The organism is Enterococcus sp. DIV2467a, from assembly GCF_050532945.1.
Taxonomy (GTDB): Bacteria; Bacillota; Bacilli; order Lactobacillales; family Enterococcaceae; genus Enterococcus; species Enterococcus faecalis.
This window is the reverse complement of sequence record NZ_CP172896.1, coordinates 765293-1226665: the sequence shown is the minus strand read 5'-3', so window position 1 is coordinate 1226665 and position 461373 is coordinate 765293. Positions and strand designations below refer to the sequence as shown.

At 37.0% G+C, this 461373-nt stretch carries 404 protein-coding genes, 2 tRNA genes, 1 other RNA gene, 6 pseudogenes, 3 riboswitches and 4 other annotated features (2 of these 420 only partly in view); of the genes and pseudogenes, 75 read left to right on the top strand and 338 right to left on the bottom strand.

The features are described 5' to 3' along the window. The 6 genes from IGL80_RS05690 to IGL80_RS05665 all read right to left on the bottom strand — a co-directional run. Positions 1-1373 carry the 5' portion of an ABC transporter permease gene (locus IGL80_RS05690; RefSeq protein ID WP_002404260.1) on the bottom strand. The gene continues 457 nt to the left of window position 1, outside the view, so 1373 of the gene's 1830 nt are visible here — the first part of the coding sequence; it begins with the start codon at positions 1371-1373; its stop codon lies beyond the left edge, outside the window. Beyond that, entirely contained in the window at positions 1363-2112 is a 750-nt protein-coding gene (locus IGL80_RS05685; protein ID WP_002381711.1) for an ABC transporter ATP-binding protein, read from the bottom strand. The genes IGL80_RS05690 and IGL80_RS05685 overlap by 11 nt, the downstream gene beginning before the upstream one ends. 117 nt (positions 2113-2229) lie before the next feature. Beyond that, complete coding sequence (locus IGL80_RS05680; protein ID WP_002356983.1) at positions 2230-2931, bottom strand: GntR family transcriptional regulator; 702 nt, start codon at positions 2929-2931, stop codon at positions 2230-2232. 130 nt (positions 2932-3061) lie between these two features. Continuing rightward, positions 3062-5485 (bottom strand): DNA translocase FtsK, encoded by a 2424-nt coding sequence (locus IGL80_RS05675; RefSeq protein ID WP_002404261.1) that lies wholly within the window; start codon positions 5483-5485, stop codon positions 3062-3064. A 313-nt stretch (positions 5486-5798) separates the two neighbouring features. Next, positions 5799-7010, bottom strand: a complete 1212-nt coding sequence (locus IGL80_RS05670) for an NAD(P)/FAD-dependent oxidoreductase (RefSeq protein WP_002360017.1) — start codon at positions 7008-7010, stop codon at positions 5799-5801. Positions 7011-7038: 28 nt separating this feature from the next. Then, entirely contained in the window at positions 7039-7944 is a 906-nt protein-coding gene (locus IGL80_RS05665; protein ID WP_002360016.1) for a prenyltransferase, read from the bottom strand. Positions 7945-8065: 121 nt separating this feature from the next. Here IGL80_RS05665 and IGL80_RS05660 point away from each other — a divergent pair, with 121 nt between their 5' ends. Continuing rightward, a complete protein-coding gene (locus IGL80_RS05660) occupies positions 8066-9046 on the top strand; it encodes a polyprenyl synthetase family protein (RefSeq protein ID WP_002360015.1) in 981 nt (326 codons plus the stop codon). 79 nt (positions 9047-9125) lie between these two features. Here the strand turns inward: IGL80_RS05660 and cydC are convergent, their stop codons facing one another. From cydC to IGL80_RS05620, 8 genes are all read right to left on the bottom strand, one after another. Continuing rightward, positions 9126-10892 (bottom strand): thiol reductant ABC exporter subunit CydC, encoded by a 1767-nt coding sequence (gene cydC, locus IGL80_RS05655; RefSeq protein ID WP_002379581.1) that lies wholly within the window; start codon positions 10890-10892, stop codon positions 9126-9128. Then, positions 10889-12622: a thiol reductant ABC exporter subunit CydD gene (gene cydD, locus IGL80_RS05650; protein ID WP_002364369.1), complete on the bottom strand. Its 1734-nt coding sequence runs from the start codon at positions 12620-12622 to the stop codon at positions 10889-10891. The genes cydC and cydD overlap by 4 nt, the downstream gene beginning before the upstream one ends. Positions 12623-12626: 4 nt before the next feature. Beyond that, on the bottom strand, positions 12627-13640 hold the full coding sequence (gene cydB / locus IGL80_RS05645) for a cytochrome d ubiquinol oxidase subunit II (RefSeq protein ID WP_002356976.1): 1014 nt from the start codon (positions 13638-13640) through the stop codon (positions 12627-12629). Next, positions 13637-15055, bottom strand: coding sequence for a cytochrome ubiquinol oxidase subunit I (locus tag IGL80_RS05640; RefSeq protein ID WP_002356974.1), 1419 nt, complete (start codon positions 15053-15055; stop codon positions 13637-13639). The genes cydB and IGL80_RS05640 overlap by 4 nt, the downstream gene beginning before the upstream one ends. Positions 15056-15720: 665 nt before the next feature. Continuing rightward, entirely contained in the window at positions 15721-16584 is an 864-nt protein-coding gene (locus IGL80_RS05635) for an AraC family transcriptional regulator (protein ID WP_002360013.1), read from the bottom strand. Between the two features lie 84 nt (positions 16585-16668). Further along, entirely contained in the window at positions 16669-18750 is a 2082-nt protein-coding gene (locus tag IGL80_RS05630; RefSeq protein WP_002360012.1) for a DNA topoisomerase III, read from the bottom strand. A gap of 130 nt (positions 18751-18880) precedes the next feature. Then, positions 18881-19246 carry a DUF1033 family protein gene (locus tag IGL80_RS05625; RefSeq protein ID WP_002356966.1) on the bottom strand — a complete coding sequence of 122 codons (366 nt, stop codon included), beginning with the start codon at positions 19244-19246 and terminating at the stop codon, positions 18881-18883. 97 nt (positions 19247-19343) lie between these two features. After that, positions 19344-19913 (bottom strand): TetR/AcrR family transcriptional regulator, encoded by a 570-nt coding sequence (locus IGL80_RS05620; RefSeq protein ID WP_002356965.1) that lies wholly within the window; start codon positions 19911-19913, stop codon positions 19344-19346. A gap of 132 nt (positions 19914-20045) precedes the next feature. Here IGL80_RS05620 and IGL80_RS05615 point away from each other — a divergent pair, with 132 nt between their 5' ends. Then, complete coding sequence (locus IGL80_RS05615; protein ID WP_002356963.1) at positions 20046-20561, top strand: YbhB/YbcL family Raf kinase inhibitor-like protein; 516 nt, start codon at positions 20046-20048, stop codon at positions 20559-20561. Positions 20562-20577: 16 nt separating this feature from the next. Next, positions 20578-21816 (top strand): multidrug efflux MFS transporter, encoded by a 1239-nt coding sequence (locus tag IGL80_RS05610; RefSeq protein ID WP_002360011.1) that lies wholly within the window; start codon positions 20578-20580, stop codon positions 21814-21816. A gap of 179 nt (positions 21817-21995) precedes the next feature. Here the strand turns inward: IGL80_RS05610 and mnmA are convergent, their stop codons facing one another. From mnmA to IGL80_RS05590, 4 genes are all read right to left on the bottom strand, one after another. Next, positions 21996-23120: a tRNA 2-thiouridine(34) synthase MnmA gene (mnmA, locus tag IGL80_RS05605; protein ID WP_002362075.1), complete on the bottom strand. Its 1125-nt coding sequence runs from the start codon at positions 23118-23120 to the stop codon at positions 21996-21998. A gap of 225 nt (positions 23121-23345) precedes the next feature. After that, positions 23346-23690 carry a DUF1831 domain-containing protein gene (locus tag IGL80_RS05600; protein ID WP_002360008.1) on the bottom strand — a complete coding sequence of 115 codons (345 nt, stop codon included), beginning with the start codon at positions 23688-23690 and terminating at the stop codon, positions 23346-23348. Between the two features lie 67 nt (positions 23691-23757). After that, entirely contained in the window at positions 23758-24903 is a 1146-nt protein-coding gene (locus tag IGL80_RS05595; RefSeq protein WP_002360007.1) for a cysteine desulfurase family protein, read from the bottom strand. 156 nt (positions 24904-25059) lie between these two features. After that, positions 25060-26034 carry a ribose-phosphate diphosphokinase gene (locus IGL80_RS05590; protein WP_002360006.1) on the bottom strand — a complete coding sequence of 325 codons (975 nt, stop codon included), beginning with the start codon at positions 26032-26034 and terminating at the stop codon, positions 25060-25062. A 212-nt stretch (positions 26035-26246) separates the two neighbouring features. On the opposite strand from IGL80_RS05590, the gene IGL80_RS05585 reads away from it, so the two are divergent. The 3 genes from IGL80_RS05585 to IGL80_RS05575 are packed head-to-tail and all read left to right on the top strand — an operon-like array spanning position 26247 to position 28775. After that, positions 26247-26996, top strand: a complete 750-nt coding sequence (locus IGL80_RS05585; RefSeq protein ID WP_002360005.1) for a metal ABC transporter ATP-binding protein — start codon at positions 26247-26249, stop codon at positions 26994-26996. Further along, positions 26993-27862, top strand: coding sequence for a metal ABC transporter permease (locus tag IGL80_RS05580; RefSeq protein WP_002369145.1), 870 nt, complete (start codon positions 26993-26995; stop codon positions 27860-27862). Before IGL80_RS05585 ends, IGL80_RS05580 begins: the two co-directional genes overlap by 4 nt. Further along, the gene (locus tag IGL80_RS05575) at positions 27849-28775 is read left to right on the top strand and encodes a metal ABC transporter substrate-binding protein (RefSeq protein WP_002360002.1); all 927 of its coding nucleotides are present in this window, start codon (positions 27849-27851) and stop codon (positions 28773-28775) included. The genes IGL80_RS05580 and IGL80_RS05575 overlap by 14 nt, the downstream gene beginning before the upstream one ends. A 54-nt stretch (positions 28776-28829) precedes the next feature. On the opposite strand, the gene IGL80_RS05570 is transcribed toward IGL80_RS05575, so the two are convergent. From IGL80_RS05570 to IGL80_RS05550, 5 genes are all read right to left on the bottom strand, one after another. Next, positions 28830-30368: an ABC-F family ATP-binding cassette domain-containing protein gene (locus IGL80_RS05570; protein ID WP_002360001.1), complete on the bottom strand. Its 1539-nt coding sequence runs from the start codon at positions 30366-30368 to the stop codon at positions 28830-28832. A gap of 369 nt (positions 30369-30737) precedes the next feature. Then, positions 30738-31931: an amidohydrolase gene (locus IGL80_RS05565; protein ID WP_002360000.1), complete on the bottom strand. Its 1194-nt coding sequence runs from the start codon at positions 31929-31931 to the stop codon at positions 30738-30740. 14 nt (positions 31932-31945) lie between these two features. After that, entirely contained in the window at positions 31946-32779 is an 834-nt protein-coding gene (locus tag IGL80_RS05560) for a MetQ/NlpA family ABC transporter substrate-binding protein (protein WP_002359999.1), read from the bottom strand. A gap of 19 nt (positions 32780-32798) precedes the next feature. Beyond that, on the bottom strand, positions 32799-33479 hold the full coding sequence (locus tag IGL80_RS05555) for a methionine ABC transporter permease (RefSeq protein ID WP_002359998.1): 681 nt from the start codon (positions 33477-33479) through the stop codon (positions 32799-32801). A gap of 18 nt (positions 33480-33497) precedes the next feature. Next, entirely contained in the window at positions 33498-34568 is a 1071-nt protein-coding gene (locus IGL80_RS05550; protein ID WP_002359997.1) for a methionine ABC transporter ATP-binding protein, read from the bottom strand. 85 nt (positions 34569-34653) lie between these two features. Next, positions 34654-34904 (bottom strand) — a binding site (T-box leader). Positions 34905-35242: 338 nt separating this feature from the next. Next, positions 35243-35488 (bottom strand) — a binding site (T-box leader). A 207-nt stretch (positions 35489-35695) separates the two neighbouring features. Here IGL80_RS05550 and IGL80_RS05545 point away from each other — a divergent pair. From IGL80_RS05545 to IGL80_RS05535, 3 genes are all read left to right on the top strand, one after another. Beyond that, positions 35696-35768, top strand: a tRNA-Thr gene (locus tag IGL80_RS05545). 157 nt (positions 35769-35925) lie between these two features. Further along, positions 35926-37416 carry a glucosyltransferase domain-containing protein gene (locus tag IGL80_RS05540; protein ID WP_002404266.1) on the top strand — a complete coding sequence of 497 codons (1491 nt, stop codon included), beginning with the start codon at positions 35926-35928 and terminating at the stop codon, positions 37414-37416. A gap of 213 nt (positions 37417-37629) precedes the next feature. Next, positions 37630-37809: a hypothetical protein gene (locus tag IGL80_RS05535; RefSeq protein ID WP_002383739.1), complete on the top strand. Its 180-nt coding sequence runs from the start codon at positions 37630-37632 to the stop codon at positions 37807-37809. Positions 37810-37896: 87 nt separating this feature from the next. On the opposite strand, the gene IGL80_RS05530 is transcribed toward IGL80_RS05535, so the two are convergent. From IGL80_RS05530 to IGL80_RS05365, 34 genes are all read right to left on the bottom strand, one after another. Further along, the gene (locus IGL80_RS05530; protein WP_002359937.1) at positions 37897-38862 is read right to left on the bottom strand and encodes a hypothetical protein; all 966 of its coding nucleotides are present in this window, start codon (positions 38860-38862) and stop codon (positions 37897-37899) included. A 175-nt stretch (positions 38863-39037) separates the two neighbouring features. Further along, on the bottom strand, positions 39038-39328 hold the full coding sequence (locus IGL80_RS05525) for a hypothetical protein (protein ID WP_002359936.1): 291 nt from the start codon (positions 39326-39328) through the stop codon (positions 39038-39040). A gap of 47 nt (positions 39329-39375) precedes the next feature. Then, the gene (locus tag IGL80_RS05520) at positions 39376-40614 is read right to left on the bottom strand and encodes an aminoacyltransferase (RefSeq protein WP_002359935.1); all 1239 of its coding nucleotides are present in this window, start codon (positions 40612-40614) and stop codon (positions 39376-39378) included. A 310-nt stretch (positions 40615-40924) separates the two neighbouring features. Then, positions 40925-42733, bottom strand: a complete 1809-nt coding sequence (gene glmS / locus IGL80_RS05515; RefSeq protein WP_002359934.1) for a glutamine--fructose-6-phosphate transaminase (isomerizing) — start codon at positions 42731-42733, stop codon at positions 40925-40927. A gap of 442 nt (positions 42734-43175) precedes the next feature. Then, positions 43176-44009: an energy-coupling factor transporter transmembrane component T family protein gene (locus IGL80_RS05510; RefSeq protein ID WP_002359933.1), complete on the bottom strand. Its 834-nt coding sequence runs from the start codon at positions 44007-44009 to the stop codon at positions 43176-43178. After that, positions 44006-45712 (bottom strand): ABC transporter ATP-binding protein, encoded by a 1707-nt coding sequence (locus IGL80_RS05505; RefSeq protein WP_002359931.1) that lies wholly within the window; start codon positions 45710-45712, stop codon positions 44006-44008. Before IGL80_RS05505 ends, IGL80_RS05510 begins: the two co-directional genes overlap by 4 nt. A gap of 100 nt (positions 45713-45812) precedes the next feature. Continuing rightward, the gene (locus IGL80_RS05500) at positions 45813-46364 is read right to left on the bottom strand and encodes an ECF-type riboflavin transporter substrate-binding protein (protein ID WP_002356937.1); all 552 of its coding nucleotides are present in this window, start codon (positions 46362-46364) and stop codon (positions 45813-45815) included. Positions 46365-46593: 229 nt separating this feature from the next. Further along, positions 46594-47949, bottom strand: a complete 1356-nt coding sequence (glmM, locus tag IGL80_RS05495) for a phosphoglucosamine mutase (RefSeq protein ID WP_002359928.1) — start codon at positions 47947-47949, stop codon at positions 46594-46596. Next, complete coding sequence (locus IGL80_RS05490; protein ID WP_002359927.1) at positions 47942-49105, bottom strand: CdaR family protein; 1164 nt, start codon at positions 49103-49105, stop codon at positions 47942-47944. Before IGL80_RS05490 ends, glmM begins: the two co-directional genes overlap by 8 nt. Then, a complete protein-coding gene (gene cdaA / locus IGL80_RS05485) occupies positions 49102-49986 on the bottom strand; it encodes a diadenylate cyclase CdaA (RefSeq protein ID WP_002389035.1) in 885 nt (294 codons plus the stop codon). The genes IGL80_RS05490 and cdaA overlap by 4 nt, the downstream gene beginning before the upstream one ends. Before the next feature lie 196 nt (positions 49987-50182). Next, positions 50183-53914: a pyruvate:ferredoxin (flavodoxin) oxidoreductase gene (gene nifJ, locus IGL80_RS05480; RefSeq protein WP_002404267.1), complete on the bottom strand. Its 3732-nt coding sequence runs from the start codon at positions 53912-53914 to the stop codon at positions 50183-50185. Positions 53915-54171: 257 nt separating this feature from the next. Continuing rightward, complete coding sequence (gene glnA, locus IGL80_RS05475; RefSeq protein WP_002356929.1) at positions 54172-55512, bottom strand: type I glutamate--ammonia ligase; 1341 nt, start codon at positions 55510-55512, stop codon at positions 54172-54174. Between the two features lie 42 nt (positions 55513-55554). Then, the gene (locus IGL80_RS05470; protein ID WP_002388239.1) at positions 55555-55938 is read right to left on the bottom strand and encodes a MerR family transcriptional regulator; all 384 of its coding nucleotides are present in this window, start codon (positions 55936-55938) and stop codon (positions 55555-55557) included. A gap of 202 nt (positions 55939-56140) precedes the next feature. Then, complete coding sequence (gene hflX, locus IGL80_RS05465; RefSeq protein ID WP_085366597.1) at positions 56141-57382, bottom strand: GTPase HflX; 1242 nt, start codon at positions 57380-57382, stop codon at positions 56141-56143. A gap of 3 nt (positions 57383-57385) precedes the next feature. Beyond that, positions 57386-58315 (bottom strand): tRNA (adenosine(37)-N6)-dimethylallyltransferase MiaA, encoded by a 930-nt coding sequence (miaA, locus tag IGL80_RS05460; RefSeq protein WP_085366599.1) that lies wholly within the window; start codon positions 58313-58315, stop codon positions 57386-57388. Beyond that, positions 58316-59062 (bottom strand): glycerophosphodiester phosphodiesterase, encoded by a 747-nt coding sequence (locus IGL80_RS05455; RefSeq protein WP_085366601.1) that lies wholly within the window; start codon positions 59060-59062, stop codon positions 58316-58318. A 108-nt stretch (positions 59063-59170) separates the two neighbouring features. Then, positions 59171-60982 (bottom strand): DUF3329 domain-containing protein, encoded by a 1812-nt coding sequence (locus IGL80_RS05450; RefSeq protein ID WP_085366603.1) that lies wholly within the window; start codon positions 60980-60982, stop codon positions 59171-59173. Then, a complete protein-coding gene (locus IGL80_RS05445) occupies positions 60979-61944 on the bottom strand; it encodes a GDP-mannose 4,6-dehydratase (protein WP_085366605.1) in 966 nt (321 codons plus the stop codon). The genes IGL80_RS05450 and IGL80_RS05445 overlap by 4 nt, the downstream gene beginning before the upstream one ends. A 40-nt stretch (positions 61945-61984) precedes the next feature. Then, complete coding sequence (locus tag IGL80_RS05440) at positions 61985-63400, bottom strand: lipopolysaccharide biosynthesis protein (RefSeq protein ID WP_002378502.1); 1416 nt, start codon at positions 63398-63400, stop codon at positions 61985-61987. A 75-nt stretch (positions 63401-63475) separates the two neighbouring features. Further along, the gene (locus IGL80_RS05435; protein WP_010709665.1) at positions 63476-64693 is read right to left on the bottom strand and encodes a CDP-glycerol glycerophosphotransferase family protein; all 1218 of its coding nucleotides are present in this window, start codon (positions 64691-64693) and stop codon (positions 63476-63478) included. A 1-nt stretch (position 64694) separates the two neighbouring features. Next, positions 64695-66101: an O-antigen ligase family protein gene (locus IGL80_RS05430; protein WP_223302463.1), complete on the bottom strand. Its 1407-nt coding sequence runs from the start codon at positions 66099-66101 to the stop codon at positions 64695-64697. 32 nt (positions 66102-66133) lie between these two features. Next, positions 66134-67114, bottom strand: coding sequence for a glycosyltransferase family 2 protein (locus IGL80_RS05425; RefSeq protein WP_002407479.1), 981 nt, complete (start codon positions 67112-67114; stop codon positions 66134-66136). A gap of 1 nt (position 67115) precedes the next feature. Next, complete coding sequence (locus IGL80_RS05420; protein ID WP_085366607.1) at positions 67116-68174, bottom strand: NAD-dependent epimerase/dehydratase family protein; 1059 nt, start codon at positions 68172-68174, stop codon at positions 67116-67118. 12 nt (positions 68175-68186) lie between these two features. Next, positions 68187-68891, bottom strand: a complete 705-nt coding sequence (locus IGL80_RS05415) for an IspD/TarI family cytidylyltransferase (RefSeq protein WP_002378508.1) — start codon at positions 68889-68891, stop codon at positions 68187-68189. Positions 68892-69355: 464 nt separating this feature from the next. Then, positions 69356-72037, bottom strand: a complete 2682-nt coding sequence (locus IGL80_RS05410) for a DUF5776 domain-containing protein (protein ID WP_085366611.1) — start codon at positions 72035-72037, stop codon at positions 69356-69358. Positions 72038-72279: 242 nt separating this feature from the next. After that, positions 72280-73128 carry a LicD family protein gene (locus IGL80_RS05405; protein ID WP_085366613.1) on the bottom strand — a complete coding sequence of 283 codons (849 nt, stop codon included), beginning with the start codon at positions 73126-73128 and terminating at the stop codon, positions 72280-72282. Positions 73129-73143: 15 nt separating this feature from the next. Then, positions 73144-73902, bottom strand: coding sequence for a glycosyltransferase family 2 protein (locus tag IGL80_RS05400; protein ID WP_002356910.1), 759 nt, complete (start codon positions 73900-73902; stop codon positions 73144-73146). Between the two features lie 134 nt (positions 73903-74036). Continuing rightward, the gene (locus IGL80_RS05395) at positions 74037-75434 is read right to left on the bottom strand and encodes a sugar transferase (RefSeq protein ID WP_002356909.1); all 1398 of its coding nucleotides are present in this window, start codon (positions 75432-75434) and stop codon (positions 74037-74039) included. 105 nt (positions 75435-75539) lie between these two features. Then, positions 75540-76841: an EpaQ family protein gene (locus IGL80_RS05390; protein ID WP_002378510.1), complete on the bottom strand. Its 1302-nt coding sequence runs from the start codon at positions 76839-76841 to the stop codon at positions 75540-75542. A 28-nt stretch (positions 76842-76869) separates the two neighbouring features. After that, entirely contained in the window at positions 76870-78873 is a 2004-nt protein-coding gene (locus IGL80_RS05385; protein WP_164978961.1) for a DUF7657 domain-containing protein, read from the bottom strand. Further along, complete coding sequence (locus IGL80_RS05380; protein WP_085366617.1) at positions 78874-81015, bottom strand: glycosyltransferase family 2 protein; 2142 nt, start codon at positions 81013-81015, stop codon at positions 78874-78876. Between the two features lie 11 nt (positions 81016-81026). Beyond that, on the bottom strand, positions 81027-84170 hold the full coding sequence (locus IGL80_RS05375) for a glycosyltransferase (protein ID WP_002359902.1): 3144 nt from the start codon (positions 84168-84170) through the stop codon (positions 81027-81029). Beyond that, a complete protein-coding gene (locus IGL80_RS05370; RefSeq protein ID WP_002356901.1) occupies positions 84160-85377 on the bottom strand; it encodes an ABC transporter ATP-binding protein in 1218 nt (405 codons plus the stop codon). The genes IGL80_RS05375 and IGL80_RS05370 overlap by 11 nt, the downstream gene beginning before the upstream one ends. A 12-nt stretch (positions 85378-85389) precedes the next feature. Then, positions 85390-86184 carry an ABC transporter permease gene (locus IGL80_RS05365; RefSeq protein WP_002356900.1) on the bottom strand — a complete coding sequence of 265 codons (795 nt, stop codon included), beginning with the start codon at positions 86182-86184 and terminating at the stop codon, positions 85390-85392. A gap of 247 nt (positions 86185-86431) precedes the next feature. Between IGL80_RS05365 and IGL80_RS05360 the strand changes: the two genes are divergently transcribed. After that, the gene (locus IGL80_RS05360) at positions 86432-86773 is read left to right on the top strand and encodes an EamA family transporter (protein ID WP_002356899.1); all 342 of its coding nucleotides are present in this window, start codon (positions 86432-86434) and stop codon (positions 86771-86773) included. A 46-nt stretch (positions 86774-86819) separates the two neighbouring features. Here IGL80_RS05360 and IGL80_RS05355 read toward each other — a convergent pair whose 3' ends face one another. From IGL80_RS05355 to map, 13 genes are all read right to left on the bottom strand, one after another. After that, positions 86820-87857, bottom strand: coding sequence for an acyltransferase family protein (locus IGL80_RS05355; RefSeq protein ID WP_002359901.1), 1038 nt, complete (start codon positions 87855-87857; stop codon positions 86820-86822). Continuing rightward, a complete protein-coding gene (locus tag IGL80_RS05350; RefSeq protein ID WP_002359899.1) occupies positions 87850-88215 on the bottom strand; it encodes a DUF2304 domain-containing protein in 366 nt (121 codons plus the stop codon). The genes IGL80_RS05355 and IGL80_RS05350 overlap by 8 nt, the downstream gene beginning before the upstream one ends. After that, entirely contained in the window at positions 88215-88940 is a 726-nt protein-coding gene (locus tag IGL80_RS05345; RefSeq protein ID WP_002359897.1) for a glycosyltransferase family 2 protein, read from the bottom strand. Before IGL80_RS05345 ends, IGL80_RS05350 begins: the two co-directional genes overlap by 1 nt. A gap of 58 nt (positions 88941-88998) precedes the next feature. Then, positions 88999-89841, bottom strand: coding sequence for a dTDP-4-dehydrorhamnose reductase (rfbD, locus tag IGL80_RS05340; RefSeq protein ID WP_002356895.1), 843 nt, complete (start codon positions 89839-89841; stop codon positions 88999-89001). A 92-nt stretch (positions 89842-89933) separates the two neighbouring features. Then, complete coding sequence (gene rfbB / locus IGL80_RS05335; RefSeq protein WP_002359895.1) at positions 89934-90962, bottom strand: dTDP-glucose 4,6-dehydratase; 1029 nt, start codon at positions 90960-90962, stop codon at positions 89934-89936. A gap of 24 nt (positions 90963-90986) precedes the next feature. Then, complete coding sequence (rfbC, locus tag IGL80_RS05330) at positions 90987-91559, bottom strand: dTDP-4-dehydrorhamnose 3,5-epimerase (protein WP_002356893.1); 573 nt, start codon at positions 91557-91559, stop codon at positions 90987-90989. A 12-nt stretch (positions 91560-91571) separates the two neighbouring features. Then, the gene (gene rfbA / locus IGL80_RS05325; RefSeq protein ID WP_002364387.1) at positions 91572-92438 is read right to left on the bottom strand and encodes a glucose-1-phosphate thymidylyltransferase RfbA; all 867 of its coding nucleotides are present in this window, start codon (positions 92436-92438) and stop codon (positions 91572-91574) included. Positions 92439-92559: 121 nt separating this feature from the next. Then, a complete protein-coding gene (locus IGL80_RS05320) occupies positions 92560-93273 on the bottom strand; it encodes a glycosyltransferase family 2 protein (protein WP_002359894.1) in 714 nt (237 codons plus the stop codon). A 3-nt stretch (positions 93274-93276) separates the two neighbouring features. Continuing rightward, positions 93277-94104, bottom strand: coding sequence for a glycosyltransferase (locus IGL80_RS05315; protein ID WP_002359893.1), 828 nt, complete (start codon positions 94102-94104; stop codon positions 93277-93279). Next, positions 94104-94892: a glycosyltransferase family 2 protein gene (locus IGL80_RS05310; RefSeq protein WP_002359892.1), complete on the bottom strand. Its 789-nt coding sequence runs from the start codon at positions 94890-94892 to the stop codon at positions 94104-94106. The genes IGL80_RS05315 and IGL80_RS05310 overlap by 1 nt, the downstream gene beginning before the upstream one ends. A 121-nt stretch (positions 94893-95013) precedes the next feature. Further along, a complete protein-coding gene (locus IGL80_RS05305) occupies positions 95014-96150 on the bottom strand; it encodes an MraY family glycosyltransferase (protein WP_002366956.1) in 1137 nt (378 codons plus the stop codon). 110 nt (positions 96151-96260) lie between these two features. Beyond that, the gene (locus IGL80_RS05300; RefSeq protein ID WP_002383768.1) at positions 96261-97169 is read right to left on the bottom strand and encodes a YihY/virulence factor BrkB family protein; all 909 of its coding nucleotides are present in this window, start codon (positions 97167-97169) and stop codon (positions 96261-96263) included. A 15-nt stretch (positions 97170-97184) separates the two neighbouring features. Further along, a complete protein-coding gene (gene map, locus IGL80_RS05295) occupies positions 97185-97949 on the bottom strand; it encodes a type I methionyl aminopeptidase (protein ID WP_002356886.1) in 765 nt (254 codons plus the stop codon). Between the two features lie 174 nt (positions 97950-98123). Between map and IGL80_RS05290 the strand changes: the two genes are divergently transcribed. After that, positions 98124-98567 carry a flavodoxin gene (locus tag IGL80_RS05290; RefSeq protein ID WP_002356885.1) on the top strand — a complete coding sequence of 148 codons (444 nt, stop codon included), beginning with the start codon at positions 98124-98126 and terminating at the stop codon, positions 98565-98567. Between the two features lie 73 nt (positions 98568-98640). Here the strand turns inward: IGL80_RS05290 and IGL80_RS05285 are convergent, their stop codons facing one another. Next, positions 98641-99114: a TspO/MBR family protein gene (locus IGL80_RS05285; protein ID WP_002356884.1), complete on the bottom strand. Its 474-nt coding sequence runs from the start codon at positions 99112-99114 to the stop codon at positions 98641-98643. Positions 99115-99271: 157 nt separating this feature from the next. Then, complete coding sequence (locus tag IGL80_RS05280; RefSeq protein WP_002356883.1) at positions 99272-99844, bottom strand: TetR/AcrR family transcriptional regulator; 573 nt, start codon at positions 99842-99844, stop codon at positions 99272-99274. Between the two features lie 250 nt (positions 99845-100094). Here IGL80_RS05280 and IGL80_RS05275 point away from each other — a divergent pair, with 250 nt between their 5' ends. Further along, positions 100095-101333 (top strand): aminopeptidase, encoded by a 1239-nt coding sequence (locus IGL80_RS05275; RefSeq protein ID WP_002362125.1) that lies wholly within the window; start codon positions 100095-100097, stop codon positions 101331-101333. A gap of 258 nt (positions 101334-101591) precedes the next feature. Continuing rightward, positions 101592-101972 (top strand): PH domain-containing protein, encoded by a 381-nt coding sequence (locus tag IGL80_RS05270; RefSeq protein WP_002356881.1) that lies wholly within the window; start codon positions 101592-101594, stop codon positions 101970-101972. A 91-nt stretch (positions 101973-102063) separates the two neighbouring features. On the opposite strand, the gene ffs is transcribed toward IGL80_RS05270, so the two are convergent. After that, an RNA gene (gene ffs / locus IGL80_RS05265) (signal recognition particle sRNA small type) lies at positions 102064-102150 on the bottom strand. Positions 102151-102189: 39 nt separating this feature from the next. Then, positions 102190-102711, bottom strand: coding sequence for a tRNA adenosine(34) deaminase TadA (gene tadA / locus IGL80_RS05260; RefSeq protein WP_002359888.1), 522 nt, complete (start codon positions 102709-102711; stop codon positions 102190-102192). Positions 102712-102788: 77 nt separating this feature from the next. Between tadA and IGL80_RS05255 the strand changes: the two genes are divergently transcribed. Together IGL80_RS05255 and IGL80_RS05250 are read left to right on the top strand one after the other, a co-directional pair. Continuing rightward, entirely contained in the window at positions 102789-103640 is an 852-nt protein-coding gene (locus IGL80_RS05255) for a PucR family transcriptional regulator (protein WP_002383772.1), read from the top strand. Positions 103641-103696: 56 nt separating this feature from the next. After that, positions 103697-104542 (top strand): PhzF family phenazine biosynthesis protein, encoded by an 846-nt coding sequence (locus IGL80_RS05250; RefSeq protein ID WP_002359887.1) that lies wholly within the window; start codon positions 103697-103699, stop codon positions 104540-104542. Between the two features lie 26 nt (positions 104543-104568). Here the strand turns inward: IGL80_RS05250 and IGL80_RS05245 are convergent, their stop codons facing one another. After that, the gene (locus IGL80_RS05245; protein ID WP_002359886.1) at positions 104569-104907 is read right to left on the bottom strand and encodes a hypothetical protein; all 339 of its coding nucleotides are present in this window, start codon (positions 104905-104907) and stop codon (positions 104569-104571) included. Positions 104908-104990: 83 nt separating this feature from the next. After that, a complete protein-coding gene (locus IGL80_RS05240; protein ID WP_002384290.1) occupies positions 104991-105695 on the bottom strand; it encodes a zinc metallopeptidase in 705 nt (234 codons plus the stop codon). Between the two features lie 198 nt (positions 105696-105893). Here IGL80_RS05240 and IGL80_RS05235 point away from each other — a divergent pair, with 198 nt between their 5' ends. Beyond that, the gene (locus tag IGL80_RS05235; protein ID WP_002387247.1) at positions 105894-106247 is read left to right on the top strand and encodes a YxeA family protein; all 354 of its coding nucleotides are present in this window, start codon (positions 105894-105896) and stop codon (positions 106245-106247) included. Between the two features lie 37 nt (positions 106248-106284). Here the strand turns inward: IGL80_RS05235 and IGL80_RS05230 are convergent, their stop codons facing one another. Together IGL80_RS05230 and treP are read right to left on the bottom strand one after the other, a co-directional pair. After that, the gene (locus IGL80_RS05230) at positions 106285-107289 is read right to left on the bottom strand and encodes a nucleoid-associated protein (RefSeq protein ID WP_002356866.1); all 1005 of its coding nucleotides are present in this window, start codon (positions 107287-107289) and stop codon (positions 106285-106287) included. A 127-nt stretch (positions 107290-107416) separates the two neighbouring features. Next, the gene (gene treP / locus IGL80_RS05225) at positions 107417-108883 is read right to left on the bottom strand and encodes a PTS system trehalose-specific EIIBC component (protein WP_002388267.1); all 1467 of its coding nucleotides are present in this window, start codon (positions 108881-108883) and stop codon (positions 107417-107419) included. 211 nt (positions 108884-109094) lie between these two features. Here treP and gloA2 point away from each other — a divergent pair, with 211 nt between their 5' ends. Then, the gene (gene gloA2, locus IGL80_RS05220) at positions 109095-109475 is read left to right on the top strand and encodes an SMU1112c/YaeR family gloxylase I-like metalloprotein (RefSeq protein WP_002356864.1); all 381 of its coding nucleotides are present in this window, start codon (positions 109095-109097) and stop codon (positions 109473-109475) included. Positions 109476-109496: 21 nt separating this feature from the next. Continuing rightward, positions 109497-109979, top strand: coding sequence for an SRPBCC family protein (locus IGL80_RS05215; RefSeq protein ID WP_002356863.1), 483 nt, complete (start codon positions 109497-109499; stop codon positions 109977-109979). Between the two features lie 43 nt (positions 109980-110022). Here IGL80_RS05215 and IGL80_RS05210 read toward each other — a convergent pair whose 3' ends face one another. Next, positions 110023-111135, bottom strand: coding sequence for an FUSC family protein (locus IGL80_RS05210; protein WP_002359884.1), 1113 nt, complete (start codon positions 111133-111135; stop codon positions 110023-110025). A 172-nt stretch (positions 111136-111307) separates the two neighbouring features. Here IGL80_RS05210 and IGL80_RS05205 point away from each other — a divergent pair, with 172 nt between their 5' ends. Next, positions 111308-113449 carry a GH92 family glycosyl hydrolase gene (locus IGL80_RS05205; protein WP_002359883.1) on the top strand — a complete coding sequence of 714 codons (2142 nt, stop codon included), beginning with the start codon at positions 111308-111310 and terminating at the stop codon, positions 113447-113449. A 40-nt stretch (positions 113450-113489) separates the two neighbouring features. Here IGL80_RS05205 and IGL80_RS05200 read toward each other — a convergent pair whose 3' ends face one another. The 8 genes from IGL80_RS05200 to IGL80_RS05165 form a co-directional block, all read right to left on the bottom strand. Next, complete coding sequence (locus IGL80_RS05200; protein ID WP_002359882.1) at positions 113490-114971, bottom strand: response regulator transcription factor; 1482 nt, start codon at positions 114969-114971, stop codon at positions 113490-113492. Between the two features lie 11 nt (positions 114972-114982). Continuing rightward, positions 114983-116713, bottom strand: a complete 1731-nt coding sequence (locus IGL80_RS05195) for a sensor histidine kinase (protein ID WP_002359880.1) — start codon at positions 116711-116713, stop codon at positions 114983-114985. Next, positions 116667-117302, bottom strand: coding sequence for a YesL family protein (locus IGL80_RS05190; RefSeq protein ID WP_002362905.1), 636 nt, complete (start codon positions 117300-117302; stop codon positions 116667-116669). The genes IGL80_RS05195 and IGL80_RS05190 overlap by 47 nt, the downstream gene beginning before the upstream one ends. 70 nt (positions 117303-117372) lie before the next feature. Next, a complete protein-coding gene (locus tag IGL80_RS05185) occupies positions 117373-118839 on the bottom strand; it encodes an ABC transporter substrate-binding protein (protein ID WP_002359878.1) in 1467 nt (488 codons plus the stop codon). A gap of 23 nt (positions 118840-118862) precedes the next feature. After that, complete coding sequence (locus IGL80_RS05180) at positions 118863-119786, bottom strand: carbohydrate ABC transporter permease (protein ID WP_002359877.1); 924 nt, start codon at positions 119784-119786, stop codon at positions 118863-118865. 11 nt (positions 119787-119797) lie between these two features. Continuing rightward, the gene (locus tag IGL80_RS05175) at positions 119798-120754 is read right to left on the bottom strand and encodes an ABC transporter permease (protein WP_002356852.1); all 957 of its coding nucleotides are present in this window, start codon (positions 120752-120754) and stop codon (positions 119798-119800) included. Positions 120755-121292: 538 nt separating this feature from the next. After that, positions 121293-127811 carry an isopeptide-forming domain-containing fimbrial protein gene (locus IGL80_RS05170; RefSeq protein WP_430598545.1) on the bottom strand — a complete coding sequence of 2173 codons (6519 nt, stop codon included), beginning with the start codon at positions 127809-127811 and terminating at the stop codon, positions 121293-121295. Positions 127812-128284: 473 nt separating this feature from the next. Continuing rightward, on the bottom strand, positions 128285-129100 hold the full coding sequence (locus IGL80_RS05165) for a MerR family transcriptional regulator (RefSeq protein ID WP_002383586.1): 816 nt from the start codon (positions 129098-129100) through the stop codon (positions 128285-128287). A 66-nt stretch (positions 129101-129166) separates the two neighbouring features. Here IGL80_RS05165 and IGL80_RS05160 point away from each other — a divergent pair, with 66 nt between their 5' ends. Then, a complete protein-coding gene (locus IGL80_RS05160; RefSeq protein ID WP_002359874.1) occupies positions 129167-130894 on the top strand; it encodes an ABC transporter ATP-binding protein in 1728 nt (575 codons plus the stop codon). A 52-nt stretch (positions 130895-130946) separates the two neighbouring features. Beyond that, entirely contained in the window at positions 130947-132725 is a 1779-nt protein-coding gene (locus IGL80_RS05155) for an ABC transporter ATP-binding protein (protein ID WP_002388273.1), read from the top strand. A gap of 53 nt (positions 132726-132778) precedes the next feature. Here IGL80_RS05155 and trpS read toward each other — a convergent pair whose 3' ends face one another. From trpS to IGL80_RS05105, 10 genes are all read right to left on the bottom strand, one after another. Continuing rightward, positions 132779-133783: a tryptophan--tRNA ligase gene (trpS, locus tag IGL80_RS05150; RefSeq protein WP_002356846.1), complete on the bottom strand. Its 1005-nt coding sequence runs from the start codon at positions 133781-133783 to the stop codon at positions 132779-132781. Between the two features lie 161 nt (positions 133784-133944). Beyond that, the gene (locus IGL80_RS05145) at positions 133945-137724 is read right to left on the bottom strand and encodes an Ig-like domain-containing protein (RefSeq protein WP_430598544.1); all 3780 of its coding nucleotides are present in this window, start codon (positions 137722-137724) and stop codon (positions 133945-133947) included. Between the two features lie 10 nt (positions 137725-137734). Further along, positions 137735-138700, bottom strand: a complete 966-nt coding sequence (locus IGL80_RS05140) for a hypothetical protein (protein ID WP_002359871.1) — start codon at positions 138698-138700, stop codon at positions 137735-137737. Positions 138701-138800: 100 nt separating this feature from the next. After that, entirely contained in the window at positions 138801-139472 is a 672-nt protein-coding gene (locus tag IGL80_RS05135; protein WP_002383583.1) for a hypothetical protein, read from the bottom strand. 12 nt (positions 139473-139484) lie between these two features. Further along, positions 139485-140402, bottom strand: coding sequence for a carbohydrate ABC transporter permease (locus IGL80_RS05130; protein WP_002383582.1), 918 nt, complete (start codon positions 140400-140402; stop codon positions 139485-139487). After that, positions 140375-141277, bottom strand: coding sequence for a carbohydrate ABC transporter permease (locus IGL80_RS05125; protein WP_002356840.1), 903 nt, complete (start codon positions 141275-141277; stop codon positions 140375-140377). Before IGL80_RS05125 ends, IGL80_RS05130 begins: the two co-directional genes overlap by 28 nt. A gap of 150 nt (positions 141278-141427) precedes the next feature. Continuing rightward, entirely contained in the window at positions 141428-142705 is a 1278-nt protein-coding gene (locus IGL80_RS05120) for an ABC transporter substrate-binding protein (RefSeq protein WP_002359868.1), read from the bottom strand. 49 nt (positions 142706-142754) lie between these two features. Beyond that, the gene (locus IGL80_RS05115; RefSeq protein WP_002359867.1) at positions 142755-143897 is read right to left on the bottom strand and encodes a glycoside hydrolase family 88 protein; all 1143 of its coding nucleotides are present in this window, start codon (positions 143895-143897) and stop codon (positions 142755-142757) included. Between the two features lie 15 nt (positions 143898-143912). Beyond that, on the bottom strand, positions 143913-145712 hold the full coding sequence (locus IGL80_RS05110; protein WP_002359866.1) for a DUF2264 domain-containing protein: 1800 nt from the start codon (positions 145710-145712) through the stop codon (positions 143913-143915). Beyond that, positions 145693-146079: a membrane lipoprotein lipid attachment site-containing protein gene (locus tag IGL80_RS05105; RefSeq protein ID WP_002359865.1), complete on the bottom strand. Its 387-nt coding sequence runs from the start codon at positions 146077-146079 to the stop codon at positions 145693-145695. The genes IGL80_RS05110 and IGL80_RS05105 overlap by 20 nt, the downstream gene beginning before the upstream one ends. Before the next feature lie 175 nt (positions 146080-146254). On the opposite strand from IGL80_RS05105, the gene IGL80_RS05100 reads away from it, so the two are divergent. After that, positions 146255-147316 (top strand): LacI family DNA-binding transcriptional regulator, encoded by a 1062-nt coding sequence (locus IGL80_RS05100; protein WP_002356832.1) that lies wholly within the window; start codon positions 146255-146257, stop codon positions 147314-147316. Between the two features lie 40 nt (positions 147317-147356). Here the strand turns inward: IGL80_RS05100 and IGL80_RS05095 are convergent, their stop codons facing one another. Beyond that, positions 147357-148190 (bottom strand): hypothetical protein, encoded by an 834-nt coding sequence (locus IGL80_RS05095; protein ID WP_002369000.1) that lies wholly within the window; start codon positions 148188-148190, stop codon positions 147357-147359. A 279-nt stretch (positions 148191-148469) separates the two neighbouring features. Next, positions 148470-150308 carry a translation elongation factor 4 gene (lepA, locus tag IGL80_RS05090; protein WP_002362887.1) on the bottom strand — a complete coding sequence of 613 codons (1839 nt, stop codon included), beginning with the start codon at positions 150306-150308 and terminating at the stop codon, positions 148470-148472. Between the two features lie 246 nt (positions 150309-150554). On the opposite strand from lepA, the gene IGL80_RS05085 reads away from it, so the two are divergent. After that, the gene (locus tag IGL80_RS05085; RefSeq protein WP_002356813.1) at positions 150555-151775 is read left to right on the top strand and encodes a GNAT family N-acetyltransferase; all 1221 of its coding nucleotides are present in this window, start codon (positions 150555-150557) and stop codon (positions 151773-151775) included. Between the two features lie 23 nt (positions 151776-151798). Continuing rightward, positions 151799-152278 (top strand): nucleoside 2-deoxyribosyltransferase, encoded by a 480-nt coding sequence (locus IGL80_RS05080; protein WP_002359788.1) that lies wholly within the window; start codon positions 151799-151801, stop codon positions 152276-152278. Between the two features lie 34 nt (positions 152279-152312). On the opposite strand, the gene clpB is transcribed toward IGL80_RS05080, so the two are convergent. Then, complete coding sequence (gene clpB, locus IGL80_RS05075) at positions 152313-154919, bottom strand: ATP-dependent chaperone ClpB (protein ID WP_002356811.1); 2607 nt, start codon at positions 154917-154919, stop codon at positions 152313-152315. Between the two features lie 270 nt (positions 154920-155189). Beyond that, complete coding sequence (locus IGL80_RS05070) at positions 155190-155561, bottom strand: DoxX family protein (protein WP_002359784.1); 372 nt, start codon at positions 155559-155561, stop codon at positions 155190-155192. A 159-nt stretch (positions 155562-155720) separates the two neighbouring features. Here IGL80_RS05070 and IGL80_RS05065 point away from each other — a divergent pair. Further along, positions 155721-157122, top strand: a pseudogene (locus IGL80_RS05065) (IS3 family transposase). A 138-nt stretch (positions 157123-157260) separates the two neighbouring features. Here IGL80_RS05065 and purB read toward each other — a convergent pair. The 8 genes from purB to IGL80_RS05025 form a co-directional block, all read right to left on the bottom strand. Further along, positions 157261-158556 (bottom strand): adenylosuccinate lyase, encoded by a 1296-nt coding sequence (gene purB, locus IGL80_RS05060; protein WP_002359782.1) that lies wholly within the window; start codon positions 158554-158556, stop codon positions 157261-157263. 42 nt (positions 158557-158598) lie between these two features. Further along, positions 158599-159714: a 5-(carboxyamino)imidazole ribonucleotide synthase gene (purK, locus tag IGL80_RS05055; protein ID WP_002382795.1), complete on the bottom strand. Its 1116-nt coding sequence runs from the start codon at positions 159712-159714 to the stop codon at positions 158599-158601. 327 nt (positions 159715-160041) lie between these two features. Continuing rightward, on the bottom strand, positions 160042-161361 hold the full coding sequence (locus IGL80_RS05050) for a nucleobase:cation symporter-2 family protein (RefSeq protein ID WP_002382793.1): 1320 nt from the start codon (positions 161359-161361) through the stop codon (positions 160042-160044). A 2-nt stretch (positions 161362-161363) separates the two neighbouring features. Then, positions 161364-161945 carry a xanthine phosphoribosyltransferase gene (locus tag IGL80_RS05045; RefSeq protein WP_002356804.1) on the bottom strand — a complete coding sequence of 194 codons (582 nt, stop codon included), beginning with the start codon at positions 161943-161945 and terminating at the stop codon, positions 161364-161366. A 154-nt stretch (positions 161946-162099) separates the two neighbouring features. Next, a riboswitch (purine riboswitch) is annotated at positions 162100-162197 on the bottom strand. 146 nt (positions 162198-162343) lie between these two features. Beyond that, the gene (locus tag IGL80_RS05040; protein WP_002356802.1) at positions 162344-163030 is read right to left on the bottom strand and encodes a hydrolase; all 687 of its coding nucleotides are present in this window, start codon (positions 163028-163030) and stop codon (positions 162344-162346) included. A gap of 19 nt (positions 163031-163049) precedes the next feature. After that, positions 163050-163691: a glycoside hydrolase family 73 protein gene (locus IGL80_RS05035; protein ID WP_002366997.1), complete on the bottom strand. Its 642-nt coding sequence runs from the start codon at positions 163689-163691 to the stop codon at positions 163050-163052. 99 nt (positions 163692-163790) lie between these two features. After that, entirely contained in the window at positions 163791-163970 is a 180-nt protein-coding gene (locus tag IGL80_RS05030; RefSeq protein ID WP_002382790.1) for a hypothetical protein, read from the bottom strand. Positions 163971-164029: 59 nt separating this feature from the next. After that, a complete protein-coding gene (locus IGL80_RS05025; RefSeq protein ID WP_002382789.1) occupies positions 164030-164554 on the bottom strand; it encodes a hypothetical protein in 525 nt (174 codons plus the stop codon). A gap of 166 nt (positions 164555-164720) precedes the next feature. Between IGL80_RS05025 and IGL80_RS05020 the strand changes: the two genes are divergently transcribed. Continuing rightward, positions 164721-165680 carry a Gfo/Idh/MocA family protein gene (locus IGL80_RS05020; protein ID WP_002382786.1) on the top strand — a complete coding sequence of 320 codons (960 nt, stop codon included), beginning with the start codon at positions 164721-164723 and terminating at the stop codon, positions 165678-165680. Positions 165681-165726: 46 nt separating this feature from the next. Here IGL80_RS05020 and asnS read toward each other — a convergent pair whose 3' ends face one another. From asnS to rseP, 9 genes are all read right to left on the bottom strand, one after another. Continuing rightward, on the bottom strand, positions 165727-167079 hold the full coding sequence (gene asnS / locus IGL80_RS05015) for an asparagine--tRNA ligase (protein ID WP_002376912.1): 1353 nt from the start codon (positions 167077-167079) through the stop codon (positions 165727-165729). A 16-nt stretch (positions 167080-167095) separates the two neighbouring features. Further along, positions 167096-168295 (bottom strand): pyridoxal phosphate-dependent aminotransferase, encoded by a 1200-nt coding sequence (locus IGL80_RS05010; protein ID WP_002359774.1) that lies wholly within the window; start codon positions 168293-168295, stop codon positions 167096-167098. Between the two features lie 38 nt (positions 168296-168333). Next, positions 168334-168852 (bottom strand): DUF5590 domain-containing protein, encoded by a 519-nt coding sequence (locus IGL80_RS05005; RefSeq protein WP_002382785.1) that lies wholly within the window; start codon positions 168850-168852, stop codon positions 168334-168336. Between the two features lie 75 nt (positions 168853-168927). Continuing rightward, positions 168928-171717, bottom strand: a complete 2790-nt coding sequence (locus IGL80_RS05000) for an ATP-dependent DNA helicase DinG (RefSeq protein WP_002359772.1) — start codon at positions 171715-171717, stop codon at positions 168928-168930. Positions 171718-171897: 180 nt separating this feature from the next. Next, positions 171898-173211: a hypothetical protein gene (locus IGL80_RS04995; protein WP_002404891.1), complete on the bottom strand. Its 1314-nt coding sequence runs from the start codon at positions 173209-173211 to the stop codon at positions 171898-171900. A 218-nt stretch (positions 173212-173429) separates the two neighbouring features. Next, on the bottom strand, positions 173430-174887 hold the full coding sequence (locus IGL80_RS04990; protein ID WP_002356790.1) for an amino acid permease: 1458 nt from the start codon (positions 174885-174887) through the stop codon (positions 173430-173432). Between the two features lie 211 nt (positions 174888-175098). Beyond that, on the bottom strand, positions 175099-179454 hold the full coding sequence (locus IGL80_RS04985; protein WP_002404890.1) for a PolC-type DNA polymerase III: 4356 nt from the start codon (positions 179452-179454) through the stop codon (positions 175099-175101). Between the two features lie 250 nt (positions 179455-179704). Then, entirely contained in the window at positions 179705-181423 is a 1719-nt protein-coding gene (locus tag IGL80_RS04980) for a proline--tRNA ligase (protein ID WP_002359769.1), read from the bottom strand. A 71-nt stretch (positions 181424-181494) separates the two neighbouring features. Further along, a complete protein-coding gene (gene rseP, locus IGL80_RS04975; protein WP_002359768.1) occupies positions 181495-182763 on the bottom strand; it encodes an RIP metalloprotease RseP in 1269 nt (422 codons plus the stop codon). Between the two features lie 416 nt (positions 182764-183179). On the opposite strand from rseP, the gene IGL80_RS04970 reads away from it, so the two are divergent. Both IGL80_RS04970 and IGL80_RS04965 read left to right on the top strand, forming a co-directional pair. Continuing rightward, positions 183180-183959: an SDR family oxidoreductase gene (locus IGL80_RS04970; RefSeq protein ID WP_002359767.1), complete on the top strand. Its 780-nt coding sequence runs from the start codon at positions 183180-183182 to the stop codon at positions 183957-183959. An 84-nt stretch (positions 183960-184043) separates the two neighbouring features. Beyond that, entirely contained in the window at positions 184044-184646 is a 603-nt protein-coding gene (locus IGL80_RS04965) for a YczE/YyaS/YitT family protein (RefSeq protein WP_002382778.1), read from the top strand. A 299-nt stretch (positions 184647-184945) separates the two neighbouring features. Here the strand turns inward: IGL80_RS04965 and IGL80_RS04960 are convergent, their stop codons facing one another. The 7 genes from IGL80_RS04960 to IGL80_RS04930 form a co-directional block, all read right to left on the bottom strand. Then, on the bottom strand, positions 184946-185818 hold the full coding sequence (locus IGL80_RS04960; RefSeq protein WP_002359765.1) for a hypothetical protein: 873 nt from the start codon (positions 185816-185818) through the stop codon (positions 184946-184948). A 4-nt stretch (positions 185819-185822) separates the two neighbouring features. After that, the gene (locus IGL80_RS04955; protein WP_085366544.1) at positions 185823-186173 is read right to left on the bottom strand and encodes a hypothetical protein; all 351 of its coding nucleotides are present in this window, start codon (positions 186171-186173) and stop codon (positions 185823-185825) included. Then, a complete protein-coding gene (locus tag IGL80_RS04950; RefSeq protein WP_010706541.1) occupies positions 186166-187008 on the bottom strand; it encodes a ParA family protein in 843 nt (280 codons plus the stop codon). The genes IGL80_RS04955 and IGL80_RS04950 overlap by 8 nt, the downstream gene beginning before the upstream one ends. A 1282-nt stretch (positions 187009-188290) precedes the next feature. Beyond that, positions 188291-188776, bottom strand: coding sequence for a TIR domain-containing protein (locus IGL80_RS04945; protein WP_002287700.1), 486 nt, complete (start codon positions 188774-188776; stop codon positions 188291-188293). Between the two features lies 1 nt (position 188777). Continuing rightward, positions 188778-190214 carry an SIR2 family protein gene (locus tag IGL80_RS04940; protein WP_002287699.1) on the bottom strand — a complete coding sequence of 479 codons (1437 nt, stop codon included), beginning with the start codon at positions 190212-190214 and terminating at the stop codon, positions 188778-188780. 32 nt (positions 190215-190246) lie between these two features. Next, on the bottom strand, positions 190247-191098 hold the full coding sequence (locus IGL80_RS04935) for a toll/interleukin-1 receptor domain-containing protein (RefSeq protein ID WP_002287698.1): 852 nt from the start codon (positions 191096-191098) through the stop codon (positions 190247-190249). Between the two features lie 155 nt (positions 191099-191253). Continuing rightward, positions 191254-191499 carry a helix-turn-helix domain-containing protein gene (locus tag IGL80_RS04930; protein WP_002287739.1) on the bottom strand — a complete coding sequence of 82 codons (246 nt, stop codon included), beginning with the start codon at positions 191497-191499 and terminating at the stop codon, positions 191254-191256. Positions 191500-191603: 104 nt separating this feature from the next. Here IGL80_RS04930 and IGL80_RS04925 point away from each other — a divergent pair, with 104 nt between their 5' ends. Beyond that, positions 191604-192377, top strand: coding sequence for a hypothetical protein (locus IGL80_RS04925; protein ID WP_002287697.1), 774 nt, complete (start codon positions 191604-191606; stop codon positions 192375-192377). 52 nt (positions 192378-192429) lie between these two features. On the opposite strand, the gene IGL80_RS04920 is transcribed toward IGL80_RS04925, so the two are convergent. Further along, positions 192430-192744 carry a hypothetical protein gene (locus tag IGL80_RS04920; protein ID WP_002329547.1) on the bottom strand — a complete coding sequence of 105 codons (315 nt, stop codon included), beginning with the start codon at positions 192742-192744 and terminating at the stop codon, positions 192430-192432. A 978-nt stretch (positions 192745-193722) separates the two neighbouring features. Here IGL80_RS04920 and IGL80_RS04915 point away from each other — a divergent pair. Continuing rightward, on the top strand, positions 193723-194403 hold the full coding sequence (locus IGL80_RS04915) for an IS6-like element IS1216 family transposase (RefSeq protein ID WP_161349253.1): 681 nt from the start codon (positions 193723-193725) through the stop codon (positions 194401-194403). Between the two features lie 168 nt (positions 194404-194571). Here IGL80_RS04915 and IGL80_RS04910 read toward each other — a convergent pair whose 3' ends face one another. The 8 genes and pseudogenes from IGL80_RS04910 to IGL80_RS04875 form a co-directional block, all read right to left on the bottom strand. Continuing rightward, the gene (locus IGL80_RS04910; protein WP_002362847.1) at positions 194572-195381 is read right to left on the bottom strand and encodes a triose-phosphate isomerase family protein; all 810 of its coding nucleotides are present in this window, start codon (positions 195379-195381) and stop codon (positions 194572-194574) included. Positions 195382-195454: 73 nt separating this feature from the next. After that, positions 195455-196102, bottom strand: coding sequence for a fructose-6-phosphate aldolase (gene fsa / locus IGL80_RS04905; RefSeq protein WP_002380569.1), 648 nt, complete (start codon positions 196100-196102; stop codon positions 195455-195457). 70 nt (positions 196103-196172) lie between these two features. After that, a complete protein-coding gene (locus tag IGL80_RS04900) occupies positions 196173-196838 on the bottom strand; it encodes a bifunctional 4-hydroxy-2-oxoglutarate aldolase/2-dehydro-3-deoxy-phosphogluconate aldolase (RefSeq protein WP_002388302.1) in 666 nt (221 codons plus the stop codon). Then, the gene (locus IGL80_RS04895; RefSeq protein ID WP_002362844.1) at positions 196838-197938 is read right to left on the bottom strand and encodes a PTS fructose transporter subunit IIC; all 1101 of its coding nucleotides are present in this window, start codon (positions 197936-197938) and stop codon (positions 196838-196840) included. Before IGL80_RS04895 ends, IGL80_RS04900 begins: the two co-directional genes overlap by 1 nt. Before the next feature lie 17 nt (positions 197939-197955). Beyond that, positions 197956-198267, bottom strand: coding sequence for a PTS fructose transporter subunit IIB (locus IGL80_RS04890; protein WP_002362843.1), 312 nt, complete (start codon positions 198265-198267; stop codon positions 197956-197958). Between the two features lies 1 nt (position 198268). Next, positions 198269-198721, bottom strand: a complete 453-nt coding sequence (locus IGL80_RS04885; protein ID WP_002362842.1) for a PTS sugar transporter subunit IIA — start codon at positions 198719-198721, stop codon at positions 198269-198271. Beyond that, positions 198714-200672, bottom strand: a complete 1959-nt coding sequence (locus tag IGL80_RS04880; RefSeq protein WP_002362841.1) for a BglG family transcription antiterminator — start codon at positions 200670-200672, stop codon at positions 198714-198716. The genes IGL80_RS04885 and IGL80_RS04880 overlap by 8 nt, the downstream gene beginning before the upstream one ends. Before the next feature lie 279 nt (positions 200673-200951). After that, positions 200952-201140 (bottom strand): annotated as a pseudogene (locus IGL80_RS04875) (family 1 glycosylhydrolase); the annotation flags it as partial. Positions 201141-201243: 103 nt separating this feature from the next. On the opposite strand from IGL80_RS04875, the pseudogene IGL80_RS04870 reads away from it, so the two are divergent. Beyond that, positions 201244-201972, top strand: a pseudogene (locus tag IGL80_RS04870) (transposase); the annotation flags it as partial. Between the two features lie 2 nt (positions 201973-201974). Then, positions 201975-202307, top strand: coding sequence for a DeoR/GlpR transcriptional regulator (locus IGL80_RS04865; protein ID WP_002362835.1), 333 nt, complete (start codon positions 201975-201977; stop codon positions 202305-202307). A gap of 68 nt (positions 202308-202375) precedes the next feature. On the opposite strand, the gene IGL80_RS04860 is transcribed toward IGL80_RS04865, so the two are convergent. From IGL80_RS04860 to IGL80_RS04825, 8 genes are read right to left on the bottom strand one after another with little or no spacing between them, the layout of a single operon-like run. After that, positions 202376-202912, bottom strand: coding sequence for a histidine phosphatase family protein (locus IGL80_RS04860; RefSeq protein WP_002362834.1), 537 nt, complete (start codon positions 202910-202912; stop codon positions 202376-202378). After that, on the bottom strand, positions 202909-203400 hold the full coding sequence (locus IGL80_RS04855) for a hypothetical protein (RefSeq protein WP_002362833.1): 492 nt from the start codon (positions 203398-203400) through the stop codon (positions 202909-202911). Before IGL80_RS04855 ends, IGL80_RS04860 begins: the two co-directional genes overlap by 4 nt. Before the next feature lie 23 nt (positions 203401-203423). Further along, positions 203424-204569, bottom strand: coding sequence for a galactonate dehydratase (gene dgoD / locus IGL80_RS04850; protein WP_002362832.1), 1146 nt, complete (start codon positions 204567-204569; stop codon positions 203424-203426). A 14-nt stretch (positions 204570-204583) separates the two neighbouring features. Then, a complete protein-coding gene (locus tag IGL80_RS04845; protein WP_129187449.1) occupies positions 204584-205951 on the bottom strand; it encodes a PTS galactitol transporter subunit IIC in 1368 nt (455 codons plus the stop codon). A 24-nt stretch (positions 205952-205975) separates the two neighbouring features. Beyond that, positions 205976-206254, bottom strand: coding sequence for a PTS sugar transporter subunit IIB (locus IGL80_RS04840; RefSeq protein ID WP_002362830.1), 279 nt, complete (start codon positions 206252-206254; stop codon positions 205976-205978). Between the two features lie 47 nt (positions 206255-206301). Beyond that, positions 206302-206760 (bottom strand): PTS sugar transporter subunit IIA, encoded by a 459-nt coding sequence (locus IGL80_RS04835; RefSeq protein WP_005469866.1) that lies wholly within the window; start codon positions 206758-206760, stop codon positions 206302-206304. A 46-nt stretch (positions 206761-206806) separates the two neighbouring features. After that, on the bottom strand, positions 206807-207424 hold the full coding sequence (locus tag IGL80_RS04830; RefSeq protein ID WP_002362827.1) for a bifunctional 4-hydroxy-2-oxoglutarate aldolase/2-dehydro-3-deoxy-phosphogluconate aldolase: 618 nt from the start codon (positions 207422-207424) through the stop codon (positions 206807-206809). A gap of 10 nt (positions 207425-207434) precedes the next feature. Then, positions 207435-209477: a BglG family transcription antiterminator gene (locus tag IGL80_RS04825; protein ID WP_129187451.1), complete on the bottom strand. Its 2043-nt coding sequence runs from the start codon at positions 209475-209477 to the stop codon at positions 207435-207437. Between the two features lie 262 nt (positions 209478-209739). On the opposite strand from IGL80_RS04825, the pseudogene IGL80_RS04820 reads away from it, so the two are divergent. Beyond that, positions 209740-210420: pseudogene (locus IGL80_RS04820) on the top strand (IS6-like element IS1216 family transposase). Between the two features lie 54 nt (positions 210421-210474). On the opposite strand, the pseudogene IGL80_RS04815 reads toward IGL80_RS04820, so the two are convergent. The 3 genes and pseudogenes from IGL80_RS04815 to IGL80_RS04805 all read right to left on the bottom strand — a co-directional run. Further along, a pseudogene (locus tag IGL80_RS04815) lies at positions 210475-210903 on the bottom strand (DNA replication protein DnaD); the annotation flags it as partial. A gap of 157 nt (positions 210904-211060) precedes the next feature. Further along, on the bottom strand, positions 211061-211363 hold the full coding sequence (locus tag IGL80_RS04810; RefSeq protein WP_002299877.1) for a helix-turn-helix domain-containing protein: 303 nt from the start codon (positions 211361-211363) through the stop codon (positions 211061-211063). 318 nt (positions 211364-211681) lie between these two features. After that, positions 211682-212932 (bottom strand): IS110 family transposase, encoded by a 1251-nt coding sequence (locus IGL80_RS04805; protein ID WP_016178086.1) that lies wholly within the window; start codon positions 212930-212932, stop codon positions 211682-211684. Positions 212933-213339: 407 nt separating this feature from the next. Here IGL80_RS04805 and IGL80_RS04800 point away from each other — a divergent pair, with 407 nt between their 5' ends. Together IGL80_RS04800 and IGL80_RS04795 are read left to right on the top strand one after the other, a co-directional pair. Next, the gene (locus IGL80_RS04800; protein WP_002295173.1) at positions 213340-214137 is read left to right on the top strand and encodes a helix-turn-helix domain-containing protein; all 798 of its coding nucleotides are present in this window, start codon (positions 213340-213342) and stop codon (positions 214135-214137) included. A 50-nt stretch (positions 214138-214187) separates the two neighbouring features. Continuing rightward, a complete protein-coding gene (locus IGL80_RS04795; protein WP_129187312.1) occupies positions 214188-215330 on the top strand; it encodes a tyrosine-type recombinase/integrase in 1143 nt (380 codons plus the stop codon). 97 nt (positions 215331-215427) lie between these two features. Here the strand turns inward: IGL80_RS04795 and sufB are convergent, their stop codons facing one another. The 11 genes from sufB to IGL80_RS04740 form a co-directional block, all read right to left on the bottom strand. Further along, the gene (gene sufB, locus IGL80_RS04790; protein WP_002356769.1) at positions 215428-216822 is read right to left on the bottom strand and encodes a Fe-S cluster assembly protein SufB; all 1395 of its coding nucleotides are present in this window, start codon (positions 216820-216822) and stop codon (positions 215428-215430) included. 18 nt (positions 216823-216840) lie between these two features. Then, positions 216841-217308, bottom strand: a complete 468-nt coding sequence (gene sufU / locus IGL80_RS04785) for a Fe-S cluster assembly sulfur transfer protein SufU (RefSeq protein ID WP_002359759.1) — start codon at positions 217306-217308, stop codon at positions 216841-216843. Next, positions 217295-218530: a cysteine desulfurase gene (locus IGL80_RS04780; protein WP_002376739.1), complete on the bottom strand. Its 1236-nt coding sequence runs from the start codon at positions 218528-218530 to the stop codon at positions 217295-217297. The genes sufU and IGL80_RS04780 overlap by 14 nt, the downstream gene beginning before the upstream one ends. Then, positions 218527-219813, bottom strand: a complete 1287-nt coding sequence (gene sufD, locus IGL80_RS04775; protein ID WP_002404887.1) for a Fe-S cluster assembly protein SufD — start codon at positions 219811-219813, stop codon at positions 218527-218529. Before sufD ends, IGL80_RS04780 begins: the two co-directional genes overlap by 4 nt. A 14-nt stretch (positions 219814-219827) precedes the next feature. Next, positions 219828-220598: a Fe-S cluster assembly ATPase SufC gene (gene sufC, locus IGL80_RS04770; RefSeq protein ID WP_002356763.1), complete on the bottom strand. Its 771-nt coding sequence runs from the start codon at positions 220596-220598 to the stop codon at positions 219828-219830. Positions 220599-220967: 369 nt separating this feature from the next. Continuing rightward, positions 220968-221525, bottom strand: a complete 558-nt coding sequence (gene frr, locus IGL80_RS04765; protein ID WP_002356762.1) for a ribosome recycling factor — start codon at positions 221523-221525, stop codon at positions 220968-220970. 3 nt (positions 221526-221528) lie between these two features. Then, entirely contained in the window at positions 221529-222251 is a 723-nt protein-coding gene (gene pyrH, locus IGL80_RS04760) for a UMP kinase (RefSeq protein ID WP_002356761.1), read from the bottom strand. Between the two features lie 260 nt (positions 222252-222511). After that, on the bottom strand, positions 222512-223393 hold the full coding sequence (gene tsf, locus IGL80_RS04755) for a translation elongation factor Ts (protein ID WP_002356760.1): 882 nt from the start codon (positions 223391-223393) through the stop codon (positions 222512-222514). Positions 223394-223498: 105 nt separating this feature from the next. After that, positions 223499-224284, bottom strand: a complete 786-nt coding sequence (rpsB, locus tag IGL80_RS04750) for a 30S ribosomal protein S2 (protein WP_002356759.1) — start codon at positions 224282-224284, stop codon at positions 223499-223501. A gap of 183 nt (positions 224285-224467) precedes the next feature. After that, a complete protein-coding gene (locus tag IGL80_RS04745) occupies positions 224468-224905 on the bottom strand; it encodes a GNAT family N-acetyltransferase (RefSeq protein WP_002359755.1) in 438 nt (145 codons plus the stop codon). Positions 224906-224924: 19 nt separating this feature from the next. Further along, a complete protein-coding gene (locus tag IGL80_RS04740; protein ID WP_002359753.1) occupies positions 224925-225701 on the bottom strand; it encodes a TrmH family RNA methyltransferase in 777 nt (258 codons plus the stop codon). Positions 225702-225807: 106 nt separating this feature from the next. On the opposite strand from IGL80_RS04740, the gene IGL80_RS04735 reads away from it, so the two are divergent. Then, complete coding sequence (locus tag IGL80_RS04735) at positions 225808-226083, top strand: acylphosphatase (protein WP_010706543.1); 276 nt, start codon at positions 225808-225810, stop codon at positions 226081-226083. 166 nt (positions 226084-226249) lie between these two features. Then, on the top strand, positions 226250-227182 hold the full coding sequence (yidC, locus tag IGL80_RS04730; protein ID WP_002356755.1) for a membrane protein insertase YidC: 933 nt from the start codon (positions 226250-226252) through the stop codon (positions 227180-227182). A gap of 33 nt (positions 227183-227215) precedes the next feature. On the opposite strand, the gene IGL80_RS04725 is transcribed toward yidC, so the two are convergent. From IGL80_RS04725 to IGL80_RS04670, 12 genes are all read right to left on the bottom strand, one after another. Further along, positions 227216-227407: a DNA-directed RNA polymerase subunit alpha C-terminal domain-containing protein gene (locus IGL80_RS04725; protein ID WP_002356753.1), complete on the bottom strand. Its 192-nt coding sequence runs from the start codon at positions 227405-227407 to the stop codon at positions 227216-227218. A 39-nt stretch (positions 227408-227446) separates the two neighbouring features. After that, entirely contained in the window at positions 227447-229531 is a 2085-nt protein-coding gene (gene glyS / locus IGL80_RS04720) for a glycine--tRNA ligase subunit beta (RefSeq protein WP_002359749.1), read from the bottom strand. 1 nt (position 229532) lies between these two features. Further along, entirely contained in the window at positions 229533-230441 is a 909-nt protein-coding gene (gene glyQ / locus IGL80_RS04715) for a glycine--tRNA ligase subunit alpha (RefSeq protein WP_010706545.1), read from the bottom strand. Between the two features lie 646 nt (positions 230442-231087). Beyond that, positions 231088-231876 (bottom strand): DNA repair protein RecO, encoded by a 789-nt coding sequence (gene recO, locus IGL80_RS04710; protein WP_002359746.1) that lies wholly within the window; start codon positions 231874-231876, stop codon positions 231088-231090. 82 nt (positions 231877-231958) lie between these two features. Beyond that, positions 231959-232861 carry a GTPase Era gene (gene era, locus IGL80_RS04705; protein WP_002359745.1) on the bottom strand — a complete coding sequence of 301 codons (903 nt, stop codon included), beginning with the start codon at positions 232859-232861 and terminating at the stop codon, positions 231959-231961. A 13-nt stretch (positions 232862-232874) separates the two neighbouring features. Beyond that, positions 232875-233276, bottom strand: coding sequence for a diacylglycerol kinase family protein (locus IGL80_RS04700; RefSeq protein ID WP_002382764.1), 402 nt, complete (start codon positions 233274-233276; stop codon positions 232875-232877). Then, positions 233260-233739 (bottom strand): rRNA maturation RNase YbeY, encoded by a 480-nt coding sequence (ybeY, locus tag IGL80_RS04695; RefSeq protein ID WP_002356745.1) that lies wholly within the window; start codon positions 233737-233739, stop codon positions 233260-233262. The genes IGL80_RS04700 and ybeY overlap by 17 nt, the downstream gene beginning before the upstream one ends. Further along, entirely contained in the window at positions 233739-235937 is a 2199-nt protein-coding gene (locus IGL80_RS04690; protein ID WP_002356744.1) for an HD family phosphohydrolase, read from the bottom strand. The genes ybeY and IGL80_RS04690 overlap by 1 nt, the downstream gene beginning before the upstream one ends. Positions 235938-235965: 28 nt before the next feature. Next, entirely contained in the window at positions 235966-236988 is a 1023-nt protein-coding gene (locus IGL80_RS04685; protein ID WP_002356743.1) for a PhoH family protein, read from the bottom strand. 134 nt (positions 236989-237122) lie between these two features. Then, complete coding sequence (locus IGL80_RS04680; protein WP_002356741.1) at positions 237123-237572, bottom strand: GatB/YqeY domain-containing protein; 450 nt, start codon at positions 237570-237572, stop codon at positions 237123-237125. A gap of 25 nt (positions 237573-237597) precedes the next feature. After that, positions 237598-237774 (bottom strand): 30S ribosomal protein S21, encoded by a 177-nt coding sequence (gene rpsU, locus IGL80_RS04675; RefSeq protein ID WP_002356740.1) that lies wholly within the window; start codon positions 237772-237774, stop codon positions 237598-237600. A 165-nt stretch (positions 237775-237939) separates the two neighbouring features. Continuing rightward, positions 237940-238380, bottom strand: a complete 441-nt coding sequence (locus tag IGL80_RS04670; protein ID WP_002387080.1) for a Fur family transcriptional regulator — start codon at positions 238378-238380, stop codon at positions 237940-237942. Between the two features lie 98 nt (positions 238381-238478). On the opposite strand from IGL80_RS04670, the gene IGL80_RS04665 reads away from it, so the two are divergent. Beyond that, positions 238479-239336: a pyruvate, water dikinase regulatory protein gene (locus tag IGL80_RS04665; RefSeq protein ID WP_002389973.1), complete on the top strand. Its 858-nt coding sequence runs from the start codon at positions 238479-238481 to the stop codon at positions 239334-239336. A gap of 41 nt (positions 239337-239377) precedes the next feature. Here the strand turns inward: IGL80_RS04665 and thrB are convergent, their stop codons facing one another. The 12 genes from thrB to guaD all read right to left on the bottom strand — a co-directional run bounded on the left by thrB (position 239378) and on the right by guaD (position 252743). Further along, positions 239378-240241, bottom strand: coding sequence for a homoserine kinase (thrB, locus tag IGL80_RS04660; RefSeq protein WP_002359743.1), 864 nt, complete (start codon positions 240239-240241; stop codon positions 239378-239380). Beyond that, a complete protein-coding gene (gene thrC / locus IGL80_RS04655) occupies positions 240238-241293 on the bottom strand; it encodes a threonine synthase (RefSeq protein ID WP_002356733.1) in 1056 nt (351 codons plus the stop codon). The genes thrB and thrC overlap by 4 nt, the downstream gene beginning before the upstream one ends. A gap of 2 nt (positions 241294-241295) precedes the next feature. After that, the gene (locus IGL80_RS04650; protein WP_002359742.1) at positions 241296-242588 is read right to left on the bottom strand and encodes a homoserine dehydrogenase; all 1293 of its coding nucleotides are present in this window, start codon (positions 242586-242588) and stop codon (positions 241296-241298) included. A 51-nt stretch (positions 242589-242639) separates the two neighbouring features. Further along, complete coding sequence (locus tag IGL80_RS04645) at positions 242640-242948, bottom strand: ArsR/SmtB family transcription factor (protein WP_002356730.1); 309 nt, start codon at positions 242946-242948, stop codon at positions 242640-242642. Positions 242949-243064: 116 nt separating this feature from the next. After that, the gene (gene proC / locus IGL80_RS04640) at positions 243065-243847 is read right to left on the bottom strand and encodes a pyrroline-5-carboxylate reductase (protein WP_085366540.1); all 783 of its coding nucleotides are present in this window, start codon (positions 243845-243847) and stop codon (positions 243065-243067) included. A 106-nt stretch (positions 243848-243953) separates the two neighbouring features. Continuing rightward, positions 243954-245678 carry a phospho-sugar mutase gene (locus IGL80_RS04635; protein WP_002356727.1) on the bottom strand — a complete coding sequence of 575 codons (1725 nt, stop codon included), beginning with the start codon at positions 245676-245678 and terminating at the stop codon, positions 243954-243956. A gap of 120 nt (positions 245679-245798) precedes the next feature. Beyond that, positions 245799-247250, bottom strand: a complete 1452-nt coding sequence (locus IGL80_RS04630) for a PLP-dependent aminotransferase family protein (RefSeq protein ID WP_002359739.1) — start codon at positions 247248-247250, stop codon at positions 245799-245801. A 134-nt stretch (positions 247251-247384) separates the two neighbouring features. Next, the gene (locus IGL80_RS04625; RefSeq protein ID WP_002356724.1) at positions 247385-248413 is read right to left on the bottom strand and encodes a permease prefix domain 1-containing protein; all 1029 of its coding nucleotides are present in this window, start codon (positions 248411-248413) and stop codon (positions 247385-247387) included. Beyond that, positions 248410-248742, bottom strand: coding sequence for a PadR family transcriptional regulator (locus IGL80_RS04620; RefSeq protein ID WP_002356722.1), 333 nt, complete (start codon positions 248740-248742; stop codon positions 248410-248412). Before IGL80_RS04620 ends, IGL80_RS04625 begins: the two co-directional genes overlap by 4 nt. Before the next feature lie 161 nt (positions 248743-248903). Further along, positions 248904-249881, bottom strand: a complete 978-nt coding sequence (gene guaC / locus IGL80_RS04615; RefSeq protein ID WP_085366538.1) for a GMP reductase — start codon at positions 249879-249881, stop codon at positions 248904-248906. 141 nt (positions 249882-250022) lie between these two features. Continuing rightward, entirely contained in the window at positions 250023-251354 is a 1332-nt protein-coding gene (locus IGL80_RS04610; protein WP_002359736.1) for a nucleobase:cation symporter-2 family protein, read from the bottom strand. Positions 251355-251357: 3 nt separating this feature from the next. Continuing rightward, positions 251358-252743, bottom strand: coding sequence for a guanine deaminase (gene guaD, locus IGL80_RS04605; protein ID WP_002404884.1), 1386 nt, complete (start codon positions 252741-252743; stop codon positions 251358-251360). Between the two features lie 219 nt (positions 252744-252962). Here guaD and IGL80_RS04600 point away from each other — a divergent pair, with 219 nt between their 5' ends. After that, positions 252963-253589, top strand: a complete 627-nt coding sequence (locus tag IGL80_RS04600) for an MBL fold metallo-hydrolase (RefSeq protein ID WP_002356716.1) — start codon at positions 252963-252965, stop codon at positions 253587-253589. Between the two features lie 40 nt (positions 253590-253629). Beyond that, positions 253630-254340, top strand: a complete 711-nt coding sequence (locus IGL80_RS04595; protein WP_002359733.1) for a histidine phosphatase family protein — start codon at positions 253630-253632, stop codon at positions 254338-254340. 49 nt (positions 254341-254389) lie between these two features. On the opposite strand, the gene IGL80_RS04590 is transcribed toward IGL80_RS04595, so the two are convergent. The 5 genes from IGL80_RS04590 to IGL80_RS04570 form a co-directional block, all read right to left on the bottom strand. Then, a complete protein-coding gene (locus IGL80_RS04590; RefSeq protein WP_002404883.1) occupies positions 254390-255238 on the bottom strand; it encodes a MurR/RpiR family transcriptional regulator in 849 nt (282 codons plus the stop codon). 87 nt (positions 255239-255325) lie between these two features. Next, complete coding sequence (locus IGL80_RS04585; protein ID WP_002356713.1) at positions 255326-256780, bottom strand: PTS transporter subunit EIIC; 1455 nt, start codon at positions 256778-256780, stop codon at positions 255326-255328. Between the two features lie 22 nt (positions 256781-256802). Then, entirely contained in the window at positions 256803-257693 is an 891-nt protein-coding gene (murQ, locus tag IGL80_RS04580; RefSeq protein ID WP_002356712.1) for an N-acetylmuramic acid 6-phosphate etherase, read from the bottom strand. Beyond that, positions 257668-258777, bottom strand: coding sequence for a DUF871 domain-containing protein (locus IGL80_RS04575; RefSeq protein WP_002364446.1), 1110 nt, complete (start codon positions 258775-258777; stop codon positions 257668-257670). The genes murQ and IGL80_RS04575 overlap by 26 nt, the downstream gene beginning before the upstream one ends. 150 nt (positions 258778-258927) lie before the next feature. Beyond that, on the bottom strand, positions 258928-259488 hold the full coding sequence (locus tag IGL80_RS04570) for a PTS sugar transporter subunit IIA (RefSeq protein WP_002389987.1): 561 nt from the start codon (positions 259486-259488) through the stop codon (positions 258928-258930). 115 nt (positions 259489-259603) lie between these two features. Here IGL80_RS04570 and IGL80_RS04565 point away from each other — a divergent pair, with 115 nt between their 5' ends. Further along, positions 259604-260434, top strand: a complete 831-nt coding sequence (locus IGL80_RS04565; protein WP_002359728.1) for an undecaprenyl-diphosphate phosphatase — start codon at positions 259604-259606, stop codon at positions 260432-260434. A gap of 38 nt (positions 260435-260472) precedes the next feature. On the opposite strand, the gene IGL80_RS04560 is transcribed toward IGL80_RS04565, so the two are convergent. From IGL80_RS04560 to IGL80_RS04550, 3 genes are read right to left on the bottom strand one after another with little or no spacing between them, the layout of a single operon-like run. Next, entirely contained in the window at positions 260473-261258 is a 786-nt protein-coding gene (locus tag IGL80_RS04560; RefSeq protein ID WP_002356707.1) for a ChbG/HpnK family deacetylase, read from the bottom strand. 18 nt (positions 261259-261276) lie between these two features. Then, on the bottom strand, positions 261277-261900 hold the full coding sequence (locus IGL80_RS04555; protein ID WP_002356705.1) for a DUF47 domain-containing protein: 624 nt from the start codon (positions 261898-261900) through the stop codon (positions 261277-261279). Between the two features lie 12 nt (positions 261901-261912). Further along, positions 261913-262947, bottom strand: a complete 1035-nt coding sequence (locus tag IGL80_RS04550) for an inorganic phosphate transporter (protein ID WP_002356704.1) — start codon at positions 262945-262947, stop codon at positions 261913-261915. A 210-nt stretch (positions 262948-263157) separates the two neighbouring features. Between IGL80_RS04550 and rpsT the strand changes: the two genes are divergently transcribed. Then, on the top strand, positions 263158-263409 hold the full coding sequence (rpsT, locus tag IGL80_RS04545) for a 30S ribosomal protein S20 (protein WP_002356703.1): 252 nt from the start codon (positions 263158-263160) through the stop codon (positions 263407-263409). Positions 263410-263495: 86 nt separating this feature from the next. On the opposite strand, the gene IGL80_RS04540 is transcribed toward rpsT, so the two are convergent. After that, positions 263496-264053: an acyl-CoA thioesterase gene (locus tag IGL80_RS04540; protein WP_002382741.1), complete on the bottom strand. Its 558-nt coding sequence runs from the start codon at positions 264051-264053 to the stop codon at positions 263496-263498. Between the two features lie 168 nt (positions 264054-264221). On the opposite strand from IGL80_RS04540, the gene IGL80_RS04535 reads away from it, so the two are divergent. Continuing rightward, entirely contained in the window at positions 264222-265163 is a 942-nt protein-coding gene (locus IGL80_RS04535) for a 2-dehydropantoate 2-reductase (RefSeq protein WP_002404882.1), read from the top strand. Positions 265164-265214: 51 nt separating this feature from the next. Here the strand turns inward: IGL80_RS04535 and holA are convergent, their stop codons facing one another. The 22 genes and pseudogenes from holA to IGL80_RS04425 form a co-directional block, all read right to left on the bottom strand. Next, positions 265215-266243, bottom strand: coding sequence for a DNA polymerase III subunit delta (gene holA / locus IGL80_RS04530; protein ID WP_002362655.1), 1029 nt, complete (start codon positions 266241-266243; stop codon positions 265215-265217). 57 nt (positions 266244-266300) lie between these two features. Next, positions 266301-268565: a DNA internalization-related competence protein ComEC/Rec2 gene (locus IGL80_RS04525; RefSeq protein ID WP_002359721.1), complete on the bottom strand. Its 2265-nt coding sequence runs from the start codon at positions 268563-268565 to the stop codon at positions 266301-266303. A gap of 34 nt (positions 268566-268599) precedes the next feature. Continuing rightward, on the bottom strand, positions 268600-269103 hold the full coding sequence (locus IGL80_RS04520) for a ComE operon protein 2 (protein WP_002356697.1): 504 nt from the start codon (positions 269101-269103) through the stop codon (positions 268600-268602). A gap of 122 nt (positions 269104-269225) precedes the next feature. Next, positions 269226-269903 (bottom strand): annotated as a pseudogene (locus IGL80_RS04515) (helix-hairpin-helix domain-containing protein). Positions 269904-269966: 63 nt separating this feature from the next. Further along, complete coding sequence (locus IGL80_RS04510; protein WP_002382735.1) at positions 269967-271037, bottom strand: SepM family pheromone-processing serine protease; 1071 nt, start codon at positions 271035-271037, stop codon at positions 269967-269969. Continuing rightward, positions 271024-271515: a pantetheine-phosphate adenylyltransferase gene (coaD, locus tag IGL80_RS04505; RefSeq protein ID WP_002356693.1), complete on the bottom strand. Its 492-nt coding sequence runs from the start codon at positions 271513-271515 to the stop codon at positions 271024-271026. The genes IGL80_RS04510 and coaD overlap by 14 nt, the downstream gene beginning before the upstream one ends. A gap of 1 nt (position 271516) precedes the next feature. Then, positions 271517-272110 carry a 16S rRNA (guanine(966)-N(2))-methyltransferase RsmD gene (gene rsmD / locus IGL80_RS04500; protein ID WP_002414371.1) on the bottom strand — a complete coding sequence of 198 codons (594 nt, stop codon included), beginning with the start codon at positions 272108-272110 and terminating at the stop codon, positions 271517-271519. Positions 272111-272169: 59 nt separating this feature from the next. Further along, the gene (locus tag IGL80_RS04495) at positions 272170-272520 is read right to left on the bottom strand and encodes a YlbG family protein (protein ID WP_002359714.1); all 351 of its coding nucleotides are present in this window, start codon (positions 272518-272520) and stop codon (positions 272170-272172) included. Beyond that, a complete protein-coding gene (locus tag IGL80_RS04490) occupies positions 272510-272944 on the bottom strand; it encodes a YlbF family regulator (RefSeq protein WP_002356689.1) in 435 nt (144 codons plus the stop codon). Before IGL80_RS04490 ends, IGL80_RS04495 begins: the two co-directional genes overlap by 11 nt. Continuing rightward, complete coding sequence (locus IGL80_RS04485; RefSeq protein WP_002359713.1) at positions 272941-274065, bottom strand: CAP-associated domain-containing protein; 1125 nt, start codon at positions 274063-274065, stop codon at positions 272941-272943. Before IGL80_RS04485 ends, IGL80_RS04490 begins: the two co-directional genes overlap by 4 nt. A 16-nt stretch (positions 274066-274081) precedes the next feature. After that, a complete protein-coding gene (locus IGL80_RS04480; protein WP_002359712.1) occupies positions 274082-277510 on the bottom strand; it encodes a pyruvate carboxylase in 3429 nt (1142 codons plus the stop codon). A 32-nt stretch (positions 277511-277542) separates the two neighbouring features. Next, entirely contained in the window at positions 277543-278751 is a 1209-nt protein-coding gene (locus tag IGL80_RS04475; RefSeq protein WP_002356686.1) for an FtsW/RodA/SpoVE family cell cycle protein, read from the bottom strand. Positions 278752-278754: 3 nt separating this feature from the next. After that, on the bottom strand, positions 278755-279060 hold the full coding sequence (locus IGL80_RS04470) for a YlaN family protein (protein WP_002356684.1): 306 nt from the start codon (positions 279058-279060) through the stop codon (positions 278755-278757). A gap of 226 nt (positions 279061-279286) precedes the next feature. Beyond that, on the bottom strand, positions 279287-281056 hold the full coding sequence (recQ, locus tag IGL80_RS04465) for a DNA helicase RecQ (RefSeq protein WP_002359711.1): 1770 nt from the start codon (positions 281054-281056) through the stop codon (positions 279287-279289). A gap of 317 nt (positions 281057-281373) precedes the next feature. Further along, positions 281374-283209 carry a translational GTPase TypA gene (gene typA, locus IGL80_RS04460; RefSeq protein WP_002356682.1) on the bottom strand — a complete coding sequence of 612 codons (1836 nt, stop codon included), beginning with the start codon at positions 283207-283209 and terminating at the stop codon, positions 281374-281376. 220 nt (positions 283210-283429) lie between these two features. Beyond that, positions 283430-284212, bottom strand: a complete 783-nt coding sequence (locus tag IGL80_RS04455; RefSeq protein ID WP_002359710.1) for an inositol monophosphatase family protein — start codon at positions 284210-284212, stop codon at positions 283430-283432. After that, complete coding sequence (locus IGL80_RS04450; protein ID WP_002356679.1) at positions 284213-284491, bottom strand: UPF0223 family protein; 279 nt, start codon at positions 284489-284491, stop codon at positions 284213-284215. A 49-nt stretch (positions 284492-284540) separates the two neighbouring features. Continuing rightward, positions 284541-285764: a voltage-gated chloride channel family protein gene (locus tag IGL80_RS04445; protein ID WP_156194059.1), complete on the bottom strand. Its 1224-nt coding sequence runs from the start codon at positions 285762-285764 to the stop codon at positions 284541-284543. Between the two features lie 118 nt (positions 285765-285882). Further along, positions 285883-285952, bottom strand: a riboswitch (Fluoride riboswitch). Positions 285953-286002: 50 nt separating this feature from the next. Next, positions 286003-287253: a glycosyltransferase family 2 protein gene (locus IGL80_RS04440; RefSeq protein WP_002359708.1), complete on the bottom strand. Its 1251-nt coding sequence runs from the start codon at positions 287251-287253 to the stop codon at positions 286003-286005. Continuing rightward, on the bottom strand, positions 287250-287393 hold the full coding sequence (locus IGL80_RS04435; RefSeq protein ID WP_002356674.1) for a hypothetical protein: 144 nt from the start codon (positions 287391-287393) through the stop codon (positions 287250-287252). Before IGL80_RS04435 ends, IGL80_RS04440 begins: the two co-directional genes overlap by 4 nt. 28 nt (positions 287394-287421) lie before the next feature. After that, positions 287422-291441 (bottom strand): SpaA isopeptide-forming pilin-related protein, encoded by a 4020-nt coding sequence (locus IGL80_RS04430; RefSeq protein WP_077143771.1) that lies wholly within the window; start codon positions 291439-291441, stop codon positions 287422-287424. Between the two features lie 219 nt (positions 291442-291660). Then, the gene (locus IGL80_RS04425; protein WP_002359704.1) at positions 291661-292014 is read right to left on the bottom strand and encodes a hypothetical protein; all 354 of its coding nucleotides are present in this window, start codon (positions 292012-292014) and stop codon (positions 291661-291663) included. A gap of 97 nt (positions 292015-292111) precedes the next feature. Between IGL80_RS04425 and IGL80_RS04420 the strand changes: the two genes are divergently transcribed. Continuing rightward, positions 292112-292444, top strand: coding sequence for a helix-turn-helix domain-containing protein (locus IGL80_RS04420; RefSeq protein WP_002356667.1), 333 nt, complete (start codon positions 292112-292114; stop codon positions 292442-292444). Between the two features lie 81 nt (positions 292445-292525). Here the strand turns inward: IGL80_RS04420 and IGL80_RS04415 are convergent, their stop codons facing one another. The 7 genes from IGL80_RS04415 to IGL80_RS04385 form a co-directional block, all read right to left on the bottom strand. Next, complete coding sequence (locus IGL80_RS04415; protein ID WP_002356666.1) at positions 292526-293026, bottom strand: HD domain-containing protein; 501 nt, start codon at positions 293024-293026, stop codon at positions 292526-292528. A gap of 155 nt (positions 293027-293181) precedes the next feature. After that, positions 293182-294873, bottom strand: coding sequence for an arginine--tRNA ligase (argS, locus tag IGL80_RS04410; RefSeq protein ID WP_002359703.1), 1692 nt, complete (start codon positions 294871-294873; stop codon positions 293182-293184). Positions 294874-294945: 72 nt separating this feature from the next. Continuing rightward, positions 294946-295149: a binding site (T-box leader), on the bottom strand. 42 nt (positions 295150-295191) lie between these two features. Beyond that, positions 295192-296238 (bottom strand): tRNA (adenosine(37)-N6)-threonylcarbamoyltransferase complex transferase subunit TsaD, encoded by a 1047-nt coding sequence (gene tsaD / locus IGL80_RS04405; RefSeq protein ID WP_002356664.1) that lies wholly within the window; start codon positions 296236-296238, stop codon positions 295192-295194. Next, on the bottom strand, positions 296235-296699 hold the full coding sequence (gene rimI / locus IGL80_RS04400) for a ribosomal protein S18-alanine N-acetyltransferase (protein WP_002359702.1): 465 nt from the start codon (positions 296697-296699) through the stop codon (positions 296235-296237). The genes tsaD and rimI (IGL80_RS04400) overlap by 4 nt, the downstream gene beginning before the upstream one ends. 7 nt (positions 296700-296706) lie before the next feature. After that, positions 296707-297261 (bottom strand): ribosomal protein S18-alanine N-acetyltransferase, encoded by a 555-nt coding sequence (gene rimI, locus IGL80_RS04395; RefSeq protein ID WP_002387121.1) that lies wholly within the window; start codon positions 297259-297261, stop codon positions 296707-296709. Then, entirely contained in the window at positions 297233-297952 is a 720-nt protein-coding gene (gene tsaB / locus IGL80_RS04390; RefSeq protein ID WP_002359700.1) for a tRNA (adenosine(37)-N6)-threonylcarbamoyltransferase complex dimerization subunit type 1 TsaB, read from the bottom strand. The genes rimI (IGL80_RS04395) and tsaB overlap by 29 nt, the downstream gene beginning before the upstream one ends. Positions 297953-298067: 115 nt before the next feature. Then, on the bottom strand, positions 298068-300110 hold the full coding sequence (locus IGL80_RS04385) for a penicillin-binding transpeptidase domain-containing protein (protein WP_002359699.1): 2043 nt from the start codon (positions 300108-300110) through the stop codon (positions 298068-298070). Between the two features lie 208 nt (positions 300111-300318). Between IGL80_RS04385 and IGL80_RS04380 the strand changes: the two genes are divergently transcribed. The 4 genes from IGL80_RS04380 to IGL80_RS04365 all read left to right on the top strand — a co-directional run bounded on the left by IGL80_RS04380 (position 300319) and on the right by IGL80_RS04365 (position 304572). After that, the gene (locus tag IGL80_RS04380; protein ID WP_002356656.1) at positions 300319-301551 is read left to right on the top strand and encodes an SPFH domain-containing protein; all 1233 of its coding nucleotides are present in this window, start codon (positions 300319-300321) and stop codon (positions 301549-301551) included. 103 nt (positions 301552-301654) lie between these two features. Next, on the top strand, positions 301655-302800 hold the full coding sequence (locus IGL80_RS04375; protein ID WP_002359695.1) for a hypothetical protein: 1146 nt from the start codon (positions 301655-301657) through the stop codon (positions 302798-302800). After that, the gene (locus IGL80_RS04370; RefSeq protein WP_002359694.1) at positions 302797-303606 is read left to right on the top strand and encodes a TPM domain-containing protein; all 810 of its coding nucleotides are present in this window, start codon (positions 302797-302799) and stop codon (positions 303604-303606) included. The genes IGL80_RS04375 and IGL80_RS04370 overlap by 4 nt, the downstream gene beginning before the upstream one ends. 222 nt (positions 303607-303828) lie before the next feature. Next, a complete protein-coding gene (locus IGL80_RS04365) occupies positions 303829-304572 on the top strand; it encodes a DUF3862 domain-containing protein (protein ID WP_002367089.1) in 744 nt (247 codons plus the stop codon). Positions 304573-304932: 360 nt separating this feature from the next. Here the strand turns inward: IGL80_RS04365 and IGL80_RS04360 are convergent, their stop codons facing one another. The 25 genes from IGL80_RS04360 to IGL80_RS04240 form a co-directional block, all read right to left on the bottom strand. Then, a complete protein-coding gene (locus IGL80_RS04360; RefSeq protein WP_002359692.1) occupies positions 304933-305664 on the bottom strand; it encodes an HAD family hydrolase in 732 nt (243 codons plus the stop codon). Between the two features lie 147 nt (positions 305665-305811). Beyond that, complete coding sequence (locus IGL80_RS04355; RefSeq protein WP_002356649.1) at positions 305812-306039, bottom strand: hypothetical protein; 228 nt, start codon at positions 306037-306039, stop codon at positions 305812-305814. Positions 306040-306126: 87 nt separating this feature from the next. Beyond that, positions 306127-306777 carry a hypothetical protein gene (locus IGL80_RS04350; protein WP_002359691.1) on the bottom strand — a complete coding sequence of 217 codons (651 nt, stop codon included), beginning with the start codon at positions 306775-306777 and terminating at the stop codon, positions 306127-306129. Positions 306778-307439: 662 nt separating this feature from the next. Beyond that, the gene (locus IGL80_RS04345) at positions 307440-308252 is read right to left on the bottom strand and encodes an ABC transporter permease (protein WP_002388342.1); all 813 of its coding nucleotides are present in this window, start codon (positions 308250-308252) and stop codon (positions 307440-307442) included. Beyond that, positions 308252-309637, bottom strand: a complete 1386-nt coding sequence (locus IGL80_RS04340; RefSeq protein ID WP_002404872.1) for an ATP-binding cassette domain-containing protein — start codon at positions 309635-309637, stop codon at positions 308252-308254. The genes IGL80_RS04345 and IGL80_RS04340 overlap by 1 nt, the downstream gene beginning before the upstream one ends. Next, positions 309621-310760 carry a UDP-galactopyranose mutase gene (gene glf / locus IGL80_RS04335; protein ID WP_002359687.1) on the bottom strand — a complete coding sequence of 380 codons (1140 nt, stop codon included), beginning with the start codon at positions 310758-310760 and terminating at the stop codon, positions 309621-309623. Before glf ends, IGL80_RS04340 begins: the two co-directional genes overlap by 17 nt. Before the next feature lie 58 nt (positions 310761-310818). Further along, positions 310819-311217: a lipoprotein CpsH gene (gene cpsH, locus IGL80_RS04330; protein WP_002387128.1), complete on the bottom strand. Its 399-nt coding sequence runs from the start codon at positions 311215-311217 to the stop codon at positions 310819-310821. Between the two features lie 17 nt (positions 311218-311234). Then, a complete protein-coding gene (gene murB, locus IGL80_RS04325) occupies positions 311235-313688 on the bottom strand; it encodes a UDP-N-acetylmuramate dehydrogenase (RefSeq protein WP_002359685.1) in 2454 nt (817 codons plus the stop codon). 26 nt (positions 313689-313714) lie between these two features. Then, the gene (cpsF, locus tag IGL80_RS04320) at positions 313715-314566 is read right to left on the bottom strand and encodes a casular polysaccharide biosynthesis protein CpsF (protein ID WP_002359684.1); all 852 of its coding nucleotides are present in this window, start codon (positions 314564-314566) and stop codon (positions 313715-313717) included. A 23-nt stretch (positions 314567-314589) separates the two neighbouring features. Continuing rightward, positions 314590-317100: a glycosyltransferase family 2 protein gene (locus IGL80_RS04315; protein ID WP_002404870.1), complete on the bottom strand. Its 2511-nt coding sequence runs from the start codon at positions 317098-317100 to the stop codon at positions 314590-314592. 69 nt (positions 317101-317169) lie between these two features. Then, positions 317170-318636 carry a glycosyltransferase family A protein gene (locus tag IGL80_RS04310; protein ID WP_002359682.1) on the bottom strand — a complete coding sequence of 489 codons (1467 nt, stop codon included), beginning with the start codon at positions 318634-318636 and terminating at the stop codon, positions 317170-317172. A gap of 18 nt (positions 318637-318654) precedes the next feature. Further along, positions 318655-319824: a CDP-glycerol glycerophosphotransferase family protein gene (locus IGL80_RS04305; RefSeq protein ID WP_002359681.1), complete on the bottom strand. Its 1170-nt coding sequence runs from the start codon at positions 319822-319824 to the stop codon at positions 318655-318657. 472 nt (positions 319825-320296) lie between these two features. Beyond that, the gene (locus IGL80_RS04300; RefSeq protein WP_002359680.1) at positions 320297-321097 is read right to left on the bottom strand and encodes a phosphatidate cytidylyltransferase; all 801 of its coding nucleotides are present in this window, start codon (positions 321095-321097) and stop codon (positions 320297-320299) included. Beyond that, positions 321094-321909: an isoprenyl transferase gene (locus IGL80_RS04295; RefSeq protein ID WP_002356646.1), complete on the bottom strand. Its 816-nt coding sequence runs from the start codon at positions 321907-321909 to the stop codon at positions 321094-321096. Before IGL80_RS04295 ends, IGL80_RS04300 begins: the two co-directional genes overlap by 4 nt. Positions 321910-322256: 347 nt before the next feature. After that, positions 322257-323075: a MetQ/NlpA family ABC transporter substrate-binding protein gene (locus tag IGL80_RS04290; RefSeq protein ID WP_002359679.1), complete on the bottom strand. Its 819-nt coding sequence runs from the start codon at positions 323073-323075 to the stop codon at positions 322257-322259. Between the two features lie 14 nt (positions 323076-323089). After that, the gene (locus IGL80_RS04285; protein WP_002356640.1) at positions 323090-323776 is read right to left on the bottom strand and encodes a methionine ABC transporter permease; all 687 of its coding nucleotides are present in this window, start codon (positions 323774-323776) and stop codon (positions 323090-323092) included. Beyond that, entirely contained in the window at positions 323769-324806 is a 1038-nt protein-coding gene (locus IGL80_RS04280; RefSeq protein ID WP_085366503.1) for a methionine ABC transporter ATP-binding protein, read from the bottom strand. The genes IGL80_RS04285 and IGL80_RS04280 overlap by 8 nt, the downstream gene beginning before the upstream one ends. A 113-nt stretch (positions 324807-324919) precedes the next feature. Beyond that, positions 324920-325167, bottom strand: a binding site (T-box leader). Between the two features lie 53 nt (positions 325168-325220). Next, the gene (locus IGL80_RS04275; protein WP_011109554.1) at positions 325221-325535 is read right to left on the bottom strand and encodes a glycine cleavage system protein H; all 315 of its coding nucleotides are present in this window, start codon (positions 325533-325535) and stop codon (positions 325221-325223) included. A 5-nt stretch (positions 325536-325540) separates the two neighbouring features. Then, the gene (locus tag IGL80_RS04270) at positions 325541-325900 is read right to left on the bottom strand and encodes an arsenate reductase family protein (protein ID WP_002359675.1); all 360 of its coding nucleotides are present in this window, start codon (positions 325898-325900) and stop codon (positions 325541-325543) included. 24 nt (positions 325901-325924) lie between these two features. Beyond that, positions 325925-327112, bottom strand: a complete 1188-nt coding sequence (locus IGL80_RS04265; RefSeq protein ID WP_002356636.1) for an FtsW/RodA/SpoVE family cell cycle protein — start codon at positions 327110-327112, stop codon at positions 325925-325927. 243 nt (positions 327113-327355) lie between these two features. Beyond that, the gene (locus IGL80_RS04260) at positions 327356-328792 is read right to left on the bottom strand and encodes a helix-turn-helix domain-containing protein (RefSeq protein ID WP_002356635.1); all 1437 of its coding nucleotides are present in this window, start codon (positions 328790-328792) and stop codon (positions 327356-327358) included. Then, complete coding sequence (locus tag IGL80_RS04255; RefSeq protein WP_002356634.1) at positions 328793-329494, bottom strand: bacterial Ig-like domain-containing protein; 702 nt, start codon at positions 329492-329494, stop codon at positions 328793-328795. A 198-nt stretch (positions 329495-329692) separates the two neighbouring features. Further along, positions 329693-334432, bottom strand: coding sequence for a bacterial Ig-like domain-containing protein (locus IGL80_RS04250; RefSeq protein ID WP_002359674.1), 4740 nt, complete (start codon positions 334430-334432; stop codon positions 329693-329695). 175 nt (positions 334433-334607) lie between these two features. Beyond that, positions 334608-335939, bottom strand: coding sequence for a hypothetical protein (locus IGL80_RS04245; RefSeq protein WP_002359673.1), 1332 nt, complete (start codon positions 335937-335939; stop codon positions 334608-334610). 112 nt (positions 335940-336051) lie between these two features. Next, positions 336052-336603 carry a helix-turn-helix domain-containing protein gene (locus tag IGL80_RS04240; protein ID WP_002359672.1) on the bottom strand — a complete coding sequence of 184 codons (552 nt, stop codon included), beginning with the start codon at positions 336601-336603 and terminating at the stop codon, positions 336052-336054. A gap of 213 nt (positions 336604-336816) precedes the next feature. On the opposite strand from IGL80_RS04240, the gene IGL80_RS04235 reads away from it, so the two are divergent. Together IGL80_RS04235 and IGL80_RS04230 are read left to right on the top strand one after the other, a co-directional pair. Beyond that, positions 336817-337524 (top strand): AzlC family ABC transporter permease, encoded by a 708-nt coding sequence (locus IGL80_RS04235; protein ID WP_002359671.1) that lies wholly within the window; start codon positions 336817-336819, stop codon positions 337522-337524. Continuing rightward, positions 337511-337837 (top strand): AzlD domain-containing protein, encoded by a 327-nt coding sequence (locus IGL80_RS04230; protein WP_085366505.1) that lies wholly within the window; start codon positions 337511-337513, stop codon positions 337835-337837. Before IGL80_RS04235 ends, IGL80_RS04230 begins: the two co-directional genes overlap by 14 nt. 49 nt (positions 337838-337886) lie before the next feature. Here the strand turns inward: IGL80_RS04230 and IGL80_RS04225 are convergent. Continuing rightward, positions 337887-337959: transfer RNA gene (locus tag IGL80_RS04225), tRNA-Thr, on the bottom strand. Between the two features lie 158 nt (positions 337960-338117). On the opposite strand from IGL80_RS04225, the gene IGL80_RS04220 reads away from it, so the two are divergent. Further along, on the top strand, positions 338118-338354 hold the full coding sequence (locus IGL80_RS04220) for a hypothetical protein (protein ID WP_002381528.1): 237 nt from the start codon (positions 338118-338120) through the stop codon (positions 338352-338354). 73 nt (positions 338355-338427) lie between these two features. Here IGL80_RS04220 and IGL80_RS04215 read toward each other — a convergent pair whose 3' ends face one another. The 8 genes from IGL80_RS04215 to IGL80_RS04180 form a co-directional block, all read right to left on the bottom strand. After that, a complete protein-coding gene (locus IGL80_RS04215; RefSeq protein ID WP_002356625.1) occupies positions 338428-338700 on the bottom strand; it encodes a membrane protein in 273 nt (90 codons plus the stop codon). 105 nt (positions 338701-338805) lie between these two features. Continuing rightward, positions 338806-339435 carry a uracil phosphoribosyltransferase gene (gene upp / locus IGL80_RS04210; protein WP_002356624.1) on the bottom strand — a complete coding sequence of 210 codons (630 nt, stop codon included), beginning with the start codon at positions 339433-339435 and terminating at the stop codon, positions 338806-338808. A 131-nt stretch (positions 339436-339566) separates the two neighbouring features. Then, the gene (gene glyA, locus IGL80_RS04205; RefSeq protein ID WP_002356623.1) at positions 339567-340805 is read right to left on the bottom strand and encodes a serine hydroxymethyltransferase; all 1239 of its coding nucleotides are present in this window, start codon (positions 340803-340805) and stop codon (positions 339567-339569) included. Positions 340806-340880: 75 nt separating this feature from the next. Further along, positions 340881-341903 (bottom strand): L-threonylcarbamoyladenylate synthase, encoded by a 1023-nt coding sequence (locus tag IGL80_RS04200; RefSeq protein ID WP_002359669.1) that lies wholly within the window; start codon positions 341901-341903, stop codon positions 340881-340883. Between the two features lie 43 nt (positions 341904-341946). After that, the gene (prmC, locus tag IGL80_RS04195; protein ID WP_002359668.1) at positions 341947-342780 is read right to left on the bottom strand and encodes a peptide chain release factor N(5)-glutamine methyltransferase; all 834 of its coding nucleotides are present in this window, start codon (positions 342778-342780) and stop codon (positions 341947-341949) included. Then, positions 342773-343846, bottom strand: coding sequence for a peptide chain release factor 1 (prfA, locus tag IGL80_RS04190; protein ID WP_002356619.1), 1074 nt, complete (start codon positions 343844-343846; stop codon positions 342773-342775). Before prfA ends, prmC begins: the two co-directional genes overlap by 8 nt. An 11-nt stretch (positions 343847-343857) precedes the next feature. Next, complete coding sequence (locus tag IGL80_RS04185; RefSeq protein WP_002356618.1) at positions 343858-344442, bottom strand: thymidine kinase; 585 nt, start codon at positions 344440-344442, stop codon at positions 343858-343860. A gap of 225 nt (positions 344443-344667) precedes the next feature. Continuing rightward, positions 344668-346185 (bottom strand): flavocytochrome c, encoded by a 1518-nt coding sequence (locus IGL80_RS04180; protein WP_002356617.1) that lies wholly within the window; start codon positions 346183-346185, stop codon positions 344668-344670. Positions 346186-346554: 369 nt separating this feature from the next. Here IGL80_RS04180 and IGL80_RS04175 point away from each other — a divergent pair, with 369 nt between their 5' ends. Then, positions 346555-347970 (top strand): Ktr system potassium uptake protein D, encoded by a 1416-nt coding sequence (locus tag IGL80_RS04175; protein ID WP_002385738.1) that lies wholly within the window; start codon positions 346555-346557, stop codon positions 347968-347970. 36 nt (positions 347971-348006) lie between these two features. Here IGL80_RS04175 and nifJ (IGL80_RS04170) read toward each other — a convergent pair whose 3' ends face one another. From nifJ (IGL80_RS04170) to ssnA, 23 genes are all read right to left on the bottom strand, one after another. Continuing rightward, the gene (gene nifJ, locus IGL80_RS04170; protein WP_002359666.1) at positions 348007-351540 is read right to left on the bottom strand and encodes a pyruvate:ferredoxin (flavodoxin) oxidoreductase; all 3534 of its coding nucleotides are present in this window, start codon (positions 351538-351540) and stop codon (positions 348007-348009) included. A gap of 20 nt (positions 351541-351560) precedes the next feature. Continuing rightward, positions 351561-352979: an NADPH-dependent glutamate synthase gene (gene gltA / locus IGL80_RS04165; RefSeq protein ID WP_002359664.1), complete on the bottom strand. Its 1419-nt coding sequence runs from the start codon at positions 352977-352979 to the stop codon at positions 351561-351563. A gap of 46 nt (positions 352980-353025) precedes the next feature. Further along, entirely contained in the window at positions 353026-353829 is an 804-nt protein-coding gene (locus IGL80_RS04160; protein WP_430598543.1) for a sulfide/dihydroorotate dehydrogenase-like FAD/NAD-binding protein, read from the bottom strand. A 37-nt stretch (positions 353830-353866) separates the two neighbouring features. Then, the gene (locus IGL80_RS04155; protein WP_002382673.1) at positions 353867-354331 is read right to left on the bottom strand and encodes a flavodoxin; all 465 of its coding nucleotides are present in this window, start codon (positions 354329-354331) and stop codon (positions 353867-353869) included. A gap of 235 nt (positions 354332-354566) precedes the next feature. Beyond that, complete coding sequence (yqeB, locus tag IGL80_RS04150) at positions 354567-355397, bottom strand: selenium-dependent molybdenum cofactor biosynthesis protein YqeB (protein ID WP_002359662.1); 831 nt, start codon at positions 355395-355397, stop codon at positions 354567-354569. Beyond that, positions 355361-356116, bottom strand: coding sequence for a selenium cofactor biosynthesis protein YqeC (yqeC, locus tag IGL80_RS04145; protein ID WP_002359659.1), 756 nt, complete (start codon positions 356114-356116; stop codon positions 355361-355363). Before yqeC ends, yqeB begins: the two co-directional genes overlap by 37 nt. Beyond that, a complete protein-coding gene (locus IGL80_RS04140) occupies positions 356104-356361 on the bottom strand; it encodes a DUF3343 domain-containing protein (protein WP_002356603.1) in 258 nt (85 codons plus the stop codon). The genes yqeC and IGL80_RS04140 overlap by 13 nt, the downstream gene beginning before the upstream one ends. A gap of 20 nt (positions 356362-356381) precedes the next feature. Beyond that, entirely contained in the window at positions 356382-356969 is a 588-nt protein-coding gene (gene yedF, locus IGL80_RS04135) for a sulfurtransferase-like selenium metabolism protein YedF (protein ID WP_002356602.1), read from the bottom strand. 15 nt (positions 356970-356984) lie between these two features. Further along, positions 356985-358007, bottom strand: coding sequence for a selenide, water dikinase SelD (gene selD, locus IGL80_RS04130; protein ID WP_002359657.1), 1023 nt, complete (start codon positions 358005-358007; stop codon positions 356985-356987). Positions 358008-358022: 15 nt separating this feature from the next. Beyond that, positions 358023-359171 carry a selenocysteine lyase SclA gene (sclA, locus tag IGL80_RS04125; protein ID WP_002359654.1) on the bottom strand — a complete coding sequence of 383 codons (1149 nt, stop codon included), beginning with the start codon at positions 359169-359171 and terminating at the stop codon, positions 358023-358025. Between the two features lie 13 nt (positions 359172-359184). Next, positions 359185-359766, bottom strand: a complete 582-nt coding sequence (gene mocA / locus IGL80_RS04120; RefSeq protein ID WP_002359652.1) for a molybdenum cofactor cytidylyltransferase — start codon at positions 359764-359766, stop codon at positions 359185-359187. 13 nt (positions 359767-359779) lie between these two features. Continuing rightward, positions 359780-362353, bottom strand: coding sequence for a selenium-dependent xanthine dehydrogenase (xdh, locus tag IGL80_RS04115; protein ID WP_002359651.1), 2574 nt, complete (start codon positions 362351-362353; stop codon positions 359780-359782). A gap of 120 nt (positions 362354-362473) precedes the next feature. Further along, entirely contained in the window at positions 362474-363481 is a 1008-nt protein-coding gene (locus tag IGL80_RS04110; RefSeq protein WP_002359650.1) for an XdhC family protein, read from the bottom strand. Continuing rightward, on the bottom strand, positions 363478-363837 hold the full coding sequence (locus tag IGL80_RS04105; RefSeq protein ID WP_002356595.1) for a winged helix-turn-helix domain-containing protein: 360 nt from the start codon (positions 363835-363837) through the stop codon (positions 363478-363480). Before IGL80_RS04105 ends, IGL80_RS04110 begins: the two co-directional genes overlap by 4 nt. Before the next feature lie 93 nt (positions 363838-363930). Next, positions 363931-365250, bottom strand: a complete 1320-nt coding sequence (locus tag IGL80_RS04100; RefSeq protein WP_002356594.1) for a nucleobase:cation symporter-2 family protein — start codon at positions 365248-365250, stop codon at positions 363931-363933. Positions 365251-365343: 93 nt separating this feature from the next. Then, entirely contained in the window at positions 365344-365724 is a 381-nt protein-coding gene (locus IGL80_RS04095; protein WP_002356593.1) for a RidA family protein, read from the bottom strand. Between the two features lie 14 nt (positions 365725-365738). Beyond that, a complete protein-coding gene (arcC, locus tag IGL80_RS04090) occupies positions 365739-366683 on the bottom strand; it encodes a carbamate kinase (RefSeq protein WP_002359647.1) in 945 nt (314 codons plus the stop codon). Positions 366684-366923: 240 nt separating this feature from the next. Continuing rightward, positions 366924-368117, bottom strand: coding sequence for a knotted carbamoyltransferase YgeW (gene ygeW / locus IGL80_RS04085; protein WP_002359643.1), 1194 nt, complete (start codon positions 368115-368117; stop codon positions 366924-366926). A gap of 38 nt (positions 368118-368155) precedes the next feature. Then, complete coding sequence (locus tag IGL80_RS04080; protein WP_002359640.1) at positions 368156-369481, bottom strand: YgeY family selenium metabolism-linked hydrolase; 1326 nt, start codon at positions 369479-369481, stop codon at positions 368156-368158. Continuing rightward, the gene (dpaL, locus tag IGL80_RS04075; RefSeq protein ID WP_002359633.1) at positions 369472-370665 is read right to left on the bottom strand and encodes a diaminopropionate ammonia-lyase; all 1194 of its coding nucleotides are present in this window, start codon (positions 370663-370665) and stop codon (positions 369472-369474) included. Before dpaL ends, IGL80_RS04080 begins: the two co-directional genes overlap by 10 nt. A gap of 23 nt (positions 370666-370688) precedes the next feature. Beyond that, positions 370689-372062, bottom strand: a complete 1374-nt coding sequence (gene hydA, locus IGL80_RS04070) for a dihydropyrimidinase (protein ID WP_002359630.1) — start codon at positions 372060-372062, stop codon at positions 370689-370691. Positions 372063-372091: 29 nt separating this feature from the next. Then, a complete protein-coding gene (ygfK, locus tag IGL80_RS04065) occupies positions 372092-375097 on the bottom strand; it encodes a putative selenate reductase subunit YgfK (RefSeq protein ID WP_002359628.1) in 3006 nt (1001 codons plus the stop codon). A gap of 30 nt (positions 375098-375127) precedes the next feature. After that, a complete protein-coding gene (gene ssnA / locus IGL80_RS04060; protein ID WP_002359625.1) occupies positions 375128-376462 on the bottom strand; it encodes a putative aminohydrolase SsnA in 1335 nt (444 codons plus the stop codon). A 403-nt stretch (positions 376463-376865) separates the two neighbouring features. Here ssnA and IGL80_RS04055 point away from each other — a divergent pair, with 403 nt between their 5' ends. The 5 genes from IGL80_RS04055 (at position 376866) to IGL80_RS04035 (ending at position 381503) form a co-directional block, all read left to right on the top strand. After that, positions 376866-377504, top strand: a complete 639-nt coding sequence (locus tag IGL80_RS04055) for a helix-turn-helix transcriptional regulator (protein WP_002381503.1) — start codon at positions 376866-376868, stop codon at positions 377502-377504. Positions 377505-377709: 205 nt separating this feature from the next. Continuing rightward, positions 377710-379062, top strand: a complete 1353-nt coding sequence (locus tag IGL80_RS04050; RefSeq protein ID WP_002356584.1) for a Mur ligase family protein — start codon at positions 377710-377712, stop codon at positions 379060-379062. Further along, positions 379052-379744 carry a type 1 glutamine amidotransferase gene (locus IGL80_RS04045; protein ID WP_002356583.1) on the top strand — a complete coding sequence of 231 codons (693 nt, stop codon included), beginning with the start codon at positions 379052-379054 and terminating at the stop codon, positions 379742-379744. Before IGL80_RS04050 ends, IGL80_RS04045 begins: the two co-directional genes overlap by 11 nt. A gap of 114 nt (positions 379745-379858) precedes the next feature. Then, a riboswitch (PreQ1 riboswitch) is annotated at positions 379859-379903 on the top strand. A gap of 77 nt (positions 379904-379980) precedes the next feature. Next, positions 379981-380961, top strand: a complete 981-nt coding sequence (locus tag IGL80_RS04040) for a nucleoside hydrolase (protein WP_002359623.1) — start codon at positions 379981-379983, stop codon at positions 380959-380961. After that, positions 380958-381503, top strand: a complete 546-nt coding sequence (locus IGL80_RS04035; protein WP_002359620.1) for an ECF transporter S component — start codon at positions 380958-380960, stop codon at positions 381501-381503. The genes IGL80_RS04040 and IGL80_RS04035 overlap by 4 nt, the downstream gene beginning before the upstream one ends. Positions 381504-381558: 55 nt before the next feature. Here IGL80_RS04035 and manA read toward each other — a convergent pair whose 3' ends face one another. The 10 genes from manA to licT all read right to left on the bottom strand — a co-directional run bounded on the left by manA (position 381559) and on the right by licT (position 394321). Beyond that, positions 381559-382530: a mannose-6-phosphate isomerase, class I gene (gene manA / locus IGL80_RS04030; RefSeq protein ID WP_002359619.1), complete on the bottom strand. Its 972-nt coding sequence runs from the start codon at positions 382528-382530 to the stop codon at positions 381559-381561. A gap of 41 nt (positions 382531-382571) precedes the next feature. Then, entirely contained in the window at positions 382572-383615 is a 1044-nt protein-coding gene (locus tag IGL80_RS04025) for a serine hydrolase domain-containing protein (RefSeq protein ID WP_002404865.1), read from the bottom strand. Positions 383616-383744: 129 nt separating this feature from the next. Next, entirely contained in the window at positions 383745-384614 is an 870-nt protein-coding gene (locus tag IGL80_RS04020; protein WP_002359617.1) for a VOC family protein, read from the bottom strand. A 162-nt stretch (positions 384615-384776) separates the two neighbouring features. Continuing rightward, positions 384777-386645 (bottom strand): ABC transporter ATP-binding protein, encoded by a 1869-nt coding sequence (locus IGL80_RS04015; protein ID WP_002359616.1) that lies wholly within the window; start codon positions 386643-386645, stop codon positions 384777-384779. Next, positions 386642-388369, bottom strand: a complete 1728-nt coding sequence (locus IGL80_RS04010; protein WP_002356575.1) for an ABC transporter ATP-binding protein — start codon at positions 388367-388369, stop codon at positions 386642-386644. The genes IGL80_RS04015 and IGL80_RS04010 overlap by 4 nt, the downstream gene beginning before the upstream one ends. A 20-nt stretch (positions 388370-388389) precedes the next feature. Continuing rightward, positions 388390-389067, bottom strand: a complete 678-nt coding sequence (locus tag IGL80_RS04005; RefSeq protein WP_002359614.1) for a TetR/AcrR family transcriptional regulator — start codon at positions 389065-389067, stop codon at positions 388390-388392. A gap of 147 nt (positions 389068-389214) precedes the next feature. Further along, the gene (locus tag IGL80_RS04000; protein WP_002367148.1) at positions 389215-389784 is read right to left on the bottom strand and encodes a guanylate kinase; all 570 of its coding nucleotides are present in this window, start codon (positions 389782-389784) and stop codon (positions 389215-389217) included. A 181-nt stretch (positions 389785-389965) separates the two neighbouring features. Next, the gene (locus IGL80_RS03995) at positions 389966-391411 is read right to left on the bottom strand and encodes a glycoside hydrolase family 1 protein (RefSeq protein ID WP_085366509.1); all 1446 of its coding nucleotides are present in this window, start codon (positions 391409-391411) and stop codon (positions 389966-389968) included. 24 nt (positions 391412-391435) lie between these two features. Then, entirely contained in the window at positions 391436-393316 is a 1881-nt protein-coding gene (locus IGL80_RS03990; RefSeq protein ID WP_002359609.1) for a beta-glucoside-specific PTS transporter subunit IIABC, read from the bottom strand. A 162-nt stretch (positions 393317-393478) separates the two neighbouring features. Continuing rightward, complete coding sequence (gene licT, locus IGL80_RS03985; protein WP_002359608.1) at positions 393479-394321, bottom strand: BglG family transcription antiterminator LicT; 843 nt, start codon at positions 394319-394321, stop codon at positions 393479-393481. A 300-nt stretch (positions 394322-394621) separates the two neighbouring features. Between licT and IGL80_RS03980 the strand changes: the two genes are divergently transcribed. Continuing rightward, a complete protein-coding gene (locus IGL80_RS03980; protein WP_002356569.1) occupies positions 394622-395248 on the top strand; it encodes an FMN-dependent NADH-azoreductase in 627 nt (208 codons plus the stop codon). Between the two features lie 61 nt (positions 395249-395309). Here IGL80_RS03980 and IGL80_RS03975 read toward each other — a convergent pair whose 3' ends face one another. From IGL80_RS03975 to groES, 28 genes are all read right to left on the bottom strand, one after another. Next, on the bottom strand, positions 395310-396479 hold the full coding sequence (locus IGL80_RS03975; protein ID WP_010708062.1) for an AI-2E family transporter: 1170 nt from the start codon (positions 396477-396479) through the stop codon (positions 395310-395312). A 4-nt stretch (positions 396480-396483) separates the two neighbouring features. Next, the gene (locus tag IGL80_RS03970; protein WP_002356567.1) at positions 396484-396852 is read right to left on the bottom strand and encodes a PTS glucitol/sorbitol transporter subunit IIA; all 369 of its coding nucleotides are present in this window, start codon (positions 396850-396852) and stop codon (positions 396484-396486) included. A 127-nt stretch (positions 396853-396979) separates the two neighbouring features. Next, a complete protein-coding gene (locus IGL80_RS03965; protein ID WP_002356564.1) occupies positions 396980-397156 on the bottom strand; it encodes a DNA-directed RNA polymerase subunit beta in 177 nt (58 codons plus the stop codon). Between the two features lie 13 nt (positions 397157-397169). After that, positions 397170-398471 (bottom strand): UDP-N-acetylglucosamine 1-carboxyvinyltransferase, encoded by a 1302-nt coding sequence (gene murA, locus IGL80_RS03960; RefSeq protein ID WP_002356562.1) that lies wholly within the window; start codon positions 398469-398471, stop codon positions 397170-397172. Positions 398472-398573: 102 nt separating this feature from the next. Continuing rightward, positions 398574-398810 (bottom strand): DUF1146 family protein, encoded by a 237-nt coding sequence (locus IGL80_RS03955; RefSeq protein WP_002356560.1) that lies wholly within the window; start codon positions 398808-398810, stop codon positions 398574-398576. 188 nt (positions 398811-398998) lie between these two features. After that, positions 398999-399418, bottom strand: a complete 420-nt coding sequence (locus IGL80_RS03950; protein WP_002356559.1) for a F0F1 ATP synthase subunit epsilon — start codon at positions 399416-399418, stop codon at positions 398999-399001. 16 nt (positions 399419-399434) lie between these two features. Further along, positions 399435-400841 (bottom strand): F0F1 ATP synthase subunit beta, encoded by a 1407-nt coding sequence (atpD, locus tag IGL80_RS03945; protein WP_002356558.1) that lies wholly within the window; start codon positions 400839-400841, stop codon positions 399435-399437. Between the two features lie 73 nt (positions 400842-400914). After that, on the bottom strand, positions 400915-401823 hold the full coding sequence (locus IGL80_RS03940; RefSeq protein WP_002359606.1) for a F0F1 ATP synthase subunit gamma: 909 nt from the start codon (positions 401821-401823) through the stop codon (positions 400915-400917). 15 nt (positions 401824-401838) lie between these two features. Beyond that, the gene (gene atpA / locus IGL80_RS03935) at positions 401839-403395 is read right to left on the bottom strand and encodes a F0F1 ATP synthase subunit alpha (protein ID WP_002356555.1); all 1557 of its coding nucleotides are present in this window, start codon (positions 403393-403395) and stop codon (positions 401839-401841) included. Positions 403396-403423: 28 nt separating this feature from the next. Continuing rightward, the gene (gene atpH, locus IGL80_RS03930; protein ID WP_002356554.1) at positions 403424-403966 is read right to left on the bottom strand and encodes an ATP synthase F1 subunit delta; all 543 of its coding nucleotides are present in this window, start codon (positions 403964-403966) and stop codon (positions 403424-403426) included. Continuing rightward, on the bottom strand, positions 403953-404483 hold the full coding sequence (atpF, locus tag IGL80_RS03925; RefSeq protein WP_002365031.1) for a F0F1 ATP synthase subunit B: 531 nt from the start codon (positions 404481-404483) through the stop codon (positions 403953-403955). Before atpF ends, atpH begins: the two co-directional genes overlap by 14 nt. A gap of 137 nt (positions 404484-404620) precedes the next feature. Beyond that, complete coding sequence (gene atpE / locus IGL80_RS03920) at positions 404621-404842, bottom strand: ATP synthase F0 subunit C (protein ID WP_002356552.1); 222 nt, start codon at positions 404840-404842, stop codon at positions 404621-404623. 48 nt (positions 404843-404890) lie between these two features. Next, positions 404891-405610: a F0F1 ATP synthase subunit A gene (atpB, locus tag IGL80_RS03915; protein ID WP_002356551.1), complete on the bottom strand. Its 720-nt coding sequence runs from the start codon at positions 405608-405610 to the stop codon at positions 404891-404893. A 302-nt stretch (positions 405611-405912) separates the two neighbouring features. After that, complete coding sequence (gene smpB, locus IGL80_RS03910) at positions 405913-406377, bottom strand: SsrA-binding protein SmpB (protein ID WP_002356550.1); 465 nt, start codon at positions 406375-406377, stop codon at positions 405913-405915. A 12-nt stretch (positions 406378-406389) separates the two neighbouring features. After that, entirely contained in the window at positions 406390-408759 is a 2370-nt protein-coding gene (rnr, locus tag IGL80_RS03905; RefSeq protein WP_002359604.1) for a ribonuclease R, read from the bottom strand. Then, positions 408759-409532 carry an alpha/beta hydrolase gene (locus IGL80_RS03900; protein ID WP_002384145.1) on the bottom strand — a complete coding sequence of 258 codons (774 nt, stop codon included), beginning with the start codon at positions 409530-409532 and terminating at the stop codon, positions 408759-408761. The genes rnr and IGL80_RS03900 overlap by 1 nt, the downstream gene beginning before the upstream one ends. Positions 409533-409677: 145 nt before the next feature. After that, entirely contained in the window at positions 409678-409914 is a 237-nt protein-coding gene (secG, locus tag IGL80_RS03895) for a preprotein translocase subunit SecG (RefSeq protein WP_002356546.1), read from the bottom strand. A 167-nt stretch (positions 409915-410081) separates the two neighbouring features. Beyond that, a complete protein-coding gene (locus IGL80_RS03890; RefSeq protein ID WP_002356545.1) occupies positions 410082-410357 on the bottom strand; it encodes a GNAT family N-acetyltransferase in 276 nt (91 codons plus the stop codon). After that, positions 410347-410631 carry a (4Fe-4S)-binding protein gene (locus IGL80_RS03885; protein WP_002356543.1) on the bottom strand — a complete coding sequence of 95 codons (285 nt, stop codon included), beginning with the start codon at positions 410629-410631 and terminating at the stop codon, positions 410347-410349. The genes IGL80_RS03890 and IGL80_RS03885 overlap by 11 nt, the downstream gene beginning before the upstream one ends. A gap of 91 nt (positions 410632-410722) precedes the next feature. After that, positions 410723-412552 (bottom strand): heavy metal translocating P-type ATPase, encoded by a 1830-nt coding sequence (locus tag IGL80_RS03880; protein WP_002359603.1) that lies wholly within the window; start codon positions 412550-412552, stop codon positions 410723-410725. Positions 412553-412719: 167 nt separating this feature from the next. Beyond that, positions 412720-413547: an ammonia-dependent NAD(+) synthetase gene (gene nadE, locus IGL80_RS03875; protein WP_002359602.1), complete on the bottom strand. Its 828-nt coding sequence runs from the start codon at positions 413545-413547 to the stop codon at positions 412720-412722. A gap of 2 nt (positions 413548-413549) precedes the next feature. Further along, a complete protein-coding gene (locus IGL80_RS03870) occupies positions 413550-415034 on the bottom strand; it encodes a nicotinate phosphoribosyltransferase (protein ID WP_002356538.1) in 1485 nt (494 codons plus the stop codon). A gap of 77 nt (positions 415035-415111) precedes the next feature. After that, on the bottom strand, positions 415112-415522 hold the full coding sequence (locus IGL80_RS03865) for a GtrA family protein (RefSeq protein WP_002356537.1): 411 nt from the start codon (positions 415520-415522) through the stop codon (positions 415112-415114). 217 nt (positions 415523-415739) lie between these two features. Beyond that, on the bottom strand, positions 415740-417287 hold the full coding sequence (locus IGL80_RS03860; RefSeq protein ID WP_002359601.1) for a glucosaminidase domain-containing protein: 1548 nt from the start codon (positions 417285-417287) through the stop codon (positions 415740-415742). A 16-nt stretch (positions 417288-417303) separates the two neighbouring features. Further along, a complete protein-coding gene (locus IGL80_RS03855) occupies positions 417304-418014 on the bottom strand; it encodes a hypothetical protein (protein WP_002359600.1) in 711 nt (236 codons plus the stop codon). A 23-nt stretch (positions 418015-418037) separates the two neighbouring features. Then, positions 418038-418757 (bottom strand): response regulator transcription factor, encoded by a 720-nt coding sequence (locus tag IGL80_RS03850; protein ID WP_173965741.1) that lies wholly within the window; start codon positions 418755-418757, stop codon positions 418038-418040. A 303-nt stretch (positions 418758-419060) separates the two neighbouring features. Further along, a complete protein-coding gene (groL, locus tag IGL80_RS03845) occupies positions 419061-420686 on the bottom strand; it encodes a chaperonin GroEL (protein WP_002362559.1) in 1626 nt (541 codons plus the stop codon). A 57-nt stretch (positions 420687-420743) separates the two neighbouring features. Beyond that, positions 420744-421028, bottom strand: coding sequence for a co-chaperone GroES (groES, locus tag IGL80_RS03840; protein WP_002356531.1), 285 nt, complete (start codon positions 421026-421028; stop codon positions 420744-420746). A gap of 232 nt (positions 421029-421260) precedes the next feature. On the opposite strand from groES, the gene IGL80_RS03835 reads away from it, so the two are divergent. The 3 genes from IGL80_RS03835 (at position 421261) to IGL80_RS03825 (ending at position 422461) form a co-directional block, all read left to right on the top strand. Then, positions 421261-421437: a hypothetical protein gene (locus tag IGL80_RS03835; RefSeq protein WP_002356530.1), complete on the top strand. Its 177-nt coding sequence runs from the start codon at positions 421261-421263 to the stop codon at positions 421435-421437. An 18-nt stretch (positions 421438-421455) separates the two neighbouring features. Continuing rightward, the gene (locus tag IGL80_RS03830) at positions 421456-422109 is read left to right on the top strand and encodes a CPBP family intramembrane glutamic endopeptidase (protein ID WP_002359597.1); all 654 of its coding nucleotides are present in this window, start codon (positions 421456-421458) and stop codon (positions 422107-422109) included. A gap of 112 nt (positions 422110-422221) precedes the next feature. Next, positions 422222-422461, top strand: a complete 240-nt coding sequence (locus tag IGL80_RS03825; protein ID WP_002404859.1) for a hypothetical protein — start codon at positions 422222-422224, stop codon at positions 422459-422461. Between the two features lie 66 nt (positions 422462-422527). On the opposite strand, the gene IGL80_RS03820 is transcribed toward IGL80_RS03825, so the two are convergent. Together IGL80_RS03820 and IGL80_RS03815 are read right to left on the bottom strand one after the other, a co-directional pair. After that, entirely contained in the window at positions 422528-423379 is an 852-nt protein-coding gene (locus tag IGL80_RS03820) for a hypothetical protein (protein ID WP_002404858.1), read from the bottom strand. A 378-nt stretch (positions 423380-423757) separates the two neighbouring features. Next, entirely contained in the window at positions 423758-424408 is a 651-nt protein-coding gene (locus IGL80_RS03815; RefSeq protein ID WP_002359595.1) for a redox-sensing transcriptional repressor Rex, read from the bottom strand. 213 nt (positions 424409-424621) lie between these two features. Between IGL80_RS03815 and IGL80_RS03810 the strand changes: the two genes are divergently transcribed. From IGL80_RS03810 to IGL80_RS03785, 6 genes are all read left to right on the top strand, one after another. Beyond that, complete coding sequence (locus IGL80_RS03810; RefSeq protein WP_002404856.1) at positions 424622-426568, top strand: ABC-F family ATP-binding cassette domain-containing protein; 1947 nt, start codon at positions 424622-424624, stop codon at positions 426566-426568. Between the two features lie 14 nt (positions 426569-426582). Further along, complete coding sequence (locus tag IGL80_RS03805) at positions 426583-427215, top strand: GntR family transcriptional regulator (RefSeq protein WP_002356525.1); 633 nt, start codon at positions 426583-426585, stop codon at positions 427213-427215. A 95-nt stretch (positions 427216-427310) separates the two neighbouring features. Then, positions 427311-427520, top strand: coding sequence for a helix-turn-helix transcriptional regulator (locus tag IGL80_RS03800; RefSeq protein WP_002359591.1), 210 nt, complete (start codon positions 427311-427313; stop codon positions 427518-427520). Further along, positions 427517-427852: a hypothetical protein gene (locus tag IGL80_RS03795; RefSeq protein WP_002359589.1), complete on the top strand. Its 336-nt coding sequence runs from the start codon at positions 427517-427519 to the stop codon at positions 427850-427852. The genes IGL80_RS03800 and IGL80_RS03795 overlap by 4 nt, the downstream gene beginning before the upstream one ends. Before the next feature lie 198 nt (positions 427853-428050). Further along, positions 428051-429241 carry a quaternary amine ABC transporter ATP-binding protein gene (locus IGL80_RS03790; RefSeq protein ID WP_002388977.1) on the top strand — a complete coding sequence of 397 codons (1191 nt, stop codon included), beginning with the start codon at positions 428051-428053 and terminating at the stop codon, positions 429239-429241. Further along, complete coding sequence (locus IGL80_RS03785; protein WP_002356521.1) at positions 429234-430943, top strand: ABC transporter permease/substrate binding protein; 1710 nt, start codon at positions 429234-429236, stop codon at positions 430941-430943. The genes IGL80_RS03790 and IGL80_RS03785 overlap by 8 nt, the downstream gene beginning before the upstream one ends. 285 nt (positions 430944-431228) lie before the next feature. Here the strand turns inward: IGL80_RS03785 and IGL80_RS03780 are convergent, their stop codons facing one another. The 11 genes from IGL80_RS03780 to IGL80_RS03730 form a co-directional block, all read right to left on the bottom strand. Next, positions 431229-431963 carry a YcjF family protein gene (locus tag IGL80_RS03780; RefSeq protein ID WP_002384134.1) on the bottom strand — a complete coding sequence of 245 codons (735 nt, stop codon included), beginning with the start codon at positions 431961-431963 and terminating at the stop codon, positions 431229-431231. A 119-nt stretch (positions 431964-432082) separates the two neighbouring features. Next, positions 432083-432985, bottom strand: a complete 903-nt coding sequence (locus IGL80_RS03775; RefSeq protein WP_002359588.1) for a diacylglycerol/lipid kinase family protein — start codon at positions 432983-432985, stop codon at positions 432083-432085. Between the two features lie 122 nt (positions 432986-433107). Next, entirely contained in the window at positions 433108-434121 is a 1014-nt protein-coding gene (locus tag IGL80_RS03770; protein WP_002359587.1) for a CdaR family transcriptional regulator, read from the bottom strand. Positions 434122-434262: 141 nt separating this feature from the next. Next, entirely contained in the window at positions 434263-435411 is a 1149-nt protein-coding gene (locus tag IGL80_RS03765) for a glycerate kinase (RefSeq protein ID WP_002359583.1), read from the bottom strand. A gap of 21 nt (positions 435412-435432) precedes the next feature. Then, positions 435433-436725: a GntP family permease gene (locus tag IGL80_RS03760; protein ID WP_002359581.1), complete on the bottom strand. Its 1293-nt coding sequence runs from the start codon at positions 436723-436725 to the stop codon at positions 435433-435435. Positions 436726-436834: 109 nt separating this feature from the next. Beyond that, on the bottom strand, positions 436835-437518 hold the full coding sequence (locus tag IGL80_RS03755; protein ID WP_002359580.1) for a TVP38/TMEM64 family protein: 684 nt from the start codon (positions 437516-437518) through the stop codon (positions 436835-436837). A 149-nt stretch (positions 437519-437667) separates the two neighbouring features. After that, the gene (locus tag IGL80_RS03750; protein ID WP_002359578.1) at positions 437668-438741 is read right to left on the bottom strand and encodes an ABC transporter substrate-binding protein; all 1074 of its coding nucleotides are present in this window, start codon (positions 438739-438741) and stop codon (positions 437668-437670) included. Beyond that, the gene (locus IGL80_RS03745) at positions 438738-439574 is read right to left on the bottom strand and encodes an ABC transporter permease (RefSeq protein ID WP_002356512.1); all 837 of its coding nucleotides are present in this window, start codon (positions 439572-439574) and stop codon (positions 438738-438740) included. Before IGL80_RS03745 ends, IGL80_RS03750 begins: the two co-directional genes overlap by 4 nt. Further along, positions 439574-440380: an ABC transporter permease gene (locus IGL80_RS03740; protein ID WP_002359577.1), complete on the bottom strand. Its 807-nt coding sequence runs from the start codon at positions 440378-440380 to the stop codon at positions 439574-439576. The genes IGL80_RS03745 and IGL80_RS03740 overlap by 1 nt, the downstream gene beginning before the upstream one ends. A gap of 18 nt (positions 440381-440398) precedes the next feature. Next, complete coding sequence (locus IGL80_RS03735; RefSeq protein ID WP_002356508.1) at positions 440399-441484, bottom strand: ABC transporter ATP-binding protein; 1086 nt, start codon at positions 441482-441484, stop codon at positions 440399-440401. A 25-nt stretch (positions 441485-441509) separates the two neighbouring features. After that, a complete protein-coding gene (locus IGL80_RS03730; protein ID WP_002359576.1) occupies positions 441510-442052 on the bottom strand; it encodes a helix-turn-helix domain-containing protein in 543 nt (180 codons plus the stop codon). 263 nt (positions 442053-442315) lie between these two features. On the opposite strand from IGL80_RS03730, the gene IGL80_RS03725 reads away from it, so the two are divergent. Genes IGL80_RS03725 through IGL80_RS03710 form a run of 4 tightly spaced genes read left to right on the top strand, consistent with a single transcriptional unit; the run spans position 442316 to position 445287 of the window. Further along, complete coding sequence (locus IGL80_RS03725; protein ID WP_002356506.1) at positions 442316-443308, top strand: YhdH/YhfP family quinone oxidoreductase; 993 nt, start codon at positions 442316-442318, stop codon at positions 443306-443308. A gap of 15 nt (positions 443309-443323) precedes the next feature. Next, positions 443324-444097: a phosphopantothenate--cysteine ligase gene (gene coaB / locus IGL80_RS03720; protein WP_002359575.1), complete on the top strand. Its 774-nt coding sequence runs from the start codon at positions 443324-443326 to the stop codon at positions 444095-444097. Further along, positions 444094-444648, top strand: a complete 555-nt coding sequence (gene coaC, locus IGL80_RS03715) for a phosphopantothenoylcysteine decarboxylase (RefSeq protein ID WP_002359573.1) — start codon at positions 444094-444096, stop codon at positions 444646-444648. Before coaB ends, coaC begins: the two co-directional genes overlap by 4 nt. A gap of 3 nt (positions 444649-444651) precedes the next feature. Next, on the top strand, positions 444652-445287 hold the full coding sequence (locus IGL80_RS03710; protein ID WP_002359572.1) for an ECF transporter S component: 636 nt from the start codon (positions 444652-444654) through the stop codon (positions 445285-445287). A 55-nt stretch (positions 445288-445342) separates the two neighbouring features. Here the strand turns inward: IGL80_RS03710 and IGL80_RS03705 are convergent, their stop codons facing one another. Together IGL80_RS03705 and IGL80_RS03700 are read right to left on the bottom strand one after the other, a co-directional pair. Further along, positions 445343-446548 (bottom strand): aminoacyltransferase, encoded by a 1206-nt coding sequence (locus IGL80_RS03705; protein ID WP_002384107.1) that lies wholly within the window; start codon positions 446546-446548, stop codon positions 445343-445345. Between the two features lie 237 nt (positions 446549-446785). Continuing rightward, the gene (locus IGL80_RS03700; protein WP_002359570.1) at positions 446786-447292 is read right to left on the bottom strand and encodes a QueT transporter family protein; all 507 of its coding nucleotides are present in this window, start codon (positions 447290-447292) and stop codon (positions 446786-446788) included. A gap of 262 nt (positions 447293-447554) precedes the next feature. Here IGL80_RS03700 and IGL80_RS03695 point away from each other — a divergent pair, with 262 nt between their 5' ends. Further along, positions 447555-448514, top strand: coding sequence for a diacylglycerol/lipid kinase family protein (locus tag IGL80_RS03695; RefSeq protein WP_002356498.1), 960 nt, complete (start codon positions 447555-447557; stop codon positions 448512-448514). 66 nt (positions 448515-448580) lie between these two features. Here the strand turns inward: IGL80_RS03695 and recD2 are convergent, their stop codons facing one another. The 4 genes from recD2 to IGL80_RS03675 form a co-directional block, all read right to left on the bottom strand. Further along, positions 448581-451190 carry an SF1B family DNA helicase RecD2 gene (gene recD2, locus IGL80_RS03690; protein ID WP_002404854.1) on the bottom strand — a complete coding sequence of 870 codons (2610 nt, stop codon included), beginning with the start codon at positions 451188-451190 and terminating at the stop codon, positions 448581-448583. A gap of 26 nt (positions 451191-451216) precedes the next feature. Beyond that, on the bottom strand, positions 451217-451861 hold the full coding sequence (locus tag IGL80_RS03685; RefSeq protein WP_002359568.1) for a histidine phosphatase family protein: 645 nt from the start codon (positions 451859-451861) through the stop codon (positions 451217-451219). Positions 451862-452077: 216 nt separating this feature from the next. Continuing rightward, the gene (gene trmL, locus IGL80_RS03680; protein WP_002359567.1) at positions 452078-452584 is read right to left on the bottom strand and encodes a tRNA (uridine(34)/cytosine(34)/5-carboxymethylaminomethyluridine(34)-2'-O)-methyltransferase TrmL; all 507 of its coding nucleotides are present in this window, start codon (positions 452582-452584) and stop codon (positions 452078-452080) included. Positions 452585-452895: 311 nt separating this feature from the next. Beyond that, positions 452896-453741, bottom strand: coding sequence for a methyltransferase domain-containing protein (locus IGL80_RS03675; RefSeq protein ID WP_002359566.1), 846 nt, complete (start codon positions 453739-453741; stop codon positions 452896-452898). Between the two features lie 129 nt (positions 453742-453870). On the opposite strand from IGL80_RS03675, the gene cutC reads away from it, so the two are divergent. Continuing rightward, positions 453871-454500 carry a copper homeostasis protein CutC gene (gene cutC, locus IGL80_RS03670; protein WP_002359565.1) on the top strand — a complete coding sequence of 210 codons (630 nt, stop codon included), beginning with the start codon at positions 453871-453873 and terminating at the stop codon, positions 454498-454500. Between the two features lie 117 nt (positions 454501-454617). On the opposite strand, the gene mgtE is transcribed toward cutC, so the two are convergent. The 4 genes from mgtE to IGL80_RS03650 are packed head-to-tail and all read right to left on the bottom strand — an operon-like array spanning position 454618 to position 458395. Then, positions 454618-455979: a magnesium transporter gene (mgtE, locus tag IGL80_RS03665; RefSeq protein ID WP_002362548.1), complete on the bottom strand. Its 1362-nt coding sequence runs from the start codon at positions 455977-455979 to the stop codon at positions 454618-454620. A gap of 30 nt (positions 455980-456009) precedes the next feature. Then, a complete protein-coding gene (locus tag IGL80_RS03660) occupies positions 456010-456903 on the bottom strand; it encodes an RluA family pseudouridine synthase (RefSeq protein WP_002359563.1) in 894 nt (297 codons plus the stop codon). Positions 456904-456910: 7 nt separating this feature from the next. Continuing rightward, a complete protein-coding gene (locus tag IGL80_RS03655) occupies positions 456911-457708 on the bottom strand; it encodes an NAD kinase (RefSeq protein ID WP_002356486.1) in 798 nt (265 codons plus the stop codon). Between the two features lie 12 nt (positions 457709-457720). Beyond that, positions 457721-458395, bottom strand: a complete 675-nt coding sequence (locus tag IGL80_RS03650; protein WP_002356484.1) for a GTP pyrophosphokinase — start codon at positions 458393-458395, stop codon at positions 457721-457723. 196 nt (positions 458396-458591) lie between these two features. Here IGL80_RS03650 and IGL80_RS03645 point away from each other — a divergent pair, with 196 nt between their 5' ends. Next, complete coding sequence (locus IGL80_RS03645) at positions 458592-459170, top strand: CYTH domain-containing protein (protein ID WP_002356483.1); 579 nt, start codon at positions 458592-458594, stop codon at positions 459168-459170. 63 nt (positions 459171-459233) lie between these two features. Further along, entirely contained in the window at positions 459234-459893 is a 660-nt protein-coding gene (locus tag IGL80_RS03640) for a ClpXP adapter SpxH family protein (RefSeq protein WP_002359562.1), read from the top strand. 282 nt (positions 459894-460175) lie between these two features. On the opposite strand, the gene IGL80_RS03635 is transcribed toward IGL80_RS03640, so the two are convergent. Both IGL80_RS03635 and pepF read right to left on the bottom strand, forming a co-directional pair. Further along, the gene (locus IGL80_RS03635) at positions 460176-460895 is read right to left on the bottom strand and encodes a helix-turn-helix transcriptional regulator (RefSeq protein ID WP_002359561.1); all 720 of its coding nucleotides are present in this window, start codon (positions 460893-460895) and stop codon (positions 460176-460178) included. A 190-nt stretch (positions 460896-461085) separates the two neighbouring features. Further along, positions 461086-461373, bottom strand: partial view of an oligoendopeptidase F gene (gene pepF, locus IGL80_RS03630; protein ID WP_002356480.1) — the 3' end only. The gene runs 1524 nt beyond the window's last position; 288 of the gene's 1812 nt are visible here — the last part of the coding sequence; its start codon lies beyond the right edge, outside the window; it ends in the stop codon at positions 461086-461088.

The window sequence follows — 461373 nt, the reverse complement described above, 5'->3', positions numbered from 1 at the left end:
ATTAAGGTTTCTTTATCTGTGCCTTCTTTTGGTTGCCAAATTGTTTCTGTTTCCTCTTTGATTCCATCTGTTGAGGTACTATCTGGGATAACAACCACACCGCCAAAAGTCGGTAATACATTGGTTTCTTCTGTTTTATCAATGTTTAAAACTTGATCATTTGCCAATTGAACAGATTTGACATCTACTGATGCAGCAGAAGGAGCATCTTTTTGTGATAAATTAACTACTTTCTCACCTGTTAAAGTTGGTTCATCTATAAATTTTGCGAGTTTATTATATTCAGATGTTTTGATTAATTGGATACCGGCACTTGTTTTGTACATTGTGTAATCAATCTGATCAAACTGAATATTTTTTTCTTGGAATGTTTTTGTCGCAAATTGTTTCATTTCTTGATTTTCTGGGTTGGTCGAATCAGACAATGTCAGTTCGTACGGTACAGAACTTATTCCTTTAAAAATCATCTCATTCACGCCGTATAACGTTCCAATGGCAGCAAAAGCAACCGTTGATATCACCGAAACCAAGAAGAACGAACGTGCATTATCTTTCATGCGGAATGCTAAATCTGATAAAACGACCATATTGGTTTTTTTCCAAAAGATTTTTGGTTTCCGTTTTAAACGTTCAATGACAGAAACACTCAATTGGTCAAATAAGAATTTTGTCCCTAAAATAACTAAGAAAATTACTGGGAACATCACCATTAAAACTAACTGTCCCTTAGCAACTAAAGCAATTCCGTAACCGACAACTAAAAGCAACACGGCTAAGAAAGATTTAACTTTAGAGCTTTTGATTTCACCTTTACCCATTTCCCCTGCTTTTAATAGCTCTTGAAGTGTCGCTTTTGGTAAGCGGAATTGAATAAAGAAAGAAATTACTAAGAACAAGACCGCAAATGAAATGACAGTAATGATAAACGGCATCACTGGCAAATAAAAACCTAAACCTAGATGCATCAATAAATTGCTAATCCATAAAATAAACTGTGAAAATCCAACACCTAAAATGCTACCAAAAATTGTAGCAAAGAAACCAATCACTAAGTTTTCAATAAAAATCATTTTCTTTAACTGTTTTGGACTCATCCCTTGAATCATCAAGGTTCCAAACTCTTTTTTCCGAGATTGGATAAAGACATCCATCGAGTATAAAACGAATAAGAAAGAGAAACCATAGATTATAATAGCCGCAGCCGTCATTCCCATTTGTGCTTTAGGATTTAAACCATTAGCTAAGGCTGGGTGAAAGACAAAACCAGTGAACGTAAAAAAGATCATCACAGAAAACATTGTACTTAGGAAATAAGCCAAGTATAAATGCTTATTTCGAATCGTGTTTCTTATAACAAACTGATTAAAATTCATTATCGACACCTTCAATCTCAGCCAGTTTCACCATGATTAAATCGTAGAACTCTTTTTGATTGCCATTTTGGACAATTTCATCAATTAATTCACCATCTTTAATAAAGACGATGCGCTTGCAATAACTTGCGGCTAGCGGATCATGGGTTACCATTAAAATAGTCGCCGCTTCTTCTTCGTTTAATTGTTGTAACAAGCCCATCACATCCTTAGATGATTTCGTATCTAAGTTTCCTGTTGGTTCATCAGCCAATAATAATTGTGGATGATGAATCATTGCCCGAGCAACGGCGACCCGTTGTGCTTGTCCACCAGAAATTTCTGCAATTCGTTTTTTCAACAGATGATTGATACCTAAACGCTCACTTAATTCTGCTAATTGTCGTTTCATTACAGAGACTTTTTCTCCATCAAGCGTCAATGGCAAAATAATATTTTCTTCAACAGTTAATGTTGGCATTAAATTAAAGCTTTGAAAAACAAATCCTAATTCTGTACGACGGAATTTAGCAATTTGTTCTTGATTCAAATTGTTTGGATTTTTTCCATTTAAAAGTATTTCACCGTCTGTTGGACTATCGATTGTTGCCAATAAATTTAAAAGTGTACTTTTCCCACTTCCAGAAGGTCCCATAATACCAATAAATTCACCATCTTGGACAGTTAAATTAATCCCTTTTAAAGCTTCATATTTAATTTCGTTTCCGTAAACTTTTTTCAAATTTTGTACTTCTAACATATTTTCCACTCCTATTCTTCTCACTCATTTAGTGTATCGAAAACGAAAAAAAACGACAATAGAAAAGAATAACAATGAACTTACATTACTGTAAGTGCACTGTTATTCTTTTAAAAGTTATGCTTCATATTCAATCACATAAGGATGAATCTTCGTATTATAAATAGCTTCTGAATATTCTACGCAACGACCTGTTGGGCTTAACGAACGCCGAATTCTTTTTAAGCCCGTTGTTTCAGTTGTTTGCAACATCTTTTGCTCTGCTTCTGTCAAAGTTGCAACTTCAAAACGGTCTTCAAATTTATAAATTTCAATGGCATGTCGATCCATCAAACGATACAAGGATTCTTCTTTGTATTCAGTCAATGATACGTCTTTCATGGCAGCTGGCAAATAGTAATTAAAATAAATATAGGGTTGTTCATCGATTAGATATAACCGTGAAAGGTGAACCACTTCTTCTCCTAAAAATTGATAAGCCGGCATCTCTTTTGACAACGTCAAGTTTTCAACTTGTAAAACTTTTTTAGTTACTTTCTGACCTGATTCATTCAAAAATTCAGTGAATGTCCCTGCTTTTGATAGTTTATTATAGGGACGATTGCTTAACACAGTTGTGCCTCGGCCACTTTTTTTCTCAACAAATTCTTCCGTTGCTAACATTTCGATTGCCCGCCGAATCGTAATTTTACTAACGTTAAACATCTCTTCCAATTCTGTTTCTGTTGGTAAAAACGTTCCTACTGGATACTTGCCACTCAAAATATCTTCTTTAATCTGATCTGCTACTTCTAAATAAAGCACGCTCTTTCTTCTCATGATACGCTCCCTCCCAACCGCACTATTCCTTTCTATTTTACCAGAAAATGATGATTATAACATGATGCTTTGCTGAAATTATAAAAAAAGAACAAAAATAGATAAATTTATCTATTTTTGTTCTTTTTGTTTATTGTTCTGACGTCTCGGTTGCTGCCTCTTCTGATTCCGCTTGTAGAAAGACTTTTCTTGGTTTGCTACCTTCTGATGGTCCAATAACTCCGTGTGCTTCCAATTCATCTACTAAGCGAGCCGCACGATTATAGCCAATTCTAAAACGTCTTTGTAGCAATGAAATACTAGCTGTTTGCATTTCAACCACCAAGTTTTTCGCTTCTTCAAACAACTCATCTTGAGGAGCTTCGCCACCGCCTGAAGTGGTCGGTTCATCTGTTGGCATCATACTTTCTTGATATTCAGCTTCTTGTTGGTCCGTTACAAACGCAACCACTCGTTCGACTTCTTGATCAGAGATAAAGGCCCCTTGGATACGAATTGGTTTATTTTCTCCCATTGGTAAGAAGAGCATATCGCCTCGACCTAATAGTTTCTCCGCCCCGTTGGTATCAATAATGGTACGCGAGTCTGTCCCACTTGAGACCGCAAAAGCCATTCGAGAAGGGACATTTGCTTTGATGATTCCTGTAATAACATCCACACTTGGCCGTTGTGTCGCTAAAATCATATGAATGCCCGCTGCCCGTGCCATTTGGGCTAAGCGGATAATCGCATCTTCTACTTCATTACTTGCCACCATCATTAAATCAGCTAACTCATCCACAATGACAACAATAAATGGCAGAATCGGACGATTTTCGCCATCTTCCGCATTTTTCTGTTGAATTAGTTGATTGTAACCAGTAATATTTCGGACGCCTGCTGCTGCAAATTTTTCATAACGAAATTCCATTTCTTGAACTACTTTTTGCAGGGCTTGTGCCGCTTTTCTCGGATTAGTAACCACTGGCGTTAATAAATGAGGAATCCCGTTATACACATTCAATTCTACCATTTTCGGGTCAATCATCATTAATTTTACTTCATGAGGTTTCGCTTGCATCAAAATACCTGTGATGATGCCATTGATAGCAACCGATTTCCCACTCCCTGTCGATCCCGCAATTAATAAATGCGGCATTTTTGATAGATCCGCAGTTTGAACCATCCCTGAAATATCTCGACCTAAAGGTACTTCTAATAGTTTATCTGGATGACTTGGTTGTGCCTCAACAATATCTCTAAAGGATACTGTACTAATTGCACTATTAGGAACTTCAATCCCGATTAGTGATTTCCCAGGAATCGGAGCCTCCATACGAACGTCTTTGGCCGCAAGCGCTAAAGCAATGTCATCCGTCAAGTTAACAATTTTGCTAACTTTTACCCCAACAGCGGGTTGAACTTCAAATTTTGTGACAGATGGTCCTAAACTAGCTTTGACTACTTTAGCATCAACACCAAAACTCTTGAAGGTTTGTTCTAAGACGCCAATATTTTTTTCGATTTTTTCATATTCACCACTTTGATCCGTTGCTTGAATTGTATCTAACAAATCAGTTGGTGGTAGTTGATAATCACGATCTTCCGCTTCTTCAGAAATTTCAAATTCGAGAACACCAGCTTCATCTGCCGCCTCTTCTTCCTGCTCTCGTTGCGGTTTTGTTGCTGCAATTGGTGGTACAGGCATCGCCTGATTTTGCTGTTGAAACGAATCAATTTGAACAGGCGTTGGTGCGGCCGGTTCTTCCACCATTGGTTGGTGGGTTTCAACAGGTGTTTTTGTTAAGCGCTCGGCTGCCGCTTGTTCCATGCGTTCCCGCTCTTGTAATTTTTGTTGGGCAGCGGCTTCAATTTTTGCTTGGCGTTCTGCAGCTTTGGCTTCTTTCTTCGCTGCTCGCTTCGCCTCTTTTTCTTCTTGTCGCGCCTGTGATTTTGCCGAAACATGACTTAGGCGATCTTGAATACTTTGGAAATGATCAACAATTTGCTGAAAATCCCACATACTCATCAAGAAAATACCCGCTAACAGTAGCAATGTAGCAATTAAATAGCTGCCAAATTGTGCCACCAAAAAGTACGTTCCTTGATAAAGCAGCGCGCCAATCATACCGCCCCCTACGTTTTGCGTCACTTGGTTGGCTTTTAAATCACTTTGCAAAAACTCCCAAGTGTTACCTAAAATATCTGGTTGACTGCCACTAACATTTCGAAACATAAAGGCATGGAAAAATAACAAAACACTAATATAAATCAGAACAGCCCCAAAAATAGGGCGCCCTCTTTTTAACGGAAAATCTTTTCCATAAATCATGACTAATAAGCCATACAGGATTAGTAAAATCGCTGCAAATGGAAAGGTATTACCTACAACTAAGCGTAAACAATTCGCTAATAACGTGCCTAAAAACCCTAAGCGAAAGAGTCCAAAGACACCGAATAAAATAAAAATCAGGCCAAGAAACATATAATTTAAACGTTCTTGTTGTTGCTGTTGTTTTTTGGTCTTTTTCTTTGTCGTACTTTTTTTCTTATTTGTTGCTCTTTTTTGTGCCATTTAACTTCCCTCTTTCCATCACTTCTCATTATACATAAAAATGGAATCGAACAAAAGCGCCCACCTCATTTTACTTGAAAAATCATGGAAATTTTTTTAAAACTTTCATTTAAGAAAAATGAGCGTGGGACAAAAATCACTTTGGATTTTTGCTCCACGCTCAAAAACTGATAAACGGCGGGAACAGAACCAACTCCTTCGGAAATAAGCCGAAATTCTCCAAAAATTAAAGAGCAATTTTCGGAAATTTCTTCTTATTTCTCGGAGCTAAACGGTTCTGTCCCGACCTCATTATTTCTTATTTTGCTGATTCTTAATGGTATAAGTCGAAACGACCTTTAGCCATCATTTCTTTGGTACCACCTGTTTCAAAGAGCGCTTTGTTCATGATAATTTTTTTCATGAATGAAGCTGGGTATCCTTTAATGTCTGTTTTACCAACAATTCCTAAAGCACGTGTATTTCCGACAGAACAAACAGAACCTTGTGATTTAAAGCTGAAAGGTTTAGTTGCTTCCCCTTTCAATTGTGCTTGAATATTTTTAGCAGCATGAGCGCCCATCTTCAAGGCGATTTGTGCTGTTGTTGGGTAAGGTCGATTGGTTTCTGTATCCATAACTGCTGAGCAGTCACCAATAATATAGACGTTGCTATGGTTCGCATCTGTTAAATCTGGTTGAACCATGACACGACCACGACGAGCTTCAAAGCCAGAATCGCCTACAACGTGGCTTCCACTAACACCCGTTGTCCAAATAATTGTTTTGGCAGAAAGTTCTGCCAAGTCGCCTGCTTCGTTATCTTGATAAACAACTGCGCCTGGTTTGATTTCTTTAATCGGTTTACCTAATAATAAATGAATAGCTGAATCTTTTAATAATTGCACACCATAGTTCGCAAGTTTTTCGTTAAACATCGGCAATAGGCGAGTAACTGCTTCGACACAATAAATTTGGATTTGATCTGCTGAGACACCTGCGATTTCAGCAAATTTTGGTTTGTTTTCAACAAGAGAACCTAATAATTCAATCCCTGTAAAGCCTGCTCCACAGACAACAATTTTTAAGAATTCTTCGTTTTGAGTTGCTTTGTATTGACGCATTTGTTCTTGGATATGTTCATACACGTTTAAAGCCGTTTTCACATCTACCATTTGTAGAGCATGTTCTTGCACACCAGGGATACCAAATGATTCTGATTCAAACCCAAGAGAAACAACTAAGTAATCATAATTGATTGTTTGGCCATCTTCTAAAGCAACTGTTTGTGTTGCAGCATCAATTGTTTTAACTGTTCCTTGGATAAAGGTGGTCATTTTTTCATCGACAACATCCATAATATTGTATGTGATTTTTTCAGCTGGTTGTGTTCCAGCAGCAACTTCATGCAAATCCGTTGCTTCGTAGTGATAGTTGTTACGATCCACTAAAGTAATTTCGACGTCTTTGGCGCCTTTTTGTAATTCGCGTAATGTTTTTAAGCCTGCGTAACCAGCACCTAAAATAACAACATGTTTCTTATTCATTTTGATTCCCTTCCACTCTATAAAAAATTTACAGCCACCACAAACCTATGGCAAAAAATAGCACTTGTGCAGTTGCTCCCACAGCTAAGATCTTCACAGCACAAACAAATGTTTTACTCTTCACTTGTTCCTTCAATAAGGCTTGGGTTTGTTTCCGTACAAAAGGTAAAGTTAAAAGCATGAGTAACATTGTTGGCGGCGTCAATCCTAAACCGACAGCTAACAAAATGGCTAACATTGCTATTGTATTTAATCCGACGAATAATTTCAAAGAACTTGCTTTGCCAAGGTAATGAACTAATGTATATCTCTTGTTATTTTCATCTTCCTCTAAGTCACAGATATTATTTGCTAACATTAAGTTAGCAATGTAACAAGTGTTAGGTAAAGCGACTAAGAAAATCCCCCATAAATTAGCTGCTGACCAATTGAAAACTTCAAACGTATTAATGTAGACACAAATAAGGGTAATCATGAACCCCATTGTAAATCCTGAGAAAACTTCCCCTAATGGTAGACTGGACAAAGGTTTCGGTCCTGATGAATAAAAAATACCAATTAAGTAACAATAAAGACCCATAATTAATAACGGCCAGCCAACAATAAATGACAACCCAATCCCCATTAAAGCAGAAACGAGAATCATCCAAAAAATCATTTTGCGTATTAATGGCAAAGATAAATTTTCTCGACCGATAATATTCGTTTTTTCCTTATAATCATGAACTTCTGTGGCATGATGGTAATCATTATAATTATCTAAAATATCGACCGCCATATTAAAAATAAACATCGCAATGAAAAAAATTAAAACATAACCAACATGGAGCCGCCCATATTGGTACCAACTAAAACAAATTCCTAACAAAAATGGCAAAACACTAGCTGTTTTTGCTTTTAATTCTACTAATTCAAAAAATATTTCTCGATTCAAACTATCCCTCCGCTACTTTTTTACAAACTTTGTTACTTTTAAAACTTAATTACTGTATTTCTGTCGCCAATTCGTATACAATCAAATAGTATTGAACCACTGAAAGGATCGTAGTATATTTATGAACACATTTTGGAAGTCGTTTCCTGACGTTGAACGTTCTTTAACGGAAACATGTGAATTAATTGAACAAACGTTGCATACACGCAACGAAGACATTGAAGAAGCCTTAGTAACTTTGGCTCGTTCTGGCGGCAAATTATTACGCCCCGCTTTTTTCTTTCTTTTTGCTCAACTGGGTGATGAAGAAAAACAAGAGAAACAACAATTATTAAAAATAGCTGCATCTTTGGAAATCCTACATATGGCTACGTTGATTCACGATGACATTATTGACGATTCTCCATTGCGCCGAGGCGCTGTGACTATTCAATCACAATATGGTAAAGACGTGGCTGTTTACACAGGTGATTTACTATTCACTGAATTCTTTACTTTGATTGCAGATGCCATGAATGGCTCTGAATTTATGAAAATCAATGCACAAGGAATGAAACGGTTATTACTTGGTGAACTCGATCAAATGAGTCATCGATTTGACCGCCGCATGTCGATTCCTGCTTATTTAAGAAGTGTCAACGGCAAAACAGCCGAACTTTTTTCACTAAGCTGTCTTGAAGGGGCCTATTTCGGTCATAGTTCAAAAGAAGTCCAACGTTTAGCTAAACGAATTGGCCGTCATATTGGCATTGCTTTTCAAGTCTATGACGATATTTTAGATTATACTGCCGACACGGAAACCTTGAAAAAGCCCGCTTTAGAAGACTTGTCACAAGGTGTTTATACGTTACCCCTTCTCTTCGCTTATCAAGCAGCACCTGACGTATTCAGCCCTTATTTGGATAAAGGACGCGCCATTACCTTAGAAGAGGCAGCTGAAGTTGCGGCGCTAGTCAACGACTATCATGGCGTTACAGAAGCACAAGCTTTTGCTAAAAAAGTAACCAACAAAGCAATCACTGATATTCAACAATTGCCTGATGGCACAGCAAAAGAAACCTTACTTTCCTTAACTGAGCTCTTATTACATCGTTCATTTTAAACGTTTTATGGAAGAATTGCCATTAATTGAAATAGAAAAACGACTGATTGTTTGCTTTAATCAACAACCAGTCGTTTTTTTATTCCTCGAAAGAACTAATGCCACGATCAATTCGGTAAAGTTTTTGATAATGCGCATTGGTTGCAAGTAATTCTTCTGGCGTACCACTCATCTCTAATTGGCCATCTTCAATAAAGATCACTTGATCCATCAAAGTTACGCCTTGCAAATGGTGGGTAATCCAGATGACGGTTTTATCTTTTAATGCCTCAAAAAAGGTTTCCAGCAATTGCTGTTCTGTAATTGGATCTAAACCAGTAGTTGGTTCGTCTAATAACACAATCGGTGTATCTTGCAAAAGAATCCGCGCTAGTGCCAAGCGATGTCGTTCGCCACCAGAAAAACGCAAACCTGCTTCATCCACCATTGTTTGTAAACCTTCTGGTAATTGGGCAACCATTTCTTTTAAGCCGACTTTTTCTAAAACCGCCCAAACTTCTGCTTCGCTTGCTTCTTCTCTACCAATCCGAATATTATTTAAAATGGTTGTTCGAAATAGGTACGGTGCTTGGTGCATAACCCCAATATATTCAGTCATCGTCTCACCAAATGCCTCAGTTGGGATGTTTCCTAAAAGGATTTCTCCCGAAGTAGGCCGTAAATCACCACGAATGAGCGAAGCCAACGTACTCTTTCCGGAGCCACTGCGCCCTAAAATCGCTAATTTTTGTTTTTCAGGAATTGTTAACGATAAGTCATTTAATACCTTTTTCGCTTGATTTTCATATGCAAAAGACAAATGTTCTATCGATAAACTGGTGCCATTTGGCTGAACAGGCGCTTCTGTTGAGTCATCTTCCCCTTCAGGAAGCTCATTAAAACGACGAATGGAATCCTTATAAATCGTTGTTTCCTGTGCTGCAGCAGGTAGCGGAGCAAAAGCATCAATTAACGGAAAAACGGTTAAAACAAAGGCACCAATCCAATTGGCTGCGCCCCCATGATTACCTGGAAACCGCACACTAGTCCAAGCTAAGACAGCAATCGCAATCACGCCAAACAGAAGTTGTAAAACAAAGTCTCGGCCACGGTTAAATTGCTTCATTTTTTCATCTAATGCACGAACATTCGCTTCATCTGTTTCATAACGAGCAACGAATTCAGAGCCACGTTGACTAAATACCCAATCAGACACACCTAAAATATTGTCGGTTAGTGTTTGATATAACTCATTTTTGGCATATTTATGTTTTTCTTGACGCGCACCATTCACTAGAACTGAAACAAGTGGTAATAGAAAAACAACCACTCCTAACATCAGTAACATGCATAAAGCAAACCACCAAGAAAAGAAACCTAATGCAATCACTAAAAAGATATACAAAATCCAAGCAATAACGGTTGGGAAAATCGTTCGTAAATACAAGTTTTGGATATGATTAATATCCTCCGAAAGCAAACCTAAGATATCCCCAGTGCGATATTTTGTCTTAAAGAAAATCGCATCTTTTTCTAGCACATTATAAAGTTTCAAGCGCAGATCAGAGGTCATTTTTAACACCCAGTTATGACTCGTTAGACGCTCCACATAACGAAAAACAGGACGGCCAATCCCGAATGCTCTTGTTAAAACAATGGGAATATAAATTAATAAAATATTCTCTGGTAAGGAAGCCGCACGACTGATTAAGTAACCAGACGTAAACATTAATGCCCCTGCGCTAAAGAACGTCAAGAAGCCTAAAAGTAAGGCAAAATACAAGGTTTTTTTATAGCGTTTTAAGAAAGGACGAACCCATTGATCGTTTTTCCAAACGTCTTTCGTTGTCGGCTGTTTTTCCATCATTGGCGTCCTCCTCTCATTTGCTTCATTAATTGAACATAGTAGCCATCTTTTTCAATCAACTCTGCTAGCGTTCCTTGTTCCACTAATTGACCTTTTTCCATCACTAAAATGTAATCCATTTCTTCCATCCAATGCAGACGATGTGTCGCAAAGAAGACAAGATGATTGTTCATTAATGGCAACATGCGCTCTTTCATTTCAACTTCTGTTTCAATATCCAAATGCGCTGTCGGCTCATCAAACAGCAAGACGTGGCGTTTTTGATCAACAAAGGCGCGGGCCAACGCTACTCGTTGCGCTTGTCCCCCACTTAACATTCGACCACTTTCCCCAATCAAGGTATGAATTCCTTCGGGAAGGTCTTTAACCAGCTCGTCTAAGCCAACTAACTGAATCGCTTGCTGAATCGCCTCATCTGTTGCTTCAGGTGTATAAAAGCGAATATTGTTTGCCAAAGTATCTTGGAAAATATATGGTGCTTGCGGAATATAAAGGATTTGTTTTTGCCAGTCTTTTTGTAAAAAATGTGGAATCGTTTGGCCATTTATCGCCAATTGACTCGTTTCTTCTGTTGGTAATAAAAAGCCGCTTAATAAATTAATTAACGTTGACTTACCAGAACCACTCGCCCCGATAATTCCAATCTTTTTGCGACCATCAACAGAGAATTGCAACGATTGAATTGCTTCTTGCGTTGCATCTTCATAGGAAAAATTTAACGCTGTGACTGACAACTGACTTTCTTGATGCCAATCATCTAACGTGAGCACATCGGTCTGTTCTGCTTCTGGCAATGCTAATACCGCTTGGATCGCTTGAAAAGAGTTTTTTCCATCTAAGGTTGCGTGATAATCACTTGAAAAATCACGAATCGGTAAAAAGAACTCAGGTGCTAAAATTAAAGTAACCAAGGCAGGAAATAATAAAATCGTGCCGTTTAATAAACTTAATCCAAGGAAAACTGCCACAACAGCTACCGATAATGTCGTAAAAAAGTCTAACGCAAAGGTTGATAAAATAGCAATTTTCAACGTACTCATGGTCGCTTTTCTGAATCGTTCACTTGTATGGTAAATACTCCCAGCATATTTTTTACTCAACCCAAACAGTTTCAGTGTGTCAATTCCTCGCAAGGAATCAATAAAATGATTGGAAAGCATTTGAAACGCCGCATATTGCTTGTCCGCTTTACTTTGTGCTGCATAACCTAACACAATCATAAAAATAATAATAATCGGAAAAACAATCAACAATGTTACGCCTGAACGAATATCTTGTGTAAAAACAAAGGCCAAAATAATCCAAGGAATAATCATCATATTCATCATTTTTGTCAAAATCAATTGTAAATAATTTTCGGTTTGACTAATGCCTTCTAAAGCCATGGTAACCATATTTCCAGTTCCATTTTTTTGAACAACATTTGGCCCCAAACGGAAAATTTTGGTTAATAATTGTTCGCGTAATTCTTTCGAGCGTTCATAACTAAATGTATCGAGCATTCTCTCACGAAAATACGTAATAACATGTCGACCAAGATAAAAAATAAAAAAGAGTAAAATACTCTGTAGTTGTTGGTTAAGATGCCCGCCACTCCAAAGGCCGACAATGGCTTTTGAAAGAAAAAAAGCTTGCCCAATTATAAAGACTGCTTGCAGGAAAGAAAAACCTGCAAGCAAGACAAGAATTTTTTTGATTTTAGGCATCTGTAAGATGTCTTTATCAATCATAGATTTAATACCCCTCTGGTACGGCTGTCTGTGAAATACGTTTTCTGAAAATATAATAGGACCAAGCAGTATAAGCTAACACGAATGGTAAAATGCTTAAAGAAATCCACGTCATAATTTTTAGTGTATATGGTGTGCTTGTTGCATCTTTAATCAACAAATCAAAACCTTCACTACCAATCATAACACGTGGGAACAAGCCACTGAACAAGAGAGCAACTAGTACAACTAATGTTAAACCACTCGCTAGAAAAGCTAACATCTCTTTGCGTTTAAACACCCCAACATTGGCAATGACCGTTAAGACCACAATTGCTAACGTTAAAATTAAAGTGACCGCAAAGTTCTTTTCATAAAAGTCCGTTTTGAAGTACATCAACACTGCAAAAACAACTAAACCGACATATAAAACGCCGTATAAGATTTCTGCATAATTTCGAGCACGTTCGCGAATTGGGCCTTCTGTTTTTAAAGCAATATAGTTCATGCCGTGTAAGTAGCAAAGTAATGTTAAGGCTACTCCACCAACAATTGAAAACAGATTAAAATAATCCGTAAATTGCGCATGCATATTGCCGTTTGCATCTAAAGGCATTCCTTGGACTAAGCTGATAAACAAAATACCAAAGAAGAACGGTACAAGGAAACTACCAATTGATAGCGTCCAGTTCCACATCCGACGACGTTTACCTTCCGGCATGTTGTGGCGGAATTCAAAGGAAACTCCGCGAATAATTAAGCCAAATAAAATCGTAAATAGAATTAAATAGTAGCCACTAAATAATGAAGCATACCAATATGGGAAAGAGGCAAACATTGCGCCGCCCGCTGTTAATAGCCAAACTTCGTTTCCGTCCCAGACAGGTCCAATTGTTGCAACGACTTGATCTTTTTCGTCGTCATTGTGTGCCAACGTTTGAACGGCCATTCCAACACCAAAGTCAAATCCTTCTAAGAAGAAGAAACCTGAGAACAAGACGCCGATAAGGACAAACCATAATAATTGTAGTGTACTCATTCGCCAAATACCCCCTTATCAAATGGATCCAACGCTGGTTCATTTTCTTTCGCTAATTTTTTCGCTTCATAGTCTGGTCCTTTACGTAATTCTAAAATAACCAAGTAAACCATGACACTACCTAAACCAGCAAATAATAAGAAATAAATGACATTTGACGTAATTAATGAAGCAACCGATACATTTGGTGAAACACTTTGTTCAATCGTAAATAATCCATAGACAGTCCACGGATAACGACCTAATTCAGTGACTAACCAACCTGTTGTATTGGCAAGGAATGGTGCGAATGTACATAAAGCAACAATCCACAGCATCCATTTCTTCTCGTACAGCGATGGTTTTTTCTTCCTTGTAAAGAATAGTCCTAAGGCAGCAACCAATAACATTAAGGCACCAAAACCAGCCATGATACGGAAGCTCCAGAATAAAGTGTTAACTGGTGGATAATAATTTTTATCATCCCCATATTTTTCTACCAAGCGCTTGTTGACTGTATCCATCCCATCAACCGAACCTGATAATTTATTATACGATAAAATACTTAGCATATACGGAATATCGATACCAAAAACTTGTTTATGTTCTCGTTCATCTGCCCAAGCAATCAATGTCCAAGCAGCAGGATCATCAGAGTCTTCATAGGCCCCCTCCATCGCCGCAAATTTCATTGGTTGTCCTTCAATTAGAGCTTTCATTTGCAAGTCGCCAGCTAATAAAACGCCGATTGAACCGAACAAAGTAACCCATAAGCCAATGCGCATAGATGCTTTGTGGAATGAAATATCCCGTTTTTTCAACAATTGGAAAGCAGCCATACCAGCTACTGCCATGCCGCCCAATGTAAAGGCGCCCATGATAACGTGTGAAAATTCATACCAAACTTTTGGATTGCTGATGACAGCTACAAAGTCCACCATTTCAGCACGGCCATTATTGATGACATAACCTACTGGATGTTGCATAAAACTATTGGCAACTAGAATCCAGAAAGCAGACATCATTGAACCGAATACGACTAACCAGATAAACGTTACGTGAACTTTTGGATTCATTTTATCCCAAGTAAAGATCCACAAACCTAAGAATGTTGACTCTAAGAAGAAAGCTAAGAGCGCTTCTACCGCCAACGGTGCCCCAAAAATATCTCCGACGAATCGAGAGTAATCAGACCAGTTCATCCCAAACTGAAATTCTTGAATAATCCCGGTTACAACCCCAACAGCGAAGCTTAATAGGAATATATTCCCCCAAAACTTGGCCATTTTACGATAACGTTCCTCTTTTTTCACAACGTACATTGTTTCCATAATTGCTACAACAAGTGCTAATCCTATTGAAAACGGTACGAAGAAAAAGTGGAAAACTGTTGTCATCGCAAATTGGATTCTCGCCAATGTTACAATATCAAACATATTATTTCCTCCCTGATTTGCCTCCACACAAAGAAACAAGCTTACCTGAATTGTTCATTTCCATTAGCGATGACTCCTTTTATCTACGAAACTAAAAGAAAATTCAAGTGAACTTTTCCAAAAAGTGTGAAAATGCATGTAATATAGAATAATTCCAATCTAAGTATACAACTTTCTGAGGCAGAAACCAAACAATACAGAAGCATTTCTCACAATTTTTTTAGGTGCTACCAAGATTTCTTCCCTTTCTTCTATCAATAAAAAAAGCCCTTCCTAAAAAAAGGAAGAACTAATCTCAATCTATCAACATTTTGACTTATCACTTGATTAGTTTTCGAAAATCGAAGCAGCTCGTCTTTGATGATAAAAATTCTAATCTTGTGATGAAAATTACGGATTGCTTGTGGTGATAGTTTGTTTTTTAACAACATGGCTATAAAACAGGGGAGAAAAAGCCAAATCAAAAAAGTTTGTTTTGGTACCATTCCAAACAACATGACTCTAAAACCTCGGAGAATTATTTTTTCTCCATGATTCCGTATTCGCATCACTTATCCATAGCTAGATTTCAGTTTAGAAGGTCTAATTTTTTTCTTCACGTTTATTATACCAAACTTTTTCCTTCTTGGCGGAAAAACCCACCATTTTTCAATGGTGGGTTTTCTTTATTTAGTAGCTGTAACAGCAAGCCAGATTTCACTATACTTAGCTTCTGCTGGTCCTTGATATTGCGTAAACGAAATTTCTGGTGCTGCAACGACTTGGTAACCAGATGAAGGCAACCATTCAGAGAATATCTTTGCCCAGGTTTCTTGTAAAGTTTGTGGGAAAGGACCTTCATTTGGAAAAACCGCCCATGTATGAGCAGGTACGCTTAGTTGCTCCAAATCTTCATAGGTATTTTCTTGCGAAGTGGCAAAGCCAATCATGTGTGTCATTTCTCCACCTTCTGTTGTTCGTCCCTCTTGAAAGTCAAAAGAAGCATTTACTACTTGATGAGGATATATGTCATCAAATGTATGCATTTCCGCTCGTTGTTGTGGTGTAATGCGCTGTGCTAATTCCATGATTGCTTGATTTTCCCCTTGATACTGCAAGGGAACCTTCTGACTAACTCCGACTATTTGAAACGCTGGTTTTTCAATCAATTTAACATCCATTGATTGTCCTCCTTTAATATCAATATAGAAAGAGAATTTAGGGAACGTTTTTTGGATTTGTGTTTTCATTACTTCAGAAGGGGCTTGTCCTGACCAATCGCGAAAGGCTCTTGAGAATCCTTCAATACTTTGATAACCATATTTAAAAGCTACATCTGTCACTTTTTCACCAGCAAGTAATGCTAAATTTGCTTCCGCCAAACGTCTCTTTTTAATATACTCAGCCAGACTCATCCCCGCAATAAACGAAAAAGTTCGTTTAAAATGGTAAACAGAAATCCCTGTCTTTTTTGCCAATTCATCGAAGGATACTTCTTCCGTTAAATGTTCTTCAATATAATCCATTGCTTGATTTAAATTTGCGAGCATCCGTGTCCCTCTCTTTCTATTTGAAAGTTTACTAAAGACCAACAAGGATGACTTGATTATTTAGAGCCAACATTCGTCAAGTCGCTACTCTTGATTCATAGCGGCTTTTAAGGCCTGCGCTAAAGCACTTTCTTCTGGTTCGTCTGGTTGTGAATATTTTTTCATCAAACGACGTTCTTCATGTTTAGTCATTTTTTGTTTTCGTTCTTTTTTATCGGGAATTTTTTCAGTAATCGAACAGAATTTACATTTGAAAGAACGACCATTTTTTCCTTCTATGATGACCATTTTTTTATGGCATTGTGGGCAACGGTGATTGGATACTTTAGGATCTTTTCGCCGACGATAAGGACATTCTTGGTTTGTACAAACGTAAATCTTCCCATCTTTCGTATTTTTCTCCCGTAAGTTTGAGCCACAATCTGGACATTTTTTTTGCGTAATGGAAAAATCTTGATATTTTTTCTCGCTTTGTTTAATTTCACGGACTAATTTTTTCGTATCCTCTTCAATATCCTTTAAGAAAAGTTGACTCTTTTGTTGACCCGAAGCGATTGCTTCGAGCGACTTTTCCCATTTTTCCGTTAGTTCAGGTGTCACAAGTGATGGATTCACCAAGTCTAATAGTTGCTTTCCTTTGGCAGAGACACTTAAACCGCTATTGGTTCGTTCCATCAATTCTGATTTAATCAGTTTTTCAATGATTTCAGCTCGCGTTGCCGGTGTGCCTAAACTGTGTTTCTCCATTTTTCCTAACAACGTTCCTTCGGTTAATGGTTTTGGCGGCGACGTTAATTCTTTGTTAATGGTAAAGTTTGGCGCAACGGTCATGCCTTTTTGCCATTGGACAGTGGATAGCGGCTGTTCGGCTGTTGTTTTCCAGCCAGCAACAACTACTTTATTTTGATGAAAGACAAACGTTTCTTTTCCAAAAGCGACTGTAACTTTTGTTTGTTTGGTTTGGTTTGGCTCAGCAAACAAACCTAAGAATCGTTGAACAATCATTTGATAGATTTTTTGTTCATCATTGCTTAGCTTTTCATAACGAGGACGTTGTTCAGTTGGAATCAACCCATGGTGATCCTTGACTTTTGCATTTTGGAAAACTTTTTGTTGTTTAACAACAGCCCCATTTTTAAGGTAGCCTTTCACTTCTGGTGAAAAATCAGCAATGGCTTGAAGTCGTTCTTTCATCGTTCCTTTCATATCCGTTGTTAGATATTTGCTGTCAGTTCGAGGATAGGAAACAATTTTATGGGTTTCGTATAAACTTTGTACAAGAGACAACGTTTTCTTTGCAGAAAATTGGAATCGCTGGTTGGCTTCACGCTGGATTTCGGTTAAATCATATGGTAACGGCGCATTTTCTGTTTTAACTTTTTCTTGGATATCGGTAACTAAGCCCTTTTGTTTTGAGAGTTCTTTGACTAATTGTTCTGCTTCCTGCCGTTCTTTTAAAGCGTATGGATTTTTTTGGGTCATCTTTGCTTTTTCTGATTCAACAGTTAACGAGATAGTAAAATAAGTTTGAGGCTTAAATTGTTCAATCGTTTTTTCTTGTTGGCGTACCATTGCTAAAGTTGGTGTTTGAACACGACCTGCGGATAAGTTATCTTGATATTTCACTGTCAAGGCCCTTGTGACGTTTAGACCCACTAACCAGTCAGCTTTTGCACGCGCCAAGGCAGAGTAATACAAATTATCGTAGTCTTTCGCTGGGCGAATTTTCTTAAACCCGTCTTTAATGGCTTTGTCTGTTTGAGATGAAATCCATAAGCGTTTGACTGGTTTGTTAAAACGGACATATTCTAAAATCCAGCGGGCCACTAATTCACCTTCACGACCAGCATCGGTGGCAATCACGGCTTCAGAAACATCTTTACGATTAGCTAATTGTTTAATCGCTTTTAATTGATGTCCCGTTTTCGGTAACGGTTTAATCCCTAAATTCTTAGGAATCATCGGTAAAGTTTCAATTTGCCACGTTTGCCATTCTTTGTTTAAATCTTCTGGCATTTTTAGTCCTAAGAGGTGGCCTAAAGCCCAGGTGACAATCACGTTGGGTCCTTCATAATAATTCTTATTTTTTTGATTTGCTCCTAAAACGCGGCTTAAATCTTTTGCTACGCTAGGTTTTTCAGCAATAATTAATTGTTTTGCAACCACTAGTTTCGCTCCTTTTTGAGTGCTATCTTTTCGTATTATACCAAATATTAGCTCGATTTTCTCTAAATTCCGAGAATAGAAAAAGAGTTTAAAGAAAATTCCCTGAGGTTTTTCTTTAAACTCATGCGTTTCAAATAACTTTCCGTTTGCAGAATTTTGTTTTGCCAAAATGATTGGATATTGTGGTAAACTCAGCTTTATTTTCAAAAGTAACCGCATGATGATTTTCTAGTAATGCTAAACCGAAGTATTGTTGTAAATCTTCATCGCATTCTTCACACCAGCGTTCTTCCCCATCATTCCAGAAAGCCGTTAAATAGTTAGGCTTTGTGTTGACGTATGTATAATTCTGAGAAAGTTTTTGCCAAACTTCCACATAATATGTCTCTGCATCGGTCAAGTTATCGAAGGTTTTTTCTTGAACAATGTCCTCTTGCCAATCATCAAAAAACCACCAAGGTTCATTGTCGCCATACATTGTAATTACTTGATACATTGAACCGCTCCTTTTTTTGCTACTGTAGGTATCATAGTCACTTTCTGAAAAAGTTGCAAGGATTTGGTTTCGGACTGAGAAATTTTTGAAATTTATTTTATCCTGCCACTTCTAAAGAAGCAATAAAATCTTCAATCATGCGACGATAACTTTCTTCCGGCGTGGCTTCTTCGCGTTGAAAATAACCTAAAAAACGTAAGGTAATATAACCATGGATTAAGCTACGTAATTCTCGGCTTTTGTGCAGTCGTTCTTCATTATTAAATGGATAAAAAGCTAAAAGTTGTAAGATAATTTGATTGGTTTCATGGATGCCTTCAATTAATTGTTGGTTTTGCGTTTTCGGCACACTGATAAGTAATTCATAGACTGCAGAATTTTCAAAAGCAAATTGTTGGTACGTTTCAGCATATATCCGAATTGCTTCTGCGCCACTCTTACCCACTAAGGCTCTTCGCAATGCATCATTTAATTCTTGAATTAACAAGTCCACTAGAGCATTTTTTACTTCAGCAATATTTTTAAAGTGATTATAGAGTGAAGGATACTTGATGCCTAAATCAACGGCTAAATTTTGAAAGGTTAATTGTTGAACGCCCAATTCTTCCGCTAGATTGCGGGCACTTTCAAGGATTTTGGCTTTCGTTAAATTCCGTTTTTTTGCCATCTTTCTGACGCCTCCAATTCTTAAATTTTGGACAATTATTAGTTTATCATATCTATTGACTCTTTTTAAACTATAAATTATAGTTTATAATAATAATTTGTAAACATTATTTTTGAAAGAAGGCTGTTTGGCATGCATATTACCAACCGTTCTCATTTGGCCGATCGTTATGGCAAACGAACCAGTGCAGAATTTTTATTACACGAACGTCCTATTTTATCTTTTCCTATTTCTTTAGCGGCCATTCCTAAAGAAGCCCGTTATTTATCCTGGGAATTAATTGATTATGACACGATTCCTCTAATCGGTTTCCCTTTTATTCATTGGTTAGCTGCCAATGTTCCTGTAACCAATGAGATTCCTGAAGACTTTAGTCGAACAGCACTCAAGCCTACCATTCAAGGAAAAAATAGTCTTGCTTCTCCTTTGGGGAAACAGATGATTCCTGCGCTTGCCACTGAAACGTTACCTGAGTTAACCGAACGTTATCTGGGGTTAAGCCCTCGCTCTGGTGTGCACACCTATACGTTATATGTGTACGCTACAAAAAATCCACTAAATTTAAAAGAAGGCTTTTTTGCGAATGAATTGCATCAAGCATTGAATGATCAACTACTCGCCAAAGCCAAATTTGAATTTCTTTACTAGAAAGTGAGGAAATAGAATGTATGAATTAATTAAAAGTAAAATTTTCCGTCCAAGACAACCTTGGGAAAAAAATCTGCTCGTTTTATGGTTTGGCACATTTATGGCTGGTATTGGCTTTAGCTTAGTGATGCCATTTATGCCTCTTTATATCAACACATTAGGTACTTTTACCCACCAACAATTGAATTTTTGGAGCGGAATCACGTTCTCTTCCACTTTTTTAGTCACAACCATTGTTTCACCTTGGTGGGGCCGTTTAGCCGACCGAAAAGGACGCAAGTTAATGTTATTACGCGCTTCATTAGGGATGGCTATCGTCATTAGTTTAATGGGCGCAGTCACAAGTGTTTATCAATTGATTGGCTTACGCTTATTACAAGGTGTTTTTTCTGGTTATATCAGTAATGCGACTGCGTTAGTTGCTACAGGCACACCTAAGGAAAAAAGCGGTCAAGTGCTTGGTACTTTAGCCACTGGTTCTGTTACCGGCACGTTGCTTGGTCCTCTTTTGGGCGGTGTCACTGCGTCTATTTTCGGTTATCGGCCAACCTTTTTCATTACTGGTACTATTTTATTACTCGTTTTTGTTTTGAGTCTCGTCTTTGTCCATGAAGAGTTTGTGCCAATTGAAAAAAATCAAGCCGCATCTGGGAAACAAATTTTAAAAAAACTAGAACATCCCCACGTGATTCTTGGAATGTTTATTACGACATTAATCATTCAAGCTTCCAATAATTCAATTAGTCCCATCATCAGTTTATATATTCAACAATTGTTGGGTGGTCACGGAAATGTCACCTTAATTAGCGGAGTCATTGCTTCTATTCCAGGGATTGCAACGTTAATAGCCGCCCCTCGTTTCGGCCGGTTAGGCGATCGTATTGGCAGTGAACGCATCTTGACAATTGGCTTAATTTTAGCCATTTTCGTTTACCTACCAATGGCCTTTGTTCAAAATGTCTGGCAGCTTGCCATGCTTCGTTTCTTAGTTGGGATTTCCGATGCCTGTTTACTACCAGCTGTTCAAACGTTGATCACTCGTTATTCCCCAAGTGACGCTGCAGGTCGTATTTTCAGTTACAATCAATCTTTCCAAGCGACAGGAAATGTGATTGGTCCTATGATTGGTTCAAGCGTATCTGCCGCTTTCGGTTATCGTGGGGTCTTTATTTCCACTTCTTGTCTGGTTCTCATTAACCTTCTATGGGTTCGTCGAAGCACCGCCGAATTAAAAAAAGAGAAAAATGATGCCTAAGTTATACACAGAAAAGTTATCCACAATTTGAATTTTTAATTTTTCTCTTTTTCTTATTTTAAAAAAAATAGGCATATAAAACAAAAAAGAAAAGCGGATACTTACTGGTTTTATGACCAGCATATCCGCTTTTCTTTTGGTTAACTCTGCGCTTTTTGTTTCACAACTCGTGAAACTTTTTAGACGTATTGTAGTTCTTTTTCATCTTGGTAGGCGCGATCAATTAAGCCGCCCCCTAAGCATTCCATTCCATCATAAAAAACAACAGCTTGGCCTGGAGTAACTGCGCGCGCTGGTTCCTTAAACGTAACGGTTGCTTTTGTGCCATCTTCAGATAAGGAAACATGCACTGGAATATCTGCTTGACGATAACGGAATTTAGCCGTACAGTCAAACTCTTTTGGCATTGGTGTATCAACAGTAAAATGAACCTCACTAGCTTCTAAATGTGTTGCATATAGTTTTTCATGGTGAAATCCTTGTCCCACATATAATGTATTGGTGGTTAAATCTTTCCCAATCACAAACCATGGTTCTTGTGTTTTACCGCCGCCACCAATTCCTAAGCCTTGGCGTTGACCGATAGTATAATACATAAGACCATCATGTTGTCCTTTGATTTCGCCATCTTCTGTCACCATGTTGCCTTTTTTAGCTGGTAAATAATTACTCAAAAATTCTTTGAAATTCTTTTCACCAATAAAACAAACGCCCGTTGAGTCTTTTTTCTTGGCTGTGGCTAATCCAGCACGTTCAGCAATTGCACGAACTTCTGATTTTTCCATGCCACCCAATGGAAACATTGTTTTTGCCAATTGGGCTTGTGATAATTGGCTTAAAAAATAGGTTTGGTCTTTATTATTATCAATTCCACGTAACATATGCACTACGCCATTTTCATCCGTTTCTACTTGCGCATAGTGGCCAGTTGCAACATAGTCAGCGCCTAGTTGCATAGCATAATCTAGGAATGCTTTAAATTTAATTTCTTTATTACACATGACATCTGGATTTGGTGTCCGTCCTAACCGATATTCTGCTAAAAAATATTCAAACACACGGTCCCAATATTCTTTTTCAAAATTGACCGAATAATACGGAATCCCAATTTGATCCGCTACTTTTGCGACATCTTTATAATCCTCAGTTGCGGTACAGACACCATTTTCGTCTGTATCGTCCCAATTTTTCATAAAGATCCCAATTACATCATAGCCTTGCTCTTTTAAAAGCAACGCTGTGACAGATGAATCGACACCGCCACTCATGCCTACCACGACACGCGTTTTGCTGTTATCTGCCATTTTATCACCATCATTTCAATTAGATTCTGAAATCATCCACGATTTGAAGGTCGTAACTTTTCAGTGCTTTTCATTATACTATTTTTTTGAAATAAGTAAAGCAAGCCGGGCGTATAATGAGAAAATACTTGGAACAAAGACACAGCCAACAAGCTGTTGCTTTCAAATAAACAGAAAACCTGAAGGAACAAGCTACTTTCACTTGTTTCTTCAGGTTTCTCTAAATTATTCTACTTTCTCTAATACACCACGGCTAATTAAGCCATCCATTAAGAAAAAGTATTTTTCTTTACTCATTTCATGTTGTTCATTCTTGAAAATATTCATTGGTTTTAAACCATTTGCCGTTGTAATGGACATTTTCAACTCTTTTAGATCAGCAGTGATCGTAATTTTCAATTTGAAGCCTTCATTTCTCTGAGGCGTTGGATCTAAGGAACGAATCAATTGAAAGTTCCCTGATTTTGTTTCAGTAAAGCCGTTATCTTTTAATGTATAGCGTTTTGCACTAGGATGTATTTTGTAAAAAACTGTTGAGCCTTCAACAGCAGCCGTTGTTGTAAATGCCATGGGTTCCACCTCATTATTTTCATTGTTATCTTCATTATAGCGAAAACCTGTAGCTGCCGCAATCAGATTATTTTTTCAATTGTTGAATCACTGCAACTAGTACTTCAGAAAAAGTCGCAATTTCTTCTGGTGTGTTCCCGTAGCCAAAACTAATCCGGATTGATTCTTTAATAGCTGAGGAATTTTCTCCATACATCGCTGTCAACACGTGCGAAGGATCCACAGTTCCCGCTGTACAAGCCGAGCCTGTTGAAATCGCAATACCTCTTAAGTCCAAATGCATTAAGAGCAAATCACTGGGAATTCCTTTTAAATGAAGATTTAAGACATGCGCTAAACGATTCGTTGGTTCACCATTAATTGAAAAATCAATATTGGCTTCTTCTAACGCTTTTAAAATAATCGTTTGAAAACTTTGATAGGCTGTTTTTCTTGCTTGCTTTTCTGCAGAAGTTAGTAATGAAACGGCAGTACCCATGCCAATAATTCCAGCTAAGTTTTCCGTGCCCGCACGTCGTTTTTCTTCTTGTTCCCCACCATGTAAAAGAGGTGGTAATTGGATTGCATCGCTTTTAAATAAAAAACCTACGCCTTTTGGACCATTGATTTTATGAGCGGAAATACTTAATAAGTCGATCCCTAATTCATGAGGTAAAATGACTTCACTTCCATAAGCTTGGACGGCATCTGTATGAAAAATCGCCGAATGATTTTTAAGAATTGCACCAACTTCAGCAATCGGTAATCGATTTCCAATTTCATTATTGCCATACATCATTGAAACCAAGATCGTTTCTTCGCGTAAAGACTTTTTGAATTGATCCATTGAAATCTGACCATTTTCATTCACAGGTAAGTAAGTCACTTCAAAGCCTAACGTTTCTAAGTATTCCATCGTTCGTAACACAGCGGGATGTTCAATTGCCGTAGTAATAATATGTTTTCCTTCCTTTTGACGAGAAAAAGCAACTGCCAAGATGGCTGTGTTATCCCCTTCTGTACCACCACTATTAAAAATAATTTCGTGGGGTTTGGCTTGTAAGCTCTCGGCAATCGTTTGACGCACTTCTTCCAGAAGACCGTGTGCCTTTCGTCCAAACTGATGAATACTTGATGGATTGCCAAAAGTGGTTTGCATATTCTCAGTCATCGCTTGAATGACCGTTGGATGAAGCGGCGTTGTTGCCGCATGATCTAAATAAATGGGTTCCAAATGACTCGTCCCTTTCCTTATGTTCTGGCGTTATTCTAGCATAAAAAGCTTAAAACACAAAATCAGAATACTTTCTCTTCTATTTATAAAAGAGATAAGAAAAATAGGCCCAACACTATTAAAGTTGTTAGACCTATTTCTAGTTTAAGGAATCACTTATTCTCCTTTTGGTTCTAAACGGAATAATGGACTCATTGGTTTATTTTCATGAATACGAAGTAACGCTTCCCCCATTAACTCAGCGCAAGAAATAATATTCAAGGTTGATGGTTGGTGGTCTGCTGTCGTATAAACAGAGTCAGTAATACTAATTTCCTTAATCGGCGCATTTTCTAAGGTTGCTTTTGCGCCTTCTGATAACAAACCATGCGAGGCGCAAGCATACACTTCTTGCGCACCATTTTTCATTAAAACTTCCGCCGCTGTGGCTAACGTTTGACCAGTATTCAAAATGTCATCAACAAGAATACATTTTTTCCCAGCGACATTCCCAATAACGTAACCTTCTTGGCGCACCCCATCAATCTCTTCATGGTCGACAATTGCTAAGGTCGCATCTAAGTACTCCGATAAACTACGTGCGCGTTGAACGCCACTGTTTTTAGGCGAAACAATCACAATTTCTTCCCCTACTAATGCTTGTTGACGATAATAATGAGCGAACAAAGGCATTGTAAATAAATTATCTACTGGGATATCAAAAAATCCTTGGACTTGAACAGTATGCAAGTCTAATGTTAACAAACGTGTTGCGCCTGCCTCTACTAACATATTAGCAACTAATTTCGCAGTAATGGGTTCTCTTGGTTTCGCTGTGCGGTCTTGGCGAGCATAACCATAGTAAGGCAAAATAACATTAATTGTTTTTGCGCTAGCACGTTTTAATGCATCAATTAAAATAAGCAATTCCATCAAATGATCATTTACAGGAGCATTCGTTGCTTGGATGATGTAGACATGATCGCCACGAATACTTTCTTCAATATTAATTTGAATTTCGCCATCACTAAATTGGCGCACGGTGCTTTTTCCTAATTCTGTTCCTACTGATGCTGCGATTTTTTCAGCAAGTGGTCGATTTGCATTTAAACTGAAGATGCGTAAGGTGTCATCTTGATAGTTTTCGGTCATGATATCCTCCGTCAATATAAAATAATAGTCGTTTTCATTCATATTCTACCATTTTTTGTCATAAAAATCATGGGATCCTCCTTAATTTATTGAAAGAAACGGTTTTCTTTGTGAAAAAAGCGCTTGTATTTAGGCGCACCTAAAAATTATTTGCATTTTCTTAAACTATCCCTTATACTGATTTTAAGGCAAACCTAAAAAGGAGGAATTTCATGAGAAAAAGCTTTAACTTAGCTGTTCAAGCGTTAACCGTTCAATATCAAGGACGGACCGCTTTAAATAATATCCACGTTACTATTCCCTCCGGTAAAATTACTGGAATTATCGGACCAAATGGTGCTGGAAAGTCAACATTTATTAAAGGGTTATTAGGCTTGATTAAAACAAAGGAACGTGATGTTTTGTTAAATAATCAAGCGATTGACCAACAAAAAACAACCATTGCCTATGTAGAACAACGTAGCGCCTTGGATCTTAGTTTCCCAATTAGCGTTTTTGAAACGGTCTTGCTAGGAACCTATCCAAACTTGGGACTATTAAAACGCCCAGGAAAGAAAGAAAAGCAAGCAGCCATGGCTGCATTAAAAATGGTGCAATTAGAAGACTATGCGCAACGCCAGATTGGCGAACTTTCTGGTGGCCAATTACAACGTGTGTTTATCGCCCGTGTTTTGGCCCAAGGTGCTGAGGTGATTTTTTTAGATGAACCTTTCGTCGGCATTGATATGTCTAGTGAAAAAGTGATTATGGATATTCTTAAATCATTAAAAAATCAAGGTAAAATGATTATCATTGTTCACCATGATTTGCACAAAGTGTCCCACTATTTTGATGAATTAATCGTTTTGAAAAACCGGCTAATTGCTGCGGGTCCTGTTGAACAAACGTTTACTGCAGAAACGCTCCAAGAAGCATACGGTGATTTGTTAGGTGATTTATTAATACAGGGGGTTGCAAAATGATTGCTGCATTTATTGATGGTTTATTCCGTTATCAATTTTTACAAAATGCCCTTTTGACGTCTGTAATTGTCGGACTCATTTCAGGGGTAATTGGTTCATTCATTATTTTACGTGGGATGTCTTTGATGGGTGATGCGATTTCCCATGCTGTTTTACCAGGGGTCGCTGTTTCTTATATGTTTGGTTTCAATTATATTTTTGGCGCTTCTATTTTTGGCTTATTAGCTGCATTATCGATCGGCTTTATTACCCAAAAAAGTCCACTAAAAAATGATACTGCCATTGGTGTTGTCTTTAGTTCTTTTTTTGCTTTAGGGATTATTTTTATCTCTTTTGCAAAAAGTTCCACCGATTTATATCATATTCTGTTTGGAAATGTATTAGCGGTCGCAGATACCGATATTTTAATTACTTGTGTCGTCGGCGTGATTGTTTTGATTTTTGTGGCATTGTTTTATAAAGAGTTGCAACTCACTTCTTTTGATCCCACAATGGCTCAGGCTTATGGTTTAAATATTCAATTTTTCCACTATGCATTGATGTTTTTACTAACATTAGTCGCTGTTTCTTCTTTGCAAACCGTCGGAACTATTTTAGTCATTGCCATGCTGATTACGCCAGCGGCAACAGCTTATCTATTAACAAATCACTTACCGACAATGATTGGCTTAGCCTCTACTTTTGGGATTTTAAGTTCAGTGATTGGCCTATTCTTTAGTTATTCTTATAACTTAGCTTCTGGTGCGACGATTGTTTTAACCGCCGCCTTATTCTTTTTATTGGCTTTCTTTTTCTCACCAAAGAAAGGCCTAGTATTTGTAAACCGTGAGAAAGAAATGGAGGAATCAACGAATGAAAAAATTTAGTTTATTTTTTTTAACACTTTTAGCAGGGTTAACGTTAGCTGCTTGCGGGAATCAAGCCGCTGAAAAGAAAGAAAAATTAGCAATTGTGACAACGAACTCGATCTTATCCGATTTAGTGAAAAATGTTGGGGAAGACAAAATTGAGCTGCATAGTATTGTGCCAATTGGGACAGACCCTCACGAATATGAACCGTTACCAGAAGACATTGCGAAAGCTTCTGAAGCGGACATTTTATTCTTTAACGGCTTGAACTTAGAAACAGGCGGAAATGGCTGGTTTAACAAATTAATGAAAACGGCCAAAAAAGTTGAGAATAAAGATTACTTTTCTACAAGCAAAAATGTTACGCCACAATATTTAACAAGTGCCGGTCAAGAACAAACAGAAGATCCGCATGCTTGGTTAGACATTGAAAATGGCATTAAATATGTAGAAAACATTCGTGACGTGTTAGTAGAAAAAGATCCAAAAAATAAAGATTTCTATACAGAAAACGCGAAAAATTATACCGAAAAACTTAGCAAACTACATGAGGAAGCCAAAGCTAAATTTGCTGATATTCCTGATGATAAAAAATTATTAGTTACAAGTGAAGGTGCCTTTAAATATTTCTCCAAAGCTTATGATTTAAATGCCGCTTATATTTGGGAAATTAACACAGAAAGTCAAGGAACACCTGAACAAATGACCACGATTATTGATACCATTAAGAAATCAAAAGCACCTGTGTTATTTGTTGAAACCAGTGTCGATAAACGTAGTATGGAACGGGTCTCAAAAGAAGTGAAACGACCAATTTACGATACACTTTTCACAGACTCTCTTGCCAAAGAAGGAACAGAAGGCGATACGTACTACAGCATGATGAACTGGAATTTAACAAAAATCCATGATGGCTTAATGAGTAAATAAATAATAAAGAAGAAAGAACCAAGTTGACTCCCCCTCAACTTGGTTCTTTCTTCTTTATTTAACTAATTCCTCAATATCAATTACTCGATCCACAATTTCCTCATAAAAATCTGCTTCATGGGAAACCAGAAAAACCGTTCCTGGGTAAACGTGAATTGCTTCTTGTAAACTTTTTTTGGCCGCTTCATCAATATGATTGGTTGGCTCATCTAAAAATAACAAATTACTTGTTTGCATCATTAGTTCCGCTAGTTTTACTTTTGTTTGCTCACCACCACTTAACAGGGCTAGCGACTGCATTGCTAACTTATCTGGTAAACCTGCTCTAGCCAAATGACTTCTTCGCTCTTTAATCGTTGTATCTGGAAAACGATCTGATAAATAGTCTAGCGGCGTTAACTGCTCATTAGGCCACGCCAAGTCTTGGGTAAAATAAGCAATTTTTGTATTCAGCGGATAATGAAATTCTCCATCTAATGAAGGAATCACTTTCGTCAACGTTTTAATTAATGTTGATTTGCCAATCCCATTAAAGCCTTTCAATGCGACTTTTTCACCGACATGAACCATTAAATCTAACGGTTCTAACAAAGGTTCCCGATAGCCGACAACTAACTTCTGGGTCGTTAGTGCTTGCGTTGCAACTAACCCTTGATAAGGAAATTCAATCGCCGGCTTAGTCAAGGAACCTGGCGGAGCCAATCGTTCCAACCGGTCCAATTGTTTTTGTCGACTTTTAGCCATCGTTGCTCGATTTCCAGCTTTGTATTTACGAATATAGGCTTCCATTTTTTCAATTTTTTCTTGTTGGGCCTGATACTGTTTCAAATAGGTTTGTTTATTCTGCTCTTTTTGTGCAAAAGATTTTTCTACATTTCCAGTATATTTGGTTAATTTGCCAAACTCAATATCTGCGATGCAATTCGTCACTTCATTTAAAAATTGATAATCATGGGAGACTAATAGAAAGCTTCCTTCAAAATTATTCAGATAGCGAACAAGCCATTGAATATGTGTATCATCTAAATAGTTGGTGGGTTCATCTAAAAGTAACACATCAGGGGCCTCTAACAATAATTTTGCTAAAATCACTTTTGAACGTTGACCACCGCTTAGCTCCCCTAACTTTTTATCCAAACCAATTGCTTGTAGTCCTAACCCATTGGCTAAATCCTGAATAATCGTGTCGATTTGGTAAAAATTACTTTCATCTAAATCTGTTTGTAACTTGCCTGCTTGTTCTAAAAGTTTTTCCGAAGCCGTTTGACTGTATTCTTCATAAAGCTTTGTCAGTTTCGCTTCTTTATCAAAAAGTTCTTGAAAGGCTTGTTTCAAAAAATCAACCATCGTTAGTGATTGTTCTACAGAAACGTGCTGATCCAAGTACCCAATCTTGCAATTTTTTTGCCACTGAATCGTTCCTTCGTCTGGCAATACTTCCCCCGTTAAAATTTTAATTAAGGTGGATTTGCCGACCCCATTTTGGCCAGTTAAGCCTAAATGATCCCCTTTATTCACTTGCAATGAAGCCTCTTCATACAAGACCTTTTCGCCAAATCGATGCGTTAAATGTTCAATAGTTAAAATACTCATTTTCGTCACTTCTTTCTTGTTAACTGATTATTTTGGGACAACAAAAAAAGAACCACGTCTGCACGTCGTCCATCCTGACAGAAATCCCGACAACCGCTTGTACGTACACTCAAATAAGACTAGCTTTTCTAGTCAAAAAATGTCCTATCAAGCGATGAAGAAATTAATTGCTCGGCTCCACAACAGTGCTTCATCTGTTCTTAAACTATCGGGAGCTACTTTTCTTGTTAATTTATCAGTTAAAACAAAAAACATGTGAATCACCTTTCTTATGCTTGTATTCTACCATAGTATGACAAGAAAGCAAGCCACGTTGGTTTATAACGAAAGGAGCCCACAAACCATCATTTTGTCGGCTCCCTATCCCTGTTATTCTGATAAATAATTTAATGCATAGCGTACGTGGTACTCTGCTGCTAAAAGTAAGGCACGTTCATCAATATCAAATTGTTCATGATGGTGTCCAAAATGAGTAGCAGGATTTTCAGGGTTTCGTGAACCGACCCGTCCATAGATACCAGGAATTACCGCTAAGTAATCAGCAAAATCATCCGCCCCTAAACTTTTAGGATGATCGGTCACAACATTTTCAAAACCAACAATTTCACTGGCTACCTGCTGTGCACGGTTGGTTGCTTGTTCTTCATTAATTAATGGATTCGCTGCTGCATAAACAGAAAAATCAGCAATTTCTGTGCGATGAGACTGGGCAATTTCATGGGCAATTTCTTCGACTCGTTGTAAAACAAATTGGCGCGTTTCCTGACTAAATGTTCGAACAGTACCTTCAATGGTTGCCTGGTTTGCTACAATATTATAGCGTGTTCCTGCTTGTAAAACGCCAATTCCTACTACGACAGAATCTAAAGGATCAATCTCGCGAGCTACAATTTTTTGTAATTCCACAACGATACTGGCCGCTGCTAAAACAGCATCTCGGCCATTCTGTGGTTGGGCGACGTGACTACTTTGACCACTGACTTCAATTTTAAAAATATCACAAGAGGCGTTGGTGGCGCCTTTGGTAGCGACTAATTTTCCGACCGGCACACTAGAATCTAAATGAATCCCAAACACTTGGTCGATTGCTTCTAAATAATTTCCTTCCACAAATTGTCGAGCGCCTGCACCAATTTCTTCAGCTGGCTGGAAGGCCAGTTTAATCGTTCCTGAAAAGGTATCCTGATGTTTTTTGAGCACTTTAGCTGCACCTAGCAATGCTGCAGCATGACCATCGTGTCCACAAGCATGATTGAGTCCTGGATTTTTAGAAGCATAGGCAGTACCTGTTGCATCTGGTAATTCCAACGCATCAATATCTGCACGTAATAAAATCGTTTTGCCAGCGCCAAGACCTCCTTCAATGGTTGCTAAAACACCCGTTTCCCCTACTTCTACAAAAGGAATAGCTAAGGCTAGTAGTTCTTCTTTAATTCGCTTAATCGTTTCATATTCTTTTAAACTTGCTTCAGGATATTGATGAAAATGACGTCTTAAATGGATTATCCATTCATTTTCTGTAGCAATAGCTTCTTGGATTGTTTGAATCGTTGTTGTACTCATTATAAATGCCTCCTTTATTTTTTACCAAATGTTTCCCAGGCTGGAACATTGGCGCCTTTTGATGTTTCTGCAATGACCTTTTTCGTTTCTTCTTGTTGATATTCTTCTACAACTTTTTGATAAAGTTTATTCTCTTGATCTTCTTCTCGGGCCACGACAATGTTCACATAAGGTTTCGCTTTTTCGTTTACAGGTTCTAAGAAAATAGCATCTTTATCTGGTGTATACCCAGCATCGACAGCCATGCCGCTATTAATCACTGAAGCATCGACATCTTGTAAAGCGCGCGCTGTTTGCGTAGCATCTAATTCAGTTATTTTCAATTGGCGTTTATTTTCAGTAATATCACTGACAGTCGGTAGTTGCTGTTTCGCAGGATCAACTTTTATCAGTCCTGCAGTTTGTAATAAAATTAACGCCCGCCCACCATTCGTTGGGTCATTAGGAATAGCAATTTCTCCGCCGTCTTTAATTTTCGTGATATCTTTCAATTTATTAGCGTAAATTCCCAATGGTGCATTGACTGTATTGCCAATTGATACTAATTTCGTCCCATGTTCTTTATTGTAATTGTCTAAAAAGATTTGATGCTGAAAGGCATTTAAATCAATTTCTTTTTCTGCTAATGCTGCATTTGGTTGCGTATAGTCTGTAAATTCTACCAATTGTAGATCAATATTTTTCTTTTTCAAACGGTCTTTGACCGATTCCCATTCATCATTTTTTGTTCCTACAACCCCTAGTTTAACGGTTTCTGCCTTAGTATCCTTCGCAGATCCCGATGCACAACCTGCAATCGTAAAAGCTAATACCCCAATAAGTCCAATTAATTTACTAAATTTTTTCATTTGTCATTTCTCCTTTTTTCTAATGTGATGTTTTTTTGATTAATTGATTACTAATGGCTTGACTGATAAATACCATAATTAAAATAATTAACGTGGCCATAAATGTCACATCGGTTTGAAACCGATTGTATCCTCGAGTAATCGCTAAGTTGCCCAGACCACCGGCTCCAATCGCTCCTGCCATGGCTGTTAATCCAATCAAATTAATAATTGTCACTGCTGAAACACGAATAATACTTGGTAACCCTTCAATTAAATAAACCCGAAAAATAATCCCTAAGGGACTCGTCCCCATGGCTTCTGCCGCTTCAATAACGCCAGGATCCACTTCTAATAACGCATTTTCAATTTGGCGCGCGAAGAACGGAATTACGCCAATAACTAATGGGACTAACGCTGCGGTTGTACCAATTGTCGTTCCTGCCAAAATTCGTGTTAATGGTTGAATCAGTGCGAGCATAATGATGAAAGGAATAGAACGACAAACATTAATAATTTTTTCTAAGACGCTATACAGGGGTGGATTTTTCAAAACACCACTGGGGCCAGTACTGACAAGCACAACACCCAACAAGACTCCTAACACACCAGCAATTAAGGCTGTCCAAAAAACCATGTATAATGTTTCCCATGTACTTTGAAGAAACTCTTGTTTTAATTGGACAACATTCGGAAAATATTTCTCAAATAATTGATACATTCTCAGTTCACTCCTTTTTTAAATCACTTGTAAATTCTGCTTTTGCTTCGTTTGCTGATAGGTTTTCAAAACATTGGTTCGCACGCCTTGTTTCGCTAAATAAGTAAGGGCTTGTTGACGCTGGGCCTCATCACCAGAAAGCACCACAATTAAATGGCCAATAGGAACGTTTTGAACAATTTCGACATTGCCATAAAGGATATTTGTATATACCTGATATTGGCTATACAATTGTGCAATTAATGGCTCGTTCGTTTGATCTCCCACATAAGAAAATTCAATTAATTCTTGATTTTTATCTAAATCAGCTAATTTAGGATGTTCAAGAATCGTGGTTAATGCTTGGTCAATATGAGTTGCTGTCCGGATAAAATCTTTTGTTAAAGGTTGTTGGGGTTGACTAAAAATCGAAACAATATCGTTTGATTCGACAACGCAGCCATTTTCCATCACCGCGACTTTATTACAAATTTCTTTAACCACTTGCATTTCATGGGTGATTAAGACAATCGTCAAGTTCAGTTCTTGATTTAACTTTTTTAACAAGGCTAAAATCTGTCCCGTTGTTTTTGGATCTAACGCACTCGTCGCTTCATCACAAAGTAAAATTTCAGGATCATTTGCTAAAGCGCGGGCAATCGCAACCCGCTGTTTTTGCCCTCCTGATAGTTGACTGGGGTAAGCGTCCCGTTTTTCACTTAGTCCAACTAGCTCTAATAAATGGCTGATTTTTTGACGCCGTTCACTTTTACTTAGCCCAGAATATTTTAATGAAAAATCGATATTACTAAATATGGTCCGCTCTTTCATCAAATTAAAATGTTGAAAAATCATTCCAATCTTTTTTCGTTGTTGTCGTAATTCCTTTTTAGAAAAAGTTAAAATATTTTCTTTGTTAATAATAACGGTGCCCGCTGTTGGTCGTTGCAATAAATTAATTACCCGTACTAGCGTACTTTTTCCAGCACCGGAATAACCAACAATTCCGTAGATATCCCCTTTATCAATTGTCAAAGAAACATCTTGGACAGCCCGAATTTCTTGTTTTTTTTGTTGAAATGTCACACTGATATTTTTTAGTTCAATCATTCTTTATCCCCCTTCATTCTTACCAACCTGCATTTTTTCATAAAAAAGAAAAAAGCATCCTCAACGACACAACTCGAGTTGTATCGTTGAGGACGCTTTTTTGCGTGTTACCACCTCATGTTCAGAATTTGCTCACACAAATTCCCTTTTCAAGTACGGAACAACATGTTCGATACCCTAGCTCGATAACGGGAGCCCCCGTCGCCGCCTTGTGTTTAACACTCGGAGCGCTTGCTCAATAGCCATTTTCCAAAACGTCTTTGTCACCTATTCTCAGCTACCTAGGCTCTCTGTTAGACAAATCAAGTCTTGTACTTACTATATCACTGCTTTTTTATTTCTATTCATTCTAAACTGATTTTCATCTGTTTTCAAAATTAAACAGACTAGAGTTAATGTTCTCTTCGAACAGCTTGTACTGTTCATCACTTACAAAGGCCATCCTGCGTCGAGTAACCGCAGACAGCATCTACTCTGTCGCTTCGCGCCAGTCGTAGTGCTCAACAGGATTTGACTGTGACGAGAATCACAGCCTTGGCGAGAATCGTAGGAACACTTTCGTGCAAATGATACAACTTGCCCTTCGGTCATCTTGTACTGTTCATCATCTACTCTGTCGCTTCGCGCCAGTCGTAGTGATTCACAGCAAAAAGCCCTTCACTAGCGTTTTGCTAGTAAAGGGCGAATGATTCGCGGTACCACCTTTTTTCGAAATATAACTGATTCTTTATATCTCATCTCTTATCCAAGTCTTTATTAACTTGGTGCACATGGTAACGGGTGCTTATCCGAAATTGCTTACTTATCAGCAATTTATTCTCAGAGGCCATCTTCAACTTTTCTGAACCTTGTCCCTTTTCACCAATCAGGACTCTCTTTTGAAGGTCATCAAAATTTACTCTTCTCTTCAACGAATGAATAGTTATCTGTGATGTTGATTTACACTTTACTAGAGAAAAAAGAGATTGTCAACAGTTTTTCTTAGAAAAAAATCATTTTTCTTTTTTTACGAAAGAGCAATTGACAAACTTTCGTCAATACGTTATTCTATTTCTTGTGCACGAGATTTGTACGATTTTTCAAAAGGAACTTTGACGATTACTCGTCGCAGTGTAGCCTTTGAAAATGCCGCCTTAGCTCAGTTGGTAGAGCACCACCATGGTAAGGTGGGGGTCGCCGGTTCAAGCCCGGCAGGTGGCTTTTTGGTAAAATCCCAACTCTTTAATAAAGAGTTGGGATTTTTTTGTTTTGCCTACCCTTAGTGTTCTGTCAAGATGAGAAAATAACAAAAGCAATTTCTTCATTCCACTCGTTATGGTATATTTTAATTGTTAAATAATTATTGGAGTGGAGTACAATGATGAAACAATTACCTACAGAATCAAAAAAATTTGATTTAAAGAATTGGTGTATTGAAAATAAAGCCTATCTTCTATTGATCGTTTTAATTTATCAAGTGGCAGTTTTATCCATCGGCATTATCAATTTCCCTTACTTAGATGATAATGCTCGCCAAGTCGCTGGAATGACAGATTTTGGTACGACTTACGCACGTTGGGGCAGTGAATTTCTCTCATGGTTTGTTCAAGGAAGTCGTCATTTGACAGATCTGGGCTTGACCACACCGATTCTAACAGGTCTTATCTTATCTCTCACAAGCATACTGGCAATTTATATCATCAATGACCAAAAAATTAGCTGGGGTTCCTCTTTAGTAGCTACTTTAATTGGCCTCAATCCTTGGTTCCTCCAATGTCTTAGTTTCAGGTTTGATAGTCCCTATATGGCATTGAGTATTTTTTGTTCGTTTCTTCCTTTTTATTGGTGGCAGCGTAATTCTTTTACGTTTTTCTTGGTTTCTGTCTTTTCACTGTTTGTTATGTTTAATACTTACCAAGCCTCGTCAGGAATTTATATAGTTATCGTCTTATTCCTTACTTTCAAGCAGTTACTTGCTGGAGAAAATTTCATTGCTCTTTGTAAAAAAGTCGCACTTGCTGCTATCGCTTATCTACTTTCTATAGTCAGCTACCTTATCGAGTTAAAATTTGTACCTTCCGCAACAAACAACATTGGGGGCAGTCAGGCCTTACCAAGTTTGCACGATATTCCCAGTGTGGCTTATCAAAATAGTTACCATTATTTTTCAGAGCTATTGAACCAGAGTAATCGTTTATGGCTTTTATTACTGCTCCTACTGCTTGTTTTATTTTTTATTAGTCATCTATCAAATAGCAAAATCAACTTAGGCTTAAGTTTCCTTTATTGTATCTTGTATTTAGGACTTGCTTCTCTCTTAAGTTTTGGTATTTTTATTGTCTATTCAAGAAATATCGCTGGTGATGCGCCTCGCTATATTTACGGATTTGCTGTTTTTGTTACAATCAGCATGTTAAGTTTATTTAACAATCGACAAGTGAAAGCAATTTATCTAACTTCGTTACTTGTGGCCAGCTTGTTATCTTATTATATTTTATCGTTTGTTTTGGTGTATTCTTCCACATTAAACTATCAAAAAGAAGCATTCAATCGCCAAGCAGCTGTTTTAACAGATGATTTAAAAAATGTTGTAACAAACGAACGAAAAAAAGTTTATTTAAATACGTTTTTCAAAAATTCAACTGTTTATGCTAATACAAGTCGAAACTACCCAATTCTTTCAAAAATTGTGCCACCAAATGACGGTCTATACTTCCCTAATTACGTTTGGTTCAATACTTCATCGAATTTAGGAGTAGAGATGGCACCACTGACCGATACGGATATGTCTAAAAATCAAAAAGTAGTAAGTAATCACTTTTATGACATTTATACAAACAACAAAGAAATATTTGTGTTTATGAAATAATTTGTTCCATCCAAAAACACTTCTTTTGCAATAAACGTGACTGTATGGTTTGATTAAGATGGATTAAGTATTCTTTTCGGGTACATTTATTACTTCCTGAAACTTGTTTATTTCCCATTTTTCTTATGAAGTAACAAAATTTTTGAGAAAAAACAGCTCGTTTTCTATGTTATGATAGAGAAGTGAAAATCACCAGAAAGGTTGTTGCGGACTATGAGAACTCGTCAGAAAAAATTATTTTTATTTTCAATGATTTTATGGTTAGTTGAATTTTTAATTACACGGATTTCTGATTCTTTTCCAGGAGCAACGCCATTGTTCGTTGTGATTTGCTTGATTCAAGGAATTCTTTTTACTTATTTCTGTCTTGCTTTTTTCTATTATCCGCAATAATCAGTCAAGAAAAGCAATTAGAGCAGATTCAGCAAATTTCTGAAACCGAAAAAATGGCACGTCCTCGCTTTTAGGACGTGCCATTTTTTAAAGCATTATTTGTGTAAATGCCGTTCGTATCGCCTGTTGAACATTTTGAACAGCATCGATTTGATGACCTTTTACTTCAGTCAATTCTTTTTCAATATATTCAGGATAGTAGGTTGCCAAATAACCCAAGACCCAGATAGTTGGATTTGAAATAACCGTCTCTGCTAATGGATACAAATAGGTAAGATGCAACCGAATTTCTTCTTCCAAATGTTGCAGCATAATTGGATCATCATTTTCTAAACGATTCCTAAGTTCAGTACAAATTTCGGAATAGATCGGCGTATTTAACGGTCCAGTTTTTCCTTCTAGTAAGACTGTCTGAGGCTGATTGTCATACCAAAGAAAAGTCAGTGGTTCTGAAAATTGCAACAGTGCTAATTCTTCAATGAACCATTCCCGAGCAAAATAACTAAGTGCTTGGTTCATAACTAAATCTTTTGCGACTTCCACAAATACTGGTTTAGGCAAATATAAACTGGTTTTAATGTTCGCTAATTGTTGATAAACGGGCAATTGATCGCTTACTAACAAGTTCCTTTTAATTGCTTGAATTTGCTGCGTTTCTAATTGTTGATACGCCTCTTCCACTTGCATTAATTGCTGTTCTAACGTTTTTTGTTGTGCTAGCGTTATTTTATTAGTTTGAAGTAGTTGCTTCAATAAAATATATCCTTCAATAAAGCGACGGCTCTGACTATAAATTTGCATATAAATTGCCGCTGTTTCGAGGTTCTCAAAATAAGAATCTTGGAACGCTTCTGCCAATGCTAGTGCTTCGTCAGCTTCATCCATTTCCAACAATAATTGGACAATTTTTTGGTTTACTGGCGGCGTTTGTTGTAGCTGATAGGCTTGTTGAAAATTTTCTAAAGCGGCGATCTGATTATGTTCTACAAGTGCTTCTTCTCCTTGCGCAATAAAACGTTCATAGTTTTTGGGAAATTCATGAATGGTACTCATATCTAACCTCCTTTATTTCTTATTTAAAGCAGATGAGCCTGGGACAAAAATCACTTTGGATTTTTGCTCCAGGCTCAAAACCTGATAAACGGCGGGAACAGAACCAACACTACGCGTTGTTCGGAGCTAAACGGTTCTGTCCCGACCTCGATTTTAACTATTCAAACGGACTTTTTTAGTAAAGATTACGAATAATAATTGCCGTTTCTAGGTCGCCCTCAGCGTTCATCTTCTCCGCCTTTTCCTCTAAACTATACCCAGCAAAACTTTCGTTTGTTAAAACATCTGCTACTGTGAATTTAGCAACTTTTTCAATACTGACCGCATCTGGTGCTACTTCTTGCACGCTATCCCAGCCTGTATCAATAAAGACCTTTGTATCTTCTGTAATCGCTTCGTTTGCTTCTAACGCCTGCATAATTTCTTTTAACTGTGCATACGTCATAACCTCAACTTGATTTTCCATTTAAACGCCTCACTTTGCCATTCCTTTTTAAGGATTGGGTTTTAATTTTAGACTTTTTCTTTAATTGTTTTTAATGCGTGATATAAGGCATATTTCATTGGTTTGGCTTTCCATTGGAAATTGCCCATTAATTCTTCGACATGACCGCCAAAGGATTGTTTGAATTTAAGAACCCCATCACTTCCATCAAAGACACCGTCAACGCCATAAAAATTATATTTGGGAATGTTATTTTCTACTGTGTAAGTTAACATTTTATGTTGAATTAAATACGGTGCATAGTATTGTTTATATTTTTCATACGTACCACTAAACAAGTAAACAACTTCTTGTGGATGAACAATGAATAAGGCGCCTGCTAAAATTTCAGGTTCATCTGATGTTTTCATTTCTTTAGCTTCGTCAATCCGTTTGCGCACGGTACGAACTTCATCTTCAAATTCACGTTTCTGGTTATTTTTTTTACGGCTTTTAGGATTGGCAATTAACGCTTCATTGACTTCGTTGAGCGTCTCTTGTAATTTGCGTAATTTCTCATGAAGATTTTCTAAATAAGTAGCAAAGTTTAGTTCCGCCACCATAAATTTCGCTCGTTCGCCAAACTCTTCATAAACAGCTTGGTAATAAGCTAAATCCTTATCTTCAAAATTACGCCGTGCACTTGTTTCTTCCGTTAATTTCTTAAAGAGAGGTAGCTCTTCGTAACGAAGTTCTCGGGTTGTTACTCCATATTCCCATGTTTTCTTAATGTCATATTTAGCATCTTTTCCATAAGATTTCCAAAGATCTTCTTCTGTTAATCCAGCCATATCTTTGACAAACAGCCAACGTGGCGCGCCATCAAAATTGTGCACATCAAACCCTTGGTGTTCAAAACCAATTGATGTGAAATAGTCAAATGTTTCTTGATTGACCTTTTCAACTTCACCGCCATTAAAATCACGTAAACAAATTTGTTTATTTGGAGTAAAGGTTAAATAAAGGCCATCATTTTTTTTCACATATTTTTTTAAGCCTGTGAAAAAGGCTTCTACACATTTTTTATCTGTATAATCCATCAAAATTCCGCCGTCAATGTCGAAAGCATAACCAATTTTGACTTTTTTCTTGCTTAGGATACACGCAGCAATTAGTTGGCCTTCTCGTTTGACGCCAACGTATTCACAATGCCAGCCACGTCGTTCCAATAAATGTTTCATTTCGGGTGTTTCTAAAAAGTTACCTGCAGGATGTGTCATTGCAAAGGTAGTAAATTCTTGTTCAGTTAATGTACTAAACTGATCCATATCAAACAACTCACAATCTTTTTTTGTTAAATAAATTAGCACTTTTCAGCTTAACCTACTTTTTGCTTTCTTTCAAACAAAGTTACCTCACTGGCTAATTCTTATTTTTCGGTTCTTATTAATTATATCTAATTTTGCTAAAATGCAAACAGTTTTCAACGGAAAAAAAGAATTTCTTTGGAATCTTTCATTTTTGACTAAATATCTTTCTTTTATAAAAAATATCTGAGACAAAAATCTAAAGTGATTTTTGTCTCAGATATTAAAACTCATGAAAACCCGTTGAACATCTTTCTCTCAGGTTCTTGATTTACTCAACAGTTACACTTTTGGCTAAGTTCCTTGGTTTATCAACATCGTAGCCTCTTTGTAAGGTTGCATAGTACGCTAATAATTGACCTGGAACAATGCTAACTAAGGCAGAAAGTAACGGATGAACATCTGGAATAATCAGTTGGTCCTGTGGTTTTGCCAAGGATTCCAAGGCAATCACAATATTTCTTGCTCCACGACTTTCGACTTCCTTTAAATTGCCTCTTGTATGGGCTGCGACTTTGGCATCTGTCACAATCCCAATCACAGGTGTTCCTTCTTCAATTAAGGCAATCGTTCCATGCTTCAATTCACCTGCCGCAAAGCCTTCTGCTTGAATGTAGGAAATTTCTTTCAACTTCAAGGCCGCTTCCATCGACACATAATAGTCGACTCCTCGCCCAATATAGAAGGCATTTCGAGTATACGTCAGATAATCTTCCACTAAGGCTTTCATTTGTTGTTTTTCATCAATCAAGGTTTCCATGACAGCTGCTACCACGCTCAATTCGTGAGCCACATCAAATGAGACGGCTGCTAATGTTTGGCGTTCTTCGCCAATTGCTTTTGCTAAAATAGCTAAGACAGCGATTTGAGCAGTATAAGCTTTGGTGGAAGCGACAGCAATTTCTGGTCCTGCGTGTAATAACAAGGTATCGTCCGCTTCACGTGATAATGTTGAGCCAGCAACATTTGTTAATGTAAGTGATGGATGCCCTAATTCATTAACCTGTACCAGTACTTGGCGACTATCTGCCGTTTCACCACTTTGACTTAAGAAAATGAAGAACGGTTTTTCAGATAAAATAGGCATGTTGTAGCCAAATTCGCTTGATAAATGAACTTCCACAGGAATACTGGCAATCGTTTCAATTAAAGATTTTCCGACCCAACCTGCATTATAACTTGTCCCACAAGCAATAATGTAAATTCGGTCACATTGATTAATTTTTTCAAGTAACGCCTCATCTAAAGTCACTTTTTCACCTTGAGTATACGCTTGAACAATTTTGCGCATCACTGCAGGTTGTTCATCAATTTCTTTGAGCATATAAAACGGATATGTTCCTTTTTCAATGTCATTTAAATCTAATTGCGCTTCAAAAGGTTCTCGGTTGATTACTTGTCCTTCTGGCGTTTCGATTACTACTTTGTCCGCTGTAACAGTTACAATTTCACCATCAACAATCTCAACAAATTGATTGGTTTCTTTAATCATCGCCATCGCATCACTACAAATAACATTAAAGCCTTCGCCTAGACCGATAAGTAACGGGCTTTTATTTTTCGCTACGTAGATAGTATTGGGGTCCATTTTATCCATTAATGCAAAAGCGTATGAACCTTTAATTTCGGCTAAAGCCGCTTTAAAAGCATCTTTTGTTGAAAAACCATTTTCAGCAAAATGAGCAATTAATTGAACGACGATTTCAGTATCTGTATCACCAATTAAGTGAGCATCACTTAAAAATTGTTCTTTTAATTCTTCAAAGTTTTCAATGACACCATTATGCACTAATGCAAAGCGTTGATCGCTTGAAACATGGGGGTGTGCATTGGCGACAGTTGGTTCGCCATGAGTGGCCCAACGAGTATGACCAATACCAACTGTTCCATCGATTTCTGGCGTTAATTTTGCTGCTAAATCGGCAATGCCCCCAACTGCCTTAACTACATGGGGCTGTTGGCTTTGATCATTCACACAAATCCCAGCAGAATCATAACCTCTATATTCCAATTTTGTTAATCCTTGAATCAAACTTTCCGTGACATTTTCTTTTCCAATCATTCCGACAATTCCACACATAATGCTAATTCCTACTTTCCAATTGAAATTCTGTATTTACTAGGTCCTGTTTAACTAGCAAATCCCATTATATGTTTCTACCTGCGTGATAACCGCTTTGTTCTAACTTCACAATTAGTTTTTCTTTGTTATCTGTAGAGTGCAGTCCCTAGAGCCACCCGCCGAATCTTCGATAAGCTCTCTCCTCGTCACCTGAACGTTCAGGTCTGGCGCTATCCGATATTGGTCTATATACCTCCTTTGTAAACATATTCCGTAGAAACATAAATAATCATACAATTAAAAGTAGGTACTTGTCAACAAAAATCTAAAAAACGAAAATTGGTCTAGTTCTTTAAAGTTGCAAAAAAAGAATCTAGTACACTCATGGTAAGAGAAAGTACTAGATTCTTAATAATAAAAAAATATCCGTTCTATTTATAGAACCTTATCAATTTGTTATTTATTGGAATGGATTATAAAACCGGCCACCATTCACATGGAACAACCAGAAACTGATTCCTAATAAGCATAAGGCAAGTAACATTACCGAAAAATCACGCAGATGAAAAGGTTGTTGCGCATACCACGTTCGATTTTTCTTTTGACCAAAACGCCTTAATTCCATAGCGGTACTCACAGTTTCAATTCGATCTAAACTAGATAGGATTAAGGGTAAAACGATTTGTGCTACGCCTTTGATTCGTTGGCCTAGCCGTCCCTTTTTAGACATCTCATAACCTCGCGCTTGTTGTGCTAAAGAAATATTAAAAAAATCTTCTTGGATATCGGGAATATAACGAATAGCCAGCGCTACTGCATAACTAATCCGATAACTCACACCAATTCGATTCAAGCTGGAGGCAAATTCACTAGGATTTGTTGTTAATAAAAAGATTAATGCCAACGGAATCGTACAGAAATATTTTAAAACTAAATTAAATTCATAAAATAATTCTTCTTGTGTCAAAGTAAACCGTCCGATTCCTTCCCAAATCACGGTACGTGATTGATATAAATCAACCCCATATTCAGGTGCAAAAAGGTAAACCGTTAAGATATTTAACAAAGAAAAAATAGCAATAAATTTAATAACAAAAGATATTTGATGCCATTTAATATTTGATAATTTTAACAAAACAAGCGAAACCACAGACATTCCTAACAGATAACGAGTATCATACGTGGTCATACAAGCCACAGAGACAACGATTAAAAAGACTAATTTGCTTGTGCCGTTTAAGCGATGAATCCAGGTTGAATCAGGATGATAGCCTAACATTTGTCGTTCACTCATCCAAAACGCACCTCACGATCGTAAGCAACAAATTTTTCCGTAAATAGCAAGGGATTTTCCAAGCCTAACGCTTTAGCAAAGGTAAACAAGCTCGTTTCTTTTAAAGAAGCTGCTTGAATTAATTTTTCATCTGTTAAAACAGCAACTGGAGTCGCATCTGCTAGTAAACGTCCATCACAAACTACTAACGCACGTGTTGTATATTCCAACATTAAGTGCATATCGTGAGTGATCATCAAAATAGTCACACCTAAGCGGTTCAATTCTTCTAAAAATGTCATCATTTCTGTATAATGTTTAAAATCTTGCCCAGCTGTTGGTTCATCTAAAATTAATAATTCAGGTTCTAAAACTAAGATTGATGCAATAGTTACCCGTTTTTTCTGCCCAAAACTCAACGCAGAAATCGGCCAGTTCCGGAAGGGATACAGCCCACAAATATGTAAAATATTCGTCACACGTTCCTCAATTTCTGCTTGTGGCACATCTCGTAAAACTAATCCTAAAGCTACTTCTTCAAAAATCATTTTTTTAGAAATCATTTGATTGGGGTTTTGCATCACATAACCAATTTTATCTGCACGTTCTTTGATTGAATAATTGGAAAAATCCTGTCCTTCCCATAAAATCTTGCCCGATTGAGGCGTGATGAACCCGCAAATTATTTTAGAAAGTGTAGACTTCCCGGCACCATTTTTTCCTACAATGCTGATCATTTCTCCATGATGAATAGTTACTGAGAAGTCATCTAACACTTTTTCACCGTGACGATCATATTGATAGGACACTTGTTCCAAACGTAATAGTTCAGCTCCTTTGACTGCACTAACTGAACTAGGTTGGACAGACCACTGTGTCATTTTAGGCAAAACCATTTCGCCTGATACTTCGGCTAATTTGTCTAAATGACTAACTTGTGTTAAATCAATCCCAGCATATTTCATGGCTGTAACGTACAAAGGTTCACGAATCCCTTGCTGGGTCAACGTATCTTGACGTAACAATTCATCTGGCGTTGTATCAGAAATAATTGCGCCCTCATTCATGACAATAATTCGATCAACTGATTCGCAAAGAACGTCCTCTAAGCGATGTTCTATTATTAAAACAGTTGCTTTTGTTTCTTGTTGAATGGTGTCAATCAAAGTCATTGTTTCTTGTCCCGCTCGTGGGTCAAGATTAGCCAAAGGTTCATCAAAAAGTAAAATTTTTGATTGGTTAATTAGAACGCCCGCCATAGATACACGTTGTTTTTGACCACCTGACAAATCTTGTGGACGGTGTTGCAATAACTGATTCAGCTCAACAATCTCGGACCATTTCTGAACCGCTTTTTTCATTTCTGCTTGTTCAACTGCATCGTTTTCTAAAGCAAAAGCAATATCCTCAGCAACCGTTAAACCGATAAACTGCCCATCGGTATCTTGTAAAACAGTTCCTACATCAAAAGACAAATCAAATAGACTTGTTTCTTGGATATTTTTACCAGCAACCGTAGCTGTTCCTTGAATCTCACCTTCATAAATATTGGGAATTAACCCGTTGATACATTGCGCCAATGTTGATTTACCACTACCACTAGGCCCAACGATTAAAACCTTTTCTCCTTCATAGATGGTTAATTGAATCCCCTTTAATGTCGGTTCAGATTGGCTATGATATTGAAAGGAAAAATTATTAAAAGTAATGATTGGTTTTTTCATTCGGCCTCACCTCAGTTTCTCCATAAAAGAAAGGGTCTGAGCATTAGCAAAGTAATTACTAGGGCAGACCCTTAACCATTTAAATTATTTCGACAGTTTCTTAATCTTTCGATAAACTGCCTTTCTTTGTTCTTGTTGATGCATAAGCTTTCATCAACAATGTTCCAATAATCCCCACAGCGACAATATTTGAAACAGTCGCGAATACGCCTTGTGTAAACACTTTACTTGCGGGTTCACTATAAATCAAAATATCCAAGCTAGGCGCGATTAAGCCCCAAACGACGATATTGCCAAAGGCTTGGAAAATATTGAAACGCACCATGTCATTTGTTGTGAATTCACCATGTTGAAGATCCATTTTACGACCAGCGAAGCCAAAAATAATACCAATAATTCCTGAACAAATAATCCAGCTCCACCAAGCGCTACCATACGTCGTAAAATCTTTTAACGTGTGACCGATCAAACCAATTAGCCCTCCAGCTACTGGTCCAAAAACAACTGACATTAAAGCAAGAAATGGATACGACGTTTCTAAGTTCGTATTAGGAATTCCAGTTGGAATTACAACGAATCGACCTAAAATAACAAAAACTGCAGAGCCAATTCCAATTGCTACAATTGTCTTGACGGACATTTTTTCTTTCATTTCGCTCCTCCATTCTATAACTCCATTGATTTACAGCCGCTCCCTTCTTGATTTTATCAAATAAAAAAAGAAGATACGCGGTGCATCTTACTTCTAAAATAGTACCCTTTTAACCGCTCTATGTCAATGATAGACGGAGCTTATTAGCTATTTTCTTTTTTTGATTTCCAACAAAGAAACCAGACACTTAACGCAAGCTAGCATTAAGTGTCTGGTTTCTAATTTGTTCTTATTCAACGCCGATTTCTGCACGTACTACTTCAGCAATTTTATCAACGTAATAATCAACTTTTTCTTGTGTTGGCGCTTCGGCCATCACACGTAACAATGGTTCTGTTCCAGAAGGACGAACTAAAATACGACCTTCGCCATTCATTTCTGCTTCTGCTTGTTCGACAACTGCTTTGATTGCCGGAACTTCCATTGCACCATTTTTATCTGTGACACGAATATTGACTAATTTTTGTGGATAAATCGTCACTTCATCCGCTAATTCAGATAATTTTTTGCCCGTTTGCTTCATAACATTCAACAATTGAATCCCCGAAAGCATGCCATCACCTGTTGTGTTGTAATCTAAAAAGATCATGTGACCAGATTGTTCGCCACCAAAATTGTAATCATTTTTACGCATTTCTTCTACAACATAACGATCACCCACTTGCGTTACCACATCTTTTAAGCCAATTTCTTCTACAGCTTTATGGAAACCTAGATTACTCATCACCGTTGTAACGATTGTATCTTTTTTCAAACGTTTTTTCTCAGCTAAATACTTGGCACAAATATACATGATTTTATCACCATCGATAATTCGTCCTAATTCATCGACCGCAATAATTCTATCGCCGTCGCCATCGAAAGCCAAACCAGCATCTGCGCCTTTTTCAACAACCATTTCTGCCAAAGCTTCAGGATGAGTGGAACCCACACCATCATTGATATTCAATCCATTAGGACTTGTTCCCATTGTATAGAAATCTGTCTCTAAATCTGCGAAGACACGATTGACTGCTGTTGCGGTTGCTCCGTTGGCAGCATCTAAACAAACAGTCATATCTGCTAAATCGCCAGGAATACTTTGAACTAAAAATTGCGAATATTTTAGTAAGCCTTCCGGAAATTCATCTAACGAGCCTAAGCCTTCTGCAGAAGGTCTTGGTAAGGCGTCTTCTTCTGCGTCTAACAATGCTTCAATTTCTGCTTCTTGATCGTCTACTAATTTGAAGCCATCTGCCCCAAAAAACTTAATCCCATTGTCTTCCGCAGGATTATGTGAAGCTGAAATCATTACGCCAGCGGATGCTTTTTGTAAACGAGTTAGATATGCTACACCAGGTGTTGAAATCACCCCTAATTGGAAAACTTCAATCCCGACTGATAATAACCCAGCAATCAATGCTTGTTCCAACATCTCACCTGAAATACGTGTATCGCGGCCTACGAGAACACGAGGTTTTCTTGAACTATCTTCATGTTGACTCAACACATAACCACCGTAACGCCCTAATTTAAAGGCTAATTCAGGTGTTAACTCCTTATTTGCAATTCCTCTTACACCATCTGTTCCAAAATATTTACCCATTTTGATTCTCCTTAGTCACTTGATTCTCTGTATTTTCAGTTGAACCAGCAGTTGTACTTTCTACTGTTGATCCCTCACTTGTTGTTTCAGAAGTATTTGATTCTACTTGACTGGATGTACTTGGTTGTACTGCTTGGCTACCTGAGCCAACCGTTGTTGAACTTGCAGGTTCCTCTGAAGTTTCATTTGTATTTGATGACTGTTGTTGATTGTACACGGGGCTCAAAGAAACGTCAACCTCATCTGGTGTAACTACGTATTCTCCATTAACGGGAATAGTCACTGATTGTTTTGTTTCTTTGCGAATATCAGAAATATCTACCGGTACCTCAATTGATTCTAGCGTATCTAAAATTGATTGCGGACCACTGACCCTAACTTGGTACGTTGATAAACTATAATTGTAATGAGCGATCCCAGCAGGTGGCGTACCTGTCATACTAACATTCAGTGGTACATCTTTTGTTGGCGCAGTTAAGCCTACTGTTACTTTGACTTGTGGTGCTGGATTTTCGATACTTAGGACTTGACCTTTGGCATCTAGCGCTTGGACATTTACCGTTTGTTTAATCGTATCAATTGTTTGTTTGGCACTTGAGACTGGCGCAATCACTTTGTCAATTGCTTTCGCTGTTTCTTCTCCAGTTGTTACTTCTACAGTTTTTGGATCTACAGAAATATTTTTTACTTTGTAGCCTTCTTTTTCAATGTTATCAGAAAGTTGTGCTTCTACATCGAATTTTTTTGTTACTCTCTTTTCAATCGTTACAGTCACTGTTTTCGGTTCAATTTCAGCTGTAACAGCTGAACTTAGTCCCCGAACTGTCAAAGGCACTTCCGAAGTCCCTAATGGCAATTTGGTTAAGTCTGCGACCACTTGGAAATTTCGTGTGTCAGCATTTGATTCCATGTTTAATTGAATGCGGTTCGCACTACGCAAATGAACATTCACACTCTCTTCAAATCCAGAGACATAATATTTGTCTTTATCGTATTGGACTTGGACAGGAATATTATTCAATGTTTCACTATACGTTTGGCTTGAACCTGAATTGGAGGGATTATTGCCTGTTGCATTGGCATTAAAAAATAACAACAATGCAAACATCAATGAAAGCAAACCATTAAACCAGCTTTTTTGGGAGGCTTTTCTCATTTGCGTTTAACCCCCTTTGTTACATCATCGATAAAATGCTGCAAAGCACTTTTTTTATCTTCCGATGATTCCGAAATTAACTCCTTACGCAAAATTGTTAAATACTCTTCTTGCGTTAGTCCAGGAATTAATTCATTGTTCAACGTCAAACTAACGTCACCAGTTTCTTCAGAAACAACAATCGTAATGGCGTCACTGACTTCACTGATACCGACTGCGGCTCTATGGCGCGTTCCAAATTCTTTTGGAATTAAATTGCTTTCTGATAGCGGTAAATACGCACTAGCAACAGCAATTTTTTCATTTTTGATAATCACTGCACCATCATGTAGTGGTGTATTTGGAATGAAAATATTAATCAGTAATTCACCAGTAATATCGGCATCCAAATCAATACCTGTCTCAATGTATTCATCTAAACCAGTATTGCGTTCAATGGTTATCAAAGCACCAATTTTCCGTTTTGACATGTACTGAATGGCTTTGTCAAAGGCCTGAATAATACGCTCATCTTCTTGTTGCGCACCTTTATTCGGGCGGAAAAACGAACTTCTCCCTAGATGTTCCAGCCCTCTTCGCACTTCTGGTTGAAAAATAACAACCGCGGCGATTACACCATACATGATGACTTGATTCATTAACCAAGATAATGTATGTAGACCAATTATCTCACTTAGAATGCGGATAATGATAAAAACAGCGACACCTTTTAATAGTTGAACTGCTTTTGTTCCACGAACAAGCATGATTAATTTGTAAACGAGGTACCATACGACTAGGATATCTATGATATTGATAACAAAATCCTTAGATAAGAAATCCGTTGAGATGACTTGCTGCCAATAATTCAAATCTAATAATTGATTCAATTGAAACGACATCATACCCCTCACTTCTCTCTCAAGATTTCCTAACAAGTATACCACATTATTTTCTTTCATCACAGAACGCAAGCGGAAACATCAAAAAAATTTAGGAACTTTTTCAAATAACTTGAAATTTTTCATCAAAAAATCGAATTTCTAACTAAAAAACGTGTCCAAGCAAAAAGCTCAGACACGTTTTTTTGACTTCTATTTAATCTTGCTCACGTTGTTTTCTCTTGGCTGCTCGTTCTGCGCGGCGGGCAGCCCTTCTTGCTTCCGCTTCCGGATCAACTGCGCGTTCTTTTTTCACTCGTGGCTTCTCGTTCTCTGGCGCAGTTATTTCTGGTTCACTTTGTTTTTCAAGTTTTGCTCGAATTTTTTCTTCTTGACCAGCTAAACGAGCATAATTATAGAACCGTCTCTTAGCATCATTAATTGTTTTATTAAATAACAATTCCGCTGTATCTGGTTGACTAGATTCTAAGGACGCAAAGCGAACTTGTTGGCGCATAAACTCTTTCATTAATGAAAAATCTGGTTTTTTGAAATCCAGTGTCATTGGTTCTTTGCCTTTTTCTCGCAATAATGGATTATAGCGATATAAAGACCAGTAACCTGAATGAACTGCGTCTTTCGCTTCTTTCAACGTTTGACTCATCCCACCTGCTAAACCATGTGTAATACATGGTGTATAGGCAATAATAATCGATGGTCCAGGGAATTTTTCTGCTTCTTCAAAAGCTTTAATCGTCTGCATTTGATTTGCACCTGAAGCAATTTGGGCGACATAGACATTTTCATAAGTCATTGCCATCATCCCTAAATCCTTTTTAGAGGCATATTTCCCACTGGCAGCAAATTTCGCAATCGCTGATGCCGGAGTTGCTTTGGAAGTTTGGCCACCTGTATTGGAATAGACTTCATTATCTAGAACTAACATATTCACATCAGCGCCACTAGCTAACACGTGGTCAATACCGCCGTAGCCAATATCGTAAGCCCAGCCGTCTCCACCAATCATCCACTGACTTGGTTTAACAAAAAGATCTTGATCGTCATAAATTGCTTCCAATAAAGGTTGATTCGTTTTTTCTTCAAGCAAAGCTGCACGTAATTTAGCTGCACGTTGTTGCGTACCTTCACTTTCGGACAGATGTGCTATCCAATCTTCCATCAATAAACGTAAAGAATCACTGGCTACAGAAAAAGCTTTGGTCATTTTACTAGCTAAACGTTCGCGACGCGCTTGCGTTGCTAACAACATGCCGTAACCAAACTCGGCATTATCCTCTAAAAGAGAATTTGACCAAGCTGGACCTTGTCCTTGTTCATTAGTAGTGTAAGGTGTCACACCCGCTGCAGCACCCCAAATCGATGAGCAACCTGTTGCATTAGCAATTAGCATTCGGTCACCAAACATTTGCGTCAATAATTTAACATAAGGCGTTTCGCCGCAACCAGAACAAGCACCAGAAAACTCTAATAAAGGTTTATTAAATTGCGAACCTAAAACAGTATTCGGTTTTGCTGGGTTTTCCTTTTGACGTAACGTCATAGCAAACGCCCAGTTCATAGCCTGCTCTTTTCCTTCTTCATAAGGTTTCATTACTAAAGCTTTGCCTTTAGCTGGACAGGCTTCAACACAAAGACCACAGCCAGTACAATCTTTGACTGAGACTTGGATACGATATTTCAAGCCGTCGGCACCACGTAGATCACGCACAATGAATCCTTCTGGCGCTTCAGTCATTTCTTCTTCATCGGCTAAGAATGGTCGTATCGCCGCATGAGGACATACAAAGGCACACTCATTACACATAGTACATCGATCGCTAATCCACTCAGGTACTTCTAATGCAACTCCACGTTTTTCAACTGCCGCAGTTCCCAAAGGCATCCGCCCATCTGTCATCCCATTTTTCGCTAGTGTCGCAACAGATAATGCATTGCCTTCTTGACGATTAATCGGTTCAACAATTTCATGAACAAAATCACTAACATTTTCTGAACGTTTTCGAGGTTGAACTTCAAGCGTTTTCCACTCTGCTGGAACAGGTACCTGATGCAACAATTCAACGGTCTTATCGATTGCTTGAATATTTTTTTCGACAACTTTCATAGACTTATGACCATAACTTTTCAGTGCTTCTTCTTTTAAAATTGGTAACACTTGCTCAAAAGGCATAATTTGCGCTAATTTGAAGAAAGCTGTTTCCATCGCGGTATTAATTCGCCCGCCTAGTCCGACTTCACTAGCTAATTTCACTGCATTGATTGTATAAAACTGAATCTCATTTTCAGCTAGATACCGTTTTAATTGGTTGGGCAAAAAACGTGCCAGTTGTTCATCATTCCAAATGGTATTTAAGAGGAAAGTACCGCCTTTTTTTAACCCTTTTACTAAATCATAGGTATGCAAATAAGCGGCTGTATGACAGGCCACAAAATCAGAATGTTCAATGAGGTACGTTGAGCGAATGGGTGTCTCGCCAAAACGTAAATGAGAAACGGTCAACCCACCTGATTTTTTTGAATCGTAATAGAAAAAGCCTTGTGCATACTTGTCTGTATGATCACCGATAATCTTAATTGCTGACTTGTTCGCCCCTACTGTCCCATCAGAACCAAAGCCCCAAAATTTAGCTTGATAGGTTTTCGGATTCGTCAAATCAAGTGGTTTGCCAACTTCTAATGAAGTATAAGTTAAATCATCATCAATCCCAATTGTAAAACGCTTCTTCATGGCAGAACGTTCTTTCATTAATTCATCAAAAACCGCAACAATTTGATTTGGCAATACATCTTTAGAACCTAAACCATAGCGCCCACCAATAATCGTTGGGCGAATATCCGTTTCATACATCGCACTTTGGACATCCAATAATAACGGTTCACCACCAGCACCGGGCTCTTTCGTCCGATCCAAGACAGCAATTGCTTTAACTGATTGTGGTATTTTTTCAAGAAATGTTTCAACTGGAAATGGTCGATAAAGATGGACATTAAGGAAGCCAACTTTTCTTCCTTGTTCTTGTAAATAATCAACCGTCTGTTCAATTGTTTGTGCAACTGAACCCATCGTGACGATCACTTCTTCTGCATCTTCTGCGCCATAATACGTCACCAAATCATAATTGGTTCCCCGTAACCGGTTAATTTCTGTCATATATTTTTGAACAATACCAGGTAATTTTTCATAATAAGGATTTATTGTTTCTCGTTGTTGAAAGTGAATATCTGGATTTTGGTTCATTCCACTAACGGAAGGGTGATTCGGATTCATGCTCCGACGACGGAATTCGGCTAATTTCTCTTGATTTACTAAGGGTGCTAATTCTTCATAGTCAAGAACTGCCACTTTTTGAATTTCATGACTTGTTCTAAAGCCATCAAAAAAGTTCATAAATGGAACACTCGCTTCAATCGAAGCCAAGTGAGCCACTGGTGCCAAATCCATCACTTCTTGCACACTGCTTTCTGACAACATAGCAAAGCCTGTTTGGCGCGCGGCCATTACGTCTCCTTGATCACCAAAAATATTTAAAGCATTTGTGGTTAAAGCTCGGCTCGCCACATGAAAAACAGATGGTAATAGTTCTCCAGCTATTTTGTACATATTAGGAATCATTAAAAGTAACCCTTGTGAAGCCGTATAGGTCGTGGTAAGCGCGCCTGTTTTTAAAGAGCCATGGACCACGCCGGCAGCACCAGCTTCCGATTGCATTTCGACTACTTTCACAGGTTGACCAAAGATATTTTTCTTACCTTCGGCCGACCACTGATCAACAAGCTCAGCCATTGTTGAACTTGGTGTTATTGGATAAATGGCTGCTAATTCTGTAAAGGCGTAGGAAATATAAGCAGCTGCTGCATTCCCATCCATTGTTTTCATTTTCCGCATGTTTTTCTCATCCTTTATATCTAAAAAATAGAATAGTTGCACGCATATTCTTGTTTATTATAGCGGAATTTCACAAATTATGAAAGATTTTGTCAATTTTTTTGCTTAAAAATAAAAGAGAAATTTAGAAAAACCCCCTTTTTCCCCTATAAACAAACTATTTCACTGAATTAAAATTACTTTATTTTGTGAAATAGAAATTATCTATTCATTCACAAACTAAAGAACGAAAGAGGAAGATAAGCGTTTCAACTTATCTTCCTCTTTCTAAACATTAAGATTATTAAAAGTAACGGCTTTTAGTACAACTCCAAATATTGTTCTCTTTCCCATTCAGAAACGGTTTGACGGAAGGCTGCCCATTCCATTCGTTTCGCTTCTACAAAATTGGCAAAAATATGACGACCTAATGCATCAATCATTACTTGATCTTTACGTAATTCTTTGATGGCATTGTGTAAGGTTGATGGCAAATCTTCAATTTGTGCATGTTGACGTTCTTCCTCATTCATCACATAAATATTACGATCAACTGCTGGCGGTGGCGTAAGTTCATTACGAATACCATCCAAACCAGCTTGTAATAAGACTGCCATTGTTAAATACGGATTCGCTGAAGGATCGACAGAACGTAATTCTAAACGAGTCGATAAACCACGAGATTCAGGAACTCGAATGAGTGGTGAACGATTTCTGCCGCTCCAAGCTACATAAACAGGTGCTTCATAACCTGGTACCAAGCGTTTATAAGAGTTCACTGTTGGGTTACATACCGCAGTATAGGCACGGGCATGTTTTAATAAACCACCTAAGAAATGATAAGCAGTTTGGCTTAAGCCCATCTCTCCTGACTCGTCATAAAAAACATTACCTTCTTCATTAAATAATGACATATTGCAGTGCATACCAGAACCATTAATTCCAAACAAAGGTTTTGGCATAAATGTTGCATGCAAACCATGTTTGCGTGCAATAGTTTTCACAACTAACTTAAACGTTTGAATATTGTCACAAGCATCAACTACATCAGCATATTTAAAGTCAATTTCATGTTGACCAGGTGCTACTTCATGATGCGAAGCTTCCACTTCAAAGCCTAAACTTTCTAACTCTAAAACAATATCACGGCGACAATTTTCACCTAAATCGGTTGGCGCAAAATCAAAATAGCCACCTTTATCATTCAAATCAGTGGTAATTTCACCATTCTCATCTAATTTAAATAGGAAAAATTCTGGTTCTGGTCCTAAGTTAAAAGAAGTAAAGCCTAATTCTTTCATATCTGCTAAGGCGCGTTTTAAATTACCGCGGGGATCTCCGGCAAAAGGGGTACCATCAGGATTGTAAATATCACAAATTAAGCGCGCAACTTTTCCATGGTCGCTTTCCCACGGAAAAATCATCCATGTAGATAGATCAGGGTATAAATACATGTCACTTTCTTCGATACGAACGAATCCTTCAATGGATGACCCATCAAACATCATTTTATTATCTAATACTTTATCTAGCTGACTCACAGGAACTTCAACATTTTTAATTGTTCCCATAATGTCGGTAAACATTAGTCGTAAAAAACGTACGTTTTCCTCTTCTGCAATATGTTTAATCTCTTCTGCCGTTTTGGCTTTTCTTGTCATCGGTCTGATCCCCATCCTTCATTTTTATTGGCTGCTGAAACGTTAAAGCCTTGGTACATTCGATTGGAACGGATTTTGCTGAGTAAGTCCTCCTTGCGAAAGGATTTCGTCGTATAAAATCTGACGAACATCTGCATCGGTTAACGGACGAGTTGCCTCGGCGGTGTTTTTTTGTTCCTCTAATTTCATTTCATACACACGCTTAATCCCTGCCATGTTCAATCCATCAGATAAATAATCTTTAATTTCTAACAAAACATCAATATCATTTAAAGAATACATGCGTCGGTTGCCCTCACTACGTTCTGGATGAATCAATCCCTGTTCTTCATAGTAGCGAATTTGTCGAGCGGTCAAATCCGTTAGTTTCATAACTGTACCAATTGGAAAAACTGACATGGAACGGCGTAACTCTTTTTCTCTCATCTCCATCCTCCTCTCTTAGTTATTTCTTAGAATAACAATAGAATGACAAATTGTCAAGAACTTATGTTAGATTTTCTAACATAAAACAAAAAACCTGATAAATATGGACTTTTCCATCTTTTCACGGCTGATTTTCTCCTACTAATCAAAAAAATAGAAATGATTTGTTTTTACAAATCATTTCTAATCAACTTACCATTTTTTATTCTTTTTCGGATTCAGCCAACCATTTAGACTTTTTTTTCGCAAAGCCTTTCACGATATACCGATTTTCATTTTCAGCATATTCTTCTGAAATCATTAGTGTCATCCGGCGAAGTTCACTTAATAGTTGTCCGTCAGTTGGGCTAATTTCTAATTGATAAGGCTCGAGTAATTCCATCATTTGGGCACGGATAGCTTGAACCAGTCGTTCTTTATCTTCAGAAATTTTAGTTGAGATCAATACATTGGGAAATAAGGTTGGGACAAATTCTTTACTGTCCACTTGATCTCTTTTATTATAAACCGTCAAGCACGGAATATTTTCCAACGCTAATTCTTTCATCAATGTTTGAACTGTGCGTTCATGTTGTAAACGATCTGGCGCACTTGCATCCACCACATGGAGCAGTAAATCCATCGTCCGACTTTCTTCCAATGTCGACTGAAAGGCTTCAATCAGTTGTGTTGGTAAATCTTGAATGAAGCCAACCGTATCTGTCAGAGTAACTTCCATGCCTTGAGGCAATTGCCATTTTTTAGTTAAAGGATCTAACGTTGCAAACAATTGATCCTCTGAATAAGTTCCTGCTGTTGTCAATATGTTGAGAATGGTTGATTTGCCAGCATTGGTATAACCAATCAAGCCAATTTGAAATAGTTCTGAATTTTGTCTTTTCTGGCGGCTTCGTTCACGATGAGCAGTGACTTCTTTTAACTCACGACGGATGCCTAAGATTTTATTCCGAATGTGTCGGCGGTCCGACTCTAATTTCGTTTCACCAGGCCCGCGTGTCCCAATACCTCCTCCAAGTCGGGACAACTGTTTTCCTTGCCCAGCCAAGCGAGGCAATAAATAATCCAATTGTGCTAATTCAACTTGTAACTTTCCTTCTTTGGAGCGCGCACGCAAAGCAAAGATATCCAAAATTAATTGTACACGATCAATTACTCGCACAGCTAACGCTTCAGATAACAGTTGATTTTGACGCGGTGTGAGCTCGTGATTAAAAATCACAAGATCCGCTTCATAGGCATCTGTTAATTGAATTAATTCTTCCAATTTCCCCTTACCGATTACGGTTTGTCGATCAACTTGTGGTCGTTTTTGCGTTAAAACAAACACCACTTCTCCATTAGCGGTTTCCGTTAAATTCGCCAGTTCTTCCATTGATGCAGAAAATGTCTGATAATTTTTTTCCGTCTCAACTCCTACTAGAATCACTTTTTCATGAGTGGTCATCGCCTACTCACTCTCCTTCTGTTGTAGCCATTCCGCTACTTCTTTTTCCAACTTGGGCAAATCTGTTGGCTGCTGAACCAAATCCCACCAATGCGCAGCCATTCGATTTCTAAACCAAGTCAATTGACGTTTGGCATATCGCCGCGATTGCTGTTTGACTGTTTCAACCGCCATCTCTAATGATTGTTCACCGGAAAAATACGGGAAAAATTCTTTATAGCCAATACCTTGAGCTGCTTGTGCATGTGGTTGCTGAAACATCTGTTTTGCTTCTTCCAACAGTCCTTCTGTCATCATTTGATCCACCCGCTGATTAATACGCTCATACAATAAAGCGCGATCTGTTTCCAAACCTAATAAATAATAATCATAGAGACGAGCTGGTTTTTCCTTCGGGGTCAAAATACTATAACCGGTTTTATCAAAGACCTCTAACGCACGAATGACTTTTTTGCGATTATTAAAATGAATGCTGTTAGCCGCTAGAGGATCCTTTTGTTTTAATAACTGCCATAAGGCTTGATTCCCTTTTTCTTCCGCAAATAAATTGTACGTTTCTCTAATTTCAGGCGAGTCATCTATTTCACGACTTCCTAGTTGAAAATCATAAAGGAGTGATTGAATATACAAACCTGTTCCTCCAACGATAATTGGTAGTTTCCCTTTTTCAGTAATTTCTTTGATTTTTTGACGACCCTCTTTCTGAAAATCAGCGGCAGAATATGTTTCGCTGGCTTCGCGGCAATCAATTAAATAGTGAGGAATTCCTTTTTTTTCTGTTTCTGTGACTTTAGCGGTGCCAATGTCTAACGAGCGATAAACTTGCATGGAGTCACCGCTAATAATTTCACCATTAAATTTTTTTGCTAAAGCAATACTTAATGCTGTTTTCCCCACCGCAGTGGGTCCTACAATAACTAATACTTTCTTCAATTATGTTTCTCCTTCTTCTTGCCAATTTTGACGAGCAAATTTTGCTTCCTCAGGAAAATCTGTATGAACGCCTGCCAATTTTAGCTGAAAACAATTTTCCATTTCTTCCATCCGATTAACAGTCCACGGCCGCAGCGGTTTGCCAATTGCGATAAGTTCTTTTTCATGAGCCAACACCCAAGACATTTTTGGATGTAAACTATCGACAAGCGCGAATGCCGGTCCCGCTTGACTTAAATCCTCTGCAGATTCATAAATAAAGGTAATTTCTGTCTTAGGATCAGCTTTTTTTAATTTAACTAAACTTGGAAAATAAAAACTGGAATATAAATAACGAAACGGCCAGTTTTTTTGCTTCATTTGTTGGACAACTTTTTTCTCAATTCCTTCATAATGGATAATATCCGTTTTAAGTTCAATATTCAAAAAACCATTGAATTGTTCTTCTACAAGACAATTTAAAACATCTTCCAATGTTGGAACACATTGAACAGAAGGATTTTTCTGAAACCAGCTTCCAGCATCTAGTTGTTTTAATTCGTTTAATGTTAACTGTTGGATTTCACCATGACCATCTGTCGTACGATCCACCGTTTCATCATGCATAACGATTAAATAACCATCTTTAGATAAGTGAACGTCTAATTCAATTCCTTCAGCACCAACACGAACAGCCTCTCTGAAAGCAATACACGTATTTTCAGGATGGGTGCCTTTACTTCCTCGATGTGCAATAATATCTGTCATGCTCTCACTCCAATCTTGTTTATTGTACCATTGGAGTGAGGTGGGTTCAAATAATGTAGAAAAAAGAAGCCTCTCACAAATGAGTGGCTTCTTTTTAATATATAACAACTAACGCATTCCTGGAGCATTTTTTTCTGTAATATCAAAATTTACCGAATCAATAACTTTGTTAGTATTATTATCAATAATCACAAAGTTCAAACCTTTTTTATTTCTAGACATTTCTGTATCATTTATTTTTACAGAAGCGAATGTTTGATTTTCATAATTAGTATAACTTGAGAATACATCATAATTTAAAGCTTCAAATTTACCAGATAGTCTCGATAATTCTGCATTTGTTTCAACTGTTTTATTGTCTTTTGAAATCACTGCACTTAAAGTCCATGCATTGTTACCTTCGAATTTTACGCCTAGCCCCAAGTCTTTTAAAAGCGACTCTTCCGCTTGTGAAAGATAGACTTGATTACCATAACCACTTAATAAAATAGTATATTGCGTATCAATTAATTTTTGTAAATAATCATTAAGATTAAAAATATTCATCAACTCTGGGTTTCCATTTCTATATATATTGTCCCAATCTTTTTCTGAAACACTTCGCACAGACTCCAAGCCATAATATTTTGCAACAGAACGATTAACTTGTGCATCTGAATTAGTTTTTACATGCGATAAATGATTAGAATAAGCTGAATATTTTGTTGTATTACTATATGATATATCTGGAAACACAGGATTGATATTTCCTTTTTTCTCTTGCTCAACTAAATAACTATATTGTTTTGTCAAATCCAATTTTGACAAGAATATATCACTTACACCAACCATTACGTTCATGAAGAATGTACATGCCAAAATCACATACAAAACACTGTAAATTGGAGAAAACCTGATATTTACTTTATAATTTGGCAGTGACATAGAAAAAGCGATAATCAAGAATAATACAGCCCCATAGTATGAACGTCCATAAGTTAATGCCGTTGGAGACATAATTAATACCAGCATAGTGGCAATTCCAGAAATAAAATATACAACACTTAGGTATACTCTTTTTTTATCTTGACTAATATAAGCATATAAAACAAGCAACAAAATCAGTATAACTAAAAATAATGATAAATTTTCTTTCATTTGTTCAAATATTGTAATGATTCCTGTCATGGCCTTTCTTGGTAAAGACCAAGTACTTCTAGCAAAATAAGTAGCGCGAATCTTATTTCCTGGTGCTAAAGCCATTAACGCCAAACCTATAGCATTACCAGCAACACCCGTGAACATCCATAAAGAAAGCTTTCGTTTTGTATAAAACTGCCAGCCAAGATACCCTAAAACGATAAGTAAAGCTCCTCCAGAGGTATTTTCATTACACCAACCAGCCAAAATTCCTAAAGCAAACATCAAAAAAATCATTAATTTTGTTTTCGTAAAGACGTGTTCTTCAATGATTTCTCTATGATACACATAAAGGAATGAAAGAATAATTAAACTTCCCCAAAGATAATTAGCTGAGCCTGTCTCCCACAAAAACACTTCTCCAAAGGCTGGGGTAAACAACCAAAATAGCACTTGAATAATAATAAATCTAAATGAATTATACTTTTCATCTTGCTTTTGTAAAGTAAGTCTATAAACTAAATATGTTACTATTGTGTATGCCAAAGCGTTAAAAACATTAAAAATTCCTTTTGGTAACAATAAAAATATTCTTGCAATTATATGGACCACTGAACGTCCGGTCCATGTCATGTATTGATTGTATTCATCTATCAGTATTGTCATCCAACTTTTCGTTTTATAAAGGTATTCGTAGTCATCTGCAAGTAATGGTGTTAAATTATTTAAAGTAAGCATCACCAAAAATGTAATAATAATTGAGCATATAAATATCTTCTTTTTATTTAATTTAACTTTCATCTCTGCTTACCTTCCGCTTTTAATTCATAATTAACATATTTATCCAAACCGGATTGAATACTATATTTCGGTTCATAACCAATGGCACGTAATTTAGATATATCCGCTAAGGAATCTTTGATGTCCCCAGCTCGCGCTTCTTTGTATTCAACTGGTAAAGTGACTTTCATAATATCATTTAAAGAAGAAATCAACTCATTTAAATCGGTTGCTTTCCCTGTTCCAACATTATACACTTCCCCAAGTGATTGGTCAGAATGAGCGACAAGATTCAACGCTTGAACCACGTCCTCAACAAAGACAAAATCACGGGATTGTTTTCCATCGCCAAAGATATTGAATGTCACTTCTTGATTGGCTAATAAGCGTTTGTAAGAGTCCATCACAATCGAAATAACGCCAGAATAAGGGGAATTAGGATTTTGGTTTGGCCCATAAACGTTAAAGAAGCGAACAGCGCTTGTTGGAACATCATATAAATGACAATAGTTTAACACATATTTTTCAGAAGCAAATTTATCCACTGCATAAGGCGTTAATGGACGAATTACTGATTCTTCCTGTTTTGGTAAAGTTGGCTCATCACCATAAACCGCTGCAGAAGAAGCAAATACCAAACGTTTTAAATCTTTCTGGTATTTCCGAATTAATTCCAGTAATTGTAACACACTCTCAAAATTCACTTGGTGTGTTTCCACTGGACGTGCTACTGAATCTGCTACACTAGCAATCGCTGCTAAGTGAAAAATGTAATCGAACTGATACTCTTGTAGTACTTTTTCCATTAATTGTTGATCAGTCACGCTGCCTTCAATGAACGTGATATTTTCAGATGTGTTTAAATTTTCAGTTTGACCCATTGATAAATCATCAATGACCACAACTTGATTGTCTTTACTATAATAATTTGCTAAGGTTGAGCCGATAAAGCCGGCACCGCCTGTGATTAGAAATGATTCCACTTTACTCCCCACTTTCAATCAAACATTTATAAATTAACTATTAATCTTTTTTCTTTTTAGAGTACATAAATTTTTTAATTGTTTCAAACAAACCTTTGACTATTTCTAAATTCACAACTAATAAAATAACCAAACAAACGGCCTGTAAAACCATTAATACTGGTCCATTAAATAAGAAAATTAATAAAATTTGAACACTTAAAACAACATGATTAGCAATTAAATTCATAAAGTTTATTTTTACAGTAATAAACTTACTTGTATCATAAATTCGAATCATCCACCCCACAAACAAGCTAATCATCGAAGCCAAACCAACACCTATCAACCCAAAAAGAGAGATAAAAATATAATTTAAAATGATACTTAAAACACCTGAAACAATTGAAGTATTCATTAATCCTTTTGTCTTTTTCTCGGCAATATAAAACTGACCATAGAAACCAATGAATCCGGAATAGATAGCGGAAACTAGTAGAAACGGGGTAACTTGCCAACTAATAAAATATGAACTCTGCACTAAATTAGCTAATAACCATTTTAAAATAACCATAATTGAAGATGCCGTAAGAAACAGAAGAAAACTATAATACTTGAATATATTTGCATGAAATTCTCCTCGTGTTTCAGAATCTCGTTCATCAACTAAAGAGATTTGCCAAGCTTGAGAAAATACAGACTGCATCATCGAAATAATTGAAGGTATTTTATTTGCAACGGCATAAATACCATTAGCACTAACCCCTAAGAAATAAAGGATAAAGTAACGGCTAGCACTATTAACAAACCACCATAATACATCATTAGGAATTGTCGGAATAGAAAACCATAGCATTTCTTTCATGAACGATTTACTGATTAACTTAACAGAAAAATCCTTGAAATATGGAGTCGTTATAGTCAAGTAAATTAATGAAACTATTTCAGCTAAAATAAGCGAAATCAAGTACCCATTTAGTCCCATTTTTAAAACAACTAGAAAATAAATATTTAGCAAGCCAATCGCTAAAGTTTTAATCATTCCATTAAAAGCAAATACGCGTACTTGACCATTACCTCGAGCAAATTGTGCAATAATTTGAGTAAATACTTGAAATGCCAATAAAAACAAAAATGCCAATAAAATTTTGTCAAAAGCCTTTGTCGCTGCCAACAACGGATAGCATACGGCAGTCAGCAAAATTCCTATTAATGCAATAACTGTAGCATTAGTAACAACAGATTTTTTATCTACTTCCTTGTCTAAAGCGAATCGCAAAACTGCAACAGAAATGCCACCAGAAACAATTGGAATCATTAAACTAACTGTTGTTGTTACTAAATCTACTTGACCATATTCTTTTGTCGTTAAATAGTAAGTGTACAATGGTACTAAAACAAAAGAGATTAATTTACTTCCTAGGTTCCCCACTGCAAATATAAATGAATTTCCTACTAATTTTTTATATTTACTCATAACGGTACTCTACGACCTTTCGGAATGAATTTAAACTTTTTAAATATATCATTTTTTACTATACCTCATATATTATTACTTGGACATCTCTTCCAATAATCGATCACCCAATGATTGACTTGCATGACCAGATTCTGAAATACCTAATCTATCTTTAAACGCTGTCACTTTCGTTAGATAATCATCCATGTTGAAAGTTTTGACACTTTCAATAAATCCACCTTGATTAAACGTTACTGGGAACGGCAAATCTATTAAGTCCATTACTAACCCACGATTTTTTTTATATTTTTCATAATCATAAGCATAAATAAAACACTTCTTATTAGAAACTAAAGCCTCACCAATAGTAGATGAATAATCTGTTACGAGCGTATCCGTTGCACATAATAACTCTTGCATATCATTATAGCTTGATGCATCAATAATATTAGGATTCTTCAGGTTTCCTAATATCAATTCCTTATTTTCCGTATCATTTGGATGCAGGCGAACAAATAGCACATATTCTTCTTTAAACTTCTCTGAAAATGTTTTTCTTATTTCTTCTAAAAATAAAGCATTAACTTCCACTAATTGTCCCGCTCTGAACGTTGGCGCGTATAATATAATACGTTTTTTCATTGATAAATCGTAGTAGTTGTATACTTTTTTTATAATTGCTGGATCATTGTTTACGATAATGTCATTTCTAGGAACTCCCTCTCTGAATATTTCTCCATCATACCAGAACATCTTTCCAATATCTTTAAATAAACTAGAACTTTCAAATACCAGTAAATCACACATTTTAGAATCTTTTTTTGCTAATTTTACATATCTTGGTTTTAATTTTTCAGCAGCATTATTTTCAATTCTCTTTAATCCAAAACCAGCATGCCACGTTTGCAAATAAAATTGATTTTTTCTTTTTGGCGGATAAAAACTTTTTCTAGAGTTATCTATCCAAATTTTTGCAGTAAAGAGTTCTATCAATGCTTTTACAGATTTGTTTTTCACCAATCTAATTTCTTTTGGAAATAGATTAGCTTGTGTTTTCAGCACTTCAGGTTTACATAACCAGACTATTTCTAAATCACTACGCTTTGATAAAAGATATTCACAAATATATTTAGGGTTATCTCCATATCCTTTTCCAAAGTAACTTGAGACAACTATTTTATTTTTATTAATTGGTCTCATTAGCAAAAAAGGATAGCAGCAATAAAATACTGCATACCTTCCTACTCTAAGAAAAAGACTTTTGAAAACAAACAATAGTCTAGATAGCTTTGACTCAACTTGATTAATCATACTATTCCCTCTTGTCTTCAATCTTATTTACTTCATCAAAATCACCTAAAATTTTACCTAGTAAAAACCAGAATAAAAAGGCACCTGAGATATTTACCAAAATCATTTCATTATGGAAAAAGCCTGAAAAAGCTAGAGCGAACACACCACAAATACAATAAAAAATTCTGCTAGACAAGAAATTAGTAATCGGTTTAAATAAATACTTTATTACTCTAACAACTTTACCTAAAAGAAATACTACAAAAGTAATTCCTCCTAAAATTCCTGTAGATGCTAAAGTATTTAAATAAGCATTATGGACTGAAAAATTTCGTTGAGCAATATACGTATTAGGTAAAATATCTTGTGCGTAAGCAATCATGTTTTTCGGTGAAGTTCCGAATAACCAACTTGATTGAAATATCTCTATAGCACTTTTCCATATTGTAAAACGCAAGTTTGAAACATCAGTACTCTTAGCAACATCTGGTCTGGTCAAGTCAACTCTTCCTTCAAGCTTTCCAGATACTTCTTTCTTGTCAAAAAACTGTGGAAAATAAGACCAACCTGCTTTAATTAATTTTGTTATTAAATATACAGCTCCAATGACTACCAAGCCGCTAAAAATAGAAATCAATACAGAAATAAATAGATTAACTTCTTTTTTCATTTGGTATTGATACATCCCAAAGAAAACAAAAACAAATGTCGTCATTAATAAAGTGATCAGTCCATTTCTAGAACCAGACAAAATAATATAACTCACATTTAAAAAGATTGACAAAATAATTCCCGATAGTAACCACTTGTTAGTATATTTTTTGCTAAATAGATAATATAAACTTAAAAAAATTGTAACGACACACATGACAGAAGCATAATTAGGATCTGAAAAGACACCGAACAGTCTTCCTTCTAACATTCCTATCCTTAATGGATTCACTCGACTTAACTGAATAGAATAATGATACTGTGTTAGAAACATCCCAAGTGATACAATTACCAACATTGTCCATACTGTAATTAATAAACTACTTATTATTGATAATAAGGTATCAGTATTTTTCTTACTTGCACTAATTCCGTTGTCATAAATAATAAAGAAATACAAAGCTTCCCAAATGATAAATTTTAAATTCCCAAAAATACCATATTTTATATTGACAATACTGGATATAAGCATAATAACCATGAAGAAAAGAAGCAATGGATCATACGTCCAACGATTTTTTTTCAATATCCTTGTGAAAAAATCAGCAGCTAAGACAATGGCTCCGAAAAGAGCTAGCATTGAAAATAATACATTATCAATTTTAGAAGGCAATAAACTATAGGCTCCTACAGCTCTAGCCATTAATAGCAAAAATAAACCAATAATAAAAATATCTTTCCCTTTTTGAAGAAAATAGCTTTCTTTTGTATCCATAAAATTCATTCTTCTCCTGACGTATCTATTGTTTAATCATTTTTTTTAGTTAAATGATTATATTTAAATTTTGCTAATGCATTGTAACAAGAATCATTGACTCTTAATGCTAGCATTGATAATTTGCGACCTTTAGTGAACACGTGATTTTTCATCACGAAAGTGAAATTTGAGTATAAGAATCTCTTTATTGATTCTCTCTGCTCATTAAAATTCTTTTCATTACTAATTGCCATCTTATCTAGGACATCAAAATATGCCCAGCAAATCCTTCTATGAACAGACTCAGCTAGTTCAGGATAACTTTTGTCTACTAAAACTCCATTGTGTTCCCATGCTTCAATAACATCAAAATTTTTCTCCGAAAAAGACAAACCAGTAATACTATCAGCTCTACGATAGTAATAGTATTTTTGTTCTGTATTCGTAACAATTTTTTGGCATTGTAAAAGTAATTCTATAATGATAAATGCATCTTCCACAATTTTTCCTTTTGGATATCTAACTTTATTGAAAAGTTCTTTTTTATATAGCTTATTAACAGCATAAGCATATACATCTGTACTATCAAGAACTGCTTGAATTGCCTCATTTTGAGACAAAATTTTTATCTCTTTTTTATCCGTTAGTCGAGATTCTCTGTTTTCATAAACATCAATCATCCCAACAGTAGCTAATTCTGCTTCATAAGTTACTATCTGATTATACAACGTTTCATACATATCATCCGCAATGTAATCATCACTATCTACGAAACCTAAATACTCACCTGTCGCTATCTCAATTCCAGCATTGCGAGCATCGCTTAGTCCACCATTTTCTTTATGGATAACTTTTACCCGTTGATCTTGTTCAGCAAACTGATCACACATTGCTCCAGAACTGTCTGGAGAGCCATCGTCCACCAGAATTAATTCAAAGTCAGTAAACGTTTGAGCTAAAATAGAGCGTACACATTTTTCTAAATATTTTTCTACATTGTATACAGGAACAATAATACTAATTTTGGGCATATCAATTTCCGCTACCTTCTAAAATTTTAATTGTATGTTTTAATGGTTCTTCCATACTGTTGTACAGTGGCCGCCAACCTAATGCATAGATTTTTTGATTGTCTAGTAGTGCTTTTGTTGCTTTAGAAAACCCTTGTTTTTCTTGGGCGGTGGCTTCTCCATGAATCACTTTTGTTCCAGCCACATTGGCTAATGTTTCCGCAAAAGTACGTAACGTAATATCGCAATGTTCGTTTGAAACATTGTAAGCTTCCCCTTTTTGCCCTTTAACTAATAAAAACAGAAGAGCAGATACAATATCTGCAACATATGCATAAGAATATAGTTGGGTCCCTGCACTTTTTAACACAATGTTTTCTTTATGGACTGCATTCATAATAAATTGAGAAGAAGCTTTACTATCCGAAAGTAACATCGTAGGCCCGAAAGTACGACTAATTCTTGGAATAACAACATCAATACCATATTTCTGAATATAGGCTTGACATAATGATTCACTTGCTCTTTTTCCTTCGGGATAACCGGCCCGTAGCGTGTTACAGTCAATATAGCCGCAATAGTCTTCCGTAAATTTATCAAGATCTCCACGATTTTCTCCATAGATTTCAACAGTTGATAAAAATAACACTTTTTCACTATTCGCTTTGACCGCATAATCTAAAATATGCTGCGTACCAGCAATATTGGTCATAATCGTTCCAATTGGATCACTGGCATATGATTTAGGATGTGTATTACTAGCACAATGCAACACATAGTCACAAGCTTCTGCTATCTGAATTTCTTCTGTGACATCTCCGATAACTATATGGAATAACGGATCTTCTAGATAACTAGTAAATCGCTCTTCTAAACGCGACAATGTTCGTCCCATCGCCCAGATCGAAATATTCGCATTTCTCGTTTTATTTTGGTACATAAGCACATCAATTAAAAAGGTCCCAATCATGCCTGAAGCACCAGTTATAAAAACAGATTTATTAGTTACTTTCGTCCAATCTGGTGTCTTCTCTAAAACTCGTTCAACGTCTGATAAATAATTATCGTCTGTAAATAACATGGTATCCCTCCACTACTCTTCTTTCATTTTCAAGAAGCCTTTAAATAACTGTAAGTCATCTTGTGTGGTTAACTTAATGTTTTTATCTGAGCCTAAAGCAAAATACAATGTTTCGCCTAAATCCACCATCATAGTATTTGTGTATGACGATTCAGAAATACCAATATTCTCACGGAATGCTTTTTCGTAAGCCCAAGTTAATTTTTCAAATTTATAGGCTTGTGGGGTTGACACGCGACGTAATGTTTCACGATTAATATATTGTCGTGTTGTTTCCTCAGTTTCTTTTACAAAAATTTGTTCATTATATGGCAACGAAGTCACTGCATTTCCGTATTCTTGACACTTAACAATTACATCAGATAAAACTAATTCATCAACTAATGGACGAATCCCGTCATGGATAACAATAGTATCTTCTGGGTTTGAATGTTCTTTTAAGAAATTAACCCCATTGTTAATTGATTCTTGACCAGAATTTCCTCCTGGAATAATCCATTGTAATTTGTCAATATGGTACTCTTTTGCATAGGCATCTAGTGTTTGTTCCCAACCTTTTTTACACACAACTAAGATTCGATCAATGAGTGGATGCTTTTGAAAAGATTCCAATGTGTAGATAATTATCGGTTTTTCCTCTACCATAATAAATTGTTTAGGAATTTCCTGCCCCATTCGTTTACCGACCCCACCGGCAATAATTAAAGCTGTAATCATTTGATACAAAATCCTTTCTCTAACTAGTCAACAACTAGTTTTATTTCAATTTTGTTTAACTTATATATTCATCAACACAGCCAAAACTGCATTCAATCTTTTACATTTTCTCATAACTATCAGTAAGTTTCAATAATTTATCGTAGACCTTAATCGAACTGTAAATATTGGCGATGTTTTATTTTATATATTTTAATAGTCTTAGGCTTTATCGTATTTCTTTTTTTATTTAGATATTGATTGAATAAAAAGATGATTGTTATGCTTTTCATCAATTTTAACAACACTTTTAGCCCCTTTATAAATAGCGAAAATTTTTGAACAATAAAATCTTTTTCTCTATAAAAAAACACCTTTGTCGAACTCGTATAAAAATAAGTCCAACAAAGATGTCAATATATAGTTAACCCTTCAAATATTCTCTTTACTTTAATAATCAATAAGGTTGTTTATTGGCGGATAGCTTAACCCACTTTTGCTACATACCACTTATTAGCAGTTAAATACCCTTGTTTCGTCTTTAACCTTGGTATACCATTGTTTGTATATTCGATTGCTTCAACTTCAACAATCGTATTCTTCTTAACAGCCTGTCCTTTTTTAGTAAACTCAACATTATTGTAGAAGCTATCATCAATTAAGAGCTTAACTTTTTTTGGATTAGTAACAAAGTAATTGTTATTGGTATTTCCAGCAGCTGTCACATAGTTTTTATTTGCAGTAAGATAGCCTTCTTCTGTCTTCAAGCGAGGAACACCATTAGAGGAATACTCAATGCCCTTAACTGGAACAACAGTCCCAGAGGATAAGGTTCTGCTAGCATTACTAAACTCTACATCAGTATATAGTTTATCTGACACTCGCATAATAATTTGGTGCGGGTTTTCAGTAAAGTAATTATCTGAATTTGATACCAATTTTGTAACATATGTTTTGTTAGCAGTTATATAGCCTTTTGCAGTCTTTAATCTAGGCAATCCGTTTTCAGTATAATCAACACTTAAAACTTTGATTAATGTATCTTTGGAAACAGACTCACCTTTATTACTGAAATTTACATCTTGATAATAATAATCATTTGTTTTCATAACTACATACTCTGGATAATCATATAGATAATCTTTGATATTTGGTACAACTTTTTGGGCATAACTTTTATTCGCTGTTAAATAACCATTTTGGGTAATCAAACGAGGAACTTGATTTTCACGGTATTCGATTCCCACAACAGGAACTAAACTTCCCTTGGAAACAGCCGATCCTTTATATAAGAAGTCTGGATCCCCATAAAAATTATCACTATTTTTCATAATAATTTGCCCTGGATTAACCGTATGATAGTTGGCAATCCAAGATCCAGTAGCTACTACATAGTTCTTGTTAGCCGTGAAATAATACCCATTTGCCGTCTTCAATCTAGGAATTCCTGATTTTGTTTTCTCAATAGCAGTTACTTTTAAAACACTGCCTGCAGTTACTTTATTTGCTTTTGTCTTGAATTCTACATCTTTGTAATAGGTATCTTCATTTCTGGTAATTACTTGTCCAGGATTAGATGTGTAGTAAATATCTTCTAACCCTTTATATTGTTCAACTATATTTTTATTTGCAGTCAAATATCCTTTCGCCGTTTTCAATCGAAATATACCACTTTGAGTATAAGCTAAATCTTCAACTTCTACTATTGTTCCCTTCGAAACCTTAGACAATGTTTGCTTAAATTCTGGGTCAGCATAGAAATAATCATCGCTTTTCAAACGAACTTTTTTAGGATTTGTCGTAAAATACAAATCAATATTGCTTTGTGCTGCTAATACATAACCTTTATTTGCTGTTAAATAACCTTGATCTGTAACCAATCTAGGAATTCCTGCTGAACTATATTCAATCCCCTTAATGGTAACTAGTGTATTTTTTTTAACTCGCCAACTAGGAGTTCTAAACGCCACATCTTGGTAAAAAGTATCGTCATTTTTCATGATCACTCGACCTGGATTAGTTGTGTAATACTTACTTAAGTCAGGCCCACTACTATTACCCATATTTAAAAAATTACTATAGGTCATGGAAATATCAAACGGACGTCCTTCATAATTAGCTAAACCAGGGAAATACATTTGCGAAGACCATTGCCAAGCACCATGGTCATTATTCCACTGCATGGAACTATCTGGAGTATATGGATATTGCGCTACCCATACTCTGTCTCTTCCGAAGGCGGAGGTGTCGATATAGCCATTTGTTAACCACCATTTGCCAACATACAACGCATCATTTTTATACCCTAGTGCCTTTAATTGCTGGTTAAACGCAACAGAATTAGCATGGGCGTTTCGCCCATTGTTTGTAAGCGTTGGATCTTCCGCATCATTAAACATTATGGTATTTTTATCTAAGCCAGAGTTAGCTGCCGCCTGAGCAAAATATCTTGCTTCATCTTGTGCTGTCGCAGCAGAGACATACATACTATAGTGATATGCTGAAACTTTTAAGCCCGCAGCTTTGGCATTTCTAATTTGGCCCGCAGCATATGGATTAACATACCAAGTTCCTTCTGTTAATTTAACCGAGACACCTGTTACACCATAGCTTTTAATTTTTTGATATTCAGCTACTGAAATGTCTCCATTCCAACTAGAAACGTCAATAAAATTCTTGCCAGGCAAATTAGGATCATTCGCATAGACGTTCGCAACTGTTGCTCGCGCTACCCTAGAAGAAATGCCGTTTTTCATAGCATATGTTCCTTTTTTATGGTTCGTTCCTTCACGTGCTGCTTCTTGATAATCCGCTTCATCTTGGTCAATGGTCTTTTTTTCTACTTCAGAGCTTTGTGATGCTTCTGTTTTACTATCTGTTGTGTTTGTTTCTGAAACAGAAGAATGTTCTTCCGTTGTACTATTTGTTGAAGAATCAAGAGACTCTTCTTTTGTGCTTGAAGCAGAACTATCTCTTTCAGAGGTATTTTCTTCTGTAACAGAAGATGTATCCTCCGTTGAATTAGTCGTTGTTTCTGACGTAGCTTGAGTGACCAAGCCAGTCTCCCCCGTTGTTTCTGTTTTTACAAGCTCTTCTCCTGATGCAATCACACTAAAACTATTTAATAATACGGTACAAATTAACATACCTGAAATGATTTTTTTCATGAAACTCTCCTTATATATTTAATAATATGTATCTTTCTTAAACACTTGCCATTCGCTCTCGAAAATGTGTATCCTATAACCTTCAACTAATTGTTTTCACATTTTAAAACTAACACCAATTATTATCTCATACCTTTATTTCAAATTCAATTACGCTTTTTTAACATTCCTATATCAATTTTTTACTTTTAAATGGTAAAAAGATGAAAACAGATCTTTAATCGATTGTTTTCATCTTTTATTTATTTTTTAAGATATTCTGTGTACGATTTTTTAGTATCAACAATTAGCGCTTCATGATGGGGTTGGCGATCTTCCTCTGGTGGCAATTGCATATAATCCCCAAAAACCTCTGCTAAGTAGCGCTTGTAGCCCACTGGTATTGGCATTTTTGTATCTTCAAATGGAACAAAAATAGCAGATTTAAAATCTTCCAAATGATAAATATTACCCATGTAGCGTGGTCCGACACATAATTCTGTAACATAAGGAGTGGAGCCGAAGGAATACTTAGTCATTCTTTTTTCAGCAAAGCGCCAAATATGATAGCGAACCTTTTTCGATGGAAAGATATTCAATAATACCCGACTCCCCGTTGCTAAAATGCCACCATGTTTTTCTGGTACCACTTGTGAACAGAATAAAGCATAAATTAATGCCCAAATTTTTTGTTTCTTCCTTTGAAAATTTCCTTTTGGCGCACCATCTAAAGGAAAAATATCGATAGGAATACCATGAGGAATCGCTAATCCATCTTGATAGGTTTTAATAAACGTTGTCTGTGCATCCCTAATTGTCATAAATGAATTATGATCATTATAAGTTTTTGAAGCAACTAACAATGGATAACGTTCTGTATCTGCATATTTAGGCCAAAGCACTTTTAATTTTTCATAATCTGGTCTTGGCATAAAGAAATCTAAGTCATCATCCCATGGAATAAAACCTTGACTGCGGATTGCTCCAATACAACCGCCTCCACAAAAATAACAGGTTAGATTATGTTCTTCACAAAAAGCCACAAAATATTTTGACATGCGTAAAACGACTTGTTGAATTTCTACTAATTGCGTCTGTGTTGTTTGTTCCACTTTTCCTTTTCCTCCCTATTCATTCTTTGCATATTTAAATGTTGTATAGAATAAAAAACGCATTAAGTAGAATGAACTTTTAATAACTGAAAACTGTTCATTTTGACGCAAAATTTTCCAAACCCAACTGATTGTATTCCATTTGTTAGAAGATGTAGAGGTGGTTAGCTTACGATAAATGGCTAATTTTTCGTTAATAAAATAGACCGTATTTATTTCTTTCAAAATGTTTAACCAAGTAGCATAGTCTTCATGTTTTAAATCCGGCATTAAATGGCGTTTAAGCAGATTAGATTCGACTACGACTGTTAAGCAGCCGATAGTATTTGTTTTTAAAAGATCTTGATAGGTTTGTGGTCCCTCACTAAAATTACGCTCATGAGTAATGTTGCCATTTTCATTACATACAAAATAAGAACTACATGTAAATAAAAGTTTTTTTTCTTCCATCCACTTGATTTGAACTTCTAATTTATTAGGAAGCCATAAATCATCACTATCTAAAAAGGCAATATATTGTCCCTTTGAAGCTTCAATTCCTTTATTTCTGGTCTTTGCAATGCCCATGTTCTGTTCATTTTTCAGTAAAAAGATTCTTGAATCTTTTTCCATAAAGGCAAGTGCAATATCAATAGAATCATCTTTACTTCCATCATCAATGAGTAATAATTCCCAATTCTGATAGGTTTGTTCCAGAACGCTTTCAATAGATTTTGATAAAAATTTGCCAGCATTGTACATGGGCATAATAATTGAAACAAGTGCTGTTTCCATTTGTTCACTCCTCGTTGCATTTTATGTAAGAATGTAACAGTTTATATTATCGCATAGCTCTTTTATTATTTCAACGTTCCTTGTTTCCAAAAAAAGTTTGAGACATAAGCTTAAATAACTTATGTCTCAAACTTTTAACGGTAAATTCTAATAGCATTCTCTTTACAATAATCCATCGTCAATTCTTCACGTTCTTCAGACTCATCCAATCCTCTTGATGATACTTTATCAAAGAGAATTTTGATGGTTTGAAGCAGAATTTTCATATCCAATAGTAATGAATAATTCTTGATGTACAGTAAATCAAAGTTCAATTTACTATTGTAGTCAGAAGCATACTTCCCATAAACTTGGGCATAGCCAGTAATCCCCGCACGTACATTGTGACGTAAATAGTAATTCGGGTTTTCCTGATTAAATTGATCAACAAAGAATGGTCGTTCAGGACGTGGTCCGACAATGGACATATCCCCGCGAATAACATTGATTAGTTGTGGCAACTCATCAATACGTAAAGCGCGCAAGTATTTACCAACTGTAGTGACGCGACTGTCGTTACTTGTAGATAACACTGGACCTGATTTTGCTTCCGCTGTTGCCGACATCGTTCTAAATTTTAAAATCGAGAACTCACGTTGATCTAATGTAATCCGAGTTTGTTTGTAAATCACTGGTCCCGGTGAGGTTGCTTTGACTAAAATCGCTGCAATAAGCATTAAGGGTGAGGTAATCACAAATAGGCAAACAGAGACTAAAATATCGAATAAACGTTTAATAAAATTCTCTTCTGGTTGAATTTCAAAATTTGAGACTTCGATAATACTTTCATCTTCAAAGTTCATCATGTTTGGTTTTAACATAATTAGATTTTCAAAACTTGTATCTAAAAAGATTTTTTTCTTGTGTTTGACAATTAATTGATACAATTTTACTTTTTCGTTCTCATCAACATTACTTGAAATATAAACAATATCGATTTCATCGATAATTTTTTTTAAGTTTTCATAGTAATTGCTGACAACAACGCTCGTTACTTTATGCTTGTTATTTTTATCAGACATAAAGTTTTGAATTGAACGCATGACTTGATTTTCTTTACCTAGTAAAACAACTTTTCGCTCATTGCTAACCTTTAAGTATAAATAATAAACAAGAATTCGCCAAAGACTTAGAACAATAATTCCGATTATAAAGGAATATCCTAAAACAGAACGCGGGAACGTAAACCAACGTCCGGCAAATGTCACAATCATAATCGTTAAAGTCATTAAAATTTGACCAATCACCGTGACAAAAATGATGTCACTAATTTTGCGATTATAAAAAATATACGCACCTAACAACAAATTCAAAAAGATAAAAAAGATTGAAATGTAAATTGCAGATTTTTCATAAGCCACAAAGTTAAATGAAGGAATTTCTCGGCCAAATTTCACCATAAACCCTAAGATGATTGATAAATTATAGAGCAAAACGTCTGCTAAAATAATTACAATTCGTCTTGCATTACTCCATTCACTTTTTGATGTCATTAAAAACTTCCTCTCTTCACTTCCAGTAATTACATTATTTGTAATAACATGCAACCCCTATATTACCATAATGTCAGCGGACAAGAAAGTTCTATAGGATGAAAATTATCTGCGATGTCTTTGGACACGACTTAATTCTTCAGGTTGGTCCCAGCCCTCTTCGTCAACAGGTGCTATCGGGCGCTCTTCATTGCTAACAGGACTTGTTTGTTTCACTCGTTTTCTTCTTTTAGGTGTCGTTGGTCTTTCATGTCTTCCTCGTTTTTTCTCTGGCCGGAAGTAGAAGGCTAGCCCAAGGAAACTATAAACTATCGGCATCCAATGAGGCGCTAATAAAATATCTTCCATAAATGAATGAATCCAGATTAAAAGGAAGCCTAAAAGTAAACTAACTTGCAAACGATCCAATGTTTTTTTACGGAAACCAATCAATAAAATCATACTGACTAAAAAACCAAATAAAATCAGATAGCCAATGACACCAAAATTACTTAACGTAAATAGAAAAGCATTATGTGTCCCCAGCGGTTTCCATGAGGCCACAAAAGGTTCCATACCGACTTTAATATGTTGAGGATCAGATAACCATTTAGCAAAAAACTCATGCCAAATTCGTTCTCTTCCTGTAAATAAATCAACAGTATCCGATTCCGCACATAAGTAAAATAACAATGGTCCCAATGCAGCTACTCCGACAAAACCAAATAGCCAAACTTTCGAACGTTGCAAGAAACGTTTTGGTAAAAGATTATCCACCAGAATAAAACCAACTAAAATGGCAAAAGAGGTTTTGGATTGACTGACCCATGTACCTAAAACACCACCAATGTATACAGGTAAAAGCAGCAGGTTAAAAACCTTATTTCTATATGCTTTGATCAAACTACTGGCCATCATTGTTGAAAACATCAACGTTGCACCAATCGTATTGGTATTAATCCAAATACTTTCTAGTTTATTTGATTCTTTAAAAATTTCGTCTGCTGGAATCAACTGTGGCAACTCCACGGACATCCGATACAAAGTCGCACTCAAAGCAACTAAAGAGACAATTAATAAAAGCGTTTGATCCACACGGTCAAAGACACAAACTTTAAAACAAAGGACCAACAAAATAATTAAAGGAATCATTGTATCTGTTTGCATTGTGCTATGACGGATTGATTCCGTAAAGTGAAACAAGAGCCAGGTGGCTAGCGCCAACGCTACGGTCAGCCAGTCAATAAATTTTAATTTCGTACAATTTAATAGCAGTACAAGTATTACTGCTATTAATAATAAAATTGAACTATTGGCATACATATATTTTGTGACTGGCGCATCAATTCCTACGACCCACATCGTATACGAGCCGATCATTGTAACTAATAAAATAAGTCGACCGATTCTATTCAATACTTTTCCCATATTCAAACCTCATTCCATGAATGAATCACTAGTCGTTTATTCGATAAATATATGCCCCGTTCTGATCAGGTCCATATAATTTTTCAAAATGAATCGTTGGTGTGTCTAACGGTTCTAATGGTTTATAAACGACCGCATATTTAATCCCATATTCTTTTAATTTTTCTGGAGATAAACGAGCAATAATCGCATCTTTTTGCATCAACTCTAAAACAGGGGTCTGATTTCCTACTTCAACATTGATGTGTGCATAGCGATTATAAATAAATGTGTCTTTTCCTTTTGGATCTAATGGTTTCCAAGCCTCTAAGTCAGGCGTAAAAGCAACACCGTTAAATGTATGCACACCTAACATTGGCAAATAGCCATACATCAAGCGTTCGCCCACCCACAATTGGTTGGGGTCTTTTTTGTTAATTTCTTCCACTTCTACCGCTAATTTTTTACCATAGACAGCAGAAACGCCTCGAGAAATTGGATTAACAAAGGCACCAGAAACCATAATGATTCCTAATAAGACAAGGACAAATAACGTGCGCCAACGTTTAAATAAAGCAACAATTAAAACGGTAGCGACAACCAAGACACCAATGATGTCCATTCGTGTAACGTATAACCGTAAATTGCCCGTATATAAAACAAAGAAATACAGAACAACATTTAATCCTAGCGCCCCTAACCAGGCCATCATTGGAATTTTTGCTTGGCGATTCCATAAATAATCGATGAACCATAAACTTAACAACACAGCGGCAAACCCGAAGGATAACATCGCCCGTTGTTCTGGCACATAAGACCACAATGTCAACTTAGCAAAAATTGTTGGAAATTGAACGCTCATCCAAACTAAGTTAAATAAACAATACACGAATAAGACAAAACCGTAAATGTTTTCTTTGATTTTTTTATAAAAAATAAATGGTGAGAGCGGCAAAATAACAAAAAATAATTGATAAAAACTACTGATTTCCGAATTATTTGAATATGGAACATCTTGAAACGGCATTTTCCAATTTGTTAAAAATAACAAAATATCGCGTTTAGGCATATCGCCACCTAAACTTACCCGTTTTCCTGGATAAGCGGTATCCATTACTGCTTTTAAGGAATCCAATGAGCCATATAGCGATCCGCCAACAATAATCGCCGTCATCAAGAGTGCCCCACCTATCAGGACCCCATCCCACTTATCCAACTTAATTTTTTTACGAAATTCTAAAAAGAATAAAATTAAAAATAATAAAATCAAATAACCAAGTGGTACTTGTAACGCAGGATAAATAACTAAAACAAATCCTGAGGCCATAATAACAGCCGTTATCGCACAAATGACACGACGTCGAACACTACTATGATAATAGAAATAATTATAAATTCCCACTAAAAAACCTAAGCCAAAAAATACTAAATCTCCAACTGGCGAGACAAACCACCATTGAAGGGCCGAAGAAAACGGAATCCAAACACTTGCTAACAAAGCTAAATATTTATTCCGCCGTGTGACGATCAAACCAATTTCAAAAGAAAATAAAATTAAGCCAATTAATTTAAGATTCCAATACCATGATAAGCCATATTCTTTGCCTAATAGTACATAGCCCCACGTAAAAGGTTTCGCTAACGTGGCCAAATTCCACGCTGGCGAATTATAGCCTACCACCATGTCTTGCCCAATTAACGTAATCACATCATTATGTGTTTTCAAACCTGTTTGTGTTTGTGAGAGGCTAAATGGGGTTTGAACGAGCCATTCATCCGAGCGAACACCTCTTGGTTCACCAGCAATTAATGAACTTTTTTGACCATCCGCATATTCAGAAACATACGCATCCCACATGTTTAATGAACTACCATGGACTTTAAAGGCTACCAGTAAAATAAAAATGACTGCCGCTAGCAGATAGCGCCAGCGTAACAAATGATCAACCAAGCGAGCGCTCTGCTCAGCTTGGTTGCGTAATGGTTGTTTTTCTTTTCTTGTAGTTAGTTGTTGTTCCATCTTTTCGCTCCATTTCGTCATCCGCAATTGCATCTAGTAAATTCGTAATGAAAAGTTGGGAATATCCCTTGTCAGATTAGGATTATAAAATGGATCATTTTCAATTAAAGGTCCCCATTTTTCTTCCATCATCACTTTTTCTTGTTCAAAACGTTTTTTCTTTTTGCCTTTATCATCATATCCACGAGTTTGAGATTCAAAATGATAAAGCTCTGCTTCATGAAGCCAGACATTGTCACGTCCTAAAGCTTGGACTTTCAAGCATAAATCAACATCATTGAAAGCTACGGTAAACGCTTCTTCAAAACCACCAACTGCATCAAAATCTGCTTTTTTCATAAGTAAGCATGCGGCAGTTACTGCTGAATAATTAACATTAATAGCTAACCGACCAAAATAGCCTAAGTCACCATGGGGATAACCATAATGACCATGTCCAGCAACACCACCTAATCCTAAAATAACGCCTGCGTGTTGGACCGTATTATTTGGATACAATAATTTCGCACCTACACAGCCAATCCGTTCTTGCTGAGCAAATGAAACCATCAAGGTTAACCAATTCTCTGTAATCACTTCGGTATCATTATTTAAAAATAACAAATACTCTCCGTGCGCTTTTTTCGCTGCACGATTGTTAATAGTTGAGAAATTGAATGGAATATCGATTGATTCAACGAAAAAGCGGCCAGGTAATTGTTGTTCAAATTCTGCATACAATTCGTGCATTTTTGGATCTGTACTTCCATTATCAGCCATAATAATCTCGTAATTTTGGTAGGTTGTTTTTTCAATAATCGATGAAACACAACGTTGTACGTCTTTATAGCCATTTTTAGTTGGAATAATAATTGAGACTAACTTTTCAGATTCAATGTCATAATAAACATCGTATAAGCCATTCGCCGCCCCATGCGTTGCATGACCATTAATACCTCGACGAACGAGCGCATCTTGCACGGCTCTTAGCCCCGCTTCAAAAGCATAACCTTTGGAGCCCTGATCCACTGCTGTTGAGGTTGGCAGCATCCGCCAATAGTAAAGAACTTTTGGAATATGTGTGATGCGTTCTTTTGTCGTTTTTTCAGTAAATCTTAAGACTAAATCGTAGTCTTGAGAACCTTCGTAACCTTTTCGAAAGCCGCCAATTTCTTCTAGAATACTCCGACGATACACGCCTAAATGCGAAATGTAATTGGTTCCTAAAAGTAAATCAGGTGACCAATCTGGTTTAAAGGCTGGATCAGAACGATTTCCATCCATGTCAATCTTATCTTCATCACTATAAATTAAATCCAGTTCTGGGTTTTCATTCAGCACTTTAACCACTTCATAAAAAGCATTGATTGCTAATTCATCATCGTTGTCTAGTAAGGCGACAAATTCTCCGGTAGCAATCGTTAAAGCAGAGTTGGTTGCTTCTGAAATATGACCATTTTGTTCACGAAAGACGACCCGAATTCGCTCATCCAATTGTTGGTACTCTGTTAAAATCTTTTTGACATTAGGATCTGTTGAGGCGTCATCGGCCATACATAATTCCCAGTTAGTATAGACTTGATTCAAAATAGAATCAATGCACAACCGAAGCCATTTTTCTTCAACATTATACACTGGCATCGCAATGGAAATTTTAGGTTGGTAATGAAATGTTGCGATTTCTTGCGTCATCGCTTCTATGTCTAGTACTTCATTTCTAGCTAACCAGTTAGGATACGAAGCTTGATTTCTTAGTTTCTCAATTTTCGCTCGTTGAATGGTATGAGAAATACCATTTTTAGCCATATACTTAAATCCTTTTTTGGCTTTTATCCAAAGACGAGTTACTTTATCTTCTGTCCCTGGAATCACTGGATATTTTTTATTCAAGGGAAAATCCACCGTTACAACATGTGCTGATGATTGAAAATGAAAAGGGAGTACTTTTTTTTGTTTAATTCCTTCAAGTGTAACAACAAAGCCAGCTTCAATCGCAGGCTTTGTTTGATAAATTTGATTAACATCTTCACGTAAAACGCGCTGAATGTTATAAGCGGACACTTGGTTTTCATTATTAATTGTGAAAGTTGGGCTTTCTTTAGTGATTGTATCCAACGCCCAACCTGTAATGGTTAAATTATTTGTTGTTTTGTCGCGATAGATACTATCAAAGATCACCTTAATGTCTTCATTCATGTGCATTCTCCTTATAGATGTTTCGGATTTCGGTAGGGATCAACTAAAGCTTCCGCGGTCCATTTTTCCGCAAGTTCTTTATAAGATCCTTTTTTATCATGGTTTTGCATTTTTTCGTCTGCTTTCAAAATTGCATAGGACACATATACATTTCGTTTACCAGCGCTAGCAAATTGTAACGATAAATCGACACCCATCCATTCTTTTCCTAAGCTTTCGTTAATTCCTTCTAAATTTAGGTAAAGTTGTTTGTTGAATAGTAAGCAGTCTTCAGTTGCTGCTTGAATATTTCTTGGTAAAGCAATTCTGTAATAGTAACCTAAGCTTTTACCAGGGGTGCCTTTTTCAGGATAAAGTAATCGACCTTTGTCTGTATCAACTGATACTCCCACTGTTTCCACGCGATAGCGTGCGTCAACTACGCGGCCAGTCACTAAACCAGAGGTCTCTTGTTGACCAATGTTCATTAACTCTTTTAACCAATCATTTTTCGTTGGTACCAATCCAGCATTTAATAAAGCCACATATTCTCCCTTAGCAGCTTGAATCATGCCATGACGAGTTTCTGTTGAAACATAACGAAGACGGTCATTTTGGATATTTATTTGATTCTCGAAGCGTGCAGGCAATAGAATTTCATAATTTGTATAGGCAGTTTTTTCTAATAATTGACGTAAGTAACTACTCATATTCTCTGTATCATTCGTAATAATCAATGATACCATCGGCACATGATCATAAAGATAGTTAATTTTATAGGAACCATAAAATTCGGCAATCTCTACTTGTGCTTTTAAGCCACGGCGTTCCGTTGCCGCTTGGACCGCTTTTTGACCAGCTACATAGGCGTAACCTTTGCTTTCAGGGTTTAGAGCAGTCGATGATTCAATGGCACGCCAATGATACATCATACCAGGAATATGCTTGATTTTCGTTGCTTGTTCCGTTGCTCGTAATACGAAATCATAGTCTTGAGCGCCGTTATATGCTGAGTTCAATCCGCCTACTTTTTCTAATAAATCACGTTTCACAACAACAAAGTGTGTAATGTAATTATGGTTTAAAATCAGTTCTGGATTCCAGTCCGATTTGTAAAACGCGTTGAAGCGACGACCATTTTCTGTAATTTTATCTTCATCAGTATAAAGAAAATCAATCGTTGGATCTGTATTTAAAGCTTTGACCACTTCATATAATGCTTGTGGCGCTAATTCATCATCGTTATCCATGAAACCAATAAAATCGCCAGTAGCAATCGACAAAGCTGAGTTAGTTGCTTCTGAAATATGTCCGTTTTCTTCGCGATAAATAACTTTGATTCGTTGATCTAGTTCTTTATATTTTTCTAGCATGGGCTTAATATGTTCGCTTGGCGATGCATCATCTGCTAAACATAACTCCCAATTTTCATAGTACTGATTTTGTAAAGAAGAAACGCACGCTGCAAGCCATTTTTCTTCGACATTATAAACAGGTACAGCGACAGAAATTTTAGGCTGAAATTGGAACGTTTTAATTTCCGCTAAAACTGCCTCCACGTCAACAGGGGCTTCTGCTTTTTCTTGTCGTTTAAAGTACCACTTCACTGAGCCCATGAAACCACGTGTCTGAATCGAACGCCATGCTCGATCAAATTTCGTACCTGGTTGAACCATGTTTGGACGCTCCACCACGTATTGAACCTTCTGGCCTGATTTGGTGTCAATGTTTAACGTGTAGGCTGGTAAATCTTCTGGATCTTTAATCGTAATTACAAAACCATAATCTTGATCGCCTTCTAATTCAAACATATCAATAACATCACGACGGTATTCTGTTTCCACCGTATAAGTGACTGATTCACTAGCTTCTGCAATGCTGAATCTTAGCGGATAATTTGTTTGTTTGTCATACGCCCACCCTCTGATAACAGAAACGTTATTTTCTACATCGCGAGCAATATCATCGATGGTTAAATTAATCATTTTATCAAATTTAGTTAACGTGATTCGTTTATATTTTCCAGTAGGCATAGGGGCAGTCTCCGTCTGTTTATTCATTTCTTCTAAAAATTGATTTCTTTCATCTAACAGTGCATGAATAAAGGTATTTTCACGTTCTGAATAGTTGCCTTCAAAGAAATAATCAATGTCTACTGTCAGGTCTTTGCCTGCCATTTGTGCATCGGTTACTTCGATTACAGGTACTTGCGTATCTAAGAAATAATAGATATTCTCTTGTACCAGAAAAGCATTCGTGGCTGCGACTGGGACTGTCTCGCCGTCTATCGTCATGGATAATTTGATAATTGTCCCCGTTAAACTTGGGAATAATTTTATCAGTTGGACATCTTCTGGTATCTTCAGTTGGAACCGTTTTGTTTCAGGTTTTTGTAAATCAACTGGTTGATCCAACTCAGTCTCTTTTTCTTCGCCGCAATTAATTAAAATATGAACGTTTTTTTCATTGTATGAATTTACTGGTGTCACTCGCTCTGGCTGTTCTACTGGTTCAGCAGTCAAGGCAAAAAAGTACTGATACACTTCGCCAAAGGGACGCGCTTTAAAAGCTGCTTGTACTTCTACAGGTAACGCTTCATACGTCGTAGGAATTTCGTTGTAGCCAACTTGATTAAATGTAAAATCTTCTTTGGCAATGTATAAACCAACTTCTGCAAAAACTTTTTCAAATCCTTCTTGTAAATAGAATGATTTATGCGTAGCATCCAATAGCCCAGTTTCATTCCACGTTAAACGATTATTAAATAAATCAATTAACACCGAATTATGCGCCAAATTAGGGAAAGTGATTAAGATTTGACCACCTGGTTTTAAAAACGGTTTGACTTTTGCTAAGACGCTTTGAGGATTCATTAAATGTTCCAACACATCTGCAAAAACGATATAATCAAACGTCTTACCAGCAAAGTATTCGACCCAATCATTTTCATCAATATTGCCATAAAAGGCATCTGTTGAAAATTGACTGACATAATCATAAAGTTCTTTGTCTAATTCAACAATTGAGACCTGGCACTTTTTTTCTTCCATCAAATAGCTAGTCATTCGCCCATTACCTGGACCAAATTCCAAGACATCACTATTTTCTTTGATTTGTGCTACGATTTTCCCAACACTGGTACTCTCGTCTGTTTCCATTTCAAAATCATACTTCATCTTTTGTCGTATCCTTCCATTTATGATCTAAGATGACAATTCCTTCTCCGGCATAACGACCGGTAATAAACATCGTCACGTATTTTGTTTTGTAGACTAATGGGACTGTTGCATGTTCCTCAAAGAAAGCAATATCAAAATAATATTCACCTGTTAATAATGACATTTTTTCATATTCTAAATAAAAAACATTCCGTCCTTTTTTCCAAGGAATTTGCACACCATCTAATAACGTATTTAAGCCACAGACATAATGGTTGTCCACTGTTCGAATAGCGACCCCACAAACAGGCTTCTTAATTTGGTCATTTTTGACAGTATATTCAATTTTTACAATCACTTTTTCATCTTGCGTTACCATTTCTAAGGGTTCATAATCCGCATTTAAAAGTTCCGCATGATCCACTTCAATAATATCTGGTGTTGGGGTTTCATCTTTCATGGTCGCTTCGCGGTCAACCGTTTTAATTGATTTCTTTTTCAAAAAGTTTTCGTAGTTGGTCGTCACGTCCATCGTATCTCCATATTCAACGACTTTCCCGTGTTGCAACCAAAAAGTTCTGTCACAAAAACGACGAATGGAGTTTACATCGTGAGAAACAAATAAAATTGTTTTACCAGAATTTTTAATTTCCGTAAATTTTTCCATACATTTTAATTGAAACTCTAAATCCCCGACAGCCAACGCTTCATCGACAATTAAAATATCGGGATCCACGTTAATAGCTACCGCAAAAGCCAAGCGGACAAACATACCACTAGAGTACGTTTTAACTGGTTGATACAAATGATCGCCGATGTCAGCAAAATCAATGACATCTTGGACACGCTCTTCCATCTCTTCTCGGGAAAAACCTAGGACCATTCCATTTAAGAAAATATTTTCATATCCTGAATATTCTGGGTTAAAACCTGAACCTAATTCAAGCAACGCTGAAATTTTCCCATTAATCACCATGGACCCGGAGGTTGGCGTTAATACCCCTGTAATAATTTTTAACATGGTTGATTTTCCAGAGCCATTTTCGCCGACAAAGCCAATCATCTCGCCTTTTTTAATTTGCATCGTGACATCGTCTAACGCATAAAACAAATCGTGGTAGGATTTTTTGGTTGGACTAAGCGCTTCTTTAAACCGATCGGACGGCTTTTTATACATGTTGTATGTTTTGGTAATATGTTGGATATCGATTGCATATTCTGACATGTCGTTCTCTCCTTATAGTACATCTGAAAAATGTGGTTTTAAGCGTCTAAACACGGTTGAGCCAATTAATAGTAAAACAATAGTAACTCCCCAGAAATATAAGCTATATTGCCAATGTTCCCAGAACCATGCACCGCCTAAATAAGATTCGCGGTATCCTTGAACAATATAATATAATGGATTGATTTTTAAGATTGTCGCAATCATTCCAGTTGGTTGCCATAAAATTGGCAATGTCCACATAACTGTTTGCATAATGATATTGATAAATTGCATAATATCAGGTAAAAATGGTTGTGTTGAAGCAGTAATCCACGTAATTGCTGTTAAAAAAACTAATAAACAAGCTAAGTAGTAAATTAATTGCAAACTGTACAGACTTGGGTAATAACCGTTAGCTGTAGTAATTACAAAACCAATTAGAATGAAAAACAAGTGGGTGTACAAGTTCGATAAAATTTTAGATGTTGGTAAAATTTGTACATTAAACACGACTTTTTTAACTAAATAACTATATTCACGAAACACATTCGTGGCTGATAATAACGAATCTGAAAAGAAGAACCAAGGCACCATCCCTGTTACTAAATAGACAATGAATGGCATATTGTCGCCAGCTCTAGAACGAAGGCCTACAGAAAAGACAAACCAATACGTCAAAACAGTTACTAATGGCGTTAAAAACGCCCAGACAATTCCTAGTGCTGAACCAGCATACTTGGCCTTAAAATCATTAAATGAAAATTGTAATAACAATTTTTTGTTCTGAAAAATATTCTTGAAAATTGAAAATGTTTCTTTAAACATATACTTATTCCTTCCGTAATAAACTATTTTTATCTAAAATTTTTGGATACAAAAATGCCATTTTAAACAACATTTCTATTTTATCGATAAACGCCTAGCTTTTCAATAGTAGACCCCTTTTTATAAAGAAAAATTTAACTGATTTCGCTATATTAAAAAAACTTGTCCAATTTTTAGGAGATTATGCTACAATAATGGAGGTCTTGCATTTTTTTGCACGGAAATTATTTTTGAGAGAAGGGAAATTATGGTTCTTTTTATTATTTACGTATTTCTGTCTTCTGCTGGTCTGGTCTTATTTAAACTAGGTTCTAGCAGTTTGAACATCCAACTCCAACAAACAATCTTTTCAATGAATATCTCACTTATATCTTTATTAGGTTTATTTTGTTATTTAATTAGTTTTATTTTATGGATGTTAATTATTAGTCGTTCCGATGTTTCTTACATTGTTCCTTTAGGCGTTGCCTGTACAAACATCGCTATTTTAATTGCTTCAAATCTTATTCTAAAAGAGACAATCACAACGAATGCCCTTATTGGTGCTGTGGTTATTATTGTCGGCATTGTGATTATGAATCTTAAATAAAACAACAAAGACCTTAAACTCCAACTTAAGGTCTTTGTTGTTTTATTTAATATAGATTTTTAAGCCAATAAAACTGTCTCAGTTCACTTAATTTAATGATAATATAACTAAAAACAATTAACAAAAAAACTTGTACAATATATGTTTTAAAGTTATCGTACGTTAACTTTTGAATCCCTAATTGACTAGCTGCATAAAATAGTAAATATTTTATCGGATTTTGCGCTAAATAAATAATAATACTAGATTTTCTTAAAAAGTCACTTCCAGGAATACGTATATTTTCTAAATTAAAACTTAAAATAACCACTAACACAGCAACTATTGGTAACGTAAAATAATTTTGTGCATCATAAAAAACACCTAATTGTTGCGCAAATTTCACTTCCTTTAGTCCTACATAAGAAAAAATAACAATACCTAAAACTAAGAATAAATTATTTAAAGGTTTTTCAAATACATAGTTTGCTAAAAAATAGCCTATAATCACATAACAAATCGTAGAAATCATCGAAAAAGATATAGAACCATAAAAAGGCACTTGTTTAATCCATTCAATGTCAAAGTACCACTTACCATAAGTAGAAGTAAATACTCCTATCAGAAAGCTAACAATTCCAATTGTTAATAATACTTTCTCACCAAAATAACTTCGGATGTAATAAATAATAAATACACTCATTACTAATGCGATTAAATACCAAGAAACACCTATTCTGGGGACATAGCCTAATAATATGCTCAGTATAAATGATATTTTTCCTCTTAAATCCATTTCCCCTTTAACAAAATTCATAATAGATACGATAAAGAAGGGAATGTAAAAGATCAACCACGAAAGATATACTTTTAAGATTCTTTTTATATAATTGAATAGTATTTTTTTATCTTTTTCTTTTTCTCTAAAAGAAATTTTTTTAAACAAAAAATATCCAGATACTATGAAAAAAAACGGAACAGAAAAGCGGGCTAATATTTTCAAATCACTACCCAAAATAGATTTAGAGGGAAAGGTATGAATTCCAACTACACTTAATGCAGCAATAAATTTGAAGGCATCCAATACATCATTGTTTTTAGTCATTTTTCCCCTCTCTATTCTCCCATTTTTCTTCAGATTTCATGATAGATAATTCTTGCAATAATGTTTTAATGCGATTTTCGTGTTTTGAAATCAACACAGAATTTTTAATTTCCATGATTAAAAGGACAATCACCGCAGCTGATAATAAGAAGTTTGATGTTGTTTCAAACCCAAAGGCCATTGCTAACCATTCTGCCACATGCGGGAAAATAGCAAAAATAATTAAGACAATTGAGATTAATAACCAAATCAAAGCATTTTTTAGGAGAAAAATATTTTTATTAATTCCTCGAATAATGTATAAGAAAAAGCCAATTGCAAATAAAAATAAAGCTAGCCATAACACGGTTGGTAGCATTAATCTCCCTCCTTCATAAAGGCAGCAATCAGAATTGCTGAGCCGACTTCCAGCATATACTTCACAGAAGCCAAGGCACGAATCGAAGAAACACCACCAAGCCGTTCCATCATATTGACAGGTCTTTCAACAATCACAAAGCGTTTTTTAATTAAGTGAACAATCGATTCTGGCTCGGGATAATTTGTCGGATAACGCTTTGCAAAAAAAGCAATCACTTTCCGATTTCCCGCTCGATAACCAGAAGTCACATCATAAATTGTTTTACCAGAAGCCATTCGAATACAAAAGGATAACAAACGAATACCAAAACGGCGCATTTTCGTACTTTGAAAAGCCGCTTCGTTTCCAGGAATGAAACGAGAGCCAATCGAAAAATCACATTTACCCTCTGCTAATGGTTCCAGTAAAATAGGTAAACTATTGATATCATGTTGACCATCACCATCAAACTGAACCGCCACATCATACTCATTTTCTAAGGCATATTTATAGCCGGTCTGTACCGCCCCGCCAATACCTAAATTCAACACTAAATGAATGGCATTAATTTGGTTGACTTCTAAAATTTGTTTGGTTCCATCTGTCGAGCCATCATTAATTACCACATAATCCAATTCATGTTGAAAATGCGTAACTTCCTGTTTAAATGTTTCAATGGAAGCAATCGTCCGCAAAATGTTTTCTTCCTCATTGTAAGCAGGAATGATTAAAAGTACCTTCATAAAGAGAAACACCTTTCCACTTTTTCTCTAACAAAACCCCTCACTTACACAAAACAATTTATTGTTGAACATTTTCTAACATTTGTGCTAAGGCTTCTTGCCAAGTAGGAATTTTAAAGCCTAACGCTTCTGTTTTACTTAAATCCATGACAGAATATTGTGGTCTTTGCGCCTTTTGTGGAAATTGAGTTGAATCCACTGGCAGTACTTCCACTTCAGTATCTTTTAAAATTTCTTTAGCAAACTGATACCAGCTACAGCTGTTTTCATTAGACAAATGATAAACACCAAATGGCGCTTTTTCTGCAATAACAAATGCCATAAATTCGGCTAACGTTCTTGTCCAAGTTGGGCGGCCAAACTGATCGTCCACTACCGTTAGTTGGTCTCTTGTTTCCGCTAATTTTTGCATGGTAAAGACAAAGTTATGACCGTATTGACCAAATACCCATGATGTTCGAATAATATAATAGTCGTCCAGGATTTCTTGGACCGCTTGTTCACCTAATAACTTCGTCCGACCATACTCATTTAAAGGATTCGGTTGATCATCAATCGCATAGACACCTTCTTTTTTAGTTCCATCAAAAATGTAATCTGTACTTACATAAACAAGTGTCGCCCCCACTGCTTTAGCAGCTTCTGCAACATGACGTGTGCCATCTACATTCACTTTTTCATCTAATTCCTTGCCTTCGTCTTCTGCTTTATCAACAGCTGTATAAGCAGCACAATGATAAATGACGCTTGGTTGAATTTCTTTCACTTTTGCCAACGTACTATCCGCATCAGTAATATCTAATTCTGTAGAATCCGTTGAAACATACTCAATTCCTTGTTCGTCTAATAGGTGACGTAATTCTGTGCCCAATTGGCCATTTCCACCAGTAATTAAAATCATTATTTTCGCTCCTTCTTGAAAAAAAGGCAGGGCAAAGTAGCTTTTGTACTTTGCCATCGCCTTTCGACTGTTATCTCACATGTCAGAAAAAATTACTGACCATTTTGTGCATATTTTGCTTCAACAGCTTCTTTATCTGCACGCCACCAGTCTTCATTTTCTGTATACCACTTGATTGTTTCTGCCAAGCCTTCACGGAAATTCGTGAATTCTGGTTCCCAACCTAATTCTTCGCGTAATCTGGTTGAATCAATCGCATAACGTAAGTCATGTCCTGCACGATCGTTGACATGCTCATAGGCATCAACAGGTTGTCCCATTAATTCTAAAATTAATTCCATCACTGTTTTATTGTCTTCTTCACCATCGGCTCCGATTAAATATGTTTCGCCAATTTGCCCTTTTGTTAAAATTGCCCAAACAGCCGAAGAATGGTCGTTTGTATGAATCCAGTCACGAACATTTTTACCAGCACCATAAAGTTTTGGTGTAATACCGCTTAAGACATTGGTAATTTGACGAGGAATAAATTTTTCAATATGTTGATATGGCCCATAGTTATTTGAACAATTTGAAATTGTTGCTTGTAAGTTGAAAGAACGAACCCACGCTTTGACTAACAAGTCAGATCCTGCTTTTGTTGAAGAATAAGGACTTGAAGGATTGTAAGGCGTTTCGGCAGTGAATTTTTCCCCTTCGCCTTCTCCATGTCCTGGTAAATCTTCTCTTAAAGGTAAATCGCCATAAACTTCATCAGTCGATACATGGTGGTAACGAACATTGTTTTTACGGCAAGCTTCGATCAATGTGTACGTCCCAATCAGATTGGTTTGTACAAATGGGAATGGGTCGTTTAATGAGTTGTCGTTATGCGATTCAGCAGCATAGTGAACGACCGCATCTGTTTCAGCGACTAAACGATTAACTAATTCAGCATCAGCGATATCTCCTACGACTAATTCCACGCGATCACTTGGTAGACCTTCAAGATTTTTTTCATTTCCTGCATACGTTAATTTATCTAATACAGTTACATGAACTTCTGGATGATTCTTTACAACATAATGAACAAAATTTGAGCCGATAAAACCAGCTCCACCTGTTACGATGATTTTTTTCATAATTGAAACTCTCCTACTTTTTTCTTAAATTTCGCCATAGATAAACGGATTTTCCGCTTCAAATTCTTTTAAGGTTGGATGTTTTTGATCCTTTTCTGACGTAATCGCTTTTTCTGGCGCAATTGGCCAATCAATAGCTAACGCTGGATCGTTAAAAGCAATACCGCCGTCTGCTGCCGCATTATAGTAATTGTCACACTTGTACATAAAGTTCACGTTCGGTGTCAAAGTGACAAAACCATGGGCAAAACCTTTTGGTACTAAAAGCTGACGGTGATTATGTTCTGATAAAATGTAGCCTTCCCATTGACCATAGGTTGGACTCCCTTTACGAATATCAACAATCACATCTAATACCGCACCTGTTACAACGCGAATTAGTTTTGTTTGCGCAGCTTCGCCTTTTTGAAAATGCAATCCACGCAAGACACCTGCTTCTGTTGATAATGAATGATTATCTTGGACAAAATCAAAGTCTAATCCATGTTCTGCAAATTTAGCTTTGGAATAACTTTCTGTAAAAAAGCCACGATGATCACCGAAAACATCCATTTCGATAATTTTGACATCTTGTAATTTTGTATCAATAACTTTCACGTTTCTTCGCTCCTATTCTGCTGCTAAACGTAGCAAGTATTGGCCGTAGCCATTTTTCTTCAATGGTTGTGCCAATTCTACCAATTGTTCTTTTGTAATATAGCCCATTCGATAAGCAATTTCTTCCAAACAAGCGACTTTTAAATTTTGACGTTTTTCAATTGTTTCAATAAATGTTGACGCTTCTAATAAGGATTCGTGTGTGCCTGTATCTAACCAAGCAAAGCCACGGCCCATTACCTCAACAGAAAGTTTATTTTTTTCAAGGTAGACTTTATTAACGTCTGTTATTTCTAATTCCCCACGTTCTGACGGTTTGATCCCTTTCGCAATTTCAACCACTTCATTGTCGTAAAAATACAAACCTGTCACTGCATAATTTGACTTTGGTTGTGCTGGTTTTTCTTCAATAGAAAGCGCCCGCATCTCTTCATCAAATTCTACCACGCCGAAACGCTCTGGATCATTTACATGGTAACCAAAGACTGTTGCCCCTGATTCTTTAGAAGCCGCTCGTTGCAACATTTTTGATAAGCCGCCACCATAATAAATATTGTCCCCTAAAACTAAGCAGACACTATCATCACCAATAAATTCTTCACCAATAATAAATGCTTGCGCCAAACCATCTGGACTTTCTTGCACCGCGTATTCGATATGAATGCCTAAATCATGGCCATCGCCGAATAAGCTTTCAAAACGTGGTGTATCTTCTGGTGTAGAGATAATCAAAATTTCATTAATTCCCGCCAACATTAACGTTGACATTGGGTAATAAATCATTGGTTTGTCGTAAATTGGCATTAATTGTTTTGATGTTGCTTTTGTTAGCGGATATAAGCGTGTCCCGCTTCCGCCTGCTAAAATAATTCCTTTCATGAACAATCTCCTTAAATACTTCTATTTTTAGTTTCTATAAAACCAAATATCCTTCCCTATTATCGCATTAAGCATAGGGTTTGTCATGTTTTTTACGTAAATTTTACAAATCTGTAAAAGTTTAGCGTTGTTCCTTTAAACGCTGATGTAAAGCTTTTAATAAATTCACACGCCAATTTAATTTTTGTTGGAAACTTGTTTTGGTAATAATAGGGCTGACATTCGCTCCATGTCTTCGGTAAAGCACTAGTGGTTCTTTAATGAGACCCGTTTGCTTCTTCCGTGCAGCTAATAAGCCAATCCACATATCATGCATAGGAACTTCTGGCGGAATGGGTAAAATGACGTTTTTCATCTCTTGACGAAAGGCCATACCTGCCCCAATATAGCCACTTTTTATCGCATTTCGCCAAAACCCTGGTTTGACTTTTCGAAACTTAAAATAAGAGGGATTGGTAACTTCTAAATCCGCATCAACAATTTTCAAGTCACTAATAACCACTTGGATGTCAGGGTGCGTTTCAAAATATTCTGTCACTGTCGTTACTTTATTTGGCAACCAAACGTCATCTTGATCTGCTAAAAATATTACTTCGCCTTTCGTATGCGTAAGCGCAAATGCAAAATTAGCAATCACTCCTTGCCCTGGACCTTGTAACAATTGAATTTGGGGATAATTCGCTGCATACGTTCTCAAAATTTCCAACGTATGATCAGTAGAACCATCATCTGAAATAATTAGTTCATCTTCTTCACTGACTTGTAAAAGAATACTATCTAATTGTTCCGCGAGATATTTTTCTCCATTATATGTCGCAATACAAACTGAGATCATAGATTATCCTTTCATTAACTTGAGAAATTCTGCCAATGTTTGCCGCCAAATTTGGCGATTTTTGACAGTTAAAAATTGCTTACTACTGCGTAAAAATAAATGACGTCGATGATGGGAAAACTTTTCTTGATCATATCGACGATAAAATAACGTTTCTGCTTCAATAATAGAGCGATAACGTTGAGAACTCATTGTACGATAATCTAAAACAGACAATTCTTGTTTTAGGTGGACTGGTAAGACTTCAATCTTTTTATTGGCTTGATTCAATTGATAAAAGAACCAATGATCTAAATAGTCCAAAGGAAATTCTTCCGAAAATCCTTCCAACCAGCGCAGTGTTTCTGCCGTAATGACTGTACCAGAATTGATAGCCATCAACGGTTGGTTGGCTATCCCTGCTGTTGGCTTTGCTCCTTTAAGTCCAACATATTGATCACTATAAACTGGCGAAATTTGTTGTCCATTTGCTTCTACAATTGGAACATAGACTGCAACAGTCGGATCTAACGGCATGATGATCAACGTATCAAAATAAGAGGCTGGCACTTCTGTGTCTTGGTCAAGGAGCAACAATAATTCACATTGATTCGCTTGACTAAAAGCAATCGCTTCATTATAAGCGGTCGCTAGGCCTGGATTATCAGGATTATGTCGATAAGTAACATTTTGTTGTAAAAATAATGCATCTTCTTGAGGAAGTGGGCTGTTGTCATAAATAAATAAGTGCAATTCGGGGTGATCTACCACTTCTTTTAATAACAAATAATTCGGCGTATCAGCCATTTTCATTTGATATAAGACGATGACTACCGCTAATCTTTGACTCATTAAAAGAACCTCCAGCCCCATTTGTTAAAAAATTTCCCCATTGATTGCATAAAGATTTTAAACAATTTTCGACTTTTATGGGCGCCCTTTTCATACATGTGAACAACCGTTTCAAAAGGCGTATAGAGAATCCGATAGCCTGCTTTGCCAAAACGTAAACATAAATCGTTGTCTTCAAAGTACATGAAGAAACGTTCATCGAACCCACCAATTTCAACGAATTTTTCACGATCAATCAACATAAAACAGCCTGAGCCCATTTTAATATCCGTTGTTTCTGTATCCGACAAATCGCGACATTCATAAATACTCAAACGTTTATCAAAAATTTTCTTTACAAATTGAAAGGGAATAAAACGTAACATATAATCGAAAACATCTAATTTTTGACGAACTAAATATTGCGTCGTGCCATCTTCATTTAACACTTTAGGGCTAACGACTGCAATGTTCTTATCTATTTTGATACGGTCTAATAGACGATCAAGCACGTCTTTAGTAACCAAAACATCGGGATTAAAAATAATTGCATACTTTGTCGAAGCATTGAATAACACTTGATTATGACCATGACCAAACCCTTGATTTTCTTCAGCTCGATGGATAGTAATAAATGGTTCATATGTTGTTAATTTTTCAAGATACGCTGTTTCAGAATGATTGTCATAGATATGAATATCATAAATACTATCAGTACCTAGTTCGGCTTTTAATTGGTCTAGTACATTAAAAATGTAACGACTATTATAAGTGACAATCGAGATTGTTACCATTTCTTGCATGCTCATTTCTCCTTACTACTGAAACATCGTCTTAAAAAAAAAGCATATGTTTCACACATATACTTTTTTAAGTTTAATGGAATTATATCATAGGTTTACGCTCTCGCAAAGCAACCTAAAGATTTCTTTACTTTCTCTTAGAATGCTTGCCAAGTCGCTTTTTCATTTGCTCCTGACGATATTCACGATTCCCTAAAATCCGTAACAAATACATCAACGGTTGATGTCCTTCGCCAACTAGACCGATTAGTTCAATGAATAGTTCTAAGCCAATTAAACAAAAGACAATTAATAAAATTGATGCTACTGTACTTGAATAGCTGAACAATAAAGAGACAAAGGAAAAAACTAACGCTAATGCATAAATAGTCATGACCGCCCCTTTATGGGTAAAACCTAAAGATAACAAGCGGTGATGCAAATGCATTTTATCTGCTGAGGAAATGGGCTTCTTGTTCAATAGCCGTCGAATAATTGCATAAACCGTATCCGTAATTGGCACACCTAAAATCACCATTGGCGTAATTACCGTGATAAACGTAGCATTTTTTAAGCCCTGTAACGACATTACTGCAATCATAAACCCGAGGAATAACGCCCCGGTATCTCCTAGAAATATTTTAGCTGGATAAAAATTGTATGGGAAAAATCCCGCAATGCTCGCAACTAAAATAAAAATAACAATTGGGATATAGACCGTTTTAGCATGTAGGAAAAAATACCCTGTAATACCAATCGTGGTTAATCCAATAATGGATACGCCTGATGCTAAACCATCCAAACCATCAATTAAATTTACTGCATTCGTAATCGCTAAAATCCACAATAAAGTTAGTGGTAAACTAAACCAGCGCAAATCAATCATTCCAACAACTGGCAACGTCACAAAATCTATCCGAATTCCAGCAACAAAATAAATAACTAATGCTGCTAACAAAATACCGATTGTTTTTTTCATTGGAGTAATTTCTTTAATATCATCAATGAGGCCTGTCAAAACAACCATTCCACCAGCCAAAATAATCGGCCAAATATAATCTTGTGGGATAATCGAACGAAAAATCAATAAACATGAACTAGCAAAAGCAATGTAGATTGCAAGTCCTCCTGCTGTAGGCATATTTTTGGTATTGATTCGTCGCTCTCCTGGTGCATCATAGGCGCCAATCCGAAACGCTAGAAGCTTAACAAGTGGTGTTAATAGCAAAGATAAGATAAATGTCATAAATAAACGTATCAAAACTTCATAAATAAATAGTGACATAGTCGAACCCACTTTCTTCTCGTTCAGGGTATATTATACCGTAAACTGAAGCATTTACAAGCTGAAACATGTGTTCTGGCAACGGTTTAGACTTTTTTAAAGAAATCCATTTATTTTTTCTTTTTAAACCATCTAAACAAGCGTTGTTCAAAACTTGGTTGTTTTTTTTCTTTATCTCCAGATAAGTATTCATCGACAACAGCGTTGACAATTGCTCCTAAAATAATAATCGTGGCAGCAAAATTCAGCCATAACATTAAGATGATAAAACTCCCGATGATTTGATAACTTGCGATTCTAGAACTAAAATATTTTACGTACAAACCAAAAATTTGTGATAATAGCATCCAACCGACTGTCGAAAAAATAGCCCCTGGCAAAATAGAACGTAACGATAATTTCCGATTAGGAACGACCGCATAAATCAAACACATAATCACTAATAAAACAACGGTCGTTAACGGCCATTTTAACGCTTGGAAAGTATCGATCACAGACGTTGAGTAATGGAAAATTGGTTGCAGTAATTCAATAATGTACTGACCCAGACCTAAAATTACTACTACACCAACAATCGCTACCATAAATAATAAAATAACTAAAAATGAGACCACTCTTACGAGAATAAAATTTTTCCTTTGTTCGACACCAAAAGCTTTATTCATCGCATTTTGTAGTGCATTAATACTTTGACTGGCACTCCAAAATGCTGCTAAAGCGGAAACAGAAAGCAACCCGCCTGAACGTTGAGTCAGTAGTGAACGAATCGCTGGTTCTAAGTTCTTATAAACATCTTTCGGAATCGCCTCTGCAATATAAGGCAACACAGAATTAGGGTCGATTCTTAAATAAGGTAAGACATTACCTACCGCAATCAGTAATGGAAACAGCGAGAGTAATAAATAATAGGCAACAACCACTGAGCTGTTGCCTATTTCGGCTGTGACCATGTGACTTTGCGTTGTCTCAATAAAACGCATCAAAGATTGATTCTTTTTGATGTTGTCGAGAAACTTCATCACACACTCTCCTTATTAATAAGTCAATTCTTCGCCTTGTGACGTTAAGATTCTTGGACCTTCTTTCGTAATCGCTAATGAATGTTCATATTGACAGCTTAGACCGCCATCTTCAGTATAAGCAGTCCAACCATTTGGGTCCATTTTCATGCGCCAAGTTCCTGTGTTAACCATTGGCTCAATGGTAATAACCATTCCCTCTTTTAAACGTAGTCCTTTACCTGCTTCACCATAGTGAGGGATCATTGGACTTTCATGGATAGTTGGGCCAATGCCATGACCTACAAAGTCGCGAACTACCCCGTAGCCTTCTCCTTCTACATACGTTTGAATTGCATGACCAATGTCGCCAATTCTATTTCCTACTTGTGCTTGTTCAATCCCAAGATATAGCGCTTTTTTGGTTACTTCCATCAAGCGATCAATTTCAGGTGTTGATTCACCCACGACATAAGACCAGCATGAATCAGAGATTGCGCCCTTTAAGTCGACACACATATCTACTTTGATTAGGTCGCCATCTTTTAATACTTTTTTACGAGGAAATCCGTGGCAAATTTCATCGTTGATACTACAACAAGTAGCATATTTGTAACCTTCATAGCCAATTTGAGCCGCCACGCCACCATGACTTTCAATAAAGTCTCTCACAAATACTTCAATATCCCAGCTTGTAATGCCAGGTTTAATAAACGTTCGTAAATGACGGTGAACATCCGCTAATAATTCTCCTGATTCATCCATCATTTCAATTTCTCGTGGTGATTTTAATGTAATCATACTATCTCTCCTAAACTTGTTTCATTCAAATTATTTTATCACATTTTTGGCAAAAAAGATTGTTCAAACACCAATTTTCAAAAAGTCCCTTAATAAAAGTACTCGCTAGTCTTTTATAAGAAATGCGCATCTGCTATAATAAGTGACAGAATTGTACGAGGGGGAAGAAAGTTTATGACGTTAGCTAAAATTGTGTATGCAAGCATGACTGGGAATACAGAAGAAATTGCCGACATTGTTGCAGAAGCATTTGAAGATTTAGAATTAGAGGTTGAAATTGATGAGTGTACGCAAGTCGATGCCGCTGATTTTGAAGAGGCCGATATCTGTGTAGTAGCTACATATACGTATGGCGATGGCGATTTACCTGATGAAATTGTCGACTTTTATGAAGACTTACAAGAGATTGATTTATCAGGAAAAATCTTCGGCGTTTGTGGTTCAGGAGACACGTTTTATGATGATTTTTGTAAATCGGTGGACGACTTCGAAGCAGTCTTTACTCAAATTGGGGCAAAAAAAGGCGCCGACAGCGTTAAAGTTGATTTAGCCGCTGAAGAAGACGACATCCAACGTTTAGAAGAATTTGCGAAAAAATTAGCAACTGCCGCAGAATAACTACGTTGAAATAAATAAAAAAACACCAGAGAAAAATGGGAACTAGCCATTTTTCTCTGGTGTTTTGATATTCCTAATTTAAAAATAAAATACTGTAATTTAAAGCTGCCGCAAAAGTAACCCAAAGAATATAAGGAATCATCAACCAGCCACGCGTTATTAATTTATAACGCAAGTAGTCCCACTGTTGAACTATTAATAATAGCCATAACAATGAGATATCAATCACAGATAATAAATTATTTTGTAAAGAAAAAAAGAAAAATGTCCAGAAAAAGTTCGCAATAAATTGTAAAATAAATAGCGTAATCATCCGTTTTTTCTGTTGTTTATTTGGATGAACTAAGATGAAATAAAAAGTAATGCCCATAAAAATATACAACACCAACCACACTGGTCCAAATAACCAGCCTGGCGGAGCAAAACTTGGTAATCTCAACGCTTGATAATATTCTCTCGCATTTACTGAAAATAAGCCCGACAAGAGCCCTAGTCCGGTAATTCCTACAATACTTAGCCATAAACGCTTATCTTTCACTCGGTTCATGTTTTTTGCCCCTTTCTATTTCTCTTCTTTACTGTAGCATGGTTGCGAATAATCTACCATTAATACACTTAACAAAAAAAGACCGTTCTTTTAAGAAACAGTCTTTTGCTGTAACCTCACAGAAGTTATCAGCATGAGGTTACACTTTTTTTAATTTTTATAGGTCAATATCAATTGGTTCATCTCGTTCAAGAATTGCTTCAATACTATCTTTCATTAAATGAATGATTTGTTCTTCTGAAGGATGGATAATTCCAGAAGTCATCAACGCAGCCACACCAGTAGCGACCACCCATGTTCCCATGTGTAAAGAGTCAATTTGAACATCGTTTAAATTAGCATACTCAGGATCAGCTTTTACCGCTTCAGTAAAATAGTGATAAGAGAATTCTTGCATTTTTTTGCCGCCACCATATTCTTCTAAATAAAGCGCACGGTATAGCTTACTTTCACTTGTCGCAAAATGAATATAGTTTAAAGCCAAATCAACAATTGTATTCCCGGTATGTTTTACTGGAAAGACTTCTTTCGCTAAGTATTTATGAATTTTTTGGAATAAAGCATCGCGTAAATCATCCATGTTTTTAAATTCCAAATAAATCGGTTGGGTGGAACATTTCATTTTATTAGCAATATTACGTGCAGTGAACTTCGAAAATCCTTCAGTGGCGACTACTTCATAGGCAGCTGTTAAAATCTGCTCTTTCGTAATGGTTTTTTTTCTTGCCATAATTCCCTATCCCCTTTATTCATTCATATACAACGCTTCCAAATAAATGCTTATGGTTATTGTAACACGATTTTTCTATTATGCAAAATTAGAACAACTCTTTGTACAAAAGTTCACTGAGCGGGAGCACGACAACTTTTACCCCGACTTAAAATAACAGTTGATAAAGGCTTTATTTCGTTGAGTTCCCTGCTCTTCCGTGTTATGATATGAACAGTCATTACCCATCAAAATGAAGGAGGAATCACGAATGACCTTAGAGAATTTTAATGAAAATCTAAAGAAATATGCACGTTTAATTGCTGAAACGGGTGTCAATGTTCAGGACAATCATACGGTTGTTTTACAAATCAGTGTCGATCAAGCGCCCCTTGCCCGCTTAATTACGGAAGAAGCTTATCGCTTAGGCGCGGCCGAAGTAATTGTTCAATGGAGCGACGAAACCATTCAACGTGAATTTTTAGCTCATGCTGCAACTGATCGAATTGAAAATGTTCCTCAATATAAAATTGATCAAACCGATGATTGGATTGCCAAAGGCGCAAGCCGAATTAGCGTGGTTTCTTCTAATCCTGATGCATTAGCTGGCGTGGATGCACAACGTGTAGCAGCTTTCCAAGCGGCTAATGGGAAAGCATTGGTCAATCTACGAAAAGCAACGCAAGCCAACAAAGTAAGTTGGACTGTTGTAGCTGCTGCTAGTGAAGGCTGGGCAGCTAAAGTCTTTCCAGAATTAGCAACAAGTGAAGAACAAGTTGATGCACTTTGGAATGAAATTTTCAAAACAACACGAATTTATGAAGAAAACCCAGTCATTGCTTGGGATATCCATGATAAAAAATTACAAGAAAAAGCGGCTGAATTAAACGAACAACAATTTACTGCTTTACACTACACAGCTCCTGGGACAGATTTAACGATTGGTTTGCCTAAAAACCATTTATGGGAAGGCGCTGGTAGTTATAACGCTCGTGGGGAAGAATTCATGGCTAATATGCCAACAGAAGAAGTTTTCACCGCCCCAGATAGTCGCCGCGTTGATGGTTATGTTTCTAGTACAAAACCACTAAGTTATGCTGGCACAATCATTTCGGGAATGAAATTTACATTTAAAGATGGAAAAGTTGTTGACTTCTCAGCTGAACAAGGCGAAGAAGCATTGAAAAATCTCTTAGCTATTGATGAAGGTGCCAAACACTTAGGAGAAGTTGCTTTAGTACCAGACCCTTCACCAATTTCACAATCTGGTTTGATTTTTTATAATACATTGTTTGATGAAAATGCCTCTAATCATTTAGCCTTTGGTTCAGCCTATGCCTTCAACTTACAAGGCGGCACGGAGATGAGCGAAGAAGAATTAGCTGAAGCTGGTTTAAATCGTAGCCAAACACATGTGGACTTTATGGTAGGATCTGACAAAATGAATATTGATGGCATTAAGGAAGACGGGACGATTGTTCCAGTTTTTAGAAATGGCGATTGGGCATAGTCCTACCAAATGTTGAAACCAAAGTTTTTAGCTCCAAGAAATAAGAAGAAACTGCTTTTATTCAGTAGGTTCTTTTAAAATTTAGAAAGTGAGGCCTAAGTTGCAGCGATTTAGGCCTCACTTTCTTATGCTAAAAAATCAATTGCATTCGAAGGACCTTTAACGTTATAATTAAATTGAAAGCGGATTCTTTTACACGATATAAGTTTACTTTTAAATAAAAGAATTTTTTCAAAAAAGTAGAATTGGAGAATTAACATGGGATTATTTGATGGATTATTAGGGAATGCAACACAAAATAACAATGAAACAGCTGAAAAAGAATTACGGGATGTTTTAATCCCTAACGAAAAAGTAGATATGGCCTTCACTTTAGTAAGAGATTTAATTGTCTTTACAGATAAACGCTTAATTTTAGTCGATAAACAAGGAATTACAGGTAAAAAAGTTGATTATAAATCGATTCCCTACAAATCTATTTCACGCTTTTCTGTTGAAACTAGTGGACATTTCGACCTAGATGCAGAACTAAAGATATGGATTTCAAGTGCTGAGTTACCTTCAGTAAGTCTTCAATTTAGAAAAGATAAAGATATTGTTGCTATTCAACAAGCCTTAGCAGCTGCTGTGTTATCTTGAATCCACAAAAAAAGATAGGGAAGCGACCAACTTTCCTGTCTTTTTAATTTTAGATAAAATAAAAAAGGCTTCTCAGCCTTGATACGTTCCTTATTCAATCAGACACATGGCGGCACTTGCTTAGTGCTGCTTCCTTCCGGATCTGACACAATTCACTAGCCCGCCATTGTCCTAGCCTTTCGGCAAAACCTAGTATAACGTATTTTTATTCTTTTGACTAGTCTTTCTTTTGATTTTTTAAAAGTTTCTCTTCTTTTTTCTTTGCCCGTAACTTTTTAAAGAACTGAACTAGCAATAAGCGACACTCTTCTTCTAAAACGCCTGCTTCGACATAGGCCACATGATTGAAGCGTTCATCTTCTAATAAATTCATCAAAGTCCCAGCAGTGCCTGCTTTAGGATCGGTTGCGCCATAATAAACTTCTGGAATTCGTGCCAAAAGCATCGCCCCACTACACATTGGACAAGGTTCTAAAGTTACAAATAATTGGGTTTCTTCTAGACGCCAATTTTCTATCCCGCGACACGCTTCTTGGATTGCATACATTTCTGCATGCGCCGTTGCTTCTTGCCGTGCTTCTCTCAGATTATGCCCGCGGCCAATAATTTCCCCTTGCCGAACAATTACAGATCCAATAGGCACCTCAGCCAAACCTTCTGCTTTTTTCGCTTCTGCAATGGCTTCTCGCATAAAAAATTCTTTTTCTTCTTGTGTTAACGTTGTTTCTTTTTTTCCCAATTAATTTCCACCTTTCGGCTTTTTCCCACTAAACTTCTGTCTTGCTTCATGGTACAATAAATCAGTGAGGTGTGTCTATGATTATTGAAAATTTATCTCAGCTTTATCCCAAAGGCTATTTATCAAAAACAATTGGTTCCGAAGCCACCTATTCAATTCCTGTTGACGACCAATTTTTCATTGTGAATAAAGCTTTCTTAAGTATTAAAGAACAGCATTTGTTGGAAGCGCTTTTCCCAATTTCTGAAAACCCAACAATTACTGGTAACCATCCTTGGTTCAGTTACTTATTTCAACAGGCAAAATTACCTGCCGAAGGGACCTTTCGTATGTTGCAAATTCAAACGAATGTCACAAAAGAATTACAAGCTGAATGGCAATTTAATTTAACAAAGATGTTTCCAGATACAGTTGATTGTTTCAGTCCAAGTAATAATATGTATATTTTAGTTGAAGAACAGTCAAAAAATACCTTTCAACAAGAAGAAATTCAAGGGATCTTTTTAACATTAGATACAGACTTTGATTGCACTAGTGCTGTATTTGTTGGCAATTTTTATTCCTCTGAAGACATTCTCCGGCGTTGTTTCCATGAAGAACAACGTATTTTTTCAGAAGAACTTAATTCCTCTAGTCGGACGACTGTTTTTAGTTTAACTGATGTTGCCCTCCACTATTTTACCAAAGAAGCCATGAGCCAAAATGTACTTGTTGAGTATTATCGTCGTTTATTAAATAAAGACACCGATATTCAGCCAATCATCAGCGCTTTGTGGAAAAATCAAGGCAATATCAGCTCCACTGCAAAAGATTTATTTATGCATCGAAATACTTTACACTATCGGTTGGAAAAGTTTTTTGAACAAACTGGCTTATCTTTAAAAAAAATGGATGATTTAATCTTTTGTTATTTGTTATTAAGAAAGTAGTACGTCCATTTTTTACTCGTATGTTTTTTATTCCCAATTAGAAAGTAGGCGTTCCAATGAAAATTACCGCATATGTCGCTAGTGCATTTAGTAAAAACCACGAAGGTGGCAACAAAGCAGGCGTTGTTTTTATGACACAGCCCTTAACGAGAACCCAAAAAATGGCCATCGCCAAAGAACTAGGATTTGCAGAAACTGCTTTTATTTCAGACTCAAAGATTGCTGATTTCCGCCTTGAATATTTTACACCAAAAGAAGAAGTCGACTTATGTGGCCACGCGACAATTGGCGCTTTTACCATTATGAAGCACTTAAATAAATTATTGCAAACAGCATATACAATCGAAACGAACAGCGGTTTGCTCGCAATCACGGCTAACGGTGAACAACTATTTATGGAACAAACTGTCCCAACTTTTTATGATACGCTCACTTTAGAAGAATTGAGCGGCTGCTTTGATTTAAACGCAGTGGCAACTGCTTTTCCTATCCAGATTGTGTCAACGGGCCTAAAAGATATTTTGGTTCCCATTAAAAATGCGCAATTATTACAGGATTTACAACCAAACTTTGAAAAAATTAAGTTACTTAGCCAAAAGTATGGAGTTATTGGGATGCATCTTTTTGCTTTGTCTGAAGAAAATATCATTTGTAGGAATTTTGCACCTCTTTATGACATCGATGAAGAAGCCGCTACTGGTACATCAAATGGTGCGTTAGCTTGTTATCTGTACCATCACCAAATTTTACAAAAAACCAATTACACCTTTGCCCAAGGTTATACCTTAAACGCTCCTTCAGAAGTCTTAGTGCGTTTGAACACTACATCCCAAAAGACAATTGATCAAGTTCTAGTTGGTGGCAGAGGCTATTATGTTGAAACAAATGAATTATTTTTATAAAAAAAAGATGGCCTAGGCCATCTTTTTTACTTCATTGCATCTTCAATAAATGTGAAAAAGCGTTCTTTTAAAGAATCTGTATTGTCTTTAACTTTTTCGCCATATTCAGCTAATTTTAAACCGCCATCTTTCACACGATCCACAACATTTAAAACAGAATCTAATTCATCATCAGATAAATCATCGACAATCGATAATAATTTTTGGTTTCCATCAAATTTATCGTCTACAAACTTTTTAACTTTATAACGATTGGAAACATGAGATACCTTCTTAATAATTTTTTCAGAAGCGATGACTGCAACAGAGACACTTGCAACTGCAGCAATGCTTAAACCGATACCAATTTTTGTTGATGCTTTCATTTCCTTCAGCTCCTCTGTTATTTTCTACTTTAATCATAACATATTATTACTTTTATGCGTAATAGAAAGACCTTTACTAGCACTTAGTCTCGTCGGTTATTGCCACCAAATAAAATAACCAAACGTAAAAGTTGTAAAAAGGTCGAAAGCGCCGCTGCTACGTAGGTAAGTGCAGCTGCAAAAAGAACTTTTCTGGCCATTGGGACTTCTTCTTCTGTTAATAACCCACCTTCAGAAAGAATACTTAATGCACGTCTAGACGCATTAAACTCCACCGGTAAAGTCACCAATTGAAAAATCAAGGCTAATGAAAAAGCCAAAATTCCAATGTTGATTAATGTTTGATTCCAACTAAATAAAACACCAATCAAAATTAGTGGAAAGGAAATGGTTGAACCGATGTTGGCAACTGGAACAATAGCTGCACGAAGACGTAAAGGCACATAGTTCGTATGATCTTGTACCGCATGTCCGCATTCATGAGCCGCCACGCCAATAGCCGCGACCGATGTCGATTGAGCAGTGGCTTCGGATAAGCTCAACATTTTGTTTCCAGAATTATAATTGTCAGTTAAATCACCAGCAATTTGCTGAACTCCAACATCATTAATTTGTTCTTTTTGTAAAATATATTGTGCTGCCTGCGTGCCTGTAACATGTTTACTGCTTCGTACTTGATCATATTTACGAAAGGTACTGTTAACATATGCGGAGGCCGCACCAGAAATCGCAATTCCGATAATTACCAATATATAGGTTGGATCGATTCCAAAATAAAAGGGCATCATTGTCCTCTACCTCCATCTTTTTTTCTTTATTGTAGCATGATAGTGAAAAAAAGGGAGCGACAAACGTTGTCTTTTGTTTAAAAAAATGATGAATTTTTCAAGAAAGTGCCGAAACTAACAAAATTGTCACTCAATTAACGGAAAAAAATATGGCAAATTTCCTAAAAAAAAGGCATACTATTCCTTGAGGTGAGGAAAATGAAAACATTACTAAAAATATTAATTCCCATAGTCATTTTAGCGGGTGGTAGCTGGGGCGTTTATAATTACTATTACGGTGGAGAAGCCTATTATACACAAATCACAACATCTGGTGAAAAGAAAGATGAAAAAACAAATTCTGGTGAAGCAATGACCATTTATTACTATCAACAACCTGCGTTTAATAAAAACGGTGAAGAAAAAACCGTGGAATTAAACGAATCCCGTGATCAACCTTTGCGTATGAAAGCCTATCTAAAATTGAAAGTTAATCCCCGTAAAGGCGTGATCAGCTGGAATGAAGTGACAGAAAAAGAAGTCCCTGAAAAAGCTTTAGAAAAATTAAAATAAAGAAAAAACCGTTGGCAAGCGACCAACGGTTTTTTCTTTATAATTGATTACTAATTTTTTCGATATTTTTTAGCATAATGGACACTGTGCCATCTGGATTATTAACAAATTCAATTAAATCGCCATTGCGGTAAACATCTAACGGAACAATTAATTCAATACCGTTATCCATTTTTAACTTCTGTTTGCCAAATTTCTTTTCAGAAATTTCGCGAGATTCTCTGACTGGCGGTGTTTTGTCGACAAACTTCGACTCATTCACTTCTTCTTGGTAAGCTAATTTAGCTGATACATTTTCTTTAAATACTTGCTCAGCAATCTGCTCATTGTCAATCGTTCCCGTTTCCTCAATGCTATCATATACCGCTTCTTTTACAGAAGCCATTAGTTCAAACTCATCTTCGTTAAATTTCTTTCCAATGCGTTTGACTGCTTTTTTAATTTCTTTGATATTTTCTTCCATGGAAGGTGCCGCTTGCGTCTCAATCACTTTTTCAGAAAAATACCAGATTTTTTCTCCTGAAAATTCATATCTTTTCTCTAGTAATTCAAACGCTAATGTATCTAAGTCAACTGTAATTCCTTCATCTGGTTTTTGTGATTTTGAAGACAAAATTGCTCGATTGATAATCAGTTTGTTATAAACGGATTCTTCTTCATAGTCGACGTAATGCGTGTAACTTTCTTTATAGTTTAATTTAATCATTGCGACATGTAACACCGTATCTAATTCATATAAAATGAACAAAATATCAGCACTAGGCGCATCTTCGCTTCCTGAATAAACATCATACCAATGTTGGGTAACTTCTTGGCTTTTCTTTACAAAATCACTAGGAATCCCTCGTAACGTGTCAACAAAGGAACTATTTTCCGCCAATGTTCCAGTCTTTGTTTGTGCAGTCGAAAGTTTTGAAATTTTTGCAGTTAAATACGTTCGAATATACTCGGTGGTTAAATCTAGTTCCTTTTCAGAGAAAACCGGCGTCCCAGTTTCTCGATCAATAATGTGTAAAATTGCTTTTTTTAAATAAATATCCATTTTTACGCTCTCCTTTTCTCAACCTTTTTAGTCTAACTGAAAGAGAGAAAAAAGCCAATAGTTTCTATAAAAAGAAGAAGAATTCGTAGACAAATGTCTACGAATTCTTCTTAACTTCAAAAAGCGATTACCCTTCTTCGCTGTATAACATCCCTGTTGCTTCATCAACTGGATCGACTTTATTAAAGATGCCTTTCTTTCTGAAAATATAAGTTAAGCCCATTGGTACGATAATCGCAATCACCATTGCGACTAAAAACGGCAAGTAATATTGTGGCACAATAGATAAAATTCCTGGCAAGCCACCGACGCCGATACTTGTCGCACGAACGCCCATTAAAGTGGCAAACATTCCGGCCATTGCCGAACCAATCATGCCCGCAACAAATGGATAAACATATTTTAAGTTGATCCCAAACATCGCTGGTTCAGTCACACCTAGGTAACAAGAAATCATCGCTGGAATCGAAACTTGTTCTTCTTTTTTGTTTCCACGATGCATAAAGATAACCGCTAAAACAGCTGAACCTTGTGCAATATTTGATAGAGCAATCATTGGCCATAAGTTGGTTGACTGAAAGTCAGCAATCAACTGTAAATCAATCGCATTACTCATATGATGCAACCCAGTGATGACTAATGGTGCGTACATAAAGCCAAAGACGGCGCCAAATAACCAATTAAATGTTGACGTTAATCCTGCATTTACGATATCAGAAACCCAACTACCAATCGTCCAACCGATTGGTCCTAAAATGACATGTGCAGCCAATACTGTTGGTACTAAAGCAAACAATGGGACAAAAATCATTGAAATTGCTTGAGGAATCACTTTTCTAAAGAAAATTTCAAGATAGGCAAGCAAGAAGCCGGCTAACATGGCTGGGATAACTTGCGCTTGATAACCAATCATGTTAACTTGAGCAAACCCAAAATCCCAGAAAGGAATTTCTGCTGCTTTAGTCGTCGCAACTGAATAAGCATTCAGAAGTTGTGGTGAGACTAATGTAATCCCTAGGACAATCCCCAAGATTTGTGTGGTTCCCATTTTCTTCGTAATACTCCACGTAATCCCAACTGGCAAGAAGTGGAAAATTGCTTCGCCGATTAACCATAAGAATGAATTGACTCCATTCCAAAATTGAGAAACTTCCACGATTGTTTGACCATCAAGAAAGCCAAATGGAACCCCTTCCAAAATATTGCGGAACCCTAAAATCAATCCCCCGATAACAAGTGCAGGAATTAATGGTGTAAAAATCTCAGCTAAAACAGAAACAACTCGTTGAACAGGACTCAAATTACTTTTGGCAGCTGCTTTCCCTTCTTCTTTTGAAACCCCTTCTAAACCGGAAATTGCAGAAAAATCATTATAAAATTGTGGGACTTCATTCCCAATAATTACTTGAAACTGTCCAGCATTGGTAAAGGTTCCTTTTACAGAAGGAATATCTTCAATCACAGGTACATCCGCTTTTTTTGGATCTTTTAATACAAAACGCATTCGAGTTGCACAATGAGAAACAGCTGAAATATTTTCTTTGCCTCCTACTGCTTTCAACAACTGTTGTGCATCGCTTTGAAACTTACCCATTTTACATTCTCCTCTCAAACTTGTATATACAATTAAGTTGTATATACATCATACTTGATTATTCTTTTTTTGGCAAGCGCTTTCTTTCAAAAAAATAATTTTATTTTTTTGCAAATCCCTTGTCTTTTCTTAAAGAGTCAAACAGAACGCTTTTTTAGCTGCTTCTTTATTGCTATACTACAGAGGGAAAAAACGAAAAGGAGTATGAAAAATGTTTTTTAAAGAAATTCATCATGTGGCAATCAATGCCTCAAATTATCAAGCAACTAAAAATTTTTATGTCGAAAAGTTGGGCTTTGAAGTTCTTCGCGAAAATCATCGTCCCGAAAAAAACGATATTAAATTAGATTTAAAATTAGGCAGCCAAGAATTGGAAATTTTTATTTCTGATCAATTTCCCGCTCGCCCCTCTTATCCTGAAGCTTTAGGATTACGTCATTTAGCTTTTAAAGTTGAACATATTGAAGAAGTGATTGCTTTTTTAAATGAGCAAGGAATTGAAACAGAACCGCTACGAGTAGATGATTTTACGGGTGAAAAAATGACCTTCTTTTTTGATCCAGATGGACTACCTTTAGAACTTCATGAATAATAAATAAAGGAGAGAAACAAAATGAAAGATACCTTTCGCTTAGAAAACCAGACGATTTATTTTGGTACAGAACGGGCAATTTCAGCCAGCCCTCAAACGATTTGGCGCTACCTGACTGAGACAGACAAGCTAAAACAATGGTTTCCAGAATTAGAAATTGGTGAATTAGGTGTTAACGGGTTTTGGCGGTTTATTCTGCCCGATTTTGAAGAAACAATGCCTTTCACTGATTATGCAGAGGAAAAATATCTGGGCGTGACTTGGGATACTGGTATCATCTATTTTGACTTAAAAGAACAAGCACCTCATCAGACCCTGTTAGTCTTTTCAGAATCTCTCCCAGAAAATTTTACAACACCTCGCCATAAAGATATCGCTGGTTGGTCAATTGTTCTCAATCGCTTGAAGCAAGTAGTTGAAACTCCTGATGCAGCACCAGAAAAAATAGATTTTCCGCAAATAGAAAATCATTACTTGGAAAAATTAACGAATTTAGAAAATTAAAAAGTGTGGCACAACGGGTAAATCACCCTCTGTGCCACACTTTTTAAAAACGTAAAATACGCTGATAAACAAATAAACCTAAATCAATTAAGCAAACAACAAAAATTGCCAATAATACAAAAGAGACCCGCAACTCTGCGGCGTACATCCCTCGTAAACTAATTGTTGCCAAACATAACCCAAAAATCGTTGCCATTGTCACTTGTAACACGGTTCCTGGTTTTAGGGCATAAACAAAAATGCCAATCAAACTAGAAACAATGAGGTGTGTCAGTGGCAATTGAAGCCAATTGACAACAAACAGACTAAGGAAACATCCTAAAAGAGTCCCCCAAAAACGTGTCTTAATACGCGTGTTCATTTCTGCTTTCACTGGATGCAAGAGTAGAAAAACATTCATCGGAATCCAAATTATTTTAATGCCTCCTACACTCCACATTAAAATAAAACTCAGCGTGATGGTGAAACTCATACGAATAGCTAAACGAAATCGTTGCACCCTTTCGTCAGGACTTTCTAAAAATTGTTTGAAACTTGTAATCCCAAAAAAAGTCTGTTGTAAGTCGTGCCAGAAATTAATAACTGCCAATTTTTGTTGCTTCATATTTAATTGAATGCTTTTAAAAAAACGAACATGGCCCCTACTCTTTAAGCTAGTTAGCTGACGTAATCCTGTTTGCCACCAAGCGTTTAATGTTAAAGCCAATAAAAAAAGACCAATTAAAAAGGCCACAACTTGAGATTGCATCAAAAATGTATTTCCTTTAACCTGGATTAACTGACAAAACGTAAACATCATCAAATAACTATGATACCGCATCGGTGTCGCAGATGAATAAAATAAATAAACAATTAAAAATGTCACACTACTATTTAAAATAATAGACCAGCTAAAGGAACTACTAGCTATAAATGCTAAAAAACTGATCACAAATTGCCTGATACTCATTTTGAGCAGCGCTACAAACGAATAATCTTTTTTATAGTTAATTTTAAACATAATAGTAAATACAGGCACCATAATTAAATAGCTTGGGGAAAATAAAAAATCCAATGTATAAAAACTAACCAAAAAAAAGGCGATGACTGGGAAAATGGCCCAAACATACGCAAAAAATTGCTGACTTTTTGTACTAAAAAAATAAATAACAATCACTCCAATATCGATTCCTTATCCATTGTAACATGCTTGTCAATTCCCTCTTCAAATTGAATATACCAATTCGTTAAAAATAAATAAAAAAGCGAATAAATACGCTTTCATTTCTTGTTTTTTGTGCTATAATCAGCCTATATGATATATCATTTAAAACAAAGGAGCTACTTTCATGAATATTCAAGCGATTGATACGCGACACGGAACTGCCAACCAACATAGTTTTTCAAATGGAAATTGTCTACCCTATACTGGCGTGCCATTTGGGATGAACTTTTACGCCCCGCAAACAACTGACCAAAAAGGCAGCTGGTGGTTTCATCCAGAAGATCGAACATTTCAAGGCTATCGAGTAACGCATCAACCAAGTCCTTGGATGGGTGATTTTAGTCATTTATTAATGACCCCTGTCAGTGGTTCATTGTCGGAACTTTCTTTATTCCATGCCCAAAGTTCTTATCGTCCAGAAGAAAGCCTTTTTTCTCCTGTCGAAATTAACTTAACTCAATTACGCTATCAAATAACTTCTCAATTAATCCCAAGCATGTATGGTGGTATCTTAACCATTGATTATCAACAAAAAGACAATCACTTACTACTAACTCTGCCTGGACGTTATCAAGTAAAACAATTAGATGACCATCAAGTGGCTGTAAAAGTCATCAACTATTCTGGTTGTGAAGATCCAGATTTTAGTTTTTATTTTGTGCTTCATTTTGAACAGCCTTTAACCAAATGGTTTGCCCCTTCTTCAGGTGAAGATGGCAAAATCCTTCTTTCTTTTGGAAATATTGCTCAACAAGTTGTTCATTTTAGTAGTTCATTTATTTCTGAAAAACAAGCGCAGTTAAATTTAGCGCGAGAAATCTCTTTGCGTTCTACTGAGATGCTGCAACAAGGAATCGCAGATTGGCATAATTATTTCGATCGCCTTAAAGTAACGCATGAAAATCCTGAACATACTAAAACGTTTTATCATACACTGTATCGAACATTCCTATTTCCGCAAACCTTTTATGAATTGGACGAAAATCAGCAGCCGATTCATTATGATACGTTCTCGCAAACGGTTCGTCCTGGTGTACTATATACCAATAATGGCTTTTGGGATACTTATAAAACGGTCTACCCATTGTTCTCACTAATTGCTCAAGAAAAATACGAAGAGATGCTAGAAGGCTTTTTAAATAGTTACAACGAAACAGGTTTCTTGCCAAAATGGTTATCTCCAGATGAGCGTGGTTTAATGCCCGGCACCTTGATTGACGCTGTCATTGCTGATGCCGCCGTGAAAAAGATTCGTCCTGACTTGATGCCTCAGTTCCTAGAAGCGATGAAAAAAGGCGCCACACAACAAAGCGAACGAGAAAATTATGGACGTCAAGGAACTCTGGATTATCTAAAATATGGCTATGTTCCTTCAACCTATCATGAATCTGTCAATCATACCTTAGACTATGCGTACAGTGATTTCTGTATTTCGCAAGTTGCAAAAACATTGAATGATTCAGAGACCGCAACGTTTTATCGTCAACAAGCCTTGAATTATCAACAACTTTTTAATCCTGAAACTGGCTTTATGCAAGCAAAGGATACTGAAGGCCATTTCCGTCCTGACTTTTTAGATATTCGTTGGGGCAAAGATTACGCCGAAGGAAGTGCTTGGCAATCAAGTTTTGCGGTTTATCAAGATTTTGCAGGTTTGATTAAGCTATATGGTAGCGAGTTAGCTTTCGAAAAAAAATTAATTCAGCTATGCAATCAAGCGCCTAACTTTAACGTTGAAGGCTATGGTTTTGAAATTCATGAAATGAGTGAAATGGCGGCAATTGATTTTGGTCAATTAGCCATCTCAAATCAACCAAGTTTCCATTATCCGTTTCTATTCAGCTACATCGGCAAACCAGAGATGGCTCAACCACTTTTAAAACAACTAATGCAAACATTTGATGCTTCACCAACTGGCTATCCAGGTGATGAAGACAATGGTAGCATGTCTGCTTGGTATATTTTTAATAGCTTAGGCTTTTATCCCGTCACACCAGGAACTGGTGAATATGTAATCGGGATGCCTTTAGTCCAGACGGCGGAAGTAAAACTGTCAAATGGTAAACAATTAACCATTCAGACATCACCAAACAAAGTCCAACAACAATTTATTCATGAAATTCAGTTAAACCAAGAAAAACATACTGCGCCTTATTTTACTCATCAAGAACTATTAAACGGCGGGACTTTAGATTATCAATTAGGGATCGTCCCGAATCCACAAACCACAGCAGAACGACCGTTTTCATTAAGTACGGAAAAATAATAAAAAGAAAGATGTTCATAAAAATTGAACATCTTTCTTTTTATTCTTCGACACCTGCGTAATTTGATTGGTATTGCTCTCGAAATTCTTTTGGCGTAATTCCATTTAATTTTTTAAACATTTTTGAAAAATAGTTGGTATTGTTAAATCCTACTTTTTCTGAAATTTCGTTGATTGTATCATCCGTGTACAATAATAATTTTTGGGCATGCTTGGTACGCACTTGATTCAAATATTGAGAAAAACTCCGCTTGGTTTCTTTTTTGAAAATTTGGCCTAAATAACTAGGGTTCAAATGAAGCTCATCCGCCACCGTTTTTAAGTTTAATTCTTCTAAATAGCCTTGTTCAATTCTTTCTACAGCTTGGCTAACACTTTCTGAATATTTTTTTATTTTAGGTTTATTTTTCACTTCTGCCAAGACTTGCTGCATTAACGCATACAGTGTATTAAGATTGTTGCTGGCTCGAATTTCTTCCACGATTTTTTCATAGTTTTCTTCTAACACAGTTGGATACTGACGGGAGATATCTGAAAAAAGTAAGAAGACTACATAGCGTACATATTCTGGCGTAGCGTGTTGTTGACTTAACTGATTGAAAATAGCATCTAATTCCCGTTGAATGGTCTGCATATCCCCAATCATCAAGGCTTGGTTAAACGCTAGGAAAGTAAAATCTTCTGCCGAACGATTCATTTGTTCTTTTTGATTATTTGGCAGAAATTCTTGATAGAACGTTTCAATTGCTTGCAACTGTTTTACTTTCTCATAACTTTCATAAACCGTTTCCCATTCATTCACAGATTCCCCTACAAAAATCTGACCTTGACCAGCTAGAATCGCTTCAATTTCACGAATAAATAAGAACGCTTCTTGTCTGGCCCCTTTATAGATAAGTAACAATTGGTGGTACGTACTCATCCAACTTTCAATGAATAACAGTTGGCCTTTTTTCATAAATAGTTCCTTGATTGTTTCTAAAAATGGCATCTCAGCTTCAACCAATAAAACGGTAAAATCACCTGGTTTTATAGTCGCAAATTGCTGCATTAACTCTTCGTATTCCCCTTCGCTGATTTCATCATTAAGCCAACGCATCAAGCCATTTTCTAGATATAGACGCACGCGAGCATGGGATTTTTTTTGTTGGTCCAATTCTGTTTTAATTCTCTGGATATTGGCTAATAGTTCTTGCTTATTGACTGGTTTCAAAAGATAATCTTGGACCTGCAAAGCCATGCCTTTTTTGACGTAATCAAACTCTTGATAACCTGATAAAATTAAACTAATAAATTGATGTCCTTTTTTCTTTGCTTGCTCAATTAATTCGATCCCGCTCATTTCTGGCATCGTAATATCTGTTAATAAAACATCAATGGATTCTGTTTCTAAAAAAGCCAATGCTTCTTGCGCACTACGCGCTGTTTTAACAATTTCAAAGCCTAACTCTTGCCAAGGAATAATCCATTTTAAGCCTTCTAAAATCATATATTCATCATCAACAAACATCACTCGATACATCTTTTCACCCCTTATGCTACAAACGAAAGACGAATTGTCGTCCCTTCTCCTTCTTTCCCTTCAATGGTTAAACCATAACTCTCCCCAAAAAAGCGTTGTAAACGTTCATGAACATTTCTTAACCCAATGGATTGTTCCGTGTCTATTTCTATTTGATTTAAACGTTCGCGAATTTCCTCTAACCGATTGGCGGTAATTCCTTTTCCATTATCCACAACAGCCACAATAATTTTTTCGCCTTCTCGGTAGGCGTGGACCTTGATAGCATTGTCTTGTCGTTGATAGTCAATTCCATGCACAAAATAATTTTCGACAAGCGGCTGAATGATAAACTTAGGAATTTCAACATCAGCAATTGTTTCTTCTATTTCGAACTTATAGGCAAATTGGTCGGGATAACGCATTTGATACAAATACACATATTTTTCGCAAAATGAGATTTCCTCTGCCAAGGTCGTGGTTTTTTCTTGGTTAATATTATTCCTAAGTAACGTTGAAAAAGCATAGACAACATCAGCTAGTTCTTCTTGTTGCCGACTCAAGGCATACATGCGAATATATTCCAACGTATTATAAAGAAAATGAGGATTAATTTGCGACTGTAATGCTCTCATGTGGGCATCGCGTTGCTTAATTTCTAAAGTATAAATATCGTGAATGTATTGATCTAAACTGTCTACCATAAAATTAATCGCAGAAGCAATATCATTCAATTCTTCCTGAACTTGATTCGTGTCAATTCGTTCTTTTAAATTGCCATCGCCAATGGCTCGTGTCGCTTCTAAAATTAATTGGACTTGTTGAGAATAGCGTTTAAACAGGCGGTTTAAGCCCACTAATAAAATAACAATCAAAAGTAACCCAATCCCTAAAATGGCCGCATAATTCATAAACAATTGTTGAAATAAGACTCGGCGGCTTGTTAATAAGAGAATGGTACTCCGGCCACTGCTTTCTATTTCCGTAATATCGTAGCGATTATGAAAAACCTGTTGAATGTCACTATCGGTGTGCATTCTTTTATCTAGTTGCCGCTCTTCTTCTTTGGTAAATTGTGCTTTTTCAGAAAAAATTTGATTTCCAGCACTATCATAGATAAACGCATTAATACCTGATTTTTTCAATAAGTCTGCTTGGTTGCCTAGCAACTCTTGACTTGAAAACACAGTGTACAACTCTCCCAGCGGTTGTCCTGTATAAGGATCGGAGATAATTCGCATTAGTTGAAAGCCATGTTTTTTAATTGATGACATATCCATTTTTTTCCCATTTGTAGCTGTGCGATTGGCGAACAAAACCTGATCAAATTCATCTAAGCGAATAATCACTTCTTCTAAGTCAGGAAAGGTGCTAAATAATGTACTTAAATTATTTCCAAAGTGGGTACTGACCCGATCTTCCGACCATTGGCTGTAAGTATAGTCAAAATACTCAGGAGGAGAAAGTTCCATATATTTTCGCATGTTTTCAATTTTACTTGCAGAGCCAGCTAATTCATTAATCATATTCGTCGCCGCATTATTTTTATTCGTTACATAGCTGTCAATTTGGGAAACGGCGTTATTTTTTTGTGAATCAATTGATAAGTTAATTGTATAAGTAACATAAACGCACAAAGCAGCCACCGTTAACAAAATAATACTTGTTAACAGTAGACTGTATTTTTGTACTAATCGATTTAATAAATATTTTTTTTTAAACAGTTTTTTGAAGATTCGCTTCATTTTGTTCCAACTTTCCATCAATAAACTGGCGATTTTTGCGCGTGACATAGGCACACCACATCATAATTAAGGCAAACGAAGCAAATAGTAGCAGTCCTTTCATTTTCCAAGTTAAAGCAACGATACTAATTACACCGAATAAGACTTTAAAAAATACACCGAGGTTTAAAAAGATACTGATAAATGAAAGCTTCATTAAATCAATAGTTGAGATAAAATAGCTTCCTTCATATAGTAGCATATAAATGTAAAAAATAACGAGTATTAGGGAAACAAAAAATAAAATAAATGTAATAATTAACCACATTATTCCGGTAAATTGAACGGCTAAATAAATATTATAAAAAACAAATCCTAAAGTGAAGAGAAAAAGTAAAAAATAACAGTTACTTCTTTTAAAATGTGCTTTCCATGATTCAAATGCTCGTTTAACGGTGATTGCTTGATAATTCATGCCCTCTTCCAAAATGAAATCAGTCATCATTTGGAGTGCTGGACCAACACCAAAAATAATCCCTCCAGCTAAACTAAATAAAACAAACAGTAAATTTAGTTTGATTACTGTCCAGGAAAGGTAAAACAACCGTTGAATCCCTGTACTTTCCATCTTCCTCTTCCTTTCTATTATGTAAAAGGCTAAGCCAAAAGCGCTCAGCTAATGCCTCAGCCTCCTGTGATTATTTTTGAGATTGGATATATTCGTCTAATTGTGTTTGCATTTCTTTTTGAACTTTATCCCAGCCAGCTGTTTTTAGGTCATCCATTAATTTTGGAAGTGTTTCTTCTGGATCAACAGTTCCTGTATTTAAGCTTGCTGCGTAACGGTTCATAACTGTAGCAACGTTAGTGATTTCAGTTTTCACTTTATCATTTACAAAAGTAAAACCAAGAATTGGTGAATCTTTTGCTTCTTCGATGCTCTTATCACGTTCTTTAACCATTTCTTCAGTGACAGATTCTTCTGGCCAAATGATTAAGTTGTTTCCTGTGTTCCAAGCACTCAAATGAGTTGTTGGTGTGTAATCTTTCAATAATTTCACGCGATCATCGCCAACTTTTTCATATTGTTTGCCTTCTTCACCATAAACAAGTCCGTTTAACAATTCTGGATTGCTGTTTAATAAGCCTAGCAATTCAACAGCTTTTTCTTTGTTTTTAGACGTATTTGCAACAACATAGTTAGCCATTTGCGCTTGTGATGTTGTTTTTAATGGTTCTGTTAGTGGACGAGAAACAAGTGGTTTGCCAGCAGCTTGTGTTAAGATTGTATCACCATAATCCATAGGTCCTTGTGTTTCTTGACGCATGAACCAAGTATTGGTATTTAAGTCATATGGTGTTGTACTTGTAGCAGCATCTGTTGGAATCAAGCCATCTTTATACCATTGATGTAAGACTTTTAAGTTATTAATCATGTCTTTGTCGGCATATTGGTTAATAATTTTTGGTGAGCCAGTATCAGTTGTTTTCACTGCAAATGGATATTGGTTACCAATAGGGAAGTCATAATTACCTGTTGCAAAGAATGTTTGGCCGATAGCAAAAGCAGCAATATTTGGTTCTTTTTTATGGAATTCTTTTAGAACTTCGGTTGCACTTTCATAACTACCATCAACTTTACTAATATCTAAATTGTATTTATCGACATATTCTTTATTAAAAGTTAAAACTTGTTGACCGTAAGAGTTACCTAAAATTGGGAACGCATACAGTTTTCCATTGATCGTATTTCCTTTAATATAGTTATCTGGTAATTGATCATAGGCTTCTTTGGCATATTTAGGTGCTAAATCAGTTAAATCAGCATAGGCGCCTTTTTGTGCATTCGTTGCATAATTTTGTGCTAATGAAATATCATAGCTTTCACCAGAAGCAACGATTGTTGACATTTTTTGGTCCCAATCGCCCCAACCAACAAATTCCATTTTTAATTTTGCCCCAATTTTTTTCTCGATAATTTTATTCGCATTATCGATTAATTGGTCATAATTATCTGGTTTGTCCCCAACACGATACATTAATAACGTTGGTGTACTATCATCACCTTTTGACGCTGCATCTTTTGAAGATTTACCGCACGCGCTTAGTCCTACAGCTAAAGCTGCTGCGCCAGCTACGGCTAATCCTTTTTGCCATTTTTTCATTCCTTATTTCCTCCTGTACAATTTTATTCTTTCACGCCGCCGATTGTTAAACCACCCACGAAATATTTTTGGAAAAATGGGTAAGTTAACGCAATTGGTAACGTAGATAAGACAACAATCGCCATTCGAGCCGATTCACTTGGTAGAACGCCTAACCCTTCTTGTGCTGCTGCACCCATATCCGTACTTCTTGATAAGAACTCTAAGTTGTTTTGAATTTTCATCAATAAATACTGTAATGGTACCAAGGTATCTTTTTGAATGTAAAGTAACGCATTGAACCAATCGTTCCAATAACCCAAAGCCGCAAACAAACTAATTGTGGCAATCCCTGGAACGGCTAGCGGTAACACAATGCTGACAAAAATGCGCATTTCACTTGCGCCATCAATACGTGCCGATTCAATAATACTGTCAGGCACGGTTTTCTTGAAAAACGTTCGCATCACTAAAATATTAAATGGTCCTAAAGCTAAAGGCAAAATTAACGCCCAAATTGTATCTTTCAATTGCAATAAGTTTGTCATTACTAAATAGTTCGCAACCATCCCTGGTGAAAATAACATTGTAATTAACGCAAACAATGTAAAGAATTTTTTAAATGGAAAGTTGGAACGAGAAATGACATAGGCATATAATGACGTCATTGTTGCATTGACAATCGTCCCTGTCACCGTAATGAAGACCGTTACCCCTAAGGCATGAATAATGCGTTGACTCATTGCCCCTTGGAAAATGTAACGATAGGCCTCCAATGAAAATTCTTTTGGCCAAAACCGGTAGCCGTTTGCTGCTAATGATCCTTCACTTGTCAATGAAATCATAATAACAAAGAAAAACGGAACCACACAGGAAATAGCAAAAATCGCAATGACAATATTGAAAATCAAATTCGCTGTCGGGTTGAAGGATCGAACGTTAACGCTAGTGACTTTTTTCTTTTTCATAATCCTTCCTCCTAAAATAGTGCTGAATCTGGTTCAATTCGACGAACAACTAAATTCGCAATTAATAACAAACATGCCCCAACGACAGATTGATATAACGCTGCAGCTGCCGTCATGCCTACATCACCAGTAGCCGTTAAGCCATTGTAAATATAGGTATCTAACACACTTGTCACGTTGTAAAGCGCACCTGAGTTTCTTGGTACGATGTAGAACAAACCAAAGTCTGCTCTGAAGATACCGCCGATGTTTAAAATTAATAAAACAGACATCATTGGCAAAATTTGTGGAATCGTAACATTTTTTATTTGTTGCCATTTGTTGGCACCATCCACCATCGCTGCTTCATAGTATGTCGGATCAATCCCCATCACAGAAGCATAGTAGATAATACTGTTGTAGCCTAGACTCTTCCAAACATTTAGGAAGACAAAAATTACTGGCCACCAACGTGGATCTGCATACCAGTTAATCATTGTGCCGCCATTACCAGTAATCCATTGATTCAAAATCCCTTTATCTGGACTTAAAAAGGCATAAACAAAATAGTTAATAACCATCCAAGATAAGAAATATGGTAGCAATGACATCGTGTGATAAACTTTAACCAAGCGACGATTTCTTAATTCACTCATAATAATAGCAAAAGCAATCGCGAAGAATAAGTTAAAGGCTAAAAAGACGACATTGTACAAAATGGTGTTTCTAGTAATTAACCAAGCATCTTTTGACGCAAATAAAAATTTAAAGTTTTCAAAACCAACCCAAGGACTTTCTCTTAGACTAGCTAAGAAACCATCTGGTGAAATATGAAAATCTTTAAATGCGACCACATTGGCTAAGACTGGTATATAGAAGAAAAATATAAACCAGATAAATCCTGGTAACGCCATAAGGATTAAGGCCTTATAACGCCATACATTTTGAAAAAACCCGTTTTTCTTCTTCATTCGTTTCGCTCCTTTCATAAATATAATAGCGTTTTCATAATATCTTTTTAAGGAACAAATTATAGGATTTGAGAAACAAATTATAGATTTTGTGTCATTTTAAGGTAAAAATTTACCGAAATGACTGTTCTTTGTGAAAACGTTTATCTGATATTTTTTTTACAACTGTTTAAGAACCTTAAAAACAATTGGCTAAACCTCACTCATAAAGCGATTTTGCTAGCGTGTATTTGTTTTATAAAATCTGAGAACTTGATAGTTTCACAGAGGATATCCTCTAATTATTTTTGAGGAGGACTATTTTTGAATTTTATCCGTAAAAAACACTAGAGCAATTCGTTTAATTGTAGTTTATTTTTTTGCAGTTTTAATGCAAGCTGGTTCTTTATTATTACTAGCTATTTCACTACTATTTTTCTATTTGCCTTTATGCACACACAATATGTTGGATTTCTTGTTATAAATCAAAAAGAGTTGACGACATAGGTCATTTTGACTTATGTCGTCAACTCTTAAATTTTCAGCTAATTAGTCGTTCTAAAACAATCGATTTTGTTTACTCCTCTTTTTCTTTGTTTCTCTTTATAACATAGAGAATTAATACAATTAAGATCAGTCCTACACCCAGATACGCAAATATTTTTTGGACTTTTTCTCCTGTTTTTGGTAAATAGGATGATTTAGACGTTTCTTTCTTGTTTATGGCAATTTCATTTTTACTATTTTTTGTAGGTTTGTTCTGGTCTGTAACAACTTTTTTTGTTTCCTTTTTATTTTTCGCTGGTTCTTCAGGCGTAATGGGCACCTCTGGTTCTTCGGGTGGATTAACTGTGTCATCTACTTTGGCTTTGTTGAGAATTGTTTCGCCCGCTTTCGCTTCTTCGTTAACGATCACTTTGAAGCGAATACTCCGCTCTTTTGTATCAGTGATACTTGGGTATTCCGCTGTGATTGTGCCGTTGGCTTCTTTCAAGCTGGTAGGTTTTGGTGCATCACCGACACTTGTTAGGCTATCTTTGACATACGTCAGTCCTTTTGGTAGTTGGTCTGTGATAACTACTTTGTTTAGGACACCATTTTCGATGGTGTTGCGGAAGCTAATTGTGTACTCGATAGTTTCGCCTAGTTTTGGTTTGGCGTTATTAACGGTTTTTGTTGCTGTTAATTTGCCTTCTTTCGCTTCTGGTACCACCGGCACCTCTGGTTCTTCGGGCGGATTAACTGTGTCATCTACTTTGGCTTTGTTGAGAATTGTTTCGCCCGCTTTCGCTTCTTCATTAACGATCACTTTGAAGCGAATACTCCGCTCTTTTGTATCAGTGATACTTGGGTATTCCGCTGTGATTGTGCCGTTGATTTCTTTCAAGCTGGTTGGTTTTGGTTCATCACCGACACTTGTTAGGCTATCTTTGACATACGTCAGTCCTTTTGGTAGTTGGTCTGTGATAACTACTTTGTTTAGGACGCCGTTTTCGATGGTGTTGCGGAAACTGATTGTGTACTCGATTGCTTCCCCTAGTTTTGGTTTAGCGTTATTAACGGTTTTGGTAGCGGCTAGTTTGCCTTCTTTTACTCGAGGTGTGATTGGTTCTTCGGGTGTAATGGGCACCTCTGGTTCTTCGGGCGGATTAACTGTGTCATCTACTTTGGCTTTGTTGAGAATTGTTTCGCCCGCTTTCGCTTCTTCGTTAACGATCACTTTGAAACGAATACTCCGTTCTTTCATATCGGTGAGACTTGGGTATTCCGCTGTGATTGTGCCGTTGGCTTCTTTCAAGCTGGTTGGTTTTGGTTCATCACCGACACTTGTTAGGCTATCTTTGACATATGTCAGTCCTTTTGGTAGTTGGTCTGTGATAACCACTTTGTTTAAGACGCCATTTTCGACAGTGTTGCGGAAGCTAATGGTGTACTCGATAGTTTCGCCTAGTTTTGGTTTAGCGTTATTAACGGTTTTTGTTGCGGTTAGTTTGCCTGCGTTCGTTTCTGGTACCACAGGCACCTCTGGTTCTTCTGGTGGATTAACTGTGTCATCTACTTTGGCTTTGTTAAGAATTGTTTCGCCCGCTTTCGCTTCTTCATTAACGATCACTTTGAAGCGAATACTCCGCTCTTTTGTATCAGTGATACTTGGGTATTCCGCTGTGATTGTGCCGTTGATTTCTTTCAAGCTGGTTGGTTTTGGTTCATCACCGACACTTGTTAGGCTATCTTTGACATACGTCAGTCCTTTTGGTAGTTGGTCTGTGATAACTACTTTGTTTAGGACGCCGTTTTCGATGGTGTTGCGGAAACTGATTGTGTACTCGATTGCTTCCCCTAGTTTTGGTTTAGCGTTATTAACGGTTTTGGTAGCGGCTAGTTTGCCTTCTTTTACTCGAGGTGTGATTGGTTCTTCGGGTGTAATGGGCACCTCTGGTTCTTCGGGCGGATTAACTGTGTCATCTACTTTGGCTTTGTTGAGAATTGTTTCGCCCGCTTTCGCTTCTTCGTTAACGATCACTTTGAAACGAATACTCCGTTCTTTCATATCGGTGAGACTTGGGTATTCCGCTGTGATTGTGCCGTTGGCTTCTTTCAAGCTGGTTGGTTTTGGTTCATCACCGACACTTGTTAGGCTATCTTTGACATATGTCAGTCCTTTTGGTAGTTGGTCTGTGATAACCACTTTGTTTAAGACGCCATTTTCGACAGTGTTGCGGAAGCTAATGGTGTACTCGATAGTTTCGCCTAGTTTTGGTTTAGCGTTATTAACGGTTTTTGTTGCGGTTAGTTTGCCTGCGTTCGTTTCTGGTACCACAGGCACCTCTGGTTCTTCTGGTGGATTAACTGTGTCATCTACTTTGGCTTTGTTAAGAATTGTTTCGCCCGCTTTGGCTTCTTCGTTAACGATCACTTTGAAACGAATAATCCGCTCTTTTGTATCAGTGATACTTGGGTATTCCGCCGTGATTATGCCGTTGGTTTCTTTCAAGCTGGTTGGTTTTGGTTCATCACCAACACTTGTTAGGCTATCTTTGACATATGTCAGTCCTTTTGGTAGTTGGTCTGTGATAACCACTTTGTTTAAGACGCCGTTTTCGATGGTGTTGCGGAAACTGATTGTGTACTCGATTGCTTCCCCTAGTTTTGGTTTAGCGTTATTAACGGTTTTGGTAGCGGCTAGTTTGCCTTCTTTTACTCGAGGTGTGATTGGTTCTTCGGGTGTAATGGGCACCTCTGGTTCTTCGGGCGGATTAACTGTGTCATCTACTTTGGCTTTGTTGAGAATTGTTTCGCCCGCTTTCGCTTCTTCGTTAACGATCACTTTGAAACGAATACTCCGTTCTTTCATATCGGTGAGACTTGGGTATTCCGCTGTGATTGTGCCGTTGGCTTCTTTCAAGCTGGTTGGTTTTGGTGCATCACCGACACTTGTTAGGCTATCTTTGACATATGTCAGTCCTTTTGGTAGTTGGTCTGTGATAACCACTTTGTTTAAGACGCCATTTTCGACAGTGTTGCGGAAGCTAATGGTGTACTCGATAGTTTCGCCTAGTTTTGGTTTAGCGTTATTAACGGTTTTTGTTGCGGTTAGTTTGCCTGCGTTCGTTTCTGGTACCACAGGCACCTCTGGTTCTTCTGGTGGATTAACTGTGTCATCTACTTTGGCTTTGTTAAGAATTGTTTCGCCCGCTTTCGCTTCTTCATTAACGATCACTTTGAAGCGAATACTCCGCTCTTTTGTATCAGTGATACTTGGGTATTCCGCTGTGATTGTGCCGTTGATTTCTTTCAAGCTGGTTGGTTTTGGTTCATCACCGACACTTGTTAGGCTATCTTTGACATATGTCAGTCCTTTTGGTAGTTGGTCTGTGATAACCACTTTGTTTAAGACGCCATTTTCGACAGTGTTGCGGAAGCTAATGGTGTACTCGATAGTTTCGCCTAGTTTTGGTTTAGCGTTATTAACGGTTTTTGTTGCGGTTAGTTTGCCTGCGTTCGTTTCTGGTACCACAGGCACCTCTGGTTCTTCTGGTGGATTAACTGTATCATCTACTTTGGCTTTGTTAAGAATTGTTTCGCCCGCTTTGGCTTCTTCGTTAACGATCACTTTGAAACGAATAATCCGCTCTTTTGTATCAGTGATACTTGGGTATTCCGCTGTGATTGTGCCGTTAGTTTCTTTCAAACTGATTGGCTGGGGCTCATCACCGACACTTGTTAGGCTATCTTTGACATACGTCAGTCCTTTTGGTAGTTGGTCTGTGATAACTACTTTGTTTAGGACGCCGTTTTCGATGGTATTGCGGAAGCTAATTGTGTACTCGATAGTTTCGCCTAGTTTTGGTTTAGCGTTATTAACGGTTTTTGTTGCGGTTAGTTTGCCTTCTTTCGCTTCTGGTACCACCGGCACCTCTGGTTCTTCTGGTGGATTAACTGTGTCATCTACTTTGGCTTTGTTGAGAATTGTTTCGCCCGCTTTCGCTTCTTCATTAACGATCACTTTGAAGCGAATACTCCGCTCTTTCGTATCGGTGATACTTAGGTATTCCGCTGTGATTGTGCCGTTGATTTCTTTCAAGCTGATCGGTTTTGGTTCATCCCCAACACTTGTTAGGCTATCTTTAACATACGTCAGTCCTTTTAGTAGTTGGTCTGTGATAACTACTTTGTTTAAGACGCCATTTTCGATGGTGTTGCGGAAGCTAATTGTGTACTCGATTGCTTCCCCTAGTTTTGGTTTAGAGTTATTAACGGTTTTTGTAGCGGTTAATTTGCCAGTTACTTGTTCGTCCGCAATTTTCGCTTCTACTATATTAGAAGTTTCGTTGACTTTTGCAGATGTTAAAATATCTACTGCCTCAACGGCTGCGCTATTAGGCACTAATTCATTTGCTTTTGCTCGTTCATTTATCCGCGCTTTAAATTCGTAAATTGTTTCAGCTGTATCAGCTTTGTAGCTACCTCCTTGTGTAGCAGTTGCACCATTGCCGACACGGACTATAATTTGTTTATTGGTTTCATCATATTCAGCTTGATCATCGCCTGAAGCATCCGTTTTTTCACCAGAATTTGGTCCACTAATAATTTTTAAAGAGCCTGGCAAATAATTTAAGCGACCATCTAGTGCATCCTTCGAGACTGAATTTATCGCTTCAGAATCAGCTTTTGTATTTTTTAGTGAGACACGATACGTGATTGTTTCACCAACTTTGTAAGTTTCTTTTGGTTCCACAATTTCTTTCTTAATTTCAAATTCAGGCGTTTCTGCGTTTACAGCAAAACCAATCGCATTCGTAGAATAATCGTCACCACTACTTGTTGTTCTAAAATTAATTTGGTTTTGTCCAGCATTTAAAACACCTTCGGGAATTGCCATACGATCGATATCAATATCTAAAAAATTAGGATGATCCGGCGCAAATTTCCCTGGATACTTGTCTACCATATGTTCATCGTTATCTGTCACAGTTGCGTTCATAGCATTGTTAACTGGATTGAGCGTGTTCGAAATATTTACCCAAGTTCCTGCGCTATTTTTAATTTGTGCGTTGTCTCCAGTCCAGTATTTATCTCCTTGAACAGTAAACCAGGTCACAATTGGATCAAGATTTCCTTGTTTTGCTGTTAAAAAGTTGCTCATAGTAAATTCATTATTGGTTCCAGCAGCATTACCACGTGCTCCATAGTAAATACTAAAAGCTCTTGACTTACTTGCCTGATCCTTTGTAACAACAAACAAACTCCAACCACTAAAGTTATAATATTGATATTGACCATTTAAACTACTTGTCATAGGAATATCTGCCAACGTATAACTCCCTGTCGCACTTTTATCCCCTTGTAAAATTGAAGTTACATCTGCATAATTAGAAAATCCAGTGTTATTGTACCCGAAACGTTGTCCTGGGTTTGTTGCATCTTGATCGATACGATGGTACCTTTGGGGCGAAACACGCTGTACGGTTCCATTTGGTGTTGTAAATTGAACTGGTGCACTAATTTCTTCATCAGAAAGATTTGTTCCGTAAGCAGGGCCTTTATATCTAGATGCACTCCAAAATAAGCCCGCCCAAGCAATCTCTTTTGCACCATTTAAATCAATATAAGCCCGACTAGAGTTATACGTATTTGGATCATTGTCAACATCTGCAAATTCTAAAGGAAAATTGTTAATTGCATAACCACTACTTGCTCCTCGTGTGTTTAAAAATGTTTGCGCAGCCGCCGTATTTTCATTCGCAATTTTTAAGTTGGTATTTCCCGTTGAAAAAAGTTCTCCTCTATGAACGCTTTGATAAATCGGTGTATTAAACCCCCGGCCAGGTGTTGGTGGCACTAACGGACCAGTAGGTTGCGCCTTTAATGGAGGTTGCCCAGGACTTTCGGTAGCCTGCGTTAGTACTGTCTCTTGAATACTTTCTGTCGCCTTTCCTGCTTCAGGCTTTGTTTCGTTACTAGTAGTTGCGGTCATTTCATTTGTAGAAGAGGCTGTTTCGCTTGCCTGATTTTCTACTTTTGTTTCTGAAGTTTCCTGTTTTTCTTTCGAAACCGACTCTTTATCTGCTAGCATATCTTTACTAGGTAAATCAATTACTAGTGTTCCTTTTTCATTATCTTCTATTAGTACGCTGACCAATAACTTGCTCGACGCTTTTGTAGTTATTTGCCCATTTATGGTAATCTTTCTTGTCGAATTTGGTTGAAGGTTAAGCAGTTTAATATCGGTTGTTTGATCTTTCTCATTTGTTTCAACCTTTGCTTGTTCTTCTAAAGACGTAGGTCCTCGCTCTTCACTTAAAGTATCTAAAACAAATTTGATTGGACTATCATTGGTATTTTTTTGTTTTAAAATGAGATCTTTGATCGGTACATCTCGTGTATTTGTTACTTCGTAAGTGACCGTTTTAATATCTTCTTGAGACGATATATCTTCTATTTTCCCTATTACTTTGAGCCCGTCTTTTTCAACAGTCTTCTCAGCATCACTTGTTACTTCTTGAGCAAACGCGTTCATCATTGGTAACAAATTTAAAATAAACAGCATGGTAATCATAAGGTAACTCACAAAATTTTTAACTGCTTTATTCATTTACATTCTCCTTCGTTCTTTTCATTTACTTAAACAAATCATCTTCAAACAACTTTTACAATTACTAATTGTTTCTCAACATCCACCTCCATAAAATACTTTTCAACCTTCAATTCTTTCTTTATTTAGCTACAACAACTTTTTTTAACGTACGATTTTCCGTTTCTCCTTATAATCAAAAAGTAACACATTATATTAGCTAAAAAAAGAAAAAAACCCGATATTTCAACAAAAAATCGTGAATTAAATAACACGTTTTATATGAAGCAAATATATTGACTTTCCCTAAAAAAATACAAACATAGGTAAGTTCTAGCTTTAAGAGTAATTTTTTTATTGTTTTCCCTTTAATAACATTCGTTCTAAATTGTTTTAAAAACTAAAACTTTTTTCATGTAATTTTCATTACATTTACCAAAAAAAGAAACTAGCTTAGCTACATTTGCTATTGCTAGTTCCTTTTTTTAATTGTTTTACTTTTCCCCTAAAATTTCAATCCAACCATAATAATATTCAATATATTGATTTTCCTCTTCTAGTTGTGTCAAGATATGTTCCCCGACAACGATGCCTGTTTCAAATCCTTGTTTTGCTAAACGCTTTTTTACTTCTTCGATATTATTCAAACGGGTATCTTGTGTATTGACTTTTAAAATAAAGCCTTTGTATTGGCTACTTGATTCTTTGAGCCAAATCACTTTATCTAAACTTTTTTTATTCACATGATTTGCCAAACAAATCCCATACGTCAGTTCATTGGATTCACTTAAATCCCCGTAAATACCTAAAGTTGAAATGTGTTCCATGTAAACTTTCATCTCTTCTGGATCCTCAATATCAACAACAACAATTTTATCAAAAGGAATTGGTTCATCTGAAAAAACCAATGTTTCTAAATCAATTAACGCATGTAAATGTAATTTTCTTTTCTTGATTTCTTTGTATTTATGTTGAAGCCTTTTTATTTCTTGCCCCAGTTGTTCTTCTGTTGCTTCCATGGTGGCATAGAGATCGGTAGGAGTCTTTTTATATAAATTCAACATATCTTTGATAGGAATCCCCATTTTTCGATAAAAATCAATATCATATATTTTGAACAAATCTTCTAAATCAAAGGTTCGATATCCGTTTTCTTCATTGCGTGTTGTACTAATCAACCCTTGCTCGTCCCAATAACGAATCGTGGACTTAGGGATATTTAACAACTCAGAAACATCTTTTATTGTGTAATTTTTTTCCATACTGTTCCCTCCATCAAAAAGTTTAGCATTTCTACTGTTGACATTCAAGTTACTTGAACGTGTACAATGACTCTTTGTAACAGCTAAAACGGTATTGTTTAAGGAGGAAATTTCATGAAATTAATGAAAGAGTTTATTAAAGAAAATAAATGGATTGTTCTTGCGACAACTTTAACCATCTGTTTGCAAATCGCAGGAACCCTTGGCGTCCCTAAATTAGTTGGCAAGTTGATTGATGTGGGCATCGTTAGCGGTGACCAACAAGTAATTAAAACGATTGGCATACAAATGTTTCTTGTGGCATTCATTGGAACAATTGCCGCAATTATTTCTAGCTATTTGTCTGCTTTAGTAGCTGCTAAATTTGGTTTTCAAGTTAGAGGATTGTTCTTTAAAAAATTTCAACAATTCTCGATGAAAAATGTTGATAAGTTTGGTTCAAATTCTTTGCTAACTAGAATGACCAACGATGTAGATAATGTTCAAACAATGATTGTGCTATTTTGCCAATTAATCTTTCCAGCGCCTATTATTAGTTTATTTGCCTTAGTGATGACATTTTCTTATTCAGTTTCACTCGCTTGGGTAACATTGGCTTCCATCGTATTTTACTTAGTCGTTGTTTATTTTTTAATGAAAAAAGGTACCCCTTTATCTTTAAAAATTCAACCAAAAATGGATCGAATTACTACGACTTTACGAGAGTTCTTTACTGGAATTAATATGATTCGTGCGTTCAATAATCAAGACTTTGAAGAGCAGCGAACCAATCAAACATTTAAAAATTATGCTGAACGCATGAGTAAAGTGAATCAAATCTTTGCTTGGATTACTCCCGTTGCCTTTTTATTAATGGGCGTTGTGTACGCCTCTATTTTGTGGTTTGGCGGTAATTTAGTTGCAGTAGGCACCCTACAAATTGGCACCGTTACAGCTGTGATTGAATATACGCTTCTAACTTTGGCCTACTTAATGATCGCGGCTATGGTATTAGTTGTCATTCCACGGTCCGTTGCTTCCTTGAATCGCTTGCAAGAAGTTTTGTCAGAAGAAATTGAAATTAGCGATCCTCATACTGAGGCAACCATTGCTTATCATCCTGAGAAAGCCTTGATTTGCTTCGATCACGTCACGTTTCAATACACAGAAACAGCTGATCCTGTTTTAGAAAATGTTAGTTTTGTCATTCCTAAAGGAAAAACAACGGCGATTGTTGGAGCAACTGGCGCTGGTAAAAGTACTTTAGTTAAGTTACTTTTACGAATAAATGAGGTCACAGCCGGCACGATTAGCTATTCTGGCACAGATATCCGCTCATTATCTCAGCAAACGATTCGCCAAGTCATCAGTTATGTGCCACAAAAAGCCTTTCTTTTCAGTGGGACAATCTTATCAAACTTATTAATGGGAAATGCCAAAGCAACTACAGAAGAAATAAGAACGGCACTAGAAATTTCACAATCTTCTGAATTTATCGATTCCTTACCACAAGGGATTGAAAGTTTCGTAGCACAAGGCGGGTCCAACTATTCTGGTGGTCAAAAACAAAGAATGTGTATTGCACGAGCCTTAATCAAACCGGCAGACGTTTATATTTTCGATGATAGCTTTTCCGCATTAGATTACAAAACTGACGCCGCTCTACGTGCCGCTTTACATGCACAAATGTCGGACAAAACTTTACTCATTGTTGCTCAACGGTTAAGTACAATCATGAACGCTGACAATATTATCGTCCTAGATGAAGGAAGGATTGTTGGTCAAGGCACCCACGCTGATTTACTTACCACTAATAGCTATTACCAAGACTTTGCTAAATCGCAAGGTATCTTACCCAAGTAATTAAAGAAAGGATGTGACTGCTTGAAAGAAAGTTTTCTTTTCAAGCCATACAATGAAAAAAACAATGAATCTTCAAAGCTTTAAACGTTTCTGGAAAATGATTAAACCTGAGCATCCAATCTTTTATGGTCTAATGATCTGCAGTTTAATTGGAAACTTATTAATTGTTGCCATGACCTATATTATGGCAATCGGGATTGATAACCTCTTAGAAGCTATCAAGCGTGTCGGGCTCAAAGGTATGACACTTCCTTTAGTTGAAGAAGCGCTCTTAGGTCCCGTCTTACTTTTAATTCTCTTTTCAATCATTAGTAGTATCACTTCTTTTATTCAGGAACGAGCAATGGCTTCTTTAAGCGAACGGGTTACTTTAAGAATTAGAAAAGAAGTGACAAAAAAGTTTAAAACTTTACCAATGGCCTTCTTTGACAATCACCAAGTGGGCGATATCATTAGTCGTTCAACAACTGGCTTAAACCAATTGTCACAAGTTCTTTTAACAGGCATCAACCAATTTTTCACTTCCGTCGTGACTATCCTTTTTGCAGGAATTATGTTGTTCTATATTGATGCAAAATTAACCATTTTAGTGTTGCTGCTAATTGGCGGCAGTACTTTCATGACGACAAAAATCGCGAATAAAAACAAGGTGTTTGCTGATCAAAGTCAAGCTGAATTAGGTCAATTAAATAATAAGATGGAAGAATATTTAGCAGGAAATTTGGTCACAAAGACCTTTAATCAACAGCAAAATGCTGAAAAAACAATTGCTGCTGTTAATCAACAACATTATCGTGCCTTTAAAAAAGCACAGTTTCTAAATTTTGCGATTTATCCAGCTATTCGTTTTATTAATCAGTTGGCTTTTATTATTAGTGCTATCTTAGGCGCAATGCTCGTTTTATCTGGTGGTATTACGATTGGTTTCTTGCAAGCGTATTTGCAATATATCAACCAAATTTCTGAGCCGATTTCTACCGCTTCTTATGTCATTAACTCAATTCAAGCAGCGATGGCTTCCATTGATCGGATTTTTGTTATCTTAGATGAAGCTGATGAACAGCCAGAAGCAACTCATTTAGAAACTATTTCTTCTCCTAAAGGAGCCATTGAATTTAAAAATGTTCAATTTGGCTACACACCAGAAAAAATTTTAATGAAGAATGTTGATTTTTCTGTTCAACCGAAAAAAACAGTGGCCATTGTAGGACCCACCGGCGCTGGTAAAACAACATTAGTCAACTTATTAATGCGTTTCTATGAAATAAATCAAGGTGCCATTACTTTTGATGGGATTGATATTACGAAACTTTCTCGACAAAATCTAAGAAATTTATTTGGCATGGTTTTACAAAACACTTGGCTATTTGAAGGAACCGTAGCAGATAATATTGCCTATGGAAAAAAAGATGCTTCTCGTGAAGAAATAATTGAAGCAGCTAAAATTGCTCAATGTGATCATTTTATTCGGACCCTTCCTCAAGGATATGACACAATTATTTCTAGCGAAAATGGTGCATTATCACAAGGGCAACAACAGTTATTAACCATCGCCCGAATCATTTTAGCAAATCCGCCCGTTGTTATTCTCGATGAAGCAACTTCGAGTGTGGACACACGAACAGAAGCCCATATTCAAAAAGCGATGGAAACTGTCACAGAAAATCGAACAAGCTTCGTTATCGCTCATCGATTATCCACGATTGAAAATGCTGATTTAATTTTAGTGATGAAAAATGGCGATATTATTGAAAAAGGAACGCATCAGGAACTATTACAAGCTCCGACTCTTTACGCCAGCTTATATAATAGTCAATTTCAAACCACTTAAAAAGAACTGGAACAAGTCATTCTTCTTTTGACTCGTTCCAGTTCTTTTATTGCTTAGAAATATTGAATTCCCATTGCTTTTTTGACTTCTGTTAAGGTTTGTGCTGCCACTTTTTCAGCAGCAAGACTTCCTTTATGCAACATTTCCATAATCGCTTCTGGATTTTTAGCCAGCTCTTCACGACGTCGACGAATCGGTGCGAGTTCTTCTTCTAAGACATCAATTAAGTAACGTTTAATTTTCACATCTCCTAAACCGCCATGACGATAGTGCTCTTTTAATTCTTCAATATATTCTTTCTCTTTCCCAAAGACATCCAAGTAAGTAAAGACCATATTTCCTTCAACTTGTCCTGGGTCCTCTATACGAATATGATTTGGATCGGTATACATACTCATTACTTTTTTCTGTACCACTTCAGCTGGATCTGAAAGATAGATACCATTGCCTAAAGACTTACTCATTTTTCCGTTGCCATCAATTCCTGGCAAGCGTCCCATGCCTTTTGGTGGTAACACAGCTTCCGGTCTAACTAAAACTTCACCGTACGTCTGATTAAAACTATGCACAATTTCTTGCGCTTGTTCCAACATTGGTTTTTGGTCTTCCCCAACTGGGACTAAGTTCGCTTGAAAGGCAGTAATATCAGCAGCTTGTGAAACGGGATAAATAAAGAATCCTGTCGGAACACCTTCCCCAAATTTTTTTTGCTCAATTTCTGCTTTGACCGTTGGATTCCGACGAACACGTGACGTGGTCACTAAATTTAGATAGTACATTGTTAATTCAGCTAACTGTGGAATTTGCGATTGGATAAAAATTGTTGTTTTCGTAGGGTCTAAACCAACTGCTAAATAGTCCAAAGCAACTTCTAAAACATTGGCTGAAACTTTTTCGGGATTTTTTGCATTATCTGTCAATGCTTGTAAATCTGCAATCATGACAAATAATTGATTTGTAGGGTCTGCTTGCATTTCTACTCGTTTTTTTAAGGAACCTACGTAATGTCCTAGGTGCAATTTACCAGTTGGACGATCACCTGTTAAGATAGTATTCATTGTCTACACACCTTTATCGTTTACTTTCATTTATTATTTTACCTTGTTTTAAAAAGAATGAATAGTAGGCAATAGAATATTTATTTATTCTAGATAATCGAAGAGACTAGAAAGATTGCAAGCTACAGCAATTCTTGTTCCAGTCTCTTCAAACAGTTCGTTTATTTTGTGACTTTAATTGAAAATTGTGCAGTCACTACCGGTAAAACTTTGCTTGTTACTTTGATTTGATAATTTCCTGCAGCAGTCGTTGCTTCTGTCCTAATCAGACCGTTTTCATCTACACTTACTGTATTGCCAGCATCTGGTGTAACCAACTCATACGTTACTTGCGAGCTCCAAGCATCCGTTTCTGTGTGCGGCGCTTGACCAATCACTTTAGATTGAATTTGATAATTTTCGCCTGATTTTATAGTGGCTGTTTCTGTAGCAAATTGAATTCTTTCAGGAATCGCATGAGTTTGCACGACTTGGAAAATTTTTCGTTCATCAGGATTCGCAATTCCTATTTTTTCTTCTACTGCAGCAGGGAACTGGTAAGTACCTGGCGGGCTACTTGGCGAATAATTACTAACATCGTCATCCCAAGAAATAACCTTCAATTTCGTTTCGCTACCATCATCTAATTTTGCAATTACTTCAGTTGGCAAATTCAGTTCGCCTCGCGAGGTGCCTGTTAATCGATCCAGCGTAGGCAATTCCTTGAATCCAACAATATGTTTAGCGGTGACTTTTACATTGGCAATAATTGGCATTGAGACACCTGCTGCTCGTCCTACAACAGTGAATGTTCCTTCTTTTTGATAAGAAGATGCTGGAACTTCTGACCAATTGACAGTCACTTCTCGTTGTGAACCATCCGAATAAAAAATAGTTGTTTTTTCTGGTAGATTAGGGGCTTGACCCGCTTCTGTCGTGACCTCAATCGACTCATGTTTGACTTCGAAAACATTCGATAAAACAATTTTAGGAGCTAAACTATCCTCTGTTAGCTGTTGACCAGTTGGCAAGGTCAATTTGCCTGCTAAAAAGTCTTGATAGGCCTTTTGTGCGCCTTCTTTTGAAAAAGCATCAAACCCAGCATTATCAGAATCATAACCAGGCAAACGACTGTCTGTAATCGCTAATAAGAAACTTAACTTGGCTGGAATTTTCTCACCACTTTGAATTAGCTTCCGTAGATAGTTACTAATATCAATAGAGATTGTATTTTGATTATTCATAATTGAGCTATTTGTAAAAGATTGTCGAGCAATAAATTCTTCATTTGGTACATTTAAATTATTTGGACCATTGTTCCAAGTAATGGTGTTACTCATCCAATTAGTATCTGTTCCATAAACATCTACTTGGAACTGCGTATTTTTCAAACGTTCATCATTTGTATTTCCAGCACCATTCCACGCATCATAACGCATCACATTTAGTTCTAAATTGGCACTTTTTAGTGATTGATAGTTCTTCAATTCTTGTGTATCAATTTCAACGTAAATCCGGCGATTATACCCCGCAGAACTAGCATTTTTTAATTTTAATGCGTAATTACCCGTATAGTTTACTCCATAAGGATATTTATAGGCGTCTCCTGAACTAATGGCAGCAGTACCGCCTGCTATATCAGAGTATGCTCGGTTACCATCACTCTTTTGAACATAGGCAGTTTGAGCTATTTTTAGTTTAACGGTGTCTTTTCCTTCACCAAGTTCACCCTCAAAAGAGACCTTGGCTGTTACTTTGACAGCATCTATCGGTAAGCCGATAACTGTTGCTGCAACTTCAACTGTGCCTGCTGTATTAATTTTTTCTTGAGGGATTGCTTCCCATTGTAACTTAAATTCTTTTTTGCCTGTCGCAACCACTTCTTCATTAACGACTTCTTCGTACGTTAATTCAGCTTGCTCTGGCAAATTAGGATACACACCTGTTGCCGAACTAATTTCTAACACTTGATTTTGATAACGAATACTTTTTTCAATTGTGGATGCTTGTTGTGCACCAATATCTAAAACTTTATTTTTCAAGCTATTTCCAAAGAAGTCTTCGGCCGCACTGTTCACTTCCGACAAGCCTTTACCAATCGCTGGAGAGGTTTCTTTTAATTGGAACATTTGTGCTCGCTGACGTAAGCGTTCTTTGGAAGTAAATTCAACCACATTATCTTTTGTTGGTTTCAATGTCGTAAATTCTTGCTCTGCCAACTCTTTCACTTTTTCAGGGTTATCTGTGATTTCTAATTGTGGTTTTTCAAAAATGTTTCCACTTGATACTAATTTTTCAACAGTTGCACCACTTTTTTCTGTAGCAATTTCTTTTGGCCAAATAACATTATTTTTGAAATATTTTTCTGGATTATCGACCATTTTACGTTCAATTGGTTGTGTCCCATTTGTTGGATAATTAGATAAGAATTTTAATTGTCCGGTACCTTCTTTGTATAAAATATTATTGTAAAAATTGGCTACTGTACTACTGTTGTCAGAACTATTTCCTTCACCAAATAATGATGTTGAAATGCCGTCGCCAACATAAATCGTATTATTGTGGATAGTTGGCATTGCCGCTCCATCATTTTTTACCCAATAATGGAAAATGCTTTGTTCTTTATAATTGTAGCCACCAGCTCCGCCTGGATTGTCTTTACCTGTTCCTCGGTTACCACCGCCGTCATTAGCTGAGATATTGTAACGAATAACCGAATTTTTTTGATCAGACATAAGCAATAAAAAGCCGCCAGTATTATGATGTGAATAGTTATATTGATAAATAACATTGTTTGACTGCATGTCCACATCATAAGCTTCAGCATCGTTAAATCCATATTTGATTCCGTATACTTCGTTATATTGGAACAGTCCGTCATCTACAGACATTGCCCAAACGCCCGCGTAATTTTGTGTACCATAATCGGCATTGCACATTCGGACAGCAACATTTCCTTCGACGACACCGCCACTTTTGGCTTCTGACAAGACAATCCCGTCGCCAGCATTATCTTCTAAATAGTTATTACGAATCGTAATATTAGAAAACGTTTTGTAGAAAGTGTTGCCTCTTGAGGTATCTGAATCAGCTTTTGTTCGAATTCCTTCAAGTCCCACTCGTTGAATCACATTATTTTCAATCAAAATATCATTAAATCCAGTCGTTGTTCGATGATCATTAGCTGCCGTTACTACATTGCCATTCTCATCAAACCAACTTCCTAAAACAATAATTCCACCTACCGCTTTTAATCGTTTGGTTGCAGTATTCCCACTTAGATTTAAATAATATTCTGTTTGAACATCATGAACATAGTTATTCCTTATCGTGACACTATTGAACGTTCGATTTTGTTCATATCCTAGTACTAATATCCCCGCTCTTTGAGCATCTCCTGGTTTCTTATAGCCTTCGAGATTATCTAGCTCTGGTGTATTTGTCACTTCTAAATTTGAAATATCCCAATATTCTTGGTTCACTAACTGCACGGCCCCTGAGATTGCACGTTTGAAAGTCCCTGTGCTGTAGGTGCCACCACCGTTAATAATCGGACGCCGTGTTGTTTCAAAAATGGTTTCTCCTTTGTCATTCGTATCATAAAAATCAATGACAATCTTTTGTGCCGCTGTCCCATTCCCTTTTGGATGCAACAATTGGTTATTCCAGGTACTTTGCGCATTCAGCAGAACATGGTCGCCTGGCTGAAACTCCGTCTGATTCACTTTTTCAAAATCACGCCAAGCACTGGCTGGAGACTGCCCATCATTGGCATTATTTCCTCCTTCCCCATCCACATAGTAGGTCGTCCCACTTTGAGCGACACCTACTGAACGAAAAAGTAACGGTTGATCACTCACTGTTTCCCCATAAGCAGGAAGACTAAATAATTGAAGCTGGGAAAAAACAAGCAAAATAGAAAGGAAGATGGTTACACTTTTAAAATACGCTTTTTTTCTCATTTTCTGCTCCTTAACTGTTTTTATTTTGATAATTTTGAAAAAACTTTTCTCTGTCTTTCTCCAACAAGTCTACTTTGGTTGCTTGTTGATACGTAGCTAATTTCTCTTTGTAGCGTGTGTTGATATAGGCATTTTTGCCAAATTGTGGTGCTTCTTCAAACTGTAAAAGTTGCCCTCCTTCCTTATTAAAAATATAAAAGTATTGGTTTTCGTGGTATCCTTTCACCACGGTACCAACAGCTTTTTCACTAAGAATCTCCCCAACAGACAACGAATAAATATCCTCTTTTTGGATTTCTGCACTCTTCAATTGATACGATTCAATAACAAGATTAGGTAATTTATTTTGCCACTCCAATAACGTCTCCTCATAAGATAGATTCGGAGAGATTGCTTCGGCTATTTTTTCTAATTCTGCTTGCTTACCTGAAAAAGTTGGAATTTCAATTGCTTCAACAAAGTAATCGGTCTTTTTATATTTATCATCCAATTGCTCAAAGGCCTGCAATTCTTTTTGCGTTGGCTTTTCTTTCTCCATTAATTTCTCTTTTATTTGGTCCTGTAATTGTTGATCTTTTGCATCTAAAAATTGCCAGAGCGTTAAACTGCTCTTTTGGTCTTGCCATTCTTTTTTTTCTTGCCCAAATGTTTGTGAGTGGGCTATTTCTAACTCCGTTGCCAGCTGTTTAATCATTTTATGTTGTACTAAATCCTCCGTTGCAACCTTCAGTAGTTCCTGAGTGGGTGATTTTCCGTTATACGTTTTGCGCCAGAAATTTTTCCCAAACGAAGTTAAATTATTCTGATCAGAGAATTGCTTCGCTATACGATTCATATTTTTATCGCCATAAACAATTAATTCTTCGACTTGGATTGCTTCGTTATTAATCATACTTTGCTGGCTGGTAGTAAAAATAACGAGCACAAAAATAGCACCTATCAAAAAGCTACTTAAAATAATTATTTTTTTCTTCATTCGTTCGCTCCCTCCACTTTAATAAACAAGGCAAGAACAAAATAAGCAACCCCACCTTCATTCATTTTCCTGAAAATCGAGATTACTTATTATGTAAAAATTATTTATTCTTTTTTTGCTTTTCATGCAATTTCCCAGTATTTAAATAAATAATCCCTAGGAACAGGACAGGGGTTACAACAAACCCAAACTGTGGCTTCAAAAACATCATTGCAAACATTGAGAATAGTAAAAAAACATTTAGACAGCTGACATACCATTTCCGCAGTCCATAGTAAACAGAAATCCGAAACACATCTTTAAAAGAAGCTTGCGGGTTTCGTACTTGAAAATACCAAGCATTCAGCATAATAGCTAACCCAAAAATTAGCAGAAGGACCATCAATGGAATAAACCATTTACCAATCGTTGTTTTGGCAAAAAAGAATATATCTGTCACACTGATGATGCTACTTCCTAATCCAAGCAAGCTGATAAGAAAGCCTCTTAACCCAAACTGACGAAACTTTTGGAAAAAAGTTTTAAATGGATCCAGCTCCTTTTCTTCTTTAAAAGTATCGATTAAACCTAAAAGTGCAATCATCCCTGTCCCCATCGGCAACAACGTTACTACAAAAAGTGGGAGGTTTCGTGGATCAATGTCTAAGCTAATCACCGCTATGAAAAAAGGAATGTTCACTAAGAGAAGCCCTAGATTACCGATAAATAAAATGTAAAGCCAGCGAAAAATTTTCATATAGATATTATTATCAAAGGTTTGCTTAGTAAACATTCAAACTTCCTCCTAATTCTTCATTCCAGATGTAGCAATACCTTCAACAAAGTATTTTTGCATTGCTAAAAAGACAATCCCTACTGGTAAAATAGAAACCACTGATGCGGCCATGATTAAGGCATATTCAGCATCAAATAAACCGACGAACATTTTCAAACCTAACTGAATCGTTTTATTCTCAGTAGAAGATAAATAAATGAAAGGTCCCATATAGTCATTCCATGTATTCACAAAAGTAATAATCGTGAGACTAGCTAAAGCTGGTTTAGTTAATGGTAAAATAATTTTCCAATAAATTCCCCACTCACTTAACCCATCAATCCGCGCGCTTTCACATAGTGAATCTGGAATACTGCTGTAATATTGTTTCAGTAAAAAAACCCCAAATGCATTAAATGCTTGTAATAAAACAAGTGACCATAACGTGTCAGTCAAACCTAATTGACGCATCATAATAAATTGTGGAATCATATACGATTGCCAAGGAATAGCAATTGTTGCGATGTACGTAATAAAAAGTGTATCTCTTCCTCTAAAATTCATTTTTGAAAAGCCATATGCTGCAAAACTTGAAGTAAATAGTTGAATAATCGTAATCACAATACTTAAAAATAATGTATTTTTAAAGAAAGTTAACAACGGAATGCGTTCCCAAATAACGGAATAGTTTTCTGGATGCCAACTTTTAGGAATCCATTGAATTGGAATGGTGAAAACTTCATTGTTTGTTTTAAATGATGCTGAAACCATCCAAATGAAAGGCACCAAAGTAATTAACGCAAGTAAAGTTAAGAGAATGATTACAAGGATCCCACCAGGTGTGACTTTTTCTGCTTTTTTCGTTTTTGCTTTTCGAGTATTTTCTTTTTTTGAAAAAGTTGCTTCCATCTTTTCTCCTCCTAAACTTTCTCTTGATGTTGATTCCATTTAAATTGGGCCACAGTAATCGCTAGAACGATGATGAATAAGACCATCGCAATGGCTGATGCATAACCAAAATTAAATTTGACAAAGGCTTCATTGTAAATTTCGTAAACTAACACATTCGTTGCACGTCCTGGTCCACCACCAGTCATAACTTGAACTAAGTCAAACACTTTGAAACAGTTAATTACAAGCATGATAGTCACGAAAAAGGTCGTTGGTCGTAGTGAAGGTAAGGTAACATTTAAAAATTGATTCCATTTACCCGCGCCATCCATTGACGCTGCTTCATATAATTCTCTTGGCACACTTTGTAAACCAGCTAAATACAAAATCATATAATACCCCATAAAGCGCCACACACTAACGATGATAATTGCTGGTAAAGCCCAAGTAGAACTAGATGTCCAGCCAGGAGGATTTTCAATAAATAATTTCAAAAATTGATTAATTGGTCCCATCGTTGGATGAAATAGCATATTCCAAACGACCGCAATCGCAACTAATGACGTTACATAAGGAAAGAAAAAAGCCGTTCTAAAAAATTTCATCCCTCTAATTTTACGATTCAACAAAATCGCTAGTCCTAATGAGCAAATCAATGTTAACGGAACAACACCAATCGTATAGATAAACGTTTGTTTTAACGAAATCCAAAACGTATCATCATGAATCATTTTGGTGAAATTTTTCATTCCGACAAATTCAGGGGTTGAAAAAGAATCCCAACTCATAAAAGCTAAAATCAGTGAACAGATAACCGGGATTAAAGTGAAGAGGAAAAAGCCAATAAAGTTTGGTGCGATAAAAGATAACGCAGTCCACGTATTTTTTCGTCTCAATTTATTTGCTGTTTTTGTTTTTGAAGTAATTTCCATAATTGTATTCTGTTAAGTGAACTTAACAGGCCCTCCTTCCAAACTCAAGCTACATTCTTTATTTAAAAAAATAAGCTGAAATTCATTGTAGGTTACTCATTTCAGCTTATTTTTTTCATCAATCTTTTGTGTTTTTGCAGAAAATAATAATTAGTCTATCTCTGCTTTGACACGTTTTTCCATGTTAGCAATACCATCTTTTGGTTTTTCGTCGCCGACCATAATTAAATCATGTTCTTCTTGTAATACTTTATCAATTGCGGCACCGTTTTTATCAGATGGGAATTCTAAATTAATTGTATCTGGGTTAAAGGCTTTTTGTGAGACTTCGTCTGAAGGCATTCCTTTTCTTGCAAAGTAGATTTTATCAATTTCATCTGTTTTATAAGAAGGAACCACCCCTACTTCTGCTAAAAGTTTTGCACCTTCTTTACCTGAAGCAAAGTCTAAGAATTTTTGAGCAGCTTTTTGTTTTTTACTGTTTTTATTAATTGCAAAACTTGTCGGTGAGCCAAAGGTAGTTGCTTTGCCTTTTTCTTGTTGTGGTATTTCGGCAATCCCCCATTCGACATTTGTTTTGCCATCATCAATGTTTGTTAATAAAGTCCCCATGTACCAGCTACCCATGTACATCATCGCCGCTTTTGAATTTTCAAATTGTGATTGATACGTTACTTTTGTTGATTTTGCTGTTCCAAAATCCATTTGTGATTGATCTTTTTGCATTCTCAATGCGCGATCATAATAAGTTTCCATATAATTGTATTTTGGTTCAATCAAATTGGCATTGTTTTGAGCAGCAGCAATCGCTTGAACGGTTGAGCGCCAAGTATGTTGATAGGCACCATATACTTGTTCTTCTGGTTTAGATAATTTTTTCGCTAACGCTTCATATTCATCCCAAGTTAAGTTATCGGGATAGGCAATTCCGGCTTCATCAAACATTTTTTTATTGTAATACAATACCCAGAAATCTGTACGGTAAGGCTGAGCATAGGTTTTACCATCGATTTCATACATCTCGTAACTTGCTTTGGCAGGTTCGATATCTAAATCTTTAACGTGATCGGTTAAATCCACCAATTGATTGCGTAGCGCGTAATTAGAATATGAAAGTAAGTTTTTCATGGTTAAAATATCCGTCGTATCTCCTGATGAAAGCATCGTTGTTACTTTTGTGTCATAATCATCTGAAGCAATGTCCACCGGTTCAATAGTGATATCAGGATTTTCCGCTTCAAAAGCTCTGAATAATTTCTCAAATTCTGGGGTCGTGTCATAATTCCAAGTAGTTACTGTTAATTTTGTTTTGCCATCTTCACTCTTTTCAGTTGCTTTCTTTTCACTTGAACCACCACATGCTGTTAAAGTTACTGCCGCCACTGCTAACAGCGCTGCCGCTGTTAAGCCTTTTTTCCAAAATTTCATTTGTACTACCTCCGCTATTTATTATTTTTTAGGAGTTTTCCTCCATGAATTACCAAAAAGAATACCAGCTTTTCGCTAAACGAGTTAACGCTTCCAAATAAAAGTAGTCGCCCCAAATCATGCATTCATCGACTCCTGTATTTGTTTTTTTATCATAGACACCATGAAGCAATAGGCCGTTCGACTCTGGTTGTAAAACCGTTGTATACTTTTCCGCTAATGCTTGTAATAGTTCTAGCGCAACCTTTTCATAATAGCCATGTTTTTCATCATTTAATGGAAGCTGACGAGATAATTCTAGTAAGCCACATGCGGCAATTGCAGCAGATGAGCTATCACGTTCTTCTTCACTCCCTTCATTGAAAATTAAATCCCAGTAACAGATTTTGTCCTCTGGTAATTCTTGAATAAAGTAATCAGCAACATTTTTTGCTGTTTCCAGAAAACTACTATCTCCTGTATATAAATAACTTAACGTAAAGCCGTAAATTCCCCAGGCTTGGCCGCGAGCCCAACAAGAATCATCTGAGTATCCTTGCTGTGTCTTTCCGTACAAGGCTTCGCCTGTTTCCGTATCAAAATAATACGTATGGAACGTAGTGTGATTTTCTCGCACAATATATTTTTGTGTTTGTTTCGCATGATTGTAGGCAGCTTCATAATACTCTTGCTTGCCAGTCATTTTTGCTGCAAAGTATAATAATGGTAAGTTCATTAAACAATCAATAATCATTCTACCTCGTTGCTCTGGATCGTCTAAATTCCCCCAAGCTTGAATAATCTTGGCTTTTGGTGAATAACGTTTCATTAATAAGTCCGCAGCTTGCAAGGCCATTTCTTTTGAGGCCTCATGACCATTGACTTGATAATCAGCAATGGCTGTTAAAATATACAAAAAGCCTATATCATGTGTTTCCAGCTCAATTTGTTCATCCAAGCGATGTTGAAAAGAAGCCATCTGTGTGGCAATCACCTCATCGAACTCTGTTGAATTTGTTAATTCCTTTGCTAAAAATAACATTCCTGGCCAAAAGCTGGCCGTCCAGTCAATATTTTCTTCAGGATAATAAATTTGATTTAAACTTGCCGCGGGTGGAACTAATTCTTTAAATGTCTCTAAATTTCCTCTAACTTTGTTTAAAGCAAAACTGATTTGCTTCGGCAACCACTCAATCTGTCCATTTTCTGTCATTGTGTATTTCTCCCCCTAATTCCCCAAAATTACAACTTTTTCTTCAACTAAAAGCTGATTTTCTTTTAACCTAACTTTAACTGGCTCAATTTGTTCATTCGGTAGTACGCCTGTCACCAATGAAATTAAAAGATGTTTCCCTTTCGACAAGTTTGCTTTCAAATATGGCAACTCCGTTAACGGATAAAGTAAATTTGTATTCGGTTCTGTTCGAATAATCGCAGCTTCAGAAAAGCCGTTGATATTTTCTACTTTTGACACACCTTTTGCATTTTTTACCTCAGCCATTTGATCAGAAACACAAGTGACCTTTTCATCGAAGAGCGGGATTGAGAAGCCACCTTCATAAGCCACTAATGCACGTTGTGTCTCAATTTCGTGGATCCGTAAATGTTGGCCTTCTAATGGTACAATTGTCGTTTTGATTGCTACATCGGACCAAGGATGCCATTGATGAATGATACGATCATCAAGAATTTCGTACTGATCATCTAATCCTTTCGTGCGGAAATAGTGGTCGTCTTCAGCTAAAGCCAAGCAATTATCATAAGCACCTTCGTAATACCAATAATCACTCTTTATAGTACTGAAACCAAAATGGGAAGAATAAACAAATTTACTATATTTATCATGCGCATGAGCTTGATAATTAATAAATTGTCCCGCTGGAAACATTAAACCATGTGTCCCTGCATCATTTACTTGATAGTAGTTCCGACTTTCTGGTGAAGGTAAGTGTTTTTCTGGAAAGCTAATAGGCTGTGTTTCTGCTTGCCAATAAGGATGATCTTTTGGAACCGCTAACAAAATGAATGTTTTAAAGGCCCAATAAGGTGAACCAGGACCATTATAGCCTTCGGCAAAGACCATATTTTGATAATCATAACCTACCGACAATAATCCATCTGTTGTAAAAATATCTTTGTTCATCCATTGATGAAGATGTCGGCTGATTAGACCTTTAATCTCACCCCACGGCAATGCTTCAACATCTGCAAAAACTAAAGCACTAAAAAATGACACTTGAGCAAAACGATACGTTAAGCTACGTCCAAAGGGAATCGCTTCTCCTGGCTGAGTAAACCAATATTTAAACTCTTGCGCGAACAAAGTTGCTCGTTCCTTCATAATAGCCACTCTTGCGGTATCTTCCGGGGCAAAACGACAATACAATAAACTATAATAATGAATAGCGAAAGAAACATAATAATCAACTTGTGTCTCGACTCCGTCATAATACCAACCATTACCGACATAAAAACGATCAATTACAGCCAAATCAACAGCGATCTGTTCTTTTGAATACGGCATTTCACAATGTTTCATCGCTAAATTCAGCAACACTCTAAAGAAATGCCAATTATTTGGCGGAATAATGTTTTCATTGGCTTGTATCAGCCAACTGTGTAAATTGTTTTGCTGTTCTTTTGTTAATTGGTCCCACGTTTTTTCTTTGTTTAACAAAAGAAATGTACTTAATGCTGCCATCTCAACAATCAATTGATCATAATCTTTTGTTTTTCCCCAATAAGATGAACTCTCAGGATCGGTTCCTTCGATAATTCCCGTTAGAAAGTCATTCAAATACTCACTTTCATTTTGCGTTACATAAGGACCTAGTCCCCATAATGGTCGTAAAAATGCCTCCGCATCACGTGTCCCTTTAGAATAAACCGTTCCGTGTGTCCCTAAATCCAGATGACCTTGATACTCTCGATCAAAAAACAATTCCAGTGGCGCTAATAAATCTTCAAATCCTTCTGCAACTTCTTCGTATGTTTCAAAAGGATTCTGTCTAATTCGTGGCTGAATCATGATTCTCCTCACTTTCAATTAATGTCCCTTTCAAAAAGCCGTAATATTCTCCGTAAACTGTCACTTCGTCACCAATCTTCAATTTTTTCTTTTGCTCATTAAAAACTTGATATTTACTAGAACCACTTTTCAAAATAAAACGATCACCTTTTTTTATTAAACTGGAACGACTGTCACTCTCAACAATCTCCCCTTTCAAAGAAATATATTCATTTAAACGAACGTCACCATTTTGTAATTCTGTTTCTGAATAAGACTGTGCCGTTTCCTTTAGATTTTGAAGAGATTCTTCATCAAATTCTTTTTCACCGGATTTACAACCTGTTAAAGCAAGTAAAATTAGTAAAAAAAATGAAAATCTTTTCACTAAACCACCTTCTCCATCGAATTAAAGCGCTTTCTTTGACTTTATAGTATATTTTTTTAGTCAAAAAATCAATAGTTTTTGCTAAAAAAAAGTAAAAAAAGCTTTTTCTTGCTTTTTTTTACTAAAAAGAAATATACTATATGCTATAATAGTACTTGAGAAGGAGGCATTTAGAATGGCAACTATCACAGATATCGCAAAAGTCGCGAATGTTTCAATTTCAACTGTATCGCGAGTTCTGAACTATGATCCAAACTTATCCGTTACAGAGGAAACCAAGCGAAAAATTTTTGAAGCAGCAGAAACCCTGAATTATACGAAATATAAAACTAAAAATAAAAACAAACAGCAGGAGCAACTGACACCTAACCTTTCCGTACAAACAGCTCCGCAAGAGCCTTCGATTGCCGTCGTTCAGTGGCGTTCAGATGACGAAGAACTAACGGATATTTACTATATGTCGATTCGTTTAGGCGCTGAAAAGCGGGCCGAAGAGTTAGGTTACAATATTCTAAAAGTTTCTCAATTGGAACAACATAACCTTCAAGGGATTGATGGCATTTTGGCAATTGGCAAATTCACTCAAAAGACGTTACAAGAGTTGCAGCAACTGCATCCCAATCTTTGTGTAATTGGCAGTAATTTCCCATTGGAAGAATTTGATTCTGTAAATACTGATTTTTATCAAGCAACCGAGATTGCCTTAACCCATCTTTTGGAATTGGGCCACGAAAAAATTGCCTTTATTGGTGCCGAAGAAAGCGAAAATATGTATGGTTTCCGTCGCTATAAAACACCGACAACCAACGCTTATCTTGACATTATGCAGCATTATCACTTGTTTAACGAAGATTATTTTATCTTAAAAGAAAATGGCATGTTGGATGTCAAAACGGGGGAACAATTGACAGAAGAAGCGTTAGAAAAATGGGGAAATGATTTACCTACTGCGATTCTTGCTTATAATGACGCCTTTGCAATCGGTGTGATACATACGTTAGCCGCACACGGTATAAAGGTTCCTGAAGAAATTAGTGTCATGGGGATCAATGATATCTCTATTTCTCAATATGTCTCACCGCCGCTATCCTCTGTCCATGCCTTTACTGAAGAAATGGGCGAGACAGGCATTAATTTATTGCACAAACGAATTCAAATGCCTAGCATTCCTCGTAGAGTCCTGTTAAACACAGAATTGGTTGTCCGCCAATCGACAACTAGCCCACGCCAGAAATAAAAAATAAGGACCGCTCCTATAAAGGAACCGTCCTTATTTTTTATTTGTTTTGACCAAATAATTCAATTTGTGTTAATGCTGGAAATGGTGATGGTTCATCTGCTTGAATTAACTCTGTTAGTATCACCCACTCCGCTGCCCGTTTCGCAAAGGTAAAGCTCTGGCGTTGCTCAGTCTTAACAGTTTTAAAAACTTCATGTGTACCGTCGGAAAATTTTAAAGTCACTTGTTGCCAATAATTATCATGGGGAAAGTCCGCTCGTAATGTTAAGATCACTTTATCCAACAAGACTTCACGCCCAAATTCAATTTTTAATGCGGCATCTAACTGCTGATTAATCCCCCATGATTGATAAGGATACGGCCCATGATAAAGATTAGCGAAGGTACCATCAATCGCATTACAAGCAAAAAAAGTGGCATCATTTCGCGTTTCCACGTTGGCAGATGCATGAGGATACGCACCAGTAAAATGTTGTAAATCATGTGGATTTAACGCCCAATTACGATAACTCTTAATTTCTTCTTTAGTGGCAATACGCACACTTATATAAGGTTTCTTGGTTTCAAAACGATACGCTGCTCGCGCTTCGATAGCGTTTTCATTTTTTATGATTGGAAACGTCCATTTTTGTTCTGGAACATAAATCAAACTGCTGTCAAGCGTAGCATCTAACTTCACCATTAAATAAGTATTGGGCGTATCTAAACAAACTTGAATCACATCGCCGTCTTGTAATTGACAATCCCGAGCAGCTAAACAAACAAAATCTTTTCCTGTAATAGTTAACTCTTTCAAAGAATCTGAATCATCTATCTTAGCTTTTCTAACTTCTTGTTCTTGATTTAAAATCGATAATGAAATACACGTCATATGCTTCCCTCCTAGTTTTACCTTTATTATATATTATTTTAGTAAATTAATATATTTTTTACTAAAATAACGACTAATTAAAGCATAAATGTTTAGATCAAAAAAATAAAAAGGCTTTTCTTAAAAGTCTTCTTTTGTTCAAACTGATTATCTTTAAGATTTAAAAAGTGGGACATAAGTTGAGCCGACCCCCAAAAGTTAGATTTCTAGGTCTAACTTTTTGGAGTCGGCTCAAGTCGAAATGACTAATGTCCCACTTTCAATAAAAAAAGAATAAATTTATGATTTTTTCTGATCATCTTCATCCATTTTCAGAACCGCCATAAAGGCTTCTTGAGGAACTTCCACGGATCCAATTTGTTTCATCCGTTTCTTCCCTTCTTTTTGTTTCTCTAACAATTTACGTTTACGAGAAACATCGCCACCATAGCATTTAGCCAGTACGTTTTTGCGTAAGGCTTTAATATCTGAACGAGCCACAATTTTTTGACCAATCGCCGCTTGAACTGGGACTTCAAACTGTTGACGTGGAATTAGTTTTTTCAGTTTCTCAACAATCGCTTTACCACGCTCAAATGCGAAATCTCGGTGAACAATAAAGCTTAAAGCATCCACTTTTTCAGCATTTAATAGAATATCCATTTTCACTAGGCGGCTGGTACGATAGCCAGCCATTTCGTAATCTAAGGATGCATAGCCTTTTGTACTTGATTTCAATTTATCGAAAAAGTCAAACACGATTTCAGATAACGGAATTTCATAAACTACGTTTACACGATAATCGTCTAAGTAATCCATTGTAATGAATTCGCCACGTTTACGTTGTGATAATTCCATTACTGCTCCTACATAATCGTTTGGCACCATGATTTGCGCTTTAACATAAGGTTCTTCCACAGATTCAATCGTTACTGGTTCTGGAAATTCAGCTGGGTTGTCAACAACAACGGTTGTTCCGTCAGTTTTATTAACGTGATAGATTACAGACGGTGCTGTTGTAATTAACTCTAAATTAAATTCTCGTTCCAAACGTTCCTGAACAACATCCATGTGCAGCAAACCTAAGAAACCACAACGGAAACCAAACCCTAAAGCTTGCGATGTTTCCGGTTCAAATTGTAACGCCGCATCATTTAATTGTAATTTTTCTAATGCTTCCCGTAAATCGTTGTAGCGCGACGTATCAATTGGATATAAACCACAATAAACCATTGGATTCATTTTGCGGTAGCCTGGTAGTGCTTCTGCTGCTGGATTGTCGGCCAAAGTCACTGTATCCCCGACCCGTGTATCTTGAACCGTTTTAATGCTAGCGGTGATATAGCCCACATCACCAACCATTAAATAATCACGAGCAATTGGTTTCGGTGAAAAAACGCCGACTTCTGTTACATCAAACGTTTTACCGTTACTCATCATTTGGATTTTATCCCCAGGACGAACGACACCGTCAATTACACGGATGTTTAAAACGACCCCCCGATAACTATCGTAAATAGAGTCAAAAATCAAAGCCTTTAAAGGAGCCTCAATATCGCCTGATGGAGCTGGTACATACTCCACCACTTGTTCTAAAATATCTTCAATCCCAATCCCTGCTTTTGCACTTGCTAAAACAGCTTCCGATGCATCAATTCCAATTACGTCTTCAATCTCTGTCCGAACACGCTCTGGATCAGCGGCGGGTAAATCAATTTTATTAATAACAGGTAAAATTTCTAAGTCATTATCCAATGCCAAATAGACATTTGCTAGCGTTTGCGCTTCAATTCCTTGCGCCGCATCAACAACTAGAACAGCCCCTTCACAAGCTGCCAAGCTACGAGAAACTTCGTAGGTGAAATCGACGTGCCCTGGTGTGTCAATCAAATGGAAAGTATAGGTTTCACCATCTTTGGCTGTATAGTTTAATTCAATTGCGTTTAATTTGATAGTAATGCCGCGTTCTCTCTCTAAATCCATTGAATCAAGTAATTGATCTTGCATTTCTCGACTGCTAACTGTATTTGTTTTTTCCAAAATCCGGTCGGCTAAAGTTGACTTCCCATGGTCAATGTGGGCAATGATCGAGAAATTACGAATTTTCTCTTGTCTTGCTTTCATTTCTTTATTGTTCATTTTTTGCCTCATTTCTTTTAAGAAAAGCTAGCTCCCTGCTAGCTTCATTAATCAATTGTTATATTTTAGTTGCCTTTTTTATCAAATTATCATGTTTAAAGGTCTAGGATAATCAGCACTTTTCATTATACCAATTTTTGAAGAAGATTTAAAGCACTTCCCTTTTATTCTTTTGGTTTCGAAAGGCTAACAGAGTTTCGAAAAATTTGGTATACTAAAAACAGTAAATTTATTGGAGATGGAAAAATGGATGAACAAGAATTTCGAAAGCAACTGACCTTAAAGCCTGTTGAGGAAGAACACATTGATCAATTTAATGAACTTCTTTCCTATGTTTTTCAAGTGACTGAAGCAGATATTGAAGAAAGTGGTTTTGAAAACAAACGCGCATTTATCAAATCAAAACAACCGATTTTAGAACTTTCAAAAGTATTTGGCTGGTTTCACGAAAATCAATTAATTTCACAAATTGCTATCTATCCATGCGAAGTCAATATCCATGGCGCTTTATATAAAATGGGCGGCGTTACTGGTGTCGGTACCTATCCTGAATATGCCAACCACGGTTTAATGAAAGACTTGATTCAAACGGCATTAGAAGAAATGCGCCAAGATAAACAGTGGATTTCTTATCTTTTCCCTTACAACATCCCTTATTACCGACGTAAAGGTTGGGAAATTATGTCCGACAAGTTATCTTTTAAAATTCGGGATACGCAATTACCAAAAACCGTTCCTGTTCCAGGAATGATTGAACGGTTAGCTGTCGATCACCCAGATGTCTTTGATGTCTATGCGCGATTCGCTCGTCAAAATCACGGCGCACTCATTCGTAGTGCCTTCAACTGGGAAGAATATTGGCGTTTCGAAAACGAGGAAGAACGGACTGCTGCTGTCTATTATGGTGCCAATCAAGAACCTTTAGGAGTACTTTTCTATTGGGTGGCCGATGAGGTATTTCATATTAAGGAAATGTTTTACTTGAACCAAGAAGCCCGAAATGGCTTGTGGAATTTTATTACTGCGCATTTTTCGATGGTTTATTGGGTCAAGGGCGATATCTATAAAAACGAACCATTAGCCTTTCTTTTAGAAGACAGCCAAATTAAAGAAAGCATTGAGCCCTATTATATGGCGCGAATTGTTGATGTCAAAGCCTTTTTAGAAAACTTTCCTTTTGAAAGTACAGCTAAGCCCTTCCATTTTGTCGTTAAAGATCCTGTCGCTGAGTGGAATAATGGTATTTTTGGCTTAATTTGGGATGAAAATGATCAAGTGACCATTACGGATGAACCTCTAGGCACCGCCGTTCACTTAGATATTCAAACACTAACTTGTTTAGTCATGAATTACCGACGCCCTTCGTACTTACATCGAATTGAACGTATTGATACAGATAAAGAAACTTTAAATTCTTTGGAACGGATTTTTCCTGACCAAGAAGCTTATTTCAGTGATTATTTCTAAACCCTTGGATTGGAGACAGACAAATGACAAAAATTTATTTTGCAGGACCTTTATTTTCGCAAGCTGACTTACGTTATAATGCCTATTTAGTCGAACAAATTCGACAATTGGATAAAACAATCGATCTTTATTTACCACAAGAAAATGCGGCGATTAACGACAAATCTGCTTATGCCGATAGCAAAATGATTGCCTTAGCAGATACAGAAAACGTCCTTGCTAGCGACTTATTGGTTGCTTTATTAGACGGACCAACCATTGATGCGGGCGTAGCTTCAGAAATTGGTGTTGCTTATGCCAAAGGAATCCCGGTGGTTGCCCTTTACACAGACAGCCGCCAACAAGGTGCTGATAATCACCAAAAGCTTGATGCTTTGAACGAAATCGCTGAAAATCAATTCCATTATTTAAACCTTTACACAGTTGGTTTGATTAAATTGAATGGTCGGGTTGTTTCTTCAGAAGAGGATTTGTTGGAAGAAATTAAGCAACGATTGTCATAATAAAAAAAGAACGAGCGAATTCGCTCGTTCTTTTTTACACTTCTTCTATCGGTTCATTTTCAAAAACTAATTGATTGTCTAATAGACTAATCGTGACTTTTGTTTTTGGCATTACTCGTCCAGAAACAATTTCTTTTGCTAATGGTGTTTCGACTTCGCGAGTAATGAAACGTTTTAACGGACGAGCTCCATAAGCTGGCTCATACCCATTTTCAGCAATCCATGTTTTAGCTTCATCAGTGATTTCCAACACAATTTCTTGTTGCTCTAAACGATGAGCAAGTTGTGCGGTCATTTTACCAATGATTCCTTTCACATTATCCAAGCTTAATGGTGTAAATAAAATGGTATCATCAATTCTGTTTAAGAACTCTGGTTTAAAGTGTCCTTTTAGAATATTCATGACTTGATTTTCAACTTCTTCTGGAATTGTTCCTTCAGGTGTCACACCTTCCAATAAAAGCTGAGAGCCGATGTTACTTGTCATAATTAAAACTGTATTTTTAAAATCAACGACCCGACCTTTAGAATCTGTCAAACGACCATCATCTAAAACTTGTAATAAGATATTAAAGACATCTGGGTGCGCTTTTTCAATTTCGTCTAATAAGACAATTGTATAAGGGTTTCGACGAACAGCTTCCGTTAACTGGCCACCTTCTTCATAACCAACATAGCCTGGAGGGGCACCAACCAAACGAGACACGGCATGTTTTTCCATGTATTCACTCATGTCAATCCGTACCATATGATCTTCAGAATCAAACAAATCTTCAGCTAAAGCTTTAGCAAGTTCTGTTTTACCAACACCAGTTGGTCCTAGGAAAAGGAACGAACCGAGTGGGCGATTTGGATCTTGTAAGCCTGCTCTTGAACGAATCACCGCATCACTAACAGCATCGACGGCTTCATCTTGACCAATCACACGTTTGTGTAATGTTTCATTCAGTTTCATTAATTTTTCTCGTTCGCCTTCAACTAATTTTGTCACAGGAATGCCAGTTAAACGACCGACCACTTGCGCAATTTCGTTTTCAGTAACCGATTCTTGTACCATTTTGACGTTATCTTTAGCGTTCTTTTCTTCCAATTCTTTCAATTCATGTTCTAATTGCGGAATTGTTCCATGACGCAAAACAGCAGCTCGTTCTAAATCATAATTATTTTCAGCATCTTCTAATTCGTGTTTTGCTTTATCAATCTCTGCACGTTTATTGGAAACCGCATTAACTTCTTCTTTTTCCGTTTCCCATTGCATTTTCATTGAGTTGGCTTCTTCACGCAAATCTGCTAATTCTTCTTGCAAGTTGGCTAACCGTTTTTTACTTGCATCATCTGATTCTTTTTTCAAGGCCGCTTCTTCAATTTCTAGTTGCATTAACCGACGTGTTACTTGATCGAGCTCTGTTGGCATCGAATTCATTTCCACTCGAATCGTTGCGCTTGCTTCATCGACTAAGTCAATCGCTTTATCTGGTAAGAAACGATCAGTAATATAGCGATCGGATAAAGTAGCGGCAGCAACTAAAGCATTGTCATGAATATTCACGCCGTGGTGAATTTCAAATCGTTCTTTTAAGCCACGCAAAATAGAAATTGTATCTTCTACTGTTGGTTCTTTGACTAATACTTTTTGGAAACGACGTTCTAAGGCTTTATCTTTTTCCATATATTGGCGATATTCATCAAGCGTTGTGGCACCGATTAAATGCAATTCACCACGTGCTAGCATCGGTTTTAATAAATTTCCGGCGTCCATACTGCCTTCTGTTTTACCAGCTCCGACGATATTATGAATTTCATCAATGAATAAAATGATTTTGCCATCACTTTTTTTCACTTCTTTTAAAACAGCTTTTAACCGTTCTTCAAATTCGCCACGGAATTTTGCTCCCGCAATTAAGGCGCCCATATCTAAAGAAAAAATGGTTTTATCTTTTAAGTTTTCGGGAACATCTTTACGAACGATTCGTTGTGCTAATCCTTCAACAATCGCTGTTTTACCAACACCTGGTTCACCAATTAAGACTGGATTATTTTTAGTTTTTCTTGATAAAATCCGAATAACGTCACGAATTTCTTCGTCACGACCAATGATTGGATCTTGTTTTCCTGCTTTTACTTGTTGTACTAAGTCAACACCGTATTTTTCTAGTGCTTTATATTGTTCTTCCTGGTTTTGAGAAGTCACACGATCTCCTCCTCTCATCTCTTCAATATTTTTTCTTAACTCTTTTTCCGTAATGCCTTGTTGCATTAAATATTTTGTTAAACGATAATTTTTCAATTTCATTAAAGCTAAAAGTACAATTTCGGTTGATAAAAATTCATCTTGGAATTCTTCTCGAAGTGAATCAGCTTCTTGCAATAAATGGAACAAATTTTGACTTAAATTTTGACCATATTGCACATTACCGCCTGCCACACTTGGATATTCATCTAACGCGTTATCTACTTCTCGTTCAAATGCGTCAACATCTAAACCAGCATCTGTGTAAAAATTACGTCCAAAATGGTTTGGTTGAAGAAAAATTTTCCATAAATGTGCGATATCAATTTCTTGATGTTGACGTGTCACCGCAACTTTTTGAGCTTCAGCAATCGCCTCTTGTAGCGTGGTTGTCATTTTTTCAATATTCATAAACGATCCCTCCCGTTTATTGTTTTGTCTTTTTTATTTTAACATTCTTTACAATTATTATTATCCGACTTTTGATGGATTTCTTCAAAAGTTAAGGTATTCGTAAACCTTATAGATTTATTATACCTCATTGGTCAGTAAAGGTCAATGAATAAATTGACCTTTTTTGACCTTTTTGATAAAAAAAACCTAAAACAACTAAATATCACTGTTTTAGGGCTTTTTTCGCAATCACAACTAGTTTGACCAACTCTTTATTGCTTTGATTTATTAAAAATAAAGTTTTAACGTAAGATACTTTTTATCGGCATAGCTAACCAAAATAGCCAAACTGGTTATCGCTAAAAATAATTCGTACTCATAACCACTAAAACCACTTGCCAAACCAAAAGAAAAAATAGCTCCGACTAAAACTGCTATGAATCCTACTGATACCAAAGGAATTAAAAAGCCAATAATCATAAATAATCCACCAATTAATTCAATTGCTGCTACACCATAAACAAAAAGACTTGGCAAACCAATACTAGCAAAAAACGCTAAAGTATCTTCCAATGACGTTACTTTCATCACTCCATGAATTAGCATCGTCACCCCTAGCCAAATTCTAATCACTTGAATGCCTCGCTGTTGTTTATCCATACTTCTCCTCCTTTGTTTGCATTAAATAGTTAATGTAACTATTTAAGTTACATTATAAAGGATAAATCGAAAAAAGTATAGAAAAAAACAAACGTATTTAACAATGAGCCGACCCCCAAAAGTTAGACCTAGAAATCTAACTTTTGGAGGTTTTTTTGTATGGCAAAATACAGTTTTGAATTTAAACTTAAACTTGTTCATGACTACTTATCTGGTCAAGGAGGTCTAAGGTTTCTCGCAAAGAAGTATGGGTTTAAAGATAGTTCTCAAATAAGCAAATGGATAAATGCCTATAAAGAACTTGGTGAAGAAGGCCTACTTCGCAGTCGAAAAAATAAGAATTACTCTGTTCAATTTAAGCTAGATGCGATAGAGTTATATTTAACAACAGAGTTGTCCTATCAAGAAGTAGCTAATCTTCTAAAAATTCGCAATCCATCATTGATTGCGAATTGGCTTAGAACGTATCAGAAGTTTGGTATAGAGGGACTCTCTAAACAGAAAGGACGTCCACCTACCATGTCTAAAAAGAAACGAAATGAACCCCAACCACTACCAAGTGAACGATCTCAAGTAGAGAAACTAGAAAAAGAAAATAGAATGTTAAAAATTGAGAATGCCTATTTAAAAGAATTGAGGAGACTGCGTTTAGAGGACGAACAAAAAATGAACGAATCGCACGAATCATTCACAGTCTCCGAAGACACTTTCGATTAAAAGATATTTTGGAAACCCTAAGGTTTCCAAAATCTACTTACATGTACTGGCAAAAACGCCTCGACAGAACAGCTTCAACACAAATCATTGAAGAAGAAATTCAAGCGATTCGTAAAAAACATCAACATTATGGCTATAGAAGGATAACCCAAGAATTGAAACGACGTGGATTTCAAGTGAATAAAAAGAAAGTCCAGCGATTAATACAAAAGTTAAAGTTACAAGTCAAAGCTTTTACTAAGAAATCCAGAAAATATAATTCCTATAAAGGAATCGTTGGTAAAATCGCTAAAAATTTGATTCGTCGCCGATTTAAAACCTCTGTTCCTCATCAAAAAATTACAACTGATACAACTGAATTTAAGTACTTTGAAGCAGATAACGCAGGCATCTTTCGTCAGAAAAAACTATACTTAGATCCATTTATGGATATGTATAATAGTGAAATTCTAAGCTATAGCCTTTCTACTCAACCAAATGGTAAAACAGTTATGGAAGGTCTGAAAGAAGCAATTTCTCAAACAAATGATTGTCCCTATCGGCGCACCTTTCACTCTGATCAAGGCTGGGCTTATCAAATGAATGTCTATATACAAACATTAAAGGACAACAATATCTTTCAAAGTATGTCTCGAAAAGGAACCTGTTTAGATAATTCTCCTATGGAGAATTTCTTCAGTATCCTAAAACAAGAAGTGTATTATGGAAAAATCTATCAAAGTCAAATGAATTGATAGAAGCAATTGAGAACTACATTTATTATTACAATCATCACCGAATCAAGGAAAAACTTAACTGGAAAAGCCCAGTAGAATTTCGACAATTCAATCAAAAAACTGCATAAAAATAGAGTGGAAAAATCCACTCTATAAAAAGTCTAACTTTTTGGGGTCGCTACAACAATACGTTTGTTTTTTAATCCTTCAGTTTATAACATTATAAGAGAAAAGCGAGAAGAATCATCCTCCTTCTCGCTTTCTTGTTACCCTAAACCAACACGTTCAAAAATCGTGTCAACATTTTTTAAATGATAATGGTAATCAAAGGCATCATCTAGCTCTTCTTTTGATAAGACAGATGTAATTTTTTCATCCGCATCTAGCAACGGACGGAACGCCGTTTGATGATCCCATGCGTAAGCTGTTTTTGGTTGGACCAGATCATACGCTTCTTCACGTGTCATGCCATGATCAATCAATTTTAACAAGACACGTTGGCTGTAAATTAGACCATAGGTCGCATCCATGTTACGTTTCATATTTTCTGGGAAGACCGTTAAGTTTTTGACAATATTACCAAAACGATTCAACATGTAATTTAGTAAAATCGTCGTATCTGGAATAATAATCCGTTCAGCAGACGAGTGAGAAATATCTCGTTCATGCCATAAACTCACATTTTCAAAGGCAGTAATGACATGACCACGAATCACACGTGCCAAACCAGTCATATTTTCAGAACCAATTGGATTCCGTTTATGCGGCATTGCCGAAGATCCTTTTTGTCCTTTTGCAAAAAATTCTTCTACTTCACGTGTTTCTGATTTTTGTAGACCACGAATTTCTGTTGCAAATTTTTCAATACTTGTCGCAATTAATGCCATGGCAGAAACATATTCTGCATGTAAATCACGTGGTAAAACTTGTGTCGAAATCTCTTGAGCACGGATCCCCAAATGTTCGCAAACATATTCTTCAACAAATGGTGAAATATTGGCAAAGGTACCTACGGCTCCACTGATTTTACCCGCTTCGACACCTTTGGCTGCATGTTCAAAACGTTCAATGTTGCGTTTCATTTCAGAATACCACAACGCTAATTTCAAACCAAATGTAGTCGGTTCTGCATGAACGCCATGCGTTCTTCCCATCATGACCGTATGTTTATACTCTTTGGCTTTGGCTCCGACAATCTCCGTAAATGTTTGTAAATCTTTCCGTAAAATATCATTCGCCTGTTTCAATAGATAACCATAGGCAGTATCCACAACATCTGTGCTGGTTAACCCATAGTGTACCCATTTTCGCTCTTCACCAAGCGTTTCTGAAACCGCACGAGTAAAAGCGACAACATCATGACGTGTTTCTGCTTCAATTTCTAAAATACGTGCAACATCAAATGATGCATTTTCTCGGATTTTTTGTACATCTTCTTTAGGAATTTCGCCAAGTTCTGCCCAAGCTTCATCCGCCAAAATTTCAACTTCTAGCCATGCCTTGTAGCGGTTCTTATCTGTCCAAATTGCGCCCATTTCGGGTCTTGTATAACGATCAATCATTGTGCCTTATCCCCTCTTTACTCCTCAATTTTTGAAAAATAATTACGACCAAATCTTTGTTTCTTTAATTTCTTCCAGTGTTTCATCGATTTCTTTGGTTAATATAGTAATATGCCCCATCGCTCGTTGCGCTTTTGCTTCACTGTGGCCATAATAGTGGAAATGCCAATCTGGATGTTCATTAATAATGTCCATCGTTTCATAGGCTTCATTTCCAAGCACATTGACCGTGACTGCTTCAGACAACAGTTGAATCGTTGGCATTGGCCAATTACATAAACCACGAATATGCGTATCATATTGGCTAAAAGAACAAGCATCTATTGAAAAATTCCCAGCATCTTCTGGACGAGGTAAAATTTTATTTACATAAATCCCGCCTGTTTCTGTATAAAACATTTCAATTGAAAGGGTGCCGACTAAACCAACTGCTTTAGCAATCACCTTAGCAATTCGTTGCAACTCACCACTGACTTCGTCATCAATTCGGGCTGGTGCAATCGTTTCATGTAGCTTACGCTCTTTTTTAATTGTTTCCACAACTGGAAATGTCGCAAATTCGCCACGACCATTACCAGAAATCAGAACAGATAATTCTTTTTCGTAAGGAATCCAAGCTTCCAAGACACAGGTTCCTTCTCTCAGAAGATTCATGGATGGCGCTAAGTCTGAAGTACTATGTAGTACATAACGACCTTCCCCTCGCGTATTCTTCAAGATACACGGATAACCAATGCCATCAATTGCTTCTTGAATATCAGTCGGACTAACAATCGTTGCATAAGGTGCAATCACAATATTATTATCTTCCAAGAAACTTTTTTCCATTAAGCGATCTTGCGTAATCGCTAAAATGTCTGTTCCTTGCGGTATATTCGCCAAATGTTGAATCGCTGTTAACGCATCAACATCTGCATGTTCAAATTCATACGTAATCACTTGGGCACGTTTTGCCAATTTCTCTAACGCTTCAGGATCATTATATGCTCCTAATAATTGCCAATCGGCAACTTGTGCAGCAGGACAATCAATTTGTGGATCTAGCACACCCACTCGAAACCCCATTTCTCTTGCACTAAGGGCCATCATTTTTGCTAAATGTCCGCCACCAATGATACCAATCACTTGACCAGGTAATAGTGGTTTATCCAAGTTCATCACAACTTTCCATCACAGTTTTATCCTTAAAATCCTTCTGCGGTTTCTCGTCGCAGTCTAGCCTTTAAGAGTGCTCTTTTTACATGATACAAGGAAAAAGGCTCAACTTCAAGTGCCAGCAGTGTTTCCATTAGGTTTTCTCATCAGAATTTATTAACATACTTTAGGATAAAACAGCGGTAACTTACTACTCGTCTCTTTGTAACCAAGCTTTTTTCTCTTTTTCTCTTCAAATTGATGAAAACATTAAATTTTTCTAAACGATGATGAGGTCAAAAAAGTATGAAAGAAAAGCCACCTGACCTTATCTATCATACTTTTTTGAAACTATTCGTTACTTTCTGAGGTTTCTTTTAAACCATTGAATAAAAGATTTAAAATAATTGCGGTAATGCTGCTCATGACAATTCCATTACCAGTAAACATGCTAACAGTTTCTGGTACTTTATTAAAGAGCGTCGGCATAATATTAAAGCCTAAACCAAAGCCAATCGAGATGGCAATAATTAATAAATTTTTGTCATTTGAGTAGTCAACTTTTGACAACATGCGCATTCCTTGGACAGCCACCATTCCAAACATAACCAGCATTCCGCCGCCTAAAACCGGCTCTGGGATAATTTGGGCCATCGCACCAATTTTTGGTAATAAGCCTAAAATAATTAAGAAAAAAGCAGAAAAATAAATTGGTCGACGTGTTTTGATCCCAGATAATTGAACTAACCCGACATTTTGAGAGAAACCTGTATAAGGAAACGTATTAAAAATCCCCCCTAAAATGACGGCTAAACCTTCTGCATGATACCCACGACGTAAATCATCTTCGCCAATTTTCTTCCCTGTAATATCTCCTAAGGCAAAATAAACACCTGTTGATTCAACCATACTAACAATTGAAATAATAATCATCAACACAATAGAAGAAAGATCAAACGTTGGTTTGCCAAAATAAAATGGCTGTGGAAAATGAAACCACGTAGCTTGACCAACAGGAGACAAATCCACTAATCCCAGAAACGCAGCTAAAATTGTGCCACCGACTAGGCCGATTAACACGGCAATTGACTTGATAAAGCCACGTCCCCAAACTTGCACAACAATGATTAAGGCAATTGTTACAAATGCGAGGAGCAAGTTTTTAGGATCACCAAAACTTTTGTCCGTTGCTAAGCCGCCACCCATTTTTTCAACAGCAACAGGAATTAAGGTCAAACCAATAACTGTAATGACTGTGCCGGTGACTAAAGGCGGAAATAGACGTTTAATTTTTGAGAAAAATCCTGCAATAAGAACGACAAAAATGCCCGAAGCAATAATTGAACCGTAAATTGCACCAACCCCTTTGTTCGTACCAATCATGATTAAAGGCGCAACTGCTTGAATGGCACAACCTAAAACGACTGGCAAGCCAATCCCAAAAAACTTATTCACCGTTAATTGTAAAAGTGTCGCAACGCCGCACATAAAAATATCGATTGAAATCAAATACGTCATTTGTTGCGAATCAAAATTCAAGCCGGTTCCGATTAATAAAGGTACGGCAACTGCTCCAGCATACATCGCTAATAAATGTTGCAATCCTAAAACGGCGGCTTTCCCATTTGGTGTTTCCGTCTGTTGTGGTGTATTCAATTGTTTTGTTTCCAAGATTATGCATCCTCCTCTAAAAACGTCACCGTTCCTTCACTTAATGAAGCAATACGTGCTAAAGAGACTACATTTAAGCCCATGTCTTCTAATAACTGACGACCATCTTGGAATGATTTTTCAATTACGATACCAATTCCTTCAACCTTTGCACCAGCCTGTTGGCATAATTCTACCAATCCTTTGGCAGCTTGTCCGTTAGCTAAAAAGTCATCAATAATCAACACTTTATCAGCATCAGATAAAAATTTTCTTGAAATGGAAATTTGACTTGTCACTTGTTTTGTAAATGAATAAACTGAAGCCGTTAAAAGCTCTTCATCCATGGTTAAACTTTTTGCCTTACGAGCGAAGATCATTGGCACGCCTAATTTTTGCGCTGCGTATAAGGCAGGAGCGATTCCTGATGCTTCAATTGTAATTACTTTGGTAATGCCTGCTTCTGCGAAAACCTCAGCAAAACGATTACCCATAGCCTCCATTAATTCTGGATCCACTTGGTGCGTAATAAAACTATCTACTTTTAAAACACCTTCACCTAATACACGGCCATCATTTTTAATACGTTCGACTAATTCCTTCACAATATGAACTCCTTTACTTATTTTTCGATAGATGCTTTGTTCTCATCCTGAGGAAAGGACGGTTCGTTAAAAACGAACGAAATAAAACAAAGTGCTATTTATATTCGTGTTCTAACAAAAGAAAAAAGCCCATTTTGCCAAAGCAAAAAAGGGCTATCCGCTCTTCTTCACTTATAGACCAGCATTTACGGTGCTGGGTAGAGACGGTCAACCGTATTTTGACCTTATACAAGCTTCTATGTTTCTCTAGGATAGTACAAAAATCTCTAACTTTCAATGGTTTAACAACTTTTTTTCATTAGAATTTTCAAATAATTGGTTCATTCTTCCATTGTTCCGTAAAAGCGAACATTAAATAGCTAAAAACGCTTTGGCAGTCTATCCTGCCAAAGCGTTTTTTATTCTTCATCGGTTGCTTTTTCTTGTTCACGATATTTTTTCATTTTTTTGCTGAATAATTCACCGTTACTAGGGGGCGTATATGTAATAGCATTCGCTCCGGCGATAATGGTTTCATGAATACTCGATTCAGTTGGTCCTCCTGTTGCAATAATCGGTAATTCTGGATACTTGCCACGGAAATAGCGTACGGTGGCTGCAGTGTCTTTTCCTGCACTGATATTAATCATATCCACGCCAGCCGCAAGTTTTTCATCAATTGGTGTATGAATAGAAGTTACTGTGCTGATAATAGGAATATCGATTGCTTCATCCACCATTTTAATTGTTTCAATTGGTGTAGGACCATTCAAAACGACACCCATTGAGCCTTGTGCTTCTGCAAATAAACTCATATAAGCAGAACGCATGCCTTGCGTTAAACCGCCGCCGACTCCTGAAAAGACAGGAATATCCGCTGCTTCAATAATGCCTTTTGTAATCGCTGGATGCGGTGTAAAAGGATATACAGCAATCACTGCCTGTGCATCCGTATTGCGGATAATCGCAATATCTGTCGTAAAAATAATTGATTTTATTTTACGGCCAAAAATTTTAATGCCACTGGCTTGCCGAATAATCTCTGGCATTTTTACAATATCTTGTTTCAGCGGCGTCATAATTTCTGGAATCCACTTTTCGCTCATTGTCATCATTCCTCCATGCTTAACGGTCGTATTTATTTAAATTGTATTCTTCAATTACATGAATGATCTTATCAGCGTATGTAGGATCCGTTGCGTATCCAGCATCTTGAAGCGCTTGTGCAGCCTCTTTATAATTTTTGGCTAACAAGACTTTTTCATATAAATTTGGATCCCAATCGACCCCATCAACAAATAACTTGGTATGATCTCGCATGGATTCTTCCCAATTGTCATAAACTCGAAAATCACCCTGAATCGTAATCCAGACCTCATTGACATACTCTTTTGTTTCTAAATTGACTTTTGGTTGATTCCCATATGCTTTAATCCCAAAAAGATTGTTATATTTCGATGCTAATTGACTTTGTCCAAAATTTGATTCTAAAACTGCTTGCCCCATAATAATACTTGGTAATACCCCGTAAGATTCTTGTAATTCACGTGCATACGGTGTGATTTCAGCAACAAATTCTTCTTTTGAGATGTTTTCATTTTGGCGATTGACTGACTCGCTTTGTCCCTTATCTGAATCAGAAAGGACAGATAACGAAAAGACAAAGGCCAAACCGACGACAACTACGCCTAAGAATAACTTTGGCAAATTCAGCTGCTTTTTTCTTTTTTTCTGATAGTTGCTCACTTCATTAATTCCCCACTTCATCTTTTATTTTCCGATAAAATGTTTCACTATCTTTCACTTTCGTGATTGATTTCATTTGTTACTATAACCGAATAATTGTATCATTTTCACAGAAAATTATCAACTTTCATCACTGCTTACGCTCGTGATTTCAGTACTTGATTCAGTGGTAGCAGTTGAAGAAACTGTACTACTTTCAGAAATTTCAGTGGATGATTTCACTGTTGTTTCAGTTGATGTGTGAACAGATTCTTCAACTGGCTTTTTGCCAAAAAAGACAAAAATTACCGCACCAAACATAATAATCACAGATAAAATCCCAGCAATTGTGTATTTCAAAAGACCATCCTTCCTATTCGTTATTCACCTACGTAAGTATCCATCAGATTTTCATTGACCCAATCTAATAATTCAACTTTTGAACCTTCCAATTGTCGTTGAATCGTAGCTGGTAACCGGAATGTAATAATATCATCAAAACCCCATTCACCATAGGCCAGCGTCACTTTCAAATCAATATAACCAGCAGCAATTTCTTGTTCTTGTTTATTGTTAGGAATTAATTCTACAACGCCCAAATCAGATTGTAGCCATTTTTTGGCAATTGTTGTTTTTAACCGTTTATATTCCGAAACAGCTAGGTTACGTTTTTCCGGAAATAAGATGGTTTGGCGGAGTATTTTTTGAGTCAGCATCCACTCATAATCCGTAAACAAATTCTTAATTTTTTGCATGACTTCATTGTCCAAACCAAATTGGCCTTCTTTCCAAGCTTGCCAATCGGCTGCTTGAATTTGATAAGCGGAGTAAAAATTTTCTTCTGTTTGATACTGTTCAATAATTGCGTCAACAATAATATCTACATAAACTTGATGCATAATCATTCGCCTCCATTTTCTATTTTACTGAAATTCTCTAAAAAAAGCATCTTTTTATCTCTGGATTTTATCATATTTACAAAATTGTCCTTGTTTTCTAATTTCTCTTGTTTACAGTATAATAAATAATGAAGAAGATTTGAAGAAATTGCATAGATTAGGAGGACTTCTTTTGACAAAAAAATTATATCAATGGGGCATCGTAGGATTAGGTGGAATTGCCCACGAATTTGCTTCAACGTTTAAACAAGAAACTAGCCAACTTGCAGCTGTTGCTTCACGGACATTGTCTAAAGCAGAACAATTTGCCGCTGATTATTCAATCCCTAAAGCCTATGGTTCTTATGAAGAATTGCTAGCAGATGAAACAATCGATGTTGTCTATATAGCAGTGCCAAATAAACAACATGCTGAACACATTTTAAAAGCGCTCCAGGCCGGAAAACATGTGTTGTGTGAAAAAGCTATTACGATGAACGCGGCAGAATTAAAACAAGCCTTGGCAGTTGCAGAAAAAAATGACCTTATTTTAGCAGAAGCCATGACTATTTTTAACATGCCACTATACGACGAATTACGTCGCTTGATGGATGCTGGCAAATTTGGTCAGTTAAAAATGATTCAAGCACCATTTGGAAGTTACAAAGAACCCGATCCTAAAAATCGCTTTTTTAATCCTGACTTAGCAGGCGGCGCATTGTTAGATATTGGTACTTATGCGGTTTCGTTTGCTCGTTGGTTTCTCAGCTCACAGCCAGACGTTTTAGCTTCTAGCATGGTTCCCTTCTCTACTGGCGTTGATGAACAATCGGTGACATTGCTTCGGAATAAAGAAAATGAGTTGGCTACTATTTCATTAACATTCCAAGCAAAAATGCCAAAGCAAGGAATTGTTGCTTTTGAAGATGCCTATATTACCATTACAGATTATCCACGCGCAGATGAAGCGATTGTTCACTACAACGACGGTACGGTTGAGACCATCGTTTCTGGGTACTCAGCTGAAGCCATGAATTACGAAATCTACAATATGGTTGAAGCAATCAAAGGTACACAACCCAATCGCTCCTTATTTTTCACGACAGAAGTCATTGATATTTTGGACCAGATGCAAAAATTATGGCAGAATTAAAAAAAAGAACTTCGGCTTTTGCTGAAGTTCTTTTTTTATTTGTTCTCTATGGATAAATACGGTTTAACATACGTGGGAATGGAATCGCTTCACGAATGTGTTCATTACCAGTAATGAACGTAACAGCACGTTCTAAACCTAATCCGAAGCCAGAATGTGGCACAGAACCGTATTTACGTAAATCTAAATACCAGCTGTACTCTTCTTCTGATAAGCCAAACTCAGCTACTTTTTCTTTCAAATAATCATAATCAGTTGCACGCTCTGAACCACCGATAATTTCACCATAACCTTCTGGTGCAATTAAATCGGCACAAATTACAACATCTTCACGTGTCGGATGTGGTTTCATATAGAAGGCTTTAATTGCTTTTGGATAATTTAAAATGAATGTTGGAACGCCATAGTAATTTGAAATAAAGGTTTCATGTGGGCTACCAAAGTCTTCGCCCCATTCAATGTGATCATAATCATTGTTTGCTTCTTCTTTTTGTAATAACTCAATCGCATCATCGTAAGTAATACGTTTGAATGGCTCCGAAACATATTTTTCCAGTAACGCTGTATCACGTTCTAAAACATCCAATGGATATTGTTGATTTTTCAATACCGATTTAATTAAATGTTTTACGTAGGCTTCTTGAATATCTAGTGATTCTTCATGAGTTGTGTATGCCATTTCTGGTTCAATCATCCAGAATTCCGTTAAGTGACGACGAGTTTTGGATTTTTCCGCACGGAAAGTTGGTCCAAAAGTAAAGACTTTTCCAAATGCCATCGCACCAGCTTCTGCATATAATTGACCTGTTTGTGATAAGAATGCTGGTTGTCCGAAGTAATCTGTTTCAAATAATTCTGTTGTGCCTTCTGGTGCTGAGCCTGTTAAAATTGGGCTATCAATTTTAATGAATCCTTGTTCGTTAAAGAACTCGTAAGTAGCACGAATAATTTCGTTACGAACTAACATGATCGCATGTTGTTTGCTTGAACGTAACCATAAATGACGATGATCCATTAAGAAATCTGTGCCGTGTTCTTTCGGCGTAATTGGGTAATCTTCTGAAGCGCCAACGACTTCTAAATCAGTGATATCCATTTCATAGCCGAATTTAGAACGGCTATCTTCTTTGATAACACCAGTAACCATGACTGCTGTTTCTTGTGATAAATGTTTAATTTCTTGGAATTTTTCTGTACCAGCTTCTTCACCAAAGGCTTCAATGAAATTTGGTTTGAACACGACACCTTGGAAAAAGGCTGTCCCGTCACGTAATTGTAAAAAGGCAATTTTTCCGCTTGAGCGTTTGTTAGCAATCCAAGCGCCAATTTTTACTGTTTCTCCAACATGTTTGTTTGAATCAATAATTTGAATTTGTTCCACGTTTGTCTCTCCGTTCATTTCTTAGTTTATTCTTTTAGGCGTTGTGCTGAATTCGTTTCTTTTCTATAAAGTCATTCATTCGCTCAATCGCTTTTTCTAACGTCATTAAATCTGTCGCATAGCTCATCCGCACATGTTCTGGTGCACCAAAGCCCTCTCCCGTTACCAGAGCAACATGCGCTTCTTGTAATAAATCTTCCACCCAGTTAGTCACGTTATCATACCCACAAATTTCTAACGTTTTTTTGACATTCGGGAATAGATAAAAGGCGCCTTCAGGTTTTATTAGCGAAACGCCTGGCAAAGCTGCTACTTTTGGATAGATATGATTTAGGCGTTTTTCAAAGGCCTGACGCATGTCTTCAACTGTCGACTGTTCACCTGTTAAAGCCTCAATTGCCGCATATTGGCTAACTGCGACTGGATTACTGGTGGATTGTGAAGCGAGTTGTGTCATTGCTTGAATAATTTTTTCATCCCCGACTGCAAAACCAATGCGCCAGCCTGTCATTGCATATGTTTTGGAAACACCATTAATAATGATTGTCTGTTGACGAATTGCTTCTGAGATGGTTGCAATTGGTGTGAACCGATGTCCATTGTACACCAAACGACCATAAATATCATCTGCAATAATGAGGATATTATGAGCAACTGCCCATTCACCAATTTGGCGTAATTCTTCTTCCGTATAAATAACACCAGTTGGGTTAGATGGTGAATTTAAAATGATTGCTTTTGTTTTGTCCGTTCGTACAGCTTCTAATTGTGCGACTGACACTTTAAATGATTGCTCTTGCGTGCTTGATACAAATACTGGCTTGCCTTCTGCTAATTTGACTTGTTCACCATAACTTACCCAATAAGGGACAGGGATAATCACTTCGTCCCCAACGTTCAAAATGGCTTGAAATAATAGATACAGCGCATATTTGGCACCATCTGTCACAATAACTTGCTTGGGTTGATAACGAAGTTGATATTCTCGTTCCACATAAGAGACAATTGCTTGCTTTAATTCAGGAATGCCGCCAGAAGGTGTGTAATAACTTGCTCTTCCATCCTCAATTGAAGCAATTGCTGCTTTTTGAATATTTTTCGGGGTTACAAAATCTGGTTCCCCAACCGTTAAGCTTAAAACATCTACACCTTTTGCTTTTAATGCTTTCGCCTTGGCGGCAGCTGCTAATGTAACAGAAGGAGTCAATTGCTGTGCTCGATTTGATACGTTCATACACCTTTCACTCCCACTTTCATCAAAACCTATCTAAATTAAATATCTTTGACAACGTTGATCTCTTCGCCTTTATCAAAGCTCATCAGATAATACGTCAGTACTCCTTGATCATTTTCGGTGACCACTTCCCATGCAGGGCGCTTATCATAAAGCCCTAACGTAGCTTTCATCACCGATTCATCGGGATGGGCTTTAGCAACAATGTCTGTTATTTGTTGTTCAGTTTGACCATCTTTTTGATTTAAGACCGTGACTTTTTCTCCCGATTTAGGGACAATCACGACAATCTCTGTGCCTTTATCATTTTTGCCGGTTAAAGTAAAATACGTATTTTTGCGTGTAAACCAGTAAAATTTATCAACTGTTTCTAAATTAGCAGAAGTTTTGGCAATTGCAGTTGCTTCTTTTTTGGCTTGGGCCATTGGTTGATTGGTTCGTACAAAAAAGATAATTATTGTTACAAGAATTGCTAAAAGGATTGCCAATAGGGTTAAAAGGACAGTAATCCGTTTCTTCTCTTTCTTTTCTTCTAATTCCTCCAAAAATCCTTCCATCCTCTCTAAACTTACTGGGTCTTATTATAGCAGAAAAATAGCGGCCTTTCACAAATATGACCTAAAAATAATCGATTATTTGTTTAAAAATTCCTTTAATTCTTCTAAAATTTCAGGCATGGGCGCTTCTTTTACTGAGAGTCCCTTGGGAAACGCTTTGATTAATCGTTTGCCATATTTTGCAGTGACTAAACGACGATCCAGAATCAGCAATGCCCCTCTGTCTTCTTCAGAACGGATTAAACGGCCCAGTGCTTGTCGCAAACGTAAGGCTGCTTTCGGTACCGCTTCTTGAGCAAATGGTTGTATCCCTTCTGCTTCTAAATACGCATATTTTGCTTGCACAAGTGGTCGTTTCGGGTTTTCAAAAGGCAAACGCGTGACTATCAATAACTGTAAAGCTGTTCCTGGTAAGTCCACACCTTCCCAAAAGCTATCGGCTCCTAGCAAAACATTTGGTTTTCCATTAGAGAACCGTTTAAGAATTTTTTCACGACTGCCGCTAATCCCTTGGGCGAGGACCTCTTGTCCTTTTTCCAATAATCTTGGCTGGACTTGATGATACACGGTGGACAATAATTCATGCGAAGTAAAAAGAACCAACATCGAACGTTCCTCTTGCGCCATCAATTTTTCAATGGTATCTGAAATGTACTGACCCATTTCATAGGAAGAGGCATTTTGAATGGCTACTGCTTCTTCCGGTACATAGACTCGCGCATTTTCTGCATAGTTATAAGGCGTTGGCAGGGTTTTGAACGTCACCTCTGTTAAACCTAACCGTTGCGGTAAATACTTTTTATTGTTGCCAAACTTCAATGTGCCGCTTGTATAAATAATTCGTTCATACCGCGGATACCACTTTGTTTCAGGAAGCAAACTAGCTTCTAAGTCATGAATTTCAATCAAGCCATGGTCTTCATTTTGTGGTAAATATTCTTTTACCCAACGTGGACGCCAATCATCAAGATAAATGGTAAAACAGTGATGAATACGTTCAATTTCATCAAAAAATTGAAACAAGCGAACAAAAACAATGCGATCAGCCAAACTAAAGGTTTCCAACTGACTCATAATTGTTTGCTGTAACTTACTTTGAATAGTTAACAGCTCCTGCAGTAAAAGCTGGAGCGTTTGACTATGTTTTTCTCCCGCAGCAGATAAATAATCAATACGTTCTTTGGTTAAAAGCAACTCCTGATGGTCTATCCGCTTCTGTGTTTTACTAAATAAACGATGCAATTCAAAAAGAAAATCTTGCCATTCATCCACAAAATCCAGTAAACCTTGCTGATAAATTTTTACAAACCGCTGCTCTTCAGAAAACTGTTGAAAAATTTGCTGTAAAGCAACAAAAAGTTGTTCTTTTTCAATAAAATGCGTGACTTGTTTTTTTAGTATCACACTGTTCACTCGTTCGCTCGCCATCCGACTAGCGATGTCTGGTAAATGATGTGCTTCATCAATAATTAGCCACGGACTTTCAGGTAATAACGGTTGTTTTCTTAGCGACTCTTGCGCCAAAAATGCATGATTAACAATCAACACGTTACTTTGAGCGACTTTTTTATACAGATGTCTTAAAAAGTCAACTTCATAAAGTTCATCTTTTTTTGAAAGAAAATCCAATCCGCGATGTGTAACTTCTTTCCAGAATAAATGATTTAAATTCGTCAATTGTAGTTCATCTAAATCGCCCGTTTCTGTTTCTAGCAACCAGACGAGAACGCCCATTTGATAAAGAGCGTATTGTTTTTGCGGAGTTGGCTGATTCAACGTTGCCTTAAAGCGTTGTAAATCAAGATAGTGTCGATGGCTTTTAATAACAATGCCTCGTAATTTCCCTTGGCAGATTTGATTGGCTAATGGTAAATCTTTTTCCACTAATTGATTTTGTAAAACAATCGAAACTGTTGAAATGATGACTGGTTTTTCTGGCGTTGCTAAATAGCTCATCGGCAACAGATAGCCTAATGTTTTTCCCGTTCCAGTCGCCGCTTCAATAAATAAATCTTTTGTCGTTCCTTCTGTAAAATGATCATAGACTAAATTCATCATCCGACTCTGTTCCGCACGATAAGCGAAACGTTCGCCAAACAGTTTTTCTTTGGCTTTTTTAGTTTTGGGATACGTGCTAGTCTGATAGAACGTTTCTTCAAAAAGAGGATCTTCTTTTTTGCGTAAAGCAATGCCACTGACCACTTGATAAGCTGGATTTAATGGTGTGACTTGTTTTTTCATTTGTTCATACGTTTGTTGAATAAAGGCACTGGTTTCCCGCGCTGTCTGTTGACTTAATTCCGCAATTTTTTCCATAGTGACTAATGGTAAAGATTTCATTTTTTCTTGAATTAATAACAAAAGTTCGGCTGTAACCTGCGCATCACTATCTGCTTGATGGGGATTCTCATGAGACAAACCTAAGCTTTCCGACAAATCACTTAAACGGAAACTTTTTTCTGTCGGTAAAAAAATCTGTGCCAATTCCACTGTATCAATGGCTGGAATAGTAAGTGGCGGCGTGCCACACCGTACCAGTTCACGAGCTAAAAAATTATAATCAAAGTGGACGTTATGCGCCACAAAAATAGTATCTTCCAGATAATGATAAATTGTATGTGCTACATCTTCAAAATAAGGCGCTTTTTGAACTTGCGTATTACTAATCCCCGTTAAACTTTGAATTTGTTTTGGTACTACTTGATTGGGATTCACATCTGTCGCAAAGTTCGCAATAATCTTTCCATCTTGAACGAGAACGCATCCAAACTGAATGATCCGATCACTTGTAGGATCTGTTCCAGTCGTTTCAAGGTCAACTACTGCATACACTTGTTTGTCTTTCAATGACTTCACGCCTTTCATTCATCTTTGAAAATTATACTACAATTTATAGGATTTTCACTAGTATTTCAAAAATTCTCTTGAAATCTTTTCCAGAGATAATAAGAAAGAGCCTGAAACAAAAATCCAAAGTGATTTTTGTTTCAGGCTTAAAAGCTGATAAATTGAACGGTTTTGTCTTACCTTCTCCTAAATAAACGATTAATAACAGTCAAGGATTTTCTGCATATACTGGTTTAATTGCCCATAGCCTTCCAATTCTCTGATTACTGGGAGCGGACAACGAACCTTTTTATTAAATAGTGTCCGCTTTTCAACATATTCTGTAACTTCGTCTAAAAATTTATCTAATCCTTTTTCTAATTTCATACAACTTAACTGATTGCAAATTCGCACGTCTCCTGCCTTTTTCTTTTGAACTTGTTTAAATGATTGTGAGAATGCTTTTGCTTCAAACATTTGTGCTTCTAACTGTCTTTTTTCAATAGTTATTTTCGGTACTGCTTGATTTCCATCAGTATCCTCTAACTGGCGACTCATAAAGCGACGATAAATTTCCTCTTCTAATTCGTCCAATTGTCGTTGAAAGTCCGCAGGAATTGTCCGACTTGATGAATTTTCTTTCTCACTTTCCATAGAGACAGCTTCTTTTTCTGGCTTCTGCTCCTCTTCTTTTTCGGCAGACTTATTCACTGAATTTAGCGAGCTTTTTTCTGTTTCTTGTGGAAAAGTAAATAAAGGTTTTGCCGCGGTACTCTGCTGGTTTTCTTGTTTTTTTTCTGGCAGCGCTTCTTTAATTGGCGCTGGTTCACTTGTTGCTACAGTTGTTTCACCTTCTTGATTTTCCCGATTATCAGGCGAGAGATTGACGTCTGGTTGTTCCAGATTAGTATCCTCTGATACTTTCAGCGATGCCTGTTCTGCGGCTATCACAGGAGAAGCTCTTTTCAAATGGATCGTTTTTATTTGTCTAGAAATGACGGGATTTCTCGTTTGATTAACGGCTTCATTTAAGGAGGCTAAATTTTCTTTTAAAAGTGTCAACATTTCACGTAAGACAGCAATTTCACCAGCTAATTCCGTTAATTGATTTTCTTGCGGCACTACTTGCACATTGGTTTCATTCATACGGACTGTTTTTTTATTTTTAGTTGTCGGTATTTCATACATCCATTGTTTCAGTGCGGATCGTAAGTCACGAGTTGTCGGCTCAAAACTTCCAAAATAAACAGTGTAGTACATTAACTCCGTTTCAACATAGACATAAATCTTTTTAACAATTAACTCTTCAAACTGTTCTGATTCATCCCAACTTTCGCATAAAGCCTCAAAAAATTGTTCCCCTTCTGCTAAATTTTGATACTCTTTCGCTAAATAAAGCTTGCGAATTAAGTAAAAATTATACGGTGTTTCAACATTATCTGCATAAATTTCTCGTCCTAAAAAATCTGGATTCGTTTCTTTACAAAGAAAGACCGTTTTCTCTTCTGGTTGTGTTTCAAGTGTTTTAGTCATGAGATTCACTTCCTTTTTCTCCGTTAATAACCATTTTTTAATGATAGATACCTTTAGTATACAGGAGAAATTCTTCTGATTTTCTCATATTTTTAAGAGACAATAGAAATTTTAGAGAAAAATCGACAGAAAAAAAACGTGAGATAAACAGTCCTATTGACCATTTATCTCACGTAAAATACTTAAACTGACTATTTTATCCTTGGACATGTAACCAATTATTCTGCTGAATCAATTGGCAAAATCGTGTCTTTTTTCTCGCGACGTGCAATTGCTGGTAAAATCATTCCTAATAGAATTAAGACGATTGGTGTCACAATGTTAGAAGCTAATTGGAACAACCAGCCTTGAGGGTCTGAGGCATACTCAAATTTAGGCACCATTCCTAGGATACAAGCAAAGGCTGTAAATAGGAAACACCAAAGACCAAACACAAAACCAATTTTAGGATTTTTAACAAATTTATATTCTGAATTAAATTGTTTGTATGCTTTGTTTAGAAGCATATAGGCAAAGAAGACCCACAAGTAACGCATTGGCATAACTACAGAATTTAAGTTAGTTAGCCATTTAACCACTTCGTTCATGTCCTTCAACCCAAACATTGGTAAAGCGATAATAATACTTACTAAAATACCTGTTAATAAGTAACCATTAATTAACGTACCTTTTTTCGTACGTTTACGTAACCAACTTGGAACAAATTCTGGATCTGCTTCAGCTAAAAGAATTTTCAGTGGAGCATCAATTGAAAAGGCTAGCGCAGCCACTTGACCCACTGTATTCGTCAAAGCATAAACAATCATTAAGAGATTACCAACACCATAATATGCGCCTAATTTTTGGAAGGCACTGTAGGCACCATTTGCCATTAAATCTTTAGGAATATTGTCACTTGAGAATAACATGCCCATTGCAAATGAACCTAAAACAGCCGATAAACCAACCATTGCCGCTAGGAAAATCATTCCTTTAGGGAACTCTTTGGCTGGATTTTTAGTTGCATTTACGTAAGGAGAAATTTTTTCAGCGCCACCTACCGCAAAAACTAACATCGATACGGTTGTAAAATAACTAAAGTCAAATTTAGGAATATAGGTGCTGACTTGTGACATGTTTGGCGTCGCAAATTCAACCGTTGAATTAATAAATGGTGCGCCTACCGCTAATAAAATGAATAAAATAGACATCACAAACATGGCGGTTCCAGCTAAACCACCAATGACTTTTAAGGTGGTTAACCCTTTTGTTGATAATAACAAGAAAACCAAGAAAATTATTAATGAAATAAATGATACCGTTACGATTGGCATCGTATTGACTAGGTTTCCATTCCCTTGAACTGCCCAACCTAAGGCAATTAAAATTGCTTGTGGTTTTTGTGCCAAGTAAGGAATGTGCACTACCCAATAAGTCCATGCTGCATAATAGGCTAGACGTTTAGTACTGGTATTTTGCACCCACGAACTAACTCCACCATTACTGTCTTTAAATGTTGAACCTAACTGTCCTACGATTAACGCATAGGGAATAAAATATAAAACTAAAATCAAAAGCCATGAAGTGACCACTGAAATCCCTTGTTGTGCATAATTATTCACAACATTTCCAAGACCCCAGACCATGTTAAAGGCAATTAACCCGACGGTGAACCATCGTAATTGCTTTTTGTCCATATAACCAATTCCTTTCTTATTAAAAAAAATAAAGCTCTTCATTTATCATAAGCATTTTACTTTTTATGCACAAGCTCAACATAATTAAATAAAGATGGCTTTTTAATAAGTAATTAAAACGCTTCTAGCAATGATTTTCTAATTTATTTGATGACTAAAAAAGGCCGGTGAATAAGTTGCTTCACCAGCCTTTTTCTAAGAGATTTTTCTTTTATAACATATCAAATAATGATAATTGGTTTTCATCTGGCAAGTCTTTTAAGACACCATTTTCATTCATGTATTCAATTAACGTTTTAGAAACTTTGCCTCGTGTTGCCAAATCTTCTTTCGATAAGAACGGTTGCTCTTCTCGCGCAGCAACAATGGCTTTCGCTACGTTGAGGCCTAAACTTGGCACTGCTCGGAAAGGTGCAATCAAGGTATCCCCTTCAATCACAAAATTTTCAGCATCTGATTTGTACAAATCAATCATGCCAAATTTATAGCCCCGTTCCAACATTTCATTACATAATTCTAAAACCGTTAATAAGTTTTTCTCTTTAGTGGAGGCGTCCATCCCTTTGTCCGTAATTTCTTTCATTCGTGCTTTCACAGCTTCTTTTCCTTGTGACATTGCCACTAAGTCGAAGTCATCCGCCCGAACGGAGAAAAACGCACAGTAATATAAGATTGGGAAATAAACTTTAAAGTAAGCGACCCGCAACGCCATTAATACGTATGCTGCCGCATGGGCTTTCGGGAACATATATTTAATTTTAGAACAAGAATCAATATACCAGTCAGGGACGTTGTTTTCTTTCATCGCATTTAAATACGTATCCCGTAGTTCATCAGGAATCTTATTCCATTGTCCTTTACGTACCGTTTCCATAATCTTAAAGGCCATCCCACTGTCCAAACCAGCATGAATTAAATAAACCATGATATCATCCCGACAACCAATTACTTCAGCAAGATTGGCTTCGCCACGACGAATCAATTCTTCTGCATTCCCTAGCCACACATCGGTTCCGTGAGACAGTCCAGAAATTTGAAGTAATTCTGCAAAAGTTGATGGATGGGTCTGTTCTAACATACCTCGAACGAAACGTGTCCCAAATTCAGGAATTCCTAAAGTTCCTGTTTTAGAATAAATTTGCTCTGCATCCACACCTAGAACATCAGGTCCTTCAAAAATACGCATCACTTCTGGATCGTCTGTTGGGATGGTTTTTGGATCAATCCCAGATAAATCTTGTAACATCCGAATCACGGTCGGATCATCATGTCCTAGAATATCAAGTTTTAAAATATTATCGTGAATGGAATGGAAATCAAAGTGCGTCGTTTTCCATTCTGCCTCTTGATCATCAGCAGGGTATTGAATTGGCGTAAAGTCATAAACATCCATGTAATCAGGAATTACAATAATACCGCCGGGATGCTGCCCAGTCGTCCGTTTAACCCCTGTTGAACCTTTGGCTAAGCGATCAATTTCAGCACCACGCAAATGTAAATTATGATCTCTTTCATATCCTTTAACAAAGCCATACGCTGTTTTGTCGGCTACTGTACCAATGGTTCCTGCCCGGTAGACATATTCTTCACCAAAAAGAACTTTCGTGTAGTTATGGGCTTCGGCTTGATAATCGCCAGAAAAGTTCAAATCGATATCGGGAACTTTGTCGCCATGGAACCCTAAGAACGTTTCAAAAGGAATATCGTGACCATCTTTAAACAATCGAGCGCCACATTTTGGACAGGCTTTTTCAGGCATATCAAACCCTGAACCATAGGAACCATCTTCATAGAACTCAGAATATTGACACTCAGGACAATAATAATGTGGCGCTAAAGGATTTACTTCAGTAATCCCTGTCATTGTCGCAACAAAACTCGAACCGACAGAGCCCCGTGAACCAACTAAATAGCCATCTTCATTACTTTTATGCACCAGTTTTTGAGAAATTAAATAAATGACCGAGAAACCATTCCCGTTAATCGAATTCAGTTCCTTTTCTAACCGTTTTTCGACAATTTCTGGTAAAGGATCGCCATACAATTCGCGCGCACGATTGTAGCTTAAATCAGTGATCTCTTGTTCAGACCCAGGAATTTTCGGCGTATACAAATCGTCTTTTACTGGAATAACTTCTTCACATAAATCAGCGACTTTGTTGGGATTTTCTACTACAATTCGCTTAGCGATGTCTTGTCCTAAAAATTGAAATTCCGTTAACATTTCATCGGTGGTTCTGAAATGAACCTTTGGTAAACTATGGCGATTTAACGGATTAGCGCCGCCCATAGACCCGACTAAAATTTTCCGATAGATGGCATCTTCTTCATTTAAATAATGAACATTTCCAGTGGCGACAACCAGCTTACCAAGTTCGTCACCGATTTTCACCAGATTACTAATAATTTCTTCCAAATCTGCTTCATTTTTCACCAATTCTTGTTCAATTAATGGCGCGTAAACTGGTTTGGGCATAACTTCAATATAATCGTAGAATTTGGCACGATTTTTTGCTTCTTCGACACCTTTTTGCATCATTGCTTCAAAAATTTCGCCGTTTGAACATGCGGAACCGATTAAAAGTCCTTCTCTTAACTTCGATAATTGCGAACGAGGAATCCGTGGTACTCGGAAAAAATAATCTACATTGGACATGGAAATCAATTTAAAAAGATTTTTTAATCCTGCTTGAGTTGTTGCTAAAATCGTTGCATGGAAAGGTCGAGCTCGTTTGTATGAGTCTCCTTCGCCAATATGACGATTCAAATCATCATGGAAATGCATATCATGATTCTCTTTCGCTTCTTTTAAGAAAATCCAGCACAAATGACCTGTTGATTCCGAGTCATAGATGGCCCGGTGATGTTGTTCTAAGTTGACGCCAAATTTTTTCGATAAGGTATTTAGACGATGGCTTTTGAAATGTGGATACAAGAATCTGGATAATTCTAATGTATCGATGACGGGATTAGCCGCTTCAGGTATTCCATGTTTGCCATAACTTGTATTTAAGAACCCCATATCAAAAGAAGCGTTGTGGGCCACTAAAATAGTTCCTTCTGAAAACTCTTTAAACATGCGTAAAACTTCTTCTTCGGATTTTGAACCGCGCACCATTTCATCTGTAATCCCAGTTAAATTGATCGTTGTTTGAGATAATGGATGGCCAGGATCAATAAATTGCTCAAAAGTCTCAATGACATTTCCTTTGTGCATTTTGACAGCGGCCAATTCAATAATTGTATCATAAACAGCGGAAAGCCCCGTTGTTTCCACGTCAAAGACCACATAGGTAGCATCTGTTAATTCAATATGTTCTTCGTTGTAAGCAATGGGTACACCATCATCAACAATATTGGCTTCCACGCCGTATAAAATTTTAACGCCTGCTTTTTTACCTGCAGCATGGGCATCAGGAAACGCTTGGGCGCCGCCATGATCCGTAATTGCGATGGCCTTATGACCCCATTTCCCCGCTTGCGCCACCAAGTCACCGACTTTATTGGTCGCATCCATTGTACTCATGTTACTATGCATGTGTAATTCTACACGTTTTTCACCTTCTGGCGCGTAGTCTTTTCTTGGCGCATGGGCGACTTCCATCAAATCTTGAGCATTCATGACTAAATCACGCATGAAGGTATCTTCTTGTACACTACCACGAACACGAATCCAACTTTGCGGTTGAATCGCATCAAAAACTTGTTCATCTTTTTCCCCATTCGAAAATTTCTTCACCACGAAAGAGGAAGTATAATCAGTAATTTTCAAAATTAAAATTTTTCGTTTAGAACGCAATTCACGCACTTCTTTATCAAAAATAAAGCCTTCAATCGTTATCCGACGTTCTTCTTCCAGTATGTTTCCCATTGGCATAATGGGTTCATCATTGGGAATATTCCGACCTAAACGAATTGGACCATCAAACGCAGGCGCTTGTTGTTGTTTTTCTTTTTTCATTTGTTCATGTTTAACAAGCGATTCAGCAGCTTGTTGTTGAAAGGCTGCGGCTTGTTCTAATTTTTGCTCTTCAAATTTTTTCAGCACTTCTGCAGCTTGCTGTTGATCCATTTTTGGTTCAATATGAAATTTAGGAAACCCGTAAGAGAAATAAAGTTCCTCAATAATTGGTAAATATTGTTGCTTCAAATAAGGAATAACTGCTTCATTATCAACAGGTAAGATAATTTTCCGATCTTCAAATTGTGGTGTCTGTGTTTTTAAGACTTTCTGAACTAACGGCGTATTGCATTGACTATTTAACAAGGCCAATTGCCAATAATCCGTTAATTGTTCCTCTGTAAATGTTGTCTGATTTGTGGTTATTTGAACGGAAACCTGCGCAATTTGTTGAAAAGCTAGTTCCAATTGTTGCATAAATGTTTGATATAGCATCACTGGCATCAATTCATCAAAACTTAAATGAAATTCCCATAAGCGACTTTGTTGGTGAACAATGACCTTGTCAATCCGGCCATTTTGAATTAAGGGATGTTCTTTCGCTGTGTCATCTAACTGAATTTGCGTCATCAGTTTATCAAATAAATCGCGTGCTTTTTCTGTCACAAAATGAACCTCCTTCTATCATTGAAAAAAGGCCCTCAGACAAATCTGTCAAGTGCCTTTTTTCGGTTTCTCTGCATTCGCTTCTCTATTAAGTATACTCGTTTTTTGTAAAAAAACAATCTTGTTTCTTTTCTAAAAAGAGCTAAGAAGAGCTTGAAGCAAAAATCACTTTAGATTTTTGCTTCAAGCTTAAACGCTGATAAGTGGCGGAAACAGTTTATCCTAATCATTCTGTCCGCCCTTTTCATTATTATTCCACTTCTGATGTTGTGTTCATCAAAATAGAAAGTGTACTTTCTAATTCTTCTTTGCGTACTTCCAACATTTCACCAGTACGTTTGATTTTGACTTCTACCACACCATCGACTGCTTTTTTCCCGACTGTGATACGGATTGGACAACCAATTAAATCAGCATCAGCAAATTTTACGCCTGCGCGCTCGTTGCGGTCATCAACTAATACTTCGTAGCCCGCTTCGGTCATCATTGCTTCAACTTCTTGTGATAGTTTTGTTTGGTACTCATCTTTCACATTCATTTGGACCACGTGTAAATCAAATGGCGCAATTCCTGTTGGCCAATTAATACCACGCTCGTCTGCATTTTGTTCAACGATTGCTGAAAGTAAACGACTAACGCCGATGCCATAGCAACCCATGATCACTGATTTTTCACGACCGTTTTCATCTAAAACTGTTGCGCCCATAGCATCACTATAACGCGTTCCTAATTTAAAGATATGACCAATTTCGATTCCTTTAGTAAAGGCTAAGACACCATTGCCATCAGGAGAAGGATCGCCTTCTTGAACAAAGCGTAAATCTTCGTAACTAATTGGTTGGAAATCACGATCTGGATTTACATTTGTCAAATGATAGCCATCTTCGTTAGCTCCAACAATGGCGTTGGCTAAATCTTGAACAGCTAAATCTGCATAAATTTTAACATCTTCGGAAACATTGACTGGACCAATTGAACCAAAGCCCGCTCCTAAGACACGGCGAGCATCTTCTTCTGTTGCTTCATCTAAGAAATCAGCGCCTAAGAAGTTTTTCAATTTGACATCATTGACATCATGATCGCCACGAACCAAGACCATTACTGGCTCTTCATCGGCAATAAATAGTACTGATTTAATAATTCGTTGTGGCTCAACTTCAAAGAAGTTTGCCACTTCGGCAATTGTACCCACTTCTGGTGTTGCAATTTTTTCTAAATCTAATTGTGTTTCATGTGATTTTTTCGGCGTATAAAGACTTGTTGCCATTTCTAAATTGGCAGCATAATCACTTTCTGTTGAATAACAAATAGTATCTTCCCCAATTTCAGAAATCGCCATAAATTCTTTAGAATCTTTACCACCCATGGCACCACCGTCCCCAATAATGGCACGGAATTCTAGTCCACAGCGTTCAAAAATGCGTGAGTAAGCTTTTTCGTAATCACGGTATGATTGATCTAAACTAGCTTCATCGGCATGGAAAGAATAGCCATCTTTCATGATAAATTCACGGCCTCTTAATAAGCCAGAACGTGGGCGTTTTTCATCACGATATTTTGTTTGAATTTGGTATAAATTCAAAGGTAATCGTTTGTAAGAATTAATTTCATCACGAATTAATTCTGTGAAGGTTTCTTCATGCGTTGGGCCTAAGATATAGTCACGGTCATTGCGATCTTTTAAGCGATACAAGTTAGGTCCATAAGTTTCATAACGGCCTGATTCTTTCCAAAGTTCTGCGGGTAATAACGCAGGCATTAACATTTCAACTGCATCAATTTTCTCAAATTCTTCTCGCATAATCGTTTTTAATTTTTCTAAAACACGATTGGCTAAAGGTAAATAAGAATAGATCCCTGCAGCGACTTGACGAATATAGCCTGCGCGCAACAGAATTTGATGACTTAAGACTTCTGCATCATTTGGTACTTCTCTTAACGTTGGAATTAACATTTTTGACTGTTTCATTAAAACTCTCCTCTATTTTAAAATCAACTATTTTTGATTTCTTTACACACTTTTTTACTTAAACTTTCTCCTTAAAAGAAAAAGCGTTGAATATCGTTCCAAGTAACTAACACCATTAACACCATGACAAACCCAAAGCCAATTAACGTAATGATGCCTTCTTTTTCAGGACTAATTGGTTTTCCACGTACACCTTCAATAATGTTTAAGACAATTTTCCCGCCATCTAAAGCTGGGATCGGCAACAAATTAATAATCCCTAAGTTCATTGACAACATGGCCATTAAGAATACAACTGTACTTACTCCAGCATTGGATGCTTCTTCCGATAATTTAAACATCATGACTGGCCCACCTAGTTTGTTTAAACTAAAGCCTGTGAATAGTGAGCCGAGTGCTTTAAAAATCTGTGTCGTACTATTCAAAGTATCCTGAATACCGCCCATCAATTTTGACGGTAAATCGGTTTTCATATAAGGATAAACGCCGACTTTACCAATCGTTTGTTTTTCCACTTTTTGTTTTTCTGGTGTCACTGTTAGTTGCTCTTCTTTGCCGTTACGCTCAACTACGAACGTTAACGGCTTTTCGGGGTTCTTCTGCACAATGGTTGTAAAATCTTCGTATTTTTTGATTTTTTGATTATTAATCGATAAGACTTTATCGTTTTCTTTCAACCCAGCTTCTGCGGCTGGGCCATTAGGAATCACTTGTCCAATTTGATTCGTGTTTAAATCAGTGACGCCTCCTTGTAGAAAGACCGCTAACGTAAACAGAATAAACCCTAAGATAAAGTTATTCATGGGTCCCGCAAAGTTCGTCAAAATGCGTTGCGATAATTTCGCTGATTGAAATTGAACGTCAAGTGGCGCAATCCGCACCTCGGTTCCATCACTTTCAATAATCGTTGCATCATGGTCAACTTTATAAACGGTTTCTTCTTCCTCGTTTCCATTGACATAGCCCTTGATGAATAATTCTTTTTCAAGATCAAAATCAATGACTTCCATCGGAATACTATGAGGTAATTGTACTTTTTTACTTGTATTAATTTTAACCACATTACCCACGGCATTTAACTCAACAGATAGAGGCATACCTGGTGTGATTTCTGTCATGTCTTCGCCCATCCCAGCCATTCGCACATAGCCACCAATTGGCAATAAGCGAATCGTATAAGTGGTGCCATCTTTTCCACGATGCGCAAAAATCTTTGGTCCCATTCCGATTGCAAACTCACGAACTAAAATACCCGCTCGTTTTGCAAAATAAAAGTGGCCAAATTCATGTACGAGGACAAGAATACCGAAGACAATAATGAATGTGATAATTGTTTTCATAGATGTCCTTCTTCCTTCATTCACTGACGTTCAGTGCTTTTTATTATTACATGGGAAAGTCTCGTAAAACTTGCTCTGTTCCCTTCCCGATAAACCAGTGCAACTGTTTACTGAGAACAGTCGCCACTGTTAGTGAACAAATCTTTCCTTATGTAAGACAAGTTTTATTTTAGCATATTCACTCATAAATAACCATTGGACTTGACCACTTCGCCTAGATATTTTGTGTTTTTTTAGAAAACTGTATAAATGAGAGGAATTGATTACTACGACCAGTATTTATTTTAAAGACCTTCAACAATAGTAGCTAACTTTAGACCATAAACTTTTCCGACAGTTTGTCGTATTTTATCAACACGCTGATTGACATGTGCTACCATGAAAGTATTAATAGTAATTTTAGGGGGAATGAATCAATGTATGGAGAATTACATGGTAAAGTAGCCGTTGTCACTGGTGCAGCTACGGGTTTAGGATTATTTATTACTCTGCGTTATATCTTAGAGGGCATGAATGTTGTTGCTGACTATGTCGGTGAGCTGCCTAAAGAATTTGAAGATGTCCAAGCCAAGCACGCAGATCGCGTAAAATTCGTGAAGGCTGATGTCTCTAATGAAGAAGATATTAAAGCGTTAGCTGAAACCGCTTTAAAAGAGTTTGGTCATGTTGACATTTGGGTAAATAACGCCGGTGTGGAGGCTTCTTTTCCGACAATTGATATGCCATTAAAAGAATGGCAACGTGTCATTGATGTCAATTTAAACGGTGTCTTTTTGGGTTCTAGAGAGGCACTCCGAATATTTAGAGATCAAAAAATCAAAGGTTCAATCATTAATATGTCCTCCGTACACCAAAGAATTCCTTGGCCAACGTTCGCCCACTATGCGGCAAGTAAAGGCGCAACCGAAATGTTCACGAAAACAATCGCTTTGGAATATGCGGAATATGGTATTCGTGCCAACTGTATTGCGCCTGGAGCGATTAACACACCTATTAATGCTGAAAAATTTTCCGATCCCGAACAGTTAAAACAAACAACAAGCATGGTTCCTATGGGTATTATTGGTAAACCAAATCAAGTAGCTGCTGCGGCCGCTTGGTTAGCTTCTGATGAATCCTCATACGTAACCGGAACAACACTCTTTGTAGATGGCGGGATGTCTCTATATCCTTCGTTCCAACACGGAGCTGGTTAAAAAGTAGTCTGCAACAAAATTCTCTATGAATTTTTGTTGCAGACTTTGTACTATCACACACAAAATCTATTCAGGAGGCTTACCATGAAACTAGTCAAAAATGTTCTTTTAATTTTAATTGGTTTAGTTATTATCGGGATTGGCGCATCCACTTTAAGAGTGGCAGGTTTAGGAGTTGATCCTTTCACTGCTATGAATATCGGACTTTCTTCGATGTTTGGTATGCAATTAGGCATTTTTCAAATTATTGTCAATGCGTTTATTTTATTCTATGTCTATTTAAAAAACAAAAAAGCCATTGGTCTAGGAACTATTTTAAATATGCTTTTAGTAGGAATTTTGATTCAACAGATTTCTACTTGGCTTCAACCTTATGCCAATAGTTTAGGAGGCTCAACAATTGGCAAACTACTTTCTTTATTCGTCGGAGTCCTGATTTTTACATTTGGCTGCGCCTTATACATGGCTACAGATCAAGGCGAGTCCCCCTATGATGCGATTGCGCCAACCATCTGTCAACAAACCAACAAACCTTACGCTTCTGTTCGAAAAGCACAAGATTTGTTGGTCCTATTAATTGGCTTTATTGCTGGTGGTCCAATTGGGATTGGTACAATTATTTGTGCATTTGGTGCTGGCCCACTTATTAGTTTCTGGAACAAGTTACTTCAACCTTTAGTAAAATAATTTTTTAACTAAAATATAAGAAAAAGCGATGACTCCATAGAGATTTTCTTCTCGAGTCATCACTTTTTTATTTGTGCTTCTTTGAAGAAGCATGATTAGTATGTTTCTTGTTTGGCTTTCCGTTGTTATTTTGGTTGATTATTTTGTTGGTAGAGTGAAAAACTAGCTGACAGAGCCTTCCATATTGGAATCGACTTCTCAACCAGTGTCATTCATTGTCAAATTAAGATGGTCAAAATCTGGTCAATTTATACTATGATACTATGTTATTGGGAGCAATAATCAAAAGGGTTATCTTTTTAACGATAGCTCTTTTTTTTAAGTATACATTTTGAATAGACATCATAATCTTCAAAAAATAGAGTATCTGGTCTAAAACAATAAGACATCTCATATTCATCAGAATTAAAATCTATCACTTTTAACTTACTTCCTTTTTTGGATGTTAAAACCACATTATATATAGACTCGCCTCCTGATAAACATGAGAATATAAAGTTCGAATATGATTTTACTATTTTAACACCAAATTCCCCTATCAAATAGCCAAGTTTATTCTTACCTCTAAAAAAAACATCATTTAAAGTAATTGAGTATCTGTAGCAAGAAATATTAGTTAAAATACTCGCTAAGAATTTAATATCATTGCTCATTTTTCTTTTTTGAGCACTAGTTATTTCTTCATTAAGCAACTCGTTGTAAAACTCAATTAATGAATATTTAGCATTAATATTTCCGTGTACGTAAAGACAGCATTCTCTATAAAGACCTTTTAGTCTAGGATAGTCCAGAGAATCCTCTTTACTATCACGCAAATCATTTAAAGTAATGTAGTTAGCTATATTATCTAATAAAGTTGTCATAGTTATTCTATTAGTACTTGTTTCTACCTCACTAAACAAACGGGAAAATGCCTCAATTACTGATCTAATATTTAAATAAAAATATCTCACTTCACCCTTATGATAACTAGCCATTAAGTACATTAAATCCGATATCATTTGGTCTATATAAAATATCACAGTAGTATTTACTATACTTATTTTTATTTCCTTTAAGAATATAATCTTTTTACTTAGAAATCTAAATAAAGATTCATCCTCAGCATTCAATTTTCCAAATTCATTTATTAAAGCATCTATATCTTCTTTTAAATAAACGTGATTATACATGCTATTATTCTCCTGTTACCCATTTCGATATAGAAGATTTTGAAATATTTTTTGACACTTCTTTCGACTCATAATACTCTTCTACAAAGTTTAATAATTTTCTTCTATAATTCTGATATTCATTCTCTGAGCATCCTTCTATAACACGTACAGTTCTTGATAAAATCAAAGTTCTAGATTTCATTACATAATTTTTAAACTCCACATTAAATACTACATTTAAAAAAGAAGTAATTTCTATATTTTTAGGAAAAACCTGCTTTGACAAAATTAACTCTGAGGTGATTCCCATCATTTGAAATTTCGGGATATCTTTACTTTTCAAACTACTTCTGTATAAAAATCTATTATCCATCTACAGTCACCCCTTCTTTTGAAGAATTTTTGCTAAGTAATGCTTGCAGTTCATCTACCACATCGCTTATATCTTTATTTGATTTAGCATACCTTGTAGCAATAGGTCCCTGTTTTCCCACTTGCATATCATTCACTAAGCTAGTACTAGATTTAAACACATATATATTTTCCATCGCTTTGTTAGATTCCAATTCGGCTTTTACTTCTTTTTGTTTATCTGATAGATGATTTTGAACCATCGTATAAATTAGTCCTAAACACTTTAATTCTAAGTCTTCTTGATCTATCAAATCCCCAATAGCTCTATTCAGTGAGCTAATTCCTATATTTGAGTATCTGTCTATACGGTTAGGAATTAAATAATAATCAGAACTAACTAGTGCACTATCTGTGTATAACGTTAAAGTTGGTGGACAATCAATTATAATATAATCATAATAATTCCTTAAGTTATTTTTTGTAATAAATCGTTTTAAACGTTTAATTAAACCTGAATCGCTACTTTTATTAACTAATACTAGATTCAAATCACCCATTAATATATCTAAGTTTTTGTTTATTTTAGTAACCAGCTCTTCTCTTTTTGGCATTACAAAAGACTGATGTAATTCTGTCTGGGGCTTAAATAACTTAAAAATGGTTTTTTCACTTTTCAGATAATCTTCTGGATCTATGAACGCTTGAGTTGCATTGAATTGAGGGTCACTATCAATCAAAAGTACTTTTTCATCTTTTTTTTCTGACAAAAAAGATGATATTCCTACGCTCAACGCTGTTTTACCAACTCCACCCTTCATATTGATAATTGAAATCACTTTACCATTTTTACTCATTACAATTCCTCCCCACATGAATTTAGACATCTACAATTATACCATAAAAAAGTATTCTTTAACTTGCTGCACATGAAATATTTGTAGGTCTGTTTCATCTGCAATAACTCCCACAACTATGCACTACTTTTTAAGTATTTTCAACTAAAAACTATTTTTCGTTTCATTTACATACGAAACACAGAAACCCTATTATATCAATGTTTATAAAGCAGTGTTTCATTTCGTTTCATGTATCAAAATTTATTAACCTTTTGCAAAAGTCAAAAAAGAATATCCCATGTGAGCCATGTAGCTCATTTAAAGCGTATCCTTAGTACGGTCAAATAACAACGGGGTGGGGTTCTCTATCCTATTCATTCAATTACTTGTATCATTCTACCGAAGATATGATTAGCTTGAGTTGGTTGTCCATCAATTAGAGTAAGAGTGTACTCCGTTTCCAGTGGCTCTTTTAAGCTTGCTGTAATCCCTTCTCCCACCTTCTTCTGAATAGATAGATTAATTCTTTCAGACGTTCAATTGCTTCTGATATAGCTTGCTTATCATTTGGAATAGACTCATCAACATAAATAGAAAAGTAACGTAATCTATCTATACGGATATTGCATACAGCGCCCCTAAGAAAACTGGTCAAGAGTTTGCTGATATGATGGCTCATCAGTAAAAAGCTGGTCATTTCTACTATCAAGGCAAAATAAAAAAGCTAGAATCCTTATATATCAAGGGTTCTAGCTCCTATAACAGGTTTAACCTACACTGCCTTCCAATGACTCTTTTGGGAATCAGAGGAAAGAATCAGGCTTTATAGAGATATTTCATCTAACAAATTACTTTAGACTGACAGTATATATCAGCAGGTACTGTCATCGGGAACGTAGCCAATATCGTATCCAAAACAGCAGGTAGAGAAGCTATTTGAGGATTCAAGTTATTCTATTTCAACCATGAAGTTAAGTTCATTAAAAATAAAGATAGTTGGTATTTCAATAATTTTTGTATAGAGTTAATCACTTTATTGATGCTAATTCATCTTGATTGGTATTATAATCGTATTCAAGTTGCGTGGCGTGCTTTTGCTAGAAAATATATAACTGTTCTTTATAAAGAAATATAAGGATTAAACATTTTTTATCATAGAGTTTTACTTATCTATAGAATTATGTCTGTTCCTAATTCAGTTTGATGAATTAACTGATAAAAAAATATCTACTATTTAAAGATACAGGGATAAGTAAGTAAAAAAATAACATGTCATTAGATAGTAGACAGTTCCAACTCTTTATTTACCTTTTTTGTATGCTGCACTGTCAATCCAAGTTCCTAAATTGTTGTATCCATCATCACTTATATAATCATATTGGCCATCAATAATTTCGTCAAACCACAAATATTCTCCATCTGGTTTTTGCCCAATTATTTTAATTACTGATTGACTAGTAGTTGTCATCTGGTTAAAATCTTTTATTTTACCTATATTAACGGCCAAAATAGCATTTCCTCGCTTATAACTCTCCTGGATTTCATATTTAACATATTCTCGATCAAGAGTTTCTTTACCTATCAGCACCACAGTCACTGATGTTCCAATTAATTGATTATCTATCCAGTTTTTTATAGCAATATCTCCATTACGTTTAACTTTCTCAAATTCAGCCTTATCTACAAAACCAGCTTCCTTTGTTCCTCGCAAAGTCCAGCTGTTTCTAACTACCATTGCTCTTGTTACATCTGCATAATGGAAACTAAAAAAAACCCTTCTCACCATATTAATCCTCCTGAATACTATTTATTAAACTGACAATTTGTTCAACTTTTTTATCTACTTCTCCTTCAGTATCTAATTTTTCTAGCGCTTGAAATTTACTTTTTAAGGAATCATCAAAATAATCACTGAAATTCTCTTGAATCTTATCAAACAAAACCTTACTTGCACCTTTGGTAAATCCAATCGGAACTACTATATTTTCATTTTGAACAGATAATTCAAATTCTTCAATCATTCCATCTGCTGTAACTATTTCACCTGATTCAAGTTTGTTTCCAAAAACAAAAATACTAATCCCAGACTCTGCAATAATGTTTTCTCGATATCTTCTCCACTCATGAGGCATATCAAGGGGAAGTGGTCTTAAAGAAAGTACGTCTTGTATGTTATTTTTTCTTAAATTTCTTCTCTGCTTTAGAACTCCTGAAACAATACTATTACCAATTCCAAGTCCGTAACCTGATACTATTCTATAACCGGATTCAGAAAGCCTATATGCTAATTTCTCGACAAATTTTAATCCTTTCGATTCAGATGTAAATGGAGTATAATCAACAGCACTTCCCGAAATAAAAATAGTTTTTCTCAAATACTTTTTTCTAATACTTTTCAAAATATCAGTAATCTCAGAATAATCATCTACTTCAACAACGTTTATCGAAAATCTGGACAAATCATTGATTTGTAGTCTTCTTTTTGTCAGTTCATAATTATATCTCTCTTGATCAAAAAAATCCTCAGAATCGACAAAATTTTCCTTTAATATTTTTCTCATTATACAATAATGAGGTCTTTGGTTTTCTCTCAAAACCCATCTTATATCTGATAAAATTCTTTCTAAATTAGGGTCTGTAAAACTAAATCCTAAAAAGAGAAAAGTTTTTGTTAACAAATCTCCTTTTAAAGTTTCTTTAAATAACGCGTACGAATCATCATCATATTTTTCATAATCATCTCTTGTTATTACTGTCGAACTGACATCATCTATATCACCATGCATTTTATAAACAATTGTATCCACATTTGGATTAGTTGTTGCTAACTGAGTATAATTTTTCTTAACCTGAGGGTTTTTATAAGCTTCTCGGATTGATTTTTCTATTAGATGATCATAATTAGTTGTCCAATAAGTTTCAATAGGTAAACTTGCTAGTATTCGATGATTTTCAGATATTTCTAATTCTTCACCAAAATTATCCATAAGTATCTGATTCAAAATTCCTCTTGATCCACCATTTTCATTTTTATAATATTGAGCCAGAGTAACTAAGTCTGTTTCTTTTTTAGAATCCAACCCGATTTCTGTTGCAGGATCATTAAGTAGTTCCGGCCAACTTACATATCCTTGTGACATCGATAATCCTGCACCTGCAAATATTGCTGCATTTCCTTTTTCAATAGCTTCAGAGAACCTCTTTATTAAAACTTTCTTATCCATTCTACCCGGTTCCTTTCGATTCAGTAAATTGATTAGAGATTAGTGAAAATGGTGTTTTTATATAAAATATCTAATGTATTACTTCCTTTAGTGCATTCCACAGCATCTAAAGCCCATTTTTTCAAATCAGCTTTTCGTAAATAAGTTAATTCACTTAAATTTAAAGAATATTTTATTTGCAGATTTTCTTGCGAAGAATAGTGCTTTATAATGCTTCTAACATCCTCGGTGCTCATTTGAGGATTACTTTCCAATCGTGGATTCTTTTTTTCCACTATTGAAGCTGTCGTCAGTTCGCTATATAGCCATGGCGAATACGTAAATTTCTGTTCATTAGTGATTTCATTGCTCAAACTAATTGAATTAGGTGTATTAAGAAAAAACAGACATTCTGTACTATCAATCATATTATTTAAAGCTGTAGAAAGCATCATATGAACATGACTAGTTGTTACATTTCTTTTATCATAATCATATGTTTTTGTTTGTTCCTTATAGCAATATTTTTGGTCTATTTTTTTTAATAAATCAGAACTGTATCCCCAAACCGAAGAATCAATAAATGCAGTAAGACCAAAATTTTCAAATAGCCATGATGCAAAACGTATAGCTAATTTTTCATCAGCATGAGAGTGAGATATAAAAATATCTGCTTTTATAGTTGGAAACCAATCTTTAATAATTTCGTCTGCATCTAGAATTTTGCTGTCCTTAGAATAATAATCAACTAAATCATTTTCACTTTCAAATAGATTTTCTATTCTCTTGTTAATAGATTTTTGGTTGTGATCTATTTGATTTACTACATGTGTATATGATTGCGAGCTTGAGGAGAATGCATTTAAGTCAGCATTTGTAAAATCCAATTCATATGCCTTATACAAGGATATCCCTCCATTCTTGTATTTTGATCCACAATTTATTAGGCAACATAACAGTATACCCTATCGTTACATATCCCATTCATTATTATACCAGTATTTCTTCGTGACACATAAGGGTGTAACATAATAATTTCAAACGAAATGACTACAAGTAGTCATTGAAGCAAATCTTCATAAGACACCTGTAGAATATCTTTGATGGCTTTCAATTGATCCAACTTAATGTGTTGGCGGCCACCTTCAATCTTAACCAACGTTTCCCTAGTTATAGCAATTTTACGAAGCTGTAGGTCTCTAATCAGCTCGGTTTGACCAATTCCTTTTTCTAATCGGACTCGTCTAATATTGCTACCGATTACATTTTCTTTATCAATAATTTTTTCCTCTTTCAAGAATAGCACACCTTTTGGACTAAAATTAGTCCTTTTTCTTATTAATCTTAAAGATTCGGTATGCTACAATGGGACTAGTATTAGTCCATATTCAATTTTAAGGAGGAATTTTTTTGAAGAAATTTGCAATCATTCTAACTTGCGCTTTACTCATCGGAACTATAAGCGGGTGTACCACTTCTGACACAAGTTCTACAAGTACGGAAACTAGTACAACAACCTCAGAAAAGAATTACCCAATACATTTTTTTCCGGTTCCAGATGGATTTGAAGCTTATTATCATGATAAAAAACTAGATGTTCCTTTATCAGAAACTGAATCTACTGAAAAGATTTTGCCAATTGAAATTGAAAGAAATCAAGACGATATAAAACTAAAAGCTGATCTTCCCTTACTGAACAGCACACAAATTGATAGACATGAAAATATTAAAGTTAATATTGAAAAAGGAGCGTTAGCACAACTTTATACTGAAAAAGTTGAACAATTTTTTGAGGCTGGTGCCAATAAAGACTTTTCAAAAATAAGCGATTATTCGGATAACTTTTTTAATGAGACCCAAGATGAAATCACGAACTCAACTTTTATGGCTGAAGATATGTACAATATGAAGTTGAAAAAAATAAAGTCGTATGATTATCCATTAAATCTAACATTAAATAAAGGGATACTCTCTTTTGTATTAGCAGGTTACGTTGACTATGAATATACAGCAGATTATTTGGAGACGCCCCTTCAACACGATAATAACGATATTAATTTTAGATTTATCTACAATTCAAAAAGTAAAACATGGTTAGTTGATCAATTGAGCACTATAAATACGGGATTTCATGAATTACCTAAGCCTGACAATGAAACTGCTTTGGTCATTAAAACATTCTAAAAAAGAAACGTTGAAGGAATAATTATTCTTTCAACGTTTCTTTTATTGTTTTTCAGTTTACGGTCTTACCTGAGCGAATAATCTGATTTCTAAATGATTGGAAAACTTCTTGTGGTTGATAATAATCTGTATCTATTTCAAATGTTTCTGAGAATAATTCATTGAATTTTTCTACTGAAATGATGATTTTACCATTCTCCTCTCGACTGTTTTCTATTATTTCTGCCTCTAATTCAAATAAATCTAGTGACGAACTAAAATCATAAATCCTGTCATATTGAACAAAAAAATCAAGAAAAAGTTGCTCAAACTCTTCCTTATTTATCACTAGTGTTTCAAGCGGAACAACTTTATTTTCATCAGCCATTCTTCCAATTTCCTCACTTTCATTTTCAATTGTCCATTGTTGCGGACGTATCAGATTTTCTCTATCATTTTTCAGTGTATAGATCACTTGTAATACACAACAATGCTTTGTAAACTTATTTTTTTAGTTAGTCGAATCTTTTTAAATGTGCGTTTCATACCATGCGCTTGATATATTTTCTCCTATTTTTTAAATCGTTTATCACAACTTTTATCGTTTTTTCTTCTGAAAAAAATCTTGTTTACATCGTTACATAGTTTCCAAAAAGATACATTACTAGTAGAAACAACAAGATTAATTTTACTTCCCACTGAAATGGGAAGTATATTTTAAATATTTTTTCTCCTTCAACTTACACTATAAAGTATCTTAATCACACGATATGCTAGCCACTAAATTCATCATATTTGATTCCTTTTTTAAGATAATGTAGCATCTTTTTATCCAATAACGCAATTGTTTTTAAGGATAAATTTCTTAAGATGGTACATTTCAAAATGGCATTTGACATATGAAACAAAAAAGAAAGAAAAGAGCATAAGGGAAAACTGATAGCACCTTCCTACAGGAAGGTGGCTAAGTTGGCTGTGCCAACTGGTTTTCTTTCAAAATCATTTCATAATTTTTGATATCATAAAAAAATCCATTTTGGACCTATTTTCGGTCATAATTTAGTACCTACTTTTGGTCATAGTTTCGTCCGTAGTTTTGGTCATAGTGACTAAGGCTTTTCTGTTCACAAAATTGGTTTAAATTTGCTTTCTTTAATACTTCATTTATATCATAGCAATTATAATGTTTACACAACATCATTCCTAATTTTAACGGTTGTTCCTCTTTATATTTTTTAAGTTCTACATTTTTTTGCGTTTAATTACTTTTCTCTTTTCTTTATATTCCGCTCGGTTCTGTTGCAAAGTTTTAAATCTACTATCAGATAAGGTAGAATAATAGAAAAAGATAGCAGGAGGAATGACGATGAGTCATTTTAAAGGAAAGCAATTTCAGCAGGATGTGATTATTGTAGCCGTGGGCTACTATCTTCGTTATAACCTTAGCTATCGTGAAGTTCAAGAAATCTTATATGATCGTGGCATTAACGTTTCTCATACGACGATTTATCGTTGGGTGCAAGAATATGGCAAACTACTCTATCAAATTTGGAAAAAGAAAAATAAAAAATCCTTTTATTCATGGAAAATGGATGAAACGTACATCAAAATTAAAGGAAAATGGCATTATTTGTATCGAGCCATCGATGCAGATGGTTTAACCTTGGATATTTGGTTACGTAAAAAACGGGACACACAAGCAGCCTATGCTTTTCTTAAGCGGTTAGTGAAGCAGTTTGATGAATCGAAGGTTGTAGTCACAGATAAAGCCCCCTCTATTACAAGTGCCTTTAAGAAACTAAAAGAATACGGCTTTTATCAAGGGACAGAACATCGTACCATTAAATACCTGAATAATTTGATTGAACAAGACCATCGTCCAGTAAAGAGACGCAATAAATTCTATCGAAGTTTACGCACTGCCTCTACCACGATTAAAGGCATGGAAGCCATTCGAGGATTATATAAGAAAACCCGAAAAGAAGGCACTCTCTTCGGGTTTTCGGTCTGTACTGAAATCAAGGTATTATTGGGAATCCCAGCTTAAATCATAGATACCGTAAGGGATTTTATTCTTTATTTAAAACTTTGCAACAGAACCCTATACGTTTATAAATTGAGTTATTTTCAATAATATAACTCAATCCCTCGTGTTACATTTTGAAATTTTGAACAGTTCTATGATTTTCATAAATTAGTTTAAAACTCAAAATATTTAACATCTAATCTGCTCTACCACTTCAATCGTTTGCTGCAATCTTTCTGGGTCACTTCCAAAACGTCCCAACAAGACACCGTCTAAATCTGCTAAATCCAGCATAGTCTTGGTATTCTCTGGACTAACAGTTCCACCATAAACTACTCGAATATTATCCGCGTCCTTCCCAAATAGTTCAGTTAATGAATTCCTAATAATGGCAACCGCTCGACTGATATGAGGCGCACTGGCAGCTTTGGTTTTCCCAACGGCCCAAGCAGGTGTATACGCTATCACGATTTTCTTCAATTTATCGCGATCAATTTGATATAAAGCATTGAAAATTCGTAAAAATAATTCTTCTTTTAGTTCTTGTACATAATTCGGATTCTTGATTTCATCAATGACGTTATTCGCATCTTTTTCTTCAATCTCGCCAATACAAACAATCGGGGAAATGTCATATGCTAAAGCAAGCTTCACTTTTTTATTAATCGTCTCATCTGTCTCATTGTATAATTTTCTACGTTCCCAATGACCAAGTTCGACAAATTTCCCATGCATATCCACTAAGGATTGAATCGAAAATTCACCACTGAGTTCACCTTGATCGATCTCGGCCATATTTTGAGCACCGAAAGCAAATTGACTGCCTGTAAGAACTTTTGAAACTTGATGGATGGTACCCATTGATGGCAAAAGTACAACCTCAACTTTATGGTTTTCAGATTGATGGTTGAGAACATCAACAGCATACTCTTCTGCTTCAGAAATCAAGTTTTGCCTCATAGACCAATTCATAATTACGATGGGTTTTCTTTGTTCCATTTTGATCATCTCCATTGTTACTTCTATTTATTCTTACCTTAAAAATGACTATATAACTCACAGAAATCTGTAATTACCTATTGGAGAATGCCACCCAGTCTTTTTCAAACTGCTCGATACCCTTATCAGTTAACGGATGACTCCATAATTTCGGGAATAGATTACCAGGAATTGTCGCGATATCTGCACCTAGTTCAGCCACTTTCTCCACATGTTCAAGTCCTCGAACACTCGCGGAAATAATTTCTGCTTTGTATCCATAGTTATCTAGTACTTTTCTCAAGTTTTTAATTAAAGCCATACTGTCAGTTCCAATATCATCTAAACGACCTAAAAATGGGCTGATATAAGTAGCGCCAGCTTTTGCGGCCATCAAACCTTGAGCTACGGTAAAGACTAACGTTACATTGGTTTTGATTCCTTTTTTAGATAGAGTGTTTACTGCTTTCAATCCTTGTTCTGTCATCGGGATCTTGACGACAACATTACGTGCCCACTTTGCAAGCACTTCTGCTTCGGCGATCATTTCTTCAGCTTGCGATCCTGTTACTTCCGCACTTACAGGCCCATCGACGAGAGAACAAATTTCTTTGATGACCTCTTCAAAATCTCGTCCTTCTTTAGCAATAATTGTTGGATTCGTCGTTACTCCATCAACTAAACCCAACTCATTGATTCGTTTGATTTCATCTACATTTGCCGTATCTAAGAAAAATTTCATTATTAACCTCTTTCCGCGATTTTCTTTCAGCGTTCATTTTTTTAAGACACTATCCCCTTTGTCAATAGGGCTAGTTTGAGACATTATTTTCTCTTACAATGCTCATCATTTCCAAGGCATGTTTGGTAATCGTCGCAAAATCACCTGTATCAATCAAACGTTTATCCGTTAAATAGCCGCTAATCCCAGCACCGCTGAAACCTAGATCAAGATAGTCTTGCAAGTTATCAGGTGTGACTCCTGCTGTTGCGACTAGTTTAATATGATTGATTGGCCCAAGAATGTCCTTGATATATCCTATCCCCAAAGCTCTAACAGGGAACACCTTGACAAAATCTGCACCCGCTTCATTCGCTGAGATTATCTCGCTTGGTGTTAGCGCCCCAGGCATCGAGACCATATCTAATTCTTTTGTTCGTTTGATAACACTTGAATTCGTATTAGGCGAGATAATATATTCTGCTCCTGCTTGGTGAGCGGCTTCAACTTGTTCAATGGACAGAACAGTACCCGCTCCAATTTTAACTTCATTTCCAAACTCCTTAACCAGCGAGGCGATGGCCTTTGGAGTCTTAGTCAAACATTCAGGATCTCCTTGATCAAAAGTAACTTCTACAAGCTTTACTCCACCATCGTTTAGCGCGGACACCAAGTTAATAAGCTTTTCCCCATAAGTTCCTCGACAAATTGCAATTACTTTATTCTTTTCGATGAAATCGTTCATTTCTAGTTTCATTAGGCTTTCTCCTTTGTTAAATCCGCCACTTGACTCTTATTTTTCTTTTTTGCTGGTGTTTCTTCTAAAGCCGGCTTTAAAAAGCCAAGTATCAACGCTGTCACTAATGATCCAATTATAATTGCAGCAATAAACCATAGTTTATTGTCAACAACCGGTAATACAACAAATCCACCATGAGGAACATAGCATTTCACATTCCCAATCGCTCCAATTACACATCCTACCGCTGTCCCAATCATTGTTGAAGGCAAGATTCGTTTCATATCACTAACTACGAAGGGAATGGCTCCTTCAGTAATTCCAATACATCCCATGATTCCAGCAGCAACCGCCGCATCCCGATCACCTTCAGTAAATTTCTTTTTAAAGAATAATGTCGCTAAAAAGATCCCAATAGGTGGAATAGCCACGGCGATTCTAAACATACCGTTCGGTTCATAAATACCTTCATTCATAAGTGCAAGTGTAAACATCGAAACTGATTTGGTGATTGGTCCTCCCATGTCGACTTCTCCGAACAATCCAATAAATACTGCCAATAAAATGGCACTGCTACCGTTTAGACTGCTCATGATACTAGTTAATCCGTTCATCAAAAATGCCAATGGTGTGGCAACAACATAGATGTAAATCAAACCTAGAATAAAAACCGAAATGGTTGGTATGATCAGAATCGGTAAAATGGTTTTAATCGTTTTGCTAACTTTCCATTTTTTCATCCATTTGACCAAATATCCTGCAGCAACACCTAGAAGCATCGCCCCTAAAAATCCTGACTTTACTTCCACATCATTTACAGTAACAGGATTATTAGCAAGGAACCCTAGAATCATCCCTGGCGCCAAACCAGGCTTACCCGCAATTGAATATGCGATATAGCCGCCCAAAATAGGAATCATCATTGCAAAAGCTGCTTTACCTAAAAGGTTAATGTTCTGCATTAATTCGTTAGTAACAACAACTCCTGTATCGCTTTTTTCTCCAGTAGCAAGTGAGATGGCCAACATGATACCACCAGCAACTACTGCAGGCATCATGAAAGAAACCCCACTTAAAAATGATTTTTGAACTTCCTTTAAAGTAGCTTTGATATTCATTTTATCCTCCTTTATTTTTACCCATTTACTAACTTCTCAGCAGCATCCAATACTTTCGCAGGATACGAAATAGCATCATTGACATCAGCATTTAAAACTAATTTATCTTCAAAACGTTCTTCATTCTCAATAAAGACAGATACCGCCAAAATGACTACATCTGCTTCTTCAGCTTCTTCCTCAGTAACCTCATTCTCGATCCCGATGCTGCCTTGAGTTTCAATTTTGATTTCATGTCCTCTCTTTTTTCCTTCTTTTTCCAATGCTTCTTGAGCCATGTATGTGTGGGCTACTCCTGTAGGACATGCCGATACTCCAACGATTTTCATATTAAATTCCTCCTATTTTCTTTTCTACTTGATATAGTGAATCTAAAATTGACTCTTTGCTCCCAGTTAATAAATCATTTCTAAAACCTTCATCTAAAAGCTTTTTGCTGATTTCAGCGAGTACTTTCAAATGAAAAGTCGTTTTATTCTCTTCTGGTATTCCTAGCATAAACACCAATTCAACTGTATTACCATTTGTATCCCATTGAATTGGTTGGTTCGTTCTAAGAAAACAGATAAAAGGATTGATTACTTCTTTTGATTTCCCATGAGGGATACTTACGTCATAGCCGATCGCTGTAGAAAATTCTTCTTCTCTTTTGTTTACAGCTTTAATATAATTTGCGCTATTTTTTAAATAGCCGAACTCTTTTGCCTTTTCTGATAAATAATGAATGATGGATTTCTTATTTGTTAACGCCGAATCCAAAACGATTAAACCTTCATCAATCAATTGTTTGACCTCCTAATACTTTCACTATTTCTTCTTCATCTTTGCTAAAGATAAAACGATCGATATTTTTCTTCGTCTCAACGATCCGATAGATTTCTGATAATATTCCTTTAATATGCTTTAAATCCTTTTCTGCAACACAGATCATTAAAACAGTGTTGATCATTCGAAAATTCCAACGTATTGGTTTTACTAATGTCATAATTACTAATTTGCTTTCCTTAACTGTTGATGGTGAAGGATGTGGAATCGCCGCCCCAATTGGAAGATCTGTCACCCCTAGCTTCTCTCTATCCCAAATTGCCTGTTCGAACGAATCCGTAACGAAATCATTTTGCAAAAGCTTTTGAGTGATCCTTTTGATGCATTGTTCTTTAGTAGCAACTGTTTCGTTCAAAAAAATCAAATCTGAATCGATTATTTTTCCTAAGTGCTCAAACGGTTGATCGTTTACTTCTTCCTCATAAAATAAATCTAGATAAGTCGCGGAAACTTTTTTTAGATCTTGTTTACTCATTAGCGGGGAAACATACGTTACAGGAACATCAATTTTTTCTAATTGTACTGAAGAGATCACCAAATCAATTTTATTCAAATCTCTTTTATAGAGTGTTCGTAATGAGACAACTTCAACTATATCCTGTGGAGAGAATACCCTTTTTAAACGATTGGCAATCAGCTCTGATGTTCCGATTCCAGTAGGACAAACAATTAATATCTTACGATTTGCCGACAACCGATCGATGGCCCCTTGAAAATGGATCATCATGAACGCGACCTCATCATCGGTTAAGCGAATATCTAATTCCTTTTCAATCCCGGCCAATATTAGCCAAGTTGTACTGTATAACACAGAATACTCTCGCTTTATTTCCTCCAAAAGCGGATTACTGACAGGAACGTTCAATTTAGAACGATATATCATGGACACCAAGTGATAAAGAATGTTCATGTAGAGTTTTTCATCTCTGGTTAAGTCAACCTGAATTGAATCACTCATCTTCTGAATCATCTTTCTTACCACAGCATCGTATTCCTTCTGAATTGCTAAATCTCTCAAACGTGGTTCGAAGCCATGAGCCACTAATTGTCGATTGAAGTATTCAAAATCGTTTGAATCTAGCTTGATACTGTTATCCAGTTCAAGATTCTCTACTAATTCATTTGCTAAAAAGAAAGTTTTAAGCGACTCCACATTTTCAAATAAAAAATTATCTTGATATTCAATATGAAAACCTTCCTGCAAACGAAGAACAAATATACTGATTGACAATACTAATGATTGAAAATGATCATCAGACAATTTATCGATATTAAAGTGATCATTTGTTTGCAGAAGTCCAGAAACTTTTTTGATGATGTCCTTAGGTAAAAAACTGAATAATAAGCTGGGAAATTGAACTCTATAGCTATTGGTTAAGTCTGATTTATCAATGATAAAGTAAGCATATTGTTTAATTGCCTTTTGTATCTCAGACTCATTTCCGTTTACCTTTGTTCCATTATTATCAGAACGAATCGTGACCGAACTTCCTTCAATAACAGTCTGTATTTGATCTAAGTCATTTGAGATCGAGGTTCTGCTGACGAGAAACTCATCAGATAATAGTTGGTAAGACACCTTTTTGTTTCTCAATAATAAATATTCCGCCATTTTGATTTGCCGCTCGAGTGGAAGCTGATTGAAGTCTATTTGAGTTGAAGCTTCACCAAAAATTTTTAATATTTCATCATTTGACAAATCAGACTTACTTAGAAAAATACCTTTACCTTGCCGTTTCAAGATTTCAATTTTCCTTTTTTTTAATGCCTTATTCAGTTCATCAATGTCTTTATACAATGTACGATCGGAGATAGATAAAATCTTGGAGAAATGATTTACCGGTAAAAAATCTTTTTGCTCCAAAAGCAATCTCAATAATTTATGTTGACGCTTGCTTATTTCATGCATGATTTTTCTCCTTTCTAGGGAGCGCTTCCCTGTATCTGTAATTTATCATTTTATTCTACATTTGGATATCACATCTCGTTTCAAGATGGTTCCTGAAGTTTTCTAAACATATTGAAAATATAGGATCATAAAACCAATTTCATACAGTAAGCAATTTTTTTATCAAATAAGAAATTCTTTTAATGTCTGTCTCTTCAAATCCTCTATACAAAGAGAAACAGATTGCCCTTATCTGTTTGACAAAATAAGAGCAATCCGTTTCTACTAAATGTTTAAGAATTAATACGATAAATCTTCCCCATTAGTTGCAATAACCTTTTTATACCAGTCAAATGATGCTTTCTTGATTCTCTTCTTCGTTCCCTTACCTTCATTATCCATATCTGTATATACGAACCCGTAGCGTTTTGTCATTTCCCCGGTTGCTAAAGAGACCAGATCAATTGGCGCTCATGGTGTATACCCCATTACAGGAATCTTGTCTAAATTAATTGCATTGCTTATTTGTGTGATGTGGTCGGGGGTGCGGACATAATCCTGGACTAAAAATGAACTTAGGAGGAATATCCGTATGTTTTCCCACGAAGAACGTGTAAAAGCAATTCAGTTATTTTTAAAATATGATTGCTCCTACGCCGCTACCATTCGGAAATTAGGTTATCCGTCCGTTGGAGCACTACGTCAATGGTATAAAGAATATTTGGTATCTGGAGAGCTCCATCAGGAACTCCGGAAGAAGTCAAAGTATTCTGAAGAACAAAAAAGAGTCGCTGTGAATCATTATTTTGAATATGGTCAATGTTATGCACGAACCATTCGAATGCTTGGTTACCCAAATAAAGGCTCCTTACGACAATGGTGTGAAGAACTCGCACCAGGTGCTAGAAAACTTCGAAAAAGTGCGGTAAAGTTAACCAAAGATCAAAAAGAAGACGTGTTGAAAAAGTTCTATAAACCTCAAACCAACAGAAAAGGCTTAGCTGAAGCTGAAGGAATCAGTAGGGTTGCTCTATATCAATGGAAGGCCACTTATCTTGGAAAGGATTTCCCTCTGCCCATGACTTCAAAAAATCAAGGAAAACAAAAAGAATTACTTTTAAAGGAAGTAGAAGAGTTACAAGAACAAGTACACCAATTGCAGCTTGAGAAAGCATTACTCGAAGGAGCAGCTGAACTACTAAAAAAAGGAAAAGGCATCAATCTACTTCGTCTATCAAATCAAGAAAAGACTCTATTGATTGATGCCTTACGAAATCAATTCAACTTGAAAGATCTTCTTCAACAGCTCCAGTTGTCTAAGATTTGATACTAACACCAAACTCTCTAACAGAACAATTTGTCTATGATTTTTCTTTCTTTTCTTGTCGTGGAATCGACCTAGACGGGGTTTATGAAGCTAGCTTGGGACAAGCTAAAATCAAACAACAAATAATGAGACGGTCAAAACATTCTATTTTACTAGTTGATGAACACAAATTTGACTCGCCTCACTTTTACAAAATTGCTGATTTCGCTGATTCTCACTCAGTAATAACAAATACTTTACCGACAGAAGATTATCAAAAGAGAATCGATGATGGAATCACTGATTTTATTTGGTTGAACCCGAAACTTAGGAGCCAACCAAATGAATAGTAATTGAGCCTCATAAAAAAAGGCGATCCACCTCAGATGGATTGCCTTTTTAATATAAATATCATTAATTAATATCGTTTCCTTTCGTACCTCAACAGCTGAGTATTGTCCACATTGAATTTCAAGAAGTCAATCATCGTCTTCCCATGAAAATAATTGTCAATCACCCGAATCAAGGCATTGTGACACACCAACAAAACATCTTCGTCACTTTGTTCCAACTCTGCCAGCAAAGGATACACCCGACCGGCAACATCCATGATGGATTCGCCGTCTGGTAATGGTAGCGAGAATTCCACACGAACCTTTTGGAATTCCGGTGTTTCAATTGGTAAGCCATCATACTGTCCAAAATCCATCTCAATTAGGCGCGGTTCCACCTCAATGGGTACCGACACTTTTTCATTAATGATTCGGGCCGTTTCCTGGGCCCGCCTCAATGGTGAGACATAGATTTTAGTGATTGGCTGCTCCAAGTCGCTGACCAATTGAGCCAATTCCTCTGCTTGAGCATAACCGACTTCCGTCAGCTCAATATCCGCATGACCGCAAATTTTGCCGTCCACATTATATTGGGTCTGACCATGACGTGCTACGTAAATCATCGGGCACTCCCCTTTGCAAGCGGACGTTTCTCATCCGCCATTTCACCCAGAACCAGCTCTGAATCAGTGGCCAATTGTTGTAAAGCCGCCACCATCTCAGCTTGCGATTTGCCAAAGACCAGGGAGAAAGAATTATTCTTACTCTTGTAGAAGGAAACAAAAGAGTTGCCACCAGCTAATTCTTCAATTTGAATTTGGGGGTAGCGGGCAAACTCGCCGTTCAAGACACCTAGTTTAACGACTCCTTCTTGTGACAAGCCTTCTTTTAAGAAACCATTGATCAGGATAATAGCGGCAAAAGCCCCCAGTTTGATTTGATCCGCCAGATTACTTGGCCAAAAGATTACAAGTATCGCTACCGTCAATGCGATACTCAAACCCATACGAATCCAGCTGGTTTGAGCCGCCACGATAATTTTCTTTTGATCTTTTACTTGTAAGACGACCAACAATCCTAAAAAGCCTGCAATCACTAGTGCTTCTGCCATTTTCTATCATCCTTTACTTATTTTTACCACTCGGCGATGGTGCCGTCGTAGTTTTTCCATTGTGGGTTGGTCCAAACCAAACCTTCTTGAGAAATTTCCTTAATGCGGTCTTCATCCATTTCCAAACCAAGGCCTGGTTTAGAAGGTAGGTCAACATAGCCGTCTTTGTATTGGAAAACTTCTTTGTTTTTGACAAAATCCAACAAATCAAAGCCTTTATTGTAGTGGATACCCAAGCTTTGTTCTTGGATAAAGACATTTGGTGTACATGAGTCCACTTGCAAGGTAGCTGCTAATGCAACTGGTCCGTATGGTGCATGTGGTGCCACGGCCATATCATGAGCTTCAGCCATAGCCGCAATTTTGCGGGTTTCTAAAATTCCGCCGCAAAGGGCTACGTCTGGTTGGATAATATCGATGGCGCCTTGTTTGAAGATATTTTTAAACTGCCAGCGAGTGTACAAACGTTCGCCGGTTGCTAAAGGGACAGCAACTGCATCGGCAACTTCTTTGTAATGCTCTTCATTTTCCGGCAAGACAACTTCTTCCAAAAACATTGGGTGGAATGGCTCCAGGGCCTTCGCTAGAACTTTAGCCATTGGTTTATGCACCCGACCGTGGAAATCCACACCGATATCCATCGCGTCACCAAAACGTTCCCGAATGGATGCCACCCGTTCGACAACTTCATCCACTTTTTTGTAAGAGTCGATATAGTGCAATTCTTCGGTAGCATTCATTTTAACGGCAGTAAAGCCACGATCAAAACGGTCTTGCGCTTGTTCAGCGACTTCACTTGGCCGGTCGCCACCAATCCACGAATAAACTTTAATGTTATCCCGGGCGGCTCCGCCTAATAATTCATAGACAGGGACGTTAAAGGCTTTTCCTTTGATATCCCACAGCGCCATTTCCAATCCGGAAACAATCGTCCCATTGATGGGGCCACCACGGAAGAAGGAGCGATGCATTTCTTGGAATAAGCGTTCAATTTCAAATGGATTACGCCCAATCAAACGATTACCGATCTCATAAGCACCCGCAACAACTGTTTCAGTCTTGGTTCCGGAGATCATTTCCCCCCAGCCGTCAATGCCTTCATCGGTGGAAATCTTCACGAAGATCCATCTTGGTTTTACTTTGTATACTGTAATATCTGAAATTTTCAATTTAAACCCTCCAATTATTGTGCTTCTACTGGTTCATTCATTTCTCGGTTCACTTTTTTCACACCGTCAAAGTAGTACCATACACCTGCCAATACCAACAATAAGACCGGAATCCCGATGATTGGTTTGTAGGCAAAGGCGATGAATACCAAATAACTTTGGATCATGGAAGTTGCCGCAAATGATGAGATCAACATTGATGAAGTACCCAAGTCGATACCCACTGATTTAGCAATTGCTGTCAACATTGGGGATGTTGCAGAACCACACCATAGCAATGAAGCAGTAATGACTAAACCGATCACGATGTTTTTCAACAAATTCCCGCGAGTCAAGGCAACCACCATCGCTACCCGGAAAGGCACAACGGCCAAATCGGCAAATGGTAAAACGCGGTTTCCTGGCAAGACTAAGGCCATGGCGATTGTTAAAGGAATAATGATCAATGCTGTTGTAATAACATCTGGATTCCCAACGACAACCGCTGCATCCAATCCGATAAATAAACGTGTTCCTTTGAATTTTTCTTGGGACCATTTTTGAGCTGCATCAGAAATTGGCATCAGACCTTCCATGAACAATGAGGTCATTTTAGGAATCAAAACCAAAACGGCGGACATGCTGACACCTAATTGCAAGACGGCCTTGATATCGTAACCGGCCAAAGCACCAATCACCATCCCAATAACCAGCCCCATGATCATTGAGTCACCGAAGAACCCAAGATATTTTTGTGCATCCTTGATCGTGAATTTCGATTTGCGAAATAATGGAATACGATCCAGTAACCAGTTCAACGGCCAAGCAATCACTAAGGAAGACAAGGCGGACACAGTTGGCAAGGAAACGCCCGGAATTCCAAAGAAGCTTTCCACCATCGGTTGTGACCAGTCGGAGATTTTAAAGGTAACGGTTGCCATCACAACAGAGGCACCAACACCTAAAAACACATTTTTGGTAACAAAGTAGACCATCACCCCAACGATGGCCATGTGATGGTAATTCCAAATATCCACGTCCAACGTATGGGTACGTTTCAAAACCAATAAAACGATATTAACCAGTAAGATGGCGAAAATCAGGATTGGAATGATGGGTGATGCCCACGTAACTGCGGCGATTGAACCCCAACCGACATCCAACGCATCCAGCTTAACACCGGTCCGTTCAACCATAGCCTTCGCAGCCGGGCCGACGTTAGTGGTCATAAAGTCCAAAATCAATTTGATTCCGGCAAAACCAATACCCAACGTCAAACCTGATTTAAATGCACGGGTAATCTTTAAACCAAAGATCAACCCGATGATGGTAATGATGACTGGCAACATAACTGTCGGTCCAGCATCGATAAAGAAGTTAAAGACATTCATAATGATTTTCATTTTTTCAGCTCCTTTAATCCGCTATTATTTCAATAAGTTCAAGATTTCTTCCATCGTTTTGTCAGCACCGATTCCTGTCAGGATAGGCATGCCTTTTACCACTGGCACATTGCCGGTTTGACCATCGAATTGACCGGTTGTCACCAACAAATCATACCCTTCGACTTTGCCGGGCACTTCCATTAGTTTGGTTTGGGTAGTTGCCACTTCAACTCCGTGTTCTTGCAAGTATTCTTTAACCTTTGTTGCTACCACTGTTGATGTTGCAATACCGTTTCCACATGCGACTAAAATTCTTTTCATGATAATTTCCTCCGATTGCGAGCTTTCCACTCGTGATTTTTTATTTTTTAAAAAACGGCTTTCTTTAATAAAGCCAATAATTCTGTATCATTGCGGGCGTCAATCATTTCCTGACGCAATGGTTCATCTTGGATGATGCCGACTATTTTTTGCAACATTTCCACTTGCCCATGGGGCTCACCAATTGCCATCATAATCACGATCTGAATTGGTAATTGAGCTTTATTGTCTTCCATATTATGGAAAAGTACCGGCTCTTTTAGCGTGGCAATCGCCAAAGTCGTTTTATTGACCATTTCATAATTTGCGTGGGGAATAGCAATTCCCGGGGGCGTTGATGGCAATCCCGTTGGGTATTCTTTTTCCCGATCTTGGATTGCTTGGATGTACTCCTCTTTGACATACCCTTTTTGATAAAGTTCACCTGCCAGATAGGCCAAAACTTCACTATCTGTTGAAGCTTCGACGTTTCGGAAGACAAGTTCCTCATTCAGATAAAGTTCCATACTTTCCACTCCTTGTTCATATTTCACCTGTATATCGCCCATAATATTAAATCGCTGCCAGCAATTCTTTCATTGATTGGGCAAGATTCTTAACATTCAATTCTTCGATATCCTGCTTATTGAACATCCCGGAACCCAGGCCTAAATAACTGGCGCCGTTTTCAAAAAATTCTTTGGCGTTTTCTTTACTGATGCCACCGACACCCATCAAGGGCAATTTGCCAAGAGGCGCTTGGATATCTTTGAAAAATCTCGGTGTAACTACTGCTGCTGGAAAAACTTTGACGATGTCCGCCCCTTGGGCAAACATTTGATTGACCTCTGACGGTGTCATCGCAGCCGGTACTGCCAATACACCTTTTTCATTGGCGTAGGCCAACATTTCCTCAGTAAACATGTGCGGGCCTAATAAGAATTTGGCACCAGCTTCATAACAAGCTTTTGCCTGTTCTAAGGTTCTAACGGTGCCGGCTCCGATGTAGGTCGTATCCCCGTAGCGTTTATTCAACTCACGGATATGATCGATGGCTCCTTCAGTATTCATGGTCATTTCCACTGCAAATTGATGATCAAATTCCTGCATTGCTTGTAAAATCGCATCTGCTTGATCAAACGTGTAGCCCCGCATAATTACGGTAAATCTTGGATAATCAGCTAATTTCATTTTTTCCTCCTTAAGAACTTTGTCTTAATAATTGATAGATGGTTTTTTCATCTGCTGAAGCCACCAACTGATCAATCAAAGAATCATCTTTGGCGATATCGGCGATCTGATTGATAGCTCGTAAATGCTTGGTTAAATCAAAGAAGGATAATGGCAAAATCAAACTGATGGCCTCCCCATTCGGAAAAATCACCGGTTTTTGACAAACCATAATGCTGATACCGTCATTAATGACCCCTTTATCAACAGTGGTATGCGGGATGCAGGTTCGCATCCCCAGATAACCGGCGTAACCGGGTTGTTTGATTTGATTCACGCAATCATTAATAAAGCGTGAATCGATGATCTGATGATCCAATAATGGTTGACATGCCAGACTGACTGCCTCTTCCCAAGTCATCTCCTGATCGATTACTTGCACATAATTTGGACGCAGGTAGTGAGTCAAAGAAGGTAAGACTTGGAAATTATCCAATGGAGTACTTTCATCTTGTTTCACCAAGAAGTATTGCAACTCTTCCCGCAGAGACGCTTGATCGTTGACCGTCGCATATTTTTTGACGATTTTCAACAATTCATCCAGCGCGCGATCCACCTTAGTGATGCCCAAGTCACTTAAGACTCGGTAGCGCAAACTGATTTGTTCCTGATAAGTCATGATGGGATCAATAATGAACTGCATCATGGCGCTGTTTAAAGGTGTTGTAGTAAAAACCAAGTCGTAATCGACTTCAAACTTGTAAAAGTCTCGCACCGATAAGGAAGCCAAAAAATGAATTTCGGGAAAAAGTTTTTCCATATTGGCCCGTACTAACTTGGAAACCATAACGCCGTTGGTACAAACCACCACTGCTCGTGGCCGCTGTTTGTTCAGCTTGTTATGACTGCTTAACTGGTAGCCGAAATAATAAGACAACAAATCCAATTCGTCGTTCGGAAAGGCTTTGTTCAGCCAATTCTCGATGGGAATAATCAATTCTTTCATCAAGTCGATCAAGATTGCATGGTTGCTGTCTTTGATCAGGCTATCGACAGAATAGACCCCCAAACTCAAGTTAAAGCGGATCCGGAAACAGGCCGGTCGTAAATGACTTAATATCCGACGTTCAAAGTCTTCGCGATCATCGATCATAATCAAGGTTTGGTTTTGGAAATTTTCCACCATTTGACTGATCAATTTACGTAAATCTTGATCTGAATCGTAGTTCTGGGTGGTCTTACTTTCAAAAATATTGGAAGTCAAAAATAAGAGCGTGAACCATTCCAGGTAACTCTTGGATAAGTTCCAAGCCGTCTCGCCGACTAAAATCGTCAACATCCGGTATTCCGGTGTATTACTGACCTCACCGGGAAAGAAATCCGGTTTAGTGGATACTTTGATGCCCCGGCCGACTAAAAAACGGGCCGCCGTTTGCAGGTAATCCACCGACTCATCGGAATAACTAAGGTGTAACATTTGTTCCATATTGTGAACCAGATGGACAATTTCTTCTTCCGTCACGCCATGAACCAACTTGCCTCGGATGGTTTCCCGACGGAAAATCGGGCACTGCTTCACCAAATCAGATAACAGTTGCAAGATTCGGTGTTCCGATCCAGCCAATTGATACCCGTTAATCCGGTCGTATTGAATTGTCAAACTGTAGTTTCTTAGTAGGGCGTCGGTTCGTTTGATATCATCCATGATGGTAGTTTTGCTGACTTCTACTATATCCAACAAATGATCCAGACTAACATATTCGATATTGGTGATCAAAGTCATCACTATCAGCGCCCCACGTTCTCCCTCCGTCAATGCCAACGTTGCTTGTTCGTCCACCGTTTCCTGATCCAACTGGGACATCATTTGGATCACTTCAATCGGTACTGTAATATCACCGGAGTGACTACGCTGGATCGTTGGGATATTTTTCATCTCCAAGTCTTCATTGAATTGGTTGATGGCATAGTTGATTTGACGACGTGTCAAATCGAGTTCACTTGTCAAAGCGGAAAGTTTCATTTCAGGGTTTTTAATAATCATTTTGAGTATTTCACGAATTCGTTTGTTCATTTGACTATCCTCCTGACAAAATCATTATATATTCACGCAAGCGCTTTTTGACGACGCTTTCATCACGATATTTGTCACACTCACTTTTTTAGTTTGTCACACCGGTGTGACACAGATAGCATAATCGGCGTTATATCAAGTGTACCATGGCGTGACAATTATTTGTTACACCAGAAAATTAGCGCAAAGGTTCTGTTGCAAAGTTTTAAATCTACTATCAGATAAGGTAGAATAATAGAAAAAGATAGCAGGAGGAATGACGATGAGTCATTTTAAAGGAAAGCAATTTCAGCAGGATGTGATTATTGTAGCCGTGGGCTACTATCTTCGTTATAACCTTAGCTATCGTGAAGTTCAAGAAATCTTATATGATCGTGGCATTAACGTTTCTCATACGACGATTTATCGTTGGGTGCAAGAATATGGCAAACTACTCTATCAAATTTGGAAAAAGAAAAATAAAAAATCCTTTTATTCATGGAAAATGGATGAAACGTACATCAAAATTAAAGGAAAATGACATTATTTGTATCGAGCCATCGATGCAGATGGTTTAACCTTGGATATTTGGTTACGTAAAAAACGGGACACACAAGCAGCCTATGCTTTTCTTAAGCGGTTAGTGAAGCAGTTTGATGAACCGAAGGTTGTAGTCACAGATAAAGCCCCCTCTATTACAAGTGCCTTTAAGAAACTAAAAGAATACGGCTTTTATCAAGGGACAGAACATCGTACCATTAAATACCTGAATAATTTGATTGAACAAGACCATCGTCCAGTAAAGAGACGCAATAAATTCTATCGAAGTTTACGCACTGCCTCTACCACGATTAAAGGCATGGAAGCCATTCGAGGATTATATAAGAAAACCCGAAAAGAAGGCACTCTCTTCGGGTTTTCGGTCTGTACTGAAATCAAGGTATTATTGGGAATCCCAGCTTAAATCATAGATACCGTAAGGGATTTTATTCTTTATTTAAAACTTTGCAACAGAACCGCTTGGTATACCAGCTGGATACCATTTTTCCATTAAATCGCCTCTTAGCGGTTCTACTTGGCCAGATTTCAAAATCACATCAAGTTTTACTGGCTTTAATTTTGAGAAAAATTCTGGTTTTAAGTTCAATAACTTGAAGCGGTAAATAGATGGTTTATACCTATCTATTCGTATATTTTGGTTTTGTAACCAATGGGGGAGAAATGTTAACAAATCTTCATTTAAAAAAAATACAAAACCTTTTGTGAAAAGTATCTTTACATCATCATCGGGTGTTCCGAGCATTTTCATGTATGGATACGCTTCGACAATTCCGTCATCGTCTGCGTTTGTGTTCAGATATACGTATAATAATTTTGCTGAATCTGACATCTTCATAAAACTTGCATTATTTAAGAATGATTTAGCCAGCATTCTTTTTTCTGCCATAAAAATCACACTTCTTCCTATTTGAATGTTAAAATATAGTCAAATAAAGTTTTCTTAGAACTTTATTCATTATCGAGTGTTTCCCTTCGTCTGCAAACTATCGGGAGCACTCTTTTTTTATACAAACTGCTATTCCTTTCCAAACTAGATTTGTTATTCATCTTCTTTCAAAACTTCCACCTCTCTTCATTCGAGCAAACATAAACTCATTAACTGCCTTTTTCGAATAAAACTTTCTTGCACCCAATTCCACAACGGGTAAACCTTCGTTTCTCACAGCATTTTTTAAAAAGTTTTCGCTCACATTTAAGTATTCTGCCATTTCTTTTTGATTGAGGTATTCCCTTGTCATACCCGCATTTTCTTGAGCCTTTTCAATTGCCTTTGTAGCAATTTGATAAAACTGCTTCAGAAACATTTCCTCCTGCTCTTCTGAGATCATTAATTTTATTGCTTCCACAAAAACCTCTCCTTTTTGATTGTTCTATAACTTCTCTACCTAAATAGTAATTTTTAGTAATGAGCAACAAAAAAATAATTACTAAAAATTACTAGTTTATAATATCTTATAGAAATTCTATTGTCAACATTTTTAATAAATTTTAGTAAATGATAGCAATATATGTTACAATAAATCAGAAAAAGTCTAATGGTGATAAGTCAAGATGAAATTTGAGATTATTTTTATTGAATAGACTATTTTGAAGCGCACTGAACTAAACCCGACTAAAATCAATTTTTTTCGGGCGTTTCAAGGATTTGCGTCAATAACAAATTGTTATTTATCTATCACGCTCCTTGGTGGCGTGTAGAGTTGATGGTTACGTAGTAGCGTATCCACCAAACGCGTAAATTTTCTTGCGGTTAAGACGAGTGCTCGTTTGTGTTGGTGTTTAGGTACCTCTTTATACTTGCTTTGATAAAAAGCTTTATATTCAGGAAGATAATTTTTTACTGAGTTGGCAGCTTCAACTAAGTAATAACGAAAATATCGATTCCCTTGCTTGGTCAGAGGTGTATTTTGAGACTGATAGTTTCCAGATTGTTTAACTTTCCAACTTAATCCAGCGTACTTCGCCAATTTTGTTTGATCTTCAAATCGTTCGATTTGACCAATTTCAGCGATCAAACCAGCAGCGTAGACTTTTCCAATTCCTGGAATACTGGTTAAACATTGATATTCTGGAATGACTATAACTAATTGTTCAATTGCTTTATCCAGCTCTTTGATATTCTTTTCAAGAGCCCGCATTTCACAAACAAGAACGCCCAGAACAATATCAATAGATTCTTGGGCTACAGTGCCTAAGCGATAGCTTGATCTGATGGCTCGTTGAATAGCCTTGGCAATTTTCTCGGGTTGTTTGAAACGACCTCTTCCTTTTTCTTGGATTAAGTCACTGAAAGCTTCCAAAGGAAGCTCAGCCAGTTCATCTAACGTGAAGTCTTCTGTCATTAGAGAAATCACTGTAGCACTAAAAAGACTAGTAGATTCGTCTTTCATTTCACGAACAAGTGTGTTGCATTTGTACGTTAGATTTTCAAGAAAGTGTTGCTTTGTACGAGTTAGTTGCTTAATTAATTGATAACGAGTTCGGGTCAGACGCTGTAACGCCATGTATTTTTCTTCTTTAATAGGAGACGTGGTAAAACGTTGAATGCGTAGAAAGTCAGCAATTCTTAGCGCGTCATTACGATCTGTTTTGTCTTCATCAAACATGCGTCTAAATTGTTTAATTCGAAAAGGATTTTCGATAGTTACAAGCGTATTGAGCTTTTTTAGTTCCTCGTCTTCATGAAAAAACATTGAAGGATGGAAACTGTACATGGACGTTGATTCCATGCCAATTATAATTTGATCAAATAGGTAATTCTCATTGAACTCAAGAATCATTTCTCGTGTTAATGAAGCACCTTCAATGTCATTGGAGACTGAGATTTCAGACAATGTAGACAACTGATCGTCGTCAGTTAGGAAACAGACATCTAACTTTTCAGAACTAACGTCAATACCGACAAATAATTTCATGGAAGAAGGACCTCCTTTCGATCTAAATTTTGGAAAATGCTTCGATACTGTGGGATTTCCCAGAAGCTCACTGTGTAACCACAACCTCGCCTAATAGAATACGGTGATAAAAGAGCTAGAAGCTGCCTTCCAAACTACTATCTGAAAGTCTAGTCCATTATCGAAACAGCTAATGAGTTGGTAGTGATAACAGTGGTTCGGGTAACAGACTTTGCAAGGTAGACAAAGCTACAGGAGGGCATAGCAAATTCCCGTTGGATCCTTTCCATGAATCCATTGTACTCTGAGAAATCACACAATAACGAAACAAATTCCGCAAGGAATGTGTTATTCAATAAATTTTTCGATTCAGAAGCATTTTGATTAAAAAGTATTAGACAAAAACTATTTTACGAGGAGGCTTAGTTATGAAACCTAATCTATCGTTAACTAGTGAACGTATTAGAAAAATTATCGAATCCAAAGGTCTGACATTAGAACGATTCGGTGATTTAATTGGAGACACACCAATAAGTTCCGTTAATAATTGGCTTAGAGGTGTGTCTTTACCCAATAAAAATAGGCTTTTAACAATTGCAAATATTGGAAACACTAGTGCAGACTGGATTAAATGGGGAACTTTGGAAGAATACATAGCTTCATACCTTATAGATTCAGGGTATGAGCTATATATTAAGGACTTCCCAGAGATACCTCACAAAGTCTTTAATGATATTCAAGAAAGATATAGTGATACGTTTTCGCTAGATAAAGACTATGAGTTATTGAATCCTATAATAAAAAATATATTTTCAAAATATTACTCAAAAGATTTTGAAATTTATCTAAATGAGATACTTGCTAATGATATCAATCCTCTTATCGAAGAGTATGCTAGTCAAAAACACTCTATCTCTAAAGAGCTATTTTTCAAAAGAGCCAACAGTAGACTTCAAGATAAGATAAGAAATGGGGATTTCAAATACGGTGAAAAAGAAATACTGATTGATTCTTCAAAACAGCTATTAAACGAAATGGACTTAGCCTATCAAGATATTTCACAGTATTCATCTGTCGAGGATTTCTTTTATAAAATTACTAAAAACCAATTTGAAACAGAAAAATTTATTTCTGATCTTAGCAAAAAATACAATTTCCCATATGAGAAAAATAGTATAGTCGCAAAATTTCTAACTAATAATCACGATAAATTTAAAAGCAATTGATTCTTCAAATAACTTCTCTACCTGCAATCATGAAGTAAGGAGAGAATCAAATGGCCACATTTTTTAGTTATAAATTACAAAATGGCGAAAAATATTGGGGATTTGAAACTTATTTAGGAAAAGATCCCAAGACTGGAAAAGATATACGTACAAAGCGTAGAAGATTCAAATCAAAAGCTGAGGCACAAATAGCACTTAATAGACTACTTGTAGACTTTAAAGAAAAACAAGAGTTTAAAATCAATGTTACAACTTTTCAAGAGTTATATAAATTATGGATTGATAACTACAGAACGAGAGTAAAACCATCTTCCGTTGCCGTTGCTCAACGTTTTTGCAAGAACCATATATTACCTGCTTTTGGGGAATTACGATTGGATAAAATAAGTGTTAGTTATTGTCAAAAACAGGTTAATGAATGGCACAAAACATTAAAACAATATGGTTTCTTGAGAAAAACAACTGCTCAAATATTTAAATTTGGAGTAGCAATGGAAGTCTGTAAAGATAATCCTATGTCTAAAACATTGCTTCCAAGAAAAATTGAAGAAGAACAACCCTTGAAGTTTTATACGAAAGATCAATTACAACTATTTTTAAAGAATACTAAAGAAAATAATTCAGTTAAACTGTACACTTTTTTCCGTTTATTAGCTTATACAGGAATGCGTAAAAGCGAGGCATTGGCGCTTCAATGGGAAGATATAGACTATTTCAATAAAACAATAACAATTGGTAAAACTATCGCTCAAGACGAGTTTAATCAAGTAGTTCTACAAGTACCTAAAACTAAAAATTCATCAAGAACGATTCAGCTTGATGATTTTACACTTAAACAACTGCGTATTTGGCAACAAGAACAAATGAAAATAATGATCTTATATGGCTATAACACGAATTCACCAAAGCAGTTTCTTTTCACTACAAACACAAACAAGCTGTACTACCCCCAAGTAGTAAACGATTGGTTAGACTGGATTTACAAAAAGACACCGATGGAGCCTCAAATTACTCCACATGGATTTAGGCATACCCACTGTAGCTTATTGTTTGAAAGTGGTGCTTCGATAAAAGAAGTACAAGAACGATTAGGTCACAAAGATATTAAAACTACCATGAATATCTATGCTCATGTCACACCACAATCTATTAAGAAAACAGGTGACCGATTTGCAAAATTTATGGGCGAATAATTCCAAACGTAGCCAAAAACGTAGCCAACTATTAAAATGCAAATAAAAAAATGCTCGAAACGCTTTAATATCAACGTTTCGAGCAATGAAATAGTTATTATCCAACAGACCCTTCCATCTCATAACTAATCAACCGATTCAACTCAACCGCATATTCCATCGGTAATTCTTTCGTAAATGGTTCAACAAAGCCCATAACAATCATTTCTGTCGCTTCGGCTTCAGACAAGCCGCGACTCATTAGATAATATAATTGTTCTTCAGAAATTTTTGAAACTTTGGCTTCGTGTTCTAAGGACACTTGGCTGTTATGAATTTCGTTAAACGGAATCGTATCTGATTTTGATTTTTCGTCCATGATAATCGTGTCACATTCGATGTGGGAAATCGAACCTGCGCTGTCTTTGCCAAAAGTCACTTGGCCACGGTAGTTAACTTCGCCGCCGTCTTTAGCAATTGATTTTGAAACAATTGAGCTAGAGGTATTCGGCGCATTGTGAATCATTTTGGCCCCAGTATCTTGGATTTGGTTAGCGCCAGCAAAGGCAATCGATAACATCGTGCCACGGGCACCTTTGCCATCTAAGTAAACGCTTGGGTATTTCATGGTTGTTTTAGCTCCTAGGTTCCCATCAATCCATTCGACAGTGGCACCTTCGTAAGCTTTAGCACGTTTGGTTACTAAGTTGTAGACGTTATCTGACCAGTTTTGAATAGTGGTATAACGACAATAGGCATCTTTTCTAGTGAAAATTTCTACGATGGCCGCATGCAAGCTGTTACTTGAATACGTGGGTGCCGTACAGCCTTCAACATAGTGAACGCTGGCCCCTTCATCGACAATAATCAAGGTCCGTTCAAATTGGCCGGTATTTTCAGCGTTGATTCGGAAATATGTTTGTAATGGTACATCAACTCGAACACCTTTTGGTACATAAATAAAGGTTCCACCTGACCAAACAGCTGAGTTTAAAGCGGCCAGTTTATTATCTGTTGGTGGCACAAGTTTTGAAAAATACTCTTTGAATAAGTCAGGATATTCTTTTAAAGCAGAGTCAGTATCTGTAAAAATGATGCCTAATTTTTCAAATTCTTCTTTCATGTTGTGGTAAACAACTTCTGATTCATATTGAGCAGAAGCCCCAGCTAGATAAGCACGCTCAGCTTCGGGAATCCCAATTTTTTCAAAGGTTTCTTTGATTTTATCAGGTACATCATCCCAATCGCGTGCGGGTTTGTCACTCGGTTTTTGGTAATATTTAATTTTACTAAAGTCAATATCTGACAGGTCTGGACCCCATTCTTGCATGGGCATTTTATTGAATTGTTCTAACGATTTTAAACGGAAGTCAAGCATCCATTCTGGTTCGCCTTTCACGCGAGAAATTTCGCGAACGACGTCTTCGGTTAGGCCGTCTCCGGTACTAAAGACTGGTTCCACATCGTCGTGAAAGCCAAATTTATATTCTTCTAATTCAGGTACTGTACTCAATTCGTCGTCACCCTTTCTTTATTTTTCACAATGTAAATGACCGGCTTCGCCTTGGCCGGTATTAGCAACAGCCTGCTCTAAGGCTTTCCAAGCCAGGGTTGCACATTTAATCCGAGCTGGAAATTTAGCTACGCCGCTTAACATTGCTGCATCGCCTAATTTTTCATCTTCGGCCACTTCATTTCCTTGAACAAGTTGAGAGAAATCCTCTGCTAAGGCCGTTGCTTCGGCGATTGTTTTTCCTAAGACCGCATCAGTCATCATACTAGCACTGGCTGTACTGATGGAACAGCCACTTCCTTGAAAGGCGATATCTTTAATCACACCGTCTTCAATGGCCACATCCAGTTCAATCACATCTCCACAAGTAGGATTATTCAGTTCAATTGTTTGGCTAGACGCATCTAGCGTTCCGTGGTGATGTGGGTGGCTAGAATGGTCCAAAATGACTTGGCGATATAAGTTATCTAATTTAGAAAGTGCCATGCTGGAAAAACTCCTTTGTCGCTTTAATCGCTTCAACTAAGCGATCTGCGTCTTCTTTGGTATTGTATAAATAAAAACTTGCCCGTGCGGTTGCTGGCACGCTCAAATAGTTTAATAACGGTTGCGCGCAATGGTGACCCGCTCTGACAGCGACCCCTTCCATATCTAACGCCGTAGCCACATCATGTGGATGTAAACCTTCAATATTAAAAGCAATCACACCTGTGTGGTCTTTTGGATCCTGTGGACCATAAATCGTCAAGCCCTCGATAGCTTGCAACTTCGGCAAAACATAGTGAACAAGGGCTGCTTCATGTTGATGAATGGCCTCTAAACCAATTTCTGTTAAATAATCAATGGCGGCACCTAAGGCAATTGCCCCGGCAATATTAGGTGTGCCAGCTTCAAATTTCCAAGGAAGCTCTTTCCAAGTACTTTCTTGAAGATGAACAAAGTCAATCATTTCGCCACCAAATTCCACAGGTTCCATTTGTTCCAATAAATGACGTTTGCCATAAAGGACACCAATTCCAGTTGGTCCACACATTTTGTGACCACTAAATGCATAAAAATCAGCATCGATGGCTTGAACGTCCACAGGCATATGAGGAACTGCTTGCGCGCCGTCTACCACCATCACAGCGCCATTTTGATGAGCTAATTGTGTTAATTCTTCGATTGGATTAATGACCCCTAACACATTTGAAACATGAGCAATCGAAACAATTTTCGTTTTTTCTGTAATTTGTTGACGTGCACTTGCCATATCTAAAAAGCCGTCTTCAGTGACGTCTATATACTTCAAAATGGCCCCTGTACGTTGAGCTAATTGTTGCCAGGGAATAATGTTTGAATGATGTTCCATGTAAGATATGACGATTTCATCCCCGGCTGTAACTGCCAAGTCACCATAACTTTTGGCAATCCAATTCAAACTGGTTGTTGTTCCTCGTGTAAATAAAACTTCTGCTGTTTCTTTGGCATGGATAAATTGGCGAACCTTTTCGCGGGAGGCTTCATAGTCCTTCGTTGCTCGTTCGGCTAACGTGTGCACCCCACGATGAACATTGGCATTATCGGTTTCATAATAATGTCGTAAAACATCTAACACTGCCGTTGGTTTTTGGGTTGTCGCAGCATTGTCTAAATAAACTAGCGGTTCATCATTAACTTCTTGAAATAAAATAGGAAACGATTGACGAATGGTTGCTGCATCCATCATGCGTTTAACTTCCCTTCAATTACTTCTACAAATTCATTTTGTACTTCTTTAACTGGAATTGCTGTAATGACAGAACCTAGGAAGCCACGAATCACCAAACGTTCCGCTTCTTCTTTACGCAAGCCGCGGCTCATTAAATAATACATTTCTTCTGGATCTACTCGACCAACGCTGGCTGCGTGTCCGGCAGTCACTTCATTTTCATCAATTAAAAGAATTGGATTGGCATCACCACGAGCTTTATCAGACAGCATTAAAACACGACTTTCTTGCTGTGCGTCGGCTCCTTTTGCTCCTTTTAAAATGTGGCCAATTCCGTTAAACGTTAAAGTACCACGTTCACGAATAACTCCATGTTGTAAAATATGACCAATTGAATGTGGCGCTTTGTTTGTCACTCGTGTGTCGATGCCTTGTGTTTGTTTACCTGCACTAATTGCAACAACTTTAACTTCTGAATGAGCGCCTTCGCCAACTAAATCAGAATCAAAATCAGCCACAACATCGCCATCATTCATGACGCCTAGAGCCCAATCAACAGAGGCATCCCGCATAATATAGCCACGACGATTCATATAAGTCGTTACAGTTTGCCCTAATTGATCCACGGCTGAGTATTTAACTTTTGCGCCATCTTTCGCAATCACTTCCACAACGATATTTCCAGAAGCTTTCTCTGCGTGATGACCAGTTGATTGAAAACGTTCTAAATAACTGAATTCACTATGATTATCTGCAACGATTAAAACATGTTTAAAGAAAGGTTGGTTGCTATCTGAATCCTGAATAAACAAAGATTCAATTGGCTCTTCAATCACTACGTTTTTAGGAACGTATAAGAAAACGCCACTATTCATGAAAGCTGCATGAGCTGCTGTCAGCTTATCTTCTTCTGGTAATACAGCTTTAGTCATATAGTATTCTTTAACTAATTCTGGGTGCTCTTGTAAAGCAGTAAAAATGTCTGTAAAAATTACCCCTTGTTCCGCTAATGAGGCTGGCAATTGCTCAAAAGCATGAAAAGATCCTTGTTGAACAATTAAAGAATTGTCTTTCATTTGATCAAAACTTGCGACATTTCCTTCAGAAGGCACATAACTTTCCATGTGAACATTTAATAAAGGCCAACGATGAAATTTCACACGATCAATATGTGGTAACTCACTTTCGTCAGCGTTTCTTAAAGCCGTTGTTCGCAATTCAGTCATCCAAGCTGGTTCTTCATGTTCTAGTGAAAAAGCGGTGACTTCGTCAAGATAATCCATTAGATTTACTTTTTTCATTTATCTTGTCCTCCTTACGCTTCTTCTTTGTAATCAATACCTAATTCTTGGCTGATACCAGCATAGCCTTCTGTTTCTAAACGTTTTGCCAAATCAGCCCCACCGGTTTTCACAACGCGGCCTTCCATCATGATATGAACAACATCTGGCGTGATATAGTTCAATAAGCGTTGATAATGGGTAATAATTAACGCACCAAAGTTCTCGCCGCGCATTTCATTAACCCCTTTAGAAACTACTTTTAACGCATCGATATCTAAGCCTGAATCAATTTCATCTAAAATGGCAAACGTTGGCTCTAACATCAATAATTGTAAAATTTCATTTCGTTTTTTCTCGCCGCCAGAAAAACCTTCGTTTAAGTAACGCTCAGCCATTTCTTCAGGCATATTTAATAATTCCATTTTGCTATCTAATTTTTTTAAGAACTGCATAACTGACATTTTGTTGTCTTCGTCACGTTTTGCATTGATTGCTGCACGCATGAATTCAGCATTGGTAATTCCTGGAATTTCACTTGGGTATTGCATTGCTAAGAATAAACCTAAGCGAGCACGCTCGTCTACCTCTAAATCTAAAACGTTGACGCCGTCAAATAGAATTTCTCCTTCTGTGACTTCGTAGTTAGGATTTCCCATAATTGCTGCTGATAAAGTAGATTTACCAGTTCCATTAGGTCCCATAATTGCATGGATTTCTCCAGTATTAATTGTTAAATCGACTCCTTTTAGAATCTTTTTATCTTCAATTGATACGTGTAAATTTTTGATTTCTAACACAGACATGTACAATTCCCTCCAACTTGTTTTAATCGTTTTTCCGTTCTCACTCATTTTAGCCTAATTGAGAATGAATCGCAAATTACAATTGCTAAAAATAACAACTCTTATCATCAAATTTTAGGATTCAATTTGTGAAGAAAAATTTTAAAAGGCTGATATTTCAAAGTTTCTCTATATTTTTAAGTGATCCTCCCTACACAAAGAAAAAAATTCTGGTAGAATAAAAAAATTTATTAAAGAAAGCGTTTTCTTAAATAATTACTTTAGAATGACTTTTGCAAAGAGAGCGTTGAGATACGCCTTTCTCATCTATACAAAAAAATCCAGAGCATTTGCTTCTCTGGATTCAATAATTTTTATTAGTGATTGGTTTTATACTTCTAAAAGTTCTTGTTCTTTTTCAGCAGTAATCGCATCGATATTTTTGATGCTATCGTCTGTTAATTTTTGAACATCTTTTTCAAATGAACGTAATTCATCTTCAGTGATGTCGCCATTTTTTTGAGCTTTTTTCAACTCATCCATTGCATCACGACGAACGTTACGGACAGCAACTTTTGAGTTCTCCGCTTCTTTTTTCACGTCTTTGGCTAATTCTTTCCGACGTTCTTCCGTTAATTGTGGAATCACTAAACGGATGACATTTCCATCATTGGTTGGGCTAATGCCGATATCACTCATTTGAATAGCTTTTTCAATGTCAGCGATAGAATTTTTGTCAAACGGTGTAATCATTAATACACGTGCTTCTGGGATATTGATACTTGCTAATTGGTTAACTGGTGTTGGTGCACCATAATATTCTACTTGAATACGGTCTAATAGACTTGCGTTCGCACGACCAGCACGAATTTGACCTAATTCACGGCGTAAGCTTTCTTCCGCTTTTGTCATTTTTTCTTTGGCTGTTGCTAAAACTTCTTTAGACATTCTTTATTTCCCCCTTACAGTTGTTCCGATATTTTCACCAAGGATGGCACGACGGATATTTCCTGCTTCATTTAGGTTAAAGACAACTAAAGGAATATCGTTATCCATACTTAATGAGCTTGCTGTTGAATCCATTACTTGCAGCCCTTTAGAAATAACATCTAAATGTGTTAGTTCTTCAAATTTTGTCGCTGTTTCATCCACACGTGGATCCGCAGAATAAACACCATCAACATTGTTCTTCGCCATTAAGATGACGTCCGCATCTACTTCTGCAGCTCGTAACGCAGCCGTTGTATCTGTCGAAAAGTAAGGATTTCCTGTTCCTCCGGCAAAAATAACAACGCGGCCTTTTTCTAAATGACGTTCTGCACGACGACGAATGTATGGTTCTGCAATTTGACGCATTTCAATTGATGTTTGAACACGTGTAGGCACACCAAGATTTTCTAATGTATCTTGCAATGCTAAGGCATTCATCACAGTAGCTAACATGCCCATATAATCAGCTTGTGCACGTTCCATGCCCATTTGAGCACCAATTTGTCCACGCCAAATGTTTCCGCCGCCAACCACGATGGCCATTTCGATACCTAATTCATGGACCTCTTTAATTTCTTGGACGATTTCTTTAATGACTGGTGGTTTAATGCCAAAACCGTCTTCTCCGGCTAGCGCTTCTCCACTTAACTTTAATACGACACGTTGATACTTAGGTTTAACCATCATAATTCCCTCCAAGATTCTCTAAAAATCATTCAATTCCTCATTTAGATGACTTTTCACCAAAATGATTTTTTAGACCAAGCAGTGCGATCCACTGGTTTTGCCTAAAAAAAGGGAGCGCATATCAAAGTTATGCGTTCCCAAATGGCTGAAAGACTGCCTTGAATCAAGCAGTAATCAATTTATGCAGCTTCCTTTGGGGATCGCTGTCTGTTTAGATACTTATGATTCACGGCTTTTCAACCGAGCGTTTGATGCTCTTAGTTTTTCATTTGGCTCATTACTTCATCCGCAAAGTTATCTTCACGTTTTTCGATACCTTCGCCAACTTCAAAACGTACGAATGATTTCACTTCGCCGCCTTTAGAAGCAACAAATTTTTCGACAGTCATATCTGGATCTTTAACAAATGGTTGGTCAACCAAAGCGATTTCTGCTTTGAATTTTTGTAGACGACCAACAACCATTTTTTCAACGATATTTGCTGGTTTACCTTCGTTTAATGCTTGTTCAGTTAACACAGCTTTTTCGTGTTCTAATTCTTCTTGAGGAATTTGAGATTCGTTGACATAGCGAGGGTTGATTGCCGCGATGTGCATAGCAACATCTTTCGCTACTTCTTCGTCAGTTGTGCCATCGATAACTGTTAATACAGCAATACGGCCACCCATGTGTAAGTAAGCGCCAAATGCAGCATTGTCAGCTTTTTCGACAACTTCAAAACGACGGAAGCTGATTTTTTCACCGATAACAGTTGTTGCTTCGATTAAATCAGATTCAATTGTGCCTTTTTCAGTTTTAATAGCCATTGCTTCTTCCATCGTAGCTGGTTTGTTTTCAGCAACTTTAGTCGCAATGTCTTTAACTAAATCTTGGAACATTTCGTTTTTAGAAACGAAGTCAGTTTCTGAGTTTACTTCAACGATTGCTGCAACGTTACCCACAGTTGCTACGTTTGCTAAACCTTCAGCCGCAATGCGGTCATTTTTCTTCGCTGCTTTAGCCATACCATTTTCACGTAAAAAGTCTACGGCTTTTTCCATGTCGCCTTCTACTTTTACTAATGCTTTTTTAGCGTCCATCATTCCAACGCCAGTCATATCGCGTAATTCTTTTACCATTTTAGCTGTAACGTCTGCCATTATTTGTGTCCTCCTCGGATATTATCAATTCTTTTTAAAAAAGCTATCTCAAAGGAGAATCAGGCTTTTTGTCGCCTAGCCTTTGAGACAGCTCCGTAATCATTATTATTCAGCTGATTCGTTGTTTCCTTCAACAACATCAACGATTTCTTCGATTGAAGTTGCTTCTGGTGTTTCTTCAACGAATAACTCTTCAGTTGCTTGGTCTTCCCCTTGGTTACCTTCGATGAAAGCGTCAGCCATTTTAGCAGTGATTAATTTCACAGCGCGGATTGCATCATCATTTGAAGGGATTACAACATCGATCTCATCAGGATCACAGTTTGTATCAACCATTGCAACGATAGGAATGTTTAATTTGTGTGCTTCTTGAACAGCAATGCGTTCTTTACGCGGGTCAACGATGTACATTACATCTGGAATTCTTGGCATATCAGCGATACCACCTAAGAATTTTTCTAAACGTTCACGTTCTTTGTTTAAGCCAGCAACTTCTTTCTTAGGTAAAACTTCGAAAGTGCCGTCTTCTTCCATTGCATTGATTTTTTTCAAGCGAGCAATACGTTTTTGGATTGTATCCCAGTTAGTTAACGTACCACCTAACCAACGATGGTTTACATAGTATTGACCAGCGCGGATTGCTTCATCTTTGATTGCTTCTTGTGCTTGTTTTTTAGTTCCTACGAATAAAGCAACGCCGCCTTCTTCTGCAACGTTTTTCATGTAATCGTAAGCTGCATCTACTAATTTCACTGTTTTTTGTAAGTCAATGATGTAGATACCGTTTCTTTCTGTGAAGATATATTTCTTCATTTTTGGGTTCCAGCGACGAGTTTGGTGACCAAAGTGTACGCCGGCTTCTAGTAATTGTTTCATAGAAATTACTGCCATGTTGTGTTTCCTCCAGTTTGGTTTTTATTTTCCTCTTCTTTTCGTCAACTCCTTGAAGAACTACCGTAGTAGCACCACTTCGCAGATGGAAAAGAATGTGGATTTCGTATGTGAAAATCACACCTTTAACAGTATAAGATATTTTCAGAAAAATAGCAAGCCTTAAAACTAGAAATGTCGCTCCTACTGCGCTTGCCAAACAAGATGACATTCTTCGTTTCCCGTTTCATCGATGGTTCGCTTTTGTTGGACAAAGCCTTGTTTTTGATAAAAGGCGTAAGCTGCTTGATTTTCCCTGTAAACAGCCAAAGATAAGACATCCTGTTCTTCTTTTGCTACTTGCAGTAATTTCTGACCGATGCCCTTCCCTTGAAACGCTTTTTTTATAAAAATTCCTGCGATATAGTTATCCATTAAGCCTAAAAACCCAATTATCTGACCCTCTTCTTCCGCTAAGATCAGTGTTGCTTTTGGTAACGCAGCGCGGACAAATGCCTTATTTTCTTGCCAATAAGTTGGTGCGACAAATGGATGAGCCTCTAGATTCGTTTGCAGCCAAATAGCCATAATGGTTTCTAATTCTTTTTCTGTTAACTGGGTTGTCTTTTTGATAGTCAGCATTTTTTGACACTCGTTTCTGTTATTGATTATTTTCAAAATAAAACATTAACACGCCCGCTGCGATAGCGACATTCAATGATTCTGCTTGACCTTTCATTGGAATATAAAGATTTTTCGTGGTTTCTGCTAACAATTCTGGCAAAACCCCGCTACCTTCATTGCCTAAAATCAACGCATAATTTTCCACTGCCTCTTGTTCATAATAAGCAATCGCAGCTTCATTTAGTTCTGTACCGAAAACTGGTAGACCTTGCTTCTTGAATGCCTGAACCACTTCAGTCAACTCTCGTTGGAGAACTGGTAAATGATAGTGGCTTCCCTGCATTGAGCGCAACACTTTTGTATTGTAAATATCTGCTGTGCCCTTACCTAAAATCACGCCTGCTAAACCCGCTGCATCAGCTGTGCGAATCATCGTACCAACATTACCAGGGTCTTGGATATTATCTAAAAGTAACCAACCACCTTTAAAAGAAAGCGACTGCTCTTGTTGCGTTTCCAAGGTGACAATTGCCAAAATTCCTTGTGAAGTTGGCAGCTCCGACAAGCTATTTAAAACCTCATCACTAACAAAAATTAATTTTTCTGTTTCTTGTTCAGCTAACCAAGTTCCCCATTCTTGTTGACCTCTTTGGTTAAACAAAATCCACTGGACATCGGCATTGGCCTTCACAGCTTCTTCAACTAAATGAAATCCTTCTATTATATATTGGTTCAGTTCTTCTCGGTACTTCTTTTTGTGTAATTTTTTCCATTCTTTTAATTGGTTATTTTTCGTTGATGTAATTTCTTTCATAAGTCACCTCGCCTTTGTATTATAGCATGCTTCTAGCTTGCTTGGATACTTGCTAGAACCAAGAAAAATCGCTATCATAAAGAAAAAAGCAAAGGAAGTGTCTCTCATGGAAAAACTAAGAATGAATGTACAAGGGCGTGTCCAAGGTGTTGGCTTCCGCTACATGACCAAAATGGTGGCAGATCAATTAGGTGTCACTGGTTCAGTGAGAAACGAAGACGACGGGTCCGTTTCAATCACAGCAATTGCACCTGAAGACATAATGGAAACATTTATCAAAAAAATCAAAGATTCTCCCAGTCCAGCGGGACGTGTAACGTATGTTGATATTCAAGAAGACCCTTTGTTAGAAGAAACGGAACAATTTAAAGTGATTCAATAAACTTACTTTCTAACGATTGATTTCTTTGGGAAGAAGCCTTGAACAGCAAGTAGTTCCTGCTTTTTATTGATTTTTGTAAGAGCTTCTTTTCGATTTTGATTGAAAAAGAGCGCTGTTTCAAGTATAGTTAACCATGTAAAAATTTTTTAGAAAAGGACCGAATTACATGCGTAAATTAAACCGATGGCTTTACGGCTCTGGCTTACTATTTTTAGTAATGTTTTTATCAGGCTGTGTGAAAACAGGAGCAGATGGACAACCAACTGGTGAAGGTTTTGTCTATAACTTCCTTGTTTTACCGATGAGTAATGCAATTACTTATCTTGTCGATAACTTTAATTGGAACTATGGTTGGGCGATTATTTTTATCACCATTATTGTACGGATCATTATTTTACCGTTAGGCTTACATCAATCGAAAAAAAGCTTTATCCAAACGGAAAAAATGCAAGCAATCAAACCCCAAGTGGATGTTGCACAAGCAAAAATGAAACAAGCAAGTACGCGTGAAGAACAAATGGCCGCACAAGCAGAACTACAAAAGATTTATAAAGAAAACAATGTGAGTATGGTTGGCGGAATTGGTTGTTTGCCTTTATTAATTCAAATGCCTATTTTCTCTTCTCTGTTCTTTGCTGCTCGTTATACAAAAGGTATTGCCACGGCAAGCTTCTTAGGAATGAATTTAGGGCAACCAAATATGATTTTAGTGGCATTAGCTGGTTTAGCCTATTTAGCTCAAGGCTATATTTCAATGATTGGTATTCCTGAAGAACAAAAGAAAACAATGAAATCAATGCTGATTGTTTCACCATTAATGATTGTTTTCATGTCCTTTAGCTCACCTGCAGGCGTAGCGCTTTACTGGGTAGTTGGTGGTATTTTCACATGTATTCAATCTGCCATCACAAATATCCTCTTACGTCCAAGAATTAAAAAACAAGTACAAGAAGAATTGAAAAATAACCCACCAAAACAAGTGGTTACTCCTATCAAGGATGTGACACCAAAAGAAACAAACAAAGTAACGCAAAAAACGAACCAACCAAAAGCAAACGGCAATAAAGGTCGTAATGCTGGAAAACAAAAACGTAAATAAAAAAAGGATCGCCTCTAAACGGCGATCCTTTTTTTACTTCAATTCTTTCCCAGTCATCTCTTCAATAGTTCGAATAGACTTTGGACCAAAGCCATGCAACGAAAGTAACGCTTTTCGGCCTCGTGCGTAGAGTTCATCCACACTGTCGATTTTTTCATTCGTTAGCGCACGAACAGCTGGCTTTGATAATTGTGTTAAAATTTGTTCAAATGTTGTTTCTAGCATACTGTCGGTTCCTCCTTAGCGGTCGAAAAACAGCGCTTTTTATTTCACAATTAATAAATCTAAGCTAGCAATTGATAACGCCATTTTAGCAATTTGCATTAATTGTTTTAATCGGTTTTGTTTGACTTTTTCATCCTCAACCATAACCATCGTTTCATTGAAGTACGCATCAATTAACGGACGTAGATTTACTAGTGCTTCATAGTTTTCTGCAATCGTGCGTGTCGCAAATGCTTCAGATAAATCGTTAACTGCTTGATACAGTTCTTTTTCTGCCTTATTTTCAAACAGACTTGGATCAATCCCTTCTTCAGTATCACCTAAAAGTTCTTGACCTTTTTTCGCTAAATTAATAACACGCGTTAAGGCTTCCATTGATGGTTTAAAATCTTGATCTTCAAAACGGCTTTTTAAAATATTCGCTGAAGCAAATAATTTCGATAAATCGGCTTGCTCAGCAGACACCACTGCATCGATAATGTCATGGCGAACATTTTTCGTCATTAATAATTGACGTAAGCGAGCTTTCACAAATTCAACGACTTCTGCTTGTCCTTCGTTTAGTAAAACGCCATATTTCTCAACATCTTGATTCACTGCTTCATCAACTTCTGTTTGTAATTGAACTAATGGGAAGGTCCAGCCTTTATCTTCAATAATTCGGATAACGCCATAGGTTTGACGACGAAGTGCATAAGGATCGTTAGAACCTGTTGGAATCATACCAACTGAGAAGAATGAAAAGACGCTGTCAAGCTTATCGGCTAAGGCTAAAACAGCCCCGATTGCTGTTTCTGGCAATTCACCTTCACTGGAAGTTGGTAGATAATGTTCTCGAATCGCCGTTGCTACGGCTGGTTTTTCGCCTTGTAATAAGGCATATTTTTCTCCCATAATTCCTTGTAATTCTGGGAATTCACCAACCATATTTGTTACTAAGTCAAATTTATAAATTTCAGAGGCACGTTTTAAATCTTCCAATTCATCCTCAGATAAGCCAACTTTTCGACCAATGATTTGTGCAATTAAAGCAACCCGTTGCATTTTTTCATAAATTGAGCCAATCTTTTCATGGAAAGTCACATTTTTTAGTTTTTCAACACATGCTTCAATCGTTAATTTTTTATCTTCATTGTAAAAGAATTCTGCATCTTCTAAACGAGCAATTAACACTTTTTCATTTCCTTTAATCACGTTTTCAAGGTGAACATTATCCCCATTGCGAACAGCGATAAAATGCGGCATTAATAAGCCTTGGTCGTTACGAACGTCAAAATAACGTTGGTGTTCTTTCATAGAAGTCACTAATACTTCATCTGGAACAGATAAATATTTTTCATCAAAACTACCTACAAATGCAGTTGGATATTCCACTAAATTCGTAACTTCTTCCAATAATTCTTCATCTAAAGCTAACTGCCAATTTTTTTCTGCAGCGAGAGCGTTCGCTTGATCAACAATCATTTGTTTCCGTTCATTCGGTTGAACCACTACAAATTGTTCTTTTAATTTTGCTTCATATTCATTAGCATGTTGGAACGTCACATCGTCTCCCAAGAAACGGTGGCCACGAGAAGTTTGCCCTGTTGTCACGTCTAACACTTTGAAAGGAATTACTTCATCATCAAGTAGTGCCACAATCCAGTGAATTGGACGAATATATTCGAAATCATAGTTTGCCCAGTGCATTGTTACCGGGAAAGTTAGACTTGTAATCACGTCATTTAATTTTGTTAATACCTCTTTGGCACTTTGGCCTTTGGTAAACTTCGTCACATAGACATATTCGACACCATTTAATTCTTTGAAAACAATGTCCTCAGTTGTAACTCCTTGGCCGCGTACAAAACCTTGTGCAGCTTTTGACCAATTTCCTTCAGCATCTAAAGCAATTTTTTTCGCTGGACCTTTTACTTCTTCTTCAACATCCGCTTGTTTTTCAGGAATCGCAGTTACTTTCACGGCTAAACGACGAGGTGTGGCAAAGGATTGCACTGTTTCATAGTCTAAATGATGTTCATCTAAAAATTTGATTACTTTTTCTTCAAGTTGGATACGGCTTGGTGTGACAACATGTGCGGGCATTTCTTCTAAGCCAATTTCTAATAATAAATCTTTTGCCATGTTATTCTGCCTCCTTGGATACGTGTTGGTCTTTATTTAATAATGGGAACCCTAATTTTTCACGTTCAGCCACAAAAATTTTCGCTACGGAACGAGCCATATTCCGAATGCGGGCTAAATATCCTGCACGTTCCGTTACAGAGACAGCGCCGCGAGCATCTAATAAATTGAATGTATGGCTACATTTTAAAATATAATCATAGGCTGGATGAACTAAACTTTCTTCAATACAGCGTTTAGCTTCTTTTTCAAATTTGTCAAAGTTTTCTAAAAGCATTTCTTGGTTACTAATTTCAAAGGAATATTTTGAATGTTCATATTCAGGTTGAACAAAAATTTCACCATATTTAACGCCTTGTGTCCATTCTAAATCATAGACACTTTCGACTTCTTGGATATATGATGCCAAGCGTTCTAACCCGTAAGTAATTTCAGAAGTGACAGGATGACATTGTAAGCCCCCGACTTGTTGGAAATACGTAAATTGGGTAATTTCCATGCCATCTAACCAAACTTCCCAACCTAAACCAGCACAACCCATTGAGGGATTTTCCCAGTTATCTTCTACAAAACGAATGTCATGTTCTAATGGATCAATTCCTAATAATTTCAAACTTTCTAGATAAAGTTCTTGGATATTTTCAGGAGAAGGCTTCATTACAACTTGGAATTGATGATGTTGGTATAGACGGTTCGGATTTTCACCATAGCGTCCATCAGCTGGACGACGAGAAGGCTCTACGTAGGCAGCATTCCATGGTTCAGGTCCAATGGCACGTAAAAACGTGTAAGGACTCATGGTACCGGCTCCCTTTTCTGTATCATAGGCTTGCATTAACATACAGCCATTAGATGACCAAAATTTTTGCAAGGTTAAAATCATTTCTTGTACGGTTAACTTGTTTTTCATTGTTTTCCTCCTTGGAATATTTTTTATAGACATAGGGATTGGCTTTGCTTCTGGAATGTAAATTTAAAAAGGGCTACAGAGAAACAATTTTGTAGAATGGGATAATTTTTATGCTGTTCATCATCTACTCTGTCGCCTTTGCGCCAATTGAGCTTTTTTGAATAAACGTTACTATTTTTTCTTTTGGTGTTAACTGTTTGCTTTTTTTATTCGGTTACAACGTTCCCTTTGGTCACCTTGTGCTGTTCATCATCTACTCCATGTTTTTGGCTAAGCAGTTTGTTTTAACATAGAGGAGACAACGTTCCCTTTGGTCACCTTGTACTGTTCATCATCTACTCTGTCGCATTTGCGCCAATCGTAGTGATTCACAGAAAAAAGTCCCCATGCCTATTAATAGACATAGGGACGAATAATTATCGCGGTTCCACCCTACTTCCGATGTGTTCATCGGCAGCTTCGTTTGTCGTACTCCAAAGTGCCTTTCAAAAGTTCCGTGTTTCTGGCTCCCACTCTCCCAGATTCGCTTAACAGAGGGTTCTTTTTACTTCTCTTTTTCTTCGTACGTATTTAACTTCTCTATCATAATACGGTGTCTGAGGGAAGTTGTCAAATTTTTTTTAGAAAAACGTCTGCTTGTTTATGTTTATTTTTCTTCCTTCTTTCGTGGCGGAATTTTTAACGTATTTTCCCACGTTTTCATTTGATCAATAAATTTTTTACTTTTTAAGTGCAAACCAACATATTCATCGTATAACATATCAATCGTTTCTCGAATACTTTTCTTAGTTTCTTCTTTTACTTGAATGTTTTGGACTTTTTCATAGGAGACTTGCGAAAATAAGCGAATAAAATGAATTGCTCTAGGATCTGCATGGTAGCGCTGTTCATCTAAATGCCAATGTTTTTCACAAAGCACACCGCTATATTTTGAGGAATAATCAAATTTCCCTTGTGTTTCGCCACAAGCCACACAATGATGCCATTCTGGTCGTACACCAAACCGTTCTAACAATTGAATTTCAAAAATATTTGTAATGATTTCCGGATCTTTTTGCTCATTTAAAGCGGATAATGCCATGTGGGTAAATTGAAATAAGTTCGGATCATAGTGCTGATCTTCAATTGCTGCATCGACTAAGTTTAAAATATATGTTCCATATGCGTTAATAAATATGTCTTGTTGAATGTTTCGAAAAGGTTGAACTTCTTTGCTGCTATTGAGAAAAGATAAGCCTTCTTCTCTAAAGTTTCCGATGTAGACGGCTTCTGTAAATGGCAGAATCGCTGGCAAAAGAGGATTATTTTTTCGATGCGCACCTTTCACAAAAAACATCAATTTTCCATAGGATTCTGTAAAAATTTTGACGAGTTTATCCTTCTCTTTAAAATCCTTCGTAAATAAAATAATGCCTTTGGTCTCCCCTAATGCCATTCAATTCACTTCCATTTCTTATGTAAATTAGTGTAGTGTTTGGAAAGTTCGTTTATACACTCGCTTCCCAAACACTACTTTCTTAATATTCTTCTTTGCGATAACCAAAATCTTGTAAATAGATTTTTTTGTCACGCCAGTCTTTTTGGACTTTTACCCACAGCTCCAAATACACTTTGTCATCTAATAAATATTCAATATCTTGACGCGCCTTGGTACCAATTTGTTTCAGCATTTTTCCGCCTTTGCCAATAATGATACCTTTTTGACTGTCCCGTTCCACAATAATGGTTGCTTGGACATGGACTTTATCGTTTTCATCCCGTTTCATTGAGTCCACAACAACAGCGACAGAATGAGGAATCTCATCTCTTGTTAAAAGTAACACCTTTTCACGAATTAGTTCAGAAACGATAAAATATTCTGGATGATCCGTAATTTGGTCATCAGGGAAATATTGTGGTCCTTCTGGCATTTGCTCAACGAGAACATCCATCAAATGCTCAAAATTATTTCCTTCAGTGGCAGAAATGGGAATAATTTCTTTAAAGTCCATTTGTTTCGAATAGTCTTCAATAATACTCAATAAATCATCTGGATGGACTTTGTCAATTTTATTAATAATCAAGTAGACTGGACTATTATTATTTTTCAATCGTTCAATAATAAAGTCGTCACCTTTCCCGCGTTTTTGATCAGCACTTACCATAAATAAAGTAGCATCTACTTCACGCATCGCATTGTAGGCACTTTCCACCATGAAATCGCCTAAGCGGTGTTTAGGTTTGTGAATCCCTGGAGTATCGATAAAAACAATTTGTGCTTCAGGAATTGTATAAATTCCTTGAATCTTATTACGAGTTGTTTGTGCTTTGTCACTCATAATTGCAATTTTTTGGCCGACAATTCGATTTAACAATGTTGATTTTCCAACATTTGGTCTGCCGACAATGGCTACGAAACCAGATTTATGTTCAGTTGTCATTGTATTTCTCCTCTTATTTCCACATTTGAATGATTTGTAAAATTTTTGGTACAAATAGAATTAGTCCTACTAGCACTGCGAAACCGGCTGTTAATAAAACAGCTCCTGCGGCCATGTCTTTAACTTTTTTTCCGATTGGATGAAAGTGAAAATCCGTAAACATATCTACGACATTTTCAAAAATTGTGTTGATAATTTCTGCCAACCAGACAAGAAAAACAGCCAATAACAACCACAGCCATTCAGCAAGTGTTAAGGAAAACAAGAAACCAAACACAATGGCCGTGACACCAAACGCCACATGTTTGCGCATATTACGTTCTTCTCGAAAAACTGTTTTGATTCCTTGCCAGGCAAATTCTAATGAATTAATAAAATGTTTATTCTTTCCTGTTTGCTCATCTTTTAAGGCCATACGCATCTAAAATCTCTTTCTGTAAACCAAACATTTCTTTTTCATCTTCAGGTTCCATATGATCGTACCCATTCAAATGTAAAAAGCCATGTACTGCCAAAAAGCCCATTTCTCGTTCCAATGTGTGCCCATATTCAACTGCTTGTTCTGCTGCTCGCTCTGTTGAAATAATTAAATCACCTAGATTACGTGGTAGCTCTGCCAACTCTTCATCATCAAAAATAATTGGCAATTCGTCTTCCCCTTCATCCTCTAAAGCAAAACTGATGACATCTGTAGGCATATCTTTGCCCCGATAGTCACGATTAATCACTTGGATACCTGCGTTATCTGTAAAAGTCACCGACATCTCCGTATCTTCGGCAATTTCTAGAAAACCCGCTGCAAATTGCAGCAAGTTTTCGATTTCTTTGATTTCTTCTGTTGGTACTTTCTCGGTTTCATCAATGAAAGTAATATCCATTAGTCATCTCTCTTTTCTTGTTCATCTTTCATTTCTTCTGCTTCAGCTTTCATTTTTGGATACTTAATCCGTGAATGGAAGGTACTGCATAATCCATTAATTAATGATTTTTCAATGATGCGAATCTCTTTCATCGTTAACCCGCATTCATCTAATTGGCCATCTGAAATTCTATCTTGAATCACATTATGCACAAAGGCTTGAATTTTTTCGTTGGTGGGATGATCCATCGCCCGCACAGCAGCCTCACAAGTATCAGCAATACTCACAATCCCTGCTTCTCGTGTTTGTGGACGTGGTCCAGGATAACGGAAGTCGGATTCTTTAATTTCAGGATTGCGTTCTTTTGCTTTCACATAGAAAAATTTCATCAATGTTGTGCCATGATGTTGACGACAAATGTCAATCACCATTTGCGGCATATTGTACTCTTCTAAAATTTTGGCGCCATCAATTACGTGGCCAAAAATAATTTGTTTACTATCTTCTGGTAATAAAAAGTTATGTGGATTTTCTGCTCCAGCAGGTAAGTTTTCCACAAAGAAATTGGCGTGTTTAATTTTGCCAATGTCATGGTAATAACAAGCAACTCGTGTTAATAGCGACCGCCCGCCAATCTCAGCAACAGCGTTAGCGCTCAAACTAGCCACCATCATGCTATGATGATAGGTACCTGGCGCTTCTTCTAACAGTTGTTTTAACAACGGATGGTTCGGATTACTTAATTCATTCAAGACAATCATACTATCATCGGTCACTAATAATTCGATATATGGATGCAAGCCCATTGTTGCTAAAAATGAAAGTACCGTTCCTGCACTTGCACAAATTAAAGCTGTCCACGTTTTACCATCTGTTAAACTCATCCCTTGATAAATCATTAAGACAACCGCCATGAAAACAGGAAAGACCACTACCCACATTAAAGCTGGGAAAACTTGCTCACTCATCCGTTTCCGTTTAACAACTGTTGCTAGAAATCCTGAGAATAAGTACATAATCAGAATAACCGTCAACGAGTTTGTGCCAATAGAATTATAAAAGATAAATAACGCAAAAACGACTTGGAAAATGGCAGCGATTATCCCTGAACGACGATTCACAAAATGATTTAGAATCAGCGGTGCAAAGGCTGCTGGATAGAACAAGGGAATATACATCAACTGCTCTGTTTGGAAAATCTGGAAGAATTTCATTAAAATAACACTGATTAGCATAGCACCCGTGTAAAAGATAATAAACGAGCGTTGTCGCGAAGGCTCAGTCACTTGTTTTGTAAAGAAAATTAACACTTCAACTTGAAGTAAAATAGCTAATGCTAATGCCACCATCGGAAAAATAGAGGTATTTTGACTAGTCATTCCTAGTAACTCAAGTTTTTCGACCGCTTTTGCATCAATTTGAGTACCTTCACGAACAATAATTTCGCCTTGATAAATCATTGCGGGTTGAACAGCATTCATCGCTTTTTGGCGTAGCTCTTCTGTTCGTTTTTCATTGGCAATATCGTTTACCACAATCCCTTGGTTAACAATGTAACGAATGACTTGTTGCATTGTACTCGTAATATCTAAGTATTGAATTTTACCGTTAGCTTCTTGGCGAATTTTATCCAAATCAGATTCTCGAACGTGATTTTGCATCGCGTCATCCACCAACATCAAACTTTCTGAACGAACCTTATCCAATTGCTCAGAGGTTAATGTAAAGATTGTTTGATAAAAAACATTAGGAAAACTTTGATAAAACGTAACTTCATCTTGCGGTAAAGATTCAAACAATGATTTTAAGCTAGCCACTCGTTCTTCCACGGTCGGCGCAGGAATCGTTTCTTCCTTTTTGGCCTTCGCTTGCTTGTTGCTGTACTCTTTGTCTACTTTTTCATTCGCAGAATCAATCAATTTAAATAATTTATCAATACGATTATGTTGGACAGATGCCGTATCTTCTTGATAAATATATTCGGGTGTGACAGCTTCTGCTGCCAATTTTTTTCTTTGTTCTGTTTCGTAGGTATTCTCGATATTTTTATTTGCACGAATGGTTTTCTCGGCCAGTTGACCTTCTTTAATTTCTACTCTTTTCTGATGGACACTGCCAAACATAATCATAAATAAAAGAAGAGAAAAAACGGCTAATAAAATAGGCAAATAGGCTTTACCTAAACGATCCCCTAACTTTGTAAGTACTTTTTTCAAAAGGTACTTTCACTCCTTCCCTAACTGCTTAGGAATGCTTTTGTTGTTCTTTTTCATAGGCTTGAATAATTTGTGCTACAACAGGATGACGCACAACGTCACTGGCTTCAAAATTTACAAAGGCAATTTTTTCAATGTCTTTTAACGTACGCTCGGCGTTAACTAAACCACTTGTTACACCACGTGGCAAGTCAATCTGACTAGTATCTCCATTAACAATCATTTTTGAACTAAACCCTAAACGAGTTAAAAACATTTTCATTTGGGCAACCGTGGTATTTTGTGCTTCATCTAGAATGACAAAAGCATCATCCAATGTACGACCACGCATATAAGCAAGCGGGGCAATTTCAATAACGCCGCGTTCCATTAAACGATTTGTATGATCCATACCAAAAATTTGATACAAGGCATCGTAAACTGGACGTAAATAAGGATCGACTTTTTCTTTTAAGTCACCTGGTAAAAAGCCCAAGCTTTCGCCAGCTTCCACCGCTGGACGAGTTAAAATAATTTTTTGTACTTCGCCTTTTTTTAAGGCTGCTACTGCCATCACCACGGCTAAAAAGGTTTTTCCTGTCCCCGCAGGTCCCACCCCGAAAATGACGTCATGAGTTTTAACTGCATCGATATATTTTTTTTGACCAACATTCTTAATTCGGATGGCCCGACCATGATGGTCCTTCATAATTTCTTCTTCATACATGGCAATAAACGCCTCTAAATTTCCAGCTTTGGCCATTTTTAAAGCAGAAACGACATCTGGCGTATGCACTTTGATGCCTCGTTGAATTAATGTTTGTAGCGCTCTTAACACGGAAGCGACTAACTCTACCTCTGATGATTCGCCAATTAACTGAATAACTTCGCCACGACTATTAATCGTTACGTGGGTATTCTCTTCTAAAAATTTGATATGTTTATCATGTGTTCCTAAAAGCATGTGTGCATCATCAGAATCAGTAAGTATTAATTCCAAAGATTTTGACTGATTATCTGTCAAAAAACGTCCATCTCCTTTATTATATAGTCCTTTACAATGATACCACATTCTTATCTGTTTAAAAAGAAGTCGTACCTGATTTGACTTTGAAAGTCAAAAAAGAGAAAACCGTAAAAAGCTACCGGTTTTCTCTTTGCATAAAAAAACTAGGACAGTATCCTGTCCTAGTTTCGATAACGCTCTTAGTTTTCTTGTAATAATTCTTTCACAATTGCGTTAACTTGGTTGCCATCGGCTTTGCCTTTGACTTTCGGCATCATAGCGCCCATCACTTTACCAAAATCTTTTGGTGAAGTGGCGCCAGTTTGCGTCATTACCTCTTGAACTAGTTGACGAATTTCTTCCTCCGTTAGTTGTTGAGGCATATATTTTTCAACAATTGCTATTTCAACTTTTACTTTTTCAACAAGATCGTCGCGTCCCGCCTTTTCAAACTCTGATAAAGAATCTTTTCTCTGTTTCATCTCACGAGACAATACAGTGAGTTCTTCTTCTCCGTTCAATTCACGGCCCGCTTTAATCTGATCATTTTGAATGGCAGTCTTTAACATACGAAGTACGGCTAAAGTTTCTTTGTCTTTAGCTTTCATCGCTGTTTTAATGTCGTCATTCAATGTGGTTAGCAATGACATACCACCAACTCCAATTCATTCAAAACTAGAATTTTTTACGTTTTCTAGCTGCTTCAGATTTTTTCTTACGCTTTACACTTGGTTTTTCGTAGAATTCACGTTTACGTGATTCTTGTAAAGTACCCGCTTTTGAAACGGAACGTTTGAAGCGACGAAGAGCATCATCAAGAGATTCGTTTTTACGAACGACTGTTTTTGACATGTTATTCCCTCCCTCCGAGCTTAAAAAGTAACCGTTTTTCTTATTTGTGGGAAAAACCCACAAATTAAAATACTGTCCTTGTTATATTATAGCTAAAGCATAAATAACCGTCAACCACTCTACTGATAAAATACGAAATTTTTGTTTGATTTTTCGTCTTATTCGCTATTTTTCGCAACAATCGGCACAACGACCAAGGATTTCAAAGCGATGTCCTTCAATTGAACAACCTTTTAACTGTTCTTCAAAAAAATTCATCGGACACATGTGAATTTCTTCCGTTTTGCCACAAACCGTACAAATAAAGTGATGATGATGTTCCACCTCTTGGCAACAACGGAAGCGAAACTTTTGTTCGCCATTTAATTCTGTTTTTTCTAGCAATTCTAAGCGCTCAAAGTCATGCAAGTTACGATAAACCGTATCATAACTGACTCCTTTAAAGGTTTCATTCATAAATTCATACACTTCACGTGCAGAAACATACCGATTTCGCTTAATCAAATAGCTCATCAGTAATTCTCGTTTTTTAGTATATTTTAATCCACTGGCTTTCATGGTTTCTAAGGCTTGTTCAATATTGGTTTTTACTGGTGCCATCGCCATTTCCTCCCTCACCAACCTAAATCAGAATCATTACGAAATAGATTCTGGACTTATGGTATAATAAAATTATTAAAAATGCAAGAAAGGACTTACCCTCTATGACTATTTCTGAAGAAAAAAAATGTGTGACGATTTTTGTCATCTCAGATTCTGCTGGCGAGACCGCTTCAAAATTGGCGGCTGCTTCAATGGCCCAGTACCCCACTGTTGATTTTACTTTGATTAGACGAACATTCGTTAAAGACGAAGATAAACTGGTGCAAGCGTTAGAAGATGCCAAAAAAGCAGAGGCCATGGTACTGCATACTATCATTAATGATCATCTCGTGGCGATTGCTAATCAATTTTTCAATGAGCATCAATTGTTCCATTTTGACATTTTGACACCACCAGTTGCGGAAATCGAACGATTAACAGGTGTCGCACCCATGCGGGAACCAGGTGCCTTACATCATCTGAATGAAAATTATTTTAAACGAATTGAAGCAATGGAATTTGCTGTCAAATATGACGATGGCAAGGACCCACGAGGCTTTTTAGAAGCGGATGTGTTACTTCTTGGCGTTTCCCGAACTTCTAAAACACCGCTAAGTCTCTTTTTAGCCAACAAGAACTTAAAAGTTGCTAATTTGCCACTAATTCCTGAAGCACATTTACCGAAACAATTATTCGAAATGGACCCTAAAAAAATTGTTGGCTTAACCAATGATCCCAATGTTTTAAACGGGATTCGTAAAGAACGAATGCGCGCATATGGATTACCTGAAAATACTTCTTATTCAGATATTGAAAAAATTCGGCGAGAACTGGCTTTTGCTAATGATCTTTATCAAAAATTAGGTTGTATCGTTATTGATGTCGCTTCTCTTTCAATTGAAGAAACTGCCTCAATGATTCTTAATGCTTTGAACTTAGAAGATCATAGTTATTATTCCACGGAAACAGCCGAGGATTAAAAAAAACGAGAAAAAATCACTAGTGATTTTTTCTCGTTTTTTTAAAAGACTTGAACGCCTTCTTGATCAATATTGAAAATTTGGATGCTCGCTTTGGTAGATAATTTCTCCAAACTTTGAACAATTTCGTTGGTTCGTTCTTCTGGCGACAAGATTAGCACAGTTGGACCAGCACCGCTTAAGAAAGAGCCATAAGCACCTTTTTGCTGAGTTAAACGACGAATTTCTTTTAAGTGAGGAACCAATGAACGACGATACGTTTCATGCCATTTATCTTGTTCCATCATTTTGCCTGCTAAAGGTAAATCCCCGTTTAAAATTGCGGCAATCATAACATTGGCAATTGAGCTGGCCGCGACCGCTTCTTTATAAGTCAATTTTTCGGGCAAAACAGCGCGACTTTTTTCGGTAAATAATGGTTCCTCTGGAATAAATGCAATGACATCACACATTGGAAAGTGATGTTTGACATGGTAGACTTGGTTTTCTACATGGCTAGCCACCACGAAATCTCCTAAAATAGCTGGGGCAACATTATCAGGATGTCCTTCCATCTCTGTGGCCAAACGAACTTTTTCTTTAGGGGACAAATTTAAATGTGCTAGTCGGTTAGCTAATTCAATGCCTGCTACAATCACACTTGAGCTACTGCCTAGTCCTCTTGCAAGGGGAATGTCAGAAACCATCCGAATAACTTTTGGTGTTAATTCTGGTGCAATTTTCAATGCCGTTTGAATTAATAAATTCTCTTCATTAGTAGGAATCTCTTCTCCCAAAGTATGTTGAATTTCCCAAAATTCACTTTCACCTAAAACGTTGATTGTTAAATAAGCGGATAATGCAATGCCACATGAATCAAAGCCAGGTCCTAAGTTGGCACTAGTGGCAGGTACTCTTATTTTCATAGTGTTGCGACTCCTTTTCGTAAGTGCAGACGCATTTCTTCCACGTCACTCATTTTTGAAATAGCTACTTCTGTCTCCATTGCTGTATCAGGATCTTTCAGTCCGTTACCAGTAAAGACTGCCACGACGGTTTCACCTGCTTTGATTTTACCGCTTTTAACATGTTGAATAACTCCAGCTAATGAAGCAGCCGAACCAGGTTCAATGAAAACCCCATCTTGAGCAGCAATTTTTCGGTAAGCCGTTAAAATTTCTTGATCTGTCACGGCATCAATGAAACCACCGGATTCATCCCGTGCCTGTTCTGCTAGTTGCCAACTAGCAGGATTTCCAATCCGGATCGCTGTTGCCACGGTTTCAGGTTGCTCAATCACTTGGCCTTTCACGATCGCTGCGGCACCTTCTGCTTCAAAACCATGCATTCTTGGTAAAGTTGTTCCTTGTTTTTCATGCCATTCTTTAAAGCCTTTCCAGTAAGCGGAAATATTGCCGGCATTTCCAACTGGAATCGCTAAGACATCGGGCGCTTGACCTAATTGTTCACAAACTTCAAAAGCTGCTGTCTTTTGCCCTTCTAAGCGATAAGGATTCACTGAATTAACTAGCGCAACTGCCTCAGTTTTCGCAATCTCTCGCACCGCTTTTAATGCTTCATCAAAGTTACCTGGAATCGAAATAATGTCTGCCCCATACATAATAGCTTGCGCCAATTTTCCCAGTGCGATTTTCCCTTCTGGAATCACTACATACGCTTTAATGCCTGCTCTTGTGGCATACGCAGCAGCGGCGGCACTAGTATTTCCTGTAGAAGCACAAACAATCGCTTTGGCACCTTCTTCTACCGCTTTTGCTACAGCCATCACCATCCCGCGATCTTTGAATGAGCCGGTGGGATTTAAGCCTTCGTATTTTCCATATAATTGAATACCTAATTCTTTGGATAAATTAGGTAAAGGAATCAGTGGCGTATTTCCTTCGGCTAAAGAAATCATTGGTGTTTTTTCTGTTACGGGCAAATACGCTTGATACTGTTTTAACAAACCTTCATACATGTTTACTCATCTCCTATAACCTTCATTACATTCAATAACTGAAAGGCTTCCGTATTTTGAATAGCTATCACAACTTGTTGCATTTGTGCTTTTGATATCTGGTGTGTAATGGCAACAATTCTTGCTCGCTGTCCATCTGATTTCTGTTGAACTAATTGATCAAAGCTGACTTCTGCTTTAGTCATTAATTGCGTCAACTGCAAAAATTGTCCTGGTGTATCTGGAACATCTAATGAAAAATAGTACTGCCCAAATACATTTTCGGAACTCGTCAATTGTGTTTTATGTTGATACGAATTGAACATATGGCCAGTCGTTGCCAAGCGAATGTTTTTAGCAATCGTAATTAAATCACTGACCACACTGGTTGCTGTCGGTTTAGCTCCAGCTCCTGGACCGTAATACATTGATTCCCCCACGCCTGCACTTTTAATAAATACTGCATTGTACTCATTCCGAACAGATGCAATAGGGTGCTTTTGATTGACTAGCATAGGCGCCACTTCCACCGAGATACTATTCTCATTTTGTTCAGCAGAGCCAATCAATTTGATTTCATACCCCAGTTGTTTAGCCATAGCGACATCATCTAAAGACAATCCGCGAATTCCACGAATATCAACTTGTGGTAATGAAACATTCATCCCAAAAGCAAATTGACTTAAAATAACCATTTTATAGGCTGCGTCAATTCCATCGACATCATTTGTCGGATCCGCTTCAGCAAATCCCAACGCTTGCGCTTCTGCTAAAGCTTCTTCATAACTTTTATCAGCAGAAACCATTTGCGTAAGCATATAATTCGTCGTACCGTTCACAATCCCTAAAACTTGTTGAATATTGTCTGCCGCTAAGCTATTAGCAATTGTTCTTAAAATTGGAATCCCGCCAGCAACACTTGCTTCATAATATAAATCACAATGATGTTTTTGGGCTAACGCTACTAATTCACTCCCATGTTGCGCCAGTAAATCTTTATTGGCAGTCACAATATGTTTGCCCTTTTCTAAAGCTTTCATGATATACGTTTTGGCTGGTTCAATGGTTCCCATTAATTCCACAACGATTTGAATCTCTTTATCTTCTAAAATATCATCAATTGAAGTTGTTAAAGACAGACCGTATTCTTCCGCTTGCGCTTGTTTCGTTTCAAGATTTCGGACAAATGCTTTTTCAATGACTACATTCATTCCTGTCACTTGTGAAATTTTCTCTTGATGTTCTTTCAAGAGAGTTAAAACGCCAGTGCCTACAGTTCCTAATCCTAGTAACCCGATCTTTAAGGTATCCTTCATTTTTACCTCCATCAACAGCGCTATTCTAGTTACGCTATTTTTTCCTACTTTTTATCGATGTTCAATATGCTCAAAGGTCTGATTTAAAATATCTATTACATGATGGTCATCTAATGTATAAAAAATCGTTTTTCCTTCACGACGTGCCTTGACAACTCGGCTATCTCTTAATAATTTTAGTTGATGCGAAACGGCGGACTGTTCCATTCCCAATTGTTCACTAATCGCCGTTACGTTATGCTCGCCTTCTTTTAAAAGTAGCAAAATTCTTAAACGTGTTGGATCACTTAATACTTTATATAATTGACTTACTTGTTTGATTTCTTCCATTTGTTTCATTATAGTCGCCTCACTTTGCACTCATTATAACACAGAGTTTTTTAAAATAAGAACTGCGATTGTTCTTTCCTACGAAAAATATGGCACAAAGAAAGTTGGAAAAATGACAAACTTGTCGATTTTCCAACTTTCTTCATCTATTCGTGGTTGGCTTGCTGAACTGCATCCATCACGGCATAACGGAAGCCATTTTTTTCTAAAGCTACGACACCGCGAATCGTACTTCCTCCTGGAGAAGTCACTTCATCTTTCAATGCTCCTGGGTGTTTTTTCGTTTCTAAGGCTAAGGTCGCCGTTCCTTTTATCATTTGAGCGACAATTTCATAAGATAAGTCCCTTGGTAACCCTTCTAAGACTGCTGCATCTCCCAATGCTTCCATAAAGATATCAACAAAAGCTGGACTGCAACCAGCCACAGTACCAAAAGTTTCCAGTTGCGCTTCACGAATTTCTTTGACTAACCCTAAAGTAGCAAGAAGTTCCATTACCAGGTCCTTCGTTCGGCCTTCAATTGTTGGTGCCAAGGCTACGCCAATCACACCCTGATTCACGCTAACTGGTGTATTAGGAATGGCATGAACAACTTTGGCTTCTTTATTGCCAAGAGCCATTTGTGCTTCTTGTATGGTATGACCTGTTGCAACAGAAATCAATAAACTTTCGTTGGGAAAATGAGGGGCTAATTCCTGAAGAACAGGTAACACGACCTTTGCTCCTGTCGCAATAAAAATAACCTTACATTCTTGGAAAAGTGCATAATCTGTGACAAGTTGAAAGCCCCACTCTTTTTGAAGTGCTTCTGCTGTTCCACTTGAGCCGCCTTTCACATATAAATGTTCCTTCTTGACTGCCTCAGCTTTCAGTAACCCTTTAATCATGGCACCGCCCATACTGCCAGCACCGATAAAGCCAATTTTCATAGCATTCCCTCCTTAGTTAAATAAAGTGTTTGTGTCAAAAGTCAATTAGCTTTTGACACAAACACTAACATTCGTACTTTTTTTCGTACAGCCTGTTTCGTTTATTTTATTTTGTTAATTCATTAACGACTGCTTCAAACGCAGCAATTTTTTCAGAAGCTTCTGAACTACTTGTTGCTTTTGTTGCTAGATAGAATTTAATTTTTGGTTCTGTTCCTGATGGTCGGATAGCAATCCAACTGCCATCTTCTAAATGATATTTCAACACATCAGAAGGAGGCGTTTGTAATTGTTCTGTTTGACCATCTGCAAAAGTGCGTGTTAATTCTTTAAAATCTTCCGTTTGAGCAACTTGAATCCCGGCAAACTCAGTTGGCGCTTGTTCACGACATTTTGCCATTAAAGCTTTGATTTTACCGCTGCCTTCAATTCCGCTCATTGTTACGGAAATAGTTTTTTCTTCAAAGTAACCAAATTCTTCAAAGATATCTTGTAAACCATCGTATAATGTTTTTCCTTGTTTTTTATAGAAAGCCGCTACTTCTGCTAATAAAACTAACGCTTGAATTGCATCTTTATCACGAACAAAAGGTTTCACTAAGTAACCATAACTTTCTTCAAAACCAAACATAAACGTTTGACTGTGGTCTTCTTCGTATTGTTGAATTTTTTCAGCAATAAATTTGAAACCTGTTAAAACATTAAACATCTTCGTATTATATTTCTCAGCAATCGCTGTAGCAAGTTCACTAGAAACGATTGATTTTAGAACCGCAGCATTTTGAGGCAACGTGCCTGCTTGTTGATGGGCTTCTAAAATATAATGAATCATAATTGAACCTAATTGATTTCCTGTTAATACTTGGTAGTCTCCGTTTGGCATCCGCACAGCAGCACCTAAACGATCAGCATCTGGATCTGTTGCAATCAATAAATCAGCGCCTTCTTTTTCCCCTAAACGAATCGCGTATTCGAAAGCTGAATGTTCTTCAGGGTTTGGTGACTTAACTGTAGTAAAGTCAGGATCAGCAACGGCTTGCTCAGGTACTAAAACAAATTTTTCAAAACCGGCTTGTTTTAATGCCTTTTCTCCTAACATTTTCCCAGTTCCATGTAAGGGAGTGTAAACTAATTTTAATTCTTTACCCATTTCGTTAATTAATTCTTGATTAATCGTAACTGTTTTAATTTCTTTCAAATACGCGTTATCGACTTCTTCACCAACAATGTTAATTAAACCGCTGTGGGCAACTTCTTCATCTGATAAGACATCAATTTTCAAAGGATTTTCGATACTACGAACATATTTAGTTAATGCATCTGCATCAGCTGGCGGCATTTGACCACCGTCTTCACCATAGACTTTGTAGCCATTATAGGCAGCTGGATTGTGAGAAGCCGTAATCATGATTCCCGCAAAAGCTTTAAAGTAGCGGACCGCAAAAGATAATTCTGGTGTTGGTCGTAAGCTTTCAAACACAAAAGAAGGAATATCATGTTTAGCTAATGTTTTAGCTGCTTCCATTGCAAATTCTGGAGACATATGACGTGAATCATAGGCAATAGCTACACCGCGACGTTTTGTTTCAGGATCTTGCGTATCCATAAAACGTGCAAGTCCCTCTGTTGCTTGACGAACCGTAAAGATATTCATCCGATTAATACCGGCGCCTAAAATCCCACGCATCCCGGCAGTCCCAAATTCTAATGGTGCGTAAAATGCATCTTCACATTTTTCAGGGTCTGTATTTAAGTCCTTTAATTCATTTTTTAAATTTTCTGGAATATTTTCTTCATTTAACCATTGTTGGTAAACTTGTTCCCAAGACATGGAAAACACCTCATTTGTTTTTTTGTTTTTACTTTTTAAGTATAGCATTGGATATTCGTTTAGAAAAGGGAAGTTGTAGCGTTTTCTCTCAGCAAATGATTTTTATAAGAAAAATCTTACTTACTGTTCTATTTTTGTTTGTCTATTTTCAGAAAGCTGTCGTGTAATCCGTACCATTCGCTCACAAAAAAGAGGCATTTCTTCTGGTGAAATTCGGGAACAGTTCAAGCGAATACTTCCACGTTTTTCACTAAAAGCTACACTTGGTGCTACCAAAACACCTTCTCGTAAAAACACTTGCCAATCTTCTGGCTTAAGTGTCCCTTGACGCCAATGTGCCCATAAATAAAAGCCGCCTTTTACTGGCGAAACTTCCCATTCTGGCAACGATTTAAATACTTGATATACAGCTGTTGCTCGTTGTTCCACTTGTTTATTTAATAACGTAATTTTTTCAGAAAAAGAAGGATCTTCAATCGCCATTTTAGCGAGCATCTGCGGAAAAATACTCAACGAAACATCCATCATTTTTCTGGCTTCTGCAATTTGTTTCGTCACGGAGGCGGGCGCACTTAACCAACCAATTTTCGTGGTCGAACCTAAAATTTTTGACAACGAACCGATATACAGGACATTGTCTGGATCTAATTTTTTTAAAGGAGGAATTTCTGTTTTCGGGATAAAACTTAGCTGCCCAAAAACATCATCTTCTAAAATAGGAACTTGATACGTTTGACAAACTTTCACGAGCTGTTCTCTTTTTCTTAAAGGCATCACTGTCCCAGTCGGATTTTGAAAGGAAGGATTAACCATAATCATTTTGATGCGATGTTGTCGGATTGTTTGTTCTAGCGCTTCAAGATCAATCCCTTCCTCTGTCATGGGCACACCAAATAAGCGCACACCAGCAGCTTGGAAAATTGGTAAGGCATAGAAGAAAGATGGATCTTCTACGGCAACACTATCTCCTTGTCTCAATAAAACTTGCAAAACTAAAAAAAGTGCTTGTTGCGCACCTGAAGTAAGCAATAAACTTTCACTTGGTAAATGAAGCTGATATTCCGTTGCTGTAATGGCTTGGATTTCTTTTCTTAACGGCAAATAACCTAATTCATCTTGTGCTTCCTCTTTTAAAAATTGTTTCCAATTTAATGCTGGAAAATCGAAACTGGGAATTAAATCTAACGGCAACTCGCCTGTATACATATCTAAGTCAGTCGGCAAATTTTGTTTAGCTCGTAACTCAATCTCTGCCACCAAGGGATGAACTTGTTTGAACACATTTTGTTCTAAATAACGATGCCAATCCGTTCGTGGCGTCATCATTACCCCCCATTTTCCTTCGTTGACAATCGTTCCGCTCCCTCTTTTTCGCACAATCCAGCCTAAGTCCACCAGTTCGTCTAATGCATGAACAACGGTTGAACGATTGACAGACAAGTATTCTGCCAGTTTACGTTCCGAAGGGATTTTTTCACCTGGTAATAATTCGCCTGTTTGAATCTTTTGAACAATCATTTCCATAATACTGCGATAAATGGGAACACTTTGTTCTTTTTTAAGTTGCCACATAGCCATCACCTCAACAATTGGATGAGTTAAAAGTAATCCAGTTTAATGCTTTTGTCAATCGAAAATACAAGAAAAGTGAGACAGCCGTTTTGACGAATGTCCCACTTTTCTGTTTTACTATTAACAGGTTTGTCTCAATGTTTGTGTAAAAATGCTTGGATGGTGTTATAAAAGATTCCTGCGAACATAAAGATTAACCAACTAAACCGCCAATCCCCTAAAACAAAACTAATAAATAGATAGAGTGCCACAACTAAGGGCCAATAAACGGATGCAATAATTGCACCGACAGGATTTCCCACAGGTCCTTCCTCTGTTTTTGTTTGTTGAGGGGCAAAATCAGGATGACCAACATGTTCTGAATAAAAATAAGTTTCATTCAACAATTTATTAAAACTTCCTTTAATTACTCCACCAAATATAAACAAGAAGACGCCAACCGATACTAAAAAGAAGAGCCAACTAATCCCCATCGTTCCATTATAATATTGTCCGCCCATCATTTGATGCATAGAACGGCGCATCATCAGATGAAGGCCACTACTAAAGACAACAACTGGGATTAAACCCAAAATACAAAAAACTACGCCCGCTGCCATACAAAAAATAAATGATCGTTGAAAACTTTGTTCTCTTTGTGCAACTTCTTTTTTTAACTTAATCGGAATCAATCGTTGCCCCAGCTGTTTGTCCATTGCAACAAACCGATTACCAGCAACAATAAATAATGGAACGCCGATTGCCACACCTATGAAAAGACAAACTAAACCAAGACCGTTAGAAAGAACACCACGCATACCAACCAGCAAGCCAACACCCACCATGATTGCAACAACACCAAGACCAATTTGAATAGCACCTTTACGTTGGACAGCTAAATAGTCAAGTCCTTCCTCCACTGAAATTTCTGGCAAACCGTTCATTGAATCGTTTGTTTCATCCACTTGTTTATTTTCTAAATTCAATTCTTCCATTAATTCATCAATAGTACCAAATTCAGAAATAATTGTACCAATTGCTTCATTTTCCGATTTTCCTTGGCTGAGCAAGTCTTCATAACGATCCTCAGCATTTGCTAATAAGTCCGCCTTTAATTGTTTTGTTTCAGATGTTTCAACAACTCCTGAAAATAAGCTATCAATAAATTCTTCTATAATTTTCATTTTCCCATCTCCTTTACAAATGCTTCGACGACGTCTTTTGTTACTTCCCATTCTAGTAACTTTTCCTCTAAATAACGCTCTCCTGCATGGGTTATTTGATAATAGGTCCGCTTTTTGCCATGCGTTACTTCTCCTGGAAATGATTCAATGTAGCCATTTTTCTCTAAACGTGTAAAAGCAGAATAAAGTGTCGTTTCTTTAATCGAATATTGTTCTTTAGAAATTTCACGAATGCGTTTAGAAATCGCATAACCATATGAAGCGCCGGATTGTAAGATTGAGAGAATAAAGGTATCGTTGTATCCTCGAATTGCATCACTACCAATCACATAAATTCCTCCCTCAAGTACTTCAACTATCGTACTACGTCTGTCGTTGTAATTATCTTAACACGATTACTACGATAGGTAAAGTAAAAAAAGCACGTAATGCAGAAATCATTTTAATTTCTGCACTACGTGCTGTCTTCTTTTCAGTCTATAATTGAATGTTAAATGGTATCACCATTAAAAATAGAATTTTTTACAATCACATAATCAACTTTACGAATCGCTTCTAAATCGCGACCTCCCGCGTATGAAATGGAAGATTGTAAATCTTGTTGCATTTCGACTAAAGTATCTGCCAACTTCCCTTTATGGCGTAACCAGATTTTTTTGCCTTCAACGTTTTTCTTTTCGCCTTTTTGGAATTCAGAGGCGCTACCAAAGTATTCTTTGTAAACAACGCCATCTTCCACTTTTGTTTCACCTGGTGATTCTTCATGTCCAGCAAATAATGAACCAATCATGACCATAGTTGCCCCAAAACGCACAGATTTTGCAATGTCTCCATGGGTCCGAATTCCACCATCTGCAATAATTGGTTTCCGAGCAGCTTTGGCACACCAACGTAAAGCCGCTAACTGCCAGCCACCTGTCCCAAAGCCAGTCTTAATTTTAGTAATACATACTTTTCCTGGTCCAATCCCCACTTTGGTGGCATCGGCTCCAGCGTTTTCTAATTCGCGAACGGCTTCTGGCGTTCCAACATTGCCCGCAATAACGAACGTTTCTGGTAAAAATTTTTTCAAGTGTTGAATCATATTAATCACCGCATTTGAATGACCATGGGCGATATCAATTGTCACGTAGTCAGGAACTAAACCTTCTCGGGCTAACGTTTCAACAAAAGCGTATTCCCCTTCTTTCACGCCCACACTAATTGACGTGATCAAGCCCTTTTGTTGCATTTTTTTAATAAATGGCACTCGCGCCTCTTCATCAAACCGATGCATGATATAAAAATAACCATTTTCAGCAAGGGTTTCCGCAATCGTTTCATCAATAATTGTTTGCATGTTCGCTGGAACGACAGGCATTTTAAACAAATGTTTTCCTAAAGTTACTGTAGTATCACATTCAGAACGACTATTCACGATACATTTATTGGGAATTAATTGGACATCTTCATAATCAAAAACTTTCATACTTACTGCCTCCTAGTTATTTACAAAAATAACGTAAAAACCGAACATTCGGTCATTTAACGTTCGTGTTTACAAACACCATTGTTAATTTACACTATTTACCGCCACTTGTCAAAGGCGTTTTAACGAAAATTAATCTTTTTACCCTTCTTGAACGTTTGGTAAAATGGCCTGCAATAAAATAGCAACAATTGAGGCAGTTGCCACGGGTGAACTAAATAAATATTGTAAAAATTGTGGTAGAGTTTCCAAAAACTCTTTTGGTAACAATGTCAACGCTAATGTCATAATAATCGGAACGGCAATTACATACATCTCTTTTTCATGAATTGTTACATCACTCATGACTTTCATTCCACTTACAGAAATGATGCCACAAACAACCACAAAAACGCCGCCGATAACTGGTGCCGGAATGGCCGAAATCAAGGTGGAAAGTTTTCCAGATAAGCCAAATAAGACAAACCACGCACCTGCAGCCACAAAAACCTTGCGACTAGCAACTCCAGTGATTGAAATAATCCCAGCATTTGTAGAGTAACTAGTTACTGGCGTGCCGCCAATGAATGAAGAAACTAAGCAACCTAAGCCTTCACCAATTACGCCGCGATTAATTTTTTCTTCGGTCAAAGGTTCAGCGACAACATGACTCACAGCAAACCAAGTGCCTGTTGTTTCCGCCATTAAAACCAGATAAATAACTAACATCGTGGCAATAGCTGACCAATCAAATTGGAAAGAAAAGTTAACTAATGGTAACTGAGGCAAACTAAACCAAGCCGCTTCACTAACGGCTGATAAATCAAGTACCCCTAATAATTGTGCCGCGATGCTCCCAAATAATAATGCCAAAATGACAGAAGAAACGCGGAAAATCCGCCCTTTTTTCAAAGCAGAACCTAAGAGCGCAAAGAAGATCAACGTACCCGCTGCTATAAATGCTAATAAAATATTTTGTCCTAATTCCCCTTTTGCGTGGTAAATATTATCCGATAAAGCGACTGGCATTAACGAAAGACCCACCACAAAAATAATTGTTCCTCCCACAATTGGTGGAACAAATTTAGTGATTAAACGATTAAAGATACCAGTAAATCCTAATATAATAACAACAATTGCCCCCACTAAACTAGCACCTAAAACTGCGCCCCAGCCATTTCCTTGTTGGTTATTGGCAAAATAAATTCCCGCAATTGCCCCGATTGGAATAAATGAAGGGCCTTGCGCAACTGGTAATCTCATACAAAAATGAGATTGAATAATCGTGGCAAGTCCTGCTGCTATGAATGTTGCTTGAATTAAAGAAGACGTTTGTGCTGTGCTAATACCAATAATCGAAGCAATGATTACAGGTACGACGTACACGTCCATTGCTAAGACATGCTGAATCCCTAACATAGTGGCCTGCCCAAAAGATACTGAATCTTCTGGCCCCACTGTTAAATGAAGATTATTTTGTTTCTTTTCACTCATTTTTTATACTCCTTTAGTTGCTGACATTAAATTTTTATCATGTACTTTTTCACCTTGTACCCAGACTTCTCGAATATTTTCTGGTCGTGCTAAATATAAGATTTTTTGGAAAATATCAAGCAATGATTCCCCTGGATTTTTAGGGATTCGTGCTTGTGACAAGCTTGTATTAATAATTTGAACATCCCAAGCATACCCTTTTTCTAATTTTCCAATTGGCAAACTTAGCGCTTGACCACCACCAGCAGTAGCTAAATAAAACGCTTCATTTACGGTAATCCGTGCTGTTTTAACACCTCGTACTTCTGGTTTTTTTGTAGCATCGACGCCATCTTCTAACATTCTAGAAGAAATAACTGCTTGCTTTAAATTATCAAAAAGACTTGGTGAAAAACCACCTGAAAGATCACTACCTAAACCAACTTCTACTTGATGTTGATGTACTAATTTTGCAATCGGTGTTACTGCATTACCAAAATAAGCATTAGAGATTGGGCAGTGCGCCACAGCCGTCCCTGTTTCATGGAATAAATTCATATCTTCTTCTTCTAAAAAGCCTGCATGTGCCATCACTGCTTTTTCTGTCAATAAACCAAAATCATTCAATGCTTGAGCATCATTTTTTCCAAAACGTTCTTGAACAAATTGATGTTCCCAATCACTCTCACTACAATGACTTTGAACATGGACTTGATATTTCGCTGCTAATTCTCCTAATCCTTTAAGTGCTTCCTCTGTACAACTAGGAATGAAACGCGGAGTTACAACGGGATACACGCCTTGTTTTGTTTGCTGCGCTAATGTTTGAATTTCTTGAATAAACCGTTCCGTTTCTTCTAATGCTTGTTGCGTTGTTTGATCACGATAGTATTCAGGATTCTCATTAAGATCATCCATTACAACTTTACCAATTAAGCCACGCTGCCCTTTTTCCGCACAAATCTCTGCCAAACGACGGCTAGCTTCATAATGAATGGTTGCAAAATAAAGGGCTGTTGTTGTCCCATTAGCTAACAATTGGGTTACCAGTTCATCATAGACTTGTTGGGCAAATGTTAAATCTGCAAATTTGGACTCCAAAGGAAACGTGTACGTATTCAGCCATTCATACAATGGAATATCCAAGGCGGTCCCTGATTGTGCCCACTGAGGTGCATGGACATGTAAATCAACAAAGCCGGGTAAAAGATAAGAATCTTGGGGCACTTCTTGAAAACGTTGTGCCTCTTTTTGTTCTGCTAGCACAGTTTCATACGCTTCAGCATCTGGTTCAATTATTTCCTGAATTACTCCGGCCTCATCTATACAAAAAAGTGTCTCTTCATAAACTTTAATCTCTTGCAAATTTTTACTAGAAAAACCTGTTCCTTTTATTACAAAATGAAACATTTAATACTCCTCCTTACTATCACATGAAGATTATACATAAACTTTCGCTTAATAACTACAAAAATGTGATTTTTTTAAAAAAAATCCGTGTTGAAACAAGTAAAAACCGAACATTCTAAGAATGATTTATTTTTTCTTTGGATAAACAAGAAAACTTTCTATTCTTAAGATTCTTCGGTATACTTGAAGAGAATCGTTAGAACTTTAGGAGGTCCTGAGATGATACAGATCGAACAAATTAGAACAGGTGTTATTCAAGAAAACTGTTATCTTGTTTATAATGAAGAAGCGTTATTAATTATTGATCCAGGTGCAGAAGGAGCAAAACTAATTCAAGAAATTACCCGTTTAGGGAAGAAACCAGCCGCTATTTTATTAACACATACTCACTATGATCATATTGGTGCGGTAGAAGAATTGCGTCATCATTATCAAATCCCTGTTTATGTTAGTCCATTAGAACAAGCGTGGCTTTCCAATCCTATTTTGAATCTTTCAGGATTAGGCAGACATGATGATATAGCAAATATTATTGTTCAACCCGCCGAACATGAATTTAAACTAACCGATTATGAAATTGGCGGCATGAAATTTTCCGTAGTCCCAACACCTGGTCATTCAATTGGTAGCGTCAGCTTTGTCTTTGATGATTTTGTTGTTGTTGGGGATGCATTGTTTAAAGGTAGTATTGGTCGTACCGATTTACACACTGGTGATATGCAACAATTATTACACAGCATTACGACCTATCTATTCACTTTACCAGAAGAATTTCCTGTTTATCCAGGACATGGTGATGCCACAACCATTCAACATGAAAAAGCCACAAACCCATTTTTTAATTAGAGATTTATTCACTATTTAAAGAAACTTAGGAGGAGTAGCAATGACTGAAGCAACGACACTTTATATTATTCGTCACGGAAAAACGATGTTTAATACGATTGGCCGAACCCAAGGCTGGTCAGATACCCCCTTAACCAAACAAGGAGAAGAAGGCATTTATCATTTAGGCTTAGGTCTTAGGGATATAGACTTTAAGGAAGCCTATAGTAGTGATAGTGGTCGTGCCATGCAAACCGCTCAGATTATTTTACAAGAACATCAAAACCACCAAAAGATTCCTTACCTAACCGATAAACGGATTCGTGAGTGGTGTTTTGGTTCTTTAGATGGTGGCTATGATGGTGAACTTTGGGGTGTGGTGCCACGCATTTTAGCTTTTAAAAGTTATGAGGACATGATGACCACGAAGATTACCTATCGTGAGCTAGCAAATGCTATTATTGAAGCCGATACGGCTGACTGGGCGGAGCCTTATGAAGTTATTCGTGATCGTGTTTGGTCTGGTTTCGAAGATATCGCTCATCATCGAGAAAAAAATGGTGGCGGCAAAGTCATGGTGGTTTCCCATGGACTAACAATTTCCTTTTTACTTTCCTTAATTGATGCAAGTTTGCCTATGCAGATGGCGCTGGAGAATGGTAGCGTGACGACCTTAACTTACGAAAAAGGAACATTTACCATTCAAGGAATTAATGATATTTCTTATATTGAAAAGGGAAAAAAGATCGCTGAAAAGCGCCGTTTGTTGTAAAAAAAGAGAAGGTTATCTGTCAAAATGACAGATAACCTTCTCTTTTTATTTATTCTTTTAAACGTTCTACATTTTTTCTTGAGATTTGAATTTTTTCTAAGGTTTCCTTATAGTTTTTTGCTGCATAAGCAAAAAATAAAACATCGACTACATACAATTGTGCCACCAAGGAAACAGTAGCCGCACTTCTCAATGGCACGTCTTCCCCACTAGAGGTTTGGAGGACGATATCACTTTTTTCACCAATCACTGATTTTTCATCTTGTGTGATACTAACAATAGGAATCCCTTGCTGCTTCGCTAAATCAGCTAAAGTACTTGCTTCTTTATTCGTTCCAGAATTAGAAATAACAATAAAAACACTAGGCTTTTCTGTTGAGCCTAACATGGAAGCAAATAAATGATGATCCAATGTTGTAAATACCGTTCGGCCTAATCGCGTAAATTTTTGATAAATATCTTGAGCAACCAACGAAGAGGCACCCAACCCATAGACAAAAATTACTTCTGTTTTTTCCAACAAATCAACGGATTCATTCACTGCGACATCCTCTAATGTCTGACCGCTTCGCTCAACCACATGAACAAAGCGCGCCTGTAACTTTTGTTTAATGTCAGCTGTTGATTCCCCTTTAGTAACTTCAGTATACATTTGCTGCTTCATTTGGCCAAGATTTGCAGATAATAAAAGTTTCAACTCTGTGAAGCCATTCACATCCATAGAATGACAAAAGCGAATAATTGCCGCTGGACTTGATCCTGCTTGTTTCGCTAGCTCTTGCGCATTCATTGAAATAACTGTTTCTGTATTTTTTAAAATATATTCTGCGATTTTTCGTTCTGATTTTGGTAATTGTTGTAGACGATCTTGGATAGATAAGACAATATTTTGTTGCATAAACACCCCTCCTGATACACCATTTCCTACGCAATTAAATTTTAACAAAGAAAAAGGGAGAAGCCAAGTTCTCCTTTTTTCTATTTATTATTTAGTTGTTTGCATATCTTTAGGAATCCCAAAGAATAACGTTGCTACAAAACCACCTGCGTAAGCAGCCAATAAACCTAATACATATGCAAGCCATTGGTTGTTGGCAATTAATGGAATTAAAGCCACCCCACTTGGTCCAATAGCAATCGCACCAACATTACCGAAGGCACCAATCACCGCACCACCAATACCACCGCCGATACAAGCAGTAATGAATGGACGTCCTAATGGTAAAGTAACTCCGTAGATTAATGGTTCACCAATACCTAAAATCCCAACTGGCAAGGCACCTTTAATCATTTCAACTAATTTTTTATCTGATTTACAACGAATCCATAATGCTAAAGCTGCACCGACTTGTCCCGCACCAGCCATGGCCAGAATTGGTAATAACAAAGTCATCCCTGTTTGATTAATCATTTCAATGTGGATTGGCGTCAAAATTTGATGTAAACCAAACATTACCATTGGCAAGAAGGTTAAACCAAGAGTAAAGCCAGCAACCATGCCACCTTTTTCTAAGACAACATTGATAATACCAACTAAGCCATTAGAAATAGCTCCGGCTACAGGCATGATTAAGAAAATAGTTGCTAAGCCAATCACTAAAAGTGAAATGGTTGGCGTTACGATAATATCAATTGATTCTGGGACAATTTTATGCAATTGTTTTTCTAACAATGATAATAACCATACGGCAAAAATAACACCGATAATTCCGCCTTGTCCTGCAGATAATGTTCCCCCAGTGAAAATATTACTGATTGGAGCATCCGGATTCATTCCTGTTAACATTGTGACTGCCCCAATAACACCACCCAACGCTGGCGTTGCACCAAAAACGCTGGCACTGTTAATCCCAGTGTAAAGAGCTAAATAAGCAAAAATCCCATTTTTAATGATATTTAAGACATCAATATATTGTTGCCATGAAGCTGAAATATCACCAGCAACAACTAAGTTAGACATAACAGCTGCAATCCCGCCAATAATACCAGCCCCAACAAAGGCAGGAATCATCGGAACAAAGATACTAGAAATAGCTTTTAACACTTTTTTAAATGGTGAAGTGTTATTTTGTTTCGCTTTTTGTTGTGCTTTCATTTGAGCGGCTTTTTCTTCTACTAAATCTTTTCCAGATTTGCCTGCTGAAGCATCAGTTGCGGTGTCATGATTAAATGGTTCTCCCAATTTGACACCTGCTTGATCTACCATTTCTTGTGCAACCTTGTTAACAGTCCCTGGACCAACAACTACTTGCAACGTATCGTCTTCTACGACGCCCATAACGCCATCAATTTTTTTCAATCCTTCAATATCTACTTTGTCATAATCGCGGATATCCATACGAACACGAGTCATACAATGAATGACTTTGTCCACGTTTTCTTGACCACCAACTTCTTTATAAATCCCATCAGCAATGCGTTTAATTCTTTCTTCTGCCATGTTAAAACACCCTCCTAATTCCTTAATTTAATGTATTCTTGATAAATTGATTCCCGTCAATTAATTTTTGTGTTGCTTCTTCTTTAGTACTATCAGTTAAAATCATTACAATTGCTAACTTCACATTTTCTTCTGCTTCTACAAATTTTAGTTCGGCAACTTCATAACTACAACCCGTTGCTTCCATAATAATCCGTTTGGAACGCTCCACTAATTTTTCATTGGTTGGTTTTACATCAACCATTAAGTTATTGTAGACTTTCCCAATACCAATCATGGAAATAGTTGATAACATATTTAAAATTAATTTTTGAGCTGTCCCAGATTTCAAGCGAGTCGAACCTGTTAAAAATTCAGGTCCTGCATCTACTTCAATCGGCATTTGCGCATATTTACTAATTTCGGCATTTTTATTACATGCCACAGTTGCGGTAGCTGCTCCCACCGTTGTAGCATATTCTAAACCGCCAATTACATAAGGCGTCCGACCACTGGCTGCAATCCCAACAACAATGTCATTTGCTGATAATTTTAGATCAACTAAATCTTGACGACCTAGTTCTTTTGAATCTTCAGCACCTTCTACTGCGACAGTCATTGCTTTTTGACCACCAGCGATGAGGCCTTGAACCATCTCTGGCTCGACGCCAAAAGTTGGTACGCATTCGGCTGCATCTAAGACACCTAACCGACCACTCGTACCAGCGCCCATGTAGATCAAGCGGCCGCCTTGATTGAAGCTTTTGATGATGGCTTCTACCACTGGTTCAATGGCTGCTAATTCTTGACCCACTGCCATTGCAACTTTTTGGTCTTCTTGATTCATTTTTTGTAAAGCTTCTTTGACACTCATCTCATCTAAGCCCATTGTATTTTCATTTCTACGTTCAGTTGTTAAGTTTTCTAAATTCATTTTCTATCGTTCCTTCCGTGACTAGCGTAAATTGATTGCCTGCCTTGATTAACGGCAATATCGTTTGATCTTTTTCAATAATTCGTGTAATCGTATTGACTTTTTCATCTTTCGGCAAGTCCACAAGTGTGACTTGAATTTCTCCCATATAGCGACCATATTTTTCATTATCAATCGTTACGGTTCCCACTGGACGTGCTTCAGTCTGCTCTGACTCAATCGTTGCAATTTCATCTTTTCTGAACATTTCACTCGTTCTTGATAATTCACTTCGCAAAACATCTCTTGCAGCATCTAAACGATTGGTATGAGTCCCAAGTATTCGCTTCAAATAGCGGCTCTCGCTAGGTGCTACTTCTAACAGAAATTGATTGGTTTGGTGATAATAACCAAATTGAGCCATGGTTCGCTCACTAATTGTAGGATCACCAATATAAACAGCATCGACATAAGGATCAGCCATCAAACCAACGGCAGCGGCGAAAGGATTTTGCCCCCGATGTTTTTCTAATGTTGGTAAACCAGCAAAAATTGGGCCTCTTGTTTGCCCATCTCCTGGCACAAAAGTAAAAACTTGTAAGCCTAATTCTTTAAGCCAGCGGTTCTTTTCATTAAAAAATGTTGTTCCAATGCCGGTTTCAGGTCTTGGATAATAATTATGCCAAGCTTCTAAGCGAGAAAAGTCCGCTTGATGAGCCTTTAACTCAGCCACTTCTTCCAGTGTAATGGTACTAGCATTCAATCCTATATCAATCTTATGTGAAGCATGAGCCATTTGTTCTATCGTAATGCCGTAGTCCATCCGAAGGCCAGTTACGCCCAACTCGATTAAAGGCTCTAATTCATCGAAAGAAAAACCCGCTCTTTTTAACGCTTCACCTGAAATATCTACCATAATTTTCATTTTTTCTGCCTTAGCAATTGCCCCTAAATCAGTCAAGCGTTGGCGGTAAAGGGAAGTATCATCTTCTGGAATGTGTAAAGAAGTGAAAATACCATCAAATCCAAGCGCTTTCATCTTTTTGATATAAATAATTGTATCGTTTGTAATCTCTTCACCAAGAAAAACTGAAATACCATACATCTTTTTAGCTCCTCTCTAATACGCTTTCATTATAACTTGTTTGAAATAAAATTTCAACTATTTTTCTAAATATTTTTTAATTCCAAAATAAAATTTTATTTCTGTTCAAAAAAAACAGATATTCCTTTATAGAAATATCTGTCTAATGCATTAATTGGCTGTGGCAGAGCCAACTGGTGTACCAGCTGTAACCACGCCAGTTTTCTCTAACGAAAATTGTGTTACTTTATCCATGTTGGTAATAATGACAACCATTTCAGTTCCTTTACCAGCTGCTTTAATTGCTTCTAAATCAGCAATTGCGACCACCGTATCTGCAGTCACTTGGTCGCCTTCTTTCACTTTAATAGTGAACGGTGCCCCGTTTAACTCTACCGTATCGATACCCATGTGTAATAAAATTTCAAGACCGTTTGTCATTTTTAAACCAATGGCATGTTTTGTTTGGAAAACGCTTAAAACTTCTCCTTCAATAGGTGCATAAATTTCACCATTTTCTGGAACTACTGCATAGCCATCTCCCATCATTTTTTGTGAAAAAACAGGATCATTCACTTCACTAATTGGGATAACGGTTCCATTGGCAACGGCATACATTGTATTATTTTCGACAACTTCATTCTTTTTCTTCAAAAATCCAAACATTTCTCTTCCCCCATTTTTTAAAGTATCACTAGTATAGAAAAAAGTTTCATGAATTACAAGTGGCACCTTTGTATAATTCTAAAATTTATTTTAAAATAAGAATTTGCATTGGCATTTACTTTGTCAGCGGGTATACTTATACTTGATGTATTTTGCATTTATTTCAGAAAGGAATGGTGACATGCTTTTTGCTAACCTATGGAAAGCAATTATTCTTGGTATTATCGAAGGAATTACCGAGTGGCTTCCAATTAGTAGTACCGGACATTTAATTTTAGTGGATGAGTTTATTAAACTCGATCTAAGTAAAGATTTTATGGAAATGTTCAACGTCGTTATCCAATTGGGAGCAATTATGGCGGTTGTTATTTTATACTTCCACAAATTGAATCCTTTCTCACCGAAGAAAAATGGCGAAGAGAAAAAAGATACTTGGATTCTTTGGTCTAAAGTCTTAGTCGCTTGTTTACCAGCGGCAGTTATTGGTCTAAAATTTGATGATTATTTAGATGCACATTTTTATAACTTTTTAACAGTATCGATTATGTTAATTGTTTATGGGATTGCTTTTATTATCATTGAAAAACGAAATAAAAATATTGCACCGAAGTGTACTAATCTAAAAGACTTCACTTATAAAGCCGCTTTAATCGTTGGTGCTTTCCAAGTACTGGCATTAATTCCAGGAACTTCACGTTCAGGAGCGACCATTTTAGGGGCAATCTTAATTGGGGCCTCACGTTTTGTTGCAACAGAGTTTTCATTTTTCTTAGGAATTCCAGTAATGTTTGGAGCAAGTTTTTTAAAAATCTTTAAATTCTTGGCCAAAGGAAATACGTTTGGATCAGAAGAAATCATTATTTTATTAACTGGCTCTATTGTTGCCTTCGTTGTTTCCATCATTGCGATTAAATTCTTATTGAATTACTTGAAGAAAAACGATTTTACAGTTTTCGGTTGGTATCGTGTAATTTTAGGTGCGATTTTAATTGGCTACTGGTTATTCTCATAAAAATAAAACCGTTGCTTTCAACAGTGAAAGCAACGGTTTTATTTTTTTAAATCGCCAAACGTTATTCGCTCAATCCCCTGTTCTTCAAACCACTGACGAACACGAGGATCACAAATCGTTGCTAATTCTTTACAGCGTAAAGTGGTATAAGAAGAATTGTCTAACACAAATTGATCCAAATATCCAACATCAAAATGCATCTCAGCAATTGCCGATTCCGGCATCCGTAATAAACCAAAGTCATCTTCTAAAAAATTCTCCACTGATACGCCTTCGTGAATATAAGATAACGCCCCAGACTCTAACAAATGTGTCACCTGGAAATAACCTTGTTGCGGTGGATATTCTTTTTCCCCACTATATTTCAGGGTTGTATGAAGTCCGTACTCTTCTGCTAATTCTAAAAATACTTGATCAACCACTTCATCACCAATCGAATGGCAATCAAAATGTTCAGGATAATGTCCAGTTAGTTCCTTAAAGCGCGTCAATTGCGCAATCGTTTCAAGTCGTACTTCTTCATATACGAAGGTTACTTGTTTTTGTTGACGATAATAAGAAGAGCGATGAAAATTGCCTTGTTCATCTACCAGTGAAGGAATCATACATGGGTCCGCACAAGGTTTCCCTAATAAAAAATTCGTATGCTGACCTACAAATAATCCTGGATAATTTTTTGCTAACGCAACGGCGTGTTCTGCTGTTGGTAAATTGGGCATCAAAAGTGTCGACGTCGTTAAACCATCGACATAACTTTTGATAATGCCATGATTAATCGCTTCTGACATCCCAAAATCATCAGCATCAACAATTACTTTAACCAACAGCTCCCCCTCTTTTCTTTACGTATTTTTGATGACAATTCCGACAATAATATTAACAGCTGATTCACAATCATTAATCGTGCGCTCAAGCTGATCATAAACATCTTTCCACTTGATAACTTTCAATAAATCTTTTTCGTTAGTCATCAAATCTTTCATGGCGCTACTGTATAATTTATCGCCTTGAGATTCAATCGTATTCACTTCATCAATCAATGAAACTAACGTTTTAGAATTCTTAAATTTTGCAAATTCCTTCGTTGCTGATTTAACGCCTTCTGTCGCTTTAACAATATAAGCAGTTAATTCTAGCGCGGGCGCAATCATTTCTTCGACAACTAAATGATCAAGTAAATAAGACAAACTATTAATGCTATCAATAATGTTATCTAAGTGATCCGTAATATCGACAATATCTTCTCGATCAATCGGCGTAATAAAGGAAATATAGAGTTCATTTAAAATTTTGCGAACAATTTCATCATTCTCTTTTTCCAATTGATGAATCGCTTCTGATTTTTTTACTAAGTTTTCTAATGAATAATTGTCTACAATTTCTTGCAAAACCTTTGCCGCTTCATAAGCATTTGTTGCTAACTGGTTTAATTCTCCAAAATAATCAAATTGTTTTTTACGTGCCATGTTTTTCTCTCCTTAAAAAATTGCAATAAATAATTTTGACATCACATAAGCGATCAGCCCACATCCTGGGAAAGTTAAAATCCATGCTATCAGCATTTCTTTCACGATACGCCAGTCAACACTTGAGATTCGCTTAGAAGCACCTACTCCCATAATCGCTGTTGTTTTTGTATGAGTAGTTGAAACTGGAATCCCAAAAGCCGATGCTAAAAATAAACAAATAGCCGTGCTTAAATCTGCAGTGAAGCCTTGATAGCGTTCGAGTTTTACCATATCCATCCCGACTGATTTAATGATTCTCATGCCGCCCACAGAAGTTCCAATGCCCATTGTAATGGAACACAGAACCATAACCCATAACGGGATCACAAAACCGCCACCTGTTTTTTCGACTAAATTATTATAAAAAAGCACTAACATGAACACGCCCATAAATTTTTGCCCATCTTGCGCACCATGTAAAAAAGCATTAGCTCCTGCACCAAAGGCTTGTCCAACTGTAAAAAATTTGTTGGCTTTTCTTCTAGGCACAGCCGAGAAAGCTTTCACAACAAGTTTGGCAATCAAATAACCGCCGCCAAAGCCCATAACGGTAGAAACAACTAGACCAACAAGCACTTTGATCCATTCCGAGCCATTGACTGCACCCAAACCACCTAATGCCATTGCCGAACCAGTCAAGCCGGCAATTAACGCATGGCTTTCACTTGTGGGAATACCAAAATACCACGCAGCAACTGCCCAAACCACAATTGAAAAAAGCGAAGCAGCCAAAGCCACCTGTGAAGCGTTTCCATTTGCGTCAAAACTAACAATGTTACTAATCGTTTCAGCTACTTGGGCATTAAAAAAGGTCATGACTAATGCACCTAAAAAGTTCATCACAACAGCCATCCAAATTGCGACATTCGGTTTTAACACCCGAGTCGAGACAGCGGTTGCAATTGCGTTCGGCGCATCCGTCCAACCGTTAACAAAAATTACACCCATTACCAAAGTAATCGTTACCAATAATGCAATACTCACAAAGACACCACCATTTTTCATTTATCTATTTTATCATAGCATGTTTTAAAAAAAATGTATGCTTTTTTCTTAAGGCTCTGGCAAATTTTCTTATTTTTTTCTTGAAATTGTCTGTTAAGGAAAAAAACTTGTCGTCTTTTATTGCAATGGAACAATGGATTAGGTATAATGATTACTGTTGAATTACATTGGCTGACCAGTGTAAAACCTAAATCATCGGAGGTGAAACAAATGCCAAATATCGAATCTGCAATCAAACGCGTACGTACAAGTGCTAACGCGAATGCGAAAAATTCATCTCAAACAAACGCAATGCGTACAGCAATCAAGAAATTTGAAGAAGCTGTAGCTGCTGGAGCTGATAACGTCGATGCTTTATACAACGAAGCTGTTAAAGCTGTTGATATGGCTGCAACTAAAGGTTTAATCCATAAAAACAAAGCTAACCGCGATAAAATTCGTTTAAGCAAATTAGCTAAATAATGTGAGATAGAAGTTAGCATTCATGTTAGCTTCTTTTTTCATCAAAAAATGTCCAAGTCTGTTTTCACAAAGACTCGGACATTTTTTTATAAAGGTGAATCAATCCACGGTAAATCTGTTGTGAGATGTTGACTAAATAATTTAGTCTCTTCTCGCAAAGCTAAACGTTGTTGTCGTCTCGTTTCATAATTGGAACAAATCAACTTTTCTTCTGCAGTTTCTGGGACGACTGCCGCTAATTGGAAGTCACTTTCGGGATTCATATGAGACGGAATGGCTACAAAAGTTGTAAAACAAGTCGCCGCTAAATAACGCTCTCCAGTTGTTAAATCTTCTCCTACAACTTTAACAAATACTTCCATCGATTTATGATGCACGCCAGAAACAAACGTTTCAACACACACTGAGTGATTTTCTTTTAAAGGTTTTAAAAAATTTAAGTTATCTAAAGATGCTGTAACTGCCCCTCTCCGACAATGTCGTGAAACGGAAATGGATGCGGCGTCATCAATTAAAGACATTAATTTCCCACCAAATAGTGCACCAAAGGGATTTAAATCAAAGGGAAATACACGATGTGTTTGAATCACTCGTGATTCTCGACAAAATTTTTCTTTCGTCATTAACGATTCCTCTACTTTCATTTATAAACTTTTCCACGCTTTACTTTAGCTTACTTTACCATTTGATGCAATCCTTACTTTTTAGGAAACATTTAAAAAATAACAAATTTGCAAGTCCCATTTATTCATTTTTAGGAAAGTTGCTGTATAATAATAACGGTTAAAGAACTTTTAAGGAGATGGATACACATGAAAATTGCAATTGCTGGTGCCGGCGCTATGGGCAGCCGTTTAGGAATTATGTTGCATCAAGGCGGAAATGATGTAACTTTAATCGATCAATGGCCCGCGCACATTGAAGCCATTCGTAAAAATGGTTTAATCGCTGATTTTAACGGAGAAGAAGTTATCGCGAACTTACCAATCTTCTCACCAGAAGAAATTGACCATCAAAACGAACAAGTAGATTTAATTATTGCTTTAACCAAAGCACAACAATTAGATGCAATGTTTAAAGCGATTCAACCAATGATTACCGAAAAAACATATGTACTATGTTTATTAAATGGCTTAGGTCATGAAGATGTACTAGAAAAATATGTACCAAAAGAAAACATCTTGGTTGGCATTACCATGTGGACAGCTGGTTTAGAAGGACCGGGACGTGTTAAACTTTTAGGTGATGGCGAAATTGAATTAGAAAATATTGATCCTTCTGGTAAAGAATTTGCTTTAGAAGTCGTTGATGTCTTCCAAAAAGCTGGTTTAAATCCAAGCTATAGTAGCAATGTTCGCTACTCTATTTGGCGGAAAGCCTGTGTCAATGGCACGCTAAACGGTTTGTGTACAATCCTTGATTGTAACATTGCCGAATTTGGTGCACTACCTGTTAGTGAATCCCTTGTTAAAACATTAATCAGTGAATTTGCAGCAGTCGCAGAAAAAGAAGCCATTCATTTAGATCAAGCAGAAGTCTATACACATATTGCTCAAACTTATGATCCAAACGGTATTGGCTTGCACTATCCGTCTATGTATCAAGATTTAATTAAAAATCATCGTCTCACAGAAATTGATTACATTAATGGTGCTGTTTGGCGCAAAGGACAAAAATACAACGTAGCAACACCTTTCTGTGCCATGTTGACACAGCTTGTTCACGGAAAAGAAGAACTATTAGGAGCTAAATAATAAGAAAGTGCCAGAGACAATCGTTGAATGACGATTGTCTCTGGCACTTTCTTATTTTGCTTGCGCAGTCAATTTTAAAATAAATAATTGGAATAGTAATTCTTTATCCATTTGGCCCGTTTTCATGCGGTAATCATTTTCAACTAATTCATCATAAAGTCTTTCTAATCGAGACAATTCAAATCGTCGGACTTGTTGTAACGCTAACTTGACTCGATAAGGATGAACCTTTAATGTATCAGCAATATTCGCTTGTTGATAGCCCATCTTAGCCAAAATTTTTGTTTGTAGAAAAAGGCGAATCTGATTCAATAAGATTGCATTTAACTTAATGGTTTCTTCTCCTTGTAAAAGTAAATCTTCATACAATTGAACAGCTTTTTCACTGTTTCCAGAAAGTACTTCGTTGGTTAAGTCAAAAACATTATGTTCCAAAGACTTAGGGACTAATTCTTGAACCGCACCTCGTGTAATTGTCTTCGTTTCAAGGGCATATAAATACAGCTTCTGTAATTCTCCCATAATTTTTGATAAGTTCAAGTCTGTCAATTGAAGTAATAAATCAAAAGCATCGGAGCGAATAGTGTACCCTTCACTCTCAATCGTTTGAGAAATGTACTGACGAATAGCCTTTTCATCCATTGGATTGACATCAACTACTGTGGCATTTTTTTTCAATGCTTTGGTAATTTTTTTACGTTCATCTAATTTTTCATAAGAGGCCATAAAAACAAGAACAGTTGTTGGTGATGGACTTTCCAAATAATTCAATAAAAGATTGACATCATGTTCCACACCGTTTGTTTTTCTTTCGGCAGTTAAAAAGTAAGGATTTTCCACAAAGACAAGGCGATAATCACCAAAAAACGGAATTGTTTCCGCTTCAGCAATCGCTGCACTTAAAGGTGTTTCCTCCATATCAAATGAGAAAAAGTTAAATTGATCATCCTCTTCCGTCAACAATTCTTTCATCAATGTTGTTTTAAATAATTCAGTTAAATAAAGTTCTGTTCCTATTAATAAATAAACTGGAGCGATTTTTTGCTCTCGCACTTCTTTCAAAGCTTTTTGTAACTCCATTGGCTCGCTCCTTTTCTCGTTTCTCTTGTTTATCCTATCATGTTACTTCTGGAAATACTAGTCTTGTTCTTTAACAAATTTGGCTTTAGAAAGCCCTTGCCAGGGTAACCATTGATAATAAATCATTCCTTGAAGTTCGGTCCGATAATAATTTATTTTTTGCTCCTCCAGCGTCGCTAATGTCTCCTGATGAGGATGTTTAAAACGATTATTCAGTCCAGCTGAAATCAATGCTTCTCGCGGATTAAGCTGTTTGATAAATCTTTTAGTAGACGACGTTTTACTACCATGATGACCGACTTTCAAGATGTCGATTTTCAACTGGGGATAGCGAGCCAACACTTGTTCTTCTCCTTCGGCTTCCAAGTCACCAGTAAATAAAAAATGCCGTCCGCCTAATTGTGTGGAAAACACTATCGAGTCATTATTGCCCCCAATACTGCTCTTATTTGGTGATAAAATTTGAAAAGAAACGGGCCCATTAATTCGCTTGGGCGCTAAAATCGGCCGACAGTCTGTCCCGCTTTTTTGGAGTTGTTTCAAGACTTGGCGAAACGAAAAATTGGCTTCAGCTGCTCCTTTAGGAAAATAAAGAACAGAAATTGGAACCTTCTGCGCAATGGCTAATAAATCGCCAAAATGGTCTTCATGTGCGTGTGTGATGATCACTTCATCTAAACGTTTGACTCCTTGACTTTTGAGAAAAGGAATCACTGAATATTCCGCTCCTGATCGACTATTTTTCCGTTGCCGCCAAGCTTCTTTGTCAAAAGACAACCGCCCCCCTGTATCGATCAGTGTATTTTTTCTGTGAAAAGGCGCTTGGATAAACAAACTATCCCCTTGGCCTACATCGATCATTGCAACAATGCCAATTGGCGAAAGGTATTTACTATTTATCAAAACAATTAGTAGTCCGATTGAGAAAAAAATTTTTTTAGACTTGTCTGCTAAATAAATCATTGAAAATCCGATTAGTAATAACAAACTAATTTGTATCCAAGAATTTAAATAGCCGATGGTCAGCTTCGGATTTAAGTGAACTAGCACCCACTCAAATAAGCCATTCATTGTTAAAAATAGTGGTTCGAGCAAGGCTGCTAAATAACGTGCTGGCATAATAATCACTAGAAAAAAGCTCAACGTCAAAAGCGGTAACAAGAACCGTTCAAAAATTGGTAACAAGAGAAATGTTAAGAAACTTCCTAACAAGGGCCATTCATAAAATGATTGGACTAAAATAGGTAAGGGAGCCACAGCCAATAGGAAAGAGCCTAAACAATTTTTAATGAAAGGCGAAGAATAACCAACCAATGTTTGCTCTAAAAACAGCAGAACAAAGGAAAGTAAATAACTAAATTGACCGCCGACTGAAAAAAAGAGGGTTGGCTGAACAATCAAGTGCACTAAGAGAGTTAAACTCCAACAATCGAGGGCCGGAACCTGCCAATTAAACCGTCGATTGAACGTATTGAGGTTTGTTTGTAAAAGCGCCCGCATGACACTAACTGAGAATCCTGTTAAACCAGCATATATCAGTGAAAAACCGCATTGCCACAAAAAATAACTTTCTTGCGTTCGGCGAGCAATTCTTAGCATTAGTAAGCGAAATAAACGAAGGAAAAAAGAAACATGCATCCCTGACAAACTAAAAAGATGCAAAATGCCTAATGCTGAAAATTTATCGCTTATTTCAGCAAATTCTTCATTACGAAAACCTAAGAGCAACGCATTCATATACATTGCACTAGTCTCAGCAAAATTTTTCTGAATATGTACCATCGCCCACTTCCGCCAGCCGCTAATGATTTCTTTAAACCGCCAAGAAAAAAAGGAACGCGGTTGTCCTATCTCCTCAATGAATAAAATAGCTTCGATTCCTTGATTCTTTAAAAATAGTTGATAATTGAAGCCATTTTTGTTGGTTTGACCTTGGGGCGAGTCTAAAATACCTACAGCGGTTGCCTGAATGGTTGTGGTTAGTTGTTGCCATTGCTGTTTTTCTTTCACACTTTTTAATTGATAAAATGCCATCACTTTCTGCCTTTTGCCTTTTACGATCCAATTGGCAGGAAATTTTACTTGATCACCATCGACTTGTATTTCATCTGGTAATATCGTTAGCTGTCCTGACAAGCGGACTTCTTTAGGCAACAAAGAGACTGACTTTAACCACTGGAAAATCAATATGCCCCCTACTATTAAAAAACTGCACAAAAAACCTCCCAATATAACAGGAAAACTTTTTGTACAGACAATACGGATAACAGTGATAGAAAAAAGAAGAGCTCCTAATAGACTAGGTGCGAAAAAACACCACAGCCCACAACTAGTCAGCAGAGCTATGAAGAACCAATTATTCCTCAGCTGAGGAAGGATTGTCCTCAAGTGTGGCAAATTCTTCTCCCCATTGTAATTCGGCAAAATATTTTGGTACTAAAGTCACTTTTTCAACCGTGGCTCCTACTTGTTCAATTAAATTTAGGGCGTACGCATCATTACGGTAATCCTTTAAATAATAAATCTTTTTAATCCCTGCTTGTAAAATCATCTTTGTACATTGCAGGCAAGGGAAATGTGTCACATAAATTTCTGCCCCTTCTGTAGGGACGCCAAACTTCGCACATTGTAAAATTGCATTCATTTCTGCGTGGATTGTTCGAACGCAATGATTATCAACAACATAGCATCCTTCATCAATACAATGCGTTCCGCCACTGACTGAACCATTGTAACCTCCTGCAATAATTCGTTTGTCGCGAACAATGGTTGCTCCGACAGTTAACCGTGTGCAAGTACTTCTTAATGATAATAAGACGCTTTGTCCCATAAAATATTGGTCCCATGGAATTCGTTCCATAATAAACCTCCTTTATTTTTAATGACTCCTGTGTTCGATTTGCCAAATCATTTAATCTTATTACAAATAGTATGTTATCCGCATCCCATAGTCAAGAATTCTCAGGAATTTTCTGTTAAAAGTTAGCCAGTCACTGTCAACATGTCTTTTAAACGTTCTACTGTTTTCTCTCCAATACCTGGAACATTTTTCAGTTCCTCGACGGTTTTAAACGGTCCTTGTTCGTCACGAAAGCGAATAATCTCTTGTGCTTTTTTCGCACCTATTCCTGAAATCGTTTGTAGCTCTGCTTCTGTTGCCGTATTAAGGTTGATTTTTTCCTCCTGATTTTGCTGAGCAGGTGCTGATTCCTGCAGCGTTTCTAATGACTGTGCCACTGCTTCTCCTTTTTTGGGAACGTAAATAATCATTTGATCTTTTACTTTTTGAGCGTAATTGACCTGGGCAGTATCAGCGTCCTCGCTCACGCCTCCAGCTAAAGCTAAAGCATCCCAAATCCGCTGCTGATTTTTTAGTTGATAGATTCCTGGTACTTTCACTGCGCCTTTAATATCAACATAGATCATTGTTTCTGCCCTTTCTTTTGTGGCATCTGTGGCGACCTCTGCCGTAGTGGTCAGACTTGTCTCCTCTCACATTGTGGTGTCTACTCGTGGCTCTTTATTAACCATCAAATAAATGCCCACTAATAGAGTTATCAAAATAACTATAGACGCGCCACTACCTAGCAATAGCCACTTTTTAGGTAACTGTTTCAACCAATCCATCGTTTGTCCTCCCTTCAAAATATAATTACGCATTTTTTAACAAAAAAAATGCGCCTGGACCAAAACTCACTAGTAATTTTTGGTCCAGGCGTACTTTTATTTTAATTTCTCTAGATAGTTCAAGGCATCTTGAACCGTTTTTACTGGGACAATTTTCATTTTTGTCCCAATTTTTTTCGCAGCTTCTTGTGCTTCTTGATAATTCGATTTGATTTTCGGTTCAACTTTTTTCATTTCTGAAGTTATTTCATCATCGGGTGCAAAGAAAATTTCTGCACCGTTCTCACTGGCTGTTACAACTTTTTTGTCAATACCACCGATTCTACCAACGATTCCTTGACTGTTCATCGTACCTGTTCCAGCAATTTCATGACCTTTACGTAAATCTTTATGACTTAATTGTTCATAGGTCTGCAAAGTAAACATTAACCCAGCCGATGGCCCACCAATATCACCCGCTTCAATAGATACTGGGATAGAAGAATCAATTTCTGTATGATCGGTCAAACCAATACCAATCCCCGCTTTTTTATCTGTTGGCAATTCAATTAATTTGCCGGTCGCTTCTTTTGCTTTGCCATCTTGAATAAATTGAACAGTGACTTTTTGATTCACTTTTTGTGCTTTAATGTAATTCATTAATTCTTCACTGCTTTTAAAAGATTTGCCATCCACGCCTGTCACGGTATCGCCAACTTCAATTTTTCCTTTAAAACTTGAGTTGTCTTCCATCGCTAACACATAGACGCCTTTAAATTTCATCTCATATGGAACCTTCGCTAATTTTAAGGCTTGCTCAATTGCGGCGTTTTTTGAGGAATCCATATAGTATTGTTGAATTCGATTATATTCGCTATTACTACTATCTCCCATTAATTCTTTTTTGGACATGACTTCTTGAAAATCCGAAAAGTTTGCTTTTATGGCAGAAAAAATAGTGGCCGAACGAATGCCCACCGTTGTTAAATAAAAAGCACCTGACTGCGTATCTTTTTTTCCATCAACAGTTACAAACTCTTTTAAATTTTCTGTCGTTCCTGGTCCTTCAATATAATAAGGAATTGGGACGATAAACAAACCAATTAGCAGCAATGCCAATACCATTGGAATGAGTGATTTAAACGAAAATTTTTCTGTTTTTTTATTCATTATTTTAGCTCCAGTCATTCTTCTTTTGTTTTAACGCATGATAAATATTGGGAGGAAGATAGTCAGACACATCGCCTCCAAAACGTAAAACTTCTTTTAGTAAACTGGAGCTTACATGTGCATATGGTTCTTCTGCTAATAGAAAAACCGTTTCAATTTCTGGCGCCAGATGTTGATTCATTTTAGCAATGTCTTTCTCGTACTCGTAGTCTTTGACGTTTCTAATGCCACGAATCAAAAAATTAGCCCCTAATGATTTTGCACTTTCCACAGTTAACTGGGTTTCTTGCATGATAACACGCACATTTGGCATTTCTTTAGTTGCTTCTTCAATTAAATATTTTTTCTCTTCTGGCGTAAATAATGTTTGCTTACTTGTATTTATAAAAACGCCAATAATGACTTCGTCAAATAACTTCGCACTGCGTTCAATCAAATTTAAATGACCATTTGTCATCGGATCAAAACTTCCGGGAAATAGAGCAATTTTACGCATCTTACGCCTCCTGACGATAAATCGTTACTTGAGTGATTCCGTAAACGGTTTCTCTTGTTTTTTCTAGTGTACCAATCGTTTCTGGTAACTTGACAGTTTTATCTGTTTCACAAACGATAACGGCTTCGTTTGTTAATAACTGCCGTTCTAACATCTTTTCTAATTGTGAAACAATTTCTTGTTTGGCATAGGGCGGATCCAATAAGACCAAATCAAATTGTAACTTCTCTTCATAAAACTGTTCTAAGGCACGATTAGCATCCATTTTTCTAACTTCAAATTTTTCTGGTTCTTTTGTAATCGCAATATTTTCTTTAATTACTTTTAGTGCAGCAAAATTCTTTTCAATACAAATACTTTTATCCATTCCACGAGAAACGGCTTCAATCGCTAACCCGCCACTTCCTGAATATAAATCCAGCGCCATTCCGCCATCGAAATATGGACCAATCATATTAAAAATAGATTCTTTTACTTTATCTGTTGTGGGCCTAGTATTGTCGCCATCTAACGCTTTCAAGCGCCGGCCACCATATTCTCCAGAAATAACACGCATTGTTTCGACTCCTTTATCAATCATTCTTTTATAATTCATTATAACAAAAAGAGTGAAAAATGTTTGAAATTTCTCATAACATTTCTCACTCTTTTGCATTAGACATTCTCTGCTAAGCGAATCTCTGTAGATAATTCCTCTACTACATAGCCGTCGTCTTCTTGTTCTTGATAAGCCGCTTTGGTACCAATTTTTTCAGCAAAATTCATTTCGACATCTGGTCGATACGATTTATCGACACTACGAACAAAATGTAACTGATTAATTTTTTCCATGTTACTTTCAATATTTTCTTCATTCATGTAAATCACCACATATTTCATTTTTCGTGAAACATAGTGAATCAGTCCATATCGGCGTAACTGTTTTAACGGTTTTAATGTGTATACCCAAACAATTAGGCAACGACGCTCTTGAAGCGTAAATTCTTTTTCTTCTTTAGCTTGCATGGCAGCTTCCTCCACAACCTGAATGTTTCTTTCCTCGTTCAAAGAAAGGATTTCCAGCATCTACTTTAATATCTTCAGAAATTAGTTGCGCAATCTTTAAACCAATTGTATCTAGCAACGTTTGAACGTTTGTCTCAGCAAAACGATAATTTGCAACGATTTCATTTAAATCAAGCGCCCGCTTCGCTTTACGTAGGGCTCGCTGTTTCTCCCGAAAATCGGGTGCATGAATTCCATAAGCCTCTACTCGTTCAAAGGCTGACTTAGCTTCTAAAAATGCTTTTTGTAACTGAGCAACTTCCGCCGAAGCATACATAGCTTTTTTTGTTTCTTTATAGTTTTGAACAGCATCACTTTCTAAAAGTGCTGAAATTAAACATTCTGTTTGATCTTCAATTGCAAATAAATGTTCTGTCACAATCATAACTTTTCACTACTCTCCGTGATTTGCCTATTTTCTGGTCGTTTCTCTAATAAGACTAACACACCTTCATTGGAAAAGGCAACGCCCAATTCTGTCGTTTCTGACTCAGCAAAATAGCTATCATATTGCGGGTCCGAAAACCATGACAAAATAGTAAAGGTACTATCATAAACAGGTTCTTGGAAAATACCTGCTGGTTCTCTCAACGAAAGTTTGCTCGTTTTAACTAATAAAGAAAATTCGTCCTTAGTCAAATGAAAGGGATGAATGGCTGTATGTTCCTCTCTCGTTTGTAACAATTCTGCTTGTCGATTTGCCGACAAAATTGTTGGTGTATGGTTAGCCATCGTTTGATACAATGTTTGGGCATCTTTTTGGCTTTGTGTAGAAACTGAAAAAGCAACTTGATTTTCTTGCTGTTTAACCAGATTCATGACATAAATCGCTTGGTTACTTTGAACAGGATCGAAGGTCATTGACTGCGTTATATCAACTGGCAAAGGAGAACCTTCATTTAATTGATACGGCATTTCCGTGAGCAACGTTTCTTTATTGACATAATTGACTGCCATTAAACCGCCTGTCCGCTGATTAAAAAATAACACTGCAAAACTGCCATTATCAAAAGCAACCAGTGGTCGATAGTTCATATCTTCTTCCATCAGCTCGACATCGTAAGCTTCATGATGAAAATTAAATGCAAAATTCGAATAAATCGTCATTAAATCAGACAAGTCTGCAAGCTTCATATCTATCTTAAACGGTTCTATCATTTTGTCATTGTTAAAGGCCTTAATTGCGATGACTTTATTTTCTCGAACGTTGACCTCTAAGTAATCATTCATCGTCAAACCGAACGTCCATAATTCATACGTACGACCTGTTTTAATTTTTTCTTTAGGATTGCCAAACTGGCGGATAAAGGTTTCCGCATCTTTCCCTATGTATGCTGCGTAGCCAGAAGCTGGCAATTCTTCATGAGGAACAGCGGTGTGAGCGCTGGATAAGCGCCCACTTTGAGCTGTTTCGGTTGGTTTTTCAGCAGGGAAAAAAACTGGCTCTAAATATCCAATGAGTAGAACTGTTAAAAAAACAGCAGTAAAGGCCCAAAATCGCTTCATTTTTTCCCCTCTCATCTTATTTTTCTTTCACTTCTAATAACAAATCACCTGAGCTGATTGCTTCGCCTTCTTCAACATAAATGTGATCAACCGTGCCCGCAAAACGTGCTTCGATAGTCGTTTCCATTTTCATGGCTTCTGTAATCAGCAACGGCTGACCTTTTTCTACTTTATCGCCACGTTTGACCAATACTTGTAGAACAGAACCAGACATCGTTGCGCCGATTTGTTCTTTATTAGTTGGTTCCGCCTTTTGTTTTACTTGAACAGCAGACTTAATGGAGGCATCTTTAACTAAAACCTCACGACGTTGCCCATTCAAATTAAAGAACAAGACACGGTTTCCGTCAATATCAGGTTCGCCAATTTCATCTAAACGAATAATTAACGTTTTTCCTCGTTCAATTTGAACTTCCAATGTCTCTCCTTGACGAATACCATTAAAGAATGTTGGCGTATCTAATAAGGTTATATCTCCAAAGGTTTCGTATTTTTGACGATACTCTAAAAATACTTGTGGATACATTAAATAACTTAAAACTTCTTCCAATTTAGGTTGATACCCAATTTTTTCGGCTAATTCTTCTTGTACTTTCGCAAAATCAACAGGTGCTGCTAAGTCACCTGGCCGCTCTGTGAAGGCTGGTCGACCTTTTAGAATAATTCGTTGGAGCTCTTTCGGGAACCCACCAACTGGTTGACCTAAATCACCTTGGAAAAAAGTCACAACTGATTCAGGAAAACTTAGTTCTTCACCACGCGCATAAACATCTTGTTCTGTCAGATTATTTTGAACCATGAAGAGTGCCATGTCTCCCACGACTTTTGAAGATGGCGTCACTTTTACAATATCGCCAAACATCAAATTCACTGTGTGATACATTTTTTTGATTTCATCCCAACGGTGCCCTAAGCCTACCGCTTTTGCTTGCTGCTGTAGATTAGAGTATTGACCACCAGGCATTTCATGCATATAGACTTCTGTTTGCGGGGCATTTAACCCATTTTCAAATGGTTGATAATACATGCGCACATCTTCCCAATAATGATTGATTTTCTGTGCATTATCAATGTTAATAGTTGGCGTCCGTTCACCATTGACTAAAGCATAATATAGACTGTTCATACTTGGCTGGCTAGTTGCGCCACTCATCGCACTCATTGCGACGTCAACAATATCAACGCCTGCTTTAGTAGCTGCTGAATAAGTGATGATCCCATTGCCACTAGTATCGTGGGTATGGAGATGAATTGGTAAATCCGTGGCTGCCTTTAATTCACTAATTAAACGATAAGCAGCTTGTGGTTTCAATAAGCCAGCCATATCTTTAATCGCAATGATTTGTGCCCCTAAATTTTCCAATTCTTTAGCCATATCAAGGTAATATTGAACATTATATTTTGCTCGGGCTGGATCATTGATGTCCCCAGTATAACAAATTGCTGCTTCCGCAATTTTTCCGGTATCCCGAACGACTTGAATACTTTTTTCCATTTGAGGAATCCAGTTTAAGCTATCAAAAATTCGGAAAACATCGACTCCTTGGCGAGCAGATTCTTTAATGAATTCTTCAATAACATTATCAGGGTAATTTTGATAGCCTACCGCATTAGAACCTCTGAACAGCATTTGTAAAAGTGTGTTTGGCATCAACTGACGAATTTTTCTTAAACGTTGCCATGGGTCTTCGGTTAAGAAGCGATAGGCAACATCGAACGTAGCGCCACCCCACATTTCACTAGAAAACAGCTCAGGCAGGGCTGCATCAGTTAGACCAGCAATTGCTTTAAAATCTTGTGTTCTCACACGAGTAGCTAATAAACTTTGGTGCGCATCACGGAACGTGGTATCTGTCATTAACACACTTTCTTGATTCTTAACCCAATCAATGACGGCGGTTGCTCCTTGAGCGTCTAGAATATTTTTAGCTGTGATCACTTTTTCTGGAACTTCAATATCTGTCGGCACGCGCGGGGCTTCAAAATATTTTTTCTCCGTTCGTTCAATGCCAGGGAACCCATTGACCGTTACTTCTCCAATGTATTTCATCGTTTTATTGCCACGATCGCGCATACGAGGAAATTCAAATAATTCAGGTGTATTATCAATAAAGGTTGTTTTGGCTTCGCCAGATTGAAACGCTGGATAGCTCACAACATTTTGTAAAAACGGAATATTTGTTTTCACGCCACGAATCCGAAATTCTTTTAAGCAGCGTTGCATTTTACTGATTGCCTGTTCAAAAGAGAAACCATGCGTACAGACTTTAACCAATAAAGAATCAAAGTAGGGCGTCACAGCGTAGCCAGAATAAGCATTCCCTACATCTAAACGCACACCAAAACCACCTGGTGAACGATACGTATCGATTTTCCCTGTGTCTGGCATAAACTGGTTCAGGGGATCTTCAGTCGTAATCCGACATTGAATAGCCGCGCCTTTTAATGTCAATTCGTTTTGTTTTGGCAAATGCATATCTTTATGCAAATCAAGCCCTTGTGCAATTTGTAATTGAGAGATCACAATATCAATATCTGTAATCATTTCTGTGATAGTATGTTCTACCTGAACACGAGGATTCACTTCAATAAAATAAAACTGATCCCCTTCTACTAAAAACTCAACCGTTCCCGCATTCACGTAGCCGACATGCGCCATTAACTGTACAGCAGCCGAACAAATGGCTGCTCGTTGTTCTTCATTCATTGATACACATGGTGCGACTTCTACCACTTTTTGGTGGCGTCGTTGAACGGAACAATCACGTTCAAATAAATGCAAGACATTCCCATGATGATCGCCTAAAATTTGTACTTCGATATGTTTAGGATTAGAAATATACTTTTCAACATAAACCTCGTCAGAACCAAAGGCTGCTTTCGCTTCACTTTTTGCTCTTTCGTAACCTTCTCGTGCTTCTTTGGCATCGTGGGCAACGCGCATCCCGCGACCGCCGCCACCTAAAGCAGCTTTAATCATGATAGGAAAGCCATGCGTTTCACCAAAAGCTACAACCTCTTCCACCGTTGCTACTGGCCCATCTGAGCCTGGAATCGAAGCAATCCCCGCAGCTACAGCTGCTTCTTTCGCTTTAATTTTATCGCCAAAAATATCTAAATGATGTGTTTTAGGTCCGACAAAAATGATTCCTTCTTCTTCACAACGTTCGGCGAAGCGTAAGTTCTCTGATAAAAAGCCATAACCAGGATGAATGGCATCTGCTCCCGATTTTTTGGCAATTTGGATAATATTTTCAATGTCTAAATAGGCTTCAATTGGTTTTTTCCCCTTACCAACTAAATACGCTTCATCTGCTTTGAAACGATGAACAGAATACTCATCTTCTGCAGCATAAATCGCTACTGTCTGGATATCTAATTCTGTACAAGCTCTAAAAATTCGAATCGCAATTTCGCCACGATTGGCAACTAATACCTTTTTCATAAAGTCACTCCTACCATCAATTTCCTTCAAATTTATTGGTTCTGTTCTAAAGATAAATAGTACTCATTTTCTAATTTCTGACGTGTTTCATCTGCACTGATATTCAGGACAAAGGCCACAGCAATCGAAATAATCAGCAAACTATTCCCACCTTGACTCAAGAACGGGAAAGTAATTCCTGTTAATGGAATAATCCCAGTAATCCCACCAACATTAATAAAGACTTGAATTAATAACATTGTACCAATTCCAATACACATTAGTGAATTAAAAGGTTTCTTCGAGCGTACACCGACTAAAATAATTCGCGCAATCATAAACATCAACAATCCTAAAATCGCTAGACCGCCGATAATGCCTAACTCTTCTAAAGTAATCGCAAAGATAAAGTCCGTATGTGCTTCTGGTAAAAAGCCTTTTTTCTGAACACTATTCCCTAGACCTTTGCCAAACCAGCCGCCATTACTGATTGCATAATAAGAATTAGCTAACTGATGGCCTAAGTTCCGTTCATCTAAAAATGGATTTTTAAAAACAGCAAAACGATTATAAATATATTGATAACGCGCTGGGAAAATTTTTCCTTTAGACATAATTAATAACTGAATAGCCGTGATACTACCTAAAATGCCCAAGCCACCGACCAAGTAGGTATACATATAATTAATCCCACTTGCTAAAACCATCACGATGGTAATTAATGTTAGAATGGCCGCATTCCCGAAGTCAGGCTGGATTGCAACTAGAGCAATTAATACAAAAACGAGCATCAACGGTCGCCCGGCAGCTTGTTTAAATTGATCCATGCCTCCATTAATTGTCTTTTGTCGCCGTGCTAAAATATAAGACAGATACCAGACAACCATAATTTTTAAATACTCAGCTGGTTGCATCGAAAATCCACCAATCTCAATCCAACCACGTGCGCCATTAATTTCTTTCCCGATACCAGGAATCCGAACGGCTAAAACCATAACCGTAATTACTGCAATGGCAAACATGATAAAACTTCGATTCTGGAAAACGGATGTTTTCATCTTATAAATAAAAAACATTGCAACTAACCCTACTACCCAAAAGGCAACCTGGTTAATAACGAATGACGTAGGTGAAAAACCTTTCATTACTTGTAATGCGGATGTGGAACTATATACCATAATCAATCCCACGATACTTAAAATTAAATATGGAATAAAAATACTATAGTCTAGCAAATGCCGTTTCTTTACTTTGTTTGGCAAAGCTTAACCCTCCTTGCCAATCTCGTTTTTTTCTTGTGTTTCTTCATAAACATCTGTATATAATTGATTCAATTCGCGTTCTAAATCACTTAGTAAGCGATGTCCTTCATCATTAGTTAAAATCCCCAAACGGGTCGCATAGGTCACTTGTCTTGAAAAACCATACATTTGTGTATCCACCACTTCTTCAAATGCTTTACATTGAGAAATGCACAAACTGTTTTTTTGATTACGAATAAGCATTTTAATGCGTTCTGCATCGTCTTCTAATAATTGAATGGCAAATTTCTTTGAAATTCCTTCGTCCATTTGTACAGAACCTCCCTATCTTAATTAAATAATTATAACATAATTCTCAGTTAGATACATGATGATTTCAGAAAATTTCCTTTAAGAAATTTTCTAAAACCAAGCGATATATTAAGTAAGAAATCTCTTTATATAACAAGCTTATTTTATCAATACAACAACAAATACATTAAAAGACTTTTTCCTTATTTTCTGCTTTTAATTTTAAATAAAATAACAAACTATATCATTTTTTTATCTCTTGATATTCTTTAATTACTTCTAAAAAGGCGGTGCCATATTTATCTAATTTATTTTGGCCGACCCCTTTTATTTGCAATAATTGAATCGTTGTTTGCGGTAATTTTTCACACATTTCTTTAAGTGTACTATCGGAAAAGACTACATATGGCGGCACACCTGTCTCTTGAGCCATGTCCATACGTAATTCGCGCAATCGTTCAAACAAGGCATCATCCACTGCTACTTTTCGAACTTTTTGGTCTTCTTTTCGGAAGACTTTCCGTTTCCCTAAAAGCACCTGAACACCTTCTGTCGAGACTGATAACAACGGAAATTGCCCATCAGAAGGAATTAAATAACGTTCTGCTGTCAAATAATCAATCAGCTGTGTGACTTCTTTCTGCGTGCGACCTTTCATTAGTCCGTATGTTGGCAAACGATCAAAATGCCATTGATCAATTTTTTGATCTTTTGAGCCAGTCAAGACTTTACCAACTAAGCCCTTACCGAAACGTTCTCCCATACGTTTTACACAAGACAAGACTTTTTGGGCATCGACCGTAATATCGACTAATTCTCGATTATCCAGACAATTCGAGCAGCGACCGCAGTCCGTCCCTTCTTCACCAAAATAGCGTAAAATATATTTTTGTAAACACATTTGTGCATTCGCATATTGTGACATTTCCCGTAATTTCAAGTACTCTTTCTGCTTATAATCAATGGTCATTTCAGATTGTTCAATAAAGTATTGTTGAATTTGCAAGTCTTGTGGAGCAAACATTAACACAGCATCACTAGGCAGACCGTCACGACCAGCTCGGCCGGCTTCTTGGTAATAAGATTCAATATTCCCTGGTACTTGTGCGTGAATGACAAAACGAACATTACTCTTATTAATCCCCATACCAAAGGCATTTGTTGCTACCATCACTTGCACTTGATCATACAAGAACGCTTCTTGATTTTCACTACGTAGCTGTTCACTCATGCCCCCATGATACATCCCAGCCGCAATTTTTTTATTTTCTAATAAATGATAAATTCGTTCAACTTCCTTCCGCGTGCTTGCATAAATAATACCTGATTGCCCAGTATTCATCTTTAAATATTCCAAAAGAAAAACGTCTCTATTTTGATCTTTCACGACTTGAAAAGATAAATTTTCTCTAGCGAATCCTGTTTTGATTTCATTTTCTGATGGAATTCTTAATTGCTTGACAATATCCTCCGCTACTTGTGGCGTTGCTGTTGCTGTTAGTGCAATCACAGTTGGTTGCTGTTGAAATTGATCGATAATCTCTGCTAAACGCAAATAGCTTGGACGAAAATCATGCCCCCATTGTGAAATACAGTGTGCCTCATCTACTGCCAATAAATCAATCGGTACATGTGTCAGCATCTGTTGAAAATCATAAGATTCTAATCGCTCTGGCGCAACATACAATAGCTTGACTTCTTTGTTAACCGCTAATTGAATACGATGATTCATTTCTTGATAGGAAATGGTACTATTGATATATGTAGCTGGAATCCCCATTAAATTCAGGGCATCTACTTGATCTTTCATTAAAGAAATTAATGGTGAAATCACCAATGTTAAATTATCCAGAAGTAAGGCTGGCAACTGATAACAAATCGATTTGCCTCCACCTGTTGGCATAATGCCTAAGACATTTTCTTGTCGCAATACATGACGAATAATCGTTTCTTGTCCTGGCCGAAAATCATCATAGCCAAATGTATCTTTTAATAATTCTTGTAATGCACTCATTTATTGCGCTCCAATCTTTGTTCTACAAGTCATTTTAACACGCTAATCTAACAGGAACAAGGTGTGTTAAAACAAGACACAATCGTGAAACACCAGTTAACGTGAAACATCAAAAAGAATGAAAAATTGTGAAAGCTTGCTATCAAAAGCTTTCAAAAATAACGACATTTGCTTGTTGTGGATAACGAGTAGTTATCCACACATAAAAAATATCCTTATCTTAAAAATACGCATTAATCCATTTTTTTCATAAAAAAAACCAACTATTTTCGTAGTAAAACGAGCATAGTTGGTTTAAATGTTTATTTGTCGAAAAATTATTCAGCTTTTTTCTTTTTCTTGCTTGCTTTTTCGCGTTCGTTTTTGTTAAGAATTTGTTTTCTTAAACGGATGCTTTCTGGTGTTACTTCACAGTATTCATCTTCATTCAAGAATTCTAATGATTCTTCTAACGTTAATTTTTTCGGTTTTTTGATGACTGATGTTTGGTCTTTGGTTGCCGAACGAACGTTAGTCATTTGTTTAGCTTTTGTGATGTTCACAGTTAAATCGTTGTCGCGGTTGTTTTCCCCAACAATCATTCCTTCGTAAACTTCTGTCGTTGGTTCAACGAAAACTGTACCACGTTCTTCAATACTCATAATTGAGTAAGTCGTTGCTTTACCAGTATCGATTGAAACTAATGCACCTTGATGACGGCCACCAATCGTTCCTTGAATCATTGGTAAGTATTGATCGAAGGTGTGGTTCATAATACCATAACCACGAGTCATTGATAAGAATTCTGTTGAATAACCAATTAAGCCACGAGCTGGTGCTAAGAAGATTAAACGCATTTGTCCGTTACCGGCATTAATCATATCTTGCATTTCGCCTTTACGTAAACTTAGTGATTCAATCACGCTACCCATGTATTCTTCAGGTGTGTCAATTTGAACACGTTCAAATGGTTCACATTTAACCCCATCAATTTCACGTTCAATAACTTCTGGACGAGAAACTTGTAATTCATAGCCTTCACGACGCATATTTTCAATTAAAATTGATAAATGCAATTCGCCACGGCCTGATACAGTCCAAGAATCTGGGCCAATTGGATCAACACGTAAAGATACGTCTGTTTGTAATTCAGCCATTAAACGTTCTTCGATTTTACGAGCGGTGATGTATTTTCCTTCACGTCCCGCAAATGGAGAATTGTTAACTAAGAAAGTCATTTGTAAGGTTGGCTCATCAATGTGTAGAATTGGTAATGCTTCTTGATTGTGAACATCTACAACTGTTTCCCCAACGAAAATGTCTTCCATTCCGGAAACGGCAATTAAATCGCCCGCTTTTGCTTCATCAATTTCCACACGTTGTAGGCCAAAGAAACCTAAAATTTTCGTTACACGGAAATTTTTCACGCTGCCATCTAATTTCATCAACGCAACTTGGTCGCCGACTTTCATTGTGCCACGGAACACACGGCCAATCCCAATACGTCCAACGTAATCGTTGTAGTCTAGTAATGAGACTTGGAATTGAAGTGGTTCGTCTGAATTGTCAACTGGAGCTGGCACATGTTCAATAATTTTATCAAAAATTGGGGCCATTGTTGGCTCTTGATCTGCTGGATCATCTGATTCACTTGAAGTTCCGTTTAAAGCAGAAGCATAAACAACTGGGAAATCTAATTGATCGTCGTCTGCTCCTAATTCGATGAATAACTCTAAAACTTCATCTACTACGTGTTCAGGACGAGCAGAAGGTTTGTCAATTTTATTAACAACCACGATTGGTGTTACTTTTTGTTCTAATGCTTTTTTCAATACGAAACGTGTTTGAGGCATTGTTCCTTCATACGCATCGACAACTAAAACAACACCGTCTACCATTTTCATGATACGTTCTACTTCACCACCGAAGTCCGCGTGTCCTGGTGTATCTAGAATGTTGATACGTGTACCGTTATAATCTACGGCTGTATTTTTTGCTAAGATAGTAATTCCACGTTCACTTTCAAGTGCATTGGAATCCATTGCACGTTCTTGTAATTGTGTGTGTCCATCTAAAGTGTCAGATTGTTTTAAAAGTTCATCTACTAAGGTTGTTTTACCATGGTCAACGTGGGCGATAATTGCCACGTTACGAATATCATCTCTGTATTTCAATTTAATTGCTCCTTATCTATATACGCTTATGTTACTTAAGTCCATAAAAGCCGACTGCTTATTATAGCAAACTTTTTTCATTAAAAAAAGGCTTTCGCCTGCAAAAATAATGAAAGTTTTAGAAATTATTCGGCTTTTTCTGAAAACAAGGACATTTTTTTACAAATTTTTCTCTTTTAAAAGAGGAAGAGCCTTACCTTTCAGCAACGCTCTTCTTGGATTATTCCGATTCATTTAAATATCGGGTAAATACTTCATCATAGGTTTCAGGAGTTGCTGCAATAAAGTATTCACGGCCATCAAAAGTTAATGGTTTTCCTGTAATACCAGAGTATTTAAACCCAAATTCTTCCAAAAGTACTAAGCCTGCTGCATAATCCCAAGGACTTAGATTAGATAAATAGCCATGATGGTTGCCTTTTAACATAGCAATAATTTCCAAACCTGCACAACCGCTAATACGCACGCCCATGCTTGCTTGTCCGATTTCCGTTGCGTGATGAATATTTTTTCCATGCATGTAAGCATTCATGCCCCATAATCCATCTGCCAAGGCTTTCATAGTAGGCGCTTTTAATAATTGATTATTCCGATAAACGCCAAGCCCTTTGCCGCCCCAATAAAGTTCTTCTCGCATCACATCATAGATAAAACCTAATTTACCAATGCCGTCTTCATAAACAGCTAACATAATACAAAAATTTTCTCTTTCCATCACGAAATTCATTGTGCCATCAATCGGATCGATGATCCACACGCGACCAGCAAAACTTTTTAAAGTATTGTAGCCTTTCTCTTCCCCTAAAATTTGATCTTCGGGAAAATTTGTTTGAATTTTATTCATTAAAAATTCTTGGGTTTGTTCATCCATATTTGTCACTAAATCGGTGCGGCCATTTTTCTGTTGAACGGTTAACTCTGATTCCAAGTTCATTCGAATCACATCGGCTGCTTCAAAAAGCCAACTTTGAATTGTTTGAACAAATTTTTGCGTTTCAGTCATCTAATCATCCCCCAGCTTTAATTTACCGCTTCCCTGTTTTTTAGCTTGTTGAAGCGTACGATATAACGAATATCCTGAAGCATTTTCAAATTCACGACCTAAGCGTTTTTCTTCGCCGATACTTTTAACGACCGTTTTAAATTGTTGATAAGTTGTTAAAAATTTATCAACAGGCAAGCCTGTTTCGTTGGCTTGCTCAACTGCTGTCCACATATTAGTGACAATCACCATTTCCTCTGTCGTCCAATCTAAATCTAATGGATATTGATAGTCTTTCATGTCTTCACCTCATCTTCTCTAGTTTAGCATATTTTCATAAAAAAACATCTTATTTACGTCGATTTTTTAATGCATTAAAGAGAGGATATTCTGCTGTTCCTTTGCGATACAAACTTTGTTGTGAAGCATAAATACCGCTATTTCCTGAACACATAAAACTGATTAAGCAGACCATGAAAAAATAGACCGCCGCTTCACTACCAAATAGTTCAATGCCCATAATGAAACAAGCAATCGGCGTATTCGTGGCGCCAGAAAAAACACCAATAAATCCTAAACCTGCTAAAAAAGGAATTGACAGATGTAACAAAGGGGCCAAAGAACTCCCTAACGTAGCCCCAATTTCAAACAATGGCGTCACTTCTCCTCCTTGGAATCCGGCACCCAAGGATAACACCGTAAAGAATAATTTCCCAACAAAATCAAAAGGCTGCGCATTGCCTGCAAAAGCATCTTCTAATAAAGGTAAACTCAAGCCTAAATAACGCTGGTTGTTTGAGACGAGCACAAACAGAACGACAATGGACGCCCCAAGAAACGCACGAAGGTAGACATTAGCAAACCAATTTGCATAGGTCTTTTTTAAAAAGACAATGGAACGACTAAAAACCCAACCTGCCAAACCAAAACAAATCGATGCCAAAAATAATTTTACAAATAGTTCAACCGACCAAGTCGGAATTTTGCCCATCGGATAATGCGTATGTGTTACACCAAAACTTTCAGTTACAAAATTAGCAAATAAGCCTGCAAAAAAACTTGGGAAAAGTGCCTCTGCACGAACTTTTCCAATCGCCAAAACTTCTAATCCGAAAACGGTTCCCGCTAATGGTGTGCCAAAAACAGAACTAAAACCTGCACTAATTCCGCTGATAATAATTACTTGTCGTTCCAAAGCGGACAGTTTAAAGACTTTTCCTACAGCATTCGCGATTGCGCCCCCCATTTGCACCGCCGTCCCTTCACGACCAACAGAACCACCAAATAAGTGCGTAGTAATCGTGCCAAACAATGTTAAAGGAATTAAGCGCAAGGGAATATCTTCTTCCCCGCCATTGCCTTGTTCAATCACTAAGTTATTTCCTCGGCTAGCATTTTTCCCAAAACGCGTATAGAAATACGTAAAAACGACACCGCTAATGGGGAGGATAAAGAGTAACCAAGGATTTGCTAAACGAACATCTGTTACATAGGTGAGACTCTTTAAGAAAAAGGCGGATAACGCCCCCATAAATAAACCAATAATTGCGGTAATGAGCAACCATTTTGCCATATAACCGCCGATTGATAGTAGTTGCTTTGTTTCTTTTTTCACTTTACATGCTCCTTTACAATTTTCTTATCGCCAATCCTAGCGTACAGAAAAAGCCTACCAAAGGGTACACTTCTCCCGTTTGGTAGGCGTCATTAATTTATTCGTCCAATAAATAGTTCGTGGTGAACACCATCACCATGTTGCTATTAAACTAATAAAAATAATACCACGCAACTCTGGAAAGTGCAATAAAAAATCAATTGCGTTCCGTTTTTATCCACGTGCTATTACCTTTGATAAACCGATAATAAGCCATCACCACACTAACGAATAAAATTAAGTACATGTAGGAAATAGTAAAAGGCAAAATAATCAGCCCCAGTTTTGCAGGTACTTTTAGTTGAAAATTTTTCAACTCGCGATAATAGTTGATTGTAAAAAAAATGCCGAAAACTAACGAAATACTGACGGCCAAAACAAAACTAATGACAAGCGATAACGAAAAGCCTAACCTATACAAGTGTTGCAGTTGAAGCCCAGTTAAGACAAAAACGAGCATCCCCGCTACGAGATTAATAAAGGGTTGCGCTAAAAAATAATAGATTCCACACTTCTGCCTTAGCGTTAATGACTTTGATTTAATCACCCTGGGTAAATACGCTAGGCAATCTAAATTTCCTTGAACCCAACGACTTCGTTGACGAATAAAACGTTTCACATCTCTCAGTGCTTCTTGAGCCATAAAGGCCTCGTCAATATAAGCAATCGATAACTCTTTCAGCATTAATTTAATGGTTAACTCATAGTCATCCAACAAAGCATTTCCCCAAGGCTGATAGCCTAAGTGTTCGGTAATCATTGATAACCGAAAAAACTGACCATTGCCACCAAGTCCGATGGTTTTTGTTGCTCGACGCGCCTTTTGAATAAAATTATTAATCGTAAAAAACTCAACATCTTGTGCAATAAACATAAAATTTGTGACATCTTTCATTTTGATTCTTGTTTGCGCAGCACAGACTGTTTTATCTGTGAAAACAGCAGTTAGCTCATTGACAATATTTTCACTAAAAAAACCATCTGCATCTACCACACCCACTAAAACTTGATCCCAAGAATAGTGTCCTTTTTCTGCATCTGTTAATACAATTTGGAAAGCGTGGTTCAAAGCGGCGCCTTTGCCTTGTTGCACATTGGGAAATTGACGAGACAGAACTTGGATTGGACCAGCAATACTGTCCATCATTGCTTTGGTTTGGTCGGTTGATCCATCATCAATCGCAATTATTTTTTTCTTAATTGGTAAAGCAACCAGTTTTTTTAATGTTTCTCCGATGACTTTCTCCTCGTTTACACACGGTACAAGAAAGTAGCAGAAAAATTCTTCTGCTACTTCGACTTCTCTTCTTGTTTTTTTTCTTGTTCGAAAACTGAGAAATAAACTTGTAAATAAATAGGTTAAGAAGATGAACATAATTACTTTGTATAACTGATACAAAGTAATCATGTAATTTGACCTCTTTTAAAAAAATAACGGTATAGAATGTAGGCAGTGACAATCGAAACTAGAATAACGCCAATTAAATCAACCACAAAAAAGGCGCCTGTTGAAATTACCCCAAGTTTCGGTAAAGCTGATTGGCTCATTAAATACCCCTTTCTCTCTATTTGTTTTTTACCAACACACCACCACGATGACCATCACACACCCCCTATAATAATACTTTGGAGGATTATAGTACACAGGTGGATTATAGTACGTAACTGGCGGAATATATCCTGGCCAATATGTTGGTGGTGGCGGATTATAAACCGGTATTTTTCGGTTTTCTCGAACAATTGCAATTGTTTGACCCGCATGATTTTGCGTCAGACTGACGCGTGTTGGCGTAGTATTTCGTGAATAACCAGCCGGCGCTTGAACTTCTCTAATTTCATATACCCGGTTGACAGATAGCCCACTAATAGTGACTGTACCATCCCAACCTGTTGTTACTCTTTGTGTATAGCCATTAGTTGTATCTTTCCATTCAAAAACAGCGCCCGCTAAACGTGCTTTTGTTTCAACATCTTGTTTAATAATTCTGATAGCACCATAGTTTGCTTTATTGTTTAACACTAACGTATACGTTTTTGTGCCTTGACCTCGTAAATCAATCCGATGGACCCTACTATCCAACGCATACCCAGTTGGCGCTTGTATCTCGGTGATTTCATAAATACGATCCGAAGATAATCCTGGAATCAGTACTTCACCATTTCCATTTGCTGTAAATGTTGCCGTATAGTTATTGGTAGTATCGCGAAATCTGAATTTCGCTCCTGCTAAACGTTTTCTTGTATCCGTATCTTGCTTAATAATTTTGATGGCGCCTTTTTGTGCTTGATTATTTAAGACTAATGTATAGGTTTTACCACCTTGTCCACGTAAATCAACTTTATGAACACGTCTATCTATGATATAGCCATTCGGTGCTTTGATTTCTGTGACCTCATAGATACGATCACCGGCTAATCCAGTAATCAGCACTTCACCGTTCCTATTCGCTGTAAACGTTGCAGTATAATTATTGGTTGTATCTCGGAATTTAAATTGTGCGCCTGCTAAACGTTGTTTCGTATATCCATCTTGCTTAACAATTTTGATGGCGCCTTTTTGAGCTTGATTATTTTTGGTGAACGTGTAGGTTTTGCCAGCATAATTCGCAGGTAAAAGAATTTTATGCACCGTTCTGTCAAGTATATAACCATTTGGTGCTTTTATTTCTGTAATTTCATAAATCCGGTTGACGGAAAAATTATACAAAGTTGCTTCACCATTAGCATTAGCAGTTACTACGCCTGTATTCCCATTCACTGTGTCACGCCATCTAAATTGTGCGCCTGCTAAACGTTGTTTTGAGTAACCATCTTGTTTAATTAATTTTAAATTGCCACGTAGCGCAACATTTTCAATGGTATAATAACCAATCTTGTCAGCAAAATTAGTCGTTAGGGTAACTCGGTAAGTCTTGTTATTTAAGATATAGCCGTTTGGTGCTTTAATTTCTGTAATTTCGTATACACGATTGACTGGCAAATTCGTTATCAGGGCTTGTCCGTTTTTGTCAGCTACAACTGTTCCTTCTTTTCCTGTCACCGTATCACGCCATTTGAACTCTGCACCTGCTAGACGTTTTCTTGAATCTTTGTCTACTTTGATTATTGCTAGACTACCTTTTTGCGCTGTATTTTCAATGGTATAATAACCAATTTTATCTGCAAAATTAGTCGTTAAGATAACTCGGTAAGTCTTGTTATTTAAGATATAGCCATTTGGTGCTTTAATTTCCGTAATTTCGTATACACGATTGACTGGCAAATCTGTTATCAGTGCTTGTCCATTTTTGTCGGCTACAACTGTTCCTTCTTTTCCCGTCACCGTATCACGCCATTTGAACTCTGCACCTGCTAGACGTTTTCTTGAATCTTTGTCTACTTTGATTATTGCTAGACTACCTTTTTGCGCTGTATTTTCAATGATTACTGTCACTACTTTATTTGCCTGTGCAGTTGTTAAAGTGACTTTATGCACGGTTTTGTCTAGTACATAACCTGTGGGTGCTTTCGTTTCTGTGAGTTCATACGTACGATTGACGGATAAGTTGGGAATTGTGATGGTTCCATCGGTTCCAACTGTCACTGTTCCTGTTTTTCCTGTCACTGTATCTTTCCACTGAAATTCTGCGCCTGTTAAACGTTTTTTGCTTTCTTTGTCTTGTTTAACAATTTTGATGGAGCCTTTTTGCGCTACATTGTCAACAGTTACAGTCACTACTTTATTGGCTTGTGCACTTGTTAAAGTGACTTTATGCACGGTTTTGTCTAGTACATACCCCACTGGTGCTTTCGTTTCTGTGATTTCATACGTACGATTGACGGATAAGTTGGGAATTGTGACCGTTCCATCGGTTCCAACTGTCACTGTTCCTGTTTTTCCTGTCACCGTATCTTTCCACTGAAATTCTGCGCCTGTTAAACGTTTTTTACTGTCTTTATCTTGTTTGACAATTTTGATGGAGCCTTTTTGCGCTACATTGTCAACAGTTACAGTCACTACTTTATTGGCTTGTGCACTTGTTAGAGTGACTTTATGCACGGTTTTGTCTAGTACATAACCTGTGGGTGCTTTTGTTTCTGTGATTTCATACGTACGATTGACGGATAAGTTGGGAATTGTGATGGTTCCATCGGTTCCAACTGTCACTGTTCCTGTCTTTCCTGTCACTGTATCCTTCCACTGAAATTCTGCGCCTGTTAAACGTTTTTTACTGTCTTTATCTTGTTTGACAATTTTGATGGAGCCTTTTTGTACTTGCTGCTTATTCTTCACCCGATATGTTAAAGTGTAGTCGGCTTTTCCAGCAAATGAAATAGGGTGTTTAGTTTCGTCTAATTCATAGCCATTAGGCGCCTTCGTTTCAACTAAATAATATTCTCCATCAGGTGATAAATTTGAAAATAACAGCTCGCCATTTTCATTCGTGACACCTTTTTCTATTAGATTATTTTTTTGGTCATACAACGAAAATTCAGCACCTGCTAAACGTTTCGCCTCATTATTTTCATCTACTTTTTCTACTTTTAACTGGTTTTCTAAACGCGTATTTTCTTTTTTCAAGCGAATCGTCTGTGTTTGTTCTAACTTAATTTCAAATGGAACTGGCGTTGCATCTAACTTGTAACCAGTTGGTGCTTTTGTTTCAATGAATGCATACTGACCAGCTTCCAAACCAGCTAAACGAATTTGACCTGCTTGATTGGTGGTTAATGTTTCTTGAACAACTTGTTGTGTTTTTGTGTTCACGACTTTGAAAACAGCACCTTCTAAAACTTTAGCAGTTACTGCATCAATTTTTTCTAAAACGACACCCCCTCGACCTGTTCCATCACTACTCTCGTCTGCTGTGATGTAGGCAATATCATCATCTTCCCAAGCATCGAATCCCTCACTAGAAATACGCATATACGTGTAATTTGATAGCACGGCATCACTTGGAATATTTTCATTTGGAATCGTTTCTAAATAAATATAATAGGCATTTTTATTGGAAAGATAACTGCCCGTGGTCGTTGGTATTCCTTCAAATTTTTCTGCTTCATAATTAAATCCAGATTCAGAGGCATTTTTTTGGAAAAATTGACTGGCATCATAACTATATTCGTCATGTTCCAAATTCCGAATCATTTCACCATTTGTTTCTAAAATAGGCTGCTTGGTGAGATATGCAGCAATACTGTCAATAGCTAATGTTTGGTTTGGACCTACATTATCTAAAAATTTAAAGGTTGTTTTTTCTGAACCTGAAAGACCTGCTTGATTATAGTTAAAATAAATGACCCAGGCAATTCTTCCCTCTGAGGTAAATCCTAACGGGACTTTTCGAACCAGTTCAGTTGGCGGAACTTTCTCCACGTATTGCCCGATATTAATTTTGACAATTTTTTGTGAATCACCAAAAGTAAAAACGACTTGATCTTCAAAATCTTCTGATAAATTTTGATTATATCGTAGCTTCAGTTGCAAATCTGCTGAGTAATCTGTAAGCGTTTGTAAGGCTTTAATCGTCCAAGTACCATCATCGTTTGGAATCACTTGAAGTGCGTCTCCAATTTCAAAAGGTGTCATTGAATAGGAATATTTTTCGCTAGCCATCCTTAATGTCATCGTCTCTCCGCTTGCTAATTCAGAGATTCCTAATGACAAAGAAACTGTCGCCCAATCTTTTGTAGCAACAATTTCCGTTTTTCCCCCGGATATTCAACAGCTATAGACCGGATTTGTGTGCCACTTTCATTATCCATTGCATAAGAAATAATACTTGTATTAGATCCTATAATAGTAAAGATAATTAAACAAATCGAAAATAACTTATTAATACTTTTTTTCATTCATCACAATCCTTTCAACACTAATATGTGTCTTTTTAGACACTAGCTCACTAAAAAAAATAGTCATAATTTCTTCATTATTCAAATCCAACAATTGTGAAATCAATTTAATATCCGATGCTTTGAAAACAACTTCTCCTTTTAATTTTTTGTAAATCGTTGAAGCGGATATTGGTTGCCCGTATGCAGTCATTTCATTTGCCAACCACTCAACATTTTTTCCTTTCATTTTCAATTTTGAGTGAATTAAATTTGATTCCATTTTACTCTCCCCCTTTTCAGTGTCTAATAAGACACTGAAAATTATATCATTTTGTGAAAAAAACGTCAATATCATTAAAAAACGCTGATTTTTCTATTATATTCGTTACTTTCATTTTGAAAAAAACATGTTTCTTTTGCGACACTTTTTGTGCTAGAATGTTTTTACGGAGGTGGTTTTTTTGAAAGAAAATTTTTTGAAGCAAAAAAGGATGGAGAAAAATCTTACATTAGAACAAGTTGGAAATTTTGTTGGTGTTGGAAAAAGTACCGTCAGGAAATGGGAAACTGGAATGATTGAAAATATGGGGAGGGATAAAATTGTCGCCTTATCTAAAATTTTAGATGTATCACCTCTTGAAATCTTAGGTATTCCTGAAACGGAAGAAACGCCATTTGTTGTCCCAACCAATATTATGAACATATACAAACAGTTAACAACTGAAAATCAAGAAGCAGTCTTTCGATACGCTCAAAAGAAATTAACAGAACAAAATTACTTTTAATATTTATTTTAAATAGATGAATGCTAGACTTTTTAGTCAACGTCAAACAAAAAAAGCTTATCCGTAAGGATAAGCTTTTTATTAGATTGACTGTTGGCCAAAATACTGACGCCATTTGGTTTTCATGGCTGTCGTCATCGGCAACGCTGCTTCTTTGACAGCACAATATTTGTCAACAAAGGTTACAATGTAACTTTCTTTGTATTTTGGTGGTGCAATAGTTGCGCCCCACATATGTTTAATAATAATGTCTCGTTCTAAATCAGACAACTCTGTAATTTTTTCAGCATTTTTGGCTGCAATTCGTGGATGAACATAGGCATGAGAGCCTTCGTCAAACTTTGTTGTGCGCCAATCATAGTAAAACAAATCATGCAATAAACCAGCACGAGCTGTTGCACGAGCATTGCCGTTCCAACGCTTTGCTAATTTATAGCTATGATAGGAAACACTAATTGAATGTTCTAAACGAGTTGAATGCATATGTTGTGTGTATTCTGCTAATTTTTGGACTTCTTCGGTTGCTAATAAATCTTCTACATAAGAAAGATATTCTTCGTCTTCACGCCATTTTTCTGTCATATAATTGGGTGCCACCTTTTCTAATCCTTTTATAACTTGACTCGAGTATAGCACCCCAGCTATTTAATTACTATGAATTTCTCAATCTGTAACTTAACTTTAATATTTGCTTAATAAGTTTAGCGTTCAACGCAGTAAAATTTTCACAAAAAATTCTACATTTCTTCTGGTGCATGTAACCCTAGTAAACGTAAATCTTCTTTTAGAACAGTAGCTACTGCATAAACTAACGCTAAGCGTGCCTCTTTTTGAGCATCTTCATCCAAAATCCGAACATGGGCATAATATTTATTGAACGCTTGTGCTAAATGAATGCTATGTTTCGCAATAACAGATGGTTCATATTTTTCAGCAGCTTGCATCACAGTTTCAGGGAATTTTTGTAACAACTTCACGACTTCCCAGCTATCCTTGTCATTTAGTGCATAACGTTGTGTGGCGTCTGGTGTAAAGTTTGCTTTACGTAAAATACTCATCGCACGAGCATGTGTATATTGAACATATGGCCCAGTTTCTCCTTCAAAACGAACAACTTCATCTAATACAAAATCGAAATTATTTAGACGATCATTTTTAAGGTCATGGAAAATAACTGCACCTACACCTACTTGTTTCGCCACTTCTTCACGATTTGCTAAGTCTGGATTTTTCTCGTTAATTTGATTTCCTGCTAAAGTAACAGCTTCATTCAATACTTCTTCTAATAAAACAATTTTCCCTTTACGTGTGGATAATTTTTTACCGCCTTGAGTAATTAAACCAAACGGAATGTGTTCCATATCATCTGACCATTCAAATCCTAGTTCTTTCAAGACTGCTTTTAATTGTTTGAAGTGATTGCTTTGTTCGTTGCCGACTACATAAAGCGATTTGGCAAAATCATACGTCCGTTTACGGTAAAGCGCAGCCGCTAAATCCCGTGTGATATATAACGTCGCACCATCTGATTTACGAATAAGTGCTGGATTTAAATTATATTCTGTCAAATCAACAATTTCTGCACCTTGATTTTCTGTTAATAAATGTTTTTCTTCTAATAAAGTAACAATTTCATCCATTTTATCATTATAAAAGGCTTCGCCATTATAAGAATCAAATTCAACTTCTAACATGGAATAGATTTTATCAAATTCTTTTAGAGACTCGCTACGGAACCATTTCCATAATTCATTAGCTTCTTGGTCTCCTTCTTCTAATTTTTTAAACCATGCACGTGCTTCGTCTTCTAATTCTGGTTTTTCTTCTGCTTCTTCATGAAATTGCACATATAAGCGCAATAATTCATTAATTGGTTGTTGACGAACTGCTTCTTCAGAACCCCATTTTTTATAAGCTACAATTAACTTACCAAACTGTGTACCCCAGTCACCTAAGTGGTTAATCCGAATTGGCTGATACCCAATTTTTTCTAAAATAAAGGCAATTGAATTCCCGATTACCGTAGAACGTAAGTGCCCCATAGAAATTGGTTTAGCAATGTTTGGTGAAGACATATCAATAGGAACATTGCCATTATTACCAAAGGTACTGTTTCCGTAGTTGTTTTTTTCTTTGACTACTGCGCCAATGACAGCTTGACTGACTGCTTCTTTATTCATGAAGAAGTTTAAATAAGGTCCCACCACTTCAATTTTTTCAAAATTTGTGCCATCAATTTTTTCTGCTAATTCTGCTGCAATTTGTTGTGGTGCTTTACGATAAATTTTAGCTAATGAAAAGGCTGGAAAAGCCACATCTCCATGATCGACAGATTTAGGATTTTCCAATAATTGTTCGATTTGATCCATCGTTAATTCTTCATTTAAAACATCATGTAACGCTTTTGCTACGATTTCTTTGTTGTTCATAAGAACCCTCCTGATTAATTTGTAAGTATAAAAAAACAAAAACGTCTCTGACAAAACAAAATATTTTGTTTTGTCAGAGACGAGAATTTACCCGCGGTACCACTCTAATTGTCTATACTACTTGGATAGACCTGCTTCATCGATAACGGTGATTGCCGTCTGCTTTCAGCAGAATTCTAAAAGTGCGCTTCCTCATTCCGATCACTCTTGGCTCCCACCTTCCCAAGATCGCTAAGCTGACGTTGAAATAAGTACTCTCTTTATCATCGAATGTCATTGTTAAACTGGCTTCATTATAGCAAATTTTTGTCTAGCTGGCTAGCCTTCTTCACTAATTGTCATAAAACTAACGCCAGGTTCTGCATTTAAGTTATACGAAGCAAAGTGATTCTTTTCAGCTTCGATAAAAGCGGCAGCGCCAATCATCGCCGCGTTATCCCCACAAAGTTTTAATGGCGGAATAAGTAATGTTACTGCTGGTAATTGTTCACTGATTGCATGTCTCATTGCTTCTCGTAATCCTTGATTCGCAGCAACTCCCCCAGCAATTAGCAATTGCTTAACAGGATATTCTTGACAAGCACGAATGGTTTTAGTCACTAATACTTCTACCACACTCGCCTGAAAACTTGCGGCTAAATCCTTTGTAGACAGTACTTCACCACGTTGCTCTGCATTATGAACCGTGTTAATAAACGCACTTTTCAAACCACTAAAGCTAAAGTCATAGTTATCCTCTTTTAGCATCGCCCGTGGAAATTGGTAGGTATCTGTGCCTTCATGGGCCAAAGCATCAATCTCTTTGCCACTAGGATAAGGCAACCCTAACACCCGTCCGACTTTATCATACGCTTCACCAGCTGCATCATCACGTGTTTCACCAACAATTTCGAAAGAGCCATCTTCTTTCATGTAGACCAATTCCGTATGTCCTCCACTAACGAGTAAGGCCATCAATGGAAATTCGAGCGGTGCTACAAAACGGGCAGCATAAATGTGCCCAGCCATATGATTGACTGGAATAAGTGGTAATTGGTGCGCCCAAGCAAATGCTTTTGCTGCAGAAAGTCCTATTAATAAAGCACCGACTAACCCAGGCCCATAGGTCACAGCAACGCCACTAAGCTCTTCTGGTGTGACTTTTGCTTCTGTTAATGCTTCTTCAATACAGATTGTCACTTGTTCAACATGATGACGACTCGCAACTTCTGGAACGACTCCACCAAAACGTTGATGGCTCTTAATTTGCGAAGCTACGATATTGGAAAGAATTTTGTCGCCATCTTCAATGACAGCCACACTTGTTTCATCACAGCTACTTTCCACAGCTAATAATAATTTACGTTCTTTTGTAAAAATTGTCATTGGGCTTCCTTCCTTAATTTCGCACACATTACAAAGGCATTTTCTTGAGGTTCTTTATAATAATTTTTTCGAACAGCTACTTTCCGAAAACCTGTTTTCTCATAAAGTTTTTGAGCTAGTGTATTCGATTCTCTGACCTCTAAGAAAATTTGTGTAATGTCACGACTTTTAACATATTCTTTAAAAGCTTTCATTAACTGACAACCAATTCCTTGGTGTTGTTTCTGACCATTCACAACAACGTGACTAATTTCTGCTTCATCTAAAATAAAATGATAGGCAATATAACCTAACCACTGGCCATTTTCAACTAAAAAAAGATATTCGCTATTTTCCTGAGCAAAATCTTCCGCGAATTGTGTTTCTGTCCAAGGGGAGCCAGTTGTATAAGAAGAATTACTAAAACGCCATAATTCTTCACCAATATTTGCTACAGATATTTCTTTTTTTGTTACTAACATTTTTTCTTCACTCTTCTTTTAAATCAATTATCATTTCTAGTGCGTCTTCATTATTTTCGTCATAATAGCCTTTTTTCACCGTCTGTGAGACAAAGCCAATTTTTCGATATAAACGTTGGGCTTTAACATTACTCATTCGTACTTCTAGCGATAAGGTTTCACACCGATTTTTCTTGGCAAAAATTCGCGTTTCTTCTATTAAAGAACGACCTAAACCTAAGCCTTGGTATGCTGTATGGACAGCGACATTCGTAATGTGTGCATCCGTTCCTTGAATCCGACAACCAATAAAGCCAACTGTTTTTCCGTTAATTGCCGCTAACAAATAGAGATGCGGCGCTTTTGAGCCAAGTTCTGCCATGAAAGCAGACATCGTCCAAGGAAGTTCCCCAGCATAAACTTCACGTTCAATTGCTAGTAAATCCTTAATATCTTGGTAGGTGATTTCACGCAATTGAAATTCTTGCTGGTTCATTGCAATGGTTTTAGTTATATACCGTTGCCTTCTTTTTGTAAAGTATTTTGTCACAAAATTAAAGTTTTTCCACATAGCTTTCTCCATTAGGCGTGTGTGTCTTCAACCAATTTTCTTCCGCTTCTACTTTTTTCAAATACGCAGGTAAGAACCCATGAACATTTTCAACAGGTTTAGCCACACTACCTAACGCAGCCAAAACTGCGGCATTAGGAATTTGCCATTGCGGGACATCACAAATTTCTCCATGAGGAATGATTTGAGCTATTTCTTCAGTGAATTTTTCAACATCTTCACCAACAAAAAAAAGATTTGGTTCATTTTTTAGTTGTTCTAATAACTCCCGCAGGGAAATATGTTGGTCCGGTAACTCATTTTGCCACACGCCATTGACAAACCGATAAGCACCAGCATAGACGTTTTTACGACGCGCATCAAAAAGAGGCACAATTAAACCGGTTTGTCCAACACAATTGGCAGCTAACGTTTGTAGACTGGAAATGCCTACTAGCTCTTTCTTTAAAGTATAGGCCAATGTTTTGGCAGTCGTCACGCCTAAACGTAAGCCAGTGTATGATCCAGGTCCTTCTGCTACGACAAAACGATCAATTGCCGTTGGCGCCAAGTTCAATTGGCTCATCAAATAGTCAATTGCCGGCATTAATGTTAAGCTATGATTTCTTTTAACCGTTGCTGTATAACTTCCCAGAATTTTTTGATTTTCACACACAGCAATACTCAATGTTTGGTTAGATGTATCTATTGCTAAAATTCGCACACGAATCCCTTTCCTTCTACAATTTAGTCGCTTCATTGTAGCACACTTTCCTTTTTCTAAAAAGGGAAAACGAGGTTTCTTTTTACAGAAACCTCGTTTCGTTCATTTTCTCTTTTTATTTAATGGTTGCTTCTAAGTAATCAATTAATGGTTTACTGATATCTGTTGCAGAACCATTTTCTCCTGAATTTTCAACCATAATCATTGTTAAGAATTTATTGTTACTACGATCTAACGTTAGAAGGAAACTGTTTTCTTTGCCATCTGTATCTTGTTTATCTTTTATTTCAGCTGTTCCTGTTTTAGCAGCCAATGAGAAGTTCGGATTGTACATATTATAAACATAACCTGAAGGATCTTCCACACTACCTAAAAGATCTGTGGCAATTGTATTCGCTGCGTTGGCGCTGATTACATTGTCTTTTTTCTTCGTTTCTTTGTCTAAAACTAGTTTTGGATAGACTAATGTTCCATTATTTTGGAAAACACTATACATGGTAGCTTGCTGGATTGGCGAAATTAACAATTGACCTTGACCGTAGCCCGTATCTGCTAAAAGAATTTCAGAATTAAATTTATCTTCATTTGAAATTTGAGCAGGCGTCATGGCAATTGGTAAATCTAGTTCCTCACCGAAAATGAATTTATTAAGACCCGCTCTAAATTTGTCTTCTCCCATCCGTAATGTTTGTTGGGCAAAATAAATATTATCTGAATTAACTAAAGCGGTACGCAGATTGACTGGACTTGCTTCTTTTACACGTGTCGCAAAATAGCCGCCCCAAGATTTATCTTTTTGCCATTTCAAACCATTAATTTCTAGCTCTTCATCTGGCTTCAATGTCCCTGCATCTAAACCAATGGCACCGGTAATTGTTTTAAAGGTAGAGCCTGGTGCATAGCCTGTCGCAAAACGTGCTGTGAATGGTAAATCTTTGTTGTTATTGTAAGCATCATATTCTTTTTGAGAAATGCCATTGGCCATTTTATTAGGATCATACGAAGGTGAACTAACCGTTGCTAATAAATCGCCTTTTTGAGGATCGGTAATGACCGCACTACCAGGGCGTTTGTCAAATATAGCAAAAGCTTGTTGTTGTACGCCACTGTCAATCGTTAATTTAATCGTTTGACCATCTTTTTTCTCTTTGGTTTGTAAAGCTTTTTTGACATTCTCTTTGTCATCTAAAATAACTAGTGAGCCACCATCTTGCCCTCTTAATTCTTTATCAAACGCTCGTTCTAAACCAGTTTTACCAATTACGCCCGTACTACTTAACTCTGGATTTTTTTCAATATCTTCTGCAGTAATGGTGCCCGTATACCCGATTAATTGCGCAGCTGCTTCCCCCAGCGGATAATAACGTGACTCTGTATCTTTTGTCGCAGCCCCTGTTGGTAATTCTGTCACTGGTTCAGAAGCGACTGTGATTGGTACAAAGGAGTCTGCTTGGACCCATCCTTGGCTTAACTTTTGATTGATTTCATCAACAGAAACGCCGAATTTATCACTAAAAGCTTTGATATTGGCTGTTTTTTCTGCGCCAGAACCGAGTTTGCCAGGCACTACGCCCACTTCGTCAAACACTTTGTTAATTGCTAGCCCACTACCATTACGATCGACAATTTCTCCACGTTTGGCATTATCTACTTGAATCGAAATTTTATCATTTCCTGACATATCTGGAAAAATTAAAGACGGCTTCCAAGCGATTTGGTAGGTATCGCCTTTCTTGGCGATACTTGATTGATAAGACAAATCTTTCATTTCGCCTAAAGGAGTGCTCATCGATAATTTATAGGTAAATGTGTATTGATTGTCTTTCGCCTTTTTGACTTGAACATCACTAGCTTTGACTCCTTCTGCTTGAATCCCTGAATAAATTGCTTGGTATTTTTCAACAACAGATTTAGTATCATAGCCATTTTTCTTTAAGCTAGCTTCTTGAACAACGGACGGTAACTTATCAAATTCCTGTTTTGACAATACGTTTAAAAATGTAGTAGCTATTTTCTTCGCTTCGGCTAATTCTTGTTTGGCTTGCCATTGACTATAAGCATAATACCCGCCACCGGCAGCAGCGATTAGAACCAAGGCAGAAACACCAAGAATAAGTGGTTTTTTTGAAGATTTTTTATTACGATTGCTTCGTTCCATTCAATAATCCCCTAACTATATAATATGTCTTTTCTTCTATTATACGTAACTTTTTTTAAAATGCTTGTGTTTCACCTATACTTTTTTTAATTTCTTAATAAAGTTTGATCAATTTTTTCCATTTCATCAGGCTTTCGTTGGATTTCTCTGCATTCATTGTGTGGTATACTAGCTTTAACAATTAGTTTTTTTATTAGGAGGAATGAACATGGGACTTATTAAAGCAGCAACAAGTTCAGTTGGCGGTGGCTTGGCCGATCAATGGCTAGAGGTTATTGAACCTGATAATATGGGGGACACAACCGTCATGACAAAAGGTGTTTTTGTGCGGAAAGATGATAAACGTGGTTCTAATCGTAAAGGAACGGACGATGTTTTAACAGATGGTTCTGTTGTACATGTCTATCCCAACATGATGATGCTTCTTGTCGATGGGGGCAAAATCATCGATTACACTGCTGAAGAAGGCTATTATACAGTCAAAAATGATTCTGCGCCTTCAATGTTTAACGGTTCTTTAAAAGATGCGATTGCAGAGACCTTCAGTCGTTTCAAATTTGGTGGCGTAACTCCACAAAAACAACAAGTTTTTTATATTAACTTGCAAGAAATTAAAGGCATTAAATTTGGAACACCTGCGCCATTAAACTATTTTGATAATTTTTATAATGCCGAACTTTTCTTACGTGCACACGGAAATTACTCAATTAAAATTACAGATCCTTTGCTATTTTATACTAATGCGATTCCTAAAAATCAAACGCAAGTAGATATTAATGATATTAATGAACAATATTTGGCAGAGTTCATTACAGCATTGCAAGCAGCAATCAATCAAATGTCTGCTGATGGGCAGCGTATTTCTTATGTTCCCTCAAAAAGTGTTGAATTAAGTAAATATATGCAAACTGCGCTTGACGAGGATTGGCGCACCAATCGCGGTATGGAAATTGTTTCTGTAGCAGTTGCGAGCATTTCTTATACAGATGATTCAACAAAATTAATCAACATGCGAAATGAAGGTGCTATGCTCAGCGATCCAGGTGTTCGCGAAGGCTATGTTCAAGGTTCCTTGGCTCGTGGTATGGAGGCTGCTGGTAAAAATGAAGGTGGCGCAATGAGCGGCTTTATGGGCGTTGGTATGGGCATGAATGCGAATGGCAACTACTTTGCGCAAGCATCTCAAACAAACCAACAACAAATGCAAGAAAAACAAAACCAGCAAAATGCACAAGGGGCTACAGACACTTGGACTTGCCCACAATGTGGGACTGAAAACACTGGGAAGTTTTGTTCAAACTGTGGTACACCAAAACCAACAAACGAAAAACCAAAATTAGAAATGAAATGTAGTGAATGTAGCGAAATTGTTGACTTAAGTAATGGTATTCCTAAGTTCTGTCCACATTGTGGTAAACCATTCCAAGGGGTTCCTTTATAAGCAAGTAGTGAACAATTAAAGAAAAGGGTCAGGCACAAGTCTACCCTTTTTCTTTGAATCAGATTCCTGTTATTTACTCACTCTATTAGAAAGGACGGTTGCAATGGAAACAACATTTACCCATAAATGCCCCAACTGTGGCGGCCCGCTCTTATTTAATCCCAAAGATCAAAAATTTCATTGTGAATATTGTTTAAATATTTACACGGAAGAAGAAGTGACTCGTTATGAGCAACAGCAACATGAGGCGCATTTAGAGAATCCCTCAACAACGACTGCCGAGGAAAATTTGACTTTCACGGCGGAAGAAGAATCCTCCGCTACGCAACAAACAGAGACCACTGAGAATGAAACAACTGCCGATGCAGGCACAATGGAAATTTTTAATTGTCCAAGCTGTGGCGCTCAAATTGTCACCGATGCAACAACGGCAGCCACATACTGTTATTATTGCCATAATCCAGTTGTCTTGGCTGGTCGATTAAGTGGCGAATTTTTACCAGAAAACGTCTTACCCTTTACAATTGAAAAAGACGAAGCGATTGAAAAATTTCTCGCTTGGACCAAGAAAAAATGGTTCATTCCTCGAGATTTTTTCAGCAAAAATCAAATCGATAAATTAACTGGGGTTTACTTCCCCTATTGGGTCGTTGATGCAGAAGTCGACGGACAACTGCAAGCTACTGGCACAAGTATTCGCATTTGGCGCGTAGGTGATATTGAATACACCGAAACAAAACGTTTCAATGTGGGACGTTCAGGAAAATTATCGTTTAAAGAATTAGTTAAAAATGCCTTGTCAAAAAACGTCCAACAAAAAATGGTGGAAGGCGTTCAACCATTTTTAATTGATCAAGCAGTGCCTTTCAAAAGCCAATACCTAGCAGGTTTTCAAGCAGAAAAACGCGATATTGAATATGAAGCAATCAAAAAACACGTCCAACAAGAATTACAAGATTATTCGGAATCATTGTTACGGGACTCTGCTTCTGGTTATACTACGTTGACAAATGTTCGCACGGATATTTCTCTAAACCAAGAAAATAATCACTATATGCTTTTACCAATTTGGTTAGTCACCTATCGAAGTCAGGAACAATCAAAAAAAGTTTATTATTATGCCATGAATGGACAAACAGGTAAAGTAAGCGGTGTGCTTCCAATTAGTTACACTCGTTTAGGGCTAGCAACGTTAGGCATTTTCGCTGGACTCTTAGCACTCTTTTTATTAGGAGGTTATTTCCTATGAAAAAACGACTTTTACCTATTTTTTTCCTAATACTTCTTACCTTTGGCCTTGCCCTACCCGTTTCGGCGGCTGAAAATTCAATTGATGATGGCGCACAATTACTGACACCTGATCAAATCAACCAACTAAAGCAAGAGATACAACCTTTAGAAGAAAAAACAAAAGCCTCTGTCTTTATTGTGACCACAAATAATAATACCTATGGCGATGAACAAGAATATGCAGATCATTATCTTTTAAATAAAGTTGGCAAGGATCAAAATGCGATTCTTTTTCTCATTGATATGGACTTACGGAAAGTCTACATCTCTACTTCTGGAAACATGATTGATTATATGACGGATGCACGAATTGATGATACCTTAGATAAAGTAATGGATGGGATGAGTCAAGGAAATTATTTTGCGGCTGCTCAAACTTTTGTTCAGGAAACTCAAGCATTTGTTGATAAAGGGGTTCCTGGGGGTCACTATCGTGTGGACAGCGAAACAGGTAAAATCACCCGTTATAAAGTCATCACCCCGCTGGAAATGGTAATTGCTTTTGCTGCTGCGCTGATACTCAGTTTGGTCTTCTTAGGCATTAATATTTCTAAATATCAATTAAAATTTTCAAGTTATCAATATCCCTTTAGGGAAAAAACAACTTTAAACTTAACCTCCCGCACAGATCAGTTAACCAACTCTTTCATCACTACGCGTCGTATTCCTAAAAACAATGGCGGCAGTGGCGGAATGGGCGGTGGTGGTAGCACCACCCACTCAACTGGCGGCGGCACATTCGGTGGCGGCGGTCGAAGTTTTTAGATTTTTTATCTTTTTTAATTATTTGATAAAAATAATGGTGTTATTTTTATGAAATAATGATAAAATAAGTATACTGTGATGTGTTATTTTTACACATGGCGGTATACTTATTTTCATTTAAACTAAGTGATTTGTAGTCCAAAGTTATTTAATTGGGGATTGTTTTCAACTATTTAGTAAGCGCTACAAATCATTAACTAAACTATGGGAGGGAAAGTGAAAATGAAAAAAAATGATTCAAATGAAGGAAAAGTAAAAAAACCATTTTATAAGAAAATTTGGTTTTGGGTTGTAGTAGTTATTGTACTGGGGATTGCTGGTAGTGGTCTTGGCAAAGAGGATAAAAAAGCAAGCAATGATACCAAAGAAGTGAAAACAGAAGCCTCTTCTTCAAAAGCTACGAATAGTTCAAAAAATGATACAAAAAAAGAAAGCTCTGAAAAGAAATCAGAAGATAAATCGAAAGATAACTCTGATTTAAAAGCAACTTACGATAAAATTAATGTCGGTGATATTATGAACAGCAGCGAAGGCGGTTCTACAGAAGATGAAGTAAAAGCAATTTTAGGTGAACCAGCCTCTTCTTCTACAACAGATATCCAAGGCATCTCTACCACTACTCTATCTTGGACAAATGTCAAGGGTGGTGATCTTCTTGCATCTATTACTGTTTCATTCTCTGATGGCAAAGCAGCGAGCAAATCTGTAAGTGGCTTGAAGGTTGCAAAACATGATAAAGTTACTGCAGACCAAGTAAATAACATTGCTACTGATGGTTCATATTCTGAAGAACAAGCTAGAAAAGATTTAGGAGATCCAACAGGGATTACTTCTACAAATATCAATGGTGAAAAAAATGATACTTTAATCTGGATGAAAAACTTAGATGGTGATTTAGGTGCTACTGTTACTGTTTCTTTTTCTAATGGAAATGCAATTTCTAAATCAAGTTCAGGATTAAAATAAGAAAAACTTGTCATTGTAAAATGTTAACAACGAAGTCGGGCCAGAAGTGTTTAACTCCGAGAACCACGTAGGTAAGGATTAAGATATCCCGAACACTTGTGTGAGAAAGTCACTTTCGGCTTATTTCCGAAAGTGTTGCTTCTATTCCCGCCGTTTATCAGTTTTTGAGCGTGGGACAAAAATCCAAAGTGATTTTTGTCCCACGCTCGTTTTCTATTTTAGTTGTAATTTTTTTCTTATTGAACAAAAATCTGTGAGCTGAAATTATAAAACCTATGAACATCATGGTATTTTATTGAAATACACTAGTATGCTTGCTTAGATACTCGAATAAAAGAAACGTTTTTCACAATACATATATCAAAAATAATATATTTTTTTCTTCTTGGTATTTCCCCATAATTCTTGATAAGGTATTTCATGGATATCACGAAAATAAGCTACTTCAAAATTTTCAAAATCAGTTGACTGGCAGTTGCCGGTTAAAACACCAATTCCTGCTTTGCCATGACAAGTTCCCATGAAAACATCCACGAGCGAATCCCCCACCATAATTACTTCTGTCGACTTCAATTGACATGACTGACAAAAGGCTTGGAGCATGTCCGCATCTGGTTTCGGTAAGTAACGATCTCCTGTCGCAATAAAATCAAACATTTCTGTTAAACCAAGATATTCCATAATCAACATAGTCGCTGGCAAAGTATCTGAAGTTGCTAATCCAATTTTATAGTTCTTCCGTTTTAGCTCAAGAAATAACTGTTTTAAATCACCAATTGGTTCAAGCTTTTTCAGATTTTTTCGTAAATAATCATAAAAAAATTGCTCCAGCCATCGACTGCTGATTCCCTGTTCGACTAATTCCTCAAATTGCGCCAATTCCTGATAAAGTTCCTGATAAAGGACTTCATCAAGTAAATGTTTTTGCAAAAAACGTTGCTCCTGAATAGCTAATATCTTTTTTATTTCTGCTGAATGATGAGGGGCTAACATACTTAGTGTTTCAAAACAAGCTTGCAAACCTGCTTGCCAAAGAGTGTCAAAACGAATACACGTACCATCTTTATCAAATAAAATTCCTCGATTTTCCATGAAAGAACACCTCAAAACGTTTGCTTTGCTTCCTATTTGTTTCTTCAAGTATACTAATCATTTATTTGATTTTGATATTCTTTTTGTATCATTTGTGTAAAAAAATATAAAAAAGCAACGAATTTAGAAAAATTCGTTGCTTTTTTATTAATCAATCACTTTTTTCACTTTGAATTCTTTTGTTTCAGTAGACGGTTCTGTTTGATCAGCTAATTCAAATAAAATATGGGTACCATTTTCTTCATCTTCAACGATAATCAGTTTTCCTGGAATCTTTCGAGTATCTTTCGCAATTTGGGCTTCTTTAATTAATTCTTTTTGATCTCTTTTTGAAGCAAGGGCATTTCCTAAATTAAAAAAGACAGTTTCTTCCATAATTAACCACTCACTTTCTCTACTTTTCTTAAGTCAATTATAGCATATCCCTAGAAAAAGTGGCAGCTTGTGTCCTTTTACTTTCATTTAAGCATCAATAATCAAAGAATAAGCATAAGGACTTTCATAAATTCCTGAAGTATAATAATTGAGCCTCTTTTTAAATAGCGGGCCGTCAATTACCAACGTATGGTACTCCCCGTTTTCTCCGCAAATATCTAATTGATGCTCTTTAAGGTACGTGATAAATGTTTCATTTAACGGTTCTCCTAAAAATTTTATTGGAATGCCTGCCTCTTTGCTGACCGTTTTGATAATTGCTGTGTACCCTTTTGCCAAGAATTCTTTCACAAGTGCTTCGCGATTTTCCTGCCAAAGAGGTAATTGTGGTTCAAGTCCAGCACTTAACGCAACTTGGCAATCCCAAGCACCATTTTGTTCAATATCTATATCGCCAAAACAAACCGTTTCTGCACCTAATTTTTTGGTTTCCTGCAGTGCCTCAACCACTTTTTCTGTGTAATTTGTTTCATTGTTATGTGATATAACAAGTGGTAAATCTAACGCTTCGGCTGCTGCTTCTAAGACGGAGATTGGTATGCCGTGAAACCAAGAACGATTAATTTCATCACTTAATGTTGTCACTAACGCAACTGGCTGATTTCCTGCTTGTACCAATCGATCCATCGCCAATAAACAATCTTTACCAGAGCTATAACTTAAACAAAATTTTTTCATAAACGTTCCCTCTTTTCTCTATGACTATACCTCAAAACAATACATCCGTATACATATTTATTATTTAAGTATAACTAATACTGAATAGTTATTTGAATCAAAACATGGTATAAAATAGTGGTAAAGCAAGCTTTATTCACTTCTTTATATCTCTTTTCAACGGATGATCAGCTGGCGGAAACCAGCTGATCTTTTTTTCAAAAAACACAGCTATCTTTTGCAGTTTTCTTTTCCTCATGTTATAAAGAGATAGTAGGAAGCATTTATTCACTTCTTTACAAATCTATCTTAATCTTAGACAGTCGGCGGAAAACGGCTGTCTATTTATCTGGAAAAATTATGAACTCGTCAGCTAGTGGTCAGTTGACGAGTTTTATGTTATAATAATTAGAACACGAAAAATATTTTTAAACGAACCATTCAATTGTTTTGATGATTTTATTCAAAACTGGCGTGTCTAGAGAGACACAAGGATGTATTAGAGGTAGGGAATACATCGCTTAAATGAAAAATACTTGAATACTAGAAATAGTCTGATCCAACTTTAAAATAATAATATTGATTCGTTAGATAGCCTTCTCTTTAAAGAGAAGGCTATTGTCAATTAAAGAGTAAAACCACCGTATTCTTGTCAGTATACGGTGGTTTTACTTCTTCACATGTTACATATAATCAACAAATTTACTTCTGAACTTAACATGTAAATGAGCTCCTACGATAAATATTACTAATGTTGTTAGCCAAAAAACAATAAGCTGGGGCTTATCTTCAAAAAACCATCTTTTATAGAAAAATGTATCTCGAAATCCATTAATAATATATGCGTAAGGATTCAACATAAGAATTTTTGATAACCAAGACGGTAAATTCTTTGTACTCAAATCCCAAAAGACCCCTGACATATACATTAATACTTGGATAATAGAATTCAAGAAAATTTGATAATCCCTAATTAATGCAGCAATCGTTGAATTAATTAGACTAAAACTATATAAAAAGATAATCATCGCTACAATATAGTAAGGTAGCTGAATCCAATAAATAGAAATCTTTTCACCTGTCGAGATTGACACAATCGCTGCTAACGTAGTGAATGCAAAATAACTTGGTAACTCAGAAAATATTTTAACCATTGGCAAAATACTTATTGGAAACTTCATTCTAGAGACCATGCCAACTTGCATATAAACAGAACTAGAAGCTTGTTTTGTTACTGTACTTAAAAAAATCCATGTACTTAATCCTACCATCAACCAAGCAATATAGGATACTCCTCCTTTTACGGTTCGAGCACCACCAAGGGCAATCCCAAAAGCAAAATAATAGACACCTAACTGAATTAAAGGACTTAAAATTTGCCATAAATTTCCTAAGATGTGGCTTTGATATAATGCTTTATTACTGTATTTAGCAATTCGTTGTGCAACGCCTAAGTATGAAAACTGTTCAGCTAAAATTAATTTTACCTCGCGCATTATTCAGTCACCTCTTTCAATTTCAACACTTGTCCAGGATAAATAGGTACCTCAATGATTTCTGGATTCAAAGTTTGAAGTTGTTCTATAGTGAGTCCGTGATTTTCAGCAATCAAACTGACTGAATCTCCAACTTCCACAGTATACGTTGACACAGCTTGTTCGCTATTATTATTTTCTGGTACGTTCGTTGGGCTAGACTGAACTTCCTCCTGCTGCCTAGATTCTTTTGTTGAAGCTGGTATAGTTTTAGTCGTTTTCACAGCGTTTGTATCCTTCCCTGCTACTTTCTCAGGAACAAATATACGTTGAATTGTTTCCGCTGGATGAATGAAAGCTGTTGTTAATGAAATACCTTTTACAAAGGTAAGACTTACATAAAAAATCATACAAAGTAGCAAAATTAACAAGCTCTTCGTACCAAGAGTCATTTTATCTCCAATTTTATTTTTAGTAGTAAATTTAATGACTTCTTTAGTCGTCCGGCGACTGCCTACTTGTTGATTGGCTTTTTCAAGAATTGTTTCTTGAAGTTGTTCCAAAGAAAAATTTCTCTGTTTGGCCTTGCCATCTCTCTGATACGATTCTTTTTGCGGTTCAGTGAAATGATTATAACGGTGCAAGAAAGCACGATATTCCTTTAAAATATGCTTAGTTTCACCAAATGCACGTAGGTCACCATAATGCATCCAAGCGACACGATCACAAATTTGCTCTACTTGTTGAATAGAATGAGAGACAAAAAAGATAGTTTTGCCTTGCTCTTTAAATGCAAGCATTTTTTTTAAGCCTTTATTATAGAAGGTTTGATCTCCTACAGATAACGCTTCATCGATTACTAAAATATCTGGATTTTGATGAACCGCAATTGAAAAACCAAGCTTAGCACGCATACCGCTAGAATAAGTTTTAACAGGCTGGTCGATAAAAACGCCTAATTCTGAGAATTCAATAATATCATCGATTTTGGCATCAATTTCTTTATTCTTTTCCCCCAACATTAAACATTTCATTCGAATGTTTTCTCGTCCTGTTAAATTATTATTTAGTCCTGCACCAATCGAAATAATTGAAACTTCACCATTTATTTCAAGTTCTCCTGACGTTTGAGGGGTGATGCCTGAAATAATATTTGATAAAGTGGATTTGCCTGAACCATTTAAACCAATAATACCAATTGTTTCTCCAGAATATACGTCGAGGCTAACACCTTTTAACGCCCAAAATGTGGGAACTTTGTTTTGAAAAATACTAAAAAGTGTCTTCAATTTGTCAATACGTGTTTGCGCTAAACTGTATTCTTTGGTAAGTAATTTTGTTCTAACTTTCAGTTCTTTTTCCATTTGTTCCTCCGAGTCTAACCGTTCACTAGTTGGCCATTTCACCAAATTCTTTAGCGACTGCTTTCAAAGCTGCTCCGAAAACTTGGTCCATATCATAGTATTGATAATTGGCTAAACGTCCACCAAAAATAACTTTTTCTTGAGCGTTTGCTTTTTCTTTGTATTTTCTAAACAAAAGTGAATTTTTCTCATCATTAACAGGATAATAGGCTTCTTTTGAACGATCCCAATCTTGTGGGTATTCTTTCGTCAAAATCGTTTTGTTTTCATCGGCCTGTTGATCAAAATGTCGCCATTCCATTATCCGTGTATAGGGGGTTTCCGCATCTGTGTAATTAATTACGGCATTGCCTTGTGCATTGTTTGAATCTACTGTTTCATTTTCAAAACGTACTGAACGATATTCTAATTCGCCATAAGAATAATCAAAGAATGCATCAATCATCCCTGTATAAACAATTTTTGGAAACTCTGATAAGTAAGTTTCTTTCTCTGCCAAAAAGTCTTTATTCAATTGAATATCAATTAATTCACTCTCTAACAATTTATCAAACATAGCTGTGTAACCGTCGACAGGTACGCCTTGATAGCGATGGTTAAAGTAATTATTATCAAAAGTAAAACGAGTTGGCAAACGGCGAATAATAAAACTTGGTAATTCCGTAGCCTTACGTCCCCACTGTTTTTCTGTATAGCCTTTAATTAATTTTTCATAGATATCCGTTCCTATCAAACGAATCGCTTGTTCTTCTAAATTTTTTGGAGCTCCTTTAATTCCAGCTGCCTCCCGCTGCTCTGAAATTTTTGCTTGTGCTTCAGCTGGTGTTTTTACCCCCCACATTTGGTAGAACGTGTTCATATTGAATGGTAGGTTGTAGAGCTCCCCTTTGTAATTAGCAACTACTTGATTGATGTAGCCATTGAATTCCGTCAATTGATTGACATAAGACCATACTTCTTTATTGTCAGTATGAAAAATATGGGCACCATAGTCATGGACATTAATCCCATTTTCTTTATGTGTATACATATTGCCACCAATATGAGCACGTTTCTCAATAACTAATACTTTTTTTCCTCGTTTAGCTGCTTCACAAGCAAACGTTGCCCCAAAAGGTCCCGAACCAACAATTAAATAGTCATAATTTTTCGTATTGTATTTCATTTACTAACTTCTCCTAACAAAGTTACTTTCAATTTATTTCAAACACCAAATGCATTATTTATTTCTTCACTAGAGTAGCCAATACTTTTTTCCCAACGCCTTCTTTTGTGTAAGAATATAAGTTGATTTTTTCGTTATCTTTTTCTATTTTATAAACTACAAGTGATTTCAAATTTTTTCCCTTTAAAATCACAATATTATCATTTGTAGTGGAAACATCATAAATACGTTTGCCATCCAATGTCCACACATTATCTTTAACAACTAATGTTTTCCAATCCCAATTAGCTGTTACTTGATACTCTCCATTTGTAATCAAAGGTTGTTCTGAGTTAGTACTTTTGGAAATAGTTGTCTCTTGGTTTTCTGAATATTTTTTACTGATGTAATATCCTGACCAAAAACCACAACCGATACCAATTGCTAAAGACACAATTATTGTGATTATTTTCTTCATGTCACACACTCCCCTGTTTATTTAAAAGTTAAACTTGCTTCCCACATATTTGCACCTAAAATTCTCACTTCTGGTTTTAATAAAAATCCAGAAAATTCATAAACTTTTGCAATAATTAAATAAATTAATGCTTCATAGTCTTGAGCAGAGGCTTGTTCAACATTGATAAAGAAACCTGGATGTTTTTCAGATACTTTTACTCCGCCAATTCTAGTACCAACTAAGCCAGCTTGTTGAATTAATCGAGGCGCCCGTCCCCAAGTAAAAGTTGACCCATGATTTGGATGTGTTAGTGGGTGCATCCGTTCTCTAATTTCGACAGTTCCTACCATGTCATTTACCATATTTTCTAAATTACCTTCTGAAATCTGTAATTTAGTTTCTAAAATAATCCACTCAGGATGATCCATAAATGAACTATAGCGATGACTAAATTGAACATCTTCTTTATTTAAAACTTTAATTTCTCCATTTTCATCTACAATCGTAGCTTCAAGAAACATACTATTAATATCCTTAACTGTCCCAGCATTCATATAAACTGCGCCACCAATGGTTCCTGGAATATTATCTGCCCATTCTAAACCGCATTTCAAGTGTTCTAGTAGATAATAAGATGTTTCAATTAAACTTGCACCTGCCGAAACTGTTAAAACATTCCCCGTAATTTTACGATAATTCAAGGCAGTCATATTTAAAGTAATCCCACGGATACCACCATCACGGACTAAAATATTTGAACCTTTACCGATAACAGTTAAAGGAATCTGATTATTTTTAGCATATTTTACAATTAAAGCAACTTCTTCTATCGTTTTTGGAAAAATTAAAAGATCTGCTGGACCACCAACAAAATTCGAAGCATATTCTTTTAATTCACGACCTACAAATAACTCTAAATCTGGTAATTCTTCTAAAAGATCTTGTTTCCACGAACGAATTCTCTCATTTTGCACAATTTTCATAATTAATTGTTTTCTTGTTAAAAGATTCTCGGGAATTGCTAATGCTTTTTTTTCTGTGCCTTGTTTCGGTTTAGGCTTAGGTTTTTGTATCGGATGCAAATACATAACATGTTCGATTTTTTCATCTTTCACATATTTACCGACGATTCTAAAAGGACTGAACGTTTCCTTTCCCTTAAACTTTTCACGATTAAATCTTGTAGTGACTTCACGATGATTATTCATAAAAATTAATTCTTTATCTGTTAGCTTCCAAAAGCTTTCATTAGGATTGGAATTTTTTATCGTACCATTTGGCGATAAAACAATTGCTGCGGAAATCGGAACAGTTGTTTTAGCTCGATAAAAATCCAAAGGTTTATTGATAATATATCGTCTAAATTCATCATATACTTCGTCTTCATCTGGGCTAAATTTACTTGTCAACGCATCGGTTAACCACTTATCTGAAATCTCTTTTTCTCTAGCAATCTTTCCAGCGGTCTTTTGATAGTCAAGTGCTAAACTAATATTTTTATTTTCTTCAATTTCTTGTTTTGTGTTTTGCTCATAGACACGTCTAGTTTCGCCAAGCTCAAACAGGTTCATCAAGCTATTAAAGCGGTCAATTCCACGTTGTTCATTATAAAAAATTGAAAACGGTTTTTGGAAAATAGTCGCAAAAACAGTGCCATGAAACGAATCAGTAATAATATATTTTGCTTCTCGATAAACAGATAAGAAATTTTCTGGCGTATCTTCAGAAACATATTCTACTGTATTAGGAAACGTTTTTTTCGCTAGTTCACGTCCTTTTAAAGGATTAGGCAAGACCACTAATTTCAGTCCCAATTTTTCTGCGATCGCTAGTGCTACACGAACTTTTTCCTTGTTAATATCCAAGAAAAAGACAGCCATATAATCTCCTGATTCTTGTCGTTTAAACGTAGCTTGATCAGCTAAAGAATCATATTCACTTCTTTCAACAAGATAGGTTGGATCCAAAGCCTGAATAACTTCTTCTTGAAAAATATCTTTCATAATTTGTACAGAAAAATCTTCTCTCATAGAAACATGATTAAACTGTGTAATATCTTTTTTGCGGTTTGCAACCCATTTAGGATCATATTTACTTGTATCTGCTTTTCCTAATGAAACAGAATAAGCAATTGTTTTATTACGAGGATAAACAAAATCTAAGAAATCATCGTCGTCTACCCAACCATTCCACGGATTCCACATTTGATCAGAGCCTAAAATAAAGGTATCTAGATTTTCTAAATCGTTCAATGTCGGTAACGTTTCTTTTGTTAATTGCTCAGTATAGGGCATATTATTTTTCTTAAAAAAATTATACGCTAAAGGCATCCATGCTCGAAAGTTACTTCTGTTTTTATAACCTAGTGGTCCATCAATCATAACCGTCTCGTACCCTTTATTCTGTACATATTTGTTTAGAGCATAGTATGTTAAGATTGATCCATAATTTTGGTTATACCACCAGCCCATAATTGCTGCTTTTTTCATTTTTCCGCTCCTACTTTCTCTGTTACTTAATCAAATAAATAATTATTTATTAACGCTAATTGTAAATGAATACTTTCCATTATCGTAAGGCCGTGTATACCAATTGTATTTTCAGAATCAATCATTAATTCTAATTTTTTCAAGGTAAAACCATTAGATAAGGGGTAAATTTTCTCATACATTTTTTTATTTGCTTCAGAAGCAATCACCGTAATGTTTTCTAATTCATAGTTTGACTGTTCCATCTTATCTTTTATTCGGTTTGAAAAATCCATTTCTACGAAATCAAACATTAACTGGCGATCTATTCTACCATCCGCGCTGTTTACCCAAGGCTCTCGATCAATTACTGGATCTACACTAACTGTTTTGTAATTACCTGTAATACCTAATAATAACGCTCCCGTTCCGCCTCTAGAGTTTCCATAGAAGATTATATCTTGATGCTTCAGTCCAAATTCTGTTTTCTTTGCTTCAATTAAATCCAAAATTTCTTGCTCAAATAATGTGTAATAGGATCCTGACACAAAGCCAACATCAGCTATTCTAAGAATGATAGTATTTTTTCGAACAGATTGAGACAGGGTATTCCATTGTCTCAATCCAAAATATCTTTCTTTGGCGCCAGAGTGTCCCACTCCATCCGCAGGAACAAAAAGTACTACCATCTTCTTACTTAGTAATTCATTAAATTCTGGGATTTGGATACTATAATGAATATTTCCAAATTTTTCCAGACTAATAGACAGAGTATCTAGAGCAACAAAATTAAGTTGATCATTTAAAATTCCATCAACTGTATAACCTTGTAATGCTTTTGCCTTTATCAATTCTTTCTCTTCAGGATGATTATCTAAAAAATTCCATAAATCGTTCATTTTTAATCTCCTTTAAAATCTTTCTATTTCAACAACCCTTTTGCTTTTTTAAGACTTTTTGATACAGCTTTTTTAATTGTTGTAGGTTCATTTCCTTCAATTTTATTGATAGGTGTTAATTCGTTACCAATACTTGTCATTGTATCTTGGATATAGCCTTGGTTTTGTCGAACGACACTAAAATGTGTTTCCCCTTCTCGAGAAGTCAAAATTCGAACATTGTAATCAAATGCTGCATATTTTTGAGTATAGCCCGCCCAAATTGTAAAAACATTGTCTACGAAAGTATAATACATATTTTCTTGTAGTAAGGTATAGCCTTTTTCCCACTCGGCTTGTAAAACAATCGATTTTAAAGTAGTACCTTCTTTTTTAATTAATAAAGATACTAATAAACTATCATGAATTATTTTTGTATTGTCACCCATATAAACGAAATCAATCACTCCGCTGGCATTGCTTGTATCGTTATCTGCAATAATAATTGAAAACATTTCAATTGCCGTCCCATTCCCCTGGGTCTTCTCTTGTCCAAAAATTACTTTACCTCCACGCTCTTGAATATGAACATTCGGAATAATAAAGGTTTTTTTCATCCCAAAATCTTTATAAATATTTTGATATATTTCTAGATTGTATTGTAAAATATTTTGGATTCGTGTGATACGCTCTACTTGTTCTGGATCATTAGAATATTTTTCTTTTTTCACTAAGTCTAGCCCTAGTTGTTGGATGTATTTCTCTTTTAATTCTTGATAGAAACGTTCTTTAAATGCTTGATCAACACGATTCATGTCAAAAATAAACCAGTTTAATGTATTAATAATTTTTAACCGATATGCTTCAATTCGATTTGGAGCATGTTGTTTTAAGTACTCCAACATTTTGTCATGTAAATTGAACTCATCACGATAATTCATTCCATACGTAGACATCAAGCCATCTTGTCTAACGATTCGTGTCAGCAAATATTTGTTTAGTGCAACAATTTTTTCGGTACCTAATAATGCTGTATAAGTGAAATAAGCATCCTCGCCAACAAATTGTTCTAAGTTTACCAAGTTATTTTCTTTGATGTATTCTAATAAAAATAATTTATCATATAAATAAGGGGTTACTTCATCCAATGAAATTTCTTCACCAGACATACGTCCGCCATTAGTTAGTAATGGATTGTGAACAAGGTGCACTTCTCCATTTGGTAACTTTTCTTTCATGCCAAATAACAGAATATCTGTTGCACTATCATATGCACGATAATAAGCGTCTTGTAATAAATTCGCTTCAAAATGATCATCTGCATCCAGAAATTGCAAATACCGTCCTCGTGCCATCGAAATGCCCACATTTCTTGCGTGTCCAGGATTACTTTTGCCAATAGAAATCCCCGTAATTCTCGGATCTTTTACTGCAAATTCGTTAATAATATCCATGGTATTATCTGTAGAGCCATTCTCTACTAAAATGATTTCAATCTCACGTAAAGACTGCTCACAAACAGTTTCTAATGTTTGTCTTAAATATTTTGAAGCATTGTGAATCGGCATGACAACACTAACTTTATACAGATTTTTCAAGTAGTCCTCATAATAAGCTGCTGGATCATTTGCAATTTGATAAAATTGTTTGATGTATTCAAAATCGATATCATTCAGCTGGTCTGTTTCTAAAGCTTGTCTAAAATCTACTGCCACCTTTTGAATCACTTCATAAACCGACTCATCACGTAAATGGGTTAATTTTTCAATCGCCCAAAAGTATTTTTCGAACATTTGTTTATAAAAATAACCTTTGTAGCGTTCAAATTTATTTTGTTCAATTAAATTTGAACGAATTAGTTTAAATTGTTGAAACAAGAAAGGAACCTTTGTTGCCACATTATTTACTGTCGAATTTGGGTTGTCTTGTCTATAAAAATACAAACAATCTTTAATAAAAATAACATTCTGAGATGCTGAATTGATTTTCCAAAATAGACCAGTGTCCCCATAACTTTTAATTTCCTCATCCCAAGTTACGTTTTCTTTCTCAATCATACTTTTTTTATAAATGGCATTCCATGGATAAACTTGTACAATTAAATCCGTCGTTTTTAAGTCAATCAATTGATTGTATTTATCGGGATATTGCCATAATATATCTCGCTCAACCTCTTCTTCAGAAGAAAATTCAACCCAATTACAACGGACAACATCTGCATGATGACTTTTAGCCGTATTGTATAAACGCTCATAGGCATGCAATGCTACATAATCGTCACTTTCAAATTCAGCAATATACTCACCTTTTGCTTCTGAAACACCCAAGTTAAAGGCTTTTCCAATCCCCCCATTTTTAACATTGAAAACGCGAAAACGTGGATCATCTTGTGCAATTTCTTCAATAATTTTTTGACTATTATCAGTAGAGCCATCATTAATAATTAAGAATTCAATTTCTTTCAATGTTTGGTTTTTCAAACTCATTAATGCCTCTTCTAAATAGGTTTCTACGTTATAGACGGGTACAATGACTGACACTTTCACATTTTCCATAAAACAAATTTCCCTCACTTATCATTTATAGTTGTATACTCAAAATATCCTGATTTAAACGGACAAAATTTAAGCAAAAAACTTACTAAAATCTTTAACCCCAATTTCTAAATAATTATCAAAAACTATCGTAAATCTACTTTCTTTATTTGAAAATTTTTCTGGCAACTCTACCTGATAACTAGTTTCACTAATTTTTTTAAACGCCAGCCTCTGTCTTGTTTCAAAAGGATTTTTCAGCTCTTTTATTTCAAATCCTGTAATTTTTTGGTGTGTATACACATTTAAAGAAAGCGTATTGCCTTCACGTTGCGTTGCTTCTGCATAAGCATTCATGCGAACTGCTGGGAATCGTTTCAATAATCTGGGATAATAATAACTTCTCTCTGTTTTTGAAACATAACCAAAGCGATTGACTAACACCCAACGAATGGACTGACATTGAATAAACCAATACAAACCATCAATATCGTTAGTTTGTAAAAATGTCCAAATGATTTGGCGCACATCACTTCTAAAATACGGGCTAGGATCAAAATTTAATTCACCTAAATACTGATCCATCTGTACTTTAAAATCTTGTAATCGCCTTTTACTGAATGGATACCCAGTATCCCTCCGAATACAAAAGTCATAAATTAGCCATTCTAAACGGCGTGCTAACATCCGTTCTTTAGACAAATCATCTGGAAACTGTTGATTGATATAACTTAACGCACGCAACCAAGAAAGCATAAATGTCCGATTAATTGATTTGCTTAAACTTTCATTATCTGCATCTCGATTTAAATAAGTCGTTAACCTCTCCCCTTGTGTAATGGTTTTTGAAAATCGCATGGCTTCATAAAAGAACAGCACATCATCAGCCACCCGTTGATTAACAAAGTGTAAATTATTATTGTGTATCAGTGAAGTTCTTAACATGATAGCTTGCGGTCCTAACCAACCATAAAATTCAGCTGGCAATTCTTGGATAGACCGATTTTTAAATGACCCATCCACATAATATGGCTTACTTTTTAACATTAAGTGGCCATCCGTACTCTGTATTAGACCAGAAACAGCAAAATCATCGTGAGAGTCATCTAGTAGGTCTGATAAATATTTCAATGCATTTAAATCATACCAATCATCTGCATCTAAGAAGACACTATACTCACCACGTGCATTTACAATCCCTACGTTTCTTGGGCCGTGAGCGCCTCCAGTGTTTTCAAGTAGCTGATAAATTTCAATATTCGGATATCTTTCAAGATATGGCTCTATTACTTTTAACGAATGATCTGTGGAACAATCATCAATAAACATCACTTGCAATTGCTCAATCCCAATAGTTTGTTGAACAAGAGAATCCATCATCTTTTTAAGATATGGTGCATTATTGTAATTAGCAATAATGATTGAGACTTTAGGATTTTTTGATATTTTTTCTGAAGAGGACAGCTTAAATTGACTTAACTCCTTTTTCCACGTTTCAGTATCTAACATATATTGATACTCTTCATATTCTTTTTGGACTTCTTTTTGTTTTTCCAACCTACACCCTCCGGCTTTTTATCTCTTTAAAATTTCTGAAATCAGCTGTCTAGTGGCATCCTGATTTTCAAGGCAAAATTCACGAAAAAACTGCACATATAAACGTTGTTCCTGTTCCGTTTTAGAAAACAATACGTTTTTTACAGACGTTACTAGGCTATCCGTATCTGTCACAATTTTCCCAGGCAAAATTGCTGTTGGGTCAAAATAGAATCCCCTTGTACTATTTTGATACTTTTCCTTATCATACATAAAAAATAGCATCGGTTTTTTTGTTAATGCAAAATCAAACATAACCGATGAATAATCTGTAATTAATAAGTCAGCGATTAAATAAAGTTGATTGATATCTGGATAAGAAGAAACATCGATTACACGTGAACCAAATGCACCTATATCAAAACTTTCTGCAATTAAATAATGTAGTCGTGTAAGTATAACAACAGAAGAATCAATTGCTAAAAGTTGTTCAACTGGCAAATGATTGGTAAAACGATAGGCTCCTTTTCGAATAGACTCATCATCACGCCACGTGGGGGCATAAAGAATAATTTTTTGATTGGCTGAAAGGCCTAACTGATTGCGAACAGAAAAAGCTATTTTGTCCTTATTTTCACAAACTAACAAATCATTTCTTGGATAACCTATTTCTAATATTTCCCCTTCATAATGAAAGGCTTGTCGAAACACTCTTGTACTGTATGCATTAGGTGAGATGAGATAATCCCAACGCTTTGCTTCTTGAATGACTTCTAGTTTATAGCTCTCTGTTTCATGCTCTGGCATTTTGACTGTTTCAATATCTAAGCCCAGTTTCTTTAGAGGGGTCCCATGCCACGTCTGTATATAGATTGTTGTTTGATTCTTATACATCCAAGCTGGCATCCGCGTGTTAAAAACCCAATACTGAGCTCTTGGCATCAACCATAGCCATCTCCAACTTAATCGTTTGACGAAAGGAACATTCTCTTCCACAAAAGGTATCTCATATCCTTTTTTTACTGCCCAAATACATTGATATTCAGGACAGTTATCTCTTATGTACTCAAAAATTGCACGTGGATTATCACTATACTGTTTTCCATGAAAACTTTCAAAAATAAATAACTTCTTTTTAGGTAGTTTACCTAAAAAGAAAAAACAAGCTTTTATGGCTTGATGTATACTATTCTCTAAAAATTTTTTCATTGAATTAATCCTTTACATTAGATTATCAAAAATATAATCCTAATCTATAACCTTGTATGAAGAACGCGTTCACAAATCTCTAAATTATCTTCTCTTTACTTGTTTAAATTTATGAATAACTCTCACCACGATTGAACAAGCTTATAAAATACATTATTTTGCTTTTCTTCTTTTAAGTATAAATTTATCTATGCTAAACGTCAATGGCTTTATTGAAATAAACATTCCAGTGTTATTCGATTGTTATAATTTAATTTTTAACAATCGAATTTCCCTCTAAATGTTCAGATATTTAACATCCAATCACCTATTTAATTTTTAGAAATTTTAGCCGCCTTTATACAATTACTCTTATAAATTTAATAACTCACAAGGTACCTAAACTAACCCAATAAACAGCAAAAATCCAGAAGAGAGACTCTTCTGGATTTTTGCTTATTTGACGATACTTTTTTAAATTTTGTTAATCAATTTAAAATAATCCACATAAGTGCATAATTGGGAAAACAAATAATAAACTATCAAAACGATCTAAAATACCACCATGTCCTGGCAAGATGTTACCAGAGTCTTTCACGCCATAATGACGTTTGATAGAAGATTCAACCAAATCACCGAATTGCCCTACTATAGAAAATAGAACCGTCAATACGAGCATCACCGGCATCGGATAAGGAAATAGCCCTTTATTAGCTGTGAAAACTAAAAACAACGCTGCTACAACCACGGCTGATAAAATACCACCAAGTGCACCTTCTATTGTCTTGTTGGGTGAAACATCTGGCATCAATTTATGACGACCAAATCGGCGTCCAAATAGATATGCACCAATATCCGTTGCCCAGACAATGAATAAAGCAAATAACAAGACTTCAAAACCTGCGGAACGGGCACTAATAAAGTTCTGGAACCCCATCCCTACATATAAACTGACAATAACTGGAAAGCCAGCTTCTTCAATCGTATATGTATTTTTAGAAATTACCGAAGCACCTAACAACAACATTACAGTGACATAAAATAAAATGAAATTTGTTTGCATTTCCGGCAAAAAGTTTAACCATTTAATTGTCGGGATAACTAAAAAAACGGCCCCTAATGCTGATAAAACACCTTCAAAACTTAATAACGTTAATCCTTTCATACGGAATAACTCGTACACGCCGACTACTGCCAAAGCAACAGCGGCAATCTCAATTGCAAAACCACCATACCAGATAATTGGAATAAAGATGATTAATGCGACGATAGCTGTGATGACACGTTGTCTCACTGCGGATCGCTCCCTTCTGTTTCTGTAGTTTCTTTTAGACCTCCAAAACGACGATTACGATTTTGGAAAGAAGCAATCGCGGTTTCTAAAGTGTCTCCTGAAAAATCAGGCCATAATGCTTTTGTAAAAAACAACTCGCTATAAGCAATTTGCCATAGCAAGAAATTACTAATTCTCTCTTCACCACTTGTTCGAATCAACAATTCTGGATCGCGAAGTTCCGTGGGTAAAAAGCCAGTCATTAAGTGATCTGCGATCGTTTCTTCTGTAATCTCATCTGCCGTATATGTTTTTTCTGAAACCTCTGCAGCAATCTGTTTCATGGCAGTTAGTAGCTCCGCACGCGCCCCATAATTTAAAGCAAAGTTCAAAACCATGCCCGTATTGTCCTTGGTTTGCTCAATGGCGCGCTTAACAGCATCTTGCGTATGGCTTGGTAGAAACTCTTGGTAGCCCATTACATTGACTTTAACATTTTCCTTAATTAATTCAGGCACGAATGTATCAAAAAAATCAACAGGCAATTGCATTAAGAAATTGACTTCATCTGTTGGTCTCTTCCAATTTTCCGTTGAAAATGCATAAAGTGTTAAAACTTTAACGCCTAAATGACTAGCATGCTTCGTTATTTTTTTAACCGTATCCATGCCTTCTTTATGTCCAGCAATTCTCGGCAGTCTTCGATTCTGTGCCCACCGGCCATTTCCGTCCATAATAATGGCAATGTGCTGCGGAATTTGGCCTTCTTTATCAAAGGCGTACTGGCTTGCTTCTTCTACATATTTATTTTTTTGCGGAAAAAAACGTAACATCTTTTTCCCTCCATTCCAAAAAATCTATCTTAATTATTATAACAATAACTAATGCAAATGCCTATGCATAGTCCCTGAATTTTCCTGATAATTAAGAAATTCCTTGTAACTTTATCATTTATGGTCCTTTTTTAAAAGAAAAAAACTTAGACTTGGCAGGTAAATCAACATGATGTATCTGCCTAGCCCTAAAATTTTAAATAAACAACGGGACAGGAGCAGCTTCTTCGGAAATAAACTGAACGTCCTTGAGAGACAAAAAGCATCTTTCAGAACTTTCTTCTTATTTCTTGAAGCTTAACACGCCTGTCCCGACCTCAAGTTTTTATTCTATTGTCTTTTTCTTTTTATTCATTGACTGGAACAATGGCACCGTTCCATTTTTTCGTAATCCAATCTTGGACTTCTTTGCTACGCAACACTTTGACTAATTTTTTTACATTTTCGTTGTTTTCGTCTTCTTTACGAACCGCAATAATATTGGCATAAGGTGAACTTTCTTTTTCTAAGGCAATCGCATCTTTTTTCGGATTTAATCCTTGATCCACGGCAAAGTTTGAGTTAATTAAAACCGCAGCCCCTTCTTCATTGTCATAAAGAGTGGTCATGATTGCTGGATCACTTTCATGATTGAATTTCAACTTTTTAGTATTTTTATCAATATCATCGAAAGTAGCAGTTGTCCGGTCTACCCCTTCTTTCAGCGTGATTAAACCAGCATCTTCTAAAATCGTTAAAACACGTGGCCAATCTGAAACGGAAGAGCTAACGTAAATCGTTGAACCATCAGGAATTTCTTGTAACGATTTGTATTTTTTCGAGTAAAGCCCAACTGGTTCTAAATGAATCGCACCTGCATTCACAAAGTCATAATCATTTTCTTTAACCGCTTCATTAAAGAACGGCACATGTTGGAAATAGTTGGCATCGATATCGCCACTTTCCAACGCCTTGTTAGGTAGCACGTAATCTGTATAAGTCGTCACTTCTAATTTTACGCCTTCTTTTTCTAATAAAGGTTTTACATGTTCTAAAATCTCTGCATGTGGAACTGGTGAAGCTCCAACTTTCAAGACCGAGTCATCACTCTTTTTATTGCCGCAAGCCCCTAAAACTAAGACAGCTACTGCTACAGTAATTACTGACCATAATGTACGTTTTTTCATCTTATTCCCTCCATTTATCGTTTATCTATTTTTTTAGCGACTGTATCCCCAAGCCATTGAATCGCAAAGACAATAATTAAGATACAAATCGTTGCTACTAAGGTAACTGTATTTTGACCACGTTGGAAGCCATCTTGATACGCCAAACTTCCTAAACCACCCGCTCCAATAGCAGCTGCCATTGCAGTGTAGCCCACTAAAGAAATGGTTGTAACGGTTAAGCCAGAAACAAGCGCTGGCAGACTTTCTGGTAATAGAACTTTCCAAATAATTTGGAAACGGTTGGCCCCCATTGCTTTGGCTGCTTCAATCACGCCTTTATCGACTTCACGAAAAGCGATTTCGACCATGCGAGCATAAAAAGGTGCTGCGGAAATAATCAATGCTGGTAAGGAGCCTTTGACACCAGACATACTCCCTAAAATAATTTTTGTAAAAGGAATTAACAGAACGATTAAGATAATAAACGGAATCGAACGGAAAATATTTACAAAAATGGCCACTAGCCAATACAGTAATCGGCTCAAAATCCCTTTTCTGCCTGACGTTTCAAAAAGTAGTAGTCCTAAAATCAGCCCTAAAATGGCGACCACTATGATTGAAATCCCTGTCATATAAAGTGTTTCAATCGTTTTTTCTTGTAGTTTACTTATATCAATTTGGGAAAAATCAAAGAAACTTGCTAAGCCACGATTATTCATTTCCAATCACCTCTGTTTCTACACGAAGTTTACGTAATCCTTCAATGGCTGCTAGAATATTTTGCTCTTCGCCTAATAATTGAATATAAAGAGAACCCACTGCACCCTGCTTTGTTTGCTGAATTTTCCCTTGAATAATACTGACTTCTACTTGATATTCTTGGACAATATGCGAGATAATTGGCAATTTCGCTTGTTCGCCGTGGAAAAGTAGGCGAACAATTTTTCCATTCGGATATTGTTCCAACATTTCTTCAACAACCAGTTCCGTTTCTTCAATGTTTTTATCCGCTTCTTGTTGGATAAAGCGTTTCGCAATTTCTGTTTGAGGCTTTTTGAAAATATCGATTACTTTACCTTCTTCAACAATTTCACCATATTCCATCACGGCTACGCGATTACAGATTTTACGAATCACGTGCATTTCGTGGGTAATTAATACAACCGTTAAATTTAATTCTTGGTTGATTTTTAGTAGTAATTCTAGCACCTCATCAGTTGTCTGCGGATCCAAAGCACTCGTTGCTTCATCACAAAGCAAAATGTCAGGATTGTTAGCTAAGGCACGGGCAATCCCCACTCGTTGCTTTTGCCCACCAGAGAGTTGACTTGGGTAGGCGGTTTCCCGTCCTTCTAAACCAACCAACTTGATTAACTCTTCTGCGCGGCTTTTCCGATTTTGTTTTGGAACGCCAGCAATTTCCAATGGGAGCATGATATTTTCTAGGACCGTCCGTGACCATAATAAATTAAAATGTTGAAAGATCATCCCAATTTTTTTACGGAAGTTTCGTAGTTCTTTATTTGGCAACAATGCAATATCTTGTCCTTGAATTTCTACTTCACCTTCTGTAGGTGTTTCAAGTCCATTCAATAGGCGAACCAACGTACTTTTTCCTGCACCTGAATAGCCAATAATGCCATAAATATCACCTGATTCAACCGTTAAATCAATATCTTTTAAAGCCGTGACTTTACCCGCTTTACCGGAAAACTCTTTTTTTACATGACGTAATTCAATTAATGCCATTTTGTTCTCCTCTTCTTTCTGTTCTACTTTCTTATTTTGAAGGTTTCGCACTTTTTATGAAACGAATTTGCTTAATAAAAACAAAAAAACTTCCATCCTTTTGCTATTACAGCAAAAAGGACGAAAGTTTGTCATTTCGTGATACCACCTTAATTCGCTATTATTTCTCAATAATAACCTCATACGGTACTTGATTCTTCGCATACCGTTGGCTGTAACGGGCGCCCCGTAGTAAGTTCACTGCTTCGCTCACTTACTCTGCTCAAAGACCATCTTCCATCTTAAATCTGTTACCCATTCTCAGCAAACAGGGCTCTCTTCAAACGTCCTTAACATGTACTCTTCTTTTCAAAGCTTTCTTTTGATTAGATTGAGAAAATTATAGCAATAAACATTGGCCTTGTCAACGCAAGACTAAAGATTTTCAAATTCTGTTGGTTCAACATCTGCTAAAACAGCAATCCAGGCATTTTCTTCATCTAATGCACTTGGCTCTTGATCAGCCGCTTCATTAATCGCAACTACCTTACCAGATAATGGACTACTGAATTCACTGACTGCTTTTTCTGCTTCTAATTCAATTAAAGAATCACCTTTAGCTAATGTTTGTCCGACTTTTGGAAATGTTGCAAAAGTAATCTTTCCTAAATCCTCTTGGGCTTCGGCAGTTAAACCAATTTTATAACCTGCTTCTGTTGGTAAGATCCATAATTGATCAATTTGTTTCATTTCACTCATTTTCCAAGCACTCCTTCGTAATCTGCTTCTTTAAAACCATTCGTTAGAAATGTATTGTCTTTTAAGAGAATTGGACGCTTAATCAACATGCCATCCGCAGCTAAACGCTGACTTGCTTCTTCAATAGAAAAACTGTCAACAAGATCTTTTAAGCCTTGTTCTCTATATAAAACCCCACTTGTGTTAAAAAAACGACGAACAGGCAAGCCGGTCTCTTTCATCCATTTTGCTAATTGTTCACTACTAGGCGGTGTTGCTTTAATATCAATTGCTTGGTATTTAACGCCTTGTTGGTCTAACCACGCTTTCGCTTTTTTACAAGTTGAGCATTTAGGATATTCATAAAGTGTGTACATTTCTACCCCTTCTTTCTTCTTTCTTTAACGACCACTTCTGGTACGAACCGTTTCTTGTTGGTAACGCATGGACATAATTAAGCCCACCCCAATCATGTTACCTAAAATGGAAGAACCACCTTGACTAATAAACGGTAATGGAATCCCAGTTAATGGTAGTAAACCAATATTCGCTCCAATGTTTTCAAAAACATGGAACAAAATCATCATGATAATTCCTGTGGCAATGTAGGCATAGAATTCATTATTTGTATCAAAACAAACGCGAATCATGCGGTAGATTAAAATAAAATACAACAAAATAATGAAACAGCCACCAATAAAGCCAAAGTTTTCACCAACAACTGTAAAAATCATATCTGACTCACGAACAGGGACATACACATCACTCACGTTAAAGCCTTTTCCGAAAAGGCCTCCAGAACCAATTGCTGTTAATGCTAGCGCTGGTTGGAATGAGCGATCTGGATCTGTATGGAAAGGATTTAGCCATAAATCAATCCGATCAAATTTATAGGCTTCGACCCCTAACTTAGACAATAAATCTCTACCTGTTTCTGTTGTAATCAAGTAAATAGTTCCAGCCCCCACTAGAGCAGCTAAAATAAAAACTGGCACAATAATTTTCCAAGTAATGCCAGACATTAAGAAAACTCCCCCAAAAATGGCTAAGAAAACTAACATCGTCCCGAAGTCTTTTTGTAAAAGGACTAAAACAATTACCGGAATCGCCACTAATAGCATTTTAGCGATTAGCCAAAAGTCGCTTTTGAGTGTTCGGTCCACATATTTAACATTATGCATGGTCACTATATAGGCCAACATCAAAATAAACGCAATCTTCATCAATTCCGATGGTTGGAATGTGGTGCCACCAAAGCGAATCCAGTTTTTAGAACCTGTTTGCTCTGCTAGCACGGGATCATAGAATTTCAGTAGTAATCCCATTAATACTAATCCAAGTGCATAAAAAACGGGCGTTAACCGCCAGAGTAATTTTGAGCTAAAATGCATAATAATGACAATACTTAATCCTCCGACTAAATACCACAGTCCTTGTTTCATTAACAAGCTACCAATTTTAGGTTTGCTTGGATCATTGTAAAGCGCTACGTAAAGCGATAGCATACCAATTAGTGATAAAAGAAAAACTGGTAATATCACGCCGTAATCAATTCGACTATCTAAATTTGTTTTCTCTTTTCTATTCATTCGTCATCCCTTTTCCTTTGTTCATACGTTTTTTATTATATCTTTCTCACAGAAGAAAAGAAAGGAATTCTACTATATTTGAGAAAAACTTTAGAGAATTGGTCCTTCACTAGCAATTTTTTCTTTTTCTTCAATCCTATTTGGCTTTTATTTAAAATTTTTTACATCAGTGATAATGAGAAAGTTTACTATAAACATTCAGTAACAAAAAACAGTCGCAACTAAAACACGTTGCGACTGTTTTTATTCGCTTTTTCTTTGTTTCGTTTGTTGTAGCTCTTTATTAATTCGGACAATTTCGTTGCCAAAATTTTGCCAGTCACTGGCTCGCGGGGGCGCTAGCCAAATTAAACATTTTACTGAAAATAACGTTTTTGGTAAATAATCCGAAACTACTAAATCAGTATCTGGTCGAATCGCTGAATGAAAGTGAATGCTGAAAGATTCGAATATTTTGATTTGTTCTTTGATAAACTGAGTATATTTTTCTCCTTGCGTAAAATTCACATAAAGATTGATCGTGCTTTTTTCATTCCTTTGGTCATAAAGACGGGATAACACTAATAGCAAATCAAAAAATAAAGAAAGCTTACTAAACTCAAACGCCGAGCAATCCAACGCAAATAAAAACTGACGACAGCTATTAAAAACAATTGGGTAGCGTTCCTGAAAAAATTCTAAATCCATAATTCGTAAGGTGATATCGATGAACGGCGTAATAAAACGATGTTGATAAATAATCGGAACAATTTCTTGATAAAATTCTTCGTCCGAAATTGTAAACGGCATATAAGAAAAGAATAATGTTTTCGTAGCCGTAATTGCCTCATTGTGAGAACTCAGCAAATGTTCCGAAATGAGTTCACTTTGATAGACCGATAAATTGCCGATAATTCCTTGAATTTCTGCGTTTTTCTCTGCATGAGTCGCCTTCATCACTTCGTTGATCCAACTTTGAATTTCTTGATAAATCGAACTTTCTTCATCAAAAGCGAATGGATTTTCTTCTTGGGATAAAAAATAATTAGCTTTTCTTTGCGTTCGTTCTAACGCCACCAATACATAATGTTTAAATAAATGAAAATTAGTGATATTTTCATAAGAGCCTTTCAATTGAGCCAATAATTGGTTCACTGCGCGAAGATCTGTTTGATTATATAATTCTTCAGAATCTTTGTAAATTCGGTAATAGAGCATAGTAAAATATTGTCTAATCGCCATTTCATTGCCGCTAAGTTGTAAATTTTTGGATAACTTAATACCGTATTGACCTAATTCTTTCCGGATATGGTCAACAATTTTGTATACAACCGTTCGACTCATCCCGTGCTTTTCACCGTATTTTTTGATTGAGGTAAACTGATGAAAGAAAATCGTTTTTAATAGATTAAATTCTAACGAGTCTTTTAAATAATATTCTTCAATAATACTTGAAGAAATACGAAGGCTTTGAGATAACAAAATTTCATTATTTTTTTCACTGATTTCCATCTCATTAATCAGACCAAAGCGTTGCAAATCTGCATTGATTTCTGTTATGTTCCGTTCTAGCAAATAAGGAGAAATAGCTAATTGCTTACATAAACGATCTTTTCGTTCAGAAAATGAATATTGTTGCTCTAACTTTCTAATAATCGCTAATTTTAAATTTTCCCGATCATCTAATAACAAGAATTCCATTTAAACTCTCCTTGTTCCATACAAAAGTGAGCCTGACAGGAAGCTTAAAGTGGTGCCAAATTGAGAGGACCCACTTGCCGCTCCTCCAGTAATTTCCACTGGGGCTATCGTATCTATTTTTTTCAACAACTCATCATTTAACAGCACCTTTTTATTTACTCGTTCCTGTTCAATTTTATTTTTCTTTTTCTCCTGTTTTGTTTGTTGCTCCTTGTCCTGTCTCGAGGCAATAATTGGTCTTTCTGGGCCAATCATTGCTTGACTATAAGGAAGCTCTGCAAGCATATTCCCCTCTGCAGCAAAATTAGTAGGGTTGACATACACCTTCGCAATAGAAAGGTATGACTCGTAACGGAAGGTTACAAAATAAAGGCCTACTTTTTGAGTATTTACATTATTTTCTATAATTACATTTTCTAAATTTAAAGGGCGACCCTCTTTATCTTTTAGAAAAACGACATTGTCTAAGGGTGACCATGCTTGATTAACTCCTAAAAACGTGTCTTTTAATTTAAGTTCCGTTTGATTTTCTTTGACCGTAATGGTTGCTGTTTCAATTTTGCCATCCACTTCATAAGTCACGGTGTATTTGCCTGGTGTTGTCGCTTCGTTTGCATAGCTATTCACTGAAGCAATCAACATTCCTGAAGAAAGAAATAAGGCTGTGCCGATACTACCATAATAAATAGTTCGCTGGTTCATCTCGTTTATTATTCCTCCAAACTATTTCATAAAAATAACTATCTTAACAGAAAAACCTGCTAATAGGTGTTCTTAAAATAAAAGTCACTTGTAAAACTTCCTATTTTCCAAGGAAACAGCTACCCTCATTCATGCACTTATTCATCTTTTAAGCGTGGAACAAAAGTTACTTTAAACTTTTGCCCCACGCTCATTTAATTATTTTCGTTTCTTCTTGATGACTATACCACTAATAATCACAATAAGTAACACAACAAGTCCTAGCACACGATATAGACCATTAGTTTGTTCTCCCGTTTTTGGATAACGTCCTTGCTTGTCAGGTTTCACAATATGTGTGACATACTGACTACGTTTTATCGTGGTTTGATTCGTTGAGGAACTAGTCTGGTTGTTCTCATTTTTATCTGGTAGTGGTGTAGGATTACGATCAATCACATGAACAGTTGCTACTGTCGTCAATTGACGAGGTGTTTCGTTTGAAAACATTGAGAAAAGTCGTGACTGCACAGCTGGTTTGGTTTCATTAACTGGCTCAGTGGTATAGGAAATCTGGTACTCTCCTGTTTTCTTTGTATCAACTTCCCCTTTTACTTGAACCTTATCAAAGGATATAGCATGACCGTCACGATCTGTCGCTGAAACGAAATTATCTTCTGGTTTCCACGAATCACCAACATAAATCGTTGTATCTTTAACCTCTAACTTAGATTGGTCGGGTTTGACGGTCACATGGGCTGTTTCTTCTTTACCTTCGTAACTGTATACGATTGGATAAACGCCTGCTTTGCTAGTATCAACTTGACCTGAAACAGTGATTTTTTCGAATGGGACATCTTGACCTGTTTTATCTGTTGCTGAAACGAAGTTATCTTCTGCTTCCCATTTATCACCCACATAAATTGTTGTATCTTTGACCTCTAACTGACTGTCATCACGGACATGAACGATTGCTTTCGCTTCTTTTGTGCCATTTTTATAGACAATTTCATAATCGCCTATTTTATCAACATTCACTGTTCCCTGAACGTCAATTTTTTCAAAAGGAACGTCTTGACCTGTTTTATCTGTTGCTGAAACGAAATTATCTTCAGGTTTCCATTTATCGCCGACATAAATCGTTGTATCTTTGACCTCTAACTTAGATTGGTCGGGTTTGACGGTCACATGGGCTGTTTCTTCTTTACCTTCGTAACTGTATACGATTGGATAAACGCCTGCTTTGGTGTTATCAACTTGACCTGAAACAGTGATTTTTTCGAAGGGAACGTCTTGACCTGTTTTATCTGTCGCTGAAACAAAGTTCTCTTCTGGTTTCCATGAATCGCCGACATAAATCGTTGTATCTTTGACTTGTAAGCGACTGTCATCACGAACATGAACGATTGCTTTCGCTTCTTTTGTGCCATTTTTATAGACAATTTCATAATCGCCTATTTTATCGACATTCACTGTTCCCTGAACGTCAATTTTTTCAAACAGGACATCTTGACCTGTTTTGTCTGTTGCTGAAACGAAATTATCTTCAGGTTTCCATTTATCGCCGACATAAATCGTTGTATCTTTGACCTCTAACTTAGACTGGTCGGCTTTGACGGTCACATTAGCTGTTTCTTCTTTACCTTCGTAACTGTATACGATTGGATAAACGCCTGCTTTGCTAGTATCAACTTGACCTGAAACAGTGATTTTTTCGAATGGGACATCTTGACCTGTTTTATCTGTCGCTGAAACAAAGTTCTCTTCTGGTTTCCATGAATCACCGACATAAATCGTTGTATCTTTGACTTGTAAACGACTGTGATCAATTGTTTTAGTTAATGGAATTTTTAGTTGATTGTCTCCTTTGACCAGCTTAATGGCTTTTCCTGTCAAATACTCTTCATCCACGGAATATTCCTGCGGTACATTCGTTACTCGCAAAGTATAATCACCTGTCATGATGGCATCAAAGGAGTATTGACCTTTTTCATCTGTTGTAAATTCGGTTGTTGTATGCGTGACATTATCAATTAGTTCAAAAGAAACCTTCGCAATTGCTTGGTTTTCATCCTCTATGTTATGCGTATAGAATGTGGCAGTTGCTAAATAAACAATACCTTCCGCATCACCTTCTGAGAATTTCAATGTGATTGGCGCAGTGATGACTTTTTTCTTGCTAGCAGACATCTGGTTCAATGTTTCAGAGTCGATTGTTGTTTCTGTATAGATTTGGCCAGCGTTTGCAGAGACAGTATTGTATTCAATCGTAATGTTTTCTGTCAATGTATAGTCTTTAAAAATAATTTTCGCACCGTTTGTAGTCTTCTCTAATGAATAAGCATCTTCTGGCACGCCTTTCACGGTAATAGAATTCAAATCGATTTGAGCATTGGTTGTGCCTTTTGGTGTTAATTCAATCGTTGGATTTTTCACACGATGTGTTTTATTATCAATATTTTTTGTTGTTACTGTTGTTTTTGTTACATTTTTTAATGTTGGATTCGCCGCTTGTGTTGCACTCAAAATGTCTAACGCTTCATTTTGAACAGAAACCGAAGCAGACCCTTCATTATTATTCGATTGTGGTTCTTTAGCTGTCCCTGTTATATAAAGAGTTGGCACGTCGATCCAGCCATTGGCGTTTTTATACTCAATAATGTAACGTTTGTTGGTTTTTCCAAAATCAAACGTGTAACTATTGGTATTTTCGTCAAAAGTAATCGTTGGGTATCCAGGACTGTCTGGTGACATTGGTTTATCAAAATAATAGCCACGATCCCAGTATTGTGGATAAATTGAATCTACCTGATCGTTTGAAACATCATAAATGTCAAAAAGAACATCGGCGCCAGCTGGAATTTTTGTACGGACGCTTAGTGAGTCAAAAGAATCATTTCGTGCATTGACAAGGAATTGATTTTTACTACTTTGAAGTGTTCGTTCAGAACCACGCTTACTATTAGTAGTTACTGTCGTATCAACTGGAGTTAAACCTTCAGCACTCATTGTTATCGGTATCGTATCGACTGGGATACTTTTATCTTTTGGCAAACTATCGGGCACATAATTAAAACCAATTGGAATTTGGATTTCGTTGGTTATTGGCGTAGTGAACTTAATAACTGAACCATCTGACGTTGGCGTTACTGTATAATCCGTTCCTAACTTGTAATAAAAATAAATTTCTTTTGTAGCTCGTAATGAAAGATAATTAGGATGCTTTACTTTAATTTCTAAATTTTGAATCGGTGTCTCTTTGCTTCCCATAACTGAGACAGTTGTTCTTGATGAATAGGCACCATTTTGATCATAATTACCCCAAGCAGTTTCAGCATTCAAAGGATTAACAACACTAATTGGTTCAATATATTGATCGGATACTAATTGAATGGCTTTATTGGGACCAATTACAGGTGTACTTAATGATAGATTAATGTCCTTCTTGTCAAAATCCATTGTTAAATCAGAAATATTTATTCTTAAATAGCTATCTTTTGTGGCCGTTAAGATGAGCTTGCCACCTTCAGTTTTAATATCAAAATAGTCTTCCAATTTTACATTTTCATATAAAGGACCATACGCCGTAAATTTAGGATTCTTAATTTCTTGACCATTTGTACTCTCTAATACGATTTGTTGACCCACTTTTGTTTCTGTTAATGTGCCATAAATTGTTACATAATATTTCCCTTTGCTTTGAAAACTGATATAGGACATACTACGCATTTCACGATCAGCAATTACTTTACTTGTTTGACTCGTCTTAGCAGTAAAATCGGTTGTTTGTTTAGTTCCTGTCGTACTTTTCAAAGAAATTGACCCAATTTTTGTTGTTGGATACTGCTGCGAATATAAGTAGTTATAGTCCGAAGCACTCTCTAAATAAATTGTCCGATTAATCGATAAGGAATAGGCTTTTTGTTGATTCATGTTTGGAACAGTTACAGCAATCCGCCCTAGTGAATTATCGCTTAATGTATAATCTTTGCCAGGTGTTAACAGGGTTTGCGTTTCTGGTAAAATTTGACCATTAATGTCGACATCGTAACTGAAAACTTGAGGTTCCAAGTTATCTTGTTTTCCAAAGACAGCGCCTGGCGTCTCTGTTGTTAATAATTCTAATGTTTGATTGCCAGTTAATGTCCGGTCTAAATTATAAAAAATTTCGCCATCTAACCCCGTCGTTCTGGTTCGTTCGTTATATTGAATTGGTTCCACTTGTTCATATAAATCAAACGAGTAGGTTTTTTTATTTTTTCCTGGAGTTTCAATTTTGATTAATGGTTCCGCCTCTGTTGTTAGATAACTTTTTAATTCTACTTTAAAGGAAGTATCTGAAACTCGTTGATTAAACGTAATACTTAATGTTTTGGTTGCCGCATCGACTGCCCAAGTTGCGCCAATGCCCGTCACATCTCCGCTAACAGTTGAATAACCTAAATGTTCTGGTAATTGAACTGTATAAACTGATCCAGGTGCATAACCTGTGTTTCCAACAGCAAATTGGAACGTAGCGGTTACCGGTGTTGTATTTAATTCGCGGTGAACCTCTGTTTGGCTGTATTCTGTTCCACCAATCGGCGCAAGACTCATACTGTCAAGTAGTTCATCTGTAATTGGCGCTTGAACATCTGGTAGGGCTTTTTCATTAAGTGAGGTATCCTTGTCCTCCGTTGTTTGTTGTTCAGATGGTGTAGCAGCATCACTGGAAGCTGTTGTGCTCGCCTCTGTGGTTTGCGATTCAGTTGTTGCAGTTGGTTGATTCATTTCTGAAGTATTCGTTGTTGCTAAAGGTAAAGATGGTGTTGAGTTCGATAACTCTGCCTCTTTTTTTGCTGTATCAGTGGTCTCTGTTTGTGCTTCTGTCGTTGTTACAGCATAGGCATTTACGGCAAACCCGAAATTTTGTGCGAGAAGTATACTCAACATCACAAAAGAAAAAGTTTTTTTCTTCATACTAATCCCCTTTCAATAAAATTCATATAACCTAATAATAGCTTGTTAAAAATGAAACAATTGATTAATTTTTTTTGAATCTTCGAAAAAAAAAAACATCTTTTCATAAAAAAATACTTGGAAAATCAGCCACAATCACTGTTTTTCCAAGTATTTTTTTATGAATATTTGTAAATTATCGTTTCTTTTGACGAAAAACGACCACGAAATAAACTGCAATAAACAATAACACTAAGAGCGAGTTACTATTTTTAATGAAAGTTAAAAATTGACTTGTTTGCATTGAAATGCCTTTGCCGCCAGTCAATTCTAATAAAAATTGTGTCGTACCACCTTTGCCTACTACAGTGACTAACATAAGCGCCATCAAAATAAATTGATGGAATAAACTCCCTTTTGTTTGTGTTGTATATTTGATAAGGATGCGGCTATCTTTAGGCAAATCTGTCTCTTGATAATATCGCCTAGCTAAAAAGCTGTTCAATGTGCTTTTGAAAAAACTCAAGAGAAACAGGCCTAAAATAGTCCACGAGGTAAGAAGTAATATTCCCAAACTTCCCGCCAGACCAACCATTGGTATGTTGTTTGACCATTGTTTCGTTTTACTAGCTACAATCATTGCAAAAATCATCCCTAAAACATAAGGTAAATAGAGATAGATGCCCATATGAGCTCTGCCATAAACCCCTGCAACATAAATGGAGCCAAATAAAAATAAATAGTTCCCGACAATCCCGTTAATCAAGGTCGCAAGATTCATTTCTAATGATACTTTATACGCACCGCGTTTGCCATAATGACTAACGAAAAGGACAGCCACCACAAAGAAACAGCAGGCGCCAACAATCGCATAATCAAATTCCACCGCATTCGTTAATAAGCGACCACTTCTTAATAAAAGTAATAACACAAAAAAGATAACAAACAGAATTAATTCTTTTCGTGAAACTTCTGCTGATTCTTCTTCTAGCTCGTTTAATGAAACAGGATAGCTCTTGATTGCTACTAAAGCAACCAGAAAATAGAGCGCGTACACCAATAACGCCAGTCCAATCTCAGTCGCTTTAAAAAATAAAGCGCCAAATAAAACAGCGGTCAATAAGACTGTCGTTAAAAGATTGCTATGACTGATTTTTTGACCTTCTTCTTTTAAGAAAAAGCGAATTGATTGATTACTTGGTGGCAACAATGCCCCACTAAGTCCTAACAACATTCCTGAAATACTATAAAGCGGGAAAGAATAAGCGCCGGCAATCCCAATTAAGGAGCCTGCCAAGCCTAGCAATAGAGAAATCTTTAGTAGACCTAGACTAGTTAAAGACAAATTAATTCCTCGAACCAGAAAAATGCCTGTCATACGCAATGTATAAAATAAGACAAATGGTAAAATTGTTAAAAGGTTGTGTCCATCACTCAATTGAATGTAAAGTAAATAAGGCACAACAATAATCGTATTACTCAGTAAACTTAATGCTGTATTACCAAGACTTTCAATTTTTTTATTCATTTTGACCTCTTCTTTTATCTTTCATTTTCTATTATTTTTAGGGTAGCATTGTTTACTTTTTTTGTCCATAAAATAACAGATGCAGCAATTTCCTAATGTTTATTTTCCACTGTTACGTATAATAGTTAATGACGACAGCTTGGACTTTCTCTGTTCCGTCATTTATATACGTGTGTACTTGATTAGCATCAAAATACATAACGGCGTCTTTTGGAAGAAGGTATCTCTGACCGCCCACTTCAAGAGCTAATGCTCCTTGAATAACCATGACATATTCTGTCGAACGTTTTGAATGCCCAACAGCTTGATACTTTTTCCCTGGATCTAATTCAAACTGAAAGAGTTCAAAGTTTCTTTCCTGGTTGTCTGAGTAGTAATTAAAGACTCGATAGGAGTGATCTTCAGAATGTTGTGTTACCGTCTCAGTTTTTTTTACCACGGGATTTTCTTTAACATAGTCATCTTCTAATAAATACGTATACGGAACATTGAGTCCATTACTTATTTTCCAAATTGTATTTATGGTAGGATTGGTGGTTCCTTTTTCAATCTGCGAAAGCATCCCTTTACTCACTCCGGTTATCCCAGCTAGTTCATCTAACGTAAGTTTTTTTTCTTGTCTAATTTTTTTTAAATTATTGCCAATAATTGTATTAATCTCCAAAATAGTTGCTCCTTCTGTTTCTTTTTATCATCCAAAAGTTTAATATATTGAACAAAAGTATTCTTTATTGTATTATACAATATATATCTTAGTTGTTCAAAAGGAGTGGTTAATAATGAAAACGCTCATTCGCTCGTTGTGTCTCATTATCGAAGGTCTAGATTTTCATACACACGTGTTTAAATTTTATACAGAAAGAAGGAAAAAAAGAGAATGAACCACCAATTAGATGCACGCACTGGCATACGTGAAGCCTTGCCAACGGTTTTTGGCTATATTGGTATTGGCATTGCTTTTGGTATCGTAGGACAAGCAGCAGGTTTTTCCCCTCTTATTGTTAGTGCGATGTCGTTTTTTATTTTTGCAGGATCTGCTCAGTTTGTAACAGTTAGTATGTTGACTGGCGGCAGCCCTATCTTATCTATTGTGTTAGCGACTTTCTTAGTAAATGCGCGTATGATTCTTATGGGAATGACCATTGCGCCTTACTTTAAAGCCGAATCTCTCGGTAAAAATCTCTGGTTGGGAACCTTACTGACGGATGAAAGTTTTGCACTAGGAATGAATAAATTAAACCATACCAAAGGACGTTTAAGTTTTGAGTGGTTTAATGCTGCCAATTTGATTTCCTATGCGACTTGGGTTTTTTCGACGATCATCGGTGCCTATCTAGGGCGCTTTATTGCAAACCCTCAAGCATTAGGTCTTGAGTTTGCGGTCGTGGCTATGTTCATTGGTTTACTTTATCTGCAGATAATTAGTGATCGTTCCATGAAAATCGCTTTACAACTCATCATGGTCCTGATTACTTTTGGGTTGATGTCTATTGGTCTAATTTTTATTCCCAGTAATTTAATTGTCTTAGTTGTCACGTTAATCGGTTGTGGAATAGGAGTGATGATAAAAAATGCCTTCTTCTGAGTATCTCTTTTTAACAATTTTAGGCTGTACCGTTGCAACCTGGCTTTCAAGAATACTGCCATTTTTACTTTTAAAAAAAATCAGTCTGCCACAGAAATTATTAGAATATCTAAGTTTTGTTCCCATTGTGATTATGTCCGCCTTATGGTTTAGTAGCTTATTTGAACAAAGAATAGGACATTTACCAAGCCTCAATCTTCCTTATTTATTCGCTTTATTTCCTACCATTTTAGCCGCAATACTTACTAAAAACTTATTGCTTATTGTACTGGTAGGCATTGCTTCATTTGCACTAATCCAATATTTTATCTAAAAAAACAGACAGGCACTACCAGATGGTAGTGCCTGTCTGTTTTTTTAGATGCCAGCTGCAGGGATCGAACCTGTGACCTACGCGTTACGAGTGCGTTGCTCTACCAACTGAGCTAAGCTGGCCTGAAACAAATCTATTATAGGACTTTCTACTTTATTTGTAAAGTCTGTTTGTTATTTATTTATGCAAAATCTCTTTAAAATAAGCCAAATAGCGACTTTACAAACTTTTTTCTGAAAATGTGGTATAATAGAGATATCAAGAAAGGATGGTTTTTTGTATGTCAAATTTTAATGGTATGGTTACTCCTGTTGTTCCATCGGATGCTGGTAAGGATTTCGCCGTTGACACCCATGTTACTTTTCTTGTTCACGGACAGCCACAAACAGGCGTTGTTACGAAACAATTAAAAAATGCCGCTGTCGTCGAAATTGACGAAACGCAAAAAAACAATCACTTAATGGTGCACAGCAATGGTGTGATTGTTATTAATTACAAACAATTGAAAAAGATTTAATTCTTCAAGCGTGGGAAATTTCCCCCGCTCTTTTTTATGTACAGAATTGGAATACTTTCCAATTCGTCGGAAACTATAATGCTGTAATAAACGCAAAAAAACCAAAAATAATTCCGGGCACATTAGCAAAAATAATGGACTTATCTCGTGTTTCTCCATCGTCTCCATATAACCCATGAATCGTCCAAAAAATACAATTAATCATTGCCACTAATGGTTGCGTCGGATTGCCTTTTTCCCCATGTAAATTTCCATAAATTTGTGGAATATATGAAACATACATCAAAACTGACATCACACTAGCAATCACAGCGATAGCGTGTAAGACTTTTTTATTTTTTTTCATAGCTCCTCCTTTGTTTTTTTATTTTTTATTATACACCTAGAAAAGTTCTTTAAGCAAAAGAAAACCGTTAGTAACCATAATCGGTTACCTAACGGTTTTTTGTTATTATTTTGTTCCGAATAAACGGTCACCAGCATCCCCTAAACCAGGAACGATATAGCCGTCTTCGTTTAAGCGCTCATCTAAAGCTGCTGTATAAATATCTACATCTGGGTGCGCTTCTTGTAAAGCTTTCACACCTTCTGGAACGGCCACTAGACATACAAATTTAATGTTGCTAGCACCACGTTCTTTTAATGAATCGATGGCCATAATTGCGGAACCACCTGTTGCTAGCATTGGGTCAACAACAAATAATTGACGACTTGCAATGTCTTCAGGTAATTTCACGAAGTATTCATGTGGTTGCAATGTTTCTTCATCACGGTAAAGTCCAACGTGTCCAACTTTCGCTGCTGGAATTAATTCTAAAATCCCATCAACCATGCCAATGCCGGCACGTAAAATAGGAATGATTGCTACTTTTTTCCCTGAAAGTGTTTTTTGTGTTGATTTACCCATCGGTGTTTCGATGACAACATCCTCTAAAGGCATATCCCGTGATACTTCATAAGCCATTAACATAGCAATTTCGTTGACAACTTCGCGGAAAACCTTTGTCCCACAGTTCTTTTCGCGAATCATTGTTAGTTTGTGTTGAATTAGCGGATGATCAATTACTTGAAATTTTCCCATATCTATTCTCCTTCATTATTTTATTCTTTCTTATTGTAAAACAAAAGAGCCTAGGACACAAGTTGAATTCCTTAAATCCTAAGCTCCGACTCTTATTTGTACAGAGAATCGCGCTTCAGCTATCCCTGATGTTAGTTATATAATGGATATTTTTTAGTTAGCGCTGCTACAGCTGCTTTGACTTCATCATGAACTGCTGTATTTTCTGGATCTTTTAAAACTTGAACGATTAATTTAGCAACTTCTACCGCATCTTCTTCTTTAAAACCACGTGAAGTAATCGCAGGCGTTCCAATACGGATACCACTTGTTTTAAATGGACTTAATTGTTCAAACGGAATTGAATTTTTATTGACAGTAATATTTACACTATCTAAAATAGCTTCTGCTTCTTTTCCATTTAAACCAAAACCTGTCACTTCAATCAGTAATAAGTGGTTGTCTGTTGCCCCACTAATTAAACGAGCTTCTGGCGCTTGATTGAAAACTTTCGTCATCGCTTGCGCATTTGCAATCACTTGCTGACTATATTCAGCAAAACTTGGATCCAATGCTTCTTTAAAAGCTGCGGCTTTTCCGGCAATCACATGTTCCAACGGGCCACCTTGAATGCCTGGGAAAATACTACTATTTACTTTTTTCGCCAATTCTTCGCTATTTGTCAAAATTAAACCGCCACGAGGACCACGCAATGTTTTATGGGTCGTACTTGTTACGATATCAGCATACGGAACTGGATTTGGGTGCAACCCTGAAGCTACCAAGCCTGCAATATGCGCCATATCAACCATTAACTTGGCATCTACTTCATCAGCGATTTCACGGAAACGTTTGAAATCAATCGTTCGTGAATACGCACTTGCGCCAGCAACAATTAATTTTGGACGATGTTCTCTTGCTAAAATTCGCACGACATCATAATCGATTACTTCTGTTGAAGGATCCACTCCATAACTGACAAAATTATAGGTTTTGCCACTAAAGTTAACGGGCGAACCATGTGTTAAGTGACCACCAGCTGATAAATCCATCCCCAAAATGGTATCACCTGGTTCAACCAATGAAAGGTATGCCGCTGTATTGGCTTGAGAACCTGAATGGGCTTGTACATTCGCGAATTTTGCACCAAATAATTCTTTGGCACGATCAATAGCTAAATTTTCTACGATATCGATAAATTCACAACCACCATAGTACCGTTTGCCAGGGTAACCTTCTGCGTATTTATTCGTTAAAATACTTCCTTGGGCAGCCATAACTGCTTTTGACACGACATTCTCAGATGCGATTAGTTCCAAGTTATTTTCTTGGCGCTCTTCTTCTCTTGCAATTGCATTCCATAAATCTGGGTCATACGTTTTGTAATCCATTCAAACAACACTCCATTTTGTTTTCTTTTGTCTGATTGTATCATACTTCTGTGTCAGCTTCGTTACAAATACCTCTTATTTTTCAAAAAATTTTTGATTGGCTGATTTTTTCAAGCGATTCATGTAAGCAGTGCCTAAACCAGTTTCTGCAAATCCTTGCGCAAAAATCGTGGTAGCTCCTTGCTCATCTAACGCTCTTAACCCTGCAAATAGTTCTTTTGTGGCATTTTCAACCGTTTCTGCACCATAAGAATAAACAAATACATTTTCTGTATCTAGTTGTGCTGCCTGTTTATCACTTAAAAATAAGCCGATTTTTTCCTGTTGTTCTGTTGCTTGCTGAATCGCCGCTTGCCATTCTGCTGTTTGACCGCTTATAATCCAAACTTCCGCATCAGGAGAATAGTGTTTGTATTTCATCCCTGGCGCTTTGGGTGCTGCATTTTCGCTAATTAAATGTGTATCGATTTTCACTTGGGGAATAATGCTTTCCAACTGCTCTTTGGTAATTGCTCCTGGTCGTAAAATAACTGGCACACCATCTTCCGCCGTTAAATCTAAGACCGTTGACTCCACCCCAATCTGCGTTGGGCCATCATCTAATATGGCAGCAATTTTCCCCTGCAAATCATGATAAACATGCTCTGCAGATGTTGGACTAGGCTTGCCAGAAGTGTTCGCACTTGGTCCGACCAATGGAACATTGGCTTGTTCAATCAAAGCTAAGGTCGCTTGGTTATCTGGCATACGAAAAGCGACTGTCTCTAAACCACCTGTTACTGTTTTAGAAAATGTATCGCTAGGCACATTAAAAATTAAAGTTAATGGTCCCGGCCAAAAGGCAGACACCAATTTTGTAGCGACTTCTGGTAAGGTCGCCACGTATTTTTTGACCATCTCAACGTTGTTCACATGAACAATCAATGGATTATCACTGGGGCGGCCTTTTACTTGGTAAACTTTTTTTACTGCCGCTTCATTTAAGGCATCGGCACCTAAGCCATAAACAGTTTCTGTTGGAAAAGCCACTAGCTCGCCTGCTTGAATGGCTGCTGCTGCTTGGGCTATTTCTTGTTTGGTTAATTTTTTTGTTTCCATTGCAAATCGCTCCTTCTAGAAAAGTGGCGACGAAGAACCTTAGTTACTCGGCTATCGCGAGGCGATCGTTGCCAGATAAATCTTTTTCAATTTTAATTGTTTTTTGTGGATAGGCGGCGCTCAATAATTCTTGGAGGGCCGCGCCTTGTTGAAACCCTATTTCAAAATAAATTTTACCGTCTGCTTTAAGCATCGTTTGACTTTCATGAATTAATTGTTGGTATAAAGCCAAACCGTTATTTTCAGCGAATAAAGCGGTTTTAGGTTCATACGTTCGGACACTTGCATCCATTAAATGCCATTCTTGTTCACTAATATAGGGCGGATTAGAAATAAGCAGATCAATTTTTTCAGAAGCAACTGGCTGTAAGCCATTCCCATGATAAAATTCGATGCCAGCACCTAATGCTTGCGCGTTTTGTTTAGCGACAGTCAACGCTTCCTCCGAAAGATCAATGGCAATAACTCGCCAGTTGGGCCGTGCCAGTTTCAAGCTAATCGCAATGGCACCTGTCCCTGTTCCGACATCCACGACCGTCAAAGGAGTATCTGGATTGGCTTTTAAGCAACGCTCGACTAATTCTTCTGTTTCTGGCCTAGGAATCAAAGTATGTTCATTAACAATAAAGGAATGTCCATAAAATTCAGCTTGTCCTAGTAAATATTGTGCTGGGTAATCTGTCAATAATTGGGCTAAATCCGTTTTTAATTGTTTCTCTTCTTCTTGGGGCATTTCTTCTTGCATATGCAGGAGCCACTGCGTTTTATCCCAACCTTTACGTTCTAAAAAAACATAGTGAATAGCATAGCCTTCTTTGCCTTGCGCCTCTAAAAAAGAAGAAGCCCAGTTAAGGACTTCAAAGTAACGTTTAGCCATTTTGCATCTCTTCTAATTTCGATGTTTGATCATATAAGACTAATGCATCAATGATTTCATCTAATTTGCCAGCAAGAATCTGGTCTAGTTTTTGGATGGTTAAACCGATACGATGATCCGTTACTCGATTTTGTGGGAAGTTATACGTTCTGATTCGTTCTGAACGATCTCCGGTCCCCACCGCCGATTTACGGTTAGCATCATATTCACTTTGTGCTTCTTGTTGAATTTGGTCATACACACGAGCACGCAAAACTTTCATTGCTTTTTCACGGTTTTTTAGCTGTGAACGTTCATCTTGCATTGCGACCACGATTCCTGTTGGTAAATGGGTTAAACGAACAGCCGAAGCGGTTTTATTGACGTGCTGTCCACCAGCGCCACTTGCATGATAAATATCGACACGGATATCTTTATCAGCTAATTCGATTTCGACTTCTTCCGCTTCCGGCATAACTACAACGGTTGCTGTCGATGTATGAATCCGTCCTTGTGATTCTGTTGAAGGAACTCGTTGCACGCGGTGAGCGCCACTTTCATATTTTAATTTTGAAAAGACGTTATCTCCTGAAATCATCATAATTACTTCTTTATATCCACCGATTCCAGTGACGTTCGCTTCTAAAACTTCCGCTTTCCACCCTTGTGCTTCTGCATATTTTTGGTACATATTAAATAAGTCGCCAGCAAAAAGTGCGGCTTCATCGCCACCGGCTGCACCACGGATTTCCATGATGATATTTTTATCATCATTTGGGTCTTTTGGTAATAATAAAATTTTAATGCGGTCTTCTAACACTTCTTTTTCTTTTTTCAAATCAGAAAGTTCTTCTTTCGCCATTTCGGCCATTTCCGCATCTAAGTTTTCACTTAAAAGTTCTTCGGCATCGCTAATCCCTTCAACAACTTGTTTATATCGGCGATAAACCTCAACCGTCTCACGTGTATTAGCTTCTTCTTTCGATAATTCCATGAAACGTTTTGTATCGCTAATGACTGCTGGGTCACTTAATAATTCGCCCAATTCCTCATAGCGATCTTCAATAGATTGTAATTGATCGTACATAGTGTCTCTCCTTACTGTTCTTCATTCACTGTTTTTGGATGAAAATAATGTTTGCGACAAACAGGATAGTAGGCTTCATTCCCACCAATTTGGACTTGATCCCCTTCATAAACGGGTTTGCCATCAATATAGTGCAAGTTCATAGTTGCTTTTTTATGACAGAACCAGCAAATCGTTTTTAATTCTTCTAATTTGTCTGCATATAAAAGTAAATACTTTGAGCCTTCAAATAATTCATTTCTAAAATCATTCTTTAGCCCAAATGCCATTACTGGAATATCTAATTCGTCAACAATTCGTGCAAATTCAATGACATGATGCTTGTTTAAAAATTGACATTCATCGACTAATACGCAAAAAGGTTTGTAAGACAAATCATTAATCAAGTCAAAGACATTGGTTTCTTCAAAAATTGGAATAGCATCTCTGCGTAATCCGATGCGACTGGATACTTTCCCGACACCATCACGTGTATCTAGTCCACTGGTCATCAAAACAACTGGTTTGTCTTGTTCTTCGTAATTGTGTGCTACTTTTAAGATTTCAATGGTTTTACCACTATTCATTGCGCCATACTTGAAAAATAATTGAGCCATGTTCACTACACCTTTCCGTTAGTTCCTTACGTATTTTACTATATTTTCAGCAAAAAAGCAGTATTTTTAGCTAAAATGGTCGTGCATTTTTCTGAAAAAAACAGAATCTACGCCAAAGTCATTTTAGCAGGGCTATTTATACTCCAACTAATGATCCTGCTAGTATGCAATAAAAAAGCCCGAAATTGTAGTTATTTGACTACAATTTCAGACTTTTTAAACTAGTTATTTTTGAGCAGAGGCAAATTCTGCTGATTGCGTACCTGCTTGACGACCATAAATGATAATATCGGCGATGGCATTGCCTCCGATACGGTTTTGACCATGTAAGCCACCTGTTAATTCACCAGCAGCATATAGACCTTTAATTGGTGTGCCATCTTCACGTAAAACTTCTGTTTTCGTGTTGATTTTCACGCCACCCATTGTGTGGTGAATCCCTGGTGCAATTTTAATTGCGTAGTAAGGCGCTGTGCTTAGGTCAGCTTCCATGCCAGTTGTCCGGCCAAATTGTTTGTCATCTTTGGCATTAACATCTTGGTTCCAAGTATCAATCGTTGCTTTCAATGTATCGGCAGGCATGCCAATTTTTTCAGCTAATTCTTCAATCGTTTCACCTTTTTCCACGAAACCTTTTTGATCATAGAAATCAATGGCTTTTGCACGGTCGCGAACGCCTTGGTCAAAGACTAAATAAGCTGATTTTTCTGGTAAGGCATTGATTGCTGCAGAAACTTTGTCACGTGTATCTAACTCATTAACAAAACGTTCTCCTTTTTGAGAAGCCAAGATTGCGCCTTCTCCACGAACTGCTTCACCAATTAAGAAAGCATCGCTTTGTTGAACAGTTGGGTGAATTTGAATTTCTTTCATATCCACTAACGCACCGCCAACTTTTTGAATCATTTGGATACCGTCACCTGTTGTTCCTTCTTGGTTCGTTGTAACATAGTTTTTCAATTCTGGTTTGTATTGTGTAATTAATTTTTCGTTGGCACCGAAACCACCTGTTGTGACAACGACTGCTTTTGCTTTAACTGTTTTTTCTTTATCATCTTTCATTTTCACTTTTACGCCATCGATTTGACCGTTTTCTTCAACTAAGTCTGTCACGTCAGCATCAACAAACAATGGAATTTTTTCTTCGCGAACGTTACGTACTAAACCGTCAACTAGATAGCCCCCAATTGCTGATCCGTCAGCAGGACGGTGTGTACGTTTTTCGCTCATTCCACCTGTAATCGTTAAATTGCTCAATGTAATTCCTTTTGTATCTAACCAATCAATTGCTTCAGCTGAATGATCAACAAAATAACGTAGTAATTCTTGATCGTTGGTTCCTTTACCGCCTTTTAGTGTTTCTTCAAAGAATTTATCGTTGCTATCTTTAATGCCTTCTTTTTCTTGGAATTTTGTTTGTGAAGCATTCATTCCTGAAGACGATTTAATTGTATTCCCACCTGCAACAGGCATTTTTTCTAAAATAACTGGATTCATGCCAGCTTCTTTGGCTTGTAATGCAGCGGTCATCCCCGCACCACCTGAACCAACAATAACAACATCATAACTGTCTTTTAGTTCACTTGGATCTGTATAACCATTAGCAGAGGCACCAGATGTTGCTTCTGTTTTTTCAGAAGATGCTTTTGTTTTACCAGCGGCTTTTTCTTGATCGCTTGTACAACCTGTTGCTGCACCTAATAATAACCCTAGGGAGAGAACTCCCATTAACACTTTTTTCATTGTTTTCCCACCTTATAAACTATTGATTTCTACCAACACAATTTCTTATTTTTCATTTGAATAAAAATAACAGTTTGTTACACAAAGTGAACACATTCACATATCAACCGAAATAAAAAAGCTACCACTACTTTTTAAAGTTGTATCGTTAGACAAACTGACCAATTAGCAATAAGTTGTTTGGGGAACAACCTATTTTTCTATTCTTTCATAAAATATCATGTTCTCGCTTGTTTGTGGATGTTTTCCAATTATTTCTAACGAATTTCTTATTTTTATTTGTCATTTCAAGGATTTTCTGGCAGAATTATTCGTTTGAGGCGAAAAGTTTTGGTATACTTAGTTTAATTAGAATTGGGAGGTTATCTAGTGAACCATACACGTTTGCTGTGGCTGGCACAGCGAAAAAGCGATCGATTTATTCGCAAAAATTTTTCATCTATTCAAATCATCGTCGCTTATTACATATTAATGACGGTTATTTCTTATTTATTGTTTTGCCTCCCTATTTTCAGAGAACCTGACTCGCATGTTCCTTTTATTGATTTATTTTTCTTAGCAATCAGTACAGTCAGTGTTACTGGACTCACCACAGTCGATATTAATTCGGTTTTTAATGATCGTGGGATCGTCTTATTGGAGGTTCTTTTCCAAGTTGGTGGCTTAGGGATTATGATGATTTCAACGGTCTTTTTTATTTTATCAAAACGGCGAATCACATTAAAGCAACGTCAGTTAATTATGACTGACATGAATCAGCCGCGACTGAGCGGAATTGTTCGACTGATCCGCACCACTTTTTTGATTTTAATTTGGTTCCAAGTAATCTTCGGCTCGCTCTTTTCGCTTTATTTTTATATAAGTGGTTATTATACGAACTGGCGAGATGCGATATTTTATGGATTTTATCAAGCTATTTCTGCAGTGACTAATTCAGGCTTTGATATTTCAGGTGATTCAATTATTCCTTTTGCTCATGATTATCTCTTTTTACTGGCAATTATGTTCTTAATTTTTATCGGCGGGATTGGATTTCCCGTTTTACTGGAAATTCATGAGTGGTTACATTTTAAGAAAAAGAACTTTCGCAAGAAGAAACGAGGCTTGCCTTTCCGCTTCTCATTGTTTAGTAAAATTGCTTTGCTAGCGTTTATTGTTCTGTTTATTGGCGGGACTATTTTGATTTACTTATTAGAAAAAGATCACCTATTTTTGACAATGAATGAAAGTGGCCGTTGGGTAAGTTCGATGTTTTATTCGATGACTACACGAAACGCTGGCCTCCAAATTAATGATTTAGGAGACTTCCAAATTACAACGTTGATTATTTTCTCTGTGTTAATGTTTATTGGTTGTAGTCCTAGCTCTGTTGGTGGTGGTGTCCGAACAACGACTGTTGCGATTATTGGCTTGTATTTGTTAGCCTTTTTAAAAAGTGAAGATGATATTAGCGTCTTTAGCCGTAAAATAGATGACGATGATGTCAAAAAATCGATTGTCGTCTTCATGTTATCTTTGATTATGTGCTTTTTCGCTGTCGTCTTTTTGTCAGCCACTGAAAATCTTCCCTTGATTTCAATCATTGTGGAAGTCGCTTCTGCCTTTGGGACAACCGGTCTTTCTTTGGGCATTACAGACGATTTAACAACAGTAGGTAAATTAATGATTGCCTTATTAATGTTTATTGGACGTATTGGTATGCTTTATACCTTAATGATTTTTGTACCAAAAGAAACACGTGACTTAGGCTACGAATACCCTTCAGAAAAAATTATTATTGGATAAAAAAACAAAGCCTCTCAAGTAAGAGGCTTTGTTTTTTTATTTTTTCATGTGTGTGACTAGTTTGTTATAACTTTCAGAGCGTTCAATTGCATCTTCTTTAGTTTTATCAAGTAAATGTTCGACTACTTCTTGATTCTGTTTAATTGTATGCAACGCAGAGTAACGTGTTTGTTTTTCAAGGAAATCACGCATTTTGTCAAAATCTGTTTTCTTGTAGTCAATGACCATCGGATCTTTGCCTTTCTTAACTAACTCTGGATTGTAGCGATAAAGTGGCCAATAGCCAGATTCAACGGCTTCTTTGGCTTGATCTAACGTCCGAACCATTCCACCTTTGACCCCGTGATTAATACATGGGGTATAACCAATGATAATTGATGGGCCTGGGTACCGCTCCGCTTCGTCAATTGCTTTAATCGTTTGCATTGAGTTTGCGCCTAAAGCCACTTGTGCAACATAGACATTCCCATAAGTGATTGCCATCATCCCTAAATCTTTTTTAGAGGTATGTTTCCCACCCGCTGAGAATTTGGCAATGGCTGAAGCTGGTGTAGCTTTAGATGTTTGTCCGCCTGTATTGGCATACACTTCGTTATCCATAACAAAAATATTAACATCTTCCCCACTAGCAAGAACATGATCAATGCCGCTAAACCCGATATCATAGGCCCAACCATCGCCGCCGACAATCCATTGACTCGTTTTCACTAGTAAATCTTTTTGTTCGTAAATTTTTGTTAGAAGTGGATCTTCATCGGCTTCTTCACTTAATGCTGCCGCTAGTTTGGTGGCTCGCTGTTGTGTTCCTTCCCCTTCAGCCATGTGTTCCAACCAATCATTCAACAAGGCTTGAAGTGAATCTGATCCGACGTTTTTAGCAAGACTTTCTTCAACCAGACTAGCTAAATGTTGACGTTTCGTTCGATTGGCAATATACATACCATAACCATATTCCGCATTATCTTCAAACAGCGAATTACTCCAAGCTGGTCCTTGGCCACATTCGTTCGTTGTATAAGGCGTCACCGGTGACGAACCACCCCAAATTGATGAACAGCCTGTTGCGTTAGCAATCATCATTCGATCACCAAATAATTGCGTCAACAACTTAATATAAGGTGTTTCGCCACAGCCTTCACAAGCACCTGAAAATTCCATCAATGGCTGGTTAAATTGGGAACCTTTAACAGAAAGTTTTTTGACTGGGTTGGCTTTTTGTTTAAGAGTCATCGCAAAGGCCCAATTCATCGCTTGCTCTTTCTGAGTTTCATAAGGTTTCATTAAAATCGCCTTGTCTTTCACGGGACATGCCTGAACACAAAGACCACAACCTGTACAGTCTTCTAAAGAAACTTGGATACGATACATCAACCCATCTGTGCCACGCATTTCGCGCATGGCAAAACCTGCAGGTGCTTCTTTCAGTTCTTCTTCATCCGCTAAAAACGGTCGAATAGCCGCATGTGGACAAACAAAGGCACATTCATTACACATCGTACACTTATCCATTTGCCACTCAGGCACTTCTAACGCAATGCCACGTTTTTCATAAGCCGCAGTGCCCATAGGAATGGCACCGCCCTTCATTCCGTTTTCAATCAAATCTGAAACGGTCAGCTGATCCCCTTCTTGACGATTGATTGGTTCTAAAATATTTGTCACAAAAGCTGGAGCTTCCGACTCTTGATTTTCTGATTCTAAAACAATGGTTGCCCAATCTTCTGGAACTACGATTTCTTGCAGCGATTCAAAGGTAGCATCAATCGCTTGGTAATTTTTTTCAACAATTTCCATTGATTTTTTTCCATAAGTCTTTTTCACTTCTTCTTTAAGTAACGGTAAATATTGCTCTTTCGTTAAAATATCTGTTACTTCAAAAAAGGCAGTAGACATCACTGTATTGATCCGACGGCCTAAGCCTACTTTGCGAGCTAACTCAACCGCATTGATAATATAAAATTTGATTTGGTGCTCCCCAATATATTTTTTTAACTTAGCCGGTAATAAACGGTGAACCTTTTCTTGATCCCAAATAGTATTCAGTAAAAACGTTCCGCCATCTTTTAAACCTTTTAACAGGTCATATTTATGCAAATAGGAAGCATTATGACAAGCGATGAAATCTGCTTGTTCAATTAAATACGTGGAAGTAATTGGCTCTTTACCAAAACGCAGATGCGAAACGGTTAAACCGCCTGATTTTTTAGAATCATAACTAAAGTAAGCTTGTGCATAAAGGTCGGTATGATCTCCGATAATTTTAATCGCTTGCTTGTTTGCTCCCACAGTTCCGTCAGAACCAAAGCCCCAAAATTTTGCTTGGAAGGTAGTATCTGGCGTTAAATCTAAAGTAGGTTCTTCTGGCAATGATTGATAAGTTACATCATCAACGATCCCTACCGTAAAACGTTGTTTTAATTCTTTAAATGGCAATAACAAATGATCATAGATCGCTTTAATTTGATTAGGCGCTACGTCTTTAGAGCCTAACCCATAACGTCCACCAATCACAATTGGTCGATTTTCATGTTGATAGAGAGCGCTTTGAACATCTAGCAATAACGGTTCTCCTTCGGCTCCTGATTCTTTTGTTCGATCTAAAACCCCAACCTTTTCTACTGTAGCTGGTAATTTTTCAAGAAGGTTTTCGGTAGGAAATGGACGATATAAATGAATATTGATAAAACCAACTTTGCGTCCTTGTTGATTGAGATAGTCAACTGTTTGTTTGATTACTGGCGAAGCCGACCCCATTGAAATAATGACTTCTGTTGCATCTTCAACCCCGTAATAATCGGTTAAATCATACGTTGTTCCACGAAGATTGTTAATTTTTTTCATGTATTTTTGAACAATTTTTGGCATTTCTTCGTAATTTTTATTGACTGTTTCTCTTTGCTGAAAATGAATGTCAGGATTTTGAGCGGTCCCTGAAACAGTGGGATGATTAGGATTCATGCCTCCCATTCTAAAACGAGTTACAGCTTCCTGATTCACCATTTCTTTCAGGTAATCATAATCAATCACTTCGATTTTTTGTAGTTCATGGCTCGTTCTAAAACCATCAAAAAAGTTTACAAAAGGTAAACTACCTTCTAAGCTAGCTAAATGAGCAACTGCCGACAAATCCATTACTTCTTGGACACTCGATTCTGCTAACATACAAAAACCTGTTTGGCGGGTAGCCATCACATCGCCATGGTCACCAAAAATACTCAACGCACTTGTCGTTACTGCCCGAGCCGCCACGTGGAACACAGAAGGCAGCAATTCTCCTGCGATTTTATACATATTGGGAATCATCAACAGTAAACCTTGTGAAGCAGTATAAGTAGTGGTTAACGCACCTGTTTTTAACGAACCATGAACTACTCCTGCTGCCCCAGCTTCTGATTGCATTTCAATAACTTGAACTTTTTGACCATAAATATTTTTTAAACCACTTTCCGCCCATTCATCTACCAACTCTGCCATTGTTGAACTTGGTGTGATAGGATAAATAGCGGCAACTTCTGTAAACGCATATGAAATATAAGCCGCTGCGGTGTTTCCATCCATTGTTTTTTTCATTTTTTCACCTTTTATCTTTCCTAAACATTGCTTGTGACTGTTGTTTTTTGTGTTTTGACATACTGATCAATTGCATTAGCTGCGATTTTCCCAGCGCCCATCGCTAAAATAACGGTGGCAGCACCTGTGACTATATCGCCCCCAGCAAAAACGCCAGGTATTGAGGTTGCTCCTGTTTTAGGATCGGCCTGAATGTACCCCCATTGGTTTAGTTCTATTTCTGGATATGTTGATAACAAGACTCGATTTGCTCCTTGACCAATTGCCTCGATTACTGCATCAGCGGGAATAGTAAACGTGCTGTCTGGAACCGGTTCTGGCCGTCGTCTTCCAGACGCATCTGGTTCACCTAAAACCATTTTGACACATTCAACACCGCCTAGATTTCCTTGTTGGTCATCTAAATAAGCAATCGGATTTGTCAACCAATAATAGTTAATTCCTTCTTCAAGGGAATGGTGGTATTCTTCAATTCTTGCTGGTAATTCTTCTAACGAACGACGATACACAATATTCACATTTTCAGCGCCTAATCGTTTGGCTGAACGAGCGGCATCCATTGCAACATTCCCGCCGCCAATCACAACGACATTTTTAGCACGTTTAATCGGTGTATCATATTCTGGAAACTCATAGCTATGCATTAAATTGATTCGTGTTAAAAATTCACTAGAAGAATAAACCCCATTTAAACTAGTTCCTGGGATTCCCATAAAATTTGGTGCCCCTGCACCAACCGATAGATAACAGGCATCAAACTCTGACATTATTTCTTCCATCGTAATCGTTTTACCTACTACCACATTGGTTTCTATTGTTACACCTAAGGCTTCAATACTCGCAATTTCTTGTTTAACAATTTTTTTCGGTAATCGAAATTCAGGTATGCCATAGGTTAATACGCCACCAGCTTCATGAAGCGCTTCAAAAATAATTACTTCGTAGCCGAGCTTTGCCAAATCCCCCGCAACTGTTAACCCAGAAGGACCAGAACCGACCACTGCGATTTTCCCTTTTGTTGGTTCCGCTGTTTTTTTTAGAAACATGTGATTTTCTAATGCCCAATCGGCAACTAAACGTTCTAATTTGCCAATTGCCACTGGTTCAAAGTTTTTGGCTTTCCCTAATTTACAAACTTGTTCACATTGTTTCTCTTGCGGACAAACGCGTCCACAAATAGCAGGTAAATTCGTATATTTACTTAAAATATTGGCTGCTTGTTCCATGTTTCCTTCACGAATAGCTAAAATAAATCCAGGAATATCAATCATCACGGGGCATTTAGCAATACAAGGTGCATTTTTACATTGTAAACAGCGAATCGCTTCTTCTTGCCCTTCTGCTAATGTATAGCCTAAGCAAACCTCTTCAAAATTATTCTTTCTGATAGTAGGTGCTTGTTCCGCAATCGGTGTTTTTATACGACTTTTTCTAGCCATTTTTCTCCACCTGCTCTTTCAAACGATCTGTAAAGCAAACTGCTTCTTATTCCTGATATTGCTTCATTCGATTAATGAATTCATCCCAATTTACTTCATTGCCTTTAAACTCAGGTCCATCAACACAGGCAAATTTCATGGTGCCATCAACAGTGACCCGACAACCGCCACACATGCCTGTTCCGTCAATCATAATAGGATTCAAGGAAACATAAATTGGTAATTGATGTTTTTCAGCTGTCAAGGTACAAAATTTCATCATGATGCTGGGCCCAATCGCCCAACTGCACGCTACAGATTCACGTGCAATAACTTCTTCCATCGCTTCTGTTACTAAGCCCTTTTTACCTAATGAACCATCATCCGTTGTAATGATTAGCTCATCTGAATAACGACGGCATTCTTCTTGTAACAGAACTAACTCAGCTGTTCGTGCTCCCAAAATCGTAATCACTCGGTTGCCTGCTTCTTTTAAAGCCTTGATAATTGGATAAATAGCCGCGATACCAACCCCGCCACCGACAACCATCACCGTTCCATATTGCTTCACTTCTGTGGGCATACCTAAAGGTCCAGTGATATCCAACAAAGAGTCTGAAGTTTTAAGTTGGGAAAGTGCAGCTGTTGTCTTACCGATTACTTGGAAAATAATTCGAATACTGCCTGCTTTTGGATTTGTCTCCGCAATCGTTAAAGGGATCCGCTCTCCTTTTTCGTCAATTCTTAAAATAACAAACTGTCCAGCCTGGGCATGTGTCGCTATTCTTGGCGCTTCCAGCCAAAAATCAAATGTATTACTAGATAATTGAGTCGATTGAAGAATATTAAACATTGAAATACCTACCTTCATCGTTCCTTTTCATTCTGACTCCTACTTTCTTAAACCCTTAGGCAACGCTATCAGATAAAGTTGTGGCGACACTTTTAACAAATGTTTTTAGCATTTCGATGTCTTCTTCTTCTGCATTGTTTTCAATTTCAACTGTTTCAGCTACTTTTTTAGCACCAGCTTTTTCAAAAGCTCCTACAAAATCATGCGCTGATTTACAGAAAAATTCACCATATTCACGATCACCGGAACCAACAACGCCAAATGGCTTACCTGCTAAATCCTTTTCAGTTAATTCATCAAAGAAATCTTCAAATTCAAAAGGCAGTTCCCCATCACCATAAGTATACGTTGCGATAATACAAGCATCTGCATCATCAAAGAAGTCTACATCAACTTCTGAACATTCTTCACGTTCTACTTCAACTCCAGCTTCTTGAAACTGTTCTTCCAAAATCTCGGAAATTTCTTCTGTGTTTCCAGTCATACTTGCATAAACAATTTTTACTAATGCCATCTTCATTCATTTCCTTTCTTTTTCCTAAATATTTCAATGCATTCAAATGCAATTGTAACCCCTTACATCAATTCTTAAAAAAATAACTTTTACAAATGATTTTATTCACAAACTAATCTAACTAAGTATGTACTCTTCCCCTTTCGAGATAGAGTATTTTTTACTACGTCTTTACTATACCACATTCCAAACCTTTTTAACAATATTTTTAAGGTAAAAAAAATATTATTTAGGTTCTTTTTTATAAAACGTTTTTCCTTCTTCCAATCATAAAAATTGCTTCTAAAACCGCTCCCCCTAATGCACGAGCTTTGTCGGAGATCGTCAAGTAATCGACTTTCTCAACTGGTCGAGGATCTACATCTGCACACTTCAACCCTTGATAACATGTTACCTTTTCTGAAATCAATCCTCTCAAAGTCCCTGTCAGAGGCGAATAAACTGGAACCTGATCGATTAAAAATAATGCTTCCCCTTTCAACACGAGATCCCCTATGTTTTTAAGGTGGGTAATTTGTCCTGAAGCAGGGGCATGGACAACTCGTTCCGCACTTTTTCCGCCAATTTCACCTGGAATACCTGTATTAGGTAAAGCTGTTCCTTCAAAGTATAAACGTCCCAACCTATGTCCACGCATTGTCTCAATCACAACATCGACATCTTGCGGTGCTGAAAAGCCTGGTCCTAAAGCAATCGTAATCGGTGCCATTCCTCGATGCGTACCTAAATTTTTCTTAGCCAAAATCGCATCGATAACAATCAGTGGTTTCAATTGTTGAATAGCACTTGCTGTTTGATCGACAAAAACAGGCAGCTTATTTTGCTGCCAACATTTCGCGCAATCCTTTAATGAAGTAATTCGAACAGCAACCAAATCTTCCACACTTTGTTCTTTCTGGAAAATAGCATCACAAACTGAAACAGTCCGCCGAATGGCCAGAGGACATTCTGTTTCTAATACTAGTATTTTAAAGCCAACGTGCCATAATTTTTGGATAACACCTGTCGCTAGATCGCCCCCTCCGCGAACAATCACTAATTTTTCTTGGATGTTTTGACTGATTTCTCCCATAAAATAAGTCCTTTCTCTAATTCCATATTGCAAGCAATAATCTTGTCTAATTTTTCAAAACAGCTTTTGGGTAATTGAAGACAGACATTCATCGCTTGAACGAACTCTCTTCGCGTATGGGTTTGATTTAAACATAAAATTCGTTGGCCTTGGCTCTCTTTAAACAATCCTTTTGGATGATCAATCAGTTGAGCTAACAATGTTTCTGTGATTGGTTCTTGTAGTTGCGCATCGGTTAATTCCAAAAAAAGCGGCAACCGATGAATGGTCGTTTCATCTATCTTTTGACCAATCACAGAAATCGGAAGCACACCAATTGTGGTGGTTGTTTCTTTTAATATCACGGGTTCATAAGAGGACCAGCCTTTCAAAGGTCGTTGTTTGGACCCATCCGCTTCTAAAAAAACTTTCGTGAAGTGCTGAAACAATGTTTGAAACGAGGTCATTGCAGGCATCGTTAGTTTTGTTTGGTTGTTGATAGCGGTTCCTGCTAAAGTGATTCCGCAGATATTCGGCGTTATTTTTTCAAAATGGTTTGTATAAAAATAATCATACAATTGACGTTGGGGAAACCCAATTTTTGTGGTTGTACTAACCAGAACAGCTTCTTTTCGATATGTTTTTGCTAGCGCCCACATTAAGCTTGTTTTCCCACCACTACCAACAATTGACACAATCTCCTTTCCTTGTAAATCAAAACACTTTTTTAAGGACTCCACAGTTGGTACCTCCTTTCCCCAAGGTCATTTTTCACAGAAAAAATAGAGGCTACGCGTACTTTTGCTTCTTCTAAAAAACATACACTGTGAGTTATTTCCGCTTCATTAATGAGTAAACCGATCCCACAGCCATCCGTCAATGATGGTGGCAAAGTAAAGACGCGAACAGCCACCTTTCTTGCCAACAGTACTTGTTCTGCCAGAACAGCATAATGTGTATTCGGAAAGGTTAGCAAATACTCCATCTTTTCACCTTCTTTTTTTGTTAAAGCGTAATTACTTTAGCCGCTTGATTCATTGTTTCAACAATTTCGTACATATTAGTAATAGAGCCGATAGCTAAGGTGTCTGTTAAATGATAAAAATCTAAACAGGCCCCACACGTTTGAATCGTGGTTCCCTTCTCCGCTAATTGTTGCAAATCAGCTAAGGTATTCGCTGCTTGATTCGTTAAAAACGCCCCTCGATTAAAGAATAATAGCTGTGTAGGAACAGTTTCTGCTTCTGATAATGATTGAAGATAACTTTTCATTAATAGTCGTCCTAGCTGCTCGTCTCCAGTACCTAATTGATCGGAGCCAATCGTAATTACTAAATCTGTTGCTGACTGACTTGTTTGTTGAGTCGCTTCTTCAGGTACCGTAATTTTGACAGAGAAAACCGTGGCTTCTATCTGCTTCGCAGTCAAAGTGGCCTGTTTTTTAGTAGCTAATTTTTTTAAATTTTCAATGGCTACTTCGTTATCGACTAATACCTCGATAGTGCCTCCAGCTAAACCTAACTCCGCCAAAGCTTTTTTTGTTTCAATCACAGGTATTGGGCAAGGTTTCCCCAATGCATCTACTAATTTCATATTTGGCCCTTCTCTCTATAAAAGTACTACTGCTTGTTGTTCTTTTGGCAGAACCTCGCCAATAATTTTGGCAACAGGGTCCTCTTTTTGAATAGCTGCTAAACAGGCTGCCGCTTCGTCAGCAGCGACACTAATTAACAGTCCGCCAGAAGTTTGTGGATCAAACAAAAGTTCTTGCATTTCCATAGAAATTTTTGAATAATCGATTGTCGTTCCGATTGTTTGGCGGTTTCTTTGCCCAGCTGCAGTGACTAAACATTCTGCGGCGTAGGCCAACGCTCCTGTAATGGTTGGTAATGCTTCTGTATCAATCAGTAATGTTACCTGATTATCAGCCATTTCTTTTGCATGAATTAATAGACCAAACCCAGTCACGTCAGTACAAGCATGTACTGCGTAGGATCGAGCATTCGCAGCGGCATATTTATTTAAACGTTCCATCGAATCTTGTGCGATTTTTTGTTCCGTCTGCTTCGCCAATTGCCCCCGAACAGCCGCTTGAATAATTCCTACACCTAATGCTTTAGTTAAAATCAAGACATCCCCCACCTGTGGCGTATTATTATGCCACAAATTTTCTGGATGAACTTCTCCGGTTACCGCTAGACCATACTTGGGTTCATGGTCATAAATCGAATGGCCTCCCGCCAGTAAAGCACCCGCTTCCTTTAATTTTAAGCTGCCACCCAAGAGCATTTGTTCCAACCATTCTTTTGACATCTTTTGTGGAAAACAAACAAGATTTAGCGCATAAAGGACTGTTCCGCCCATGGCATAGACATCACTTAAAGCATTAGCGACCGCAATTTTTCCAAATGATAACGGATCATTGACCATTGGTGAAAAAAAATCTACCGTTGAAATCAAAGCTTTTTCAGACGTTATTTGGTAAACAGCGGCGTCGTCGGCATGTTCAAATCCGACGAGTAGCCGCTCATTTGCCGGTGTTTCGGGTAAGTGTTGCAACAATTGGTTCAGTACACGGGATTCAATTTTTGCCCCACAGCCACCTGATGTACATTGTGATAAAAAATCCATGCTGTCCGCTCCTTCTCAAATTAGTAGTTCTTGTAAAGCGTGAATTGTCCAAGTAATTTCTTCAGGCGTTGTCTGCCAACCAAAGCTAAAACGTAAGGTGCCAGTTGCTAAAGTCCCAGCTGTTTGATGGGCTAATGGTGCACAATGCAAACCTGCGCGCGTCATAATGCCATATTGTTCTGCTAGTTGCTGTGCCACTATTGTTTCTTCCTGATTCCACAGTGTGATAGAAACAACAGGGACAGTTTGTGCCACGTCCTTGGTTCCTAAAATTGTGACAGGTAACCCTGATAAACCATTTAAAAAATTCTGCATTAAGGTTCGTTCATGCTTTTGAATCGCTGCTAAACCAATTTTATTCAACTCTTTAATAGAACTATTTAAGCTTAGAATACCTAAACTGTTTAACGTACCAGCTTCAAATTTATCTGGTAAAAAAGAGGGTTGATCAAAGGAATTAGAATGGCTACCAGTGCCGCCCGCCATCAGTGGTTTGACCGCTTCAGCCCCTCGCTCACTAAAAGCTAACCCACCAATACCTGCTAATCCATATAAGCTTTTATGTCCAGTAAAGGCTAACACATCAATGGCCATCTGGGTCATTTTTATTGGTAAAAATCCCGCCGTTTGAGCCGCATCCAAAACAGTTAGCAAGCCTTTCTGTTGAGCCCATTGAAAACATTCTTCAATGGGTAAAATGGTGCCTAAGACATTGGATGCGTGTGTCATCACCAAGGCTTTTGTATTCGTTCGCCAGGCTCGCTGAATATTTTCTACATCTAACAGGCCAGTTTTTTGACAAGCAACATACGTCACTGAAATGCCTCGTTCTTTCTCAAGCAAGTGAAGAGGTCTAGCTACTGCATGATGTTCTAACATAGTCGTAATCACATGGTCGCCAGGTTGTAAAATCCCCGCTAATGCAAGATTTAAGGAAGTTGTTGCGTTATTCGTAAACGTAATCTGAGCCGCACTGGGTGCCTGAAAAAAGTCTGCTAACAATTGACGTGTCTCTAAAAGAGGAAGCCCCTCTCTAAGCAAAGGGGCATTTCTTCCGTAATTCATGAACTGATTTTCTGCTAAATAGGCAGTCAAAGCCTCAATGGTTGCTGGAAATTTTTTATAGGAAGTCGCTGCATAATTTAAATAAACCAAGTCCTTCATACGTTTTTCCTCTCTAACTATTGGTTTCTTGAATTAATTTTCTGTACTCTTCTGGCGTGTCGATATCTTTTAAACGGCCAGGAGTCGCTATTCTCAACATCTGAACTGCTTCTGGAAAGCGTTCATAAATCATGCGTCCGCCTGTTTCACCAGTCAATGTTAATAGTTCTTGTCGAAATTGATTACCGAATAATACTGGACTACTAGGACAACCATCTTTTTGTAATGGCACTACAATTTTATTTCTCTGACATTTATCTAACACGGGTTGTAGCATTTTAGGTGTTAACAGTGGTTGATCACTAGGTAAGTATAAATAGCCAGCTCCCCGAGCTTGCTCGGTTCCTAAACGAATACTGCTACTTTGTCCTTCTTGCCATTGATGATTGAGAATCAACTGAATGTTCTTAGGTAAAGGAAACGCTGGCTGATTCTCAGGCGAAACAACTAAAATCCGTTCTAATACGTCTAATTGATTCACTAAGGTTAACGTGTGCTCTAAAAATGTTTTTCCTTGATATTTTAAGAACAATTTATTTTGGCCCATCCGTTGTGAATTGCCCGATGCTAGAATAATGACACTAACGAGTGACATGAGTTGTCTCCTTTTATCTTTTTTTCTTTTGATAAGGGGTATTTTCTAAAGGCAGACTTGGTCGGAGCTGACCATCCAAGGCAAAATATGCGCCTGCTAAAGCTGGTGCGGTAGGGATCGTTGCTAACTCACCTACGCCTTTAATTCCATAGGCTAAACCTTCGTGAAGATTGTCAGCATGAACCAAAATTGTTTCGATTGGTGGTACTTGAGTGGCATTCACTAATCCTAGCGTTGCATATTTTGCTTTAACATAGCCTTCTTCTAAGGCAAATTTTTCAGTTAAAGCATACCCCATGCCCATTGCAATCCCACCTTCAATTTGACCTTCAGCAGCTCGTGGATTCACCACTTGCCCCATATCATACGCAGCCACAAATTTAGCTACTTTTCCTTTGTCATCTAGAATAGCTACTTCAGCAGCATAACCATAGCCAGCATGACTAACTGGACTTTTTTTATCATTAATTAACGGATCCGTTTTCGCTGAATATTCCCCATAAAATTCTTCACCTTCCAAATCACTTAAAGCACGTCCCATATCAAGTTCATACCGTAATTGCATTGCCGCTCTTCTAGTTGCTTCTCCTGTGAAGAGTGACTGCCTCGAAGCCGTTGTCGTTCCTGAATTCGGTGTTCTTCTCGTATCAGGGGCTTCCGCAACAATCATTTCTGGTGGTAAATTTAATGTTTCACAGGCAATTTGCGTCGTAACGGTTGCCATCCCTTGACCGATACAAGCAGCACTTGTGCGGACATGTATTTTTCCTTCTTCAACAGAAATAATACAACGCCCTGTATCAGGTAGCCCCACACCCACGCCACTATTTTTAAAGAAACTAGAAATTCCAGCAACTTCCGCTTGTTCATAGACGTCTTTAACCGCTAACAAGGCTTCTTTTAACGCCGCATTTTTCGAGACCAATTGTCCATTCGGTAAAGTATCTCCTGGGGCGACGGCATTTTTAAAGCGTATTTCCCATGGTGATAGTCCGACTTTTTCTGCTAACAAGTTTAAATTACTTTCAATTGCAAAAGCCGTTTGGCAAACACCAAATCCGCGAAATGCACCTGCTGGCGGATTATTAGTATATACAGCAAACCCTTCCACATCAATCGTTTGATACTTGTAGGGACCTGCCGCATGTGTACAAGCCCGTTGCAATACCGGTCCTCCTAAAGAAGCATAGGCCCCAGTATCCGCATAAATCACTGCTTTCATTGCAGTTAAATTGCCTTCTTCATCACAGCCGGTCGTAAAGTCCATTTCCATGCCATGGCGTTTGGGATGAACCATCAAACTTTCTTCACGGCTTAGCAGTACTTTTACTGGTTTCTTCAATAACCAAGCTGCTAAGGATGCATGATGCTGAACACTCATGTCTTCTTTTCCACCAAAACCACCACCAACAAGTTTTGATTGAACATGAATTTTTTCCTTGTCTAGTCCTAACATCCGAGCCACTTCCCGTTGTTCATCATAGATACTTTGACCCGCACTAAAGAGTAAAATGCCCTCACCTTCAGGCTGTGCAATCGCACACTCGGGTTCCATAAAGGCATGTTCGTTAATTGGTACGGAATAATGTTCTGTCACTACAAACGCAGAATTTGCTAACACTTCCTCTGCATTGCCACGTACCAAGTGTTCATGAGACAAGATATTGCCCTTTTCATGAATAACTGGTGCACCTTCTGCTAAAGCAGCTTCACAAGAAGTAAGCGGTATCATTTCTTCATAATCAACTTCCACTAAATTTTTTATCTCTGGTAAGGTTTCTTTTCTTTTTGAAACAACGAGTGCCACTGCATCCCCAACATACCGTGTTATTTCTCCTTCTGGAATCATTACATCCCAATCGGAAATAAATTCTAAATGACCAATTTTATTATTTCCTGGAACGTCTTTAGCTGTGAACACAGCCACACAGTCAGGATGCGCCAATGCTTGGGTACTATCGATTGATAGAACTTTTGCGCGAGGATAGGCACTCCGCAAAGCAGATGCATGAAGCATTCCTTCTATGTCAATGTCATCTACATAAATCCCTGTCCCTAAGGTTTTCTCCACTGCATCGACCCGTTGGAAGTCTTCCCCTAATTTACCATTTGAATGTTCTTCTGGAATGCTCGTTTCTTCACAAAACATTTTAGCAGCTAACTGAATGGCTTCTATTATTTTCACATATCCAGTACAACGACAAATGTTTCCTCGTATAGCTTTCTGAATGTCTTCTTTTGTGGGTTCGGGTTTCTTGTTCAATAATCCTTGTGCCGAAATAACCATCCCAGGGATGCAATACCCGCACTGAACTGCACCCGTTTTTGCGAACGCATAGGCGTAGACATCTTTTTGCCGTTGGCTTAAACCTTCGATTGTCGTGACTTCTTTACCAGCTAATTTTTCTAGAGTAAACAAACATGCTTTGGAAGCCTTTCCATTTACTAACACCGTACATGCACCGCAAGAGCCTTGGTTACAGCCATCTTTTGTTCCAGTTAGGCCCAGATCCTCCCGCAAAAAGTCCATTAATTTTTTGTTTGTTTCACAGGTTTCACTTTGACCATTTACAATAATTGAATACATTTCTTGCACCTCGATTTCTGATATAGTTTAGTGTTCAATCACCTAGATTATACCACAAATCTTCGTTCTAAAAATTATTTTTTAGCAAAAAAACTTTTTTATTTAACTTGAAGATCCTCATTATTGATAGCGCTGTTGAATTAATTCTCCCGCGATGCTAATCGCTAACTCTTCTGGTGTTTCGGCTGCAATATCTAAGCCAATTGGCATGAAAATTCTTTCAATTTCATTCATTGTATAACCGACCTCTTTTAACCGTCGAACTTGTGAAGCAATTTTGTGTTTGCTCCCCATCACACCAATATATTTGGCTGGTGTTTCCAATAACTGTTTGGCAACGATGAAATCAAAATTGTGTCCTCTGGTAATTACTATACCATAATCGTCCGCCGTTATTTCAATAAACGCAGCTAAATTTTCTAAAGGAATAACCCGTAGTTTCTCAGCTTGTGGAAAAGCTTGTGCCGTCAAAAATTCTGGACGATCGTCCACTACAACGCAATAAAACGATAAATAGTTTAAAATAGGTACCAATGCTCGTGCGACATGTCCACTTCCAAAAATATATACTTTCCCTACTTGGAGGATCGCTTCTGTTAAAAAAGTGATTTCCTCTTTTTGCTCACAATGGATACCTTTAGGTAGCAAACTTAATTCCCCCTCCCAAGAAGTGGAACCAATCAATTCGCCTGTTTCACTATAAAAGGATACTTTTCCTAAATTGTTTTGATCTAGTTCAGTCATTAACCAACCTTGTTGGTTATTTTGAAAATGCGTTTCTATGGATTCACACAACTCTTTTAAAAATGGCGTTTCCCATGAAAGATAATGGAAAAAAATCGTGACATTTCCGCCACAGACCATGCCTAAATCAGCAATATTATTCGGTGCTAAAATAAATTGACGTTGTGCATTTTCTTTCTCAATAAGTAGCTTTTTTGCCACTTGTTCAGCCTGAAATTCAACCGCCCCACCACCAACAGTTCCGGCTATTCTACCTTCGGCGGAAACCAGCATTCTAGCCCCTTGACTTCGTGGTGTAGATCCTGAACTTGTACCAATCGTTAATAACATCGTGTCTTGCTTTTCCAATATTGCCTGTTTCAAACGCTGAAATACTTCTCTCATTTCAGTTCCTCCGATACTACATCCTGTTCTTTAAATATTTCTTCAAAACATGCCTCTACCTGTTGATACACTTTTTTCTCAAATAAAAGATATTGATCAATCAACTCTTTTCCTTGATCCGTAACAATTGACCCGCCACCATTACAACCACCAACACTTTTGATAATTAATGGAAAAGATAGCTCTTCTTCAGCTACCCGCACAATCCGCCATGCCTTATTATAAGACATTTTCATCTCTTTTGCCGCTAAGTTTAGTGAACCAGTTTGCTGAATTTTTTGTAAAACTTCGACAACGCCAGGACCAAAAAAGTTCCGATCTGTTTTTAATTTTAAGTTCAAGGAATACGTAAACATCTTCTCCTCCTTTATTCGTTCATTTTTTTATAGATAACGTAAGGGAAAAAGGATACGAAAGCTTACTCACTTTCGTATCAAAAAAAGCAATCTTCACTCAAGTGCTACGCGCTTTTTTGGTTTTAAAATGACATTTAAAAGGACTGCTACCAAAGTGGTTAAGATAACTTCCGAATTACCGAAAATCGTTGTTACCCAAGTTGGAAAACCAGCTAAGCTTCCAGTAGACAATGTGACACCAATTCCAAATGCTAGAGCTGTTCCGACAACCCCAGTATTTCGAGGAGTCATTTCCTGCGAAGCAATCATCCGAATACCTGTCATAGAAATAGAAGCAAAAACTGAAATCGTTGCGCCACCAATTACCGCGTAAGGAATCGTAGTTAATAATGCAGCTACTTTCGGAACAAAACCAGCAATTAATAATATAACTGAAGCGAAAACCAGAACATATTTATTAATCACTTTTGTTACCGTAACCAGACCAACATTTTGTCCAAAAGTTGCCACTGGGATTGATCCAAATAAACTGCCAATAAAGTTAGTGAAACCACTCCCCATAATTCCGCCAGATAATTCTTCATCCGTTGCATCCCGATCCATTGCCCCAACCGTTGTTGCTGTAAATTGACCGATGGCTTGAACAGCATCAACAATAAACATCACCACAAGCGTAAAGATTGGTACCAATTGAAAATCCAGTCCAAAGTGAAACGGGGTAATTACCTGAACGATTTTAGCATTTTGAACTGGCTCAAAACTAACCATCCCTAAAGCTAAAGAAATCAAATAGCCAATAACCATTCCGTTTAAAATTGCTGATAACTTCAAAAATCCTTTTGCAAAATAATTGAAGTAAAAGACAATCGCAAAGGTTAATAATGCAACTAACCAATTCCGGGCTGAACCAAAATCAGCACTACCAGCTCCTCCTGCCATATACTTAATCGCAACTGGAAACAGGGATAGTCCAATACTTAAAATAACCGTTCCCGTTACTAAAGGCGGAAACAACACACGGATTTTTTTAATGAACAAACCAACAATAATAACAAGAATACTGCCAACTAATTGGGAACCAAAAATTGCTGCAATCCCAAAATCAGCTCCGATGGCCATCAAAATCGGTACATACGCAAAACTTGCCCCCATCATAACTGGTAACCGTGAACCCACTTTTCCAAAAATAGGGAAAAGTTGAATTAACGTTGCAACTGCTGAAAAAATCAATGATGTTTGAATCAAAATAGTCGTATCACTAGGACTTAATTGGCAAACTTTGGCAATCATGATTCCCGGTGTGACAATCCCTACTACTGCTGCGACAACGTGTTGCAATCCCATCGGAATTGCTTCAGAAATTGATAGTTTCGCATCATATTCAAATAATGCTTGCTCTTTTTTTTCATTCATAGGATCGTTTCCTTCTTCTTTTTATTCTAAAAGGATTGTTCCCCTTAATCAGTAAAGAATGCAATCCTTTTTCCCTCAGAAACATCTTAAAAATTATCCTTTGACAGCAACTGCTTCAATTTCAAATAAACCATCTTTTGGCAACTTGGCTACTTCTACACAAGAACGTGCAGGCAAAACTTCTGAAAAGTAATTCCCATAGATTTCGTTAATTTTGCTAAAATCAGACATATGTTGTAAAAACACCGTTGTTTTCACAACATTATCATAGGTCATCTCGACCTCTTTTAAAATCGAACCTAAATTGATAAAGGCTTGTTTTGCTTGTTCTTCCACTGTAGCCTTCATTTCGCCCGATTGCGGATCTAATCCTAGTTGTCCAGAAATGTACAACGTATTTCCCGCTAAGACAGAATGTGAATAAGGCCCTACAGCAGCTGGTGCCTGTGCAGAATTAATCATTTTGTTTGTCATCGTTTTCCTCCATTCTATGATTCTTTATTTTCAATTAAAGTCCCTGTTTTTCCAGATAATCCTTCTTTGGCTTTTTCTAATAACGTAATCAATGTTTTTCGACCTGGCTTAGATTCAGCAAATTTAATCGCTGCTTCAACTTTTGGTAACATTGAACCTGGAGCAAACTGACCTTCTTGCGCATATTGTTTCATTTTTTCTGTTGAAATATTCCCTAGGGCTTCTTGATTTTCTTTACCAAAATTAATACAAACTTTTTCAACTGCTGTTAAAATCACGAGCAGATCAGCATCTACTTGTTCAGCTAGTCGTTCACTACAAAAATCTTTGTCGATGACTGCATTTACACCTTTCAGTCGGTTCCCTTCTTGAATGACTGGGATGCCACCACCGCCGCCAGCAATGACTGTTTGGCCAGCATCAACCAATGTTTGAATCGTGAGAAGTTCGACAATATTTTTTGGTTTAGGAGAAGCGACGACTTGGCGATAACCACGGCCAGCATCTTCCATCACTTGTATATTTTTTTCTTTGACTAATTGTTCTGCTTCTTCTTTTGTCATGAAGCGGCCAATTGGTTTCGTTGGTTTTTTGAACGCCGGATCATTTTCATCCACGACCACTTGAGTGACTATGGTGGTGACTGCTTTACTTATATTTCGCTGACGCAACTCTTCTTGTAGCGCATTCTCTAAATCATAGCCAATGTAACTTTGACTCATGGCTACGCACATGGATAACGGAACAACTGGATATTGTGGATTATTAAAGGAAAATTCTTCCATAGCTAATTGAATCATCCCCACTTGAGGACCATTGCCATGAGATAAAATAACTTCATATCCTGCTTCAATCAAATCTGCAATCGCTTTGGAGGTCTGTTTTACGGCAGTCATCTGCTCCGTCAAATTATTTCCTAAAGCATTGCCACCTAAAGCTACTACGACGCGTTTGCCCATTGCTTCACCTCATTTTCTGTTTTATAAAAAGGACGATGCTTTTTCTTTTTCACAACGAGTTTTCGTATTAACTGTCTGTTGTCGTTGCATGAAGTCAACGCACATGACTAAGCGTTCTTGACTCGAGACAATCACACATTCATGAATAGACTTGGGAAGGTCTTATTTGTTCATGTTGAAGAGGCAACTTCTAATGATTCATTGTGTAAAGAAAAAGCATCTGTCTTCATGCCAAATTTATTATTTTACTTCTCTTGGTGTCGCTTTATCCGCTAAGTCTGTTAAAGTTTTTTGCGGATTTTTTACTTTACTTAAGAAAATCATAGCCGCAATAACATACGGTTTGTAGCTAGCTTCTTTGTAAAGTTCGACCCGATAACGATCGAAAACAGAAGCTTCCACTTCGCCTTCTTCACAACTTACACCAGTAATATCAGCTGGTAGACAATGCATATACAAAGCTTTGCCGTCTTTTGTTGTTTTCATCAATTCTTCTGTACATTCCCAATCTTTGTGCTTTTTATTTTGAGAAAGTAATTCTTGTTCTAATTGATCAATTCCTGCTTGGTCACCATTGCCATATAATTCAGTTCGCTTTTCCATTGCCGCAAAAGGTGCCCAGCTTTTCGGATAAACAACATCCGCATCTTTGAATGCTTCTGCCATACTATTCGTTTTAGTAAAGTTTCCACCAAATTCTGCCGCATTTTTCTTCGCAACTTCTTCTACTTCTGGCATAATTTCATAACCTTCTGGATGTGCTAAGACGACATCCATTCCTAAACGGGTCATTAGACCAACAATTCCTTGAGGAACAGATAATGGTTTTCCATAAGATGGTGAATACGCCCAAGTCATGGCAACTTTTTTCCCTTTCAGGTTTTCAATACCACCAAATTCATGAATTAAATGCAACGCATCCGCCATTGCTTGCGTCGGATGGTCAATATCACATTGTAAATTCACTAACGTTGGGCGTTGTTCTAATACCCCATCTTTATATCCTTCTTGGACAGATTCTGATACTTCGTGCATGTAAGCATTGCCTTTACCAATGTACATGTCATCACGAATACCAATGATATCAGCCATAAAAGAAATCATGTTTGCTGTCTCACGAACAGTTTCTCCGTGAGAAATTTGACTTTTTCCTTCGTCTAAATCTTGAACTTCTAAGCCCAAAAGATTACACGCTGAAGCGAAACTAAAACGTGTTCTTGTAGAGTTGTCTCGGAATAAAGAAATCCCCAAGCCACTATCAAAGATTTTAGTTGAAATATTATTTTCTCTTAAATAGCGTAATGTATCGGCAACTGTGAAAACAGCTTCTAATTCATCTCTTGTTTTTTCCCAAGTTAGGAAAAAGTCATTTTCGTACATTTTTTCAAATTCTAATTTATCTAATTTCTCAATATATTCTTTAAACGTTTCCATTCCATCTGCTCCTTTTTTCTTGTCTAATAATCCTTTACTTAACCACAATAGACCGTTGGTAATGCCGCATAAACGGCTGCACAACGAACCAAATCATCTTTCCAAGTTTTTTCATTTGGTGCATGTGCTTGTGCTTCGGCCCCTGGCCCGAAACCAATACAAGGAATGCCATTACGTCCCATAATTGAAACGCCATTTGTTGAGAAGGTCCACTTATCTAACAATGGGCGTTCTTCACGCATTTCCACTGTTTCTACAGAGCCTTTCCGTGTTTCTCCATAGAGATTTTTATGCGTTTCCATCAAGGCTTTTGTTACATCATGATTTTCTGGAATGACCCACGTTGGGAAATAACATTCAATTTCATAAGTTAAATCCGTATAAGAAGGACGATCATAGTTGTACATTGAAACCGTCACATCATCTCCATATTTTTTAACAGCTGGTAAATTGCGAATTTCTTCTAAACAACTTTCCCAAGTTTCTCCAGCAGTCATTCGACGGTCTAGTGAAACGGTACAGCCATCCGCAACAGCACACCGACTTGGTGAAGAATGGAAAATTTGCGAAACAGTCACCGTACCACGACCTAAGAAACGGGCTTCTTGCCACTCTGGATTGTACTTAGGATCTAACATACGAACTAAACCACGAATCGCTGTGCTTTCTGTATCTCCATTGTTGTTTAAGGCACGAACATCTTGTAAGATATCCGCCATTTTGTAAATGGCATTATCTCCACGTTCTGGTGCTGAGCCATGACACGAAACGCCTTTGACATCAACTTTAATTTCCATTCGGCCTCGTTGACCACGATAAATCCCACCATCTGTTGGCTCTGTTGAAACAACAAATTCTGGACGGATACCGTCTTCTTTGATAATGTACTGCCAGCATAAGCCGTCACAGTCTTCTTCTTGGACAGTAACTGTTACTAAAGAAGTGTATTTTTCTGATAATAGACCTAAATCTTTCATGATTTTAGCGCCATAAATAGCCGAAACAATCCCGCCCTCTTGGTCAGACGTACCGCGACCACCGATCTCAGTTTCTGTTTCATAGCCATCGTAAGGATCAAATTTCCAGTTACTCATTTCACCAATTCCGACAGTATCCATGTGCCCATCAAAAGCAATTAATTTTTCACCAGACCCCATATAACCAAGTAAATTTCCTTGAGGATCAATGTCAATTTTATCGAAACCTAATTTTTCCATTTCGGCTTTTGCTCGCGCAATTTTGTTGCCTTCTTCTGCACTTTCTCCTGGAATTTTGACAAGGTCTCTTAAAAATTTGACCATATCTTCTCTGTAACCTTCTGCTGCTGCATTTACTGCATTAAAATCCATTCCTTTTACCTCCATAAAATTTTTTTATAATTGTCTGGATCAGTGTCCCCTTCGGTAGAAAACATTAAAGCGTTTGACGTCTCATCCAGTTGCAATGCCTCACGTAATTCTTGATAGTCGGGATCTTGCATCACTGTAGCTACTAAGCCCATTGCTACTGCCCCAGATTCGCCTGATACAACTTGCGGATCCCCTTTTAATGGCGCGCCCAACATACGCATTCCTTTTTCAGAAACCCAATCTGGTGCTGAAACAAAGAAGGATGTATGATTTTTTAGAATATCAAAAGAAATCGTATTAGGTTCTCCACATGCTAAGCCAGCCATAATTGTCTGTAAATCACCATCGACAAAGCGAATTTCTCCGTCTTTTTTAATTGCTGATTGATATAAACAGTCAGCCGCCTGTGCCTCAACTACGACCATAATCGGTGGGTTTTCTGGAAAAGCATTAGCAAAATAACCAATCACCGCCCCAGCTAAACTGCCGACACCAGCTTGAACAAAAACATGACTAGGTCGTTCAGAGCCAAATTTTCTTAATTGTTGAGAGGCTTCTAACGCCATCGTTCCGTATCCTTGCATAATCCAAGTCGGAATTTTTTCATATCCGTCCCAAGCGGTGTCTTGAACCATGACACCGTTTTCAGTTTCTTCGGCCATTTTATTAGCCATTCGTACACATTCATCGTAATTAACTTCTTCAATTGTGACGGTTGCGCCTTCTTTTTCAATATTTTCTTTTCTCGTCTGTGTTGAACCCTTCGGCATGAGTACAACTGATTTTTGGCCTAATTTATTCGCAGCCCAAGCGACTCCTCGTCCATGGTTACCATCAGTTGCTGTAAAAAACGTAGCTTGTCCAAAAGCTGATCGTAATTGATCAGAAGTTAATTCATCATATGTTAGTTCCGAAACATCTTTCTTTAATTTTTCGGCAATATAGTTAGCCATGGCAAACGAACCACCTAAGACTTTAAAAGCATTTAAACCAAAGCGATAAGATTCATCTTTAACAAAGAAATCATTTAACCCCAGATAAGCGGCCATATGATTCAATTCTGCTAATGGTGTTTCTGAATACTGTGGAAAACTTTTGTGAAAAGCCAAAGCTTTCTCAATTTTTTCTTTAGACATCAGAGGTAAGTACTTATCCTCCGTCTTCGGCATTTCATTTGCTGTCCATTTAATTTTTTCCAAAAATACTTCTCCTCCTTCTATTTTTAAGTTGCTTTACGAAAAACAAATTTTCCTTGATTTGCCAAGATGACTTGCCCAGCTTCAGCAACTTTTTGACCTCTTAAATAAACCATTCGAGCCTGTCCTTGTGTTTCAAATCCTTCATACGGCGTATAGTCGACATTTTGTAACTGCGTTTTCGCAGCAATCACGCCGGTTGTTCTAGGATCCCAAACAACTAAATCGGCATCACTGCCTTCTTGCACCACACCTTTTTGTGGATACATCGAGAATTGTTTAGCAATATTTTCAGAAAGCAGAGCAACCATTTTTTCCAAGGTGATTCGGCCCTTCGCCACACCTTCCGTGTAAATTAATTCTGGTCTCGTTTCAACACCTGGCATCCCATTTGGAATTTTACTAAAATCATCTTCGCCAACTGTTTTTTGTCCGTGAAAATTAAAACTACAGTGATCTGTCGATATTGTATTGATTGCCCCCTCTTTAATCCCTTGCCACAAAGCCTGTTGATCCTCTCGTTTGCGTAGTGGCGGTGAGCAGACATATTTTGCTGCTTCAAAATTAGGCGCATCATACAAGTGATCATCTAGTAAAAGATATTGAGGGCAAGTTTCTACATAGACTGATTGTCCTCTTTGACGAGCCCGTTCCACCGCTTCTAACGATCGTTTTGTGCTTAAATGCACAATATTAACCGGCAAATCAGCCATTTCCGCTATCATCAAATATCTTGCTACCGCTTCTGCTTCAACAGCCGCCGGTCTTGATAACGGATGATAGTGCGGGGTTAGCTTTCCTTGAGAAACATACGATTGGATTAATTCATCTACTAAATCACCATTTTCACAATGAACGCCTAACATTCCATTAACTTTTTTTATTTCCTTCATCGCTTCAAAAATTTCCGCATCTGTGGTTCGCAAATTATCATAAGCCATATACATTTTGAAGGAAGTAATACCTGCAGCAATCATTTCCTGAATTTCAGCAGCTATCGTTGGTTTCCATTCAATCATGGACATATGGTAAGTATAATCACATGAACTCTTGCCTTCAGCCAATTGATTCCAAGTAGCTAAACAGTCTTTCAATGAGCCGCCTTTATTAGGTGTAGCCATATCAATAACCGTAGTCGTACCTTTGGCCACCGCCGCTTGGCTTCCAGTAGTAAAGTTATCCGCCGTACTTAACGAACCTTTGCCATTATTTAATTCCAGATGCGTGTGCGCATCAATAAAGCCTGGTAATACATAACACCCCGTAACATCCTCAATCTGAGAATTTTCTACTGGTAAATTTGCCCCCATCTCTACAATTTGCTCGCCGTCAATTCGAATATCCAATTGACGACGATTATATGCAGATACGACGGTTCCACCTTTGAGCAGAATAGACATTTATTTATCCCCCAGTCGTAAATTTCCTTTTATGCTTGCATACAATAAGCATATTCTTCAATCATAGTTACCATTAATGCGATTAAATCTTCTGGTACATCTAATCCTTGATCTGTTAATTGAATCGTTGACACCGTTCCCCATAGACGCAGTAAACAAATTTTATCCACAGGATTTTGAACATAGAAACCTGAATTAGTGCTGTTATAAAAATCAGATTCACTGTTAAATAAGGTAAATTTGTCTTTGTAAGGGGCACTTGCATAAGGGCAAAATGTTTCACAGTTACCACATTCGTTACACATCCGATCAACATGGACAATTTGTGGTTTTCCTTCGACATACACAACAATATTTGCTCGGTTTGGACAGACATCCATACAAGATTCACAAATTGTGGAGCATTCTAAGCAACGACTAGCTTGACTACAAGACATCTCGTCTGTCACAAGGATGCCTCGTTTGTTTCTAACAAATGCAACATCACTATTTAAATTATCTTTTTCATAGTGATGATTGTGGACAAGACAAATATTATTGGCCGCTTTGGTTGCATCAGCGATTGCTTCAACAATTGTAGCTGGTCCTAAATTAGCATCACCAATGACATAGACGCCTGGTATATTTGTTTCCAATGTTTCTTGATTTGAAACGACTTTCCCATAGTTGTCTGTGTGAATGCCTAATGCTTGGTAAAATTCTGTATCTACTTTTTCACCAACAGCGGCAATCACTGTATCAGCAGGAATATCAATCATTTCTCCTGTACCAATTGGTCGACGGCGTCCAGAGGCATCTCGTTCACCTAGGACCATTTTTTCACAAGTTAATTGTTGATTTTCATGTTTAATTGGCGAAAGTAATTCTAAAAAGTCAACGCCATCTTCTAAGGCTAAATAAAGTTCTTCTTCATCTGCTGGCATATTGCGTTTATTCCGACGATAAACCACTGAGACTTTTTTAACACCAGGTAATGTTGTGGCTGCACGAGCACAGTCCATAGCTGTATTTCCGCCACCAACGACGACAATCTGTTCTCCGTAAGGATTAATCGTTGGATTTTCTCGATTTGCTTTTAAAAATTCTAACGAGTTCAATGCTCGACCAGATTCTAAACGAAGGACCCCATGTTTCCATGCACCAATGGCATAAATAACATTCGTATAGCCTTGGTTTTTCAATTCTGCCAATGATGGCGCCTCTTGTCCTGTACGGAATTCAGCTCCCATAAATTCCGCTAACTGAACGTCTTTTTGAACAGATTCCATAGAAATTCGAAATTCTGGTACAATCTGGCTACAAACGCCCCCAATTGTCTCGGATTTTTCAAACACAGTAACAGGCATGCCTTCACGTGCTAATAAATACCCAGCAGAAATCCCAGCAGGGCCTCCACCCACAACAGCTGTTTTAGGTGCATTTTCTTTTGGCTGTGGCTTTTCTAGTGTCGTCAATAATTCATCATAAGCATGTTCAGCTGCTTCTAACTTCACTTCCCGAATATGAATAGATTCTTCATAAAATTGACGTGTACATTTAGTCATACAAGGATGTGCACAAATGGTTCCAGTAATAAAAGGCAACGGATTTTTATCGACAATTACTTGCAAGGCCTTTAAATAATTACCTTCACTTACATAACGAAGGTAAGCAGGAATATCCTGATTGATTGGACAACCACCGTCACTTCGACAAGGAGCAATATAACAATCTGTTAACGGAACTGTTTTTCTTAGTTTGGTACTTTCTGGTAATTTAATTGATTTTTGGTAACGCGCTTGTGTTTTAGCTTTCTCAACAACTTGAGCTAATTTATCCAAGTTGACATGAACCATCTGAGGATATTCTGCTGCGCTTAATACATTAGCAACTTGATTCATTCGTTGATAGCCACCAGGTTTCAACAGCGTCGTTGCCATAGTGATTGGCCAAATCCCAGCATCAAATATTTCTTTACTATTGAAAATATCTGCACCGCCAGAATAAGAAATTTGTAGTTTCCCATCAAATGCTTCTGATAATTTTTGTGCCAATGAAATACTAAGAGGAAATAGCGAACGTCCTGACATGTACATTTCATCACCAGGTAATTCATTTGCTGCAATCGTTACCGGGAAAGTGTTCGTAATTTTAACTCCGAAGCTTAGATTTTTACTATTGGCTAATAATTGTAGACGTTGTAACATCGGTACTGCTTCTTCAAATTGTAAATCTTCTTTAAAATGGTGATCGTCAAAAACCATATAATCAAACCCTAGCTCATCCATCGTTTGACGCGCATATTCATAACCTAATATGGTTGGATTACATTTAATAAAGGAATGGAGCCCTTTTTCACTTAATAAATAGGCCGCAATTCGTTCAATTTCGTCTGATGGACAACCGTGTAAAGTCGACAGCGTAATAGAATGACAGACTTTAGGACTAATTGCTTCGATATATAAGTCATCTACTTTTTTAAAATAAGATAGATATTTTTTGGCAGCTGCTTGGCATTCCGCCCAAATCGGCGTTCCTTCTGCGTTCTGCATTTCGTTAATATAACGATCAATTTTTGGCGATTGAATCCCTGCCAAATCATAGCCAACACTCATATTAAAAATGAAACCATTCGGGTCACCTAGCTCGAACTCTTTACTAAGTAACTTCAAAACAAACCATGCTTTGACGTATTCATCATAAGCTTGGGGAACACGCAGTTCTGTGGACCACTCAACGTTGTAACATTCATCCGCTGCTGCGATACATGGTTTACTCACTGGTAAATCTTCTCCATCCAGTATCTGGACTGTCTTAACTTCAAAAAAACGAGAACCTGTTAAATAGGCCGCAATAATATTTTGTGCTAATTGTGTATGGGGACCTGCTGCTGGACCACAAGGGGTTTCCATTTTTTCTCCAAATAACGAAATCGTTTTTGTAGGATCCGCATGATAAAATTTACGAATGCCAAAAATTGTGCCATCTTGTTGATACTCACTAAAAATCCAATTTAATAAAGCCTCAATTGAGATGGGATGCATAATATCACTCATTAACGTCACTCCTTTTATTTATAATGAAAGCTATTGATTTACTCGTTTCCAGAAAGATTGTGCTTGCGTTTGCGCATCATGCCAAACTTTCTCTTCATCAATTCCTTGAACTTCACGATTACGCATCCGAATTTCTCCATTAATCACCGTGTCAGTGACCATCCCACCATTCATGCCGAATAAAATGTGCATGTTATAATTCTCTTTTGTCATTGGTGTCGGGCCATGATAATCAACAATAATGACGTCTGCTGCTGCATTAGGTTCTAAAACGCCTAGCTTTGTTTTAAAATAGCGATTAGCCATTTGCGGATTATTATCAAACAGCATTGTGGGAATTTCTGCCCAAGCCGCATTTGGATCAGCTAAATGATGTTTGTGGATAACATTTCCTACCTTATAGGATTCCGTCACATCATTCGTATAACCATCTGTGCCAAGACCCATCAAAATACCATACTCATTAAACATGCGCATCGCAGGTGGGCAACCGACCGCATTCCCCATATTCGACTCTGGATTCGTGACCACCATTGTGTCTGTATCTCTTAGTAATTCCATCTCATGAGGTCCAATATGGATGCAATGGCCTGCCATTGTCTGTTTTCCTAAAATTCCTAAATCAAATAATCGGTTCACAATCGGCTTCCCATATTTTTTCAAAGAATCATGAACATCGGCTAAATCCTCTGCAATATGAATATGATAACCAATCCCATCTGGCGTATTGGCTGCACATAATTCTAAAGAAGCATCTGATAAAGTAAAGGCTGCATGCATACCCATCATCGCTTTTTGCATATCATCATTTCTTAAGGAACTGGCTTTAATAAAGGCGGCATTTTCTTGAACTGCTTCCCGCATTTTCTGCTCACCATCGCGATCAGAAACTTCATAACAAAGGCAGGTTCGAATCCCTAACTCGTCCGCTGCATTAGATAATTGGGTTAAACTCCCTGTAATTTCTCCGTAACTAGCATGATGATCAAAGACAGTTGTAACGCCGTTGCGAATACTATCTAAATAAGCAACCTTACCACTTTGATAAGTGTCTTCTAATGTCAAGGCACGATCAATTCGCCACCATTGATCTACCAAAATATCCATGAAATTTTTAGGATGATAATTCGTTAAACTTAACCCACGTGCAAAGGTACTATAAATATGATTGTGCATGTTAATAAAGCCTGGCATAATCACTCCACCTTTAGCATCAATAAATGTCGCTTCTGGATAAGCTTGTTTTAATTCTTCTGTCGTTCCGACTTGTTTCACAACTTGACCATCAATCGCCACACACCCATTTTCAAAAAAATGATTCTGCGCATCCCGAGTGATTAAACGCCCATTTCCAATTAATAACATGTATTCTCCTCCTATTTTCCAACCTATTCCCCAGATGTAGCAAACGCTTACAAATCAATCGCTCAATCATTCACGAATATAGCTTGTCTAGCTTTTCTAATCTATATTCCCTACGAAAAGTATTTGAAGCGCTTGCACTTTTTTACTAACGAACTCATTAACTTGATTAAAGTATATCATTTTACCTTAAAAAAAACAATGCCGCCTAAAAAATATTTTTTAGAATTTTGACAGCCGTTATCTTGTATTATTATTTTTATCATGCTATCATTATTTTTCAGAACAGGTAGTACGCGACATTAAAGGATTTAGCCCTGCCTATTCCATTTAAAAATATTATGTTAAATTTGACACAATCTTATAAAAACTGTTTGTGCCAGGCACATTAGAAAGGAGCTTATTTATGTTATCCGACGAAAAACTTACTTTTTTAACACAAATTGCTAAAGGTTTAGCTGGTCAATTTGGGGAAAACTGCGAAGTCGTTATCCACCAAATCAATGAAGACAATATTAACAATTCTATTGTTTCCATCGAAAATGGTCATGTCTCTTCTCGTCATCTGGGCGATGGACCTTCTCAAGTAGTCTTAGAAGCCTTAAAAAAAGACCCTAGTGAGTTGAATGATCATATTAACTATCTGACCCGCACCCATGATGGTCGTATTTTAAAATCTAGTACAATGTATTTTAAAGATGAGAATGGTCAACTCGATGGTATTTTTGCTATTAACTACGACATCACTACATTGATTGCTGCAGAGTCGAACTTAAAATCTTTGATTTCCACTGCAGAACCTGAAGAAGATAAAGACCCTGATTACATTCCTCAGGATGTTAATGAGTTGTTAGACGATTTAATTCATGAATCAGTCAAATTAGTTGGCAAGCCGGTCCCATTAATGACGAAGGACGATAAAATCAAGTGTATTCAATTTTTAAACAATAAAGGCGCCTTCTTAGTCACTAAATCTGGGGACAAAGTTTCTAACTTCTTCAATATTTCTAAATATACGCTATACAGTTATATTGATGCGAAATAAAAATGGAAATCGATGGACGATTTGTTGTTAAGACAAGTCGTCTATTCTCTTTTTTCCTTCACTATTCTACTTTTTCTAAAAGACTTTTTAAATAATAGTAAGAAAAAGTAAAAGGAATTAATTTTTTATTTTAGTTATGGTATGATAGATTGAGTTTAATTTAAAATAACGAAAAATTAAAGATATAGAAATTGGGGGACAACAAATGGGGATTCGAAGTCATTTAGCAATTGCTGCAGGAAAAACTTCGCAATGGGTTTTACAAACATTTTTTAAAGGCGGCAGTAGCTACCCAGGGAAATTAGCCCTAAAAATCGATCCTAAAATTTTAGATACATTGGCAAAAGACTATGAAATTGTCGTAGTCACTGGAACGAACGGCAAAACATTGACAACTGCTTTAACTGTTAACATTTTACGCCAAGAATTTGATGAGGTATTAACAAATCCAACTGGTGCTAACATGGAGCAAGGAATTGTCTCTACTTTTTTAAATGCCAAGGCGAAAAAAGGACAAAAGAAATTTGCGGTTTTAGAAATTGATGAAGCAAGTTTAAGCCGTGTCACTAAATATATTCAACCAAAATTATTTGTTTTTACGAATATTTTCCGCGACCAAATGGATCGCTATGGTGAAATTTATACGACGTATCGCTTAATTATGGAAGGCGCCGCCGCTGCTCCTGAAGCAACTATCTTGTGCAATGGTGATTCGCCAATTTTTAATTCAAAAGAAACTGTAAATCCTCGCAAATACTATGGATTTAATCATTTACCACCGAAAGAGCAATTGGCTCATTACAATACAGATGGGGTTTTATGTCCAAAATGTAATCATATTCTTCATTATAAAATGATTACGTATGCTAATTTAGGTGATTACTATTGCCCAAATTGTGGCTTCAAACGCCCTGAATTGGATGTGCAGTTAACGGAAATGGTCCGGATGGATAACACATCTGCTGATTTTGTGATTGATGGCGAAGAATACGGCATTGCTGTTGGTGGGATGTACAATGTTTATAATGCGCTAGCAGCCACAGCGGTAGCAGAATATTATCAGGTGGCACCAGATAAAATCCGAGCAGGTTTAGCTTATGATGAAAAAGTTTTTGGGCGTCAAGAAACCATTAAAGTTGGCGATAAAGAATGTACGTTAGTTTTAGTAAAAAATCCCGTTGGTTTAAATCAGGTCATTGATATGATGGGCTTAGCCCCTTACTCTTTCTCGCTGGTTTCATTATTAAATGCCAATTATGCAGATGGAATTGATGTCAGTTGGATTTGGGATGGTAATCATGAAGCCTTTGCTGATATGGACATTCCAAAAGTAATTGCTGGCGGTGATCGCCATGAAGATATGGCCTTGCGTTTAAAAGTTGCGGGTATTCCTGAAGAAAAATTACTAGAAATTGCTGATTTAGAGCAAGTAATTTCAGAAATTAAAACGTTGCCGACAGATCATGTCTATATTTTGGCAACCTATACTGCTGTTTTGCAATTAAGAAAATCATTAACAGCCCAAGGGTATATTCAAGGGGGAATGAATGGTGTCTAAAGAATTAGTCGTTTGTCATTTATATGGCAACTTATTAAATACTTACGGAGATAACGGAAATTTATTGATGCTTAAATATTTAACCGAAAAAATGGGCGTTACCTTCCGATCAGAAATTATCAGTATCTACGAACCGTTTGATCCCGAAAAATATGATTTAGTCTTTGTTGGTGGCGGTCAAGACTTCGAGCAACTGATCATCTCAGAAGACATTCAGAATAAAAAAGAAGCTTTGACTTCTTATATTGAAAATGACGGCGTCTTGTTAGCTATCTGTGGTGGTTATCAACTTCTAGGACATTACTATGTCGGCGCACAAGGCGAAAAAATTAAAGGAATCGGTGCATTAGATCATTACACTTTGAGCCAAGACAACAATCGTTTCATTGGTGATATCGAAATTTATAATGAAGAATTCGATGAAACGTATTATGGTTTTGAGAATCATAATGGCATGACTTTTTTAGGCGAAGGTGAACGACCTTTAGGAACAGTCAAACAAGGCAAAGGCAATAACGGTCAAGATAATGGCGAAGGCGTTGTCTATAAAAATGTGTTTGGCTCCTACTTCCACGGTCCAATCTTAGCACGCAACAAAAATCTAGGGATTCGGTTAATTCGGACCGCTTTAGAGAAAAAATATGGTGAACCGATCGCTATTCCTGAAACGCTTTATAAATAAAAGAAGAATCTAGTTCCTACATATAGGACTAGATTCTTTTTCATTTCTCCGACAACTATTTACATCTTTACAAAATATAGTAAGATAAAGAGGTGCATTTAAAATCGAGAATTTCTCGGACTGGTTCGGAAACTTCCCAGAATAAAAAACTAAGTATCTCTCAATACTAACTCAAGTCATAGCTTTTTTAACAAGAGTTATCATTTGTAGTTAACGAAAAAGGAGGATTGGAAAAAATGCAAAAAGTAATTATTGATTGTGATCCCGGAATTGATGACACGCTTGCTCTCTTGTATGCACTTGCTTCACCAGAGCTAGATGTCCAAGCGATTACCGTTGTTTGTGGAAATGTCCCTGTGGAGATTGGCGTGGAAAATGTTTTTAAATGTTTGGAAAAAGTTAATCGCTTAGATATTCCTGTCTACCAAGGGGCTGCTAGCCCTTTAAAACGGCCATTTGTTAGTGCACAAGATACACATGGCATGGATGGTTTAGGTGAAACATATTTCCCCAGAACTAGCAAAATCCAAGCACAAGCGCTTTCCGCTGCTGACTATTTAGCACAAACCTTTCAACAAGCTACCGATTGCTCAATCATTGCCCTTGGTCCTTTAACAAATATTGCTTTGGCTTTAAAAAAAGAACCTCTTCTGGGGCGAAATCTTCAACGTTTTGTCTCAATGGGTGGTACCTTTAAAAGCCACGGCAATTGCTCTCCTGTTGCAGAATTTAATTATTGGTGTGATCCTGATGCAGCAGCTTGGGTTTTTGAGAAATTAGGTGCAAAAATCGAAATGGTCGGCTTAGATGTCACACGAGAAATTGTTTTTACACCAACAATTCTCAATTATTGTCAACGACTCAACCCCAAAATGGGGAATTACCTCGCTGAGATTACTCAATTTTATTTTGATTTTCATTGGAAATATGAACGTATTTTAGGGTGTGTTATCAACGATCCCTTAGCGGTTGCTTATTTTATTGATCCTGCGCTCTGCCAAGGCTTTTCCAGTTACGGACAAATTGTTCCTGACGGCATTGCTATGGGGCAATCAATGATCGATCAGTATCATTTCCAGCAGCAACCAGCTAATTGTCATGTCTTGACTACGGTTGATAGTCAACAGTTTTTCGTGAAGTTTCTATCCATTCTTTTAAATGTACAAATAGATGAGATCGAAAGAGATTTCAAAAATTTAAGGATGGGACAACCATGAAAAAAATAACACCACGAATCATTACAATTATCGCTTTTAGTGTTGCTTTAAATTACCTTGGCAGTACCATTGCGTTACTCCTTCGTTTACCAATTTATCTTGATAGTGCGGGAACTATTTTTACAGGTGCGTTATTAGGCCCACTCTTTGGCGCACTGACAGGTATTTTAACAAGTCTACTAACTGGATTGACAACGGATATCTTTTCTCTGTATTATTCACCTGTCCAACTCTGCACAGGAATTTTAGCAGGTTTGCTCCTTCATCAGCAGTTAAAAGTAACCAAATTACCATTTAAAACGTTGTGGTTAACGATACCAGGAACAGTGATTTCTTCCTTAATCACAGTTTGTTTATTTGGTGGAATTACTTCTGCTGGCTCCAGCATAATTGTCCAATTTTTATATGGTTTAGGCTTAAATCAGTTAGCAAGCGTCCTGTTGGTTCAATTGATAACAGATTACGGGGATCGTCTGCTATCAGTCATCATCGTCACAGCTGTTATCGCTGCCTTACCTAAACGTTCCTTTATAACAAAATAAACTGTTTTAATGCCAAAAAATGAGGAAATCATCTGTTGATGATCTCCTCATTTTTTTAGCGACTGCCAGGTTCTGAAGCTATAATCGTTAAATCACCTTCAAAACGCCAGCTCGGAATATCTGTTGGAAAGATAAAGCTATCGCCTTTTTTCAAATCAAAAGTAGCCACATCTGCTTTTGTAGCATCTTCTGTAATCAATCGACCCACACCTTCAATAACTGTTGCTAATGTATAAGGTGCTTGTTTTTTGACTTTTAGAATCCCACTGACACGCCACTCATAGACATTAAAGAAATCTGTTTTTACATAAGTAACAATGCTTGATTGTCCTTGATTTTCTTGTTGAATAGAGAGGTCAGGATCCTTCGCCGGAACGGTTGTCACATCAATGGATTGTTGAATATGCAATTCCCGGGTCTTTCCTTGATCATCTGTTCGATCATAATCATAAACCCGATACGTAGTATCACTGCTTTGTTGCGTTTCTAAAATTAAAATACCCGAGCCGATGGCATGAATAGTGCCGCTTGGTACATAATAAAAATCGCCTTTTTTCACTGGTACTTTTCTTAAAAGATCGTCCCAACGACCTTCTTCAATCATTTCTGCAAGTTCTTCTTTTGTTTTCGCGTGATGTCCATAAATGATTTCAGCGCCAGGTTCTGCATCAATAATGTACCAACATTCAGTTTTGCCTAGCTCGCCTTCATGTTTTTGGCCATATGCATCATCAGGATGAACTTGCACGGATAAATCATCTTCAGCATCTAAAATTTTCGTTAATAATGGAAAGACAGCGCCACCTGCATGGCCGAATAACTCTTGATGGTCTGCCCACAATTCATCTAATTTTTTTCCTTTAAATTCGCCATTTAAAACAGTACTAACGCCATGTGGATGTGCACTGATGGCCCAATCTTCACCAATTTTATCGCTCGGTAAATCGAAACCAAATAGCGTGTGTAGACGATTGCCGCCCCAAATTTTTTCTTGAAAAACAGGTTGTAAAAATAATGGTTCTTGCATTGACTGTGACCTCCCAAATTGAATTCGCTCTCATTATATCACTAAAAACTAGTCATTTCATCTGAAACTGATGATTTCTCTTTTAAATAGGTTGCCAACAACTGATCTCTTTCTTCGATATAAGTGTTCCGGTGGTCCTCTGGATGGACTCGATTAGATAAAAAGATAAACGCTGATTGTTGTTGCACATCAATTAGCAAAAAAGTGCCTGTATAGCCTGTATGGAATAATAATGGCCGTTGCGTAGCTACATCATATTTAAAATCCCAGCCTAGAGAACGTGGTTTATCTGCAGCTGGCACTTGGTTAACTAGTAACAAATCAATTGTCTCTTTTTTCAAGAATTGGTGATTGTGATAACTGCCTCGATTTAAATACATTCGAACAAATTTTGTTAAATCATAGACATTGCTAAACAAGCCAGCATTCCCTGCATGTTCCCGTAAAACAAATGCCTTAGGATCATGGGTTGTACCTCGAATCAACCCTCTTTGTTCATGTAATTCTGTTGGCACACAGTTTAAAGGATTCTTTGGTAGAAACGTACTTTCGTTCATCCCTAAAGGAAGCAATACTCGCTCAGATAAAATTTCTATCATTGATTGTTGGAACATTTCTTCTAACATAAAGCCTAATAAAATAGTCCCTGCATCTGTATAGACGACTTTTTCACCCATTGCTTTGCCTGCGTGAAAGGAATGATTGTAGGCGTCTTTTAATTCTTGGGCATTCAGCTGATCACGATTAGGAATATAGCCTTGTAAATCTGCCGTATGTGTCAACAAATGCCGGATTGTAATATTAGAATCTTGAAAAGAGGGATAATAAGTTTGTAATGATTGATCTAGAATAATTTTTCCTTCTTCCACTAATTGCAAAATAACGGTGGTGGTGCCGACTACTTTGGTTAAAGAAGCCACATCAAACAGCATGGCCGAGGTTAATTGTTCTTTGGTGGGTTTTACTTGTGCGAGTCCCCAACAATTGCTCTCCTCTTTTTCACCTTCAATGAAACAAAAACTAGCCCCCGAAAAAACACCTTTTTTCATCATTTTTTGAATTTTCCACTTTGTTTTTTCGTACATTTTTTCACCTTCTATTTTTAATATTAAAGGAAAAGTCTAGAATAAGTCCCGAACAAAAGTAGCGTTAAACTTTTATTCCGACTTTATTCCAGACTTGCTAAAACAAGCTTATTTTGTCTGTCTAAGCGTTTATTTTAAGACAAACCACCATTCCAAGCCAATTGGATCAAACACAGTGACAATCGCTTTTTTCTGGTCAATAAAGAACTCTTGATTTTTTGCCGTTAATTGTTGCTCCATTGCTAAAATATGTTCTTGATCAGAGAGCTTAATGGTAAAGAAATCTAAACCTAAGTGTGGATCAGGTAATTGATCCACTTCACTTGTTTCAGGTTTTTGGAATCCAATAGTTGCTTTGCCATCTTCTAAAACAAATTGATCTTTTTCATTGCGTTTTAAACCCAGAACTTCCTCATAGTATGCTTTTATTTCTTTTTGATTGTTTGTTTTTAATTGCACATGCGCTAAATATGACCCAGCGGCTAACCCTTGATGTGGCTCTAAGTCCTCACTGATAAGATCTTTAAGCACAATTGGTTGCTTTTCAGAAGTCGAATTTGCTGTTGCTTCATCGTGGAAAATCTCAAATTGATTGCCTTCAAGATCAGTAATGAACATGCTTTGACGTGTGCCAATTTGGAAACTTTCATCAATTGGGTAGTCTTGCTCAAGCACTCGTTGAGCAATTTGTAAAAATTCTTTTTCCGTAGGAACTTTAATTGAAAAATAAGCCATTTGCTTTTCTTCATTATGAAAATCTTCGGCTTTTCTAGTTTCTTCTAAAATTAATAATTGCGTTCCTGCTTCACGTGTACCCCAGATAGACAGGTTATTTTCTTCTGACTTTAAAACAAAACCCATTACTTTTTTATAAAAGTCGACCATTTCGCCAACTTTTTTCGCACGAATGGCAATTGTTTTTAATGTCGCAGCTTTTTCTAATTGAAATTCAGTCATTTTTTCTGTTACCTCCATTTTCTTCTCTCCCATTTTATACATCTCTTGCTATTTCATCAAGTAATATCCTGTTTTTCTCAAAAGAAAATAGAAATTTTTCAATTTCGCTAACTTTTTGTCAAAAAAATAAGGCTTTAGGAACCAGTCTTTACGACTATGGTTCCTGAAGCCTCATCATGAATTACTATTTTTTTGCTACGCCTTTTAGGCTACTTCTTCTGAAAACTGACTGTTATATAAGTCAGCATAAAAACCGTTTTTCGCCATTAATTCATCGTGGGTTCCTGTTTCTACAATTGAACCTTCTGCCATAACGATAATCGTATCGGCATCACGGATAGTCGACAAGCGATGAGCGACTACAAAGCTGGTCCGATTTTCCAATAAACGATTCATTGCTGCTTGAATCAGTATTTCTGTTCGAGTGTCCACACTTGAGGTGGCTTCATCCAAAATTAAAACGTCTGGATTTGCTAAGAATGCTCGAGCAATTGTAATTAATTGTCGTTGACCTTGAGAAATATTGCTGGCTTCTTCATTTAGAATCGTTTGATAGCCTTCTGGTAATTTTCTGACAAAATCATCCACATGGGCTGCTTTCGCCGCACGGATCACTTCTTCTTCGCTCGCTTGCTCATTACCATAATGAATATTGTCATAGATACTTCCAGTGAACAACCAAGTATCTTGAAGAACCATTGAAAAGTGTGCTCGCAACTCTTCGCGAGATAAATCGCGCGTATCTACGCCATCATATTTGATGCTGCCGCTACTAATATCATAGAAGCGTTCCAATAAGTTAATTAGGGTTGTTTTCCCAGCACCTGTTGGGCCCACGATTGCGACCATTTCCCCAGGTTTAACATTTAAATTGAAATCTTTCATTAATAATTTCTCTGGTGAATAGCCAAAAGCAACATGTTCAAAAGAAACACGATAAGGACTATCTGTTTCCACTGGTATGCCAGAAGGTTCATCCACCATTTCTTCTTCATCTAATACTTCAAAGACACGTTCTGCCGAAGCCACCGTAGCTTGGATTGTATTCATTAAATTAGCGATTTGAGTAATCGGTTGTGAAAATTGATTGGTATATTGAAGAAATGCTTGGACATCCCCTAAATCCATCATACCATTCGCTACTTTTACGCCACCAAGGACTGCAACAAACACGTAGCCTAGATTTTTGATAAAGTTCATTAAAGGCATAATGATCGCTGAAATAAATTGTGCTTTTCGACCAGCATGGTATAATTTTTCATTTTCTTTTTCAAATACTTCTTGATCACTTTCTTCGTGGTTGAAACTTTTTACTACTACGTGACCACCGTAGGTTTCTTCGACTTGGTTATTCAATAATCCTAAGCTTTTTTGTTGAGCCGCAAAATGTTTTTGCGAGCGAGGCGCCACAACCATCACAACAATTAAACTTAATGGCACTGTTGCTAAGGCAATTAGTGTTAACTGCCAGCTAATGGTCAGCATCATCCAAAGTACACCCACAAATGTCACGATACTGGTAATTAATTGGGTTAAGTTTTGTTGTAAAGTACTCGCAATATTATCCATGTCGTTAATTGCCCGTGACATAATGTCCCCATTACTATGAGTATCATAATAGGAAATTGGAACTTTGTTCATTTTCGCTTCTAATTCTTGACGTAATTCATAAACTGTTCGCTGTGAAACACGTGTCATAATTACTTGCTGCAAGAAATTAAAGACAGCAGAAATAAGGTACATGGCAATAACAATTAATAAAATTTGACCAATTTTGTCAAAATCAATTGGAAAAGATGTTATTTTTAAGCCTTGTTTCATTTCAGCAGCGCCTTTCATGACGCCTTTAAAAATTTCAGTTGTTGCCTGTCCTAATACTTTTGGTGTTTGAATTTGGAAAACGACGGCTGCAATTGCTAATACTAAGACAGCAATAATTGACAGCATTCGTTTAGACATGTATCGAAATAAACGTTTCACTGTTTTCCAGAAATTTTTTGGTTTTGGCCCTTTTGCGCCAATGTTGCGTCCTGGTCCACCGCCCATTGGTCCGCCTTTTGGTCGACTACTCATGCAAGGTCCTCCTCTCTCAATTGAGAATGTACAATTTCTTGATACGTTTGGTTATTCGCTAATAACTCTTCATGCGTTCCTTTACCAACTAATTTCCCTTCGTCTAATACTAAAATTGTCGATGCTTCCATAACCGTACTTACACGTTGGGCTACTAAAACGACAATTGCATCCGTCATCTGCTCTTTTAAGGCTTTTCTTAAATTAGCATCTGTTTTGAAATCCAATGCAGAAAAGGAATCATCAAAAACATAGACATCTGCTGGTTTTACTAAAGCACGAGCAATAGCCAACCGCTGGCGTTGTCCGCCAGAGAAATTACCGCCGCCTTGTTCGACATGACTATCCAAACCTTCTGCCAATTCTGAAACAAACGCCTTCGCCTGCGCAATTTCTAAGGCTTGCCAAATTTCTTCATCGGTCGCATTTGGGGCGCCGTATTGCATATTTTCACGAATCGTTCCTGTAAATAAAACAGCCTTTTGCGGTACAAAGCCAATCATTTCTCGTAAATTATGCTGTGACGTATCTTTAATGTTTTTACCATTTAGCAAAATCTTGCCAGATTCAACATCATAAAAGCGTGGTAAAAGATTAACCAGCGTTGTTTTCCCAGAACCAGTCCCACCAATAATCGCGACCGTCTCCCCAGATTTTGCTGAAAAATCTATATCTTCCAGTGCTAAGTTTTCAGCATGCTGGTAACGATAATTAACATGTTCAAACGCCAATGTTGCTTTGTCGCCTTTTAGAGAGAGTAGTTCTGGATTGGGTACATCTTTGATTTCTGAATCAGTATTTAGCACCTCATTAATCCGATCAGCAGAAGCTTGCGCCCGCGGTACCATGACAAAAATCATGGATAGCATCATGAAACTCATCAGAATTTGCATGGCATAAGTCATAAAGGCGATTAAGTTCCCTACTTCTAGTTGCATTTCCGCAATATAATGACCGCCAAACCAGGTGATTGCAATATTGGTACCACTCATAATGAGTGTCATTAAAGGAATCATCAAAGCGACAATCGTATTCACTTTAATCGCCGTTTGTGTATAATCCTTATTGGCTTCATCAAAACGTTGTTCTTCATAGTTTGCTTTGCCAAAGGCCCGAATCACACGAACTCCTGTCAGTCCTTCACGAAAAACTAAATTTAAACGGTCGGTTTTCTTTTGCATGCTTTTAAATAACGGAACCGCTAAAAACATGATACCTCCCACTAAAACAGCCATAATTGGTAAAACATATAGAAAAATTTTCGTTAATTGTGGGTCCTTGTTATACGCCATAAAACTTGCACCAATTAACGTTAAAGGTGCGTTAATCATTAAACGTAAAAACATTTGCATAACCATTTGAATCTGATTGACATCATTGGTTGTTCGTGTAATTAGCGAAGCTGTCCCAAATTTGTCAAATTCATTATTAGAAAAATTTTCAACTTTTCGATAAATATCAGTCCGTAATTTTTTACCTAAACTTTGTGATTCTTTGGTGGCAAAAAAGGTATTTCCAATAGAAGCGACAATGCTAATCAAAGAAAAGCCTAACATGACAACTCCTGTACTCCAAATATAGTTAATATCTCCTTTAGCGACACCGTCATTAATGATATTAGATGTTAATGTGGGCAGATATAAATCTGCGATAATTTGCACGATCATAAATAAAACCGCTGCAAAGACCGACCATAATGACATCCGTTTGACTAGTTTAATCAACTAACTTCTCCTCCTTTTTGCTACTTATAAGCGCCATTTTTCAACCAATTTAATTTCATTTTTAATTGTTTGACTGCTTCAGTTGAATCATAGGCAGTATTTTCTCTTTGTTGACGATACCCATCAACAATTGTTGAGAAAACGGCATGCATCGCCGTCTGCATGAACCATGTGAATTCTTTTGGCGTTTCAATGGTTAATTTCGAACGATCAATTATTTGATAAAGATGTTCTGCATAGGCAGCATGGCCTTTTCTTCCTCTATGCTTATGACAGTGCTGTTTCCTATTTTTTTCCTCTTCCCCAGTCGCTAAATTATCCGTCACCCGACGTGAAGCACGATAGTCCATGTTGACAAATAAATTCCGATAGAAAGAAGCATTCTCTCCAGTTAGCACTTCGACAATCATTTTGGAGAAATAGACATCCATGGCTTCGATTAAATCGCCATCTTCCGCAATAATTTGTTTCTCTAAATCTCGTTCACTATTTTTTCTTAATGTCGCAAAGTAATAAAAATACAAATCTTCTTTGTTCTCAAAATATTGATAAAAGCTACCGCGAGGAATTTCCGCTAATTTAACAATATTTGCAATTGACGCTTCTTGTAAAGAATGGCGCGAAAATTCAATTTGCGCAGCATCTAATAAGCGTTGTTGCTTTTCTTCTGGCAAATGAAAAAACGTATTCGTAGGCATATTTGTGTTCCTCCCTTTTATGACACATTGTCATATGACACCATGTCATTATAGCACTCTCTATTCAGAATGCAAGTTTTTTACAAAAAAAATCAAGCACCTAGCAAGACAAAATTGATGTTAGATTCTGTCTCACCAGTTGCTTGATTAATAATAGTGTTTGATGCATTCTTGTAACAAGCCAGCGACCTCTTTTATAGGTCCATTGGCATCTATTCGTTGATAATTAGGATATTGTTCCAATTGGTTTTTGATAAGAATTTCTTGATCATAAAGGTTTAAACGTTCTTCAATAATTTTAGGATCAGATTCTCGTTGTTTTAAACGTTGATAAATATTTTCTTTTGAAACGTCAAAAAAAACTGGAATGACGGACTCGCCGAAACGCTCAAAGACCGCTTGAAAGCCTGGAAAAGTTAACGCATTATAGGCTGGATGCTCTTTCGTTGTTTCAACGATGGCAGCTACACCGACACCGTAATAGTTTCCATGGTAAAAATCATACTCCACTAACTGATTGGTTTCAATCAAGGTTTGAAAACTTGCTTTTGTTTCAAAATAGTAATCCACACCATCCACTTCATCCAATCGTTTTTTCCTCGTAGTATGCGAGATAACTTTATAGTTTTTCGGAAAAACCTTACTTGTAATTGCGGTCTTGCCAGAACCACTAGGACCCATAATAACAAAAAATGGATGTTGTAATTGCTTAATCATTAGAAACGCTCCTCTCAGTTGTTTCTATTATAACGTATTGTGCACTATTTTGAAAAATTGACAAAAAAGAGCTTGGGCCAAAAATCACTTTGGATTTTTGGCCCAAGCTTAAAAATTAATAAACGGCGGGAACAGAAGCAACAACCTACTACGCTTATCTTGTTTTGTTTAATTACAATAACTAGTCTAAGTTTTGTCCATTAGTTTCAATAACTTGTTTGTACCAATTAAACGATTTTTTTTCATAACGGTTTTTAGTACCATTTCCTTCATCGTCTAAATCAACGTAAATAAACCCATACCGTTTACTCATTTCACCTGTGGAAGCACTGACTAAATCGATACAGCCCCACGGCGTATAGCCCATTAAATCGACGCCGTCTGCAACTGCTTCTGCCATTGCTTCAATATGACGACGTAAATAATCAATCCGATAGTCGTCTGCCACATAGAAATTTTCGTCTACTTTATCAATTGCACCTAAGCCGTTTTCCACAATAAATAAAGGTTTTTGATAACGATTATATAATTCATTTAGGGCAATTCGTAATCCTTCGGGATCAATTTGCCAACCCCATTCACTTGCTTCTAAGAAGGGATTTTTAACGCCGCCTAAAAGATTCCCATTTGCTGTATCGTTGGTAGTGCCAGTAACATCGACAGCAGTCGACATATAATAACTAAAGCCAATGTAATCCACTGGGTATTCTTTTAATAATTCTAAATCTCCTTCTTCAATAACTAAGTCTTTCACAGCATATTTTTGATACATGCGTTCTGCGTATGCTGGATATTCACCACGAACTTGAACATCTGTACAATAATAATTAAACTCTTGGTTTTCAATCATTGTAGCAACTTGATTGACTGGATTCGAATCAATGCCATACGTTGTTGCATAAATAATCATACATCCAATTTGTAATTCTGGATTTAATTCATGGCCAATTTTTACAGCTTTACTACTTGCAACAAATTGATTATGCCATGCTTGGAAAATGTTTTGATAATCATTGGCTCCATTGCTTTTCACCAATCCTTGACTAAGTGCTGGGAAATGGAACGCTGAATTAATTTCATTGAATGTCATCCAATAGTTAACTTTTTGGTGGTAACGTGTTAAAACAGTTTTCGCAAAACGTTCATAAAAGTCAACTAATTGGCGATTTTTCCACCCGCCGTATTCTTTCGCTAAATGCAGTGGCATTTCATAATGAGAAATCGTAATTACTGGTTCAATGTTATAGTTTAAGCATTCATCGATAACCGCATCATAAAATTTCAAGCCGGCTTCATTCGGTTGTGTTTCATCTCCTTTTGGAAAAATACGCGACCACGCAATTGAAAAGCGATAACATTTGAAGCCCATTTTAGCAAACAACGCAATGTCCTCTTTAAAGCGATCATAGTGATCAATTCCTGTATGATTAGGGTAGCGATATTTCGTTTCGTCAATCGTCCAATCAAACGCTTCATCTCCTAAAATAGCGAAACGTTGTTTTCCTCCCGGCATCGCATCTGCCACAGATAACCCTTTACCATCGGCTAAGTAAGCCCCTTCTAATTGATTGGCTGCGGTCGCACCGCCCCATAAAAATCCTTTTGGAAATTTTGTCGTTGTTGTCATACTTGTTCCTCCTCCAATTGTCTTTTATTTAATAATGGCTAAAAAGTCTTCACCATGTAACACGTCTGTTTGGTTCATATCCAAAACATCTAAATAATCATTCGTATTCGTTACCACAATCGGTGTAACTACTGGATAACCAGCTTCTTTAATGGCAGCAATATCAAAAGTAACCAGCAAATCTCCTTTTTTAACAGAATCACCTTGTTTCACTGATAATTCAAAGCCTTTACCATCTAATTCGACCGTATCCATGCCAATATGCATTAATAATTCAACGCCCTCTGTTGTCGTCAAGCCAACAGCATGTCCTGTCGGAAATAATGTGGTGATTTCACCATCTGCGGGTGCATACAGTTTGCCTTCAGTCGGCTCAATTGCAACACCTTTTCCTAAAGCACCTGAAGCAAAAACAGGGTCTTGTACTTTTTCTAGCGGTAAAATTTCACCTTGAAGTGGACTTGCTAAAATAATTTTGTCTTCTTGATTCGTTTTTACAGGTGCCACCATCTTATCAGTTTCTGTTTTTTCAGTTGCTGTTTCTGGATTAGGTTGATCTTCAAAACGTAAGACAAACGTTAAGACAAACGCAATGATAAAGGCAATTCCGGCACCAATTGCACCAGTAATCATCGGTGCAGTATCTTTTGTCTCTGCAGGAATAAAGCCAGGCAAGCTCAACATACTAACCAAGCCAAACGTAAAATTTTTCACGTGATTCATAGCCACAAATGCACCACCGATACCGCCACCAATACAAGCTGCAATAAATGGTTTTTTCAATGGTAAAGTCACGCCATATACAGTTGGTTCAGTAATTCCAAAAATAGTCGTAATACTTGAAGACAAAGCCAAACCTTTTAGTTTCACATTTTTTGTTAGGAAAAAGACAGCTAAAGCAGCCCCGCCTTGTGCAATAACGGCTGGTAATAACATTGGTACCATCGTATCGCCACCTTGTGTTAAGTTTAACATCATAATTGGTACAAAGCCCCAATGCATACCAAACATTACCAAGACTTGCCACAACGAACCCATTAATAACCCTGCGATAATTGGACTAAAAGCGTAAATTGCGTTGTATCCTTGTCCCAACCAATCGCCGATGACCGTCCCGATAGGACCAATAGCTAAGAAGGTAACAGGTGCCATAATAAGGAACACAGCTAACGGAACGCAGATAATTTGTAGAAAACTCGGAATTACTTTTTTGAAGAAACGTTCTACATAACTTTGTGCAAAAACAGCCAAAATAATTGGTAAAACCGAAGAAGTATAGCCACTTGGCCCAATAATCACTGGAAGACCAGCAAAGCTAATTGTTTTGCCTGCTAAAGCAGTAATGCTGGGATGAACTAAGGCCATCGCCAAAGCAACCGCTAAAAAGGGATTAGTATTGAATTTTTTAGCAGCCGTAAACGCTAACATAATTGGTAAGAAAGTAAATAAACCATCTGCAATCGAAAAGAGAACAAGATATACGCCTGAAGTGTCAGCTAACCAGCCCATAGTTACAGCCAATGTTAAGAAGCCTTTTAGAACCCCAGCGCCGGCCATTGCACCTAAAAACGGTGTAAAAATAGAAGAAATAATATCAATTAAACGGTTAAAGATATTTCCGCCACTTTCTTTTTCTCTATTATCAGAATCATTACCTAGTCCACTGTTGGCCATCAAATCCTTATAGACATCACTAACGTGACTGCCAATAACCACTTGATATTGTCCTGCACTTTGAACTACCTGAATAACATCTGGGTCAGCATTCAATGCAGCTGTATCTGCTTTATTTTCATCTTTTAATTTAAAACGTAAGCGTGTAGCACAGTGAACAACACTATTAACGTTGCCTTCGCCCCCAACAGCTTTTAACACACGTGCTGCAATTTCTTGATTTTTACTCATCTCTAGATCCTCATTTCCATTAATTTTTAATATCAAAAAAACCTACATTGAAAAAGAGCCAGATCCTTCTCTTCACAGCTGCGCAGTCTGCGAAAATCGTTATCGGTTTTTTCAATCTAGGTTTTGCCTGCATTATCAGTAACAATCCGCGATTATTGGTTGTTATGCTTTTTTATCATTGACCACTCTTTGGATATGAATGGTTAAATAAATCATTTCCGCTTGATCAATTGGTCGATCATAGCTTTTTAATAAATACTCATTAATACGTTGGACCGCTTGAAACGCCTTAGGATACTTTCCTTGGACCAATGCAAAAAGAAATTCGTCCTCCTCATCATGCGCTTCTTGTTTTAAATAACGTTGCGCAAAATATTGAAGATGTGTAACAATTCGTTGATAGTTCAATGAATCTTCATCAAACACCTGTCCAAAGTAGCGACTAATAATCGTTAAAATATCACGAACCATCTTGGTTGCTTCCATGGTAACTTCCATATTGCCATTTCCTTGTTCAGCATTCACAATATGAAAAGCAATGAAGCCCGCTTCATTTTCTGAAAATTGAACTCCTAGCTTTTCAGCAATAATCGCTAATGCTTGCTTTGCGATTTCAAATTCTTTAGGATAAAATTTGCGTGTTTCGAATACAAGAGGATTCGGAATATCAATTCCTTCTTTGGCTCGAAGTAACGCATAGTGAATATGATCCGTTAAAGTTAAATAAATATTTGATGAAAGCTCAATCGCTAGCGTTGTTTCTGCTAAATCAACGATTTGTTTGACGACTTCTACTTCTTTGGTGGGGACGTCTTCAAACAGCTGCTGGAATTGCCCTGCCATAGCGGAGTCCTTTAACACGAATTCCTTTTCAACATAATCTGGATTGATCGTGTCTCCAATCTTCTTTTGAAAGGCTAAGCCGCGTCCCATATAAACAATTTCTTCGCCTTGCTCATTTCTTGAAAGCACGACATTATTATTTAAAACTTTTTCAATCCTCATGATGAATGCAACCTCACTTTTTTATAAAAAAAGCCCAGAATCCCTCCACTGATTGTGTTAATGGAAGACTCTGGTTTTGCCTGCAAAGCAGTAACAATCCTTATTTACAAAGTAATAATAGCATGCTTTTTTTTAATATGCAAGCCTTTCCAAAAAAATATTTTTATTTATTTTTTACACTTTTGATCCATTTAAAAAAAAGTTTACTAAAAGTAAAAAAAAGACTTGCTTTCTCTTACTTTTTATTAGTAAAATAGAGATGTTGAATTTTTAAACTATTTATTTTAAGGAGATTACACAATGTCAAAATTATTAGTTGTTAAAGCACATCCATTAACAAAAGAAGAATCACGCTCAGTTCGTGCGTTAGAAACATTTTTAGCTTCATACCGTGAAACAAATCCATCAGACGAAATCGAAATTTTAGATGTTTATGCCCCAGAAACAAACATGCCGGAAATCGATGAAGAATTATTATCTGCTTGGGGTGCACTTCGCGCTGGCGCAGCATTTGAAACATTAAGCGAAAACCAACAACAAAAAGTGGCTCGTTTTAATGAATTAACTGATCAATTTTTATCTGCAGACAAAGTAGTAATTGCTAATCCAATGTGGAACTTAAACGTACCGACACGCTTAAAAGCTTGGGTAGATACAATCAACGTTGCTGGAAAAACATTCCAATATACTGCAGAAGGACCAAAACCTCTAACAAGTGGTAAAAAAGCCTTACACATCCAATCAAATGGCGGCTTCTACGAAGGAAAAGATTTTGCTTCTCAATACATTAAAGCGATTCTAAACTTTATTGGCGTTGAGCAAGTTGACGGATTATTCATCGAAGGAATCGATCATTTCCCTGATCGCGCGGAAGAACTTTTAAATACTGCCATGACCAAAGCAACTGAATACGGTAAAACATTCTAAATTTTCCGAGTGATTTACATCAAAAAGAGACAAGCAGTTCGTTCACTGCTTGTCTCTTTTGTTACGTAGATTCTTGTTGATCTGGCTTATCTTCATCATACAAACCGGAAACAATTTGGTACCACTCAAAAATGTGTGTAATTATCACCTTAGCTGCGGCATAAACAGGAATTCCTAAAATCACCCCAACAATCCCAAATAGTTTACCAGACGTTAATAAAACAACCAAAATGGTGACTGGATGAATGGATAACTGACTGCCTAGGACAAGTGGTGAAATAAACCGACCTTCGACCGTTTGCTCAATGGCAAAAACAATCAAGACTTTAATTAACAAAGCTGGCCCACTGACAATTCCTAAAAAGACTGCTGGAATCATGGCTAAAAATGACCCTAAATAAGGGATTAAATTTAAAAAGCCTGCTGCAATACCTAAAGTGACTGCATAATCTAAGCCAATGACAGAAAAACCAATCATAAACATAATTGCCACTGCGAAAGCGACAGTTAATTGTCCTCTAATATAAGAAGAGACTTGATGATTCACTTCTGCAAGAACTTTTAAGGTTGGTTTACGCATCTTCACTGGTAAAAACTTCATTAAATATGGCGCTAAGTTTTTGCCATCTTTCAGTAAATAAAATAGAATAAAGGGCATCGTAATGATGGCGACAAAGATCGTAGCCACCGCCCCAAAGAAATTACCAATTCCTTGTACTGTGAACGTTGAGACGTTTTTAATGATGGTACCTAACGAGCTGACAACTTTATCGCCTGCCGCTTCAAGTTGTTCTCTAAATTGCGCGAAAAGTGGATCACTTAATATTTCCTGCGATTTTTGATCAATTGTATCAATATATTGAGGAAAATGATTCACAAAGCTGACAGATTGCTCACGAATTTTAGGAACGATTACAATACCACCCCAAATGAGTAGTGCCACAATTAAAATAAATAGGCCGATAATACTCCAGACACGTGAGATTTGTTTTTTCTCTAAATAATCGACAATTGGATTTAATAAATAATATAAAATCCCCGCCATAATTACTGGTAAGCCGACAACGCCGAAAAACTGCCAGACGGGCTTAAATAAATAAGAAACTTTCGTAAAAGTTAGAATAATTAACAGCACCAATAAGACAATCAGTAAGGCTGTTACTACTTGATTATTTAAAAACCAACGCCAAAACCAAGACAGGCGTTTATCAGTCGTTTGTTTTTTATCCATTGATTCACGCTCCATTTACTAAATAATCAATGGTTGTTCCAATAGTTATCTTTGGTAACTGATGGGGCGTTAAATAAACACCATTTCGGATAACATCATCCTCATCGGTTGGTGCATCAGCAAAGATTAAAGTGCTGTGAGCGATACTCTGCAAGTTACTATTGGCAAAAGAACCCACTTTTGTGATTGTATAGTTTGTATCGCCAATTTTCAGATGATCTCCTTCTGCCAAGGTAACTTGGTCTTTTTCTGGGAATGATTGAATAACTGCATGTTGCTTCAAGGTATCGGTAGCAGTTTCTCCAAAAAGAATAATCATTTTTTCTGAATCATCGATTGCATGTTTGCCTATTTCTGTTACGGTTGCTTGCATCTTCCATCCCACTCCTTCATTATCTTACTTCTATTATTATAGCATAGAATAAAATAGATATTCAGGAAAAATAAAAGGCGGTGAACAATCGTCAATTGACTTTTGTTCACCGCTTTAAAATAAGTTTTTATTTAAAGAAGTTCATAATATGAGTCCAAATTTTTTCATCAAAGACATCCATTGGATTCCCATTTCCAATCAAACCATAACCAATCATTGTTCCCACAACAAATAAGATAATGACTAACGAAATGACCACTAGAATTTTCAATAATGTTACTAAAATATAACGAAATGAACTCATACGTTTGACTCCTTTAGATTACTGTCGTTGCTTGTTTTTCTTCAATTTTTTCATCATTGACACGTTCAACGTTCGCGCCTAATTTTTGAAGTTTTTTATGGAACTCATAATAGCCACGATCTAAATATTTCAAATTAGAGACACGTGTAATGCCATTTGCACGTAACCCTACTAAAATCAATGCGGCAGCTGCCCGTAAATCAGTGGCTTCCACTGCTGCTCCTTGTAACTCGTTGCCGCCATTAATAACGGCAATGTTGCCGTCAATTTTTAAGTCAGCGTTCATTCGACGCATTTCCTCTAAGTGTTGGTAACGATTTTCAAAGACTGTTTCTGTCACGATGCTTGTTCCCTCAGCAAACATTTGGATCGCTGTCATTTGCGCTTGCATGTCTGTTGGGAAACCAGGATGCGGCATTGTCTTAACATCTGTTGGTTTTAGATGTTTTGGTCCAATTACACGGATGCCGTTTTCTTCTTCTTCAATGATTGCACCCATTTCAGTTAATTTAGAAATTAGCGGACGATTATGTTCAGAAATTGCTTCTTCAATTAAAACATTGCCCTCAGTCATTGCTGCAGCTACCATGAACGTACCTGCTTCAATTCGATCTTGAACGATTGAATGCTCTACGGCATGTAATTTATCGACGCCTTCGATACGCATCGTTTCTGTTCCAGCACCGATAACATTGGCACCCATTTTGTTTAAAATGTTTGCTAAGTCAACGATTTCAGGTTCACGAGCAACGTTTTCAATGATGGTTGTTCCTTTCGCACGAACAGCAGCCATCATAATGTTTTGCGTAGCGCCGACACTTGGGAAGTCTAAGTAAATAGTGTTACCGATTAGTTCATCCGCAATTGCTTCAATATAACCATTTTTTTGGATGATTTTTGCACCTAATGCTTGGAAGCCTTTTAAGTGTAAATCAATTGGTCGTTTTCCAATGGCACAGCCACCTGGCATTGCCACTTTGGCATGGCCATTACGAGCCAATAAAGGTCCCATTACAACGATAGAAGCACGCATTTTACTAACGTACTCATAGTTTGCTTCGATCCCTAAAGGTTGTGTTGCGTCTATTGTTACTTCATTCGCGTCTTCATCAAAATCAATGGCTACATTCAAATGCTTAATTACTTGATTCATTGTAAATACATCAGATAAAATTGGTACATTTTTTAAAGTAGTAACGCCTTCTTCAGCTAAAAGAGTAGCTGCTAAAATTGGTAAAACAGCGTTTTTGGCGCCTTCAATTTTTACAGTTCCTTCTAATTTTGTATTACCACCATGAACAATAATTTGTTCCATTTTGTTCCCCCCAAAAAAATGAGAATAGGTATTCCTATTCAAAATCTTTACTATTATACCATTATTCAACTAAAAATTGTACCTTTTTTTATTTTTCAATTTTTAAGGAAAATACACAATGAAAAGATTTCGACAAAGCGCAATCAATTCTAAAGCAAACGAGCTAACTGTGTATCCGATAGCGATGGCGAAAAATACCATCAACATTCTGATTTGCGGTGTAAACTGGGTTTTGAAAAATTGCTCAATACGCAATGATTGCAACGCCCAAAAACTTATGTAAATGAACATAAGATGACTAACGATTCGAACAATAGCATCTACTCCATAGTATTGCATAAGGAGCCTCCTTTTTTCTAACGTAGGAACATTTTATCACAAAATAATAAAAACCGATAATTAATCCACTTGAAATGCCAAAATTTGACACTATTTATTAAAAAATACGAAGAAATAGAGTTTAAGGCACCTGACTCAATAGCAAGCGCCTTAAACTCTACAAAAGTGACTGAATCCTTCAGCCTTTTTTACCCATGTTTCGATACGTTGATCCGGTTGATTGCACGATGCAAAGCAACAGTCGCACGACGTAGTTGATCGCGGTCATCTTTTGCTTTGGCTTCTTCAATTAAACGTTCTGCTCGTTGTTTTGCTCGTTCAGCACGAGGTACATCGATATCTCGTTCACGTTCGGCACTATCGGCAATAATAGAAACGACATTATCACGGACTTCCATGATACCACCATTTACAGCTACCCAGTCAACATGTGTATCTGAATCGGTCCGTTTGATGCGGACTTCATCAATCGCTAGCGGAACGATGATTGGCGCATGTTTTGGTAAAATACCAATTTCACCATCTGTTGTTTTCGCCACAACGATTTTTGCATGGTGGTCATAAACTAGACCATTAGGCGTTACTACATTCACAGTAAGACTATCCATTGTGTTTGCCGCCTTTCTAGTAGTTTAATTGTTTCGCTTTTTCGATGGCATCTTCAATTTTACCGACACTACGGAAGGCTTCTTCTGGCAGATTATCATGTTTACCTTCAAGAATTTCTTTAAAGCCACGAACTGTTTCCGCAACTGGTACATAAGAACCAGGTTGACCTGTAAATTGTTCAGCAACGTTAAAGTTTTGAGATAAGAAGAATTGAACACGGCGTGCGCGACCAACAAGTACTTTTTCGTCATCTGATAATTCGTCCATCCCTAAAATAGCGATGATATCTTGTAATTCACGGTAACGTTGTAAAATATGTTGCACTTCGGTAGCCACTTCGTAGTGTTCTTCTCCAACAATTTCAGGAGCCAAGGCACTAGAAGATGAAGCTAACGGATCTACCGCTGGATAAATCCCTTGTTCGGTTAATTTACGTTCCAAGTTAGTTGTTGCATCCAAATGGGCAAACGCTGTTGCTGGCGCTGGATCGGTATAGTCATCGGCTGGAACATAGATTGCTTGAATAGAGGTAATTGATCCTTTTTTCGTTGAAGTAATCCGTTCTTGTAATTGTCCCATTTCAGTCGCTAAGGTTGGTTGGTAACCAACGGCTGACGGCATCCGACCTAAAAGGGCAGAAACTTCTGAACCGGCTTGGGTGAAACGGAAAATGTTATCAATAAATAATAGCACGTCTTGTCCTTCCACATCACGGAAATATTCAGCAATCGTTAACCCAGTTAAGGCCACACGCATCCGTGCACCTGGTGGTTCGTTCATTTGACCAAAAACCATGGCTGTTTTTTCAATAACGCCTGAATCTTTCATTTCATAGTACAGGTCGTTCCCTTCACGTGTCCGTTCACCAACACCAGTAAAGACGGAAATCCCTCCATGTTCTTGGGCAATATTATGAATTAATTCTTGAATTAAGACGGTTTTACCAACACCGGCACCACCGAAAAGTCCGACTTTACCACCTTTTAGATAAGGTGCTAATAAGTCAATAACTTTAATCCCTGTTTCTAAAATTTCATTACTGGTACTTAATTCATCAAATGCTGGCGCTTTTTTATGAATCCCACTACGTTCAGCATCTGCAGGGAATGGCGCTTCTAAGTCAATTGTGTCTCCTAAAACGTTAAACACACGACCTAATGTATCTTTACCAACAGGAACTGAAATTGATTTTCCTGTATCGATAACTTCCATTCCACGTTGTAAACCATCTGTCGATTCCATAGCGATAGAACGAATCACTCCATCACCTAGTTCTAAAGCGACTTCAAGTACTACTTTTTGTTTTGCTTCGCCATTTTTATAAACGACTAAAGCGTTGTTAATATCGGGTAAGGATTGATCTAATGAAAATTCCACGTCAACAACGGGACCGATTACTTGAACAATCTTTCCTGAACTCATAATTTCTTTCCTCCAGTCTTCATAAAGTCACACGCTTTGAACGTTTTTATAAACGTTCAAACGTAAGACTAGATTATTCTAGTGCAGCTGCACCAGCAACAATTTCTGTAATTTCTTGGGTAATCGCCCCTTGACGAGCACGGTTATAAGAAATTGTTAAATCGCTAATAATATTTTGCGCATTGTCAGTGGCTGTTTTCATGGCGGTCATCCCAGCAGCATGTTCTGCTGTTTTCGCATCAATGATCGCCCCATAAATTAAGCTTTCTGCATATTGTGGTAATAATTGATCCAAGATTGCTTCAGGTGAAGGCTCTAAAAGATATTCTTGTTCGTAAGAGGTCGCCTCTGATGGATCTAAATCAGTAATTGGCAACATTTTTTCCACACGAAACTGACTCGTTAGTGAGTTAACGTGGTGATTATAACAAACATACAATTCATCAAACACTTCGTTTTGGTACATAGTCGTTGCCGTTGTCACAATCTTACGGACTTCTTCAAACGTTGGTTGATCCGTTAAGCCTCTTAGCTCATAGGAAACATCGATTCCGCGTGCTTTAAAGAAATCCGCCCCTGTACCACCAATGGCGATTAAGGCATATTCTTTATTAGAATCATGGTCTTCTTGAATCATACTCATGGTTTGTTTTAAGATTGAGCTATTGTAGCCACCAACTAACCCTTTGTCAGAAGTGATAACGATATAGCCTGTTTTTTTGACAGGTCGTTGTGCTAACATCACATGATAGTTCCCTTCACTAAGAGAAGATTGTTCTGTTTCACGTAATTCACTTAACTGAGCAGCTACTAAATGCGTAACGACACTACGAATTTTTGAAGAATATTCTTGAAAGCTTTTAGAGGCGCCTTCTGACTTGGTCAATTTGGCTGCAGAAACCATTTGCATCGCTTTGGTAATTTGGCTTGTCTTTTTTGTTGATGCAATGCGTTGTTTGATTTCGTTTAATGAAGCACCCAATGTCGCTCACCTCTCTTATGCGTTATCGATTTTTTCTAAAGCTTCTTTGGCTGAATCTCCGCTATTGTTTGCCGCTGCAAACATTTCAGAAAACTCTGTAATCGCTGCATCTAATGCATCAGTATCTGGTAAGTCTTTCGTAGTACGAATGGTTTCCAATAAGTCTGCATGTTTGCCATCAAAATAATCGAATAAATCTTGTTCAAAGTGTAAAATTTTATCCACGCTCACGCTATCTAAAAAGCCGTGTGTTAACGCATATAAAATTAAGACTTGTTTTTCTACAGGCAGTGGCGCATGTAGTTTTTGTTTTAAAATTTCTACCGTACGACGACCACGGTTTAATTTAGCTTGTGTTGCCGCATCTAAATCAGAGCCAAATTGTGTAAAGGCTTCTAACTCACGGTAACTAGCTAAGTCTAAACGAAGCGTTCCGGCAACTTTTTTCATTGCTTTGATTTGCGCTGATCCTCCGACCCGAGAAACAGATAACCCAGCATCAACGGCTGGACGAGTGCCTGCATAGAACAAGTCGCTTTCTAAGAAAATTTGTCCATCAGTGATTGAAATAACGTTTGTTGGAATATAAGCAGAAATATCGCCTGCTTGTGTTTCAACGAATGGTAAGGCTGTCATTGAACCGCCACCTAATTCATCACTTAATTTAGCTGCACGTTCTAATAAACGTGAGTGTAAATAGAAGACATCCCCTGGATAAGCTTCACGACCTGGTGGACGGCGTAATAGTAAAGAAAGTTCACGATAAGCCACGGCTTGTTTTGATAAGTCATCAAAAATAATTAAGACATGTTTGCCGTTATACATGAATTCTTCACCCATTGCAGTTCCTGCATAAGGTGCAATGTAAAGTAATGGTGCTGGTTGTGAAGCCCCTGCAGTCACAACGATTGTATAATCTAAGGCACCAAATTTACGAAGTGTTTCTACTTGGTTACGAACAGTAGATTCTTTTTGACCAATCGCTACATAAATACAAATTACATCTTGTCCTTTTTGGTTAATAATTGTATCAATTGCAATCGATGTTTTCCCTGTTTTACGGTCTCCAATAACTAATTCCCGTTGTCCACGACCAATTGGTACTAGGGCATCAATGGCTTTTAAGCCAGTTTGCATTGGTTCAGCAACAGATTGACGTTGCATAACACCGGGAGCTGTTGCTTCCACAGGACGTGTTTTGTCTGTTTTAATTTCGCCTAAACCATCTAATGGTTGACCTAATGGATTAACAACACGGCCAATCAAAGCTTCCCCAACGGGTACTTCCATGATTTTGCCTGTGCGTTGTACTTTATCTCCTTCACGAATGGTTTCAAAATCGCCAAGGATAATAATCCCTACATCATTTGTTTCTAAGTTTTGTGCCATTCCGTATGAACCGTTTGAAAATTCAACAAGTTCTCCACTCATGGCATTTTCTAAACCGTGGGCGCGGGCAATTCCGTCACCGACGTAAGTGACTGTTCCAACTTCTTCAACAGCAAGCTGTTGTTGATAGTTTTCGATTTGTTCTTTAATCAAGGCACTGATTTCTTCTGCTTTGATAGCCATTCAATTCACCTCTTTGTAGTCCTAAAGATTATTTTAATAACTTCTGCTGCATATGTTCTAATTGTTTGCGGATGCTGCCATCGATTACTTGATGGTTTGCTTCAATAACCACTCCGCCAACAATTGACGGGTCAATTAAATTGACTAAATGCGCTTGTTCATACCCTAATAATTGGGCAGCTTTTTCTTCCATTGCTTGATGTTGTTCTTTTGATAAAGGAATGGCTGTTGTCACTGAACCCAAAATTAGTCCTTGGTGCTCATCATAACGTCGTTCATATTCATCAATCATCAAGAGCAGATCATACATGCGACGATATTCGTAAACCACTCGCAAAAAGTTTTGCATCATTTCACTAAAACCTGTTACTAGTTTTTCCATGATGCTGTCTTTTTCATAAGGTTCTAAGCGATCATCACTTAAAATATCGCCAATACCAGGTACTTGGTGATAGACTTCGCGAAGCGTCAATAATTCTTGATAAATTGCTTCAGCTTGGTTCTTTTCAACTGCCAACTCAAACAAAGCCTTGCCGTAGCGTTTACCAACTGTATATTTATCTAGTTTCATTTGCTTTACCTAAACTTTCAATATAAGAATCAATCAATGCTTCATGTGCATCTGGTGTTAATTCTTTATTTAAAATTTTGGCTGCAATTTGAAGAGAAAGATCTGCCACTTCATTTTTTACTGAAGACAATGCTTCTTCACGTTCTTGAGAAATATCTGTCCGAGCTTTTTCGCGTAAGCGAGTAACTTCCGCAGTTGTTTCTTTTAATGTTTTTTGGCGAGTCTGTTCTCCACTTTCTTTCGCGTTTTTAATAATTTCAGCTGCTTCTGATCTGGAAGAAAGTAATTGTTGTTGACGTTCTTTTTCCATTTTCGCTGCTGCTACGCGAGATTGTTCTGCAGAGTCTAAATCGTTGGCAATTTTTTCTTCACGTTGTGTCAAAATATCTACGATTGCTCCCCATGCATATTTCTTTAATAAGAGCATCAAGATTAAAAATGCACCACTGACAACAATCATCGTGCCTAGTGTGGTACTAGGAGCCGTTTCACCGACTACCAATGTAGTAAGTAGCATGAAGTCTCAACTTCCTTTCCTGCAAAAATCGATTTAGCTTCTTCAACTGCTTTATCACCAGCTATTGAAAAGGCTAAAGATAGAAGAAAGCAGTGACGGTCCCGATAATAATCAGCGTCCTGCCTCCATTTTATTGCTTATCTGAATAAAAGTAATAAAGAAACAACGACACCTAAAATTGGCACAGCTTCGATTAAAGCGACCCCGATAAACATTGTTGTTCTTAATTGACCAGACATTTCTGGTTGACGAGTCATTGACTCGATTGTTTTTGAAATAACTTGTCCGTTACCGATAGCGGCTCCGATAGCTGAACCGAAAATTGCAATTGCTGCTGCGATAAAATTTAATCCTTCCATTGTGTAAAATCCTCCTAAAAGATAATTTTTGTCCTTCGTATTTCTTGATTATTCTTCTGTTTCAATTTTGTGTGACATATAAACCATTGAAAGTGTCACAAAGATAAACGCTTGGATACATCCAATAAAGATTGAGAATGCTACCCAAATCATTTCTAGCGGAATTGCTAGTGGGATAACCCATAATCCGACGCTTGCTACGGTTCCAGCAATTAAGCCCAATAGAACTTCGCCGGCAAAAATGTTTCCGTACAAACGCAAGCCTAATGTTAATAGATTCGTGAATTCTTCCATTAATTTTACCGGTAGTAAGAAACCAACGGGTCTTAAATAACTATTAACTAGATAGCCTTTAAAACCAAAGCGTTTCATACCAAAGAAGTGTGTTAAGACAATCATCATCATCGCTAACGTTAAGGTTACGATTGGATCGGCGGTTGGACTTTTCCAAACGCTGAGATCGTCGCCCACAACGATTTTTGTAACGAGACCCAAGATGTTTGAAACAAGTACAAACATGAACAGGGTAAACGCCATTAAATGAAAATTGCTCACTTCTTTACGAGGTAAATTGTCTGTAATGATTCCACGAATAAAATCTACTAACCATTCGATGACCGTTTGTTTGCCTTTAGGTCGTAGCTTCATATTTCTCGTACAAGCATAGACAAAGGCGAAAACAATGATACACGTCAACAGCACCATCAAAACAATGGTTCCATCAAACCAAATTGGTCCGATATTGAAGAGTAATTTCTTCTCTTCCAAATCAATTCACCTCTTTTCCAACAATCTTTCAGAAGTTTCATCCTACTCCTGAGTGATAATCCCTGGCAAAGCTATCGTACCACCACTTGTTGATAATTTACAAATAGTTTACTTTTAAAATTTCATGTGTTGAAAATTGGTTGGAAAACCTTTTCCATAAACCAATCTAATGCAGGGTGGTACTGCTTTCCGAAGCGATTAAAAAATGAATCATTTACATTCATTTACTCAACACTTACCAGATTTTACACCTAATCCGAAGAAAGGCAAGCAAATATGCGAAAAAGAATAAATTTACATTTTTAACGTCGGTTATTTTTTAATGTTCGGCTGATTTGTCGGTCAACTTCCTTACGTTTCAAGTCTTCACGCTTGTCGTACTGCTTTTTCCCTTTAGCTAAACCAATCAAAACTTTGGCATAGCCGTCTTTAATATAGACCTTCAAAGGTACTAATGTGATACCTGTATTTTTGGTTTCGCCGATTAACTTATTAATTTGTTTTTTGTGTAATAATAATTTTCTGGTACGTAATGGGTCATGATTAAAAATATTGCCTTGTTCATATGGACTAATATGAACATTATACAAAAAGGCTTCTCCGTTTCGAATTCGTGCAAAACCATCTTTTAAATTGATACGACCATTACGAATAGATTTGATTTCTGTTCCTTGTAAAACAAGCCCAGCTTCAACCGTATCGATAATTGAATAATCATGTCTAGCTTTGCGGTTTTGTGCGATTAATTTTCCTTCCCCTTTTGGCATAAGCGACCTCCTCTACTTCTTCTTTTTCCCTTTTTTATTTTTTTGTTTCATTGCTTCTTTATAAAAAGGTTGTTTTTTGCCTTTGCCTTTTTTCTTATTTTTCTTTTTCTTACCATCAAATGATTCATCTTTTTTATTTCTTCGTTGATTATTTGAACGAGTTGAAGAATTGGCTTTACCTTTTTTACGTCCTTTTGGTCCTTCGACTGGTGCGACTTCCTCAGCTGAAATCAATTCAAAATCAACTTCTCTTGTTTCTGGATCAGCTTTTTCAACACGGATTTGAACTTTCTGACCAATTTTCAAAGTCATTCCCGTCCGTTCACCAACTAACGCCATATGATTTTCAATAAAGTGGAAATAATCTTGTTTTAAGTTGTTCACGTGAATTAAGCCTTCTATTGTATTAGGCAGTTCCACAAAGATACCAAATTTTGTGACTGAGCTGATAATCCCGTCATACGTTTCTCCCACTTTATCTACCATAAATTCGGCTTTCTTCATGGCGTCCACTTCACGCTCTGCATCAACTGCGCGACGTTCCATACTTGAACTATGGTTGGCAATTTCTGGTAATGCTTCGTTCCATTTTTCTTGATTTTTTTCAGATTGATCTTGGCTATAGCTACGAATCAAACGATGCACAATTAAATCTGGATAACGACGTATTGGTGAAGTGAAATGCGTATAATATTCAGCAGCCAACCCATAGTGTCCGTAGTTGTCTTCTGAGTATTTCGCTTGTTGCATACTTCTTAGCAACATCGTATTGATAACCACTTCTTCCGGCTTATTTTCAACTTGCTCTAAAACTTTTTGTAAATCTTTCGGTGAAATGTTTTCTTTTGTTCCTTTAACAAGAATGCCAAGTACTGCAGCAAAATCAAAGAAACGTTGCATTTTTTCTTCTTTTGGTTGTTCATGAATCCGATAAATAAATGGCAGTTTTAAGTCATGATAATGACGTGCCACAGTTTCATTCGCTGCCAACATAAAGGATTCAATTAATCGTTCACCCACGCCACGCGTGCGTAAAAGAATATCTTGGGGATGACCATTTTCATCAACTAGGACTTTGGCTTCACGATCTTCAAAAGAAATCGCACCACGGCGCATACGCATCTCTTCTAATATATGGTGCAGCTCGCCCATCTCTTTAAACATGGGAACTAGCTCTTTGTAGCGTTCTAACGTTTCAGGTTTTTGCTCTTCTAAAATTTCATTGACTGCTGTATAGGTCATTCGCTCCGTTGTTTGGATTACACTTTGGAAAATTTCATGCGAAATAACTTCTCCTTCTGGTGTAATTTCCATCTCACAACTCATGGTTAAACGTGGAACATGTGGGTTTAGCGAACAAATCCCATTTGATAATCGCTGCGGAATCATTGGCACAACTCGGTCAGTCAAATAGACACTTGTGCCACGTTCATACGCTTCCATATCCAATTGGCTTCCTTCAGTTACATAATAAGAAACATCTGCAATATGCACCCCTAAAAAGAAATTGCCATTTGCTAACTTTTGTACCGTTACCGCATCATCTAAATCTTTTGCATCTTCTCCATCAATCGTCACAATCAACTGATCACGTAAATCCCGACGACCGACTAAATCGCTTTCTGCAATAGTTTCTGGTACTTGGTCCGCTTCAGCTAAAACTTCGTCAGGAAATGCTGTGGGAATTCCATGAGCCACCACGATTGATAAAATATCCATTCCTGGATCATTTTTATGACCAATCACTTGTTTGACTAGTCCTTCCATACTCGTTGGATATTCTTGATCTGGATAATAGGTAATTTCAGCAATGACAATGCTACCATCTACTGGCTTAATCCCTTCAGGTGCAATTGATACAGTATACTGATTCAATTTCTTATCTTTGGGAATCATGTAGCCATACAGTCCCATTTCTGCCATTTCTTCTTCACTATATGCCACAAATTCTCCGACAACTTGGCTCACTGCTCGCTCTTTAATTTCTTTGACTTTACCTTCTGCGCCGCGATCTGAAAAAGGATCCGCATGTTGGATCACATCGATTAAAACCGTGTCCCCATCCATTGCAAAGTTCGTTGCCTCTTTCGGAATATAAACATCTGGTTCTTCAGGATCGATGGTCACGAAACCAAAGCCTCGTTCATTTGCACGAAACGTTCCTTCTATTAATAAGTCTTTCATTGGTAACAGGACTTTGCCTTTTTTGTTGAAACTAACTGACTTTTCTCGTTCCATTTGTGCAATGGTTTGCACTAAAATTTTAAAATCTGAACTTTTTTCTAAATTCAAGCCTTGTGCAATTTCTTCCATTGAAAAGCTTTTCTTTTTTTGGTTTTCCATGAAATGTAAAATTTGCTCTTTAATTGTTTGTTTTGTCATTATTTCTCCTCATTCCAAGGTAGTGTTGCTAAAAATTGCACCACATCTTGCTCTAATTGTTTGTGTTCTCCACTCACCGTAATGACATGTCCGCTGTTTGGGTACCATTGTAAGGTCACACGTGCTTGTGTTAGCGCTTGGGCCGTTTGATAGACGCCCATTGGCTCAATCATTTCATCTTTGCCAGCTTGCGCTAAGAAAAGAGGTGCGTGGATTTTGTTTAGTTTGTCAGCCGTCTGACTAGCAATCGTTTCAATCGCTCCTAATTGTTGTTTGACTCGTTGCTCAATCGATTGCAACCGGCTTTGTTGTTCCTCTGCAGGAACTTCTGCGATTTTCATCACGTTTTCTGCGTATAATACAAAATTTTCTGGGACTTTATTTTCGACAGGGTAGATCGGTGAACAGAAAAATCCACCACCAATTAATCCTGTTAATTGTTCCGTTAATGCATGCATACTGAAAATCCCGCCCATTGATAAACCAAAAATGGCAATTTCTTGGTAACCTCTTTCTCTCAAAAAAGCGACTGCTTCTTGTGTATCTTGCCACCATTGTTCCGTTGTTTGATCTAAAATATCTTCAGGAACTAGCGTGCCATGTCCTGAAAAATTAGGCGAATAGACAGTATAATTTTCTTTTTCTAAACGTCTGCTTAACATCCGTACATCATTACTGCTGCCAGAATAAGCGTGTAATAAAAGGACCGCCCGTTTTCCTTTTTCTGAAAATAACGGCTTCGGTAAATTGATTTTTTTTGCCACTTCGCTCACCTCAGCTTCATTCTATCATATTCTCAAAAGAAAACCTTCCGAAATGATAAGTTTCAAAGACTTTTTCAGAAAGAAAAAGAACAGAAAAATAAGTGTCCGCACTCATCTCTCTGTTCTAAACTTGTCATTTTAAAAGATTACGTACTTATTTTGAAGATAAGAACGCCAAAACAAATAATAAAATCATCCAAATTGCGCCAAGAACTGCTGTTGAGCGTTGCATAACAGCTTCAAAACCGCGCGCTTTTTGCTTCCCAAATAATTTATCTGCACCGCCAGTGAAGGCACTTGCTGCACTGTTTTGTTTGCTTGGTTGCATCATAACAGTAATGACGATTAAAACAGATAAAATGATGACCAACGTTAAGATTAGATTATACATGCGTTAATTCTCCTTTTTATACAAATATGCGAAATTCATCTACTTTAATGTAGCATATTTTATCTGTAAACACCAGTGAAATTTAATGTCTTTCCTTATTTGTCTCTAATAGCAACAGCCGCAAGTAGGAATCAGATTTCTACTTGCGGCTGTTGCTAGTTTCTTCTTTATTTTCTCAATACGTCTCCGTATTCAGGTTTAGTATCAAATTCTTTTTTGGCAAATGGACATAGCGGAATAATTTTTTTATGCTCTTTTCTCGCTTTTTCAACACCGGCTAAAACAAGTTTTTCAGCTAATTTTTGTCCACGATAAGTTGGATCAACAAACGTATGATCAATAATCATCATGCTTTCGCCAGCATCTGACCAAGTCATTTCACCAATTTCTTGGTTTTCATCGTTATATAGAGCAAAACGATTGTTTTCTTCTTTAATTTGCATACTCGTTCCCTGCTTTCCGAATATATTTTAGAGCGCCACTTGGACATGAATCAACTACAATCATGTCATTTTCAACACTTCCGTTATCTGGAATAATCCATGGTTTCCGACCAACTTCAAAGACTTCTGGATTTCCACGAACACAATTACCAATATGTTCACAAATATCTTTATTATAAAAGATATCAATTCCTTCCCCCGTATATTTACGGTAGCCTTCTTTTAATAGTTGTTCTTCCGTGACTGGTTGCCCATCTATTTGGTTTCCTTTCATTGCACAATCTCTCCCCTGTAACTTATTAATATTAAAAACGTACCTTTATTTTACCACTAAGCTGGACATTCAGGCAATTAATTGTTCCACCTTACTGGCCAATTCGACGAGCTCGCAAAGCAGATAAGATTGACACAGTGTCCACGACTTCTTGTAGCATAGCCCCGATTAGCGCCGGAATGATCCCGGTACTAGCAATTAGCATTAGTAAAACGCAGATAAAAATTCCGATTAATACAGATTGTTTGGCAATTTTCATGGTATCTTGGGCAATTTCGACCGCTTGGCTGACTTTACTTAAGTCATCTTTTAAAATAACAACATCAGCAGTTTCACTAGCCGCAGTAGCTCCATGAGCGCCCATAGCAATACCTACGTCTGCAGCAGCAAGCGAAGGTGCATCATTTACACCATCTCCTACCATGATGACTGGATGATTTTCTTTAGGCAATTCTTTTAGAATAGTTAATTTATCTTGTGGTAAACATTCCCCATGTACTTCGGTAATTCCTACTTCTGCAGCAATCGTTTCTGCGACGGATTCTTGATCCCCCGTCAGCATTAAAATTCGTTGAAGATGTAATTGGTGTAATTTTTCCATAGTCTCTTTTGCTTCTGGTCGTACTGTGTCTGTAAAAGTAATTCGGCCTAAATATGTGCCATTACGTGAAATATGAATAGTCGTTTTATCAATTTTTTCAGTTGCTTGAGACTCTTGTGTCACAAAATTCTTTTTTCCTACCCGTATCTCAGCACCATCCACAAATGCCTTCACGCCAGCACCAGAAACTTCCGCTAGATCTGTAATATTTTTTAATGGGACATCTTGCTTTCTGGCATAAGCAACAATTGATCTAGCTAAAATATGACTTGATTCTTGTTCCACGCTTGCTGCCAATCCCACTAATTCAGCAGCAGTTATTTCAGCATTGATTGGTTGGACTTGATCAACAGAAAGTTGTCCTTGCGTAATCGTGCCTGTTTTATCAAACGCAATCGTTTTTGCAGAAGCTAATTTTTCGACCATCGTTCCCGATTTAATAACGACCCCATGACGACTTGAACGACCCATCCCTGCCACTAAAGCAATTGGGGCAGATAGAATTAAAGGACACGGCGAAGCAACCACTAAGACTTCCGCAAAGCGTGTCGGACTTTTCGAAACAAACCAAGCAACACCTGCAATTAGGTAGGCAACTAGTGTAAAAGGTACCGCATAGCGGTCTGCTAAACGTACAAAATGAGCTGGTCGTGCCGCAGATTCTTTCACTAAGTTCACAATTGTTTGATATTGACTGTCGGCTACAGTTTTTTCAGCAACCATTTTCAAAGAGCCATCACCATTCACGGAACCCGACATTAATTCATCCCCAGGATTTTTTTCAATTGGTTTTGATTCTCCTGTTAATGAAGATTCATCGACTGTTGATGTCCCGGTTTTTACCAAGCCATCAACTGGAACTAGTTCCCCTGGTTTTACTACTAATTCATCGCCAACATTGATTTCCTCAACAGAAACATCTTCTAAATTTTCGCCATTCAAGCGATGAGCTTTTTGTGGCGAGTTATCCAATAATGACTTCAGCTCTTGGTTAGCTTTTCCAGCGGCATAGTCTTCTAATGAATCACCACCAGTCAACATAATTAAAATCATCAAACTGGCCCAGTATTCTCCCACACCTAAGGTTGCAACGATAGCGGTAATCGCTAAAATATCGACACCATATTTTCCTTCACGTAAGGTTTGAATCATTTCCCAGAACATCATTAACGCCATTACAGAACCTGTTATTAAAATAATGCCATACGCCCAATTCGGCTGATGTAAAATAAATTCAAATAATAATGCCAAAACTCCTGTTATAATTGTAATCCCCAATTTTGTTACATGCTTCATCTCTTTTTCTCTCCCATCATTCACTTTACATTATTGAGCGTACCTTTTCTGTTTTGAAAAAGAAAGTGAAAACGCCTAAATGAAAACGACTTTCATTATCATAGGATAGTTGCTGTAGCAACGTTTACTTTCTGAAAAGTAGTTATGTAAAAAAACACAGACCATCGTTCATTCGCCGATGGTCTGTATTTTTATTTCCAAAAATCATCAAAAATTGTAATGGGTAAATGCCGTTTGTGTTGTCCTTTTTTATACCAGTTTTCAATTGTTTGTTGATCTGTTTCCGAGACTTTTTTGCCTTCCAAATAGTCATCAATGGCATCATACGTGACACCTAAGGCAACTTCATCTGCAACTAACGGTTTGTCATCTTCTAGATCAGCTGTTGGTATTTTTAGATACAAGGCTTCTGGTGCCCCAAGTTCTTTCAGCAAAGCTTTTCCTTGGCGCTTATTTAAACGAAATAACGGTAAAATATCCGCTCCGCCATCGCCATATTTGGTGAAGAAAGCTGTCACATTTTCGGCTGCGTGGTCTGTGCCAATTACTGCGCCAGCATTTTCGCCAGCTACTGCATATTGTGTAATCATACGTTGACGTGCTTTCATGTTCCCTTTATTAAAATCGCTAATTTGAACGCCAGCGTTTTCTAGCGAACCAACCATTGCATCCACTGCTGGTTTAATATCCACTCGTAAAGAAACATCTGGCTGGATAAAGGCTAGCGCGGCTTGTGCATCAGCTTCATCTGCTTGCTCACCATAGGGAAGGCGAATCGCAATAAATTGATACGACATATCTCCTGTTTCTTCGCGCATTTCAGTCATCGCTAATTGTGCTAAGCGCCCAGCTAATGTTGAATCTTGTCCGCCACTAATTCCCAAGACAAAGGTTTTTAAAAAAGGATGTTTAGTTAAATAAGCTTTCAGAAAATCAATACTTTTACGAACTTCTTCTTTTGAATCAATTGTCGGTAAAACACCTAACTCTTGAATGATTTTTTCTTGAAGTGTTGTCATTTCTAGGCCTCCTTATTCACCGTTTCCGTTAAATGTTTAACGTCTTTACGCACTTTTTCCAATAAATTCATTTTGTGGTTCCAACAATCTGTTGAAAGGTCCACTGGATATTTCTGCGGATTCAAGTCCCGCTTGTATTCTTCCCAAAGTGAATCTAAATTTTCTTTTGCATATTGTTTAATTTCATCTAAAGTTGGTAATTCATACACACGTTTTCCTTCAACGAAAATATCTTGGAGTACTGGCCGTGCTTCAAAATCACGGACATACTTATTAATAAAGGTATGAACGGGATGGAACATATAAATTTCTTCTTCTTGGCGAGGATCTTCGTTCCAAAGTGTCACATAGTCCCCTTCTGACTTTTTATCAGATTTACGTGTAATGCGCCAGACTTGTTTTTTTCCTGGTGTTGTCACTTTTTCAGCATTGCTAGATAGTTTAATGGTATCTTTCATTTGACCATCTTCACCTTCAATTGAAACTAATTTAAACACCGCTCCTAAAGCCGGTTGATCATAGGCGGTAATCAGCTTGGTACCCACGCCCCATACATCAATTTTTGATTTTTGCATTTTTAGATTCAAAATCGTATTTTCATCTAAATCGTTCGATGCATAAATTTTTGCTTCAGTAAAGCCTGCTTCGTCCAGTTGTTCACGAACTCGTTTAGAAATATAAGCCATATCGCCACTATCAATCCGCACGCCTAGGAAATTAATTTTATCACCCATTTCTCGAGCTACTCGAATTGCGCTTGGCACTCCCGCTTTCAAAGTATCATACGTATCAACAAGGAAAACGCAATCCCGATGTGTTTTGGCATACGCCATGAATGCCTCATAATCATTTCCATACGACTGAACCAATGAATGGGCATGAGTCCCACTAACCGGAATACCAAAAATTTTACCAGCACGAACATTACTTGTCGCGTCCGCCCCACCAATATAGGCGGCTCTTGTGCCCCAAATGGCAGCATCTAATTCTTGTGCCCGGCGTGTTCCAAATTCCAATAAAGGATCATCGCCTATCACGGATTTAATTCGAGCCGCTTTTGTCGCAATTAATGTTTGGAAATTCACCATATTTAGCAAGGCAGTTTCTACCAATTGACATTGTGCCAAAGGACCTTCAATTTGAATTAACGGTTCGTTATTAAAAACCAAATCCCCTTCTAAAGCAGAGCGTACAGTACATTTAAATTCAAAATTTGCTAAATACGTCAAGAAATCTTCTGGATATTCTTCAACTTCTCGGAGATATGCAATATCAGATTCTGTGAACGTTAAATTTTCGAGATAATTGACTAAACGTTCTAAACCTGCAAAAATTGCGTAGCCATGATTAAAGGGCATCTCTCTAAAGTAACATTCAAAAACAGCATGTAAATCTGCTCTCCCTAATTCCCAGTATGTTTGCATCATATTGATTTGATACATATCTGTATGCAATGTCAAACTATCATCTGCATATGTATAGTCCATCGTTTTCTACCTCTATTCTTTGTATTAAAAACTTGTTTATATTATAACAAAAAAATTTTTTTTAGCCTAAAATCTGCTTAGACCTCTTTTTCTTTAAAAATGAAAAATTTACTGAAGAAATAATTTAAAATTACTACTACAACTTGTGTAATCATTTTCGCCCAAAACGATGAAAAATGAATGCCATCAATTAGGAGAATCATTAAACCCATATCAGCCACAAAAGATAAAATTCGGTACCAATAAAATAAGCCCATTTCTTTAAAAAAACCAGCTATGCTTTCATGCTTACTTGCGAATACCCAATATTTATTCGTGAAAAAGGCAAATAGAACAGATAAAAACCAACTAATTGTGTTACTTATCTTGTAATCCAGCCCTAACACATTTTGACAAACAAAAAACACAACTAAGTTGACGACAGTCGTTGCACCACCAAAAAATAAATAAGCCAGTACTTCTCGGTATTTACGAAATAATTCTTTCAATTTTCACGCATCCTTTCAACTAATCATTTTATCAAACTTCGGCAAGAAAACCTATCTATTTTGTGTAAAGACACAATTCTCTTGCTAATTTTACTATTTATTAAGTATTTATGAAAAACATAGTAAGAGAAGAGGAGAAGTTCATCCATGGATGAACTTCTCCTCTTCTCTTCGTCTAATAATATATGACTCCATCAACCAATAAGTTAAATCAGCATTAGTCCTTTAGCTTAGGAAGTGCTATCGTTTGTCCTTCGGTTAATACAGAATACATTAAGTCATTTGTCTGCTTGAGGGCGGTTAAGGAATAGCCCGTTTTTTTTGCAATTTTTGCGAGTGTCTCTCCTCTTTTTACTTCATAATACTCAGTAGACTCTGTTTTTGAGTCATTCGCTTTACCATTTGATTGCTCTGCTGTTTTCAAAGCATTAGTCACCGATTTACTGATTATTAGTGATTGAAGTAACGCTTGTTCTTTCGGTTCTAGAGAAGTCGCCGCTGTATGCTGAGGAATCGTGATCTTTTGGCCAATATAAAACATTTCTTGAGTCTTTGAATTTTGCTTTAAAATGGCTGTTGCTGACACACCAAACGTCTGGCTAATGGTGGCGAGAGAATCTCCTTTGCTTACTTCATAGATGACTGCTTCTTTTTTTAGCTGTTCTTTGACTGCTTCCTTATCAAACGAAGGTTTCTTTTCTTCTGCCAAATTAGTCACTACTGGTTTCTTCTTTTCTTGATCGTATTCAGTTAATTGATAGGTTTCAATCAACGCGTTTAATTTTTTATCGTAATATGTATCCGTTGCATAACGACCTGTTAAAAATTTTGTTGCCTGCTGATAATCCGTCGTGTTTGCTTTCAAAACGCCGTGATAAAACGTTGGATTACCAGCCAGCCCATTGATGATTAATTTACTATAGTCTGTTAATGACTCTTTATAGGAAGGATACTGACGAAAATCGGCATGAATGGTGGTCATCTTCCCTTTACCATCATCTTCTTGTGTGGGAAAGCTGACACTTTGACCTTGATAAGCGCCTTTAATGCCAAACAAATTATAATTAGGCGGCGCTGCTAACGCACTATTGCCCGAGCCACTTTCTAAAATAGCTTGAGCTATCATGACAGAAGCGTATAGATCATGTTGCTGACCAATAACTCGTGCTTCTTCACCGATTTTTCTAATAAACTCAGAAGTAGAAGCATTCTCTTGGACAACAAAATTTGCCTCGGCTTGTTGTTGAATTCCTGCTTGCTTTTCCTTTTCTTGACTATTGTCTACCTCTGAATGTACCAACGGCTCTTTGGTCTTTTCAGTTAATGTAGAATTTTGTGGTTCCTGATTATGAGGTAACTTCTCAGTGAGCGCTTTACGCTCTTCAGATACTGGTTGCTCATTTTGTAACGATTCGGTTGGTTTAGTACTAGCAATTGTCTTTTCTTGTGGCGGTAAACTATTTTCAGATTCTGAAGGTTCCACATTATTTTTCTGATGGTCACTGGTGTCATTTTGTGTTGAACTTTCTTGTTGTTCAGACGAACTTATTATTGTTTCGTTCAGCGTTGAAGAAGTAAGGGTTCCTTGATCTTGATTGGCTTGGTCCGCTCTTTTTTCTTCCAGCGATAGCTGTCGACTTTCGTCCCTCGTTTCGGTCTCTTCTTGAGCGATTAATGGTTCCGAATTGTAGTAACTGGCTCCCGCATAAATCCCTAAAATTCCAATACATACCAACTTCAAATATCTTGCCTTTCTTTTTTTCATCGCATTTCTCCTTCATTTACCTCTTTATTTCTGCTAATAATTGCTCTATCTGTTGGTACGTTCCTGTTGATTCATTCTTGATTGTCAGCATTTGTTCACAATAAGCTTGGTACTCTCTTGCCACTTGCTTCATGCGTGTTAAAGTTGCTAAACGTTGTTCCATTTCTTCATGAACTGTTGCAACTTGTTGTTTGGCTTGACTAATTGTTTCTTTTGCTTGACGTTTGGCTTCTAATAACACTTCGCCAATTTCTTTTTGAGAAAGCGTAACGGCTGTGTCTAAATTCTCTTCACTGGTCTGTCTCTGTTGCATCTTTTCTTCAGACAATTGTTTCTGTAAAGAAGTGATAGTTGTTTCTTTATCACTTAATGTTTCTTTAACATGTTTAAGTTGAACATCTTTTTCGACTACTTGTTTTTGTAATGCTTCCACTTCATTGGTTTGCATTAATAATTGCTCCGTTAGCTTTTTAATGGATTGCTGATATAGTTGATTTTCTTCTTCTAGTTTTTCAACAAAAGAAAATGATTCTTCTGACAGTTCAGTCGGCACTTGTTGCTGGACCTGCTTAACTTTTGCAGCTTGCTCTTTTGCATAAACAACCTCGTCATCAAAGCTTGCTTCCTCTGTTACCTTTGGTTGTGCTTTCATCGATTGTTCATTTTCAAAATCCGGCATCTTCTCATACTCCTCATCTTCATTGTTTTTAGTCAAAAATTGCCACATCTTTTTCTCCCCCTTCGTACCTTTTACACCGTTAACATATAGCCTTTTGAACGAATTGTTTTGATATATTGTGGTTTGTTCACATCTTGTTCAATTTTTTTGCGCAAATGGAAAATCACATTAGCGACACGATATTTTCGTTCATTCGCAGTATCTTTCCAGACATTTTTGTAGAGTTCTTCATATGTAATTGTTTGTCCTGCGTGTTTGTATAAATACTCTATTGTGAAAAATTCCAATTTTGTTAAAAGAATTTCTTCTCCACTTCCCAAGCAAACACTCAAATTTGGCGCAATTAAATACAATCTCTCAGAAAGATTCTTAGTAACTGTTTGTTCCTCGTTTGCAATAGCTAATTTAGGATAAAAACGTCTTTTTACACGTTGCAATAAGTTACTCATGCTTAACATGCATTCTTGACGATCATAAGAATGATCAAAAACGCCATCTGCACCTAATTGTAAATAAATAATTCGATTGACTTTACTAATTACTTCTGTCCGAGAAAATAACCAAATCGGTAAATCTGACTGCTTGCGAATCGTCATTAATAACTCACAACAAGTATTTACTTGCTGGTGGTCAGTAACTTCAATCACTAATCCATCAATATGGTGCAAATGAAGAAGTATCTTTGTTCCTTGGATGATCTGACATTCTACTTGATTACTAACAAACCAATTTTGGCAGTATTCTTTTGTTTCAATTGTCAAAGGAACGACACCAATTGTATATTTTTCCATTTTTCCACCTCAATCTTCCTAATATTCCCCTTCAAAATATAATAATTTTTATTTATATTCTATTAATAAATAAAAATTACCAACTACTAGTTTTCAAAAAATGATTGTTATTACTAAATTTTATCGAATAAAAACAAGGCTGTCTAGCTAAAACGAAGCCTTTAAATTATCATCTTTTTTGTTAAATGAGTAAATATTTGAGAAAATACTATAAGCAAAGATATTATTTAGATTATTTATTCTTTATGTAAAAAAAAGCTTACGATTTTTCAATCGTAAGCTTTTAGAATACTTTTTTTATTTTTACATCATACCGCCCATGCCCATTGATGGATCCATCATAGGAGCTGGTGCAGCTGGTTCTGGTTTGTCTGCAACAACTGCTTCAGTTGTTAATAATAAAGCTGACACAGAAGCTGCATTTTGTAATGCAGAACGAGTTACTTTTGTTGGGTCAACAATACCGGCTTCAACCATGTTTACCCATTCACCGTTAGCTGCATTGAATCCGATACCTAAGTCAACATTTTTTAGTTTGTCAACAATCACTGATCCTTCATAACCAGCATTTTCAGCGATTTGACGGATTGGTTCTTCTAATGCACGAACGACAATCTTGATCCCTGTTGCCACATCGCCTTCAGCTTCTAGCGCAGCGACTTTACCAATTACATTGACAAGTGCAGTACCACCACCAGAAACCATGCCTTCTTCTACAGCGGCACGTGTTGCGTTTAACGCATCTTCAATTCGTAATTTTAATTCTTTTAATTCTGTTTCAGTTGCAGCACCGACTTTAACGACAGCAACCCCGCCAGCTAATTTAGCTAAACGTTCTTGTAATTTTTCACGATCAAAATCAGACGTTGTTTCGCCGATTTGGTTTTTAATTAAATGAACGCGGGCATCAATGGCTTCTTTTGAACCAGCACCTTCGACAATTGTTGTGTTATCTTTGTCGACAACTACTTTGCTAGCATTTCCTAAGTTTTCAATAGTTGTGTCTTTTAACTCTAACCCTAAGTCGTCAGTGATTACTGTACCACCTGTTAAAATAGCAATATCTTCAAGCATCGCTTTGCGGCGGTCACCAAATCCTGGCGCTTTTACTGCGACAACATTAAATGTACCACGGATTTTGTTCAATACTAATGTTGGTAGAGCTTCCCCATCAACATCATCCGCAATGATCAATAGTGGACGGCTTTGTTGTAGAATTTGTTCTAATAAAGGCAAGATATCTTGAATATTTGAGATTTTTTTGTCGGTAATTAAGATATATGGATTTTCTAAAACAGCTTCCATTTTATCGTTGTCAGTAACCATGTATTGAGATAAATAACCGCGGTCGAATTGCATTCCTTCAACCACATCTAATTCTGTTTCAATCCCTTTTGATTCTTCAATGGTAATTACGCCGTCGTTACCAACTTTTTCCATTGCATCAGCAATTAATTGGCCGACTTTTTCAGAACCTGATGAAACAGCAGCGACTTGTGCAATCGCTTCTTTTGAATCAACTACAGATGAAATATTGTGTAATTCTTCTACTGCTGTTTTTGTTGCTAATTCAATCCCACGGCGAATACCTAATGGGTTAGCTCCAGCAGTTACGTTTTTTAAGCCTTCACGAACAATGGCTTGTGTCAAAACAGTCGCTGTTGTTGTTCCGTCACCAGCAATATCATTCGTTTTAGAAGCAACTTCTGAAACTAATTTTGCGCCCATGTTTTCAAAATGATCTTCCAATTCAATTTCCTTAGCAATTGTTACTCCATCGTTAGTAATCAATGGTGAACCAAATGATTTTTCTAAAACAACGTTACGACCTTTAGGGCCTAATGTCACTTTCACTGTATCTGCTAATACATCTACTCCGCGTAGCATTGCTGCACGTGCATCTTCTGCAAATTTAATCTCTTTTGCCATGATTTCTTCACCTCATAATTTTTTTCTTCTATTATATTATTCTGTAAAAGTTGTTTATTATTCAACAGTGGCAATAATGTCTTTGGCTGATACAATTAAGTATTCTACGCCTTCGTATTTCACTTCTGTTCCTGAATATTTTTCAAACATTACTGTGTCACCAATTTTTACTTCCATCGGAACTTTTGTGCCATTTTCAAGCACACGACCTTCACCTACTGCGATAACTTCACCTGTTTGTGGTTTTTCTTTTGCAACGGATGCAAGAACAATTCCTCCAACAGTTTTTTCTTCTTCTTTCGCGACTCTAATTACGACGCGATCGCCTAATGGTTTTAACACAATAAATCCCTCCAAATAAAAAGTTTTCGCTTATTTTAGCACTCGATACATAAGAGTGCTAACTCACACTATTTATAATACTCATTTCACTCTAAAAATGCAAGTCTTTTCTCTCTTTTTCTTGTCAATTATAAGATACGCATTTTTTATTGAGTATTCTTTTTTCATGGAATGTTTTTCCAATCCTTTAATTCATGGTAAAATAAATTGACTACGATTGGAGGCGAATAAAATGAAACAACGTTTACTTACAGCACTAATAGCAACCTTCGTTTATTTTGTGATAGCGAATTTAGGAAATCTTGTTTTCAGTGTCACAGAAGGAATTGTTTCGACACTTTGGGAATCTCTTTTCTTTTTCTTATTCGTTTTTCTTTTATTAGGATATCGCAATAATCGTAAAAAATAATTATAGAAAGGATTAACCATGACCTTAAGAAAATCAAGTTTATTTATTTTAGTCACATACATTATCGCTTTTTTCGGGCCGTTACTTTTTTCGGGTATTTCTCCCAATGCAGCGATTAATGTGACAACTGCTCTCTACATTATTGGTGCCCTTGTAATGATTGGCATCTTTTTAAAAACAACAGAACCTTCTCCTTTAGAGGAAACAGCAACCTTGAAATCACCTATTTTTATTTTTTTACTAGGTGTTAGTGGGATTTTCATTGCCATGCTGATTCAAGGGGTTACTTTTGCCATTGAAGTAGCCATCACAGGAGAACAAGCTACTTCTCAAAATACACAAGCTATTGTAGCGGTGATTTTGGCAAATCCTTTATTTATTTTGGCAACTACTATCGGTGGTCCGATTATGGAAGAATTCGTCTTTCGTTATGCATTTATCCATTTAATCCAGCCTTTTACAAATTTCTGGATTGCGGCTACTGTTAGTTCGGCGATTTTTTCACTCGCACATGCCGATGGTCACTTTTTTGTTTATTTCTTTATGGGATTTTTCTTTGCTCTTTTGTACAAGCAAACTGGAAAAATTTGGACCTCAATTATTGCCCATTGCGGCATGAATTCCTTGGTAATACTGATTCAATTAACCTTAGCACAGACAACGATCAACTAAAAAAGAGCATTATTTAAAGTTAGATTTTTTGGGACTAACTTTAGATAATGTTCCAAATTAATAACTCTCATTCAACAAATAATGTTGTATAATCAAAAAGGAGAACTTAACAATGAAATTTTTTAGTAAAATAAATTTTAAAATAATACTCCTATTAGGCTTTATAATACTTTTAATTGGAACGATTTTATCAGTAAATTTTATACCAGTTAGCACTAGTAATATGACGTATGAAGAAAAGAAGATTCTATTGAATGAGTTTGCGATTAATCTAAAATTAGGAAGACAGTTACAATTTATTTCTCTTCTTTTTTTCATAGTTGGAATTTATTTAAAAATAAAAAGAAAGTAATTGAAAGCAAAAAATAAAAGATTCAGAGGAAAAAATCCTTTGAATCTTTTATTTTTCTCTCATTCATTATCTCGAGATTTCTTTCACAATCTCTATTTTGAAAGGTCTTATATATCCAGCCCGCTGCATTGCATACGCATAATTATTTCCAAAACCTACTCCAAAATTGCCATCATAACCGTTTTGTTCCCACTTGAAATCAAAAATATCTGTAACCTTTGTTTGTGTCCAATAATTTCCATTGGCTTGTTTTCTATAAGAAACTGTATAGCTCACGCCCCTTAACGCTGTAAGCAAATGACCAGAATTAAAAGTATAACTTCCAGTAAACGAACCTGAAGTTCTTCCACCTCTGAAAGCTTCGGCTTTCAATCGCGAATAATAAGCAGTCACTAATTCTTCACCATCTACTATATTTGCCCACGTATCATTTCTATTGTAATAAGTAGGAGGCCGCCAACTAGGATTCCATGTAACATTATACAAAGAAGCAATAGCGTGATTCATGTAATTTGCAGTTTGCCAATGTCCTCTACGTTGCACTAACAATATACCAGCTTTGTATGCACTAAGTGCCGTAGCATACGCGGGATTAGCAGGTGTTATTGTTCTTGTAGTAATTCTATTTTCAGGCAAAACCTGAAGTTCATTGTTTTGGACTTCTGAAGATACTTCTTTCATGTAGTTATCCAAAAGAGCACTTTGCTCTTCATCATACTTGGAAAGTTCAGTTAAAGACTCATTTAAAGATTTATTAAAACTTTCCTCTGATTCTAACTCATTAAATATTCTAATAACACCATCTAAGTAATCTTTATTCGATTCTTCTCTTGCGATAGCAGCACTAATCAAATCTTGATTTTCTGTTGATATGGCGTAATTATTCTCAGCAGCAGAAACTGGCACAACATCACACATTAAAACAACAACCCCTAAAAAAAACGCTTACAATTATTTTCCTCAAAAAATCACTCCTTATTCTTATATATATCTAACGTAACATATTTATAAAAAAAAGACAATACATATTAAGTTTATCATTTATAAAAAAAAAACAAGAACTACTTTCGTTATTTTTTTTTAATAATTTAAAAAATTAAAAATAACTTTTTTATTCATTAACACAAGTTAATCAACCTTTTATCATAGTAAAAACGAAAAGAAAGATGAATTTTACGTAAATAACAGAAAAAGCCAATCTTATTCATAAATAAGATTAGCTTTATTATTTTATTCCTTTTTTGTAAAAACAATAATATTATTTCACTCATTCAAATACGACCTTAAATCTCTTTTTTAGTCTTCTTCTTCCAATAATTCATTGTCATGATGTAAGAAATAAATTAATGTTTGTAATTCGTTGGTTAAGTCAACATTTTGAATTAATACTTCAGGTGGCGCTACTAAACGCGCAGCCGTAAAGTTTAGAATTCCTTTAACCCCTGCTTCGGCAAGTTTGTTCACAACTTCTTGCGCTTTGCGAGCTGGAATAGTTAAAATAGCTACTTCGATTTGTTGAACACGGATTTGTTCCATCATATCTTCCATTGGATAAACCGGAATACCGTCAACAATGCGTCCCACAATATCTTCATTCACATCAAATGCGCAACTTACACGAATACTGTTGCTTTGATGGAATTTGTACTTTAATAAAGCACTTCCTAAATTACCAACCCCGATTAATGCGACATTGGTTAACTCATCTTCATTCAATGTTTTTGCAAAAAAGTTCATTAAGTTTTCAACATCATAGCCGTACCCACGTTTACCTAATTCACCAAAATATGAAAAGTCACGACGAATAGTCGCACTGTCTACTTGTACCGCTTCACTTAATTCAGTTGATGAGACTTTATTTTTTCCTGTATCATGTAACATTCTTAAGTAGCGATAATATAAAGGAAGGCGTCGCGCCGTTGCTTTTGGAATAACTTGATCTTTCACAATTGGACCTCCAATACTTTCACTTAAATCTTATCCATTAACATAATAGCAGTTTTTCACAATAAAAAGCAATTCTATGGCTCAAAAATAGCATTTTTCTTCAAAAGTTTGTGATAAAAGGTATAAACCTTCACAAAGCATTTTTTGATACGTGCTATTTTAGCAGATTTTATGCTACACTAAGGGCAATGAATTTAGAAATGAGGACTACTGATGATTTTATTACAAGCAAATCAAGTTGCCCGGCATTTTGGCTCGGAAACATTGTTTGAAAACATACATTTAGAAATTGCAACAAAAAGTCGGATTGCCTTAGTTGGTCGTAATGGTGCTGGAAAATCGACTTTTTTAAAAATCATTGCAGGCATTGATGCTCCCGATAGCGGAACCATTGCCAAAAATAAAACTGCTACGTTAGGTTATTTAGCTCAAAATACCGGCTTAGAATCAGATAAAACCGTTTGGGAAGAAATGACAAAAGCCTTTGCTGACATCCTAGAAATGGAACAGCGTATGCGAGAATTAGAAACCAAAATTAGTGAAATGGAGCCAACCACTTCCGTTTATGAAGGAATTTTAAAAGAGTACGATCAATTGCAACATACGTTTTCTGAAAAAAATGGCTACGGCTATGAAAATGAAATTCGCTCAGTCCTTCACGGCTTTGGCTTTGATGAATCCTTTTACACGAAAGATATTCAAACCTTATCTGGTGGTCAAAAAACCCGGCTTGCATTAGCGAGAATGCTTTTACAAAAACCAGACATTTTAATTCTGGACGAGCCTACAAACCACTTAGATATCGAGACGCTTTCTTGGCTGGAATCTTATTTGCCAAGCTATGCCGGCGCCCTATTGATTGTTTCCCACGATCGTTATTTTTTAGATAAGGTAGTTAATGAAGTTTATGAACTGAGCCGCAAAAAAATGACTCACTACAAAGGAAACTATTCCAAATACTTAGAGTTAAAAGCAGAACAATTAGCCAGTGAATGGAAAGCGTATGAAAAGCAACAAGAAGAAATCAATAAGTTAGAAGATTTCGTTGCCAAAAATCTGGTTCGTGCATCTACAACGAAACGTGCACAAAGTCGCCGAAAAGTATTAGAAAAAATGGATCGTTTAGACCGACCTCAAGGAGATGAAAAATCGGCGCATTTTCTTTTCGATAGTGAAAAAGTCTCGGGAAATGTTGTTTTACAAGTCGAAGATGCCGCCATTGGTTACGACCCAGAACATATTTTATCCGAACCTATTCACTTGGATATTCGTCGCAAAGAAGCCATTGCCTTAGTCGGACCGAACGGAATTGGTAAATCCACTCTCTTGAAATCAATTATTGACCGCATTCCTTTCATTAAAGGAAGTAAAACTTTTGGTACCAATGTTTCTGTAGGTTACTATGACCAAGAGCAAGCCAATTTACATGGCAATAAAACGGTCTTAGCGGAATTATGGGATGAACACCCAACCACACCTGAAAAAGAGATTCGAAGTATTTTAGGCGGCTTTCTCTTCAGTGGAGACGATGTTGAAAAAACGATTCCTTTATTAAGCGGTGGCGAAAAAGCCCGTGTGGCATTAGCAAAATTAGCGATGGATCGTGACAATTTCTTGATTCTCGATGAGCCAACCAACCACTTGGATATCGATAATAAAGAAGTTTTAGAAAATGCGCTGATTGATTATGAAGGAACCATCCTCTTCGTTTCTCATGACCGTTACTTTATCAATCGAATTGCAACAAAAGTTGTTGAGCTTTCTGAAAAGGGCAGCAAACTTTATTTAGGCGACTATGACTATTATTTAGAAAAGAAACAAGAGGAAGAAGAAATCGCTGCCCTCTTAGCTAATGAAGAAGCGGCGAAAAAACCCGAACCAGTTACAGCCAAAAATACCTTTTATCAAAACAAGGAGCAACAAAAATTACTCCGTACTTTGCAAAGAAAAATAACACAAGTCGAAGAAAATCTTGCTCAGTTAGATACGACAATTGCACAATTAGAAGCACAAATGAGTCAACCAGACATTCTAGAAAATCATGTTGAATTGCTGGCTTTAAACCAACAATTAGATTACGCTCGTCAGCAACAAGATGAACTACTTGAGCAATGGGAAAATTTCAGTTTAGAATTAGAAGAAATGGAAAATAACAATTAACGGAGGGATTCACTATGGCTTCCAAAAAAATCAGTTTAACGAAGCCCAAATATCAACAAATCGCCGTTGATGTTGCGGAAAAAATTGCAGAAGGCAAATTACATGTTGGAGATAAAATCCATGCCCGTTCCACCCTAGCTAACCAATACCAAGTGTCGCCAGAAACAGCCCGCAAAGCCATTATCGTTTTAGTTGATTTAGAAATCGTTAAAGCCAAACACGGCAGCGGCTTCTATGTGGCATCAAAAGAAAAAGCGCAGGACTTTGTGACACAATATCAAGACGTTCAAACGATTGCTGAAATTAAAGAAGAATTGCTAGATAGCGTAGCGAAACAAAAAGAAGAACTTACTCATTTTTCTAGCATTCTAGATACTCTTGTTGAACAAACAAAGCGTTTTGATTCTTTCAATCCAATGAATCCTTATTCATTAGTTTTAACAGAAGAAGCTGCTTATCTTGAGGCGACGATTAGCGAAATGAATTTTTGGCAAAACACTTCGGCAACGATTATCGCCATCAAACACAAAGAAGAGCTTCTGGTCTCACCTGGTCCATATGCAAAGATTTCGTTGAACGACACACTTTATTTTGTTGGACATGACGAATCAACCTTACAACGAGTGCAGAATTTTTTCTATCCTTAAAAAGCTCATTTGAGCTTTTTTTCTTTTGACAAATTCCTTTCAAATTGCTAAAATAAAGTAACGAAGTCGTTACATTTAGAAACGAGGTAGTTACATTGATTAAAAACAAACTTAAGGTTCTTAGAGCCCAAAAAAACTGGACACAAGCTGATTTAGCAGAAAAAGTTGGGATTTCACGCCAAGCAGTTATTTCTATTGAAAAGTATAAATACACACCCTCTTTAGAATTAGCCTTTGATATTGCAGCAGCTTTTAAAAAACCCGTCACAGAAGTATTTTATCAACAAATGGAGGAAACTAAATGAATATTGAAACACTGAAACCACTTTTAGGAATTAGTTCGATGTGTATCTTAGCGATTTTTATGTATTTAACTGAACGATTCAAAAAACAGAAAAAAGTTGAATATAAAAATGATGAACGCTGGCAAGTTATCCGTTTAAAAGCAAATCAAATGATTTTACGTTATTTCTATATTCTAGGAATTGTTATCTGTATATCTCTAGCAACTGTGCTTGTGTTGAACTTAAAAACGGAAATTTCTTTAACCACTGTTGTTCAAGTTCTTTTTTATGGTTACTTATTTCAAAATCCCATTGAGTACTATTCATTAAAATACTTTGATCAAGAAATTTAAAACAAAGTGACTATTTACCTTGCGGTAAATAGTCACTTTTTTTATTTATTATTTCTATTTTTCATAAAAAACCACTATAAAACCTATTTAAAATACTGTTTTTCTTCATTTTCAGAAAGATTTTCATCTAATTTGACAAAGTGACAACTTTATAGTAGTCTGATGTAGTCACTTTTTTTATTGAGGAGGAACAATGATTTGCCAAAAGTAAAAGTAAATCACCTTACCAAAATCTTTGGTAAGAAAACCAAACCGGCACTTGAAATGATTCGTGCCAACAAAAGCAAAACAGAAATTTTAGAAAAAACGGGTGCCACAGTCGGTGTTTATGATGTAAATTTCGAAGTTGAAGAAGGCGAAATTTTCGTTATTATGGGGTTATCAGGAAGTGGGAAATCAACATTAATTCGTTTATTAAATCGTTTGATTGAACCAACTTCAGGAAATATTTATATTGATGGACAAGATATTTCTTCTTTAGATAAAGAAGGATTACGTGAAGTACGTCGAAATAAAATGAGCATGGTTTTCCAAAACTTTGGTCTTTTCCCCCATCGAACTATCTTAGAAAATACGGAATATGGTTTAGAAATTCGTGGTGTTCCTAAAGAAGAACGCCAAGCAAAAGCTGAAAAAGCCTTAGAAAATTCTAGCTTAATTGCTTTTAAAGACCAATTACCAAGTCAATTATCTGGTGGGATGCAACAACGTGTCGGCCTTGCTCGTGCCTTGGCTAACGATCCAGAAATTTTATTAATGGACGAAGCGTTCTCTGCTCTTGATCCGTTAATTCGTCGTGAAATGCAAGACGAACTATTAGATTTACAAGAAAATGTCAAAAAAACCATTATCTTTATCACACATGATTTGAATGAAGCTTTACGAATCGGCGACCGGATTGCTTTGATGAAAGATGGTCAAATTATGCAAATTGGGACTGGAGAAGAAATTTTAACCAACCCAGCCAACGAATATGTGCGAACCTTCGTGGAAGATGTGGATCGTTCAAAAGTCTTAACTGCCCAAAATATTATGGTACCTGCTTTAACTACTAACATTGAAATTGATGGCCCAACTGTTGCTTTAAAACGGATGCGTCAAGAAGAAGTGAGTATGTTACTTGCCGTGGATAAAAAACGCCAACTAAAAGGCGTTGTACGCGCAGAAAAAGCTTTAGAAGCGCGTAAAAACGGGACTTCTCTTGTAGAATGTGTGGATCCAGAAATTCAAACAATCGACAAAGATATGTTAGTGAATGATATTTTTCCACTGATTTATGATGCACAAACGCCTCTTGCCGTGACTGATAACGGCAAACTATTAGGCGTGGTCATCCGTGGTAGCGTACTTGAAGCACTTGCAGAAACAGAGGTGAACGAACATGAATAAGTATCAATTACCTGTCGCGTCTTGGGTTGAAAGTTTTACTGATTGGTTAACTTCAACATTTGCTGGATTATTCAGCTTTTTACAAACAATTGGTCAAAGTGTAATGGACAACATTACTGCCTTACTAACAGCCGTACCACCACTTGTGCTGATCGTGCTATTAACGATTGCTGCTTTCTTTATTTCTAATAAAAAAATTGGCTTAAGTTTATTCACGTTTATCGGCTTAATGTTTATCTATAATCAAAACTTATGGAACGATTTAATGAGTACCGTTACGTTAGTTTTACTTTCTAGTGTTATTTCCATTATCATTGGTGTGCCACTAGGGATTTTAATGGCGAAAAGCGAAAAAGCCAAAAGTATCATTACACCGATTTTGGACTTCATGCAAACAATGCCTGGTTTCGTTTACTTGATTCCAGCCGTTGCATTCTTCGGAATTGGTATGGTTCCTGGGGTCTTCGCCTCTGTTATCTTCGCTTTACCACCAACCGTACGCTTTACGAACTTAGGAATTCGACAAGTGCCAAATGAACTTGTTGAAGCAGCTGATTCTTACGGTAGTACTGGCTGGCAAAAATTATTCAAATTAGAATTACCTTTAGCCAAAAACACGATTATGGCTGGTGTTAACCAAACAACCATGCTAGCTCTATCAATGGTAGTTATTGCTTCAATGATTGGTGCGCCTGGATTAGGACGTGGCGTCCTTTCTGCTTTACAACGTGCGCAAGTCGGGAACGGTTTCGTAAATGGTGTGGCTTTAGTTATTTTAGCGATTATCATTGACCGTTTTACTCAACATTTAAATAATAAAAAAGCAGCCCCTAAAGCAGCTGGTGCCACCTCTAAAAAGAAAAAATACGGGATTATTGCAGCGGTTGTTGTAATTGTCGCTGGCTTAGTTGGTGCTTCAATTTTTACAACAACAAATGATAAGCAAATTTCCCTTTCTTATGTGGAATGGGATACCGAAGTAGCCTCCACACATGTTGTTGCCGAAGTCTTAAAAGATATGGGGTATGATGTTAAAACGACTCCTTTAGATAACGCAATTATGTGGGAATCTGTAGCTAAAGGTGAAACAGATGCCATGGTTGGTGCGTGGCTACCAGGAACACACGCAGAGCAATATAAACAATATAAAGATAAATTAGACGACCTTGGTGAAAACCTTAAAGGCGCGAAGCTAGGAATTGTCGTTCCTTCTTATATGGATGTTGATTCTATCGAAGATTTATCTGATCAAGCTGGGAAAAAGATTACTGGAATTGAACCTGGGGCTGGTGTTGTTGCAGCAGCAGAGAAAACTAAAGAAGCTTATCCTAATTTGAAAGATTGGTCTGTTGAAACTTCTTCATCAGGTGCCATGACTGTCGCCTTAGGACAAGCAATTAAAAACAACGAAGACATCGTTATTACTGGCTGGTCTCCTCACTGGATGTTTGCAAAATATGATTTAAAATATTTAGCTGATCCAAAAGGCACTATGGGCGGCGAAGAAGCGATTCACACAATGGCTCGCCAAGGCCTAAAAGAAGATCAACCAGAAGCTTACAAAGTGTTAGATAATTTCCATTGGACAACTAAGGATATGGAATCTGTCATGTTAGAAATTAACGAAGGCAAAGACCCACAAGAAGCTGCACGCGATTGGGTTGATTCACATAAAGACCAAGTAGCAGAATGGAAAAAATAATTCTTAACAAATGACTTCCCCATCTATTAAAAGAGGACGTTGAACAAATTGTTCAACGCCCTCTTTTTTCGCAAAAAAAAAACCACTCAGTTGGGTAGACTGAGTGGAAAGGAGTTATTTTTACTTGAGGAGTAAAAATGAAAAGTGTTTATGTTGGGTGTTTTGTTGGTATGCTTATATATTAACGAGAACCTGTGAATAATTTGTGACGAAAACCTTGGAAATTTGCTACGAATTACTTAAAAAAGTTTAAATGTGTCTCACCCTAGTTAATCAATACAGCGATTATTTCTTTTTAGCATTTTGGATGGCTTTAAATAATGTTGAAAATTGTCCTTTGAAAGACATCACATCATCAAAGATATCAACACCATCGTTTAACATTTTGACGGTAACCCAGCCAAGCGCTTCCGTAATTGCTACTGCAACTGAAGCATTGACCATGCCACCAGTCACAGTTCCGACAACAGGAATCACTTTTAGAATATTCCCGACTGCACTCTTACCTAAACTAACCACTACTAATTCTTTGGTTAAGCTTTTCCCTAAGCTTTCAGACCAAGACTGACCAAAAATTTTATGCAGCCGTGACATCATAGTTAATTGAACAGGTACCAGTAAAAAAGCATCCGAAAATGGAATTGGCGAAAACCCAATAATTGCTGCTGACAATGCAGCAAAATGAATCGTTTGATGACTTTTCTTTTTCACGTCAGGTGAAACACCAGCCAAAAATTCATCAAATACTTTGTCGAGTTGTGTTTGACTGTTCGTCACTAATTGTTCTGCTTTACCTTTAGAAGTTGCGAAAGCATTCATTATGGCAGTAGACGTTTTTTGTGGAAATTTTTTCAAGACATCTTGAAAAAAAGAACGAAATTCTGGGTCTTCGATTTCTTCATTCAATTGCTTAGTTTCTTGTTCTGCTAATTCTTGTTTTTCAATCTCTTCAAAAAGTTCTTGTTTCTTTTTGTTTTTATGTTTTTTTCTTCTCATCTCATTAACTCCCTTATCTATCAATATGTAGAAACAAAGTATAGCATAGCCCCTGATTGATTCTCTTTTAGATGATTTGAAAAGCCAGAACTTATCTGTTTTTTAAACAAATAGAAATGTTCTAGCTTTTCTCAAAAAATCAGCTATTTTGTTTGTTCTTCACCGCAATACACCGTCAAGTGTTTAGGCAAAATCTTCAGCGTAATTGGCAAAGCAGCTCCTTCATCACCATCCACATTAGTGGTTAATTCTTCTTGGTTTTCTAAGGAGATTGTTCCTTCTTTAAAGGTTAGGTAAACTAAATTATCAGTGGACTGGTCGACGCCTTTTAACAAATCTGGGACTGCTTTTACTGCATCCCACAATGATTGATCTTTTAAATAAACTAAATGAAGTTTGCCATCATCCACTTGGGCCTCTGGTAATAATGTTTCAAACCCACCGATTGAATTCGTTAAGCCAACTAAAACGGTACTACTTTCAATGGTTTGTTCTTTTTGATCCAATCTTAAATGAAAAGGATACGTTTGAGCATTTGCTAAATGTTTGGCACCTGAAATAAAATAAGCGAGTTTTCCTAACTTCGTTTTTTGTTCAACGTCCACGTCGTTAATTGACTCTGGAATCGTCCCAATCGCAACGACATTCATAAAGTAGTCGTCATTGATTTTCCCCACATCTAAAGCACTGGTTTTTTCTAAATCTAATTGTTGAATCGCTTCTTCAGGATCCATCGGTAAATTCAAGGCTCGCGCTAAATCGTTCACCGTTCCTAAAGGAAAAAAGCCAAATTTTGGGCGGTAAGCTTGTTCTGCCAACCCGCTAATTCCTTCATTAACGGTTCCATCTCCCCCCATTACGAAAACACTGTCAAAGTGACTTTCCGCAGCTTCACGGGCAAATTGTTCTGCATCGCCGCCTTTTTCTGTTTGTTTCACTACAACTTCATCAAATAACTGCTTTAATTTTTCTTCTGCTAACGTTTCAAATTCTTTGGCTTTTTCACCACCAGAACTGGGGTTAACAATTAAAACTGCTTTTTTCACTGGCACCACTCCTCAATGATATCTAAATCGTTTGATTCCTTACAATTATTATAAAAGATATTTTTGATTCTGGCGAAAAATATGCTGACACTTGCTTAACAAACAAGCATTCCTGCTCCTCACTACTTTTCAAAACGTTCTTTAAAGCAATAGGCAAAATAATAGAACAATTTCCAAAAATCTTGCCAAACTTTTGGATCCATCCCCGTCAATTCATGAATTCGTTTCAAGCGATAATTCAATGTATTTCGATGGATATGTAATACTTGTGAGGTTTCATTGATGTTTAAGTTATGATTGGCGAAAAAAATAACGGTTTCATAGTATTCATCATAAATCGTCTGGATGGTTTCAAAAAAATCCAATTCAATATGAAAAGGAAAATTAAAAATTCCTTGAATGAAAAAATCTTCTGCTTGGTAAAACTTAGCCTTTTCTAATTGGAGAAACGATAGAAGTAAATACGTGTTTTGTGCCTCTTGGACCATTTGTTGAATCGTGGCTTTTTCCGAACTTATCACAAGGTATTCTGTTACTGGCTTTGTTATCTGAGGTAGTTCAGAAGTAATCACCAGATAACAATTTTCCCATTCAAATATTTCATGGCCAGGATAATAACTGGATAATAAGCGCTTGTCCTTGGTCAGTACACAATGATTCTGGTCATCTAATTGAAGGTTATATAGTTCCAACGCTTCAAGTTTTAAGGCTTCTGAGTAAGCAGAATCAACATGCATTAAGTGCTGGATAAACTGATTTTTTTGTTTTTTCTTTTTTTCGCGTTCTTGTTGTGTATTTAATTCTTCTGTCAGTAAAAGAACAATCGAGCGCACAAGCTTGGTAAATTTGCGCACCTCGTCTGGTTCTCCCGAAATGCCTACGACACCTAAAATGTGATCATTCAAAATAATCGGTTCATTGGTGCCTTTTTTCTCTAAAGAAGTATCTTTATAAATTTCAATATTTTTTCGTTCATTGATGGCTCTTTCTGCACCACGATGGCGCTCCCCAATTCGAGCAGAATCTCCACTCGCAATAATTTTTCCTCGTTCATCCATAATGTTGATGTTATAAGGAATATCTGCCATCAACTTTTCAACAATTTTATTTGCTTGGATTTTGTCTAATTTTAACATTGCTATCGCCAACTTTCTAAAAAGCGAGTAGCGTTTGGGACATAAGCCGCAATGACTTATGTCCCAAACGCTTAATTCTTCAGATCAACGACTGAACATTTTTATTTCAGCTTTCATTACTGATGATACCATGGTTAGTTCTTAGTCACAAGGCACCAGCTGTAATGTACGAGCAATATTTTCAACGGTTCTTTCTAAGTTAACTGGTCCATTTTTCAATGCTGCTTCCAACGGTTCGGCTTTGGCCAAAATTCCAAAAATAGCCGTCATCCCTTCTTCATAGAGGACATCCACATCTTTGCCGATATAGCCAGCACAAGCGAAAACCGGTTTTTGATACTTCTTGGCCAAACGTGAGACGCCATAAGGGGCTTTGCCGAATTTTGTTTGGAAATCCATACCGCCTTCACCAGTAAAGACAAAATCAGCGGCTTTTATTTTTTCTTCTAATTGATTCACTTCTACGACAATATCAATCCCTGGGCGTAACTGAGCTTTCGTGAATGCTAGTAACCCTGCACCCAAACCACCAGCAGCTCCTGCGCCTGGCATCATCTCAACATCAATGCCGACCTCTTTTTTGATAATCGCTGCATAATGGGCTAAGTTTTTATCTAATTGAGCCACCATTTCTTCTGTCGCACCTTTTTGCGGGCCAAAGACATGAGACGCCCCTGTTGGCCCTGTTAGTGGGTTATTCACATCACTTGCTACTAAAACTTCGGTAGCAAAAATACGTTGATCAAACTGTGTTAAATCGATCTGCGCCAGTTTATCTAATGCACCACCGCCACGTGTCAATTCTTGTCCTTCCTTGTCTAACAAACGCGCACCAAGTGCCTGAATCATACCTGCACCCCCATCATTTGTCACGCTACCGCCAATGCCGATAATGATTTTTTTTGCCCCATGATTGAGCGCATGTTGAATCATTTCTCCTGTACCATAAGTAGAAGTGATCAAGGGATTACGTTCTGCTGCTTTGACCAATTCAATTCCGTTGGCTTTCGCCATTTCAATGACCACCGTTTCTTGGTCACCTAATAAGCCGTAATAGGTTTCAACGATTTGATCAGGAAGCGGTCCTGCCACACGCACTGGTACTCTTGTACCTCCTGTTGCATCCACTAAGGAATCCACCGTTCCTTCCCCGCCGTCTGCCATCGGGACATGTTGAATGTCTGCATCTTTAAATACAGCTAAAATCCCTTTTTCCATTGCCAGACAGGCTTCTTTTGCACTCATACTTTCTTTAAATGAGTCTGGAGCCAAAACAAATTTTTTCGTCATCTTTTCGCGCCTACTTTCCAACTAGTTTAAAATAAAGCCATATAAAATGGTTGCAACAATCGTCATTACCCCACCGACACACATTTCATAAGGAATCACTCGAATTCTTTCTTTAATCGTCATATTCATACTTTGTGCCGTAATATGGAAATAATTGCCTTGAGGAACACTATCAATCACAGTTGCCCCAGTATGCACCATGACTGCTGCTGAAAGTGAAGATGTGCCCATATCTAAAATCGCTGGTCCAAAAGAACCTGTCGCTAAAATAACCGCTGTGGATGTTGAACCAACTGCTAAGCCCATTAAAATACCAGAAATCGGTGCCAAGAAGGTTCCAGAAATTCCCATAACAGAAATTAAGTGGACAATTTGTGTTGATAAATCAGAAACAGAAATTAATCCAGCAATTGCACCTGCACCAATTAAAATTAAAACGGTATCGGTTACTCTCTTCAAGCCAGAAGACGCATAAAAGGCCAGTTGTTTTGTTTGCCCAATCGCAATTGTCCCAACAACTGAGGCGAACGGTAAAATATACAGAGCATCAATATTCAAACTTTTGATGAAAGAAATATTTAAAACGGCGCCAATCGGATTAAGTAATAATAAGACAATCGCTAACACTGGTGCGATTAACGCCTTTTTCAAAGGTAATAATTCTTTTGTTTGTTCCTCTACAAGATCCGTTTCTTTGACCATTGATCCTTTGCTTCTCATGATATTTGCAAGAACAACAGCTGTAATTAAGCCAAATACGGCTGGAATAAAACCAGCAATCATAACGTCACTTAAAGGTAAATCAAAGCCGTTCGCCGCTGCAATAGTATTTGGATTAGGCGAAATAATATTGCCCGCTTTGCCGCCACCTGATAAGGCAATCAATAATGATAACTTACTGATACCCGTACTTTTCCCAACAGATAGAGCAATCGGGGCAACAATCAACACTGCAACAGGAATGAATACGCCCACTGCTGTAATTACCATTGTGGATAATGCCAAAGATAAAATAGCTTTTTTCTCGCCAAGCTTTTGTACAATGGCGTTGGCAATTGATTCTGCCGCACCAGATTCCATCATCACACCCGCCAACATGCCGGCTGCTAAGACACGGATTGCGGTTCCCATAATACTTTGTGTTCCGTTTAATAGAACAGCGACTGTATCTGACAGGGAAGCGCCTCCAATAAGACAACCAACAATTGCACCAAAAAACAAGGAATACACAGGATTAAATTTTTTCAAAATTAATACTATCGCTACAACTAATCCTAAAATTGCAGCAACCCAAGATATTGTAATATCTGGCATTCAAAATCAGCTCCTTAAATTGTTTACGCTTTCATTTTATCAAAGTCCTTTCTTTTTAAAATTGTAAATTTAACAGGATTTATTGTTCAAATGCACAAAAAAACCGTTCTTAAAGAACAGTTTTTTGAAATATTTTTCTATCTTTCTCAATAATGACCACCAATCCAACGAACAAAAGAACACTCACAATTAACAATACTGCCGTTTTATTATATCCATGAAATAGTGCTTCGCCTCCACATGCGTAAAGTATTGAGGAAGGAATTACACCAATGAATATAGCGGCTATTAAATTTTTTAATGGCAACTGCATAGTATCCGCAGCAAAATTAATCACAGAAGAAGGAATAATTGGAATCATGTAGCCTACCATAATCCCAATTTTTGGATGCTTCATCCGTCGAATGGACTGGACCCAATGATTGGTCTCCGTTTTTTTATCTAAAAATTTTATATGATGCATCAAAAAGATTGCAACCAAATTTCCCATACTATTCCCTAAAACGTTAATGAGTGTGCCGCTGAAGGGACCAAAACTCAATCCTGCAATCACACCAATTACTGAGGTCGGAATCCCTGGTACTGCACACATGATCGCGGTCAAAAAAACTAACAACAGCGCTGCTGAAAAACCATGTGAACGAATTCGCTCTAATAATTGTGTCTTACTGGCTTTAGGATTCAAAAATAATTGAATATCTGTTTGATATTCTAGATACAAACGGTAACCTACCAGTAGGATTAAAATAAGCCCGCTACTGATTAGTAGTATTCGGATTGTTTTCCTTTTCATTTTCTTTGCTCCTTTTATGCTTTATACAAAGTGTAGCACAGGATTCTTTGTGCCTCAATTAGAAGCTTGTATGAATAAAAGCCGCCCCTAAAAGTTAGACTAAAAATCTAACTTTTAGGGGCGGCTCGAAAGTTACGAAGGTACTTTTTTTATTTCCGATACATCTTAAACTCCAAGAACAGATCGTTATAAATTCCTAAGTATTCTTGACCTAAATCTTGGTAAACTTCTAAATGTTTGATGGTTTCATCATCTGGATAAAATTGTTTATCTTCGGCAACTTCTTTTGGTAATAGTTTTTTAGCTTCTTTATTTGGTGTGGAATAACCAATATATTCTGCATTTTGTGCTGCATTTTCTGGTCGTAACATAAAGTTCATAAATGCATAGGCGCCGTCTTTATTTTTGGCTGTCTTAGGCATCACAATGTTATCAAACCAGAGATTAGAGCCTTCACTGGGAATCACATAATGTAGATGTTCATTGTTTTCTAGCATTTCAGCAGCTTCACCAGAGAAAGTTACAGCAACTGCACTTTCTTCATTAGCCATGTACATTTTGATTTCATCGGCAACAATTGCTTTGACATTGTTCGTTAATCGGTTTAACTTATCGGTAGCCTGACGTAATTGTTGGTCGTTTTTACTGTTTAACGAATAGCCTAAACTGTTCAAAGATAATCCTAACACTTCGCGAGCGCCATCAATCAGCATGACATTATTTTTTAATTCCGGGCGCCATAAATCATCCCAATGTTGGATCTGACGGCCGTCAATAAATTTATCATTATAAATAATCCCCAACGTGCCCCAGAAGTATGGAACGGAAAACTTATTTTTTGGATCAAAGGATTGATCTAAAAAGCGTGCATCAATGTTTTCTAAGCCTTTTAATTTGCTGTGATCAAGTGGTAAAAGCATCTTCGCTTTCATCATTTTTTGAATCATATATTCAGAAGGAATGGCAATATCATAGGCTGTGCCACCTTGCTGAATTTTTGTATACATAGCTTCATTAGAATCAAAGGTTTCGTAATTGACTTTATAGCCTGTTTCTTTTTCAAATTTCTTAATCAAGGCTGGATCTATATAGTCCCCCCAATTGTAAATGGTCAAGGTATCTGCTCCTGCCATGCCACTTGCTTTCTCCAATTGGCGGACGCCAAAAAACAAGATGACAATAATAGCGATAATTCCAATAAAAAGTGACTGTAATTTTTTCATTTTAACTTGGCCACCTCACTTTGTTCCCGACGCATTTTCTTTAAACGTTTTGGCGTATTGTCTTTACTGATAAAGTAATAACCGACAACTAGAATCATTGAGAATAGGAATACTAACGCACTTAAGGCATTGATTTCTAAACTAATTCCCTGACGTGCTCGTGAATAAATTTCAACAGATAATGTTGAAAAACCATTGCCTGTCACAAAGAATGTTACGGCAAAATCGTCCAACGAATAAGTAAAGGCCATAAAGTAGCCAGCAATAATTCCTGGCGCTAAAAAAGGCAAAATAATATTTTTAATCACTTGAACATTATTGGCCCCTAAATCCCGTGCCGCATCTACCATAGAATCGTTCATCTCTTGTAGTTTTGGTAAAACCATTAAAACAACAATTGGAATACTAAAGGCAATATGCGACAATAACACACTTGTAAAACCTAAACTGATAAACCCTACTGCCGTGAAGAAAATTAAGAAACTGGCTCCAATAATAACATCTGGTGAAACGAGTAAAATGTTATTAAAGCTAAGCAACGTGTTCCGGTTTTTACGACGTTTTGTATAATAAATCCCCATCGCGCCAAATGTTCCAATGATGGTTGCTATTAAAGCCGATAAGAAAGCTAGCAAAAACGTATTCAGAACAATGGTTAACAAGCGTGTGTCTTCGAAAACGTTCCGATAATTATCTAACGTAAAACCAGTAAACTGATTCATCGTTTGCGTGTCGTTAAACGAATAAAAAATCAAATAAAAGATTGGTGCGTACAGTAGCGCAAAGACAACGAATAAATACACATAAGACCATTTAAACTTTTTCTTTTGCATTATTTGCCACGCCCTTTCTTCTTCTCACCCGTCAGCAACATCACAATAAACATGGCAACAATTAAAATCACACCAATTGTTGAACCCATGCCCCAGTTTTGCGTTACTAAGAAGTGTTCCTCAATCGCCGTTCCCAACGTAATCACCCGATTGCCGCCAATTAAACGCGTTAACATAAAGAGCGAGAGCGAAGGAATAAAGACAGCTTGAACGCCACTTTTCACACCGTTTAGGGAGAGAGGAAAAATGACACGGCGGAATGTTTCCGCACTGCTAGCTCCTAAGTCCCGACTAGCACTAATCAATGAAGGATTCATCTCTTCTAAGGCATTAAAAATCGGCATAATCATAAATGGAATTTCAATATACGTTGCGACAAATAAAAAACTGAAATCTGTAAACAGAATTTGGTGCGTACCCAAACCCATAAAACTCATAAACTGATTGATACTCCCATGAATACTGAAAATCCCAATAAAGGCATAAGCTTTTAATAATAAATTCACCCACGTTGGTAAAATAACAAGCATTAACCACAACTGTTTATGCTTGAGCTTTGTCAAAAAATAAGCCATAGGATAACTTACCAATAACGTAAAAATGGTAATCAGAAAAGCATACCAAACCGAATTAATGGTCATACTTAAATACGTTCCTGATGTAAAATACGTTTGGTAATTCGCCAAAGTAAACTGGCCATTCATATCGAAAAATGATTGATAAATAATCATTAGCACTGGCGCAATGACGAATAAAAGTAACCACATTACATAGGGAATCGAATAAATTCGACGCATTGTTTTCATTTTATTTTCCCCTTTCGTTTACTCGTCGTAACTTTCTAAACGGGCATCAAAGTCTTCTTCTGATTCATTGAAGCGCATCACATGAATATCTTCTGGCTCAAAAGAGAGCCCTACTTGAGCGCCTTCTTTGGCTTTTCGAGTGGAATGCACCATCCATTCGTTTCCTTGTTCATCAAAACAAATAATTTCATAATGAACGCCGCGGAATAACTGTGTATCCACCGTTACGGTTAGCTTGCCTTTTTCAAGCGTGGTAATCGTTAAGTCTTCTGGACGTAAAACGACTTCTACAGGTTCATTTTTCCGCATGCCACCATCGACACATTCAAACTTTTTGCCCACAAATGAAACTAAATTATCTTCCAGCATCACACCGTCCACAATATTACTTTCCCCCACAAAGTCAGCAACAAAGTGATTAATCGGTTCATCATAAATATCGACTGGTGTGCCACTTTGCACGATATGACCTTTATTCATGACAAAAATTTCATCGCTCATCGCTAATGCTTCTTCTTGATCATGGGTCACAAAAATAAAAGTAATTCCTAAACGTTGTTGTAAATCACGTAGTTCATATTGCATCGCTGTGCGTAATTTCAAATCTAAAGCGGATAACGGCTCATCTAAAAGCAATACTTTTGGCTCATTGACAATCGCTCGTGCAATTGCGACCCGCTGACGTTGGCCCCCAGACATTTCACTAATTTCACGTGTTTCGTAGCCGGGTAATTGAACCAAACGTAATGCCTCTTTCACTTTTTTTTCAATTTCTGCTTTGGATAGTTTTTTGATTTTTAAACCAAACGCAACATTATCAAAAACATTCATGTGAGGAAACAAAGCATAATCCTGAAACACGGTATTGACTTGGCGTTTATTGGCAGGTACATCATTTATTCTTTTACCATCAAAATAAACATCACCAGAAGTCACGTCATTGAATCCCGCAATAATACGCAAAATCGTTGTTTTACCACATCCTGAAGGTCCTAATAAGGTATAAAATTTTCCTTCTTCAATTTCAAAGCTGACATTTTTTAATACTGGTTCATCGTCAAATTGTTTGACAACATTTTCAAATGAAATCACATGGTTTCTCACTGGATAAACTCCTCCATTTCGTCCTTTATAAATACGATTCTGTCGCCACAATTAACGCACGACTTTTTCCTCGACCATTGTTGCTAATTTGGTGAGGTTCTGTTGCTTGGTAATACATGGTTTGACCTTTTTTAGCAATATACGTGGCTTCCCCTAATGTCAAACAAATGGAGCCATCAATCACATAAATAAATGTTTCCGATAGAGAAGGTTCAAACGTTTTATATTCGCCATTTTTATCAAAAGTAATAATGACAGGTTCCATTTCTTTTTCATTTGAGGCTGGAATTAACCATTTTAGTTCATAGCCATGTTCTTCATCATAATAGAGGGTACTTTCTTCTTCATTGTAGACAATTTTCTGTTCAAGCGGTTGCTGACTAAAAAACTGCTCTGGCGTCACGCCTAGTACTTCTAAAATTGAGAAAAATGTTTCCATTGATGGTGAGCTTAAATCCCGCTCCAATTGGGAAATATAGCCTTTGGATAAATCCGTTCTTTCGCCTAATTCTTCTTGTGTTAAATTTTTCTGAATGCGTAAATTTCTCAACTTCTCACCAATTTCCATGGCACACCTCGTTTCTATTTTCAACTAATCTTTTCAACAAAAGTTTTGTAATACTAAACTTACAGTTTAGTTTTACCTTTTTTAGTATACGAACTTTTTGAAAAATTTCAACCATTTTTCTTTATTTTTCTAGTCTAATTGTCACACAATCTTTCTTTTCTGTATAACTTACTGTTTATAAGAAGAAAAATGATACGAAAAAATCAGAATATGATAAAATAAGACGAGTTGCTTTTTTACATAATTGGAAGGAGCGTTTTTATATGAATTCATTTCAAGCATTTACGTTAAGAGAACAAGATACATCTGTTATTGGTCAACTAGAAACCATTACTTTAGACGACTTATCAGAAGGCACTGTAGTAATCAAAGCAGCCTACTCCTCAGTTAATTTTAAAGACTCTTTAGCTTCAAAAAAAGACGGCGGTGTGATTCGCAATTATCCAATGATTCCAGGAATTGATGTCAGTGGCACTGTTGTCACATCGGAAGATCCTCGTTTCAAAGAAGGCGATAAAGTGATCGTAACAGGCTATCAATTAGGGGTTAGTCATACTGGTGGTTATTCTGAATATGTGCGTGTTCCTGGCGATTGGGTAGTTCCACTTCCTGAAAAGATGAGTCTCAAAGAAGCAATGATTTTCGGAACTGCTGGCTTTACGGCCGGATTATCTGTCACAGCTTTAGAAGACGATGGCTTACGCGACGACAAAGAAGCCCCCATCATTGTAACTGGTGCGACAGGCGGTGTTGCGACATTGTCTATTGCGATGTTGCATCAATTAGGCTACACTTCAATCACTGCATTAACTAGAAAGCCAGATTCTTTTGAGCTTTTAAAAGAGTTAGGTGTTAGTGAATGCTTATTAGTAGAAGATTTCTTAGCAACTCCTGTTAAAGCATTGATGAAACAGCGTTTTGCTTTTGCAATTGATACCACTGGTGGGGAAATTACTTCTGCTGTTTTACCACAACTTCGTTATGATGGCCGTTCAGCCATTTGTGGCCGCGCTGCTGGAATTACATTAGAGACAACCGTTTTACCCTTTATTTTACGGGGCGTTCACTTATTGGGCATTGATTCGGTTAATGTTGGTATGGACAAACGAAAAATAGTTTGGCAACGTCTTGCCACTGATTTAGACATCACTGAAAAAGCTGTGTATCAAGAGATTACTTTAGAAGAACTTCCCCCTGTTTTTGAAGCATTACAAGCAGGCCAACATATTGGACGGACCATTGTCCGAATTTCTTAAGGAGGCGTTTTGATTATGGATGTTTTAGTTACTGCTGGCGGAACGTCAGAACCGATTGATAATGTTCGTTCGATTACCAATCATTCTTCTGGCGGACTAGGAAAAGCAATTGCTGAAAGTTTTTTAGCTGCTGGACACACCGTAACCTACGTAACAACCAAACATGCATTACGTCCAACCCAACAATTGGACTTATCAATTAAAGAAATAGAAACAACGGTTGAATTAGCCACTACGTTAGAACAACTCTTTGCTGAAAAGCAATTTGATGCGATTGTTCACGCAATGGCAGTCAGTGATTTTACGACGGAAACCGCGCAAACGGAAGAACAATTTATTGATTCTTTTGCTCAACAATTAAGCGAACAAACATTGCCAAAGACCAAAGAAGCCTTGGTAACTATCGTTCAAAACACATTGAATCAGATTGCTGATATTCCTCAAACAGCAACAAAAATTTCATCTGATACGGACCGATTATTAATTTTTCTAAAGAAAAATCCTAAAGTCATCCAAATGATTCGTGACAAGCAACCCCAAACTGTTTTAGTGGGCTTTAAATTACTTGTCGACGTTTCACAAGAAGAACTTGTCCAGGTTGCACAAGCCGCTTTGGTTAAAAATCGGTGTGACTTTGTCTTAGCCAATGACTTGATGAACGTTCATGAAACAGAACACGAAGGATTATTAATTAACGAAACGGGCATTGTCCAAGAAGCTTGTTCAAAACAAGGGATTGGTTCAATGATCGTTAAAAATGTTGAAAAGAAATGGAGAGAACAACAATGAAAACTATTTTATTAGGCGTCTCTGGCAGCATTTCTGCATATAAAGCAGCAGATATTACAAGTCAACTAGCTAAGCTTGGCTACAATGTGGAAATTTTAATGACTAAAAGCAGCACAGCGTTCATCACTCCGCTGACGTTACAATCACTTTCTAAGAATCCAGTGCATACGGATGTCATGATGGAAATTGATCCCAGTAAAATTAATCACATTGAGTTAGCTAAAAAAGCGGATTTATTTTTAGTAGCACCTGCTTCGGCCAATACAATTGGGAAATTAGCCCATGGGATTGCCGACGACTTATTATCAACAGTTGCTTTGGCGCTTTATCCTGAAACACCCAAAATTATTGCGCCCGCGATGAATACGTATATGTACCAAAACCCCATTGTCCAACGAAATATTGGCATTTTAAAAGAAGTCGGCTATCAAGAAATAATCCCACGTGAAGCTCTATTAGCTTGTGGCGATTATGGTCGTGGCGCACTTGCCACTGTTGAAGATATCCTTCAAACAGTGATGAAAATTTTAGCATCTGATAACAAGGAGTAATTTATGAATAACACGAAAAAATTTACGTTAACAGCAATGTTCTTAGCTATCTTACTTTTACTGGCTTTAACCCCGCTAGGATTTATCACATTAGGTCCTTTAAATTCGACCACGATGCATATTCCTGTAATTATTGGTTCCATTGTTTTAGGGCCAAAAATCGGTAGTATGTTGGGCGGCACGTTTGGGATCATTAGCTTAATTAAAAATACGACAGCACCAACACCTTTGTCGTTTGTTTTTTCTCCATTTATTCCCGTGATCGGTACCGATCACGGTAGTTGGAAGGCTCTTTTAATTGTGCTAATTCCGCGGATTTTAATTGGGGTCGTTCCTTATTTCGCTTACAAATGGATAAATAAATTAACGAAGGAAAAAGCGCAACCTGTCTCCTTATTTGTGGCTGGTGTTTTAGGCTCAGCAACGAATACCATTTTAGTCATGAACATGATTTATTTTCTTTTTAATTCAGCTTATGCTGAAATTATTGGTAAAGCTGGAACTGCTGTTTACTTAGCCATTATTGCGACGATTTTCAGTTCTGGTGTGCCAGAAGCTCTTGTTGCTGGTGTAGCTGCTTCAGCAATTGCTAGCGTTTTGCTTCGCTTAATGAAACGGAATGCAACGCAAAAACTATAGAAAAAAACACATGGACTAAAAATCAAGTTTGATTTTTAGTCCATGTGTTTTTTATTTATTTTTTTTGTTTTCGTAATTTATAGGCATATTCACTGGCTTTAAATAATAATTTATTAACCGGTAAATCAAATTCCCCAATAAATTCATTAATCGTTGGGTTGAAGTTCGCTTTAAACTTAATTAAGCCATCATTTAAACTACCTTCTAAGCCGCCCATATTACAGCTTTCGCAGCCACGGTTAAAACATTCTTGAATGGCATCTCGCCAAGTCACATATGTTGGCATGTAGCGTTTATAACGATCATCTAAGCCAGCATAAAGGATTTCACTTGTTGGACCAAATGTCACAGCCAAAGCGCCAGCAACCGTGACGATTTCACCAGCTTCTGCGATATTTTCTTCTAATTCTTTTAATTCCCGAGTCAAGGAAGCATCTAATTCTTCTAAATTATGGCGCTTTTTCACTTGATTTTCTTTCAAATTACTCAAGTCTTTTTGATTTTTGTCATAGCGTTGTCGCGTGCTATCTAAGCGTTCCTTTAAATTGACTTGCGCCAGCATAATAAAGGAGTCTTCTGGGTAAATGTTCAACAGCTTCTTAAAGTAATCACTATTCCGTAAAGAAATATGTTGGCGTTCCATGGTTGATTGAATGACTTTTTCAAATTCATCAACAAAGTCAACATGCCCTTGCTGCACAACGACCCCTTTTTTTTCAGCTGTTTTAATCATTTTCTTGGTGCTTTTTGACAATTGTTCTTCACTAAAATCTTCACGATAAATATTCGCTTGGAAGCGGGGCTGGATGGTGGCCCCCATATCCATTGTCAGTCCTTGATATTTGGCCCCTGCTTCTTTCAAGGTCTCAATAATAGCTGTCGCTTCAGCATGCGGTTGATGTTCTTCTCCCAAATGAAAATCTTGATAGTGAACCGCTGGATCCATTTTTATAAATAAAGCTCGTTTTTTCTTGCCAAATTTTTTCAATTCAGCCATAAAGTAGCTTACCAAACGTTCATTTGTATAGTCCATTACTGGACCTCTTGGTGTATATAACATCGTAAAACCGGCTGGTAATGGTTTGATTAAAACTAAACTTGATGCGACTAATGTATCCTTTTCATAAACCCCAACAATTTCAGAACCCCAGTTATCCTTGACTTTTGCCCATGAAGATGACTGTAGTAAATTACATAATGGGTGATTTTTAACAAATGTATCGTGTACTTCTGCCGGAATACCGATTTTAAATGTGTACATGTTCAAACTCCTCTGCTGTGACTTTCCAATAGTCCGTTTATCTTACACTATCATAGTGTATTCCAACAGACTAGTAAAGTTTTACATGAAAATTTTTAGAAAAAATGTAGATCTTATTCTTTATGTAAAAAAGACGAGGTAGAAACAGTTCATTCTATCACTTAGCTCACTAATAGCAACGACACTTTTCTTCACTGCCATTCAAAGGATGAATCATTTCTATCCACATCTTTTCAATTAAATACGTGTTTCAAATTTTAATGACTTGTTGATAAAATACATGATTGGTGCTGAAATCGTCATAATAATCGCTTCACTTAATGCTAACCAACCATAAGTTGTCCAAAATGCTTGACCGCCACTTGGTACTAGCATAAAGGCAATAAAAAACATACTTACAGTAAAAAATAGACTATTTAGACACATTCTAACAGGAATACTTGGTACCTTTTTTTGTAAAAAAGCTGTTAAGCTCAACGCAAATAATGTTTGCGCTCCACCAAACAGAGCATCCATTACACCGAAACCAAAAAATAAGTTAAAAAAGATAACGCCGCCTAAAACACCCCACATCAATTTGCGATTGAAAACGACTAGGTGATTCAAACTTTCTGAAATTCTAAATTGAATCATACCAGAAGAAACTGGCCGAACCAATAAAGAGAGGACAATATATAAGCCCATAATGATACCATTGGCTAAGACTGTTCTTAGCTTTCGATTGACTTGAAACGAATTTTGCATACTTTTTCCTTCTTTCTCCGAGTTTTTTTACAAGGGATGGTTGATGAACCTTGGTTACAATTGCAACAGTTCACATTCTAATATGGAAAGTCAAAATAGTCAATGAAAGCCCTGTTTTACTTTGCACTTATTTGCAGTTTTCACCTCTCATGCATTGTTTCGTGCCTTTTTCTAGTCATTTTTTACTTTTTTAAGCAATCTTTATTCGCAGAAGTTCCTCCCTCTGGTATAATGGACAATAGCGATTCAAAGGAGGAGCTCAATGAACATTCACTACTATCTTATTATCAACGAGCAGGCAAGTAGCGGCAATGGCCGAAAAGTCGCTAGAAAAGTGATTCAACAACTCAAGCAACAAGAACTTAAATATACGGCTCTTTACACTGATTACGCTGGACATGAAAAAGAATTGACGAAGGAACTTGCAGAAACAACTTTACTTCCTTGGTCTGAAGACTTAGACGTTTCAACTTTTCCAATCCTAGTCGTGCTAGGCGGCGATGGCACACTACATAATGTCATTAATTCATTACTTCCATATGATTCAGCTATTCCTTTAAGCTATATTCCATGCGGCTCTGGAAATGATTTTGCACGAGGGGTGGGATTATCAAGAAATATTGATAAAGCATTGCATCAAATCCTGCGCACCAGACGACCAAAAGAAATTCAAACGATTCATTATGTAGAAGCCAACCAAGAAGAAATCGGCTTAGCCACCAATAATGTTGGCTTAGGGTTAGATGCGGCAATCGTGGAAAAAACCAACGAATCGTCATCAAAAAAAGCCTTAAATAAATTTAAGCTTGGCTCGCTTTCCTATATTTCTTCAATCATTCATGTCTTTTTTAAACAAAAAGGCTTTCCAATTTTAGTTGAAATGAATGGTAAACAATACACATTTAATCGTGCTTTCCTATGTACGGTCACAAATCATCCTTATTTTGGCGGGGGCGTATCAATTATGCCGACGGCCAATCCTCGCAAAGCAGTCGTGGACTTAGTTGTCGTGGAACGAATCAATATTTTTAAAATTTTGTGGCTTATTTTCCTATTGCTTCGCCAAAAACAAGGGAAATCTAAACATTTTCATCATTTTCAATCAAGTAAAATTCGAATTGTTTCGACGATTCCACAAACCATTCACGCAGATGGCGAGATTTTAGGCAAACGAAGTATTGATATGGTTTATACCACACAAAAACGTTTGTTTTGGTTTTAACTGAGTCCCTTAAGGTTGAAAAAGAGTGCCATAAGTCAAAACGACTTATGGCACTCTTTCCTTTTCTCACATAAATTGATAAGGCGTCGTATCCTTCATTCCAATCATTGGATCAACAGCATTTGTTTGAATAATTTCGACTGTTAGTCGTGGTTCTTTTGGTAATGATTCTTCGACAACTTTTGTCGCTTTATTTGCTGTTTCTGGGGTTGACTCTTCCCCTTCATCAGCAAATAGTGAAACTTCTTGTACTGTTGTGTCAACTAATTGCTCGTCTGTTTCTTTGATCTGATCGGCTTTCGTTGATTGCTGTTCAGTTTCATAAGAGACAGCTTTTGTTTCCTTTTCAGTAAATGGATGGTCTGCCGTTAAACCTTCTTCATAGGCTTCTAACTGAGTTCTAGTCGTTAAGGTCATTTGTTCTGCGTTCACGATTCGTTCTTTTAGCATCGTCATGCGACTAGCCGATTCGTTTTTGACACATGTTTCAAAAGCAGAAACCTCACCTAGTAGAATTAATAATTCTTTACTACGTGTCACTGCTGTATACAGCAAATTTCGTTGCAGCATTCGGCTATACTGATGAACCATTGGCAGTAACACCATGCGGAATTCACTACCTTGCGCTTTATGAATCGAACAACAATACGATAGCGTAATTTTATTCCATTCATTTCTTTTATACGTTACTTCATTATTATCAAACTGTAAAACCAACTCGTCCACTTTGTCCTCTGAGTCTTTGGCTAAAGTAATTCCGACGATTTCTCCCATATCTCCATTGAACACATTTAATTCTGGCGTATTGACTAGTTGCAAGACTTTGTCCCCAATCCGATAGACGGTGTCATTCCATTTGACTTCTTTTTTCTTACCATCATTTGGATTGAAGATTTCTTGCATCATCTTATTCAAGGCATCAATGCCAGCTGCGCCACGATACATTGGCGCTAAAACTTGGATATCTTGTGGCGTAAACCCTTTTGCTTTTGCCTTTGTGACGATTTGTCGAATGTATTCTTCGATATGACCAATATCACTTGCAAAGAACGAGCGATCCTTTTGATTTTTTTGAAAATCAGCAGGCAACTTTCCTTCTTTAATTTCATGGGCAAGAGGAATAATACTTGAACCATCTCCTTGACGATAAATTTCGTTTAGCTCACATTTGGGAATTTCATTAATTTGCAATAAGTCATGTAAGACTTGACCTGGACCGACAGACGGTAGCTGATCCTTATCACCAACAAAAATCACTTGCATGTTTGTCGGAATAGCTTTTAATAACGTATTGGCTAACCAAGTATCCACCATTGACATTTCATCTACAATTAGCAAACCACCTTCTAATTCTTTGGCGGTTAAACTCGGATTTTTTTCACGACCTGTCAAGCCTAACAAACGATGGATGGTACTTGCAGGTAAACCTGTCGTTTCGTTCATACGTTTCGCTGCTCGCCCAGTTGGCGCCGCTAGCAAGATTGGAAACATCTCCTGCGTATAGTCTTTGAGATCTAATGAAAGACCATTTAGTTCCGCAAACAACGAGACAATCCCATTAATAACAGTAGTTTTCCCTGTTCCGGGCCCTCCAGTTAAAATAAATAACGGCGATTTAATCGCTTCTTCAATCGCTGCTTGTTGCGAGTCGCCATACTGAATATTTAAACGTTTCTCAATCATTCGGATATTTTTTTGGACTTCTTCTTCCTCATAATGAATTTCTTTTTTACGAGAAAGTAAACGCTGAATCGAAGTACCAATGCCCCATTCAGAAAAATAGAGACTGTTCTCAAAAAGTTTAGTCTCTTCTTGTTGGATTTTTCCATGTTCGACTAACGTAATGATTTCATTGGCCACTTGATCAGGTGAGATTTCCACTGGGCGACTTGCTTCCAAGGTCCGAATCGCTTCTTCTAATAAAACATCTGCTTGAACATACGTATTGCCTGAGCGAATAGAGTGTTCAAACACTTCATGTAAAATCGCCGCTCGAATTCGAACAGCAGAATCCGCCTGAATGCCGATTTGTTCAGCAATATTGTCCGCTCGTTTAAATCCGACTCCCTCAATATCTTCAACTAACTGATAAGGATTTTCTTGAATCACAGAAAGGGTTTCTTCTTGATAGGTTTGATAAATTGAAAAAGCTAACTGACTACCGAAGCCGTATCGATTTAGTCCCACAATCACTTGCTCCATCCCATGATTCAAGCGAATTGTTTCGACGATTACTTGACGTTTTTTTTCATTTAAAACAGTAACTTCTTCCAAAACACTAGGATCATCAATAATTCGGTCAATCGCACTTTCCCCTAATACTTCAACAATTTTTTCAGCGGTTCGTTTACCAATGCCAGGAAATTTGTCACTTGATAAATAGTTAACCACCCCACTAGCCGAAGTCGGTCTTTCTTGCTGATAACTATCCACCTGAAACTGTCTGCCATAACGAGGATGGTCCACAAAATGACCAAAGAAACGATAGGGTTCCTCTTCTTGAACTTGGCCAAAACTTCCAGTTACTACAATTTCTTTTTCTAAATAATCTGTATTTGTATCGGTCACATTTACAAGAACGACTTTATAAAAATTACTGGGATTTTCAAAAAAGATTGCTTGTACAGTCCCAACAATAAAGGCTTTTTCTTCGTCCTCACCAAAAAGTGTTACCACTACAAGCCCTCCTTTCTGTTGTGCGCTTATTGTGCTTTTTCTTTAGCTAAAAAAGACGTATCATTCCATAACGTTAAGTCGTACGGCATGTTCCTTGATGCCTCTTTGGTTTCAAGGATTGAAAGGCTATTGTTTAACAGCCCGCCCATTGTCCGTAATTCTGATAATGGTTTACCAGCCATCGCTTGGATTGCCGCCGTCAGCGCTGCTCCGTGTCCGACAAATAGAACTGGACCTTCGTGCTGCTTCGCCGCTTCAGCAACTGTTTCTGAAATCCGTTGAATCGCTTGCTCGATTGGTTCACCATCAAAAATTGTTGGATCATACAAATCTAAACGATGCCGTAAATGATCTAATTCTTCTCCATAAAAATTACGCATTTCTTCAATATATTGTCCTTCTAAACGACCTAAACCTAATTCTTTTAAGCTATCTGTATAAACAATTTCAACTGGACGATTCAATTCTTGTTGAATTCCCCGCGCAGTATTTTTAGCACGTAACAGCGGACTAGAATAAATTTTTTCAAACGGAATATCTTGTAAATATTGGCCTAATTGTTTAATTTCGTCATAACTAGTTGATAATAACGGCGAATCTCCTGTCATTCCTTGAAATCGTTTCTGTTGATTCCATTCAGTTTTTCCATGTCGTGTAAAATATAATTTCATGTAACTTCTCCAAACTTCTTTATCTCTTCATATGTCTTTCTAGTTTATCACTTCCCTGCGAAAATATCCATGGAAGTTTCTAGTAATCCAAGCAAAATAAGCCTAGAACAAAAATCTAAATTGTTTTTTGTTCTAGGCTTGGAAATTGGCCAACAGTAAAAATAAAACCACTTTCTTCTGACATTTTTGAAAAAAGCGCTACTGTCTTAACTTTTTTTAATCCAATTTATCATTTTCATAATGATGCGTCAGTTCTAAGTTCGGAAAATTTTGCTGACGTAAGGCTTCATAAACAATTAGTGCGGCAGTGTTAGAAAGATTCAGTGAGCGCACATGTTCATCATTCATAGGAATTCGGATACACTTTTCTTCGTTTTCTCGCATAAACGTTTCTGGTAAGCCCGTTGTTTCTTTTCCAAAAAGGAAATAATGGTCCTCGCCATCATTATAATTGACCTCGCTGTATGTTTGGTGAGCAAATTTGGTTACTAAATGCAAGTGTTTGCCTGCCACATGGGCTAAAAAGGCAGCCAAATCTTTATGATACGTAATATTTACATCATTCCAATAATCTAATCCAGCACGTTTTAAGTGTTTATCATCTGTTGAAAATCCTAAAGGTTCAATTAAATGCAACGGTGCATTCGTCGCTGCACATGTCCGTGCAATATTTCCAGTATTTGCTGGAATTTGTGGTTCAAATAAAACAATATGGTTCGTCAACTATCTTCAGCTCCTCAAATATCAATCGTGTTCATTTTAGCATAAATTCAAAATAAATAGCGCCCACAATACTTATTTTCAAAAAAAACCGCATGACGCGATGATGTCAGGCGGCAGCTATTCTAACCAATAAAAAAAACGTACCGTCTCGGTGTCTAGCACGGCGAGTCGTTACGTTAGTGAAGGTCTCTTCACTAACTTTTATCAGAACAGGACCCTGATAAAAACCAATGAAAAAACAACTTGTAAGTAATATAACACCAATGTCACTTTATTGCAAGACTTTTTTAGGATTTTCTTCACAAAAAAGTCTATCTTTTACGACCTACTAACAAGCGGACGTCAATCGTGATTTTTTCCAATGGTCGCTGTTGTAGCTCGGCTTTAACTTCTTGAGAAACTTGCCACTCTAATGGCGACATTTCTAATAAATCCAACCGTCTTTCCTCGGGAATGTCAAAGCAATAAGTTATTCGTTCATCTACTTCCACTGCTAATTCCTCGGCAAAACGTTGGACTACTTTTTGATTGGAATAACTTTGTTTCTTTTCGTCATTGGGATAAAAAGCCGCTCGTAATTCCTTTAAATAATTCTCTTCAGGAATAATTTTAATCACAGTCCCGTCAGCTTTTAGTACTCGCCGAAATTCTTGATAATGTGAAGGAGAAAAAATATTTAAAATCGTATCAAGCCCTTCATTCGCAAATGGCAAATTCGTTAAATCCGCCACACACCAAAACGCATCAATCGGCTGATTACTTGCTAAATAGATTCCTTCCTTTGATAAATCAAACCCGATTTTCAGTCCAGATAAGCCTGCTTGACTTAACTCAGCAAGAAAACTCCCTTCACCACAACCAACATCGACTACTGTTTTATTTTGAGGAAGATAGTGCATAATTTTGTTTAAAACAGGCGCGTACATGCCACTTTGAATCATTTTTCCTCGAGAAGTAAACATTTTTTTATTATATTCTGTCTGAACGCCATGATTTAGAAAGTATAGCGTGCCTTTCTTGGATAAATCAAATTGATGCCTCTGTTGACAAATCAGACCAACCCCTTCTAAATGCATTGGTTCATGACAAGTTGGACAGCGAAAAACGGCTGCTTCTTTTTTTAATAATTGTTGTGCTCGTTCAATTTTCTTTAACATTTAAAACTCCTTACGTTCATCAAATGAACATTTTCTCTTATAAAAAGTTGCACTCTTTTTTTCAGGGCTATGGTAGTAAGCAGAATTATGGTACAATGCCTGTGAAGAAAAAGCAAGGAGCGATAAGAAATGATTAAAGAATTCTGTGCCGAAAATTTCACTAAGATTCCCCAAGCCATTCAAAAAGGTGCGAATCGCATCGAATTATGCGATAACTTAGCCGTGGGTGGAACGACGCCAAGTACTGGTGTTATTGAAGAAGTCTTAGCATACGCTGGCGAACATTCTGTACCAGTGATGACAATCATTCGTCCTCGTGGCGGCAATTTTGTCTATAATGATATTGAATTAAAAATTATGCATACCGATTTAATCGAAGCAAAGAAATTAGGAACCGACGGCATTGTTATTGGCTGTTTAACTGAGGACGGTTGGTTAGATGAAGAAGCTTTGGACTTATTCATTGAAACGGCTGAAGGCTTGCAAATCACTTTCCATATGGCTTTTGATGCCTTGTCGAAAGAAAATCAATTTAAGGCGATCGACTGGTTAGCTGAGCGTGGTGTGACGCGTATTTTAACTCATGGCGGGCCAGCTGGTACCCCTATCGAAGACAACTTTGATCATTTAAAAGAATTAATTGCCTACGCAGATCAACGGATTCTTATTTTACCAGGTGGCGGTATTTCCACAGAAAACGTTCAAACTGTGATGGACACTTTAAAAGTCACAGAAGTCCATGGCACAAAAATTGTTTAATTTCTTGTATCTAAAAAAGTGAGGTAGCCGTCGTATTAACGGCTATCTCACTTTTTTGATTTCAAGCAAACCAACGAATCCTTTTACCTTAGTCTCATGATAAATAAGTGCAATTTTTTAAACAAAATAACGCATAAACATGCTGGCAATATTGAAATAAATTAATACACTGGTTAAATCACTTAAGGTAGTAATAAACGGGCCACTGGCAACTGCGGGATCAAACCCTAATTTATCCATTAACATTGGGATTAAACTCCCTGCTAAATTCGCCACAGTAATTGCACAGAGCATTGCCATCCCAATCACAAATCCAAGCGGAAGATTATGTTGCCACACGCCAACCACAATCATAATGGTTAAACCTGTCACAGCCCCCGTCACTAGTCCCGTGAGCACTTCACTTAAGATTAAGCGACCAAAATTACTATCCTTTTCATCTTTCATAGCCAAACGGCGTACCGCGACCGCCAATGATTGTGTTCCGGCATTGCCGGCTGTTCCGGTAATTAAAGAAATAAAAACGGCTAAAATACTCGCTTCGCTAACTAACGACTCATAATTACTGATTAACGAGGCCGTAGACATCCCTAAAAACAGCAGCGTAATTAACCAAGGTAATCGTTTAGAAGCGGCTTTTAAGGGGTTCTCACTAACTTCCTCAACGTCGACCCCGGCTAAACCAGAGTAGTCGCTAGCGGCTTCATCATCGATAACATCAATAATATCATCAACTGTTACAATCCCCAACAAATGATCATCATAATCTGTAACTGGCACAGCTAAGAAGTCATAGTCCCGAATTGTTTGCGCGACATCTTCTTGGTCATCGCCAACATGAACTGAAATAACCCGTTCATTCAAAATATCAGCAATCAAGGTATCATCATCATTAACAATTAAATCCCGCAACGAAATAACGCCGACTAAATGATTTTCTTGGTCGACTACGTAAACGTAATAGATTGTTTCCGCCATGTCCGCTTGATTCTTTAAGACGTACATCGCAGAACGCACTGTTTGATTCGCCACAATCGAAACAAATTCGGTGGTCATAATCGCCCCAGCAGTTTCATCTTCGTAATGAAGTAACTCTTTAATTTCGCCTGCTTCTTCACTACTTAACAAACTAAGATATTTCGCCTTTTGACTTTTATCTAACATATTTAGTAAATCCACCGCATTATCGGTATACATCTCAGCTAACATATCGGCTGCATAACTTGGACGCATTTCAGCTAAATAATCTTTCATATTCTCATTATCTTCTTCGATAACATCAAACATATCCGCTAGTTCTTTCGGAGATAGGTAATTGTATAAATGTTGTCGGTCTTTTTCATCTAACGATTGGTAAAATTGTCCTTGTTCATAAATGTGTAACGCTAAAAATAGCTCACGAAATTCGTTCATTTGTTGATTTTTTAGCGTTTCTAAAAGAAGGGCAAATTGCTCTTCCATTTCTTGGCCTTCATTCATCTTACACTTTCCCCTCCTGCCTCTTTATTATTATAACGTATCATCTACACTTTTCATATCCTCCGCTAGTGGGGAAATCAGATGAACCGTTTCTTTGGTAAAAGGATGAGTAAAAATTAGTTCCATGCAATGCAACGCTTGCCGCTCAATTCCTTGATCCATCTTTCCATGATACATCTCATCCCCTAACAATGAACAGCCAATTGCTTCAAAATGTACCCGAATTTGGTGTGTTCGTCCTGTATGGAGCTGAATGCGCACAGCTGCTGCTTTGGCTCCTCTTTTTGCGAGCCAATATTCTGTACTAGCAAATTGACCTGTTTCGATAACTTGGCGTTTTAATAAAGAGGACAAGTCGCGCCCAATTGGCTTTTCAATCAATTGATGCTCGCTTAACTGCTCAATCGCTCCACCAACAAGGGCATAATAAATTTTTGTCACCTTTTTTTCTCGTAATTCTTGGTCAATTAAAGCATGAGCAAAGCCGTGTTTCGCAAATAACATCAGCCCAGAAGTATCTCGATCTAAACGAGTCACGACATGAATAACTTGATTCACGTAATTTTGACGCTTGTAATAGCCCTTAACACGATTCGCCATCGTTCCTGAAGGATGATACTGAGCAGGTATCGAGGCAATGCCAGCAGGCTTATTAACTACTAAAAAATGATCATCTTCAAACACAATTTCAATCGGTTCATCATCTGTTAATAATGTCTCATGTTCCGCTTCATCTGGAATCGTCATTTTAACGACATCGCCAGTTTGTAAAGGATAGATGGCATTTTGAACGGTCCCATTCACTTGAATTTTACCACCCTGAAATTTCACCTTTGCTAATAACCCTTTTGAAACACCTTGTTCATTTAAAAAATATTTCACTTGTTGTGTTGTTTCTTTGTCATATGTCCATTGAAATTCCATCGTTTAATTAATCCTCACCAATAAAGGCATCTTTCACTCGATGCCAAAAATGCATGTGCCGATAAGAGGCAAAATGAATCCGTTCGTCTGCAATTCGATAGCAGACAGAAGCGATATTTTCTTGATAAATATCTAATTGGTCCACCGTGACAAAATAATCATCACTTTCCTGTAATTTAATCTCCAGCCACTCCGTATGTGCGATTACAATCGGTGACCCCAATGTTCGAAAGACACGATTGTTTAAGGAGGCGATTTCGGTTAACTGAAACGCATTAATGCTAGGATGCAAAACAGCTCCACCAATACTTTTATTATACGCAGTAGAGCCGGTTGGGGTCGAAATCGACAACCCATCACCACGAAATCGTTCAAACAGTTCGTCTTTAATAAACACATCGCCCACCATCGTCCGGTTTCCTCGTTTAATTGTCGATTCATTTAATGCTAAAAAATGTTTATCCGGTTTCCCATCTCTAAACCGAATCCGCACATCTAATAATGGATAACTCGTACTTTTTTCACGATGAATACACAAACTTTCAACTAGTTCTTTTAATTCATAATCACGCCAATCTGTATAGAAACCCAAGTGTCCGGTATGTACACCTAAGAAACTTACTTCGTTTAACAGATGATTAAATCGATGAAAAGCGGAAAGAAGCGTACCATCTCCGCCGACTGAAATCACAAGTTCAGGTTGACGATTGTCTATTTGAATTTGGTTTTGCTCTAATAGTGTTGTCAGTTGTTTTGTGACTTGTTTCGATTTTTCTTCCGAGTTATGAACAATCGCCACTTTCATAAGCAGACTCCTTTACTGATTTTCTGGTGTTTCGTTTTTAATTTGCTTATAGTATTCGTTTTCTAGCAATCCACGGCCATGAGAGAAGTAATGTTGTGCTTCTTGAATTTCTTCACGAATAGATGACATTTCTTCATCTAATAAATAGGCTGCCTCTGCCGCTCGCTGAAGGCGTTCTTTCATTTCTTCAGGAAAGACACCTTGATATTTATAATTCAAAGAATGTTCAATCGTTGCCCAAAAATTCATGGAAAGTGTCCGAATTTGGATTTCGGCCAAAATAATCTTTTCCCCGGTGACTAATTGCACAGGATATTCCACCACCACATGGTACGAACGATAGCCACTTTCTTTTTTATTTTCAATGTAGTCCCGTTCTTCCACAATTTTTAAGTCTTTACGATTTCTTAAAAGTGCGACTACCTGGTAAATGTCTTCCACAAATTGGCACATAATCCGCAAACCAGCAATGTCTTGCATTTCTTCTTCAATCCGATTTAAAGGAATATGCCGAATAGCCGTCTTTGTCAAAATACTATCTACTGGTTTCACACGTCCTGTAACGAATTCAATTGGTATGTGTTTATCTTGCTCCCGAAATTGTTTACGAATACCTCGTAGTTTTACTTTTAATTCGCTGACCGCCTGTTCATATGGCGCTAAAAACAGCTCCCACTCTCGTTCCATGGTAGATCCCTCAATTTCCTTGAATTTCATTCACTGATTATTTTACCACAGTCCTCCCTAAAATAGGGTGTTATTCGCTATTTGATTTCCAAACGCCTTTCATTAGAAAAATTTTTCACAGAGAAGACCACTTTTCTTGACGGAAACCTATATAATATGTGAAAATTGGAGTGATTTAAGAAAGAGAGAGAACCCCATGAGTGAGCACTTAGAAATTGAATTTAAAACATTAGTTAGTCCGCAAGATTTCAAACGATTAATCGACCATTTTGCTATTCAAAAAACGGACTTTTTTACGCAAACAAATCATTATTTTGATACGGACGATTTTCAATTAAAAGCACAACGAATGGGCTTAAGAATTCGCGTATTAGCAGATCGTGGTGAGTTAACCTTAAAAGTTCCTGCGCCAGAAGGATTATTAGAAATCAATGACCCTTTATCGCTTGAGACGGCGAACCACTTTATCAAAAGGAATCACCTCCCTACTGAGGGGGCTGTGGCGAAGAAATTACAAGAATTAGGTATTGAAATCGCCTCGATCCATTTAATTGGTTCATTAAAAACAGCACGTGCAGAAAAACAAATTCCTCAAGGACTACTTGCGTTAGACGAAAGTTGGTATAACCAACAGCACGATTTTGAATTAGAGTTAGAAGTTACTGAAGCTGAAAGCGGCAAGCAAGCGTTTCAAACATTAATGGCTGATTTGAACATTCCCATTACGCTTGCACCTAACAAGATTCAACGCATGATGCGGACCACTGCCCCTTAGTATTCGAAGCACTGACGTTCTGGCACCTGTATTTGAAAAAGCATGGCATTGGAGGAAGTATGAATGGTTGAAATTTATTTGTTCGTCAATCCTTTAGGCGGCGTCTGTTTAGAAATTGAAAAAGAAATTATACAATTGTCTGTTAACGACAAGAAAAAAATACAATTGCGCTTTATTCCTTTATTAAACATGAAAACGATCAATGAATTTTTGAGTCGTCAACATATTCCGATTAATGACATTAAACGACGGAATCGAATTTTTGAAGATTTATACTCAGCCGCTCTTGACTATAAAGCAGCACAGTTACAAGGCCGAAAAAAAGGCCGACAATTGTTGATTGGCTTACAAAAAGCAGTAGCTGAAGACGGTCTAGCTTACTCTCCTGAGTTATCAGAAGAACTACTTCTAGCGGCCGGCGGGGATATTGATATGTATCGTAAAGACCGACAATCAGATTTTGTCAAAGAATCTTTCCAAACCGACCAAAAAGTTGCTCGAGAAATGGGGATTAAACAACATCCTACCGCAGTCGTTTACAACTATACTTGCGAGAACGATTTCGGCATTTTAGTCGAAAATTTTGAAAACATGGATGAAATTAAACAACTTTGTCGTGTCCATCCACATAACGAACTGTTGCTGGACCAAGGTGACGCAACCTTTGAATTTAAACGCCGCTCCAATTATCATTTTCCAAATGGACATTTACATTTATTATAAAAAAGAAGGACCAGTTTACTGGCCCTTCTTTTACTATTTTCACCATGTTCTATAATAATAGATAAAGTCTAATACTGCTACATTTGATGATTTATTCTTATAAAAGACAGCTATGGAATGGGGCCATGTATATATTATGTACTTTTAAATATTAACACCGAAATTTGTATCGACCACCAATATTTATTTCAGTTCATCGACTAACCTCTTGGAACGCTATCAGACAATACTCGCCGATACTAACTCAAAAAATCGAGGAAATTTTATTCGGTTTAACACTAGCTAATTTATTTCTTCCCATTTATTTTTAGTCTGCTTATATAATATGGTTAGTTCTTTTTTATCCTTATCTAAATTTTTATTTATTAATTCCTGAATCTCATAAGAAAATTTATTTCTTTGATTTACATTGTCAAAGATGAATTCTTTATCAAAAGATAACTCTAACCCATTTAATGCTCCTGTTGTCCAGTAAATTTTTATATTCGAATCATCACCGCTATAATACATATTAAACTTTTCGTTTTCAGAGATATACGAACTCATTAATTCCAATTCTTCTGGAATTGTAAACAGATTATAATTATCAATTTTAACCACATGATATTGAATGTTATCTTCTATTAAATTATAAGTTTGACCATTTTGATTCCATTCTTTGACACCGCTATAAAAATTATTCAGACGAAGTTGTAAAATAGTAAAATATCCACCTATACATAGTACTATAATTAATAATATTAAAAATAATTTTTTGTACTTCTGTCCCTCTCTAATATCTTTCGAAAGTTTCTCCACCATCGTATTGTCCTCCTTCAATAATCGATCCAAGGTCATTTCATAAAGAATACTTAGTTCAATTAAACAATCAATATTAGGATATGATTTATTATTCTCCCAATTAGAAATTGTTTGTCTAGTAACGTATAATTTCTCAGCAACCTCTGATTGTGTCAATCCTAATTCATTTCTTCTCATTTTTAATGAATTCCCTATGTTCAAAAAAAAACCTCCTTTTATTACTCTAAAGATAATAGAAGCTTGATATAAAAGAAAGCAAAGAATCTTTGCTTTCTTTTATATAACAGCAACAATCTATTTAATTATATAACTAAACCTGGTTTTACACAGATATATTTACTATTCTGTATAAAACCAGGTTTATATTTTATGTTTACTAAGAAGTTACGACTTATAATTTTTCAACCAAAGCTTCTAATTCCGTTAAACGTTCTTCAAAAACTTTCATTGCATCTTCGATATACGCGGCTTGTGTCATATCCACGCCCGCTTTTTTCATCACTTCAATTGGGAAGTCACTACTTCCTGCTTTCAAGTAGTTAAGGTAGTTCTCTAAAGCTCCCTCTTCTCCAGCTAAAATATGTTTAGACAATGCCGAAGCAGCTGAGAAGCCAGTTGCATATTGATAAACATAGTAATTGTAATAAAAATGTGGAATTCTCGCCCATTCGTAACTGAT

What these genes read in the sequence shown, in the direction of transcription:
- IGL80_RS05685 (WP_002381711.1), bottom strand. Translation starts at nt 2,112, where the DNA reads ATGTTAGAAGTACAAAATTTGAAAAAAGTTTACGGAAACGAAATTAAA.
- IGL80_RS05680 (WP_002356983.1), bottom strand. Translation starts at nt 2,931, where the DNA reads ATGAGAAGAAAGAGCGTGCTTTATTTAGAAGTAGCAGATCAGATTAAA.
- IGL80_RS05675 (WP_002404261.1), bottom strand. Translation starts at nt 5,485, where the DNA reads ATGGCACAAAAAAGAGCAACAAATAAGAAAAAAAGTACGACAAAGAAA.
- IGL80_RS05670 (WP_002360017.1), bottom strand. Translation starts at nt 7,010, where the DNA reads ATGAATAAGAAACATGTTGTTATTTTAGGTGCTGGTTACGCAGGCTTA.
- IGL80_RS05660 (WP_002360015.1), top strand. Translation starts at nt 8,066, where the DNA reads ATGAACACATTTTGGAAGTCGTTTCCTGACGTTGAACGTTCTTTAACG.
- cydC (WP_002379581.1), bottom strand. Translation starts at nt 10,892, where the DNA reads ATGATGGAAAAACAGCCGACAACGAAAGACGTTTGGAAAAACGATCAA.
- cydD (WP_002364369.1), bottom strand. Translation starts at nt 12,622, where the DNA reads ATGATTGATAAAGACATCTTACAGATGCCTAAAATCAAAAAAATTCTT.
- cydB (WP_002356976.1), bottom strand. Translation starts at nt 13,640, where the DNA reads ATGAGTACACTACAATTATTATGGTTTGTCCTTATCGGCGTCTTGTTC.
- IGL80_RS05640 (WP_002356974.1), bottom strand. Translation starts at nt 15,055, where the DNA reads ATGTTTGATATTGTAACATTGGCGAGAATCCAATTTGCGATGACAACA.
- IGL80_RS05635 (WP_002360013.1), bottom strand. Translation starts at nt 16,584, where the DNA reads ATGCTCGCAAATTTAAATCAAGCAATGGATTATATTGAAGAACATTTA.
- IGL80_RS05625 (WP_002356966.1), bottom strand. Translation starts at nt 19,246, where the DNA reads ATGTATCAAGTAATTACAATGTATGGCGACAATGAACCTTGGTGGTTT.
- IGL80_RS05620 (WP_002356965.1), bottom strand. Translation starts at nt 19,913, where the DNA reads ATGGCAAAAAAACGGAATTTAACGAAAGCCAAAATCCTTGAAAGTGCC.
- IGL80_RS05615 (WP_002356963.1), top strand. Translation starts at nt 20,046, where the DNA reads ATGCATATTACCAACCGTTCTCATTTGGCCGATCGTTATGGCAAACGA.
- IGL80_RS05610 (WP_002360011.1), top strand. Translation starts at nt 20,578, where the DNA reads ATGTATGAATTAATTAAAAGTAAAATTTTCCGTCCAAGACAACCTTGG.
- mnmA (WP_002362075.1), bottom strand. Translation starts at nt 23,120, where the DNA reads ATGGCAGATAACAGCAAAACGCGTGTCGTGGTAGGCATGAGTGGCGGT.
- IGL80_RS05600 (WP_002360008.1), bottom strand. Translation starts at nt 23,690, where the DNA reads ATGGCATTTACAACAACGGCTGCTGTTGAAGGCTCAACAGTTTTTTAC.
- IGL80_RS05590 (WP_002360006.1), bottom strand. Translation starts at nt 26,034, where the DNA reads ATGACCGAAAACTATCAAGATGACACCTTACGCATCTTCAGTTTAAAT.
- IGL80_RS05585 (WP_002360005.1), top strand. Translation starts at nt 26,247, where the DNA reads ATGAGAAAAAGCTTTAACTTAGCTGTTCAAGCGTTAACCGTTCAATAT.
- IGL80_RS05580 (WP_002369145.1), top strand. Translation starts at nt 26,993, where the DNA reads ATGATTGCTGCATTTATTGATGGTTTATTCCGTTATCAATTTTTACAA.
- IGL80_RS05575 (WP_002360002.1), top strand. Translation starts at nt 27,849, where the DNA reads ATGAAAAAATTTAGTTTATTTTTTTTAACACTTTTAGCAGGGTTAACG.
- IGL80_RS05570 (WP_002360001.1), bottom strand. Translation starts at nt 30,368, where the DNA reads ATGAGTATTTTAACTATTGAACATTTAACGCATCGATTTGGCGAAAAG.
- IGL80_RS05565 (WP_002360000.1), bottom strand. Translation starts at nt 31,931, where the DNA reads ATGAGTACAACAACGATTCAAACAATCCAAGAAGCTATTGCTACAGAA.
- IGL80_RS05560 (WP_002359999.1), bottom strand. Translation starts at nt 32,779, where the DNA reads ATGAAAAAATTTAGTAAATTAATTGGACTTATTGGGGTATTAGCTTTT.
- IGL80_RS05555 (WP_002359998.1), bottom strand. Translation starts at nt 33,479, where the DNA reads ATGTATCAATTATTTGAGAAATATTTTCCGAATGTTGTCCAATTAAAA.
- IGL80_RS05550 (WP_002359997.1), bottom strand. Translation starts at nt 34,568, where the DNA reads ATGATTGAACTAAAAAATATCAGTGTGACATTTCAACAAAAAAAACAA.
- IGL80_RS05540 (WP_002404266.1), top strand. Translation starts at nt 35,926, where the DNA reads ATGATGAAACAATTACCTACAGAATCAAAAAAATTTGATTTAAAGAAT.
- IGL80_RS05535 (WP_002383739.1), top strand. Translation starts at nt 37,630, where the DNA reads ATGAGAACTCGTCAGAAAAAATTATTTTTATTTTCAATGATTTTATGG.
- IGL80_RS05530 (WP_002359937.1), bottom strand. Translation starts at nt 38,862, where the DNA reads ATGAGTACCATTCATGAATTTCCCAAAAACTATGAACGTTTTATTGCG.
- IGL80_RS05525 (WP_002359936.1), bottom strand. Translation starts at nt 39,328, where the DNA reads ATGGAAAATCAAGTTGAGGTTATGACGTATGCACAGTTAAAAGAAATT.
- IGL80_RS05520 (WP_002359935.1), bottom strand. Translation starts at nt 40,614, where the DNA reads ATGGATCAGTTTAGTACATTAACTGAACAAGAATTTACTACCTTTGCA.
- glmS (WP_002359934.1), bottom strand. Translation starts at nt 42,733, where the DNA reads ATGTGTGGAATTGTCGGAATGATTGGAAAAGAAAATGTCACGGAAAGT.
- IGL80_RS05510 (WP_002359933.1), bottom strand. Translation starts at nt 44,009, where the DNA reads ATGAGTGAACGACAAATGTTAGGCTATCATCCTGATTCAACCTGGATT.
- IGL80_RS05505 (WP_002359931.1), bottom strand. Translation starts at nt 45,712, where the DNA reads ATGAAAAAACCAATCATTACTTTTAATAATTTTTCCTTTCAATATCAT.
- IGL80_RS05500 (WP_002356937.1), bottom strand. Translation starts at nt 46,364, where the DNA reads ATGAAAGAAAAAATGTCCGTCAAGACAATTGTAGCAATTGGAATTGGC.
- glmM (WP_002359928.1), bottom strand. Translation starts at nt 47,949, where the DNA reads ATGGGTAAATATTTTGGAACAGATGGTGTAAGAGGAATTGCAAATAAG.
- IGL80_RS05490 (WP_002359927.1), bottom strand. Translation starts at nt 49,105, where the DNA reads ATGAGAAAAGCCTCCCAAAAAAGCTGGTTTAATGGTTTGCTTTCATTG.
- cdaA (WP_002389035.1), bottom strand. Translation starts at nt 49,986, where the DNA reads ATGTCGTTTCAATTGAATCAATTATTAGATTTGAATTATTGGCAGCAA.
- glnA (WP_002356929.1), bottom strand. Translation starts at nt 55,512, where the DNA reads ATGACAAGAAAAGCCAAAACGGCAGAAGAGATTAAACATATTGCAGAA.
- IGL80_RS05470 (WP_002388239.1), bottom strand. Translation starts at nt 55,938, where the DNA reads ATGAGAGAAAAAGAGTTACGCCGTTCCATGTCAGTTTTTCCAATTGGT.
- hflX (WP_085366597.1), bottom strand. Translation starts at nt 57,382, where the DNA reads ATGACCACTCATGAAAAAGTGATTCTAGTAGGAGTTGAGACGGAAAAA.
- IGL80_RS05455 (WP_085366601.1), bottom strand. Translation starts at nt 59,062, where the DNA reads ATGACAGATATTATTGCACATCGAGGAAGTAAAGGCACCCATCCTGAA.
- IGL80_RS05450 (WP_085366603.1), bottom strand. Translation starts at nt 60,982, where the DNA reads ATGAAAGTTAAATTAAATAAAAAGAAGATATTTATATGCTCAATTATT.
- IGL80_RS05440 (WP_002378502.1), bottom strand. Translation starts at nt 63,400, where the DNA reads ATGAGTAAATATAAAAAATTAGTAGGAAATTCATTTATATTTGCAGTG.
- IGL80_RS05435 (WP_010709665.1), bottom strand. Translation starts at nt 64,693, where the DNA reads ATGATTAATCAAGTTGAGTCAAAGCTATCTAGACTATTGTTTGTTTTC.
- IGL80_RS05430 (WP_223302463.1), bottom strand. Translation starts at nt 66,101, where the DNA reads ATGGATACAAAAGAAAGCTATTTTCTTCAAAAAGGGAAAGATATTTTT.
- IGL80_RS05425 (WP_002407479.1), bottom strand. Translation starts at nt 67,114, where the DNA reads ATGCCCAAAATTAGTATTATTGTTCCTGTATACAATGTAGAAAAATAT.
- IGL80_RS05420 (WP_085366607.1), bottom strand. Translation starts at nt 68,174, where the DNA reads ATGTTATTTACAGACGATAATTATTTATCAGACGTTGAACGAGTTTTA.
- IGL80_RS05415 (WP_002378508.1), bottom strand. Translation starts at nt 68,891, where the DNA reads ATGATTACAGCTTTAATTATTGCCGGTGGGGTCGGTAAACGAATGGGG.
- IGL80_RS05410 (WP_085366611.1), bottom strand. Translation starts at nt 72,037, where the DNA reads ATGAAAAAAATCATTTCAGGTATGTTAATTTGTACCGTATTATTAAAT.
- IGL80_RS05400 (WP_002356910.1), bottom strand. Translation starts at nt 73,902, where the DNA reads ATGGAAACAGCACTTGTTTCAATTATTATGCCCATGTACAATGCTGGC.
- IGL80_RS05395 (WP_002356909.1), bottom strand. Translation starts at nt 75,434, where the DNA reads ATGACATCAAAAAGTGAATGGAGTAATGCAAGACGAATTGTAATTATT.
- IGL80_RS05390 (WP_002378510.1), bottom strand. Translation starts at nt 76,841, where the DNA reads ATGGGAAAAGTATTGAATAGAATCGGTCGACTTATTTTATTAGTTACA.
- IGL80_RS05385 (WP_164978961.1), bottom strand. Translation starts at nt 78,873, where the DNA reads ATGCAATTGCGGATGACGAAATGGAGCGAAAAGATGGAACAACAACTA.
- IGL80_RS05380 (WP_085366617.1), bottom strand. Translation starts at nt 81,015, where the DNA reads ATGAATGAAGACATTAAGGTGATCTTTGATAGTATCTATCGCGACAAA.
- IGL80_RS05375 (WP_002359902.1), bottom strand. Translation starts at nt 84,170, where the DNA reads ATGAAGTATGATTTTGAAATGGAAACAGACGAGAGTACCAGTGTTGGG.
- IGL80_RS05370 (WP_002356901.1), bottom strand. Translation starts at nt 85,377, where the DNA reads ATGTCAGAATATGCAATCGATATCCAACATATTACCAAAACATACAAC.
- IGL80_RS05365 (WP_002356900.1), bottom strand. Translation starts at nt 86,184, where the DNA reads ATGTTTAAAGAAACATTTTCAATTTTCAAGAATATTTTTCAGAACAAA.
- IGL80_RS05360 (WP_002356899.1), top strand. Translation starts at nt 86,432, where the DNA reads ATGGTTCTTTTTATTATTTACGTATTTCTGTCTTCTGCTGGTCTGGTC.
- IGL80_RS05355 (WP_002359901.1), bottom strand. Translation starts at nt 87,857, where the DNA reads ATGACTAAAAACAATGATGTATTGGATGCCTTCAAATTTATTGCTGCA.
- IGL80_RS05350 (WP_002359899.1), bottom strand. Translation starts at nt 88,215, where the DNA reads ATGCTACCAACCGTGTTATGGCTAGCTTTATTTTTATTTGCAATTGGC.
- IGL80_RS05345 (WP_002359897.1), bottom strand. Translation starts at nt 88,940, where the DNA reads ATGAAGGTACTTTTAATCATTCCTGCTTACAATGAGGAAGAAAACATT.
- rfbD (WP_002356895.1), bottom strand. Translation starts at nt 89,841, where the DNA reads ATGATTTTAATTACTGGTGGAAATGGCCAATTGGGCACAGAATTACGT.
- rfbB (WP_002359895.1), bottom strand. Translation starts at nt 90,962, where the DNA reads ATGAAAAAAATCATCGTAACAGGTGGAGCTGGTTTTATCGGCTCAAAT.
- rfbA (WP_002364387.1), bottom strand. Translation starts at nt 92,438, where the DNA reads ATGAAAGGAATTATTTTAGCAGGCGGAAGCGGGACACGCTTATATCCG.
- IGL80_RS05320 (WP_002359894.1), bottom strand. Translation starts at nt 93,273, where the DNA reads ATGATCTCAGTTTGTATTGCGACATATAATGGAGAAAAATATCTCGCG.
- IGL80_RS05315 (WP_002359893.1), bottom strand. Translation starts at nt 94,104, where the DNA reads ATGAGTCAAAGATTAGCGGTAGTCATCGTCTTATATCAAATGAAAATG.
- IGL80_RS05310 (WP_002359892.1), bottom strand. Translation starts at nt 94,892, where the DNA reads ATGAGCATGCAAGAAATGGTAACAATCTCGATTGTCACTTATAATAGT.
- IGL80_RS05305 (WP_002366956.1), bottom strand. Translation starts at nt 96,150, where the DNA reads ATGTCACTATTTATTTATGAAGTTTTGATACGTTTATTTATGACATTT.
- IGL80_RS05300 (WP_002383768.1), bottom strand. Translation starts at nt 97,169, where the DNA reads ATGAAGTTTCTCGACAACATCAAAAAGAATCAATCTTTGATGCGTTTT.
- map (WP_002356886.1), bottom strand. Translation starts at nt 97,949, where the DNA reads ATGATTACATTAAAATCACCACGAGAAATTGAAATGATGGATGAATCA.
- IGL80_RS05290 (WP_002356885.1), top strand. Translation starts at nt 98,124, where the DNA reads ATGACGTTAGCTAAAATTGTGTATGCAAGCATGACTGGGAATACAGAA.
- IGL80_RS05285 (WP_002356884.1), bottom strand. Translation starts at nt 99,114, where the DNA reads ATGAACCGAGTGAAAGATAAGCGTTTATGGCTAAGTATTGTAGGAATT.
- IGL80_RS05280 (WP_002356883.1), bottom strand. Translation starts at nt 99,844, where the DNA reads ATGGCAAGAAAAAAAACCATTACGAAAGAGCAGATTTTAACAGCTGCC.
- IGL80_RS05275 (WP_002362125.1), top strand. Translation starts at nt 100,095, where the DNA reads ATGACCTTAGAGAATTTTAATGAAAATCTAAAGAAATATGCACGTTTA.
- IGL80_RS05270 (WP_002356881.1), top strand. Translation starts at nt 101,592, where the DNA reads ATGGGATTATTTGATGGATTATTAGGGAATGCAACACAAAATAACAAT.
- IGL80_RS05255 (WP_002383772.1), top strand. Translation starts at nt 102,789, where the DNA reads ATGATTATTGAAAATTTATCTCAGCTTTATCCCAAAGGCTATTTATCA.
- IGL80_RS05250 (WP_002359887.1), top strand. Translation starts at nt 103,697, where the DNA reads ATGAAAATTACCGCATATGTCGCTAGTGCATTTAGTAAAAACCACGAA.
- IGL80_RS05245 (WP_002359886.1), bottom strand. Translation starts at nt 104,907, where the DNA reads ATGAAAGCATCAACAAAAATTGGTATCGGTTTAAGCATTGCTGCAGTT.
- IGL80_RS05240 (WP_002384290.1), bottom strand. Translation starts at nt 105,695, where the DNA reads ATGATGCCCTTTTATTTTGGAATCGATCCAACCTATATATTGGTAATT.
- IGL80_RS05235 (WP_002387247.1), top strand. Translation starts at nt 105,894, where the DNA reads ATGAAAACATTACTAAAAATATTAATTCCCATAGTCATTTTAGCGGGT.
- IGL80_RS05230 (WP_002356866.1), bottom strand. Translation starts at nt 107,289, where the DNA reads ATGGATATTTATTTAAAAAAAGCAATTTTACACATTATTGATCGAGAA.
- treP (WP_002388267.1), bottom strand. Translation starts at nt 108,883, where the DNA reads ATGGGTAAGTTTCAAAGCGATGCACAACAGTTGTTGAAAGCAGTAGGA.
- gloA2 (WP_002356864.1), top strand. Translation starts at nt 109,095, where the DNA reads ATGTTTTTTAAAGAAATTCATCATGTGGCAATCAATGCCTCAAATTAT.
- IGL80_RS05215 (WP_002356863.1), top strand. Translation starts at nt 109,497, where the DNA reads ATGAAAGATACCTTTCGCTTAGAAAACCAGACGATTTATTTTGGTACA.
- IGL80_RS05205 (WP_002359883.1), top strand. Translation starts at nt 111,308, where the DNA reads ATGAATATTCAAGCGATTGATACGCGACACGGAACTGCCAACCAACAT.
- IGL80_RS05200 (WP_002359882.1), bottom strand. Translation starts at nt 114,971, where the DNA reads ATGTATCGAGTGATGTTTGTTGATGATGAATATATGATTTTAGAAGGC.
- IGL80_RS05195 (WP_002359880.1), bottom strand. Translation starts at nt 116,713, where the DNA reads ATGGAAAGTTGGAACAAAATGAAGCGAATCTTCAAAAAACTGTTTAAA.
- IGL80_RS05190 (WP_002362905.1), bottom strand. Translation starts at nt 117,302, where the DNA reads ATGGAAAGTACAGGGATTCAACGGTTGTTTTACCTTTCCTGGACAGTA.
- IGL80_RS05185 (WP_002359878.1), bottom strand. Translation starts at nt 118,839, where the DNA reads ATGAAAAAATGGCAAAAAGGATTAGCCGTAGCTGGCGCAGCAGCTTTA.
- IGL80_RS05180 (WP_002359877.1), bottom strand. Translation starts at nt 119,786, where the DNA reads ATGAAAAAGAAAAAAGTCACTAGCGTTAACGTTCGATCCTTCAACCCG.
- IGL80_RS05175 (WP_002356852.1), bottom strand. Translation starts at nt 120,754, where the DNA reads ATGAAAGGAGCGAAACGAATGAAGAAGAAAAACGGGTTTTTTCAAAAT.
- IGL80_RS05170 (WP_430598545.1), bottom strand. Translation starts at nt 127,811, where the DNA reads ATGAATAAAGCAGTTAAAAATTTTGTGAGTTACCTTATGATTACCATG.
- IGL80_RS05160 (WP_002359874.1), top strand. Translation starts at nt 129,167, where the DNA reads ATGAAATTAATGAAAGAGTTTATTAAAGAAAATAAATGGATTGTTCTT.
- IGL80_RS05155 (WP_002388273.1), top strand. Translation starts at nt 130,947, where the DNA reads ATGAAAAAAACAATGAATCTTCAAAGCTTTAAACGTTTCTGGAAAATG.
- trpS (WP_002356846.1), bottom strand. Translation starts at nt 133,783, where the DNA reads ATGAATACTATCTTAACAGGTGATCGTCCAACTGGTAAATTGCACCTA.
- IGL80_RS05145 (WP_430598544.1), bottom strand. Translation starts at nt 137,724, where the DNA reads ATGAGAAAAAAAGCGTATTTTAAAAGTGTAACCATCTTCCTTTCTATT.
- IGL80_RS05140 (WP_002359871.1), bottom strand. Translation starts at nt 138,700, where the DNA reads ATGAAGAAAAAAATAATTATTTTAAGTAGCTTTTTGATAGGTGCTATT.
- IGL80_RS05135 (WP_002383583.1), bottom strand. Translation starts at nt 139,472, where the DNA reads ATGTTTACTAAGCAAACCTTTGATAATAATATCTATATGAAAATTTTT.
- IGL80_RS05130 (WP_002383582.1), bottom strand. Translation starts at nt 140,402, where the DNA reads ATGGAATCAACATCAAGAGAAAGTTTAGGAGGAGAAAAGATGGAAGCA.
- IGL80_RS05125 (WP_002356840.1), bottom strand. Translation starts at nt 141,277, where the DNA reads ATGGAAATTACTTCAAAAACAAAAACAGCAAATAAATTGAGACGAAAA.
- IGL80_RS05120 (WP_002359868.1), bottom strand. Translation starts at nt 142,705, where the DNA reads ATGAAATTTTGGAAAAAAGGCTTAACAGCGGCAGCGCTGTTAGCAGTG.
- IGL80_RS05115 (WP_002359867.1), bottom strand. Translation starts at nt 143,897, where the DNA reads ATGACAGAAAATGGACAGATTGAGTGGTTGCCGAAGCAAATCAGTTTT.
- IGL80_RS05110 (WP_002359866.1), bottom strand. Translation starts at nt 145,712, where the DNA reads ATGATTCAGCCACGAATTAGACAGAATCCTTTTGAAACATACGAAGAA.
- IGL80_RS05100 (WP_002356832.1), top strand. Translation starts at nt 146,255, where the DNA reads ATGGCAACTATCACAGATATCGCAAAAGTCGCGAATGTTTCAATTTCA.
- IGL80_RS05095 (WP_002369000.1), bottom strand. Translation starts at nt 148,190, where the DNA reads ATGACGTGTATTTCATTATCGATTTTAAATCAAGAACAAGAAGTTAGA.
- lepA (WP_002362887.1), bottom strand. Translation starts at nt 150,308, where the DNA reads ATGAACAATAAAGAAATGAAAGCAAGACAAGAGAAAATTCGTAATTTC.
- IGL80_RS05085 (WP_002356813.1), top strand. Translation starts at nt 150,555, where the DNA reads ATGGATGAACAAGAATTTCGAAAGCAACTGACCTTAAAGCCTGTTGAG.
- IGL80_RS05080 (WP_002359788.1), top strand. Translation starts at nt 151,799, where the DNA reads ATGACAAAAATTTATTTTGCAGGACCTTTATTTTCGCAAGCTGACTTA.
- clpB (WP_002356811.1), bottom strand. Translation starts at nt 154,919, where the DNA reads ATGAATATTGAAAAAATGACAACCACGCTACAAGAGGCGATTGCTGAA.
- IGL80_RS05070 (WP_002359784.1), bottom strand. Translation starts at nt 155,561, where the DNA reads ATGGATAAACAACAGCGAGGCATTCAAGTGATTAGAATTTGGCTAGGG.
- purB (WP_002359782.1), bottom strand. Translation starts at nt 158,556, where the DNA reads ATGATTGATCGTTATACAAGACCCGAAATGGGCGCAATTTGGACAGAT.
- purK (WP_002382795.1), bottom strand. Translation starts at nt 159,714, where the DNA reads ATGAACTTGGATAAACCACTATTACCTGGTCAAGTGATTGGTATCATT.
- IGL80_RS05040 (WP_002356802.1), bottom strand. Translation starts at nt 163,030, where the DNA reads ATGAGCGAAAAGTGGATTCCAGAAATTATGACGCCGCTGAAACAAGAT.
- IGL80_RS05035 (WP_002366997.1), bottom strand. Translation starts at nt 163,691, where the DNA reads ATGAAGTGGGGAATTAATGAAGTGAGCAACTATCAGAAAAAAAGAAAA.
- IGL80_RS05030 (WP_002382790.1), bottom strand. Translation starts at nt 163,970, where the DNA reads ATGTTTGGTGCGGTAATTTTTGTCTTTTTTGGCAAAAAGCCAGTTGAA.
- IGL80_RS05025 (WP_002382789.1), bottom strand. Translation starts at nt 164,554, where the DNA reads ATGATTATGCATCAAGTTTATGTAGATATTATTGTTGACGCAATTATT.
- asnS (WP_002376912.1), bottom strand. Translation starts at nt 167,079, where the DNA reads ATGAACGGAGAGACAAACGTGGAACAAATTCAAATTATTGATTCAAAC.
- IGL80_RS05010 (WP_002359774.1), bottom strand. Translation starts at nt 168,295, where the DNA reads ATGAACGTATCAAATCGAGCACAGCAATTGACTCCTTCTGTTACATTA.
- IGL80_RS05005 (WP_002382785.1), bottom strand. Translation starts at nt 168,852, where the DNA reads ATGGAAGGATTTTTGGAGGAATTAGAAGAAAAGAAAGAGAAGAAACGG.
- IGL80_RS05000 (WP_002359772.1), bottom strand. Translation starts at nt 171,717, where the DNA reads ATGAAAGGCGTGAAGTCATTGAAAGACAAACAAGTGTATGCAGTAGTT.
- IGL80_RS04995 (WP_002404891.1), bottom strand. Translation starts at nt 173,211, where the DNA reads ATGACTAAAACACTTGAAACACAACCAGAAGAGAAAACGGTCTTTCTT.
- IGL80_RS04990 (WP_002356790.1), bottom strand. Translation starts at nt 174,887, where the DNA reads ATGGACAAAAAGCAATTACGATGGTTCACCGTCGGGTTAATTGCCTTT.
- IGL80_RS04980 (WP_002359769.1), bottom strand. Translation starts at nt 181,423, where the DNA reads ATGAAACAGTCAAAAATGTTAATTCCAACGTTAAGAGAAGTACCAAAT.
- rseP (WP_002359768.1), bottom strand. Translation starts at nt 182,763, where the DNA reads ATGAAAACAATTATCACATTCATTATTGTCTTCGGTATTCTTGTCCTC.
- IGL80_RS04970 (WP_002359767.1), top strand. Translation starts at nt 183,180, where the DNA reads ATGTATGGAGAATTACATGGTAAAGTAGCCGTTGTCACTGGTGCAGCT.
- IGL80_RS04965 (WP_002382778.1), top strand. Translation starts at nt 184,044, where the DNA reads ATGAAACTAGTCAAAAATGTTCTTTTAATTTTAATTGGTTTAGTTATT.
- IGL80_RS04960 (WP_002359765.1), bottom strand. Translation starts at nt 185,818, where the DNA reads ATGTATAATCACGTTTATTTAAAAGAAGATATAGATGCTTTAATAAAT.
- IGL80_RS04955 (WP_085366544.1), bottom strand. Translation starts at nt 186,173, where the DNA reads ATGGATAATAGATTTTTATACAGAAGTAGTTTGAAAAGTAAAGATATC.
- IGL80_RS04950 (WP_010706541.1), bottom strand. Translation starts at nt 187,008, where the DNA reads ATGAGTAAAAATGGTAAAGTGATTTCAATTATCAATATGAAGGGTGGA.
- IGL80_RS04945 (WP_002287700.1), bottom strand. Translation starts at nt 188,776, where the DNA reads ATGGTGAGAAGGGTTTTTTTTAGTTTCCATTATGCAGATGTAACAAGA.
- IGL80_RS04940 (WP_002287699.1), bottom strand. Translation starts at nt 190,214, where the DNA reads ATGGATAAGAAAGTTTTAATAAAGAGGTTCTCTGAAGCTATTGAAAAA.
- IGL80_RS04920 (WP_002329547.1), bottom strand. Translation starts at nt 192,744, where the DNA reads ATGGCTGATGAAAATAAAGTTGTTCCGCTTGAAACACTAGTGATAAAT.
- IGL80_RS04915 (WP_161349253.1), top strand. Translation starts at nt 193,723, where the DNA reads ATGAGTCATTTTAAAGGAAAGCAATTTCAGCAGGATGTGATTATTGTA.
- IGL80_RS04910 (WP_002362847.1), bottom strand. Translation starts at nt 195,381, where the DNA reads ATGGAACAAAGAAAACCCATCGTAATTATGAATTGGTCTATGAGGCAA.
- fsa (WP_002380569.1), bottom strand. Translation starts at nt 196,102, where the DNA reads ATGAAATTTTTCTTAGATACGGCAAATGTAGATGAAATCAAACGAATC.
- IGL80_RS04900 (WP_002388302.1), bottom strand. Translation starts at nt 196,838, where the DNA reads ATGAAACTAGAAATGAACGATTTCATCGAAAAGAATAAAGTAATTGCA.
- IGL80_RS04895 (WP_002362844.1), bottom strand. Translation starts at nt 197,938, where the DNA reads ATGAATATCAAAGCTACTTTAAAGGAAGTTCAAAAATCATTTTTAAGT.
- IGL80_RS04890 (WP_002362843.1), bottom strand. Translation starts at nt 198,267, where the DNA reads ATGAAAATCGTTGGAGTATCGGCATGTCCTACAGGAGTAGCCCACACA.
- IGL80_RS04880 (WP_002362841.1), bottom strand. Translation starts at nt 200,672, where the DNA reads ATGCATGAAATAAGCAAGCGTCAACATAAATTATTGAGATTGCTTTTG.
- IGL80_RS04860 (WP_002362834.1), bottom strand. Translation starts at nt 202,912, where the DNA reads ATGATTTACGTAGCACGTCATGGTCAGACCCAATATAATGTGGACGGC.
- IGL80_RS04855 (WP_002362833.1), bottom strand. Translation starts at nt 203,400, where the DNA reads ATGGCAGAAGCACTAGTGATTGCAGGCTTTTTAGGATTGTTGGTCGTC.
- IGL80_RS04845 (WP_129187449.1), bottom strand. Translation starts at nt 205,951, where the DNA reads ATGAAAATCATTATGAATGTCTTTAACTTCTTTATCGATGCTGGACCG.
- IGL80_RS04840 (WP_002362830.1), bottom strand. Translation starts at nt 206,254, where the DNA reads ATGAAAAGAATTTTAGTCGCATGTGGAAACGGTATTGCAACATCAACA.
- IGL80_RS04835 (WP_005469866.1), bottom strand. Translation starts at nt 206,760, where the DNA reads ATGGAACTTTATCTGAATGAGGAACTTGTCTTCCGAAACGTCGAAGCT.
- IGL80_RS04830 (WP_002362827.1), bottom strand. Translation starts at nt 207,424, where the DNA reads ATGAAATTAGCTGATTATCCAAGATTTACCGTAATTATGCGGGGCTAC.
- IGL80_RS04825 (WP_129187451.1), bottom strand. Translation starts at nt 209,477, where the DNA reads ATGAACAAACGAATTCGTGAAATACTCAAAATGATTATTAAAAACCCT.
- IGL80_RS04805 (WP_016178086.1), bottom strand. Translation starts at nt 212,932, where the DNA reads ATGAAATTATTTGTCGGTATTGACGTTAGTTCTGAAAAGTTAGATGTC.
- IGL80_RS04800 (WP_002295173.1), top strand. Translation starts at nt 213,340, where the DNA reads ATGAAACCTAATCTATCGTTAACTAGTGAACGTATTAGAAAAATTATC.
- IGL80_RS04795 (WP_129187312.1), top strand. Translation starts at nt 214,188, where the DNA reads ATGGCCACATTTTTTAGTTATAAATTACAAAATGGCGAAAAATATTGG.
- sufU (WP_002359759.1), bottom strand. Translation starts at nt 217,308, where the DNA reads ATGGCACTTTCTAAATTAGATAACTTATATCGCCAAGTCATTTTGGAC.
- IGL80_RS04780 (WP_002376739.1), bottom strand. Translation starts at nt 218,530, where the DNA reads ATGATGGATGCAGCAACCATTCGTCAATCGTTTCCTATTTTATTTCAA.
- sufD (WP_002404887.1), bottom strand. Translation starts at nt 219,813, where the DNA reads ATGAAAAAAGTAAATCTAATGGATTATCTTGACGAAGTCACCGCTTTT.
- sufC (WP_002356763.1), bottom strand. Translation starts at nt 220,598, where the DNA reads ATGTCTGTGTTAGAAATCAAAAATTTACACGTATCAATTGAAGATAAA.
- frr (WP_002356762.1), bottom strand. Translation starts at nt 221,525, where the DNA reads ATGTCTAAAGAAGTTTTAGCAACAGCCAAAGAAAAAATGACAAAAGCG.
- pyrH (WP_002356761.1), bottom strand. Translation starts at nt 222,251, where the DNA reads ATGGTTAAACCTAAGTATCAACGTGTCGTATTAAAGTTAAGTGGAGAA.
- tsf (WP_002356760.1), bottom strand. Translation starts at nt 223,393, where the DNA reads ATGGCAGACGTTACAGCTAAAATGGTAAAAGAATTACGCGATATGACT.
- rpsB (WP_002356759.1), bottom strand. Translation starts at nt 224,284, where the DNA reads ATGGCAGTAATTTCTATGAAACAATTACTAGAAGCCGGCGTACACTTT.
- IGL80_RS04745 (WP_002359755.1), bottom strand. Translation starts at nt 224,905, where the DNA reads ATGCTGACTATCAAAAAGACAACCCAGTTAACAGAAAAAGAATTAGAA.
- IGL80_RS04740 (WP_002359753.1), bottom strand. Translation starts at nt 225,701, where the DNA reads ATGAAAGAAATTACATCAACGAAAAATAACCAATTAAAAGAATGGAAA.
- IGL80_RS04735 (WP_010706543.1), top strand. Translation starts at nt 225,808, where the DNA reads ATGGAAAAACTAAGAATGAATGTACAAGGGCGTGTCCAAGGTGTTGGC.
- yidC (WP_002356755.1), top strand. Translation starts at nt 226,250, where the DNA reads ATGCGTAAATTAAACCGATGGCTTTACGGCTCTGGCTTACTATTTTTA.
- IGL80_RS04725 (WP_002356753.1), bottom strand. Translation starts at nt 227,407, where the DNA reads ATGCTAGAAACAACATTTGAACAAATTTTAACACAATTATCAAAGCCA.
- glyS (WP_002359749.1), bottom strand. Translation starts at nt 229,531, where the DNA reads ATGGCAAAAGATTTATTATTAGAAATTGGCTTAGAAGAAATGCCCGCA.
- glyQ (WP_010706545.1), bottom strand. Translation starts at nt 230,441, where the DNA reads ATGAAAAACAAGTTAACCGTACAAGAAATGATTTTAACCTTGCAAAAA.
- recO (WP_002359746.1), bottom strand. Translation starts at nt 231,876, where the DNA reads ATGGCATTAGGGGAGACCAAAGGCATTATTTTATTTACGAAGGATTTT.
- era (WP_002359745.1), bottom strand. Translation starts at nt 232,861, where the DNA reads ATGACAACTGAACATAAATCTGGTTTCGTAGCCATTGTCGGCAGACCA.
- IGL80_RS04700 (WP_002382764.1), bottom strand. Translation starts at nt 233,276, where the DNA reads ATGGCCTTAAAAGATGAGCAAACAGGAAAGAATAAACATTTTATTAAT.
- ybeY (WP_002356745.1), bottom strand. Translation starts at nt 233,739, where the DNA reads ATGGATATTACTTTCATTGATGAAACCGAGAAAGTACCAACAGAAGAA.
- IGL80_RS04685 (WP_002356743.1), bottom strand. Translation starts at nt 236,988, where the DNA reads ATGTGGTATCATTGTAAAGGACTATATAATAAAGGAGATGGACGTTTT.
- IGL80_RS04680 (WP_002356741.1), bottom strand. Translation starts at nt 237,572, where the DNA reads ATGTCATTGCTAACCACATTGAATGACGACATTAAAACAGCGATGAAA.
- rpsU (WP_002356740.1), bottom strand. Translation starts at nt 237,774, where the DNA reads ATGTCAAAAACAGTCGTTCGTAAAAACGAATCTCTTGATGATGCTCTT.
- IGL80_RS04670 (WP_002387080.1), bottom strand. Translation starts at nt 238,380, where the DNA reads ATGGCGATGGCACCAGTAAAAACCAATATTGAACAAGCCTTAGAAACC.
- IGL80_RS04665 (WP_002389973.1), top strand. Translation starts at nt 238,479, where the DNA reads ATGACTATTTCTGAAGAAAAAAAATGTGTGACGATTTTTGTCATCTCA.
- thrB (WP_002359743.1), bottom strand. Translation starts at nt 240,241, where the DNA reads ATGAAAATAAGAGTACCTGCCACTAGTGCCAACTTAGGACCTGGCTTT.
- thrC (WP_002356733.1), bottom strand. Translation starts at nt 241,293, where the DNA reads ATGTATGAAGGTTTGTTAAAACAGTATCAAGCGTATTTGCCCGTAACA.
- IGL80_RS04650 (WP_002359742.1), bottom strand. Translation starts at nt 242,588, where the DNA reads ATGAAGGATACCTTAAAGATCGGGTTACTAGGATTAGGAACTGTAGGC.
- proC (WP_085366540.1), bottom strand. Translation starts at nt 243,847, where the DNA reads ATGAAAATTGGCTTTATCGGTGCTGGCAGTATGGGCGGTGCCATGATT.
- IGL80_RS04635 (WP_002356727.1), bottom strand. Translation starts at nt 245,678, where the DNA reads ATGTCTTGGGAACAAGTTTACCAACAATGGTTAAATGAAGAAAATATT.
- IGL80_RS04630 (WP_002359739.1), bottom strand. Translation starts at nt 247,250, where the DNA reads ATGTGGCAACTTAAAAAAGAACAAAGTGTTCCCATTTATCGCAGTATT.
- IGL80_RS04625 (WP_002356724.1), bottom strand. Translation starts at nt 248,413, where the DNA reads ATGAAAATTATAGAAGAATTTATTGATAGCTTATTTTCAGGAGTTGTT.
- guaC (WP_085366538.1), bottom strand. Translation starts at nt 249,881, where the DNA reads ATGAAAGTTTTTGATTATGAAGATGTCCAATTAATTCCCAATAAATGT.
- IGL80_RS04610 (WP_002359736.1), bottom strand. Translation starts at nt 251,354, where the DNA reads ATGAGTGAAAAGAAACAAAATAATCTTCATTTAACAGTGGGGCCAGAA.
- guaD (WP_002404884.1), bottom strand. Translation starts at nt 252,743, where the DNA reads ATGTTTCATTTTGTAATAAAAGGAACAGGTTTTTCTAGTAAAAATTTG.
- IGL80_RS04600 (WP_002356716.1), top strand. Translation starts at nt 252,963, where the DNA reads ATGATACAGATCGAACAAATTAGAACAGGTGTTATTCAAGAAAACTGT.
- IGL80_RS04595 (WP_002359733.1), top strand. Translation starts at nt 253,630, where the DNA reads ATGACTGAAGCAACGACACTTTATATTATTCGTCACGGAAAAACGATG.
- IGL80_RS04590 (WP_002404883.1), bottom strand. Translation starts at nt 255,238, where the DNA reads ATGCAACAAAATATTGTCTTATCTATCCAAGATCGTCTACAACAATTA.
- IGL80_RS04585 (WP_002356713.1), bottom strand. Translation starts at nt 256,780, where the DNA reads ATGGCAGAAGAAAGAATTAAACGCATTGCTGATGGGATTTATAAAGAA.
- murQ (WP_002356712.1), bottom strand. Translation starts at nt 257,693, where the DNA reads ATGAATTTAGAAAACTTAACAACTGAACGTAGAAATGAAAATACAATG.
- IGL80_RS04575 (WP_002364446.1), bottom strand. Translation starts at nt 258,777, where the DNA reads ATGTATGGTATTTCAGTTTTTCTTGGTGAAGAGATTACAAACGATACA.
- IGL80_RS04565 (WP_002359728.1), top strand. Translation starts at nt 259,604, where the DNA reads ATGCTTTTTGCTAACCTATGGAAAGCAATTATTCTTGGTATTATCGAA.
- IGL80_RS04555 (WP_002356705.1), bottom strand. Translation starts at nt 261,900, where the DNA reads ATGGCACGTAAAAAACAATTTGATTATTTTGGAGAATTAAACCAGTTA.
- IGL80_RS04550 (WP_002356704.1), bottom strand. Translation starts at nt 262,947, where the DNA reads ATGAAAAATGGTGGTGTCTTTGTGAGTATTGCATTATTGGTAACGATT.
- rpsT (WP_002356703.1), top strand. Translation starts at nt 263,158, where the DNA reads ATGCCAAATATCGAATCTGCAATCAAACGCGTACGTACAAGTGCTAAC.
- IGL80_RS04540 (WP_002382741.1), bottom strand. Translation starts at nt 264,053, where the DNA reads ATGAAAGTAGAGGAATCGTTAATGACGAAAGAAAAATTTTGTCGAGAA.
- IGL80_RS04535 (WP_002404882.1), top strand. Translation starts at nt 264,222, where the DNA reads ATGAAAATTGCAATTGCTGGTGCCGGCGCTATGGGCAGCCGTTTAGGA.
- holA (WP_002362655.1), bottom strand. Translation starts at nt 266,243, where the DNA reads ATGGAGTTACAAAAAGCTTTGAAAGAAGTGCGAGAGCAAAAAATCGCT.
- IGL80_RS04520 (WP_002356697.1), bottom strand. Translation starts at nt 269,103, where the DNA reads ATGGAACGAATTCCATGGGACCAATATTTTATGGGACAAAGCGTCTTA.
- IGL80_RS04510 (WP_002382735.1), bottom strand. Translation starts at nt 271,037, where the DNA reads ATGACTGGAGCTAAAATAATGAATAAAAAAACAGAAAAATTTTCGTTT.
- coaD (WP_002356693.1), bottom strand. Translation starts at nt 271,515, where the DNA reads ATGCGTAAAATTGCTCTATTTCCCGGAAGTTTTGATCCGATGACAAAT.
- rsmD (WP_002414371.1), bottom strand. Translation starts at nt 272,110, where the DNA reads ATGAATTATAAAAGAATGATTGATAAAGGAGTCGAAACAATGCGTGTT.
- IGL80_RS04495 (WP_002359714.1), bottom strand. Translation starts at nt 272,520, where the DNA reads ATGCAAGCTAAAGAAGAAAAAGAATTTACGCTTCAAGAGCGTCGTTGC.
- IGL80_RS04490 (WP_002356689.1), bottom strand. Translation starts at nt 272,944, where the DNA reads ATGATTGTGACAGAACATTTATTTGCAATTGAAGATCAAACAGAATGT.
- IGL80_RS04485 (WP_002359713.1), bottom strand. Translation starts at nt 274,065, where the DNA reads ATGAAGCGATTTTGGGCCTTTACTGCTGTTTTTTTAACAGTTCTACTC.
- IGL80_RS04480 (WP_002359712.1), bottom strand. Translation starts at nt 277,510, where the DNA reads ATGAAAAAGGTATTAGTTGCCAATCGTGGCGAAATTGCGATTCGAATT.
- IGL80_RS04470 (WP_002356684.1), bottom strand. Translation starts at nt 279,060, where the DNA reads ATGGACGAAGGAATTTCAAAGAAATTTGCCATTCAATTATTAGAAGAC.
- recQ (WP_002359711.1), bottom strand. Translation starts at nt 281,056, where the DNA reads ATGAGTGCATTACAAGAATTATTAAAAGATACATTTGGCTATGATGAT.
- IGL80_RS04455 (WP_002359710.1), bottom strand. Translation starts at nt 284,212, where the DNA reads ATGACTGAAACGCAAAAATTTGTTCAAACAATTCAAAGTTGGCTTTTT.
- IGL80_RS04450 (WP_002356679.1), bottom strand. Translation starts at nt 284,491, where the DNA reads ATGAAAGACTATCAATATCCATTAGATTTAGATTGGACGACAGAGGAA.
- IGL80_RS04445 (WP_156194059.1), bottom strand. Translation starts at nt 285,764, where the DNA reads ATGGCAAAATGGTTGCTCATTACCGCAATTATTGGTTTATTTATGGGG.
- IGL80_RS04440 (WP_002359708.1), bottom strand. Translation starts at nt 287,253, where the DNA reads ATGATTACTTTGTATCAGTTATACAAAGTAATTATGTTCATCTTCTTA.
- IGL80_RS04435 (WP_002356674.1), bottom strand. Translation starts at nt 287,393, where the DNA reads ATGAGCCAATCAGCTTTACCGAAACTTGGGGTAATTTCAACAGGCGCC.
- IGL80_RS04430 (WP_077143771.1), bottom strand. Translation starts at nt 291,441, where the DNA reads ATGGCTAGCGAAAAATATTCCTATTCAATGACACCTTTTGAAATTGGA.
- IGL80_RS04425 (WP_002359704.1), bottom strand. Translation starts at nt 292,014, where the DNA reads ATGATATTGACGTTTTTTTCACAAAATGATATAATTTTCAGTGTCTTA.
- IGL80_RS04415 (WP_002356666.1), bottom strand. Translation starts at nt 293,026, where the DNA reads ATGACAGAAAAATGGCGTGAAGACGAAGAATATCTTTCTTATGTAGAA.
- argS (WP_002359703.1), bottom strand. Translation starts at nt 294,873, where the DNA reads ATGAACAACAAAGAAATCGTAGCAAAAGCGTTACATGATGTTTTAAAT.
- tsaD (WP_002356664.1), bottom strand. Translation starts at nt 296,238, where the DNA reads ATGACAATTTTTACAAAAGAACGTAAATTATTATTAGCTGTGGAAAGT.
- rimI (WP_002359702.1), bottom strand. Translation starts at nt 296,699, where the DNA reads ATGTTAGTAACAAAAAAAGAAATATCTGTAGCAAATATTGGTGAAGAA.
- rimI (WP_002387121.1), bottom strand. Translation starts at nt 297,261, where the DNA reads ATGGAGAAAGCTATGTGGAAAAACTTTAATTTTGTGACAAAATACTTT.
- IGL80_RS04385 (WP_002359699.1), bottom strand. Translation starts at nt 300,110, where the DNA reads ATGGAACGAAGCAATCGTAATAAAAAATCTTCAAAAAAACCACTTATT.
- IGL80_RS04380 (WP_002356656.1), top strand. Translation starts at nt 300,319, where the DNA reads ATGGGACTTATTAAAGCAGCAACAAGTTCAGTTGGCGGTGGCTTGGCC.
- IGL80_RS04375 (WP_002359695.1), top strand. Translation starts at nt 301,655, where the DNA reads ATGGAAACAACATTTACCCATAAATGCCCCAACTGTGGCGGCCCGCTC.
- IGL80_RS04370 (WP_002359694.1), top strand. Translation starts at nt 302,797, where the DNA reads ATGAAAAAACGACTTTTACCTATTTTTTTCCTAATACTTCTTACCTTT.
- IGL80_RS04365 (WP_002367089.1), top strand. Translation starts at nt 303,829, where the DNA reads ATGAAAAAAAATGATTCAAATGAAGGAAAAGTAAAAAAACCATTTTAT.
- IGL80_RS04360 (WP_002359692.1), bottom strand. Translation starts at nt 305,664, where the DNA reads ATGGAAAATCGAGGAATTTTATTTGATAAAGATGGTACGTGTATTCGT.
- IGL80_RS04355 (WP_002356649.1), bottom strand. Translation starts at nt 306,039, where the DNA reads ATGGAAGAAACTGTCTTTTTTAATTTAGGAAATGCCCTTGCTTCAAAA.
- IGL80_RS04350 (WP_002359691.1), bottom strand. Translation starts at nt 306,777, where the DNA reads ATGAAAAAATTTTGTTTAAGTTATAGCTCTGGTAAAGATTGTTTATTG.
- IGL80_RS04345 (WP_002388342.1), bottom strand. Translation starts at nt 308,252, where the DNA reads ATGCGCGAGGTAAAATTAATTTTAGCTGAACAGTTTTCATACTTAGGC.
- glf (WP_002359687.1), bottom strand. Translation starts at nt 310,760, where the DNA reads ATGAAATACAATACGAAAAATTATGACTATTTAATTGTTGGTTCGGGA.
- cpsH (WP_002387128.1), bottom strand. Translation starts at nt 311,217, where the DNA reads ATGAAGAAAATAATCACAATAATTGTGTCTTTAGCAATTGGTATCGGT.
- murB (WP_002359685.1), bottom strand. Translation starts at nt 313,688, where the DNA reads ATGAAAAAAGCAGCAATTATGGGCTGGTGGTATAACCAAAATTATGGA.
- cpsF (WP_002359684.1), bottom strand. Translation starts at nt 314,566, where the DNA reads ATGAACGATTTATGGAATTTTTTAGATAATCATCCTGAAGAGAAAGAA.
- IGL80_RS04315 (WP_002404870.1), bottom strand. Translation starts at nt 317,100, where the DNA reads ATGGAAAATGTGAAAGTGTCAGTCATTGTACCCGTCTATAACGTAGAA.
- IGL80_RS04305 (WP_002359681.1), bottom strand. Translation starts at nt 319,824, where the DNA reads ATGAAAAAATTTTTAGAGAATAGTATACATCAAGCCATAAAAGCTTGT.
- IGL80_RS04295 (WP_002356646.1), bottom strand. Translation starts at nt 321,909, where the DNA reads ATGTTACGTTTTTTTCCGCAAAAAAATAAATATGTAGAAGAAGCAAGC.
- IGL80_RS04290 (WP_002359679.1), bottom strand. Translation starts at nt 323,075, where the DNA reads ATGAAAAAACGTACATTATGGTCAGTAATTACTGTAGCAGTAGCTGTC.
- IGL80_RS04285 (WP_002356640.1), bottom strand. Translation starts at nt 323,776, where the DNA reads ATGAATAATCGTGGCTTAGCAAGTTTCTTTGATTTTTCCCAAATTGAT.
- IGL80_RS04280 (WP_085366503.1), bottom strand. Translation starts at nt 324,806, where the DNA reads ATGGCATTAATTGAATTACGTCATGTAAAAAAAGAGTTTTCCGGTAAA.
- IGL80_RS04275 (WP_011109554.1), bottom strand. Translation starts at nt 325,535, where the DNA reads ATGAAACAAATTGATCAATTATGGATCTTACCAACAGAAGCAGGTTAT.
- IGL80_RS04270 (WP_002359675.1), bottom strand. Translation starts at nt 325,900, where the DNA reads ATGTACACACTTTATGAATATCCTAAATGCTCAACTTGTAAAAAAGCG.
- IGL80_RS04265 (WP_002356636.1), bottom strand. Translation starts at nt 327,112, where the DNA reads ATGAATAGAAAAGAGAAAACAAATTTAGATAGTCGAATTGATTACGGC.
- IGL80_RS04260 (WP_002356635.1), bottom strand. Translation starts at nt 328,792, where the DNA reads ATGGAATTCTTGTTATTAGATGATCGGGAAAATTTAAAATTAGCGATT.
- IGL80_RS04255 (WP_002356634.1), bottom strand. Translation starts at nt 329,494, where the DNA reads ATGAACCAGCGAACTATTTATTATGGTAGTATCGGCACAGCCTTATTT.
- IGL80_RS04250 (WP_002359674.1), bottom strand. Translation starts at nt 334,432, where the DNA reads ATGAAGAAAAAAACTTTTTCTTTTGTGATGTTGAGTATACTTCTCGCA.
- IGL80_RS04245 (WP_002359673.1), bottom strand. Translation starts at nt 335,939, where the DNA reads ATGAATAAAAAAATTGAAAGTCTTGGTAATACAGCATTAAGTTTACTG.
- IGL80_RS04235 (WP_002359671.1), top strand. Translation starts at nt 336,817, where the DNA reads ATGAACCACCAATTAGATGCACGCACTGGCATACGTGAAGCCTTGCCA.
- IGL80_RS04230 (WP_085366505.1), top strand. Translation starts at nt 337,511, where the DNA reads ATGCCTTCTTCTGAGTATCTCTTTTTAACAATTTTAGGCTGTACCGTT.
- IGL80_RS04220 (WP_002381528.1), top strand. Translation starts at nt 338,118, where the DNA reads ATGTCAAATTTTAATGGTATGGTTACTCCTGTTGTTCCATCGGATGCT.
- IGL80_RS04215 (WP_002356625.1), bottom strand. Translation starts at nt 338,700, where the DNA reads ATGAAAAAAAATAAAAAAGTCTTACACGCTATCGCTGTGATTGCTAGT.
- upp (WP_002356624.1), bottom strand. Translation starts at nt 339,435, where the DNA reads ATGGGAAAATTTCAAGTAATTGATCATCCGCTAATTCAACACAAACTA.
- glyA (WP_002356623.1), bottom strand. Translation starts at nt 340,805, where the DNA reads ATGGATTACAAAACGTATGACCCAGATTTATGGAATGCAATTGCAAGA.
- IGL80_RS04200 (WP_002359669.1), bottom strand. Translation starts at nt 341,903, where the DNA reads ATGGAAACAAAAAAATTAACCAAACAAGAAATAGCCCAAGCAGCAGCA.
- prmC (WP_002359668.1), bottom strand. Translation starts at nt 342,780, where the DNA reads ATGGCTAAACGTTACTTTGAAGTCCTTAACTGGGCTTCTTCTTTTTTA.
- prfA (WP_002356619.1), bottom strand. Translation starts at nt 343,846, where the DNA reads ATGTACGATCAATTACAATCTATTGAAGATCGCTATGAGGAATTGGGC.
- IGL80_RS04185 (WP_002356618.1), bottom strand. Translation starts at nt 344,442, where the DNA reads ATGGCTCAATTATTTTTCAAGTATGGCGCAATGAATAGTGGTAAAACC.
- IGL80_RS04180 (WP_002356617.1), bottom strand. Translation starts at nt 346,185, where the DNA reads ATGAAAAAAGTGTTAATGGGAGTTCTCTCCCTAGGGTTATTATTAGGT.
- nifJ (WP_002359666.1), bottom strand. Translation starts at nt 351,540, where the DNA reads ATGAAAAAAACAATGGATGGAAACACCGCAGCGGCTTATATTTCATAT.
- gltA (WP_002359664.1), bottom strand. Translation starts at nt 352,979, where the DNA reads ATGGCTAGAAAAAGTCGTATAAAAACACCGATTGCGGAACAAGCACCT.
- IGL80_RS04160 (WP_430598543.1), bottom strand. Translation starts at nt 353,829, where the DNA reads ATGAAGGTAGGTATTTCAATGTTTAATATTCTTCAATCGACTCAATTA.
- IGL80_RS04155 (WP_002382673.1), bottom strand. Translation starts at nt 354,331, where the DNA reads ATGAAGATGGCATTAGTAAAAATTGTTTATGCAAGTATGACTGGAAAC.
- yqeB (WP_002359662.1), bottom strand. Translation starts at nt 355,397, where the DNA reads ATGGGAGAAATCAGTCAAAACATCCAAGAAAAATTAGTGATTGTTCGC.
- IGL80_RS04140 (WP_002356603.1), bottom strand. Translation starts at nt 356,361, where the DNA reads ATGGAGTATTTGCTAACCTTTCCGAATACACATTATGCTGTTCTGGCA.
- yedF (WP_002356602.1), bottom strand. Translation starts at nt 356,969, where the DNA reads ATGAAATTAGTAGATGCATTGGGGAAACCTTGCCCAATACCTGTGATT.
- selD (WP_002359657.1), bottom strand. Translation starts at nt 358,007, where the DNA reads ATGGATTTTTTATCACAATGTACATCAGGTGGCTGTGGGGCAAAAATT.
- sclA (WP_002359654.1), bottom strand. Translation starts at nt 359,171, where the DNA reads ATGAAGGACTTGGTTTATTTAAATTATGCAGCGACTTCCTATAAAAAA.
- mocA (WP_002359652.1), bottom strand. Translation starts at nt 359,766, where the DNA reads ATGTCACTCGTTAGTGTCATTATTCTAGCATCGGGCAATTCACAACGG.
- xdh (WP_002359651.1), bottom strand. Translation starts at nt 362,353, where the DNA reads ATGTATTCAATTATTGTAAATGGTCAAAGTGAAACCTGTGAAACAAAC.
- IGL80_RS04110 (WP_002359650.1), bottom strand. Translation starts at nt 363,481, where the DNA reads ATGAGAGAAGTATTTCAGCGTTTGAAACAGGCAATATTGGAAAAGCAA.
- IGL80_RS04105 (WP_002356595.1), bottom strand. Translation starts at nt 363,837, where the DNA reads ATGTTTACGTATTCCTTGAACTTAAAATTAAAAACAGATCGGAACTTT.
- IGL80_RS04100 (WP_002356594.1), bottom strand. Translation starts at nt 365,250, where the DNA reads ATGAATGAAAAAAAAGAGCAAGCATTATTTGAATATGATGCGAAACTA.
- IGL80_RS04095 (WP_002356593.1), bottom strand. Translation starts at nt 365,724, where the DNA reads ATGACAAACAAAATGATTAATTCTGCACAGGCACCAGCTGCTGTAGGG.
- arcC (WP_002359647.1), bottom strand. Translation starts at nt 366,683, where the DNA reads ATGGGCAAACGCGTCGTAGTAGCTTTAGGTGGCAATGCTTTAGGAAAT.
- ygeW (WP_002359643.1), bottom strand. Translation starts at nt 368,117, where the DNA reads ATGGAAACGTTTAAAGAATATATTGAGAAATTAGATAAATTAGAATTT.
- IGL80_RS04080 (WP_002359640.1), bottom strand. Translation starts at nt 369,481, where the DNA reads ATGGAGGTAAAAGGAATGGATTTTAATGCAGTAAATGCAGCAGCAGAA.
- hydA (WP_002359630.1), bottom strand. Translation starts at nt 372,062, where the DNA reads ATGTCTATTCTGCTCAAAGGTGGAACCGTCGTATCTGCATATAATCGT.
- ygfK (WP_002359628.1), bottom strand. Translation starts at nt 375,097, where the DNA reads ATGAGTGATATTATGCATCCCATCTCAATTGAGGCTTTATTAAATTGG.
- ssnA (WP_002359625.1), bottom strand. Translation starts at nt 376,462, where the DNA reads ATGTTATTAATTGGAAATGGGCGTTTAATCACTCGGGATGCGCAGAAT.
- IGL80_RS04055 (WP_002381503.1), top strand. Translation starts at nt 376,866, where the DNA reads ATGTTATCCGACGAAAAACTTACTTTTTTAACACAAATTGCTAAAGGT.
- IGL80_RS04050 (WP_002356584.1), top strand. Translation starts at nt 377,710, where the DNA reads ATGGGGATTCGAAGTCATTTAGCAATTGCTGCAGGAAAAACTTCGCAA.
- IGL80_RS04045 (WP_002356583.1), top strand. Translation starts at nt 379,052, where the DNA reads ATGGTGTCTAAAGAATTAGTCGTTTGTCATTTATATGGCAACTTATTA.
- IGL80_RS04040 (WP_002359623.1), top strand. Translation starts at nt 379,981, where the DNA reads ATGCAAAAAGTAATTATTGATTGTGATCCCGGAATTGATGACACGCTT.
- IGL80_RS04035 (WP_002359620.1), top strand. Translation starts at nt 380,958, where the DNA reads ATGAAAAAAATAACACCACGAATCATTACAATTATCGCTTTTAGTGTT.
- manA (WP_002359619.1), bottom strand. Translation starts at nt 382,530, where the DNA reads ATGCAAGAACCATTATTTTTACAACCTGTTTTTCAAGAAAAAATTTGG.
- IGL80_RS04025 (WP_002404865.1), bottom strand. Translation starts at nt 383,615, where the DNA reads ATGTACGAAAAAACAAAGTGGAAAATTCAAAAAATGATGAAAAAAGGT.
- IGL80_RS04020 (WP_002359617.1), bottom strand. Translation starts at nt 384,614, where the DNA reads ATGTATAAAATGGGAGAGAAGAAAATGGAGGTAACAGAAAAAATGACT.
- IGL80_RS04015 (WP_002359616.1), bottom strand. Translation starts at nt 386,645, where the DNA reads ATGAGTAGTCGACCAAAAGGCGGACCAATGGGCGGTGGACCAGGACGC.
- IGL80_RS04005 (WP_002359614.1), bottom strand. Translation starts at nt 389,067, where the DNA reads ATGCCTACGAATACGTTTTTTCATTTGCCAGAAGAAAAGCAACAACGC.
- IGL80_RS04000 (WP_002367148.1), bottom strand. Translation starts at nt 389,784, where the DNA reads ATGATTAAGCAATTACAACATCCATTTTTTGTTATTATGGGTCCTAGT.
- IGL80_RS03995 (WP_085366509.1), bottom strand. Translation starts at nt 391,411, where the DNA reads ATGACAACAACGACAAAATTTCCAAAAGGATTTTTATGGGGCGGTGCG.
- IGL80_RS03990 (WP_002359609.1), bottom strand. Translation starts at nt 393,316, where the DNA reads ATGAGTAAAAATCAAGAAATTGCAGCACGTGTGTTAAAAGCTGTTGGG.
- licT (WP_002359608.1), bottom strand. Translation starts at nt 394,321, where the DNA reads ATGAGGATTGAAAAAGTTTTAAATAATAATGTCGTGCTTTCAAGAAAT.
- IGL80_RS03980 (WP_002356569.1), top strand. Translation starts at nt 394,622, where the DNA reads ATGTCAAAATTATTAGTTGTTAAAGCACATCCATTAACAAAAGAAGAA.
- IGL80_RS03975 (WP_010708062.1), bottom strand. Translation starts at nt 396,479, where the DNA reads ATGGATAAAAAACAAACGACTGATAAACGCCTGTCTTGGTTTTGGCGT.
- IGL80_RS03970 (WP_002356567.1), bottom strand. Translation starts at nt 396,852, where the DNA reads ATGCAAGCAACCGTAACAGAAATAGGCAAACATGCAATCGATGATTCA.
- IGL80_RS03965 (WP_002356564.1), bottom strand. Translation starts at nt 397,156, where the DNA reads ATGAGTTCATTTCGTTATATTTTAGTAACATTATTGAAAATTCTAGTG.
- murA (WP_002356562.1), bottom strand. Translation starts at nt 398,471, where the DNA reads ATGGAACAAATTATTGTTCATGGTGGTAATACAAAATTAGAAGGAACT.
- IGL80_RS03955 (WP_002356560.1), bottom strand. Translation starts at nt 398,810, where the DNA reads ATGCAATACTATGGAGTAGATGCTATTGTTCGAATCGTTAGTCATCTT.
- IGL80_RS03950 (WP_002356559.1), bottom strand. Translation starts at nt 399,418, where the DNA reads ATGGATAGTCTTACTGTGAATGTAGTAACGCCTAATGGTCTAGTTTAT.
- atpD (WP_002356558.1), bottom strand. Translation starts at nt 400,841, where the DNA reads ATGAGTTCAGGAAAGATTGTTCAAGTAATCGGTCCCGTTGTTGACGTG.
- atpA (WP_002356555.1), bottom strand. Translation starts at nt 403,395, where the DNA reads ATGGCTATCAAAGCAGAAGAAATCAGTGCCTTGATTAAAGAACAAATC.
- atpH (WP_002356554.1), bottom strand. Translation starts at nt 403,966, where the DNA reads ATGAAACTAGATAAATATACAGTTGGTAAACGCTACGGCAAGGCTTTG.
- atpF (WP_002365031.1), bottom strand. Translation starts at nt 404,483, where the DNA reads ATGCTACTTACTACATTGGTAGTCGGTGAAACGGCTCCTAGTACCACA.
- atpE (WP_002356552.1), bottom strand. Translation starts at nt 404,842, where the DNA reads ATGGAAGGATTAAATTTTATCGCAGCAGCAATTGCAATTTTCGGTTCA.
- smpB (WP_002356550.1), bottom strand. Translation starts at nt 406,377, where the DNA reads ATGCCAAAAGGGGAAGGAAAATTAATCGCACAAAACCGCAAAGCTAGA.
- rnr (WP_002359604.1), bottom strand. Translation starts at nt 408,759, where the DNA reads ATGACAAAACAAACAATTAAAGAGCAAATTTTACATTTCATGGAAAAC.
- secG (WP_002356546.1), bottom strand. Translation starts at nt 409,914, where the DNA reads ATGTATAATCTAATCTTAACGTTGGTCATCATTTTATCTGTTTTAATC.
- IGL80_RS03890 (WP_002356545.1), bottom strand. Translation starts at nt 410,357, where the DNA reads ATGCAAATTAAAGAAGAAAACAATCGTTTTGCTCTATATAACGATGAA.
- IGL80_RS03885 (WP_002356543.1), bottom strand. Translation starts at nt 410,631, where the DNA reads ATGAAAGGAAACCAAATAGATGGGCAACCAGTCACGGAAGAACAACTA.
- nadE (WP_002359602.1), bottom strand. Translation starts at nt 413,547, where the DNA reads ATGACAACACTTCAAGAAAAAATCATTCAAGAGTTAGGTGTTTTACCG.
- IGL80_RS03870 (WP_002356538.1), bottom strand. Translation starts at nt 415,034, where the DNA reads ATGGACTATACATATGCAGATGATAGTTTGACATTGCATACAGATATG.
- IGL80_RS03860 (WP_002359601.1), bottom strand. Translation starts at nt 417,287, where the DNA reads ATGAAAAAAAGAAAGGCAAGATATTTGAAGTTGGTATGTATTGGAATT.
- IGL80_RS03855 (WP_002359600.1), bottom strand. Translation starts at nt 418,014, where the DNA reads ATGTGGCAATTTTTGACTAAAAACAATGAAGATGAGGAGTATGAGAAG.
- IGL80_RS03850 (WP_173965741.1), bottom strand. Translation starts at nt 418,757, where the DNA reads ATGGAAAAATATACAATTGGTGTCGTTCCTTTGACAATTGAAACAAAA.
- groL (WP_002362559.1), bottom strand. Translation starts at nt 420,686, where the DNA reads ATGGCAAAAGAGATTAAATTTGCAGAAGATGCACGTGCAGCAATGCTA.
- IGL80_RS03835 (WP_002356530.1), top strand. Translation starts at nt 421,261, where the DNA reads ATGAAACAACGTTTACTTACAGCACTAATAGCAACCTTCGTTTATTTT.
- IGL80_RS03830 (WP_002359597.1), top strand. Translation starts at nt 421,456, where the DNA reads ATGACCTTAAGAAAATCAAGTTTATTTATTTTAGTCACATACATTATC.
- IGL80_RS03825 (WP_002404859.1), top strand. Translation starts at nt 422,222, where the DNA reads ATGAAATTTTTTAGTAAAATAAATTTTAAAATAATACTCCTATTAGGC.
- IGL80_RS03820 (WP_002404858.1), bottom strand. Translation starts at nt 423,379, where the DNA reads ATGTGTGATGTTGTGCCAGTTTCTGCTGCTGAGAATAATTACGCCATA.
- IGL80_RS03810 (WP_002404856.1), top strand. Translation starts at nt 424,622, where the DNA reads ATGATTTTATTACAAGCAAATCAAGTTGCCCGGCATTTTGGCTCGGAA.
- IGL80_RS03805 (WP_002356525.1), top strand. Translation starts at nt 426,583, where the DNA reads ATGGCTTCCAAAAAAATCAGTTTAACGAAGCCCAAATATCAACAAATC.
- IGL80_RS03795 (WP_002359589.1), top strand. Translation starts at nt 427,517, where the DNA reads ATGAATATTGAAACACTGAAACCACTTTTAGGAATTAGTTCGATGTGT.
- IGL80_RS03785 (WP_002356521.1), top strand. Translation starts at nt 429,234, where the DNA reads ATGAATAAGTATCAATTACCTGTCGCGTCTTGGGTTGAAAGTTTTACT.
- IGL80_RS03770 (WP_002359587.1), bottom strand. Translation starts at nt 434,121, where the DNA reads ATGTTAAAATTAGACAAAATCCAAGCAAATAAAATTGTTGAAAAGTTG.
- IGL80_RS03765 (WP_002359583.1), bottom strand. Translation starts at nt 435,411, where the DNA reads ATGACGAAAAAATTTGTTTTGGCTCCAGACTCATTTAAAGAAAGTATG.
- IGL80_RS03760 (WP_002359581.1), bottom strand. Translation starts at nt 436,725, where the DNA reads ATGCCAGATATTACAATATCTTGGGTTGCTGCAATTTTAGGATTAGTT.
- IGL80_RS03755 (WP_002359580.1), bottom strand. Translation starts at nt 437,518, where the DNA reads ATGAAAAGGAAAACAATCCGAATACTACTAATCAGTAGCGGGCTTATT.
- IGL80_RS03750 (WP_002359578.1), bottom strand. Translation starts at nt 438,741, where the DNA reads ATGAAAAAATTACAGTCACTTTTTATTGGAATTATCGCTATTATTGTC.
- IGL80_RS03745 (WP_002356512.1), bottom strand. Translation starts at nt 439,574, where the DNA reads ATGCAAAAGAAAAAGTTTAAATGGTCTTATGTGTATTTATTCGTTGTC.
- IGL80_RS03740 (WP_002359577.1), bottom strand. Translation starts at nt 440,380, where the DNA reads ATGAAAACAATGCGTCGAATTTATTCGATTCCCTATGTAATGTGGTTA.
- IGL80_RS03730 (WP_002359576.1), bottom strand. Translation starts at nt 442,052, where the DNA reads ATGGAAATTGGTGAGAAGTTGAGAAATTTACGCATTCAGAAAAATTTA.
- IGL80_RS03725 (WP_002356506.1), top strand. Translation starts at nt 442,316, where the DNA reads ATGAATTCATTTCAAGCATTTACGTTAAGAGAACAAGATACATCTGTT.
- coaB (WP_002359575.1), top strand. Translation starts at nt 443,324, where the DNA reads ATGGATGTTTTAGTTACTGCTGGCGGAACGTCAGAACCGATTGATAAT.
- coaC (WP_002359573.1), top strand. Translation starts at nt 444,094, where the DNA reads ATGAAAACTATTTTATTAGGCGTCTCTGGCAGCATTTCTGCATATAAA.
- IGL80_RS03710 (WP_002359572.1), top strand. Translation starts at nt 444,652, where the DNA reads ATGAATAACACGAAAAAATTTACGTTAACAGCAATGTTCTTAGCTATC.
- IGL80_RS03705 (WP_002384107.1), bottom strand. Translation starts at nt 446,548, where the DNA reads ATGTACACATTTAAAATCGGTATTCCGGCAGAAGTACACGATACATTT.
- IGL80_RS03700 (WP_002359570.1), bottom strand. Translation starts at nt 447,292, where the DNA reads ATGCAAAATTCGTTTCAAGTCAATCGAAAGCTAAGAACAGTCTTAGCC.
- IGL80_RS03695 (WP_002356498.1), top strand. Translation starts at nt 447,555, where the DNA reads ATGAACATTCACTACTATCTTATTATCAACGAGCAGGCAAGTAGCGGC.
- IGL80_RS03685 (WP_002359568.1), bottom strand. Translation starts at nt 451,861, where the DNA reads ATGAAATTATATTTTACACGACATGGAAAAACTGAATGGAATCAACAG.
- IGL80_RS03675 (WP_002359566.1), bottom strand. Translation starts at nt 453,741, where the DNA reads ATGTTAAAGAAAATTGAACGAGCACAACAATTATTAAAAAAAGAAGCA.
- cutC (WP_002359565.1), top strand. Translation starts at nt 453,871, where the DNA reads ATGATTAAAGAATTCTGTGCCGAAAATTTCACTAAGATTCCCCAAGCC.
- mgtE (WP_002362548.1), bottom strand. Translation starts at nt 455,979, where the DNA reads ATGAATGAAGGCCAAGAAATGGAAGAGCAATTTGCCCTTCTTTTAGAA.
- IGL80_RS03660 (WP_002359563.1), bottom strand. Translation starts at nt 456,903, where the DNA reads ATGGAATTTCAATGGACATATGACAAAGAAACAACACAACAAGTGAAA.
- IGL80_RS03655 (WP_002356486.1), bottom strand. Translation starts at nt 457,708, where the DNA reads ATGAAAGTGGCGATTGTTCATAACTCGGAAGAAAAATCGAAACAAGTC.
- IGL80_RS03650 (WP_002356484.1), bottom strand. Translation starts at nt 458,395, where the DNA reads ATGGAACGAGAGTGGGAGCTGTTTTTAGCGCCATATGAACAGGCGGTC.
- IGL80_RS03645 (WP_002356483.1), top strand. Translation starts at nt 458,592, where the DNA reads ATGAGTGAGCACTTAGAAATTGAATTTAAAACATTAGTTAGTCCGCAA.
- IGL80_RS03640 (WP_002359562.1), top strand. Translation starts at nt 459,234, where the DNA reads ATGGTTGAAATTTATTTGTTCGTCAATCCTTTAGGCGGCGTCTGTTTA.